Origin of the sequence: Geomonas agri (assembly GCF_020179605.1) — a bacterium.
In the GTDB taxonomy this organism is placed as follows: Bacteria; Desulfobacterota; Desulfuromonadia; order Geobacterales; family Geobacteraceae; genus Geomonas; species Geomonas agri.
In genome coordinates, this window is the sequence record NZ_JAINZO010000001.1 from 286,190 (window position 1) to 747,562 (window position 461,373).

The following is a 461,373-nucleotide window of genomic DNA, read 5'->3' on the forward strand; positions in this document are numbered from 1 at the left end:
GCCATCCAGGTTGAGACTTGGACGAGCCGCTGACGGGTTCACAAGTTGGGGTTGTAGCTCAGTCGGTTAGAGTGCCAGCCTGTCACGCTGGAAGTCGCGGGTTCGAGCCCCGTCAACCCCGCCATCATAGAGAAAGGCCGCCTGGTACAGGCGGCCTTTCTTTATTCATGTTCCCGGCACCGCCGGCCGGCGTCGCCGCCGGTCCCGACGCCTTTGTAGTAACCCCTTTAGCTTGACTTGCCAGATAAAAATCGTTTATCCTTTCCGATGTTCTGTTGGGGAGATTTAACTCCCCAAGTACCCCTGATTCTGCCGTTTTAGCCGTTCAACGTAAACGGAAAGCGAGCCCCCTTGAAACCCAGCAAGCCTATCGTGGTGATCCCCACCTACAACGAAAGAGACAACCTAGAAAAACTGGCCATGCAGGTTCTGGCGCTGGACCCCGCCCTAGAACTGTTGGTGGTCGATGACAATTCACCTGACGGCACCGGCGACCTGGCCGAGAGCTTGGCTGCGGAAACGGGCCGGGTTTTTGTGCTGCACCGAAGCGGCAAGATGGGGCTGGGCTCCGCTTACCGCGAGGGTTTCGCCAAGGCGCTGGAGATGGGCGCCGACCTGGTAGTGCAGATGGACGCCGACTTCTCCCATGACCCGGCCATGATCCCCTACTTCTTCCAGGAGGCCCGCCAGGCCGACCTCGTGATCGGGTCGCGCTACCTGAACGGGGTGAGCGTGGTGAACTGGCCGCTGCGTCGGCTCATGCTGAGCTACTTCGCCAGTGTCTATACCAGGGTCATCACCGGGCTCACCATTTCTGACTGCACCAGCGGTTTCAAATGCTTCCGTGCCGAGGTACTCAAGGCTATCGACCTCTCCAGTATCCGCTCGGACGGCTATTCATTCCAGATTGAGATGAACTATCGCTGCAAGGAGAAGGGGTTCCGCATCAGCGAGATCCCCATCATCTTCATAGACCGCCATGCCGGCACCTCAAAAATGTCCAAGAAGATCGTGCGCGAGGCAGTGCTCATGGTCTGGAAACTCAAGCTGGGGTCGCTGCTGGGCGCAGTGCTCCCCAAAAGGAGCGGGCGATGTCTTTGACGTTGTGGTCGATTGTCTGTGTGACGGGGGTGTGGGGCTTCGTCGCTTGCACCATTTTCTTCATCCTGCGCGCTTTCCCGGCGCGGGACTGTTTCGAGGGCAAAGCCGCCCTGAAGTGGGGAGCGGGGGTGGTGGTCTTTTTTGTAATGTGGATCGTCGGCATGATGCAAGCATGACACCGGTGTAGGCAGAATTTGCTCCCGTTTTGATGTTTTAATTCTCTCATGTTTGTGGTATTTCTTATACCTTATGCCCGTTTATACCTGTAAAATAGGTTCCTCCGACGGCCGAATCCTCACCAAGGAACTGGATTCTGTCAGTGAAGCTCTGCTGCGCCAGAGTTTGGAGGAACAGGGGTATGCGGTATTCGAGGTGCGCAAGAAACCGTTCCAGTTCTTGTTGGATACGGGCATCGGCCGAAAGAAGATCGGCAGTAAGGAACTGCTGCTTTTCAACCAGGAACTGCTGGTGCTGTTAAAGGCTGGCCTTCCTATCATACAGGCCCTGGATACGATTCTGGAATCGGGAACGGGCAGGCTGCATGAAATCCTCACCGCGGTAAGGGAGGACATCAAGGGAGGCCTGGCGCTCTCTGCCGCCCTGGAGAAGTATCCGAGGATCTTTCCTCAGCTATATATCGCGTCGATCCGTGCCGGTGAGCGTACTGGTGATCTGCCGCAAACGATCAGGCGCTACATTGCCTTTCTGAAGAGAAGCGAGGGCTTCCGTGGCAAGATCATCGGCGCCCTGTTCTACCCGGCCATCCTCGTTGCCGTGGCCTTTGTGGCCATCGCCGTGCTCCTTATCTACGTGGTGCCAACGTTCAGCCACATATACGCCGATTCGGGTAATGCGCTGCCGGCGCCGACCCAGATGCTGATCAACTTCACGCTGTTCCTGCGGCACTACCTGATCGTTTTCGTCGCCCTTATCTTCGTCGCCGTGACCATATTCAAACGGTGGAAGGAGACCGAGGCCGGGCGCTACGCCGTGGACGGCATGAAGATCAAGACCCCCTTTGTCGGTGCCGTGGTAATTCGTTACGCCTTGGCCGGCTTCACCCGCACCCTGGCCACGGTTCTCGGTTCCGGCATCCCGATCGTCGAGGCGATGCGGATGTCAGTGGGGACCTTGAATAACAAAGTGTTGGAGCGCGGCCTGCTCATGGCTGTGCACCGGGTCGAGGAGGGGAGCAAGCTCTCGACGGCGCTGGAAAACATGAAGCTATTGCCTCCGCTGGCGCTGCGCATGCTTTCCGTCGGTGAGACCACCGGGGCTCTCGAGGAGATGCTCGGGGACATCTCCGACTACTTCGAGGACGAGATCGACAGGAACCTGCACGTGCTCACCACTGCCATCGAGCCTGCCATCATGATCGTCATGGGGGTGGTCATCGGTACCATCATCGTCACCATGTACCTGCCGATCTTCAAGATCGCCAGCACCGTCAGCTAGAGGGAATATGCTGAAGCCGTTCAAGAGACAGAGGCTGGGCGACATCCTGCTGGAACATGGCGAACTGACCAACGATCAGCTTGCCTACGTGCTGGACAAGCAGCAGAGTACCAAGGAGCGTTTGGGTACGATTTGTATCGCCGACGGGCTAATCAGCGATGTCGCGCTGGCCCGGGCCCTGGCACAGCAGTTCGGCCTGGAGTTCATCGACCTGAAAGGGGTGCGCCCGGACGAGTCGCTGTTCAATATCGTCCCCCCCGAGGTGATGTTCCGCTACCACTTTGTGCCCCTGGAACTGCAGGGGGACCTGCTGGTGGTGGCCATCTCCGACCCGACTGCCGTGTTACAGCTGGACGAGATGTCGTTGCTGCTGGAGCGGCCACTAACCTTCAAAGTCGCCGCGGAGTCGGAGATCGGCCAGTACCTGAAACGGGGTGAGGGTACCAGCCGCGTATTGAAGGAAGTCTCGGAAGACTTCATGCTGCAGCTGGTGACCGAGACCGAGAAGGGAGAGGAAATACTCTCCGTCGAGAACGTCTCCGCCGATACCAGTCCCATCATCAAGCTGGTCAACTCCACCATCCTCGATGCCCTGTCCCGGCGCGCCTCGGATATCCATATCGAAACCGCACAGGAAGGGGTCATCATCAAGTACCGTATCGACGGCGTGCTCTACAAGGCCACCGACCCGATCGACAACCACTTCCAGGCACCGCTCATCTCCAGGCTCAAGGTCATGAGCGAACTGGACATCTCCGAGCGGCGCATCCCGCAGGACGGCAGGTTCAAGGTGAGGATCGGCGCCAAGTCAATCGACTTCCGCGTCTCGATCATGCCTAGCGCCTTCGGCGAGGATGCCGTTATCCGTATCCTCGACAAGGAGAGCATTGCCAGCGACCTGCGCGGTCTCACCCTGGAGACGCTCGGCATGGCGTCCCACGAGATCAAGCGCTTCAGAAAGATGATCAAGGAACCCTACGGCATGGTGCTGGTCACCGGGCCCACCGGTTCCGGCAAGACCACCACGCTCTACGGGGCCCTCACCGAGATCCACACCGGTCTGGAAAAGATCATCACCATCGAGGACCCGGTCGAGTACGTCCTTTCCGGTATCACCCAAATCCCGGTCAACGAGAAGAAGGGGCTTACCTTCGCCCGCGGTCTGCGCTCGGTTTTGCGCCACGACCCAGACAAGATCATGGTTGGCGAGATCCGCGACTCGGAGACTGCCCAGATCGCGGTGCAGTCGGCGCTGACCGGTCACCTCGTCTTCACCACCGTGCACGCCAACAACGTCTTTGACGTCATCGGCCGCTTCACCCACATGGGGATCGACCCGTACAACTTCGTCGCCTGCCTCAACTGTGTTATGGCGCAGCGCCTGGTCCGCAAGATCTGCCCTTCCTGCAAGAAGGCGATCACTGTCTCTGACGAGGAACTGCGCGAGTCGGCCATCGACCCGGAGCGCGCCCGCGGACTCACCCTGTACGAGGCCCGCGGCTGTGACGACTGCAACGGCACCGGTTACCGGGGCCGTTCCGCCATCGTGGAACTGCTCGACCTCAACGACGAAATCCGCGAGCTGATCATCTCCAAGGCACCCATCGCCGCCCTGAAAAAGGCCGCCAAGGCCGCCGGGACCATGTTCCTCAGGGAGTCGGCCGTGGCCAAGGTGCTAGCCGGCGAGACGACGATCAAGGAGATCAACCGTGTCACCTTCGTGGAATAGGTGCCAGCTATGCTAATGTCCGGAAAAAGCCTTGGGCTTGAGCTCTCCGCCGCCGGCTTCAGCTTCGCCCTGGCCAGCGGTGGCAAGACCCCCACGATCGAGGCGGGGCTCACACTGCCGTTCGCGCCGGGCCTTTTGGCCCTGTCGCGCCGCGACCCGAACGTTGCCGACGCCAGGGCCTTCGTCGCCGCTCTCAAGGAGGCGCACCTGCGCCTTCTGACCAAGGAGCGCAGCGTCTGCGTTTCGCTCCCCGATGCCGTGGGACGCGTTGTGCTCCTCGACCTTGAGGCGCGCTTCAGGAACCGCGAGGAGGGGCTCGACGTCATTCGCTGGAAGCTCAAAAAGAGTCTCCCATTCGAGATCGGGGCGGTGCACCTTGACTACCAGACCCTGGAGGAGAAGGAGAACGGTTCGGTATCGCTTCTCGTGTCGCTGATCTCCCGGCCGGTGGTACTGCAATACGAGGAACTCCTCATCGAGGCGGGTCTTGAGCCCAAGCTGATCGACTTCACCTCGTTCAACCTGTACCGCCTGTTCCAGCCCAGGCTTGACCTGTCCGAGGATGGCGCCTTCGTTTCCTTCTATCAGGGTGCGATGACGGTGCTGATCTTCAACGGCGGCGTGCTGAGCTTTTACCGGACCAAGGAAGGGGTGGGGGATGTGCAGAACCTGTTCCGCGAGGTGAACAGCTCCTTCCTGGTCTACGACGACCAGACTTCCGGGCAGAGCGTCAGCGAGGTCTTCTGCACCGCAGCTCCCGGTGATGCCGAGGCCTTCCGCGCCCTCGTGGCAGAGGCGAGCGGCCTGGAGCCGGTACTGCTCGACGTGGAGCGCCTGGTCCAGCAGGCACCCGCCCTGGGATTGGATCGACCGGGGCTGCATGCGTTGTCCGGTGCACTGGGCGCCGCGCTGAGGAGCCTGTGATATGAAACTCACCATCAACCTGGCCACCAGGCGCTACGTCAACCTGCCCCAGCTCAACGCCATCTTGACCGTGTCGTTCGTCATCCTGGTGCTGCTCCTGGTTTACCTGGTGCGTGAGGTGGCCAACAACCAGGTCGAGATCAACAAGATCAAGAGCCAGAGTGCAGCGGCGAGTCGCGGGCCTGCGGGTGCAGCTCCCATCCCTGCCGAGCAGATGACGGCGCTGGAGGCAAAGATTGCCTTCGCCAACACCCTCATTGACCACAAGTCGGTGAACTGGCTCGCCATGCTGGACAAGCTGGAGCTGGTGGTGCCGGCAGGGGTGGCCCTGACCCAGGTCGAGCCGGACCCCAAGGACCCGCAGGTCTTGAAACTGTCCGGCGCCGCCCTCAACTTCGGAAACCTGCGCACGCTGCTGGAGAACATGGAGCAGTCTCCTAACTTCTCCGATGTCTACTTGTTGAGCCAGAACGAGCGCAAGGTTGGTAAGGACCAGCAAGGATTTGGTTTCTCACTCTCGTGCAAGGTCAGTAACCGATGAACTACCAGATGCTACTCGACATGTTGGTCGCACGGCGCAAATCCTTCGCCTTCATCGGTTTCCTGGCGCTGCTCGTCCTGGCCGCTGAGCTCTATATCTCCAGCTACCAGCGACCGGAGTTGGGAAAGGTCCAGCAGGCCTGGTTCGCCAAGCGTGACGCATTGGCCCGCGGTGAGACCCAGGCAGATGCGACCAAGTACCAGCAGGGCATGCGCGACCTCGACGAGTTCCGCAAGTACCTGGTCCCGAAAAAAGAGCTGCCCGCGCTGCTCACCCGACTCTACGACACGGCGAAGAAGAACTCGGTCGCCCTGAACGGCATTACCTACAAGCCGGGCAAGGAAAAGGTGAAAGGGAGCCAGGTTCTGACCTACGGCATCTCCTTTAATGCGACCGGCAAGTACGGGTCGGTGAAGAGCTTTTTGGCCGACCTTGCGCGTCTCCGGGAAATGCTGGTCATCGAGGGCGTATCCCTGAGCAACACGAGCGCGACCGAAGAAAACGTAGAACTGAGGATCTCGACCACGGTCTACCTGACGGAGGGGGCATGAATCGCCAGAAACTAGCGCTTTTCCTGCTGCTCCTCGTCTTCGCGGGGTCCGTCGTCTACGCGATAGTGCGCTCGCCGCGGCAGCAGCAGGTGGCCACACTGAAGAACCAGCCCGGCGCCAGGGCCACCGTGCTCAGGAAGAAGCCTGATCTCGCACCCAAAGCGGCAGCACCGGCAGCCGGCGTGGTGCATCTCGACCTGCTGCAGCGGGAGAAACCCGGTTTCAGCGGTTTCAGGCGCAACATCTTCTCCCCCATCTTCAGGGACGAGCAGAAGCTGGCAAACCTGAAACTGCCGCCGCCACCGCCTCCCCCCAAGAAATTGCCCCCGCTGCCCGCGGCCTTGCCGGTGGTGCCACCGCCGCCGCCACCGCCGCCGACCCAGGAGCAACTGGACGAGGCCGAGCTGGGCAAGTTCGTCTTCATAGGATTTCTGAAGAAGGGGACCGCGCGGACCGTGTTCCTCTCCAAGGGAGGCGAGATCTTCCTGGCCAGGAAGGGCGGCCAAGTGGGCTCGAGGTTCCAGGTCTCCAACATCACCGATGATGCCATCACCATCAAGTCGATGCAGACCGACCGACAACTGGTGATTCCGCTGGTAGAGAATCGGTCGCTCAGCGTGCGCCGCGCCAGTGCCAGTCCCAGGCCTTAAGGAGCAACTTCATGCATAGACTAAGATCGATCTCAACCCTGATGCTGCTGACCCTGGCCCTCTCCGGTTGTGCGGCGGGGCGTACTGCTTTCAGCAAGGCAGAGCAGCTCGAGCACGAAGGGAATCTGGATGCCGCGTTGGTCAAGTATGCCGAGGTAGCCTCCAAACACCCGGAGGTAGGTGAGTATCGGGTAAAGCTCATGAATGTCACCCAGGCCGCCAGCAAGGTGCATTTTAAGAAGGCCGAGGCGTTCTTCGACAAGAAGAATTACGACGATGCCCTCAGGGAGTACCAGACCGCCTACGCCATGGACCCGACCTATGTCGAGGCGAAGAACCGCGCGGACCAGACGCTCAAGCTGAGAAACGCCCAGACCTACCTCGCGGAGGGGTTGGACTTCGAGCGGGACCACAAGCTGCGCGAGGCGATGAATTCGTACCAGCACGTACTGCAGTTCGAGCCGGGTAACAAGGCGGCCCGGGAAGGGCTGGACCGCATCCTGGCCGGGAAGAAGCAGAAGCTGGACGGCTTCGAGCTGAACCTGAAGTCTACTAAGCCGATCACGCTCAAGTTCAAGGACGCCAAGCTCAAGGACATCTTCAACATCCTGACCCAGCTCTCCGGGATCAACTTCGTCTTCGACGATGGGGTAAAGGACGTCAACGTTTCGCTGCACCTGGAGAACGGCAGCTTTCAGCAGGCAATGGAACTGTTGACCGGAATGCAGAAACTGGAAAAGAAGGTGCTCAACGAGAGCACCATCATCATCTATCCCAAAACCCCGGACAAGCTGAAGCAGTACGAGGAACTCTTCGTCCAGACCTTCTACCTGAACAAGCTGGACGCCAAGAAGGCGGTGAACCTGGTGCGCACCATGCTCCAGGTGAAGAAGATCTACGTGAACGAGGAGGCCAATGCCCTGGTCATCCGCGACACCCCCGAAGTGGTGGAGGTGGCGCGCAAGATCCTCGAGGCCAACGATGTTCCTGACGCCGAGGTGCTCCTCGATGTCGAGGTCTTCGAGCTTTCCAAGTCCGGCTCCGAGACCTTTGGCCTTGCCCTTTCCAGCTATGCGGCCTCGCTCGGGGTAACCGGGCCCCAGGGCAAGTTCCTCTCCGATGCCTTGAGCACCACCACGACCACGTCGACCACCACCGGGACCTCCACCACGGTGGCCGACGTCAGTAATCTGCTCAACGTCTTCAGTGTGAGGGGGTACAACGGCTACCTCACGGTGCCTAACGCCACCTTCAATTTCGGTAAGACCCTCTCCAACGGCGAGACGCTGTCCAACCCGAAGATCAGGGTAAAGAACCGCGAGAAGGCCAAGTTCAACGTCGGTACCAGGGTACCGATCACGACCACCTCTTCCACCTCCACCGGTACCAGCGTCAACGTCCAGTACGTGGACGTCGGTGTCAAGGTGAACGCCGAGCCGACCATCCAGTTGAACAACGAAGTATCCATCAAGCTCGGCCTGGAGGTGAGTTCCATCCTCGGCAGGGAGAAGGTCGGCACCGACCAGGCCACCACCGTGGTAACCATCGGGACCAGGAACCTCGACACCGTCCTGTCCCTGAAGGATGGTGAGACCAGCATCATCGGCGGCTTGATGCAGAAGAACGACACCGACAGCAAGAAGAAGGTGTTCCTGCTGGGCGACATCCCCGTGCTTGGCAACCTCTTTTCCAGCACCGGCAAGGCGAACGACAAGAGCGAGTTGTTGCTGGCCATCACCCCGAGGATCGTGCGCGGCGTGACGGTGCCGGAGAACGACGTGGCGGCCTTCTGGTCGGGCCGCGAAGACGAGCCCTCCACCAACAAGCCGTACCAATCCTTCGTAGAACCCGAGTTCGCCGATACGGCCGCTCCGGCCAAGGCAGTCCCCGCCCAGGCGACGCCTGCTAAAAAGCCCGCACCGGTTCCGGTTCCGGCTGTTCCGGCTGTTCCGGCTGTTCCTGGTGCCCCGGCTGGTCCTGCCCCTGCCGTCGTACCGGCGCCGGTTCCGGGTGCCGCACCGGCCGTTCCGGGTGCTGCCACAGTTCCTGCAGCTGAGGTCCCGGACGCAGCGGGTGGCGCCGAGGGCGAAGCCGCTGTGGAAATTCCCGCTGAGCCGGGCGTGGAAGCCGCAGCTGCCATTCCGGCCCAAACCCCGACTCCCGCCGAGTTGGGGGGCGCTGCAAACGCTGCTGCAGCTGCTGCAGCTGCTGCAGCTGCTGCCGCGCCCAAGGCCACTACGCCGGTCCCGCTGGAGAAGGCCCTGATTGCGCTGAGCCTCCCCTCCTCGGTGAAACTGAACGACCAGTTTGCGGTGCAGGTCAATGCCTCGGGGATGAAAGACCTGGAGAAGGCGGTGTTCGTACTAAGTTACGACCCGAAGGTCCTCGAGGTGATGGCGCAAACCGAAGGGGACATGCTCAAGGCGAGTGGCAAACCATCGACCTTCCAATCCTTTGCCGACAAGAAGAAGGGGGAGGTGTGGATGTCGGGTAGCAAGGGCGAGGGGGGCAGCGGTAACGGTGTGCTGGCCCTGGTCACCTTCAAGGCGATCGGGCAGGGGAGCACCCCGCTTTCCTTCTCCAACACCAGCTTCACCCAAAAGGGGGGAGGAGCGCTCGCCGTGACCCCGTTCAAGTCGGTAGTGGAGGTAAAGTAGCCCTAGGGCTCACGCCGCAATGTGCAAGATCCTTAAAGATAAAAGGGGAGTCAGCCTGATCGAGATGGTGGTGACCATGGTCATCCTCACCTTGCTCGCCTCGCTGATCGTGCCGTCGGCCCAGATGGCCTCCAAGCGGACCAAAGAGCTCGAGCTCAGAAGGAACCTGCGCGAGATCAGGACCGCCATAGACGAGTACAAGAAAAACTACGACAAGGCGCAGTCGGACCAGAAGACGGTACAGGTGCTGAATGCGACGGGCTACCCCAAGACCCTCGACCTGCTGGTGGAGGGAGATGATTTCGGTGGCTTGGTCAAGGAGAAGAAGAAGTTCCTGCGCCGCATCCCCAGTGACCCCTTCCACAAGGCCCAGGAGGGGGATCCCAAATGGGGGATGCGCTCTCATGCCGACGAGCATGACAGCACAACGTGGGGGGGGGAGGATGTCTTCGACGTCTATTCCCTTAGCGACGGCGTTGCCATCGACGGTACGAAATACAAGGACTGGTGAACCTCATGTTGAAGAGGATACTCAAGAGTCAGAGGGGTTTTACGCTGATAGAACTGATGATTGTCATGACAGTCATCGGCATTCTGGCGGCAATCAGCGTTCCCAATTACCAGTGGGGCATCATAAGGGCTCGCGAGGCGGTGCTGCGGGAAGACCTTTACACCATGCGCTCCACCATCGACCAGTACTATGCCGACCAGGGCAAGTACCCCGAGACACTGCAGGAACTGGTGGACAACAAGAACAAGTATCTCAGGGAGATACCCAAGGATCCCTTTACCAAATCCAAGGAGACCTGGGTAGTCACGGCGCCTCCTCCGACAGAGACCCCTACCGAAGGGGGCACTGGCGGGGTCTACGACGTGCACAGCGGTTCCACCCTGGTCGGCAGCGACGGCAAGCCGTACAACGAATGGTAGTTACGAGGCTTATAGACTGATGATTCAAATGCACAATGTTTTCATGTCGTACCAGCCCGAAGCGAGCGCGCTCGCCGACATCAACCTCAAGATCCCCAAAGGGGATTTTGTATTTTTGACCGGGCAGTCCGGGGCGGGCAAGTCGACCCTGCTCAAACTGATCTACGCCGATCTCACCCCCACCCGCGGACAGGTGCTGATCGACGGGGTCAACCTGACCCGGCTTTCGCGCTCCCAGGTTCCCCTGCTGCGCCGCTCCATCGGGGTGGTGTTCCAGGACTACAAGCTGCTCCCCAACAGGACCGTGCTGGAGAACGTGGCCATCACCCTGGAAGTGCTCGGGTGGGGCAAGCGCGACATCGGCAAGAAGGTCTACCACATCCTGAAAAGGATGGGGATCGAGGACAAGATCAACGCGACGCCCTTGAGGCTTTCCGGCGGCGAGCAGCAGCGCGTGGCGCTGGCGCGCGCCCTGGTAAACGACCCCAAGATCCTGGTCGCCGACGAGCCGACCGGCAACCTTGATGACGAGAACAAGGAGGCGATCCTCTCCATCTTCAAGGAGGCCAACAACCGCGGCACCACTGTGGTGGTGGCGACCCACGACCGCCGCGTGATCGAGAACTCCCACCGCAGGGTGATCAGGCTGGACAAGGGGAGCATCGTGCACACCCCCGATTTCCTGGTCGGCCAGCCCGCGCCGGCGGCCCCCGTGCTGGAGGTGCCCGATGTCCAAGGCTAACAAGGGGGCGGTTCGCCCCAAGCTTGAACAGGAAGGTTTCTTCGGCAGGCTCTCCTATTTCACCAGCCGCGCCTTCGCCAACCTGCGCCAGAATGTCTTCGTCAGCGCCGTCACCGTGGGCACCATCGCTTTGGCGCTGTTGATCGCCTCGCTGTTTCTGCTGGTCTACGTGAATCTCGATGGGATGGCCGAGGGGTGGAGCGACAAGGTGCAGGTGACCGCGTACTTCGACCAGGAACCGGCACCGCTCGCGGTCGCCGCGATGAAGGGACGGGTACAGGCCATTGCCGGCACGGCCAAGGTGATCTTCGTGAGCCAGGCCGAGGCGGAGAAGCGGCTGAGAAACCGCCTGAAAGGGCAGGAGTCGCTCTTGGAGGGGATCAGTTCCAACGTGCTTCCGGCCTCGCTGGAGATCAGGCTGGACCGAGACCACCGCGATACCGAATCCGTGGCCGCCTACGTGAGGAAGCTGAAGCAGATCCAGGGCATCAGCGAGGTGCAGTACGGCGAGGAGTGGGTGAAGCGCTTCAACTCGTTCATGAACCTGTTCCGGCTCATGGGGGCGCTGCTCGGGAGCTTCTTGACCATCACGGTACTCTTCATCGTCTCCAATACCATCAAGCTGACCATCTACGCCAGGAAGGACGAACTGGAACTGCTGGGGCTGGTCGGGGCGACCCGCTTTTTCATCAAGGCACCGTTCCTGATCGAGGGGATACTGCAGGGGGCTGCTGGAGCGGTGATCTCGCTGCTGGCACTCTTGGGGTGCTACTTCGCTTTCCTGAAAAACGCCGGCGACTTCCTCGGCATCAATCCGGCTTCGGCCGGGCTCTCCTTCCTTCCCGCCACGCACCTGGCCGGGGTGGTGCTGGGAGGAGTGCTGCTCGGCTTCATCGGCAGCGCGACCTCGCTCAAGAGGTTCATAAACGTCTAACATGCGCCAGCTTACCGCAACAATCCTGCTCGTCCTCACCCTCCTGGCCCCCGCGCTCTGCCGCGCCGGCGCCAACGAAGAGTTGCAGAACATCAAGAAGCAGATCAAAGAGAAGAATCGGCTCATCACCAAAACGCAGAAGGTGGAGACCAAGGTCTCGGGCGAACTGGTGCAGATCCAAAAGTCGCTCGTCGAGAAGCAGTCCAGCCTGACCGTCCTGGGACGCGACTTGGCCGGTGTCGAGAAGGGGATCGACAAGACCCACGAGGACATCGAGCACGAGCGCCAGGAGGCAGAGCGCAAGAAAGCACAGATCAACCGCCGCATGGCAGCGCTCTACAAGGGAGGCGACACTGGCAACCTGCGTGTTTTCTTCTCCTCGGAGTCCTTCCCGCAGATGAGCGAGAACCTGCGCTACATGCGTAGTATCCTGGAGAACGACAAGAAGCTGTTCCAGCAGTACAACGAGAACCTGGAGCGGCTGAGCAAGCTCAAGGAGCGCCTGGAGCAGGAGGCGGTCAAGAAAGAAGGCCTGCGCCGCTCCATCGAGGCGAAAAAACGCGAGATCGAGCAGGAAAAGAGCCGCAAGGCGACCTACCTGGTCAAGGTGCGCCAGGACAAGCAGGGCTACCTCGCCTCGCTCAAGGAGCTGCAGGCCAACGCAAGCCGCCTGCAAAGCATGATTCAAAGGCTTGAAGCGAAAAGTAGAAAAGCGTATAGTTCCAAGGGTCGTCCCGGCAAGACGACCGAACCGGCCCGGCCCGGCGTGACCGCCAAGGCCACCCCGGTCCCCAACCAGGGGCTGGGCGCCCAGAAAGGGCGGCTGTCGCTGCCGGTGCGTGGCAACATCATCGACCGTTTCGGAAGGCATAAGCACCCCGAATTCGATTCCTTTACTGTCAGTAACGGGATCTCCGTGGCAGCCCCCGCCGGCAGCGCCATCCATGCAATCTATGACGGTGAAGTGATTTTTGCCGACTATTTCAAAGGCTATGGTAATATGATCATCGTCGATCACGGCGACGGGTTCTTCAGCCTTTACGCCCACGCCTCGTCCATAGCCAAGAGAGTCGGCTCCAAGGTATCGAAAAATGATGTCCTTGCCAGTGTGGGCGATCTTGACTCAACCAAGGGGCCCATGCTCTATTTCGAGATCAGATACCAGGGGAAACCGGTCGATCCGTCCCCCTGGTTCAGATAAGCAGGGTATCGCAACAAACTTCCAGGGAGGCAAAATGTTCAAGGGCAGCAAATTCAAGAAGACAACCCTGTTTGTCACTACCGTTGCACTGCTGACGCTCGTCATCGCGTTCGGCGTGCAGCGCAGATGTGCCGCCCAGGGCGGCGGCAACGACTACCAGTCCATCGAGCTGTTCACCGACGTGCTGGCCATTGTCAAGAAAAGCTACGTCGAGGAAGTGGACACCAAGAAGCTTGTGTACGGCGCCATCAACGGCATGCTCACCTCCCTCGACCCGCACAGTTCCTTCATGCCCCCCGAGACCTACAAGGAGATGAAGATCGACACCAAGGGCGCCTTCGGCGGCCTGGGCATCGAGATCACCGTGAAAGAAGGGATCCTTACCGTCATCTCACCGATCGAGGACACCCCGGCCTTCCGGGCCGGCATCAAGGCGGGCGACCAGATCCTCAAGATCGACGACAAGTTCACCAAGGACCTCACCATAACCGACGCGGTGAAAAGGATGCGCGGCGTGAAGGGGACCAAGGTCACCCTGACCATCATGCGGGAAGGGTTCGACAAGACCAAGGACTTCGTCCTCGAGCGCGACATCATCCAGGTCAAGAGCGTGAAGTACAAGGTCCTGGACGACGGTTACGGCTACATCCGCATCGCTCAGTTCCAGGAGAAAACCGACGACGACCTGGAGAAGGCGCTGCAGGCACTGCAGGCGGACAAAGCACAGTTGAGGGGCCTGGTGCTGGATCTCAGGAATGACCCCGGCGGGCTTCTGGACCAGGCGGTCCGTGTCTGCGAACATTTCGTTCCGGAAGGGAAGCTGATCGTCTACACCGAGGGGCGCGAGAAGGATTCCCAGATGCGCTTCACCTCGCGGAAGAGCCACAAGCAGGGCGAGTACCCTATCGTGGTGCTGATCAACAGCGGTTCGGCCTCGGCCTCCGAGATCGTGGCAGGCTGCCTGCAGGACCACAAGCGCGCGGTCATCATGGGCACCCAGAGCTTCGGCAAGGGTAGCGTGCAGACCATCATCCCTCTGGCCGACAACTCTGGCCTGAGGCTCACCACCGCCCGCTACTTCACCCCGAGCGGCCGCTCCATCCAGGCCAAGGGGATCACCCCGGACATCGTCGCCGAGCGGGTTGAGATCGCCCCGACCAGCGAGAAGAAGGAAGGAATGCACATCCGCGAGAAGGACCTTGAGAACCATTTCGAAGGGGACAAGAAGGACGACCAGGATGAGAAGAAGGCAAAACCTGCTCCGTACAAGACCGACGATATGTTCAAGAACGACTCGCAGGTGCTGCGTGCCCTCGACCTTCTCAAGGGGTGGGACATCCTGAAGAGCATGGGCAAGCTTCCCTCTTAAGGGGGACTGGTTTGCACAAAGCAGTAAAGGGAAGGGGTGGCCAAACGGCCACCCCTTTTGCTTTATCGGTCGCCATGAGGGGAGGGGAGAGGCCGGTTCGGCTTGACAGCCCCCGAGGGGGTCAGTAAAGTAAACCGGTCCGTTCCCGCAGTAATCCCCCGGCCCCGAGGTCATCATGATCAGACAGACGCGCTGTCCTTGGTATTGGCTGCTTCTTTTGCTCCTGGTAGTTCTCCCGGTTCACCCTGTCTTCGCCTTGCCGACTCTTACCATATCCTCTCCGGCATCCGACGGCGTCTTCGTTCTGCGCGGCGAGCAGATGGACGGCGTGGCAGGCCTCGACCTCTCTATCGGCTACGACTCCGTTACGCTCGCCAACCCCCGCGTTACCATCGGCAAGATGGTGCAAGGGATGATGAACGCCGCCAACCCCGGCAATCCCATCAGGCTCGCCATCGTCGGGACGACCGCCCTCAAGGGGAGCGGCATCATCGCCAGTGTCGCCTTCGACCGGACCGGCACGTCCCCCGGCGTGGTCACGCTGGTTACCGGTACCCTCATCGACGCCTCTGGCAAGAAGGTGGTTATGGCGCAGCCGGTCATCGTCAACCCCTCGGCCGTGGTTGCTGCAGATGACAGCGGCGCTCCGACAGCGCAGCCTGGGCAGGATATCAAAAATGACATCTCGACAGGCGCGGCCACCGTGGCATCGCGTCCGCTGATGGTCGGGGGTACGGTGACCATGCCTGGCCAGGAAACGGCTGCCGGGCAGGAGGGGACCCCGGCCAAAGATACCGTGGTAGCGGCTGAGGCACAGGCGCCGGCAGAGGGGAAGCCGCTGGTCAAGAAACGACTACGCACCAAAAAGGCGCAACTGGAAGGTGAGGAACCTCCACTGGACCGGGAGGAAAACCCGCCCCCTCCGGAGCAGGAGACCCCGACTCGCCCTGAGGCCCCTGCGCCGTCACCGCAGGTAACCCAGCCGGTCCCGATCACCAGCGTCCTGGACCGCTTCAAGGCTTTTCAAGGCGAGCGAACCCCGGCCAACCTGGTTGCCCTGTTTAGCCAGGAGGCCTCCGCTGCCTACCGTCAGACCCCCCCGATAGCACTTGCCGACGGCAAGGCGACGGTAACACTCTTCATCACCATGGTGACCGGGGAGACTACGCCCAGCTTCACCTTCAGCGGCTGCACCTATGTCTCGCACCGGCGCACCGAGGCGGGGTGGGAAATCGTGGCCAGGCCGAAGCGGGACGTGTTAAAGGCCGATGTCACCATGCTGTATAGCGGCCTGAGGCAGGAGTTCCCGCTGACGGTGGCGCCCAAGGTCGCACTGGTGCCGGGGAAGCCGCTCCCGGTGAAGGAGGCTGATTTCGGACGTTTCCTGAAGGAACGGGGGACCGCATCGCGTCCACGTTTCGATCTCAACAGGGACGGCCGCCGCGATTACGTTGACGACTACATCTATACCGCCAACTACCTGGCGCGTACCGGCCTGCAGGCGCCATAGGTGCCGGGGCGGGGTGTCGATCGTTAAGCTGTGGGGGGCATGCCCTCTTCGACTTCAGTCGGGGGGGCATTGTCATGCATGGGCGATGGGATAATCTCGCCACAGCGGCAAAAGGCAGGGGACAGAGGCGGCACGTTTCTATTGCCGCAAAGGCGGCTATCGGGTATACACCATTTGCCGCCCATCAGAGTACTTTGACGGGAGGAGCCGATGCTAAAGCTAAAGGACAAGAGTCTGTTTCACCAGCTTTGTTTCATCAACGGCGCCTGGACCGGTGCTGATAGCGGCGAGAGCATCGATGTCGTCAACCCCGCTACCGGAGAAAAACTGGGCACCGTTCCCAAGATGGGAGGTGCAGAGACCCGCCGCGCCATCGAGGCGGCCCATGCCGCTTTGCCGTCGTGGCGCGCCAAGACAGCGCAAGAACGGTCGGTGATCCTCAGGCGCTGGGCTGACCTGCTGCTTGAGCACCTGGACGACCTGGCCGTGCTGATGACCGCGGAGCAGGGGAAACCGCTGGCCGAGGCGCGCGGCGAGACGGTTTACGCCGCCTCCTTTTTGGAATGGTTCGCCGAGGAGGGGAAGAGGGTCTACGGGGACGTGATCCCGTCGGACCAGGCGGGCAAGCGGATCGTGGTCCTCAAGGAACCAGTCGGCGTCTGCGCCGCCATCACCCCCTGGAATTTCCCCTCCGCCATGATTACCAGGAAGGTGGGGCCTGCACTGGCAGCGGGATGTACCATCGTGGTCAAGCCTGCCACGGCGACGCCGTACTCCGCCTTGGCCCTTGCGGTGCTGGCGCAACGTGCCGGGGTCCCGGAAGGTGTCTTTGCCGTCGTTACCGGTTCCGCGGGTGCCATCGGAGAGGAGATGACGAGCAACCCGCTGGTGCGCAAGCTCACCTTCACCGGTTCTACTGAGGTGGGCAAGAAGCTGATGGCCCAGTGTGCGGGAACGGTCAAGAAGGTTTCCCTCGAGTTAGGGGGCAACGCGCCCTTCATCGTCTTTGACGACGCTGATCTCGATGCCGCCGTTGAGGGGGCGCTGATCTCCAAGTATCGCAATACCGGTCAGACCTGCGTCTGCAGCAACCGGTTCCTGGTGCAGGAAGGGATCTATGACCGTTTCGCGGAGAAGCTGGCGCAGGCGGCAGCCCAGCTGAAGGTGGGAGATGGCCTGAAGGGGGAGACGCAGCAGGGGCCTCTGATCGACATGGCGGCGGTTGAGAAGGTCGAGGAACATATCGGCGATGCCCTCGCCAAGGGGGCCCGTATCGTCACCGGTGGCAACCGCCATCCACTAGGAGGATGCTTCTTCGAGCCGACGGTCATCGCCGACGTGACGCCTGACATGCATGTCGCCCGGCAAGAGACCTTCGGCCCGGTGGCGCCCCTATTCCGCTTCAGTACCGAGGAGGATGCGATACGTTTGGCCAACGACACAGAATTTGGCCTGTGCGCCTATTTCTATAGCCGGGACATGACACGGGTTTGGCGGGTTGCCGAAGCAATTGAATCCGGCATCGTCGGCATCAACACCGGCCTGATCTCCACCGTGGTCGCTCCCTTTGGTGGCATCAAGGAGTCCGGCGTCGGCCGGGAAGGCTCCAAGTACGGCATCGAGGAGTTCGTCGAAATCAAATACCTCTGCATCGGCGGCATAAGGTAACAAGCCGAACCATCAATCAGAAAGGACATTAACTCCTCCCCCTGGAGGGGGTAGGGGGGTATGGGACAGCATATGACAGAAGTCACCACCTACAACGACGGCAAAGTGCTGCGCGGCGAGGTCGACGTGGTACGGGAATTTCCCCTGGTGCTGCGGGTCAACGACCGGGAAATCGTCACGCTGATCGCCTCGCCCCACGACCTGCGCTTCCTCGTGGCGGGTTTCTTGCGCCTGCAGGGATTCGTCACGCACCTGGACGACTTCCTGATGTTGAGCGTTTGCAACGACTACGGCATCGCCAACGTCCGCATCAAAGGCGAGATCCCGGCGGAGTTGAAACCGGTCCTGACCTCCGGGTGTGGCACCGGCATCACCTTTTTGCTTCCCGAAGCTGCCTGCGCGAGGGGGATTGCCGACGGGGTGCAGGTTCCGGTTACGGCAATCTTCGAGTTGATGAAGCAAGTAGCGCTGAGTTCCGCCAAGTACAAAAGCCATGGCGGTGTCCACTCCGCGGCTGTCGGCGATACCGCGGGGCGGTTGCTCCTGCACGCCGAGGACCTCGGCAGGCACAACACCATCGATCGCCTGGCGGGGGAGGCTTTGTTGAAGGGAATTCCCCTCTCTGGCACCATCCTGGCCACCTCCGGTCGTGTCTCGGCGGAGATGGCGACCAAGGCGGCGCTCTTGGGCATCGCCGTCATTGTTTCCCGCACCTCTCCCACCGACATGGCTATCCGCATTTGCGAAGATGCCGGCATCGCCCTGGTGGGCTACCTGCGCGGCACCAGGTTCACCGCCTACACTCATCCGGAATATATTTTATTTCCTTAATGCTTGTCTGTCCCTCGCAGGGATTCAGCTCCACTGATTCCAGCTAAAACGCCACAGTAACAACTCTTTCGGCGCCGATCTGCGCCATTTTACAGGCGCTTTCAACAATTGACAAAGCAGGGTAAAAATTGTATACAGTATCCGTTCAAATGAAGCATCAGCTGACAGAAGACTTTTGATAACTTCCGTAAATAGCTGGACATTATCTAGGAGGAATCATGATCGAAGCGTATCTGAAGCAAGAGGCAGAAAGAAAGGCACTCGGTATCCCTGCGAAGCCGCTCGACCCTGAGCAGACCGCGGACCTTTGCAAACTGTTGGAAGCACCCCCGGCAGGCAAGGAGGAGTTCCTGCTCCACCTCCTGAAGGAAAGGGTCTCCCCGGGCGTCGACCCGGCTGCCGAGGTCAAAGCCGGTTTCCTGGCTGCCATCCTCGCAGGCTCCAAGAAGTCCCCGCTGGTCTCCAAGAAAGACGCGGTCCAGATCCTGGGCACCATGCTGGGCGGCTACAACGTGGCCCCGCTGGTCGCGGCCCTGAAGGACGCAGAAGTTGCTGACGAGGCCGTCAAGGCCCTGTGCGGCACCACCCTCGTCTACGATGCCTTTGACGATGTCCTCGAACTCTCCAAGTCCAACGCCGGCGCCAAAAAAGTGCTCGAGTCCTGGGCTAACGCCGAGTGGTTCACCTCCAAGCCGGGTCTGCCGGAGACCGTGAAGGTGAAGGTCTACAAGGTCGACGGCGAGATCAACACCGACGACTTCTCCCCGGCGGGCGACGCCTGGAGCCGTCCGGACATCCCGCTGCACGCGCTTGCCATGGGCAAGACCCGCTTCCCGGATGGCAATGCCACCATCGCCAAGTTCAGGGCTGACGGTTTCCAGGTTGCCTTCGTGGGCGACGTCGTGGGTACCGGTTCTTCCCGTAAGTCCGCCTGCAACAGCGTCCTCTGGCACATCGGCCAGGACATCCCGGCGGTCCCGAACAAGCGTCGCGACGGCATCATTATCGGCGGCGTCATCGCACCGATCTTCTTCAACACCGCGCAGGACTCCGGCGCGTTCCCGATCAAAACCGACGTGACCAAGATGAAGACCGGCGACGTCATCGTGATCAACGCCAAGAAGGGCGAGATCACCACCGAAGGCGGCGAAGTGCTCTCCTCCTTCAACGTGGCTCCGAACACCCTGTTCGACGAGTTCCGCGCCGGCGGCCGCATCCCGCTGATCATTGGCCGTGCCCTCACCGATCGCGCTCGCAAGGCCCTCGGTCTGGCACCGACCGACGTCTTCACCCTGCCGGTCAACCCGGTTCCTAAGGCTGGCCAGGGCTACTCGCTGGCGCAGAAGATGGTCGGCCAGGCCTGCGGCGTCGCCGGCGTTCTGCCGGGCACCGCGTGCGAGCCGAAGATGACCACCGTCGGTTCCCAGGACACCACCGGCCCGATGACCGCCGACGAGCTGAAAGAGCTCGCCTGCCTCAAGTTCCAGGCGCCGATGTTCATGCAGTCCTTCTGCCACACCGCCGCTTACCCGAAACCGGCCGACGTCAAGATGCACAAGACTCTGCCGCAGTTCATCATCGAGCGTGGCGGCGTGCCCCTGAAGCCGGGCGACGGCGTCATCCACTCCTGGCTGAACCGTCTGCTGGTTCCGGACACCGTCGGTACCGGCGGCGACTCCCACACCCGTTTCCCGATCGGCATCTCCTTCCCGGCAGGCTCCGGCCTGGTCGCCTTCGCGGGCGCGCTCGGCTTCATGCCGCTGGACATGCCTGAGTCCGTACTGGTCCGCTTCAAGGGCAAGTTCAACCCGGGCATCACCCTGCGCGACGCGGTCAACGCGATCCCCTACTGGGCCATCAAGCAGGGCCTGCTCACCGTGCCCAAGAAGAACAAGGTCAACATCTTCAACGGCCGTATCCTCGAGATGGAAGGTCTGCCGGATCTCTCCGTTGAGCAGGCTTTTGAACTGACCGATGCCGCTGCCGAGCGCAGCGCCGCGGCAGGCTGCATCAAGCTGTCCGAGGCGTCGGTAGCTACCTACCTCCGCTCCAACGTGGCCCTCATGAAGCAGATGATCGCTGACGGCTACCAGGATGCGCAGACCCTGCAGAACAGGATCGACGCAGCCAACGAGTGGCTGAAGAATCCGAAGCTTCTCGAAGCAGATGCCAACGCCGAGTACGCCGCGGTCATCGAGATCGATCTCGCCGAAATCACCGAGCCGATCCTCGCCTGCCCGAACGATCCGGACGACGTCAAGCTCCTCTCCGAGGTTGCCGGCACCCCGATCCAGGACGTGTTCCTCGGTTCCTGCATGACCAACATCGGCCACTTCCGTGCTGCCGGCGAGATCTGGAGGGGGCAGAAGTTCAACCCGAATGTCCGCACCTGGATCTGCCCGCCGACCCGCATGGATCAGGCAAAGCTGAAAGACGAGGCGTACTTCTCGGTGTACAGCGCCATGGGCGCCCGTGTCGAGATCGCCGGCTGCTCCCTCTGCATGGGTAACCAGGCACGCGTGCCCGACGGGGTGAACATGTTCTCCACCTCGACCCGTAACTTCGACGACAGGATCGGCAATGGCGCCAAGGTGTTCCTGGGCTCCGCAGAGCTCGGTGCCGTCACCGTGAACATGGGCAAGCTCCCGACCCCGGCCGAGTACCTGGCCGTGTACAAGGAGAAGGTTGAGCCGAACAAGGCCAACGTGTACAAGTACCTCCAGTTCGACGAGATGTAATAAGAGCTGGTAGCAGCACAATAAGAAAGGCCCGCCGGGAAACCGGCGGGCCTTTCTATTTTAGGGTTAGTCTGACCAGTCAGACTGGTCAGGCGTCCCTGGCTAGACCAGTGCTTTCAACTCCGCGATGAGGTCGGCCAGAAGGTCGTACCCCCCCTGCCAGAAGCTCGGGTCGCTGAAGACGATCCCTGCCGGCGCCAAGGTGTCGCCGGGGGACTTGGAGCCGCCGTCGGCGAGGATGCCGCGGTAGATGGGGACGAAGCTCTCCCGTTCCTTTAGGTAGCGCTGGAACAGCGACAGCACCACCAGCTCGGCGCAGGTGTAGGAGTAGCAGTAGAAACGGGCGTGGATGAAGTGCGAGATGTAGCTCCAGCCGTACCGGTATGGCTCGATCATCTCCACCGCGTCACCGTACAGCTTCGCATTCTCCTGCCACCAGAGGTCGGCCAGCTCGTTCGCGGTCAGAAGTCCGTTCACCCGCTCCAGGTGCATGCGTTCCTCGAATCTGGTCAGTACGTTCTGCCGGAAAGTGGTGGCGATGATGTCCTCGATCTTGGCGCACAAGAGCGACTTCTTCACTTCGACGTCGGTCTCCCGCTCCAGGAGTTGGCGTGTCAGCAGCATCTCCCCGAACACGGATGCGGTCTCCGCCAGCGGCAGCGGCGGGTGATAGTTCAGCATGGTCTGGCGCTGGGCGAGCTGGTAATGGATGCCGTGGCCGACCTCGTGGGCGATGGTGGCGACGTCGCGCAGGTTGCCGGTGAAGTTCAACAGGAGATACGGCGGGAGCGACGGGGTCATCCCCATGCAGAAGGCACCGCCGCTCTTGCCGGGCCGAGGCAGCACGTCCACCCGCCTCTCGGTGAAGAAGGAGTCGGCGAGCTGAGCGAACTCTTCGGAGAAGCCCCGGTATGCCTCGACAGTCATGGTGCGTGCTTCTTCGAAGCTGTATTTGCGGTCGCTCTCGGTGAGCGGCGCATAAACGTCCGTGTTCTTCAGCTTGGGCATGCCGAGCAACTTGGCCTTGAGGCGGAAGTATTCCTGGGCAAGCGGGTAGTTCTTTTCGGAGACCTGCATCAGGCTTTCCACCACCTCGTTGGGGATCTCGTTGCCGAGGTTGGTGGGCTCCATCGGATGGCTGTAGTTTCTGAGCTCCATCTCCTGTGAGTGATCCAGCGCAACGTTGTTGAACACCGCAGAGTAGAGGATGCTATGCTCCTCGTGCTTTTTCAGGAAGGTGCCGAAGGCGCGCTCCCTCAGTCCCGCATCGGGATGGTGCAACAGCGCCAGCAGCTCCTCTCCGGTCATCTCCCGGGTCTCCCCGTCCATCTCCAGGGTGTAGCGCAGCGAGGCGGATACCTCGTCGAACAGGCGACAAAAGGCCTGCACGCCGGTCAGGCTCTTCTGGGTGAGCAGGCTCTCCTCACGCTCGGAGAGCGTGTGCTTCTTGAACTTGCGCAGTACCGCCAGGAAATGCCGATAATTGTCGAGCAGGGGGGCGTTAAGGAGTTGCTGGAAAGGCTCCTCCTCCATCTGGATAATCTCCAGGTCGAAGAAGAGGAGTTCACGCCCCATGGCATTGCCGAACTCCTGGGACTTTTGGGAGAGGCGTTTGTGCAGGTCGCTTTCGCTGTCGGCGGCGAAGAGTAGGTGCGAGTACAGTTGCGGCACTGACAGCTCTTCCTGCAGCTTCTCGTAGCGTTTTAGCGCCTCGAGTAATTCTTCAGCTGAAAGCCCGGCGACCTTGCCACGGTAGCGCTCCCTGAACTCCGCGACTTGTGCGGTGGCGCTTTCGAAGGCTTGGGTCAGTTCGGGGGCGGAAGGGGAGGGGTAAAGTGGTGTGGTGTCCCAATTGAGATCGCTGCTCATTGTTCCTCCTGGCAGGCGTGGATTATTCAATGATTCCGAATGAATGGAACCGATAGTAATGCATGGGGTGCATGGTGTCAAGGCAGGGGGGTGCCGGTAAGCGCCAGTTCTAGCGGTGCGCGCCGCTCAAGTTGCCTTGACAACCAAGAGGGGTGCGATAGAACTAGCGAATGTTAAAAAAATATAATTATGCAATGGTTTAGCCGCCGACTGTTCTTCCGGGTAGGAAGTGGAGACCTCCGCTTCCGCAAGTGGTTCCTCTGTTAACCGCTAGCAGGCGAGGATGGACGTCATGAAAAAGCGTCAGGTAGTTGAAGATGCGGCCTGCCGGCCCCCTTCGGGGAACGGCAGCGAGTCCCACCCCGCCGGGTGGATGGGTGCTCAATGCGTGGTACTGCAGCGGCTCTTTGCGGGCCGCAACGACGTGAACTTGTCAGGGGGGCAACTCGCACCGAGCGGCGAGACCGCCTGCGGCATGGTGGAGGGCGTCTCCGGTCAGATGACCCTCAGGGAAGCCCGGGACAGGGTGGAACGCTACATGGTGCACGATGCCATCGAGGCTGCGGGGGGGAACATGAGCAAGGCAGCTGAAGTGCTGGGGGTGAGCCGTCCCGCCCTCTACGACCTGGCCAAGAAGTACGGGCTGTGCCGGATCAAACCGCGCGGGTAGGTGAGAGCTCCACGCTCATACCGCCATCGCGCGGGATTAGTTCACTGAAGTAATGAATGGAGTGAAAACTCTCCGATTGCGCCGGCGTCGCCATCGAGCTGAATCGCCCGACATGGATCAGGTAGCGGATGCCGAAGCGGCGCGCGGTCTCCAAGTTGGTCTCGCTGTCCTCTCCCAGCATGGTCCGTTCCGGATCATACGGCACCTTCTGCTGCAGTTTCCCCCAGAAAAGGGGATCTTCCTTAGGCAGCCCCAGGTCGTGGGCTGAAATAATCCCATCGAAGTAGCTCCCTATCCTGGTCAGGCGCAGTTTGATGTTGAGGGTTTTACTGTGGGCGTTGGTCACCAGGTAGATCTTCTTGCCGTGCTGGCGCAAAAAGAGGAGGAACTCGATCACGAAGGGGTGCACCGCGATCAGGTGGTTTACCTCCTCCTTGAGCACCGGGATGTCGAGGCCGAGCTGCGCCGACCAGTAGTCGAGGTCGGTCCAGTTGAGGGTCTGCTCCTGGGAGCGGAACAAGCGGTGCAGCTTCTCCTGCGCGGCGTGCTCGCTGAGGCCGTTTTTTTCCGCGTAGCGCTTGGGGACGTGCTCCAGCCAGAAGTGGTCGTCAAAGTGCCGGTCCAGCAGGGTGCCGTCCATGTCCAGGTGGACGGTGTCGATAAGGTTCCAGTCTACGTGCAGGGGGGGGAGGGGCATTGGAAAGGGTTCTCTTTTTTGGGTCGGACCTGTCTGGCTAGTTGGACTAGTCCGACAGGTCCGACGTCGACGTCAGACTAAGCTTTGGCTTTTACGAAGGCCTTCACCAGCTCCTTGTCGGCAGCCATGATCTCGCAGCGGGTTTCCTTTCCCTGCAGGGCTGCCAACTGCGGCGGCAGCGGCGCGGGTGTCCCGATGGCGCGCTCCACGGCCTCGCCGAACTTGGCGGGGTGGGCAGTGGCCAGGCAGACCACGGCGGGGTGCCCCTTGACGCACTCGAGTGCGCCGCGCACGCCGACGGCGGTGTGCGGGTCGAGCAGGTAGCCGGTCTCCTTGTTGAACGAGGCAATGGTCTCCAGGGTCATGGCTTCGTTCACAGTGCAGCTCAGGAACTCGCTCTGCACGCGCTGCACCTCTTCGGCAGTGAAGACGATCTTGCCAGTCTGCTGCAGTTCGGCGAAGGCGCTTCTGACCCGCTCCGGGCTCTCGTTGAAGAGGTAGTACAGGTAGCGCTCCAGGTTGGAGGCGAGCTGGATGTCCATCGACGGCGATACCGTCTGCACCACCTGGCCCAGCGAGTAATCGCCGCTTTGCACGAAGCGCGCGAGGATGTTGTTCTCGTTGGTCGCCAAAAGCAGTTTCTCGACAGGAAGGCCCATCCTCTTGGCGAGGTAGCCGGCGAAGATATCGCCGAAGTTGCCGGTCGGCACCGAGAAGACCACCTTGCCCTGCTCGGGGAGCCTGCCCCAGGCGTAGAAGTAGTAGACCACCTGCGCCAGCACGCGCGCCCAGTTGATCGAATTGACTGCGCCCAACGCGTATTCCTTCTTGAACTCCAGGTCGTTGAACAGGGTCTTGACGATATTCTGGCAGTCGTCGAAGGTCCCCTCGACGGCGATGTTGTGCACGTTCTCGTCGAGCACGCTGGTCATCTGCAGTGCCTGGATAGGCGAGGTCTTCAGGTGCGGGTGCAGGATGAAGATGTTAATGTTTTCCTTGCCGCGTACGCCGGCGATGGCGGCGCTGCCGGTGTCGCCGGAGGTGGCGCCGAGGATGTTCATCTTCTCGCCGCGCTCCTTCAGGAGGTATTCGAACAGGTTACCCAAAAGCTGCAGCGCCACGTCCTTGAATGCGAGGGTGGGGCCGTGGAACAGCTCCAGGATGTACACGCCGTCCTTCTTAACGAGCGGCGTGGTCTCCTGGTGCTCGAAGCTGCCGTAGGAGCGGTCGATAAGCGCTTTCAGGTCGGCGGTCGGGATGTCGGTGGCGAACAGGGAAATGATATTGAAGGCGAGCTCGCGGTAGGGGAGCCTGGCCCAGGCAGCAAGGGTGTCAGGTGCGATCTGCGGGATACTTTCCGGAAGGATCAGGCCGCCGTCGGTGGCAAGTCCCATCATCACTGCTTCCTTGAAGCCGATAGGCGTGATGTTTCCCCTGGTGCTTACGTATTTCATGTCAGTTCTCTTTCCTGGTGCTGGTTTTGGTGTGGTTGCGGCAACGCCAATATATAGCAGCTAATGCCATAAAAGTGAAGACATTGCTTGGAACCGCGGCACTGTCAGGGGGGCCGTGATGTGCATTGGCAGGAGGAAATGGAGCGTGGACACGAGAAATTTTAATATTGTATTAAATTTGGACAATGTCATGGCGACGTACGGGCAGTTTTCGGTCATCGGGACAGAGGGGAAACCGTGTCAGAATCAGCCCCCGAACATGCGCCAAAGCCCCAACAACGGCTTGATTTCGCAAAAAAAGCGCTTGCATAAACGACTCTTCCATGCTAAATAATGGGTCACATGTTAATGTTCACTCAAAAGTGAGCTCCTCCGGCTCGCTTTTTTTTATGGGAAAACGCAGATGGCAAAGGTTGATGTAGTAGAAAGAGTCACAGAGATTGTCGCCGAGATCGGGGGACCGCTCGGGATTGCCCTGGTGGACTTGGAGTACAAGCGCGAGGGGCGCGACATGGTGCTGCGCATCTTCCTGGAGAAGGAGGGTGGCATCAACCTGGACGACTGCGCCGATGTGAGCCGCCAACTCTCCGACATCCTCGACGTTGAAGACTTCATGCCGGAGCACTACAACCTGGAGGTCTCCTCACCCGGGATCTGCCGTCCCCTCAAGAAAATCGCCGATTACGAGCGCTTCCAGGGGCACCTGGTCAAGGTGAAGACTTTCGATACGCTCACCGACGACGCGGGGAACAAGCGCAAGACCTTCACCGGGAAACTGCTCGGGGTTCAGGACGGGGTGATCAGTATCGATCTCACCGAGGGACAGCACGCCTCGATCCCGCTGGACAAGGTGGCCAAGGCCAACCTCGAATTCGAATTCTAAACTTTACTTTGCAATTATCAGCAAGCAGAAGGAGACAGTGACGTGGAAACGAGCTTTAACCTCAAGCACACGATCGATCAGATCGTCAAAGAGAAGGGTATTGATAAAGGGATTGTGGTAGAGGCGCTGGAACAGGCAGTTCTTACCGCGGCCAACAAGAAATTCCGCAATACCCGCGATCTGGAGGCGCACTACAACCCCGAGATCGGTGAGGTTGAGCTGTTCGAGTTCGTTACCGTCGTGGAAGAGGTGCAGGATTCCTACCGCGAGATCGAGTTGGACGAGGCGCGCGAGGAAGACCCGGAGGTCGAGATCGGCGACTCCATCGGCATGAAGATGGACGCTTCCGGCTTCTCCAGGATCGCCGCGCAGACCGCGAAGCAGGTGATCATCCAGCGCGTGCGTGAGGCGGAGCGCGAGACCATCTTCAACGAGTTCCAGGAGCGCCAGGGCGAGATCGTCAATGGCGTGGTGCGCCGTTTCGAGAAGGGCGACCTGATCGTCGACTTGGGTCGGGCCGAGGCGCTTTTGCCGCACAAGGAGCAGGCCCCGCGCGAGGTGTATCGCCAGGGCGACCGCGTCAAGGCCCTCATCACCGAGATCCGCATGACCACCAAAGGTCCGCAGATCATGCTGTCCCGCACCCATCCCACCATGCTGGCCAAGCTGTTCGAGGCCGAGGTGCCGGAGATCGCGGAAGGCATCGTCGAGATCAAGAGCGTCGTGCGCGAGCCGGGCGGGCGTGCCAAGATCGCCGTCTACTCGCATGACGGCGACGTCGACCCGGTAGGCGCCTGCGTCGGTATGCGCGGCTCCCGCGTCCAGAACGTGGTGTCCGAGCTGCGCGGCGAGAAAATCGACATCATTCCGTGGAGCGAGGATATCGCCCGCTTCGCCTGCAATGCCCTGGCCCCGGCCGTGGTGACCAAGGTGTACGTCGACGAGGAAGATTACGCCATGGAAGTCATCGTGGCGGACGACCAGCTCTCGCTGGCCATCGGTAAGCGCGGCCAGAACGTGCGCCTGGCGGCCAAGCTGACCGGCTGGAAGATCGACATCAAGAGCGAGACCCGCATGGCGGAGGCCGAGCTGCAGCAGTTCGCTTCCTACGACGGCACCGAGGTCGAGGAGGCCGAAGAGCCTGTCGAGGCTGTCGAGCCGGCAGCGGTAGAGGCGGCCGAAGAGGAATAAGATGCCCAAGGCCACACCACAGAGAAGCTGTCTTGCCTGCCGTGAGACCAAGGACAAGGGCGAGCTGCTTCGCTTCGTGCTGGCACCGGACCGCACCCTGGTCCCCGACCTGCAGAACAAGCTCCCGGGACGCGGGGCCTACACCTGCCTGAAGGCCTCCTGTCTGAGACAGGCCGCCCAGAAGAAGCAGTTCTCCCGCGGCTTCAAGGGAGAGGTGCTGGGCGCCGACGCAGACGCGCTGGTGCAGCAGGTGATCCACAAGCTCGAGGAACGTATCGCCTCCTACATCAGCCTGGCCAACAAGGCGGGCAAGGTGGTTTCGGGCTCGGACCAGGTCCAGGAAAAGTTGAAAAAAGGGGGCGCCGGCCTGTTGTTCGTCGCCACCGACATCTCGCCGGACATCGGCGACAAATTCAGGGGGTTGGCGCAGCTCAAGCAGGTCCCCTGCATCTCCCTGTTCACCAAGGAACGCCTTGGGGAACTCTTGGGAAAGGAACTCAGAAGCGTCCTGATTGTTATGGAAAGCGGCTTCGTGGGATCGATTGGATTGGAAATGGAAAAGTACAGGAACTTCTTTGAGGAGGAGCGTGAGTAGATGAGCAAAACCCGCGTATATGAGCTGGCGCAGCAGATGGGGATCGACAATAAGGAGCTTATGGCAAGGTTGGCCGAGGCAGGCGTTCAGGTCAAGAACCATATGGCTGTCCTTGAGGATTCGGATATCAAGGCGGTATCCGCCCCTGCGCAGACCCCCCACAAAGAAGTGTCCCAGGAAGAAGTGAGGGTGAAACCGACCCTGATCCGCCGTCGAGCCAAGGCGGTCGAGCCGGAAGCCCCGGCAGAGGCGGCAGCACCGGCAGAGCCTGAGAAGGTAGAAGCACCGCAGCCCCCGGTGGTCGAGAAGGCCCCGGTGGAGGAGGCTCCCAAGCGTCCGGAACCGGTCCGCGCCAGGATCATCGAGGCGGCCCCCGCTCCCAAGCCGGTGGCGAAGCCCGAGGCCCCGGCCGCCCAGGCCCCGCCCGTTAAGGAAGAGAAGCCTGCGGTAGCGGAGAAGCCCGCCCCGGCGGCACCGGTCGCGGCCGAGAAGCCGGTTGTCGAGGCACCCAAAGTAGAGGCCGCTCCCGCAGCGCCGGCCGCCGCGCCGGAGGCCCCCAAGCCGGTCGAGAAGCCCGCCGCAGAAGCAGCTCCGGCCAAGGCGCCGGAAGCCGCAGCCCCCAAGGTTGAGGCCGAGCCCGACAAGCCGACCGCTACCCGCGCCAGGATCCTTGGCCGTGTCGAGATCCCGATCCCGACCCAGCGTCCGGCCGAGCGCCGTGAGTACCAGCGCCCCGCGCAGGGCGAGCGTCCGGCACCGCGCCCGGGCATGCCGCGTGGCGTCGAGCGTCCGGGCACCGAACGTCCGGCACCGCGTCCGGGGGCAGGCCGTCCCGGCGAGCGCCCCACCGGTCCCCGCCCGGACCGCCCGGCGCCGCTGACCCCGATCGAGCCGCCGCCGATGCTGGACGACCGCGGCCGGAAAGGGCGCAAGCCCGCCCCGGGTGGCGCCCCCGACTTCGGCAAGAACGCCAAGAAGGGCGGACCGGCCGCCGGCAAGGGTAAGAAAGACAGCTTCAAGGACATGCTCGACAAGCGCGAGCGGGTTTTCGAGCCCGGTCCCCGCTCCAAGGGGAAAAAGGGCAAGTATGTCGAGAAGGTCCAGGTCGGTAAGAAAACCGAGATCACGGTACCTAAGGCCATCAAGAGGATCATCAAGATCAGCGAGTCCATCACCGTGGGCGAGCTCGCCAAGCGCATGGGGATCAAGGCTACCGACCTGATCCGCGCCCTCATGAAGCTGGGGGTCATGGCGACCATCAACCACCCGCTGGACTTCGATACCGCGACCCTCCTGGCCACCGATTTCGGCTACGAGATCGAGAACGTGGCGCTGGACGTGGACGAGCTGCTCGAGGCCGAACCGGATGCGCCGGAGGCGATGCAGAAGCGTCCGCCGGTGGTCACCATCATGGGTCACGTCGACCACGGTAAGACCTCGCTTCTGGATGCCATCCGCCAGGCCAATGTCATCGCCGGCGAGGCAGGCGGGATCACCCAGCACATCGGCGCCTACGATGTTGAGCTCAAGGGGCAGAAGATCACCTTCCTCGACACCCCGGGCCACGAGGCCTTTACCGCGATGCGCGCCAGGGGCGCCAAGGTGACCGACATCGTCATCCTGGTGGTCGCCGCGGACGACGGCGTCATGCCGCAGACCCGCGAGGCGGTGAACCACTCCAAGGCGGCCGGCGTACCGATCATCGTTGCCATCAACAAGATCGACAAGCCGGAGGCTAACCCGAGCAAGGTGAAGCAGGAGCTGATGGAATTCGGCTTGGTTTCCGAGGAGTGGGGCGGCGAGACCATCTTCGTTGAAGTCTCCGCGAAGAAGCACTTGAACCTCGAATCGCTGCTGGAAATGGTTCTGCTGCAGGCAGACGTCCTGGAGCTGAAGGCGAACCCGGACAAGACCGCCCGCGGCACCGTGGTCGAGGCCAAGCTGGACAAGGGGCGCGGTCCGGTGGCCACCGTCCTGGTACAGGAAGGTACCCTGAAGGCCGGCGACTACTTCGTGGCCGGCATCCACTTCGGCCGCGTGCGCGCCATGCAAAACGACCGCGGCGAGAAGGTCACCGCGGCCGGGCCGGCCATGCCGGTCGAGGTCATCGGCTTCAACGGCGTGCCCGATGCGGGTGACATCTTCGTGGCCATGACCGACGAGAAGCAGGCCAAAGAGATCGCCAACCACCGCCAGATGAAGCTGCGCGAGTCCGAACTGGCCAAGCACAGCAAACTCTCCCTGGAGCAGCTCTACGAGAAGATCCAGAAGGGCGAGGTCAAGGATCTCAACACCATCGTCAAGGGCGACGTACAGGGTTCCGTCGAGGCCGTGGCCGAGTCCCTCAGGAAGCTCACCACCGACGCTATCCGTCTCAACGTGCTGCACGCTTCCGTTGGCGCCATCACCGAGACTGACGTCAACCTGGCCAGCGCCTCCAACGCCATCATCCTGGGCTTCAACGTCCGCCCCGAGGTCAAGGCGGCTGCGCTCGCCGAGAAGGAAGGGGTCGACGTCAGGCTGTACAACATCATCTACGACGCGGTGGACGACATCAAGAAGGCCATGGAAGGCCTCCTGGAGCCGACCTTCAAGGAGAAGTACCTGGGCCGCGCCGAGATCAGGGAAGTCTTCTCGGTGCCCAAGGCCGGCATGGTTGCCGGTTCCTATGTCACCGACGGCAAGATCATCAGGAACGCCCAGGTCCGCCTGCTGCGCGACAACGTGGTGGTCTTCGAAGGGAAACTCGGCAGCCTGCGTCGCTTCAAGGACGACGTCAAGGAAGTGGCGACCGGCTACGAGTGCGGTATGTCGCTGGAAAGCTACAACGACCTCAAGATCGGCGACATCTTCGAGTGCTTCGAGATGGAGAAGGTTGCCGGCAAGCTGTAAGAGTCAAGCACACGGGGAGAGCGGCGTCCCGCGTCCGGCATCCCGGCGGCGGAGGCCGCTCTCCCCTTATCGTTTTATGACAAGAGAGAAAGATCATGGTTAAACGTTCCGACAAGGTTGCCGAAGAGATCCACAAGATCATCTCGGAACTCCTGATAAAGGGTCTCAAGGACCCCCGCATTGGTTTCCTCACCATTACCGGCGTGAAGGTTACCCCCGACCTGAGACAGGCGACCGTCTACTTCACCGTGCACGGTGACGACGCCGCCAAGAAGAACAGCGAGGCGGGCCTCAACTCCGCCAAGGGCTTCATCCGCAAAGAAATCGGCCAGGCCCTCAAGTTGCGTTTCACCCCCGAGGTGATCTTCAAGTACGACACCTCGTTAGATTACGGCCAGCATATCGAATCGATTCTGAAGGAGATTGGGGCTACGGATGACGGCAACGACAGCTGAGATTAAGCGGATAGTAGCGGAGATCGAACAGGCGCAGAGCTTTCTTATCACCAGCCACGAGAGCCCCGACCCCGACGCGGTCGGTTCTTCCCTGGCCTTGGCCAATTACCTCACCGCGCGCGGCAAGGACGTCACCGTCTACCTGAGCGACCCGGTTCCCGACAACTGCTCCTTCCTCCCCATGGCCGAGCAGGTCTACGGTGAGATGCCGGAGCGCGACTTCGAGGTCTGCTTCGTGCTGGACGTGGGCGAGTTCCGCCGCGCCGGCAAGGCGGTCACCGAGAACAAGCGCATCGGCCGCTTCATCAACGTCGACCATCACTTAGGGTGTGAGAACTTCGGCGTCTGCAACCTGATCGACCCCAAGGCGAGCGCCACCGCCGCCCTCATCTACCGGATCATCAGGGCAGCCGGCGACGAGGTCGACTACCCGACCGCACTCTGCATCTACACCGCCATCCTTTCCGACACCGGGAGCTTCCATTACTCCAACTCCGACCCCGAGTCTTTCGCCATCGCCGGCGAGATGATCGGCAAGGGGGTCAACGCCTGGACAGTGAACGAGAATCTCTACGAGAGCGAGCCCCTGCAGAGGATCGCGCTTCTCGCACTGGCGCTTTCCGACCTGACCGTCTCTCCCTCGGGCGAGTACGCCTCGGTCACGGTGACGCTGGACATGTACCAGAAGACCGGCGCCACCGCCCAGGACACCGACCGCTTCATCAACTACCCCCGCTCCATCAAGGGGGTGCAGGTGGCGCTCTTCTTCCGCCAGGTCGACAAGGGGACTTTCAAGGTCGGCTTCAGGTCCAAGGGTAAGGTCGATGTCTCGGCCGTCTCTGCCTCCTTCGGTGGCGGCGGGCACCACAACGCTGCCGGTTGCATGGTGCGCGGCACGCTCGCCGAGGTCAAGGCGCAGGTCTTCGACCGACTGGAGCAGATGCGCTGATGCTGAACGGTTTTTTCGTGATCGACAAGCCGGCCGGTGTCACCTCGCATGACATCGTGTCCAAGGTCCGTCGCGCCATCAATCAGAAGAAGGTCGGCCACACCGGGACCCTCGATCCTTTCGCCACCGGCGTCCTGCCGGTAGCGGTGGGGGAGGGGACCAAGGCGATCCAGTTCCTGGACGAGTCGGAGAAGGAGTACCGCGCCGTGTTGCGGCTGGGGATCGCCACTGACACCCAGGACCTGACCGGAGAGGTGATCTCGGAACGGGAATGGTCGCATCTCACTGCCGACGACCTGGAACGGCTGATACCACAGTTCCTGGGACTCCAGAAGCAGCTTCCTCCCATGTTCTCCGCCATCAAGCAGGGCGGGGTCCCGCTCTACAAGCTGGCCAGGAAGGGGATAGAGGTGGAACGCGAGGTACGCGAGGTGGAAATCCACTCGCTGACCTTCGAATGGATCCGGCTCCCCGAGGCCTGTTTCACGGTGCGCTGCTCACGCGGCACCTACGTCAGGACGCTCGCCTGCGACATCGGCGAGGCCCTTGGCTGCGGTGCGCACCTCTTGGAGCTTCGGCGCACCCGGAGCGGGCTGTTCAGGGAGGCCGACGCCATAAGCATCGAGACCCTCGCTGAGGCTGCCGACCAGCAGGCGCTGCTCATGCCGCTGGACCGGGCGCTCGACCACCTCAAGCGGCTTGCCCTCACCGAGGCGGGTGGGAAGAAGGTGCTGAACGGCGTGGTGCCGCAGGCGCATGATTTCATTGAACCTCCGGGAGAGTTTTCGCAGGGGGAGCAGGTGCGACTCTATCTGGGGGAGCGTTTCGCGGCAGTAGCGGAGTACGACAAGCTCAAAGGGCTGCGCCTGGCACGTGTATTCAATTAGTATTCCTTCTTTACACGTACTTGCTTTTGTGATAAGAGTTAAAGGTCTTGATCTAAACCGCGGGAGCAATCTCTGCGGGCAGGCATAAATAAGCAAAATAACTAGGAAGCGGAAGGGGGTGTAACCACATGCTGCAAACGGAAAAGAAGCAGGAAATCATCACAGCTCATAAGCTGCACGATTCCGACACGGGTTCGCCGGAAGTGCAGATTGCAATTCTTTCGGAGCGTATCACTTATCTGACTGAGCACTTCAAGACTCACAAGAAGGATCATCACAGCCGTCGCGGTCTGTTGAAGATCGTCGGTCAGAGAAGGGGTCTGCTTGACTACCTGAAGAAGAAAGACGTCGAAAGGTACAAAGCGATCATCGCTAAACTCGGCATCAGAAGGTAAGAAAAGGCAGTATACCTCCCCGGGTATATTGCCTTTCCTCTTTTTCATCATGTAAGGGCCTCGTGCCCTTTTTCTTGTTGGGGGCGTGGATAAAACTGCCCTGCGGCGCACTTTTACGCCCGCAAGGCGCTTTTCTCGGCGGCCCCAACACCAACCGAAATACCCATATGGAGGCCGTAACAATGGTACACACTGTCCAAGCAGAGTGCTGTGGCAAAACTATCACTATCGAAACAGGCAAGATCGCCAAGCAGGCAAGCGGCGCGGTCATGATCAAAAGCGGCGACACCATGGTGCTCGTCACCGCCGTCGCGATGAAATCGGCCAAGGAAGGGCAGGGCTTCTTCCCGCTGACCGTCAACTACCAGGAGAAAGCCTACGCAGGCGGCCGCATCCCCGGTTCCTTCTTCAAGCGCGAAGGTCGTCCCTCCGACAACGAAACCCTCACCTCCCGTCTCATCGACCGCCCGATCCGCCCGCTGTTCCCGGAAGGGTTCCTGAACGACACCCAGGTCATGGCGACCGTGGTCTCCGCTGACAAGGACCACGATCCGGGCATCCTCTCCATGATCGGCGCTTCCGCCGCCCTCATGGTCTCCGACGTTCCCTTCGCCGGCCCGATCGCGGGCGTGAAGGTTGCGCGCGTGGACGGCCAGTTTATCGCTAACCCGACTGCCGAGCAGGAAGAGAAGAGCGACATGGAGATCGTGATCGCCGCTTCCAAGGACGCCATCCTGATGGTCGAAGGTAGCGCTTCCGAAGTCTCCGAGGACGACCTCCTCGAGGCAATCTTCTTCGGCAAGGAAGCCGTCCAGGGCATCCTGGCCGCCCAGGAAGAGCTGGTTGCCAAGGTGCAGCCGGTAAAGCGCGACATCCCGGCCCCGGTGGTCAACGAGTCCCTCAGGGCCCGCGTCGATGCACTTGCCAAGGAAGAGATGAAAGGCGCTGTTCGCATCAAGGCAAAGGGCGAGCGTCACGACGCCATCGACGCCATCACCGAGAAGACCGTGGCGGCTCTGGCCGAGGAGTTCGAGGGCTCCGAGAAAGAGGTCAAGGCCTTCATCGAAGACCTTGAGTACAACCTGGTGCGCGAGCACATCATCAAGGACGGCTCCAGGATCGACGGCCGTGACACCAAGACCATCCGTAACATCAGCACCGAAGTCGGCTTCCTGCCGCGCGCCCACGGTTCCGCCCTGTTCACCCGCGGCGAGACCCAGTCCATCGTGGCCGCCACCCTGGGCACCTCGGTCGACGAGCAGCGCATCGACTCGCTCTACGGCGATTCCAGGAAGAAGTTCCTCCTGCACTACAACTTCCCGCCGTACTCCGTCGGCGAAACCAGCTTCCGCCTCGCCCCGGGCCGCCGCGAAATCGGCCATGGCATGCTGGCAGAGCGCGCCCTGCAGCAGGTGCTGCCGAAGCACGACGACTTCCCGTACACCATCCGCATCGTCTCCGACATCACCGAGAGCAACGGCTCCTCCTCGATGGCTACCGTCTGCGGTGGCTCCCTGTCCATGATGGATGCCGGCATCCCGATCAAGGCGCCGGTAGCCGGTATCGCCATGGGCCTCATCAAGGAAGGTGACGACTACGCCATCCTCTCCGACATCCTGGGCGACGAAGACCACCTGGGCGACATGGACTTCAAAGTGGCCGGTACCGCCGAAGGCGTCACTGCGCTGCAGATGGACATCAAGATCGGCGGCGTGACCCGCGAGATCATGGGCGCCGCACTGGCACAGGCCAAAGCGGGCCGCGTTCACATCCTGGGCGAGATGGCCAAGTCGATCGCCACCCCGCGCGGCGACCTCTCCGCCTTCGCGCCGCGCATCACCACCATCTGGGTCAAAGTCGACAAGATCCGCGACGTCATCGGTTCCGGCGGCAAGAACATCCGCAGCGTCACCGAGGCGACCGGCGTTGCCATCGACATCGAGGACACCGGCAAGATCAACATCGCTTCCAACAACAAGGAAGCCTGCGACCTCGCCATCAAGATGATCCGCAACCTCACCGCCGAGGCCGAAGAAGGCAAACTCTACATGGGCACCGTCAAGAAGATCATGGAGTTCGGCGCGTTCGTCGAGATCTTCCCGGGCACCGACGGCCTGGTGCACGTTTCCGAGCTCGACACCGAGCGCGTGAAGAACGTGAGCGACATCCTCAAGGAAGGCGACAAGGTGCTGGTGAAGTGCATCGGCATCGACAAGCAGGGCAAGATCAAGCTGTCCCGCAAAGAGGCCCTGGGCCAGACCTTCACCGAATAATTTCTCTCATGTGAAAACTGGCAATTCATGGGTTTCCCGGTATAGTTCTAGCCATGATTAAAAAGACCACCCTAAATAACGGTATCCGCGTCATCACCGAGCGGATACCTTATGCCAGCTCGGTTTCCATCGGAATTTGGGTCGCCAACGGCTCCCGCCATGAAAGGCGGGAGTCGAATGGCGTCGCCCATTTCATCGAACACCTCCTCTTTAAAGGCACCGCCCGCCGTTCTTCATTGGATATCGCCCGCGAAATCGACTCGGTGGGTGGCGTCCTGAACGCCTTCACCAGCCGCGAGTACGTCTGCTACTACGCTAAGGTGCTGGACAAGTTCCTCCCCCGTGCGGTCGACCTTCTGACCGACATCTTCCTCCATTCAACCTTCGACAGCGAAGAGATCGAAAAGGAACGCCGCGTGGTGCTCCAGGAGATCAACATGATGGAGGACACCCCGGACGACCTGATCCACGACCTGTTCCATCAGCATTTCTGGAAAGGGCACCCGTTGGGGATGTCCATCCTGGGCGACGCCGAGAGCGTCACCGGGCTCTCCCGCGATGCCATCATCTCCTACAAGGACCAGATGTACCGGGCCGACGACATCATCGTCACCGCCGCCGGCAATGTCACCCACGAGAAGCTCACCGCCCTTTTGGAGGAGTTCCTGCAGGGCGTGGCCCCCGGGCACGGCAGGACCGAATCCGCCCCGCCGGTCTACGAGCGCCGCATCGAGCTGGTCGAGAAGGACCTGGAACAGATCCACGTTTGCCTGGGCCTCAAGGGGGTGCAACAGAGCCATCCACAACGCTACGACGCTTTTATCATGAACGCTATCCTGGGGGGCTCGATGAGTTCGCGCCTGTTCCAGGAGGTACGCGAGAAGAGCGGCCTCGCCTATTCGGTTTACTCCTATATTGCTTCCCACGCCGACGCCGGTTCCCTGGTGGTCTACGCGGGCGCTAGCCCCGAAAACGCCAAGGAACTCCTCGAGATCATGCTGCGCGAGATCGGGCGCTTCAAGAAGGAACCCGTTCCTGCCGAGCAGCTCGAGGCCGCCCGTGAGCAACTGAAGGGGAACCTGCTCCTGTCGCTTGAATCCAGCGACAACAGGATGTCTCGCCTAGCCAAGAACGAGATCTACTTCGGTACCCCGCTGCCGCTTTCCGAGATCATGGAAGGTTTCGATCGCGTCACCTCCGAAAGCATCCAGGAGCTGGCCAACGAGATTCTGGACAACGATGCGCTGACCCTGGTCATGCTGGGCCGGATCGGCACACCCACCTTCTCTAATTCCGACATCAACGTCTGATGAAAACGATCCCGATACGGATAAAGCGCCTGCGGTCAACTCCTCTCCCCTGCTACATGACCGAGCAGGCGGCGGGTGTCGACCTGCATGCCGCGCTCGAGGAAGAATTCGTGCTGCACCCCGGCGAGCGGGCGCTGGTGCCGACTGGTATCGCCATCGAGATCCCTCCCGGCTTCGAGGCGCAGGTGCGGCCCCGGAGCGGGCTGGCGCTCAGGCACGGCATCGCCCTGGTCAACTCGCCCGGCACCATCGACGCCGATTACCGCGGCGAGATCGGGGTCATCGTCATCAACCACGGCAACGAGCCCTTCACCATCAAGGACGGCGAGCGCATCGCCCAGATGGTCTTCGCCCGCTGCGAGCGCGCCGAGTTCATCGAGGTGGATGAACTGGGCGACACCGTCCGCGGAGCCGGCGGGTTCGGGCATACGGGCAGGTAAAGGCAAGATTAAGACAAAGATTGAGATTAAGGCTAAGACGGTTGTTCACCCACGCTCCTCCCCCCGGAGGGGAGGGCGGGAGGGGGGATCCAGGGCCTCAAAGGTAAGAGTTTCCCCCTCCCTGTCTCTCCCCCTCCGGGGGCGGGGACGAGACTGCAGCTGAAGCGGCGCATCGCAACCCACCCAGAATATTCCAGAAGGGGGCAGGCCCATGAAAGATCCTCGCGTCAAACAATTCGCCGAAGTCCTGGTCAACTACTCGGCCCGCGTGCAGCCGGGCGACGTGGTGCTCATCTCCTGCGCCGGCCTCGAAGGGGCGCCGCTGGTCAAGGAACTCTACGCCCTGTGCCTGGAGAAGGGGGCCAAGTACGTCGAGTACGAGTTCAGCATCCCGGACATCGGCCGCTACTTCTACAACCTCGCCAATCCCGACCAGCTTGCCTACTTCCCGCAGCACAAGCTCGATTTCATGAAGCAGGTGGACGTTTACTTCGGCCTCTCCGCCGCGGACAATTCCATGGTGATGGCGCAGGCCAACCAGAAGAGCATGATCGCCTGGTCCAAGGTGGTGCGTCCCATCATCGACCAGCGCGTCAAGGGGACCCGCTGGGTGGTGGCCCGCTACCCGACCCACGGCGCCGCGCAGGAAGCGCGCATGAGCCTGGATGAGTACGAGGATTACCTCTTTGCCGCCTGCTGCATGGACTGGGAGGAGGAGTCGAAGAAGCAGGACGCGCTCAAGGCCTGCGTCGACGCCGCGGACCGGGTCCGCATCAAGGCCTCGGACACCGACCTCTCCTTCAGCATCAAGGGGCTCCCCGGCATCAAGTGCGACGGGCGCCTGAACATCCCCGACGGCGAGGTCTTCACCGCGCCGGTGCGGGACTCGGTGGAAGGGTACATCACCTACAACTGCCCGACCGTGTATCAGGGTAAGGAATTCAACAACATTCGCCTCGAGTTCGAGAAGGGGCGCATCGTGAAAGCGACCTCCCCGGGCATGGATGCGGACTTGAACCGCATCCTCGACACCGACGAGGGAGCGCGCTACGTGGGCGAGTTCGCCATCGGCGTGAACCCCAAGATCCGGGTGCCCATGCGCAACATCCTCTTCGACGAGAAGATCGGGTTCCATTCACTTCACCCCCGGACAGGCCTATGACGAGTGCGACAACGGTAACCGCTCCGCAGTGCACTGGGACATGGTGAAGATCCTCGCCGGCGACGGCGAACTCTGGTTCGATGACATCCTGATCCAGAAGGACGGCCGTTTCGTGCACGAGCCGCTTCTGGGGCTCAACTCCGGTGACTAGCCATGCTGCTTGAGATCAACCCCGACAATCCCCAACCGCGCTTGATCGCCAAGGTGGTCGAGATCCTGAAAAATGGCGGCGTCGTTGCCTATCCCACCGACACCACCTACGGCATCGGCTGCTCCATCTTCAGCAAGAAGGGGATCGAGCGCATCTACCAGATCAAGCAGCGCGACCGCAAGAAGCCGTTTTCCTTCATCTGCACCGACATGTCGGAGATTTCCCGCTATGCCCGGGTCTCCAACTACGCATTCAAGCTGCTGCGCCGACTGCTGCCGGGACCGTACACCTTCGTCATGGAGGCGGCCACCGTGGTCCCGGACCTGTTGCAGACCAAGCAGAAAACAGTCGGTATCCGCATTCCGGACAACAAGATCTGCCTGGCGATCGTCAAGGAACTGGGTGCCCCCATCGTCACCACCAGCGCCAACCTCTCCGGTGAAGACCCGATCGGCAACCCCTGGGCGGTGGAGCACGAGCTGGGCAAACAGCTGGACCTGGTCGTCGACGGGGGCGACCTTTCCGCTGACGTCAGTTCCGTGGTCAGCCTGATCGGCGACCGTCCCGAGGTGCTCAGAAAGGGCGTCGGGGACGTGAGCTGGTGCGAATAGGGCCGCTCCGGCCCGAGGGTATCATCCATGCGTAAAACCACCGTCCGTCGCGGCATCAGATCCATCTGCGCCGGCATCGTCTCCCTGATCGTCGCCACCTTCTTCCATGGCGAGATCTCCTCGCTCCTGATGCTCGGCTTCGCCGGGGAGGCGCGACTCACCTTCCTGGGCTTCTTCCTGGCCGGGATGCTGGGCGGCTTTGGCGTGCTGGTAGCTGCCCTCGGACTTTTGCAGAACGGGCAGGGTGAGCCGCGGGTGCGCCTTTTCCCCACCCTCCTGGTCCTGTTCGCGCTGGTCGTCCTCTTCTTCGTCCTCACCTACACCTGGATCACCTCGCCCCCCGTTCCGGTCCTCGCACCGGGAGAAAGCATAAGCATCTGAGCCGGCGCAGTCGCTGATGAGGGCAATGCTCGTTTGGTTCTGCTGTTTTTTTCCTGCGCATTCATGATATATTGGCCGAACTGAAAATAATGAAAAGGGAGGGTGGCATGTTTCGTCTCACCATTCACACTGCGTTTGCCGCGGCCCACAATCTGATCAACTACCAAGGCGACTGCGAAAACCTGCACGGCCACAACTGGAAAGTGGAAGTTTCCATCACCACCAACGAGTTGGACAAGGCGGGTCTGGGCATCGACTTTAAGATCCTCAAAAGGGAGACCAACGATCTCCTGAAGACGCTGGACCACAAGTACCTGAACGAGCTCGCTCCTTTCGCCAATGTTTCCCCGTCCTCGGAGAACATCGCCCGCTACCTGTACCAGGAACTGACCAAGATCTTCGGCTCGGACAAGGTCAAGGTCGACATGGTCACGGTGTGGGAATCGGACTTCGCGGCGGCGAGCTACTATGAGTGATCTGCAGGCACCCCTGGTCGAATGCTTCTCCTCCATCCAGGGGGAGGGGGTGCTGGTCGGCTTGCGCCAGGCGTTCCTGCGCTTCTCCGGCTGCAACCTGAACTGCAAGTTCTGCGATACCCCGGGCATGTCCGCCGTCCCGGACGAGTGCCTGCTGGAGCTTACCCCCGGGAGGCGCGACTTCTTCAAGGTCCCTAACCCGGTGCCACTGGAGCGCGTTGCCACATTGATCGAAAGCTGGACCGCGGCCTGGCCCGGGATCCACCATTCCATCAGCATCACCGGCGGGGAACCGCTCCTCTTCGGGACGCTGCTCGAGGAGTGGCTGCCGGTGTTAAAGAAGTTCCTCCCCATCTACCTGGAAACCAACGGCACGCTCCCCGAGGCGCTGGCGCCGCTCATCCCGCACTTGGACAGCATCGGCATGGACATCAAGCTGCCGTCCTCGACCGGCTGTCCGGAGCTGTGGGACCAGCACCACGCTTTCCTGGAACTGGCCGCCATGAAGGAGGTCTTCGTCAAGATCGTGGTGGGGCAGGAGACTGAAGACTGGGAGATACAGCGTTCCTGCGCCATGATCGCGTCGGTGGACCCGGCCATCCCGCTCATCCTGCAGCCGGTGACCCGCGACGATGGCAGCATCGGAATCGATGCCCTGCGCACCCTGGAACTGCAGGAACTCTGCTCCTCGCTCCGGGAGGTGCGGGTCATCCCGCAGACCCACAAGTTCATGGGGCAGCTGTAGCGTCTCACCAACAACGACAGCAGCGAAGGGCGTCCATTCCGGGCGCCCTTTCTTTTTTGCGGGGTGGCCGTTATAATGAGTGGCTGTGGCTTCACCCCGGGAGGTTCCCACGTGCAGAAACTAGCCAAGGTAGACGAGATGAACGCGGTACTGGAGGAACTCTCCAGTCAGCACCTGAAAGGGAAGGTGAGGGCGTTGCGCCTGAGCCTGATGGCCCTTCTGACCGGCGGGCACATCCTCCTCGAGGACATCCCGGGGTTGGGCAAGACCACCATGGCCCTTGCTTTCGCCAGCGCCCTGGGGCTCTCCTTCGGCCGGGTCCAGTGCACCAGCGACCTGCTTCCCTCCGACATCACCGGTCTTTCCGTCTTCGACCGCACCGAGGGGCGCTTCAACTTCATCCGCGGCCCGATTTTCAACAACATCGTCTTGATCGACGAGATCAACCGCGCCATGCCCAAGACCCAGAGCGCGCTCCTGGAGGCAATGGAGGAGCGGCGCGTCACCGTGGAGGGAGTCACCTACCAGCTTCCCGAGCCGTTCCTGGTGCTGGCAACCCAGAACCCGGTAGAGCAGGTGGGGACCTACCCGCTGCCCGAATCGCAGATGGACCGTTTCCTGATCCGCACCGGCATCGGTTATCCCCCCGAGGAGATCGAGAAGGGGATCCTGAGACAGGGGAGCATCCGGGACGAGATCATGCACATTCCGGCCCTGGTGCGCAGCGATGACCTGCTTGCCGCCATCGCCGCCGTCAAGGAGGTGTACGTCGGCGAGAAGGTGACTGACTACGTCTACGCCATCATCAAGGCGACCCGTAACCACCCGTTGATCCAGGCCGGCCTGTCGACCCGCGGCGGCATCGGCATGGTCGACGCCGCCAAGGCGGCCGCCTACCTGCACGGCCGCGACTTCGTGGCGCCCGAGGATGTCAGAGACGTGGCCCATGCCGTCTGCCCGCACCGCCTCATCTTCCGCCCCGAACACGAAGGGGTGGACAAGGAGCACGTATTAAACGCGATCTTAAAGGAGATCCCTCTCCCTCTCACATAAAGCTCACCAAGGGGGGCGGGCTGTACGTCGCGTCGACCCTGCTGTTGGGGGTGTCCGCGGTCAACACCGGCAACAACCTCCTCTTTCTCATCGTCGCCGCCATGCTTGCTTTCATGGCGACCACGGGGGTGCTGGGGTGGCTGAACATCCGCGGGCTTGCCCTCAGTGTGCATCTCCCCGATGAGGTCTATGCCGGCACCGATACCTTCCTCTCCATCACGCTGAACAACCGCAAGAGGTACCTCCCCTCCTTCCTGATCCGGGTGACCATCGCGGGCGGCTCCACCTGGTTCCTCATGGTCGATGGCAAACTGCCGCAGTCGGGATCGCTGCTGCTTTCCTTTCCGGTGCGCGGTCCCCTGCAGCTTCCCGATGCCACGGTCAGTTCACCCTTTCCCGTCAACTTCTTCATCCGTGCCGCATCGGTGCCGGTGCACCAGGAGTGCACCGTGTTCCCGGCACCGCACCCGTTGCCGGTCCCGGCGCCGGGAGGAATACCCGATGCGGGCGAGGCGGCTACGGTCGCTGCCCCCGGCTACGACGGCGAATTGGCCAAAATCTCGGATTACCGCGGCGGCGAACCCCTGAAGTTGATCCACTGGCGCCTCTCCGCCAAGCACGAAGTGTTCAAGGTGAAGGAGTTGACCGCATCGGCGGCGGAGCCACTGCTACTCGACCTCGACCTGATACCGGGGCGCGACCTGGAGCAGCGCCTTTCCTTTTGCGCCTTCCTGGTGAACCGCCTGGTGAGGGGGGGACGGCCGGTCGGGCTCAAGCTCGGGGAGCGCGTCATCACCCCCGGCAGCACCCGGAGCCATCGGCTCAGACTGTTAACGGAACTGGCAAATTATGGTAAGAATTGACCTCCTATTGAGCGGGCTCACCGCCTGCATCGCGCTGATCGGGTACCTGCCTTTGCAGGCCTACCTCGATCCCTTCGCCCGCCTGTTCTTCCCGGTGGCGCTCCTGCTGGCTGTCTACCTGCAGGTCAAGGGGCGGGCCCTGCCGCCGCGGGTGTTGACGCCGGCCTCGATACTGCTCTTTCTCTACCTCGCCGCCCAGTTTTCCCTGAGCAACCTGGTGCCGGTGACGTCCGACCTGCTGGTGGTCTTTCTGGGGGTGAGGCTGATGGGCGAGCGTCTCGGGCGCAACTACCTGCAGGCCTTCGCCCTTTCCCTCTTCTGCCTGGCCGCCTCCTCGCTCTACGAGATCTCGGCGGTTTTCCTGGTGTATCTCTTCTCCCTGCTGCTCCTGGTGGCGGTGGGCCTGGTGCTCTTGACCTTCCACGCCCAGGATCCTTCTACCGTGCTGCCCAAGCAAGAAGCTAAGAGGGTCTTGACGGTCGCCGCCCTGATGCCGGTCGCATCGCTGCCGCTGCTGCTCCTTCTCTTCTTTGTCCTGCCCAGGACGCAGTACCCGATGTGGAACTTCCTGAATGGGCCGGCGGGTAAGAAGACCGGCCTGTCGGACACGGTGCAGCCGGGGACGTCATCGGTCGTCTCAGAAACCAAGGGGGTGGTGCTGCGGGCGGTCACCCCCAAGGTTCCCGAACAGAAACTGTACTGGCGCGCGGTAGTGCTGAATGCGTTCAAGAAAGATGCCTGGGTGCGGGAGAAGGTCGCAGGCGATGCTCAATCGGTCACCAGGGGAAACCCGGTATTGCAGGAGATTTATCCCGAGCGGTCCGCTACCCCGTATCTTCCCGCGCTCAACGTGACCCGCACCGTCACGGGCCTGCGCAACGAGGCGGCCAGCGATGCCATCTTCGTGTCCCGTCGTCCATTGGACAAGAAGGTCAGGTACCTTGCAGAGTCGGTGCTTGCCGATACGCTCCAGACCAAGCGGATTGCAAGGGACTTCTATCTTAAGCTTCCGGAGCCGGTCTCGGAACGGATGCGGGCCGAGGGGCGCACCGTGGCACGCTCCGGTCGCAATGCCGAAGAGAAGATGACGGCGTTAGAGGCATTCTTCCGCGGGCAGCACCTGCGCTACGCCAATACCGACCTCCCGGTGGGTGGCGATCCACTTGACGCCTTCCTCTTCGACAGGAAGCGGGGCAACTGCGAGTACTTTGCCTCCTGCTACGCCATCCTGCTGCGCCTGGCCGGTGTTCCCTCGCGCCTGGTTGGGGGGTATCGAGGCGGGACCTACAACGATGTCGGTGGGTACTATGTGGTCACCGAAGACATGGCGCATGTCTGGGTGGAAGCGTACCTGGACGGTGCGGGGTGGCGGACGGTGGACCCGAGTGCCTGGGCACTGGGGACGGTGCGGAGCACCCAGGCGGGAGGACTTGCCATGTATCTCGACATGGTGGGGTTCTATTGGGACAAGGCCGTGGTCACCTATGACCTTGACAAACAGATTGCCTTGGTGCGAAATGCCGGGACAAAGGCCCGGAACCTGCGTTTGCCACCCTGGTTCGGTAACGTATTGCTCCTGTCCCTTCCGGTCCTGGGGGGGGTGATCCTTTTGGCCCTCTGGTACAGGCAGCGCCCCCCAACGGTGGAGGCTCGTCTGTTGCGGCGCATGCTCCGCCTGCTGGCCAAACGCTATCCCGGCGAAATCAAAGGGGACGAGGGGCTCTTCGAACTCTCGGCGCGGCTCCACGACCGGCACCTGGCCCGTTTCGCTGCCCTGTACGGCGCCGCGGTCTATCGCGACCGTCCGCTCACTCGTGGCGAGGCGGCGCAGCTCGAGGAAATCCTTCGGGAGGCATCCCAGGATCGGCCTTGACACGGGACCGGCTTTGATTTAGTTTTAGCATTCCGTATTTTCAGGGGTATGAGGCGTTAACTTGGCTTCCAAAAAAGAAAAAATTCTGGAAAGTGCCCAGCGGTTCGTGCTGAAGGGGCAGATCGACAAGGCGATCAAGGACTACCAGCAGGTGGTGGCCTTGGAGCCCAACGATATTCGCTATCGCCAGCGTCTGGCCGAGCTGCTGGTGCGCGACAGCCGCAAGGATGAGGCGATCCAGCAGTACGAGGACATCGGCAAGCATTACGCCGACAACGGCTACTTCCTCAAGGCCATCGCCATCTACAAGCAGATCCAGCGTCTCAACCCCGGCAACGTCGTCACTGCCCTCACCATTGCCCACCTCAATCACCAGCAGGGACTGATCGGTAACGCCTTGGCCGAATACGGCCAAGTGGCGGCGCTGTATGAGAAGGAAGGGGCGCTGAAGGAGGCGCTCAAGGTGGTGGAAAAGATGCTCGTCGTGGATGCCGAGCATGCCGCCACCAAGCTGAAGTACGCGGAAATCCTCTACGCGACCGGCGCAGCGGAGCAGTCCCGGGAGACCTTCGCCGCCCTGGTCACCGCTTTGCGCAACCGTGGTCTCGATGGCGAGGCGGCCTCGGTCGCAGCGCGTGCCCAGGAGCTGTTCCCGGAGGAGGAGCAGGAAACGGTCCAGCCCCCCCCCACTGTTGCCGAAGAGGACGGGCTCGCCGCGGATGGTTTCGACGCTGGGGAAGAGGTGCCCGGGGTGCAGGCATCCCCCTGGGAGGCCGAGGTCGAAGCGCCGGTTGAAGAACCAGTCCTGCCGGATTGGGACGCTCCCGCTGAAGAACTCCCTGATCCCTTTGCAGCGCCGGCATCGACGCCGCAGCCCGAGCCCGTGGTGGCACCCCCACCGTCCTACGAGGCTCCTGCGCCGTGGGACACCGAACAGGAAGAGACCGAGATGGCGGGGACCATTGCCTGGGAAGAGGAGATCGATCTCGACCTGGACGATGATGGCTTTGACGCCGCGTCGGCTCCCGAACCGGCGGCCGCTGTCGAGCCGCCTGCTGCATTCCCTGAGCCGGCGACACCGCCAGTGGTCGAGGTGGAGTTTCCGGCCGATTTCCCCTTGGAACTGGACTTCGAGGAGGTCGAGGAGGAACTGGCGGAGGCCGAGCCGGAAGAGGCGCCGGTACCGGTGGTGGAACTGGACCTGGACCAGGAAGGGGAGTTGGAGTTGACCCTGCCCGACCAGGAGACCCCCTTCGGGGAATTTTCCTGGCAGGAAGAGCAAGCCGAGCTGCCGCAGGAGCCTGAAGCAGCTGAACCGGCGACGGAACTGGCCGAGTGGGAGGAGGCCGAGCTGGAACTCGAGCCGGAGATCGAACTCGACGAGCCGGAAGCGCCTGCCGTGCCAGAAGTGCCCGCCGAGCCGGAGCCGGTCCAAGCCAGAGGTTGGGAGGAAATCTTCCCGCAGGCGGCAAGCGACGCCGAGCTCGACCCCGTGGAACTCGAATCACATTACGATCTGGGTATCGGCTACAAGGAGATGGGGATGTACGCCGGTGCCATTAAGGAGTTCGATATCGCGGCGGGGAACCCGCAGCGCCGCTTCGACTGCCTGACCTTGCAGGCCATCTGCTACCGTGATAAGGGTGAGCCGGCCAAGGCCGAGGAGCTGTTGCGGCACGGCCTGGAATTGGACGTCATCTCCAGGGAGGAGCGGACCTGTCTCAATTATGAGTTGGCCGTGCTTGCGGAGGGAAGCGGCGCGGTGGAAGAGGCGGTGGACTTGTACCGCGAGGTGATTCGCGCCAATCCGGCCTACCAGGATGCCTCCAGCAGGCTTTCCGCCCTTTCGGGAGAAGAGATCCCGGATATCATCGACCTGGAATTGGAAGAGGGAGCCTGATTCCTACCAGGAGAGCAGGTTGAGCGGAGGGACCAGGCGCACCGGTGCCTGGAAAAAGTCCCCGATGTAGTTGGGCGGTACCGGAGGCAGCGGGCCGGCCGACTCCAGCGTCTTCTGTACGGCCCGATCGTAAACGATGTTCCCCGAACTTTGCAGGATGGTGCTGCCGATGATCTCGCCGCTACGGGTTATGGTGAGGTTCACCACGATCGGCGCCACCTTCTGGTCCTTTTGTTCCAGCCACCACTTCTCGTTCACCCCCTGTAGCAGCCGAATGTAATAATCCTTGATCTCCGGGCGCAGTGTTTCGCCGTCGCTGAGCGGCTTGAAGTACCCCTTGGTGAGACCCATGCCAAAGGTGGTGCGTGATTGCTCCTCCACGGAGGTCTGGCGCTGTGCCGCTTGGGGCGGGGGCGACGCGGGCTGCGCGGCCTGCACCGGCTGCGGCGTCGGGGTGGGCGGCAGCGGCTCGGCTTCTTCCTGGGGGAGTTCCGGCTCGGGATCGGGCTGGGGCTGCGGCTGCACCGCGGGAGCGGCCGGGACCGGAGCGGGGATGGTATTGAGGTCGACGAAGGTGACGGCGGGGCGGGCGGGTTCACCGCCCCCAGGGATGCCGAGCAGGGCCACCGCGCAGACCAGGTGCAGCGCCAACGAGACCGCGAGCCCGGTGAGCAACTGCTTGTTGAGGCTGGTCGGGGACTGCTCTTCCTCGAGCGGGCAGAGTGGATCGAGCGGATCTATCGCGTCTTGCATGGCTGCTTGGGTCCTTCTCCGGGCCTGAAAAACGGGGCGTGAGGTTGGTTAGTGTCCGTCATGTATAACAAATTCGTGGCGGATCTGGCAACCAAAGAAAGACGTTTACGGAAAATGCGAAGGGACCCCGCGGGGTCCCTTCTTTGTTTTGGCAGTTTTGGGAAATGGCCCATCCCACTCCTTTGCGGGAGAGGCTAGGGTGTTGCGGCTGGAGCGTCAAGGGGGGCGGAGCTTGCCGCAAGCGCGGGAACGCTTCGGCTGACGTTCCAGCGCAGTTCCTCCTGCATGCTCTGCGCGTCGACCACGGCGATCGCGGCCATGTTGACGATGGTGGCGACGTCATCGCCCCGTTGCAGCACGTGCACCGGTTTCTTCATCCCCATCAGGAGCGGGCCGATTGCCTCCGCGCCTCCCAACCGGTGCAGGAGCTTGTAACTGATGTTCCCCGAATTCAGGTCCGGAAAGATGAGGATGTTTGCGGGGCCGGTCAGAGTGGAGAAGGTGTAGTTGGCCAGAAGCTCCGGCGTCACCGCTGTGTCCGCCTGCATCTCGCCGTCGATCTCCAGTTCCGGTGCCCGGTCCTTCACGATCTCCACGGCGCGCTTCACCTTCTGGGTCAGGGCGTGGTTCACCGAGCCGAAGTTGGCGAAGGAGAGCATGGCTATGCGCGGCACGATGTCGAGCAGTTGCACTTTTTCCGCCGCCAAGAGTGCGGTCTCCGCCAACTCCTCGGCGGTAGGTTCGATCTCCACCGTGGTGTCGGCCATGAAGTAGATCCCCTTCTTGAAGACCATCATGTACATGCCGTGCACCCCGGTCAGTTGCGGCTGCCTGCCTATCACCTCTAGTGCTGGCCGGATAGTGTCGGGGTAGTGGGTGTCGATGCCACCGAGCAGCGCGTCGGCGTCCCCCATGTGCACCATCATGGCGCCAAAGTGGTTGCGCGACTTGCGGCGCACGATGCGCTGCGCCTCGGTGAGCGTGATCCCCTTGCGTTGCCTCATGCGGTACAACTCCTGCGCATAGGGCTCGGTCAGTTCGGAATCTTCCGGGTCGACGATGGTCACGTTCAGTTCCATCCCCAGTTCGGCCATCTTTTCCAGTACTTTGGCGCGGTTGCCGATCAGGATCGGGTGAGCGATCCCTTCCTCCACCAGGTGGTAGGCCGCCTTGAGGATCTTCTCGTTGTCCCCCTCCGGGAAGACGATCTTCTTGGGATCGCATTTCGCCTTGTTGATGATGGTGCGCATGGTTTCCTTGGCGCGCCCCTGCAGCGTTTCCAGCCACTCGACGTAGCGGTCCATGTCTTCGATGGGGGTGCGCGCCACGCCGCTCTCCATGGCCGCCTTCGCCACCGCCGGGGCCACCCGCAACAGGGCGCGCGGGTCGAAGGGTTTGGGGATGATGTAGTTGCGCCCGAATGAGAAGCTCTGGTTGCCATAGGCGCGGCAGACCGAGTCGGGACACTCCTCCTGCGCCAGCTGTGCCAGGGCGAACACCGCCGCCTTTTTCATCTCCTCGTTGATGGTGCTGGCGCGGACGTCGAGAGCGCCCCTGAAGATGAAGGGGAAGCCGAGCACGTTGTTGACCTGGTTTGGATAGTCGCTGCGGCCGGTGGCCATGATAACGTCGGAGCGGACCGACAGTGCCTCTTCCGGGGTGATCTCCGGGTCCGGATTGGCCATGGCCATTATGATGGGATCCTTAGCCATGTCCCGCACCATCTGCGGTGTTACCGCACCCTTGGCTGAGACGCCGATGAAGACGTCCGCGCCGCGCATAGCCTCCTCCAGGGCGCGCCACTCGGTGTCGATCGCCAGTCGATCCTTGTAGGGGTTCATCCCCTCGGTCCTCCCCTTGTAGATCACCCCCTTGGTGTCGCACATGCAGAGGTTTTCCGGTCGGGCGCCCAGGGAGATGACCAGGTTTGCGCAGGCGACGCCGGCAGCCCCGGCGCCGTTCACGACTATGTGCACCTTGTCGATCTTCTTCCCCACCAGGTGCAGCGCGTTGATGAGCGCCGCCGAGCAGATGATGGCAGTGCCGTGCTGGTCGTCGTGGAAGACCGGGATGTTCATGGTCTTCTTCAGCTCCTCCTCGATGTAGAAGCACTCCGGCGCCTTTATGTCCTCGAGGTTTATGCCGCCGAAGGTCGGTTCCAGGAGCTGGACCACCTTGATCACGTCGTCCGGGTCCTCCGATTTCACCTCCAGGTCGAAGACGTCGACGTCGGCGAAGCGCTTGAAGAGGACCCCTTTCCCCTCCATGACCGGCTTGCCGGCCAGCGCCCCGATGTTGCCCAGGCCCAGCACCGCGGTGCCATTGGAAACCACCGCGACCAGGTTTCCCTTGGCGGTGTAGAGGTAGGCGTCCGACGGCCTTTGTTCGATGGCGAGGCAGGGCTCGGCCACGCCCGGGGTGTAGGCGAGGGACAGGTCGAGGGAGGTGAGGCAGGGCTTGGAGGAGATCACTTCGATCTTTCCCTTGCGGCCGGTGGCGTGGTATTCAAGCGCGTCTATCTTCTTCGTCATGGCATCCTCCTCGAAACAGGTAGCGACGGTGAGTTATGCGGACTGGAAAAAACGGCTGAAACTGGCTTCGCGGGTAAAGAAGGAAACGGTACTGCCACATTGCGGTGCAGAAACAACAGGAAGTTACATGAGCTGCGAAAGTATAGCATGTCACCTGACCGGATCAATCGCCGGCCTTGTCGCCGGATCGATCTCATTCACAGCCCCGGGGGCAGCTCCTTTACTGCAATGTCAGGTCGAGGTTGTAAATTGACACAATCTGGTTGATAATCTTCGCGGCTATAACAGGAAGCGAAGGGGAGGATGTCATGGACAGGCTTTGGGCACCCTGGAGGGTCGAGTACCTGACGCAGCCGCCGGCGCCGGGCTGCATCTTCTGTGCTGAGGGGGACGACCGGGACCTTTTGATCATCCACCGCACCCCGCTGGCCCGCGTCATGCTGAACCGCTACCCGTACTGCAACGGGCACCTGCTGGTTTCGCTGCACCGACATACCGCTGAGCTGGGCGAGTTTTCCGGCGAGGAGCTGCAGGAGCTCCTGCGCGTGGCGGCGCTGTGCAAGGACGTCCTGATCCGCTCCAGCAGCCCCGACGGCTTCAATATAGGCATGAACCTCGGCAAGGCGGCCGGCGCCGGCGTCCTGGATCACCTTCACCTGCACGTGGTGCCGCGCTGGAACGGAGACAGCAACTTCATGTCCGTGGTGGCGGAGGCGCGCGTGCTTCCCGAGGCGCTGCTGGCAACCTACGACAGGCTGCTCCCCTTCTTTCCCAAAACGGAGGGTGCGTGAAGCGGGAGTTGTGCATCGGTATCGACCTGGGGGGAAGCAATCTGAGGTTTGCGCTGGTGGACCGGCAGGGGAAGGTGTTGGCGCGCTGTGCGGAGCCCACCCGGCCTGCGGCGGGACTGCAATCCCTGCTCACACGGCTGTTGGCCGGCGTCGAGCGGTTGCGGCAGGAAGGGGGGGGGCTGGGCTACAGCGTCGTGGCGCTTGCGGTCGGGGTCCCGGGGTTGGTCTGCAGTGACGGCGTGGTACGCGCCAGCGTCAACATCCCCGCGCTCGAGGGAGTGTCCCTCGCCCGGGAACTTTCCATCGCGACCGGGATACCGGTGGTGGCGCTCAACGATGCCAACGCCTGCGCTCTCGGGGAAAAGCGCTACGGCGCCGGACGCGGTTACCGCTCCCTGATCGCCCTCACCCTGGGGACCGGGGTCGGCTCCGGCCTGATCCTGGATGGCAAGCTCTGGACCGGGGTCGATGGCGCGGCGGGTGAGTTCGGGCACATACCGGTGGAACCGGACGGGCGTCCCTGCGGCTGCGGCAGCCGAGGCTGCCTGGAACAGTACGCTTCGGCCAGCGCCATCGCGCGCGACGGGGATGACGCCGCCGCCGTGGCCCGCAGGGCGCGACAAGGGGATGCCGCGGCGCTTGCCGTCTTCGCCGAGGCGGGGCGCTATCTCGGTATCGCGGTGGCGGGGGTTGTGAACCTGCTCAACCTGGAGGCGGTCATCCTGTGCGGGGGAGTGGCGCGGAGTTTCGACCTGCTGGAATCTTCCCTGCGTCGGGAGCTGATTTCCCGAACCTTCGCCTTGTCGGGCGGCCGGGTGCGCATCGAACCGGGGCTTTTGGGGGACGACGCCGGGGTGCTGGGGGCCGCGGTCGCCGCCTTCGGAACAGCTGTTTAGAAAAACCTCTCATTATTAAAGCGCCGTTCGCGGCGAACCTATGCTATAGTTACCGCTGTCCCGCAGGGCGGGGCTTCATACTGCTACTTGGAGGCGCTCATGTCGTTTAGAAGAATTTTCACAGCCCTTTTCACCGCGTGCGTTCTGCTTGCCCTGGCGGCCACCTCGTTCGCCGCCCCCCCGGTCAAAGCGGAGGAGTCCTTCCGCAACGCGTTCCCCCAAGTTCCCTTCGACAGCATGACGCCGACGGAAATCCCGGGACTCTACGAGGTCATCTCCGGACAGCGCATCTTCTATTACTACCCCGACAAGGAACTGGTGCTGACCGGCGAGATCGTGGGCAAGGATCTCAAGAGCCGCACCGCCGAGCGCAAAGGGGCCCTCATGGCCAAGGTGGCTAAAGACCTGCCGCTGGACAAGGCACTCAAGATCGGCGACGGCAAGAAGGTGGTGATAGAGTTCACCGATCCGGATTGCCCCTTCTGCCGCAGGGGCGCCGAGTATTTCACCAAGCGGACCGACGTGACCCAGTACATCTTCTTCGCACCGCTGGCCCACCCGGCGGCGATCACCAAGATCGAGTACATCCTCTCGGCCGACAACAAGGTTCAGGCCTACGACGCCATGATGCTCGGGCAGGAGATCCCGGCCGGCGCCAAGCCCGCCTCCCCGGAGATCAAGCGGTTGGCCCAGGAGCACATGGAACTGGCTAGAAAGGCCGGCGTCACGGGGACCCCCACCTTCTTCGTCAATGGTCAGATGGTGGTGGGCGCCGACCTGGCCCGCCTGGACGAACTGCTCAAGTAGCCTCCTCTTCGGAGGCTGAGACCGAGACGGTGCCGAACCTACCGTCGTAGCCCGCCTCGATCTCCACCTCACCTTTACGCATCCTGCCGATACCCGCCGCCAGAGTCGCCGTCGACCTGGCGGCGATTTCGTTCAGGGGCGCCTCGAGCAGGATGTGGAACTCGTTGCCCAGGCCGCCCAAGAGCTGGAAGTAGAGTGCCTCGGCCTTCTTGCTGGCACTTCCCACCCGCAACGCTCCCCCGATCAGATCGATGAGCGGTATCACGGACCAAAACGATGGTGCCTGAGCCGGCTTGGCTCCGGCCGCCCGGTCGGCCAGGAGCTCGACCCGGTGCAGCACCCCCACCGTAAGCTTGCCGCCGCAGGTGGGGCAGCGGTAGCCGTGGGCGATGGTCTCTTCAGGGGAGAACCGGATGCCGCAGCACCTATGGCCGTCAGCGTGGTATTTCCCCTGTTCCGGGAAGAACTCGATGGTTCCGGCCACTCCCTTGCCTGTGGCAATAGCCTGGAAGACCCCGTCGTAGCTGAGTTCCGTGTCGAAGATGGTGGCCTCGCGCCCGAGTTTCGCGGCGGAATGCGCGTCCGAGTTGGAGATGAGCGTGATGCCGTCCAGGACCGACAGACGCCAGTTCATGGCGGGATCGGAGGAGAGGCCGGTCTCGATGGCATGGATTTCGGGGGCGAGTTCGTCGAAACATTCCTCCAACGACTCGAACCCGGAGCAGGCGCCGAAGATGGAGAAATGGGGGGTCCAGGCGTGGGCGGGGATGAGGAGCGCGCGCGGCGAAGCCTCGATCACCATGGCCAGGAGGTCCTTGGCGTCCAGCTTCAGGATCGGTCGGCCGTCGGACGCGAGGGTGCCGATGCGGGAGAGTTGCAGGTTCAGCCGGTGCGCCGACTCGAAGTCGGGGAGCAGCACCAGGCAATGGACCTTCCTCGTGCGTCCACCTTTGCGGTAGATGCAGCTGATTTCGCCGCTGATCAGAAACGAGACCGGGGCGCGGCAGCTTTCCGGCACCTGGTCGAGGAGAGGCTCCCGGCGCAGGCGCAGCAGCCCCTCTTCGGCGGGCACCAGCTCTCGCTCCAGCTCGGTAAGCCAACCGGGATGGGTGCAGTCGCCGGTGCCGACCACGCGGATCCCCTTCAACTGGGCCCACCGCCAGAGTTGCGTGAGGTCGAGATCGCGGCTGGTCGCCCGGGAGAAGCGGGAGTGGATGTGCAGGTCTGCTGTGAATCTCATGTGGGGAGCGGTTCCCGGCGCGCCGTGCGCCATTAGAGGGGAAGGGGGAACGTGGGTGCGGCGCCGTCAGGCGCCGCTGGCTCGGGAGGCGCCGAACTTGTTGACCATGTGCTGCCGGTAGCTGACGATTTCGCTGCGCAACGAGGCAAGCCTGGCCATCTTGTCGTCGATCTTCTCGATGTGCTCGTCCAGGATTTCCACCAGGCGCGGCACCATGCGCTCGGTCTGCTTGGCCTCGCCGTAGGCCGCGTAGAGATCCTGCATCTCCTTGATGGTGAGCCCAAGCTCCTTGAGCTTGATGATGAACTTGATGCGGCGCACGAAGTATGGGGTGAAGCCGCGCGTGGCACCGTCGCTTCTCGGTACGCTCTCGATGATGCCTACTTCCTCCCAGTAACGGATGGTCCTGGTAGTGAGCCCCAGCGCCGCGGCGACGTCCCCGATCGAGGTGATCTCTTCGCCGTCGTTGATGATGTCCATGAAAAACCTCACGGTGGAAATAAATTCCCCGCTAATCTAGAACATGGCGTTCTGGGTGTCAATCGCTTTCCGGCAGGGATGAGCCACGAAAGTGAAAAGCATGTCATACGAATTGGACATTTACAAAACAGTGTTTTTCGTGTATCAAATAAAATAACGCCAGAGAGGTAGCCAGAGCACGCCGACTTTTACCTGGTAGTCGCGGATTGTCCGCGGCATCAAAAGTGAAAGTAACGGGGGCTTGATGTGTCAAAATAGAACATGTGCTCACAGTGGCGAGGGGCGCTTGAGCGCCTCCACCGGTCTGTGATCGGCCCTTTCTGCCGGCCGTCCAACACTAGGGGCAATCGACGGGTTGCCCCTCTTTTTTGCCCGCGTCGCTTTGCATGAGGCGAAGCCCCCGCTGCCATTGCCTGGACAGCCGCGCCATGCTATCCTGCCCCCGCGCCGGTTTCCCGGCGGCGGCCCGTTGCCGCCCGCAACGCCGCTATCTTCAGTGCCAAGGCCCCGCAATGTCCATCTCCCAGTATCCGGCCAAGGTCACCATGCCCAGGCTCGAGCACCCCTACCCAACGGTGTTCGCCTTCTTGGTGGATCGTTTCCCGCGCATCCCGCGCGAGGTGTGGGAGAGCCGCATCGCCCAGGGCAAAGTGCTCGGCGAGGACGGTACGCCGGTCGGCATGGCCACTGCGTACGCTCCCCAGACGCGGGTCTTCTATTTCCGGGAGATGGAGACGGAACGGGAGATTCCCTTCCCGGAAGAGATCCTGTTTCAAAACGATGAGCTGCTGGTGGCGTGCAAGCCGCATTTCCTGCCGGTGACGCCAGGCGGCGCCTACCTCAATCAAAGCCTGTTGCACCGGCTCCGGGAGCGCACGGGGATCCACCACCTGGTGCCGCTACACCGCATCGACCGGGAAACGGCGGGACTGGTCCTTTTTTCGGTGAACCCGAAGACGCGCGGCTGCTACGGCGGGCTGTTCAGGGACGGTCTCATCGAGAAGGAGTACCGTGCGGTTGGCGTGGGGGTGGTGCCCGAAGGAAACAGCCGATGGCTGGTGGAAAGCCGGCTGGTGCCGGGTGAGCCATGGTTCGTCATGGCGACCGAACCGGGGGCACCCAACGCGCGCTCTGAGATCCGGCTGCTCGAAGAGCGGGATGGACGAGCCCTATTCGGGCTCAGCCCGCATACCGGCAAAACGCATCAGTTGCGGGTGCACTTGAGCTCGCTGGGCATGCCGATCCTCAACGACCGGCTGTACCCGCAGCTGCAGCCCAGGCAGCCGGACGACTTTGACAAGCCGCTGCAGCTTCTGGCGCAACGGCTGCGTTTCAAGGACCCCATCAGCGGCAAGTGGCTGGAGTTCCAATCTGATCGGGGACTTTTATGGTAATCTATAACGGTTCGCGCAGTCTCTGGTACGGCGGTTGAGTCGCGGGGAGGTGTGAGATGGCGAAGAATGTGCTCCTGCTGGTCGATTACGGCGTCAACAACAGCATCCATATCGGGATGTTCAAGATCCAACTGAAGGAAGCGGGATGGCAGGAGGGCCTCGTGGAAGGGGCCTTCGAGAAGACCCTCGACCTCCCCGACTCCGTCATCGAGAAAACGGTGCAGGAGGAGGTCGACAGCGCCGCCAACCTGGCCGCCTTCAAGAAGACCTGCTGTGAACTCTTCATCACGGAGGACGAATTGAAATTCAGCTGGGACTGGAATACCCCTTGAGCAGTTAATACCACACCCGCTTGTATCTCTGCCGATTTGAAATGTCTGGACAACCTCCCGAAACTTTAGTTACTATCCCGCTATGAATAAACTCGCAGCAGTTTTTATTATCCTGTTTACCCTGGCAGTAATAAGTTTTGGTACCTGGCAGCTCTTCAAAGGGAACTTCGAGGCGGCTTTTTCTTCCTTCCCGTTCCTGTTGATTATCTACTTTTTCATCAAGCCATACCGTAACTCATAAGGTAGAATGCCGTGCAGCTTGCGGCACCCCGTGATGCTTTTCCGGCCGCGTTTCAGTCCCGACGCCGTCGAGTGAGCGGCGGGGGGGGGGCGGTGGCCGGCGGACCTGCCGATGGGAGACATCATGTCCACTTGTGCACTCGTGATCGATGATTCGGCTACTATTCGGGAGCAGGTAATACGGACGCTGCAGGACGTCGGGCTGTTCGATCAGTACCGGGAAGCCAAGGACGGGATGGAAGGGTTCAAGACCCTGATCGAGTCGAAGGCCGACCTGGTCATCTGTGACGTCGAGATGCCGCGCATGGACGGCTACAAGTTCCTGCAACTGGTGGCCTCGCGCCCTGACCTGCAGGGGCTGCCCATCATCATGCTGACCGGCAAGATGGACTTCAATTCCAAGATCAGGGGCCTGGACCAGGGCGCCAGCGACTACCTCACCAAGCCCTTCGATTCCGGCGAACTGGTGGCGCGCGTCAAGGTGCAGATGAAGATCAAGTCCCTCCAGGACGAACTGAAGAAGGCGAACGAGCAGCTCAAACGCCTCACCAACATCGACCATCTCACCGGGCTCTTCAACCGGCGCCACCTGGCCGAGGTTATGGAAGCCGAATTCCTCAGGGCTAAACGCAACCGTGAAAACCTTTCCCTGGTCATCATCGACATCGACTTCTTCAAGCAGGTGAATGACACCTACGGCCATCAAAACGGCGATATCGTGCTGTCCTCCGTGGCCGAGGTGGTGCAGCAGCAGTTGCGCGCTTACGACAGCGCCGCGCGCTACGGTGGCGAGGAGTTCGTTGTCCTTTACCCCGGCACCTCGCTCGAGGGCGGGGTGGCCGCCGCCGAACGCCTGAGGCAGGCGGTCATCGATCATACCTTCCCCTATCCCCTGGAGGACCTCACCGTGACTGTCAGTGCCGGGGTCTCCACCTATCCATCCCCGCAGGTTGACAACATCGACGCCCTATTCCGCCGGGCCGACGAGGCGCTCTACCGTGCCAAGCAGAACGGTCGCAACAGGGTGGAAACGGTGCCTGTCTGACGCCTTTGCTCGAACGGTTAAAATTTTCCAAGAAAAAACTTGAAAAAAATTTAATTTTTCGTTATTCCTTACCTCCTGCATGTGCGCCCAAGGCGCCAACACGGGAGGGACTGGTATGGACACGTTTGACGCGGCTTACGCCAACTACCTGAAACTGCTGGCAAAGCTTGACAAGACCGACGACATCTCGGAGAAGAACCAGATTTTTCGCCAGCTCACCCAGTTGCTGTGCGAGTTGGAGCAGGGGCTCAAGAACAGAGCGCCCGGCGGCTGCCGTGAGGAACTGGCCTACTGGCTCTAGCTCTCGCGCCTCACACCTGTAATCTCCCCGTAAGCTCCGGCTGTAGGCAGCACCAACCTGCCAAGACGGCGTCGCCACCTCATGAAAAAGTTTGACACATCTGCTTCCTCCTTTATTCTCTAAGTAAGCGATATCATTCCCCGCAGAACGGGTCGTTCGCGCAGCCAGGTGCTGCCGCCCGTAACGCCGGAGGAGGTTCATTATGAAGATACTGGTATGCGTCAAGCAAGTACCTGACATGGAATCGCGCTTCCGCCCCGACGCCGCGGGCGTCTGGTATGCGGAGACCGATCTGGCTTTCCGAGTCAACGAGTACGACGAGTACGCCATCGAGCAGGCGGTACTGCTCAAGGAGCAGTTGGGGGGCGAACCGGAGATCACCCTCCTTTCCGTGGGGCCGGATCGCGTGGTAGAGGCGATCAAAAAGGGACTCGCCATGGGTGCTGACCGTGCCGTGCACGTACGCGACCCGGAATCCCATCTGAAGGACCCGTTCCAGATCGCTTCGATCATCGCGGCGTATGCCAAGGGAGAAGAATTCGACCTCATCTTCACCGGCATGCAGTCCCTCGACCGCGGCTCGACCCAGGTGGGCGTAGCCGTCGCCGAGGCGCTCGGTTACGCCTGCGCTACGACTGTGGTCGCCTTCGAGTACGCCGACGGCACCGTGACCGTGGAGCGGGAGCTGGAAGGCGGGGTGAAAGGGACGGTACGGCTGAAAGCCCCGGCCCTGATTACCTGCCAGCTGGGGTTAAACCAGCCCCGCTACCCGACACTTCCCAACATCATGAAGGCGAAGAAGAAAGAGGTGAACGTCGTTCCCGTCGAGCAGTTGCTGCAGCAGGAAGCGAGGCTCGTGCTGGCGCAGTTCAGCGCCCCGGCCAAGAAGGGGGGCGGGGTGATCCTGGAAGGGGACGTTGCCGACCAGGTCGACCGGTTGATCGGGATACTCAAGGACAAGACGGCGGTGCTGCGTTAAGGGGGCGACCATGAAAGCGTTACTCGTAGGCGAATGCCGCGATGGAAAACTCTTGGAGTACAGCTACGAACTGTTCGGCTTTGCATCACAACTGGGAGCCGAGACCGCCATGGTGCTGGTCGGCAACGATGCGGCCCTGCCGAGCTACGGGGGGACCGTCTATCTGGCCGAAGCAGGCAAGTATGGGGAGTACAACCCGGATCTGCACAAGCGGCTGGTGCAGGCGGCGGTGGAACGGGAAAAGCCGGACTACGTGGTGTTCTTGCACACATCGTACGGCTGGGACCTGGCCCCGCGGGTCGCGGCCCTGCTCAAAGCACCGCAGGCCTCGGAAGTAGTTGCCTTGGCCGAGGGAGGTTTCGAGCGCCCCTGCTGCAGTCAGAAGATGAGGCAGGTGGTGAAGCCGGTAGGGAGCCCCGTGGTGCTCACACTGCAGGGGGGAGCGTTCCCGGCGCTGGTGCCTGGGGGGACGCCGCAGAAACAGGCGCTGGACGCGGAAGGTGAGGGGCGGACCGAGTTCCTGGGATACGAGGCGGCGGTTCGCAAGGGAGTCGACTTGACCAGGGCGGAGATTATTGTCAGTGCCGGGCGTGGGGTCGGCAAGAAAGAGAACCTGCCGGTGATAGCCGAACTCGCCAAGGCGTTGGGCGGCGAGGTCGGGGCGAGCCGTCCCGTGGTCGACAGCGGATGGATGGACGCGGGGGCGCAGGTGGGAGTTACCGGGCAGACCGTGAGTCCGAAGCTCTACGTCGCCTGCGGCATCAGCGGTGCCATCCAGCACTTGGCGGGGATGAAGAAGTCGGGGTTCATCGTGGCCATCAACAAGGACAAGGACGCCCCCATCGGCGAGGTCGCCGACGTGTTGGTGGTGGCCGACGTGATGCAGTTCGTTCCCGCACTAACCGCAAAGCTGGCCAAATAGACAGCAAAGAGCATCGCTGAACAAAAAGGGCGCGGCAACCGTCAGGTGCCGCGCCCTTGCCCGTACTCGTTCCTGCACTCTGCAACTACTGCATCAACTCCAAAAACTCCTCTTCAGTAAGCACGCGCACGCCTAACTGCCGTGCCTTCTCCAGCTTGCTCCCGGCGTCGGCGCCGGCTACCACGTAGTCGGTCTTCTTGGAGACGCTGCCGGCGGCATGGGCGCCTTCCTGCTCCACCATCTTCTTGGCCTCGTCCCTGGTGAACTTCTCAAGGGCACCGGTGAAGACGAAGGTCTTGCCGGTGAACCTGCCGCCGACCCGCTTCTCCTCGACCTTGGGACTGACGCCGGCTTCCTTGAGCCGCTCCAGCACCTTCAGGTTCTCTTCGTTGCGGAAGAAGTCGGCTATGCTGGTGGCGACCTGCGGCCCCACTTCACGGACGCTGACCAGTTCCTCCTCGCTCGCCTTGGCCAGGTTCTCGATGCTGCCAAACGCTGCGGCCAAAAGCTTGGCGGTGTGCTCGCCGACGTGCCTGATGCCGAGCGCGAAAATGAGCCGCGACAGGTCGCGCTCCTTGCTCGCCTCGATGGCGTTCAACAGGTTCTCCGCAAGCTTTTTCCCCATGCGCTCAAACTGCATGAAGTCTTCTTCCTTGAGTGAATAGATGTCGGCGACATCCTGGATCAGCTTCAGGCTCAGGAGCTGCTCGATGAACTTGTCACCCAGCCCCTCGATGTCCATGGCGCGCCGGGACGCGAAGTGCTTCACGCGCTCCAGGAGCTGCGCCGGGCAGTTAAGGGCCACGCAACGCACCGCCACCTCGTCGGGCAACCGGACCACCTCGCCGCCGCAAACCGGGCAGGTTTCGGGCACCTGGGGCTGAACCGCACCTTCAGGACGCTGGTCGAGGATGACCTGAACCACGGCCGGGATGACGTCGCCGGCACGCTCCACGATGACGGTATCCCCTTCGCGTATGTCCTTGCGCTCCAGTTCCTCCCAGTTGTGCAGGGTAGCGCGCGATACCATCACGCCGGACACGTTGACCGGCTTCAGAAAGGCAACCGGGGTGATGACGCCGGTACGGCCGACCGAGTGGAAGATCTGCTCCACCACGGTGGTCGCCTGCCGGGGCGGGAACTTCCAGGCAATGGCCCAGCGCGGCGAACGGCTTTTCTCCCCCAGCTCCCTCTGCATCCCGAAGGAGTCGACCTTGACCACCACGCCGTCGATTTCGTAGGGGAGGTCGTCGCGCTTTTCCATCATCTCCTGGTAGTAGGCGAGCATCTCCTGGATGCCGTGCACCACGCGGGTGAGCGGGTTGACCGGCAGGCGCCAGGTGGGGATGGTCTCCAGGAAGTGGCTCTGCGCGGTGAATTCAACACCGCCCAGTTCCCCGGGGGCATAGCAGAAGATGCTCAAGGGACGCTTGGCGGTGATCTTGGAATCGAGCTGGCGCAGGGAACCGGCCGCCGCGTTTCTCGGGTTGGCGAAGGGGGGCTCGCCCGCTTCCTCGCGCTCGCGGTTGAACTTGCGGAATGGGGCCAGGGGAAGGTAGACCTCGCCGCGCACGGTGAGCAGCTCCGGCGGTTCTTTCGTTTCCAGGCGCAGCGGCACGTCCTTGATGGTCTTCAGGTTCTGGGTCACATCTTCGCCCACGACTCCGTCGCCGCGGGTGGAGCCGATGGCCAGAAGCCCCTCGCGGTACACCAGTTCCACCGCCACGCCGTCCATCTTCGGCTCACAGACGTAGGAGATACCGGTGTCGGCGGCAAGGCCGAGGAAGCGCTTGACCCGGTCGTCGAAGTCGATCATGTCCTGCTCAGTGAAGGCGTTTTCCAGCGAGAGCATCGGCATGCTGTGGCGCACCTGGGTGAACTTCGCCAGTGGGCGGCCACCGACCCTGCCGGTGGGAGAGTCGGGGAGGGCGAACTCCGGGAATTCCTTTTCCAGCCCCTGGAGCTCGCGGAACAGCGCATCGTACTCGGCGTCCGTGATCTCCGGCATATCCTGCTCATAGTAAAGGCGGTTGTGGCGCTCGATCTCCTTCGAGAGCAAGGCGATGCGCTCGGCGGCGGCTTGTGCTTCCATGGTGAACCTCGTGGCTGTTTGTCGTGAACGGTGCTTTATAGCATACCCGACCTGATATTGAAACTGGCACGCATATAGCGCCTTGCATTGCCCTTTTGCTTCTGGTAACAATAACCGGCCGCACCTTTCCGGGGACGGCTCTTTTTTGGCCCGCAGCCGGGAAGATGTCGCCGCTGCTGCAGTGCAAATGCCCGCTTTATGAGGATTTCATGCTCGACCTGTCTCGTCTCAATCCCGAACAACTTGCCGCCGTGAAGCACACGGAGGGGCCGCTCCTGGTCCTCGCCGGCGCCGGGTCGGGCAAGACCGGGGTGATCACCTACCGCATCGCGCACCTGATCCTGCACAAGGGGGTGCCGCCGGACCGCATCCTCGCGGTGACCTTCACCAACAAGGCGGCCAAGGAGATGAAGGAGCGGGTGGAGCACCTGGTCGGGCGTAAGGACTCCAAGGGGATCGTCCTCTCCACCTTCCACTCCCTGGGCGTGCGCGTCCTGAAGCGGGACATCGAGCGCCTGGGCTACAAAAAGAACTTCTCCATCTACTCCACCGCCGACCAAGTGGGGCTCGTGCGCCAGATCGTGCGCGAGGTGAACACCGACAGCAAGAAGTACGACGCGGAAAGTATCATCTGGCGCATCTCCGGCGCCAAGAACAAGCTGATCCCCGCCGACCGCTTCGCACCCAACCCGCTCGACGACATCGACATGATGGCGGCGTTGGTCTACCCGCGCTACCAGTCGGCGCTGAAGGCGTTCAACGCCATCGACTTCGACGACATTATCATGCTCACCGCGGAACTGCTGCAGCATCACCCGCCGGTCCTCAAACACTGGCAGGAGCGCTTCAGCTACATCATGGTCGACGAGTACCAGGACACCAACTCGTCCCAGTATCTCCTGGTGAACCTGCTCGCCGCGGGCTGCAAGAACCTTTGCGTGGTGGGCGACGACGACCAGTCCATCTACGGATGGCGCGGCGCGGACGTGGGCAACATCCTCGATTTTGAGAAGGATTTCAAGGGGTGCCGCACCATCAAGCTGGAGCAGAACTACCGCTCCACCGGCAACATCCTGGACGCCGCTAACAGCGTCATTGGCAACAACAAGGTGCGCAAGGCGAAGCGTCTCTGGACTGCCTCGGGTCAGGGGCCGCTCATCGATCTCTGCATCGTGCAGGACGACGAGGAGGAGGCGACCAGCGTGGTCGAGCGCATCCAGTTGGAGCGCTTCAAGAAGGACACCCCTTACAGCGACTTCGCCATCCTGTACCGCACCAACGCGCAGAGCCGCGCCTTCGAGGAGCAGCTCCGCTTCGAGGACATCCCCTACGTCCTGGTCGGCGGCACCCAGTTCTTCGAGCGCAAGGAGGTCAAGGATTCCCTCTCCTACCTGAAGGTGATCGCCAATCCCCTCGACGAGGTGGCACTCCTGCGCATCGTCAACTTCCCCAGGCGTGGCATCGGCGACAGCACCGTGATCCGCATCAACCAGTGGTCGCTGGAAAAGGAGATCCCCCTGTTCGAGGCGTTCAGCCGGGCGGGGGAGATCGAGGGTATTTCCGAGGCAATCCGCGACAAGGTGCTCGCCTTTCACCAGGCGCTGCTTGACGCCGCGGGGGACTTCCGGGCGGAAGGGGGGCTGGCCGAGAAGGGAAAGGCGCTCTTCGAGAAATTGAAGATCGAGGAGGAGATCTTCCGCACCATAGATGACCCCAAGGCGGCGCGCCGTAAGGTGGAGAACGTCGAGCAAATCATTAACTCTATGGCGGCCTACGAGGAGCGGGTGCCCCAGGCGACGCTTGGGGGATTCATCGAGAAGGTGTCGCTCATGGACGAGGACCGCTTTTCCGGCAAGGACAAGAAGGATCACGGCAAAGATGCGGTGACGCTCATGTCCCTGCACTCCAGCAAGGGGCTCGAATTTCCCTTCGTATTCCTGGTCGGCATGGAGGACGAGATCCTGCCCCACCGGCGCGCCATCTACGAGGACGACAGCATCGACGAGGAACGGCGCCTGTGCTACGTCGGCATCACCCGCGCGCGGCAGCAGCTGGTGATGACCCGCACGCTGTTCCGCAAGAAGTACGGCAAACTGGAGGAACGGGTGCCGTCGCGTTTCCTGGAGGAGATCCCGGCCGGGGTGTTGAACGTGCAGCAAAGCGGGGTGGTGAAGGAAGTGACGCCTGAGGAAGCGGAAAAGACAGCGGAGGATTTCTTCGCCAAGATGAAGGCGATGATGGGGTAGGGGGCGGAGAGCAGCCCGCCCCCGTGATGACGGCTAGGGTTGTGGCCTGCCGAGGGTCTTCTGGCCCGGCTTCCACCCCAGCGGGCAGAGCGAGCCGGTCTGCAGCGCCTCGAGGACACGCAAGGTCTCCTCGACGCTGCGGCCCACGTCGAGGTTGTGCACTACCTGGTACTGGAGCACGCCGTCCGGGTCGATGATGTACAGGGCGCGTAGTGCCACCCCTTCCTTCTCGTCCAAAGCGCCATACTTCTCAGCCACTTCCTTCTTGATGTCTGACAGCAGGGGAAATTGCAGGTTGCCCAGGTCGCCGCGCTGCACCCACGCCAGGTGCGAGTACTTGCTGTCGGTCGAGGCGCCGAGCACCACGGTGTTCAGCTTCTCGAACTCGGAGAGCGCCTGGTTGAACCCCTTGATTTCGGTGGGGCAGACGAAGGTGAAGTCCATCGGGTAGAAAAAGAGCAGCACCCACTTGCCGCGGTAGTCGTCAAGCGAGATCTGCTTGAACTCTTTACCGGCGGTGGTGCCGACCCAGGCATCGAGCTTGAAGCCTGGCGCGGGATCACCGACCTTAGCGATCTGCTGGTCCGATGCGGCGGCTGCCGGCAATGCAGTGGTGAAAGTGGTGAATGTCAGTGCAGCTAGCAGGGTGATGGTGGAAACTTTCATTCGAAGCGCTCCTGTGGATATTTTAATACTATGGCTGCATTGCAGAGTCAGTTCTGGTAGAATCACTGACTGTACATGATACCGTAGCTACATCACTCCAACCAGTAAAAACTTCCCACATACAGCTTTGTGTGATATTGAAGACCGCTGCAACTCGGAAAGGTGTATCAAACCACATATAAAGGAGCAATATAATGACTGAAGAAAAAAATCCCGTAGTCGTCATGGAGACCTCGATGGGCACCGTTAAGATCGAGCTCTTCAAGGACAAGGCTCCCATCTCCGTTCGCAACTTCCTTTCCTATGTCAAGGACGCCTACTACGACGGCACCATCTTCCACCGCGTGATCAAGAACTTCATGGTCCAGGGGGGCGGGCTCGACGAGAACATGCAACCGAAGAAGACCAAGTTCGCCATCAAGAACGAGGCCACCAACGGCCTGAAGAACGTCCGTGGCACCCTGGCCATGGCACGTACTGCCGTGGTCGACAGCGCCACCTCGCAGTTCTTCATCAACGTAGTTGACAACGCGTTCCTCGATCACGCCGGCAAGACCCCGGACCGCTTCGGCTATGCCGTGTTTGGCCAGGTCATCGAAGGGATGGACGTGGTTGACGCTATCCGCGAAGTGAAAACGGGCAACAAGGCCGGCCACCAGGACGTGCCTGTGGAGCCGGTCTTCATCAACTCCATCAAGCTGGCCGAGTAAGGTAGAGACGGATAATTCCCCGCTGGGAACGAGACGGGTGAGCGGCTGGCGCGAGATGCGCCAGCCGCTCATTGCGTTTGCAGGGTGAGTTTTCCGGTGATGCCCGGGATGACGGCGCCGTTGGCGTCGCGGGCTGAAAATGTTTCCAGCGTGAAGGCGTTCACCGTGGGGGCTGTGACCGCGGCGACCTGGCAGGTAAGGGTCGCCAGTGGGCCGACGATGAGTCCGCCGGGATGGGCGACGTTCACCAGCAGCAGCGGCCCGGACGCGGCGCCGGCGGGTTCCAGAAAGCTCGCGCCGGCGTAGCTGCCGCTGACGGCCGGGACCAGTACCCCATCGGGCAAGAGGTTGCTGCCGCTGGTGGTGGGGAGCGTGACCCCGGCAGGGAGGCGCAGGGTGAACTGTGCCGCGTAGAGAACGGAATCCGGGGCGGGTCCCTGGGCGCCGATGCTGAGCCGCGCCGTTGTGACCGTGGGCTCCGGGGTGAGCACGTTGCCATCGTCTCCGGATGTGCCGTTCGAACCCGAGCCTCCGCCGCATGCTCCGATAAAAAGGCATAGCATCACCAGCCACAAGACTCTCATCGCATCCTCCCCTGGAAGATCTGCACCATTCTCTCTAGTACCAATGCCGGGCGCAGGCAACGCCCGGAGTGGTTGATGGGAAAGATTGTATCGGGAAAATAATTTGAAGCAATTAATTATAGTTTGGCAATCATGATATTACTGAGCGACGCGGTGAAACTGGTTGATATTGGTCGCATTTAATTATTGACAAAGGTTATTGCCAACTATACAATCTGCAGGCTTTAGAGCTACCTGATTCACACTTCGTTAGGGGGTTTTACCTTATGGAAATGAAGGACTTTATCTTTACGTCCGAGTCTGTTTCTGAGGGGCATCCGGACAAGGTTGCTGACCAAATATCCGACGCCATCCTCGATGCTATCCTGACCCAGGATCCCAAGTCCCGCGTGGCGTGTGAAACCCTGGTGACCACCGGCATGGCGGTCATCGCTGGTGAAATCACCACCAATGCCGTTATCGACTACCCGAAGATCGTCCGTGAGACCATCAAGGAAATCGGCTACAACGATTCCGCCATGGGTTTCGACTGGGAAACCTGCGCGGTCCTTACCTCCATCGATAAGCAGTCCCCCGATATCGCCCAGGGTGTCACCGAGGGCGAGGGGATGTTTAAGGAGCAGGGTGCTGGTGACCAAGGGCTCATGTTTGGTTTTGCCTGCAACGAAACTCCGGAGTTGATGCCGATGTCGATCCTCATGGCGCACAAGCTGGTTTCCAGGCTTGCCGACGTCAGGAAAAGCGGCGTGCTCGACTTCCTCCGTCCCGACTCCAAGTCCCAGGTTTCCATCCAGTACATCGATGACAAGCCGGTCCACGTCGATACCATCGTCATCTCCTCCCAGCACTCCCCTGAGGTCTCCTACGAGATGATCAAGGAAGGCATCATCGAGGAAGTCATCAAGAAAATCATCCCGGCTAACCTGATGGACGCCAACACCAAGTTCCTGATCAACCCGACCGGGCGTTTCGTTATCGGCGGCCCGATGGGCGACTGCGGTCTCACCGGCCGCAAGATCATCGTCGACAGCTACGGCGGGCACGGCGCCCACGGCGGCGGCGCGTTCTCCGGTAAGGACCCCTCCAAGGTTGACCGTTCCGCGGCCTACATGGGACGCTACGTCGCCAAGAACCTGGTCGCGTCCGGCGTTTGCGAGCGTTGCGAAGTGCAGGTTGCTTACGCCATCGGCGTTGCCGAGCCGGTCTCCGTCATGGTTGACTGCAACGGCACCGGCAAGATCCCGAGCAAGCGCATCTCCGAGATCGTGCGCGAGGTGTTTGACCTCCGTCCGCGCGCCATCATCGAGCAGCTCGACCTCTTGCGTCCGATCTACAGGAAGACCGCGGCGTACGGCCACTTCGGCCGCGAACTCCCCGAGTTCACCTGGGAGCGCACCGACAAGGCGGCACTCATCAGGGAGAAGGCGGGCATTTAATCGCCGCTGCCATCTGAAAAGCAAAGGGCCCTCCGGTAACGGAGGGCCCTTTGTGCGTCTGGCATGTGCCAGTCGCAAAGGCCGAACTGTCTATCTACTCGGACAGATCTGACTGAAGTGATGGTGCTGCTGGCTTTCTGCTGAACCGGTACCCTACGCCGCGCACGGTTTGGAAGAACACGGGGCGCGAAGGTTCGGGTTCGAAGTACTTCCTGAGCCGCACGATGAAGTTATCCAGAGTCCTGGTCTCGGCATCGGTTGCGTAGCCCCAGACGCTCTCCAAAATCTCGCCGCGGGGTATGGCCTCGCCTTCGCGATGGAAGAACAGGGACAGCATGCGCACTTCCAGGTCGGTGAGATCGATCTCCCCCTGCCTGGTCTTGGCGCGGTAGGAAAGCAGGAATACCTCGTTGTCCCCGAAGCGATATCCCTCCTCTACCGGCTCCGGTCGGTACCACGCGCTGCGGCGCAGCATCCCGGAAACCCGGAGCAGGAATTCCTTCAGGTTGAAGGGCTTCACCAGGTAGTCGTCGGCACCGGCGGCGAGCCCCGAGATCCGGTCTCTCTCCGCGGAGCGCGCCGTCAGCATCAGCACCGGTACCCGCGAATCGAGCACCCGGATTTTCTCGCAAACATCGAAACCGCCGATGCCCGGCAGCATCACGTCCAGGATTATCAGGTCGAACTTCTCCACGGTGACCTTCTCCAGAGCCTCTTCGCCGCTCTCGACGTGGCTCACCAGGTAGCCTTCCTGTTCCAGGTTGAAGGTGATGCCCCGCGCCAGGTGCATCTCGTCCTCAACCAGCAGTATGTGCGGTTTTTCGCCGGACATGCTTAACCTCGTTGCTGCCTGCCCTGGAGTGGCAGGGTGATGTGGAAGGTGCAGCCTTTGCCCAGCCCCGGGCTGTCGACAGATATCTTGCCACCGTGGGCGCTGACCACAGACCTGACGATGTAGAGCCCCAGGCCGGTCCCCCTGATGTTCTCACCCGGTGTGCGCACCCGGTAGAACATGTCGAAGATCTTCTCCACCTCGTTTTTCTTGAGTCCCTTGCCGTTGTCCTGGAACTCGAGTTGGCACTGCCGGCCGCTCATGCTGCGCCTGAGCGAGACCCTGATTTCGGGCGAGACCGGCGAGTAAAGCAGCGCGTTCTCGAAGAGGTTGCGCAGCGCCATCTCCATCCCCTCGACGTCGATGGTGGCGTTGATGTTGGGTTCGATTTCCAGGGTGAGCTTTCCTCCCTCGGGGAGGTCGCTGCTTTTGCCCTGCAGGTAGCTGGTGACGAACTCGGAGAAGTCGATCTTCTTTGCCTTCTCGCCCAGTTGGCGGAACTCGATCTTGGTGGCCATCAGCAGGTTGCTGATCAGGATATTCAGGCGATCGGTGTCCGAGAGCATGGTGTCGATGAAGCCGTCGAGTTTTTCCTTAGGGAGATCCCGCATCTTCACCGTCTCGAGGTGCAGCTGGATCGAGGCGAGCGGCGACTTGAGTTCGTGGGTCAACTGGGAGATGTAGCTGCGCTGCTGCAGGTAGAGATTGGCCTGGCGGCGCCAGTAGAGGAAGATGACATACACGCCGGCCAGGATGGCGATCGCCATCAACAGCCCCTCGACCAGGACAATCCACTCCATTCCCTGGGTCAGCAGTTCCGGCTTGTAGCGTAAGGCGAGGTTGCGGAACTCTTTGCTCCTGCCGATGAACCAGTAGATCCAGGAGATGACCATTACCACCCAGATCAGCTGGATCCCTATCAGTGCAATCAACGGGTTGGATAGTTTTCGGTGCATTTTCATGCCCCACTGGTAGCATCGCTGCCCGCATTTTGCAAGGGGTATCTGTGAGGTGGGAGGCACCTTTGTTTTACACTACTATTACAAAAGAATTTGAGGTTCTCTGCTAATGTGTTTACGGTGCAGTCAGACAGTCAGGAGGACACATGTTCAAACCGTTGCGCATTGGCAAACACGTGGCACGTTACCCGCTGATCCAGGGCGGCATGGGGGTTAGGATTTCGGCAGGATCTTTGGCCGGGCATGTTGCCAAGTGCGGCGGCGTCGGTCTGGTGGCATCCCCCGGCATCACCTTGAACAGCGAGTTCTTCGACGGCAAGAACTATCTCAAAACGAACTGCGTGGCACTGAAAGACGAGATCCGGAAGGCGTACGAGATCGCCCCGGACGGCATCATCGGCGTCAACGTGATGGTAGCCCTGTCCGATTTCGAAGAGCTGGTCGTCGCCGCCGTCGAGGCGGGAGCCAAGGTGCTGGTCTGTGGCGCCGGTCTGCCCATGACCCTGCCGGGACTCACCGCACACGCGCCGGACGTGGCGCTGGTACCGATCGTCTCTTCCGTCCGTGCCGCCCAACTGATCGCAAAGAAGTGGGACAAGACGTACAACCGTCTCCCCGATGCCGTCGTCGTAGAGGACCCGGACACCGCAGGCGGTCACTTGGGCGAGAAGATGGAGAATATCGGCACCGGCGAGTACGACCAGTACGAGACCGTGCGAGGCGTGAAGGAGTTCTTCCGCTCCGAATACGGCCTGGACATCCCAGTGATTGCAGCAGGCGGCATCTGGGACCGCGCTGACGTGCTGCACGCCCTGGCTGAAGGGGCCGATGCCGTGCAGATGGCGAGCCGCTTCGTCACCACCGTCGAGTGCGACGCCGATGATGCCTTCAAGCAGGCCTACCTTGACTGCAAGAAAGAGGACATCGGCCTCATCATGAGCCCTGCCGGTCTCCCCGGCCGCGCCATCCTCACCAACCAGGAAGGGATCGTCTCCTACGACCGCGATCACGGTTCCGTCTGCTCGTACGGCTGCCTCAAGAAGTGTTCCTACAAGGAGAGCGGCGAGCGTTTCTGCATCGTTAAATCCTTGGACCGCGCCCAGCGCGGCGAAGTCGACTCGGGCCTCATCTTCTGTGGGACCAACGCCTGGAAGGCGACCCGCATCGAGACCGTCCAGGAGATCTTCGACGAAATCTTCGCCGAGGCGGGCGCGGTTACCGAGGACCAGGCGGCCTGATAGCCAGCTCATCGAAGTTGAGATCATTCATCCCCCTGTGGCTTATGCTGCAGGGGGATTTTTCGTTTTGAAGGCAATGGCTACCGAGAAATCTGAGGAAATCTGAGCAAAGCAAAACAAAAGAGAATCCTATTGTCCCACTGACAGCGCAAACCCTCTCCCCCCGGGAGAGGGTGCCCGAAGGGCGGGTGAGGGAGGTGGCAACTCGAGTGCAGGTTCCGTTGCCCTCACCCCCGACCCCTCTCCCGGTGGGCGAGGGGGGCAGCCTCCTCGGCGGAAGGCGCGGCGGGATCAGGTCCAATGAGCAGGAAATAATATGGTTTTTACCTTGCCAGCAGCGGCACGCCATGTTATATCAAGAAAACTTGATTTAAGAAAATCGCGAAGGTTGATATAGCCTATGCTGGAACTTTTCAAGGCGTTGGCCGACCCCTGCCGACTGCGGCTGGTGGCGGTGCTGCTCAACTCCGAACTTACCGTCCAGGAACTGACCCAGATCATGGGGATGGGGCAGTCGCGCATCTCGCGACACCTGAAGATCCTGGCGGAGGCGGGCGTGCTGTCGGTGAAGCGCCAAGGGACCTGGAGCTACTATCGCGCCGGGGAGCAGAATCTCTTCTTCTGTGCCATACGCCCGGAATTCGAGCGCGCGCTGGAACAGCTTCCCGAGCGGCGCAACGATCTTGCGGCCGTTGCGCAGGCACTTGAGGCGCGCCGCAAGCGCAGCCTCGAGTTTTTCGACCAGCACGCGGCCCAGTGGGACGAACTGTCGCGCACCCTGCTGCCGGTGCCGGAGTACCAGGAGAGCCTGCTGGCACTGGTTCCCGAGGTTGCCGTGCTGCTGGAGATTGGGGTCGGCACCGGGATCTTGATGGCGCAACTGGCGCGCAAGGCGAGGCTGGTGATCGGCGTGGACCATTCGCCGGCCATGTTGGTGGAGGCGCGACGGCGCCTGGTCGAGGACGGCGTCCCGGGGGCGGAACTGCGCCTGGGAGAGATGACCCATCTTCCCATCGCCGACGGCGGTGCGGGGTGCGTCGTGGCTAACATGGTGCTGCACCATGCTCCTGATCCGCAGGCGGTGCTGGCCGAGATCGTCCGGGTACTCCAGCCGCAGGGGACAGTGGTGCTGGCTGACTTGGCGCGCCACGAGCGGGAGTGGGCCCGGGAGCAACTGGCCGACCAGTGGCTGGGATTCGAAGAGGACGAACTCAAGGCGTGGCTGGCAGGGGTGGGGCTTTCCGAAGTCACCGTCGTGCGTGTCGCCGCCGCAAACGGTGCTGAGGACGTGCTGCTGGTAAAGGCGGTAAAAGAGTAAGCCCTCTCCCTTTGGGAGAGGGTGCCCGAAGGGCGGGTGAGGGGCCTTTTCAATGGATGGCGTAGCAGATGGCAGCGCCATCACCCCTGCCCCTCTCCCGGAGGGCGAGGGGATTGTAACCAACCAACGTGGAAGTTAACTCATCGAAAGGAGAAGTAACGTGACCAAGGATTACATCGTAAAGGACATGTCGCTGGCCGATTGGGGCCGTAAGGAAATGATCATCGCTGAGACCGAGATGCCGGGCCTCATGGCGATCCGCGAGGAGTACGCCGCGGCTCAGCCGCTCAAGGGGGCACGCATCGCGGGCTCGTTGCACATGACCATTCAGACCGCGATGCTCATCGAGACCCTCACGGCCCTCGGCGCCGAGGTGCGCTGGGCTTCCTGCAACATATTCTCGACTCAGGACCACGCCGCCGCGGCCATCGCAGCCGCTGGTATCCCGGTCTTCGCGCACAAGGGTGAGACGCTGGCCGAGTACTGGGACTACACCCACAAGATTTTCGAGTGGCACGACGGCGGCGCCCCGAACATGATCCTCGACGACGGCGGCGACGCGACCCTCCTGCTGCATCTGGGCAGCGACGCGGAGAAGGACGCATCCGTGATCGCCAACCCGACCTGCGAGGAGGAGCAGTTCCTGTTCGCGGCCATCAAGAAGCGCCTGGCCGAGCAGCCGGGCTGGTACTCCAAGACTGCGGCCTGCATCAAGGGTGTCACCGAGGAAACCACCACCGGCGTCCACCGTCTGTACCAGATGTTCGAGAAGGGCACGCTGAAGTTCCCGGCCATCAACGTCAACGACTCGGTCACCAAGTCCAAGTTCGACAACATCTACGGCTGCCGCGAGTCCCTGATGGACGGCATCAAGCGCGCCACTGACGTCATGGTGGCCGGCAAGGTGGCGGTCATTTGCGGCTACGGCGACGTCGGCAAAGGGTGCGCTCAGGCGATGCGCGGGCTCCAGGCTCAGGTCTGGGTCACCGAGGTCGACCCGATCTGCGCGCTGCAGGCGGCCATGGAAGGGTACAAGGTGGTCACCATGGAGTGGGCGGCCGACAAGGCTGACATCTTCGTCACCACCACCGGCAACATCGACGTCATCACCCACGACCACATGAAGGCGATGAAGCACAACGCCATCGTCTGCAACATCGGTCACTTCGACAACGAGATCGAAGTGGCCAAACTCAAGCAGTACAAGTGGGAGAACATCAAGCCGCAGGTCGATCACGTCATCTTCCCGGACGGCAAGCGCATCATCCTGCTCGCCGAGGGGCGCCTGGTTAACCTCGGTTGCGCCACCGGCCACCCCTCCTACGTCATGTCCTCCTCCTTCGCCAACCAGACCCTGGCGCAGATGGAGATCTTCTGCAACCCGGGCAAGTATCCGGTCGGCGTCTACATCCTGCCCAAGGAACTGGACGAGAAGGTGGCGCGCCTGCAACTGAAAACTCTGGGCGCCATGCTGACCGAACTGACCGATGCCCAGGCAGCCTACATCGGCGTCAAGAAGGAAGGGCCGTACAAGTCGGAGCATTACCGGTATTAAAAGGGCAACTGACGTTCTACGTTCTACGTTTCAGGCTCTCTTCCCCCCTCTCCCTCCGGGAGAGGGACGGGGTGAGGGCGTTGCAATCGGCGCCATGATCGCTTCGTGGCACACCCCTCACCCGGCCTTCGGCCACCCTCTCCCGGAGGGCGAGGGGACGGAATTTGAGGCCCGCACTCCAGGGCGAGGGGATAATAAAATAAAAAGAAAGGGCGCCTGCTTCAAGCGGCGCCCTTTCTTATCCTTCCTGCTCTTTTTCTTCTTCCGTCTTTTCCCCCCGACCGGAGGAGCATGCGGGAGACATTCACGTCTCGATCCCCATGCTGGGCAGAATGAAGCGCTGCAGCACGATCCACCCCACCACGACACCACCTAAAATCAACATTTCCTGCATAGTTCACCTCCCGAATCCTACCATAGGATTTATCGCATATTCGGGATGGAAAATATACCAAATTAATTATTATTATGACCCGTTCAGTTTTGGTTCGGCTTCAGGAGCAGCACCTTATGCCGACTTCTCCCTCGCTTAACAGGTCCACTTCCCTCATCAGCGCCAGGTCTACTTCGCTTCCTGCCGGAATGAAGGTGGCGTCGCAGGGGAGGGCGGCCAGGGCGTCGCACCTGGTCATGGTGCTCAGGATGGCGGTGTGTTGCTCGCCGGCGCAGTAGGCGACGTGCCTGCCATGACGCTTCTTCACCGTGACCCTGATGAAATGCAGCTTGCCGGGCTTCTTGTGCGCGTCCTCGGCAAGGATTCCTTTTACGAAGGGGGGAAGCACCCGGTGGTGCCCCATCATCTTCAACAGGGCGGGCTTCACCAGCAGCTCGAAGGTCACCATGGTCGACACGGGGTTCCCCGGGAGCGAGAAGATCGGCTTTCCCTGCCAGACCGAGAATGCCGTGGGGCCGCCCGGCTTCATCCCGATCTTCCAGAACAGTTCCTCTGCACCGAGGCTCGCGGCTACCTCCCGGACCAAGTCGCGGTCACCGGCGGAGACGCCAGCCGAGGTGATCAGTGCATCGCAACAAAGACCTTCCCGCATCTTGTCTTGGTGACTCTCCAGGTTGTCCCGCGCGATCCCTAGCAGCACTGGCTCGGCGCCCGCCTCGCGGACGGCGGCGGCCAGCGACAACGCATTGGAGTTGATCACGCTGCCGGCCTTGGGGCTCTCGCCGAGTTCGATAAGCTCGTCCCCGGTGGACAGTATCGCCACCCGCGCCTTGCGGTAGACCGGCACCAGCGCCTGCCCCATGGCCGCCAGCATGCCGACCTCGGCGGGGCGAACCTGGCTGCCGGCGGGGAGGACCTGGGTGCCGCAGGCTACGTCGTTTCCTTTGCTCCGGACGTGCTGCTTGGGGAGCACCCTCTGCTTGATCACGACGTGGGCCCCTTCCTGCTCGGTTTCTTCGATGGGTACCACTGCATTGCATCCAGGGGGGATGGGGGCGCCGGTCATGATGCGCACGGCGCAACCGACGGATACGGTCGGGCAGTCCGCGCCTCCGGCGGGGAGGAACCCGGTGATGAGAAGACGGGCGGGGACCGAGGTGCAATCGGCGGCATGCACGGCATAGCCGTCCATGGCGGAATTGTCGTATTGCGGCAGGTCCCAGGGAGCGATGATGTCTCTGCTTACCACCCGCCCCAGGGCGTCCGACAGCGCTACGTTTTCTTCGCCCAGCGGGGCGACGTGGGCCAGTATGATGCCTCGCGCTTCTTCAAAGCTTGGCATGATGCACCTCGGTGCTCTATGCGGCGTCGTCGACGGCGTCGCTTGTTTTTTTAGCGGCAGCGTTGCCGCTTTGCTTCTCCCTCACCCTTGGCCCCTCTCCCGGAGGGCGAGGGGGGGGCGCGGAGCGATTAGGCGGCGTCTACCAGGGTGACCGGGGCCGGAGCGTAGGATATCTCCTGCATCTCCATTTCCAGCAGGTCAATCGTCAGTTTGCGGTTTCTGAGCGGCTCACCCTTGCCGAGCAGGATCTTGCAGACTTCGGCCACCTCGAGGCTCGCCACGACGGCAGGTGTGAAGGAGGGGTTGCCGAGCTGCTGCTCGATCCCCTTGCCCGCGACCCAGTGGCGATAGATCTGCTGCACCGTGGTCTCGCCGGGGAACTGGGAGGCGACGTGTCCGTACCAGCCGCCGATGGCGCCGTGCACCATGGGGATGCCGGCTACGTTGCAGAACTCGGCCAGCTGAAGCCGGTACGAGATGCTGTCCAGGGCGTCCACCGCGATCTGTGCTCCCGCCAGCAGCTCGAAGCCGTTAGCCAGGCAGAAGTAGTCCTGGATGGCGGTGACCGTGACGGCGGGATTCACCTGCGCCAGCCGTTCGGCAGCTACCGCCGCCTTGGGCTGTCCCAGCAGGGCAGGGGTGGAGAGGATCTGTCGGTTCAGGTTGTGTTCTTCGAAGATGTCCGGATCGACGGCGATGATCTGCCCGACCCCGAGGCGGGCCAGCTCTTCCAGGACGTAGCCGCCCAAGCCGCCGCAGCCGATCACAGCGACGCGGCTTTGGAACAGGCACAGCTGCTCGTCGACCTGGATCATGTTGCGGTTGCGCTGGTAGCGCGCCGGATAGAGGCCATTTTGCAGGGCAAGCAGTTCGACCGCTGCGTGGCTCAGGTTGAAGCGCTTGGCCGTCGCATCCTGGGCGCTCCAGGGAAGCAGGCCGTCCTGCGCCTGCTCTTTCAGAAAAGTGATCACCTTGCGCATATCAGCCTCCTCCAACCAGGGGAAAGAGCGAAAGGGTATCGCCCTGGTTCAGTTTGCTGTCCAGCTCACCGTGCCGGCCATTCAGCATGACGATACCGATCTCCTCCTCGGTGAGCCCGAGGGAGAGCACCACCTGGCGCACGTCGGTCCCCTCGGCGAGCTCCTGCTCGGCGACTTTGAACCTGCCGTTTCTGAATGTGGCGAAAAGCTTGAGAGTTATCTTCATGCGGCACCTGCGTGTTAGGCTCAAACGGAAAAACCCGGCGTGACTTCCGTCACGCCGGGCGTAGGAAAAGTTCCTAGAAGTTCCAGAACTCGTCGATTTCCTCGTCGGTGAAGTCCCACACCGCATTGTGCGGTGCGACCGGCTCGGTCTTGAAGAAGTCCGGCAGACGGTCGTGGACGTTGGTGAGACCGGCTTTCTGGTTGAACTCGCGCTCGGTCTTCAGGATGTACTTGCCCAGGTTGGTGACGTCGTCGCCGGTGAGGGCGATGCCGAAGCGGGCGTTGATCATGTCGATCAGGGCCGGGAGGCACTCCGGAATGTCCAGCGCCGGGAAGGCAACGAAGATGCACATACCGGTGGAGTCAACCGCGGCGGTAGCGATCTGCAGGGCACGGGAGAGCTCGACCTGACCGTCCTTCTTGAGCGGATCGACGTAGCCGCCGACGTTCAGGATGTTGGTGGCGATGGTGTAGCCGGAGGTGTGGTCGGCGCCCATGGTGGAGGTGGCGTAGGTGATGCCGATGCCCTTGACGGAGCGCGGGTCGTACGCCGGGATGCCCTGGTTCTTGACCACGGGTACGCGAGTCACACCGTAGGTGCGGCCGACGGAGCCTGCGCCGCCACCCAGGACGCGGCCCAAAGCGGTGCCCTTGGCGATTTCGTCGGTCAGCAGGCGGAGCATTTCCTTGGAGTCGCCCCACTTGAGGATGCCGGCTTCCATGGCCACGCCGAACATGACGGCGGTTTCGATGGAGTCGATCCCGATGTCGTCCATCAGGTTGTCGGCGCGGGCGATGTCGTCCAGGTTGTCGATGCAGCAGTCGGCGCCCAGGCCCCAGATGGTCTCGTACTCGAAGCCGGAGGTGACGTACTTGCCGTCCTTGTCGTGATAGACCTGCGAGCACTGGATGATGCAGCCGGCATGGCAACCATGTTTGGGTTTGCCGCCGCGCGCCACGATGGTGTCGTGCATGGTCTCGCCGGAGATCTTGTCGTGCCCTTCAAACTGACCGGTGGTGAAGTTCTTGGTCGGCAGGCCGCCAGCTTCGTTGAGGATGTTGACGAGGACGTTGGTGCCGTAGGTCGGGAGACCTTCGCCGGAGACCGGGTGGTCGAGAAGCGCCTTGGAGAACGCCCTTGCTGCGGTTTTGAATTTCTCCGGATCCGCGATGGTCACGGGTTTCGCGCCTTCGCCGTCGATGGAGATGAACTTGATCTGCTTGGAGCCCATGACTGCGCCCAGGCCGCCACGGCCGTGGCTGCGGATCTTGCTGTCCGGGTCCTTCACGGAAATGTTGGCGGCGGTCATCTTCAGTTCGCCGGCCGGGCCGATGGTGAGGACGCCGGTCTTTTTGCCCAGGCGGGCCTCGACCGCGTCGATGACGGCGAAGTTACCCAGGCCAAGCAGTTCCTTCTCCTCGTTGATGGTGACGCCGTTCACGCCCACCGCCAGGTTGTACCATGCGCCGGTTTTCGGTGCGCCTTCGATGATGATGGCCTTGATGCCGAGCTTAGCCAGCATCTGTGCCGCGGTGCCACCTGCGTTGGACTCCTTGATGCCGCCGGTGAGCGGGCTCTTGGCGCCTGCGGAGAGACGGCCCGAGTTCGCTGCAGCGGTGCCGGTCAGCAGGCCCGGTGCGAAAACCAGCTTGTTGTCGGCGGAAAGTGCGTGGCAGGTCGGCGGTACTTCGGCGGCCACGATGGTGGAGGTGAGGCCACGGCCACCCAGGCCTGCCCATGCTGCCGGAACTTCTTCGATCTTGGTGGTGAGGTCGGTCATGTTGACGCGAAAAATCTTATCCATGCTTTTCAAGCTCCCTGTTTTTGTTTAGTTCTACCGGCAGTGCTGACCGCCGGGACTCCTTTCCAAGAGGGAGGCTCCGCCGTTTCCAGCGAAACCCGTTGGCCTGGAGCCATGAGGGAAGTTCCCTTTTAGGCTGCGACGGCTCGGAGATTTTTTGATGCGTGACTGACCCGACACCGCTTACGCATCTCTTGCATGTGCTCGGGCCTGCGCGCCGGTCGGGCCCGCAGGCGGTTTCAACTTGCCCCTCCCCCGGGGGGGAGGGGATCATGCTACTACGGTATTACATTGCGTCCTTGAAGATCTGGATGACCTGCTCGAGGGTCGCTTTGCGCGGGTTGGTGAACTGGCAAGCGTCCTTCTTCGCGTTTTCTGCCATGATGGCCAGGTCCTCTTCCTTGACATTGAGGGCCTTGAGGCCGGTCGGGATGCCGATGGAAGCGGAGAGGCTGCGGATCCTGTCGATGGCTTTCTGGCCAGCTTCGGTCACGGACAGACCGTCGACGTTCTCGCCGAGAGCCTTGGCGATGTGAGCGAAACGCTCCGGGCAGGCGATCAGGTTGTACTGGCTGACGGCCGGCAGCAGGATGGCGTTGCAGACGCCGTGCGGCAGGTTGTAGAAGCCGCCCAGCTGGTGAGCCATGGAGTGGACGTAGCCCAGGGACGCGTTGTTGAACGCCATGCCGGCCAGGTACTCGGCGTAAGCCATCTTGTCACGTGCCTCGAGGTCTTCGCCGTTAGCGACAGCCTTGGAGAGGTAGGTGGCGATCAGTTCGATGGCCTTGATGGCGCATGCGTCGGTGATCGGGGTAGCGATGGTGGAGACGTAAGCCTCGACAGCGTGGGTCAGGGCGTCCATGCCGGTTGCAGCGGTCAGGGCTGCCGGCTTGCCGACCATGAGCAGCGGATCGTTGATGGCGATGTTCGGAGTGCAGCGCCAGTCGACGATAGCCATCTTCACGTGGGTGTCGGTGTTGGTGATGATGCAGAAGCGGGTCATCTCGGAAGCGGTGCCTGCGGTGGTGTTGATGGCGACGAACGGCGGCATCGGTTTGGTGGACTTGTTGATGCCTTCGAAGTCGCGGATGTGGCCGCCGTTGCCGATGACCAGGCCTACACCTTTGGCACAGTCATGGGAGGAACCGCCGCCCAGGGAGATGATGGCGTCGCAGCCGTTGTCCTGGTACACCTTCACGCCGTCGTGCACGTTGGTGTCGGTCGGGTTGGGCTCAGCGCCGTCGAAGATGATGGCTTTTACGCCGGTAGCTTCTACCTGCTCCTTGATCTTGTCAGCAACGCCCATGGCCGAGAGGCCCTTGTCAGTGACGATCAGCGCCTTGGAAGCGCCCAGTGCCTTAACCTGGTCGCCGGTCTCTTTAGCGGAGCCGATGCCCATCAGTGATACCGTCGGGATGTAGAAACCGTAAGTCTGCTCTCCTAATGCCATTTTCAATTCCCCCTGTTGTTTTTCCGGGCTGGACCCGGTTCTTTTTGTTTTTAAGAAGGTGGTGCCGTGCTGCATACACTTTCCTAAAACGGTTTTCTACGCTATCGCAAGGGGCGTACCAGAATTTGCTGTAAACACAATTTTTCGGGATACTGAATAATATTCACAGGATACCGTATACTTAACCAGCGCTGTGTTTGCTGCCTCCACTATCCCCTCCGAAGTTGCGTCCTCAAATCGAACAGTTGCAACGTTCCACAATGGAACGTTTGCTCTTTTGTGGAACGCACGTTTTGCTGTGCCAACCGTCGTCACACTCCCCGCCTGTATGTTGAATTCAAGAAGACAAAAATCGGTTCGTTTCCCATGTATTCACCAGCTTAGTTGCTCCCTCATTAGTGGCTGATCTCCCTTTTTGCTCCGAATCGGGACAATTGGTATCGATATTGCCTTTGTATACGGCGAGGCGTGTTTCCGAAGGGAGTAAGGCATGGCACTGATCGATACCTACGGCAGGCGGATCAACTACTTAAGACTCTCGGTCACCGACCGCTGCAACATGCGCTGCTGCTACTGCATGCCGGCGCAGGGGGTGGCGAAGCTCGGGCATAAAGAGATGCTGAGCTACGAGGAGCTGTACCGCGTCTCCGCCGCGTGCGTGGAGCAGGGGATAGAGAAGATCAGGGTAACCGGCGGGGAGCCGCTGGTACGGAAGGGGCTGGTCGATTTCCTGGGACGCCTTTCGGCGCTGCCGGGTCTGAAGGAACTCGTGCTGACCACCAATGGACTGCTGCTGGAAGAGTTGGCCCAGCCGCTCAAGGATGCCGGGGTCGCCAGGCTCAACATCAGCCTCGACTCCCTGCAGCCGGAAACCTTCGCCCGGGTTACCCGGGGTGCGGACCTGAACCGGGTGCTGGCCGGGATCGATGCGGCACAGAAGGCTGGCTTCGGTCCGCTCAAGATCAACATGGTGGTGATGCGCGGGGTGAACGATCACGAGATCTTGGACTTCGCGGCGCTGACCCTGGAGAAGCCGTTCACGGTTCGCTTTATAGAGTACATGCCGACCCTTCAGGACGAGGAGTGGGGCGCCCAGAGCATGCCGGGGAGCGAGATCCTCTCCACTATCGGCGAGCGGTATCCGCTGCTGCCTCTGGTCAGTTCGGAGATGGCGGGGCCGGCCAGGAACTACAAGATACAGGGGGCGGCGGGTGCCATCGGGATCATCACCCCGGTCTCCGGCCACTTCTGCGAGAGCTGCAACCGGATCAGGATCACGGCGACCGGCCGGGTGCGCGGCTGCCTCTTCTCGGAACAGGGCACGGAGCTGAAGCCGCTCCTGGCCAGCGAGGACCCCGAGGCGCTGCGGCAGACCCTGCGCAGCATCGTGACCCAGAAGCCGGGTAGGCACCATATCGCCGAGGAAGGATCTGAACAGGCGGTGGTCAATATGTCGAGGATTGGCGGTTAAAGGCAGGGGCTAGGGGCTGGCGAAAGGCTGCCAGGGGACTGGTTCCGCAGGTGCCCCCCCTTAACACGGAGGAAGCAATGAGCGCATCGGTAGTGGCGGTCAACATAAGCCGCAACAAAGGCGAGAGGAAGAAGGCGGCGCCGGAGGTACACCTGCGGGAGAACTTCGGCATCATCGGTGATGGGCACGCGGGGGACTGGCATCGTCAGGTGAGCCTGCTCGCCCAGGAGAGCATAGACAAGATGGTGCAACTAGGGCTGTCGGTCGGCGCCGGGGACTTTGCCGAAAACATCACCACCCGGGGCATTGACCTCATGCACCTCCCCGTCGGTACCCGGCTCGGCATCGGTCCGGCGGTGCTGGAGATCTCCCAGATCGGGAAGGTCTGCCACACCCGCTGCGCCATCTACTACCAGGCCGGCGACTGTGTCATGCCCAAGGAAGGTGTCTTCGCGACTGTGATTAGCGGCGGGGTGGTACGCCCCGACGATGAGATCGAGCTGCTCTAAACGCAGCATATTTTCAGGACCAAAAAGAAGGGGAGAAGAAGTCATGAAGGACAGAAGCCAGAAAAAAGTGAACATCATCTCAATCCGTATGAGCGACGACGAGCGTGACGCAATCCAGAAGCTGATGGACAAGAGGGGGAAGAAGGCTTCCTTCATCATGCGCGAGGCGTTCGCACTGTTCAGGGAGCAGTGGGAGCTTTCCAGGGCTAGCCACTAAGCCAGAAGCCACCAAAACCTATGTGGAACCAGGTGGACGTGGTGGACACGAGTGGGCTGTGGCTGAAGGCAGGTTAAACGCTGGACGGAGAGTTGGCTGAGAGTTCGAAACTGCTTGCGGAAGGAAAGGAATTTACATGTACGTAGTGGCTTGCATTAAACAGGTGCCGGATACAACCCAGGTGCAGATCGACCCGGTCACTAATACGCTGGTGCGCGATGGCATTCCCTTCATCGTCAACCCTTACGACACCCACGCCGTCGAGGAAAGCCTGCGCATGAAGGCCCGCTACGGCTTCAAGGCGGCCGCACTCTCGATGGGGCCGCCCAACACGGAGGCGACCCTCCGTAAGGCGCTGGCCCTCGGGGTGGACGAGGCGATCCTCTGCTCGGACCGCGCCTTCGGCGGCGCAGACACGCTTTCCACCAGCAACGTGCTGGCGGCGGCGATCAGGAAACTAGCCCAGGAGGACGAGGTGGGCATCGTCTTCTGCGGCAAACAGACCATCGACGGCGATACGGCCCAGGTCGGCCCGGGCATCGCCATCCGCCTCGGATTCTCGCAGCTTACCCTGGTGGACCGGATCGAGCACCTCGACTTTCTTGCCAAGAAGATCCGGGTCCGGCGCAAGCTGGAAGGTCGCTACGAGATCGTGGAGGCGAAGCTGCCGGCGATGATCACGGTGGTGCGCGAACTGAACCGCCCGCGCTACCCGACAGTCCCCATGCGGCTCAAGGCTGCCAAGGCGGAGGTCAAGGTCTGGGACAATAAGGAACTCCAGCTGGACCCGAACAGCGTCGGCCTGAAGGGCTCGCCCACCTGGGTGAGCAGGATCTTCTCGCCGCAACGCGCGGCGGGCGAGATCATCGGCGACGGCCTGGGCGACCCGGCGGGCACCGCCCGGCTGTTGCTGGAGAAGCTGGTTGCCAGCGACATGCTGGCGGTGTAGGCGTCACCAAAACCTTTGTGGACTGAGCGGACACCGGTGGCCCCGGTGGACCTGATGGACGTGACTAGGAGCGGGGGAAAGATGGCTGAAGCTAAAACTAAACTGAAAAAGCCGCGCGGGAAGGTTCGGCTCATAGAGGGGAAGTGCATCGCCTGTGGCGCGCGCTGCCAGAGCAGCTGCCCAGTGGACGGCATCCAGATGAGCGACGCGGGCGAACCGCAAATCGAACTCTCCAAGTGCATCGGCTGCCTTAAGTGCGTGAAGGCCTGCCCGGGTTCGGCCCTGGAGATCTTCTATTCACCGGAGGAACTGGAGATCCTGGCGCAATTGGCCGGACAGCAGGACCTGGCGGAAGAGGACGCGGACCCGGAAGAACTGGCGCGCCGCGAACTGGTGGCGGCTTACCGCGGGGTCTGGGTTTTCGTGGAACAGACCGAAGGTGAGGCGGCCCGCGTTTCCTGGGAACTGATGGGCAAGGGACAGGAGCTCGCGGCCAAGCTGGGCGTGGAACTGTGCGCGGTGGTCATGGGCGACCAGGTGGAGCATCTGTGCCGCGAAGCCTTCAGCTACGGCGCGAACAAGGCCTACCTCATGGATCAGCCGGTGCTCAAGCACTACCGCACCTACCCGTACCTGGACGCCCTGTGCCACCTGATCGACAAGTACAAGCCGGAGATCGTCCTCATGGGCGCAACGGGCATGGGGCGCGACCTGGCCGGCGCCGTGGCGACCCGCGTCAAGACCGGCCTCACCGCGGACTGTACCGGGCTGGACATCGATGCCAAAAGGAACCTGATGCAGACCCGGCCGGCCTTCGGCGGCAACATCATGGCGACCATCATGTGCGACCGGTTCCGCCCCCAGATGGCGACGGTACGCTCCCACGTGATGCCGATGCCGGCGCAGATGTCGGGGCGCACCGGCAAGATCGTCCCGGTCAGCCTCCCCATCTCCGAGGCGGACATTTTCACCAAGGTGCTCCAGGTGATCCGAGACAAGAAGGCGGGTGATGTCGACATTGCCGGCGCCGAGTTCATCGTCTCCGGCGGGCGCGGCATGATGGCCAAAGAGAACTTCGCCATACTGCAGGAACTGGCCGACGAGCTGGGCGGTGTCGTGGGTGCCTCGCGTAGCGCGGTCGATGCGGGCTGGATGCCGGGCGACCGCCAAGTCGGGCAGACCGGCAAGACCGTGCGTCCCAAGATCTACATCGCCTGCGGCATCTCCGGCGCCATCCAGCACCTGGTGGGGATGCAGGATTCCGACCTGATCGTCGCCATTAACCGCGATAAGGAGGCCCCGATCTTCGAGGTGGCCAACTACGGCATCGTGGGCGACCTGTTCGAAGTGGTCCCGGCCCTCACCACCGCCTTGCGCGAGATGAAGACGAGCAAGGGGCCGGCCGAGGTCAAGGACAGCAAGGCGGCGTAGAGACGGCTTCTCCCGCCTCAACCAGCTTGCAGAAACTCTCCCTCGCCCTTCGGGAGAGGGTAGGGGTGAGGGCACGGCTTGCCGTGGAAATGCGTCGACGTGGGGTTGAGGCACCGCCCTCACTCTGGCCCTCTCCCAAAGGGCGAGGGGAAGTGGACGTCGCACGATCTAAAGGGTGTGAACGCTACCGCTGACAAAACATTTACAAGGACATGTATATGCAACCTGATCCTATGATCTTCACACCCCTTCTGGCGGCCGCGGGACTGATCTTCGCCTGGAGCTGCTACCGCCGCTTCAGCCTGGTCGGCGTTGGCGCCGCCGAGGACCGCTGCTCCAGTCTGCAGGAAAGGCTGCAGGGGATGTTCCTGTTCGCCTTCCTCCAGAAGCGCGTGGTCAGCCGTCCCTTCGGCATCAACCATCTCTTCATCTTCTGGTCGTTCCTGATCCTGGCCGTCGCCAATACCGAATTCCTGGTGGCGGGCGTGGTCCCGGCGGCGAAGCTGTCGCGGATCCTGCCGATGGCGCTGTACCAGCCGCTGCTGATTGCCTTCGATGTGGTTTCGCTCTGCGCCCTCGCGGCAATCGTGGTTGCCTTGGTGAGAAGGGCGGTGGCTCCTCCTTATGAGGGAGCCCGCACCGGCGAGGCCTTCGCCATCCTTTCCATGATCGGGACCCTGATGCTGGCCTACTTCGGCCTGCACGCGGCGGAAATCGCCCTGGGGCAGGAACCCGCGGCGCAGGCGATGCCTATTTCGTCTGCCCTTGCGTCACTGTTAGCGGGGCAGGGGCCGTACACCCTGGAAAGCCTGGCGCAGATCTGCTGGTGGCTGCACGCCGGCGTGCTCCTGTTCTTCCTGAACTACCTCCCCTACAGCAAGCACATGCACATTCTGGCGGCGATCCCGAACTGCTTCTTCAAGGGGCTCGATACGCCCAACACGCAACCGCGCGAGGAGTTCGTCGAGGGGAACGTGTACGGTGCCGGGAGCATCGACCGCTTTACCTGGAAGGACCTCTTCGACTCCTTCTCCTGCACCGAGTGCGGCCGCTGCGAGAAGTCCTGCCCGGCCGCCAGCACCGGTAAGCCGCTCAACCCGCGCCTGGTCATGCACGACATCAAGGTGAACCTGCTCGCTAACGGCGGCCTTGTGCAGCGCGGCGGTGAGCCGGCCGTGCCGGTCATCGGCGACGCCGAAGGGAGCATCAAGCCCGACGCCCTCTGGTCCTGCACCAGCTGCGGCGCCTGTCTTGCCGCCTGCCCGGTCTTCATCGAGCAGATGCCGAAGATCACCAAGATGCGCCGGCACCTGGTGCAGATGGAAGCGGACTTTCCGGAAGAGCTCCTGAACCTCTTCGAGAACATGGAGCAGCGCTCCAACCCGTGGGGCATCGCGCCGGGCGAGCGCGGCAAGTGGGCCGGCGGACGAGAGGTGCAGCAGTTCGAGGCGGGCAAGACCGAGTACCTCTACTTCGTGGGGTGCGCCGGCTCCTTCGATTCGCGCAGCAAGCAGGTCACCCTGGCCATGACCAGGATCATGGAGGCGGCGGGCGTCTCCTACGGCATCTTCGGCAAGGAGGAGAAGTGCTGCGGCGACAGCCTGCGCCGGCTCGGCAACGAGTACCTCTTCGACAAGATGGCACGGGAAAACGTGGCGCAGTTCCAGGAAAAGGGAGTCACCAAGGTGGTCACCCAGTGCCCGCACTGCTTCACCACGCTGAAGAACGATTACCGTCAGTACGGCCTGGAGCTGGAGGTGATACCGCACGCGGAGTTCATCGAATCGCTGCTGGCCCAGGGGAAACTGAAGCTCGACCACCATGCCAAGAAGGGCGGCAACATCGTCTTCCACGATTCCTGCTACCTGGGACGCCACAACGGCGTCTACGAGGCGCCGCGCACGGTCATCGCGCAGGCGACCGGCACTGCGCCGGCTGAGATGGAGCGTAACCGCGAGAACTCCTTCTGCTGCGGCGCCGGCGGCGGGCGCATGTGGATGGAAGAGCACCTGGGCGAGCGGATCAACCTGAACCGGGTCAGCGAGGCGCTGGAGGGGAATCCCAGTACCATCTGCACCACCTGCCCCTACTGCATGACCATGATGGAAGACGGGCTGAAGGATCGTTCCAGCGGCGGCACCACCGTGAAGGACATCGCGGAGTTGGTGGCAGAAGGTTTAAAAGGCTAGCGTGAAACAAGGCGCCTTGCCCCACCCCCTAGCCCCCTCCCGCGAGAGGAGGGGGAACCAGGGGGCGACTTTCCACTCCGAAAGAACGTAACCATAAAGGGGGCCGGGACCGGCTCCACCGAAACTCTCGCCCCCCGGAGGGCCGGACGGGACGTCTTGACGCGGGCGGCACCTCCCCGGTCGGACCCCTCCGGGGGGCGGGGGGAGCAGCGGACCAAGAGGATCAACGGATGCAAAGCAACGCAGCGGCGCTGTCTGAATTCATGCCTGCCAACGAGCCGGCCTTTCGTGAGTACCCTTCCAAGCTGTTCGTGGAAACCACCAGCCGCTGCAACCTGAACTGCGTCATGTGCATGAAGCAGAACGGGGACGGCAGCCGGGCCAAGGACGGTGACCTCGACCTCGCCACATTCAGCGAACTGGAACCGGCGCTCCCCAACGTGGAGGCGCTGGTGCTCAACGGCGTCGGCGAGCCGCTCTTGAACACGCGGCTTGAACACTTCATCAGCCGGGCCAAGAAGCTGATGCCGGCAGGAAGCTGGATCGGCTTCCAGAGTAACGGCCTGCTCCTCTCGCACCTGCGCGCCGTGTCGCTCTTGAACGCGGGCGTGGACCGGGTTTGCCTCTCCATGGACGGCGTGGACGCTACCACCTTCAGCTCCATCCGCTCGGGGAGCCAGCTGGTGGACCTGGAGCACGCCCTGAACGCGCTGGGCGCCGCCAAGTCCGCCTGCCACCGCCCCGACATGGAGATCGGCGTCGAGTTCGTGGTGATGCGGGATAACCTGGCGCAGCTCCCCGCGGCGCTCTCCTGGGCGGCCGAGTTCGGGGTCAGCTTTGCGTTGGTCTCCCACCTGCACCCGTTCGACGAACCGCACCTCGAGCAGTGCAGCTACGACCTCTGCAGCGACGAGGCCATCACCCTGTACCAGAGCTGGAAGAGCAAGGCGGACCTGAAGGGGGTCGACATCAGCCGTTATTTCGAGATCCTGTGGAGCTATCACAAGTCCGAGCAGGAGCGGCGGGTCATCGATTTCGTGGCGGCGATGAAGGCGGATGCGAACCAGCGCGGCATCACGCTGGACCTGAAGCGGCTGTTCGCCATGGACATGTCGCAGATCCATGAAAGCCAGGGGATTTTCGAGGAGGCGGCGCAGGTGGCGCGCCGGACCGGGATTGACCTGAGGCTGCCGGAGATCGCCCGGCGCGAGAAGCGTGGTTGCAGCTTCGTGGAGAAGGGGAGCGCTTTCATTTCCTGGGACGGCGGCATGCATCCCTGCTACCACCTCTGGCACAGCTGCCGCTCCTACGCCAACGGCTGGCAGCACCCGGTGTACCCGTGGGTGTTCGGCAACGTGAAGGATCGCGGTATTTTGGACATCTGGAACAGCCCGGCATTCCGCCGCTACCGGGAGAACGTGGTGCGCCACGACTACCCGTCCTGCGCCGAGTGCAACACCTCGCCCTGCGACCTGGTCCAGGCCGAGCGCTTCGACCAGGACTGCTACGTCAACACTGAGCCCTGCGGCAGCTGCCTGTGGAGTTCCGGGGTCTTCAGGTGCCTGGACTGACCTCTTTCAAAACGTTTCTGAGCGCCGATAGTGTGTAGGGTTTCTGGATGAACCCCGCGACGTGCTGGCCGGAAAATTTCCGCTGCAGCTCGAGTTCGCTGTAACCGCTGGACATGACCACCTGCACGTTGGGGTCGATCTTTTTCAGCTCGCTCAGGCACTGGTCACCATCCATGTGCGGCATGGTCAGGTCCAGGATCACCAACCGGATGCCGGGGACGGACTTGTACAGTTCCAGAGCTTCCCACCCCTCGCTGGCGGTCATCGGGGAGAAACCAAGTTCCCTGAGCATCTCGGCGCCAATGTTGCGCACCGTCTCCTCATCGTCGACAAGAAGTACGTATCCGGTCCCTTCCCAATCCTCCGGCTCGGGCGGGGAGGGGGGCTGGTGTAAATCGGACTGGGGCTGCTCGCCCGCCGGGATAAGTATCTTGATGGTAGTCCCTACGCCCGGCTCGCTTTCCACGACGAGGGCTCCGTTGTGCCCCCTGATGATCCCAAGTACCGCCGCCATCCCCAGACCGCGACCGGTAAACTTGGTGGTGAAAAAGGGGTCGAACATCCTCGTCAGCGTTTCCTTGTCCATGCCACAGCCGGTGTCTGCTATCTCCAGATAAACATACTGCCCCTCTGCAAGCTCCTCGTTCTGCCAGACGTTCTTCAGGTAACTGCTGTCGCACTCCATGCTACCGGTTTTTACCGAGATGGTCCCGTTGCGCTCTCCCAACGCTTCGGAGGCGTTAATGACCAGGTTCATGACGACCTGGCGGATCTGGGTCGCGTCGCCCTCGATGTGCGGGAGCGACCGGGCGAGATTGAAGCTGAGCTGAGCCTTCTTGGAGATGGAAACCTCGAGCATGTGCAGCATCTCTTGCAACAGACGATTGAGGTCCAGGCTTTCGATAATGAACTTCCCCTTGCCGGAATAGGCGAGCATCTGTGCCGCCAGGTCGGCGGCCCGGGCTGAGGCCTGCTCTATGCTGCGCAGGTTCCCTATCGCCGGCGATTCCTTGTTGATGCGCATCAGGGCCAGTTCGGCATTGCCCATGATGGCCATGAGGATGTTGTTGAAGTCGTGGGCAATGCCCCCGGCCAGCACCCCGAGGCTTTCCAGCTTCTGGGCGTGCAGCAGCTGTTTTTCGAGCTGCTGTTGCTCTTCCTCCAACCGCTTGCGCTGGGTGATGTCGCGGACCAGCAGTATGAACCCGGTGCATGGATTCCCCATCGCGGTGACCGCAAGCTCGAACCACAGCTCTCCTTGCGGCATCGGGAGGGAATACACGGCGCCCCTGTGTGTGCCGGTTTTCTCCGCTTCTGCCAGGGCCTCCATGATCACCCGTGTCGGTTCTTCAGGCAAGATCTCGGCAATCCTCTTTCCCATGAACTGCTCCGGGGGGAGGTACAGCAAGCCTATCTGTGAGGAGTGAAATTCGACGATGACCCCGTCCCGGTCGGTCCGGAACATCAGGTCGGGCATGGAATTGAGGATCGCTTCCTGCGACTCCTGGGCCAGCCGCACGTCAGCCTCGGCCTGCTTGAGCTCCGTGATGTCGCGCTCCAGGCGCTGCGCCATCAGGTTGAAGCTCCTGCATACCGTTTCGATTTCGGCGACGGACGTAGACTTCACCCTGGCAGCCATGTTCCCAGCCGATAGCTGGTTGGCCACCTGGGCCAGTTCGCTGACTGGGCGCAGGACCAAACGGTTGGCGGCAAGGTTGAGGGTGATGGCGAGGGTGAGGGACATGAACAGCATGCCCATCAGGATGATGGTGGCCTGGCGCAGCAGTTGCGCGTGGATATTTTGTCGGCTGAGCCCGATGCGCACGGTGCCGAGTTGAGCCGAGTCGACTCTGACCCCCTGCGACAGCTCCATGATGTATGTGTCCTGCCTCAGGGAGTTGATAATGGTGCTGAGGGGCGCGTCGGAGGGGAGGTGCTGCAGGTGCCTCGCCAGCAGTGGGTGATGTCCCTTGAGGCTGGCAGTGGCCGTCGTGAGCGCGGTGCCGTCCGCGTCCTCGATGACGACGTAGACAACCTCGTCGTCATGTACCACGGCGACCAGGGCGTCCAGCTGCAAGGTATCTTGCAGTATCAGCGCGTCCGTGCAGACCGAGGCGATGTACTCCGCGAAGGCCTTGCCCTTGTTCTCGATGGAAAGTTCCAGCTTGTTCTTCTGGGCGACGAACAACGTCGCCGTTACCGCGATGGAAAAAATGAGGATGATGCTGAAGGAAAGGAGGAAAAACCTTCGCTGCAGGCTCATGTTTTTGATGTGCCACATGCCCATTGATTCCTGCCTTCCCCGTGGTGGCGGCTCCCTACTTGATATTCATCCTGAGCCACTTCTCCATCTCCCTCACCGAGTCGTAATCGGAGTCCTTGGGGACGACGAAGCGATCCACCTTGATCCCTGCCAGAATCGCCTTTCCTGCCGGGTCCTTGTGCATGTTCAGGAAGATATCGCGCAGGCGCGCTTTCAGGGCCGGGTCGAGGTCCTTGCGGGTTACGATGGGCGGAATGCCATAGCGGGGGGACTTCGCGATGACCTTGGTCTGGCTGGTGAAACGGGGATCCTTGCTGGCCGCGTAGTTGTAGATCAGGCTGTCGACGCTGGCGCCATCGACGATTTTCTTGGCCACGGCTTCGATAGCCTTATCATGGGTCTTGGTATAGATAATCCTGCCGAAGAACTTCTCGGGTGTCGTGTTGAACCTTTTACCAATCATGTAGGCGGGGACGAGTCTGCCGGTGTTGGACTTGGGATCGGTGAAGGCGAAGCTTTTCCCTTTGAGCTGGGAGAGGTCGCTGATAGTGCTGTTGCGGTGGGCGATGATGTAGGCGTAGTAAAACGGTTCGCCGTAGGACTGGGGGGCTACCAGGAGTTCGGCGCCGAACTTCTCCTTGTCGACGACATACGGGCCGGAGCAGACGAAGGCGACTTTCAGCTCACCCCGCTCCAGCAGCTTGTCGGTCTCGTCGTAGCTGTGCTTTTGCACCATTTCGACCGGTCGTCCTAGTTTCTTGCCGACGTAGTCGATGATCTGCTGGTAATACTTGATCGTTTCCTGCGGCGAAATCATGGCCGCGACGCCGAACTTCAAGTCTTCCGCAGATGATGCTGTCACGCCTGCACTCAATAGAGCGGAGACCATGGCGGCAATGATTACCAATCCTTTCATCACGTGCCTCCTGCGATCTTCAATTGAACCTGGCGCTCACTGCGATGGACATGGAGTCGCGCTCCTAGTCAATACGGCTCCAGCTATGACAGAACCTATGCGACTTCATACACATTGTAGGAAGTTTAACAGTACTACTTAAGTAAGCAATGCGAGTAGCTGATTTTTTCAACCAATCTCAAGACCTTAGAGGTCCCCGGTCATCTCCTGCAACAGGTACAGCTTGGGGTTCACCTTGCGCACGCAGTCGATCACTTCGCGCAGCATGGCCTCGTCCAGGCCGCACTCCTCATCGATACCCTGGAAATAGGGGTACCCCTTGGGGAGCGGCGTGAGCGCGCCGTCGCGCAGGAGCATCACGTCGACGTGATCGTTTATCCTCCCCTCGGCCTCCCACGGGTCGCGGTAGTTGAACTGGCGCGCCACCACGTGGAGGGCCATGCCGTTGTCGAAGATCGCCTTAACCTCAAAGGAGAACTCCCTGGGGGCGCTGTAGTTCTCGCTGCGCCCGGAGCGCACCATCACCTGCGCGCCCGCCTCCCTCAATATCTCCCCCACCGATTCGGCGGTCATCGGCGCCGATGTCGTCTGTTCCATATCGTTTAAACCTCCAGTCTCAGTTCGATGCCCCAGGGGGCCGGTTTCTCCCCTTCGGCGGTCAGGACCCACAGGGTCGGCAACTCCATGCACTCCGGCACGGGGCCGATGCCGTCGGTGAGATAGATGACCGCGGCGGGCATGGGGTGCATGGTCTTGGCGTACTCGAATACGGGGCGCAGGTCGGTGAAGCCGCCGCCGTCGTAGCGCTCCGGCACGAAGGCGGTGCCCTTGAAGGCCTCGACGTGCTGGATGCGGCTGTTGGCGTAGAGCACGGTAATGGCGGCGTCGCGGCCCCGGGCGATCTGCACCAGTTCACGCGCGAACGCCTCGCGCAGTTCCACGATGTTAGTGGAATCGCTCACGTCGATCCCCACCAGCAGCGTCAGGCGGTGGCGCTTGCGCGATCCCGGCGTGTCGTGCTCGAAGCGGCGGTGCTCGCGCATCCAGGTACTCTTCTTGCCGATCCGACCTGCGGTGGCCACGAACTGCCGCAGTACCTGGCGCCAGGGGATGGGGGAGGGGCGCAAGAGCGCATCCACCACGGCCCTCACCTCTGCGGGCGCCTCGCCGTCGCTGCCGCGCAGGCTCTCCCGGGTTACCGCGCGCAGCATCTCCTCGGCGAGCGGCAGCGGCGTGCTGTCGGCGTCGTTCCAGATGGCGTGATCGTCCAGCGTGGAGGCCCCGGCCGGCTCCTTCCCGGCGCCCGAGGCTCCCTCGACCTCCTGCGCCTCGTCGCCGAAGCCGCTCCCCGCCAGGTTGCCGACGTCGAAGGGGCGCACCAGGAGGCGATAGTACTCCTCGGCGGCAAGGCCGTCGGGAAGGTCGAACTGGGCCGGGTAGATGGCGTCTTCCGGGAGCCCCGGCGTGTCCGGGTTGATGGCGAGATCGCAGCACAGGTCCCAGTCGTGCGAGTTCTTCCCCTTGCCGCGCAGCATGTGCAGGTGCAACAGGTGCTTCACCATGTGCTCGAGCAGCGCCTGCTGCTCGACCGCGGTAAGGAGGGCGAAGGAGGCGGGATCGACGGCGAGCGTCGGGGTACCGTTGCGGATGGTGACGCCGGCCGCCTTGCCGGACAATGGGCGCTCCTCGCGGCGCAGGTTGAGCAGGAAGTGGCCGTAGAAGGGGCGCTCCTTTAAAAGGCGCACCACGGCGTTTTGCAGCATGCCGGGGGACACGGCTTACCCGGCCTGCTGGCTGATCGCCTGTATGGCGTCGAAGATGACTGCGTCGTGCTTGTCCTTCACCAGCAGCAGGGCCACTTCCGGGATCTTCAAGAGCGACTTCACGAAACCGAAGCGGAGATCGCGCGGCAGGACGGCGATGTAGGCGACCAGGTTATCCTCCTGCTCCTCGGTGAGTTCCGGAGATACCTGGAGCAGGGCGGAGAGGTCGTTGATGGTGGCCGCCTGCACGTCGTCACGCTGCGCCTCGGCCCGTCCGGCCACGGCCGCCCAGTCGTTCAGCACCTCGTCCGCCGTTACCGGCCTTCCTTTCCGGTCGGAGAGCCAGCGCATGAAGGCGATGGCCGCCTCCTTGCCTACGATGCCGGAATAGACCTCCATCTCCAGTTCGGCCGGGAAACGGCAGTTCTTCTTGAGGACGCTGACCATCTCCCAGGCTCGCTCGCTCGGCTCGACCTGCATCTCCATCGGCATCCCCTGCTTGGCGAGAAAGCCATGGTTGCCGGCCAGGAACTGGCGCACCTCGCCGGCGAATTCCCGCTTCTGTGCATAGCGGGCCCAGCACTGGTAATCGGTCTCCACGAAGAGCATCACCATGCGGTCGACGAGGGCGCGGTCCAGTGTCGCCACCTGGTAGCTGCCGTCGGGCGGGTTGATGCTGACCACCACCTTGTGGCTGCGGGACAGGGTATGGGTGTGGATGGCGCGCAGCATTCCCTCGGCGGGGGGCTCCACGAACTGGAAGATCGCCTGCAGGGTGTCCTCTTGCTGGGCGCGGTTCAATTCGTCGCAGTGGATCACGGTGGGCGCGTCCTCGTCGCCGGGGAGCCAGGAGGGGCGCGACCACTGCATGACATCGCCGCTTCGGAACGGGATGCCGACCAGGTCGCCCACCTCCATCTGCCCCAGGCGCAGCGAGACGTAGCGCCGGTCCAGTTCGCGGCAGGCCTGCAGGATGCCCGCGCTCTTGCCCACGCCGCGGTGTCCCACCACGCAGGGAGTGAGGTCGGTCTTGGAGAGGATCTCCTTCACCACGATCTTCATCTGTTCAACGTTCATGTCGCGCCCTTTCTTGCCGTTGTTACTGTGTCGATCCGCCATCTTACACAAAATTAGAATCATTGGCCATGCAGAAAATCACCACTGCAAATCCCCCCTGTCCCCCTTTCACAAGGGGGGGACGTGAGGGCACATGCAGCACTGATGGCCAACAAGCCTGGAGTCCACCGGCATCATCTGAAGAGCACTCGGAACCAGCTTACGCATCCCACGAAGCTTTGCAGACGACCCAGGGTTCCCCCCTTTTGCGAAGGGGGGACAGGGGGGATTTTGCCGTCGGTGTCAGCACGAATAACCCACTCTTACTAAAATTGGACGAAGTTCATTTTGTTGGTAGTATTACCGCTGTTGTCAAAACCAGCGGACGGAGGAGACGGTATGGGACATAAAGATTGCTGCGAAGGGGGGGGCATGGTGAAACTGGTAGTGGGCGGCCTGATCGGAGCGGGTCTTGCGCTTTTGCTGGCTCCCCAGGCCGGGAAAAAGACGCGGAAGTACTTGACGTCGCTGGCCGAGGAAATGAGCGGCAAGGCCAACGAGGCCGTGACCGACTTCGCTGAGACCGTTTCCGATTTCGTGGACCGCGCCAGCGATCGCGCCTCCGATTTCCTCAAGGAAAAGGAAGGTCTCACCAAAGAGTCTAAGAAGATGCTCTTGGCCGCGCTGGAGAAGGCCCAGGAGAAACTGGAAGAACAAAGGAAGAGGCTTGCCGACAGCATCTAGCGCTCGACGCTTTCACAATCCAAACTGGAGGTATTACCATGGCAAAAGAACCCTGGGTTGACCAAGACGTCTGCATCAGCTGCGGTCTTTGCACCGACAACGTGCCGGAAGTGTTCCGGTTTGCCGATAACGGCAAGGCGGAAGCCTATGACCCCGCCGGCGCCTCCGAAGACGAGATCCAACGGAACGCCATCGACGTCTGCCCGGTGAGCTGTATTCACTGGCGCTGAGATCCCTGCCACCGCCGCAAAAAAGGCCGCGCCCCTTCCGGGCGCGGCCTTTTTGTTTTTAGTTCCCTCTCCCTCCGGGAGAGGGTGCCCGGAGGGCGGGTGAGGGTGCCGCCGGCTGGCGTCATCGTGCCAGTGGCAATGCCCTCACCCCAGCCCTCTCCCGGGGGGAGAGGGGGCTTTAGCTGCGGCCATGCGTCCGGCCGCGGCGGACGCCCCATGATCACCACCAGCGGGCCGTTCTTCACCTTGTGAAAGCCCCCCGGATCCGTGCGCGGATCTATCGCCCACTGGTACAGCGCCTTGGCGTCCTCCAGGAAGGGCTTGGTCAACTCGTGGTAGTGCTTCTTGTTCACCTTGCGGTCGTACTTCCGGTAGTAATCGTACTGCATCTCCTCGTCGTAAAGGCCAATGCAGCCGTGCGAGGCGGGATAGCCGGGGAGGTCCCGGCCGTGGATCCAGTAGGATGGCTCCTCGTCCTTGCTCTTGTCCACCCAGAACCTGAGCGCGTAGTGCATTGGGTAGGGACGGCCGATCTCCTCTACCCGGTATTCGTTGGACTGGTGACTGCGGTCGGCGGCGTCGACCCGGAAGGTGCCGTTGGGGACCATCATCCCCTGCACCCCCAGCGCGATGGGGGAGGAAAAGAGCAGCTTGCCGTACTGGTAGGCTCCGAGGAACATCTCGGTCTGGTCTACCAGAATCAGTTTTGGCTCCCGCGCCCCCGGCGCGTAGGTGAGCGGCATGGGGTTGAAATTCTTCACCTGGGCCAGGTTCCTGGGGACCTTGATGGAACGTCCCCCCACGAAATGGCGCCGGTCCATCCGGTTGAAGCGCAGCACGTCGTGCCAGTAGGCGCCGAAGAGCCTCTGCGGCGTGTCGCTCCAGGTAAGCTTGCGGCAACTCCACTGGATGCGCGAGTCGCTCGGATAGCTGATCTCGCACAACGACTTTTGTTTCGCTGGGGCGGCGGCCGGGTTCACCAGCAACAGCGCTGCAATGAGGACCACTATCGTGCCGAGCCTTTCCATATTGCTCCTCGCCTCGCTCCTAATCAGCATCCTCTCTGCAGTTTTTCAATGAGATATTAAAATAGATTAACATCCAAAAAATGGTGTCAATGAAAGCAGCGACCTGTCTTGGTCCCGGAACCCTTCGATGTGAAAAGGTACTTTTTTTTCCCGGTGCGGCCGCTATACTCTTTTGATTGAAATTTTCTAATTTATGTATCGATCCCCGGTGGGACTCGCGTGTTCTTAATGGGAGAGGTGGCACGATGGGAATGGGTAGGGTAGCGGATGTGGCATGGTCCGTCCTGGTTCTTATCGGCTTGATTGCCGTGGTGACCTGCGCCGGCGCGCACGAGGCACGAGGGGCCGACGCCGCTTCCTCGATGCAGGCCTACTGTAGCGTTCCGCCGCTGCCCGGCTTCGGGGTCAAGCCCAACCTGCTCCTGTTGCTGGATAACTCCGCCAGCATGTACGATCTCGCCTATACCGATCCCAATGTCTTCTGTTTTGACGATGGCTTCGACCCGTCGCCGGAAGGGAACTATCCCGGCTACTTCGATCAAGGCACGCTCTATCGTTACTCCGTAGAGCCCTTGGGCTCCGGCAAGTTTGTGCCCGCCACGGTCAGCATTGGGGCGAGTAGCTGCAACCAGGCCAGATCATCCCATTTCTGCGTGAACCTCGACAGCTCCAATAAGATCGACAACTTCCTCGCCACCGGCAAGTTTCTGAACTGGCTCGCCATGAGTAAACTGGACCTGGAGAAACTGGCGCTGACGGGCGGCAAGTACGATACCGTCAGCGGAACACTGCAGGGGGAATCGCGCGGCTGCCAGGGGAAACGTCACGTGAAGACGGTCTATGCAGAAACGACCGAAAACGAGAAGATCGTCAATGACCTGACCAAACCTCTCCCGGTCACTTTCGGTGTGCGCGGGCCGATTCCGTCGGAACCAGGCTACGTGCAGCAGGCCAACCACGGTGGGCCGTCCCGAATCGACGTCTACCCCGCCAAGTACAACCGGGACGATTGCCTCACGGCGGTGAACAAATGGCAGTTGGGAACCCGCAACGACATCGCGCTCTACACCGCCAAGTGTATGGGGAAACTCGAACTTAACGACGGTACGCCGACCGCAGGCAAGGTCTTCGCCGAGATCATGACCTACTGCTATACCTATCGAGCCGGCACCGACATCGTTTACGACGATATCGCCGACACCTTGGTCTTTGATTGCATCCAACGCTACAGTTCCGTGTACTCCAGCCAGCCCACAAAGATTGTCAAGAACACCGGCGACGACGTCTGTGGCGGTGGGGTTTTTCACAACTTTATCACCCATGAAAACCCCATTACCCATGAGAAAACTACCTCTGTCACCGGCTACCTCGGTCAGTGCTACCAGACGGGCGACGAAGTTGATGCCGACTGCGCGGTGACCCAGACCAAGGACTTCTGCTCCGAGGTGCAGATGCCCTGGTTGGCGGACCCATCTACGGGTGTGACCCAGGCGGGGACCAACGCGAGCCTTCCTGCTTACATACTCGACGCGGGAATCACCAGCCTTGGGCAGGTCGCCGGGACGCTGCAGGTCCGGGTAGCAACGGCGGCGGCCCCGACCGGGCTGATACAGCAGTTCGCAACGGAGATCAACCTCGGGGCCATGGTCTTCAACGACAACGGTGCCGGCTCCGAGTGCCGCGATACCATCCCTTGCGTCAAACACTGCAGTAACGACGCGCCCCCCCGCAGGGAGTGCTACGTTGACGGCGATTGCAGGTCAGCGGGGCCCTGTGTCGAAGACACCCACAATGACGGCGGCAGGATCATCTCCTATATCAACTACACCGAGGTCGGCGACCATGGTACCGGCACCAGCCTGGTCGCTGCCATCGATGCCATCAGGGGTACCTCCTGGACACCCCTGGCCGAGGCGTTTTACGACGTCATCGGCTACTTCGCCAGCCAGGACAAGCTGCGCCTGCAGCAGGAAGATTTCAACCTCGCCAATCCACCATCCAAGTACAGTTGCCAAAGCAACAACGTGCTGATCCTTACCGACGGCATGTCCACCGCTGATCGCGCCACTGCCGTGAACAGTTATGTAGCAGCTGCGGTGGCCAAGTGGACCGGCAGCGACGGCATCCCTGCCAGCCTGACCACCACCAACGACACGGCGCCCGATGCGGCACCGTCATACCTTGGCAGCTACAACCTCGATGACCTCGCCTGGATCGCGAGGCATAAGAACATCTTCGATCCCGACCAGCCCATTTCACGGCGCAGGGACTACATCACCACCCACGTGGTCTACACCGGCCCCCCGTGTGGCGACCCCAAAACCGGGACCGGGTACAACCCGGACGGCAGTTGCGTCAGCTCGGACGAAGGAAAACCAGAAAAGCTGATGCAGTTGACCGCGTCAAAGGGAGGGGGAGTCATCGAGAGCGTCCGCAACCCCGCTGCGCTGCAGAGCGCGCTCAAGGGGCTGTTCCAGCAGGTGGTGGGGGGCTCGTACACGGGGGGCAGCAGCTCGATACTGGCCACCGGCGAGGGGAACGGTGCGCTTTTCCTGCAGCCCCAGTTCTATCCCAACAAGAGCTTCGACGCAGGGCGCACCTCTGCGGCGTGGATCGGCGAGATGCAGAGCCTTTGGTACTACATCGATCCCTTCATCGGGGGGAGCGTCGGGGCGTCGAGCGGCATCAGGGAGGACACCGGGGGGGACAGGAAACTCGACCTGAAACAGGGCCGGGTCGTACAGTTCATTCTGGACCCGGTCCTGCTCGAGACCCGCGCCAGGCTCTCCGGCGACGCGGACGGCGACGGCAGCATCGACGTGCCCCAGCCCTCCGGCTACCCCATGACCGTGGTTCCCGAGGCGGTGCAGAGCCTGTGGCGCGCCGGGCGCAAACTTTGGGAGAGGGTGCCCTCCACCAGGACCATCTACACCCAGACCGGCGGTGCTTTCCTGATCCCGTTTCTCGATACCACGTCGGCTGCAAACCAGCAGCTGCTGCAGGCCAAGGACCAGGCGGAGGCGGACCAGATCGTGGCCTTCGCCCGGGGGACCGACGACAGCACCGGCGCCAACGGCCCGGCCACCCGGACGCGCACGCTCACGGCATACGGCGCAACGGATAAGCGGGTCTGGAAGCTCGGGGATATCATCTCTTCAACTCCGGTACTGCAGTCGGCGGTCCCGCTGGGGAGTTACCATCTCGCTGCGCCCCGCGGCTACGGAGACGTCTCGTACGGCACCTTCAGCGACTCGGAGGCGTACCGCAAACGAGGGACGGTCTACGTGGGGGCCAATGACGGCATGCTGCACGCCTTTCGGCTGGGCAAGCTCAAGGTCCGCCCCGACGGCAACGAGAGCTGGCCGGTAAGCCAGAAAGCCGCTCTCGCCACCGTGTCTGGGGAGGAGGACCGGCTGGGCGAGGAGCAATGGGCCTTCGTGCCCAAGAATGCGCTTCCCTACCTGCGCTACCTGAAGGAGCCACTCTATCCGCACCTGTACTACGTGGATGGTGCCATCACCCTTGTGGACGCTGCCATCGGCGACCCGCAGCGCTGCAGCCGCGACGACTACTGGAACTGCATCAAGGACACCTCCGGAAACAGCTGGCGCACCGTCCTCATCGGCGGTATGGGGCTGGGGGGAGCCAGCAGGTTGTCCGGGGACGCCTGCAGTGACCAGGATCCCTCTCCGACCTGCGTCAAGGCCCCGGCTGCGGGGGTGGGAGGGCTATCCTCCTACTTCGCCCTGGACGTCACCGGCCAGGCCGAAGACGGCTCCAGCAGTGCGCCCACCTTGCTATGGGAGTTCTCCCACCCCGAGCTGGGGTTTGCCACCTCCGGCCCCGCCATCCTGCGGGTCAAGGCACGCAGCACCGGCGACGACCAGGTGGTGATCCACGATCCCAACCGCAACGGCCGCTGGTTCGCGGTCTTCGCCTCCGGCCCCACCGGTGCCGTGGACCGGAAGACCCGCCAGTTCACCGGAGTATCGGACCAGAACCTGAAGCTGTTCGTGGTCGACCTGAACGCGGTCCCCCCGCTCGTGCAGGGGCGTAACTACTGGATCATCGACACCGGCATCCAGAAGGCCTTCGGCGGCAGCATGGCGGGCGCCGGGATCGATGCGGACCGCTGGAACGGCTCGTCCGACGCCAGTAACAGCGGCAATTACGAGGACGATGCCCTCTACGTGGGCTACACCAGGGCTGCCGACGGCGGCGGATGGACTGGAGGGGTGCTGAGGCTTCTCACCAAGGAGGACCCGGATCCTTCCACCTGGAAGACCAGCAAGGTCATCGACGACATAGGCCCTGTGACCACCTCGGTGGGGAAGCTCCAGGACCGGCAGTACAGACGGCTCTGGCTCTACTTCGGGACCGGCAGGTACTTCAACAACCAGGACGACCTCTCCGCCGGACGAGCGCTCTACGGCGTGAGCGAGCCCTGCTACTTTGGCAACAACGCCCTCGATGCGGCCTGCACCGAGGAGCCGGTTAAGCTGTCCGATCTGACCGACGTCACGGACGTGACGCGCGTCGTTGCCGTGAAGGACCAGGGCAGCAGTTACAAGGGGTGGCGCATCTCCCTCGATGGCCCCTCCGGCCGGCTGGCCAGTGAGCGTGTCGTCGATAACCCCATCTCGCTCACCGGCGGCGCCGTCTTCTTCACCACCTACCAACCATCCGTCGATCCCTGCCAGGACGGGGTTGCCTACCTCTGGGGGGTGCACTACAGCACCGGCGGCCCGATCAGATCTGTTGCCGCCCAGGCGCTGATGCCCCTTTCCAACGGCAGCAGCGCCACCCTCGACGCGGCAGCCTTGCCGGACCACGGCAAGCGGCGCAGTCCTCCCCAGCCGGGCAAAGCGCTCAAGCCGCGGCTGGTCACCAACAGCGGTCTCAAACCGTTGAAGAAGATCATCCATATCCAGGAGCGCTAGGGCATGGGAGAGAGAACGGTGCTGACAGGGCGGGCAATACAGACGTTGGCGGCACATGTGCTGGTGGTTCTGGTGCTGCTTTGGGCCACGGCGCTCCCGGCCGGTGCCGCGGTGTGGACCCTGGACGGCTTCGCCATCCATAACGGCTGTACGGTGGCCATCAATGGTTCGGTGCATGCCATAGCGGTGCAACGCACGGACGCGAAGATCATACTGGGGGGGGAATTCATTCTCACCGACGGCGTGGTGACGCGCACCAACATAGCCAGGATCAACCACGACGGCACCCTGGACACCACCTTTGTTCCGCCGCTTCCGGATGGCCCCGTGCGTGCCATAGCCCTGCAACCGGACCTGGCCACGCCCGCCAACCCGGACGGGATCTGGATCGGGGGGAGCTTCACCACGGTGGGTGGGGTGAGCCGCAAGGGGCTGGCACGGCTGTCCGGGTCGAGCGGAGCGCTGGATAGCGTGGACCCGATCACCAGCGCGCTCGCGCCGGTGACGGTCAACGCGCTGGTCATGCTGCCGACCGGCGTGGACCTCCTCGTGGCTGGAGCGTTCCGGGAGCTCAAGTCCGGGGTGCCCACGAGGAACCTGGCCGGGCTGTCGGCCACGAGCGGAGCGCTCACCTGGACCTGGACCGGAGGCTTGACCGATGACGCCGGCAACGTGGCGATCCACGCGGTGCAGGTGCATAACGGCGCCATCGTGGTCGGTGGGGAGTTCGCCGGAACGGGGTCCGCCAACATCGCCAGGTTCTCGGCCCAAGGCGCCTACGACTCAAGCTTCGCTCCGTCGTCGCCCAACGGCGTCGTGCGCGCCCTGGCCGTGCAGGCGGACGGGAAGATACTGCTGGGAGGAGACTTCTCGGGAGGGCTCCTCTCCCGCACCTACCTCGCCAGGCTAAACCCCGACGGGACCCTGGACGCTTTCAACCCCGGCTTCGACAACGCGCCCGGAGCCCGGGTCGCCTCGATCCTCGTGGAGCCGGACGGCCGGATCCTGGCCGGCGGCACCTTTACCATCGGCCCCGCCCCGGCACAACGCGCCAATCTCGCGCGCCTGAAGATAGACGGAACCCTGGCCGACACCGCCTTCCCCGCGGCCAATGCGGCGGTACGGGTTGTGGCGCGCCAGGGAGACGGAAACATCCTGGCCGGCGGAGACTTCACCAACATCGGCTCCGTCCCGCGCACGTCCCTGGCCCGTTTCTACCCCTACGGTACCCTCGACGACACCCTGGCCCAGATCGTCGACGACACCGGGCTGGTGACCAGGCTCCTGCTGCGCCCGGACGGCTACACCACCATCGCCGGCCTCTTCGAGAACGTGCTCGGTGCGCCGCGGTTCCACGTCGCCAGGCTCACCAAGGACTGGTCCCTCGATCCCGGTTTCGACGCCGGGCTCACCCTGGGGCAGCGCACGACCAGCATTGTGCCGCTGGCCCAGGACGCGCTTTTGTTCGGGGGGAACTTTCTGACCGTCAATGGCATCGAACAGCACCAGTTGGTGCAGGTGACCCAAGCGGGGATCCCGGGACCGGCCGCTTTCAACACTGCGGTGAACGCCTACCTGCAGAAGTGGGGCACCCTTAACACGGTCATGGTGGCGGAGGACGGCATGATGTACGTGGGGGGGGAACAACGTCATCGCGTCCCCTTATCGCTACCTCTTCCGCCTCAAGACCACCGGGGAGCATGACCCGAGTTTCGTCCCTTCTGCCGGCGTGAATGGCGTCGTCAGCGCGCTGGCGCTGCAACCGGACAACATGCTGCTGGTCGCCACCCGCACCGGGCGCGTGCTGCGGCTCAAACCCGACGGCAGCCCCGATCCGGGCTGGCACGGCGGCACCCCGCTGCAGATGGGGGGTAGAATCGACCACCTGGCGCTGCTCCCCGATGGCCGCGTCCTCATCTCCGGCTATCCCATGTACCCCGGCAGCTACACGGACCCGGACACCGGGGACCTGGTCCCGGTAACGAGGAACGTGGTGCGCCTTAACAGTGACGGCAGCGTCGACGAGAGCTTCGTCATCGAAGCCCTCTACAACTACGACGCGAGCTTTAGCGACGACGTGATCGGCTTCGCCCTGCAAAGCGACGGCAGCATCATTATCTTCGGCGTGTTCGACCAGGTGACCGACGGGTACGGCACCGTCATCTACCGCGACTACGTGGCCCGCATCACCCCGGAAGGACGCCTGGACACCGGCTTCGACCTGGGCGCCTTCTCCTTCGCCAGCGGGACCCCCATCAGCCAGGTCGAGACCATCAATCTCGGGCCGGACGGCAAATTCCTCATTGGAGGCGATTTCACGGACCAAAACGGCAGGAGCAAGCTGGGCCGTTATGCCAACGGCTGGAGCTTCGAGGACCTCTCCGTCTCCGACACGGGGGATACCGTCACCTGGCTGCGCTCGGGAACCTCGCCGGAACTGTGGCGGGTGAGCTTCGAGTATTCGCCCGACCCGGACGCGGCCACCCCGGTCTGGGTCCCGCTGGGCAGGGGCAACCGGGTGGCGGGGGGGTGGCGCCTGGACGGGGTCAACCTGGCCCAGTACGGCACCCGGGTCAACGGCTACGTGCGCGCCAGGGGATACGTGACCGGAGACCACGGTACCATCGGCTCCCTCGTGGAGTCGCTGCGCCTTTACTACCTGAAGCCGCAGAAGACGACCATTACCGTGACTGCCCACGGCCAAAGCAAAACCTACGGACAGGCCGATCCCTCCTTGGGCTACAGCTTCGATCCCCCCCTGAACGGCAGCGACCAGTTCACCGGGGCGCTGTCTCGCGTGGCGGGCGAGGACGTTGGGGGCTACGCCATCACCGTGGGGACCCTCGCCCTTGGCAGCGCCTACGACCTCGTGTTCAGCGGCGCGAGCCTCACCATCAACCAGGCGCCCCTGCTGATCAGCGCCGACAACCAGGTGAAGACCGCCGGCAACGGCAATCCCCAGTTCACCGCCACCTGCACCGGGCTTGCCCCCTGGGACACCGCGGCGAGCCTCGGCGGTGCCCCGCTTCTTACCACCAGCGTTGATGCCGGTACTCCCCGGGGGAGTTATCCCATCCATGCCGCCCTCGGGAGCATCACCAGCGCCAACTACCGCTACAGCTTCGTCGACGGCACCTTCACCGTCACCGGGCGCCCCCAGGGCATCACCTTTGCCGAGCCTCCCCCGAAGGTCTACGGGGCACCCGCCTTCGCCGCGGGTGCGAGCGCCAGCAGCGGTCTCACCGTGAGCTACGCGAGTTCCAACCCTGCCGTTGCGGTCGTGGTCGGCGCGGAGGTCCGCGTCACCGGCGCGGGGAGCACCGTGATCACCGCCTCGCAGGGCGGGGACGGTTTCTGGGAGCCGGCCCCGTCGGTCCCGGTGACCCTCACCGTCGTCAAGGCCCCCCTGCACGTGGTGGCCGAGGACAAGACCCGCGCCTACCTCACTTCAAACCCCGAGCTGACCGTCGCTTACCAGGGATTCGTGAACGGGGAAGGGGGCGCGGTGCTGACCGGTGCCCCGGTGCTGGCCACCCCTGCCGTCTTGTCCAGCCCGGTGGGAAGCTACGCCATCGTGGCCGGCACCGGCACGCTACAGGCCGCCAACTACCAACTGGTGCCGGTCAACGGCACGTTGACCGTGTACCGGTCCTGCCAGGAAATCACCTTCCCCGCCATCCCCGAGCGGACCTTCGGCGATCCCCCCTTCGAGATCGTCGCCTCCGCCTGCAGCGGGCTCCCGCTCAGCTTCCGCAGCTCCAACCCCGAGGTGGCCCGTGTCGACGGCAACGTGGTCATCATCACCGGGGCGGGGAGCGTCATGATCATGGCGAGCCAGGCGGGGAGCGGCAACCTGGAGACGGCGCTCGAGAAGTCGCAGCCCTTCGTCGTGCATAGAAGCGGCCAGCAGGTGAGTTTCTCCTCGCCGGCCCAGAAGGTGGTGGGGGATCTTCACTTCGACCTCGACGGGAGCGCCACTAGCGGGCTGCCGCTAAGTTACCTGAGCTCCGACTCGGCCGTGGCGACAGTCGCGGGGAGCACGGTGACCGTGGTCGGCGCGGGGACCACGGTGCTCAGCGCACTCCAGGAAGGAAGTGGCAACTACCTTGCCGCCTTGCCGGTTTCCAGGACCCTCACCGTGGCCCAGGAGGGGACGCCGCCGCAGCTTTACCTCTCGACGCTCAACTCCGGGGCCAGCACCTCCAACCCGGTGCTGAACATCATGGGCCGGGCCGCGGACGTCTCGGGCATCGCGAGCCTCAGCGTGGCCGGCGTCGAGCGCGGCGCCGACGCGGCACTGTTCAGTGCCGCCGCTACCCTCGCCGACGGGGACAACGCCATCACCGTGACCGCCCGCGACGGCGCGGGCAACGTGACCACGCACAACTTCATCGTCACCCTCGACCCCCTGGCCCCGGTCCTGGCGCTGACCTCCCCGGCTGACAACAGCGTCACCGATGCCGTGAGCTGCCCCGTGACCGGGACGGTGACCCCGGGAAGCACGGTGACCATGGCGGTGAACGGCGACGCGCTGCAACTGCTCCCGGTGAGCGGGGGGAGCTTTACGGGGAGTGCGCTGCTCGCGCCGGGGGTGAACACCGTCGAACTGACCGCGGAGCGCGACGGGCGCAGTTCGCGCAGCAAGCGGAGCGTTACCTTCGACCCCGCGGCACCGGCCCTGGCCATCGGCGAGCCCGCGCAGGACCTGCGCACCGAGGCCGAGGCGGTCACCATTCAGGGCACGGTCGGGAGTGCCGCGGAGGGGGTGCAGGTCGAGGCAGGGGGGGCGCTCTACACTCCCGACGTGGTCGCCGGGGCCTTCCGGCAACAGTTGGCGTTGGCGCTGGGGGAAAACCGGATCGCGGTACGGGCGGCTTCTGTCGACGGGGCAACCAGCGTGGCGCACCGCAACCTGGTGCGCATCGAGCGCATCAGCGGCGACCTGGGCGGCAACGGCAGCGTCGACATCCATGACGCCCTGCAGTTACTGAGGATCTCCCTGGGGTCCGAGCCCGCCAGCGCCGCCGCACTCGCCCACGGGGACCTGGCCCCGGTGGTGAACGGGGTGTCCCGGCCGGACGGGGTCATCGACGTGGGCGATCTGCTGGTGCTGCTGAGGAGGATAGTCGGCCTGCATCTCTGACAACTTTTCCTTGCCTTTCCCGCTCCAAAAACGTAAAGACGTCTCTAGTCTTACGACCAGGAGCGGTGCATGAGCAGGACTTGGCGATCCATTTTCGGTGGCATTGTGCTGGTGACCTTAGCCGTTGCGGCGGGATGCAGTTACAACCGCGAGCTGCCGCGGCGGGTCAGCGAGAGCCTGGACGGCATCGCTCGCAACTCCCGGAGCGGCCAGTTCCTTTACGTCGACCCCGGTACCCCCGGCCAGCCGCAGGCAACCCTCTATCCGGTGCGGCGCTCGCTGCTGGGGTGGGAGCTTGCCCTGCCGGCGGTCCCGGTGAACCTGGGGCGCAACGGCGTGGCGCCCCCTTTCGAGAAGCGCGAAGGGGACGGCCGCACCCCCGCCGGTATCTTCGGCCTGCGCACCGCCTTCGGCTACCCCCCCGGCCTTCCCGGCGCCTTCCCCTACCGCCAGGTCGACAGGCAGGACCTCTGGGTGGACGACTCGCAATCCCCCGACTACAACCGCTGGGTCCGGCGCGGCGAAAGCCGCGCCTCCTCCTTCGAGGACCTCTTGCGTCCCGACCCGCTCTACAAGTACGCCCTGGTGCTCGAGTACAACACAGAGCCGGTCGTGCGCGACCTGGGGAGCGCCATCTTCATCCACGTCGAGCGCGGTCACGACAGCGCCACCGCCGGCTGCGTCTCGCTGCCGGAACAGGATCTGGTGCAGCTGATCGACTGGCTCGACCCGGAACAGCGACCGCAGGTGGTCATCGGCAGCGCGTCCGCCGTGGCCGCCACCCTGGCTGGCAGAGCCGAACAGCTCCCCACCGACCTGCCCGCCGGGCCGAAGGGAAAGCTCATCGAGGGGGGGCGCCTCTTGGCGCTGCGCCACGGCGCTGGCGGCTTCTTCGCCGCGGCAGTGTCGCTGCCGGCGAGCGTCGGGCAGCAGATGCAGGAAAAGAAAAGCTGGCGACCCGAGTGCCCGGTTCCCCTTGACCAGCTCGCCTACCTGGTCACCTCCTACTGGGGCTTCGACGGCAAACCGCATTACGGCGAACTGGTGGTGCACCAGGCGCTGGCCGCCTTCTTCATGGACTCCCTGCACAGCGCCTACAACGGGCGCTTCCCTATCGAGAAGATGGAGCTCATCGACGCTTACGACGGCGACGACTTCCGTTCCATGGAGGCCAACAACAGCTCGGCCTTCAACTGCCGCGAGGTCCCCGGCAGGCCCGGCGTCTTCTCCAGGCACAGCTATGGCGCCGCCATCGATGTCAACCCGCGCCAGAACCCCTACCTGATGCTGGAGGAGGGGGCAGGTGCGCAGACCAAAGGGATCGCGGGGGGCGCCGCCGCGGCCGGGTTCTGCCTCGCCAACCCCTCCCTGTGCCGCGTGCTCCCCGCCGGTTCCGCCGACCACCTCGACCGGCGCGACCAGCGCCCGGGCATGCTGCAGTCGGGCGACCCACTTGTCGTCCCCTTCCGCCAGCGCGGCTTCACCTGGGGGGGAAGCTGGCGTTTCCCCGACTACCAGCACCTAGAGTACGACCTGGGCCTCCTCCTGCCGGGGTCCTAGCGGCCGTACCCGACCCTAATCTAGTGATCATCGCTCCAGGTGCGTGGCTCGCCCCGGCCATGCCGGGCCGAGCGCGAGGGAGCGCACCCGGTTGCCACGTTCTTACCGGGCGCCCGCCAACTCGCCAACTCACCACAACTACGACATTTTCCGGCTTCCTACCCGCTCACCGGCCCGGCCAGCCAGGTTTCCCCATCCGTTTCCCCGCCACTCACCACGCCTCCATCCCGCCGCGTCTCCCATTCCCCGTACCAGGTACATCGATGCTGTATACGTATGAACCTGTTTTTATTGCTAATGGTTCTATAAGTAGTGCCGATACTCTTGTAAAAAATTCCCGGAGGTTCTCATGAAAAAGATGATGAAGTCGGCAGTGTGCGTTCTCGTGGTACTAGCAGCGGCGGCAGCCTACGGCGAAGAGATCAGGGTAGGCGGCGGCGGTGCCTCGATGAGCGCAGTGTTCACTCCCATAAAGGCACCTTTCGAGAAGGCGACCGGGGACACGCTGATGGTCCTGCAGTCCTCGCCCAAGGACGGCCTGGTCGACCTCATCAAGGGGAAGATCGAGATGGCGGCCGGGGCGGTTCCCTTCGAATCCATGGTGAGCGGCGCTGAGAAAGACGGGGTCAAGGTGAACCGCGACACCCTGGTGGTGCAGCAGGTCGCCGTGAACCGCACCGCCATCTACGTCCATCCATCAAACAAGGTTGCCGCGCTCTCCAAGGAGCAGCTGAAGGGGATCTTCACCGGCAAGATCACCAACTGGAAAGAGGTCGGCGGTGACGACAAGGACGTCATCGTGGTCTGGGGCAAGGGGACTCCGGGGCAGAACGCCCAGTTCCAGAAGGAGATCCTGGACGGCGCCGAGGTCACCAAGGACATCCTCGACACCACCAACTACGCCAAGATCAAGGACAGTGTCGCTGCCACCCCCGAGGCGGTCGGTATCGATCCGTTCGGCATGGCGGACGCCTCGGTGAAGGTGGTCCAGTCTCCGGAACTGGTGAGCCCGATCCTGGTGGTGACCCAGGGCAAGCCTTCGGCCAAGCTGCAGAAGGTGCTCGACTACATCAAGGGTGAAGGCGACAAGTACGTGAAGAAGTAACCCCGACTGACCTGAACTGGTGCCACTATGACGATAAAGACCAAGTTGATCTGCAACGCCCTGCTCACCCTTGCCGGTATCGCCATCATCGGCGGGGTGAGCCTTCTGGGCATGAAATTCGTTCAGGGCAAGCTCTTCATACTGACCGAGCGTTCCACGCCGTTCCAGTTGAAGACCATCGAGATGCAGCGCTCGCTGCAGGAACACACTGCGAACCTCTCCGAGGTCTCCTTCGCCGCCAACGTCAACGCCCTCGCCGCGGCCCGCGGCAACGCGGAACGCACCCTCGCCGACCTGCACAAGGTCACGGGGGAGCTTGCCGTCCTCAAGGGGAAGGATGGCGGGAGCGTCGACGCGGAGGAGGTGGAGCGGTTGGAGGGGCTGACCCGGGAGATGCTGGCCACGACCCAGGCGCGGCTCAAGGCCGAGGACGGGGCGCACCAGGCGGACCTGGCCATGAAGTCGGAACTCGCCGAGATCACCAGGAAACTCTCCGAGCTGGACGTCTCGATCCAGAAACGCCAGAAATCGTCGGCGCGCCAGCTCTCGGTTTCCAGCGGTTCGGCCAGCGAGATCACGCAGAAGCTGATGAACCTCACCACCGCCAGGGACTTCCTCAAGGACGCCAACTTCGCCCTTTCCGAACTGATCAAGGCGACCGGCAGGAAAGGGGTGATCATCGCCCGCGGCAAGCTGGACGCGGCCCTGAACGAGTTCGGTAAAAACCGGCTGGTCACCGCCGGTGATCCCAGTGTGAAGACCCCGGTGGAACTGGTGGCCGAGGCGCGCAAGCTGGTCACCGGCCCACAGGGGCTCCTCGAACTGAAGGGGGCGGCCCTGGCCAAGGGGGGAGATGCGCCCCCGGAGTACGACCAGGTGGCGCAGAGCGTGGCTACCAAGCTCTCCGGGGCGGTCATCGAGATCGAACAGTCGGTCACCCTGGCCACCGGCAAGTACAACCAGGAAAGCCGCAGCCACGACGACTCCCTCAAGGGTTCCACCCTCGCGGGGGATGTCCTGGCCCAGAACGGCACCCTGATCTCCCTGGGGCTGGACATCAAGAGCGGCATCAAGGAGCTTTTCGCCGCCCGCACGAAGGAGGAGATCACCCAGGTGAGCGGCGAGCTGCGCACCAAGTTCGCCGCCGCCGAGGGGATCGAGGGACGCATGGCGGCCGCACTGGGCTCGAAAAATTCGGCCGAGGCGGGTGTGCTGCGCGGGGTGGCGGGGAAGCTCGCTGCCATCAAGTCCCAGCTCATGGCCAAGGATGGGGTGATCGACAAGCTTGAGCAGGTGGTGCAGGTGCGCACCCAGGCCGCGGCGCTCAACCTGAAGTTGAAGGAACTGGTGGCCCAGCAGAACGAGCAGGGGAAAAAGGGGGTCACCGCGGCGCAGGGCGAGCAGGAGAAGGCGGTTGCCTCGGTGAACCGCATGGTGCGCAGCTTCGTGGTGGCGGTCTCGCTTTTGGGGCTGGCCATGATGATCTTCGGCCTGGTGACCAGCATCCTGCTGGCGCGCTCCATCACCACGCCGATCCGGGAGCTGATCGTGCTGGCCACCGGGTTCGGCAACGGCGACTTCAGCGCCCAGCTCGACGCGCGCCGCAAGGACGAGTTCGGCGAAGTGGCGCGCCACTTCAACCAGACCACAGTCAAGCTGGGCGAGATCACCGGTGCGCTCAGCCGCGCCATCGCCAACCTGGCCGCGCACTCCCGCCACCTCTCCGTCACCGCGGAAGAGCTGGCGCAAGGGGCGCGCGAGCAGGCTATAGCGACCGAACAGTCGGCGGACGCGGTGGGGCAGATGTCGCAGAGCATCAACGAAGTGGCCGGCAGTGCCGCCCAGGCCTCGGAGGCGTCCCAGCAGGTGCTGATCACCGCGGGGCAGGGGGAAGAGGTGGTCGCCACTACCGTCCGTGGCATGGAGCAGATCGCCGCCTCGGTGCACGAGGCCGCGGTCCTGGTGCACAGCCTCGGGGAGAGGTCGGAGCAGGTGGGCTCCATCGTCGGCATCATCAACGACATCGCCGACCAGACCTCGCTCCTGGCACTGAACGCATCCATCGAGGCCGCCCGGGCCGGCGAGTTGGGGATGGGCTTTGCCGTGGTGGCCGACGAGGTGCGCAAGCTGGCCGCCCGCACCACCGAGGCCACCGCCGAGATCGGCGCCATGATCCGGGAGATCCAGGAGGGGACCACGCGCACGGTGCGCGCCATGAAGGCGGGGACCGGGAACGTTGCCGATGGGGTGCGCTACGCGGGAGAGGCGAGCCAGTCGCTGGAGCAGATCCTGGCCGTGTCGACTCGCGGTGCGGAGATGGCGGAGCGGATCGCGGCGGCGGCCGAGCAGCAGTCTACGGCCATGGTGGAAATCTCGGCCAACGTCGACGGCATGGCCGACATCACCAAGCGCGCCGAGCACTCCACCAACGAGGTCAGGCGTGCCTCGGTGGAGCTGCGCCAGATCGCGGAGGAACTCTCCGGCATGGCCGCGTGGTTCCGGCTCTCCGGCGCCGCCTAGCCGGGGCCGGAGCGGCAGCGCCCAGTCACCAGGAGCGCCAAACGACAACGGCGCGTCACCAGTTTCGGTGACGCGCCGTTGGGCGTTTCAGGGGAGGCTGCCGGTCAGATGCCGCTTTGTGTCGAAAGCATCTTCTCCGCCACGTCCCGGGCATCGACCCGGTACTCTCCCGACTGTACCCGGGCCTTGATGGCGGCTACCCGCTGCGCCTGCTGCTGGTCCAGTTCCTTGGTGGAGATCTGGGACAGCGACGAAGAAAGCTCCACCAGGTCTTCCTGGCGCTTGGCAGGGCGCCCCGACTGCTGCGCCCGGGCTCTCGGCGCGGTGTCCATCCTTCCCTCTACGGGAATGGCAGGCTTCGCTTGCTCTATTTTATCGGTGATGTTCATATCTCCGGCTCTTTGCTCGTTAAGGTCGTGTACTCAGGAACTACTTGAATGGTAATAGTTTTCCTGCACAAAGCCCAGTGATTTTTCTTTCATTATTCAGGCCCTCAAGGTGTCCCTTGAGCCCGGGGGCAACATCGTAGTCGGTTTGCCGCGACAGTCATTGTCGCACCGTTTCACAGCACCATCGCATTTCCTCATCTGTCATCCATCCTAGAACCTTCTCCCCTGTTGGTCCCCTGTCTCTTGGCCGCCTGTCACGGTGCTCACCGGCCGGTTTCTGCTCCAGTCACAGTAAAAAAACAAAGATTGGCTTGTTGACATTAAAAGTCTCTAAGTTATTTTTGATGGGTGCCGCCGGCCGGGTGACTGCGCCAAGCGGCAAAAGGAGGAGGCCATGGCTACTGTGCAAACGCAAACGCAGGCGCCGTCCACCGTTCCCGCTCCGGCTGCCAAGCATTCCTTCGGCACCTTCGCCCTGAGTGTCACCCTCTTCATTGTCTTGGCCCTCGCGCTCTTCGTTTACCTCACCCTGAGGAGGAAGGTCGATGGCAGACACGTCGACCAGAAAGCAGGCGACGAGGGGGAAGACTGAGCAGGAGGGGCCATGCGCAGCGAACTGGCGGTAACGACCGACTGGCTATGGGAGCGGATCAAAGAAGGGGAGCCGCTCTTTTTTATCGAGCTGCGCCACCCCGGCGATGCCGACTTCGCCGTGCACAGGGTGCGCGGTGCGCTTCGGGTCGATTGGGACGAGGCCCGGCGGCAGCTGCCGGAATTGCCGCGCGACCGCCTGGTCGTGGTGGTCTCCGGTTTGCCCAACGACGAGCCTGCCCTAGAGTTGGCCGCTCTCTTTAAAGAGAACGGTGTCCAGGCGCGGGTGCTGGCGGGAGGGGTGGCCGCGTACCTGGGGGCTGGGCTCCCGGCGCAGGAGGTGAGGGCCGCCCGGGACATGACCCGCATCCGCGGCGAATGACCCGCGCTGTGCAGTCTTTGCGCAGCGGCCGCCAGTGCGGCTTTGCGTGTTGACACCGAAACGAATGCCGATATATTGGTAAGCGTTAATTTTTCCGGCAGTAACCGACGAGGCATTGCGGAAAGGGAATCAGCGGGTTAGCGGATCTTTCACGCCGGCACGGGCCGGGACTGGATGGGCCAGCCAGAGGCCGGCTCGAAAATTTAGCGGGAGGGTCTCGGAGAAGATCCTCCTCAACAAGGAGGCTACCACGATGAAAAAGATCACCGGCTTTATCTGCATCATGGTCCTGGCCGTGATGGCGCTGGCCGCCACGGCGCATGCCGGAGAACGTGCGGGGGCGTTCTCCATCTCCCCCTTCGTCGGCGGTTACATCTTTGATGACAAACATCAGAGCTGGCTGACCGAAGACCGTCTCCTGGGCGGCTTGAGGCTCGGTTACGACTGGACCGACAACTTCGAGACGGAGCTGGTGGGCACCTACGTCAAGGCGGAAAACGCGGGCACCGATGACGAGCACGGCATGTATTCCTACCGCCTCGACCTGATCTGGAACTTCATGCCCAGGTCCGTCTTCGTCCCGTACCTCGCCCTGGGCGGTGGCGGGACTGTTATCAGGTACAGCGGGGAAGACTCCCATGACGGTACGGTCAACGGCGGCGCCGGCTTAAAGATCTTCCTGGGCGACGACGTTGCCATTAGGGCCGATGGCCGTCGTATCATCGACTTCCAGAGCAGGCACCTCAAGGATGACATCGCCAGAAACTGGGAATACAGCCTGGGGCTCACCTTCGTGATGGGTGGGCGCACCGAGAAGATTGCCCCTGTCTCGGCTACGGCAGCAGAACCGGGTGGCACCGTTGCCCAGACCCCGCCGCCGGCGCAGCCGGAAGCACAGGCCCAGCCGCAAGCACCGCCGCAACCGATGGCCACCGAACCCAGCCCCGGCCACTACAAGTACTGCATGACCCTGCACGGAGAGTTCGACATCGACAAGGCCATCGTGCGCCAGGAACTGCGCGACCAGATCGCCCAGGTCGGCAATTTCATGAAGAAGTATCCGACCACCACCGCCGTCATCGAGGGGCACACCGACAACGTCGGTTCCTACAACCACAACATGGATCTCTCCCAGCGACGCGCCCAGGCCGTGGTCGATGTGCTGACCGAGCAGTACGGCATCGAACGTTCCCGTCTCGCCGCCAAGGGCTACGGCTTCACCCGCCCCGTCGCCGACAACGCGACCAACGAAGGGAAGCAGAAGAACCGCCGCATCGAGGCCATCATCGACTGCGCCTTCGATGTGCAGCAGGTCACCCCGCCGGAGCGGCTCTGCATGTCCCTGGTGGTCGACTTCGACCCGGGCAAGGCTGACATCAAGCCGCAGTACCGCGACGAGATCGCCAAGGTGGCCGACTACATGAAGCGCTACAATACCACCACCGCAGTGATCGAAGGGCATACCGACAACACCGGCAACGCCGCCCAGAACATGAAGCTGTCCCAGCAGCGCGCCCAGAACGTAGTCGACTCCCTGGTCAAGGACTTCGGCATCGAGCGCTCCCGCCTCTCCGCCAGGGGCTTCGGGGCCACCCGTCCCATCGCCTACAACAACACCGCGGAAGGGCGGCAGCAAAACCGCAGGATCAACGCCATCATCGACTGCGTCATCAACAAGTAGCCATGTCCGGCCAGGGTTCCCGCGCTCACCTCCAGCACTCTGGCCTTCGGCAACCCTGAACTGCTGCCGCAGAAATAGCCCATATCCGTATGGGCTATTTTTGTTCTCGGGAGGTTACCATGCACAAACGCAAGCTTGGACAACAGGGGTTGGAGGTGTCGGCGCTGGGACTGGGGTGCCGGGGGTTGACCTACTGCTACGGCAGTGGCGACCTGACCGAGTCGATCCGGGTGCTGCGTCGCGCCATCGAACTGGGCATCACCTTCTGGGATACCGCCGAGGTCTACGGCCCCTTCTGTAACGAGGAACTGCTGGGGCGCCTGCTGAAGGAGGTCCCGCGCCAGAAGCTGGTGCTGGCCACCAAGTTCGCCTGGCGCTTCGGGCCCCACGGCCGGCAGATCGGGCTCGACAGCAGCCCGGCGCAGGTGCGCAGGTCAATCGACGGCTCCCTGAAGCGCCTGGGGACGGACTACATCGACCTCTACTACCAGCACCGCCTGGACCCCGCCGTCCCGGTCGAGGAGACGGTGGGCGCACTGGCGGAACTGGTGCGGGAGGGGAAGGTGCGCTACATCGGCCTCTCCGAAGTGGGCCCCGGCATCGTGCGCCGTGCCCACGCCGTGCACCCGCTCTCCGCTGTGCAGTCGGAATACTCGCTGTGGGAGCGGGGGGTGGAGGACAAGCTGTTACCGGTACTGCGCGAACTGGGCATCGGCTTCGTCGCCTACAGTCCGATGGGGCGGGGGTTCCTAGCCGGCAAGATCAGGACACCGGACGACCTGGAGCCCTGCGACTGGCGCCGCAAGAACCCGCGCTTTCTCGCCGAGAACCTGCGCCACAACTTCACCCTGGTCTCCATGGTCAACGAACTCGCCTGTGCCCACGACGCGACGCCGGCGCAGGTGGCGCTCGCCTGGCTGTTGCGTCGCGGCAGCGACATCGTTCCCATCCCCGGGACCAGGCACCTGCGCTACCTCGAGGAGAACGCGCAGGCCGTCGGGCTCAAGCTGTGCGAAGACGTCTGGTGCAGCCTGGACCAGTCGGTGTGCGGGTTCCAGGTGGCCGGGGCGCGTTCCCCCGAGGCGGCGCTGCGCTTCGTCGACAACTCCGACTAGGAGGACATACGGGGACGGAACGGGCGATAAAACTGTATCTGGAAAGGGAGCCCAAGTCATAGGGGTCGGCACCTTGTCGAGTGTTCATTGCTAATTGTCAGTTGAGACTCGGTTCCTATTTCCCCAATGAGTTGTTATAGTCATGGCAGGAAGCATCACCAACTTTTCTGTCACAGTTCTTCAGAAGCTTCTCGGCGTCGATGATAGAAGCGTGGCGGACACGGTGCCGATGCTCCCGGACCTCATACCTGAAGGAGCAGCGCCATGACTACGCATCCCGTTACCGACCCCGCCGCCGACCTGGACCAGCTCTGCATCAACACCCTGCGTTTTCTGTCCGTAGATGCGATTCAAAAGGCCAACAGTGGCCACCCCGGCATGCCGATGGGGGCCGCTGCCATGGCGTACCAGCTCTGGACCCGGTTCCTGAAGCACAACCCGGCCGATCCCTCGTGGTTCGACCGGGACCGCTTCGTCCTCTCCGCCGGGCACGGTTCGATGCTTTTGTACTCCCTGTTGCACCTGACCGGTTACGACCTGCCGCTGGAGGAGATCAAGCGTTTCCGGCAGTGGGGGAGCCGGACGCCCGGGCACCCGGAGCGCGGCCTCACCCCCGGCGTCGAGGTGAGCACGGGACCCCTGGGACAGGGGCTGGGCAACGCGGTGGGCATGGCCATGGCGGAGGCGCACCTGGCCGCCCGCTTCAACCGCCCCGGCTTCCGCCTCATCGACCACTACAGCTACGTCATCGCCGGTGACGGCGACCTGATGGAGGGTGTGGCGTCCGAGGCCGCCTCCCTGGCGGGGCACCTGCACCTGGGCAAGCTGATCTGCCTCTACGACGACAACCGCATCACGCTGGCCGCCTCGACCTCCCTCTCCTTTTCCGAGGAGCGCGGTGCCCGGTTCGCCGCCTTCGGCTGGCAGGTGCTGGTGGTGGAGGATGGCAACGATCTCGCCGCCATCGCGGCCGCGCTCGAGGAGGCCCGGGCCGACTCCCTGCGCCCGTCGCTGATCATGGTGCGCACCCGCATCGGCTTCGGCTCGCCCGGCAAGCAGGACAGCTTCGAGGCGCACGGCTCCCCCCTGGGTGCGGACGAGGTGCGGCGCAGCAAAGAGCACCTCGGGTGGCCGGCCGAACCGGAATTTCTGGTGCCGCAGCCGGCGCTGGAGCGCTTCCGGGGGGCGTTGGAACAGGGGGGCGCTGCCCAGCGCGACTGGGAGGCACTGCGTGCCCGCTACGCTGGTGAGTACCCCGAGCTCGCCCGCGAGCTCGACCTCGCCGTCACCGGTGAACTCCCGCAAGGGTGGCAGGAGGCGCTCCCGGTCTTTCCCCCCGACGACAAGGGGATGGCGACCCGCGCCGCCTCTGGCAAAGTCCTGAACGCGCTGGCGGCGCGGCTGCCGCAGTTCTTCGGCGGCTCGGCCGACCTGAACCCCTCCACCGTCACCGCGCTCTCCGGCAAGGGTGACTTCCAAAGCGAGGCCTACCAACCCGAAGACCGCCAGGGTGCGGTGGGCGGGGAGTGGGGACCTGCCGGCGCCAACGTCCACTTCGGGGTGCGCGAACACGGCATGGCTGCGATCCTGAACGGCATGGCCGCCCACGGCGGCACCATTCCCTTCGGGGCCACCTTCCTCACCTTTTCCGACTACCTGCGCCCGTCGCTGCGCCTGGCCGCTCTGTCCGAACTGAAGGTGATTCACGTCTTCACCCACGACTCCATCGCCCTCGGCGAGGACGGCCCCACTCATCAGCCGGTGGAGCACCTCGCCTCGCTGCGGGCCATACCGCGCCTCATCGTGCTGCGCCCCTGCGACGCCAACGAAAGCGCCTTTGCCTGGCGCGCGGCGCTTTCCGTGAGGAACCGCCCGGTCGCGCTGGTCTTGTCGCGTCAGGCCGTCCCCACGCTGGACCGGGAACGCTTCGCACCGGCCCAGGGGGTGCTGCAGGGGGGGTACGTGCTGGCTGACTTCGAGGGGGACGGCACGCGCCTGATCCTGGTCGCCACCGGTTCCGAGGTCGCGCTGGCGCTCAAGGCGCGCCTGCAACTGCAGGAGGAGGGGCTCGCCGTGCGCGTGGTGTCGCTCCCCAGCTGGGAGCTCTTCGACGAGCAGCCCGCCGCCTACCGCGAGACGGTGCTGCCGCGGGAGGTGCCGCTCAGGCTCGCCATCGAGGCGGGGAGTCCCCAGGGGTGGCACCGCTACGTGGGGGACGCCGGGATTGTGCTCGGAGTTGAGGGGTACGGCGCCTCCGCGCCGGGGGACAAGGTACTCGAGGAGTACGGCTTCACCGTGGAGAACGCCTGCCGGCTGGCCCGGCAGATGGCGGCAGGCTAACCGCGGCGCGACGCGCCGTGCCGGGGATGCCCGGCAAGGGAGCGATGATGAGGCAAACGCCGGTCTCGGGGCTGTTGCAGTGCGGCCAGAGCGTGTGGCTCGACGGCATCAGCCGTCGCACCCTGCTCTCCGGCGAGCTGGTGGCACTGATCCAGGAGGACGAGGGGGGGCAGTGGCTGGCGCGCCCCTATGACAGCGTGATGTGCAATATCGAGCTGAAGGGGACCGCGGCGCTGCAGGTAGGCAGGGAGGGCAGGGGATGACCTACAAGGAGTTGCAACTGGCGCTGGCGGTGTTCGGCCTGGAAGAGCGGGCGACCCTCAGGCAGATCAAGAGCCGGCACCGCGATCTGGTGAAAAGACATCACCCCGACCTGGGAGCGCCGGCGGACAGCGAGGAGATGAGGAAGGTCAACGCCGCCTACCGGGTACTGCTCGACTACCTGGCTGACTATCGTTTTTCCTTTTCAGAAGAGGAGTTCTACGAGCAGAACCCGGACGAGCAACTCAGGCGCCAGTTCTTCGACGACCCGCTCTGGGGTAGCAAAGGTTAGTTGGCGTAAATTAGTTTTCGTCAATATACTGTCGAAGCTGCGCAAAATGGCGTAAAAGTGCAAAAAAACGGCGCCTCTCGGCTAGCACCCCGCTGGGCGCGGCTTCGCTGTACACAGTTTGGTGGAAAACGCTGTGGATAACTTCCTGCTTTGGTCGCCTTTCTTCCCGCAGATCATGGTTTTTTACCTTTTTGCATAAAAAATGGGCACGCCGTCTGCGGATTCACCTGTGCTACCGGCCAAAGCCGAGTTCGCGGGCCAGGGCCTCGCGGCGGTACTCGAAGATGGCGCGCACCCGGCGCGTCACCAGCGGCGCCGCGACCCGTCCCAAGATGCCCAACGGGAGCACGTAGTGCACCAGGTCGGTCATCAGCGTCCCCTGCGGCGTCTCGGTAAAGATGTGCTGGTGATGCCACATCCGGTACGGCCCGAAGCGCTGCTCGTCCACGAAGAAGTGCGGCTCCTGCAGGTGGGTGATCTCGGTGACCCAGTTGACCGCCAGCCCCAGAAACGGGGTCACCGTGTAGGTCACGATCATCCCGGCGTGCATCTTCTCCGGGAGTGCGCCGGTGATCTTGAAGCCGAGGTCGGGGGGCGTGATGCGCGGCAGGTTGCCGGGGTGCACGAAAAACTCCCACGCCTGTTGCAGCGACATGGGCAGCAGCTGTTCCTGCTTCAAGAGATACATCTTCATTTTCAGGTAGGTCCTTTCCAGGTCACCAAAGTTCGACCTCTGGGAGTGCGGCCTGCTGCTGCTCGATGGCCCTTTGCCAGCAGTAGCGGTCGCGTTCGGCCAGTTTGTTGCTGCGGCTTGAGTCCACCTTCCTCCGGTGCACGGCGAAATCGCCGTTGGAGAAGTGGATCACCCTCCCGAAGTCCCCGCCGATGTCCATGGCGTCGATCGGTATCCGTTCCTGTTCCAGGTACTGCAGGATGAACCGGCAGTTGACCTGCCCCACGCAGAAGAAGTTGTCCGCGTTGGCGCCCGGGTTGATGATGGTGGCACCCCCGAAGATCTTGGCCCTGATATGGGAGCGGTCGGTCCCCTTGGCCATCATGGCGTTGATGAGCAGGTCCATGGCGTGGATGCCGTAGCGTCCCGCGTCGGTGATGTTGAGCGGCAGTTCCTTGGAGTAGCGCGGGTTGCTCAGCATGAAGTGGTTCATGCCGATCAGGCGCCGGTTCGGGTCGTAGAGGCAGGCGGCGATGCAGGAGCCGAGCAGGGTGGTGATCACCCCCGGCTTACCGGTCACGTAGAATTCGCCCGGCGCGATGGTGACCCGCTCACCGTTTTGGTATTTCTCCACTTTCATGCCGCACCCGCGCCTGCGTCGTGGTCCGCCTCAATTTTCTGGCCGCTGCACCAGCATTTCCGAGAGCTTTTTCCGGAGTTTTTCCATTCCCAGCGGCTTCTGGATGTACTCCATGCCCGCTTCTATCACCCCGCGCTGGATCACGTTGTCCGAGGTGTGTCCCGACATGAAGAGCACCTTCATCTCCGGCAGAACCTCCCTGATCCGCTCCGCCAGTTCCCTACCGTTCATCTCCGGCATCACCACGTCGGTCAGCACCAGGTCGATATCGGCCCCGCGCTGCCGGGTGATCTCCAGCGCCTCCAGGGGATTTTGCGCCTGGATCACTTTGAGCCCCATCTCTTCCAGGAGCCTCGTGGTAAGCCACAACAGCATCTCCTCGTCTTCGACCACGAGGATCGTCCCGGCAAGACGCCCGTCCTCGGTGTCGTCTCCCTGCGGCGCCGCCGGGCTCTCCTGGAGCCGTGGCAGGTAGATCTTGAACACCGCCCCCTGGCCCGGCTCGCTGTAGACGTTGATGAAACCGCCGTTTTGGGTGACGATGCCGTACACCGTGGACAACCCCAGGCCGGTCCCTTTGCCTTGCCCCTTGGTGGTGAAGAAGGGCTCGAAGACGTGGGCGGCGGTGGTCTTGTCCATGCCGTGGCCGGTGTCGCTCACCGAAAGCTGCACGTACTCCCCGGGCCGCGCCTCCGGATGCAGGTAGGCATAGTGGCTGGGGATCTGCACGTTGTCGGTCTCGATGGTAAGGCTCCCTCCGTCGGGCATGGCGTCGCGCGCGTTCACCGCGAGGTTCATCAGGATCTGGTCCACCTGCGACGGTGCGATCATGACTGTCCAGAGCTCCGGCGCGGGGCGGAACGAGAGCTTGACGTCCTCGCTGATCAGCCGGGTCAAGATCTTGAGGGAGTCCGCGATGAGCCGGTTCAACTGCACCGGTTTGGGCGAGACCACCTCCTTGCGGGAGAAGGCGAGCAATTGCCGGGTGATGTCGCTGGAGCGCCGGGCGGCGTTGATGATCAGCTCCAGGTATTGTTCGATCTGCTCGCCGTCCTCGAGCTTGCGCCTGGAGAGCTCAGCGGCACCGGAGATGACGCTCAGCATGTTGTTGAAGTCGTGGGCGACCCCGCCGGCCAGGCGGCCGATAGACTCCATCTTCTGCGACTGGCGGAACTGCTCTTCCAGGTGCCTGCGCTCGGTGGTGTTGATGAAGGCCACCACGGCCCCGACCACCTTGCCACCCTTCACCTGGGGGTAGGACCAGTACTCCACGGGGAAGCTGCTGCCGTCGGAGCGCCAGAACACCTCGTCTTCCACGTGGCTTCCCTTGCCCTGCAGCATGGTCACGTGGGCGCTGCACTCCTCCTGGGGCATGTGCCGGCCATCGGAGTAGCTGTGGTGCATGATGTCGTGGATGTTTTTGCCCAGGAGGTCGGTGTCTTTTTCGTAGCCCAGCATGGCCAGGCAGGCGCGGTTGCAGAAGGTGCACTTCCCGTCGATGTCGATGCCGTAGATGGCTTCCCCGGTGGAATCGAGCAGGAGCCTGAGCCGCTCCTCGCTCTCGCGCAAGGCCTCCTCCGCCTGCCAGCGCTCGGAGACTTCTTCCTCCAAAAGCGCCGCCTGCTCCTGCAGCAATTCCTGGGCGGCTTGCCGCTCGGTGATCTCCTCCTCCAAAAGCGCGGCCTGCTTCTTGATCTCTGCCTCGGCATGCTTGCGCTCGTCTATTTCCAGCTTCAGGTTGTAGAGCGTGTAGGACATCCCCATGACCAGCAGCAGCGAGATGGTCTTCAACAGGAACAGGCGCCAGTCGCTGCGCCCCTGGTAGCGGGTCACCCGCAGCATCACCCCGTCGTCCGGGGTGACGGCCCAATCGGTGGCGAAGTGCCGGTCCAGCGGCTCGCCATGCGCCATGGTTGCCAAAAGCCGCCCGTTGGAGTCGGTGAGACTGAGGTGGTACAGGTGCGGCTGGGTATGCGCGACCAGTTGTTGCAGCAGCTTGTCGCAGGAGTAGATACCCCCGAACAGCCCCAGGAAGGTGTCGCCGCGGAACACCGGGACCCAGACCTCGAAGGAGGGGCTCCCCTGGATGGCCTCGAAGGGGCGCGTGTAGACCGGTTTGCGCAGTTGCCTGGCCAGGGCCGAGGCCCGCTTCGGTTCGGGAAGGTTCAGGTGCAGCCCCACGATCTGCCGGTTCGGCGCCAGGGGCGCCACGTCGGTGATGGTGAAGTCGGCGTCGACCCAGGTGATGTTGATCAGCTGGGGGTGGGCCTGCACGTACTGGCCGGCGCGCTCCCGGAACAGCTGCGAGGTAAGTTTTCCCGAGGCGCGGTCCAGGGCCAAAAGCCCCAGGTAGCTCGCGTCCCCTTCCATGGTGATTTGCAGGGAGCCGCTGAAAGTCTTGGCCCTGCTGGCCAGGTCGTTTTGCTTGGCCTTCAGGTTGTTACCTTCGGTGAACCACACGATCAGCCCGAACACCACCAGGAAGGTTACGAACAGCATGGCGCTGTAGCGCACCGCCGCCGAGCGGTTGCGTGGGTGGGGATGTGGGCCACTGAGGTAAGACACTGCGTTCCTCCGACAGGTTTGGGTGCGATGCGCTCCTCATCGGCAATTGGCCCGAAATGTTGAGGCCCGGTTTCCCGGGCCGCGCGCAACTTCATGATAATACCAGCAAAAAGACGATGCACAAACGGAAGAGCCCGCCGTTGCCGGCGGGCTCATGGTTGTTAGCAAAAGGTACCAGTTACGGTCAGTGGTGAGGAAGACCAAACTCAGGCGGCAAAGTTGCGGGCGATGTGCAGCCTCAGGATGTCCTCGAATTCGGTCTCCTGGTCGCCGCGGTACACCATGGAGGAGCCAAGTTCCGCGGCCAGGATGGCGCACAGGTATTTCTGGGGCAGGGTCCCGATCCTGCGCCGGTAGAGCGCCTTCTCCGCCACCAGCGCGGGGAGGTGCGCCAGGATGACCCGGCGGAAGGGCGCCTGCGCCAAAAGTTCCTGCCTGCCCTGGAAGAAGCGGAACAGGCGCGCGTAGTGGCCGTTGATCTCGGTGCTGATGGCGTCGGAGATCTCGGTGCAGGGCAACACCGGGCTCTGGCGGTGGCGCTTGAGGATCAGCCGCGCCTCGTCGGCGGCACGTTTTTCCAGGATGGAAATGACCCCGGCCACGTACTCCTCTTTCTCGGCCAGGAACTCGCTGTCTTTCATGAGCAGGTTGGCGATGATCTCGTACGAGGAGGAGATTACGCCGCACTTGTTGGCCGAGGCGTCGCGCATGATGATGACGCCGCGCTTTTGCAATAGGGTCCGCGCTTGCGGGGTGATGAACGAGTTGGCCCCCTCGATGATGGCCCGCGCCGACGGCGTGCCGTCGGGAAGGAAGAAGCGTTCCCAGTTGCCGGCGTCGATGGTTTCCGGGCGGCCGCCGCCCGGGATGAAAAGGTCGGCCTCGGTGGTGAAGACCAGGTCGCCGAACTCGCGCGAGAACTCGTCGATAGAGATCCACTGCTCGGCGAGGCCGTCGCTCCCCATGGTCACCTTGCGGTACAGGGTCTTTAACCCCTCGGTACGGCTGCCGCTTCTAAAGAGCATGAAGCCTCCCTCGTGCAGCGCCTGCGGGTTGAAGCCGTCCAGGTCCTCCTTGAGGATGATGCGGGAAAGCTCGCCGTGGCGCGCACCCAGCGGGTCGAACAGGGCCGCAGTGCCGTCCAGGATCAGGCGGACCTGCATCCTCGGGTAGCGCTCCAGCATGATGCGCATGGCGTTGCCCGCCACGTCACCGTTGGGGCCGCCGGTGAACTTCACACTGAAGGCGTCGTGCACCATGTCGATACCCAGGTCCGCCATGGTGATCTCGGCGAAGCGTACCACGCCGGTCGAGGTGACCCCGAATTCCTTGTGGTTGATCCCCACCTTCTTGCTGGACATGATGCCGATGCCCAAGAGGTAGCCGCGTTCTTTCGAGATGCGGGCGATGCTCTCGATCATGGCGTCGTGCATGTTCTCGTCCGGCCCGAGCTCGATCGGCTCGTCCTCGCGGTAGTAGTCCACCACCGCCGGGAGCCTGGCCACGCCGTGGTCGGTGACGAAGATGTCCAAAAAGGCGTTGGCGACGCCGTACTGCAGCTTGTACAGGCGCAAGACCTCCTGGTCGCGCTCGCCGGTTCTCTGCAGGTCACCCGCGTCGAGGATCAGCACCAGCTTCGAGCCCCCTTCGTAGATGTCCTTGTTCTTCAGGTGCTGGGTGTGGGCGAGCACGAAGTTCTCGCGGAAGATGGTGTTGGCGTTGGTGATGAAGTCGTCGCCGTTTCTGGCGATGACGGTGCGCCAGCCGCCGCGCGCGATGTCCGAGAAGCCGATGTGGTAGCCGAACCCGAAGCGGCTGAAGAAGAAGGTGACCCGGAAGGGGAGGGCAGAGGGGAGGTCAGCGGTGAAGTCGCTCCCCAAATCGGTCAGGTAGGAGGGATCGAGCCGGAAGGCGAGCGCCTGCTTCTCCAGGACGTAGAAGTTGGTCTTCAGGGTGTGCTTGATGAAGATGAGGCAGCAGCGGAAGATGGCACGGCGCACCTCGTCCAGGTAGCGGTGACCGGTGTTGTAGTCGGCGACCACCCGCTCGGTTTCCTCCAGCTTGGCCGCGTAGCGGGCCTCGCGCTCGGGCACGGCGGGGTCGAAGCGGACTGCGAACAGCTCGGCCAGTTGCAGGGCGATCTCGGGGTGCGAGAAGAAGGCGCTCTTCACATCGTCCAAGCCGAAGCGGTCCGGCTGGTTGTGGGCCAGGTTGGTGTGGGTGAAAGCGATGAAGGCGTTGATGAGCGACCCCTCCCGGCCGCTGAAGGTCCCCTTGGTGACGAAGTCGCGGTAGGCGTTGGAGGTGGTGGCGAGGATCTGGGTGTTGCACAGCTCGTCCTGCAGGCGGCTGAACAGGTCGCTGCCGCGAGAGAGCACGTGGCCGTCGCGGCGGCGCACGTAGAAGGTGCCCAGGAAGTAGGGGTGGGTGCCGTTGGAGATGGTGAGGCAGTAGGCGCGGTTGACGCCGAGGTCGAGGCGGTTGAAGACCTCCATCACCTGGAGCAGGAAGTCGTGCTGCGGCGGGTTGCCCACCGCGAAGTGGATGCGCGATTCACGTCCCCCCTCCATCTCCTCGACATCCAGGTAGAGCCCGCCCGCCTTGACACCCTTCTGGTACAGGTTGAGCACCTGGGCCACCCGCTCCGGCCAGGCCATGCGCACGTACTTCTCGTTGTTCAGCCAGAGCATGCGCAAAAGGCGGTCCAGCTCGCCCATGACGAAGTCCGGGTAGCTCTGGCGCAGCGACGAGGCGATCTTGGCACGGATCCCTGCCGGGATGACCACGTCGCCCCCTTCCTGGATCTCCTTGGTGCTTTTTCTATCGAACTCGAAGCGTTGGATTTCCAGGGTGCGGTCGCTGCCGGGGAGCGGGCTTTCCGAGTGGGCGATCATGGCGTAGGAGATTTCCCGTTCCGGGATGCGGCGCAGCGTGTCGTAGAGCGAGCCCGGCACGTTGGGGAGCGCCTGGATCAGGCACTTGTCGCGGTCCGAGAGCACCAGGCGGCGGTTGTCGGCGAGGCTTCCCATCTCGCGCTCCAGCATGGCCATCGCCTCGGGCTCGTCCTTCATGGCGATGAAGAAATACGGCGGGAACTGCTCCATGAGCCAGGTGCGGTTTTCCATGGTGGCGCTCAGTCTTTTCGATGCGGTGGTGTTCGTTTTCATTGCTTTGTCACTCCCTTGAAAGGAAATTGTTTTTATAGTGTCTATCCCATGCCCCCTCTCCCTCCGGGAGAGGGTCGGGGTGAGGGCGCCTATGGCATCTCCCTCACCCGGCCTACGGCCACCCTCTCCCGGGGGGAGAGGGGAATGGGGAGGGAGCGTAGCGGTTGCTTCCCTAGAACATCAGCTTCACCAGCAGGAACCCGATCCCGATGGACGAGAAGGTCGCCACCAGCCCCGGGATCATGAAGCTGTGGTTCAAGACGTAGCGGCCGATGCCGGTGGTGCCGGTGCGGTCGAAGTTGATGGCGGCGACCACGGTCGGGTAGTTAGGGATGAAGAAGTAGCCGTTCACCGCCGGGAACATGGCGATCAGGAACGGAGCCGGGATGCCCAGGCTGATCCCCAGCGGCATGAGCGCGCGTACCGTGGCGGCTTGGCTATAGAGCAGGATGGAGAGGACGAAGAGCGCGAAGGCGAACAGCCACGGTGCGGTGGTGACCATCCCCTTGATGGATCCGCTCAACAGATCCATGTTGCCCTGGAAGAAGGTGTCACCCATCCAGGCGATGCCGAAGATGGCGATGACGGCCTGGATGCCGGCGATGAAGACGCTCCCCTCGACCACGCGGGAGACCTTCACCTTGCACAGAAGCAGCATGAGCGCCGCGATGGTCAGCATGACGATCTCGATCACGTGCGGCATCCCCATCTTCTCCTTGTTCTGGGCGGGGCGCTTGTCGTCAAATTTCACGATGTGGTAGCCGAACGGACTCTTGATCACCTCGGTCAGGTCGCCCGGCTTCTTAAGCTTGGCGCACGCCTTCTCGAACTCGGGGATCATCTTCCCTTTGGCCTGCCAGCCGAGGTCGCCGCCGGTAACCGCGCTGGCGTCGATCGAGCACTGCTTGGCGACGTCGGAGAAGTTGCCGCCCGATTTTAACTGTGCCAGCACCTGCTTGGCCTCGGTCTCGCTCTTCACCACGATGTGGCTGATGCGGGTGTCGCTCCCTTGGCTCCACTCGGGGCGCATCTGCGGGAAGGAACCGAACAGGACCACCAGGATGGTGCCCACCAGGAACAGGGCCACCGCCACCTTGGCGCTTGCCGGCGTGTTGCGGATCGCCTCGTTCACCTTGGCGCTGTCCGCCTGCGCGTTGCGCGGCGGTGGAACCAGCCCGTCCTTGAGGCGCTGCTGGTATTCCGGGTCCTGGTCCAGGTTCTTGCCCATCTTGTTGGAGACGAAGGCGGCGATGATGACGCCGATCAGGGTGGAGGGGATACAGACCTTGAGGATGTCGATCAGTTCCACGTTGAAGCCGAACTTTGCGGCCGATCCGCCGAGAAGCCCCAGCAGTGCTACGGTCGCGGCGGCGATGGGGCTCGCAGTAATAGCTTGTTGCGAGGCAATTACCGAAATTGACATGGGGCGTTCCGGGCGGACGCCGGTTTCGCGTGCCACCTCGGCGATGACCGGGAGCACCGAGTAGGCCACGTGGCCGGTCCCCGCGAACAGGGTGAAGAAGTAGGTGACCATTGGTCCCAGGAAGGTGATCCGGTCCGGGTTGTTACGCAGGATTCTTTCTGCCAGCGAAACCAGGTAGTCCAAGCCGCCCGCCGCCTGTAGCACGCCGGCGGCCGTTACCACCGCCGCGATCATCAGCATGACGTCGATGGGGGGCGCGGTCGGTTGCAGGTGGAACAGGAAGGTGAGGACCGCGAGGCCCAGGCCACCCATGACCCCCAGTCCGATGCCGCCCAGCCGGGCTCCGACGAAGATAGCTGCCAGTACCACTACGAACTCTAGCCAGAACATGATGTTTCTCCCCTCTGAGATGGTCGGGCGAGCGTCGCCCACGACCGATACATAGCATCGGTGATGCCAAGAGGAGTACGGAGAAGGAAATGTTTTAGTATCAGTACGTTATGGTGGTGGAGGAAGGGAGCCGTTTCTGGGGAGGGGTATGCCGCAGGGAATAGGGGAGCAGGTATAAGCGAGGAATGGCACGGAACTACGGTTCGTTAGGGTGATGTATGACAACCGTCATACTATGCCGGGGGGAATACCCCTTTTCTCTGCCTCGTTTCAGGAAGGAGAGACGCTCCGTTGCCTGGTGAGTTCCCTCGCCCTGTGGGAGAGGGTGCCCGGAGGGCGGGTGAGGGGGATGCCACGAAGGGATGACGGTGCAGATGGCGATGCCCTCACCCCCGCCCCTCTCCCGGAGGGAGAGGGTAGAAGGGAAGAACCTTTGCGAAGGGGGATTTGCCTTATCTTGCCTTACCTCACCCTACCTACCGTGGGGCCCTTCCCCCCTCCTCAAGCTCCCGCATCGCCCGTTCGATGGCCCGGACATCGCACCCGTCGACGATCCGCTTGCCCTGGTCGAAGACGATAAGGGGCACCATGTCACCGTGGTAGCGTTCCCGCCATTCCTGGCGCGCGGCCTGGTCCTTTCGGATGTCGCGGGTGGTGTAGGGGATACCTTTGCTGGTGAAATAACTTTCCACCTCGGCACAGTAGCTTCAGCCGCTGCCGACGTAGATGGTTATGGCGGGATAATGCCGGGTGGTGCTCGGGACCGGGACTGACGGCGTGGCGCAACCGGGGAGAGGCAGCGCGAGCAGCAGGACCAGCGCAGCCAGTCGGAACACCGTCCAGTGCCGTAGCGGCGGCATCGCGATTTTGCGGTAGTGCTGCATCAGTTCCTCCGGGGCGGTCATCCTGGCACTTACACCTCCTCCCCCAGGAGGAGGAAGGGGGGCTTTGCGGCAACTTCTATCCCCCTCCCTATCCCTCCCCCTCCGGGGGAGGGGACCCGATAATGGTACCTCTGGGGGAGCAAGGAGCGTCTTTTTACGCCCGCTGCTGCTTCAACCTCTTACTGAGCGTAGGCTGCGACACCCCCAAAAGCCGTGCCGCGATGGACTGGTTCCCTTCCGCCCGCCGCACCGCCTCGGCCACCAAGAGGTCGATCGCCTCTGTGAACCCCGGCAGCCGGTCCATTCCGAAGAACGGGTTGTCCGAAGGCTCCGCCGGTTGCTCCGCAATCGATTGCGCCGGGCGTTCCCCGATGGCGCGCACGAAGGCCTCCATGGAAAGGACTCCACCCTGGTGCAGGCTCACCGCGTCGTACACCATCGCCTTCAGTTCCCGCACGTTGCCGGGGAAGTCGTAGGTGGCAAGAAGCACCGCGAGCTCTTTGGGTAGCGTCGGCTTCTTCTTGCCGAACTCCCGCGCCGCCAGCTCCAGGAAGTGGTCCAGCAGCAGCGGGATGTCATCCTTTCGTTTCCTCAAGGGGGGTACGTGCAGGTGGTGCGCCCGCAGCCGGTAGTAGAGGTCGTTTCTAAACTGCCCCGCCACCTGCCGCGCCGCCAGGTCCTGGTGCGTCGCCACCACCACCCGCGCGCGGATACGTCGGGGACGGTCGCTGCCGATCGGGTAGTATTCCCCCTCCTGCAATAGCCGCAACAGCTTCACCTGCGAACCGAGGCTCAGGTCCCCGATCTCGTCAAGGAACAGCGTCCCGTCGGCGGCCTGCTCGATCATCCCTTTTCTCGCCTCGCCCGCACCGGTGTAGGCGCCCTTGACATGGCCGAACAAGGTATCGGACACCATGGTGTCGTCCAGTCCCGCCACGTTCACCGCCACAAGCTCACCCTTCCTGCCGGAAAGCCGGTGCAGGGCGGAGACGATCAGTTCTTTTCCGACACCGCTCTCTCCCGTCACCAGGATGGGCTGGGAGGAAAGCGCCACCGCCTCAACGTACTGGAAGATGGAACGCATCCCCTTGTCGCCGGTCACGATGTTGTCGAACGCCTCCGGGTGCTCGAGCCGGTCGTAGAGGAAACGGTTCCTCAGTTCGCGGTTCTCCAGTTGCAGTTCCTTCTCGCGGACCGCCCGTTTCACCCCCTTGACGATGCGCCCCTCCTCCGAGGTCTTCACGTAGTAGTCGAAGGCGCCGCTACGCATGCAGTTCACCGCCGTCTCCAACTGGTTCAGGCCGCTCACGATGATCACCGTCACCTCGGGATGCTCCTCGGCGATCCGCTCCAGCAGTTCCTCGCCGGAGAGGTGCGGCATGGTCAGGTCGAGCAGCACCACCCCCACCGTGTACTCCGCCATCATCTTGAGGGCCTCGCGGCTGTCCGGGCAGGTGAGGATGTTGGTGAGCCCGGCGCGCTCCAGGGTGATGCTCATGGAATAGAGCCAGTCCGGTTCATCGTCGACCAGCAGGATGCTGAAGGATGGATAGAGGGTGGTGGTCATGCCATGGACTCCTTGTCGGGCACGGTGAAGGTGAGCCGCGCCGTGGTGCCTGCACCGGGGACGGAACTGAAGGAGAGCTCGCCGCCGTGTTCCTTGACGATGCCGCTCGAAACCGACAGCCCAAGCCCGGTTCCCCCGCTGTCGCGCTTGGTGGTGAAGAAGGGATCGGTGAGGCGGGAGAGATGTTCCGGCGCGATCCCGGTACCCTCGTCGCGCACCTCCAGGATCACCTGCCTCTTGTCCACATCGAACCAGGTGACCAGCTCGATGCCCCGGTCCGGTGCGGGGAGTGCCTGGCACGCGTTAACCACGAGGTTCACCACCACCTGCTCGATGCGCTGGGCGCTGCCGTTGAGCCGCGGGATGCCGGTGCCGAGGCTCACGCTGAAATGTTCCGTGCTCTTCTCCACCAGGTTGGCCAGCAGGCGCAGTGCCGCCTGCACCGTCTCGTTCAGGTCGAACTCCGCCGCCTGCCCCGGCTCCTGTTGTCTCGCGAAATCCTTCAGGTCCTCGACGATCAGCTTGACCCGCCGCGATCCCTCCTGCATCTGCTGCATCAGCTTGGGGAGCGCCTCGCGCATGCGCGAGTAGGGAAGTCCCCCGAACTCGAAGTCGCCGTTGTCCTGGTAATACTCCTCCAGGATCGGCTCCGCGTCCCGGAATGCCTCCATCACCACCGGCAGGTTCAACAGGATCAGCCCGTTGGGGTTGTTGATCTCGTGCGCCACGCCGGACACCAGGATGCCGAGCGCCGCCATTTTGTCCGCCTGGACCAGTTGCTGCTGACGGTTTATGAGCTCTTCCTCGGCATGGCGGCGCTCCTCCACCTCGCGGGTCAGTTCGGCCGTGCGTGCCGCCACCTCGCGCCCCAGCGTGCGCGACCAGAGCACGGCACCGCCGGCCAGAAGGATCAGCGGCAGTACCACCACCGCGCCGTACTTGAATACCTCGCTCCAGGAGAGCCCCGGCGGTTCCAGGACCCCGAGCCACTTGTTGTAGATCTTCTGGTACTCCCCGGTGTTTTTCAGGATGGCGAGCCCCTCGTTGAAGCGCGCCAAAAGCGCCGCGTTCCCCTTTTTCACCGCGAAACAGTACTGCTGCGCCGATACCGGGTCGCCCACCGCCTCGAGGTTGGAAAGCCCCAGTTCCCGGATCAGGTACAGGCCGGGCAGTTTCGCCATCACCGCGTAGTCGTGCTTCCCCGCGGCGAGCGCACGCAGCACGTCGGCGTGGGTCGGTACCGGAATCACCTTGGCGCCGATGCGCTGCGCTGCCAGGAACTCCTGCATGATGCCGTCGTCCAGTACCAGGACCTCCTTGCCGCGCAGGTCGGCCAGCGTGGGATGCCGGCTCCCCCCTTTGCGGGCGAAGATCGAGTGATGCACGATGGTGTGCGGCGGCGAGAAGTCGACGCTTTTGGCGCGCTCGTCCGAGTACGACATCCCCTCCAAGAGGTCGACGTCCCCCCGGACCAGGTCCTGGCGCCGTTCCGACCAAGCCCCGAGGCGTATTTCGACCTTGAGTCCCATGACCCGGGCCACGGCGCGGGTCAACTCCACGTTGTAGCCGCTGGGCTTGTCGTCCTTGTCCAGGAACTCGTAAGGAGGGTAGCTGCGGTCGCCGCCGACGATGACCAGCGACGGCGCGGCGTCGGCGGCCGGGGCCGCGTGGGCACAGACGACGCTGCAGAGGGAGAAGACGGCGGCGAAGAGGAAAAGACACAGGTGCCGCTCGGGACGATCATGGCGCTTGGTAGTTCGTACTGATGGCATGGATGCAGCTTATCTATCAAATTCGCCGCTTGCAAGATGATCTGATGCCACCGACAGGAATAAGACGGCGGCTTGTACATTATTTTAAGTTAACGTTAGCTGTGCTGTTGTTTAAAGTCCTCAAGCACATTCCGTATTGTACCGAAATGATAGGAATGAGAAATTCCTATTGCAAGAATTTGAGAGGTGCCCAATGAACCTGAGAAACAAGGTGAACATTACTGTCGTCGTCGCTTTTTCCATAGCGATCGTCGCCCTGATCATCACCGCCGCAACCAGTTCCCGCAGGATCATGGGCAGCATGGTCAACTCCTCCCAGTTGTCGCTTGCCAGCGACAACGCCGCCAGTGTCAACTCGTGGCTCTTGAGCAAACAGGCGATTATAGCTGCGGGCGCCAAGGAGTTGTCCACGGAGCCGGGACAGTCAAAAGAGCAGCAAATGAGCCTTGTGCAGCTTTTGGCGGGAGCGGGCGGCTTCTCCACCGTCTATCCCGGTTACGAGAACGGCGTGTTCATCTCCTCCGACGGCTGGGTGCCCGACGCGGGCTGGGACCATCGCAAGAGGCCCTGGTATGAGAAGGCCAAGTCGGAGATGAAGGTGTCCCAGACCGAGCCGTACGTGGACGCCCAGACCGGCAAGACCATCATCTCCTTCATCGCGCCCATCACCGCCGGAGGGAGCTTCACCGGCGTGCTTAGCTCCGACATCATGCTCGATGACGTCGTTAAACAGGTGCTCAACGTGAAGGTCGGCAGCACCGGCTACGCCTTCATCATGGACAAGAGTGGCAAGATCCTGGTGCACCCGAAAAAGGAACTCGTGCTCAAGAAGAAGTTCCAGGAGGTGACCTCAGGACTTGACGACCTGGGTGCCAAACTCGCCGCTGCGCCGGCCGGCAGCTTCGAGTACCAGATGGGGGACGTCGCCAAGATCGCCTCCTACGCGCGTATTCCCGCCGCGGACTGGTACATCTGCGTCACCGCCGACAAGGCTGACGTGTTTGCTCCGGTCAGCAGGCAGGTGCGGGCGCTTATCGCTATCGGCGCCATCTTCCTCGCCGGCGGCATCGCCGTCATCTTCTTCATCATCAGGGGGCTGCTCAGCCCGCTGGGTGTTCTCTGTAACCGTGTCGCCGATCTGGCCGAAGGGGAGGGGGACCTGACCAAGCGGGTCGACGTCGGTCACCGCAGCGACGAGATCGGGCTGTTGGCCGAGAAGCTGAACACCTTCGTGGAGAGCATGGGAAGCATCATCTCGCAGATCGCCTCCGCCTCCAGATCGCTCGCCTCCGAGTCCAACGCGCTCACCTCGACCTCCATGTCGATCTCGGTCGGCGCCGAGTCGGTAGCCGGGCAGACTGCCACCGTGGCTACTGCCAGCGAGGAGATGGCCGCCACCGCCGCCGACATCGCCAGTAACTGTCACCGCGCCGCCGATAGCGCACAGCACGCCGCCGATACCACCCAGGAAGGGTTCAAGGTTGTTTCCAGCACCGTGGAAGGGATCCGCTACCGCGGTCGGCAGACCAGGCAGAACGCCGACCGGATCTCGTCGCTGGGCGAGCGCTCCGAACAGATCGGTGCCATCGTGGCGACCATCGAGGATATTGCCGACCAGACCAACTTGCTTGCATTGAACGCCGCCATCGAGGCGGCCCGGGCCGGCGAGCAGGGGCGCGGTTTTGCCGTGGTTGCCGACGAGGTGCGTGCCTTGGCCGAGCGCACCACCCGCGCCACCAAGGAAATTGGCGACATGATCAAGGCGATCCAGTTGGAGACCAGGGACGCCATCACCTCCATGGAAGAAGGGGTGCGCGGCACCGAGCAGGGCGCCGTAGAGGCCGAGCAGTTAGAGGGCGCTTTGAAGCAAATCCTGGAGCAGGTCAACGATGTCACCGCCCAGGTGAGCCAGATTGCCACCGCCGCCGAGGAGCAGGGTGCCACCACCGGCGAGATCACCAACAACATCCAGCAGGTAACCGCCGTGGTGCAGGAAACCGCCAGCGGCGCCCAAGATTCCGCCCAGTCCGCCTCCCGGCTCGCCGAGCTCTCCGGGGAGTTGCAGCGCATCGTCGGCAAGTTCAAGCTCTGACAGCAGCCGGTCGGAATCGATAGCAACCAAAGCGAAGCGGGGGACGAGCAAAGGCTCGTCCCCCGTTTTTGTTTGCAGGTCGCCGACTCCGGTTCCGATTGACTGGCAATACTGCATCCAGCATCTTGCGGATATGGGTATAACGGAAAAATCAGCTCGCTTTCAAAACTACATGTACGAAATCCCCCCACTCTCGCCTAGTGACGGTGCGTACAACCAACAGCAACGTTCCCTCCTTTGGATCAAGGCAGTAAAGATTGCTAGCTATTGCACGTATTGTTGTGCGGCAATTGGCGTTTTCTTGATATACGTGTCACGTATCGTGTTGAAATATAAGTTATTTAACGACGGTACATTAATTGCTATATCTTAAAAAATAGTTTCACACTTCGTCAAGGGTAAACCCATCGAAAGGTGGGGACACAAAGCCACAGGCCCACAGTTCTCTGAACCGGGCAGCTGGGCCGCCGAAGCTTTGTTCCTGACGGAGGACACCATGAAAAACATCACCACAGCAGCATCCCCGCTTCTGATCCTTGATCCTGCCTCTTCAGCCGGAACCACGCCCCAACCCGATCATGCCTCACGTTCATTGTCAGTGCACGCAACTTTACAAGGAGGACGCATGCCCATGAGACCACAGAAATCACCGCACCAGTTGGACACACGGCTGAACACTATGCTCACGAGGGGCGTATCCGCCCTGGCGCTCACAGTGGTGGCACTTTCATTGTTAGCTTTCACCACACTGTTCACAGTAACATCAGCGGCAGCGAAAGATATCCAGCAACTGCCCCATGAACCGAACAACCCTAAAATTCACCAAGTTTATTTCAATACCACGGACAAGCATGAATACATCTACAACGGCCAAGAATGGGTTCCCCATGACGCGTCGATTGATACCTATGTTCTCAAAAAATACAAAAAACCAAAGGTAGACAAGGATTCTCCAAATGATAACGGGGCAAGTAATAAAACGGGTCAAGGAGGCGCACAATGAAAACGCTTACGGTAGCATTCAGCCTTGCGCTGCTTATCCTGGCCACGCTCAGTTCGGTTGTCAGTGGAGCCAACTATTGTCTTGACGCAAAGAACAACGACCTTTGTCCTGACATTTTGCATACCAAGCACCAGGCATTCATGAATGATTGCAAGGCGTGCCACGACCTGACCAACTCATTCATGGCTTCAGGAACATTCTTTAAGGACAGCACAAAAGCGGCCTTCTCTCCTAGTGGTCCCGCCCCGGTATTCACACCATCAGGAAGCTGGACTTCTCCACGGACATCCGCGGCTGCCAGCTGTTCAAATATTTCATGCCATAGCATTCCCGCTGGTGTTTTTACCTATTACATATATGACTGGGGCGCTGATGAAGTAGTACCCGTCTCGTACAACTATGGCGGCATGAGCGATGCGACAGCCCTTTGGCAGGACAAAGAGGACACCAATTGCAAAAGTTGCCATTCGATCCCGCCTTATTCCAAGAATGTCTGGCACAGCGGCTCTCACGGCATGCAATACATGATTGGATCAAACAACTGTGAGACGTGTCATCCTGATGCAAAATCCAGTACGGCAGCGGATGGAAAGACCATCGTGTCGAATTACATAACGGCTCCAAGCCAGCACGCAAACGGCACTCTTGACGTAGTAGCCAAGTACACATCTAAATGCTTCTATTGTCATTGAGCGGACACTTGTAGTCGATTCCTACTAAATATTTCTTTTGTTTTGGAGCCTGACTATGAAAAATCTATTAAGCATAGCACTCAGCCTCGCCTTGCTTGCCCTGGTGATACCATTTAGCGCCGGCGCTGGGGACGGTCCGCATTTCGACCCGGCCAAGATTGTAGCGCCATCCTGCACAACCTGCCATAATTCCTCCGCGCCATCCAATAGCGTTACGTTCAACAGCAACTGCCTGTCGTGCCATAGTGACTTCTCTACCGGCACGAACAGAGAAGAATTGCAGACCTCGCACCGTTGGAGCGGGAGTACCACGAATCCCGCCGCAGGTGCCCAACCGCCGGTTGTCGGGGTGCTGTCCCAGGCCCAGAACTACACGGGCGATCAATTCGCTTGCGTAAACTGTCATAACCCTCATGACGACGGCAACGGCAAATACCTGCGTATGGCAAATGATGGGGATCAGCTCTGCCTGGATTGCCATAGGTCGCGTGACGTGAAAAGCCACCGGGTAATGCCGGCTGCTTACCCGGCAAGCCATCCGGTGAATATCAAGTTCCCGGAAGCGGCCGCAGCCAACCCAAGCGGCTACAACAATCCCCCGCTCAATGCCAATCAGGCCAACCCGAATTCAGATCTGGGCGCCAAGCTCACCACATCCGGCGGCGTGTTGCTCTGCAGCACGTGCCATTCAGTGCATAGTGCCTATTCACAAAGTGCCAATCCACCTGTTGCCGACAGCAACGGCAAGCTTGGCGACGGCAACCTGCTGCGCACCAACCCACGGGGGGGCAAAGTGGCCTCCGGGGCTGCCGATAACCTGAATATCTGCACCAACTGCCACGCAGGCAAGATGAATCACAACGGCTGGGGGCAGGACGTCCAGTGCCTGGACTGCCATGCCGCCCATGTGGAGTATGATCCGAACGATCCGACCGGCGCCAAAGGGACCAACATCAACCTGATCCGGAGGAATCTGCCGGGAACATCAAACCAGATATTCTTCCGTTACTCTGGCAGCAGAAGGGAGTACAAGAACGCGGATGGAACCGGAGTCTGCCAGGTCTGTCATGTCCCCCCGGCATCAATTGCAGATCATGCCAGCAACGATCCGAAGGTATGCAATAAGTGCCATGCGCACAATAATGCCAAAGGATCATTTGCCGCATCGATGCCAGATCACAAGGCAACGATGAGTTCCGGCGATATCGTGATGTTCACCCCTGACAGCGCCCACGATGTCACTCCTTTGAGCATTAACGAGAATTGTACGCTGTGCCACTATGAGAGCCTCGTCCAGCAACATAACAGCAACTGCTCGTTGTGCCACTCGGGCAGCAACCCTCCGAGGAATTCTTTCGGTGGCGAAGCCTGGAACAAGACCTGCCAGCAGGGCTCCTGCCACCCTTCGATACACTCTGCAATGACAGCTAACCACAACGGAATGTACTGGAACTCATCTGCAAGCTGTGAGCTCTGCCATGACACCGGTGGCGGTGATTTCCCGGGACCTGGTGATAACTGCGCCCGCTGCCACACCCCAGGCTTGACGGCAGCTGCGGTCGGAGACCATCAACCGCCAACAACAACATGCAACGCGCAGTATACGTACGTGGGTGGTTCTTCAATCCATCTGACGGCCACGGATGCAGGTTCTTCAGGCATTTCCGCAACCTGGTATTCTCTTGGTGGCACGTCCTGGCACATAGGGAACGATGTTTACTTTAGTGCACCGACTTCAGGTTCAAGGAACTACACACTGTATTTCTATTCAGCTGATCATGCCATGAATAGAGAGGCCACAAAGACAGTTACATTTACCGTACAGGCAGTACCAGTTGCCGATACTACCCCGCCTGCAACGACATCGAACTTTAATCCATCAACTGGGGCAAACTTCAAGGCCAGCCAAACGGTGACTCTTACTCCGAGTGACAGTGGTTCCGGTGTCAAGGCGACCTACTACAAAATTGATTCAGGTGCTTTCGTACAAGGAACATCCTTTACCGTTACGGGCGACGGTTCGCACACCTTTAGCTATTACTCTGTTGACAATGCCAACAACACCGAAGCTGTTCACGTGTCAAATTCGTTCCGCATTGATACCGTAGCACCTGTTACTACTAATAGTGCTGCGAACAATGTTACTTATACTAGCGCTCAGACGTTCACCCTGAGTGCAACAGACGGTGGTTCAGGAGTCGCGAGTACGTGGTACAAGCTCGACGGAGCCGCGTCGTTTACACAGGGCACATCGATTGCCGTCGCTGCCCCGGTTTCCGGAAGCGCATCTCACACTATCTCGTGGTATTCGATTGATGCCGCGGGGAATCAGGAAACGACACGGTCGGTTACCTTTACTGTACAGGCTGTGGTAGTTTCCGATACAACGCCACCTGTAACGGCATCAAGCTTCAACCCGGCTGCCGGCGCCATTTTCAAGGGCAGTCAGGCCGTAACACTTACACCTGTCGATGTCGGGTCAGGGGTCAAGACTACCTACTACAAAATAGATGCTGGCGCCTTTATCCAGGGTACGGTTTTCGCCGTATCGGGTGATGGGCTGCACACTTTCAGCTATTATTCTGTTGACAATGCCAACAACACAGAGACTGCCCACGTATCAAATCAATTCCGTATTGATACGATTGCTCCAGTTACTTCAAGCAGTGCTGTGGCAGGTACCACCTATACAGGTAACCAAAGTTTCACACTTACCCCGGCAGATAGTGGTTCTGGCGTCGCAAGTACGTGGTACAAGCTGGACGGAGCCGTGTCGTTTACCCAGGGGACATCAATAGCGGTGACTGCCCCCGCCTCTGGAAGTGTGTCGCATACAATCTCCTGGTATTCGATCGATACGGCTGGCAATCAGGAGGTCACAAAGTCGGCGACATTTACGGTGTCAGCAGTGACGGGTAGTGGAGGTGGGACAGCAACCCTTATCGGGCGCAATTCTTCGTCATCCAACCATCCCTATACACACTTCTGGGTAAATGACGCGACCGATACTAATCTCATAGCGGACGGCGGTTGGTCTTCTGATGAACATATTACTAGCGCTACTTTCGTCGTTCCGGCAGGTGTTGGTTACGTATTGCACGTCGAATGGGAATACCCAGACTATGAGGGGAGCGATTCGGGAGCTGACTCTCGAGTGGTCTCTCCTTCGGAAACTTCTAGCGGTGCCACAGTCACGTGGCAGTTAACACTCCCGTAATCATCGGACAATGTGACTTATTATAGGATTGCGGACATAGGGGGGCGTTCCTGAGATTTTGAGATTTGCAGAAGCCAGACAGCCAAAATCAAAATCTTAAGAACGTCCTCCCCTTGAGCAACCGGTCGGAATGGGTAGCAACCAAAGCGAAGCGGGGGACGAGCAAAGGCTCGTCCCCCGCTTTTTGTGGTTGATCCCGGATCAGCTCCCCATCTGGAGCCGCACGTGAACCAGCGTCCCCCCCCCCCTTTGCGAAGGGGGGACAGGGGGGATTTGTCCTGTGCTGGCACCGGACGCGTGCCTCCTAGCTCAGGCCACTCTGTAGCCTGCCTGAACCCTCCCATACCCCCGCCATATAATCCTCAAATCGAGACGTTCTTTGCGTCTTGGCTCCTTTGCGTTAACCGTTGCTTTTGGTTCTCCCCCCGAAGATTTGCTCTTGCAATGACGGATCTGCATGCTACCGTAATTGGAGTTTTTTAATTTATCAAGCGGAGGCCAAAGACATGGTGAAAAATCGTAATGGCGGGGAAGGGGACGACGAACTCATCCGCACAACCGGCGACCTCCTCACCGATTTGAGCAGGGATCCGTCCATCATGCAAAGCATCTACGACCTGTTACCGAACCAGGAGAAGATACAACATGCTCTTGACCGGCACCGCAGCCTGTATCACCAGGTATTGGACGGCGCCCGTGACAAGGAACCGGAACTGGAGGCGGCCCGGAACGACCTCATTGTGCAAATAAGCCTGGTTCATGGCATGGCGACCCTCACCGGCAAACACGACCCGACCATTCCACAGAAATTGGGTTTGGTGCACCAGGTATCCAGCAAACGGACTTCGGCTGGGGGCCTCCTCGTGCCGGAGAACTTCAGGATGCTCTACGAAGGGCGCAGTATCATCGCCCGCGCGTCTGCGGTCAAGGGTGCCAGGAGTTACGAAGTTTGGGTTTGTGAGGGCGACCCGCTCGTAGAGTCCAGTTGGAGGCACCATGCGACCTCGGGCAAAATCAACCGGATCGAAATAACAGGTCTCACGCCCGGCAAGCTCTACTACATCAGGATCAGGGCTGTGGGCGCCAATGATGCAGGGCCGTGGTCCAACTTCATCAGCATGATGGCGATCTAAAACCTCACTAAAGTGTCACCACCGCCTGGTTACGGTTTCCGTACCCGGTGGTGACACTCCCTTCTGCTACCCTCCTCTCCAAGCAGTGCGCCAAGACAAAATCGGAAAACGTCCCAATGAAATCGGAAAACGCAGTGACAAAATCGGGAAACGTTCCCGTTAAATCGGAAAACGCAGTGACAAAATCGGGAAACGTTCCCGTTAAATCGGAAAACGCAGTGACAAAATCGGGAAATGTCCCCGTAAAATCCGAAAACGCGATCACAAAATCGGAAAACGTCCCCTTAAAATCCGAAACGTCATCCTAAAATCACAAAACAGGATGACAAAATCGGAAAACGTTACCCTAAAATCGCAAAACATCCGGACGAAATGTGAAAACGCGGTGGCAGATTCGGGAAACGCGACGATGAACTGCTAAAGTGGCAGGTCCAACTTCAGATTGAAACATCAACTTCGGCTGACTGGTGTCTCAGGGGGCAAATTTCCAGCAGGCTTTTCGGCGTTTGCTCTGTCAGGATGGGCACGCAATGGTGTAGCCGCGACGGTGGAACCCTGAACTGCGCCAGGAGACACAGGAATTCCGACACTACCGCTTGAGGATACCAGTCATCACTTCGCCTTTGACATGTGTGCAGGATCTATATATATTGCGATTGATTTGTGTATGCAAATGAAATTAAGTATAGATGGCGCATCTTCTTGTTGCGGTGGGAGGATGGTTATTTTATAGCCTTCCTCCCGATTGGCAGGTAGCTCACACATGAGAGTCGTAAATAGCGGATCCCAACCAAAACGGGTAGAGACGGACTGTGCGAGTCAGTAGGAGCGACTAGGAGCCTGTGAGAGCAAGATCGCTCCGCCGCTCAGCCGCAACCCGTTGGGCGTCAAGATGGGGGTCCACATCAAGTAAATGGGGAGACATTAGATGATTAGTCACAAAACCTGCCGAGCTATTCTGTTTATGGCAATTTACGGTCTCTTGTTAACTGCTTGTTCTGCGCACAACCCCTTCATTATTACAAACACAACTCAATCAATACCTGCCTCAGAATCAAAATATCCAGCCCACCACGACAAAGTGTTTGTGACAGAGCAGGGTCTTCCTCTAAGCGTATCGTTTGAGGCCATTTCATCCGTTGAGGTTGGTAAGGTCTGGTACGGAAGCTCCGACAGTGTTCTGACCTCCATTGCCGACAGGGCACGTGAACTTGGCGCTAATGTCGTAATTCAGGTCAAAACGTGGCATCAGCCTTCAGGCTGGTCTTGGGCTGCGCCTCATGGATCAGGTCAAGCCGTTCGGATTGATCCGCAATCTCTGTCAACTCTCAACGTAACGGGCAGCTGGTATTGAAATTGAGAATAGAGCCGTGCCTAAAGATGATTGATTTTTGTATTCAGCAATAGGCCTGACTAACAAGGGAAGCTGAAAGGGCCGCGTCTTCAAGTTTCAAAAAACAGAATAGACTGAGGTCTCAACCCGGCTTACGACCCGCCGAAAGCGGTCAAAGCCATACCCGTTGGCATACAGTGTCACAATTTAAGTTGGTGCAGTGAGATGTGATGAAATCACCAGCAGAGGGAAAAGTGAAAGAGATCACGTGTCCGGCTTGCAACTATACTAGGCAACCAACGGATGACGCGCCAGAATGGGCATGCCCCAAGTGCCTGAAAGCTTATGCCAAAACAGGTACAATGGCAGAAATTGTGCCGAAAGACAGTAATTGTAAAATTCATCCCAGCCACCAAAGCAGTTGGCAATGCTCTGACTGCGGATCGAGATTTTGCCATAATTGCGTCACCCCCTTAAAACATACTACGTCCTACCTTTACGAAAAAGTTCCTATTGGGTTATGCCCGGAGTGTAAAGGTCTATGCGCAAATTTTGAGTATGTTGAAAAGTTTGCTGCGGGTGAACTACCGCATCAAAAAGCCACTAGAAAGCGCGCACGAACAGTGCTCATTTCCGCAATAGCGCCTATACCTGCGATGATTGCTTTCTTCGTTTTTGCCCCGCCGGAACTTAGACTTGTCGGGGCTATCGGGGCTTATGCTATATGCTCAGTGTTGAGTTGGCAGTGGCGACTGGACCAGTGGATCGGCGGAGGTTCAATTTTCGGCCTGGACAATAAGGAATACCATCTAATACATGATAAACCCCGTCCGTTATTAACATTATTGCTATTTATCATAGCTGCAGCATCAGTATTTTGTTTTCTTTATCGTGTGCTGCTGTCCAAAACACTTCATTGGATTTAGGCTAGGCCTAGACGGGATGCAGAGATGTTTTAGACTCCGAAAGGGGCAGGCACGTTTTAATCATGAGGAATGGCAGATTCCAACAACGTCCTAAGACTCGGACGGCTAACGCCGCCGGTCAAGGCCGCCCCCGTTGGCAGCGAAGGAGAAATTGAAATGAGAAAGCTGCTGCATTCGTTCTTGATAGGAATCCTGATTTTATCAGCAACACCAGTGCTCGCCGGGGATGTTGCTGCACTGGAAAAAGCAATAAACACCTGGGCAAAGGAAGCTACTCCACCCTCTTACAAATATGCATTTGTCGACTTAAATGATGATGGAACCGATGATGCAGTAGTCCTTATCACCGACAACCAGTATTGCGGATCAGGTGGATGTACATTCCTAATTTTTAAAGAAGCAAGTCACGGCTTTCAAAAAGTCTCTTCCAGTACCATCACGAGGGCGCCCATTTTTCTGCTGCCTGAAAGAAAAAATGGGTGGCACACATTATCAGTATTTGTCGTAGGTGGTGGGGCTAAGTCTGGACAGGTATTAATGCGGTTTGACGGCGCAAAATACCCAAACAATCCAAGCACACAGCCAAAGGCAAAGAGACGCGAGCTAAAGGGAGCAAAGACGTTAATCTCCGACAACAATGGACGTATGTAGCCCAACCAGAACGGGTGGAGACGGACCACAAAACTTGAGAAACTTGAGGGGACGTTGCTGAGATTTTGGGATTTGCAGACACAACAGAGAGAGAAAGTCAAAATCTCAGCAACGTCCCCCTGCTCATCCCCCTACTCAGTCCCCCTGCTCACACGTGAGATGGATGGTTTGGCGTGGTAAGACGGTTTCAGAGCTTGAAGGAGGGTTACCCATGGCACCGCTTCGACTGCTTATTACCTGTTTTGCCCTGATGCTTTTGACTGGTTGCTTCCAGGTGACGACGGTCGTTCGTGTAAATCGTGACGGGAGCGGTACGGTCGAAGAAACGGTTTTCATCAGCAAAAAGGTTGTGGCTCAGATCGAGGAGATGTTTCGCAGCTTAAAGAGCGCCGGCGGGAAGGTTCAAGGCGCCGGGGGAAAGGACAACCCCTTCGACCTTTTCGAGCCGGACCAGCTCAAGGGCAGAGCCAACTCGATGGGAAAGGGTGTTAGCTACCTTTCGGGTGAAAGGGTGGAAAACAAAGACTTTAAAGGTTATGTAGCTAGATATGCATTCAGGGACATCAACACGCTCCAGTTGTCGCATCGGAGCGGCGCCGATGTCACCGCAAATATTCCGAAGATCCCGCTCCTGAATTTCAGCTTTAAAAAGGGACCGAAGGGGACTCTGGTCATCAACTTCCCCAAGGCTACTGAAAACCACACAGTTCATGCGGCGCCAGATCCTTTGCGCACCAACGGATCAGCGCCAGCCGAAAGCTCCCCTGAAATTTTCATCCCCCCCCTGCAAACCGCGCGAGATGCGGAAACCGCCCCTGAAGTATACAGCCCCAAGGTAGAAAACCCGGCAATTACATCTGACCCGCTAAGCGAAGAGAAGAAGAGGGAAATGATGGCGATGTTCATGGGGATGAAGTTCGCCCTTGTCGTAGAAGTGAACGGCACCATACTGAGCACCGATGCCACCCATCGCGACGGAAATCGCCTGACCATTTTCGATTTTGATATGACCAGGCTTAGTAATCCGACCACGGCTGAACTGGAGACACTGAGCCTTCTTAGAAGTGGGTTCATGCCCGACGTGAAGGAGCTGTCCAAGGCAATACCAGGGATAAAGGTGGAGTTGAACGAAAAGCTGACCGTGGTTTTTCAGTAAGTCAAGTTCAAGGCGTCTCCGGGAGAAGGGGGATGCAGGTGACATATGTAACATGTTGATGTTAGCTGGGATGAGAGGCATAGGAACGTCCCCCTTGCGGGATAGCGGTAGACATTTTCGACCACGCAGTTACATTTGAGGACCTACCGGAATGAAACAAACTATAGGTCTCATTCTCTCGCTTAATCTTCTTTGCGGCTGCGCGACGACGCAGATCAAGCCCATTCCTCGTGGTGAAGCGGTCCAGATCGTCTTTGCGAAGAGCCCGCAATCCGTTGATGTCATTGACATAAAGAACAAGGCAATCGGTAGCGGCGCTGCGGCGGGTGCCGGAACCGGAGCGGCGGGCGGCGCCGTCACCGGTGCCCTTCTGGGCTTGTCATGTGGCCCCTTCTTTTTTTTCTGCAGCCCGGTTCTAGCCGCCACTGGTGCCGTAACCGGGGCAGGTGTTGGCGCCGGTGTCGGTGCAGGGGTGGGCGTTACGGGCCAGCTTTCCAGTGCAAAGGCTGCTCAGTTGCGCGCCCGGATGATGGGCGTGCAGCAGTCTCACCCTTTGCTGGCCGAGTTGCAGAAGAATGTCAATGCCAGGGCACAAAAGTGCTGGAAGTTGGGTACAGATCATCCTGTAGCGCTGGTGACCGTCGAGCTGCAAGATCTACTGTTCTCTACGACGCGGGATGAAGAAATCGACTTTACTGTACGGGTATTGGTATCCGTGCAAAGAGATGTGACGAAGAACACGACAAAGGAAGAAAAGCTGTACCAGTATGTTGCCCCTTCCAGCAACATCTCCGTTTGGCTGGATGAGAGCAGTGACTTTATCGACACGGTGCTCACAAGCGCCAGCCAACAGATTGCCGTACAGATAGTTTCTGATCTGGCCATGAAATGAGAAAGACCGTTGATCATCCTCAGCCGTCTCATCTGCTTAAGCACTCAAGGGAGTTCTGGGGGCAGGCTTGCGAAGTTGCACCTCTGACACTCGCCATCGACTTTGCAACACTGCAAGCCTGACCCCAGAACTCCCCCTTAGACCTTCCCTTTTCTGACATGAAATATACGTCGTTACTGGTATAGTTCTCGGACAATTAGGACGGCAAACCTCCCCCCTGTGTTTCTGCACCCCGGCTGTTCCAATCGCCGACGTTTTCACAATAGGAAGGGATCACTATCATGGACGCCTCAAGCTACCAGGAAATCAGGGAACTGTTCGATAATTACATTCGGATGTACTCGACTCGCGACGATTTGCTGACGGCCTGGTTCAGTGACGATTTCTCGGGCATAACCGGTAGCGGCGATTATCTCGTGAAGGATCGTGAGGCATGGATCGCGGTCACCCGTCAGGACTTCGCTCAGGTCAAGGACCCCATACACATCGAACTGAAGGATCTCTCGATCCAGCTGCTGGCCGAAACGATTGCGGTGACCAGCAGCACCTTCGTCATCCATCTCCCCATCGAAGAGCACATACTGTCGAAAAAAATTGCCCGCCTCGTGCTCATATTCCGCAGGGAGGACGCCGGCTGGAAGATCTCCCATAGCAGCATCTCGGTCTCATTCGGAATCGCTGACGAGGGGGAGATCTATCCGCTCAAGGACCTGCAGGATCGCAACCGGCACCTTGAGGCGCTGGTGGCCGAACGGACCGGCCAGCTCTGCGAGGCAAACGAAAAGCTTAAGCGGGTAAACGAGGAGTTGGCCCGGGAGGTCGAAAAACAGAAGACGGCCGAATTGGCCAACGCGAGGCTATTGCTGCGCCAGCGGGCCATTCTGGACAACCTGCCGATGATGGCTTGGCTGAAGAACACCGAAGGGCGGCTGGAGATGATCAACGAAAAGTACGCGAGATCTGCCGGCCGAACCGTGGAGGAGTGTCTCGGCAAGACTGACTTCGACCTCTTCCCCGCAGACATGGCCGCCGATTACGTGGCGGATGACCGTGAAGTCTGCGCGTCGGGAAAGACCAAGCACGTGGAGGAGCAAATTGCAACCCCGGCCGGGGCCAGATGGCATTCCACCTTCAAGACCCCCCTCTTCGACGAACTGGAAAGGGTGGTCGGAACCACGGGCATCGCCCAGGACATCACCGAGAGAAAACAGGCGGAGGAACTCCTCTCCTATGCCACCTCGCTGACCAGCGCCGCCCTCGAATCCACTCCAGATGGGATCCTGGTCGTCAACCGAAACGGGGAGATCGTGCGCTGGAACCGGAAGTTCGCCGAGCTCTGGGATGTCCCGGAGGAACTGCTGGTCACCGGCGTGAGTGACCTGATACACCCTTACATCGCCTCCCGGATGGTCAAGGCTGACGAGTTCCTGGCCAAAGTGCATGAGCTTTACGCCCGCCCGGAAGCCTCAGGCCAGGACCAGATTGCCCTCGCCGATGGACGCCACTTCGACCGCTACACCCAGCCCTTGAAGATTGGTGACGAGATCGTGGGTCGCTTCTGGTCCTACCGAGATGTGACCGATCTCAAGAAGCACCACCTGGAACGGTTACGGATAGAAAAACTGGAATCGCTTGGCCTCCTTGCCGGCGGCATAGCCCACGACTTCAACAACATTTTGACCGGCGTCATGGGTAACGTCTCGATTGCACAGCTTTCCCTGGATCCGGGCCATAAATCGTTCAGACCGTTGGAGGAGGCGGAAAAGGCCTCGGTGCGGGCCACGGAGCTCGCCCGCCAGTTGCTCACCTTCGCCCGTGGGGGAGAGCCGATCAGGAAGGTGGTTTCCCTGCCTACCATCATCAACGAGTCGGTGGAGCTCGGCTTGAGCGGGTCCAACGTGAAGGGGATAGTTGACATCCCCGACCTGATCCATGCGATCGACGCCGACGAGGGCCAGATGTGCCAGGTCCTGCACAACATAGTTATCAATGCCACGCAGGCCATGCCGGGCGGCGGTACGCTGGCGGTGACCGCCCGTAACGAGATCCTCGCCGGTGACAACGCTTTAGGCCTCGCTTCCGGAAACTACGTCCGGCTGACGGTGGCCGACCAGGGGTGCGGCATGACCGAAGAGGTAATGGCGAAGATTTTTGACCCTTACTTCACCACGAAAGTGGGAGGGAACGGACTGGGGCTGGCTTCCGTCTATTCAATAATAACGAGGCATGGCGGACATGTCGGCGTCGCCTCCACGCTCGGTAGGGGAACCACCTTCACCATCCACCTTCCCTCTATCGGGGAGACGTATCAGGCCCATGCCGCCGAGACTGCTACCCAAGCGGCCGGCCATCAGCATGGGGAGGGAGTGGTTCTCGTGATGGACGATGAGGTCATGATCAGGGATTTGGCGGCCGTGATGCTGACGGAGTTGGGCTACCGGGTAACCACCTGCGCGGAGGGCTCCGAAGCAGTCCAATTGTATGAAGACGCCCTTCGGGCTGGTACCCCCTTCTCGGCAGTGATCATGGACCTCACCATACCGGGGGGAATGGGGGGGAAGGAGGCGGCGGAGAGGATTCTCGCCGTGGATGCAGGGGCCAACTTGATTGTATCAAGCGGATACTCCAACGACCCCATAATGGCGGATTATCCTGCCTACGGGTTCCGGGGCGCGGTGGCCAAGCCTTACACGATCCAGAGCCTGGGGCAAAAATTGACCCCATTGGGATCTGGGGCTAGAAGCTAGGGCTAGGGGGGACGTTGCTGAGATTTTGAGATTTGCAGACGCAACGGAGAGAGAAAGTCAAAATCTCAGCAACGTCCCCCGTGGTTCTGTTGGCGTCACCCGGACGCCAGGCCGTTACACTCATGCATCGATCGGTTTGTTAATTTCGTAGCCGTTGTCGCGGAAGGACTGTTTGAGTGAGGAAAGCTGCTCTTCGGTCATTTCAGCCAGGATTTCGTGCATGTCGGCCTTCGTCACGCCCGGCGCACATATCGCCTCTTTGATCCGGTTTTGCAGCGATTGGGGAAGCGCTGGCCTGGCAACAATGCGCCCGATATCACCGGAATCGCAGAGCAGGCGCTGCCGTGCCTCGCAGTCTCTGGTGATGAAAAAGTTGCTGCCATCCTTATACACGAGAAAGTTGTTGCTGCCGCAACCGCTTACTACCAGTGCCAAGACAGTAATGATAAAACCCGGACCTGACCAGCGCATGGTTTACCTCCCTGTCGAGCTGTACGTTTGCGGTTGCATGTTATCACTGTACGGTGGTTGCACACCTTGTCAACGGGCTGGCTCAATGCACTATGGAGAAGCTAAGAGATCTGCCCTTGAATATGGCAAATAAGTAACATCCCAACCAACCGGTTTGACGCCGACAGCCCAAGAGTGCCGGGCTTGCAGGACAACCGGGCGCCCCGTGGGCAGACATGAATGCCAAAAAACGTTTCAATGAATTCTTGAAAACATCGATAGCAATGACTAAATAATCGAGACAGAGGAAGAAAATGACAATTCGATATCTGCTTTTATGTGTTTGCACCATAATTTTATTGTTTCCATGTTCAGGTGCTGCTTCTGAAAATTACGTTCACGAATGTGATAAGGTTTGCATCCAGGCAGCTGATTTATTTTGGGACGTATACACGTCATCCACATCAAAAAATAAATCTATAGACAGTGACTCTACTTTTTTATCTAAGTACAATGAAGTTCCAAGAAGTATAGGAATTAAAATAATAGATTTTGCTAAACATACTAATGCAAAATATGGCAATCAACTGGTTAATCACAAGGACCAACTCATAGATATAGCTAGAGATAATTGTTTGAAATCTTGTGAAGACGCAAAAGGTGAGTATGAAAGTGAATAATTATTCAAATTTAACCAGGAAATAGGATGCAAGCTGAGGTGGCAGTGGTAAGTTTCCTAAGTTGTCGGCAGTGACATAGCCCAACCGGTCAACTCCCAGGTCGTAGGCGAGGAACAGACCATGATAAATAGAAAGCACTCCCGTTACAGGGAAAGAGAACAAGGAAGAGATACCACCGATGCTGAGAGCCCTGTCGCAGTTTTATGAGGCCCTTAATTCAAGGGACATGGAACTGATGTCCCAGAACTGGCTGCAAGGTGACGAAGCAGCAATGGACAATCCACTCGGTGGGATCAAGAGAGGCTGGGAGGAGATAAGGTCTGTCTACGAGCGGCTCTTTGGGAGCGCTTCCGACTATTACTTCGAGTTTTACGACTACACCCTGCACGATGCAGGCGAATTGTTTTACGTTGTCGGCCGTGAACGCGGTACTTTCAAGACCGGGGATATCGTTCTTGAAATGCGGATTCGCACAAGCAGAATCTTTAGACTGATCAACGGACAATGGCGCCAGGTACACCACCACGGTTCCATCGAAGAACCGGAGTTACTGACCAGCTATCAGCAGGCTGTGCTTGGAAGAAGGGAGGCGGACCGTGAACACCATTGACGCCTTTCTTAGCCGATACCCCTTCATCCTTGGCGAGGGTGCCGTTATCGAGCGCCTGCGCCGCATGAAGGGATTGGAGCTTGATCCTTTCGTCGTGAACTCGGCTTTTATCTATGATGATGACAAGCGAAGGGCGCTGGAGGGGATCTGCCGGGAGTACCTGGACATCGGCTGCCAAGCCGGGCTGCCTCTCCTCATGTCTACACCGACATGGCGGGCGAGCAGGGAGCGGATCGCCGCGGCCGGTCTCGATGGCACCGACCTCAACGGCGACAACGCGGCTTTTCTGGAAGGTCTGAGACAGAGCTACCAGGGATATGCCGACAAGATCCTCATCTGCGGGTTGATGAGTTGTAAAGGTGACGCGTACCACCCCGACGAGGCTCTCCCGGAAAACCAGGCCGCGGAATATCATGCGTGGCAGGCGGAAAAACTTGCGGCGACGAAGGTGGACTTTCTCCTGGCGGCCACGCTGCCGGCTCTGAGTGAAGCCACCGGCCTTGCCTTGGCGCTGGCGCAGACGGGAAAACCTTACATCGTGAGTTTCGTGGTCCGACCGACCGGCACCCTCCTCGATGGCACGCCGCTAAAGGAAGCCATCGCGGCAATCGACGCCGTAGCCAATCCCAAACCGCTCGCGTTCATGATCAATTGCACCCATGTCACCTTTGCCAGATCTGCGCTACTGCATGAGACCAATTCGTCTGCAGAAGTGCGCCAGCGAGTCATCGGTCTTCTGGCCAATACGGCGGCTCTCAGCCCGGAAGACTTGGACAACAGCTCTGCTCTCGTGGAGGAGGAACCGGATGCATTTGGAATATCCGTGGCCGCCATGGGCACGGAGCTCGGACTGAAGATCCTTGGCGGGTGCTGCGGAACGGATGGCCGCCATCAGTCTGCACTGGCCACACGACTGCGATCTGCCACGCCTTCCTCCTGATTTCGGCAGTGACCAGGGGGGGTGGACATTGATACCTACGTGATTTACCTCTTTCAGGATTTATTCAAGGCTTTTTTGAAGCACCACCAACCAACAAAAACTACGGCAACGAACCAAAGGATGCCCGATACATCGTCGTACCATTGATAGGTGCCGCGCCACTGGCTGAGCTGGCGGTATTTCAGCCCCTGGGACATAATCACCAATGCCCAAATAGCGAACAAGGTACCGAGCACCGCGAATCCCAGCTGGTGAATAGCCGTTGTTGCAGAAAACCGTTGAGTTGATGCCTCGGAACCGTAAAAGAGCCCCTTTCTCTTCTTCCAATATATGCAATTGGGCCACAGCCACACTGGGGCGGCTACAATGATGCCATACACTGCTTTTGCCAACAGGTCACCTTCCAGCGATTTAACGACGGGTGACTGAGCAGATAAAATCGCCTTTATGTACACATAGGCGATCATTATCCAGTTAAGTTGCCATGCCCAACTCTTACGCCCCTGTAGGCCATAGACCAAGATGATAGCGGTTATCAGCACCGTTCCGGAAAGAACAGCTAGATGCTTTCCTTGCAACGCGCCCACCATTGCTTCGATACCGAGACCTGGCAGGACTAAATACGTCCACAGATAGAGCCAGGTGACTCCCAGAGGTTTGTCTGACTCCCTGGCGTGCGTCATGCCGGCCACTGTCCTATAAAGCCAACTAAACAGTGTCATGACTGGCAACGGCAGTAGAATCAATATGATAAAAAGTGCCCAAGCTACAGGATCTTTGCTCATGTTCTCATTCCGTCGGCGCAAATGTTAGATGGATTCCAACAAAAATATCACGGTATGTTTGTAGCACCAGACATAAAAGAAAAGAGACATAGACGAGGTCAGCCAAAATCTGCAAAACGTCCCCTGCAACGGATAGTGTCGACTGACTGCGTACCTGCCGGGGCGAGTAAAAGGGGACAGGCTACTTTATCCTCGACCAGTGGCGAAGGGGAGAGCCTAACCACGTCCTTGGACTCGGACTGGTAACGCCGCCGGGTAAGGCCACGCCTCTTTGGTTTCTAAAAGGTGAAGAAATGTCGAACCGGCAATCGGAACTGGAAAAATTGGGGTGGAACGAAAGATTGGAACGGCTCGCGGCACTGCAGGGGCAGTCGATTGACGCGGTGGCACGCGTGGCGGCGGTGGATCGGGATCAGCTCTTGCTCCTCAACGACAAGGGCGCGTTACGGGCCAAGCTGTCCGGGAGCTACCTGCACCATCACCGGCGGCCGGAAGAGCTGCCGTGCGTGGGAGATTGGGTCTGCGTCGAGAAGGGCACGAATGACGACTTCGGCCTTATCCACGCCATGCTGGAGCGCAGAACCAGCCTTTGTCGCAGAGCTGTTGGAGGGATCAGCGAATCGCAGATGATTGCGGCAAACATCGACTACGTCATCATCGTCCAGTCCTGTCACTTCGATTTCAACCTGAATCGTTTGCAGCGATACCTGGTGATGGTTACTGAAGGTGGCGCAACTCCGTTCATCCTTCTCACCAAGACAGACCTGGTTGAACCCGACGTGCTCACAGCCCAGCTTGCGCAGATACGTGCTGCCGGTATCACCGCGCCGGTGCTGCCCTTGAGCAATGTTACTGAAGAGGGTATCGATGAGCTGAAGCGGAATTTACTGCCGGGCTTGACCTATTGCCTGGTGGGTTCGTCTGGGGTCGGCAAAAGCACGATCATCAACGAACTGCTCGGCCGGGGGAGACTGGAAACTCAAGACGTGAGCGCTACCGGCGAAGGAAAACATACGACGGTGCGCCGGGAACTGATACTCCTCGCCAATGGCGCGTTGGTAATCGACAACCCGGGGATGCGCGAGTTCGGCATGGTAGCCGCTGAAAACGGCATAGGTGGAAGTTTTATCGACATAAACGTCCTAGCCTCCGGTTGCCGCTACCGCGACTGCACCCACACGAGCGAGCCCGGCTGTGCAGTCCTGGATGCGCTGAGTGCCGGTGCAATCGATCAAGAGAACTACCAGAACTATTTGAAGCTGAAAGAAGAGGCAGAGTTCTACCAGATGTCACATGCCGAAAAGAGGAAGAAAGATCGGGACTTCGGCAAGTTCATCAAATCTGCCAAGAAAGATCTGAGACGAGACTAGCAGCGGAGCCGACGTTTTCACGTGTGGTGCTGCGGCCCCTGCAGCGTGAAGTAGAAACAGGCGCCCTTGCCAGGCTCGCCCTCGGCGCGCACCTCGCCGCCGTGCCGGTCGACGATCCTGAACACGGTGGCCAGCCCAACCCCGGTGCCGGGAAAGTCGCTCGAGGGATGACAGCGCTGGAAAGGCTTGAAGATCTTCTCGGCGTCGCTCATCTCGAAGCCGATGCCGTTGTCACGCACGAAGAACTCGTGCATCCCGTCGCGCAGCCTCTGCCCGAACTCGATGCGGGTGTGTTCGTTCCTGGAGGTGTACTTCCAGGCGTTGCCCAGCAGGTTCTGCAGGAGCACCCGGGCAAGATGGGGATCGCACCAGGCCGTCATGCCTGCCTGGTTGTGCCAGTCCAGCGAGCGTTCCACGTCGTACATCCGCAGTTCGGCCATGATGTCCTCCGCCACGCGCCCCAGGTCCACCTCCTCGCAAGCCAATTCCGTTCTCGTTACCCGGAACAGCACCAGCATCGCCTCGATGAACTGCTCCATGTTTTCGCACCCGGTATGGATGGCATTGACGAGGCAGTGGCCGGTTTCGTCCAGCAGGTCGCGGTACATCTCGGCAAGGGCCTGGCTGGCCGCGTAAACGGTGGTCAGCGGCGTGCGCAGGTCGTGCGACAATGAGTAGCTGAAGGCCTCCAGTTCCCGGTTGGTGGCCTGCAGGTCGAGCGTTTGCTGGCGCAGGCTGGCGTTCAACTTCCGGATCGCCTCCTCCGATTCATGGCGCTCCGAGATGTCCCGCACTACGCAGATGATGCCTCCGTCCTCCAGAAGCGACAGGGATATCTCCTGGGGGAACAGGGAGCCGTCCTTCTTGAGGCCGGTCGCCTCGCCGCGCCAGCCGTGTCCCTTCCCGAATGCCGCATAGATGAGCGGCTCCAGTCGTAGGCGTTCCTCGTCGGTGTACAGCGTTTTCCAGGTGTGGCCGAACAGTTCCTGCTGCGACGAATAGCCGTAGATGTCTGCGTGCGCCTTGTTCAGGTACAGGTAATCGCCGGCCGGGGTCAACAGGGCGATGCCGTCCATGGATGCTTCAATGGCGGCGAACTGCTGCTTCAGCGTGTTCTCTTTGGTCTTGCGCTCGGTGATGTCGTGTACCACTTCTATGGCCGCGACGACCTCACCGGTGCCATCCGTCAGTGGGGCGGCTGCCGTTTCGATGTGACGGGTCTGCCCGTCGATGACAAGGGTCGACTCCTGCCGGTGCGGCAGCCCGTCCTGGAAGCAGTCGCTGACGACGCAACCGATACAGACTGCGTTCCTGCCGTGGTAGGCACTGTAGCAGTGGTGTCCGACGTGCTCGCCCCTGAACTGCCTGGCCGGCGGGTTCTGGTAGAGGATCCTGAAGTCACGGTCCTGGACCGATACCGCGTCCGGGACACTGGCGAGGATGGCTTCGGTGCGACTCTTTTCCAGGGCCAGTTTGGCTACGGTATCTTCCAGAGCCAAGGTGGCTTCTTGCACTTTCTTGGACTTGCGCCAGGCACAGGTCATGAAAACCAGCAGAAACAGGATGGTTTGGAGACGGTAGGTCAGTTCCTGCATCTTGGGGTGCAGAAGCTGCTGAAGGAAATCGCCTTCGTCAAACACCACCCCGTCGAGCAAGCTGTCCACGAACCACGATGCCACTATCAGGACGCTTCCCGTGGCTATGGAAGACCAACGATCCTTTTGGAGCCGCGACAACATAAACTCTCCTTATTGCAATTTCGACTGACGTGATGCCAGGTGCATATCAATCCGGTCGCGGTCGCGATTGATGCAATCATCGGCATGCACCGTCTATATCGATTCGTATATCATATTGAACTACAAGCTCAAAGTGTTTTCCCGCGGAAGTCGTGCGGTAATCGGGGCGGGCAGACATGCGGCAGCGTCGCAGGAGGAGATGCTCTCCTGGCGGGCGGTGGGGTACACGTCGTGGCGAGGGGGAGAGGGGAGCCGGTTCAGCGTGCTGACGACCCGGGCAATGGCCGATCCTACATCTGCTTGGGCTTTTTGCCGGAGAAGTTGTCGTCGAAGCAGGAGGGGCAGATGCCGTGACTGAACTGAACCTCGCTGTGCTGGGAGATGTAGGACTCCATCTGCTGCCAGCTCTGTTCGTCCTTTCTGACCTTCTTGCAGTACATGCAGACGGGAATGATTCCCTCCAGGACCTTTACCTTGGACAGGGCCTGTTCGAGGTCCTGGTTGCGCTGCACCAGGGCGTCCCGGTGGATCTGCAGGTTCTCCCGGCTCTTGACGAGCTTGACGAAGCTTATGGTGAGGGCCAGCAGGAGCAGTAACGATATGGCGGACAGGATCTCGACCCGGTACGTGAAGAGGTAGCCCGGGGGCTGGTTGACGATGATGCTGTCGGCGGGGAGTTTCCCCTGTGCGATACGGAAGCGCCGCAGTTCGTTGTAGTCGAACATGTCCTTGTTGGGGCTCGGCGTGACCGGGGGGAGGGCGTCTATGGATTCCCCTTTGAGCACCCGAACTGCCAGCGCCGCCGCTGCGGCGCCGTGCTCGCGCAGGTTCAACAAGCGCCCGCCGACGATCCCTTTGCCGAGGTTGAATTCCCAGCCGCCGTACACCGGCACCGGACTGACGCTGGAGATCCGTCTGAGCGCCTCGTTGCTGGAGACCCGGTCGCCATTTCTGTCCTGGACGAAGGACGCGAAATAGACGATGACGCTGCCGGGGCGCAACTGCTCGACCCGGCTGATGAACTGTTCCAGGCGCAGGCCGGCCCAGTCGGAGAAGGTGGCCTTGTCCTGCAGTCGCTCGGCAGCCTTGCGGAATTCCATGTCGTTCAACTGCCCGGTCACGGAATCGTCGCGGACGACCACGATGTTTTTCGTCGCGGGATGGAGAGAGAAGATGAGATCGAGCGTGGCCTTGAAGCTGGGGCGCTCGTCGATGCCGACTATGCCGCGCTTGCCGGCAAGCCGGGAACGGTCGAACGAGTTGGTGCCGCAGAAAACGACCGGTGTCGTCCCGAACAGGTCGGCCCGGTGCGCTTCGAGGAGGTTGAAGGCATAGTCGTCGGTGGAGAGGATCAGGTCGAAGTGGCGTTGCTGGTATTTGAACCTGAGCAGGTCGATGAGCTTGGTGTCGAATTCCTTGCCGCTGTTGTTTTTGGAGTCCAGGTACTCGATCTGGATCTCGGTTTCCGGCAGTGCCCGCAGCAGCGTTTCCTTGATCCCTTCTACGGCGTCGTCGGACCCCTTGTACCCGGAATGGTAGGAGTTGAGTACCAGGACCTTCTTCCTGAGTATCTCGGCGCCGTTGCCATCGGTGACCCATCCCAACAGGCAGATGCCGACTAGTATCTGCAGCAGGCGGTTCAAGAACCACATCCTGGTCATCTCTTTCTCCATGCGGGAGCCGAAGTTCGCTTCCCTTTGGTCCTGTTACCGAAACTGGCCCGTCACATCAAAGATCCGTCCCTCTACTGATACTTTCGGCACAATGGCACTATCCTTGAGCAGAAGATGCCGACATCCTGATGCGCGTTCTCCCGCGTGACGCCTGACCTGTCACAGCAGACAGCATACAGAACAAATTCCGGCGCATTGATCGATACCAATTAGCGCGCAATGTATAATAGTTTAGAATGCATGTCAAAGGGCAATGAAGGTGGGATGGGGGGGCGTGCTGACACCAACGGTTGATCTTTTATAATTGGACCAGGCGCGAAAGGTGCTGGTCGTCGGGGTACAGTTGTGGCAGTATCCCTGGTCCGCGCCTTGAGGCGCACAAACGAGTCACTACTGGAGTAGAGTATGAACCTTGAATCCATCCCACGCCAGGATCTGGACGACATCCTGCGCCGCATGCCCAAGGCGGAGTTGCACATCCACATCGAGGGATCCCTGGAACCGGAGCTGATCTTTCGCCTGGCCCGCAAAAACGGCATCGAGCTCGTCTACCCTTCCATCGAGGCGCTGCGCGCGGCCTATGCCTTCACCGACTTGCAGAGCTTTCTCGACATTTACTATGCCGGTGCCGGCGTGCTGCAGACCGAGGACGATTTCTTCGACATGGCCTGGAGCTACCTGAACCGGGCCAGGGCGGACAACGTGATCCACTGTGAGATCTTTTTCGATCCCCAGACCCATACCGCCAGGGGAGTCCCCTTTGCCACCGTGATCAACGGGCTGGACCGCGCCGTTCGGCGTGGACGTGAGGAACTCGGGCTCTCCGCCTCCCTGATCCTTTGTTTTCTGCGTCACCTGAGCGAGGCGGATGCCTTCGTCACGCTGGAAGAGGCGCTGCCGTATCGCGACAAATTCATCGGCGTCGGTCTCGACAGCGGCGAGCGCGGCAATCCGCCGGAGAAGTTCGCCAGGGTCTTCGGCCGCTGCAGGGAACTGGGACTCAGGCTGGTGGCCCACGCCGGAGAGGAGGGGCCGGCCGGGTACATACGTGATGCGCTGGACCTGCTCCACGCGGAAAGGATCGACCACGGGGTGCGCTGCCTGGAAGACCCGCAGTTGGTGGCTCGACTCGCGGCGCAGCGCATCGCTCTGACGGTATGCCCGCTGTCCAACGTGAAACTGGCGGTGTTCCCTGACCTGGGACAGCATAACCTTGTCAGGCTCTTGGCCGAGGGGGTCGTCGCCACTATCAACTCCGATGATCCGGCCTACTTCGGTGGCTATCTCAACGAAAATCTCGCGGCGACCTTCGCTGCGCTCCCGGAACTCGGGGCGCGGGAGGCGTACCAGTTGGCGCGCAACAGCTTCGAGGCCAGCTTCGTATCGGAGGAGACCCGGAAAGAGTGGATTGCCGGCCTCGATGCCTTCTTCTCAGACTGTTGCGCCGGCTTTACCCCCTCGCCCTTCGGGAGAGGGTGCCCGCAGGGCGGGTGAGGGGCACGCTACGAAGAAAGAGGGGGGGCAATTGCAACGTCCTCACCCCACTCCTTTCCCAGAGGGAGAGGGGGATGAACACGCCTGTTTTTCTCCATTTTTTGCAGAACAAAAAGAGCCGTCAGAGCCGACAATTGCCGGCCGCTGACGGCTCCTTTTGTTACTGTTACTGCTGGCTGTGATTACGGTTGGATGCCACGCTGCACCGTTGCACCGTTACACCCTGCGTAGCTTGACGGTCTCCTCTTCTTTCCCCATGATCTGCTGCTTTTTGCCGATGGTGCGCAGCAGGGAGTTGCAGCTGTCCACCAGTTGCTCCAGTTGCCCCTTCTTGCCGTAGACCTGGGTGTAAAAGATGTTCTCCATGATGTGCATCCTGCCGAGGTTGCTTTTCGCCTTACGCATCTGCATGGTCATCGACCACTGCATCTGCTGGAGCTTGAGGCTCTTTTCCGGTGTTCTCGCTACGCACGCCTTCTTTACTGCCTCAGCCGCCAGTTCGTCGAACCGGGCGGGATCCTCCTTATATAGCTCCCTCAGCTCATCCGGGGTATACGTTGTGAAGTCTCTTTGGCTGCTCATGACACGCTCCTTCTCCTTGCATAACAATAAAAGTTGTGACAGTGGTCCTGATTGAGGTTTTCTAATTGAGCTAATTGTGGACCAAAGCAAAAAAATATTCCAGCAAATTGTGTATACGGTTCAGGGGGTGCGACAGTAACACAGTCCCTACCTTTTTTCTATTGCTTATCGGGCCCGCGCTGGTGGTGGGAGGCCCTGTCGGCTGCCTGGTTTCCTCCGTGGCGGTCATTGCGCAGGGGAGCCGGTCATGCCCTGGTCGCGCCCCTGCCGCAGCTCCCCGCCAATGGCCTTGCAATTAAAATGCAAATTTCTTAACATTAACCTGTACCAATGATTGGTTGTGCAACTGCAGATCTTCAAGCGGCGAAAGGAGGCTGCCATGGCGGATAAAGGTGAAAAGACTATCGGTGAACTGGTGTCCGAACTGACCGGGGAGGTACGCGAACTGTTCCGGCAGGAACTGGACCTTTTCACGGCGGAGATGAAGGAGAAAATCGTTGCGCTTGCCAAGGACGGCGTCGCCATCGGGGTGGGCGGGGTTCTGCTCTATACGGGGGGGCTCGTGCTCTTGGCCGCCATCGTTCTGGGGCTGGCGACCGTGATGCCGGCGTGGGGGGCTGCACTGGTGGTGGCCATCGCTTTGATCGCCATCGGGGCGGTCCTGGTCCTGAAAGGCGGCAAGGACGTGAAGGAGATGGACGCGAAGCCCGAACAGACAGTGGGGGCTTTGAAGGAGACGGTACAATGGGCGAAAACGTTAAAGTTGACGAGCAGTCGCCGGAGAGGATTCGCGAGCAAATCCGGCACACGGAAAGCGATATAACCCAAACGGTGCAGAGCCTCGAGCAGAGGCTTTCCCCGCAGTACCTGAAACGGCGGGGAGTACGCAAGGCGAAACTGTTCGCTTGGCAGGGGATCGCCAAAGCCCTCGAGTTGGCAGAGAGGACCTCGGTGCAGGCCTCGCTGGTTGGCGGGAGCGTGCTGCTGATGCTGTTGGGGAACAGGCGGGTGCGCCACAGGATGAAAATCGCAACCGGCAGGAAACACGTACTAGAGGTGCAGCACCCGGTCCCGGCCGTGGCACGGGCGGCCAGTGCCAGTGCTTTGTGGCTGCTGATGCGCAAGCTCGGCGGCGGGAAAGGGAGCGAGAAGGCGCCGGTATCGGGATGGGGTCTGGCAGCGACTGCCGCCAAGGCATTCCTGGGCGGCAAGCGGGCATCGGAAAAAAGCGGCACTCCGAGGGAAGGTAAAAAGGTCGCGTGGCGCGGGCTGGCGACGACGATCGGAGCCACCCTGGGGAACTATTGGTTCACCCACAAGACCCGCAGGGTGTAGCGAACGGAGCAAAGGAGGACGTCATGAGAAGACACGCGAGCACCACGGCTGAGGTAGTCAGCTTTTCGGCAGGGGCATTGGTAGGTGCCGGGCTGGCACTGCTCTACGCCCCGAAAACCGGGCACGAAATGAGGGAGAAAGTATCTGACGTGACCGGGGACGCCATCGCCAAGATGAAAGGGCTGACGGCCGAGGCCCAGGACAAGCTGAACCGGAACCTGCGCAGAGGGCGCGAGTACGCGGAAGAAAAAGTGTCGGAGTTATCTTCAAATATTGAGGAAAGGGAACAGTATCACTAACACCCGCGCTGGTGCCACGGGGTAGGTCAAGCGGGGCTGTCCGGTAGCGGACAGCCTTTTTTTCGTGCGCTCGCTGGGGTTGAGCAGGCGCAAGCAGGTTGACGCAGCCGGCGCTACTGTGACACAGTGGCTGCCAAAAAAACCGGCGCAGTGAGCGTAATAGCACACCGGCTTCAGCTTTGTTTGCCATTCTCTGCAACCTCATGTACCATCTGTTGCACTGCATACAATTTCACTTCTCGACCGGACCCACTATGACAAGTCATGCCCTGTCAATGACCTCGAAATTCCACCTTAAGACAATCCTCTTTGCTATCGTGGTACTGCTCGCAGCGTGGGGACGTCCGTGCCATGCGGAACCGCTCGCCATCACCCCTTTTTACACCTTCAACCAGAGCCCACTGGTGCAGATCTACGGGCTACCGGCCGCTGAAAACGCAGTGGTGCAGCGTTCCGGGCAGACCTGGACGCTGCTGTCGGTAGATGTGGCCAACAGCTACCTGAAGCGGGAGTCGGCACACGAGTCGCTCCTGGTAGACGGCGAGGGGGAGCGCATCACGCTCGCGCTGCGCTACGGTGTCGCGGAGCGGGCGGAAGTGGGGTTGGACCTCCCCGTGGTCGCGTACAACGGCGGGGTCTTTGACGGCTTCATCGAGGGCTGGCACAAGTTCTTCGGGCTTCCCCGGGGAGACAGGCCCGACGCCCCCAGGGGGCAGCTGCAGTTCGAGTACGCCAAGGACGGGCAACAGCGCCTGGACATGGACCGCGCCGGCCTCGGTATCGGGGACCTGAGGCTTAACGCGGGATGGCAGCTCTACCACGACGGCAGCGCCAATCCGGTCGCCCTGGCGCTGCGCGGCAGCCTCAAGCTTCCCACTGGAAGCAGTTCGCGTTTGACCGGCAGCGGCAGCACGGACCTGGCCTTGTGGCTTACCGGCAGCAGCGATTATGCCCTGCCGGATACCTGGGGGCACGCCACGGTTTTCGCTGCTGCCGGCGGCCTGGCCATGACAGACGGGCAGGTGCTGAAAGAGCAGCATAAGAACCTGGCCGGCTTCGGCACCCTGGGCCTGGGCTGGTCCCCGGTCGACAGTTTCGCCTTGAAAGCGCAGCTTTCCGGGCACAGCGCCTTCTACAGGGACAGCGAATTTTCCGAGTTGAGTTCCGGCGCCATGCAGCTCCTTTTCGGCGGTTCCGTCGCGTTCTCACCGCGTACTACCCTGGATATCGCCCTTTCCGAGGACGTCACCGTCGGCGCCTCGCCGGACGTGGCGCTGCACCTGGGGCTGGGGCACCAGTTCTGACAGGTGGGTCGTACCCACAAGCGGTGGAGGATGTCATGGGGACATCGGTAGGAATAGGGTTCAGCATGCGCAAGAATCCGGTCGAGGCGGGGCAGGAGGCGGCCCGGACCGCGCTGGAACGGGCCGGCATCGGCAAGCCGGATTTCGTCATGGTCTTCGCTACGGTAGGCTATCACCAGCAGAGGTTGATCGCCGCCATCCGCGAGGAGACCTCCAGTGCCCCGCTGTGCGGCTGCTCCGGCGAAGGGGTCATCGCGCAGCAGGAGGTGGCCGAAACCAACTTTGCCGTCGGCGTCATGGTGATCGCCTCGGACGAACTGCGCTTTGCCACCGCCTCCATCGTGGGGATAGGGGAGGGGGGCGACGTCGCCGGTCGGCGGCTGGCGGAACGGGTCGCGCCGCTGGTGGCGTCGGACAGCCGCGCCTTGTTCCTGCTCGCGGACGGGCTTGGCTTTGACTTCGATCCCTTCGTGGCGGCCTTCGAGGAGGTACTGTCACCGTCGGCGCGGTTGCCGATTTTCGGCGGGCTGGCCGCCGACAACTGGGCCTCCCGCAAGACCTTCCAGTACCACGACGACCAGGTGCTCAGCGACGGGGCCTGCTGCGTGGTCATGTCCGGCAAGGGGCAGGTGGCGTGGGGAATCAACCACGGCTGTGTCCCCGTCGGCACCAAGCGCACCATAACCCGCAGTAAAGGGAACATCATCTACGAGATCGACGGGGTATCGGCCCTGGAGGTGCTCAAGGAGTACCTGGACGAGGATTGGGCCATCAAGTGGAACAAGGCCACACTGAACCTGTGTCTCGGCTTCAAAACGCCGGAGCACCTGCGCCAGGGGTACGAGGAGTACTTCATCCGGTACATAACCGACAAGGATGAACACGAGGGTTCGGTCACCATCCAGTCCGACGTGACGGAGGGAACCGAGCTTTGGATCGTGCGCCGCGACAAGGAGTTGATGATGAACGGCCTGCGCTCGATACCGCGGCAGATCAAGGAACAGCTCTGCGGCGACCCGCCCAAATTCGTGCTGCAGTTCGAATGTATGGGGCGGGGCCGGGTGGTCTTCAAGGAGCAGGAACGCATGGACCTGGTCAAGTCCCTGCAGCGCGACCTTGGGGAGCAGGTGCCCTGGCTGGGGTTCTATACCTATGGAGAGATCGGGCCGATCCGGAAGTACAACTGCTTCCACAACTTCACCTCTGTAGTGACCGTGGTGTATTGAAAGACCGCAGCGTATGAGCGATTCCGGAAAAGACATAGTGCCGGCAGCTGAACTGGAGAAGCTGCGCCGGGAGAACGAGATCCTGTCGGAGCAGGTGAAACGGCTGGTCAAGGCCGAAAGCAGGCTCTACGACTACCAGGAGAAGCTGGACGCCCAGGTGAAGGAGTACAGCGAGCTCTATGACCTGAGCCGCAAGCTCTCAACCTGCGTTGACCTCTCGGCCATCTTTGAACTGGCCACCGGCTACGCCATCAACAGCCTCAACTACGAACGGGTGCTCATCTTCCAGAAGTCCGAAGACGGCGCCGCCTACACGGTTTGCGCCTGGGACGGCTACTACGATGCCGAGGAGGAAAGCACCGTCGCCTCCCTGTGCATCCCGAAGAAGGCCCCCTTCCTGTCCCCGCTCTTTAGTGGCGAAAACTATCGCATCTGCACGGAAGGCTCCCGACAGCACGCGCTCTCGGAGTACCGCGCCAAGCTGTTGATGGACGAGTACCTGCTCTGCCCGCTGGGCAATCCCTCCGATCCCGCTGTCCTCCTCGCGGTGGGCAACTCGGCGGAGAACGCGGATTTCAACCGCAGGGTCAGCGACAGCGAGGAGGCCCTGTTCGGCATCGGCAACCTGGTGGGGCTCCTCTCTTCTGCGATCGAGAATCTTATCCATTACGCCGGCATGAAGAAGGCGCTGGAGCAGGAGCGGCTCGCCGAGGCGAAGTACCGCGGCATCTTTGAAAACGCCATGGAGGGGATCTTCCAGACCACGCCGGAAGGGAAGTTCCTGAGCTGCAACTTTGCCACAGCCGCCATCCTCGGCTACCAGACCCCGGAAGAGGTGCTGGAAAACGTGGTGGACATCGGCCCCCAGCTCTACGTCGACCCCACGAGGCGCGACGAACTCTACGGGATGATGCACCAGCGGCACAACGTGAAGAATTTCGAGGTGGAATTCTACCGCAACGACGGCAGCAGGATCTGGGTCAACCTGAGCACGCGCCCCACCTTCGACGACAACGGCGTGCTCGCCTACATCGACGGCATCATGCAGGACATCACCGAGAGAAAGCGGGACGAAGAGTCGCTGCTCAAGCTCTCCCAGGTCGTCGAGCAAAGCCCGGTTTCCATCGTCATCACCGACACCTCCGGGCGCATCGAGTTCGTCAATCCCAAGTTCGTCCAGCTGACCGGGTACACGCTACAGGAGGTCTCCGGCAGAAACCCCAGGTTTCTCAAGTCGGGGAAGTCGGACCCGGAGGGGGCCCGGAAGCTGTGGCAGACCATCGCCAGCGGCAAGGTGTGGGAAGGGGAGTTCCTGAACAAGAAGAAGAACGGCGAGCTTTTTTCGGAGCACGCCACCGTCTCACCCATCAGGGACAGAAACGGCGTCATCACGCACTATCTGGCGGTCAAGGAGGATACCACCGAGCGCAAGCTGCTGGAAGCGCAGCTGTTCCAGTCGCAGAAGATGGAGTCGATCGGGCGGCTGGCGGGGGGCGTGGCGCACGACTTCAACAACATGCTGAGCGTCATCCTGGGGTGCGCCCAGCTGGCGTTGCGCGAGGCCCAGGAGGGGACCCCGCTCTGGCAGGACCTGGACCAGATCATCCATGCCGCCAAGCGCTCCAGCGATATCACCCGGCAGTTGCTGGCCTTCTCGCGCAACGAGGTGATCGCCCCGCGGGAAGTGAACCTGAACGAGCACTTCGCCGAGATGCAGAAAACACTGGGGCGGTTGATCGGCGAAGACATCAAGATGACTTTCCAGCCGGCTGCCGATCTCTGGCCGGTCAGCGCCGACACCACCCAATTGGACCAGATCCTGGTCAACCTGGCGGTGAACGCGCGTGACGCCATGGAAAACGGAGGGGTGCTCACCGTGGCAACGGCGAACATCACGGTGGACAATAGCTACAGCCAGTACCACCTGGACGCCTCTCCCGGCGATTACGTTCAGCTTTCGGTAAGCGACACCGGCTGCGGCATGGACCGCGACACCATCGATCGCATTTTCGAGCCTTTTTTCACGACCAAGGAGGTGGGCAAGGGGACGGGGCTGGGACTGGCGACGGTGTACGGCATCGTGCGGCAGCACAACGGCTTCATCAACGTGTACAGCGAGCCGGGACAGGGGACCATCTTCCAGATCAACTTCCCCAGGTTCGCCGGAGCCGCCGCGACCGTGGAGGATGCAGAACTCGAGGCGTCGCTGGTGGGGTCGGGAACCGTGCTGCTGGTCGAAGATGACGCGCTGGTGCGCAAGATGACGCTACGCGCCCTGAGGGACCTGGGTTACACGGTGATCCATGCCTCCGGCGCCGACGAGGCCATCGCCATCTGCAGGGACATGGGGACACGCATAGACGTGATTCTGACCGACGTGGTGATGCCGGGGATGAACGGCAAGGAGATGGTCGATGCCATCGAGGTCTTTCGCCCGGGGCTGAAGGTCCTGTTCATGTCGGGCTACACCAGGGACTTGGTGGCCCAGCGCGGCGTGGTGGACGAGGCGAGGCATTTCATCCAGAAGCCCTTCGACCTGCAGTCGCTGGGGCGGAAGCTTAAGGAAACACTGCGAGACAGCTAGGTCCCCTCATTCTGACCCTCTCTCATGGAATGGGGAGAAGGGTGAATTTCCTCACTGCTCCTTTTCGTTGGAAAGCGCGAACTGCTTCATCATCTTCTGCCGGTACCCCACGATGTCCTGCCTTAGCGACGCCAGTTGCGCCATCTTTTCATCCACCTTGGCCACATGCAGGTCCAGGATCTCGATGAGCCGTGGGATCATCTTCTCGGTCTGCTTGGCATCCCCGTAGGCAGCGTAAAGATCCTGCATCTCCTTGATGGTCAGCCCCAACTCTTTGAGCTTGATGATGAACTTTATCCTTCTGACATAGTAGGGGGTGTACCCCCGGTTAGCGCCGTCCTGCCGCTCCACCGATTCTACGATTCCCACCTCTTCCCAGTAGCGCAGGGTCCTCGTTGTCAGTCCCAGATCCCTCGCCAAGTCGCTTATCGAGACCATGGTCTCGCCTTCCTTCAACACATTCGTCATTCGCTTCACCTTTACGTAAATTGAGACATTCTCAGCCAAGGGGCGGCGTTTGTCAATCAATACTCCTCGCTGCACGTCGGCACAGTAGCGGGCACCGGTCATCATAAAAATTCAAAAATGTACAACTATGTTTTATTTGTGATTGACATTAACGTAAACGACTGATATTTTTTTTACCGCAATGGCTCTTAACGATTAAAATACATGTAAAACCGGTGGTTATCTTTAGCTTTTTCTCGGGTGGCCAACGGAACGATGGTGCTAATCTTCCCTGTGCGTCAAATATTTTCAGCCCGACTGCCGTGAGCGGGTGTGCTGATCGCCACGGTTCCGGTCTTCTTTGGGAGGCCGGCGTTGACTGGTGTGAGCCCAATCTTTCTATTAAACAAACCATCGTTTTGTTGAATCTGGTCCACGAAATAATCAAATAATTACGTAGTGTAAGGTAAAACAAAACCAACTTTTCATGCTGAATGTGTCTAGTTAAATAACGGAGGTTGAAATGAGCGAGCTGCGTAAAAGGATCAGAAAGACGAGCCTGCATTCGAGAATCATGAACCCCGAGGACACCATCCCCTTTTTCCGTAACGGCATGGACCTGGGCTGGTCCGGGTTCACCCCGGTCGGCTATCCCAAGGTGGTCCCGGCGGCCCTGGCCGACTACGTGGAGAAAAACAACCTCCAGGGGAAGATGCGCTTCAACCTGTTCATAGGCGCTTCCATCGGGGCCGAGATCGAGGACCGCTGGGCGTCGCTGTTGATGACCGACAAGCGCTGGCCCTACCAGACCGGCAAAGTGGTGCAAAAGCAGGTGAACAACGGCACGGTGCGCATGGGGGACAAGCACCTCTCGGTGTACGCGCAGGACCTGGCCTACGGCTTTTACACCAAGGAGCGGGGGGGCGGCTTCGACTTGGGGCTCATCGAGGCGAGCGGCATCACCGAGGACGGCAGCATCATTCTGGGGGGCTCCATTGGCTGCGCCACCGAGGTGATCCAGCACTCCGACAAGCTCATCATCGAGATCAATACCGCCATTCCCTCATTCGAAGGAATCCACGACATCGTGATGACCGAGCGCCCTCCCTACAAGAAGCCCTACCTGATCAGCAGGGTCGACGACCGCATCGGTTCACCCTACGTCCCCTGCGACCCGGACAAGATCCTCGCCATCGTGGAGTCGCGCATGCCGGACAAGGGGCGCGCCCTTTCCGCACCCGACGAGACCTCGGAACAGATCGCCGCGCACATCCTCGACTTCTTCCAGTTCGAGGTGAAGGCGGGCCGCCTGCCGAAGAACCTCCTGCCGCTGCAGTCGGGCGTGGGCAACATCGCCAACGCGGTAGTGGGCGGCATGGTCAAGGGACCCTTCTCCAACGTCAAGGTCTGGACCGAGGTGATCCAGGACACCATGCTCGACTTCTTCGACTCCGGGAAACTCGACTTCGCCTCCTCCACCTCGCTCTCTCTCTCCGAGAACGGCTTTAAGCGGCTCTACGATAACTGGGACTTCTACGTCCAGAAGGTTGTGCTGCGCCCCATGCAGATCAGCAACAACCCGGAACCGATCCGCCGCCTCGGCGTCATCGCCATGAACACTCCGGTGGAGTTCGACATCTACGGCCACGCCAACTCGACGCTCGTCGGCGGCACCCGCATGATCAACGGCATCGGCGGCTCCGGCGACTTCCTGCGCAACGCCTACCTCTCCATCATGCACACACCCTCCACGCGCCCCTCGAAGACCGATCCCACCGGGATCACCTGCGTGGTCCCCATGGCGCCCCACGTCGATCACACCGAGCACGACCTGGACGTCCTGGTCACGGAGCAGGGGCTTGCCGACCTGCGCGGACTCTCGCCCCAGGAACGCGCCAGGACCATCATCAGCAAGTGTGTCCACCCCGACTACAAGCCGCTGATGCAGGAGTACTACGAGCGGGCCAGGCGCGAGTGCTGCGAGCTCAACGTCGGCCACGAGCCGCACCTGCTCTTCAAGGTGTTCAAGATGCAGCAGCACCTCGCGGAAAAAGGGACCATGAAGATCGACAACTGGAACTAGTTGCAGCCAGAGAGGGGCGACGCATGCAAAGGGATAAAGGTGAGCTTTCCCATGACGAGTTGCAAAAAGCTGTCGAGCTCCTGGAGATAGTTGCGGCCAGGGGCAAGGGGTGTTCCTTGTCGGCGCTGGCGCGCCAGGCGGGAATCACGCCGTACCGGACCCGTCTCCTGTTGGCCCTTTTGGAGGACAAGGGGCTGGTGGCGTGTGCGGTCCAGAGTGGGAAATACGACGAGGGGCGCGCCAGGAAATTGGCCCGTACCCTGCTGCAGAACGCCCGCAACAGCAGGGTTCTCGCCCCGATAGTGCGACCGCTCTTGTCGGAGCATGACGACGATCTGAAGGTGACCATCCTGAAGGATGCGCGTCCGGTACTGGAAGCCCTGGCCCGCAGGCACAACGAGGCGATCTACATGGCTATTCCCAACGGCGACCAAGTGCTGCTGCTGGACATGGTCGATCCCCCGCGGCAGGAGAGGGGGGAACCGCTGGTAGGGAGGCGCTTTCCCTTCTTTGCCAATGCTGCCGGCAAGGTGATACGCGCCATCGACTCGTGGGACTTGTTGGAGCAGATCGGTCGGAGGTGGCGCGGCGGCAAGGGAGAGCACCCGGACCTCGCCACGTTGCGGATCGAGCTGGAGCAGATCAGGGAGCACGGGGTCGCGGTGGAGTGCAGCGGCATGGGGGACGGTGTGGTCACCGTGGCGGTGGCGGTCAGGGACTACGCGGGCAAGGTGGTGGGAGCCCTGATGCTGATCGGGCCGTCGTTTAGGCTGCTGGGGGACCGGCTGGAGCAGGAGATCATCCCTTCGCTGCGCCTGAGCGCGGAGCTCCTCTCCGCCAGGTTCGGCTACGCCCGCCCCTGAATCCCGAAAGTTTTCCTGAGCTATTGGCCCCCTGGCGCAGGCGGGGGGATGAACAGGGAAGCGGCGGCGCCGCTTCCGGACGCTGGTAACCCTAACAGAAGGAGTGACGGCCATGTCGGAAAAATCGCAATGGGAAGCAATCGCCAACCACAGCAAGTTCATCGAGCTCAAGCGCAGGAAACGGAACTTCCTCTTCAGCTGGTGGATCATCTCGACCATCTACTACCTCCTGCTCCCGGTCATCTCCGGCTACTTCCCCGAGGCCTTCCGGGTGAAGGTGATCGGACCCATCAACTTCGGCTACCTCTTCATCCTGTCCCAGTTCGTCATGGCCATCGGCGTGGCGGTCTACTACGCCCACACGGCCAACAAGACTTTCGACCGGCTCACGAAACAACTCCTGGAAGCGCTGCAATAGACACGTTCATCAATTAAAGAGGGGGACCAGGTATGAAAAAGAGGATCGCCGCTTTAACCGTAGCACTGTCGCTATCGATGTTCGGCGCGGCCGCCGTGTGCGCCCAAGCGCCCGCCGCCGCTGCCGCTCCTCAGGCCACCGCTCCCGCCACCGCTGCACCTGCCCAGGCAGCGGCACCCGCTGCCAACGCCGCCGCCAAGGCCGTGGCCACGCCGGCCAAGGGGGGCGCCGCACCGGCCAAGATCACTCCCAACCGCGGCATCACCATCGGCATGTTCGCGCTGATCATCGCGGTCACCATGGGGGTCGTGGTCTGGGCCGCCAAGAAGACGCAGACCGCCTCGGACTTCTACACCGCCGGCGGCGGCATCACCGGCTTCCAGAACGGCTGGGCCATCGCCGGCGACTACATGTCGGCCGCCTCGTTCCTGGGGATGTCTGGTCTTATCTCGCTCTACGGCATCGACGGCTTCATGTATGCGGTGGGACCGATGTTCTCCTTCATCGCCATCCTGCTGGTCATCGCCGAGCCCTGCCGCAACGCAGGTAAATACACTCTGGGCGACATCCTCTCTTTTAGGAGTTCGCCCAAGGTGGTGCGCGGAGTCGCGGCACTCTCCACGGTTACTGTCTCCATCTTCTACCTGATCGCCCAGATGGTGGGCGCCGGTAAGCTGATGCAGATGCTCCTGAACATCCCGTACCGCATCTCCGTGATCGGCGTCGGCGCGCTGATGGTCGCCTACGTCGTCTTCGGCGGCATGAAGGCCACCACCTGGGTGCAGATCATCAAGGCATCGCTCCTTATGGGTGCGACAACCGTCCTCTGCCTGCTGGTCGCCATCAAGGCAGGCTTCAACCCGGTCGGCTTCTTCACCGACGTCGTCAGTAACAGCGCAATCCAGGAGCACGTGCGCATGAACGTGCTGAAGGACGTGATCGCCAAGCCTGGCGTCGACTACGGGCAGAGGTTCCTGGAGCCCGGCCTGTTCCTGAAAAATCCCCTGGACCAGATCTCGCTCGGCCTCGCCTGGGCGCTGGGTGCTGCCGGCCTGCCGCACATCCTGATGCGCTTCTTCACCGTCCCCAGCGCGAAGGATGCGCGCAAGTCCATCATCGTGGCCCTGTTCCTCAACTCCAGTTTCTTCTTCATGATCAGCGTGATCGGCTTTGGCGCCGCGCTCTACCTCACCCCGCAGGCGATCTCCGCCGTGGACAAGGGTGGCAACATGGCGACCTTGCTGCTGGCCCAGCACATGGGCGGTGGCCCGGGGAGCCTCGGCGGCGACATCTTCCTCGCCTTCATCTGCGCGGTCGCCTTCGCGACCATCCTCGCCGTGGTCTCCGGCCTGGTGCTGGCGGCCTCCGCGGCCATCGCCCACGACGTCTACGTCAACATCATCAAGGACGGCAAGGCGGATCAGCAGCTGCAGGTGAAGGTGGCACGCATCACCTCGCTGTTCGTGGGAACCTCGGCAATCGTCATGGGACTCATGGCTGAGAAGGAGAACGTGGTGGCCCTGGTGGCGCTCGCTTTCGCGGTTGCCGCTTCCGGGAACTTCCCGGTCATCATGCTGTCCCTGTTCTGGCGCAAGTTCAACACGGCGGGGATCGTTTCCGGCCTCGTGGTTGGCACCATCTCCGCCCTGGTGCTGGTCATGGTCTCGCCGGTGATGACCTATCCCAAGAAGATCGCCGCCGACGCCAAGAAGGTGGTGGAGACCCTGGAGAAGAAGCAGGCCGGCGGCGCGGTACTTGCCGAGAAGGAGCTGCAGGCCCTGGAGAAATCGCGGACGGAGTACGTGAAGAACAAGGACGGCAAGTCCATGGTGGGGCTGGACGCGCCGATCTTCCCGCTCAAGAACCCGGGTATCGTGTCGGTTCCGCTGGGCTTCCTGGCCGCCGTCTTCGGCTGTCTGCTCTTTAGAGAACGCCGCGCCGAGGAGATGTTCGACGAGATCGACGTGCGCCAGAACACCGGCATCGGCATCGCCAGCGCGTCGGACCACTAGCTCTTGTTTTTCTAACCGCCCCCCCCCTCCCGACCTCCCCCCTCCGGGGGGAGGGGGCCCCGTTGGCTGTCCTCAACTCCGGCGAGGCCCCTACTGGGTGAGTTTGTTTTCGGGATAGCGGGCGCGAAAGAGTCCCCTCCCCTGGAGGGGGAGGGACAGGGAGGGGGAAGCTTCGATGCACAAACGACAAGGAGGTGAACCCGTGACACACGCAAACAACCTGCAACAGATCCCAGCCGTGGTGCAGCCGGCGGGAGATGAGGGGATCCAGCTCCTCTACGCGCTCAGCAAGGAGGAGCTGGTCAGGATCATCGTCGATGACGCCAAGAACTGGCTCGCCCACGATGGGGTCTGGTTCCAGTCGCTGGAGCAAAAATACGGCATGGACGTGGCGGTGGACATCGACACCGACGCCTGGCGGCTCTTCACGGTCATCGAGGCCAAGAGGATCATGGAGCGGCTCTCCATGAAACCCGGTGGCGGCATCCCGGCACTGGTGGAGTGCCTCAAGCACCGCTTCTACGCCCGCCTTAATCTCCAGGAGTGCATCGAGGTGAGCGATACCCGGGCGGTGTTCCGGATGATCGACTGCCGGGTGCAGTCCGCCCGGAAGCGCAAGGGGCTCCCGGACCACCCGTGCAAGTCGGTGGGGATCGTCGAGTATTCCGAGTTCGCCCGGACCATCGATCCGCGCATCACGACCCGTTGTCTTGCCTGCCCTCCCGATCCGCACCCCGAAGAGTTCTGGTGCGCCTGGGAGTTCACCTTGAAAACCGACTAGCAGTAAAGACCACCTCGCAAGGAGGAACGACATGCACATAGCCGCTGCGGAGCCTTATCGCTCCAGACACAAGGTACGATTCGTCACCGCGACCAGTCTCTTCGACGGGCACGATGCCGCCACCAACATCATCAGGCGGATGCTCCAGGCCTCGGGCGCCGAGGTGATCCACCTGGGACACAACCGCTCCGTGGACGCCATCGTCACTGCCGCCATCCAGGAGGACGCCCAGGGGATCGCGGTGAGCTGCTACCAGGGGGGGCATGTCCCGTTCTTCAAATACATCTGCGACCTGCTCCGGGAACGCGGTGCCGACCACATCAAGGTCTTCGGAGGTGGTGGCGGTGTCATTGTTCCTGAGGAGGTTCGGGAGATCGAGGCCTACGGCGTAAGCAAGATCTTCTCTCCCGAGGACGGCAGGCGCATGGGCCTCCAGGGGATGATCAACCACATGCTGGAGCTGTGCGACTTTACCCCCGAGCGCGATACGGACCGGGAGATCGAGCGGCTCAAGGAGCGGGACATTCGCGCCGTCAACACGCTTATCACCTTGGCCGAGCAGGCGGTCCACGACCAGAGCGAGGGGTACGGGGCGGTGCGGGACCGGATCAGGGCCATGGGGCGCGACGTCCCGGTGGTCGGGGTGACCGGGACCGGCGGCGCGGGCAAAAGCTCGCTCACCGACGAACTGGTGCGTCGCTTCATCAGGGACTTCCCCGAGAAGAGCGTGGCGATCCTGGCGGTGGACCCGTCCCGGCAGCGTACCGGTGGGGCGCTTTTGGGCGACCGGATCCGGATGAACTCGATCAACAGCGATCGGATCTACATGCGCTCCCTGGCCACCCGCGATTCGCGCTCCGAACTTTCCGCTGCGATACGCGATGCCCTCGACGTGGTGCGCGCCTCCGGCTTCGACCTGGTCATCGTGGAAACGTCGGGGATCGGGCAGGGGGATGCCGGGGTGGTGGAGATCTGCGACGTGTCGCTCTACGTGATGACCTGCGAGTTCGGCGCCCCCACCCAGCTGGAAAAGATCGACATGCTCGATTTCGCCGACCTGGTGGCGCTGAACAAGTTCGAACGCAAGGGGGCCGAGGACGCGCTGCGCAACGTGCGCAAGCAGTACCGCCGTAACCGGAACCTGTTCGAGATACCCGACACCGAACTCCCGGTCTACGGCACCATCGCCTCGCAGTTCAACGACCCCGGCACCAACGTGCTGTACCGCGCCCTGCTGGATAGGGTTAACGAGAAGAAGGACGTGGGGTGGAGCTCACGCCTGGAGGTCAAAGAGCGCGAGAGCCTGAAGCAGTACATCATCCCGCCGGACCGGGTCCACTACCTGGGCGAGATCGTGCATGCCGTGCGCGGCTACCGCAAGGATGTGGAAGAGCAGGCGTCTGTGGCGCGCACCCTGTTCCAGCTCTCGGGCGCCAAGGCCCAGGTGAAGGGGGAGGGGACGGTCGCGGAACTGGAGCAGCTGATCGGGACCTTCTCCGCGAAACTGCAGGAGGAGCCGCGGCGCATCATCGACGGCTGGAAATCGCTCAAGGATTGCTACCGCCAGGACGTCCAGGTCACCAAGGTGCGCGACAAGGAGATCTGCACCGAGCTCTACACCACGTCGCTTTCCGGAACGAAGATTCCCAAGGTCTGCCTCCCCGACTACCAGGACTGGGGCGAGATCGTCAAGTGGTCCATGAAGGAGAACCTTCCCGGCTTCTTCCCGTTTACCGCGGGCGTCTTCCCCTTCAAGCGGGCCGAGGAGGATCCCAAGCGGCAGTTCGCCGGCGAGGGGACCCCGGAACGGACCAACAGGCGCTTCCACTACCTGTGCCAGGACGACGGCGCCAAGCGCCTCTCCACCGCCTTTGACAGCGTCACCCTGTACGGCGAGGACCCGGATTACCCGCCCGACATCTACGGCAAGGTGGGGGAAAGCGGGGTCTCCATCTGCACCGTCGAGGACATGGAGAAGCTCTACGCCGGCTTCGATCTCTGCGCCCCCTCGACCAGCGTCTCGATCACCATCAACGGACCGGCGCCGATCATGCTCGCTTTCTTCTTCAACGCGGCCGTCAGGCAGCAGTTGGCGCAGTTCAAGAGCACGCAGGGGCGCGAGCCGTCGGCGGATGAATTCGCCCAATTGAAGGCGCGCACCCTGCAGACCGTGCGTGGCACCGTGCAGGCCGATATCCTCAAGGAAGACCAGGGACAGAACACCTGCATCTTCTCGACGGAGTTCGCGCTCAGGATGATGGGCGACATCCAGCAGTACTTCATCGAGCAGCAGGTGCGCAATTACTACTCGGTCTCTATCAGCGGCTACCACATCGCCGAGGCCGGGGCCAATCCGATTTCGCAGCTTGCCTTCACCCTGTCCAACGGCTTCACCTACGTCGAGTACTACCTGTCACGCGGCATGCACATCGACGACTTCGCGCCCAACCTCTCGTTCTTCTTCAGCAACGGCCTCGATCCCGAGTACACGGTGATCGGCCGGGTGGCGCGGCGTATCTGGGCGGTAGTGATGCGCGAGAAGTACGGCGCCAACGACCGCAGCCAGAAATTGAAGTACCACATTCAGACCAGCGGACGGTCGCTGCACGCCCAGGAGATGGATTTCAACGACATCCGCACCACGCTGCAGGCCCTGATGGCCCTCTACGACAACTGCAACTCGCTGCACACCAATGCCTACGACGAGGCGGTGACCACCCCGTCGGAGGAGTCGGTGCGCCGGGCCATGGCGGTGCAGATGATCATCACCAAGGAACTGGGCCTCGCCAAGAACGAGAACCCGCTGCAGGGCGCCTTCATCATTGACGAGCTGACCGACCTGGTGGAGGAGGCGGTCCTCGCCGAGTTCGAGCGGATCGACCAGCGTGGCGGCGTGCTGGGCGCCATGGAGACCCAGTACCAGCGCAGCAAGATCCAGGACGAGTCCATGCTCTACGAGGCACGCAAGCACTCCGGTGAGCTCCCCATCGTCGGCGTGAACACCTTCCTCAACCCGCGCGCCGGCGAAGAGGGATACCAGATCCCCGGCGAACTGGCGCGCGCCACCGTAGAGGAGAAGGAGCAGCAGATCAATAACCTGCGCACCTTCCAGGAACGGCACAAGGACGAGGCTCCGCTTGCCCTGAAACGCCTCCAGGAGACGGCGGTGGCCGGCGGCAACATCTTTGCCGAGCTGATGGAAACGGTGCAGTGCGCCTCGCTGGGGCAGATCACCAGGGCTCTCTACGAGGTAGGAGGCGAGTACCGCCGCAACATGTAGCTAACTGAAATGCCGAGCCCTAACGTCCCCTCCCCCGGAGGGGGAGGGACAGGGAGGGGGCTGTGCTCTGCAGACGACGGGAGGTAAACCATGGACGTGTTCCAAGCGATAAACGATAGAAGAAGCATCCGCAAATACCGGGATACCCCGGTCGAGTGGGACAAGGTGAGCCAAGTGCTCGATGCTGGGCGTCTGGCGCCCTCCTGGAAGAACATGCAGTGTTGGCGATTCCTGGTGCTCTCGGCGGGAGAGAAGCGCAACGCCCTGCTGGACGCTTTCCCCGACGACAACCCCGGCAAAAAAGCCCTGTCCCAGGCCCCTCTGACCATCGTGGTCTGCGCCGATCCGGCAGAATCAGGGGTCGAGAACGGCATCGAGTACTACGTGGCCGACACGGCCATCGCCTTCGAGCATATCTGCCTGGCGGCGCATGGCCTGGGACTTGGCACCTGCTGGATGGGGCTTTTTGACGAGCCTACCCTGAAGCAATCGCTCGGCATACCGGGCGGGATTCGGGTGGTCGGGGTGACGCCGCTGGGGTACCCGGACCAGGAGCCCAAGGCGCGGCCGCGCAAGGAGCTTTCGGAGATCGCCTATCATAACAACTGGGGGAGCGCATGCTGACCAAGACCGAAGCGGAACAGAGGATAGCCCGGCTGCAGGACGGGCTGAGGCAGCAAGGCCTCGACGGCGCCCTGTTCATCTATCCCATCGACATCTATTACTTTTCCGGCACGCGACAGAACTCGGCGCTCTTTGTTCCCGCCGAGGGAAAGCCGCGCCTGATGGTGCGCAAGAGCTACTTCCGGGCCCAGGCCGAAAGTGTCATCGACGACACGCGCCCGTTCCCCTCCAGCAAGGAGTTCGCGTCCCTGTTCCCGCCCACGCTGAAGCGGGTCGGCTTCACCTTCGACGTGGCGCCGGTGCAGCAATACCAGTACTACGCGAAGCTCCTGCCGGGTGTTGAGTTCGTGGACATCTCCACGCTGAACCGGGAGCTGCGCAGCGTGAAGTCGCAACTCGAACTGGAGCGGATGCGCGAAAGCGGCTCGCGGCTGTGCGGCGTCTTCAAGGAGGTGCCCGGTTTCCTGAAAGAGGGGATGCGCGAGCTGGACCTCGCCGCCGAGTTCGAGTACCGGCTGCGCAAGGCGGGTGGCGAAGGGTACGTGCGCATGCGTGCCTACAACCAGGAACTGTTCCAGGGACTCGCCGTCAGCGCCGGTGCAGGTAATCCCGGATTCTTCGACGGCGCGGTCACCGGCCGGGGACTCTCCAACGCCTCACCCCACGGCGCCTCGACCGACGCCATCGCCGCCAACGTCCCTGTACTGGTCGACTACACCGGTGTCTTCAACGGCTACATCGTGGATATGACCCGCATGTTCGTGGTGGGGCGGCTCGCGCCGGAACTGGAGCGCGCCTTCGCCACCTCGCTGCGGATCCAGCAACACCTGGCCGAGAACCTGAAGCCGGGTGCGGTCTGCGAGGACCTGTTCGCCCAGGCTGTCGAAATAGCCGAGAGTGCAGGGCTCGGGCGCAACTTCATGGGGGCGCCGGGTGAGAACGCCAAGTTCGTCGGACACGGCGTTGGGCTCGAGCTGGACGAGTTCCCCGTCTTGGCCCAGGGATTCAAGTCGCAACTTCGGGAAGGGCAGACGGTTGCCATCGAACCGAAGTTCGTGCTGCCCGGTCTCGGTGTTATAGGTATCGAAAACACGTTTGCCGTGGCACCGGAGGGTGGGGTGAAAATCACCGATTTGCCGGACGATATCGTCTTTGTGTAATGCGAAAAACAATTTTTGTTTTAATTTGGGGCTCGCGCAAGCGAGCCCCTTTTTCGTGGTTTTAAATGTATGTGCCCAATATTTGGCTTTTTATTGTGTGGTTTTCCAGATCCGCTTAGCGCCGAGCTGCGGCGGTTGTTGCCTCATGGCACAATAAATTCGCCGATTTAAAATCTCGTTATACTTTTGCTTGACTTTAACGTAAACGACAGATAAAGTTCTAGACAACACATCAACACCGGGAGGGAAACGATGCAAGACGTCTTCGTAGTGGAATCGCTGAGAACCCCATTTGGCTCCTTTGGCGGCTCGTTGTCGGACGTTGAGGCACCCGTGCTGGGGGGAACCGTGATCAAGGCGCTCCTGGAGCGGGCCGACCTGAACCCGGCCCAGGTTGACGAGGTCATCGCCGGCCAGGTTCTCGGCGCCGGAGTAGGGCAGGCCCCCGCCCGCCAGGCCATGCGCTTTGCCGGCATACCGGATACCGCCCACGCCCTCACCATCAACAAGGTCTGCGGCAGCGGCTTGAAGTCGATCATGCTCGGCGCAGGTTCCATCATGCTGGGTGAATCCGACGTGGTGGTCGCGGGAGGGATGGAGAACATGTCGCTCGCCCCCTTCGTCCTCAAGAAAGCGCGCTACGGCTACCGCATGGGACACGGCGAACTGACCGACCTGATGATCTACGACGGCTTGCAGGATCCCTATTCCGGTCGGCACATGGGCGACATCGCCGAAGAGGCGGCATCGCGGCACGCCCTTTCCCGCGAGGCCCAAGACCAGTTCACCGTGCGCTCCTACACCCGGGCGCAGGAGGCGGTCCGCGGCGGCATCTTCAAAGATGAGATCGTGCCGGTGCTGAAAAAAGGGCGCGGCGGCGAGGTTACGATCGGTGAGGACGAGGAGCCGTTCAAGGTCGACTTCGCCAAGCTGACCGGTTTGAAGCCGGTGTTCCGGAAGGACGGCACCATCACTGCCGCCAACGCCTCCACCATCAACGACGGTGCGGCCTTCTCCCTTCTCGCCGGCACCGACGCGGTGAAGCGCTTCAACCTGAAACCCCGCGCGCGCATCGTCGCCCATGCTACCTGCAGCCTCCATCCCGAGCGCTACACCGAGGCGCCGGTCGGGGCCATCGAGGTCGCCTGCGCCAAGGCGGGACTGACGACCAAAGACATCGATCTTTTCGAGATCAACGAAGCCTTCGCCATCGTGGCCATGATCGCCATCAAGGACCTTGGTCTGGACCCGGACAAGGTGAACGTGAACGGCGGCGCCTGCGCCATCGGCCATCCCATCGGCGCCAGCGGCGGCAGGCTGGCCGCGACGCTGGTGCGCGAACTGCACCGGCGCCAGGCCCGCTACGGGCTCGCCACCCTCTGCATCGGCGGAGGCGAGGCGGTCGCGGTAGTATTCGAAAGGGTCTGATCCCGCACTTCAAGAATCCAAACTTTCCACAGGAGGTTGACATGTTCAAGGTAGTAGGCGTCATAGGGGCCGGCCAGATGGGGAGCGGCATCGCTCACGTCTTTGCGCAGCACGCGTACCAGGTTCTGCTCTACGACATCTCCCAGGCTCAGCTGGACAAGGCGCTCAAATCCATCGAGCAGAACCTGGAGCGCCAGGCGAGGAAAGGGGTCATCTTCACCACCAGCATAGAAGGGATCATGGCGCGCATCACCGCCACTAAGGAGCTGAAGGACTTCGCCCAGTGCGACCTGGTGGTGGAGGCGGCGACCGAGAACGAAAACCTCAAGTTCGAACTCTTCAAGAAGCTGGACGAAATCGTGCCGCAAGAGGCCATCCTCGCCTCCAACACCTCCTCCATCTCCATCACCCGCATCGCGGCCTGCACCAGGCGCCCCGACAAGGTGATCGGCATGCACTTCATGAACCCCGTGCCGATCATGACCCTGGTCGAAGTGATCCGGGGCCTGGGCACCAGCGAGGAGACCTTCCAGGCCATCGGCGCCCTGGTCGCGCGGCTCGGCAAGGAGATGGCAGTCGCCAAGGACTACCCCGGCTTCATCGTGAACCGCGTGCTTATCCCGATGATCAACGAGGCGATCTTCGCGCTCTACGAGGGGATTGCCACGGCGGAGGACATCGACAAGGGGATGAAACTGGGCACCAACCAGCCCATGGGGCCGCTGGTCCTCGCTGACTTCATTGGCCTCGATACCGTGCTCGCCATCTGCAATGTCCTGCATGACGGCTTCAAGGATCCCAAGTACCGTCCCTGCCCGCTCCTGGTGAACATGGTCAACGCCGGGTACCTCGGCAAGAAGTCGGGCAAGGGATTCTACGACTATCAGGGCTAGGCCCGGGGAGCGATCGACATGGAAAACCAGAACATCCTTTGCGAAATCGTCGAGGGGATCGCCACGGTCACGGTGAACCGGCCGGCAAGCCTGAACGCGCTGAACAGCCAGGTCCTTGGCGAACTGGAGTGCGCCCTCTACAAGCTGGAGCAGGACGCCGCCGTGCGGGTGGTGATCCTCACCGGAGCGGGAGAAAAGGCGTTCGTCGCCGGCGCGGATATCAAGGAAATGGCTGACATGACCTCCTTCGAGGGGCACCGTTTCGCCCTCCAGGGGCAGAGGGTCATGCTCTTCATGGAGAAGATGACTAAGCCCGTGATCGCCGCGGTCAACGGCTACGCCCTGGGGGGCGGCCTGGAACTGGCCCTCGCCTGCGACGTGATCTACGCCTCCGACAACGCCAAGCTCGGTTTCCCCGAGGTCACCCTGGGCATCATCCCCGGCTTTGGCGGCACCCAGAACCTCTCCCGTCTCATCGGTCCCAACCGGGCCAAGGAACTGGTCTATAGCGGACGGATGATCAACGCCCAGAAGGCCCAAGCGTGGGGCATCGTCAACGAGGTGGTCGCCCAGGCGGAGCTTGCGGCAAAGGCCCTGGAGTTGGCGCGGGAGATCGCGAAAAACGGCAGCCTCGGCGTCGGCTACGCCAAGAACGCCATCGTCAACGGGCTCAACATGACCAAGGAGGACGGCTTCCGCTACGAGAGTTCCCTTTTCGGCGTCCTCTTCGCCACCGAGGACCAGAAGGAAGGGATGGGCGCCTTCGTGGAGAAGCGCAAGGCCCAGTTCCAGGGGAAATAGCGGCGAGGCATGTCCCTCTCCCTCCGGGAGAGGGTGGCCGAAGGCCGGGTGAGAGGGCTGTTGGCTGGCGCGCTCCCTCACCCCTGCCCCTCTCCCGGAGGGAGAGGGGGAAGAGTAGACACGAATCGTTCTCTAAACGGTAACCATAACAGGAGGATGCGATGGATTTCGAATTGAGCCAGGACCACAAGGTATTGAGGGATTCGGTGCGCGAGTTCGTTGAGAAGGAGATCAAGCCGATCGCGATGAAGATCGACGAAGAGCACATGATCCCCGACTCGCTGGTCAACAAGATGGCGGAGATGGGTTTCCTCGGCAGCTACTTCCCCGAGGAGTACGACGGCGCCGGCCTCGACATGCTCTCCTACGCCATCGTGGTCGAGGAGGTCTCCAAGGCCTGCGGCTCCAGCGGCGTGCTCATCTCGGCGCATACCTCGCTCGCCTGCGGCCCGATCTACACCTTCGGCACCGAAGCCCAGAAGAAGAAGTGGCTCCCGGCACTGAACACCGGCAAGGTCATCGGCTGTTTCCTCCTCACCGAGCCCGACGCCGGCAGCGACGCAGGTGCCATCTCGACCACCTACCGGCGCGAAGGGGACGAGTTCGTCATCAACGGCTCCAAGATCTTCATCACGAACGGCGGCTACCGCGGCACCGGCGTCCTCTTTGCCACCTCGGACAAGAGCCTGAAGCACAAGGGGGTCTCCGCCTTCATCATCGACCTCAACTCCCCCGGGGTCGAAATCCTCAAGAACGAAAACAAGCTCGGCATCCGCGGCAGCTACACCACCGCCTTCGCCCTGGACGGCGTGCGCATCCCGGCGGAGAACCTTCTCGGGCAGGAAGGGCAGGGTTTCAAGATCGCCATGGACACCCTGAACGGCGGGCGCATCGGCATCGCCTCCCAGGCGCTTGGCATCGCCGAGGGTGCCTTCGAGCGGGCGCTGGCATACTCCAAGGAGCGCAAGCAGTTCGACCACCCCATCTGTGAACTGCAGGCGGTCCAGTTCAAGCTGGCCGACATGTACACCCGCATCGAGACCAGCAAGCTGATGACCTACAAGGCCGCCTGCCTGAAGGACGCCAAGAAGAACTACACGGCGGAGTCGGCGATGTGCAAGATGCTCGCTTCCGAGGCGGCCACCTACGTCACCAAGGAGGCGATCCAGATCCACGGCGGCTACGGCTTCATCTGCGACTACGAGGTGGAGCGTATGTTCCGCGACGCCAAGATCACCGAGATCTACGAAGGTACCAACGAGGTGCAACGCGTGGTCATCTCGAAGATACTGCTCTCGTAAGGCCTTCACTCCTCCCCCCGGAGGGGGGAGGCTGGGAGGGGGGAAGCCGGGCAGAGGCAATCCGCATCGGTCAACACGCAGGAGTGACTCATGGAAGCTACCAGGGAAATCTATTGGAACGTAGGGCATGGCGTGGTGCTCCCGATGTACCTGCTCACGCTGCTCGCCTTCGCCGCCTGCGCCTACGGGTGCTGGAAGCGGGTCGAGGTCTACAGGCAGGGGAAGCCCCTCAACCGCCTGGACAACCTGCGCGAACGGGTCACGCTGATGGCAACCAACCTCTTCGGCCAGATCAGGGTGCTCCGCGTCGCCGGCCCCGGCATCCCGCATGCACTTTTCTTCTGGGGCTTCGTGGTCCTGTTCATCGGGACGCTCCTGGTCATGGCCCAGGCCGATTTCTCTCAGCCGCTCTTCGGCGTCAAGATTCTCACCGGCGGCTTCTACAAGGCTTACTCGCTGGTGCTGGACCTGGCCGGCCTGGCCGCGCTGGTCACCCTATTCGGGCTGGCGCTCAGGCGTTTCGTGGTTCGTCCTGAGGGGCTCAAGATCACCCGCGACGATTACCTGATGCACGGCCTGCTTTCCGCCATCATCGTCACCGGCTTCTTCGCCGAAGGCGTGCGCATGGCCGCCACGGAGCTGCGTCAGAACCCGGACCTGGCCCGCTTTTCGCCGATAGGGCTCTTCGTCGCCGGCCAGTTCGCCGCGCTCGACCTCCAGTCCCTCAAAGAGCTGCACCGGCTCTGGTGGTGGTGCCACTTCCTGCTGGTCACCGGCTTCATCGCCGCCATCCCCTGGACCAAGTTCCGTCACCTGATTACCACCCCCGCCAACTACCTCATCGTCGATCTCAGGCCCAAGGGGAGCATCGACACCATCGATCTCGAGGCGGAAGGTGTGGAGCATTTCGGGGTGGATAAGGTCGCCGACCTGACCTGGAAAGACATCTTCGACGCCGACGCCTGCACCAGCTGCAAGCGGTGCCAGGACCGCTGTCCCGCCTTCAACACGGAGAAACCGCTCTCCCCGATGCAGGTGGTGCAGCAGATAGGAGAGACCGCGTGCACGGCGCCGCAGGCGGACCTGATCGAGACGGTGGGACGGGACGCGCTCTGGTCCTGCACCACCTGCCGCTCCTGCCAGGAGATCTGCCCGGCGCAGGTGGAACATGTCAACAAGGTCATCGAGATGCGGCGCAACCTGGTGCTCATGCAGGGGGAATTCCCCGGCGAGGAGGTCATGGTCGCGGCCAACAACGTCGAGGTCAATGGCAACCCCTTCGGCATGGCCTATGCCGAGCGTGGTAAGTGGTCCGACGGCCTTCCGGTGCGGCACCTCTCTGACGGAGAGGATGCCGACATCCTCTACTTCGTCGGCTGCTACGCCTCCTTCGACAAGAGGAACCAGGAGGTTGCCAAGAGCTTCGTGAAGATCTGCGACGCGGCGGGGGTGAGCGTCGGCATCCTGGGCAAGGAGGAGCGCTGCTGCGGTGAGCCGCTGCGCAAGCTGGGCAACGAGTACCTGTACCAGATGACCGCGCAGGAGAACATCGAGCTGATCAAGGGGTACGGCGTAAAGAAGATCGTGACCACCTGTCCCCACTGTCTCAACACGCTCGGGCGCGATTACCGCGACCTCGGGCTCGACGTGGAGGTGGAACACTACACCGTCTTCATCGACCGGCTCATCGGCGAAGGGACACTTGCCCTCGCTCCGCACCAGTTCGACTACACCTACCACGACTCCTGCTACCTGGGTCGCTACCAGGGGATCATGGAGCAACCGCGCAACGTGCTGCACGTCGCTGGTGGCAGGATCAACGAGATGCAGAGGTCGGGGCTGGAGAGCTTCTGCTGCGGCGCTGGCGGCGGCCGGATCCTGGCCGAGGAAAAGCTGGGGAGCCGGATCAACGTGCAGCGGGTCAAGATGGCCGAGGCAACCGGCGCGCCGCTGATCGTATCCAACTGTCCCTTCTGCCTGACCATGTTCGAGGACGGCATCAAGACCGGAGATTGCGAAGGAAAACTGGCGGTGCGGGACCTGGCCGAGGTGGTGGTCGAACGACTGGCGACGCCGCTCGAGATAGGGAAGGCGGGGCCGGAACTGAGTATCGCCGCCGTGACCGCCCTGGCCAAGGTGGCCGGGAGAATCGAGCCTGCGGTGCCGGAAGAAGAACGGCTGGCGGCTGCGGAAGGTGTATCGGCATAACGCCGCGAAGAATCCAGAGGAGGAAGCTATGAAGATACTGGTATGCATCAAACAGGTGCCGGACATGGAGTCCCGCTTCAGGCCCAACGGCGACAAGACCTGGTACGACGAGGGTGACCTCGCTTTCCGCATGAACGAATACGACGAGTACGCGGTGGAGCAGGCGGTCCAGCTCAAGGAGCAACTGGGCGGCGAGCCCGAGATCACGGTCGTGTCCATCGGCCCCGAGCGGACGGTGGAGGCGATCAAGAAGGCCCTTGCCATGGGCGGCGACCGCGCCGTCCATATCCGGGACGACCGGTACTACCAGAAGGATCCCTGGCAGATCGCCTCGATGATCGCGAGCTACGCCAAGGGCGAAAACTTCGACCTGATCTTCACAGGGATGCAGTCCCAGGACCGCGGGTCGGCCCAGGTTGGCGTCATCGTGGCGGAACTCTTAGGCCTCTCCTGCGCCACCACCCTGGTCGGCTTCAGCTATGACGGCGGCACCATCACCGTCAAGAGGGAGCTGGAAGGGGGGATCAAGGGAGTGGCGAAGCTGAAGCTCCCGGCGCTGGTCACCTGCCAGTTGGGGCTCAACACCCCGCGCTACCCGACCCTGCCCAACATCATGAAGGCCAAGAAGAAAGAGATCGCCGCGCTGACTCCGGCCGAGCTGTCCGGCGAAGCGGAACTGACCGCCACCGCGGCCATCTACCCGCCCGCCAAGAAAGGCGGCGGCCTGGTGCTGGAAGGGGAGATCGGTGTCCAGGTGGACCGGCTGATGGGGATCCTGAAAGAAAAGACCGCGGTGCTCAGATAGGAGGAGACCATGAAAGCGTTACTGATAGGGGAATACCGGCAGGGAAAGCTCCTCGATACCACCTATGAACTCAAGGCCTTCGCCGATCGCCTCGGCGCCGACAGCGTCATGCTGGTGGTGGGGAGCGAAGCGGACCTCCCCAAATATGATGGCAAGGTCTACCTCGCCGATGCCGCCACGTACGGAGAGTACAACCCGGACCTGCACAAGCAGCTGGTACTGCAGGCCGTCGAGAAGGAGAACCCGGACTGCATCGTCTTCGTCCACTCCTCCTACGGCTGGGACCTCGCTCCCCGCGTCGCGGTGGCCTTGAGGGCCGGGCAGGTCTCCGAGATTGTGGCGCTCAACGAGGGCGCCTACGAGGTGAACGCCTGCAACGCCAAACTGCGCCGGACCGTGACGCCGAAAAGCGGCCGCTGTGTTCTCACCATCCAGGCGGGCGCCTTCAGCCCGTCCGGCGAACCGCAGGGGACGCCGCAACTGGAAAAGCTGGAGCTATCCGGCACCGCCTCCGCCATCGAGTTCGTGGGGTACGAAGCCGCCGAGCAGAAGGGGGTCGATCTCAGCAAAGCCGAGATCATCGTGAGCGCCGGCCGCGGCGTGGGCAAGAAGGACAACGTCCCGGTCATCGCCGCCCTGGCCAATGCGCTTGGTGGCGAGCTCGGCGCGAGCCGCCCGGTGGTCGATGCCGGCTGGGTTGATCACAGCCACCAGGTCGGCACCACCGGCCAGACGGTGAGCCCCAAGCTCTACGTCGCCTGCGGCATCAGCGGCGCCATCCAGCACCTGGCGGGCATGAAAAGGGCCGACTTCATCGTGGCCATCAACAAGGACAAGGACGCCCCCATTGGCGAGATCGCCGACGTCCTGGTCGTGGCGGACGTGATGCAGTTCGTCCCGGCCTTCACCGCCAAGTGCGCGAGATGACAACGTAACCGGTCCTGTTTAACGACGAACATCCGCCAATCCCCTCTCCCAGAGGGAGAGGGAAGTTGGACTGAAGGTACGTCCCCTCCCCAGGAGGGGGAGGGCTAGGGAGGGGGAAGCCCGCGGGCGTGCCACGCAACCCCAAACGTAACCGATTGAAAAGAGGGAGACACCGATGTTTCTCGATCTTACCGAAGAGCAGAAGCTGATCCAGGAGACCGCCCGCAACTTTGCCCGTTCCGAGTTGGAGCCGCTCGCGGCCAAGCTGGACCGGGAGGGGGATCACCCCGCGTTCCTCGCCAACCTGAAGAAGCTGGCAGAGCTGGGTTTCATGGGCTTGAACGTCGAAGCGGAATACGGCGGCTCCGAGGCCGGCGTGATCGCCTTCAGCGTGGCCATGACCGAGATCGCCCGCGCCTGCGCCTCCACCGCGGTCACCGTTTCAGTGAACAACATGGTCTGCGAGGTGATCCAGGCCATCGGTTCGCAGGAGCAGAAGGAGAAGTACATCCCCCGCATCTGTTCCGGCGCCTACGCCGCCGGGAGCTTTGCCCTCACCGAGACCGGCGCCGGTTCCGATCCCGCCGGCATGACCACCACGGCCGTCTTCGACGGCGACAGCTGGGTGCTGAACGGCTCCAAAATTTTCATCACCAGCGCGCCCTACGCCGGCGTCTTCGTGGTATGGGCGGTGACCGATAAGGAGGCACCCAAAGGGAAGGGGATCAGTTGCTTCCTGGTGGAGCAGGGTACGCCGGGCCTGGTGATCGGCAAGCAGGAGGAGAAGACCGGACAGCACGCCTCGGCCACCAACGAGCTGGTCTTCGACAACTGCCGTATCCCGAAGGACGCACTGATGGGGAAATTGAACGACGGCTTCCGCATCGCCGTCGCCGAGTTGGGCGGCGGGAGGATCGGCATCGGCTCCCTGGCGCTCGGAATCGGCCTTGCCGCCATGGACTACGCCACCCGGTACAGCACCGAGCGGGTGCAGTTCGGGCAGAAGATCAGCAGCTTCCAGGCCACCCAGTGGAAGATCGCCGACAGCTACACCGAACTGGAGGCGGCGCGCCTGCTGCTGATGAACGCCGCCTTCCGCAAGGAGAGCGGCCGCCCCTTCGCCAAGGAGGCGTCCATGGCGAAGCTCTTCGCCACCGAGGCCGCCAACCGCGCCTGCTACAACGCGGTGCAGATGCTTGGGGGCTACGGCTACACCGCCGAATTCCCGGTCGAGCGCTACGCCCGCGACGTCCGCATCACCTCGATCTACGAGGGGACCAGTGAAATCCAACGAGTCATCATCGCCCGTGAAATCCTGAAGAACCACAGCTAAAACTGAGACTGAGACTGAGATAAAGATTAAGAACGGCCTTTGTCTTACCCTCAATCTTAATCTTAGTCTTAATCTCAATCTGCCTTTAAGGAGGGACGCATGAGTAGCGGCAAGCGGATCACGTTGCAGCAGGCGGCCGAGATCGTGAAGAACGGCTCCAGCCTGACCTTTTCCGGCTTCACCATCTGGCGGCGCCCCTTCGCGCTGGTCTACGAGCTGATCCGGCAACGGAGGAAGGGGCTCCACCTCATCGAGGTGAACGGCGGGCCGCAGACCGAGTTCCTGGTCGGCGCCGGATGCGTCGACATCTGGGAGTCCTGCTGGGTCGGCCACGAGCTCTATGGCAAGTACGGCGCCAACCTCTCCAGGAAGGTGGGCAACAAGGAGATCCTGGTCGAGGACTACAGCCACGCCGAGATGCTGTTCCGCTTCAGCGCAGCCGCCTCGGGCGCCCCCTACGCCGTGACCCAGACCTCGCTCGGCACCGACATTCACAACCCCGCCTACGACACGCTGGGCAACGCCGGGCTCCGCGACGGCAGGCGCATACCGAAGCACAAGTACCGCTTCACCGAAGACCCCTTCTTCGGCGCTGGCGCCCAGGTCATGGTCCCCGCAGCCAAGGTGGACGTCGCCATCCTCTGCGTCCAGCAGGTGGGGGAGGAGGGGACGGTGCGGGTGAACGGCCAGTTCTACTCCGATCCGGAGGTGGCCAGGGCGGCCGACGTCACCATCGTCATGGCGGAAGAGATCGTCCCGGAAGAGTACCTGCGGCGCGACAGCGACCTGAACACCATCACCAGCTTCGAGGTGGATCACATCGTCGAGGTCCCCTTCGGCGCCCACCCCACTGGCATGTTCGGCCGCTACGACGTGGACGGCGCCTTCCTCAAGGATTTCTACACCAGGACCAGAACCCAGGAAGGGTTCGATGACTTCGCCAAAGAATGGATCCACGGCCTGGACCACCTGGGTTACCTCGAGAAGCTCGGCTGGCCGAAGATGCTCAACCTGAAGGCGAACACCGCCCTCAAGTACAGCACCGGCGTGAAAAGGGGGCAGTGACATGAACAAAGAGTTCGCGACACCGGAAGAATACGGACTGGCCGATCTCCTCTGCTGCGCCGCCTCCCGCGAAGTGCAGGACAACGAGATCGTCTTCGCCGGCACCGGCCTCCCCATGGTGGCCATCATGCTGGCACAAAAGACCCACGCGCCGAACCTCAAGCTGATCTTCGAGGCGGGGACGCTGGACGGCCGCCCCCCCGAGATCCCCACCTCGGTCGGGGACGCCCGCTGCGAGATGGGCGCCTCGCGCTCCTCCGGCCTGCACGACGCCTTCAGCATCGCCCAGCGCGGCTACGTAGACCTGGGCTTCCTGGGCGGCGCCGAGGTGGACCAGTACGGCAACGTCAACACCACCTGCATCGGCGATTACCTGAGCCCCGAACTGCGCCTGACCGGCAGCGGCGGCAACCCCGACATCAACTCCTTCGCCAGGCGCACCGTTTTCATCATGGTGCACGAGAAGCGCCGCTTCACCGAGCAGGTGAGCTACATCACCAGCCCCGGATGGCGGGTGCGCAACTGGCCCAGCGGCGAAACTGTGCACCGGCGCGAACTCTACGGCGCGGCGTACCGCGGCGGCCCTTCGGCCGTCATCTCGACACTCGGTGTCTTCCGCTTCGACGAGGAAAGCGGGCGCATCTACCTCGATACCTGTCACGCGGGCAACACGCCGGAGCAGATCCGGGACATGTGCCAGTTCGACCTCGACATCTCGCGGGTCAGCGGCGAGACGCTCCCTCCCACCAGGGAGGAGTTGCACTTCATCCACGAGGTGCTCGACCCGGAGCAGATCTTTATTCCCAAGGTGAAGCGGGGGTAGCTCTCCGCCCTCGCGGCCTCGGGTTTTTTTGCCCTCTTCCAGGAGAGGGTTTTTTTTAAGGACGATCTCCATCTTACGTCAACGTCAACGAGGTTGGTAATGCTAGTCGTAGCCTGCATCAAACAGGTGCCGGACACCACCCAGGTACAGATCGACCCCGTCACCAATACCCTGGTGCGCGAAGGGATCCCCTTCATCGTCAACCCGTACGACGCCCATGCCCTGGAGGAGGCCCTCAGGCTCAAGGACCAGTTCGGCTTTCGGGTCGCCGCGGTTTCCATGGGTCCTCCCAACGCGGAGGCCACGCTGAAAAAGGCGCTGGCTCTCGGGGTGGATGAGGCCATCCTCCTCTCCGACCGCGTCTTCGGCGGAGCGGACACCCTTGCCACCAGCCGGGTACTCTCCGAAGCGATCGAAAGGCTGAATCAGCAGGAGCAGGTCGGCATCGTCATTTGCGGCAAACAGACCATCGACGGTGATACGGCCCAGGTTGGGCCTGGCATCGCCACGCGACTTGGCTACACCCAACTCACCCTGGTGGATCGGATTGACAAGCTTGACCCGTTCCAGGGACGGATTACGGTGCGGCGCAAGCTGGAAGGGCGCCACGAGACCGTGGAGGCTCCGCTCCCCGTGCTGCTCACCGTGGTGCGCGAGGTGAACCTCCCCCGCTATCCGACCGTCCCTATGCGGCTGGAATCCGAGGCGGCGGCGGTGCAGGTCTGGACCAACCAGGAGTTGCAACTCGACCAGAACGGTATCGGCCTGAAAGGTTCCCCGACCTGGGTAAGCCGTATCTTCTCACCGCAGCGTGAAAAGGGGGAGATCGTAGGGGACGGGGCTGCCGATCCGGCAGGCGCGGCCCACCTGCTGGTCGACAGACTTTTGAGCAGGGATCTGCTCGTCGTATAGGAGACGTGATGACCGAGGCGAAGCGAGGGGTGAAAAAACCGCGGGGCAAGGCACAGCTGATCGAAGGACGGTGCATCGCCTGCGGCGGACGCTGCGAAAGCGCCTGCCCGGTGGACGCCGTCGAGATGACCGGTGGCGGCGAGCCGGAGATCATCGCGTCCAAGTGCATCGGCTGTGTCAAGTGCGTCAAGGTCTGCCCGGCCCAGGCGCTGGAAGTCGTCTTTACGGAAGAAGAGCGGCGGATACTGGAAGAGCTGGCGCTGGCCAGCGGCACCGATACGGAAGAAGCCGACCCGGAGACGCGTGCCCTCGCGGAGAAGCTGGCGGCCTACCGCGGTGTCTGGGTCTTCGTGGAGCAGACCGAAGGGGAGTCGGCCCGGGTTTCCTGGGAGCTGATGGGGAAGGGGCGTGAGCTGGCCGACACCCTGGGGGTGCCGCTTTCGGCGGTCGTGATCGGGTCGCACGTCGAGGAACTCTGCTACCACTCATTCTGTTACGGGGCGGACCATGCCTACCTCGTGGACGAGCCGGTGTTCCGCCACTACCGCACCGAGGCCTACCTGAAGGCAGTCTGCCGGCTGATCGAGAGCTATAAGCCGGAGATCGTGCTCATGGGAGCGACCGGTCTGGGACGGGACCTGGCCGGAGCCGTCGCCACCGTGGTCGGCACCGGGCTCACCGCGGACTGCACCGGGCTCGGCATCGATGACCGGCGCAACCTGATGCAGACCCGTCCCGCCTTCGGCGGCAACATCATGGCCACCATCATGTGTGACAAGTTCCGTCCCCAGATGGCCACCGTTCGCCCCCACGTCATGCCGCTGCCGGAGCGCGTCGAGGGCAAAAGCGGCCCGGTCATCCGAGCCGCGAGCGGGGTCATGGAAGAGGACATGCTCACCAAGGTGCTGGCGGTGGTCTCGGACCGGAAGAAGGACCAGGTGGACGTCGCTGGCGCCGAGTTCATTGTCTCCGGTGGGCGCGGCATGATGGGGAAAGAGAACTTCATCCTGCTGCAGGAGCTGGCCGACGAGCTGGGCGGGGTTGTCGGCGCCTCGCGCAGCGCCGTAGATGCCGGGTGGATGCCGCACGAGCGGCAGGTGGGGCAGACCGGCAAGACCGTGCGCCCCAAGATCTACGTTGCCTGCGGCATCAGCGGAGCCATTCAGCACCTGGTCGGCATGCAGGACTCCGACCTGATCATCGCCATCAATCGTGACCCGGAGGCGCCCATCTTCGAGGTCGCCCATCTCGGCATCGTGGGTGATCTGTTCGAAGTCGTCCCCGCCCTTACCGAGCGGCTGCGGAGCCTGAAACAGAAGGCGCCGGAAACTGCCATCTGCTGCAACGGGTAAAACCGCCTCACGCAAAGCCGCAAAGGCGCCAAGAACAAAAGAATTGTCTTTGCGCCTTTGCGGCTTTGCGTGAGGAAAAAAGGATTCACCATGTCACCAAATCCCAAACTCTTCGCATTCCTCTTGGCGCTCTCCACCTCCGCCTTCGTCATCGGCTGCTACCGCCGGTTCAGCCTCGTTGCGCTCGGGCGGCCCAATTACCGGCTTGACTCACCGGGGACACGCTTCTCACGCATGCTCCGGCTCGCCTTCGGCCAAGAGCGGGTGCTCGACAGAACTTTCGGCGCGAACCACTTCGTCATCTTCTGGTCCTTCATCATCCTCGCCGTCGCCAACGCCGAATTCCTGGTCAGCGGCCTGCTGCCGCAGGCAAGCCTCGCGATGCTCCCCACGCCGATCCAGCACACGCTGCTCTTTGTCTTCGACCTGGTCTCCCTGTTGGCCCTCTTCGGCGTCCTGTTCGCCTTCGCCCGCAGGCTCTTCTTCCCCGAACCCTCCCTGACCAGCGACTACGTCAAGGCGCGCAGCCCCGAAGCCTTGCTGATCCTTTCCCTGATCGTCGTGCTCATGTTGGCCTACTTCGGCCTTCATGCCGCCCGGATCGCCCTCGGCAGCGAGCCCGCCTCCGTGCTCCCGGCCTCCGCCTTCATCGCTGCCAACCTGTTGGCGCCACTCGGTTTGGATGCCGCCACCCTAGCCAGCTGGTCCTGGTGGCTGCACGCTCTCGCGCTGCTTTCCTTTCTCGCCTACCTTCCGCAGAGCAAGCACATGCACATTCTCACCGCCATCCCCAACTGCTTCCTTGGCGACCTTAATCGGCCCAACACGCAGCCCCGCGAGGAATTTGCCAGGGGGAAGCACTTTGGGGTGGGGCGGGTGGATGAGTTCACCTGGAAGGATCTCTTCGACTCCTTCTCCTGCACCGAGTGTGGCCGGTGCCAGGAAACCTGCCCCGCCGCCGGGACGGGAAAGTCGCTCAATCCCCGCGGCGTAATCCACGCCATCAAGACCAACCTCCTTGCCAACGGCGCTGCCCTCCGCACTGGCGATACACCGCGTCTGCCACTCATCGAGGCGGCTGGAGAGACGAAGCCGGGTGAGGGGAGCACCGGCGAGGCCGCCATCTGGGCCTGCACCACCTGCGGGGCCTGCATGAGCGTTTGTCCGGTGCTCATCGAGCATATGCCCAAGATCGTCAAGATGCGTCGCCACCTGGTGCAGATGAAGGCCTCCTTCCCGGAGGAACTCACCACCTTTTTCGAGAACATCGAAGCCCGTAGCAACCCGTGGGGCATCGCTCCGACCGAACGTACCAAGTGGCATGGCACCCTGCAGGTCAGGCCATTCGAAGAGGGGCGGACCGAATATCTCCTCTACGTCGGCTGCGCGGGAGCTTTCGATGCACGGCAAAAGCAGGTGACGGTGGCGCTCGCCACCATCCTCGACGCGGCCGGCGTTTCCTGGGGCACGCTAGGCAAGGACGAGCGCTGCTGCGGCGACAGCCTGCGCCGCCTGGGCAACGAGTACGTCTTCGACCGCACCGCGCGAGACAACGTCAACCTCCTCGCCGAGCGCGGCGTGAAAAAAATCGTCACCCAGTGCCCGCACTGCTTTTCCACGCTCAAAAACGACTACCGCCAGTACGGCCTCGAACTGGAAGTGGTGCACCACTCGGAACTGATAGCCGCGCTGATGGCGAGTGGTCAACTGGAACTGAAACAGCGGGTGGCGGACCTGGGGCGGGTGTTGTTCCACGACTCCTGTTACCTTGGGCGGCACAACGACATCTACGCGGCACCCCGGCAGGTGCTCATTGCCGCGACCGGAGACTCCCCCGCCGAATTCGTTCGCAACGCAAAGCGCTCCTTTTGTTGTGGTGCCGGAGGCGGGCGGATGTGGCAGGAGGAGCAGGAAGGGGAGAGGATCAACCTGAACCGGGTCAGGGAGGCGCTGCGACAGGAACCCGACACCATCTGTGTCAGTTGCCCGTACTGCCTGACCATGATGGAGGACGGTCTGAAGGATCTGCAGGGGGACTCGGTCAAGGTGAAGGACCTGGCCGAGGTGGTGGCGGAGGGGCTGCGCGCTTGAGAGCCTACGCAAAGCGGGTGATGTGTTGTTGGAATTATTAAAAAACTTTTTCGCCCTCTCCTAATGTGGTAACCTCTTCCGGTTTCACCGCCACCAGCCGGAACCGGGAAGGGTCACCATGGGAGTCGACGCAGATAAATACCACGCCTTGTTCGAGCAGATGGCGCAAGGGGCGTTCTTCCAGTCCGCCGATGGAACGCTGACCGACGTCAATCCTGCCGCTCTCGAGATGTTCGGCCTGACGCGAGACGAGTTCATGGGGCGCACCTCGGTGAACCCGCAATGGCGCGTGATTGGCGAAGACGGTGCCGACCTCCGCCCTGAGCAGCACCCCTCCATGGCCGCCCTCAGCAGCGGCCGTCCCGTGCTCGATTCCGTAGCCGGAGTCTTCAACCCGCGCAGAGGATGTTTCTGCTGGTTTAACCTGAACGCCATCCCGATGTTCCGCCCCGGCGAGTCCTCGCCGTACCAGGTCTTCGTGACCATGCACGACATCTCCAGCCAGAAGCGGGTCAGCGATATCCATCTCTCCCGCCTGCGCGTGGTCCAGTACGCGAACGCTCACTCACTTGACGAACTGATGGCCAACGCGCTGGACGAAGTCGAGAAGCTGACCGACAGCGCCATCGGCTTTTACCACCTCTTCGACGCATCTACCGGATCCGTCGTCTTGAAAGCGTGGTCCACCAGTACCTTGGAGAACTTCTGCCGTGTCGAAGAGCGGAACCGCCAGTACAGCGTGGACGAGGCCGGCGTCTGGGTTGACGGCCTGCGCTCCGGATCAGCCCTTATCTACAACGACTACAACAGTCTGCCGCACCGCAAGGGGGTTCCCCCGGGGCACGCGTCCATTGAGCGCATCCTGGTGGTCCCGGTGCAAAGAAACGGGGAAGTGGTCGCCATTTTGGGCGTCGGCAACAAGTCCTCCGACTATACCGAGGCCGACGTCCATACCGTCACCCTGTTCGCCGACCTTACCTGGGACGTCGCCCAGCAGAAGCAGATGCAGAGCAAGCTCCTCGCCAAGAGAGACGAACTGAAGCAGGCCAACGAGCTCCTCGAACAGCGCGTCAGTCAGCGTACCGCTGACCTGCAGGCGGCCATCCGGGAGCGTGAATCGTTCAGCTACTCCGTTTCACACGACCTGCGCGCGCCCTTGCGTCACATCAGCAGCTACAGTTCCATCCTCATCGAGGAGTATGGCCCCGAACTACCCTACGAAGCCCGCACCTACCTTGATCGCATGCGGGGGGCCGCCAACCAGATGGGATCGCTCATCGATCACCTGCTGGAACTCTCCCGGGTGGCCAGGGCAAGCCTCACCATGGAGCCTGTCGACGTCAGTGCCGCCGCGGCAGCTATTCTGCATATGCTCCAGGAAACGGAACCGCATCGGATGGTCTGCCAGGAGATCGAGCCGGGGCTCATGGTCCGCGGCGATGCCCACCTTATCAAGCAGCTGCTGGGTAACCTGCTGGGCAACGCCTGGAAGTACACCTCGAAGACCCCCTTCCCGAGGATCGCGGTGGGCAAGTCGATCGCCTCAGGCCACGAAGCCCTCTTCGTAACCGACAACGGCGCCGGCTTCGACATGGACTACCAGGGGAAGCTCTTCAAGCCCTTTGAACGGCTGCACGGTTCCGAGTTCGAAGGCGTCGGGATAGGGCTCGCCACCTCGCACCAGATCGTGGAGCGCCACGGCGGCAGGATCTGGGGCGAAGGGACGGTGGGTAAGGGTGCTACCTTCTACTTCACCCTGGGCGAGTGAACGTCTGTTATTCGCCGAGTTCCGGGTCCGCCTTCCGTTGAACGGCCATGATGCTGGGCAGGTTGCTTTCGATCCAGTCTGCCAGGGACTCGACCTTTTCTCCAATGGCCCTTCCCAGCGGGGTCAATGAATATTCCACGTGCGGCGGTACCACCGGAAAGGAAACACGGTCGACAAAGCCGTCCCGCTCCAGGTACTGCAGCGTCTGCGCCAGCATCTTTTCACTCACACCGCCTACCTTGCGCCGCAACTCGCTGAATCGGTGCGTCTTTTCCATCAGTGCAACCAGCACGAGAACTCCCCACTGACTGGTCACATGCTTCAGTATCTCCCGGGACGGGCACTGCACACAGAACAGCTCCCCGCGGCGCATCTGGTCCGACAGGCTGACTACTTCCGGCTCACTCATGACACTTACCTTTTTGTGCGTACTTACTTTTTGTAATCGTTGTTGCTATGCTCCACCTGTAACATAAATCGCACCGACACATAAAGGAGATAGTCACATGATCGTCATCACCGGAGCCACCGGACAGTTAGGACGCCTCGTCATCGCATCGCTGCTCAAGAAGGTACCAGCCTCGCGCATCGTCGCCGCGGTCCGCAACCCCGACAAGGCCAAGGACCTTGCCTCCCTGGGCGTCCAGGTCCGCCAGGCCGACTACAACTCGCCCGATAGCTGGGGGGCTGCACTTGCCGGTGCCGAGAAGGTGCTGCTCATATCCTCCAGCGAGGTAGGCCAGCGCATCAACCAGCACCGTACCGTTATCGATGCCGCCAAAAAGGCAGGGGTAAAACTGCTCGCCTACACCAGCCTGCTGCGCGCCGACACTACACCCCTCGGCCTTGGCGCCGAGCACATTGCCACCGAGACGCTGATTCGCGACTCCGGCATTCCCTTCGTCATCCTGCGTAACGGCTGGTACACCGAGAATTATGCTGCCAGCATCCCGCCGGCGGTCGAGCACGGCTCCTTCTACGGTTCCGCAGGCGAAGGACGGATCGCGTCGGCCGCCCGCGCCGATTACGCGGAAGCAGCCGTCGCGGTGCTGACCACGGCAGGGCAGGGGGGGCGCACCTACGAACTGGCCGGCGATACCTCCTACACCCTCGCCGAGTTGGCCGCCGAGGTGTCGCGCCAGTATGGCAAGCCGGTCAACTACGTCAACCTTCCCGAAATGGAATTCAAAAACCTCCTGGTATCGGTAGGGCTTCCGGAGCCGTTGGCAGCACTCCTGGCCGATTCCGACAGCGGTGCGGCGCAAGGAGGGCTCTTCGACGACGGCCACCAGTTACGCTCATTGATCGGCAGGCCCACGACTCCGCTGGACGCTGTCATAGCAGAAGGCAAAGCAGGCGCTTGACGCCCTCACCATTCCCTTTCGGGGCTGTTGCCAACAGAAAAAGCCCGCCGGTGTTGCCGCGCGGGCTTTTTCCACTTTTCACCCCAATCTCTTTATAATCTAAAGAGGACGAGGTCATGTCCCGGTGAAAAGGAGCACAGAGATGAAAACTAAAATCCGGTACCTGGTTGTACTCGTGGTGCTGTCCTCAATGCTGTCGGGCTGCATTGTCGTGCCGGTAGACGGATATTATGGGCACTACCGCGGCTACTATTACGATGACTATGACGGCCACTACGGGCGCGGCCCGCATGGCTGGCGCAGGTAGAGCAGTTGCAGGAAAGCCCGCCGAGTTGCTTGGCGGGCTTTCTTGTTGCGCGAGGGGGAAACTAGCTACTTTAGCGGCAGGTAGATGTCGGTGATCAGTTCGTGCTCGGCGACGTCGGGAAGCAGGTTCAGGTAGTTGAAGAAGAGCGGGAAATCACGCAACTCCTCGCCGCTTTTCGGGAACCAGTCGCGGCAGAGCGGATAGACGGTGTCGCCGATCCGGTCGTGGGAACCGAGATGGCGCGCCACGGCGCAGCGGCCGCTGGGAATGACGCTGTTGAACACCCCCTGCGGGTTCTCCGGGACCTCCTGTGAAACTTCGCCGCAGATGTCAAAGCGGAACTGCTCCGGCTCGACGTTGGAGGGATCGTCGTAGACGATGCCGAAAGTAAGTGACTGCTTTACCGGCGATAGGCCGCTCTGCTTGCGCCACTCAATGAACCGAAGCGCCGAGTCATCCAGCTTCTCGGGTGCGCCCCGGTGGGCCAGGACCGCGATCCGCGTCTCGGGGAACTCCACGATCTTCACATCCATGTCTTCACTCCTTTCGTTGGGCGGCAGCCGGAAGCGCTCCTTCCAGGGCTGCCATTGAGGTGATTTTCTGAATTGAGAGGGGGACTGTCCGAACATCTGGCGAAAGGCGCGGGCAAAGGCTTCCGGGCTGTCGAAGCCCGCATCCAGCGCGATGTCGATGATGCGCTCGTTCCGGCGGTATATTAACCGGTAAGAGGCATGTTTGAGCCGCAGCAGCCGGATGTAGGCGAAGACCCCGATGCCGGTATAGAGCCTGAACTGCCGGTGGAAGTGGAACTTGGAGAAGTGCGCCACCCGGCTCAACCGCTCCACCGTCAACGGCTCATCCAGGTGCCGCTCTATGTAGCGCAACACCCTGTCGAACCTCTCCGTGTATGCCTGTGTCCTGTCCATGTTCCTCGCCCCTCTCGATTCACTGGCCATCCTAACCGATCTTCGAGAGAGATTCCTGACCGAAATTGCTGAATGTGTCCCCACTGCCTGTGCCGCACAGCATACAAGTTTGTCGTTCTATGTCACAACGCCTAAAAAGGCATCACGAAGTTTTTGGCTCTATGATTCCTTGCTCCTCGGCAAACGTTGCATCCAACCGTCTTCGTGAGAGAATGTTCTGCACTGCTATGAGAGTGACAGCAATGTGATCGGGCGGCGGGGGGAGACGCAGATATGGCCATTGTGGCAATGATTGTTGGAGCTGTACTGGTGCTTCTTGTGCTGTGGGAAGGGTTTGAGACCATTATCCTGCCGCGCCGGGTGACGCGCCGTTTCCGTTTCACCCGGGTCTTCTACCGTAGCAGTTGGCGTCCCTGGACCTGGCTGATTCACAACTTCGTGCCACCCAAGCGCCGGGAAACCTGGTTGAGCTACTTTGGGCCGCTGTCGCTGCTCCTTCTTCTGAGCCTGTGGGCCGCGGTGCTGATTACCGGCTTCGCGCTCATCCACTGGGGCGGTTCCTGGTGCTTCTACCCTGATGGCGGCACCCTTTTCTTAAGTGACCTCTACTTGAGCGGCACCACTTTCTTCACGCTTGGCATTGGGGACGTGGTGCCCAAGACCAGCCTGGGACGCCTGCTGGTGGTGATCGAATCCGGGATGGGGTTCGCTTTCCTGGCCCTCATAATAAGCTACCTGCCGGCCCTGAACCAGTCCTTCGCCCGGCGCGAGGTGAGCATCTCGCTGCTCGATGCCCGCGCCGGCTCGCCTCCCACCGCCTCGGAGATGCTGCGCAGGCACAGCCACCAGGGGGGCTCCGAATCGCTACGGGAGCTGCTGCACGAGTGGGAACGCTGGTCAGCTGAGTTTCTCGAAGGGCATCTTTCCTACCCGGTGCTCGCCTATTTCCGCTCCCAGCACGATAACCAGTCCTGGCTGACGGCATTAACGGCAATCCTCGACACCTGCGCCCTGATCATGGCCGGGGTGGAGGGGACCTGCAAACGCCAGGCAGAGCTCACCTTCGCCATGTCCCGCCATGCCGTGGTCGACCTGGCGCTCGTGTTCAGGACCCAGCCGCGGCAACTGACCACCGACCGGCTCCCGCCCGCGAAACTGGACGAGATCTGCGACATCCTGCGCCACAACGGCCATGATCTGAAGGAGAGGGGCGTCCTGGAGCAGGACCTTGCCGAACTGCGCCTCATGTACGAGCCCTACGTAAACGCGCTCTCCCGGCATTTCAAGGTCGGTCTTCCCCCCTGGGTGGCCCGTGAAAACGGAATGGACAACTGGCAGGCCAGCTTCTGGAAGCCTCCCGCCAAGCGCCACAAAGAGCCCGAGGCGAGCGAGGAAAGGCATTTCTGATTCCTTGCTCCTTACATCCTGTTACTTCGTTTTCTTGTACGACAGATCGAACTGCGCCTGGAGAAACGCTATGTCGACGCCACGATCCGTCCCCGTGGCATCCCGGAAGAAACCACCGCTAAAAAGATGGGTGTAGGCCAGCATCAGGGAGAGATTGTCCATGGGGGTCCAGGTCAGATAGCTGGTGGTCTCGATGCCGATATCTTTGCTGAAGCCGCTGGGGACGTCCTGGGCCCTGAAGTAATGGTTGCAGAAGGTTAGGTTCAGGTTTGCAGGCAGGTCCGTTCCGAAGGAAAGGGTGTAGCTTTCGATGCCGCTGGCGTGACTGCTCCCGGCATCGAGGCCCGAGAGGTCTCCTACCACGCTGAGCAGTTCCGAGAATGAGGCATTGCTATTGGGGGTTTTGAATTCCTTGTTGAAGCGGATCCCGTCGGCGGCCTCCTGGCTCCCGGAACCGAGGGCATACCCTAACGAAATCTTGTTCTTGAGGCCGCGCCACTGCCCCTCCATGCCAAGGTCGACGTGGCCGCCGTAGGCGCGTATGTCGTCTGTCGTGCCGAGGGCTTGGCTGGTCAGTCGCCCCGACTCGTAGACCGGTTCCACCTCCACGGCCACCGGCCCCAACTTCGAAGTCATGCGCGCGCCCCATACGTAGAGCCGATCTCCGTTTACACGCCCCTCGAGGCCGGTATCGTAAAAGGAATAAAGCTCGACGTTGCTGTCGTCGTTAGGGGCATAGCCGGCATAGACGCCTGCCAGGACCCCTTTACGGTCGTCGGCGAAGCGACGGACGTAGCGCCCTCCTAAAAGGTCGATGGTGACTTCCTTGGCAGGTTTGACTCTCAGACGCAGGGAATCGAAGGTGAGCCCGTCGTTGAACGGGTCGTTGGAGAGGATAAAGCCGCTGCCGTAGTTGAATTCCTGCCGCCCGGCCCGCAAGGAGAGCAGTTCGCTTCCCGGCAGGGACAGGTCCGCGTACCCCTGGTACAGCGCGAACCGCGAATCATCCTGATGGTACCCGCCCCGTATGCCGTAACCTTGCCCCTCAATTCTTATTCCCACGGAATCGGCCGGGTTCCAGACCGCGTAGGGCTGCAGGCGGTAAACGAAGCGCCCCTCGTCGTGCCCGGGAGCATAGACCGCATCTCCTATGGCAAAGTTGCGGCTTAACTCCTGGCGCAGGTACCCATTAACCCCGAGTTGGTATGCCACAGGCAGGTTCTTCCCTTCAGCGGAAGGCTGGGCATCCTCACCCCACGCGGAGCCAGCTGCAACGACTATCAACAGCATCGCCACGCTCAAAGATATGGTTTTAAGTCTTCTCATCACACCTCCTCTAAGCCATGAAACAGCACTGCCGCGACAGCCGGTGCCAGTAAACTTCGCAGATATTAGATGTTTCGCCATGACACAGGCAAACTTTAGAGCAAGGAAATTATATTGGCTGAGTTGTACACACGTGGGTGGCAATAAAGCCGGAAGGGAAAAGAGGGTAAGCGGGAAGGGGAGTGGACGACAAGGCTGGGGGAGCGGCCCCAGCACGCGTTACCGGGCAGACCTTGGAACTTGGTACCGCAGTTCGGCGAACCCTGAGCCGAACTGCCGCACGGAAACCAACGTCAAAGGGGGGGTGACCAGGCGACGCGGGAAGAGCGGCTTCCCTTTGCCGAGGGTGACCGAACCGACTTGAACGATGATTTCGTCCAGTAGCCCGGCGTCGTAGAACTGCCCGGCCAGATCGCCTCCGCCGACGATCCAGATGTTCCTGGGTCCTGCCGCTTTCATCATTTCAGCGTGAACAGGCCGGACGTCACCACGCACGAAGTGGATGTTGGCACCCTCAAAGGTCTGCAATTCCCTGCTGGAGAAGATCCACACGGGCTGGGTATAGGGCCACGCCGTTCCGGTCTCGAGGGCTACCTCGTCGGCATGACGCAGCATCCACTCGTAGGTTGCCGAACCCATCGCCACTGCGCCCACTTCGGCAATAAATGCGGGATAGCTGGTCTCCTCGACACTGCCCAAGGGAAACAACCACTCCAACGAATCGTCTTCGGTGGCAATGAATCCATCGAGACTTGCCGCTGCGTAGTACTGGGTCTTCATAGGGGGGGCTTACCTCAAAGTTGGTGCTGCTCCGGACAGCTCGCCTTTCCTATTTCGCCAGCCGCTCGCACAGTTCCTTGAAGGCCGTGGTCTCCATCTTCAGCTCGACCGGTTTGCCGTTGTCCTGGTAGCCGATGGTGACGAGACCACCGACGATCTCGTGCTCCATCTCGGCGAAGAGGACCGCTTTCGGGTTGATCAGGAGGTTGCCGGAGCGGATGAAACCGCGGTTCTCCAGTTCCTGCGCCATCGCTTCCTGTTCATTTTTGTGCACCTTCTTGAACAGCTGCTTGCGCACCGAACTGCCGTCGAACCAGACGTCGATGAGACGGGTTTCGTCGCCGACCAGTGGGTTTTCAGCCGGTGTGGTGAGCTGGGCAGCAAGGATCTTGTCGATGTTGATATAACGCATTGCAAACTCCTTGGCAGTCGGATTGGTTACTGTCGGTCCAGGTCAAGCACGTGCATGCTACACTAACGCTGTGACGGGAGCAAAGTACTAATCACATTTTTCAGGGTGGAAAACTTGTACGGCTTCTGAATGAATCCGGCCAGCCCCTTGCCGGCGAACCGTTGCGTTACTTCCTGCTCGTTGTAGCCGCTGGACATGATCACCTTCACCTCGGGGTCGATCAGGCGCAGTTCCCGGAAAGTCTGTTCCCCGTCCAGGTGCGGCATGGTAAGGTCGAGCAGCACTGCTGAAATCCGTTCCCGCTTTTCTTTGAAGACCTCGACGGCCTCCCTTCCGTCCAGCGCCGTGAGGACCTCGAAGCCCAGTTCCTTCAACATCTCGCTCCCGATCCCGATCACCGTCTCCTCGTCGTCCACCAGGAGCACGGTTCCGACTCCCTTCCAGTCGTCTTCCTGCGTGCAGCCGGAAGTGAGGAACTCCTTCACCCTTTCCCCTGCCGGGAGGAGCACTTTGAAGGTTGTGCCCTGTCCCAGTTCGCTGTAGACCCTGATGGCGCCCTTGTGGCCCCGCACGATGCCGAGAACCGCCGCCATGCCCAGCCCCCGCCCGGTGAACTTGGTGGTGAAGAACGGATCGAAGATCTTGGCGACGGTCTCCTTGTCCATGCCGCAGCCCGTGTCGGCGATCTCGACCCAGACGTAGAGCCCCTCCGGGAGCTGCTCGTTGAGCCAGAAGCTGTTCAGGTACCTCCGGTCGCACTGCATGCATCCGGTACTGACTGCAATGACGCCGCTTTTTTCCCCTACTGCCTCGGAGGCGTTGATGACGAGGTTCATGATGATCTGCCGCAGTTGGGTCGCGTCGGCATCCACCATGGGCAGTGCTGTCGCGAGATTAAAGCGCAGCACACAGTGCTTCGAGATGGAGATTTCCAGCATCTTGGTCATCTCTTGGACCAGGCGGTTCAGGTCGATCGGTTCCACGAGGAATTTCCCCTTGCCCGAATAGGCAAGCATCTGCTTGGCAAGGTCGGCGGCTCGGGTCGCTGCCAGTTCCACCTGGTGCAGGTTGTCGCGTACCGGCGACTCGCGGTTTAGTCGCAGCAGGGCAAGGTCGGTATGCCCCACGATGGAGGTCAGGAGGTTGTTGAAATCGTGGGCTATCCCGCCGGCAAGAACGCCGAGGCTCTCCAGCTTCTGGGCATGCAAAAGCTGTTTTTCCAGGTTCAGGCGCTCATCTTCGCTGCGCTTGCGCTCCGTGATATCCATGAAGTCCACGACCAGCATGCTGGTGCCGCTGCGGTACATCTGCACGCTGAAGCTGCCGCGGATGAAGCCGTCATCGAAGCTCCTTTCGAACGACTGCTGCCCCAGTTCGCCCGTGGCCACCTTGCGGCAGAGTTCCGGCAGGTCGGTGTCCGCGAGAACCGGGAACGCCTCCTCGAGCGACTTGCCCACCAGTTCTTTGTGCGAGATCCCGAACATCCGGTCGGCACTCGGGTTGCCGCCGGTGAATACCAGTTCACCTGACGCCTCCAGGCGGTAGAAGTGCATGGCGAGCGGGGAGGACTCGACGATGCTGCGGAAGTTCTCCTCGCTTTGGCGCAGCGCCTCTTCCATCTCCTTGCGCTCCGAGATGTCGCGCGCGATGCCGCAGTTGCGCTCGACATTGCCGTGCCGCACGTAGTTCGCGCTCACCTCCACCGGAATAAGCCGCCCGTCCCTGGCGCGGTGCTTTGATTCGAAGCATGCCGTGCCTACCTCGCGCAGTACCTGGAACTGCTGTTGCAGTTTTCCCGCGTTTTCACCGGGGTCGATATCAGGGATAGTCATGCCGAGCAGTTCGTCCCTGCTGTAGCCCAGCTTGCGGCAGGCCGCTTCGTTGACGTCGACCAGGCGTCCGTCCGGCGCGGCCCAGAATATGGAGTCGGATACGGCGTTTACCGTGACCCGGGTGAACTGCAGCATCTCCTCGGCCACTACCCGCTCGGTGACGTCCGAGGCCGCCCCGTAAAGGATCAGCTCGTCATCGGTGCTTCCCTGTTCGCAGCGGCAGGAGTCGCATATCCAGCGTACGCTCTGGTCTTTGGCGATGATCCGGAAGGTGATTTCCCTGGTCTCCCCGGGACGCATGCTCTCCAGTGCCGCCGAGGTAGACTCCCGGTCCTCGGGGTGAACCATTGGCATCCAACAGCCAAGCTGGCACATCTCTTCGATGCTGTAGCCGGATATGGTGCCGAGTGCTCCGCCGATCCACTGGATGCGGTAGGGAGCGCCGGGTCTGCGCGAGCAGCGGTGCACGTAGTCAGAGGTGAGGGCTGCGAACTGGCGGTAGTTCTCCTCGCTGGCCGCCAGCGCCTCCTGGACAGCCTTGCGCTCATCGACCTCATCCTGTAGCGCCTTGGTTCCCGCCTGGACCTTCTGACGCAGGTTCAGGTTGAACAGGTAGAGCAGGGAGAGGATGACCACCAAAGACAAGGAGAATGTGGTGGCGACCAGGGCGGCCAAAAGATCGTCATCGATTGGAATGCGTATCGATTCGATGGCGCGGATGATGCCGGCCTTTTCGTTGAAGCCGCCTTCACCCGGGTAGAGCGCCTGCAGACCGCTTGGGGCATCTTCCCGTTTGCCGTGACAGCGCAGGCAGGCGTTGTTGGTCTCCAGGAAGGGCTTGGCGTAGATAAGCTGCCGGTGGCCGTTGATGGAGACCACCTTGCTGTATTCTTTGAGGCTGCGGTTGGAGTTGAACAGCTTGATCAAGGCCGCTTCCTGCTCATCGGCCCGGTTCACGGGGTTGCGCGGGTTATCGGAAGCGAGTTTGTAGTAGACCGGCGGGAGTCCATCCTTGACCCGCGCCTCGTTGAAAAAGTCGTGCATGACGCGCGTGATGAACGAGGAGGATAGGATCTCGGGGGCGTAAAAATCCTGGTCGATCATCCCCTTGTCGCGTGCCTGGTAGTAGGTCGGGTGCATGACGCGCTGGATGTAGGCATGGAAGCCGCGGTGGGAGAGCATGATGCTGCGGAGGTTCTCCTCAGCCTTATGCACCACGAACCTGGAAACCGCGGTGTAGGTGAGGACGCAGATCACCGATGCCAGTGCGAGGGCGATTGTGATTTGTCGGAAGAGTTTCATCGATCCCCCTGCATGGCTGCTCTGGAGTCGGGAACCTGGAGTCTTCTCAGGCCGGCGCATTGTACATAAAATTTCGCGGGAATCCAAGTGCGCCATTTCGTAGGTGGTTCGAGGGAAAACCGGTCGATCCTTTTCTCCCGCCAATCGTTTCTGCCTTATTACCACATAAGCAGTTATCCGTTAATAACGAGGCGCGTTATTAACGGATAGCCGAAAGGCTGAAAAAATTGGTTTATACTTAACCGCGGCTGCTCAAGTACTACCAACCTCCCGGCTCTTTCTCCGTCCTTCCAGGTGTCTGCGGGGACGTCTCTTGCCCGGTTAGTCACCGCCTTCCTGAAGTCTGTCCCCCCTGTGGCTCAAACCACCTCTCGAAAAATAGATAGCAACAAAATAGATAGTATGCTATCTATTTTGCATGACCATTGAGACCACGAAAGTAGATAAAGAAAACCTCCTGTATCGTCTGGCCTTTCTGACCAGGCGGTGGCGCCAGGTGCTTGACGCGGCATTCCAGTCCCTGGGAGTCACCGACGCCGCATGGCGCCCGTTGCTGCACCTGCACCACTTGGGTGACGGCATCAGGCAAAAAGACCTTGCTGCCTCGCTTGGCATAGAAGGTCCCACGCTGACACGGATCCTCGACCAGCTGATCGTGAAGGGGCTCATCGAGCGCAACGAGGATGCCAGCGACCGGCGCGCCAAACTGCTGGCGCTCTCTTCCGAGGGGCGCGCCATGGTGGTGCAGATTACCGGCAAGGTCGCTACGCTCGAGCACGACCTCCTCAGTGAATTCAGCACACTGGAGATCGACCAGATGACAGGTTTCGTCGAGCGACTGGAGATGAAGCTGCAGGAAACCCGCGCGAGAATAAAAGGGTGAACCCGTCTCACCGATTGAAGCTTGTCCTTGCCCTGCGTGGCACGCTGGCCGTACTGACCGCACTCGTTGTCGCCGAGTTCCTGGGTATCCAGAACCCCTACTGGGCCGCGATGACCGCCCTGATCGTCATTCAACCGACTCGCGGTCTCCTGTTCGAGAAAAGCTTCTATCGCCTGGTCGGCACCGTCTTCGGCTCCCTGGCCGCCTTGCTGCTTCTCCAGTACACCACGTCACCGTTCTTGCTCACGTCTGCACTGGTCGTCTGGATTGCCGGGTGCGTCGGCATCGGCAATCTCTTCCACGGCCTGCGCTCCTACGCCTTTCTCATGGCGGGATGCACCTGCGCCGTCATCGCCATGAGCGGCTTCATGAACCCCTCCCACGTCTCCGGGATCGCCTTCGGCCGGATCGCCTGCATCGTCGTGGGTATCATCGTCACCACCGCGGTCACCGCCATCTTCACGCCGCGTGCGCCGCGCGAGGAGTTGGAGCGGCGTCTTCAGGAGGTGATCAGCGACGCAATGCTGTGGTTGTCCGCGCTGATCCGCGAGGGGCGCACCGCCAGCGTAGCGAGGCTTGAGCAGGCGATGCTCATGGAGTTGGCGGATCTGGAGTTGCTTGTTGACACCGCTGGGGCGGCATCTCCCGGCTTCAGAAAACGACGGCGGCACGTAAAAAGCCTGATGGCCGCACTGCTTTCCCTGCTGTCGGTGGGGCGTCTGGCCGCTGAACATCTCGATCGTCATAACGATGGCGACGGCAGTCACGGGCAATGGCGGGAACTGATGTCACAGCGCCTGGTCGACGTCGCCTCGACGTTTGCCTCCGCCCCTGGGGCTGAAAGTTGCTCCGAGCTTGCGGCTGTGGCCTCCGAAGCGCGTGCCCACTTGCCGCTTCTGGGCGAGACCCTTGGTAGCCTGGTGGTTTCGGTGACAGAGGTGCTCTCGGGATTCGCGGCCGTTGCCGAGGATGCGGCACAAAAACCGCCACACCAGCTCATCCGGCACCGGGATTGGGTTGAAGCCGGTCGGGCGGCCTTTCGCTCCGGGCTTGTCATCGCAGCAGTCGGCTTCACCTGGAGCGTTACCGGCTGGAGCAAGGGGCCGCTCATGCTGATGGCCCTTTCCATCATGACCACCATCTTTTCCAACAAGGACCATCCTGCCCATTTTGTCGGGAACATCTTCGTCGGCGCGGCGATAGGCTCCGCTGCTGCGGTTTTCTGCAGGATATTCCTGCTCTCCAGCGTAAGCGACCCATACCTTACCGTTGCCATCATTGCGCCGTTCGTGCTGCTCGGGCTCGTCGCCATCCAGTATCCGGCTACGGTGCTAGCCGCGACCGATGCGACACTTTTCTTCATCTTCGTGGTCCAGCCCGGAGTGGCGGTGAACATCGCCAACGTCGATCTTGCCATCGGTGCCGTAGCCATGGTGGCCGGTGTCGGAACTGCATGGCTCTCCTATACCGTGCTGGTACCCATCAACCCAAGCCGGCGGATGCGGTCGATTCTCGCGGCTGTGTCCCGTGACCTGGTGCGCATGGCGAAGGACGGTTCACCGCAGGTGACAGCCCGCGCACAGGAGAGGCTGCACCACAGGGTAATCCGGCTAGTCGACATGGCCGCGCGGCACGACCGAGAGCATTTGAGGACGGTTGAAGGTGGGGTGACCGCGCTGGGCATCGCGGCAACTATCAAGTCGCTGAGACAAAAGCTGGAGGCCGACGACGTCACCCCTGGTTCGGAGCGGATCATGAGGGAGGCGCTGATGGCGATAGCAGTCCTCGCACCGCAGCCGGACAACGCAGGAGAACTGTTACGTCGTGCCGCGCGAGCCCTTTATGCCGTTTTGGAAGAAGGTGCCGTCTTGCAGGGGGTGGGGAGTGAGACTTCAAGGTCGGCCGGTCGTCCCGGCCACGTGCGCCTGTTGCAGCCACTGCTGTTGGTGGCGGAAAAGCAGTAATACAGAAGAGGAGAATGAAAGATGGACGTGTCAGGCAAGGTGGTATTGGTTACTGGTGCCAACGGGGGCATCGGCTGGGCGCTGGTGAAGGAGTTACTGGAGCGTGGAGCTGCCAAGGTATATGCGGCCGCGCGCAATATCCAGGCCGTGGCGGAAATGGCTAAATTCGAGCCCGGCCGTGTCGTCGCGCTCAGGATCGATGTGACCCACGAGACGAGCGTTGCCACGGCTGCGGCGCAATGCCCGGATGTTGATCTGCTGATCAACAACGCCGGCGTTAACCATTGCAAGAGCCTGCTCGACCCGGACGGCCTTGAAAGCGCGCGCCAGGAAATAAAGGTGAACTATCTCGGCACCCTCTCCATGTGCCGGGCCTTTGCGCCGGTACTGGCCGCCCGCTCTGGGGCGATAGCGAATGTCTGTTCCATTCTGGGTCTCGTGAACCTCCCCGTTAACGGCACCTATTCGGCCTCCAAGGCCGCCGGCCATTCCCTGCTGCAGGGAGTGCGCGCCGAACTGGCGTCGCGGGGCGTCAAGGTGTACGGAGTGTATCCCGGCCCGGTTGATACCAGGATGACGGCCGGACAGGAAATGGACAAAGCCACCCCGGAGCAAGTTGCCAAGATGATCCTCGACGGTATCGTCAAGAACGAGGAGTACATCTTCCCGGACGCGATGTCCCAAGACGTTTCTCGCGGACTTCTTAATGCACCGAAGGAGGTTGAACAGCAGTTCAGCGCGATAGTACCGTAGATGTCCCGGTAAGCCTCGAGTCGGAGGCCGAAACATCGGAAAACCGTTAGCCACGGAGACAATCTGAGCACTTCTGAGAAAGACCGGACTGAGGTAGGGTTGGACGTCCAAGATCGCGAACTTTACCACGACTGGTGCGCCGGGGATGGGTTGGAATATTTATCTCGGCATTGGGCGCTTGCTTTACTTCCTCTACGTTGTAATCTGATGGGGTTGGAAATTGCATTAAAATTAATTAAGGTAATTTCAACCCCTCTCGCTACGGCGAAGAAAAGGAGGTGCGACGTGAGCTCCAGAATTGTTCGAGATTATCATCATATGGCGCCAACGATGTTTCACGACTTCAACCAGGGTGTGGCGACCGCTCTGGCTGACAAGACAAGGTTCCCGGATTCGTTTTGGGCTGCGCATCCGACTGTGTTGGATCCTTATCTTGCCGCAACGGCCAAGCACGATGCGATCTATCACGAGTCGATGCACGGGAGCAAACTGGTAATTGCGGAACGCGAGCTGTTGCAGGCGCAACTGGTGATCAACCTGGACGAGATCGCCTCGATCCTGGAATTGGCCGCTGTGCGCAATCCCGAGATCCTTCTCGCCTCGAGATTTACCCTCCACAAAGACAGGAGGGGCCACGCAAGGGCCAAGGCCGCAAGCGCAGCTCACAGTGCAGCACATACCGAAACGGAAGATGGAGAGGGCGGTACACCGACCTGATCCGCTCCCGATTGCTAGCTCAAGGGGACATGCCCTTGGCTAAAAACACCTCCGGGGTGCGGCGAGCACCCCGGGCTTTTACCTCTCACGCCTTTCCTCTTCCTTTATACCGGACCACCGCTGACTGTCACCTACGCCTAAGCCCTCTTTCCTGCCTCTGATATCTTCTCCATCACGATGCACAACTTGTAAATCACGCATGATAAGTTCTGAATAGCTGTGTATAAGTTATCATCCGCGAGATATGACGTGTAAGCAGCTCTTGGGAAGTTCTGAACCGCAATTCCTGATTTGTAAATCACGATGGATATTTTCTAAACCGCCATGCATAACTTATCCACCGTGAATCAGGGTTCCCGATCGGGATGTATAAGTTGTGCATCGTGGTTTATAAGTTGTCCAGCGGGGGATATAAGTTATGAACTGCCCTTGATAAGTTGTGAGGCGCGATGTACGTCGTTTCACCCGCTATTCAGAAGTTATCAATAACGATGTACAAGTTGTAAATTGAGATTTAGAACTTCTCGAAAGCGATGTACCTTTTCTTCTCTACCCCACAGCGATCCACTCCCGAGGCTACCGCTCTCCTCGCACATTCCGTTGACTTCTTTCAGCAAATCAGCCATATCAACAGCACGCCCCTTTCTCGGAGTTGTACCTAACAATCATCAGGATGAAACCATGACCACTCAATCGCCGACCGACCCGCTCCACGGCGTCACTTTGAAGATGATTCTCACCGAATTGGTGGAGCAACTCGGCTGGGAGGAACTGGGAAGGCGGATCGACATCCGCTGTTTTACCCACACCCCCAGCATTTCCTCCAGCCTCAAGTTCCTAAGAAGGACCCCCTGGGCCAGGGACAAGGTCGAGGAGATGTACCTGAGGTTGAAGATGTAGCGGGTAACAACGCCTTTGGTAGCTCTTATAGATTCGCGGAGTCCGTCTCCACCGTTGTTGTGATTGCTTTTTCTGTTATGACAAGAAATCGGTCATCAAACAGATCAGTAAGAAGCGGCCGAACTTCTCGCCACGAAAGCCCTCCTCCACCGCATCCAGGGCGGGGTACGATAATCAGTTGCCACCCTTCATGGTCAGCCAGCCTGCGCAACTCCTCCGCCGATCGACGTATAAGGCGCAAATCTGGCAACGCCCAGGGGGAATCCTCCACGGGAAAGCTGACGAGATTATCGCCGAGCGAGGCAACATGATTGCCCGAGGTTCGGAGTATCTCCCCAAGTCTTAGTTGCAGGTCAGGAAACCGCTCCAGCGCCTGCCTCGCAACGCCGTTGCCGACAACCCCGGTCCCGTTTCGAGTCACATGCCCATTGGTAGTAATGGCAATGACTCCCTTTCCGAAGTAGTTCCAGATGTCGCCTTCGATCTCTCTCATAACTGTTTACCGTTACTTGCTTTGGCAGTTCACGTCTCAAAATATTAGCAACGTCCCCCGATAGTCCATGCTCAATTAATACCATGTAGGCCATGACTTTGCTTGGACGAATATCAAAAACGACTGTGTTTGCGTGAGCCACGGCGGTTTTCGACGGAGGTTGGCCCTGAAGCTGTGAGTAGTGAGCAACCACGCTTGCGAACGCAAGAAGAAGTGATTCAATAGGGCGATTGTGCCATTTCATTGGAGGAGGGAACGCCATGCCAGCATCAGCGAACTACCGCTATCTCCATCCCAAGAATCTCAAGGACGTCTTCCCATGGGAGGACATTTCAGCCATCCTCAACAACATCTACAGCAATGTGATGCGCGATGACCACGGCATCGCCGGCATTTCTTCCATCCCCGGGGCGATTATCGCCTCTCCCTCGATGCCTGCCGATCCTGAGACCGATCAAAACTACGTCTATGACTGGGTCCGTGACTCCGCGCTCACCGTCTTCGAACTTGTGGAAATTGCAGGGAACCCATCTTTTTCAGAGTGGAAGCCGCGACTAAAAAAGGTGCTTGAGCATTACGTCGACTTTGTGGCGATCGTGCAGCAAAACTCTGACCAGGTCTCGCTCGGGTACGCTAGGTGGAACCTCGACGGCACACCTTCCAAGAACTGGACGGTGCAAAACGACGGTCCTGCCCTAAGGATCGTGTCGCACCTGAAAGCCATTTCGGAGATCCTTGATGGAGGTTATAAGGACAAGGCGCTGGAGAACGTGAAGAGAGACCTGGACTACATCTCCGCAAAATACAAAGACTTCGGCTTCAACATATGGGAGGAGGTGTACGGGGACCACTTTTTCACCAAAAAGATAATCCGCAAGGCCTTTTTCGAGTGTGAAAATAATGGGGTATTCACCAGCAATGTCAGCGCAGCGGTGGTCAAGGAACAGATCACGGAACTAGAAGGGATGATGGCGAAGCATATCGAGGGGCGAGACTACTACAAGTCCAACATTGCGGCAGACTCACAGAACCAGCGTGGGAACGACAAGAACATAGACGTTCTTTTCGCACTGCTACATGGTGAGATCAACAGGAGCCAGGATTTCAGCATCACTGCTGCGAAATCGGTGACAACGGTGGCCGAACTGGTGAGATGCTTCATGACCGAGTACCCGGTGAACCGGGACGACCTTTTACTCGGTCTTGGTCCCAACATGGGGCGTTACCCCTTTGACAACTACGACGGTGATATGAGCGACGGCTACAATATTGGCCATCCCTGGTTCATCAGCGGCAACGCCCTTGCCTCCTTCTTCTACAAGATGGCGTTGGCCGCAAAGAGCGATCCGCAGGTCGTCAAACGAGTTGCGAAAAGCTTCCATGGCCTCTACAACATCACAATCGCAACGGCGGAAGACATCATCGCTCTGGGAGACCGGCACATCCAGACCACGCAGCGGCACTGGGATCACTGCCGTATGAGTGAGCAGTATGACCGTAACTCAGGATATCTGAAAAGCGTTAAGGATCTGACCTGGAGTTATGCCACTTACCTGATGGCGTACCGGTTGCGCAGCGCACTGTAAGCCTCGATTGAGGGCAGGAGCACTTGTCGCCTTCGGCCCATTGCTTGAGCGGATCGGCAATCCTGCCGCGTCTGGCGCGGTAGATGTCCAACTCCGTCTTGCCTTTACCTGCCAAGCGAATCTCGGCCACCAGTGCCGTGGCGGTGCCAGGTCTTGAAAAATTAGTCTTTCTGACATCGAGGGCTTACATTTCAGGACCTGGTGCCGAGAATTCCGAATCTCAAAAACTCAGCGACGTCCCCCCGTGCCATGTCTCTCACAGCCTTTCATGCCTGCCCCCAGAGCTGGGAAGTAACCTATGACGATCTCGCTGACTTGACATTGATTTAAGCCACGCAATAATAAAACCATTATTGGCCAAACTCAGGAAAACCTGGGGACGGAAAGCTACGGAACTTAAACTGCTGCACACTTCGTGATGCAAGAGTTGGCCGAGCTGTCGGATGCACCCGCCGCATGGGTAGCAATCAGGTAGCCCGGCTTTTTGTGTTTCATAGCGGTGAGGGCGACAATTTTGGCGGACATTAATGGCCATTAAAACACCCACCAGGAGATATTATGAATTCTAGTGCATCCCGCTTAAGCAGACTGCTGGAGATTTCAAGAACAGGATAACCAGCAGGAGCAATGCGAATACAAATGATGCACCTCTTTTATCAAGTTAGTGAATACTGCGTCAAAATTCAAAGCAGACCGATATGTCAATCGAGAAAGAAGGTCAATAATGCCATCCTTAACCTCATTGTTGAAATCATTCATTCGGACAACCCTGCTTTTGGCAGGAAGCATCCTGCTTAATGGAGTCTTATTGGGACCGGCGGCGGCTGGACAGGCACAGTACGTCATCGGGATCAGTGTCGATGGTGGGGGAGCGAGCTACATTCAAAACCTCATAAATCAGGGGTTGCTACCGAATTTCAAGCGGTTCCAAACCCAGGGTGCCTGGACTAACAATGCTCGCAATGACTATGATATCACGGTCACACTCCCAAATCATGTCTCTATGGTTACCGGGCGTGGCGTCTATGGTGTCGCAGGCAATGGCCATATGTGGACGAGTAACTCTGACCCATCCAGTGACCCGGTCGCTGCTACCTACTCAATTCAGAATAATAAGGGAACGTATGTATATGGTGTTTTCGACGTAGTACACGATAATGGGCTGCGAACTGCCCTGTATGTAACCAAAACAAAATTTTCACTGTTCGACCATTCATACAATAACGGTAACGGTGCTGTTGATAACATCGGCTCTGACAATGGCTTGAACAAGATCGATTCCTATGTCTATAATTCAAGTTCATCTGCCATCAGTACCAGTCTTGTAAACACGATGAAGGCTACTCCTTTCAACTACGTATTACTCCACTTCACGGATGGTGATACTGCCGGACATACGTACGGATGGGGGAGCACTGCCTACAATAATGCCCTTATTGCAGTAGACAGTTACCTTGGACATATTTTCGATCTGGTTACCGGTACCCCCGCTCTTCAAGGGAAAACCGACATCATTCTCACGGCTGATCATGGTGGTAATGGAACAAATCATGCTGATATTACGGATCGGCTTAACTACACCATACCATTTTATGTTTGGGGGCCAGATGCCCAGGCCGGGACAGATCTCTATACCCTCAATCAATCCACGCGAGCCGACCCGGGAACAACCCGTCCAGCTTATACTATTTCAGTTCAGCCAATCCGTAATGGGGAACTGGCCAATCTGGCTTTGAACATCCTTGAACTGGGCATAGTTCCCGACTCAACAATAAATGCGTTACAAAACCTGGCAATTACTTCACCTAATGCAACTGGCGAATGCGGCAGTGATAATGGCAGAATACTGACTGCAGAGCCGGTCAACCTGTGCAATGCCGGCATTTCATCTGCTGTCGGCGGTTCCGGTCCCTGGGCATGGACGTGCACTGACGGTGGGGTGGGGGTGTCCTGTAGCGCGAGTATCCTTTCTTTACCAGTAATTACCACCATCAGCCCCCTTCCTTCCGGAACAGTCGGTGTGTACTACAGTCGAAATCTGGAGGCCACAGGAGGCGAAATTCCGTACATCTGGTCACTGGTAAGCGGCAGCCTTCCACCGGGACTGAGTATGCAATCAGGTGTTATAAGTGGAACGCCAACGGTGGGAGGTACCTCAGGTTTTACAGCAAGGGTTACCGATGCAGCAGGCTCTATTGCTGAGAAATCCTTAAGTTTATCTGTTATTGCTACGCCGCTACAGATAACTACTGGATCATCTCTTCCGAATGCGACCAAGAAAGTTGCGTATTCAGTGCAACTGATTGCCTCTGGGGGAACAACTCCCTATGTTTGGTCTATCGCTTCCGGCAAGCTACCGCCGGGACTTTCCCTGAATAGCACTACAGGTGTCATTAATGGTAAGGCGAGCAAAGCAGGGGTCTCAACATTCACAATTAAGGTTACAGATGCTCAAAAAAACACGGTGACCAGATCGTTTTCGCTTACAGTCAAATGAAGCTCCGGTCAAGAGGGCAGGCGTGCCGCAGTGGCAAAACCAGAAATTGCCGGCTTTATGGTAGGGGTGCTAATTCGTGGAGTACGTATCAGAAAAGGGAATAAAATGAAGCAAAAACTGGTTTTTTATTTAGGCATCCTGGATAAATTATCGTTCATGGCCTAACGGCCCGGCCTATTATTGCTTTAGTTACGGAACTGATCCATCTTGTAAACCCCGAAATGAGAGTATAAAGAAGCAAAAAAACACGAAGGTACCACGGTGCAGCTAAAACAAAAAAGCCACTTGCGAGCTAACGTAAGTGGCTCATTTTTATTGTGGAATCTGGGGTCAGGCTTGCAATGTTGCAATCTCTCTCCGTACCGCGGAACTTGAGATGACTGGAACCTTTCCAGCCTCCTGGTGAGTCCTCTACCAAATCTTGGCCATCAGTAGCCATAATCGAGACTGAGGACTTTACTCACACGCCCCCCCTTAAAACATACACCTTGCATGAACTCATTGGGACCAAAGTTGTACAACCAGATTTGTGAGCAGTCCCTGCCACCTGATCGCATTACCGGTTGTGCGCATTTCTCTAACACCTCTCCCATTGTGTCGCCTTTCGTCGCTATACCGTTACTGCACCGGCACGATTCAAACACGTTCATCCGGGTGTTGCCATTGGCTGCATTCATAGCAACCAAGGCAATATTTCGCGGTGGGGCGGCCTGTTGTGACGCAACCGGTGTCGGAGACGCCTGGTCATAGGGCAACGGTGAACCCTGCTGCAAACCTTGCTGGTATGAAGCCCGAATAGGTGCCGTTTCAGCACGGGGTGCTTCGTATCTTGCCGGAACGATAACTACCTCATTCCCGTTTTTGTCGGTGTAGTGTTCGTACTCTGATTCAGGTTTTTGCGCCTGAGGCTGCGGGGCGGGTATCACTGTTGGCTGTGAAGGCATCGGCGGAATCTGCTGCGTGGGCACGACCGGTTCTTTCGCAGCGCCGAAAATAAAGGAAGTCAGATCTGTTTTCACGAGTTGTATAGCGAAAAGTAGTACTAACACAGACACCCAGATACCGGCTGCATTTCGCATTTCCTGGGATTTTCTTTTCTGTGTCATAGACGATTCTCCGGTCCAATCTATCCTTGTATAGAGGCCGCGGGTGAAACTCACAGGCTATGGTGGTGCAGGATTGCTGTGGTGGGTAAGAGCTTATTAAGTAAACGGCACTATATGATGTCTTCTGAGGCAAGTCAAACTTGAATGACTGTTAGTGGAGCGTACCGGCTGACGCTTCTCCTGCGGGAGATGCCGCCTGCAACATGGGGGAGGCTGGAAAATGCGCGATGTGAAAAAAAGTGGGAACCTTTTTGGATGATGCTGCATCTAACATAGTGAAAGGGATGATGGAGGAACAGAGATGACCCGACAGGAGAAGTCAGACAACTACACCGCAGCGGCGGATATGGATATCGTGAAACAGGTCCTGGACGGGGATTTGAATGCCCTGGAACTGATCATGCGCAGGTACAATCAGCGTCTGTACCGCATCGCCCGAGGGGTGGTGCAAAATGATATGGATGCGGAAGATGTGGTGCAGGATGCCTACATCCATGCCTACGAAAACCTTGGTCAGTTCCAGGCAAAGGGGCCTTTGTTCGTCTGGCTTGCAAAGATCACTCTGAATGAGGCCCTGAAGCATCTGCGCAGTGCCAAGGGCACGAAGAATAGTATCTCTTTCGACGATCCTTTGCACACAGAGGAGGCGAACCATATGGCTGATCTGATCACGGGCTTGCCGACCCCCGAGCAGGACGTTGCGCGGAAGGAGTTGCATCGACTTCTTGAAACCGCGATCGGGAGCCTCCCCGATGCATATCGCATGGTATTTATCTTCCGCGGTGTAGAGGAGATGTCGGTGGAGCATACCGCGGAGTGCCTGGACATAGAACCGGCGACGGTGAAGACAAGGTATCACCGGGCGAGAAAATTACTACAACAACAGCTGGCAGACCTCGTCGACTCCCACGCAGGCGGAGTATATTCATTCGACGGGATCCGCTGCGACCGTATAGTCTCGGGTGTCTTCCTGAGGCTGGCGAACCGCAACCGGAGCTGAGGGCGCATACAAGCCATGCTCCGGTTGCATCGGGAAAAAGGAGACGGCAATGTTAGGCAAAATCTTCCAAAATATATTCAAGACAATGATCGCAGTCTCGGCAATGGTAGCTCTGACTGGTTCACCCTCATATGCTCACTGCAACTCCACCGACATGAAAGAAACAGCGAAGGCCGTCGAACTGCGGCAGGCGCAGCGCGATCTCTGGATCGGTCACGTCTTCTGGGTCCGGAACGTTGCGCTGGCGACCAAAGCCGGCGATGTGAAAGCGGCACAAGTTGCCGAACAAAACGTGGTGAAGAACGCGCGCGCTATCGCCGACTCCGTCGCTCCGGTGTATGGCAAGCCGGCCGCGGACAAGCTGTTCGGGCTTCTGGCGGGACATTACGGGGCGGTTAAAGAGTACATGACTGCGGCCTATGCAGGCAACGAGGTGGCCAAGGATGCGGCGGTTGCCAAGATGACAGGTAATGCCAACGAGATCGCTACATTCCTGAGTAGTGCCAACCCGAACTGGCCCAAAGAGACGTTGATGAGGTTACTCTCCGCTCACGCTGGCCATCACATCGCACAGATCGAGGCTTTCGCCAAGAATGACTATGCTACCGAGGCCGAGATCTGGGATGCTATGAAAGATCACATGTACATGATCGCCGATGCTCTCGCAGCTGGCATCGTCAAACAGTTCCCGAAGAAGTTCTAGGCTTCGGCCAACTCCAAACACTCATCATCAGCCAAAATGGCCCCGCTCCCCGTTAACAGGGGGGCGGGGCCATTTGGTTATAGGCGAGAACTTCCGTGTGCGGACGAAAGAAGGGCAAATGATTATTCGCCCCTACAGGGGCATGGGCCGTTACCTCTCGCATTTCGCGCCATAACAGAGTAAAGTTACGCTGCTCCGGCTTGCAATGAGAGAGCAACATCAGCGAGATATAAGGAAAAGTACATGGCATCACTGGATTTTGAACAGGAAAAAGCAAGTTTCAACAAGTACTACGAAAGCAACCACAAGCAGCTCATGGCCGCCAAGGATGCCCATCTGGGCATAATCAGGACCCTGATCAGGCAAAGCGATGTCGGTGAGGTCACCAAGATAGAAGGGCGCGTCAAGGACAAAGAGGAATGCATAAAGAAGTTCCAGCGCAAGTACCAGGGCAAACTCGAGGCGGACGAGCAACCTTACGAGATCAAGGACTTCATATCGGACCTGATCGGCGTCCGGGTCGTCTGCCTCTATGAGGATGAAGTGCCGGCCGTTTCGGAGTTGCTGCAACGGCACTACAGGATACTGAACGTCACGGACAAGACCTCTGCCGTGGAGAGCACTGAGGATTCCTTTGGTTACAAAGGGCTGCACATGGACCTGGCCCTGGACCCGCAGGTCCCCTGCCTCGCCAGGCATCTCCCGCCGCTGGAGATCAGCTTCGAGGTGCAGATCCGGTCACTGATTCAGGACGCGTGGAGCAGGCTGGACCACAAGATCAAGTACAAGAAATCGATCCCGGTCGACCTGAAGCGCAGGATCAACGTCCTCGCGGCCCTCTTCGAACTGGCAGACCGCGAATTCAAGGAAATCCGCAACGCAACGTCGGACCTGATGCAGCAGGCGACCGACACGCAGATGAGCGAGCCGGTAGACGGCGTGCAGGAAATAACCGGACAGGCAGCGTCCCCCGCCTCCAAAACCGTCAACGCCTTCAACTTCGTCCCCATAGCAGGGCACTTCTTCAGGGATTTTTCCTTTGAGGATCAGAAGGTGGATGATTTCGTCCAGGACATCCTGGAGCAGGACCCCGCTTTCCAGAAAGCTGATCTGCACAGGTGCCTCAACGAGAATCTGAAAGTCGTCCGGCAGTACAGCGAACACGTGATCTCTGAAAACCCGAACCGGAATTTCAGCGCCTACACTCTCATCAGGCACTGCCTGTATCTCTGCGACCAGGAAAAATTCGAGCGGATTCTGACCCGGAGAAACAGCGAGCGTTTCTCGCTCTGGCTCAAGACATACCGGTCAGCCCAAGCCGCCCCTTCTGCAGAGGGGACGTCATAGTCTAGTCATGGTTGATAGGGATGGTGGATCTATGAACGAAAGAAGGGGCGAAAGATATTCGCCCCTTCAGGGTCACACCCCGATATCTTCATTCCACAGTTCAGGTTTTTGCCGAATAAACTCTTCCATCATACCAATACACTGCTCGTCCTGCAGTACTTCAACGGTCACATTACGCGACCTGAGGACATCCTCTTCACCCATGAACGTGCGGTTCTCCCCGATTATGACATGCGGTATCCCATACAAGATAATGGCACCGCTGCACATAGGGCAAGGCGAGAGAGTGGTATAAAGCACGCAGTTCCGATATACAGAGGCGGGCTGGCGCCCGGCATTCTCCAGAGCATCCATCTCACCATGCAGAATAGCACTCCCTTGTTGCACTCTTCGGTTATGGCCCCTGCCGATAATTTTGCCGTCATGCACTATAACCGACCCGATTGGTACTCCGCCTTCTGATAAACCGGTTCGAGCCTCTTCCAGAGCTGCTTGCATGAATTTGTCCATGTGAAAATTCCTCTCAGGGTTCAGTGCCGACAAACACTGGAATAGGCGCAGTGTATGCGATTTTGCCTCGCATTGATACGATACTGTAAATCACGATATCGTAAGTGACCAGGGTGACGAGTTTTCTCTGCTGTCATTCCTTCATTGGCAGATGGGGCACAGCCTCTTCCCGCTCCATGGCCAGCGCCAACACCCGGTCGCCATTACTGTCAGTCAATTTCTCGTCGATCCGCAGCAGTGCCTGCCAGCGCCGGAACGCAGAAACAAAGACGACCGTCATCAGCGCCATCAGGATGACAGACAGACTCGCCAAGAGATACAACCCCTTGGGCAGGAAGTTTCGGGTTATGTTGAGATACCCGGCCCACATACAAATCGGCATCATGAACAGGCCCGGACCGGCGGTGACCCAGGCATACTGTGCCTTGCCGAGCCGTATCAACATGATGGTTCCGATGACCAGTGCGCAGGTGGCCAGCAACTGGTTGCTCATGCCGAACAGCGGCCAGATGGTGGAGATGTCTCCGGTATAGACCAGATAACCCCAGGCCGAGGTGAACAGGGCACCGGTCAGGATGATACCGGGAGTCCAGGAGTTGTCGGCAAAAGGGGCATAAAGTTTGCCGAGCATCTCCTGCAGCAGGTAGCGCCCCACGCGGGTCCCCGCATCAACAGCGGTGAGGATGAAAACCGCCTCGAACATGATCGCAAAGTGATACCAGTAGGCCATCATCCCCTTCATGAAAGATAGGGATGAAAAAATATAGGCCATGCCCACCGCCAGAGATACGGCACCGCCGGGGCGTCCCTGGACCTGCTCGCCGACTTGGCGAGACAGTTCCGGCAGGTTGACCGGAACAAGACCGAGCTTGGAATAAGCGGCGGGTGCAGCATTGATGGCAAAATAATCGGTCGGCAGCAGCACACAGGCAGCGATCAGAGCCATGATAGCAACAAAGCCTTCCACCAGCATTGCGCCGTAGCCGACAAAGAGGATGTCGCGTTCATTGGCAATCATCTTCGGCGTGGTGCCGGTGCCGATAATGGCATGGAAACCGGATAGGGCACCACAGGCGATGGTGATGAAAAGAAACGGAAAGGCGGCACCCGGGATGATCGGGCCGCCACCGAAGAAATAGGGTGTAATGGCCGGCATGTGCAAGGTCGGATGGACGAATACAATACCCAGGGCTAGAGCGCCGATGGTGCCGATTTTCAGGTAGGTGGAGAGATAGTCGCGGGGCACCAGCAGAAACCAGACCGGCAGGGTGGAAGCGGCAAAGCCATAGGCCGGAAGGAGTAGCGCGAGCTGTTTCTTGGAAAAGGTCAACATGCCCGCCAGGGTCGGGTCGGCGGCGACATAGGGGCCGGCATAGATCGACAGCGCCAGCAGCAACACGCCAATGATGCTCCCCCCTCTGATGTCGCCGGGGCGGATCTTCTGCATGTAGATTCCCATGATCATGGCGATGGGCATGGTGGCAAAGACGGTGAATGTCCCCCAGGGACTGTTGAACATGGCGTTGACCACGGCGATGCAGAGCCCGGCCAGGGTCAGGATCAGGATGAAGAGCACGGCGACTGAAGCTACTTTCCCCGCCACCGTACCGATCTCGGCTTCAGCGATGACCGAGATGCTTTTCCCCTTGTGCCGCACCGAGGCAAACAGCACGACCATGTCGTGCACCCCGCCCGCAAGCACTGCACCGATCAAAATCCAGAGCGCACCCGGGAGGAAACCGAACTGGGCCGCCAGCACCGGACCCAAGAGCGGTCCGGCTGCAGCAATGGCGGCAAAGTGATGACCGAAGAGGAGGTACTTATTGGTCTTCAGGTAATCATGGCCGTCTGCGTAGCGCACAGCAGGTGTTTCCAGTTCCACGCGCAGGTCCATGACCCTGTTAGCCAGAAACAGTCCGTAGAACCGGTAGGCGATGGCGAAAAGACAGGCCGCAGTAAAAATAAGAGTGAATGAATTCATGGGACACCTGCCACGCTGTTGGACTCGACGATCTTCAGGGCAAGCTTTCTTGCCTCCTGCATGACCATCTCTTCATCCAACGTAAGAAGCTTCCTGTTCTTCATGACAACCTTGCCGTTAATGATCACGGTTTCCACATCCGTTCCGTGTGCGGCATACACAAGCTGTGAGTAAACGTTGTACAACGGAATCAGGTGTGGGCTATTAAGGTCAATCACGATCAGGTCGGCCCGCTTCCCCTCTTCCAACGAACCGATGCGCTTTTCCAGCCCCAATGCCTTCGCGCCGCCGATGGTGGCTGCTTTGACCGTGTCGCGGGCACTCATGGCAGTCGGATCAAGCCGTGACACCTTTTGTAGCAACGCGGCGGCGTTCATCTCTTTGAACATGTCCAGATTGTTATTGCTGGCTGCCCCGTCGGTACCGAGTCCGACGGCGATGCCAGCCCGGAGCATCTCCGGTACGGGGGCAACACCGCTGGCCAGTTTCATGTTGCTTTCGGGATTATGGGCCACACCCACCCGTCTTTCCGCCATGAGTCGGATTTCTCCGGCGGTCGGATATACGGCATGGGCCACGATGACCGTGCCCCCGAAAAAGCCGAGATGATCGAGATGCTCAAAGGGGGGCACGCCGTATTTTACCGTGATGTCGCTGACCTCCTCGCGGGTTTCGGCAACATGTATCGAAAGCGGCAGCCCCAAAGCGTCAGCCAGTTTTTTTGCGGACTTGAGCGTATCAGGGGAGCAGGTGTACGGAGAGTGGGGTCCGACCGCAATCGTTATCAGCGGGTCGTTGTTCCACTTGGAAGCCAACTTTTCAATGGTCGTAAAACTCTCTTCAGGGCTTTTGCTGTCAGGTGTTGGAAAATCAAGCACCGCTTGCGCCACAACCGCTCTGACGCCGGCTTTTTTCGACGCTTGAGCGAGTTCGTCCGCAAAAAAATACATGTCGCTGAAGGTGGTCGTGCCGGAGCGAATCATTTCAGCCAGCGCCAGGTTGGCGCCGGTGCGGACTGAAGCGGCGGTGATGAACTGGGCCTCGGCCGGCCAGATATGCTTCGTGAGCCAGGTGTCAAGCGGCAGGTCGTCGGCCAGCCCCCGGAAGAGGGTCATGGCTGCGTGGGTATGGGTGTTCACCAGGCCGGGCATGATGACTTTGCCCGCCGCATCGATGTTCTGCGCGGCGGTATATCTCTTTTCCATGCTTGCCGAAGGGCCGATGGCCACTATGACACCCCTGTCTACAACAACGCTGCCGTGTTCGAGAATGGTCATGCCGTCATCCATAGAAACGACCAAACCGTCGGCAATGATAAGATCCACCGGGGGTGTCGCACCATTCACGTTTCGACAGCCGACAATCAAAAACAAGATAAAAACAAGGTTCAATACTTTCATCTAGTTGAGGCCTCCGTCCTGAAGGTGATAACCGCTACGGTTGGATGCGCATCTGGGGCCATCCTGAACGGAAACATCATGGTTTTGTTTTATCTGCCAGTTCCGCCGCAGCTGCCCGGCCCGCCACACGGCCGGTCAGAATGGACGCTCCCAAGAAGGTTCCTTCAAGTGAAGCTTTCCCATTGACACCGGCGAGACCGGTCAGTTCCCCGGCGGCATAGAGGCCGGGAATGCGCCCTCCCGACTCATCGAGGACCCGACAGGACCCATCGATTGATACGCCCCCCATGCTTTTTCGTGCCAGCGGGTAGAACTGAACGGCGTAAAAAGGCGCCCGTTCGATCCTGCTCGGATTGGACCAGGGGGTACGGCAGCAGCCGATGCGGCCGAAATCAACGTCGTTACCCGCGGTTATCATAGCGTTCCAGCGGTTCACGGTCTCAGTGAGCGTCTGCGGTGGAAGTCCCGCAGCCGCCGCCAGCTCCGCTATAGTCGGTGCGGATTTCACAAACTGGCTGCTTTGTGGGTTATTGAAAAGCCCCTCTTCTATCGACTCCCGGCTCCAGCCTGATATAAAAAAACTGCTGCGGGCCGCACTGTCAAATACCGCCCAGTAGGTGCCGCCGGGCTGTTTCATCAGTTCGGGAAATGTCGTCTTGGTGTCCTGAGATTCGTTGACAAAACGTCGGCCTGCCCTGTTGACCCAGATCGACTGCTGACTGAAAGCGTTCAATCCTCGCGAGCCGGTGATGTCGGAGGGACTGTGCAGCCCTGTGGAATAGTTCCACTGGTACTGCATGTTGAGCAATCGGGCGCCCACGGCCCGGGCCATGTCATGGCCTGAGCCCGTGGCGTTTATTCCGGCGCCTACCAGGATCTTTTCCGGAAGGGGCTGTTTGTCGGACCAATAACTTCTCACCATCTTCATATTGCCCTGAAAGCCTCCCGTCGCCAGTATCACGACCGGCGCAAGGTAATCGACAGCTACCTTGTCTTTGAGCCGCTGTGTCCTGATGCCTGAAATCCGGCCGCTTTTGTCCCTGATCAACGAAAGCGCCTTATGGCCGTAGAAAAACTTCACCCTGCTATTCTGCGTGCACCCCCGGTAGATCGGATCGACCAGTCCTCTCCCTTTGCCGATGACTTTATGCCAGCGCGGGACACTGTTTCCCGGCATGAGGACCGGGCTCTTCTCAAAACGGACGTCCAGCCCGACAAGCCAATCGTAAATTTCACGGCGAGACTCGTTCGTGTAATAACGCACCCATTCGACATCGGGACCGGGACCGTTCGGGTCGCTACCATAGGTCATGAAATCGTTAAAAGCGATCTGCGGCGAATCGATGATGCCGGCATTCGCCTGCTCCGGTGTGCCTACGATGCAGAGAGCCCCCTCGCTCATCGTTGCGGTCCCGCCATAAAGAGGCTGCATCTCAATGACGGCAACATCAAAACCTTTTTGCGCCAACTCCCAGGTGGCAGAGAGTCCCGCTATGCCGGCACCAACCACGACGACATCATGCCGTTGTTCTTTTTCTGCTGCCAGAATTAGGGGCGGCGGAACCATGACCAGAATGATGGCAAAGAGCATCACCTGTGTGATGATCTTATCAGCCGCCTTTCGAAGCATTGTCGTATCAGGCATATGTGATCCATCCCTTTGACCGGTAGAGTTATTTGTTCAAAATCAGGGTGTTTTGAAGCCAAAAGCGTGGCACTGAAGGCAGTAATTTTCCGATTTGGCGTGCTGATGATGACAGAAATTGCAATCGAGTTCCGTACCGTAGTGCGGAGAGATATGAGGATTTCTCGGTTTGACGCCTTTTGTCTTTTCCGCAAGCTGTATCGTGCTGCCGTGGCAGGCGACACATTGTTCCATGGTCGGCACTTCCCGTTCATGGTCCTTCCCATGGCATTGTTCACAGGTGATGTTCGCCAGCGAATGATAGTTTTTTCCCGGCAGGGCTGCACTGCAGGGCCGGCTCAATACGACAGCCGTCATGACACACAACAAAACCCTTGCTGGAATCATTCTGCAGCTCCTTTTGCGGCACGGCCGCTTTTCATAAGAGGAAAGGCTACTGTTTCGTAAAATATTCCGCCGTTGTCCTGACGGATTTGATCCCGACTGAAATGGTCGAACCATCCACTTTTCTGCCGTGCAGGACGAATTCGCTCAGGCCGGTGTGGTTGCTGCTGCCCCAGTCATAGGTATAGCCGAGTCGGGTCCAGGGGTAGGGGGATGAGCCGGTGCTGTAGATGTTTCTGGTGCGGTTGTTGAACCAGGAGGAATAGGTTTTGAATACCCCGTAGTCCGTCCCTTCGGTCGCCCTGACCTTGTTGTTCAGATCCAGCATGCGGAAGGGGTCGCTCGGAAAGCTGGTTTCGCAGGCCGTATCGGATATCTCGCTGTCGGGACAGGGGCGGAAAAGGTCCTGCGGCGAGACCCACATCTCGAGCATGTATTTCGCCTCTTTGGGATCACCCGCAACGGCATATTCGGGTGGCAACCCCAGTAACTGGGCGATCCGTAACGGCTGTGGCACGGTGTTCCCGAAGTAGTTCCTGATCTCCGGCACCACGGTCACCCAGGAATCGTACTTATAGGTCGGGCATTCGCCCCCTTCCACGCAGGCTGTATTGCCGCTGCAGCCAGCAGGATCTGAGCATTTGTAGTATTTTCCAGCATCCCCCAGCCAGGTCACCACCAGCAGCCGTGACCCGACCACGCCGTTTTCCCAGACCAGATCGGGATTCTCGTTGTTGATAGGTGTTAAGTAGCGTGAAATCTCTGCCGGAGTTGCCGTGCGGGCATCGGCCACGGCGCTGGAATACTGCGCCTGCAGGCTGACCGGTGTCGGAGAGCGCTCCGACGAAGCGCTGCCGCAGGCGGCCAGCAGGCAGATGACAGATAAAAGCGACAAGGTGGTCGTAAGCTTAGGAGATCGCACGGAGCCTCCTTAGTAATTGGCGATTATGCTCTGCATTGCAGGGCTCAGCTGCTTGACGAGCTCGGCGTTGTACGCATGGGACGTTATGTCTGCGCGCACCGCGTCGTTGGCGCCGAATATCCGTGCCGCGGCGATTGCATATCCGCGTGATTTATCGGCTGGGGACCCCGGCGCAACGGCTGGATCGACATTGGTGATCTTGATTGAAATGGTATTGTCAGCGTTGCGGTAGATATCAAAAAGTCGGAACTGCTGCGGGAAATCCAGGAGTGAAGAGGTTTCGACCTCCCAGAAGCTGTGAGCGGGGTCGCCCACTACGGCTTGGGGGGTAACGACGTTGCGGTGATAATGTCCCGAGATCCACAGGATCAGATTGTCGTAGCTGTGGAGAATCGGGAGCAGTGTGGCCTCTGTGAAGCCGGGAGTCCGGAAAAAGGGGAAATTTGCCGTGTCGGTGGCGCTTATCTGCGGGTTGATCGGGACATGTGCCGCGATGATCATGAGCTTGTTTTCGTCCTGACCTTTCTGCAGTTCGTTTTGGAGCCAGTCGAGACGATTTTGGTCGAGGCAGCCTAAGGCATAATTGGGCTGACCTGCTCCCTTGCAGGTGTCGTCCAGAACAATGACTTTGATTGGTATGCCGGCCTTAGGTTCGTAGCTGTAAGAAGCGAAATCGTTTTCCAGGTTTGTCTGGGTGAAACCGTGCCCGATGGGGTTCGAAGTAGTTGCAAAAAATTCCTTCATCCAATTGAGACTTGACGATTCGGGGGTGGCAAGAGTCCGTCGGGCAGGATCGGCGACCACGGTCGGTGGGGTGGCAAAGTTCTCCTGTGGACCGGACAATATTACCCTGCCTAAGGGATCGGAACCATCGACTACCCCCATATACGGACCGCTTCGGTATACGCCGCCGGCTGATGGCGGACCGAGTTCCAGGTTGAGCACGGTGTTGCCGATATGCGCCAGCCGTGTCTTCTCGTTTTCGTAGGAAGATCCCATCCAGAACTGGTCGTGGTTGCCGATGACCTGATACCAGGGTATCGCCTTGTCGATTCCTGCAGCCTTAAAAGGTTTCTGATAATCGATGGTATCGGCTCCCAGATGAGCGCCGGAACTCGGAGTAATGACCTTGCCGTCCAGGACATCGATATACCAGCGCAGCTCGTTATATTGGGAGTTGTTGATGGCGTCACCGAGGAAGATGCCGAAATCCAATGGCGACTTTTTGTGCAAGGCGTTGACCGTCTGGACGGCAGCGTCAAGGACCTGGGGGGTCGAGAGCATGGTGGACGACCAGGCCGACGACATGCCGGCTGAGGTTGGGCCATAGAGCGCGCTCCAGCCCACATAAAGGGGCTGGGCCGGGGATTCTTTGTCGGCAATGTGGGTGTCGGTCATGGCAAAAAAAGACAAAAGACGCGTGGCATTGGGCGAGCCGTCATAGGCGGGCGCGAGTTCGGTCCGTTTAACCGAAGCCAGCCCTGAACCTGTATGCCAGGCGTTGTAGCCGAATTGCGAGTAGAGATGCACATCCGCCGGGTTGATCTGTGGCGTATCCGCCGGCAGCCCTATGGGAAGGATCTGCTGCTGGGCAGTGGTGAATACTTCTTTCGCGATTGGCCATTGCACAACTGGCGGAGTATTGGAGTCGCCCCCTCCACATGCCGCCAGCTGCAATTGGATTGCCATGGCAAGAAGTACGCTTAAGGCCCTGAGATGCTGATGATACCTCTTCGTCACCATGATCTCTCCCGTAAAACTTAACTGTTTCCGTTGGTGAACTTAAAGCGCAGCATACCTTTCCGGTGGTTATCCTCTACGGGTTGAGAAACTTGGCAACGCGGTTGGCGGCGTTGGCGGCAAGGTTGCCGTAATAGAACGGGAAGTCATAGCTGTGATAAAAGCCGGGTGCGATAGGGCTCGGGCGCTTGAACGTTGCCGGGTCGACGGTAGAACAAAGGAGCACGCTTGTTGCGGAATTGGGGTCAAGAGCGCTCGTGACCGGGTTTATTGTGGCGACTTGCGCATCGGCATAGCCGGTTATGGTCTGCACGGGGACTACAACATCCCCCTCGTAAAACGGGGCCGGTGCAGATGCATCGAACAGGCGCAGCGAGCCGACATTGTCTGCGGCTGGTGCCGTTGCTGCCGTTCTGGTCCAGGAGATCGGGTTGATTGCCATGGCACCCGGGAAGACCACGGGGTTCCTGCCCGTAAAGGAAGGGCTTTGGGTGTTGTACGAGATGATCACACCGGTATCATCCGGCCCCTGGGCGAATTTCAAATGGGGATTGCGGTCGAAATAGTCAGGAGTGAAGGACCAGCCGATGGCGTAGGCGGCAATCATCCTCTGATAGACGTCGGGATGGGCTTTCATGTAGTTTTGCAGCAGGAGCGCGACTACCGTTGACCCCTGGGAATGACTCACCAGAATGAACGGCCGGTTGTTGTTGTAGTTTTTGATGTAGTAATCGAACGCTGCGGTGACGTCCGTGGCCGGTGTCCCGCCAATAAAATCATAGACAGCGTCTGTAGTCGGCAAAGCCAGGGTGTAGAGGGCGTCCGCCTGGCGATAGTAGGGGGCATAGATGTTGCCGACAGTGGCAAAGGCGGTCGCATTTTTCTGAAAGGAATATTTGGCACCGGTCATCATCATGGCGTCATCTATTTCGCTGATAAGCGGCCCGCCCGGGCTTGCCGAATATGCAGTCGGATAGACGTAGAAGACATCGACGTTTTTGGGGGCATCAAGCTGGGAAGGCAAGGACAGCCAACTGCTAGCCTTTGCATAGTCGATGGCCACGGGACCGGAATTGTCACTCCCGCATCCGGCAACGACAAGACAGGTCGAAAGGACTGCGAACAACACAACAAACAATCTGATCTTCATGTGATCCCCCTATAATCTTTTATTTGCCTGCACGCCTTGTATTTTTTACATCAAAGACCCACCGCATCTCCCTGACGCGATATCGTATTCATGCCTCACGGAAGCGGGGTGTCCGCACGACACAGCCCGGGATTAATCCTGGCTGCAAGGGCGCTAATCCCCTTCAGCTCAAGTTCCGACAAAAACCGCAGCTCAGCGGGGGACAGACTATAGCCTTGCTGCACACATGCCTCCTCAAGGGAATCACCCACGGCGCGGCGGAACCGTGCATCGGTAATCAGTCGCCCCAGTACTCGCTCAACCGCATCTTGTGACATTGCTACCTCCGGCCCTGACGCTCTGTCCGAAACGGGACAGATTTGTTCGTTGCGAAGAACCATTACACATTAGGAGAGGCGAGTTTTGTGCCAGACGAAATAACGCTGAATTTCAGTGAGTTATGGAAATACGATAGAGGGGGCTTGTCCCGGGCTGGACAAGTTGTCCGAAATTGGACAGCTGCGGATGATGAGGTCAGTAGAAAAGCTTCCGGGAGGCTTTCAACAGGCGTGCGGCGGAGGATTTGTTGTCCTTGCACTGCTCCAGCGCCCACGCCATCACCTGTGCGTTGACGGCATCCAACGAGAAATCTTCGGGTGAGAAGTTGAAATTGAGGCAGACCCGGTCATCGGCAGGGCCGTGATGAAAAGTTGGGGGCTCTTTGTGCAGACGTAGATGTTCGGGCTGGATCAGTTCGCCGTTGGTGACGATGCAGGCATATTCAAGCATGTTGCGCAGCTCCCGCACGTTGCCGGGCCAGTCATGGGCAAGCATCAGGTCGAGGGCAGTCCGGGAGAGGCCGGGGAGCGATTTCCCCTGATGTTTCCGGAAACTGTTCAGTAAATGTTCCGAAAGCTGCGGAATGTCCTCGCGGCGTTCGCGCAGGGGTGGGATGGTGATCGGGAAGATATTCAGCCGATGGTAGAGATCCCGCCGGAAGGTTCCCTGGTTGCAGCATTCATCCAGGTCGCGATGGGTAGCAACGATGATCCTGAAGTCGGCGGTCACCTGCCGGTCGGAACCGACCTTCTCGTACACCCTCTCCTCCAAAAGACGCAGCAGCTTGGGCTGGAGCGACAGCGGCATGTCGCCGATCTCGTCCAAAAACAGGGTGCCTCCCTGTGCCCGGCTGCACTTCCCCTCGCGCTCGCGGTCGGCACCGGTGAAGGCGCCCTTCACGTGGCCGAACAGCTCGCTTTCCAAAAGGGTTTCCGGAATTGCAGCACAGTTGACGGCTACGAAACTGGCCATGGTCTGTCCGGTGCCCACATGGATGGCCCGGGCCAGCACCTCTTTCCCCACTCCGCTTTCTCCATGGATGGAAACGGTGGTGCGGGGCGAAGCGACCACCGTCTTTGCCGCTGACAGCGTTTTTCCCATGACAGGGGAGATACTGGTGATGTTTTGAAAACTGTACTTTTCCCGTTCCGAATCGACTATGCGGCCATAGTTATCCCGCAGCCGGGCACACTCCAAGAGCCTCTCCACCACCACCAGCAGTTCTTCCTGGATGAGCGGTTTCAGCAGGTAGTCATTGGCTCCCTCTTTCATGGCCGCCACAGCGGTGTCAATGCTGCCATGGGCGGTGATGACCACAAACGGGAGTAGCGGATGACTGCTGCGCACCTGGCGCAGCAATGTCATGCCGTCCATTTCCGGCATAACCATGTCGGACAGCACCAGGTCAAAACCGTCCTGCTCCAGCAGCGCCAGGGACTCCCCCCCGCTTGCTGCGCATTCTACCTGGTACCCGGCATCCTCCAGGTACCCCTTGATCATGAAGCGGTAGCTCTTTTTATCATCGACCACCAGCAACCGTGCACTTGGTTTCATGGTGCGCACTCCTTCCCCAATCCGGCTGGTAATTGTTCCATTACCAGCCTTAGCTGTTCAGGACTGGCAGAGAGGGCGTTGTGTTGCAGCCAGGACGCCAGCTCTGCCGGTTTCCGGTCGGCAAGGTGCCCGCACAAACCTTTCAGGGTGTGGGCGGCCCGGCCAAGACTATTGCGATCGTCGTTCCCAAGGGCGGTCTGCAGAATTTCCAGTTCATCGTCGATGTCGGCCAGCAGCATCTCACGATACTGCCGCGCACGCTCGGGGTTGTTGTTCAGGTCACTGCAGGTTTGCCTGTTCAAGAGCTGCTCCCCACCGATTTGCGAGATGGTTCTTTCACACTGATCATGCATGGCCTTGGCCAGTTGTTCGGGGACAACCGGTTTGGGCAGCACCGCGTTGATGCCGACCTCCAGGCAGGCTTCGAAGGTGGCCGCTTCGACATCGGCGGTAATGGCGATGATCGGAACGGGTGCCTGCCGTCCCTCCTGCTCACGGCCCCTGATCCGGCGGGCGACCTCCATGCCGTCCATGTCAGGCATGCGGATATCCATCAGGACCAGGTCAAAAGGTCGCTGTTCCAAAAACTTAAGCCCCTGCGACCCGTTATCCGCCAATACAACCTGTTGCCCCCAGCTGGACAAAATATCCCCCAGCAGCCGGCGGTTGAATTCGTTATCCTCAATAACCAGCACCGAGCCCGAAACCAGGTCGACGGGGTTTGGGGGCTCATCGGACAATGGTTCGGCTTCGCGCAAAGGCAACTCGACTAAAAAAGAGCTCCCGGCGCCGTGTCGGCTATTCACGGTGATACGCCCCCGCATCATTTCGACCAGGCTGTGCACGATGGCCAACCCGAGCCCGCTGCCGCCGAATTTGCGGCTGATCGTCGCATCGAGCTGCCGGAACGGTTTAAAAAGATGGGAACGGGCAGCTTCGGGAATGCCGATGCCGGTGTCCCTCACCTCAAAACGAACCAGCGGCTCCCCGGCTGTCAAGATACGATCGGACGAGCTGACGACGAAGCCAACCTCACCGCTATTGGTGAACTTGACGGCGTTGGCAAGGAGGTTGGCCAGGATCTGACGCAGGCGGACGGGGTCACCAAAGCCCCACTCCGGAAGCCCATCGGCCATTACGGTCCGGAAAGCCAAACCTTTCTGCTCCGCCAGAGGGCGATACTGTTCTTCCAGCCCGCCTGCCAGCTGACGCAGATTGAACGGCACCGCTTCGAGCTCCATGTGTCCGGCCTCGATTTTGCTCATATCCAGAATGTCGTTGACCAGTTCCATAAGGGAGCGGGACGATTGCTCGAGGATTGCATGGTACTGTTCCAGTTTGACGGGATCGGTCGTAGTGCGAACCAGGCTGCTAAATCCCACCAGGGCGTTCAATGGGGTACGGATCTCATGGCTGACGGTGGCCAGAAACTGGCTTTTTGCACGGCTGGCGGCTTCCGCGGCTTTCTTTGCCTCCGAAAGTTGTATCGTTCGCTCTGCGACCTGCTCCTCCAGCAGCTGATTGCGTTCCGTGAGTTCCTGCAGCGGATAGACTTCGCCGGCACGGGCCATGCCATCGGGAAGTGATATGCTGCTGTGGCAGATTTTCCAGCCGAAGGCTTCCTTGCGGAAAATCAGTACCAGACGGGCTACCGTCCGTGACAGGACGTGATCTTCAATGGGCAGGTGAAGCGTGGAAAAGGCGGTGGTAACGGCGATGGTGTCTGACAAGGATTGGATAGCCAGGTCTTTAAGCTCGATCCTGAGCGGATCTTTAACCTGGGCGAAATCCTTACGGGTGATCGCGACCCATTCCTCCCGGTCTTTGATCAGCTTATCCCCCCCCCCGGTAAACCCGGAAAAGTTCTTGCTGAATAAGGTTGTCAGCCGATCATCGCGGGACGCATACATCCGCTGGTAATCGTCAAACAGCTGCCGGATTTCTTCATGGTCAATTGCATCCATTGAGCACGCCCTTCTTATAGGTACTTTTGAGACAAACACCTTGGGATCAGCGGTTCGTCTCAAGCCGTCTTATCGACAGCTCAGTCAGTTATCTTGAAAAGTATCTATGAGGTTTTACGCGCAGGTGGAAAGACATGGCTAGAGCCTCAAACAGTCGAGGCTGGCAGGGATCAGTTGAAAGACCGGCAGCGGGTTTTGTGGATTCTGTTGGTAAAGGGTTACTGATCGGGAGCGGAAGAAAAAAGGGGCGAATGATTATTCGCCCCTTTGGGATCTGCAGATGGAGATGGCGGAAGCACATGGGAATCGAACCCACCTGGGAAGTTTCTCACCCCCCACACCGGTTTTGAAGACCGGGCCGCCCACCAGCGACGGTGGTGCTTCCTCATTCGTTCTCTCGTGGCACTTGTTTAAAGCATCTCCAACAGTTAGTCAATATGTTAAATCATATACTAAGCTGCCGCCTCTCATCTGACCTCTCCTCATAATCTCTCTAATATTTGTTCGCAGCCACAAATGTTGCTGTTATTGCCTACAGTTACCGCCCTGTCACTACCCGGCGCGCCCTTGACAAACTATCGTGATTTCTGTATAGCATGGCATGCTTAACCACCCAATCTCTGAGGGGGAAAAATGATCCTGCTTGCCAACATCCTCTTGGCCCTTGCGAAGATCGTCGAGTTGGCCAGTGGTCTTTTAACCATCTACAAGTACATACTGCTCGCCAGCGTCATCATCTCCTGGATCAACGCCGATCCTTACAACCCCATCGTCAACTTCATCTACCGCGTAACTGAGCCGGCCCTGCGCCGCATCCGTCGCTACATGCCGGACACCGGCATGCTTGACCTCTCACCACTGGTCCTGTTCGCCCTCATCTACCTGGTTCAGATCATCGTCTTCGACACCGCCTACACCTACCTGATGATCCTTAGCACCCAGCTCAAAGGAGGGGGAACCCTGTGAAAATCACCCCGATGGATATCCAGCAGCAGCAGTTCAAGGGGAAGATGCTCGGCGGGCTCGATCCCGAGGACGTGGATGCTTTCCTGCAGCAGGTGGCGGGCGAGATGGAGGAGCTGATCAGGGAGAACAACGACCTGAAGGAGCGCCTGAACCGTAACGCCACCCAGATGTCCGAGATGGAGGCCCGCGAGGCCCAGCTGCGCGAGACCATGCTGGCGGCCCAGCGCATCACCGAGGAGATGAAGGCGAACGCCCAGAAAGAGGCGCACCTGATGATCTCCGAGGCGGAGCTCAAGGGGGAGCGCATCGTCGCTGACGCCGAGAACAAGCTGGTGCAGCTTAATAACCAGATCCAGGACCTGAAAAGGGACAAGCTCCAGTTCGAGACCGGCTTCAGGAACCTCCTGGACACCTACTACAAGCTGCTCGCCCTGGATAAATAATGAGCCAAGAGTTGGTACGGGTAACGCAGACGCCGGAAGGGCTCCTCTTCACGGTGCACGTGCAGCCGCGCGCGTCACGTAGCGAGATCTGTGGCCCCAAGGACGGCGAGCTGAGAGTCAGGCTCACCTCGCCGCCGGTGGACGACGCGGCCAACAAGCAGTGCGTGGAACTGATCGCCAAGAGTCTTGGGATCGCCAAGTCAAAGGTGAGCATCAAGTCCGGGGCCAAGTCCCGGCACAAGGTAGTGAGGGTGGAGGGGGTAGAGCAGGATGATCTCGACCCGCTATTCAAAATAAACAAGGAGCATCCATGAAGGCGAGAGACATTATGGTAACGGACGTGCCGTCCATCACCACCAAGACCACGGTGGCAGAGGCGGTCCGGATCATGAAGAGCAACTTCGGCGACGAGAGTTTTCTGAACGCGGCGCCGGGCCTGATCGTGGTCAACGAAAGGGGAGGGCTGGCCGGCATCCTGACGCCGCTCAGCATCATCACGGCCATCATGGACGGCGCGCCGGAAGGAAAATCCGACCCTGCCTTCTTCGGCTCCCTGTGCGACCGCATCAAGGATCTTCCCATCTCCGTCATCATGGAACACCAGCCCATCTCGGTAACCCAGGACGCCAGCGTCAGCGACGTGGCACGGCTGTTCCTCACCCACCGCTTCCAGAGGGTGCCGGTGGTGGACGGCAAGAAGGTGGTAGGCCTCATCTACCGTTCGCGCCTGCTCTTCGCTATTTCCCAGAGTCTGCAGGTTGCCCCTTGACAAAAAAGGGGGCAGGTCCTTATATTAATCCTGCCCTTAGCCGTCTTATGGCTGGTGTCACAGTTTATTAGGAGGTAGCAAAGAAATGCCACTTTACGAGTATCAGTGCAAAAGCTGCAATAATACCTTTGAGTTGCGCCAGAAGTTCTCCGACGCACCCGCTTCCGAATGCCCCGCCTGCGGCGGCCCGGTCGAGAAGCTGATCTCCCAGTCCGGTTTTTCGCTGAAAGGGGGAGGGTGGTACGGCGACGGTTACGGCAGCACCAAGACCGCATCGGCACCCGCGTGCCCCTCCGGCGGAAGCTGCGCCGGCTGCCCCTCTGCCTCCTGATCAAAACCCACCAAGGCCCCCGTTCACGGGGGCCTTTTTTTGTCCCGTTTTCCGGCAAAGTCCTTTACAAAGACCCTCTCTTTACTTATTATCGACAACTTAAAACCTGATGCCGGTCGGGCCCGCGCGCCCGCACCGCGCCTGCATATTTCATAGAAAAGAGGGGTGCACGTTAATGGCGAAAATCATCGACGGGAAGGCCATCGCGGCGAAAATTCGCGCAGAGATCAGCGCAGAGGCAGCTCAGCTAAAGGAGAAGGGGATCGTCCCCGGTCTGGCCGTGGTGCTGGTGGGTGAGGACCCGGCCAGCAAGGTCTACGTCTCCATGAAAGAGAAGGCATGCGCCGATGTGGGGATCTTTTCTGACGAGTATAAGCTCCCGGTGGAGACCACCGAGGACGAGCTGCTGGCCCTGATCGAGAAGCTGAACGCGGACCCCAAGATTCACGGCATACTGGTGCAGTTGCCGCTGCCCAAGCAGATCAATACCGAGCGTGTCCTCGAGGCGATCTCTCCTGATAAGGACGCCGACGGCTTCCACCCCTACAACGTGGGGCGCCTGGTGATCGGCAAGCCGCTCTTCCAGCCCTGCACCCCCTACGGCGTCATGGTGATGCTCAAGGAGGCGGGGGTCGAGCTCTCCGGCAAGGAAGTGGTCGTGGTCGGGCGCTCCAACATCGTGGGCAAGCCGGTCGCCTTCATGTGCCTGCAGCAAAACGCAACGGTGACCCTGTGCCATTCCAAGACCCGTGATCTCGCCGGCAAGGTGGGCCAGGCCGACGTCGTCATCGCGGCGGTGGGCGTGCCCGAGATGATCAAGGGCTCCTGGATCAAGGAAGGGGCGGTGGTCATCGATGTCGGCGTGAACCGCGTGGGCGAGAAGAAACTGGTCGGTGACGTCGAGTATGCGGCCGCCAGTGAGCGCGCTTCGGCCATTACCCCGGTGCCGGGGGGCGTGGGGCCGATGACCATTACCATGCTGCTGCAGAACACGCTGGAGTCGGCAAAGAGGGGCATGTAGGCGGTCTGACGGGGCGGCTGGGTTGGATGCACCAGCAAGAAGCAAATCCCCCTGTCCCCCCCTTTCGTAAAGGGGGGGACGTGAGGCGACGCGTAGCGCTTGTGGCCAAAGTTCTATGCGTTCCCCAACTCTGGATGAAACATCGGCGTTGGGGGACGCTATTCGCGTGCAGCGCTTCGTGGTAACACACGGCGGGTGCAGGTCGAGTGCAATGCAGTGCAATTACTATTCAATGTGAGCAAGGAGTGTCGCTATGCGCGTTAAAAAGGCGGTTTTTCCGGTTGCGGGCCTGGGAACCAGGTTCCTGCCGGCTACCAAATCGACTCCGAAGGAGATGCTGCCGCTCATCGACAAGCCGCTGGTGCAGTACGTGGTGGAGGAGGCGGTAGCTTCAGGGATCGAGCAGATCCTCTTCGTCACCGGCCGCGGCAAGAGGGCGATCGAGGACCACTTCGATATCTCTTTCGAGCTCGAGTCGCTGCTCTACGAGAAGGGGAAGGACCACGAACTGCAGCAGGTGCGCCAGATCGCGGAGATGGCCAACATCTTCTTCGTGAGGCAGAAGGAGGCGCTGGGTCTTGGCCACGCTATCCTCTGCGCCAAGGACTTCGTTGGCGATGAACCCTTCGCGGTCCTTCTGGGTGACGATATCATCGATGCCCAGCAACCCTGTCTCAGTCAGCTCCTGGAGACCTACGAGACCTACCGCTCGCCGGTGCTCGCCCTGGAGAAGGTCCCCATGGAGACCATCTCCTCGTACGGTTGCGTCAAGGCCAACCACCTCGCCAAGCGTGCCTTCGAGGTGCTGGACCTGGTGGAGAAACCGCCGGTCGCTGAGGCACCGTCCGACCTGGCCATCATCGGCCGCTACATCCTGACTCCGGGTATCTTCCCGATTCTCGAGAACCAGGAGCCGGGCAAGGGTGGCGAGATCCAGCTGACCGACGCCATCAAGACGCTGTCGCGCAAGGAGCCGATCTACGGCTGCCGTTTCGACGGTGTGCGCCATGACTGCGGCGACAAGCTCGGCTTTTTGAAGGCGACGGTGGACATGGCGCTCAAGCGCGGTGAGTTCAACGGGGATTTCGAGGCGTTTTTAAGACAGCGCCTGGGCTGCTAGGCGAGGCATTGTAGGAGGTTTGCGGCGGCGGATGGAGTGCTAGTGCAGTCTGCCGCTGCCGCTACCGTAGTGGAAGAAGGCGATCAGCTTGAAGGTGTCGCCGGTGTACCCCTTGGGGAAGGATCCGATCGGCCCCAGGGCGTTCAGGGTGCGCAGCACCTCGTCGTCGAGGATCTTGCTCCCCGAGCTTTCCAGCATGTCGACCCGGACGATTTCGCCGCGGCGGTTGAAGGTGATCCGGACCGGTGTGGTCCCTTCGATACCGCGCACAAGAGCCGCCTGGGGATAGTGCCACACGCCGTAAATCGCCGTCTCGAGGCGGCGTAAAAACGAGCCGAACTGGATGTCGTCGGTATTGAGGAAGCGGGTCTCGCCTTCCTCGACCTCGCTGCGATATTTCTCGCGGTAGCTTTCTTCCAGGCGCGCCATCCTGGTAGCGCTGGGAAACAGCTTGCTGCGGTCGGGGAGTTGGGCCGCCTTGGGCTTGAAGATCCCTTGGCCCGGGGAAACCGGCTCCTGGGAGGGCTGCACCGCCTGGGGCGGGGCCGGCTGTCTCGGCACCGGTACCGGACGGCTCACCTGCGGCAGAACTTTGGTCCTGGGCAGCATCCGGTCCACCTCATCCCGCCCCTTCGGCGCCGTCTCCTTGACAACACGCTGCGGCTTTTCCGAGTACCGCTTGATCTCGGGCTTTGGTTCTGGCTTTTCTTTGGGCTGGGGCTGTGGTGGCAGGTCCGGCAGGTCGGTAAGATCGACCATGGTCGGTTCCTGTGCCGTTTTGGGTTGTCCCGGGGGGATTATCGTGATAACAAGATATACCGCTACATGGACCAGTAGTGACAGAGCCAGCAGGTAGAGGAAGTTTTTTTCGATATATCTGTTGGACATGTATCTCCACCCGCTGTTCCGGGTGCTTAGTAATATCGCGTGATGGTAGAAGATCATCCGGCAAATTGCAAGGGGTTTGGGGGGCTCCCGGGCACCACGATCTATTGCTGACACCCCAAACCCTTCCTGTAAACATCTGCTCCTTGACCTAGGTCAACTTTTTTCACCACATCTCTTAGTAATCTGAAGGCATCAAAATATACCGAGGTCGCCATGCTCGTAGTGGTATGTGTTAAGCAGGTCCCTGACACAACGCAGGTACAGATCGATCCCGTCACCAACACCCTGATCCGCGAGGGTGTCCCCTTCATCGTCAATCCCTACGATACTCACGCCGTGGAACAGGCGCTGCGTTTCAAGGACCGCTTCGGCTGTCGCGTGGCCGCCATCTCCATGGGGCCGCCCAACGCCGAGGCGACGCTGAGAAAGGCACTGGCCCAGGGTGTGGACCGCGCCGTGCTCCTTTCCGACCGTACCTTCGGCGGCGCCGACACGCTCGCCACCAGCAAGGTGCTCGCCGCGGCGATCGAGAAGCTCGCCCAGGAAGAGGAGGTGGGAGTGGTGATCTGCGGCAAGCAGACCATCGACGGCGACACCGCCCAGGTCGGCCCCGGCATCGCCACCCGGCTCAACTTCTCGCAGCTCACCCTGGTGGACCGGGTCGACGATCTCGATCTCTCCGGCAAGAAGATCCGGGTCAGCCGCAAGCTGGAAGGGCGCCACGAGCACGTGGAGGCCCCGCTGCCGGTGCTTCTGACCGTGGTGCGCGAGCTGAACCGGCCGCGTTACCCGACCGTGGCCATGCGCCTGGAATCCGCCGATGCCCAGGTCGAGGTCTGGGATAACAAGGTGCTGCAGCTGGACGTGAACGGCATCGGCCTCAAGGGCTCCCCCACCTGGGTGAGCCGCATCTTCTCGCCCGAGCGGGCCAAGGGGGAGATGCTGGGGGACGGGGTGCATGACCCGGAAGGGGCGGCACAGCTGCTGATCGACAAGATGCTGGAGAAGGATCTCCTGGCTCTCTAACTACATTACCAAGGGAAAAGCAATGACCGATGCTGTTAAACCACCCAAGAAACCGCGCGGCAAGGCAAGGCTGCTGGATAACAAGTGCATCGCCTGCGGGGCCCGCTGCCAGAGCGCCTGCCCGGTGGACGCGATCCAGATGAACGACGCGGGCGAGCCGATCATCGACGCCTCTCGCTGTATCGGCTGCGTCAAGTGCGTCAAGGTCTGCCCGGTGCAGGCCCTGGAGATGGCCTTTACCCCGGAGGAGCTGCGCATCCTGCAGGAGCTGGCCGCCTCTTCCGCCGGCGCCGAGCCCTCGGAGGAGGACGCCGAGGAAGCGGCGCTCAAGAAGAAACTTTCCGCCTATACCGGGGTCTGGGTCTTCGTGGAGCAGACCGAGGGGGAGGCCGCCAAGGTTTCCTGGGAACTGTTGGGTAAAGGGAAGGAACTGGCGCAGGCGAGGAAGTGCCCGCTGTGCGCCGTGGTGATGGGCGACGGGGTGGAGAAGCTCTGTGCCCAGGCCTTCGGCTACGGTGCCGAGAAGGTCTATCTCATGGACGCGCCGGTCCTGCGCCACTACCGTACCGAGGCGTACCAGAAGAGCCTGTGCGCCCTGGTCGAGAAGTACAAGCCGGAGGTGATCCTGATGGGGGCCACCGGCCTGGGACGTGATCTCGCCGGCGTCGTCGCCACCGTGATGGCCACCGGGCTCACCGCGGACTGCACCGGGCTTTCTATCGACGACAAGGGGAACCTGATGCAGACCCGCCCGGCCTTTGGCGGCAACATCATGGCCACCATCGTCTGCGACAAGTTCCGCCCCCAGATGTCCACGGTGCGCCCGCACGTGATGCCCATGCCCGACTTCGACCCGCAGGCCAAGGGTGAGGTCGTGCGTGAGCCGGTGCGTGTCGCCGAGGAGCAGGTCCTGGTCAAGGTGCTCGACATCCTCATGGACGGTGGCGGCTCCAAGGTGGACATCGCCGGGGCCGAGTTCATCGTCTCGGGCGGGCGCGGCATGATGGCCAAGGAGAACTTCTCCATGCTCGAGGAGCTGGCCCAGGTCCTGGGCGGGGTGGTGGGCGCCTCGAGGAGCGCAGTCGACGCCGGCTGGATGCCTCCCGACCGCCAGGTGGGGCAGACCGGCAAGACGGTACGCCCCAAGGTCTACATCGCCTGCGGCATCTCGGGCGCCATCCAGCACCTGGTCGGCATGCAGGACTCCGACGTGGTGATCGCCATCAACCGCGACCCCGAGGCCCCCATCTTCGAGGTGGCGAGCTACGGCATCGTGGGCGACCTATTCAAGATCATCCCGGCGCTGACCAACAAGTTGAGGGCGCTCAAGGCCGCCCGCTCCAAGGCCTGATGACCGACACCATCAAGTTGCGCGGCAGTGCCGCCTTCTATAACGAGGTACCCCTATGACGCCGCAAACCGTTATCTTCACGACGCTCCTGGTCGCCTCGCTCCTCTTTTTCTGCTGGAGCGTGTACCGCCGCTTCTCGCTGCTCTGTTACGGGCAGCCGGAAGAGAGGCTGGACCAGCCGGCGCGTCGTCTCTCCGAGATGTTCCTGTACGCCTTTGGCCAGTTGCGCGTGCTGAGAAAGCCCTTCGGCCTGAACCACTTCGTGATCTTCTGGTCCTTCGTGATCCTGGCGCTTGCCAACGGCGAGTTCCTGGTGAACGGGGTCTTCCCCTCGGTGAGTCTTGCCCTGCTGCCGGAAGGGGTGCACCGGGTGCTGCTGTTCGCCTTCGACGTGGTGTCGCTGCTGACCCTGTTCGCCATCGCCTTCTCCTTCATCAGGAGACTGGTGGTGAAGCCTCCCTACCTGGACAGCCTCTACGTGAAGGGGAAAAGCCCGGAGGCCTTCCTGATCCTCTCTTTCATCGCTCTGCTGATGCTGGCCTACTTCGGGATGCACGGGGCGATGGCGGCGCTCGGGAAGGAGAGCGATCCAGCGGCCATGCCAGTGTCGAGCCTGGTGGGCGCCTGGCTCGCGCCGCACGCATCCCTGATCGGCACGGTCTATGGCGTCTCCTGGTGGGTGCACGCCCTGGTGCTGTTCGCCTTCATCTGCTTTTTGCCGCACTCAAAGCACATGCACATCCTGACTGCGATCCCCAACTGTTACCTGGGGGCGCTCACCTGGCCCGCCACCCAGCCGCGCGAGAAGTTCGAGAAGGGTGCGGTGTACGGGGCGGGGAGCGTGGATCGCTTCACCTGGAAGGACCTGTTCGACTCGTTCTCCTGCACCGAGTGCGGCCGCTGTCAGGCTGCCTGCCCGGCCGCTAATACCGGCAAGGCGCTGAACCCGCGCCAGGTCGTGCACGCCATCAAGACCAACCTTTTGGAGAACAGCAACGCACTCCGGGAGGGAAGAAGCTGCACCCTGCCGCTCATCGGCGACGAGGGTGAGGGGACCAACACCGAGGAGGCGATCTGGGCCTGCACCACCTGCGGCGCCTGCATCGAGGCCTGTCCGGTGCTGATCGAACAGATGCCCAAGATCGTCAAGATGCGGCGTCACCTGGTCGAGACTGAATCGCGCTTCCCCGAGGAACTGCTGAACCTGTTCGAGAACATGGAGCAGCGCTCCAACCCCTGGGGCATCGCACCGGGCGAGCGCGCCAAGTGGGTCTCCACGCTGCCGGTGAAGCCGTTCGTGGCCGGCGAGACCGAGTACCTCCTCTACGTGGGGTGCGCCGGCTCCTTCGACTCCCGCGCCAAGCAGGTCACCGTGGCGCTCGCCACCGTGCTCAACGCGGCCGGCATTTCCTGGGGCATCCTGGGCAAAGACGAGAAGTGCTGCGGTGATTCGCTTAGAAGGCTCGGTAACGAGTACCTCTTCGAGAAGATGGCGCTGGAGAACGTGGAAATCTTCCGCGAGCGCGGGGTCGCCAAGGTGATCACCCTCTGCCCGCACTGCCTCACCACCTTGAAAAACGATTACCGCCAGTACGGCCTGGAGCTCGAGGTGGTGCACCAGAGCGAACTGATCGCCGAGCTGATCCGGAGCGGGCGCATCAAGCTGGACCAGAAGGACGACAGCCTGGGGCGCATCACCTACCACGACCCGTGCTACCTTGGGCGCCACAACGACATCTTCGACGCGCCGCGTACCCTGGTCCAGGCGGCCACCGGTACCGTTGCCGTCGAGGCCGAGCGCCACGGCAGGAACTCGTTCTGCTGCGGCGCCGGCGGCGGGCGCATGTGGATGGAGGAATTCACCGGCGAGAGGGTGAACCACGCCCGCGTCGACGAACTGCTGGCGCAGAAGCCGGACACCATCTGCGTCGCCTGCCCGTACTGCATGACCATGATAGAGGACGGCCTCAAGGACAAGGGGGCGGGCCAGGTCCGGGTCAAGGACGTGGTCGAGGTGCTCGCCGAGGGGCTTTTGAGGAAGAACGCGTAATAGGGCATAGGGGGAGCTGCCATACGCGGTGCAGATGGCAGCTCCCCATCCCCCTGCCTGGCCCTCCCCCTCCGGGGGAGGGTGGCCGAAGGCCGGGTGAGGGCGCTGGCAGCGCTGAGGTTTCCGCCGGTGCGATGCCCTCACCCACTCTCCCTCACCCCGACCCTCTCCCGGAGGGCGAGGGGGATTGGAGCAGCCCTCACCCCGAGCCTCTCCTGGAGGGCGAGGGGGAGTGGACGCAATCATGCTGCCAGCAATAAGTGACGCCTAAAGCTTAAAAACGAGGCTGCGGGTGCGGCGGTTGCCCCGTTTCCAGGCAAGGAAAGGAACTTCCCCCTGTCCTATTTCATGCGCATCACCCCAAATCTGGGCCCCTTCTGGGGCGCTCTCATCTTTTTTTCCCTCCTGCTGCCATTGACCGCCTACGCCGCGCCCACCGTCACGGTGGCCGCCGTGGGCGACATCATGATGGGCAGCGACTTCCCGACGACCAAGCTGCCGCCTCGCGACGGCCGGGACCTCTTCGCCGCGGTCGCCCCCTACCTGCGCCGTGCCGACCTCACCCTGGGCAACCTGGAGGGGCCGCTGTGCAGCGAGGAAAACCCTACCAAACAACCCCTTGCCGGGCGCCGCTACCTGTTCCGCACCCCCCCCTCCTACGCCAAGTGCCTGAAAGACGCCGGCTTCTCCGCGCTGACCCTGGCCAACAACCACGCCCTCGACTTCGGCCGGGCCGGGCTTGAGTCCACCAGGCAGGCGCTCTCCGGGGCAGGGCTGCAGTTTTCCAGCAAGAAAGGGGAGATTGCCCGCTATGACCTGCACGGCGTTCGCGTCGCCGTGATCGCGCTCTCCTTCGGGCCGCCGCCGCGCTCCATCGTTTTTCCGGCACAGCCGCTGCAGGAGATCGCCCGTGCTGCTGCCGAGTACGACGTGGTGATCCTCTCCATCCATGCCGGTGCGGAAGGGAAGGGGGCGCTGCACGTGGCCCCCGGGGAAGAGCGCTTCCTCGACGAGCCGCGCGGCGACATTGTTCGCTTCGCCCACGATGCCATCGACCGGGGCGCCGACCTGGTGCTGGCCCACGGGCCTCACGTGCCGCGCGCCATGGAGCTGTACTGCGGCAGGCTGATCGCCTACAGCCTCGGCAACTTCGCCACCTACGGCGGGGTGAGCGTGGCCGGCGAGAGCGGCTATGCACCGCTGCTCAAGGTGGAATTGGCCGCGGACGGTTCTTTCCTGGGGGGGAACATAGATTCTTTCCGGCAGTTCCGCTACACCGGGCCGCAACCGGACCCCAAGCGTCGCGCCTTGCGCCTGATGCGCCGGCTCTCCGCCGAGGACTTCCCTGAGTCGCCGCTGGTGTTTGGGGACGGGGGACGGATTACCGTCAAGAAGTAGTCTGTGCGGTAGGGAAACACCTTTAGCTTGCGACGTCATGTTCCCTCTCCCCCTGGGAGAGGGCAGGGTTAGGGGGCTGCTGATGGCACCTCTGCTGCTTCGTGGCGTCGCCCTCACCCGCCCTGCGGGCACCCTCTCCCGGGGGGAGAGGGCAGTCACAATATAAAGATCCTGGAGGTTCGATGTTCCTGATCGTGCAAAACGACCCGCTCTGCCCGGCAGGGGGACTGGTCCACATCCTGGAGAACTCGGGGCATCCCTACCGGTGCTTGTACGCCTACGGGGGGGAGCCTTTCCCGGACCCGGCAACGCTCACGGGTATCATCGTTCTCGGGGGGGAGATGGGGGTACATGACACCGACGAGCACCCGCACCTGGCCCGTGTCATCGACTTTATCCGCGCCTCAATTAGCGCAGGGACGCCGCTGTTGGGGATCTGTCTTGGCGGGCAGCTCCTCTCCCACGCGGCCGGCGGGGTGGTGAGCTCACCTTCTCCCCACACGGAAATGGGGATCTGCGGGGTCGACGTGAACGCCGAGGGAAGCGTGGACCCGCTCTTCGCCGGGGTCCCCAACCCGTTCGTCACCTTCCAGCTCCATAACGACAGCTTCACCGTCCCTCCCGGCGGCACGTTGCTCGCGTCCTCCGCCGCCTGCCCTGCGCAGGCCTTCCGGCTCCCCGGCTGCGTCTACGGCGTGCAGTTCCACCCCGAGGTGGACCGCGCCATCGTCGACGACTGGGACGGCCTGTTCTCCCCCCGCGCCGGCTACCTTTCCGGCTTCATCGCCGCCGAGGCGGACTTCAACGCCGCCTCCCACGCCATCCTGGCCAATTTCATCTCCCTCGCCGCGACCACCCGCCTTTCTTGAAAATCAAACCTTATATTGTAAAGTTCTAACGTTTGCCTTCCGGGCATCACGCGACCGCGCCCCTCCGGGGGCGCTTGCGGTCAATTCCCCCTCCGGAATGCGACAAAGGAGGTGCCGTGCAGCTGCCGTGGCCGGGACAAAGCTCCCTGAAGTCCAGACTGATCACGCTTCTCCTCGGCTGCAACACGCTGCTGCTCCTGTCGCTCACCCTCAGCTTCATTTACTACCAACGCCCCGCCTCATCCACGGTAACCACCGGCTCAACCCTGCCTCACTTCGCCTCTTTCCAGCTCACCCTGGCCCTGCTCGGCTCGGTGGCGCTGGCCGCGTTCCTCTCCCGGCGCATCGACAGGATCATCTCCGAGCCGATCCGCGACCTGAGCAGGAAAATGGAGATCGTCTCCAGGAGCCAGGACTACCGGGTCAGGGTGGATCGCGCCGGCGAAGACGAGCTGGCGGTCCTGTTCGCCTGTTTCAACAACATGCTGGCCGAGATCTCGATCCGGGACGAACGGCTCGCCCTGCACTCCGAAGAGTTGGAGTTGGAGGTGGCGGAACGGACCCTGGAACTGTCGGAGGTGAACCGGCAGTTGGAGGCGAGCCTGGAGAGCGTGCGGGACGCCATGCAGAGCGCCCAGTCCGCCAACCGGGCCAAGTCGGATTTCCTGGCGCAGATGAGCCACGAGATCAGGACCCCGATGTACGGCGTGCTCGGCATGACCGAGCTGCTGCTGGGGACCGACCTGACCAAGGAGCAGGCCCGCTACGTGGACACGGTGCGCCGCTCCGGAGAGGCGCTCCTCTCCATCATCAACAACATCCTCGATTTCTCCAAGATAGAGGCGGGGCGCATGGAGCTGGAGCGGATCCCCTTCGACCTGCACCAATTGGCCGCCGACGCGATCGCCGTCTGCGCGGAGGACGCGGCCAGGAAGGGGCTCGAGCTGACCCTGGAACTGGAGCCGGGGCTGCCGCGCATGTTCGTGGGCGACCCGGGGCGGCTGCGCCAGGTGGTGGTGAATCTCCTGGGCAACGCCGTGAAGTTCACCCTGAAGGGTTGGGTGCGGCTGACCCTCGCAGCCTCCGAGCCCCTGGGGCTGGTCTGCTTCAGCGTCGAGGATACCGGCATCGGCATCGCCCCCGAGGCGCAACTGCGCATCTTCAACCAGTTCACCCAAGGTGATGAATCGATGACCCGCAAGTACGGCGGCACCGGCCTTGGGTTGGCCATCGCCCGGCAGTTGACCGAGCTGATGGGGGGCTCCCTGGAACTGGCGAGCGAGTCGGGACGCGGCTCCCGTTTCAGTTTCACCGCCCAGCTGGAGGTTCACGAGGAGGCGACCCGCTCCGAGCGCTGCTGCACGGCGCTGCGGGATAAACGGGTACTGCTGGCGACCGATGACGAAGAGACCCGGGCAGTGATCGGGGACCAGCTCACCTCGTGGGGGGTGGACATGGAGTGCGTCGGCGACGCCCCCGACGCCTTTTGCCGCATCGTGACCGCCCCCTTCGACCTGGCGGTCCTGGATCACCGCCTGGCCGGCACCGACGGCATCGAGCTCGCCGCCACCTTCCGCACCGTGCCGGCAGGACGCTCGGTGCGGATCCTGCTCCTCACCGAGCGGGATGAGCAGTGTCACAGCACGCGGCTGGCAGAGCTGGAGGCGACTACGTTCCCCAAGCGTGCGCTGCGGCAGGATGGGCTCTACCGCGCCGTGATGGCGGCACTGGGGATGGACGAGGAAGAGCGCCGGGACGCCGGTTGCTGCGGTGCTCCGGCGCCGCGCCAGCGCCAGGTGCTGCTTGTCGAGGACAACACGGTGAACCAGGAGGTCGGCAAGGGAATGCTTGAGAGCCTGGGGTGCCGGGTCAAGGTGGTGGAGGACGGCGCCGCCGCTGTGAGCGAGGTGCAGCGCACCCGCTACGACGTGGTGTTCATGGATTGCCAGATGCCGGTCATGGACGGGCTCGAGGCAACCAGGCGCATCCGGTTATGGGAGCAGGGGAGCGGCACCCGAATTCCCATCATCGCGCTCACCGCCTACGCCATGCCGGGAGACCGGGTGGCCTGCCTGGAGGCGGGGGCGGACGACTATCTCTCCAAGCCGTTCACCTGTGAGCAGATCGCCAAGGCGATGGAGCGACAGTTGGATGGCGTTGCGACAACCATGGCCGCGGCCCATGGGGAAGGGGAGGCGGAGCCGGCTGCCGTCGAGCCGCTGGAGGTGATCTCTCACGACAAGATGAGCGGTGCCCTGGAGATTATCCGTACCCTCCCCGGCAACCGCGGCATGGAGATCCTGCGCAAGGTGGTGGACCTGTACCTCGCCAGCACCCCGGCGCTGTTGCAGACCATGCGCGAGGCCGAATCGGGCGGCGACGCGGAGAAGCTCAAGGCGGCCGCGCACAGCTTCAAGTCCAGTAGCGCCAACCTGGGCGCCCTGCGCCTGGCCGGGGTCTGCATGGAGCTGGAGAGCCTGGGCAGGGCCGGCTCCACCGAAGGGGCGCTGCCGCTATTGCACCAGGTCGAGGAAGAGTACCGCCTGGTGCGTGACGCGTTACGGGGAGGGCCGCTATGCTGACCAGGAAGTCCAAACGGACAACGCCAATGGTCATGGTGGTGGACGACGACCAGGCCGTGCGCCTTTTGGCCCGGGAGACCCTGGAGAACTCGGGGTTCACCGTGCGCGACGTCGAGACCGGGGAGCAGGCGGTGGAGGATTTCCTGGCGCACGCACCCGATCTCGTGCTCCTGGACGTGATGCTTCCCGGCGTCGACGGCTTCTCCGTCTGCAGTTCCATCCGCCGTACCGAGGGGGGGCGCGATACCCCGGTGCTGATGATGACCGGGCTGGACGACCTGGAATCCATCGATTGCGCCTACGAGGTCGGCGCCACCGACTTCATTACCAAGCCCATCAACTGGCACATCCTGGGCTACCGGGTGAGCTACATGCTCCGGGCCAGCAGCGCCCTGGAACAGCTCAGGGAAAGCCGGGCCGGCCTTGCCCACGCCCAGAGCCTCGCGCACATAGGAAGCTGGGAATGGGACCTCACCACCGGCGAGATCCGCTGTTCCGAAGAGGTGTACAGCATCTGCTGCATTGATCCCGACCGGCGCGACGGCAATCCCATCCTCGACCCGGTGCACCACCAAGACCGCACCTTCGTGCAAGGCTCCATCGAGGACGCCATTGCCAAACGATCTCCGCTCAGCTTCGATTACCGCATCACGCTGGACGGAGGAGAACGCACCCTGCACGCCGAACTGGTGACCGTTCTGGATGAAGAGGGGGAGGCGGTCAGTCTGACCGGCACCATCCAGGACATCACCGAGCGCAAGCGGGCCGAGGAGCAGATTCGCCTCCTGGCCTACTACGACGCACTCACCGGCCTCCCCAACCGCCGCTTCTTCCAGCAGCAACTGGAGCAGGCGCTGGTGTTCGCCAACCGAAACGACCGGATGCTGGCCGTGCTGTTCCTCGACCTGGACCGCTTCAAGCTGGTGAACGACACCCTGGGGCACGGGGTGGGGGACCGGCTGCTGCAGGACGTGGCGGACCGCCTGCTGCGCTGTGTGCGCCGCAGCGACTGCCTGGCCCGCGCCGAAGACGATTGCCCGCCGTCGCTGGTGTCCCGCCTGGGCGGAGACGAGTTCACCATCATGCTTTCCGACATCGAGCACTTCCAGGACGTCGCCAAGGTGGCTCGGCGCATCCTGGACGCGGTCTCGGTGCCGTACTCGCTGGAAGGGCAGGAGGTCTTCGTCTCCACCAGCATCGGCATCAGCCTCTATCCCTTCGACGCGACCACGGCCAGCGACCTGATCCGCAATGCCGACGGTGCCATGTACCAGGCCAAGGAGCAGGGGCGCAACGGCTACCAGATCTATGACGAGTCGATGAACGCCAAGGCCCTGGAGCGGATCATCCTGGAGAGCCAGTTGCACAAGGCGCTCAAGGAGGAGGAATTCGAGGTCTACTACCAGCCCCAGGTCAGCTGCCGCACCGGCGAGGTGGTGGGGATCGAGGCGCTGGTGCGCTGGAACAGCAAGGAGCTGGGGTTGGTCGAGCCGGGGCGCTTCCTGCCGCTGGCCGAGGAGATCGGGCTGGTGATCCAGATCGACCAGTGGGTGATGAAGGAGGCGTGCCGCCAGCACAAGCTCTGGATCGACCAGGGGCTGCCACCGGTGACCATTGCGGTCAACATCTCGGGGCAGCAGTTTTTGAAGAACGAGCTTTTGGACATGGTGACCTCTGTGCTCCAGCGCAGCGGCCTCGACCCCGGCCTGCTCGAGCTGGAACTCACCGAAGGGGTGCTGATGGCGCACACCGAGCGGACCGTGAAGACCCTGCAGGCCCTCAAGGGAATGGGGGTGCGCCTGGCCATCGACGACTTCGGCACCGGGTTCTCTTCGCTTTCGTATTTAAAGAGGTTCCCGCTCGACGTGCTGAAGATCGACCGAACCTTCATCAACGACATCACCAGCGATCCCGATGATGCCGCCATCACCCTCGCTACCATCGAGATGGCGCACACCCTGAAACTGCAGGTGATCGCGGAAGGGGTCGAGACCCAGGCCCAACTGGAGTTCCTGACCAGGAACCGTTGTGACATGTTCCAGGGGTACCTGTTCAGCAAGCCGATGCGGCCGGAGGAGTACCCCCGTCTTTTTGCTGCCGCCCATGTCGATCCTGTCGCTTCCGACAGCACCCCTGTCGACGCCCCCGTCGACGCCCTGGATGGCGGGGTGGATGACGTCTCTCCCGAGTCCCCCGCGCCCTGACCTCCCACCGCATCACCCGCCTTGCTACTCCCATTTTCCCTGCCTAAAAAAACATCATGACTGCCGCAATATAAGACCGCTACGGGGCGGCGTTTACGGTGCTAGCTAAAAAAACTATTTATATTCAGTGTGTTGTAGAGGTAAATGCACGCTGGCACAGCCTGTGCTAAGAGATGGTCACACGGCACGAGGGTGTGCCGCAGAAGGCTTTCCCGCCCGTTTAGGCAATGGTGCACAGGTCGTGGTGGAGGGGCATCATTATTGGGAAAGGGGGACTGTTTTCCGGCTGCAAAAGCTGCTTATTCAAAGTTGAACAAAAGGCAAGGGCATCGAAGCCTTCAGGGGCCTGAAAAGAGGGAGAACCTGGAACCGATGGATGCTATGTCTGCAAGCCGGCTGATCGGCCTGCTGAATGTTCTGCAAGACCTGTGATGCACGCAGTGTGCTAACGACCAATCCACCGCCATTAACTAACAAAGGAGGCAAGCGATGAAGCTGATAGAAGCAATCATCAAGCCGTTCAAACTGGACGAGGTGAAAGACGCCCTCAACGAGATCGGAATCGAGGGGATCACCGTGAGCGAGGTGAAGGGGTACGGGCGCCAGAAAGGGCACACCGAACTGTACCGTGGCGCCGAGTACGTGGTGGACTTCATTCCCAAGGTGAAATTGGAAATCGTGGTGGCCGACGAGCTGGCGACAAAAGCCGTGACCACCATCGAAGATACCGCCAAGACCGGCAGGATCGGCGACGGCAAGATCTTCATCCTGTCGCTGGAAGAGGCGGTCCGCATCAGGACCGGCGAGAAGGGCGACGAGGCGATCTAGGACTTCAGGTTCTTTCAATAAACCAAAAATACGATCAGGAGAGTGTTATGATGCGTGACATTAGAAAGGTAAAGGATGCAGCCAGGCCCGCTTCCAGCTGCCTCACCATGAAACTCGGGAAGCTGGCCCTCCTGGCCAGCCTGATGCTGGTACCGGTCCTCGCCATTGCCGAGGAGAAGGCCGCCGATTCCGCAGCCGCACCGGCTGCCGCCACCGCTACCCCCGCAGCCGCCGCAGCCCCCGCAGCCGCAGACCCTGCTGCAGCACCTGCTGCAGCACCTGCTCCGGCCGCAGCCGTAGCCGCACCGGCCGCAGCCCCGGCTGCCAAAAACGTCGCCCCGGTCCTCAACACCGGCGACACTGCCTGGATGCTGGTCTCTGCAGCCATGGTTCTCTTCATGACCCCGGGCCTCGCCCTGTTCTACGGCGGCATGGTCCGCCAGAAGAACGTCCTCTCCACCATGATGCACTCCCTGGTGGCCATGGGCATCGTCGGCGTACAGTGGGCCATCATCGGTTACTCGCTCGCCTTCGGACCCGACATGGGGCACGGCCTGGTGGGCGACTTCAGCAAGGCCCTGTTGAATGGGCTGATCACCTTCAAGGACGGCAACGCCATCTACGCGCTGTTCCAGAACGTCCCGACCGAACCAGGTGCGATTCCCGAGTACGTCTTCGCCATGTACCAGGCCATGTTCGCCATCATCACCGTGGCCCTGATCTCGGGCGCCCTGGCCGAGAGGATCAAGTTCTCCGCCTACTGCCTGTTCGTGCTGCTCTGGACCACCCTGGTCTACGATCCGCTGGCACACTGGGTCTGGATGTCCGACGGCTGGCTCTTCAAGATGGGCGCACTCGACTTCGCAGGCGGCACCGTCGTTCACCTCTCCTCCGGTATCTCGTCCCTGGTGGTGCTGTACTTCCTCGGCAAGCGTCACGGCTTCCCCAACGAGCGCATGGCTCCGCATAACCTGCCGTTTACCCTGCTCGGCGTCGGTCTGCTCTGGTTCGGCTGGTTCGGCTTCAACGCGGGTTCCGCCATCGTGGGCGCCGGCTGCTCCGACGCGGCAGGCGGCTTGGCCGGCCTCGCCTTCATGACCACCACCATCGCACCGGCCGCTGCCGGCCTGACCTGGATGATCGCCGAGTGGATCCATGCCGGCAAACCTTCCGCTCTGGGCTTCGGCTCCGGCGTGGTGGCGGGCCTGGTCGTGATCACCCCCGCAGCCGGCTTCGTACAGCCGGGTGCCGCCCTGCTCATGGGCGTTGCCGGCGGCCTGGTCTGCTACGGCGGCGTGCTGCTCAAGGCGAAGCTTAAGTACGACGACTCCCTGGATGCCTTCGGCGTGCACGGCGTGGGCGGCACCACCGGTGCCATCCTGACCGGCGTCTTCGCCACCGTCGGCGCCACCGGCCTCACCTCCGGCAACATGAAGCAGTTCGTTACCCAGCTGGTCGCCGTCGGCGCAGCAGGCGCCTACGCGGTGGTAGTGACCCTGGTAATCGCCTTCGTGCTGCACAAGACCATCGGTCTGCGCGTCGAGAAGGAAGACGAGATCATGGGCCTCGACCAGACCCAGCATTCCGAGACCGCCTACAACTAAAACTCGTAGGGACAGATTGCATCGAGAAGGGGGACCGAAAGGTCCCCCTTTTCTTGTTCGGTTTAGACGCACGCTGGGGAAACGCGACCCCCTCCCTGTCCCTCCCCCTCCGGGGGCGGGGACAGGGAGGGGGTCGAATGCGACGACCAGACGCTGTTTCTCCTCCCTGCACGACTGGCGCGCCTGTATGGGCAGCCTTCCTCACCGCTGCGGGAAAAAATCGCCTACACTTTTGAATTTGCGAGATTTCCTGTTACTGTTGTCCAGCCAGAAAAAGACATCTCGGGAGGGAGATTATGGATTCCAGGGACATGGAGCTCCGGAAGGAAGGCGACGGCATAGGGTACTACGAACGCTGCAGCGCAGAGGCGGGGGTAGCGGGACTGTCCACCATCTTCAGGATGTTCAGCGAGGATGAGCTGCGTCATGCGGGGGCGCTGCGCGCGCTGCGGGACGGGGGGAGGGTGGATCTGCGCCAATCGGCGACGCTGGAGGGGGCGCGCAGCATCCTGCGCCGGCTTTCGTCCGAGGAGCTGTCCCGGTACCGCGGCGACCTCGGGGTATACCGGCACGCCATGCAGTTCGAGGCGCTTTCCGCGCGCGCCTGCTCCGAACTCGCCCGCGAGGCGCTGCACCCCTGGGAGCGCGCCATGTTCCAGACCATGGCCGACGAGGACGAGATCCATTTCACGCTGCTCGAGGAGATGCAGGAACTGCTGGAGGATACAGATGTCCAATGATGCAGGGCTGGGTCAGATGCTCGAAGTCGCGGTGGCGGCAGCACGCGAGGCCGGCGCCCTTCAGAAGCAGAAACTCTGGAGCGATTTCAGTTTCTCCTTCAAGGGGGAGGTGGACATCGTGACCGAGGTGGACCGGGCCTGCGAGGAGATGATCGTCAACCGGATCCGCAGCGCTTTTCCCAGCCACAGTTTCCTTGCCGAGGAGAACCTCTACGCCGGCGGCGACCCGGGGTGGCGCTGGGTCATCGACCCTCTTGACGGCACCACCAACTATGCCCACGGCTTCCCCTGGTTCTGCGTTTCCATCGCCCTGGAGCGGGATGGCGAGCTTACCCTCGGTGTGATCTACCACTGTATGATGGACGAGCTCTTCACGACCATCCGGGGGGGAGGGGCCTTTTTGAACGGTGCCCCCATCCACGTTTCCACACGGCAACCCTTGCGGCAGTCCCTGATTGCCACCGGGTTTCCCTACGACGCCACGCGCGGCAACGAGAACAATTTCCGCAACTTTTTTGAGCTGCAACTCGCGGCACGCGGGGTGCGTCGGGCGGGGGCCGCGGCGCTCGACTTGGCCTACGTGGCGTCGGGGCGGCTGGATGGCTACTGGGAGTGCAAGCTGAAGCCGTGGGACGTTGCCGCGGGGGCACTGCTGGTGCGCGAGGCCGGCGGGACGGTGACCAACCACAAGGGGGAGCCGCACCGGATCGACGATCACCGCATCCTGGCCACCAATGGACGCATTCACGAGGAGATAGAAACACTGCTGGAGCGGGCGGAAAAGGCTGAGCCGGTGCTCTGACCGGCCGGCCTTCGTCCTGGGAAACTGGCGCCTGCGGGCGCCTTTTTTGTTGGATTTTGTTGAAGCAAATCAGGTAAAGCAAATCGCCCCCCGTCCCCCCTTTGGCAAAGGGGGAGCCTCATTTCGCCGGCAGCGCTTCGTGGGTATGTACTGGCGGTTGACAGGTGCCCATGAGGCATTTAGTTCTCGAGGGGGCGGCGCCAGAGAAGATCGCCACGAAGCTTTGCATGAGGCACCAGGTTCCCCCCTTTTGCGAAGGGAGGACAGGGGGGATTTGCCTTAAAATACTGTAGGAAAAACCGCGGCGATGTTATATAGTTGTGCGGCCTTTCACCCCCAGCCGCACCCCGGAGGAAAGATGCTCAACCTGCGCAAGAAGATCCTGGTGGCCATCGATGGCTCACCGCTTTCGGATAAGGCCGCCGAGGAGGCGGTCCGTTTCGCGGCGGGCATCCCGAGCCAGTTCAAGAGCAAGGTCTATGGGCTCCTGGTGCTCCCCAACTCGACCCGCAACACCTTTACCGATTTCGTCCCCGCCCGTCCCATCACCGAACAGGACCAGTGGTCCGAACTCAAGGAACGCATCTTCTACGTGGTGGAGAAACTCGCGGGCGAACTCGAGGTGCCGCTGGAGACCGCGGTGGTCTACGGCGACCCCGCCGACGAACTGATCCGCTTCGCCCAGAAGGAGGAGATCGACGTGATCGTCATCGGGAGCACCGGCAAGGGGTTCCTGAAACGAAAACTCCTGGGGAGCGTGTCGCACAAGGTGGTGCGTGACGCGAAGTGCTCGGTGTACGTGGTCAGGGGGTAGTCTTGGCGGTCTCCTGCCTGAGGTAGGCGAGGATCTCCTTGAGGCTTTGCTGGATGATCCCTTCTCCCTTGGGGAACTCGTGGGGGGACAGCTCCAGGGTCAGGATATCGTTGTAGGCGGTGTTGCGCAGGTGATTCAAGAAACGGGTGAGCGGCAGGATGCCGTGCCCGGGCAGCAGGTGCTGCCGGCCGTGCCCGTAGTCGGAGAAGTGGATGTTCCTGATCCGGCCGCTGTTGTAGCAGAGGTAGAAGTCGTTGATGAAGTTGGCCCGCCCGCTCCCCATGTGGGTGCAGTCGAAGGTGAGGTAGAGGTTCCTCTCGTGGAGAAACTCGATCAGCTTCTGGGTGTCCGAGAGGATGTAGCCGTTGATCCGGTACTTGCCGGTCCAGGGCATGTTCTCCAGGGTGACCGCAACCTGGTCCCCCCCGATCTCCTTTTGAAAGTCCTGCATCCGGTATAGCCAGCGCCAGTACGCGAACTCTAGTCCCAGCCATGAGGGGGGATGGAAGTTCACCAGCCCGATGCCGCAGTCCGCGGCGATCTCCACGCAACGTTTCAAAGAATCGACCGGGCTCCCCCAGCCGTCCAGCTGCAGGAAAGGGGCGTGGATCGAGAAGATCGGCATGATCTCTGCGAGCTCCTTCACCAGCCGCCGCGAATTCACCTTCTGGAACTCCTGGTTGATCACCAGTTCCATGCCGTCAAAGCCGGCTTCCCGCGCCATGGCGAATGCCTTGGGGAGGGGGAAGGTGAACAGCGTTCCTGCGGAGATGGATATACGCATAGCCGGTCCTATACCTGTCCCACCATGCGCTGGTAGGCGATCTTCTGCAGGTTGAGCACCGCCTCCAGCGCGCTGCGCAGCCGTCCGTCCAGGGCCATGCTGAACTCCTCCGGGTTGGCGAAGGCTGCCGCCCCTTCGCTGCGGATCTCACCCTCGATCCTCAACTGCATCAGGCACTGCAGTGCCTTCAAGAGTCGCTCAGCCAGGTCCACGTCCAGTGCGCCGCGGTACAGGAGCTGCCGTATCCGCTCCAGCGTTCCTCCTTCGTGTACCTCCGCCTGCAGCGCCAGGATACGGACTAGCTGAATCAGGGGGGAGAGGCCCAGCGTCTCGATGTCGATCTCCCCCTGGTGTTCGCCGCCGCGTTCCAGTCGCCAGCGCCCGAAGTGTCCGAGGGCGAGGGGGAGGTTGATGACCCGGCGCGCCAGCTGGAAGAAGGGATCGCGCCCGCGCTGTTCCTTGAGGGCGGCCGCCGCCGCGGTGAGTGCCTGTTCGGCCAGCGGCTCGAAACCCGCCACGTGGCACAGGTCGGCCATCGACTCCAGGCGCCAGCGCCACTCGGGAAGCGGCGGTGCCTCCTGTTTCTGGGCGGCGGCGAACGGGAGCATCGGCTCCAGTTCCGGTGGGGCTGGCTGCTGCCGGTCGCCGTTTTTCAACAACGAACGCCATTCGGTAAGGGAGCCGTGCCAGGGAACTTCGCCGTCGGCAAGAAGCCCCGACTCCTGGAGCGCCAGGGTGAGCTGGTGGCTGAACAGGAAGAAACGCTGGGAGTCAAGCTGGTGCAGCAGCAGGTAGCGGTTGCGGCTGTAGAGGGTCTGTTCGCCGCGGCCACGATCCCCGGAAACGAGCAATGCGTAGACCGGCGCCGTGCCCTGACCGAGGTCACGCATGCGCTCCTCGGCCAGTTGTGCAGCCCGCAGCAGCACCTGGTCGTGCAGGGCGTTGCAAGCGCCGCACAGGGCCAGGGGGGAACTGCGACGCCGGAAGTGGGCGGCAACCAGTTCCCGGTAGCGTGCCTGGAGCGGCACCAGCGTCGCCGGCGTGGGCGCCTCGGTAACGGCCTGATCCAGCGCGGCCAGTTCCTCGTCAAGTTGCCCCTCGTAGATCAGCTCCTCCTTGACGGAATCAATCAGCGTGCCGAGAAAGGCCTCCGCCTCGCGCGACGAACTGCTGCCCCACTTGCGCTCAAGGCGCTGCTTAAGGCTTGCCACCAGCTCCACGCTGGCGCGCCACTTGAGGATCTCGTCACCCTTGGTTCCCAAAAGCATGGGCATAACAGGTCTCTCCTAATCCAGGTGCCCGTGCACCTCCTGCTCGAGGAAACGGCGCATTTCCTCGGGAGGGGCGGGAGTTGCCAGGGATACGGCGATCATGACGCAGATGACCAGTGGCGCGCCGCACAGGGCCGAGGCGGTGACCGGAAAATAGGACGCCACTCCGGGCAGAACCCCGCCCAGAAGCGGACTGGCGACGGTGCAAAGAACGCCGGTGACCATTCCGGCGATGGCGCCGTAACGGTTGGCCCGATCCCACCAGATGCCCAACAGGAACAGCGGGAAGATGGTGTTGCCGGCCAGGGCGAAGGCGACCGCGGTGATCTCGGCAATGAGGCCCGGCGGGTTGAGCGCCAGTAACAGCACCAGCGCGGCTAGCACCAGGGTTCCCCCCTTGGCCACCTGCATGCGTGCCGTCTCGCTGGCCCTGGGGTTTATGAAGCTGTAGAAAAGGTCGTGGGAGATGGAGGCGGCCCCGGTCATCAACAGACCGGCCACGGTGAAAAAGGCCGCGGACAGCGCACCTGCAGCCAGGACGCCCACCAGCCAACCTGGAAGTCCGGCCATGAGGGCGGTCTTCAGGGCGATCACGTCGGCGGCGGCGCGCGCCGCATCGGGAGTAAAGGGGATGCCGTGACGCGCCTCGAGCAGCCTGCCGAACACGGCGAAGGCCGGGGCGGACCAGTAGATGAGGGCGATGAAGAAGAGTCCCCAGACCACGCTCCAGCGGGCATCACGGACGTTGGGGACGGTGTAGAAGCGCGACAGCACGTGGGGGAGCCCCCCGGTCCCGACCATGAGCGTAAAGCAGAGCGCGCACCATTCGAAGAGCGAGTCCCCGGCGAAAGGGAGGGTGAAGTCGATACGGAATTCGCTGGCCAGGTCGGTCAGGGCCCGACCGTAGCCGAACTGCGGCAGCAGCCAGAAGTATCCGAGCTTTCTGGCCAGCCACATGAGCGGGACGATGAAGGCAACGCAGATGACCATGTACTGCAGCTGCTGGTTGCGAGGGACGCCGAGCGCGCCGGAGATCACCAGGTAGGAGACCACGGCCAGCGCTCCGTAGGTCACCCCCTGCTCGTAACCGATGTCGAACATGAAGGCGAAGATGAGCCCAATCCCCTTGAACTGGGCCACGCAGTAGATCACCGAGATGGCGATGGCGATCACCGCGGCCATGAGCCTCGCGGCGGGGGAGCCGTAGCGTTCTCCGACGAACTCCGGGGTGGTGAACTTGCCGAAGCGCCGGATCTGGCTGGCGAGGAGCACCAGCAGCAGCACGTAGCCCCCGGTCCAGCCGATCACGTAGGAGAGCCCCAGGTAACCGCGCAGGTAGATGATGCCGGCCAGGCCCATGAGGCTCGCCGCACTCATCCAATTGCTGGCGATGGCGGCGCCGCCGCCGATCCTGCCGGTGTAGCGCCCGCCAAAGCCGTACTCCTGGCTTTCGCGCGACTTTTGCCTGAGGCCGACCAGGATGAAGGAGAGCATCACCAGCAGAACGACGAAGATGGACCAGGACGAGTCATTCATAGCTTCTGTCTCTCTTGCGGCTGTGGTACTCGCTGATGCGATCGACGTAGATGTTGAAGATGACACAGAGGACGATGAACCACAGGGGGAGGAACTGGCCGGTGAACCAGAAGTGCAGCGGCAGGTTGAACAGGGTGAGACGGGTCAAGAGGCTCCCCGCGCCGGTGCCACGGCAGGCGTAGACCAGGAACTGGAAGCCGAAGGTGCAGACTCCCCAGCCAAAGAGGATGGCGAGGATGATGTGCACCTCGTCCCGCATGTGCCCCGCCTTGGGGCGGAACAGGTTGACCTTGTAGGGCTTTTCGGGTCGGCTCATGTTTCCTCCGCTGATGGCGCCGCTCGGGAAAAAGCGTGGCGCGGCGCAGCCGTTGCTCACCTAAACTATTGAAAAGTTTGTGTGAATGGTCTTTTGCAAGTCCTCGATGAGCAGCAGCGCCTGCCTCATGCGCTCCCTCTCGTCTGAGGGGAGCGAATACGGGTTCAGGTAGTAGGCGTCGTTCTGGATTCCCTTGATCACCTTGATCTGGAGCAGGATGCGGTGCTTGGTGAGGATACGGTAGGCAGCCACCAGCCCGCGCGCCATGTTGGCCGAGAAGCTGTGCTCCTTTTCCAGGAGCTCGATCCTCCTCACGGTCGAGGTGGCGGGGATGCCCTGGTTGATGGCCAGGATGCGCACGTTCATGACCAGGGGGGCCCAAGCCAGCAGTTTCAGGTTGAAAGCCCCCTTGTGCTCGCCACTCCCCTCGGTCCAGAACCGCTTCAGGAAGCCAAGGGCCAGCTTCATCTCGGTGGCGGCCTTGGCCATGCCCCATAGAGCCATGAAGTAGTCCTGCAACAGTGCGCGGATCAGTGAGACGAGCTTGCCGGCGAGTTCCGCGTCGCCGGCGACGAAGCGGGCGTCGGAAAGCACGATCAGGTCCATCATGTTCTTGCCGTAGTCCTCGGTCTCGTAGCGCACGATGGCGTGCAGCCGGCGCTGCCACTGTGCCAGCGACCCACGCCAGTTGTCGTTTACCGGCATGATGCCGCCGGTGCACTTTTTGAAGCCGATCTCGGCCAGGCGCTCCACGAGGATGCGGCTGTACTCCTGGAAGTAACGGTCGGCAGGCTCGCCGCCGTCGTCGCAGTAGACGATCAGGTAGTCCTGGTCGGTGATGAGGGTCTGTTCCTCGCGGCCATCGCTCCCCATACTGATCAGGGCGAAGGGGACCGGCGGGGGGGAGGGCATCTCGGCTGCCACCAGCTCCAGCGCGCGGCCGGCCAGGGCATCGCGGTACCAGGTGCAGTTCTCATGGAGGGCGGTGACGGAATAGAAGTTGAGGAAGCGCTCCATCTCGAGGAGGTTCAGCTCATCGTGGAGTTTCAGGAGCACCGTGTAATCGGTCTCGACGGCGATCCGCTCGACGATCGCCTCTTCCCGCCCCGAGTACAGGCGCAGTTTGCCCAGTTCTTCCGAGGTGTGCCACACCAGCCCTTCCAGCAGCTTCTTCCCCTCGTTCCGGTCCAAAAGCGGGAGCAGGGCATGCACCTCCCCCAACAACTCCGAAAGGAGTTGCTCGTCGCTTGGCTCCGGTGGGTAGATCTGATGGGGCATGCGCGGCTACCTCTTATTAAAACTCGCTGGCGTTGATTCTACAGAAAAAATCCACGATGTAAAACTGTTTTGCAGATAACTGAGACAATTCGTTGACTTTTTTCACCCGGTACCGAGCAGTATAGGTTGGGAAACACTTGGCGCTGGACAAAAAAATTGGGGAAGGTTTCCCTTCCCCAATTCCATGCTGCTATGTTGCTGGTTGTTAGTGCTCGACTGCCTTGGCCATACCCAAACCGGTGTTCTGGCGGACGTAGACCTCGTCGAACATCTCCTCGGAGCGCCTGTTCGGGAAGGCCAGGGCGCCCAGGATGGCGGCCATGAAGCCCAGCGGGATGGAGATGATGCCCGGGTTCTTCAGGGTGAAGAGCGGCTTGTCCAGGCCCACGATCGAGGTGCCGTCCTGCTGCGCGTCGACCTTCGCCTTGGCCAGTGCCTTGGCGTCCTTCTCGGTGAGGGTCTGGCCGGCCGGCAGTGCGGCCTGCTTCTTCTCCATTGCGGCTACTACCTTCTTGGCGCCGGCGGCGACAACTTTCGGGTAGGTCATGTTCGGGGATACCATCACCAGGCCGATGGAGGCGATGGTGCCGACCAGCAGGCCGGAGATGACGCCGGCGGTGTTGAACTTCCTCCAGAACAGCGAGAGGATGACGACCGGCAGGTTGCCGGAGGCTGCGACGGCGAAGGCCAGTGCCACCAGGTGGGCGACGTTCTGCTTCTCGGCGGCGAGGCCGATCATGATGCCGCAGGCGCCTACCACGAAGGAGGTAGCGCGGGCTGCGAAGACCTGCTCGTGCTGGTCGGCGTGGCCGTCCTTGATCACGTTGACGTAGATGTCGTGAGCGATGGCCGCGGAGGCTGCCAGTACCAGGCCGGAGACCACGGCGAGGATGGTGGCGAATGCGACGGCGCACAGGAAGGCGAGGAAGAGGTCGCCGACGATCGGTGCGATGTCCGCACCCATCTGCTGTGCCAGCATCAGTGTAGCCATGTTGCCGCCCGGGTCGATCGCGGTGATGCCCTGCGGGGTCAGGTGGATGGCTGCGCCGAAGCCGAGCAGGGTGGTCAGGATGTAGAAGCCGCCGATGATGAACATGGCGATGATGACGGACTTACGTGCGGCCTGTGCGGTCGGCACGGTGAAGAAGCGCATCAGGATGTGCGGCATACCTGCGGTACCGAGCACGAGAGCCATGCCCAGGGAGATCTGATCGAGCGGGTTCTTGAGGTACAGACCGGGCTCGAGGAAGCGCTGGCCAGCGTCCATGCCGGAGAGGATGACGCCGTCTTTGAGCACCAGTTTGGAAACGTGGTCCTGGATGTCCGGGCTGGACACGATGGTGTTGAAGAAGCCGATCGGGTTGAAGCCTGCCTTGATCATGACCAGGAAGGAGAGCAGGAACGCGCCCGACATGAGCAGGCCTGCCTTGATGATCTGAACCCAGGTGGTAGCGACCATGCCGCCGAAGACGACGTAGCCGACCATGAGGATGCCGACGCCGATGATGGACATCTTGTAGGGGATGCCGACCAGAAGTGCCATCAGTTTGCCTGCACCGACCATCTGGGCGGTGAGGTAGAAGGTGGATACGGCAACGGTGGAGATGGCGGCGAAGGCGCGCACCGGCTTGGGCGAGGTCCTGAAGGAGAGGATGTCACCCAGGGTGTACTTGCCCGCGTTGCGGCAGGGTTCCGCTACGATCAGAAGCACGGTGATGTACGCCACCAGCCAGCCGACCGAGTACATGAACCCGTCATAGCCATAGAGCGAGATGAGGCCGGAAATACCCAGGAAGGAGGCCGCCGACATGTAGTCGCCTGCGATGGCCCAGCCGTTCTGGGTGCCGGTGATGCCGCCGCCCGCTGCGTAGAAGTCCGCTGCGGACTTGGTCTGCTTGGCCGCCCAGACCACGACGCCCATGGTGATGGCGATGATGGCCAGGAACATACCGATGGTGATGGTCTTGTTGGTTTTGAGTTCCTTCTTGACCGGTGCGGGTGTTGCGGGAGCAGGGGTGGCCACGGAAGCGGCCGCGTTGGGCGCGGGTGCCGCCGCTGTGGCGGCAGGGGCTCCCTGGGCTGCCGGGGCGCTCATCGCGGGCGCCGCACCGGCTGCGGGTGCCTTCTGCTCATCGGCGTAGGCCGCCGCGGCTACCGAGAGGGCCAAGCTGGCTGCTATGAATATCTTCTTGATGGTCATGTCCTGTCCTCCTTTCCTAGAGATGTAATTCGTCGATCAGTTCCCTGGTCAACCGGTCAAAGTCCTTGTTGGCAACGTGCGAGTAGTAGAGTGCAATCCCCCAGGAGACGAAGAATTGGGAGAGTGCGAAGATGTACCCGAAATTGACGACGCCAATGATTTTGACCTTGAAGATCCCCGGTGTGTAAGCCGCCCCGATGGGGAGCAGGAAATAGTACACACAGGAGAAAATCCACCACCCGAAAAGGAAGGCTGTCTTCTTGTGATGTAGCTCCACGAATTTGGGATTCTTTGCGATTGCTTTCCAGTCGTACTGTTTTTCTGCCATGGTTGTCACTCCTTTCTCAGTAAGATGCGTTGCGGCGGCGTCCCGCCCCTCTGGTTTCAGTTCCCGATAAATCCCCCTTTCTTGATCTCTAAATTTTGTTTCTAAAACCGTCGATGCTGTTTTGCTAGAAATGGTTAAAGCGTTCTGTTTGTAGTGCCGCCTTGTAAGTGTCTGTTTTTGTGGGGCTTGGTTGATTAGATGGTCCGTATCGGCGTTTGTTGCTGCTTCATGGCACCCTCGCATTTTCCGTATACGTGAGTTTGTTGTACCACATGATTTTCAAATGTACAATAAAAATAAACATCGTTCTAAATTTTTTGCGGTCCTAAATGGGCTTTGTTTTACGATCTGGTTGCTCGCAAATATTGTAAATCACACGTCAAAAAAGAAAAGAGTACCGTAAATTATTTTTTATTATTGTTGGGCTGTAGTGGGTGTGGGCGCTTTTTCGCCAATTTCGTGGTGCCGTTTTGGAGTTTGCTCAAACGCTGTCGCATAATTGTGTCAAACAATTGCGTTACTCAATCTCGCGGAGCTTCGGCCCCGCCAATGCACTATTCCGTGGTAAACGCGATGTTCCTTGGGGAGCACGTCTGCTTCCGTACTGGCTTTGGGAGCCTCATGTAGCTTAGTGGGGCCTGCAGACCTTTCAAAATGACAGCGAGCGCAAAGGGTAGCCAGGATGATGTACTGTGGAAGGGAGTTCTGTGGCGCGATGTGTGAACATCGTGATGTGGCAGCAATGGGAGGTAGTACTTTCAAGATCACATTGTTTGAAACATTGACTACTTCGTGACATAAAAGTTGAAAAACAAAGGGGAAACCTTGATTGGTTTCCCCTCTTTGTACAGTAGCGTATTAAGAATTAACTACACGTGCTTTTCCGTTGTCAGTCGATGTGACGGGCCGTTCATTCTGATTGCAGCGGCAAACTCCATCCAGAAGATGAGATAGATGGAAACCATCAGGGAAAGGCCGATGTTGGCGTTCTCCGGGCCGAGGGCCTTGCTGAGAATCGGCGAGGCGAAGCCGGCGCCGAGGGTCCCAGTGGCCCGCTCCAGCAGGTAGAAGACGGGAAGGGTGATCAGGGTTCCGGCGAACATGATGGCGATACCGCGTCCCCGTTTGACCCAGTACTTGGGCGAGAAGCCGAACATGCGCATGAATATCACCACCAGGATGATCCAGACCGAGTAGTCCACGGCGGCGTCGGGAAGGGCCAGCTTGTTCTTGACCAGGGCCACCTCGAGGATGGTGACAGCGAAGAGCAGCACGAACATCCAGTTGAACTTCTCGTTGGCCTGGGTCTGCCAGTTGCGGCTGTCCGGTGCGGCGGTCTCGCGCATGGAGTGGTTCGGGGTCCCGAGCGCTGAGAAGAGGATGGCGAACCAGATGCCGGCATTGTGGAACAAGAGCGAAGCGTGGTTGCCGGCGACGTTGGCGATGCGGGACATGGGGTCGCGGGCGAAGTCGGCGGCGATGCGCATCAGGAACAGGTTCACGATCACTGAGCACATGATGATCACCGTCAGGGTGAAGATGCGCCGCGGCAGGAGATACGGGTCGATGCGGTCCGGGAAGCCCAGGATGAACGCAAACCAGATCAGGTACATGATGAGCGGGATGCCCAGGCAGATGCCGTACACCGAGTTGCCGGCGAAGTCGCCGTTTTGGGCGTAGATGATGTACTTCTCGTCGTTGTCGGGGTCAGTGTTGACCGCCTGGACCACTTCCTTGGGTACCTTCTTCACGTGGGGGAGGAGCCCCATGCCGTACCAGCCATGGTCGCCTTGCGTGGTATCCACCACCCAGTACTGGTCCCCCATCATCTCGTCGAGCCCTTGGAAGATCCTCAGGGAAAAGGTCGCGCAGAGGACGACGACCAGTAAAAGAAGTATCACGTTTGACAGTTTCATCGGCATGTGATGTTCCTCCTAATCGGCGCCGGGCGCGTTATTCCTTATGGGTGGTCCAGAACATGGAGACCGCGTTGGCGGCGAAGAGGCCGTAGAGCCACATGGTGTTCCAGGCCGGCCCGGACCAGTGGCTGCCGCGTCCGCCACCGACCACGCCGGAGGCGATCACAATCCCGATCATGGCGGTGAAGGCTACCATGGCGACGGCGCGCAGGATGGCCGAATTGCGCCAGGTATGCCGCTCCAACTCCTCAAGCCTCGAGAGCAGTTCAAGTTCTTTTTCACTCATCGCGTTCTCCTTTTCCAAAGTAATGCAAAGCTGCTGTTGATTCGCCCCCGCCCGGCTTTACCCGTCGGCTACACCAGGCAGAGGTTGGAATCGAGTTGTCCTACCGGTACCCGGTCGGACAGCTCCTGGTATTTGAGGCACTCCCGGTAACGGCAACTGCAGAAGGTGATGATCTGCTTGACGTCGTGCGGCGAAATGTAGCCGCAACCCACGTCGCAGTAATCATCATTTTTGCCGAAGAAGGGGCAGACCGTCGCTTGCTGCATAGGACCTCATACCTTGTACAACGTAAAGAAAGGGTGACGTAGACAGTATTAGCAACTGCCGTACCAATTTGCCGTTTACCGGTGGATGCGTTGTAAACCCCTGATAAACCAATTGGTTGCAGGGATGGGGCTAGCGGCGGGGGCGGCGGCGAAAGGGACACTTTTGCAGAATCGCAAAGAAATATTAAAGGGGGGCGAAGCGGGAGTTAACCTTGCTCGCGGGTGGGTGGTTCGAGCCTGTGACGCTAAAGTGATGGCAAAACAGGAAGTTACGTGTCGAAGGCGGGGCGCTGTGGCTGCATTTGCAAGCCTGCAAGGGGGCTGCACCCGTTTTTTGCAATGCTGCAAAAGCGGCCGCCCCTTGATCCGGCGGGGGTCAGCTGTTGTACTCGTCCTTCCTGATCCCGTATTTCTTGATCTTGCGGTAGATGGTGGCCATGTTGGTGCCCGCCTCTCTGGCGGCCGCCTCCACATTGCCCTGGTTTTTGCGCAAAAGGCCCCTGAGGTACTCGGTCTCGAAACGCATCAGCGCCTTGGAGTATTCCCCCTCCTCGGAGAGCGCCTCGCCCGCCGTGTCGGTGGGGACCACCTCGATGAACTGGGACAATACCGGCAGGGTGATGTAGTCGCTGCTCTCCATGGCGATGCAGGCCTCGATCACGTTCTTGAGTTGCCTGATGTTGCCGGGCCAGGCGAAGTCAACCGCGGCTTCCATGGCGTCGTGGGTGAGTCCCTTGATGTGGGTGCCGAACTTGGTGTTTTGCAGCGAGATGAAGTGTGCCGCCAACAGGGCGATGTCGTCCCTTCTTTCCCGCAGCGGGGGGAGGTGGATGTTGACCACGTTCAGGCGGTAATAAAGGTCTTCGCGGAACTCCCCCGCTTTCACCCCCTGTTTCATGTCGGCGTTGGTGGCCGAGAGGATGCGGACATCGACCTTGGTGGGGGTGGGGTCGCCGAGTCGGTTGAACTCCTGCTCCTGGAGAAAGCGCAACAGGGTCTTTTGTACGGTCATGGGGAGGTTGCCCACTTCGTCCAAAAAGAGCGTCCCGCCGTCGGCGGTCTCCAAGAGGCCGCGCCGGTTCTCGGTGGCGCCGGTGAAGGCCCCCTTCTTGTAGCCGAACAGTTCGCTCTCGAGGAGAGAGGCGGGGAGGGCGCCACAGTTGATGGCGACGAACTTCTTCTCCTTCCTGGGTGAATTGTAGTGCACCGCTTGGGCGATCAGTTCTTTGCCGGTGCCGGACTCGCCGGTTATGAGCACCGACGTGTCGCGCACGGCGAGTTTCTCCACGCGCTCCAGCACCTCCTTCAGCGCCCTCGATGCGCCGATGATGTTGCCGAAGTTGAAGCGCCCGACCAACTCCTCGCGCAGTTCGCGGTTCTCCTCCATGAGGCGGGTGTGCTGCAGCGCGTTCTTGACCCGGTACAGAAGCTCCTCAGGCTCGAACGGCTTGGTAAGCATGTCGTAGGCCCCCTTCCTCAGGGCCTGGATGGACATCTCCACGGTGGCGTAGGCCGTCACCATGATCACCGGTATGGCGGGGTCTTTCTGCTTCACCTTCTGCAGCAGCTCCAGCCCGTCCATGCCCGGCATCTTGATGTCGGTAACCAGGAGGTCCCACTGGCCGGCCTGGAAGCTCTCGGCCGCCTCGAAGCTCCTGGTGAACGCGGACACCGCGTACCCGTTATCGGAGAGGACCGCCTCCATCATCCGGCACAGTCCCTCCTCGTTGTCTACCAACATCACCCGTTTCTTGGTCATGGACCTACTCCGTCAGCCGCGCTCGGCGGGCAGTTTTAGCAGTATTCGTCCCTTTGCAGGGGGAGGCGCACCTCGACGGTGGTTCCCACGCCGATTTCGCTCTCGATGCCGATCTTGCCGTGATGCTGTTCCACGATCTGCCTGGTGATGGCAAGCCCGAGCCCGGTCCCCTTCACCTTGGTGGTGAAGAAGGGCTCGAAGATCTTCTCCATGTGCTCCGGCGAGATGCCGGCGCCGTTGTCGCGGAACTTGAGACTCACCCACTCCTCGCCCCCCGCCTCGGTGCTCACCACCAGTTCGCCCCCCTTCTGCATAGCCGCGCCCGCGTTGAGGATCAGGTTGATGGCCACCTGGCGCAACTGGTCGCCGTCCACCATGATCGGCGGCAGGGAGCGGTCGAAGCTCTTCTTCACGGTGACGTGGTGCATGTCGGTGTGGTTGGCGGCGAAGTCGACGATCTGTTCCAGGAGGTCGTTGATGTCCGTCTCCTCCAGGTTCGGCTGCGGGGTCCGGGCGTAGGAGAGGAGGTCCTGGACGATCTTTTTGCAGCGCTTGCTCTCGCGCTTGATCTCGTGGATGAACTTGTAGTTGGGGTCTTCCGGGGTGAGCTTTTTCTCGATATAGGCCGCGTAGCCCAATATTACCCCGAGCGGGTTGTTGATCTCGTGGGCGACCCCCGAGGAGAGTACACCGAGCGACGCCATCTTGCCCTGTTGGGCGAGGTTCGCCTCCAGTTCCTTGTTGTGCTTGATGATTCTGGTCATCCGGTTGAAGGCGTGGGCCAGTTCGCCCAGCTCGTCCTCGGATTCGACCGGCATGGTCTCTTCCAGTCTTCCCTGCTTGACCTTGCGGATCACCTCGATCATCTTGCTGATCGGCTCGGTCATGACGCGCGAGGCGAGCAGCACCATGAACACCGACAGCACCGAGACCAGGATGGTGAGCACCACCATGCTCTCCAGGATGCGCCCCTTGATGGCGTTGGCCTCCTGGTAGAATTCCTCCTCATAGGAGCCTACCGCGACGATCCAGTTCCAGGGCTCGAAGTACTCGTAGCGCACGATTTTCATGCGCGGCGCCTCATCGCCCTTGTTCTTCCAGGGGTAGCGGATCCAGCCGTTTTTGCGCTCGCACATCTCCTTTATGAAGTGCTGGCCGTTAGAGTCCTGGGCGTTGAGGAAGTTCTTCCCTTCGCCGGTGGGGTGGATCATGAAGTTGCCGGAGCTGTCCATGGCATAGATGTAGCCGGTCTTGCCCACCTTCTTGCTCTTGATCTTCTCCTTGAGTGCCTCGAAGGAGCGGCGCTCGAAGGCCAGGTCCTCGTAGGTCTCCTCGAGGTAGCCGCCGGCGGCGATGATCCAGTCCCACTCCTTGAAGTAGCGGTAGGCGACCACCTTTTTCCTGAGCGACTTGTCGCCCAGCGCAGCGTTTTTCCAGGGATAGACGATGTAGAGCACCTCGCCCGGCTTGGCACGGTGCGCTTTCTCGATCATCTCCTTGATGAAGTAGCGGCCGGTCTCGTCCCGGCTCTCGGAGACGTTGGTCCCCTCCTGGGCCACGTGGACCTTCAGTTCGCCGCGGCTGTTCATGGCGTAGATGTAGCCGGTCTTGCCGACGTTCACCTTGAGGAGCGCGTTCCTGGCCTCGCGCATGGCGGTCGCCAGGTCCATGCGTCCGGACTTCTGCAGGTTGTGCTGGCTCTTGACCACGTTGTAGGCCAGCTCGCTCACTGTCTTCAATTCTTCGTGGAAGGTCTTTTCCTTGTCCTGCTTGTAGACCTGAAACTGCTGGTAATGTGAATTGAGAAGGTCGACCGTGAAGGAGGCCATGTGCTGCAGGTCGTCCTTACTGGTCTGGGTGATGCCGAGGTAGGCCTGCTTGGTGGAGATGTAGCCGATGATGCCACCGACCAGGAAAATAGGGATGATCACCAGGGGGAGCACCAGTACCACCATCTTCCAGCGCAGTTTCAGGTTCTTTATGACATTGAAGAGATATCTCTGCACTGCGCCCCCGGAAAAATCCGTTTTCTTTTTGCCGTGATCAACCTGGCTCTCTTTGAGTGGGAGGGAACCATTCCGCGTTATGGATACTGGCTTTACAGATGCCAAAACAGCTTTTTGCAAACACTACCGGTAGATTAAGCGCGATACTACCGTATACGGTATGGGAAATGCCAGTCCTTTTTTCGCAATTCTGCAAAAAAATGAGTATACTGAGACAGATTTTTCCCGGGAGAGACAGATGGAAATTCCACGTTACCCACAAAGTCGCGCCATCGACCTGCAGGACAAACCCCTGCTGGACGGGCTTTTCGGGGAGTTGCAACCCCGCGTTTCGGAGCTCACCTTCGCGAACCTCTACCTGTTCCGCAAGGTGCACAAGTACCGGCTGACGCTGGTCGGCGACGCGGTAGTCGCCCTGGGGTGCGGCTACGACGGCTCCAACTATTTCCTGCCCCCTTTTGGCGGCGACATCGCGGCGGCGGCCCGGGATCTGCTCGACCAGGGGCTCACCCTGTACGGCGCGGATGACGCCTTCATAGACCGCCATCTCGGCGGCGGCGAGGGGATGGAGGCGACCGCCGACCGCAACAACTTCGACTACCTGCACCTAAAGGACGAGATGGCGCAGCTCAACGGGAAGCAGTACCACAAGAAGAAAAACCGGGTGAACTATTTCCTCAACCGCCACCGGCACCAGGTCGAGATAATGAACGACGGGCACCTGCCCGGGGCGCTGGCGCTGCTGGAGGAATGGGGGCGGGTCAGGACGGAGATCGTGCCGCGCGGGACGGGGCAGGGGGGCTCGGTGCGGGGCGAGATCGAGGGCGCGGCGGAGGCACTCAGGCTGCACCGCGAACTGGGGCTTTCCGGTGTGGTAATCCTGGTGGATGATGTGGTGCGCGGCTTCGCGCTGGGAGAGCGGCTGAACCGGGAGACGGCGGTCTGTCACTTCGAGAAGGGGGACCTCTTCATGGAGGGCCTCTCTCAGATGTTGGACCGGGAGTTCTCCCGCCTTCTGTTCACCGACTGCACCTACCTGAACCGGGAGCAGGACCTCGGCGAGGAGTCGCTGCGACAGGCGAAGCTTTCCTACCATCCGGTGGAGCTGGTGGTGAAATATCGGGTGAGGAAAATCTAGTCCCCTCCCCCTGGAGGGGGGAGGCTGGGAGGGGGGCACGCGGCGATCAAAGCCCCCTCCCTGTCCCTCCCCTCCAGGGGAGGGGACGTTTAGCTCCGGGGTAGCAGTGAGGTAAGGCGCTCTTCCAGCTCTTCGGCCGCCCGGTCGAAATCTTCCATGTCCAGGTTGAAGTCCGCCTCCCAGGTCCGGTTCTTGTAATAGACCTTGTCGTAGTAGTCGCAGACCAGGCCCTTCATGAAATCTTCCATTTCCCAGCGCTCCAGGTTTTCGGCCAGTTCTTCGCACCGCTTTCCCCCCAGCTTCTTCCTGATGCGCTGCAGCGCGACCCCCATCTCCTCCTTGTACTCGGGGAGGCCGTACTCATCGATCAGCCGGTGCACCCGGGTCTCCAGGGTCGCGTGGCACCAGACCCGGATCCCTTCGGCCATCTTCTGGTAGAAGTCTCCCGGCAGCGAAACGCGGCCGATGCGCTCGCTTTCACCTTCGAGGATGAGCGGCTGCCCGGCGGGCGCCTTGCGGATGGCGTCCCACAAGAGGGTCTCGAAGCGCTTCTGGGTGAGGTCCTGGTTCAGACCGAGCTGGCCGAAGGCGGAACCGCGGTGGCAGGCAAGCCCTTCCAGGTCGAGCACGGAGTTGCCACGCTCCTTGAGGCGCTGCAGCAGCGTGGTCTTGCCGATGCCGGTCATACCGTGCAGCACGACGAGCGGCGTCTTGGGGAGGTACGGGTTAAAGTAGTCGCCGACGATGTGGCGGTAGCTCTTGTAGCCGCCGATCAGCTGCACGGCCTTCAGCCCGGCCAGGTCGAGGATCGAGGTGACCGTCTTGCTGCGCAGCCCGCCGCGCCAGCAGTAGACCAGGATGGGACGGCCGGCCGCGCTGTCGGCGATCTGCCGCACCATCTCAGGGAAGCGGTGCGCGGTCAGTTCCAGGCCGCGACGGCGCGCGGCGTATGGGCCTTCCTCCTTGTGCAGGATGCCGATCTCGACCCTCTCCTCGTTGTCGAGCAGCGGGACGTTGATGGCGCCGGGGATATGGTCCTCTTGGTATTCCAAGGGGGAACGGACGTCCACCAGCAGGTGGCTGTCCAGAAGTTCTTCGTTGAATAGGGTCGTTTCCACGTACACAGGCTCCTTTTGGGCGGGCTCATTATAGAGATGCGCCGCCTCGATTGCAACAATGAGAGAGAATAATTATTCGCCCCTACAGTAACCTCCGCTCCTACCGCACTCATTACTCAAAGGCTGGAAAGGCCTCATAGCAGGCGCCTTTTCAGTTGAGGGTTTCTCACTTTTGTGGTAGCGTACACTGTTTTTTTTATCCTGTTTTTACGGCTAAGGAGATTTCATAGATGTTTGGCGCCCTTATAAAGAAGTTTGTCGGGAGCAAGAACGAGCGGGAACTGAAGCGTCTCTGGCCCATTGTAGATCGCATCAACCAACTGGAAGCCGAGATGGTCAAGCTCTCCGACGACCAGCTGCGCGGCAAGACCGCCCAGTTCAAAGAGCGCTATGCCAAGGGTGAGAGCCTGGACTCCATGCTCCCCGAGGCGTTCGCCGTCTGCCGCGAGGCGGGCAAGCGCGTGCTGGGCATGCGCCACTTCGACGTGCAGCTGATCGGCGGCATGGTGCTCCACTCCGGCAAGATCGCCGAGATGAAGACCGGCGAGGGCAAGACCCTGGTGGCGACGCTTCCTTCCTACCTGAACGGCATTTCCGGCAAGGGCGTGCACGTGGTCACGGTCAACGACTACCTGGCCAAGCGCGACGCGGACTGGATGGGGCGCATCCATAAATTCCTCGGGCTCACCGTCGGGGTCATCGTGCACGGCCTCGAGGACTGGGAGCGCCGCGAGGCCTACGCCGCCGACGTCACCTACGGCACCAACAACGAGTTCGGCTTCGACTACCTGCGCGACAACATGAAGTTCGACCTGGCCGAATACGTCCAGCGTCCCTTCAACTTCGCGGTCGTCGACGAGGTCGACTCCATCCTCATCGACGAGGCGAGGACGCCGCTCATCATCTCCGGCCCGACCGAGGACTCCACCGACAAGTACTACATCATTGACCGCATCATCCCCATGCTCAAGAAGGGGGAGGTGATCGAGGTCGAGGCCAACACCCTCTCCGGTAAGAGAAAGACCTACACCGGCGACTTCACCGTGGACGAGAAGGCGAAGAGCGCCACCCTCACCGAGGAAGGGGTGTTGAAGGTCGAGCAGCTCCTGAAGATCGACAACCTCTACGACCCGCGCAACATGGAGATGCTGCACCACACCCAGCAGGCGCTCAGGGCGCACGCCCTGTTCAAGCGCGACGTGGACTACGTGGTGCGCGACAACGAGGTCCTCATCGTCGACGAGTTCACCGGCCGCCTCATGCCGGGGCGCCGCTGGTCCGACGGCCTGCACCAGGCCATCGAGGCCAAGGAAGGGGCGAAGATCGAGAACGAGAACCAAACCCTCGCCACCATCACCTTCCAGAACTACTTCCGCATGTACGAGACGCTCTCCGGCATGACCGGTACCGCCGACACCGAGGCGGAGGAGTTCCACAAGATTTACAAGCTGGACGTCGTGGTTATTCCGACTAACCGTCCGCTGCTGCGCCCGGACTTCCCGGACGTGATCTACAAGACCGAGCGCGAGAAGTTCAACGCGGTCATCGGCGAGATCAAGGAACTGCACGAGAAGGGGCAGCCGATCCTGGTCGGCACCATCTCCATCGAAAAGTCCGAGCAACTCTCGGAGCTGATGAAACGCGAGGGGATCCCGCACTTCGTCCTCAACGCGAAGCAGCATGAGAAAGAGGCGGAGATCGTGGCCCAGGCCGGGCGCAAGGGGATGGTCACCATCGCCACCAACATGGCCGGCCGTGGTACCGACATCGTCTTGGGCGGCAATCCCGACGGTCTGGCTCGCCAGGAGTTCGGCGGCACCCAGGAGACCAAGGCTGAGGCGTTCGTGCAGGCTTACGTCGAGGCGCAGGCGAAAGGCCTGGCCGAGAAAGAGCTGCTGCAGGCGCTGGAGCGGGACTACCCTGGTTGTTCCGCGGCTGTTGCCGGCTACCTGGACGCGCACGAAGAGATCGATTTCGAGGAGCTGCAGGAACTGGTGCTCCCGGTATTCAAGAAGCAGTTCGATGCACTGGTGGAAAAACACAAGCCGACCTGCGCCGCCGAGCACGACGAGGTGGTGGCACTGGGTGGCCTGCACATCCTGGGCACCGAGCGCCACGAGTCGCGCCGCATCGACAACCAGCTGCGCGGCCGTTCCGGACGTCAGGGTGACCCGGGCTCCTCGCGCTTCTATCTTTCTCTCGAGGACGACCTGTTGCGCATCTTCGGCTCCGAGCGCGTCTCCATGATCATGGACAAGCTCGGCATCGAGGAGGGCGAGGCGATCACCCACGGCCTGATCACCAGGGCCATCGAGAACGCCCAGAAGAAGGTCGAGGCGCACAACTTCGAGATCAGGAAGCACCTGATTGAGTACGACGACGTCATGAACAAGCAGCGCGAGGTGATCTACACCCAGCGTAAAGAGATCCTGGCCGGCAACGAGATCAGGAAGAGCTTCGTGGGCATGCTGGACGAGACCGTGACCGACGTGGTCCAGGCCTTCGTCATCGACCGCACCCCGGCGCGCGAGTGGGACTGGCAGGGGATCACCGACACGGTCTTCAAGCTGTTCGGCTTCAACCTCGATCTCACCCCGGAGTTGTTCGACCGCATCACCCCGGTCAACTTCGAGGAGACGCTCCGTAGCGGCACCCGCGACCGGTTCAACCAGAAAGTCACCGAGTTCGGCGACGATCTGATGGATCACCTGATCAAGGTGATCATGCTCCAGGTCATCGACACCCAGTGGAAGGACCACCTCCTTTCAATTGACCACCTGAAAGAGGGCATCGGCCTACGCGGCTACGGCCAGAAGGACCCGAAGCAGGAGTACAAGCGCGAGGCATACCAGCTGTTCATGGACATGATGAACAGGATCCGCCAGGAAGTGGTGGAGAAGATCTTCTGGGTGCAGGTTGGGACCGAGGAGGATCTGGAGCAGTACGAGCTGGAGCAGCCCAAGCCGCAGAAGATGGTCTTCAACCTGGTCGAGGAAGAGGAAGAAGAGGACGCAGGCAAGGGTGGTCCCGCCAAGAGCGCCAGGAACGCCGGCCGCAACGAGCCCTGCCCCTGCGGCAGCGGCAAGAAGTACAAGAAGTGCTGCGGTAAGTAAGGAGGTGCTATGAAAGGTTTTCGCTTTTCCGCCGTCGAGGCGGCCATCAAGAAGCCGGGGCGGCTCGACCTGGCACTGATATTTTCCGATCTCCCCGCCCAGGTGGCGGCGGTGTATACCACTAACAAGGTGCAGGCGGCTCCTGTCATCATTTCGCGCCAGCGCTCGCAAAACGGCAAGTGCCGCGCGCTTTTGGTCAACAGCGGCAACGCCAACGCCTGCACTGGCGAACAGGGGATGACCGACGCCCTCGAGTGTGGCCGTAAAACGGCCGAGGCCCTGGGTCTTTCCGACGAGGAACTCCTGATCGCCTCCACCGGCGTCATCGGGCAGCCTCTCCCCATGGAGCGCTTCCGCAAGGGGATCCAGCCGCTCGTGGACGGCCTCGACCACGGCACTCTGGACGACGTGGCCAAGGCCATCATGACCACGGACACCTTCGAAAAGATCGAGCGCCGCAGCGGCGAGGCCGGCGGCAAGCCCTACAGCATCTGGGGCATCGCCAAGGGGGCCGGGATGATCCATCCCAACATGGCCACCATGCTCTCGTTCCTGGTCACTGACGCCGACGTGGACGGCGCCTTCCTGAAGAGCGCCTTCACCCAGGCCGTGGACGGCTCGTTCAACGCCATCACCGTGGACAACGACACCTCCACCAACGACACCGCGGTAATCTTCGCCAACGGCGCCGCGGGCAACCCGGCCATCAAGGGGGGGACCCCGGAGGGTGCCGCCTTCGCCGCGCTGTTGCACGACCTGCTCCTTTCCCTGGCCAAGCTGATCGTCAAGGACGGCGAGGGGGCGACCAAGTTCGTCGAGATCAGGGTGAAGGGGGGCGCAACCCAGGCCGACGCCAAGAAGGCGGCGCTCGCCGTCGCCAACTCGATGCTGGTCAAGACCGCCTTCTTCGGCCAGGACGCCAACTGGGGCAGGATCATAGCCGCCATCGGGTACTCCGGCGCGCAGGTGGAGCAGGAGCGGGTCGAGATCCGCTTCGACGACGTGGTGATGGCCACCGGCGGAATCTTCGCCGGCGGCGACGCCGAGGCAGCCGGCACCCGTGTGCTGCAGCAAAAGGAATTCAAGGTTACCATCGACCTCAAGATCGGCGGTGGCGAGGCCGTGGTCTACACCAGTGACCTCTCCTACGACTATGTCCGCATCAACGCCGACTACAGAACCTGATCAGGACTTAACGCTGCCGCCTCCTGCCGGGGGCGGCACCGGCTAAAGGCCGGCATCCCACTCTCCGCAACCGCTGCTGGAGGCACCATGAGCCGCACCACGATTGTTTCAATCGCAACCGCTGTACTGTTGGCAACCCTCGCCGGCTGGAGCCAGTCGTGGGCGGGTGACCTTAAAATTACGGAGATGGCGGTCACCACCAAGATCATCAAGGGAAACCCGATCGACTCGGTGCGCCGCATTTCGTCCACCTCGGTCAAGGCGCTCTACTGCTTCACCAGGTTCTCGGCCCCCGAGGATACCGACACCACCATCAAGCAGATCTGGTACCTGAACGACGAGGCGGTGGCGGAGTACGAATTGCCGGTCAAGGGGGCGCACTGGCGCACCTACAGCCGCAAGGCCGTGGAGAAAGGGACTTCCGGCGAGTGGCGTTGCGACGCGGTGGACAACGAGGGGAAAGTCCTCAAGTCGGTCAGTTTCAGGATGAACTAAACAAGGCAGTACCCAGCCAGGACCGAGAGAGTCACATTGAGATTGAACACGTATTTTAGGGTGCGCTTGCGCCCCCTGTTGAGCAGTATCTGCGGCTGCCTGCTGGTCATCCTGCTCGCCACAGCAGCCCGCGCCGCCGACCAGCCCCGCATCGACTCGCTGATGATGGAGGCCATGGGTCGCAACCTCATCGCCGGCGGTGTCGTCCTCATCGGTAACCGCGACAAGATCCTCTTCGAGAAGGCGTATGGACGCCTCTCCCCGTTCCCCGACGCACCCCCCATGGCCACCGACACCATCTTCGACGTCGCCTCGCTGACCAAGGTCATCGCGACTACTCCCTCTATCCTGAAACTGGCGGAAGAGGGGAGGATCTCGCTGCTCGACCCGGTCACCAAGTGGTTTCCCGAGCTGGCAGGGAAGGGCAAGGACGCCATCCTGGTGATGAACCTGCTCACCCATACCTCCGGGCTGGACGACGTCCCGCTCTCCAGCGTCAACCCCATGCAGAGCGCCATCGAGGGGGCCGCGTCCCAGAAGATCAAGGGCGAGGTGGGGAGCCGCTTCCGCTACGCCGACCTCAATTTCATCCTGCTGGCCGAGCTCGTGCGCCGCGCCACCGGCGCCCCGCTCGACCTCTACACCCAGGTCTCCTTTTACCGGCCGCTGGGCATGAACGACACGGCCTTTCATCCCAAGGAAGCCACCCGCTGCTCGGGGACCATCAGCGACGACCGCATCCTCTTCGGTGAACCGCAGGACTATCTCTGCCGCCAGTTGGGCGGAGTGGCCGGCCATGCCGGTCTCTTTGCCACCGCCCGCGACCTGTCCCGCTTCTGCCGCATGATGCTTTCCGGCGGCTCCCTGGATGGCAGGCGCGTGCTCGCCAAGCGCACCGTCGACCAGATGACCGCCCCCTACTTCTCGCGCGGCGGGACCGTGGTGAGGGGGCTGGGCTGGGACATCTCCTCTCCCTTCTCCGCACCCCGCGGACAGGGGTTCTCGCGGGTCTCCTTCGGCCACACCGGGTACTCCGGCTCGTCGATCTGGATCGATCCCGCCACCGACACCTTCGTCATCCTGCTCACGTCGCGCCTCGAGTATAAGAAGGTGCATGAGATCAACAAGTTGCGCGGCGATATCTCCACGCTGGCCGCACAGATCTTCGGCATTCCCGTCGAGTTCGGCGACATGGCACGTTTCAATGACGAGTGATTAATAAGAAAGGGCAAAAACCTTGACACCCTACGCCCTTTATGCTAGCTTTTTTTACCATTTTTAGTGTCATACTGGATGTATTTGCGCCTTATTACCAACCGTTACTTCTGTCTGTCCAATACGCGAGAAATCCTGTGAGCCTTGTCCCGGATCATCTCTGTATCAGCCGGACGACTCGAATTTGTCGTGGCAACAATAACTCCTGAAGTAAGCTTCCTAAGTAGAGGGGGGATAGATGGGCAATAGACTGCTCCTCGCCGATGACAGCATCACCATTCAGAAGGTTGTGGCGATCATCTTCGCCAACGAGGAGTTTGAACTGACCGTTGTCGACAACGGTACAGCTGCCCTTGACAAGGCGCGGGAGACCAAGCCCGACGTGATGCTGGTCGACGCGTTGATGCCCGGCAAGACCGGCTACGAGGTCTGCGCAGAGATCCGCCGCGACCCCGTGCTCGGCGCGGTCCCCATTGTCCTCCTGATCGGTGCCTTCGAGCCGCTGGACGAGGAGAAGGCGCGTGAATGCGGCGCGGACGCCACCATCTCCAAGCCGTTCGAATCGCAGCAGCTGATCGACCGGGTCAAGGAGATGCTGGAGTTGGGCAAAACCCGCAAGACCGCCCCCCCGGTCGCACCGCCGTCCGCCCCGGCTGTCGCGGCCGAGGAAATCTGGGGCGACCTCTCCTCGCTCGATGCCATGGCACCGGCTCCGGCAGCTCCGGCAGCCGCAGCGGTACCGGCGGCAGCCCCTGCTGCTGCAGCCCTGGCGCCCGCTGACGAAGACATCTGGGAGAGCGTCGGCATGGAGACCGAGCCGGACTGGGAAGCACCTGCCGCCGCGCAGGAGCCGGCCTGGGAGGTCCCGGTAGCCCCTGCGCAACCTGCCGCTGCCGCACCGGTGGCCCACGTGGAACCGGTCGAGGCGAGCGTGGAGGACGATCTCTGGGGCGCCTTCGAGTTGGAGGAGGAGACTCCCGCCGCAGCAGAGTCGGCGTCCGAGCTGTTCGGCGTGGTGGAGCCGGAAGGCGGTTTCGAGTCCGAGTTCGAGGCGGAAGAAGTTTTCAGCTTCGACGAGTCGGAAGAGATCGAGGAAACCGGCCCGGCACTGGAGTTGGACGAGCCGGAAGTTGATTCCTCACTCACCGTCAGCGAAGAAGAGTTCTTCGCCTTCAGCGAGGAGGAGCCTGAGGCTGCCGCGCTAGTGGTCCCCGCGCAGGCCGAGACCGAGGCCGAGGCAGAGGCCTTTGGCGTACCGGAATACGAGGCCTTCGAGTTCGACACGGAGGAGCCCGCTCCGCAGGCCGTAGCACCGGCCGCAGCCGAGCCCGTTCAGGCGGCGCCTACAGCGGCACTGGCTGCACCCGCAGCACCGGTGGCGGCCCAGCCGGCTGCCGTTCCCGAACTGACCGAAGACCAACTGGTGGCGGCCCTGTCCAAGGTGTCCCGCGAGGTGATCGAAAGGATCGTCTGGGAAGTGGTGCCGGACCTGGCCGAGGTGATCATCAAGGAAGAGATCAGGAAACTGAAGAGCGGCGTACGCGGCTAAACGCGGACGTCGCGCCCATCCGCTTATGAAACAGGGGATTTCACGATCCCCTTTTTCATTATTCGCCTGCTCCCTTTGGTTGCCCAGAAACCTCCCTCTCCCCCCGGGAGAGGGCTGGGGGGAGGGCGTTGCTAGAGGCGATACTTTCCCCTAAAGTGTCTCCCTCACCCGGCCTCCGGCCACCCTCTCCCGGAGGGAGAGGGGATGAAGGAACAGCTAGTTTCATACAAACTCCGCAGGCCACCCCTGCTAAAGTATTTTTCCCCATGAGGTAGATTAGATGGCAAACAAAGAGCTGGAAAAGGTTTACGAGCCGAAAAGCGTTGAGCAGAAGTGGTACCAGGAGTGGGAAGGGAAGGGCTACTTCCACGCCACCGTCCCCTCCGACAAGCCGAGCTACTCCATCGTCATCCCCCCGCCGAATATCACCGGCGTGCTGCACATGGGCCACGCCCTGAACAATACCCTGCAGGATATCCTGTGCCGCTGGAAGCGGATGAGCGGCTACAACGTGCTCTGGATGCCGGGTACCGACCACGCGGGCATCGCGACCCAGAACGTGGTTGAGCGCCAGCTGGCCGCCGAAGGGAAGGACCGCTTTGAACTCGGCCGCGAAGGGTTTATCGAGCGCGTCTGGCAGTGGAAGGGCGAGTCCGGCGGCCAGATCATCGGCCAGTTGAAGCGCCTGGGCGCTTCCTGTGACTGGGAGCGCGAGCGCTTCACCATGGACGCTGGTCTCTCCAAGGCGGTGCGCGAGGTGTTCGTGCGCCTGTACGAAGAGAAGCTCATCTACCGCGACAACCGCCTGATCAACTGGTGCCCGCGCTGCCACACCGCGCTCTCGGACATCGAGGTCGAGCACGAGGACAAGGCCGGCAACCTCTGGCACCTGCGCTACCCGGTGGTGGGAAGCGACGAGTACGTGGTAGTTGCCACTACCCGCCCTGAAACCATGCTGGGCGATACCGCCGTGGCCGTGCACCCCGAGGACGAGCGCTACAGCCACCTGATCGGCAAGAAGGTCATGCTGCCGCTGGTGAACCGCGAGATCCCGGTCATCGGCGACGACTACGTCGACCGCGAGTTCGGCACCGGCGTGGTGAAGATCACCCCGGCGCACGACTTCAACGACTTCGAGATGGGCCTCAGGCACAACCTGGACCGCATCAACGTATTCGACGAGTCCGGCGTGGTCAACGCCGCCGGCAAGCAGTACGAGGGGATGGACCGCTTCGCTGCCCGGAAGCAGGTGGTGGCGGATCTCGAAGCTGCTGGGCTCCTCGAGAAGATCCAGGATCACGCCCTCTCCGTGGGCGGCTGCTACCGCTGCAAGACCGTGGTCGAGCCGTACATGTCGCTGCAGTGGTACGTGAAGGTGGGACCGCTGGCCGAGCGGGCCCTGGGCGCCGTCAAGGACGGGCGCACCAAGATCGTGCCGCAGCAGTGGGAGAACACCTACTACGACTGGATGGAGAACATCCGTGACTGGTGCATCTCGCGCCAGATCTGGTGGGGACACCGGATTCCCGCCTGGTACTGCGACCACTGCGGTCACATCACCGTGGCCAAGGAAGACCCGACCTCGTGCGCCCAGTGCGGCTCCGACGAGATCCGCCAGGAAACCGACGTGCTCGACACCTGGTTCTCCTCGGCACTTTGGCCCTTCTCCACCATGGGGTGGCCGGAGAAGACCCCGGAGCTGTCCGCCTTCTACCCGACCTCCTGCCTGGTCACCGGTTTCGACATCCTCTTCTTCTGGGTGGCCCGCATGATGATGATGGGGCTGCACTTCATGGACGAGGTTCCCTTCACCGACGTCTACATCCACGCCCTGGTGCGCGACGCGCAGGGACAAAAGATGTCCAAGTCGAAAGGGAACGTGATCGATCCGCTCACCGTGATCGACGCCTACGGCACCGATGCCTTCCGCTTCACCCTGGCCGCCTTCGCCGCGCAGGGGCGCGACATCAAGCTCGCCGAGGAGAGGATCGCCGGCTACCGCAACTTCGCCAACAAGATCTGGAACGCCTCGCGCTTCGCCATGATGAACCTGGAAGGGTTCGACCCGGACCAGGTCGACGTGGCGTCCTTGAAGCTCTCCAACGCGGACCGCTGGATCCTGTACCGCCTCAATGAGGCTGCCGGTTCGTTGGACTCGGCGCTGACCGGGTTCCGTTTCAACGAGGCCGCTAGCGAGTTGTACCGCTTCACCTGGAGCGAGTTCTGCGACTGGTACATCGAGCTGGCCAAGGACGATCTCTACAAGGGTGACGCCGAGCGCCAGGCTGCGGCGAAATACGTGCTCTGGCTGGTGCTGGAAAACCTCTTGCGCCTCTTGCATCCGTTTATGCCCTTCATCACCGAGGAGATCTGGCAGGCCCTGCCCAAGAAGAAGGGCGCCGCCGATTCCATCATGATCTCCGACTTCCCGACCCCGTGCGCGGAGTGGGCGGGTTACGCCTCCGCCGCTGCCGAGATGGAACTGGTCATGGAAGTTATCAAGGGGATCAGGAACATCAGGGGCGAGATGGAAGTGGCCCCGAGCAAGCAGATCGCCGCCATCCTCGACTGCAAGTCCGAGTCGAGCCTCAAGCTGCTCAAGAAGAACGAAGTCTACGTGATGAGCCTCGCCCGCCTCTCCGATCTCGCCATCGGGCAGGGGATCGAGCGTCCCGCCGAGGCCTCGCTGCAGGTGGCCGGTGACGTCGAGATCATCGTGCCGCTCAAGGGCCTGGTGAACGTCGAGGAAGAAGAGAAGCGTCTGGGCAAAGAGATCGCCAAGATCGAGAAGGACATCGAGTTCCTGTCCAAGAAGCTGGAGAACCCGAGCTTCATTGAGCGCGCCCCCGCCGACGTGGTCGAGAAGGAGCGCGAGAAGATCGCTGAGTTCGGCAACAAGAAGAAGCTGCTCCAGGAGAGCCTGGAGAAGATTTTGAGGCTGAAGTAAACTGCAGGGGCTAGGGGCTGGGGGTTGGTGCCCTAGCCCCTAGCTCCGCTTTAAGAGGTTTCCTTGACGCCCTACATCACCTACGCCGTATTCGCTTTCCTCTTCGGAGCCGTGGTCGGCTCTTTCCTGAACGTCTGCATCTGCCGGATGCCGAGCAACGAGTCGGTGGTGTCGCCTCCGTCGCACTGCCCCAAGTGCGACTACCAGATCCGCTGGTACGACAACATCCCCATCCTGAGCTACCTGGCGCTGCGCGGCAAATGCCGCTCCTGCGGTACCCCGATCTCGATCCAGTACCCGGTAGTCGAACTCTTAAACGGTCTGCTTTCCCTGGCCCTTTTCCTCAAGTTTTTCCCGCAGCGCCTGTTCGAAGCCGGGGCCCCGAGCCAGTATGTGCTGATCGGGCTGTTCTACTTCAGCGTGTTGTTCGTCTTCTGCAGCGCACTGGTCGTGATCACCTTCATCGACCTGGAGCACCAGATAATCCCCGACCGCATCACCCTGCCGGGTATCGTCCTTGGCTTTGTCGTCTCCTTCTTCATTCCGCAACTGGGCTGGCTTAACTCCCTGATCGGCATCGTCGCAGGAGGGGGGAGTTTGCTCCTCATCGCCTGGGTCTACCAGGTGGTCGCCAAGAAAGACGGCATGGGCGGGGGCGACGTGAAGCTCTTGGCCATGATGGGGGCGTTCCTGGGGTGGAAGTCGATACTGTTCATTGTCTTCATTTCTTCGCTGCTGGGATCGGTGATCGGCGTCACCTTGATGCTGATCCGCAAGAAAGACTCCACGCTCGCCATACCCTTCGGCCCGTTCCTGGCTGCAGCCGCCGTGCTGTACGTCTTCTACGGCAGGCAGATCATCCGCTGGTACCTGGCCATGGGGAGCTGAAGCGGCCCCTATGAAACCATTCCGTTTCAGCCTCAGCTTCTACATCCTCTCCGCCTTGAGCATGCTGCTCGTGCTCACCTGGGCCCTCCTCTCCCTGATATCTTTCAAAACATCTGAAAACGACCTCCTGGCCCAGAAGGGCGAGGACGCCAAGGTGCTGCTGGCCGCCATCGTGTCGGCCCTGCCGCGTCCCTTGGCCCCGCCGGCCCCCGAAAGCCAGATCGTGCAGTATCTCGAGCAGTTGAGGCGGGACCGTGGCTACACGGGGCTCGTGGTGGTGGATAAAGAGGGAAGCCGCCTTTATGCCGCCGCCGACGGTAGTGAGACCGACAGCAGTCTTCTCAGCGTCCTGACCAGCGGTCGCACCATTTTTCAGCTCTCCCCGGACAAGCGTAGCGGTCGCTGTTACGCCGCCATCGTGCAGCAGGGGAAAATTGTCGGGGCGGCGCGCCTGACACTGTCGCTGCAATCGGTCCAAGATCGTCTCTCCATGTCGAGGCACTTGTTCCTCGCCTACTTTGCCCTGGATTTCCTGCTGCTGCTGGTGTTTGGTTCCTACCTTTTGTCCCGCACCGTTGTCTCGCCGATCAAGCGCCTTCTCTCCGCCACCCGGCGCATCACAGCCGGGGATCTTGGCGTCTCCGTGAACGTCGCCGGGAGCACCGAGATCGCCGAACTCTCGGAAGGGTTTAACGGCATGATGGTCACCCTCAGGGAGAAGAGGGTGGAGGTCGAGGAGAAGGTCGCGTCGCTGAAGTGGGCCAATAAGGAGCTGGTGGAAGCGAGAAACGAAACGGTGCGGTCCGAGAAAATGGCCTCCGTCGGGCTTTTGGCTGCCGGCATGGCCCACGAGATCGGCACACCGCTCGCCGCGATCATGGGGTACAGTGCCATTCTCGCGGAAGAGTTGGCCGCCGACCCGGAAAAGTCCGACTACCTGCGCCGCATCGACGAGGAATCCCGGCGCATCGACCGCATCGTTCGGGGGCTTTTGGATTACGCCCGTTCCAAACGCGTGCAATGGGAGGAGGTGGAGATCCGTCCCTTGCTGGAGAAGGTGGTGGAACTGCTTGCGAACCAGGGCGTTTTGAAGCATCTCGACGTTTCCGTCGAGGTAGAGGCTGGTCTTGCCACAGTGCATGCCGACCCGCACCAGCTCGAGCAGCTGCTGATCAACCTGATCGTCAACGCGCGTGATGCCATGCCCAGGGGGGGGGAGTTGCAGTTAAAGGGGAGCCGGTCCGGAGCCGAAGTGGTCATCGAGGTGGTGGATAACGGCGAAGGGATGCCCCCGGAACTTTTGAGCAGAGTGTTCGACCCGTTTTTCACCACCAAGGAGCCGGGGAAAGGAACCGGTCTTGGCCTGGCGATAGCCGCGCGCATAGCCGAGTCCTGTGGTGGTCGTCTCGACGTGCAGAGCGAGCTCGGCAAAGGCAGCCGTTTCACCCTGACCCTGCCCGCGAGTGAAAGGAGGGGCTAAGGCCCAGAGAGTAGAGAATAGGGTTTATCCACTGCAGTTCCCTGCGCTTGCAGGCCCTTAGCGAAGGCTGGGTTGGGTCTAAGGAGTTCAACTTGACCGAAAAGAAGAAAATCCTGGTAGTGGATGACGAGGCCAACCTGCGCCACATGCTCCAGGTCTTGTTAAAGAAGCAGGGCTACCTGGTGGAGCAGTCGGCTGACGGCGCCGACGCGCTGGCCAAGGCGCGCGGGGGGAGCTACGCCTTCATCCTCTGCGATATCCGCATGCCGGTCATGGACGGCAAGAAGTTCCTGGCCGCTTGTACCGAATCCGGCATCGGCGCCACCATTATCATGATGTCCGCCTACGGCACGGTTGACGACGCCATCGAGTGCATGAAACTGGGCGCCTACGACTACATCTCCAAGCCCTTCAACAGTGACGAGATCGCGCTGGTGCTGAAGAAGGCGGAAGAGCGGGAGCGGCTCAAGGACGAGAACCGCAGGCTGCGCGAGGCGGTGCGGGGCCGGGCGTTCCCGGACATCATCAGCCGAAACGAGCGCATGGCGCAGATCATGGACCTGGTCAAAAAGCTCTCCGGCCACAAAACCACCGTCCTGATCCAGGGCGAATCCGGTACCGGCAAGGAGCTGGTGGCGCGGGCGCTGCACAACTGCGGCGTGCGCCGCCAGGGCCCGTTCGTCGCCGTCAACTGCGGCGCCATACCCGCCGCCCTCCTGGAGAGCGAACTGTTCGGTCACGTCAAGGGGGCCTTTACCGACGCCGCCTATGACAAGATCGGCCTCTTCGACGAGGCCGACGGCGGGACCCTTTTCCTGGACGAGATCGGCGAGCTGCCGCTGCCACTGCAGGTTAAGCTGCTGCGTGTGCTGCAGGAGGAGGAAATCCGTCCCCTCGGCGCCGCCGCCGCCCACAAGGTGGACGTCCGCGTGGTGTCCGCCACCAGCAGGGACCTGGTCCAGGAGGTGGCGGAAGGAAGATTCCGCGAGGATCTCTACTTCCGCATCAACGTCTTCGCCCTTTCTCTTCCTGCCCTGCGGGAGCGGGTGGAGGACGTGCCGCTCCTGGTGGACCACTTTCTGGAGAAGCACGGGGAACGGATGGGGATGCCCGGAGTGCGCCCAACCCCCGAGGCGCTGCAGGCGCTGGTCCGCTACGGCTGGCCCGGCAACGTGAGGGAGCTGGAGAACTGCGTCGAGCGTGGGCTGGTGCTTTGCGACGGTGCGACCCTCGGGCTTGGCTGCCTGCCGGAGGCGGTGCGCAGGGGGGCAGGGCTGGAACGCAGGGGAGGGGAGTTGCCGGATTCCCTCTCCATCAAGAAAGGGGCCGAGGCGCTGGAACGGCAACTGATCGTGCGCGCCCTGGAGCAGACCGCCGGCAACCGGACCCACGCAGCGCGGTTATTGGAGATCAGCCACCGGGCCCTTTTGTACAAGCTCAAGGAGTACGATCTCGGATAGATTTTCGGTCGGCGGAGCCGCCCGCCTGCCGTCAAGTGCCAATTTTTTGCGGGGTGGGCGTGGTAGCTATGAAAAAAATGCGTAGTTTTTTGTGGTTCCACCGTGCTATGGTATGCCACAACTGTCCGTATTGACGCTGAAAACACCGCTTCAGAGCCGCACGCGGGACCAGGGCACGGTTGTTGCTCCCTCCTGCCGGAGCAAAGAAATTACCCCCACGAGGTAGCTGAATGTCCTTCGCATCATGTCTCACCCGCATCTTCGCAGCCTGTTTTACCCTGATCATCATTGCCTTTGCCGCACCTGCTTTCGCCATGTCGGAAGGGTGCAGCGGGGACTGCGCTTCTTGCCATTCCATCACCCTGCAGGAGGCGAGCGGTCTCCTGAAGGAGATCGGACCGGTAAAGGATGTAAAGCCGGCGCCGGTGCGCGGGTTGTACGAGATTACCTTTGAGCAGGGGGGCAAGAGCGGGGTTGCCTACCTCGACTACGGGAAGAAACACATCATCGCTGGCCAGGTCTTCGATATCGCCTCCCGCCAGCCGGTAGGGGGGACGGCGGAACAGGTGAAAAAAGAACGCAAGGAACGCCTCGACCCCGCCACGCTGAGCACCGACAACGCGCTGATAATGGGCAACCCCAAGGGGAAAAAGAAACTCTTTGTTTTCACCGACCCTGAGTGTCCCTACTGCGCCAAGGCGCATGTGGAGCTGAAAAAACTGGCGGCTCTGGAACCCGATCTCGCCATCTATATCAAGCTCTACCCGCTCAAGATGCACCCCAAGGCCTATGACAAGTCGCGCGTGATCCTGGCTCGTAATTCCCTTGCACTGCTGGACAAGTCCTTCGCCGGCGAGCAACTGCCGGCTGCCTCGGAGCAGGACGCCCGCAAGCCCGTGGATGATACCATCAAGTTTGCCGAAGCCAACGGCATCGTTTCTACCCCGACCCTGGTCCTGCCCGACGGGAGGATCCTGGTGGGGTACAAGGAAGCCAAGGCGGTGCAGGAATTGTTGCGCTAAACGGCGTCGCAGATGTAAGTACCTTTCGGAAAAGACTGGCGGGGATCGGTTTCCCTTCACTTATGGAGGTCTGTGGTGAGAAATTTAAAAAAGGCATTTGTAACGCTGATATCGGGTCTGGCATTTTTGTTCGCCTTGCAGCCCCTTACTGCCGGTGCAGACGCTCTTTCATGGTCTGGAGAACAGTACTGCGTCAAGCCTCCGTTTGTCGCAGGCAATATCCCGCCCAACTTGCTGCTCATGATCGACAACTCGTCCAGTATGTACGACCTTGCTTACGTGGACAAGGGTAACGCCAACCGCCAGCCCTACTACTGCTACGACGAAACCTACTCCAACGCGAACACGTACAGCGGTTATTTTGAGACTACGGATTCCGCGGGTAGTGACATCTACTACCAATACCGCGCTGCTACCGACGACTTCGTCAAGGTCACCGGTACCTTCCCCTTTGGCTGTGGCTCAGTTCCGGCCAACACCAAGATATTCCCGAACACCATGTGCATCGAGTTCACCAAGCCTAAAACCTTGACGAGCTTTGTTGCCAAGGGGAACTACCTGAACTGGCTCACGGCATCCAAGTTTGACGTCGAGAAAAAGATCCTGACCGGTGGTAAATACGATGCGACCACCAACACGTCCAACGCACCCGGGCTTGTCGCCGAGTCGCGCGGTTGCGTCGGCCAGGGGTACGTGAAGGACGCCGATGCAACCAACTTCGTTGACTACACGGGCGATGCTTCCAACAACCTCAACGTGAGCCTCGGGGTCACCTTCACCATTACCGGCCCGCTCAATCCTAACAACAAGGCGGCCTACTCCACCGGGGGACAGACCTACATCAACCTCTTCTCCGGCGACCAGCCCTACGATGCGGGTAAGTGCCAAGCCGCCGTCAACGCCATCCAGAACGCTTCCGGTACCGGTCAGGTCACCTCGGCGGTGCAGGACTGTCTCACCTCGACCACCCCCCCCGTGGGTACCTGCTCGATCATGGACGTCGACCCAGCCACGGGGCTGCCGGTCGCGCATTCCTGCATCGACACCTATCCGCCGGCCACTCCCAACTGCCAGCCGACCTACGTTGCGGCGCACTGCCAGGGGAACAATGTCGCCTGCACCACGAACACCGATTGCAACGTCACCGGTGGGAGCGCATGTACGGCGGGCAAGGTTGGCAGACTCTGCGGCGTTGACAGCGATTGCGACGTCAAGACTTGCAGTGTCAACGGTTCTGCCTGTACGGGTGCCAGCGACTGCTACAAAGCGCCCACCCCGGGCGTCTGCAGCAAGGGGACCACGCCGTCCGGCGGCTGTGTTGTGGACTCCGACTGCAAGACCAAGAACGCGGCCTGCACCGGGTACAACGCCGGCTACAACTACGGTACTTGCGGGGTGAGCACCGCAGGCACCTGTACCGCAACTGCCAGTTCCTACCAGGGGCCCTGCGTTCCGGCCACCGGGGGCAATCTCGGTGTCTGCCAGTTCTCCCCGCACGACACCCTGGTCAAGACCAACGTTTTGTTCGCTTCCTCCATGCAGACCTGCTGGGCGCTGCGCAAGAACAACACCCAGCCGGGAAATGACGAGTACAACGCCATCATCAAAAACTGCCCGATCCTCTACGCCGGGTACAAGTCCTGCAGTAACAACAGCCTGCAGGCCTGCACGGCCAACGCCGATTGCGGTACCGGCAACACCTGCGTGAGCGGCCCTGCCGCCATTGGTCCTGGCAACTCCGGTCTCCTCTGCTCGATGAACTATGAAGGTCAATTCTTCACCAATACCTCGGGCACCACCTGGGTCGTCGCCAGTTCGCTCCCCTCCCCGACACCCACTGCCTGCACCTCCAGCGATACCGTGAAAGACTGCATGCTGAAAGTGAACGCTGCCTTCTGCAGTGACATGTCCGCTCCCCCGGTGACTGACCCGACCGACAGCCCCTCCACCACGGTCACGACCGACAACCTCCCGGCCATCCTCAGCGGGGTCGGTGTCGACGCGCAGTTGGGAGGCGTCATCGCCAGCATGCGTGCCAAGGTTGCCAACTCCACGCAGCCCTCGGGGATCATCCAGGACTTTGCCCACAAGATCCGCCTGGGGACGATGACCTTCAACCAGTTCGGCTCGGCGAGTGAAACATCACTAGGCGGGGTCGGCTCCCAGAAAACCTGCTCCAACAACCCGCAGCAGTCCTGCTGGCAGAATATCGACTGCGGCAGTGGTAACACCTGCAGTACCACCAGCACCGTCAATTACGATGGCGGGAGTATCGCTTACCCGATCGGGCTTGGCTATTGTTCGACGATGAGCACCACTGCCTGCACCTCCGATGGGCAATGCTCCTACCCTAATACCTGCCTCAATGGTTTTTGCGGCACCAAGAGTTCGACTGTTTGCACTACCTCACTTACCTGCACCGGTTCATCCCAGGCGTGCATCAGTAATGGCGCAGGCGACCACGTGAGTGGCTTCTCGTTGGTGAGCAGCATCGATGCCATACGCGCCAACGCCTGGACACCTTTTGCGGAAACTTTTTACAACGCGCTCGGATACTTTGCCGCCGTGCCGCAGGCCAACAGCACCTTCAAGAGCCGGGTCACCGGTGCGGCAACCGGCCTCACCGGTCTGCGACTCAATGCTGTGAATACTACCAGCACCACGTTCAAGAACGCGACGGACCCGAGCGTTTCAGTCCCCAGTGACGCGCACCCCATAGACTTCAACGAGGTGCTGAACCCGTCCGAGTATCGCTGCCAGCAAAACTACATACTGCTGATCACCGATGGTACTTCCACCGCGGACCGCAACAGCAGCGTCCACACGCTGGCCGGCCTCTACGCCAGCCAGGCAGGTACCACCGCCGGCTATTGCCCCGATAACTCCAACGGCGTCAACTACGGGGGGACGTCTGATCTTCCCATCATGGCCTGGATCGGCAAACGCCACAACCTGGCAACCTTCAGCACCAGCAGCGTAACGCCACTGTATTGTTCCTCTACCACCACCAAGGCGTGCTCGGCCGACGCCGACTGCCCAACCGGTGAGACCTGCACCAACGCCCACTACCCGCGCGACTACGTCAGTACCTTCGTGGTTCTCAACGGTGCCGACAACGGCGTCTCCGGTCTGTGCAACACGACCACGCTGCTCACCAACACCGCCGTCAACGGCGGAACCAAGCAGCTGTACCAGGCGTCCGATTACAATGGCCTCAAGGATGCGCTGACCACGATCTTCCAGAACATAGCAGCTAAGGCATCGTCTGGTACGGCGGCATCCATCCTCAGTAACAGTGAGGGGAGCGGCGCCAACATCCTCCAGGCGGTGTTCTACCCGAAGAAGGTGTTCGAGGCGCAAACCTCCAGCAACTGGATCGGAGAGATGCAGAACCTCTGGTACTACGTGGACCCCCAAATCAGCCGCTCCACCATCCGGGAGGACACCAACGGCGATAAGCAACTCGACCTCATCGCGGATAGCGTCGTCAGCTTCCGTTTCGACAGTACCGACAACACCACCTACGCCTATGTCTCGCAGGACACCAACGGTGACGGGGTGGGGGATACCGCCGAGGTGAAAGAAGATACCGATCTCGTCAAGAGCATCTGGCGTGCCGGCAAACAACTTTGGGCCCGTGACCTCTCGGCCAGCCCACGCAAGATCTTCACGTCTATCGACGGGACCTCGTTGATCGACTTCTCGTCCTCCACCTTCCTGGGGACCGCGAACACCGACAACTCCGCGACGCTGGCGCCGTATCTCAATGTGAGTGCAGGTGAAGCAACGCGGCTCATCAACTACGTGCACGGGGTTGACCAGCCTGACCAGACCGGGTTCCTCTCGTACCGAAGCCGGAAGGTTAAGATCAAGGATCCGGTCACCAACGTGGTCAGTTCAGCTCAAGAGTGGCGCCTGGGAGACATCATCTCCTCCACGCCGCGCATCCAGTCCACAGGCAAGCTGAACACCTACAACCTCGCAGCTCCCAGCGGCTACGGCGATGCCTCTTACGCCTCCTTCATCGCGTCCTACGAATACCAACACAGGGGCATGGTCTACGTGGGAGGAAACGATGGCATGATGCACAGCTTCAAGCTGGGGCTGCTGGACGTGAGCGCAAGCGGAACCCACAAGGCGACCCTTTCTGGCACCGGGCTGGGGGAGGAGCAGTGGGCCTACATACCCAAACAGGCGCTGCCGTATCTTAAGTACTACGGCGATCCTGACTACAACCACATCTACTATGTCGACGGCGCGACGGTCCTTTTCGATGCCAGCATCGGGACCACTACCAACACCGGGACCTGCCCGGACGGGGCAACCTACTATGACTGCCCGAAACAGACTTATGTCGTTAACAGCAGCAACCAGCTCGATACCAGCAAGAATACCTGGAGGACCGTCCTGATTAGCGGGATGGGGATCGGAGGCGCGTCTGCCAAGACCTGCGCCACCGGTTCGGAGTGCGTCCAGACTCCTCTCGCGGCGGACCCAGGCGACGCGACCAAGGCGCTTGGCTACTCGAGTTATTTCGCGTTGGACATTACCAACCCGGACGCCCCGTCGCTCATGTGGGAGTTCAACGATCCCGCGATGGTCCCCGCTCCCACCGGCCCCGCGATGGGCTTCGCTACCACCGGCCCTGCGGTCATCCGTGTGGGACCGCGGGACAAGAACGGGAACTGGTACGTGGTGTTCGCGTCTGGCCCCACTGGACAGATCGACACCAACAGCAACCAGTTCAAGGGGCAGTCCAACCAGACACTTAAGTTCTTCATCGTGGACCTGCGTACCGGCGCGCTCCTGCGCACCATCGACACCGGCATCGCCAACGCCTTTGCCGGCTCCCTCTTGGGGGGGCCGATAGATGCCGACCGCTGGAACTCCTATGCCAACGGCGACTACCAGGATGATGCGATCTTCGTCGGGTACACCAAGAAGAACACCAGCACCAACACCTGGACTGACGGCGGGGTGATCAGGATCACCACCAAGGAGAGCAACAACGTCAATAACTGGACCTGGAGCTACGTGGTACAGGACACCGGCCCGGTGGTCACCGCGATATCCCGACTCCAGGACAGGAAGAACAAGAACCTGTGGCTCTACTTCGGTTCCGGCAGATACTACTACCGTGCTGGAACCGACATCGATGACTTCAGCAGTCAACGCTCCATCTACGGCATCAAGGATCCCTGCTACAACACGGACGCCCTTCCCGGTAACGTCTACGATAAGAACTGCACCGCCACGGTGACCTCAGGGATCACCGATCAGTCCACCAGCATTTCGAGCACGGTCGGTGCCGGAGGATGGAAAATCGATCTCGACCTGTCCAGTAATGGCTTCGGCGCGGAACGCGTGGTAACGGACGCCGTCGCCTTGACCAACGGCACCATATTCCTCACCTCGTTTCAACCGACTGCCGACCCGTGCGGCTTCGGAGGCAACTCGTTCCTATGGGCGCTTGGGTACGATACCGGGGGGAGGCCGTCCGATGCCGCCCTTGCCGGCAAGGCTTTGATCCAGCTCTCCACGGGCGAGTTCAAGGAGGTCGACCTGGCTCAGGCTTTCGGCAGCGGGGCGGCCCGTCTGATGCGCCGCTCAGGCGTCCCCATGACGGGGAAACCGCCGGCGGACGCATTCCCGATCGTCAGCAAGAGCGGCAACAAGCCGGTCAAGAAGATCATGCATATTCAGGAGCGTTAATCCATGCGTGAGAGAGGTTTGACACTGCTTGAACTCGTCGTGGTCATGGCCATCATCGGAACCCTGCTGGCCATAGGCAGCATGCAGTTCAGCAGCATGCAGCGCAAGTCCCTGATCGAGTCTCAGACCAGGAAGATCTACAACGTCCTCACCAATGTGAGGGTGGAGGCGATGTACAGCAAGACGCCGCGTGTCGTCCTCCTAAGCGGGTCACAGTTGCAGATCTATTCCTCGGCGACCTATTCTTCGGGTGTTTCTCCGGTTTCCGTCGAGCAACTCACCTTCCCTATGGTGATGAGTTCCACTGGGAACCGGGTGTGGTACGACTCCAAGGGGATGATGGTCCTTGCGGACCGTTCCATCTGCGTCCAGCCTGACAACCAGCCGGCAAGCCTGGGCAGCATCGACAGCGTGGTCGTTACGACTGCGCGCAACTACTTGGGAAAAAGACAATCGGGAGGAGCTTGTGCCCCAGCCAGCATTGATCAGAAATAACGACGGCTTCACCCTTGTGGAGTTGATGGTGGCGGTTATCATCGTCGCCGTCGGGATGTTCGGGGTGTTGCAATCGATAAACATGAGCCTGCAGTACAACCTGAAGAACGAACTGCGCAACGAGGGCATCCGGGTTGGCGAGAAGTACATGGCCGATCTGAGGGGAAAGACGTTCGACCTACTCTCCACCCCTGGGTACACCTCTTTTGTTGAAGTAGGCAAAGTGCGCGGCGGGGCGAAGAACTATGTCGTGGAACGTGCTGTCCAGAACCTGGCCTACAACGGTCTCCAGCCGAGCACCAAACAACTCACCATCACAGTTAAATGGAGTTACCGCAATATGACCACCGTGAACAGGGTGGTCTCCGTGGTGGCCAGACCATGAGAGGTGACGGTGTGAAGACACGCAAGGATGCAGGCATGGTAAAGGGCGAGCAGGGATACACACTGGTGGAGCTGATCGTGGTGATGGCGATCTTCATCACCGTCATCATCGTGGCCTCGGCAGGGTTCCAAACGGTGCTGACCCAGGTGGGACAGCAAAGTAAGCTCATGGAGACCGACATCGGCAGCGTGGTCGGGCTGGAAATGCTACGCTCCGACCTGCAAGGCGCCGGTTACGGCCTTCCCTTCACCTTGCGGACGCCGCCCGCTACCGGGACCTACACCGAGTTAACCAGCAGTGACTCCGGCATACCGATGACTGCGGGATTTTGGCCTTCGGGCAAGAGCGCGCTCAGCTTCAACGACGTGCCCACCAGTTACACGGATAAATTCAGCGGCGCGCCGCGCGCGGTGCAAAGCGGCAACACGACCTTCAATCTCAGGTCCGGCATCGGTTCCCAGTACCTGGTTATCAAGTCCCTCACCGTGGCGACATCGCAGAGTGCAACGCAGAAGAAGTGGATCACTGTCTCCTACAGCGATACTGGCAAAAGTGCACCGAGCTGGAACGACCCGACTCGCGATTTCGCCAGTACCGACCGGGTGATGGTGGTCAGAAACACGTTCACCGACAATAATCCCGGCCGAGAGCTACAGGTGAATGCCAGCGGTGTCTACTCCACCACCTTCGCCAACTATACGACGCTGACCGTGCCGCACTCTTCCGGCGACGTATTCCAGGTTTACGGGGTAGACCAGAGCACGGCGCTTCGCATGCCGTTCAACCGGGCCGACTACTACGTGTATCGCCCGACCTCGGCACCCGCGGCCTGCGCCCCGAACACCGGCATACTGTACAAATCGGTGCTGAACCAGGGGGGCGGCTTCACCGATATCCCCCTGATGGACTGCGTGGCAGATATGCAGATCGCATATGGCATGGGCCAGGCCGGTTCCAACGAGGTCAACTACCATCAGTCGACATTCACCGGAGTTGCGCAGGACGTCCGCCAGCAGGTGAAGGAAATCCGGGTCTACATCCTCGCGCAGCAGGGTAAAAAAGATACCGGGTACAAACATCCCAATTCTCAGATAACCGTGGGAGAGAGTTTCGGTGGGCCTCTCGTGGGAAGGATCTTCGACCTGCCGTCCCAGATCGGGACCGGGTGGGAGAACTATCGCTGGAAGGTGTACACCATAGTGGTACGGCCGCAAAATCTCATTCAGTAGCAACGACGGTACGCTTATGAAAAAGTTAGGCAATGAAGACGGTATAGCCCTGGTCACGGCACTGATGTTCACGCTGATCTGCCTGGGGATCGTGGCGGGGTTGATGCAGATGCTGCTTCTGGAGACCAAGGTGTCTGCCACCCAGAAGAACTATCACAACTCCATCGAGGCGGCCTACGGGGGCACTGAACTCATCACCAAGGAATTCATTCCGAAGCTCTTCAGTAACTACACCACGTCCATCATTCCGCTCAAACTCGCCTACGGTTCGGGCGGGATGGGAGATATCGGGCTGGTCACCAACGACGACGCTCTCAGGAAAAAGCTTACCTACCCCACCAGCGACTGGGGGGGGCTTTCCAAGACCATCGACGCCAAGGATACGCCGGACCTGACGTTCATGTTGAGAGGGGTTTCCTCCGCCGGCAACTTCAAGGTGTACGCCAAGATCGTGGACACGGTACAGGGGAACTCCGACCCCACCGGTGTCGATTACCTTGACAGCGGCGTCGGTGTTGCCGGCACCGGTGCGGGCATCTCTCCCAAACACAACCCCGCCCTCTATACCTTCGAGGTGCGCGGCGAGAAGGCCTCCAACCCCAAGGAAAAGGCTCTGCTTTCCGTCTTGTACGCTTTCTAACCCACTCTCCTCCGACTCTTCTCCGCGGCCCTCCCACAAGGAGGGCCGCTGTCGTTTTACCTGCCACCCCACCAAGTTCCACTTTCTTTCATTTTGTTCCCGCTCTGCTAGTATTGGAAAGTTCAAATTTACCTCAGTGCTTTAGTCGAGGGGAGCTCGGAGGGGGGATGGGGACTCGCGGCTTATCTCTGGTTGAGATGATGGTGGTGATCGCCATTACGGCGACTCTGGCCAGCATCGGCGCCATATCTTTCCAGAAGTATCAAAAGAGCTACCGGATCGATGCCCAGACGCGCCTGCTCTTCGCGGAAATGCTCAAGGCACGGACCCAGGCCATCTACCAGCACAGGGGTACCCGGGTCAAGTTCTACCCGAACCGCTTCGAGGTGTACTCATCTGTGCAGGAGGGGCCGCAGGTAAGCCCGGTGGCAACACACCTTTTTTCGTTTCCCGTCACCTGGAACTTCAGTGGTTTTGATAATCCCAACGGCATCACCTTTGACGAGATCGGCATAGCAAGCAACTACGGGTCAATCTGCGTGGACTCCGCGGCCGGTTACGGTGGGGTGGACAGCGTTGTCGTTCACTATGTCAGAATTTCTATTGGCAAAAAGGACAAAGGCAATGAGTGTAGTTCCAGTTCCGGCAGCATCACTCTCAAGTAACAGCGGTTTCACCCTGGTCGAGATGCTCATGGCCCTCCTGGTCATGACGGTCGGCCTTTTGGGGCTGCTGCAGTCGGTGAATGTGGCCTACCATCAAAACCTCAGGGATGTGCTGCGCAAGGAAGCGACCCAGTTGGCGGAGGAGCAGATGCACGACTTGTGCAGGGTCCCTTTTGACAAAATCTCCAGCGCTGCGCGCAACGACAAGGTTAGTCAGAAGGTGGTAGCTGGGATCCTCAGGAGCTTTCAGGTCGACCGGAGACAAAACAGTGTGCAGGGTGCCACCAAAAAGCTGCAGGTCACCGTGTCCTGGTACGTCAAAGGCACCAGATATCAGCATGAGATCTTCGCGCTGCGGTCCAGGCGAGGTGGCGAATGAAGCGCTGGGGAAGGCGAGGGTATACCTTGGTTGAACTGGTCGTGGTCATGCTGATCTTCGCGGTGGTGATGACGCTGATCAGCAGTTCCTTCGCCAACATCGTCCGCAGCACGGGGCAACTGGGTAAACGTGCGGAGACGGACATCGGTGGGCTGATCGGGCTGGAGTTGATGCGCCGGGACCTTGAACTGGCCGGCTTCGGCCTTCCTTACACCCTTCCTGGCTGGCTCAATTACGTCGAAGCGCCCTCGGACCTGTCATTTGTGCCTGGCTTTCCTGATGTCAAGGCCAGCAACTTCAACGATCGCCCCGGGCTTGAGGCTCCCCCCGCCTTCCGCGGCGCCAGCGATGTCGGCTTCAACGGTTCCGATTACTTGGTAGTAAAAGGTACCCCTCTGGGCGATAACACGGTCTGTCGCAGTTGGTGTTACCTGAACTACAGTGCGGTCACCAGGCCGTCGCGGGTCGAACCCGAGCTCAAGATCGGCACCAAGGCCCGTGCCATCGTGCTCCGCACCGGGGCCAGCGCATCCGGCAAGCCGGTGCGGGAACTGGTCACCTCCGGTGGGGATTTCACCTTTTTCCTTAACAAGGCCGACGCAGATTTCGCGCCCCAACAAAGAAGCGATAGTCACCTTGTCTATGCAGTGGCCAGCGATAGGGAAGACGGTGATCTCAGGTTCCCCTTTAATCGTTCCGACTATTTCATCAACCGCAGTTCCGGGATTTCCCCCCTGTGCAACCGGGGGACCGGCACGCTCTATAAGACCACCATTAACCAAAACGGGAACTACACCAAGTACCCCCTCCTCGACTGCGTGGGGGACATTCAGGTCGTGTTCTACATGGACACCAACCACGACGGCATAACCGATTACCATCCCGATCCGGCTGACGGCCTTTTCGACTTCAAGGATCTCGCGAAGTACCTGCGCGAGGAGTTGAAGGAGGTCCGGGTCTATATCCTGGCCCAGCAGGGGAAGCAGGACCCGGGCTACCGCTACCCGGTGAGCAATCCCGAAAAAGCTATCGTGGTCGGCGACCTGGAGTTGCCCGACAACGGGCACGTCTGGAGCGAACGGGCGATGAGCGCTACTTTCGGCGCCGACTGGCGCACGTACCGCTGGAAAATTTACACGATCGTGGTGCAGCCCAAAAACCTGTAAGAGGGGAGGGGGCAATGACGGCTCTTGAATCCGAAAGGGGGGCAGCCCTCATTACCGCATTGATGCTGACGACGCTTGCCTTGGTGATCGCGCTGGCGCTGTTATCTACCATCATCACCGGGACCCAGGTCGCTGCGAGCCAGAAGCGCTACCGCAGCGCTCTCAGCTCCGCCCACGGCGGTCTCGACCTGTTCACCAGCGAAATTCTCCCCAGGCTGTTTCAATCCGGCTACAGTGCCACCGATTTCCACAATGACTTTCCGGGCATAGACCTGAAGGTGACGCTCGATCCGTGCCTGCAGCAAAAACTTACCTTGGCGCGCGCCGACTGGTCCGCCTGCAGCGAGGCGCAGGCAAGCCCGGATCCGGCCCAGGCCCCTGAAACTGAGTTCCGCCTTGCCGGAGATCCTCCGGCAAAAGGGTTCAACGTCAGCACCAAGATCATCGACACCGTGCCCGGGAACACCGACCGCAGCGGATACTACCTTCTGGATGCGGGGGGAGCCGTGGCAGCACAGGATGACGTGATCCACCCACAGCACGTGCCCGCCATGTACAACATCTACGTGCAAGGGGTCAGGGAAGAACCAGAAACACGCGAGAAGGCACGCCTCTCAGTCCTCTACGCCTATTGAGCGCCGCTGCCAGGACTGGTGCCACCGCCGGTTGCCTCGCCTGGTGCGACCACGCCAGCCCCTGGGCGCTTGCTCCGCACACCCACCAACACCATTTTTCAAGTAGGCGAGTTGCCGTAAATTGCAACTCGCTTTTTTATTGGTATGCTCTCCCCATCCCGCCCATTAGAAACAACCGTGAGACAGGAGGTGGCCACTTTTCCCCATGGGAAAGTTTTTATTTTGCAACATAGTTACATATAACTTTAAATAAAATGTTGACTTTCCTTTTTATAGATGCCAAAGTACGCCAAAATTAGTAATGTCTGTCTTTAAGCGGTGTCTACTTATGATCATGAACAGCGTGAAAAAACTCCGAGAAGAACGCCTGATGAGCAAGGCCGAGCTGGCAAGGCTGGCTGGTGTATCGCCCATCACCATCGACCGGATCGAACGGGGTGAGGATTGCAGGATGGAGACCAAGCGCAAGATCCTGCTTGCTCTTGGGTTTTCCCTCTCCGACAAAAACAAGGTATTCCAGGACTAGGTAGATAGGACCACGCGATGCTTTTCTCCAAGAAGAAGGACATAGTAGGGGTCGACATAGGATCGAGTGCAGTGAAGCTCGTGCAGTTGCGCCCGGCCAAGGGCGGCTTCCAGCTCGTGAAGATCGGGATCCTGCCGCTGCCTGCAGAGGCCATCGTCGATAACACCCTGATGGACAGCTCTTCGATCGTCGAGACGGTCAAGCAGTTGATGAGCACCCTCGGCGTCAAAGCCAAAGAGGCCGTCTGCTCTATCTCCGGCAACTCGGTCATCATCAGAAAGATTTCTCTGCCGGTGATGCCGGTCGAGGAACTGGAAGACCAGATTCATTGGGAGGCCGAGCAGTACATCCCCTTCGACATCAACGACGTCAACGTCGACTTCCAAATCCTCTCCCCAGACGAACAGGACCCCTCCAAGATGAACGTCCTGCTGGTCGCCAGCAAAAAGGACATCATCAACGACTACATATCGGTGTTCGCCGAGGCCGGTCTTAAGCTGGTGGTGGTCGATGTCGATTCCTTCTCGGTCCAAAACGCCTTCGAGCTCAATTACCCCGTTGACCCGGAGCAAGTGGTGGCACTGGTCAACATCGGCGCCAGCATCTTCAATCTGAACATCGTTAGGGATGGCGTCTCGCTGTTTACCCGCGACGTGCAGATGGGGGGAAATCTCTATACCGAGGAGATTCAGAAACAGTTCGGTATCAGCAGTGCCGAGGCCGAGGAGATGAAACTGGCGGCAGGACACTCCGAGGATTCCCGCTTGAATGAGGTGCTGCAGCGGGTCAACGATACCATCGCCTTGGAAATGCGCCGTTCCCTTGATTTCTACAACTCGACCGCAGGCGAGGAGAGAATCACCAAGGTCTTCTTGAGCGGCGGTGCGGCGAAGACCCTGCACCTTGTCGACGCGGTACAGCAGAGACTGGCGCTCCCGGTGGAGATCCTGAACCCGCTGGCTCGGGTCGCGGTCAACGAGAAGGAGTTCGATACCGCGTATCTTGAGGAGATCGCCCCGCTCATGTCGGTAGCGGTCGGGCTTGCTACGAGGAGGGCCGGAGACAAATGATCAAGATAAACCTCCTCCCAGTACGGGCATCAAAAAAGAAAGAGAGCATGCAGCAGCAGATCGCCATCGCGGGGGTCGCTCTTGCTGGCTGCCTGGTGATCGGTGTGTTCGGATATCTCTACCTGCGCAGCCAGATCTCGACCGTGCAAACAGCGATTACAAGCTCCGAGAGCGAACTTGCCGCCCTGAAGACGAAGATCGGCGCCATCGACAACCTCAAGAAGTTGCAGGCTGACGTCAAGCGCAAGCTTGATGTCCTCAACAAGTTGCGCCGTGGCAAGACCGGTCCGGCATCGCGGCTGGCTGCGCTGGCCGACTCGGTGCCCGAAAAGCTGTGGCTTACCAAGTACGCCGAGAACGGCACGGCCGTCTCTGTTTCCGGTATCGCAACGTCGGAAGAGTTGATTGCCGTATTCATGAAGAGCCTGCAGGCCTCGGGCTCCTTCACCAACGTCGAGCTCGTTGTCTCGGAACAGGCCGAGGTCGGCGGGGTGAAGGTAAAGCGTTTTGACCTGTCTTTCCAGATCAAGGACCAGAAACCGTAGCCCAGAACCCGGCCGCAGGCCGTTGTCCAGCGCGAATACCATGTTCGCGAACCAACCAGCTGAAGCAGAGGCATTGCCATGGATCCACAGATAGAGAAATTGCTGAAGCTCCCGACCAAAGAAAAGGTCGCGATCCTGATACTGCTGTTGCTCCTTGAGGGGGCCGGACTGTACTACGGGCTACTCCGTCCCAAGATCCAGGAACTGGATGGGCTCAAGACCCGGCACGAGGAATTGCAAAAGCAGATCCAGGAGAACCGCGCTATCGCCAACAACCTGCCGCGTTTCAAGGCCGAGTACGAGCAGCTCAAGAAGGACCTTGACAACGCCTTGACCGAGCTGCCCAACCAGAAGGAGATCCCGTCGCTGTTGACCAGTATCTCCAACTCGGGTAAGGGTGCCGGTCTCGACTTTCTCCTGTTCAGGCCGAAGCCGGAAGTGCCTAAAGATTTTTACGCAGAGGTTCCGGTCGACATCTCCGTTTCGGGCACCTTCTACAACGTGGCCGACTTCTTCGTCGCCGTTGGAAAGCTGCCTCGCATCGTGAACATCAACAACGTGAGCGTCTCGGACATCAAGGACAGCGGTGGGCGCACCAGCCTCAAGGTGAATTGTCTTGCGACCACCTTCCGCTTCCTGGACGCCAAAGAGAGTAAAAATGCCAATGCTAACAAGCCGAAATAGCCTGACACTGCTGGTTGTGTTGCTGCTGCTCTCGGTCGGTTGCAAGAAGGAGGAGGCTCCTGCGCCCCCTCCGCCTGCTCCGCCAAAGCCCGCACCAGCTCCTTCGGCTGCGCCGCCCGCTCCGCCCGCTCCGGTGCAGCAGCAGCTCTCGTCCGCATCCAAGGTGGGAGCGGCCGTCAGCTTCAAGAGGGACCCCTTCAAGCCGCTCATTTCGACGCAGCCACCACCGCCTGCCAGTCCGTCAGGCGCTCGTCCTGGTGTGCCTGCTGTCGCTGACCTGCTCCCGATCCAGAGTTTCGAGGTGAACAAGTTCAGGGTTTCGGGGATCATCGCGGGGCTCAGGGAGAACAGGGCGCTTGTGATCGACCCCAACGGAAAGGGGTACGTCGTTCAGGTCGGTACCCAGATTGGCAATGCCAACGGCCGGGTTTCCCGTATTACTTCGTCTACGGTCGAAGTTGTTGAGAAGAGTGGTCGGGGCAAAAGCAGAAAAATCGTGCTTACGCTGGCCAAGAAAAGGTAAGGAGCGTTTCAGATGACCATGTACCAGAGCAGAATTCTTTGTCATGCCATGGCACTCATCGTCCTGTTGACGGTTTCTACCGGCTGCGTCAAGAGGATGACCGCCGCCAACGAGGCCGGTCAGGCCGAGGCCGCGGCTTTCGCCACGCTTCGATCGGTGACGGTGTCAGACGATGGCTCCAGTGTCGAACTGACCAGCGACAGGCCCCTGACCTATACCTCGTATAAGGGGGGGGAGCCGGCCAAGATCATCGTCGACATCTCGCAGACCGAGCCCGGGGCGGTTGCCTCGCCCATCGCGGTCAACCGCGGCAGCGTGAAGCGGATCGAGGTCGAGCGCCAGCCGGTGGGTGGCAGCGTGTTGACCCGGGTTGCCCTCGTGCTCAGCCACGATGTCGATTTCTCGGTGGCTACCGATCCGGCAAGCAAGAACAAGCTCCTGATCAGTCTGCCCCGGGAGGCCGAGGCCAAGCATGAGCCCCCTACCAAGGAGGCGCCCATCGCTGAGCCGCGCATCGAGGAGAAAACCCTGGTAGCCGATGCGGCCGCGAAAAGCGACGCACCTCAAGCCAGCGATGCCAAGACGGTGATCCCCGCACCCCCCGCAGCTCCCGCCGACAAACCGGCTGCCAAGGCGCCCCAGGCCCCGAAAAACGAGGCCGACAATAGTGGCCAGCCGAAGCTCAACGCGGTTATTACCGCGGCCGACGGCGTCGAACTCTCGGTGCCGGGTGGGGTGGAGACCTTCAACTCCTTTAAGCTCGCTAAGCCCGACCGCATCGTGGTCGATCTCTTCAAGGTTAAAAATGCGCTGTCGCAGAACGTGATCCCCATCGGCGCCTTTGGTGTCGCCAACGCGCGGGTCGGCTCCACCCCCGACAAGGTACGCGTCGTGCTCGATGCATCCGGCGAGGGGCTGCCTGGTTTCGAGGTGGTCAAGAGTGACCTCGGCGTGAAGATCAAGCTGAAGGGGAAAGTCGCAACCGCAGCCGCGGCGCCCGCTCCTGCCCCGGCTGCAGCACCTGCCGCTGTGCCGGCTCCGGCTGCTGCACCGGCACCGGCGCCTGCACCGGTCGCCAAAATGAAGACCGAAGTTCCGCCGGGGCGCAACGTGAAGGGCGCGCTCGAGGCCGTGGATTTCAAGATCGTCAACGGTGTTTCCCGCATCTCCATGAAACTGCACGGTACCTGTGAGCCGGGTGAGCCGGTGCGAGGGCCCCAGGGCCTGACACTGACCATCGCCAATTGCCAGGTGCCCAAGCCGCTGCAGCGCGCCATGGATACCTCGAAATTCGGTTCTCCGGTACTTTCGGTGACCCCGTACCAGGTGAAGGTAAAAGGTGGCTACGTCACCAAGATCGCGGTCAAACTCCACGGGACTCCCGAGTACACCACCAGCCGCAAGGGCGATGTCCTTACCTGGGACATCGTGAACCCCGGCCCGGCCGTGGCAGCCAAGCTGCCGCCGGCGCCTGCTGCGAAGTCCAGGATGCCCGAGGCCGCTGAGGAGTTGGCTGCCCCCCGCGCCGAAGAGCCCATGACCGAGATTTCCGGCAACGTGGAGAAGCGGGGCGTGAAAAAAGTGTACAAGGGGAGGAGGGTCACCCTTGAATTCTCCGATGCCGACATCAGGAAGATCTTCCAGTTGATCGCCGAAGTGAGCAACCTGAACTTCCTGATTGCCGACGATGTTACCGGCACCATCAGCATCAAGCTGGTCAATGTTCCCTGGGACCAGGCACTGGACGTGATCCTCGAAGCCAAGGGGCTCGCCATGGTGCAGCAGGGCAACATCGTTCAGATCAAGCCCCGCAACAAGATGCAGAACCAGGCCGACGAGGAGACCGCTGCGAAGAAGGCCGCGGAAAGGATGATGGAGCTGCATACTGCAGTGTTCGAGGTTAACTACGCGAACATCAGCGACCTGGCCGCCCAGTTCAACATCATGAAGAGTGAGCGCGGCGTGATCACCAAAGATGAGCGCACCAGCCGCGTGATCGTGAAGGACATCCAGCCTGCTCTCGATGACATGAGGGCGCTGCTGAAAACTCTCGACACGCCGGAAAAGCAGGTCCAGATAGAGGCCCGCATCGTCGAGGCAACCTCCACCTTCACCCGTGACCTTGGCGTGCAGTGGGCGTTCGGGTATAAGGATTCCTCCGCGTCCGTTGCCAATATCAACAACATCGAGACCACGTTCGGCGGCGCCGTGTCCACCTCGGGGCCTGGCACAAGCGGTGCCGGCGGCATCGGGATGGGTGTTTCCTTCGGCAAGCTCACCAGCAACGTCCAACTGGATATGCGGCTTGCCGCAGCAGCCACTATCGGCCAGGTCAAGATCATATCCACGCCGAAAGTGGTCACCTTGAACAACAAGGCCGCCAAGATCTCCCAGGGACAGTCAATTCCGTACCAGACCACCTCAGCAGAGGGGACCAAGACCGAGTTCGTGGAAGCGGCCCTGACCCTGGAGGTAACCCCGCATATCACCGCCGACGGTTCCGTCAGCATGAAGATCAAGGCGAGCAACAACTCCCCCGGCGCCGGATCGCCGCCGCCGATCAACAAGAAAGAGGCAACCACCGAACTGGTGGTATCCAACGGCGACACCACCGTCATCGGCGGCATCTACGTCGACAACGAAACCGAGACCGACACCGGCGTTCCTTTCCTCGCTGATATCCCGCTGCTTGGCTGGTTGTTCAAATCCAACTCCAAGCAGAAGACCAAGACAGAACTGCTCATCTTCATTACGCCGAAGATTGTTATTTAAGGAGAATCTATGCTGAAAAAGTTTTCACTGGTGTTTTGCCTTCTGTGTTCAGCCGTCGCCCTGACCTCATGCGGCGGTGGCGATGTCGGGGGGGGAATTGGGGAATTCACTACTGTCAACGCAACCGCGACGGCGGAGACCAACTCCTTTGAGTCTGACATTCTTACCGGGAACACCTGTTCCGCTGGCGTTTCCTCCGGCGGTACCGTTCAGACTGACAACATCAATGTTGATTTCACATCCACGGCACAGTTCAGCAGCGGCGCACTCAACCTTGCCATAAGCAAGATTACCGTCCATTACACGCCGGCGCCGGGCGGTACCGCTGCTGCTCCTGCACTGCCCGATTCCTTCATCAACTACAGCCAGTTGGTTGCACCGAACGCCACCGTCAAGATACCGGTGCCGATCCTCACCCGTGACCAGAAAATTCTGCTCATGGGCCGTGCCACCCAGGCGATGCCCGTCTGCACAGCAACCACCTTCAAATACTACGTCGACATCATCTTTGAAGTTTCTGAACCTGGCGGCAACGGCAACGTCAAATCGGTCATCGCCAAAACCAACCTCGATGTCGCCGACAGTATCTAACAATCGTAACAAGGGCCCTTGCAACAAAGGGTTATGAAGGGGTGTGAAATGAACTTCTTGAAAAAAGGTTACTGGGCACTGCTGTTGCTCGTCTGCGCGGTCATGCTCAGTTGTTCGGGGGACACGGGGAAGGTTTCCGGTACTGCCGCGATTGGTGGTAAGACTACGGGCAAGGTCCTGGCCAATGACTTCCAGGTTACCAGCGATCCCACCGACCAGTCCCAACCGGCGGTGGCATACGACACGGTTACCCATAACCGCTACCTGACTGTTTTCGTTGACAGCAGGAACGGCCAGCAGATCTACGGCGCTATCAGCGTCGGGTCGGATTCTTTGGGGCAGGGGGTCACCGGCAACGTGACCTCGATGGCTGCCAACCCGGTGAACTTCGCCATTACCGCGGTGGCCGGCAACAAGTCCCAGCCCAAGGTCGCTTTCTACCAGGACCCTACTGATCCTGCCAATAACAGCAGGTACCTGGTGGTCTGGACCGACTCCCGTAACGGCTATGGCCAGATCTACGGCCAGTTCGTCAGCATGACCGGCGCGCTGATCGGCGGCAATTTCGCGATCTCGACCCACACAGCCAACGTCGACATCAACCAGAATGATCCGGACCTCATTTACAACGATGTCACCAAGAAGTTCGTGGTTGCCTGGATAGACACTTCCATATATGACACGGATGCCAACCACGCCAACGACGTCACCTACACCCCGGCTGGCACCGTCAGCTCCATCACGGTTGGTCATATACCGGTGCCCATGGCGGACAACAACCTTGTGCGCACCATCGAAGTAGATCCTCTCACCGCCGCCACGGGCAACTTGCAGTCCGTCTCCCGAGCGGTCAGAACCGGGTCTGTCACCGACAGCGGTTCCGCCATCACCGACACCTGGTTGGTAAATCTGAACGAGGCTCACCCCAAACTCGCCTTCAGCCCCATCACCGGCGAGGTGTTCGTCGCGTGGAGTGGTGCAGCCAGTACCGTGAAACTGACCATCACCTATACCAAGACCACCACCACTGGGCCGCCCCCGGTTACCACCGCTACCTTCCAGAGCGTCGTCTTTACCACGACTCCGAATGATGATGCTCCGACCAAGATCAAGCTGCGCAGGAACCAGGGGCTCGGCTTCGTAACCGACATGAGCTTCGGCACTGCCACCTTCAGCGCTACCAACCCGACCCTTGCCGTCGATCCGAATACCAACAGGCTGCTGGTGGCTTGGGAGGACAACAACGGCGGCAGCACCACCGGCAAAAACATCCAGGCCCAACTCATGGACCTCTCCGGTTTCACCACCTACGGCAACCGGATCACCGTGTCTGACGCGATCGGCGACCAGTCAGCGCCGGTGTGCGCGTTCGACAACGTCAACCAGCGCTTCCTGGTTGTGTGGGAAGACGCCCGTAACCAGAGCGCCAACCTGAGCAACATCGATCTCTACGGCCAATTCGTCGACCCGACCGGCAACCTCTCCGGCGGCTACTCCATCGTCACCGTAGCTACCGGCAACCAGCTTGCGCCGGCTGTCGCCTTCGGCGATGTCAACTTCAGGAAGTTCTTCGTGGTTTGGAAGGACGGCCGCGCCCTCAGCAACTCCGACATCTACGGGCAGCTCCTTGAATTCTCCGCACTGCCCCAGTTGGTGATCACCGACAGCAACGATGTACCTGTTCTTACCGGCTCGCATGACTTCGGCAACGTCGACATCGCCAGCGCGACTCCCTATGCAGACTGGAACTTCAAGGTTCGCAACGACGGCAACACCCAGCTGACCATCGAGTCGATCTCCGACCCTGCGTCGCCGTTCTCGCTGACTACACCGAAACCGGTAACCATCAATCCCGGCAGCAGCGCGGACATGACCGTTCGTTTCTCGCCGACTGGCGCCGGCTCCTACTCCGGCAACTCGTCCAACAACTACAAGCTGGTGTTCAACTCCGACGGCGGCCAGGCCGTGATCTACCTCTCTGGCGCCGGCACCGGCACCCAGCCGCTTTCCATCGCCAGCACATCCCTGCCGGACGCGACCGCCGGCCAGGTATATATCGGAACCACTCTGGCAGCCAACGGCGGCGTGATTCCCTACAGCAGCTGGACTGTCACGAACGGCTCGCTCCCCACTGGTCTCAGCCTGAACAGCAGCACCGGTGCCATCACCGGCACCGTTGACGCGGCGGCACTCCCGTCCTATACCTTCACGGTATCCGTCACCGACAACGCCGGTACCAAGGCGACTAAGACCTTCACCATGAACGTCACGTCGCTCACCGTCAACAACACCACTTTGAAGGCTTGGACCCAGGGAAACCCTGGTTACTCCGATCAGCTCACCGCATCCATCGGCGGAGTCACCCTTCCGAAGAGCAGCGTCACCTGGAGTGCAGTTGGCTCGGTACCCCAGGGACTCTTGCTCGCCGCAGACGGCAGCATCACCTCCACGGCAACCGGTCCGGTCTTTGCCGGTACCAACACCATTACGGTTTTGGCCACCTATACCGACACCGTCGCCAACAAGACCTACACGGCCACCAAGACCATCAGCATGACCGTTAACCCGGCCCTTTCGATCACCACCAGCAGCCTTCCGCCGGTCGTTGTCGGCAATGACTACACTCAGAAACTGGTCAAGGTGGGTGGCACGCCGTCCTACGCCTGGTCGATCACCAACGGCACTCTGCCGCCTGGCCTCCAGCTCGACCCCAGCACCGGCGATATCACCGGTATCCCGACCGGAACAGGCACCGCCCTTTTCACCGTTCAGGTCACCGACGGTACCGGCGCAACTGCCTCGCGCGCCCTAAGCATTCTTGTCAACCCGACGCTGTCGATCACCACCGCATCTCTTCCCCCGGTCACCAGCGGTTTGACCTACCTGCAGCAGCTCGTTGGCAGCGGCGGTACCAGGCCCTACACCTGGTCCATATCCGGCAACCTGCCGCCGGGAATCACCCTCGCTAACGGCGTTTTGAGCGGTACGGCCTCCGGCGCAGGCGATTACGACTTCATCGCCCAATTGAAGGACAACGACGGCACGCTGGTCACCAAGCTGCTGACCATCACCGTCAACACTCCGGGCGTTTCGTCCAGTTCGATCATCTACACCGACGGTGCAGGTACCCAGACCACCTCCTATGCTTTCGGCGGCAAGCTGACTGGTAGCACTACTGCAGCTTCCACTATCATGTTGAAAAACAATGGCGCCACTCCGATCACTATTGCTTCAGTGGCGACGACCGATGCCAGCGCCTTCCTGGCCAGCGCCCAGCAAAATTACACCCTTGCCAGCGGCCAGTCGCTGCCGGTGACGATACTGTTCAACCCGCAAACGGTTAAGAACTACAACGCCACCTTGAATATCACCGACAGTAACGGCAGCGTCTACCCGCTGACCCTTACCGGCTTCGGTGTCAGTTCCGTTGCCGCTGTTAACGGCACCACCGGTACTACCGGGACCACGACCATAGCATACGCGACCGTTGACCCCGTGCTGGTTGCCTCTTCCATGCCGGCGACCGTGGCTGCCACCAACTTCACCATCAGCTCCGTAATCGGCGTCCGACTCGACAACGTGCAGCCCAGCGGCACCGTCAACGTCGACGTCACCTACAACACGCTCCCCGCCAACCCGGTATTCTACAAGGTGGTCGGCACGACATGGACCAAGATCACTCCCGTTGTCCGTAACGGCAACACGGTCACTTTCGCTGTCAAGGATAACGACGACACGCAGGACTCCGACCCCACCCTCGGTCACATCCAGGATCCGATCGTGGTTGGCAGCGTGGATACGCCCAGCGGCGGCGGCGATACCGGCACTAACACACCGCCGACATCCTCCGCAGGCAAGAGCGGTTGCTTCATCGCTACCGCGGCATACGGCAGCTACCTCGATCCGCAGGTCGTTGTGCTCAGGCACTTCCGCGACAACGTGCTGCTCAAGTCCGTACCGGGCCGTGCCTTCGTCGCGTTCTACTACAAGCACAGCCCGCCGATCGCGGACTTCATCTATGAGCATGGCGTCCTGAGGATGCTGACCCGCTGGGCGCTCACCCCGCTCATCTTTGCGGTGAAATATCCGCTGGCCCTGCTGCTCCTCCCGGTTGGGGTGCTCTTCTATCGCCTGCGCAACCTGCGCATGGCGGTGCCGACCAGGGAGAACGTACAGCACTAGCATTAACAGGAAAAGTAGATTCAGGAGTACTAGATGTTAAAGAAGTTGTTGGTTCTTTGCTTCGTAGCTTTGACCGTTACGGCCTGCTCCAAGGCACCCGCCAAGGAGCAGGTCCAGGAAACAATAAAGAAGTTCATCCCGATGGATTTCGAGGTGCTGCAGATCTCGGAGAAGGATTACGCGGGCCTCTACGAAGTGGTCGTCAGCGTCAAGAAACAGCCGGTAGTCTTCTACGTCGATAAGAAATGCCAGTACATTTTTTCCGGTAGCATCATGTCGGCCCAGACCAAGGCAAACCTTACCGAGGACACCCTGAAAAAATTCCAGAACAAGTAACTGTAACCACATTAGCGTTGTGCCGAAAGCCAGGATGATCCTGGCTTTCGTTTATCTGGTTATATTATTTTGCCTGCGGCATGATTTGCTGCTAATATCCGCTGCGAACCGCAGGCGAAGTGGTAAAGACCGGATGCGTGAACTAGAAGACGAGGAGTATGCATGTTCAGATACCTTACCGCGGGTGAATCGCATGGCCCGCAGTTGACCGCCATCATAGAAGGGCTCCCCTCTGGGCTCAAGCTCAGCGAAAGCGACATCAACGCGGATCTTTTGCGCCGGCAGGGTGGGTATGGCCGTGGCGGCCGCATGAAGATAGAGACCGACCGTGCCAGCATCCGCTCCGGCGTGCGCTGGGGCGAGACCCTGGGGTCCCCGATTACCTTGGTCGTGGAAAATTCAGACTGGGTGAACTGGGAACAGCGCATGTCGGTGAATCCCGAGCACCGCGACGATTCCATCCGTGTTACCCGCGCCCGGCCCGGACATGCCGACCTTCCTGGGGCCATGAAGTATGCCCACAACGACGTGCGCAACATCCTCGAGCGCTCCAGCGCCCGGGAAACTGCAGTCCGTGTCGCGGTAGGGGCGGTAGCCAAGGCTTACCTGGCCCGTTTCGGTATCGCCGTGACCGGTTGCGTTGTGGAGTTGGGCGGAGTTAAGGCGGAGCGTCCTGATCTTTCCGTGAAGGCGCTCCAGGATGCCATCGCTTCTTCGCCGGTCTACACCTATGACGCTAAGGCCGGGGGCGAGATGGTAGAAGCCATCGATCGCGCCAAGGCCGCTGGCGATACTCTTGGTGGCGTGGTCGAGGTCAGAGTGACCGGCATCCCGGTTGGGCTTGGCAGCCACGTGCAGTGGGATCGCAGGCTGGATGCGCGTCTGGCCGCCGCCGTGATGAGCATCCAGGCCTTCAAGGGTGTGGAAATCGGCGCGGGGTTCGAGACCGCACGGCTCCCGGGCTCCCAGGTGCACGACGAGATCTACTTCGACGAGCAGCGCGTGGCCCGTGGTGAGAAGACCGGCTTTTACCGCAACACCAACCGCGCCGGCGGACTCGAGGGCGGTATCACCAACGGCGAGGAGATCGTTGTGTACGGTGCCATGAAGCCGATCCCGACCCTGTACACGCCCCTCAAGTCAGTCGACATCCTGACCAAGGAGCCGTTCGAAGCGACCGTCGAGCGTTCGGACTGCTGTGCGGTCCCCGCGGCATCGGTTGTTGCAGAGGCCGTGGTTGCAGTCGAGATCGTTAATGCCTTCATGGAAAAATTCGGCGGGGATTCGGTGGCCGAAACTGCCAGGAACTACTCGTCCTACATCGAATACCTGCGAGAGTTCTAGAGATCGGCCGCTCCACACCTTCTGTACCCCCTCTCTCCCAGAGGGCGAGGGAACCAGGTATTTATGAGTAGTTTTCAAAACATCTTTCTCACCGGCTTCATGGGATGCGGCAAGACCAGCGTTGGACGGCTGCTGGCGCAGCGGCTTAACTGGTCCTTCGTCGACCTCGACCAGGCCATCGTCGATGCGGCCGGGCGCAGCATCAAGGACATCTTCGCCCAGGATGGCGAACCCGCCTTCCGCGAACTGGAGACCCAAATCCTGGCACGGGTCGCGTCGGGATCGGGTCAGGTCGTCTCCACCGGCGGCGGCGTGGTGATCGCGTCCGCCAATCGGGCTGTGATGCGCAGCCACGGCTGCATCGTGAACCTCACCGCGACCGTGGAAACCATCGCGCAGCGTGTGAGCGGCGACAGCGAGCGACCATTACTGGCGGACGACGCATCGTTGTCGAGGATCCGCAGCATGCTGGATGGCCGCGAGCAGTTTTATGCCGATGCAGACGTCCGTATCGACACCACTGGCAAGGAGATCGCTGTGGTTGCCGAACAGGTACTTGAGTACTGTAAGGGGTCTTTGTGAACGTCCAACAGATAAAAGTGGCTCTTGGAGAGCGGAGCTACGACATACAACTTGGCGCAGGTATCCTGGGCACTATCGGCACCCTCTGCCGCGAACTTGGGCTGACCGGCACCGCTGCCGTCGTCTCCAATACCACCGTCGCACCCCTGTACTACGAGTCGGTGCGCGCCGCCATGGAGGCAGCCGGGTACCAGGTGCTCCTGGTATCGCTTCCCGACGGTGAGTCGTACAAGAACAGCGCCACGCTGAACCAGATCTACGATGCACTCGTGGACGCCTCGCTTGATCGCGGCTCCTTCATCCTTGCTTTGGGTGGCGGGGTGATCGGGGACATGGCCGGCTTTGCTGCGGCCAGTTACCTGCGCGGTATCCCTTTCGTGCAGCTTCCCACCACGCTTTTATCCCAGGTCGACTCCAGCGTAGGAGGCAAGACCGGCATCAACCACCCCCGCGGCAAGAACCTGATCGGCGCATTCTACCAGCCCAAGGCGGTTTTGATCGACGTGATGACGCTGGATACGCTGCCGGAGCGGGAATTCCGCGCCGGTTTGGGTGAGATTGTCAAGTACGGCGCCGTGCTGGACGGCGACTTCTTCACGTTCCTTGAGGCGAACGTCGCGGCGCTGCTGGCGCGTGACAAGGAAGCCCTTATCGAGGCCGTTGCCCGCAGTTGCTCCATCAAGGCCAAGGTGGTGGCGGTTGACGAGAGGGAAGGTGGGGTACGCGCGGTGCTTAACTACGGCCATACCCTGGGGCACGCCGTGGAGACCCTTACCGAATACACCACGTTCCTGCACGGTGAGGCCGTGGCCATCGGCATGGTGCAGGCGGCGAAGATCTCGCAGCGGTTCGGTTTCTGTAGCCAGAACGACCGGGACCGGATCGAGGCGCTCATCGCCGCGCTGGGGCTCCCCGCCGAGCTCCCCGCGTTCCCGTCGGAGCACTACGTGGAGGCTCTCTCCCACGACAAGAAGGTGCGCGACAAGGGGTTGCTCTTCATCTGCAACCGCGGCATCGGCGCCTACAAGATGGAACGGGTCACCGACCTCAAAGTACTGCTTGAGATCTGCGCATAGGAGCGTGACATGGTAGAGGACGCGTTGTCGTTTTGGACTGAGATTCAGCGTTACGAAGACATGCTGGCAGCGGATGCAAAATCGCTCTGCTTCGCACCGCTCTCCGACCTGTATCGGAAGCTCGGCCTTCTGGATGATGCCGTCTCCGTGGCCCAGAAAGGTTGCACCGCGCACCCGGAATATGCGCTTGGTTTCGTCGCCTTGGGCAACGCCTGCTACGCGAAAGGGATGACTCCGGAGGCGCGGCAGGCCCTGGAAAGGGCCATCGCCCTCAAACCGGATCACATCCAGGCCATGAAGGTGCTGAGCCAGCTCTACGTCGAGCTCGGCGAGTTGACGCTTGCCCGCCAGGTACTGGGAGAAGTGCTGGCGCAAGACCCCGAAGATTTGGAGAGCAGCATGCTCTTAAGCTCGATCGGTTCTGCTCCAGCCATTCCCCCCGCTGGGGCGGCCGAAGAGGAAGTGCTCGAAGACCTTGAGATCATTGAGGACCTGGAGGTGCTCGATGAGGAATCGGAGGCAGAGATAGCCACCGCGCCTTCGCCAGCGCCGGCCCCGTCGTCCCCGGCAGCCGCACCGCCTGCTACCGAGGCAGCGGACGATATCTGGGCCATCGAAGACCTAGAGGAGGTTGCCGAAGCGCCCGCTCCCGCCGCGGCCCAGGCCCGTGCCGCCGTTCCTGATCCGCTCACTACGGCGACCCTGGCTGAGTTGTACGTGTCCCAAGGGTTCCTGGACAAGGCACTCGCCATCTACCGGGAACTGATCACGGCGCACCCTGGCAACGAGCAGTACCGCCTCAGGCACGATGAGCTCGTAGAACAGCAGCAGTTGCAGCAGGCACCGTCGGCAGAGCCCGGCCCCGCCGCAGTTGCCGCAGCACCTGCCGCTCCCGCAACACCGGTGGTCCCTGCCGTTCCCGCAGCACCTGCTGCTCCCTCCGCCTTCGCTGCGCATGAAGCGCCCGCCGCCATGGAAGTACCCATCAGCATCGAGGAAATCGCTGTCCCCGCTGTTTTTGCCGGGATGGAATCGCCGGCGCAGCAGGAAGCGGCACCGTTGGAGCAGCCCCACGCGCCGGAGGAACCTGAGGACGGAGCTGACCTCGAGAACTCGCTGCAACGCTGGCTGGAAAACATAAGGAGAAGAAGAGATGGGGTTTAGGGAGATTCTGAAGCGGATAGTCGAGGAAAGCGGCGGCTTGGGCGGGGTCATCATGGGGTACGACGGCATCGCCATCGAGGAGTACCTGCGCGAGGCCGGCGGGCTGGACGTGCAGACCATGACCATTGAGTACGCTTCTGTGCTCAAGGAGATCAAACGGACGGTGGGTGTGCTCAAGACCGGCGAATTGGAAGAGGTTTCCATCATCACCGAGAAATGCTGCATCATCGTGCGCGGCATCAGCGAAGACTTCTTCGGGGCGCTGGTGCTCCCGGCCGACGGCAACTTCGGCAAGGCCCGGTTCCTCCTGAAACGCTCCGCTCCGGGGTTCCGGGAGTCGCTGCAATGAGCGCCGTGAAGATCCTGGTCCTGCACGGGCCGAACCTGAATCTGCTCGGGATTCGGGAGCCGGGCGTCTACGGTACCGCCACCCTGGACACCATCAACCAGGCTCTCAGGGAACTGGCGGCGCAACTGTCGCTGGAACTGGACATCGTGCAAAGTAACAGCGAAGGCGCCCTGGTAGACGCCATTCAGGGGGCCATGGGCACCTGCCAGGGCATCCTGATCAACCCCGCTGCCTACACCCACACCAGCGTCGCCATCCGCGATGCCATCGCCGCCACTGCGCTTCCCGCTGTCGAGGTTCACCTCTCCAACGTGCATGCCCGGGAGCCCTTTCGAAGCCACAGTTTCATAGCCCCGGTAGCGGTCGGTCAGATCTGCGGTTTCGGCCCTGACAGCTACCTTTTGGGGCTGCGCGCCCTTGCCAAACGGCTGGGAAAATAAGATTGTCTTACGGACGGAATTATGATAGGTAACAGAATCCTTGCGGCCCGAGAATGCCTGAAACGCTTGAATGCCGATCTGTTGCTGGTCCTCAATTTAAGCAACATCCGGTACCTCGCCGGGTTCACCGGCAGTGAAGGGCTGCTGCTACTCTCTCCAGAAGACGGGTGGTTTCTCACCGACTCCCGTTACACCTCACAGGCTGGCGCCGAGGTTACGGGCGCGAAGGTTATCGAGTTTTCCAACCGGATGGATACGCTGGTCGAATTGCTGCAGCAAAGCGGCGCGACCAGGGTGGCCTTCGAAGCCGGCTCCACCACAGTCGCTTTCTACCAGGAGCTTTGCGCCAGGACGCCGGAGATCGAGTACCTTTCCGCCGACACGGAGATGGTCGGCTTGAGGACGGTTAAGGATGCCGGCGAACTTGAGATCCTCGAGCGGGTGGCGGCGATCGCCTCCGAAGCGCTCCTGGAGACCGTGGCGCGCCTGAAGCCCGGCATGACCGAGAGCGAAGTGGCCTGGATGCTTGAAGTCGCCATGCGGGAGAGAGGGGCAGAGGGTAAATCCTTCGATTTCATCGTCGCCTCCGGTGAACGCGGCGCCCTGCCGCACGGCCGCGCCTCGGAGAAGAAGCTGGTGGCGGGAGAGTTGGTCACCATCGATTACGGCGCCATCTACCGCGGCTATTGTTCCGACGAGACGGTGACAGTATGCTTGGGCCAGCCCAACGCGAAGCAGCGCGAGGTGTACGAAACGGTGCTGGCGGCCCAGCGGGCGGCCCTCGAGTCAGTTCATCCGGGGCTGAGTTTCCGCGACCTGGATGCCAAGGCGCGCGACTACATCGGGGCAAAAGGATTCGGCGAATATTTCGGGCACGGACTCGGACACGGGGTCGGCATCGACATCCATGAACACCCGACGGCCTCGCCGCGCAGCAAGCACGTGATCCGGGAGGGGATGGTGTTCACCATCGAGCCCGGGATCTATATCCCCGGGTGGGGCGGAGTCCGCATCGAGGACACCGTGGTGGTCGAGCAGAACTGCTGCCGGCCCATCACCAGGGTACCCAAGGAATTGATGATCCTCTAAGAGTTTTAGGCGGGCCTGTCCGGCGTCGATCGGTAGGCCTTTAACCATGCAATAACGTGAAGAAAAGGAGAATGATGTGGATATAAAAGACCTGAAGATGCTGATCAAGATGGTAACGGAGACCGACATCACCGAGTTCGAGCTGGAGAACGCCGATGACAAGGTAGTCATCAAGAGGGGCTGCAGCGCGCCCCAGTTCCAGATGCAGGCGCCCGTCGCCTACCAGTACGCTCCGGCCGCTCCCGTCGCTGCCGCAGCTCCGGCTGCCGCTCCCGCCGCTGCCGCCCCGGCTGCTGCCGAGAAAGAGCAGGGCGACGTGCTCACCTCCCCCATCGTCGGCACCTTCTACCGCGCTCCGGCTCCGGACGCCGCTCCCTTCGTGGAAGTCGGCCAGATCGTCGAGAAGGGGCAGGTCCTCTGCATCGTCGAGGCGATGAAGCTCATGAACGAGATCGAGGCCGAGTTCAAGTGCAAGATCGTGAAGATCTGCAAGGAGAACGCGCAGCCGGTCGAGTACGGCGACACCCTGTTCGTGGTGGAGAAGCTTTAAGGCAGATTGAGATAACCTCAACCTCAACCTGTTTTTCGGAGACATCATGTTTCATAAAATTCTTATAGCAAACCGGGGGGAGATCGCCCTCCGGATCATCAGGACCTGCAAGGAGATGGGGATCAAGACGGTCGCCGTCTACTCCTCCGCCGACTCCGAATCGCTGCACGTGAAACTCGCCGACGAGAGCGTCTGCATCGGTCCGGCTCCCAGCCTCTCCAGCTACCTGAACATCAACGCCATCATTTCCGCGGCCGAACTGACCGACGCTGAGGCGATCCACCCCGGCTACGGCTTCCTGTCGGAAAACCCGAGGTTCGCCGAGATCTGCGAGAAGTGCGGCATTACCTTCATCGGCCCCACCGCGGAAAGCATGCGCATCATGGGTGACAAGATCTCCGCCCGCCAGGCGGTCATCAAGGTCGGCGTGCCCATCCTTCCGGGCACCAAGGAAGGGGTCAACGACGTCACCGAGGCGATCAAGGTCGCCAAGGAAATCGGCTTCCCGGTCATCATCAAGGCGACGGCAGGCGGCGGCGGGCGCGGCATGAAAATCGTGCACTCCCCGGCGGCCCTCCCCAATGCGTTCATGACCGCGAGGACCGAGGCGCAGACCGGCTTCGGCAACCCGGAAGTCTACATCGAGCGCTACTGCGAGAACCCGCGCCACGTCGAGATCCAGGTCCTGGCCGACAAGCACGGTAACGTTATCCACCTGGGCGAGCGCGACTGCTCCATTCAGCGCCGTCACCAGAAGGTGATCGAGGAAGCTCCTTCCACCGTCACCACCCCCGAACTCAGGAAGGCGATGGGCGATGCTGCGGTTGCCGCTGCCAAGGCTGTCAACTACAACAGCGTAGGCACCATGGAGTTCCTGGTCGACAAGAACAACAACTTCTATTTCATGGAGATGAACACCCGCGTGCAGGTGGAGCACCCGGTGACCGAGATGATCACCGGCGTGGACATCGTCAAGGAGCAGATTCGCTCCGCCTACGGCGAGAAACTCCGCTACACCCAGGACGACATCAAGATCAAGGGCCACGCCATCGAGTGTCGCATCAACGCCGAGGATTCGGTGAAGTTCACCCCGTGCCCCGGTAAGATCACCGACCACCACACCCCGGGCGGACTCGGCGTTCGTGTTGATTCCTTCGTCTACACCAACTACAGCGTAGTGCCACACTACGACTCCCTGATCGCCAAGCTGATCGTGCATGCCGACACCAGGGATGAGGCCATCAAGCGCATGGCGCGCGCGCTCGACGAGTACATCGTCGACGGCATCAAGACCACCATCCCGTTCCACAAGAGGATCATGGCCAACAAGGACTTCATAGAAGGGAACATAGACACCGGCTTCATCGAAAGGCTGGTACTGGAGTAAACTATGGACTTTCCTGAAGAGCTGAAGTACAGCAAGGAACATTTGTGGGTTCGCGTCGAGGGAGACCGTGCCGTGATCGGCATCACCGATTACGCGCAGGTGGAACTGGGCAACGTCACCTCGGTCGAGTTGCCGGAAGCGGGTGACGAACTGGAGCAGGATGACTCCTTCGGCTCCATCGAGGCGAGGAAGACCGTGGCGGACCTCTACGCGCCGCTGTCCGGTACCGTGCTCGAGGTCAACACTGAGCTTGGCACCGCGCCGGAGTTCATCAACGACGATCCTTACGATGCCGGGTGGTTGGTGGTCATCGAGATGGCCGACTCCGAGGAGTTGAACCTCCTCATGTCCGCCGAACTGTACGAGGATACCGTTTCCGTTTCCGAAGAATAACTGGCAGTTGTTCGAGATATACCTGAAAAGGCGAGAGATCCTCTCGCCTTTTCCTTTTCCGCTAGTCCCTCTCCCGGAGGGAGAGGGGATGTTGACGTTTGTGGCACAAGGTCATGTCAGTCTGGTTCTTCTGCCGCAGCCTTATCTGGAGTTTTCAGTGACCATCAACATAGGACACATCAAGTACGCGAACTGCACCCCCATCTTCACCGCTCTCGCTTCCCATTTCGATTGCACCGGTTACCGCTTCGTTGACGGCGTCCCGGCACGCCTGAACGCCATGTTGCGCGCCGGCGAGATCGATCTCAGCCCTTCCTCCTCCATCGAGTACGCCATGGCGCATGAGCAGTATTGTCTGCTCCCGGAGCTCTCCATCAGCGCCATCGGTCCCGTGAAAAGCGTGTTCCTCTTCTCCCGGGTCCCGATCGAGGAACTGGATGGCGCTGCCATAGGGCTTACTGCGGAGTCTGACACCTCGGTGAACCTGTTGAAAGTGCTTTTGGCCAGGAAGTACGGCTTCGCAAACAGCTTCGAGCGGACCACGCTGCCGCTCGCCCAGGCGCTGGAACAGTATCCCGGCTTGCTGCTGATCGGCGACGCCGCGCTGAAAGGGGCCGCTTCCGGTTCCGGGTTCTTCTGTTACGACCTTGGTGCACTGTGGCACGAGTTCACCGGGCTTCCCTTCGTCTTCGCCCTCTGGATCGTGCGGCGCGAAGCGGCGCAGGAGAAGCAGACTGAACTGGCGGCGCTCGCCCATGACCTGGTGGCGGCGAAGAAACTCGCCTACGCAAGCTACGCCGAGATCGCTGCGCAGTGCGAGGAGCGCGCCTGGTTGAGCGAGGAGGCGCTGGTGGACTACTGGCAGACCATCTCGTACGAGCTGACCGACGCGCACCTCGAAGGGGCGCGGCTGTTCTTCAGGCACGCCTTCGAGATGGGGCTCATTCCGAGCCTGCCGGAGTTGCGGTTCTTCAAATAGATGGGGCAGATGGAGACGGTGGCAACTTTTGGGGGGACAATTTCACCTCAGTGGCGATTTCGCATTGTTTCTCTGCGAGGAAATCACCTCAGGTGTGTTGAAAAAAAAACCCTGCGAGTTGAACTCACCTCTTTGCATTTGAAATCCAGGTCAGTGGCGGTTTCGAATTCTTTACGCGTGGCAATTCACTTGAAGTGCGTTTAAAAAAATCTTTCCAAGTGTTGAACGCAACTCTCCGCATTTCAAACTTAAGTCAGTGGCAGTTTCGAATTCTTTCTGTGGGGAAACTTCACTTGCGGTGCGTTTAAAAAATCTTTGCTGGCGTTTAACGCAACTCTCTGCATTTCAAACCAGGGTCAGTGCTGGTTTCGCAATCTCTCCGTGCGGAAATTTCACTTTAGGTTGTTTAAAAAAAACTTACCGCGCGTTTTACGCAACTCTCTTCGTTTCAAACTCATGTCTGTAGCGATTTCGCTCTGTTCCGTGCCGAAATTTTCACTTTACGGTGCATCAAAAAAATCTCTCCGCTGTTAAACGCAACTCTCTGCCTCTTGAAATCAAGTCGGTGGCGATTTTGCGTTCTTTTCGACGTTAAATCTCTCCAGCTTCTTTTTTCCTGCGGTAGTCCGACAAAATTCGTGCATGGTCGAAGCAGAGCGGCTGGGGGAGGGCATCAATGGGGAAGATGGCGAAGGCCGCCGCGTCGTCACCTGCCTTCGGCGTGCCGGTGGCCTTGGCGACGTAGACGGTCGAGATGTTGTGGCTGCGCTTGTCGCGGGTGGGATCCGAGTAGCATCCCAGCAGCCTCAAATCCTTCTCTGCCAACTCTACCGAAATCTCCTCCTGTATCTCACGCACCGCCGCGTGCTCCAGCGTTTCCCCGTAGTCGACGAAGCCGCCGGGGATGGCCCAACCGAGGGGCTCGTTCTTACGCTCGATTAGCACGATCCCTTCCGGGAGTTCCACGATCACGTCAACAGTCGGCAGCGGATTCTTGTACTCTTTCACCTTGGCCCCGCAGGCGGGGCAGGCCAGGAAGTCGAAAGGCATCGGGTACCTCCAGTTCTAGGATTGTGGGTAAAAAAAAGGGAGGACCTGAGTCCTCCCTTCTTAGGGTACAGCAAAATACGGTGGGTACTACTTCTTCTTCTTGGCGCCTGCTGCTTTCTTGGAAGCTTTGAGCGGGTTGATCTTGGCGTCGTCGGTCTTGATCTCGACCTTGACGTGAGTAGCGAAGTTGCAGATACCGCCGACCCACTTCTTCTCGGGGGCCGGGTATGCGTTGCAAACCTTCCCAATGGAGCCGTCTACGACCCTGTCACAACCTTCGCAGTTCTCCACGATCGGCTGGCAGGAACCTTCGGTGAATACACAACCCTGTTTACCCCAGAAAGTGCACTCGGCACCAGGAAGTACGGTTTGACATTGCATGTTTAAGCCTCCTCAATTGCTTCGTAATCGGTTGATAGAGAACACTCTACCAATTTCGAAAGAAAAATGTCAACCCACTTTTTTCGCTAAAACTTGACTCTCCCTGGTGTCTGGATTAATCTCTAGTAATTATTTATTCGGGTCGCCTGGTACTCCTGTTTTCGATATGTTATGGATCGGGAAAAGCGGTATGCCAGATCGAGACGACCTTACTATCGATCACCTTGGAGGGATTATGCAGCGGATTACTTTCGGCACTTCCGGCTGGCGCGGCATCTTGTGTGAAGATTTTATCTTTGAGAATGTCAAGGTCGTCACCCAGGCCATCGCCGATCACGTTAAGAGTAACGGCGAAGGGGGGAAGGGGATCATCGTCGGCTACGACTCCCGTTTTATGGGTGAGGCGTTCGCTCGCGAAGCGGCCCGGGTCCTCACGGGTTCCGGCATCCCCACCTTCCTTTGTGTCCGCGATACCCCCACCCCGGTCATCTCATTCGAGATCCTCCGTCGCAAGGCCGCCGGCGCCATCAACTTCACCGCTAGCCACAATCCTCCTGAATACAACGGCATCAAGTTCTCTCCCTCCTGGGGCGGGCCCGCCTTGCCGGAAACCACCAACGACATCGAGCGCCGCGCCAACGAGATGCTTGGGGAGATCTGCTACAACGAGTGCTCCATCGACGAAGCCGTAAAGAAGGGGCTACTGGTGGAGATCGACCCGATGCAGGATTATCTGAATGATCTGGCCACGAAGGTGGATTTCGCCGCCATCGCCAAGCTGGGCACCATCGCGGTCAACCCCCTCTACGGAACGGCGCGCGGGTATCTCGCCGAGCCGCTCAAGGCGCACGGGGTGAAAGTGGTGCAGATGAACGCGAATCGCGACCCGTACTTCGGCGGCTTTCCGCCGGAGCCGAGCGAGAAGTATATCCAGGATTTCATCAAGCTGGTGCAGCAGGACCCGGAGATTGCCCTCGGCATCGCCACCGACGGCGACGCGGATCGCTTCGGCATCGTGGACGGCGACGGCACCTTCATCGAGCCGAACTACGTCATCGCCCTTTTGCTCGACTACCTGGTTCGGGTCAAGGGGATGAAAGGGGGCGTCGGACGCTCGGTTGCCACGTCGCACCTGGTCGACGCGGTTGCCAAGATGCACGACATCAAGGTTTACGAGACGCCGGTCGGTTTCAAGTTCGTCGGTGAACTGATTGCCCAAGACAAGATCATCATCGGCGGCGAAGAGAGTGCCGGGCTCTCCATCAAGGGGCACGTACCCGAAAAGGATGGCATCCTGGCCTGCCTGCTGGTCGCCGAGATGGTGGCCCACGAGGGGATGCCGGTCAAGGCGCTTTTGGAGCGTCTCTACAGCAAGGTCGGCCGCTACCTCACCAAGAGGGTCAACCTGACTCTTTCGCCGGAGCTGGAAGAGGTGTTCCCCGAGCGGATCGCGGCGACGCCGGCCAGTTTCGCCGGCGAGCCGGTCAAGGAGAAGATCACCGTCGACGGCAACAAGTTCATCCTCCAGGACGGCAGTTGGCTGCTGTTCCGCAAATCGGGGACCGAACCTGTGGTGCGCCTATACTGCGAGGCGTCCAGCGAGGAGCGCCTGCAGGCACTGGTTGATGCAGGCCGCGAGTTCATTCTCGGGTAAGGGGTAAAAAGGCAAATCTCCACGGTCCCCCCTTCGCAAGGGGGGGGAGCTAGTTCGCGGGAAGCGATGGCAGGTTACATTATCCCGTTCGCAACCACTTCCTTAACCTGCTGCCGATCTACCGGGGCGCAGTTTGCCAAGGGCCACTTGACCTTTGGGTGACTGCGTCCCATTTTGTTACGGATGCTCTTTTGTGTGGCACTCGGCGGTCACGCAGCCGGCAACGTAGAGGCAGATCTGAAGATAGCCGCTCATCCGAGTGTCACAATTTTTGCCGCTAATTCCCGCAGTTATCGCTTCGTGATTGCCTCCGGTCGATAAGGAGCTCAAAGCGGAGCGGGAATTGCACTTTGTGCCGGAAACGTTAGGTAATTCCGGGTACCCTACCGCGTAGCTGTGAATTGTGGTCGTTTAGGGGTTGTTCTTTTCGCAAGCTTTGCGCTATGATAACCGGACTAATTAGAAGGGAGGGTCTATGTGGGACTACACCGATAAAGTAAAAGAACATTTCCTCAACCCCAGGAACGTGGGCGAGATTACGGATGCTGATGCGGTCGGCGAGGTTGGCAGCCTGGCCTGCGGCGATGCCCTTAAGCTGTTTATAAAGCTGGACGAGAACAAAGAGCGCATTGTCGACGCCAAATTCCAGACCTTTGGCTGCGGCAGCGCCATCGCATCATCTTCGGCCCTGACCGAGATGGTGAAAGGGAAGACCCTGGACGAGGCGCTCGAGATCACTAACCAGCAGATCGCCGATTTCCTGGGCGGGCTTCCGGAAGAGAAGATGCACTGCTCGGTCATGGGGCAGGAGGCACTGGAAGCTGCCATCGCCAAGTACCGCGGCGTCGAGGCGCCGGCGCACGGCCACGGCCACGACCACGTCGAGACCGAGGGCGAACTGGTTTGCAAATGCTTTGGCCTGACCGACGTCTTCCTGAAAAAGGTAATCGCCTCAAACAAGCTGACCACCGCGGAGCAGGTCACCCACTTCACCAAGGCAGGCGGCGCCTGCGGCGGTTGCATCCCGAAAATCAAGGATCTGATCGCCGAAGTGCTGGGTGAGGAGAAGAAGGTGACTGCCGAGAAACCGGCGAAACTGACCAACCTCAGGAAGATGCAGCTGATCCAGGAAACCCTGGAGAACGAGGTGCGTCCGCAGCTGTGGGCTGACGGCGGCGACCTCGAACTGATCGACATCGACGGCTCCAACGTCCAGGTCGCCTTCAGGAAGGCCTGCGCCGGTTGTGCCTCCTCCGGCTACACCGCCAAGTTCGTCGAGCAGAAGCTGCGCGAACTGGTTTCCCCCGACATCACGGTACAGGAGGTTCAGGGATGAGAGAGATCTATCTTGACAACAACGCCACCACCAAGGTGGACGAGCGGGTTTTCGAGGAGATGCGTCCCTACTTCTGCGAACTGTACGGCAACCCGAGTTCCATGCACTTCTTCGGCGGCCAGGTGCAAAAGAAGGTTGACGAGGCCCGTGCCCGCGTCGCCTCGCTTTTGGGCGCACTGCCGGACGAAATCGTCTTCACCGCCTGCGGCACTGAGAGCGACAACGCCGCCATCCGTTCGGCGCTGGAAGTCTTCCCGGAGAGACGTCACGTCATCACCAGCCGCGTCGAGCACCCGGCGGTGCTGACCCAGTGCCGCAACCTCTCCAAGCGCGGCTACCGCGTCACCGAACTGAACGTCGACGGCAACGGCCAGCTCGACCTGGCCGAGTTGGAGAGGCTGGTCGATGAAGACACGGCCATTGTCTCCCTCATGTACGCCAACAACGAGACCGGCGTCATCTTCCCGATCGAGGAAGCCGCCAAGATCGTGAAGAAGAAGGGCGCGCTGTTCCATACCGACGCGGTGCAGGCCGTGGGCAAGATCCCGCTGAACATGGCGGAGTCCGCCATCGACATGCTCTCCCTTTCCGGGCACAAGCTGCACGCCCCGAAGGGCGTCGGCGTCCTCTTCGTGCGCCGGGGCACCCCGTTCCGCCCGATGCTGGTTGGCGGGCACCAGGAGCGTGGTCGCAGGGCGGGCACCGAGAATACCGCTTCCATCATCGCCATGGGCAAGGCCTGTCAGCTGGCCGAGCAGTACATGGCGGACGAGGCAGGGCGCGTGCGCGAGATGCGCGATCGCCTGGAGCGCGAACTGACCGCGCTGATCCCGAACACCAGGATCAACGGCGGCGGCACCGAGCGTCTTCCCAACACCCTCTCCATAGCCATGGAATTTGTGGAAGGGGAGGGGATCCTGCTGCTGCTCTCCGAGAAGGGCATCTGCGCCTCTTCCGGCAGCGCCTGCACCTCCGGGTCGCTGGAGCCGTCCCACGTGCTGCGCGCCATGGGCGTGCCCTTCACCTGCGCCCACGGGTCCATCCGATTCTCGCTGTCCAGGTTCACCACCGATGACGACATCAATGCCGTCATCACGGAGTTGCCGCCTATCATTTCCCGTCTGCGCGCGATGTCGCCGTTCGGGCGCGAGTTCCTGAACAAGTAATAACGTCTGCCGCTGTAAGGCAGAGTGAGCAAAAGAAAAGGGGTGAGCATGTTCTGCTCACCCCTTGTTTCGTTGATTTCCGAGCTAGCGGTACACGTCCCGTCGGTGCGCGACCTTGACAACCCACACTGTTAGCTCCAGATCGTGAATGGAGTAGAGGATCCTGTATTTCCCTTGGCGGATCCGATACCGGTCCTGCCCCGTCAGTTTTTCGCTGCCTACAGGTCGGGGATTGGTGGCAAGGGAGCCGATGCGGTTTATGATCCTTTGTAAGTCGCCTTTGGGGACCGACTCCAGATCCTTTCGCACCGAATCCTTTACCAGAATGCTATAGACGGCCATCTGCCTTCAGCTCTTTTAAGAGGCTTTCGTAGGTGACCAGCGGCTCGTTGACTCGTTCTTCGAATGCAGACAAGTCTTCGGAATCCTCGGCGAGAATGTTGCGAACAGCATCGTTGACGAGGTCGGAAAGAGAGCGAGAGGTTTCCAGCGCTTTATGCTGTAGCGCCCTGTGCATGGCAGGGTCCAGGTAAATGGTTGTTCTTTTTGTTAATGCACACATATCTGTACCTCCGCACCGAGCATAGCGCCATGACGCTATGTCGTCAAGAGGGCCGTCTGGTGATACGCCCTTACCGGCGTGAAAGGGAAAAACTTTGGTAGAGATCAGTTTAGAGCAGGTCAAAGCAGAGATAACTGAACGAAAGCATCTCGAGGATATCTCGCTTGAGATAACGGAAGGGCAGCATTGGGCTGTGGTCGGGGCGAACGGGTCGGGGAAGTCGGCGCTGGGGAGACTGCTCTGCAACGGGCTACCCGTGCTCTCGGGGAGCTGCCGTATCCCAGCCCGTTCCGGCTTCGTTTCGTTCGAGAAGATCGACGAGATCCTCGAGCAGGAGCGCTACAACGACGACTCCGATTTCCTGGGCTACGTGACCGAGGGTACCCGCGTCGACAAGTTCATCCTGTCCGGTACCGACGACGCGGACGGGGCGCGACTGGCGGAACTGGCGCAGGAACTGGGCTTCACCAAGATCCTCGAACGCGGCGTCAAGTTCCTCTCCACGGGCGAGATGCGCAAGACCCTCATCTGCAAGGCGCTCCTGCAGGAGCCGGAATTACTGGTGCTGGACGAGCCGTTCGACGGGCTGGACCGTGACTCGTCGGAAGTGCTGCGGCAACTGATCAGCCGCTGCATCGAGCGTGGCATCCAGGTGGTGCTGCTCTTGAACCGCTTCAGCGAGATCATGCCGGAGACGACGCACATCGCGTACCTCCAGGAGTGCCGCATTCTCATGTCCGGCACCAAGGACGAGATGCTGGGCTCTGAGGCGCTGCGCCGCTTCCATGCCTTCCACTACACCCTGCCGGATACCTTGCCCGAGGTCGACACGGCGCGCAGCGCACCGCCGCTGGCCCTGGGCCAGCCACTCATCGAGATGAAGGACGTCACGGTACGCTACGGCGAGAAGTACGTGCTGAACGCTGTCAATTGGACGGTGAACGCCGGCGAACACTGGAAGATCACCGGTCCCAACGGATCAGGGAAATCGACCCTGTTGAGCCTGGTCAGTGGCGATAATCCGCAGGCCTACGCCAACGACATCAGTCTGTTCGGCCGCAAGAAGGGGAGCGGTGAGAGCGTCTGGGACATCAAGAAGCGCATCGGCCTTGTTTCCACGTCCCTCCAGCAGGAGTACCGGGTGGGCGGCACGGTGAAGGTCGTGGTGATTTCCGGGATGTACGACTCCATAGGGATGTACTCGCAGTACACCCTGCACCAGCAGGAGATCGCACTGGAGTGGCTCAAGTTGCTGCACATGGATCACCGGAAGGAACATGCTTTCCGGGATCTTTCCTACGGGGAACAGCGGCTCGTGCTGCTGGCCCGGGCCATGGTGAAACAGCCGGACCTCTTGATCCTGGACGAGCCCTGCCAGGGGTTGGACGATGTGAACCGGGAGATGGTGCTGAAACTGATCGATCACCTGGGGCGCACCGGCAACACCCAGATCCTCTACGTGAACCACCACGCCGAGGACCGGATACCGTGCATCGAGAACAGCATGGAACTGGTGCCGGCGGAGGGGGGCGGGTTTACGGCGGTGATCAACTCCTAAGTAAGTTCGGAGGAACTGGAGGCTTCCAAGATCCCCTCGCCCCCCGGGAGAGGGGCAGGGGTGAGGGCGCCGCACAAGCCACAGCTCCTCTTCGTGGCATCTCCCTCACCCGCCTTGCTGGCACCCTCTCCCGGAAGGCGAGGGATAGGAGCAGAGGACGCTACGGGTACTGGCGCCAGTATTCGAGCCCGGTGTAGGATTCTTGGAAGCCGAAACGCCTGAGGACTTCGGCATAGAGCGAATCCTTGGCGGCTTCACCGTTGATCCGTTCCACGGTGATGCGCTTCAAGGGGTTGAAGTCGCGGCCGACCAAGGTTCTGAACAAGCCGAGGTAGTTCTCGAGTTCGGGATCGTCCGAATCCGCCCGGAATTCGAGTTCTTTGCCGTAGCGCCTTGAAATAAGAACCAGGCGCGGGCCGTGGTAGACCAGGTGGGTGGACGGAATCCGGGAGGGAAGCGCTTCGCGCAGCCCGTCCAGGCCGCTGCCGCACAGCGAGGCGGGATCGGCGGCATTGATCCAGAAGATCTCATCTTGGGGCAGGCCGCGCTCCAACTGCCGGTACGCCTCCTGCGAGACAAACTGCAGGCCCGGTATGCCGGCGAAGAAGTTGCCGGCGATGAGTTCCCCCGACATCTCCATGATGCGCAAGGTTCTGAACAATCGGCCCCACTGCAGGGAGGGGAGTTCCCGCATCAAAAGTTCCCTGAACAGGATGCCGTAGCGCTCCAGCAGCACCCGCACGCGATCCTTGTTCCGTTCCTCCTTTTCCAAAACATCGACTTCCACGTGTGGTCGGGGGAGGAGGAACCAGTTGCCAACGCCTTCCTGGGCGCGGCTCCAACGGCTGCCGGGTAGCCGTCGGGGGTGCCGGCCGTGCAGCGGGTGGCGGTGCCCCGAATCTCCCTGCGGCAGTTCGAAACGGTTCAGGATTCCCTTGCGCACCGCGGCGAAGGAATCGTTGCTCACCTCTCCCCGCCAGGCTTCCTGCCAAAGCTCCGTCGTCGCAGTTGTCGCCGTGACTCCCGCTATGGAACAGATCGCACTCAGGTTGTAGTGCCCCCGGTCATCGGGAATCAGTGCCGGGTGTTCCGGTGCCGTTGCCGCCGTCTCGCCTTCATCCTGGTCCAGAAACAGATCGAGGTCCTCGGGGAAGGCGAAGCTGAGCCGCTTCGGGCCGCAGCCGAACCAGAGCAGGTCGCTGCTTTGCATCAGGCTGTCCAGCCAGGCGCCGAGATAGGGGGCAAGGCGGGCCGGCAGGACATCTTCTTCCCAAAGCCCCACTGGCAACGGGGTGCCGAGCAGTTGCTCAAGCCGGTCCCGTAGGTCGTCAGGAGTGCCCCCACGTTGCACGATCCCCTGGAATTGGGCGAGGAACAGCGGGAGTTGGGCAAGGTCCAGCGCCTGGAAGATCGGTCTTCTCGACCTGCGCAGCATCCGCAGTAACGCCTCCAGGTTCACCGCGTCGCAAACCTGCGGCTCTTCTCCCCCCTCGGTGAACTGATCCACGAGGACAGCACCCGATTCCTCCAAACTTTGCAGCGCGTCGCGCAGCAGACCCTCTTCAAGCCCGAGGGTCTGCTGCAGCACAGTCAGTTGCACCGGGCCGTAGTAGCCAAGCCACCGTCCCATCACCCTCGCCGCACCGGGTTCATCTTCGTCACCGGCCTCCGCCTCCGCTGCGTTTCGTTGCCAAAGCCTGTCGAGCGACTGCTGCAGCAGCACGGGCAGACCCAGGGCTGCAATCAGCGGCGTAATGCCTATTTCTTCCCTGCTTCTTCCCAGTCCCTCCGCTATTTCCGGGATCATCTCCAGCGCTGCGACCAGCGGGGCCGCCGCGCCGGGCAACTCCATGAGCACCAGCCGCTCGGCGACCTGAGGCAGCAGCTCCTCTGTGCCGGGGCCGCCTTCACGGGCAATCGCCCGCAACAAATCCGGCCATTCCGTGAGCGGGACCAGCAACCTTTCCTTGACCCAGTCGATCATTTCGCGGGCAGAATCGGGGGCGTATCCCGGCGCGAGCCGCTGCTGTTTCTCCTGGAACTGGCGCACCAGTTCGAGGGGAAGGTGCGGGCGCAAGTGCGGGGAGAGCGCGAGCTCTTTGAGGAAATCGCTGCCGAGGGAGGACTTCCGGCCGCCCCCCAGTGTGTCGTCCTCGTAGACGTACTTGTTGGTCTGCTGCCAGATCAGCCCCTTGGCGAAGGGGGAGGCTTGCGTGGTGTGCACGGCCGTGACCTCGATGCTGCCGTCCTGGATCTCCTCAAGGAGCCGCTTCAGGTTGGGGAGGTCGAAGTCGTCCTTGAGCGCGGAGCGCCAGGTCTCCAAGAGAACGGGGAAATCGCGGTAGCGCAGCACGGAGGCGAGGAGTTTCCTGGAGCGGAGGCGGTTCAGCCACAACGGCATCCTTCTCTTGAAGTTGCTCCGCGTAAGAAGCAGCGCGCGGCCGGCGTTCTCGCGGAAACGGGCGCCGAAGTAGCCGGTCCCTTCCAGCGATTCCCTGAGCAGGGGCTCGATATTGTCGGGCGTTACCAGGTCGAGGATCTCGTCCAGTTGCTCCATTTCGTGGGGGAGCAGCAGGGCGATGCCGTCGTTGTTGTAGAAGGCCTGCAGCGGGTAGCCGTAGCGCCGCTCCCACGCCGCGACCAGTGCGAAGGTGAAGGGGCGGTTTACGGCGTTGCCCCACAGGGTGTGCAGGATAATCTGCTCGGTCTCCGCGCCGCCCACGGGATCGCGGAAATGTTCCAGCAGCAGGTGGTGGCGGTGGGGCAGGGGAGCGCCGGTCGCTTCCCTTTGCAGCTCGAGATAATGCTCCAGTGCCTTGGCCGCCCCCTCGTCCATGAAATGGCGCCGCATCAGTTCGTCGACCAGATCCTGCCGTCCCAGCCGTTGGTTGCAGGATTCGAGGAACGAGGAGATTTTCTCTGAGTAGTAGAAGTCGCGGTCCAGCTCCTCGGCGCGCCAGAATGGAATGATCTGCTGAGACTTGCGGGCCGGGACAACCAGCACGGTGCTGTGGCTGATCTCAGTGATTTGCCAGACTTGGGCGCCGAGCGCAAAGGTGTCGCCGAGCCTTCTCTCCCACACGAATTCCTCGTCCAGTTCGCCGATCTTGGCGCCGCTCTCCTTCAGGCGCAGCTCGTAATAGCCTCGCTCCGGTATGGTCCCCCCCTCCAGGTAGACCAGCATGGAGAGGGCAGGGCGGGTGGCGATGGTTTCCTCCAGGCGGTCCACCGTGACGCGCGGGCGCAACTCGGGCACGTGCGAGTCGGCGTACTTTCCTTCCAGCATGCCGATCACCAGGTCGAACTGCTGTCGGGTCAGGTTGCGGTACGGGTAGCTGCACTTCAGGAAATCGTGGAGCTCGTCCAGATGCCACTGTTCCGGGAGCGCCATGGCGAGAACGATCTGGGCCAGCAGGTCCAGGGGCGCCTCCACCGGGTGCAGTTCCTCGATCTCTCCCTCGGCGATGGCGTGCGCGATGACGGCGGCGCAGACGAAGTCCATGCCGTAGGTGGGAAACAGCTTGCCGCTACTCACTTCGCCGACGCCGTGCCCGGAGCGGCCGATGCGCTGAATGGCCGAAGATATGGAGCGCGGGGTCTGGATCAGGACCACGCTGTCCAGTTTGCCGATGTCGATGCCGAGTTCTAGCGAGTTGGTGGCGACGATCGCCTTTAGTTCGCCGCGTTTCAGTCGCTCCTCGACTGCGAGCCGGATCTCGCGGGACAGCGAGCCGTGGTGCGAATAGGCAAGCTCTTCCCCCGAGAGCTCGTTGATGAGCCGGGTCACCTTCTCGGTGGTCCTCCTGCTGTTGGCGAAGAAAAGGGTGGAGCGGTGCCTGGTGATGATGTCGGTGAAGCGATCCACTAAGGCGGGCCAGAATTCCTCATCAGCACCGGAAAGCACGGTTGCAGGCGCGCTGATCTCCAGTTCGAAGCGCTTTTCCTGTTCTCCACGGACCAGCGAGATCGGGCGCGGCTGGTAGCGCTGGCCGACCAGACGCAGCCCAGCCACGAAGTCGGCCACCGTCTCCAGTGGCCGCACCGTGGCAGAGAGGGCGATACGCTGGAACTCGCCGCTTAACAGCGTGAGTCTTTCCACGGCGGTGATCAGGTGGGTGCCGCGCTTGTCGCCGGCGACGGCATGGATTTCGTCCAGGATGACGGTGGCCACGCCGGTGAGGGTTGCCCTGCTCCCCTTGGAGGTGACCATGATGTTGAGGCTTTCCGGGGTGGTGATCAGGATCTCGGGGGGGTGACGCAGCATCCTGCGCCGTTCGTCGCCGGGGGTGTCGCCGCTCCTGGTTTGGACGGTGATGGTAGGGAACTCCTCCCCGTGGGCCGCGAAGAACTCGCGCAGTTGATGCAGTGGGGCGAGCAGGTTGCGGCGCACGTCGTTGTTGAGTGCTTTCAGGGGAGAGACATAGAGCACCTTGGTTTGGCCGCGGGACCAGGCGCCGGTGACCAGCTGGTTGATGGCCCACAAAAAGGCGGCCAGCGTCTTGCCGCTGCCGGTCGGCGCGGTGACCAGGACGTGGCGTTCACGGCTGATTTCATCCCACGCGCGCAACTGGACATCGGTGGGGTCGCCCACTTTCTCGATGAACCATTGCTGGATCAGCGGGTGGAAATGTCTCAGTACGGGTGGCGGCATAGCTATGACTTTAGGCCACAAAGACGGTTTGTTCAAGGCAGGGCGTTGGTGCAGATAAAAGTATTGGCGCTGAAAGCGAAGCCCCCTTCCTCCTGTGGGGAGAAAGGGGGCTTTATGAGGTACGGTCGCGCAGCGGCAGGCTACTCCGTGCAGAGTTGCCAGTCAGTGCTGTCGTTGGTAAGCGCGGTGACAGTGGTGCCCGTTGAGCTGAAGGTGAGCCTGGCTTTCGTGCAATGGGCGCCGGCAGCTTGGAACACCCCCGAGATGGGCATGCCCGAGAACGAATTCACCGTCAACGGCGTCGGTGTCGTCACCTCTACGTAACCATAACTCGGGTGATAGTAGACCCCGGTGATGGTCAGGGTGCCCCCGGAGAAGGTATAGGCCCAGTCCTTGATCCAGTAGTTGGGGCCGGAGTTGACGTTCAGCGTGCAGGACATCCTCAGGGTTTCGCTGGTGGCGGTGGCGCCGAACGCGAAGGAGCCGTACATGGTAGCGGTCCCCTTGGCTGTGGTGGCTGACAGGGGGGCGAAATCCATGGTGATGGAGTCGTAGCTGCCGGTGGCCGGGTTGTAGATGCCGGTCATGGTGACGCTCCCCGTGATGGTCGGGCCGTTGCTGAGGTTCTGGTACTTGTTGAAGGTCATGGTCCCGGTGAAATTGCCGGTGGTCTCGTTTAGGTTCATGCTGACTGCTGCCGATCCCCCAACCGCACCGTAGACCGTGCTGCTGGCTGCCACACCGGGAAGAGGGGCTACCTGCTTCACGCGCGCCAAGGCTTGCGGGATGCTCCCCCGGATCGTGGTGGCGATCTCGGGGAGCGTGATCAGCTTCCCGCCGGGACTCGCGTCGTTTTGCACCATGACGCCGATGACGTTGGCGGACGAGCCGATAGTGCCGGCTGCCCAGGCATCGGTGGTAAAGGCGACGGCGTTGCTGGTGGTGATGCTTGCCCTGGCGGTCTGGCCCGTGTACTTGGACTGGTCTACCGGTTGCTCGCTGCTGCCACCCCCGCCGCCACCACAGGCTGGCAGCAGAGCCGACATCAGCGTGATGCATACGATCTTGGACAAATTCTTGAGCACCGTCATGTTCATAGCCACCTCCACTTACAGCTGGTTGTGCCTCTGCCGCTGGTCGGCCGAGGTCGTTGTCACGGGTATAGTCACGTCTGGGCTTTTGGTTTTTGAATTATATCTAGTTAATGTGGTGCGCGATTGTGACCTCTGTCACCGCTTGCGCAGTTAGCCGCAAACCGCGGTGACGGAGGGAGGAGGGGGACGGGGGTGAAAAGAGCCGCGATGCCGGTCAGTTATTATCTCAAGTTCACCGTCGTGGCGCCGACAGGAATGGTGGATGTACCCTGAACAGGAAAAGATATTTACATGTTCAGATCTTAATGGTAATGGTGCCTCCTGTCGGTGCTGTCTGGAGAGGTCGCCGGGGCGGCGTTACTGGAGGAGGTCAGGATGAAGCGAGTGGGACTTGCGGTGCTGCTGCTGGCAGCGCTTTGCGGCTGTGCCGGGGACAAGGGGAAAGAACTTTTCGACACGGCACAATTCGAAGAGAAGCAGAACAACCGGGAACACGCAAAGCAGCTGTACCAGGAAATCGTCACAAAATACCCGGACAGCCCGATAGCGAAACAGGCGCAGGAGAGACTGGCCGCGCTGGGGGGCAAGTAGAGGAGAGATCGTGGACTTACGCGTACTAGGTTGTTCCGGCGCCTGGATCAATCAGCCCTGAGGAACTGCCCCGGCGCCAGGCTGGTGGCTAGCATGACCATGTTGATATCGTTGTGAGACCTCCAGTGTTCCGTCCCCTTTCTCCTTTCCTCTATCCAGAACCCTTCGATTCTTCCCGCAAGCTTGTGAAACCACAGTATCGCTTCGAGCTGCGGGTGCAGCCACTCCGCCAGTTCGCCGCCGCGCAGGTCGGGATACTCCTCGAAGAGCCGGGACAGCCGCCTGGCCCCTTTCAACCCGATGGCGAGACCGAGCTCGCGAAATGCCAACCGATATTTCGCCGGCTGATCCAGAAAGCCACCGCCGAAATCTTCCAGCGACACAACGGCGTCGTGCACCATGCGCTGGAAAAGTGGGAGATCCTGGAAGGCCTCGTTGACGATCAGTTGGCCGGTCCGGCAGGCGTCGACCAGGATGCCGCCGATGCCGAGGCTGTCGCTGGTGCTGAAGTCCCTGGCGCGGCACATCTGCGTCAACTCCCCGATCTCCCGCTCCAGGTCGGGCAGGTCCTGGTCGGGGAAACGGCGCGCGGCGCAGACCATCTCGCAGCAGGTAATCAGGCCGTCCAGCGGGTCGTGCTGACCGACTGAGGGGACCAGGGAGCGCCGTAGGTCGCTGCTCATTTTCCAATAAAGCCCGGTGGTCCCGTCGGGCCCGTTGAAACGGAAAGCCCGGTGCGCCGTCTGCGCCAGTTCCATCCCCCAACGCAGGTAGCAGGCGTCCCCGGTGACCCGGCTGGTGCGGGTCAGCGCCCGCATCCACTTGGTCAGGTAGTGGTAGTACTGCCCGTCACGCTCCCATTCCATGCGCTCGTCCATCGGCTCGTCCGGTGCGCGCTCTTCCATCTTCTTGCCGATGCGCAGCCCGCCACGGGTCGGGTGCCGTTCTCCCTCCTCCGCGCTGAGTCCGCTCAGCCATCCGCTTTTCGCCGAGTCGGGCCGATGCCTTCCCAGGGTTTGGTGTACCTGGTCCACCAGTCCTAGTGCCAGCAGCAGCCACTTTTCGTCCTGGGTGCGGTGGTAGAGCTCCAGGAAGTTGCACACCGCAAACGCGTCGGTCCAGAGATAACGGCGCTGCGGCTTTTCCTCCCTCGATACCCCGGTCTGCGCGGCGAACTCGAGCATGATCTCTCCCGCCATAGTAGCGCTTTCCTCTTTGTCCATGTCGGCTCCCTTCGTTAATCGGCGCTCCCGGTGAGGTAGCGGTTGTGGGCGGGTCACAGGCCCATGACCTGGCGCAGGATGGCGAGCTCGCCGATGTGTAGGCGTATAAAGGGAAAGTGTCGGTGGGGGCGGGAGCGCCCCCACCGAAGAGGTGCTTACGGGAAGGTGGCCAGGATGTATTGGCCGATTTTCTTGGCGTCGTCGTCGGAGATCATCCCCTCGTCGAACTTGTTCATGCCCGGACCGGGGTGGCGCATGATCTTGACGATGTCCTCGGGCTTGGTGATCTTGCTCCTGTCGGCCATGGCTTTGGCGCTTAAGGTCTTGGACGGGGTGATGGTGTTGCCGCCGTTGGGATGGCAGACCGCGCAGTGTTGCTTGAAGAGTTGCTCGCCGGTGAGACCGGTGGACGATGGCGCCGGCGGCGCGGCTGACGTTGCCGACTTGGACGTCGACATCACGCTTTGTGGAGGTTGGGCCTGTTCCTCGCTCTTCTTCTTGCAGCCCATCATGCCGCCGGTTACCAGTGCCAAGATTGCCATTGTTGCCACCAAACGCCTCTGCATGTGACACCTCCTGTTAGATTTTTTTCATCCAGCGAGTATACCAGAGAAAAGCATTCGTGCCGTAATGCCTGCTCTTTTCACGGCGATCTTTTTAAAGCCGTGTTTGACAGGCGGTTGGCTGATGCTAATGTTAACCGGTCTCGCCATCCTGCCCCGTACTGGAAGGAGCCAGCCATGAAGAAGACGCCGGTCGCCATCGTGTTGCTGCTTTTGTCTCAGGCGATGTTGTCGTGGGGGGCGGGTGATGAGCTAGTGCACCGTGGCAACGGCAAATTCCTCCCCGACCAGCGTGATGTCGAGGTAAGTCCGACCCAGGAGAACGCCTGCGACTGCTGCCAGAAGTGCAAGGCGGCTAAAAAGGATATCAAGCCGCACCTGGAACAGGACACCAGCAAGGAAACCGGTTGCGAGGAGTGCTGCCGCAAATGCGGACGCCCGGTTCAGCCACTCCCCGAGGATATCCCCGCCGAAGTCCCCACCAAGCCTGCACCAAGGTAATGCACCCCACAGACGAGGGAGTCCCGAACCCGGGCCCTAGACTTCGTCACGAGCTAATCCCTGATCAGTCACTCTCTGTCTCACTGGTGCCGGGTGACAGTCCGGTCCCCCTTGTGACTCCCGCTGATTCTGACGATCTCTCCGTAAAGCTCATCTTTTGCGCTGTCTGACACAGATTCCCCTCCTTTTCCTTCAGTCCCCAAAAAAGAGTTGACAGTCTCTGTCACGCTCGCTATCATGACATCCACTTTCAATTGGGGTCCTCATGAAACGAGCCAAGAAAAAGGTATTCGCTGACTTCATGTCCCAGAAGGGATTGAAGTCGACCAAACAGCGCGACATCATCCTCGACTGTTTCCTCTCCAGTGACAGGCATCTGAGCATCGAGGAGCTGTACCTGAAGCTCAGGTCCAAGCACCCGAACATCGGCTACGCCACCGTCTACCGCACCCTAAAGCTCTTCGCCGAGGCCGGCATTGCCCGCGAGATGCAGTTCGGCGACGGCCAGACCCGCTACGAGCACGTCAGCGAAGGAGAGCACCACGACCACTTGGTCTGCACCCGGTGCGGCCACATCGAAGAATTCGAAAACGAAACCATCGAGAAACTGCAGGACGAGGTGGCCGACAGCCGCGGCTTCCTCATCGAGCGCCATCGCCTGGAACTTTACGGACTCTGCGCGAACTGCAGGAAATAACGGGGACGGTACGCGCACAGCGGGAGCGTTCATGAACGTTCTCCCGTGCCTGTGGGGGCTGCTGCGGCCAACCCTGCGCACAAATACGGAAAAATTTTTTCCCGCCATCATGAAAGTGACATTCATTGACATTTCATTGGCAAACGAACGTTAAAAAGGGGTAGGTAGAGTCATGTCATTTTTTGGTAAGAAGGGTTCCTGTCACGAAACACCAACCGTCAGCAGTACCGGCGCCAAGAAAGTGGCCCTGGTCGGGAATCCCAACGTCGGGAAAAGCGTGCTCTTCAACGCGCTGACCGGCGCTTACGTCACCGTCTCTAACTATCCCGGCACCTCCGTGGAGGTCTCCCGCGGCAACACCGCCATCAACGGCGAAGAATTCGAGATTATCGACACCCCGGGCATGTACTCCATCCTCCCCATCACCGAGGAGGAGCGGGTCGCCCGCGAGATCCTGCTTACCGAGCGGCCGCACCTCGTGCTGCACGTGCTCGACGCGCGCAACCTGGAGCGCATGCTCCCCATGACCCTGCAACTGATCGAGGCGGAGCTGCCGGTGGTGCTGGTGGTGAATATCATGGACGAGGCCGCGCGCATGGGGCTGGAGATCGACATCCCCCTGTTGTCCCAGCGCCTGGGCATTCCCGTCATCGGGGCGGCCACCGCTAAAAAGGTGGGCCTGCCCGAGATCCGCGCCGCCATCGCCGGTTCCAGCGCGAGCACTAGCGCCCCCTTCGTCTATTCCCGGCTCATGGAAGCGGACATCGCCGAGATTGCCGGCTGCCTCAAGGGTGACTACATTCTCTCCAAGAAGTCGCTGGCGCTGCTCCTGTTGCAGGGTGACACCGAGGTGGCCGAACTGGTGCGCGACAGCGAGGGGGACGGATTTCCCCTGGTCGAGACCACGGTCCGGGAGAAGCGCTTCGAGCGCAGGGAGTCGTTCCACCTTGACCTCTCCATGGAGCGCAAGACCATCGTCAAGAAGGTGCTGGACGGTGCCTTCCGGACGCCGCAGAAGCGGGTGGTCACCCTTGCCGAGCGCATTTCCCGCCTGACCGTGCGACCGAGCACCGGGGTACCGCTGCTCCTCGTCGTGCTCTACTTCGGCCTGTACCAGTTCGTGGGCGTCTTCGGCGCCGGGACGTTGGTCGATCTGCTGGAAGGGAAGGGGTTCGAGCAGTTCTTCAACCCCTGGGTCACTGGCGTGGTCAAGGGTAACGTCCCCTGGCCCATCATCCAGGAGCTCTTCGTCGGCGAGTACGGCATCATCACCCTTGGTTTCCGCTACGCCGTCGGCATCATCCTTCCTATCGTTGCCACCTTCTTCCTGTTCTTCTCCGTCCTGGAGGACAGCGGTTACTTCCCGCGCCTGGCGCTCCTGGTGGACCGGGTCTTCAAGACCATGGGGCTCACTGGCCGCGCCGTCATTCCCATGGTTCTCGGGTTTGGCTGCGATACCATGGCTACCATGGTGACACGGACCCTGGAGACGGTGCGCGAGCGCGTCATCGCGACGGTGCTGCTGGCGCTGGCGATCCCCTGCTCGGCGCAGTTGGGGGTGATCATGTCGCTTCTGTCCAAGACCCCGGGCGCGCTCCTGGTCTGGGGTCTGTGCCTGTTCGGCATCTTCCTGCTGGTCGGCCTGCTGGCCTCCAAGGTGCTTCCGGGCGACACCCCGATGTTCTACATGGAGATCCCGCCCATGCGGCTGCCGCAGTTCTCCAACGTTCTGACCAAGACCTACACCCGTATGCAGTGGTACTTCATGGAGATCCTGCCGCTGTTCATCCTGGCCTCGGTGCTTTTGTGGCTGGGCAAGGTCACCCATTTCTTCGAGAAAATGATCGAGGCTATGACCCCGGTGATGGCCTCCCTGGGGCTTCCCAAGGAAAGCGCCGTCGCCTTCATCTTCGGGTTCTTCCGTCGCGATTACGGCGCCGCCGGCCTTTACGACCTGCAGAGCAAGGGGCTGATGGATGCGCGCCAGTTGACCGTTGCCGCAGTGACCCTGACCCTGTTCATACCGTGCGTGGCGCAGTTCCTGATCATGAAGAAGGAGCGGGGTTGGAAAGTGGCCATCAGCATCGGCCTGTTCGTCTCCACCTTCGCCTTCGGCACCGGGTGGATATTGAACCGCGTCCTGCTCATGACCAACATCCTGTAACGGGGCGACAACCAAAAAACACTCGAACAGGGATAAAAGGGGATAAAGGGGATAAAGGAATAAAGACACAAGGATAACAACTTTGAGATTTTGGTTACGTCCCAGACGTTGTCCTTTCTTTGCGACTTTGCGTCTTGGCGTGACACAGGTTTTTGCTTCAGGTGTTATCCCCTTTATCCCTGTTAAACAGAGGTTCACATGAGGTGCGGATTTTGCGGACATGAGTTCGCGGAGAGCGAAGGAAACGTGGGGTGCAAGAATTGCCCGATGTCATCCGGCTGCAAGATGGTAAAATGTCCCCGCTGCAATTATGAGAATCCGCCCGAACCGGCTCTCGTTAAAGGACTTAAGAAGATGTTCGGCAAAAAAGGATAGAGTATAGCGCCCGTGGGCCGCAACGATGACCCCGAGTGAGGGTGAAAAGGAGAAGGTATGAAGCTTAGCGATAAAGCGGAAGAGATACTGGAGGCGCTCTGGATCGAGTCGGAGGAGAAGGGGATCGGCTACGCCGAACTGGACCGGATGGAGATCGCCGCGTCCGACCCCGCCTACCACGAACTCTCCGCGCAGGCCCTGGTGGAGATCAGGGACGGGCGCATCTACTTCCGCCCGGAGGGACGCGAGGAAGGGCGCATGACCATCAGGCGGCACCGCCTGGCCGAGAGGCTGATGATGGACGTGCTGAACATCAGGGGCGAAAGCGGTGACGTCAAGGCCTGCCAGTTCGAGCATCTCCTGAACGAAGGTGTGGACAGCAAGGTCTGCACCATGCTGAACCACCCGGCCACCTGCCCGCACGGCAAGCCGATCCCTCCCGGGGAGTGCTGCGAGGAGGCCCGCAAAAGCGGTGACCTCGGCGTGGTACCGCTCACCGAGTTGAAGCCTGGCGACGACGGCGACATCGCCTACATCCAGACCGAGGACAGCAAGAAAATGCAGAAGCTGATGGCGATGGGAGTGCTCCCGGGCAACCGGATCTCCCTGCTGCAGGCGTTCCCCTCCTATATCTTCCGGGTCGGGTTCTCCGAATTCGCCATCGACTCGGCCATGGCGCGCGAGATTTTCGTAAGGCGGTAGCTGGCGGGCCTGCGGCCCTGTCCAGACCACCCATGCAGCAACGAGGGCGTCCCTTCACGGGGGCGCCCTTTTTTGTGGTCAAAAGTTACCGACTTTATTGGCAATGCAGCGTTGGATCGGGGGCGGTGACCTGCCGGGTGCGGCAATAATGCCAATCAGGGCGCGCATTTCCCATTAAATTGCGGAAGTTTCGAATTACATGAGAAAAAGGCTTCAAGATCTGCCCAAGCCTGTCGATAAAATAACTCAACCGGGCCGCTCGGCAAAAAACTGGCTGGCCACGGTGGACAACCCTCACAGAGTAAAAGGAACGTTATGATAGCTGGCGGCAACGATAACGGCACCCAGGATTCGGAAGTCAGGGCGCTGGCGCCGGGATGGTCCGGTGTCCTGGCCAAGGCTGCGGTGGAACTGGCCGTGATTGCGGGGACCACCGAGGACGAGTTCCTGGCCATCGGCGGCAGGCTCCAGGACTTCTACCAGCGCGGGTTGGGGATCTCCGGTCTCGCCTCGGACATGGTGGGCGAGGTCGCGGGAGATCACGTGACCGGCGCCATGGACCGCCTGGGGGAGATGCTCGACCACATGGGACACTACGTGGACCGGGCCCAGAACGAGATCGAAGGGAGCGCCCAGACGCTGCGCGAGATCCTCGGGCTGCTGGAAAAGGTCAGTGATCCTCTCTCGGGATTCAAGAAGGTGAACAAGGTGCTGCGCATGCTGGGGATCTCGACCAAGATCGAAAGCGCGCGTTTGGGGCAGAGCGCCGCCGGGTTTGACACCCTGGCCAGCGACGTCGGCGAGCTCTCGGTACAGGTCAACGACAAGGCTGCCTTTATCATGAAGAGAAAGGACGACCTGGCACGGGAGATCGAGCAGACCCTGTCCGGAGTGCTGGAGGCAGGCGCCAAGCAGCATGACAAGGTCATCGAGGTGCTGGCGCGAACCAAGAAGAGCCTGCAGTCCCTCACCGATATCAACTCGCGCTGTTCCAGTTCTGTGGCGCTGGTCTCCGCCGTCTCCGACGAGGTGTACCGCTCCATCGGCGACGTGGTCATGTCCATGCAGGCCCACGATATCGTGCGCCAGCAGATCGAGCATGTCCATGAGGCGCTGGACGAGGTCAAGGACGGTCTCGACTCCGGCAGCTGCGGCGCGGACACGACCGCCACCATCTGCGAACTGCAGATAGCCCAGCTGCGCCACGCCTCTGACGAGCTGGACGGCGCGGTGCGGATCATCATTGAGAGCCTGAGGGAGGTGGCCAGGAAGCAGTCCGGCCTTTCCTCCCAAACCAGCGGCATGTCGGGCATCGCTGACCAGGCGGGGGGAAGCTTCTTCACCGGGATGGAACGGGATATCTCGGTGGTCTCGGACGCGCTTCTCGAAAGTTCCAAGGTGAACCAGGCGCTGTGCGTGGCCATGGCCACGGTGGCGGAGACGGTGGGGGAGATCGCCACCTTCGTCGGGGACATTGAGAAGATCGGCGAAGAGATCAAGCTGATCGCCTTGAACGCCCAGATCAAGTCGGCCTACACCGGCGACGAGGGGGCGGCGCTCGGGGTGCTTGCAGAGGCCATTCAACGTCTTTCCATCGACGCCATCGATCATACCGGGGCTGTCTCCGGGACGCTGCAGGGGATCATCGCGGTCACCGACCGGCTCAGCCAGGGGGTAAGCGTCGAGACCACGGGGCTGGAGAGCGAGGTGCACGGCATGGTGCAGACCCTTTCCGGTCTGGTGCAGACCCTGAGGCAGGTGAACGATACGCTGCAGCGCTCGCTGCACGAAATGGACGACTCCGTCACCCGGCTCTCCAACGATATCGAGCAGGTGGTGTCGGGGATCACGGTGCACCGCAAGGTGGCCCAGGTGCTGGAAGAGTCGATCCGGGCCATCTCCGGGGTTGCCACCGAAGCTCGCAGGCTGGCTCCGGCGGGCATGGGGGGCAATCTGGACCAACTTGCCCAGCGCTACACCATGCAGAGTGAACGCAGGATCCATGAATCGCTGAGCGGGCCCGCTACCGGCGGGAGGATGCCCACCCACTCTGCGCCGCCCCCGCCGGCGGCCGATGATGACGAGTTGGGCGGCAACGTGGAACTTTTCTAGATTAACGAGAGGACCTATATGGACGAAGTGAAGTTGGAACGGGTCAAAGACCCGCAGGGGGCAACACAGACGCTGATGGTTTCCGGCGGCGTCACCATCTGCGAGGCCCGGGATTTCCGGGACGCGCTCCTGGCGACACTTGAGGATGCACCGGAGGTGCGGGTGGATGTCTCCGCCCTGACCGGGATCGATCTTACCGGGCTGCAGCTATTGTGCTCGGCGCACCAGAGCGCGCTGCGCCGCGGCAAGACCCTGCACATATTCGACGGTGGCAACACCACCTTCCGTGAAGCGGCGACCGGCGCCGGATTTCAAAGGCAAACCGGGTGTCCGCAAGATCGAGCTTGCAGTTGCATCTGGGTAGGAGGAGAGAGCTAATGGCCAAAGTGATAATGACAGCGGATGATTCTGCCAGCGTACGGCAGATGGTGACCTTCACCCTGAAGCAGGGTGGCTACGATGTCGTGGAGGCCGTGGATGGTAAGGACGCGCTGCAAAAGCTTGCCAACACCAAGGTCGACATGCTGATCACCGACCTGAACATGCCCAACCTCGACGGCATCGGGCTGATCAAGGGGGCCAGGGCGTTGGCTAGCTGTAAGTTCATCCCCATCGTCATGCTGACGACTGAATCGCAGGATTCCAAGAAGCAGGAAGGGAAGGCCGCCGGGGCCACCGGCTGGATCGTGAAGCCCTTCAAACCGGAACAACTCATGGCGGTTGTGAAGAAGGTGCTGGGATGATCGACCTTCATCGGCAGGCATTCAAGGAAGAGGCATACGAGCTCCTGGCGGAACTGGAGAGTTCGCTGCTGGAGCTTGAGGAGCGGCCCGATGACCAGGATCTGATCGGCCGGGTGTTCCGGGCCATGCACACAATCAAGGGGTCCGGCTCCATGTTCGGTTTCGACGACATCGCGAGCTTTACCCACGAGGTGGAAACCGTCTTCGACATGGTGCGCAACGGCAAGTTAAGCGTCACCAGCCGGCTGGTGAACCTGACCCTGGCAGCCCGGGACCAGATCCGGGCCATGCTCGACGCCGCTGACAGCGGTGCGGAAACCGACCTGCAGGCGAGCGCCGGGATCATCGTCGGCCTGCGCGAATTGGCCGGTTTCGGCGGCAGCGGCGCGGCGGCAACGACCGAGCGACACGAGGAGGCGGAGCAACCGCAAAAAGACCCCGTCACCTACCGGATCCGCTTCGTCCCCCCGCGGGACATCTTCGTCTCCGGCACCAACCCCCTGAACCTGCTGGCCGAGATGAAGGAGCTGGGGACCTGTACCGTGGTGGCGCAGACCGATGGGTTCCCCCCGCTGGAGGAGATGGACCCCGAGGGGTGCTACGTATACTGGGACGTGATCCTCACCACCGACCAGGGTGAGAACGCGGTGCGCGACATCTTCATCTTCGTTGAGGACGACTGCGACCTGAAGATCGAAGTGGTGGCCGAGCACAACCGCTACGACGAGCAGCAGGACTACAAGAAACTGGGCGAGATCCTCCTGGAGCGGGGGGATATCACCCTGGATGAGATGAAGGCCGTCCTGGCACGCCAAAAGAGGTTCGGTGAGCTTGCGATCTCCGAGGGGATCATTCCCGAAGGGAAGGTGAAATCTGCCCTGGCGGAGCAAAAGCACGTCAAGGAGGTGCGCCAGGAGAAGCAGGTAGCGGAGGCATCCTCCAGTATCCGGGTCCCGGCCGAGCGGCTCGACCTCCTGGTCAACCTGGTGGGAGAGATGGTTACGGTGCAGGCGCGCCTGTCGCAGACCGCGGCCCATCGCGACGACGCGGAGCTCATGGCCATCGCCGAAGAGGTGGAGCGCCTCACCGCCGAGTTGCGCGACAGCGCCCTCAACATCCGCATGCTCCCCATCGGCAGCACCTTCAGCAAGTTCAAGCGCCTGGTGCGCGACCTTTCCGCCGAGTTGGGCAAGCAGATCGAGATGACAACGGAAGGTGAGGAGACCGAGCTGGACAAGACGGTGATCGAGAAGCTGAACGATCCGCTGGTGCACCTGATCCGGAACAGCATCGACCACGGCATCGAGCTTCCCGATGCGCGCGAGGCGGCTGGCAAGCCGGCGCGGGGCACCGTGCATCTTGCCGCCATCCACTCCGGCGACAGCGTGCTGATCACCATCGCCGACGACGGGGCCGGGCTGGACAAGGAGGCGATCCGCACCAAGGGGATCGAGCGCGGCATCATCTCCGCCAGCGCCGAACTTTCCGAGAAGGAGCTTTTCAACCTCATCTTCGCGCCGGGCTTCTCCACGGCCAAGACCGTCTCCTCGATCTCGGGGCGCGGCGTCGGCATGGACGTGGTGAAACGGGCCATCGAGGCGCTGCGCGGCAGCATCGACATCACCAGCGTACGCGGCCAGGGGACCCGCATCACCGTGAAGATCCCGCTCACCCTGGCCATCATCGAGAGCCTGCTGGTGAAGATCGGCAACGACGCTTTCATGCTGCCTCTGGCCATGGTCGACGAATGCGTCGAGCTGACCCGCGATGACGTGGCGCGCTCGCACGGCAGGAACCTCGCACACGTACGCGAGCACCTGGTCCCCTACATACCGCTCAGGCAGCATTTCCGCATCAGCGGCGAGCCGCCGGAGATCGAGCAGATCGTGATCACCCAGGTGAACGGGATGCGGGTCGGTTTCGTGGTGGACCACGTGATCGGTGAGCACCAGACGGTGATCAAGTCGCTGGGGCGTGCCTACAAGGACACCGAGGGGATCTCCGGAGCCACCATCCTCGGCGACGGTTCGGTGGCGCTGATACTGGACGTCCCGCAGCTGGTGCAGGCGGCCGAGATGGATCAGAACTGATGATGAGGGGAGGACGTAGCGCCTATGCAAGCAGCGAGGGCCGTTAACATGGCGGAATCTGGAGTCACCGAGCACAGCGCCACCCTGTCGGCGCGCGACTTCGGCAGGTTGAGCCGGTTTATCTACGACACCTGCGGCATCAAGATGCCGGATGTGAAAAAAACCATGCTGGAGGCGCGTCTGCAGAAGCGGCTCAGGAACCTCGGCATGCACAGCTTCACTGATTACTGCGACTTTCTCTTCTCCGCCGAGGGGATGGAGAAAGAGCTTGTGCAGATGCTGGACATGGTCACCACCAACAAGACCGACTTCTTCCGGGAGCCGGACCATTTCCACTACCTGACCCAGACGGTGCTCCCGGAATGGGTCAAGCGGCACCCCGGCGCCACCCTTTCCATCTGGAGCGCCGGATGCTCCTCCGGCGAGGAGCCCTATACGCTGTGCATGGTGCTCTCCGAATACGCCCTGCGCAACCCGGGGTTCGACTTCAGGATCCTGGCCACCGACATCTCCACCCGCGTGCTGGACAAGGCCAAGATGGCGATCTACACCGAGAGCCAGGTGGAGCCGGTGGCCATGGAACTCAAGAAAAAGTACCTGCTGCGCAGCAAGGACCGCTCCAGCGGCATGGTGCGCATCGTCCCGGAGTTGCGCGAGAAGGTGCGCTTTCGCCGCCTCAACTTCATGGACGAAGATTTCGGTATGCGCGAGCAGTTGGACATCATCTTCTGCCGCAACGTCATCATCTATTTCGACCGCCCCACCCAGGAGAAGCTGCTGCAGCGTTTCCACCGCCACATGAAGCCCGGCGCGTTCATCTTCATGGGGCACTCGGAGACTCTGAGCGGCCTCGACGTCCCGCTGGTGAGCGTCTACCCGACGGTGTATCGAAGGCCGCGATGATGCCGCCGACGCAGGGAAAGGTCGTCTTCCTGAAACCGGGCCAGATAATGGTAAGCTCTGAGCCTGTGCTGGTGACGACCCTGCTCGGATCCTGCGTCGCGGTCACCATTTTCAACTACCGGCTCCGGCTGGGGGCGATCTGCCACGCCCAGCTGCCCGGCACTGGCGACCTCTTTGACGCCCAGGACGGGCATCACGGCAAGTACGTCGACACCGCCATCAGGGCCATGCTGGAGCGGATGCTGCACCGGGGGGCGCTGCGCGGGGAACTGGAGGCGAAGGTCTTCGGCGGCGCCGACATGTTCGACGCCCTGGGCAGGTTGCGCAGCGTGGGACGGCAGAACGCGGAGATGGCGCTCAAGATCCTGGCGAACGAGTCGGTGCGTGTCGCCAAGCAGGACCTGGGAGGGGAGCGGGGCAGGAAGATCATCTTCCACTCCCACACCGGGGAAGTTCTTCTGAAACGGATGAGAAAATCAGGGGGTTGTTAGATGCCCAAGAAGATAAAGGTACTGATAGTGGACGACTCGGCCGTGGTGCGCCAGACCATGGTGGAGATCCTCTCCTCTGACCCGCAGATCGAGGTGATGTCGACCGCGGGCGACCCTTTCATCGCCGCGGACCGGATCAGGCAGGAAGTCCCGGACGTGATCACCCTCGACGTCGAGATGCCCAGGATGGACGGCATCACCTTCCTGCACAAGATCATGAGCCAGCATCCCATCCCGGTGGTGATGTGCTCGAGCCTCACCGAGAAGGGGTCCGAGACGGCCCTGAAGGCCCTGGAGTACGGGGCGGTGGAGATCATCCAGAAGCCGCGCCTGGGGACCAAGGCGTTCCTGGAAGAGTCCCGGGTGAGGATCTGCGACGCGGTGAAGGCGGCGAGCCAGGCACGGGTGCGGCGCGTTGCCGCGGTGACCCACCAGGTGGCGCCCAAGCTGACCGCCGACGTGATCATGGAAAAACCCAAGAGCCAGGCGATGATGCAGACCACCGAGAAGGTGGTGGTGGTCGGCGCCTCGACGGGGGGGACCGAGGCGTTGCGGACCTTTTTGGAGTCGCTGCCGGCGGACTGCCCCGGCATCGTCATCGTGCAGCACATGCCCGAGGGGTTCACCCGCGCCTTTTCGCAGCGACTGGATGGTCTGTGCCGGATCACCGTCAAGGAGGCGGAAAACAATGACACCGTGGTGCGCGGTCGGGCCCTGATCGCGCCGGGCAACCACCACCTGCTCTTGAAGCGCAGCGGCGCGCGTTACTACGTGGAAATCAAGGACGGGCCGCTGGTGTCGCGCCACCGCCCGTCGGTGGACGTGCTGTTTCGTTCCGCCGCCCGCTATGCCGGCAAGAACGCGGTAGGGGTGATCATGACCGGCATGGGGGACGACGGCGCCCACGGCATGCTGGAGATGAAGCAGGCCGGTGCCCTGAACATCGCCCAGGACGAAGCGAGCTGCATCGTTTTCGGGATGCCCAACGAGGCGATCAAGCTGGGAGGCGTCGACTACATCCGCCCCCTGGACGCCATCAGTCGGGAAGTATTGAAGCTCTGCAACTGATGCCCTGAGAGGTTTTCATGGTTGAGGAAAAGTTCTTCCTGGGGCGGCAGCCCATCCTGGACCGGACCCAGCAGATCATGGGGTTCGAACTCCTGTTCCGCTCGCCGGAGAGCCTGAACGCGGCCAACATCCTCGATGTGCAGGTGGCCAGCGCCAGCGTCATCGTCAACGCGCTGACCCAGTTCGGCATCCAGGACGTGCTCGGGCGCCACAAGGGTTTCTTCAACGTGACCCGCGAAGTGCTGATGAGTGACGCCGTGGAACTTCTGCCCAAGGACCGCGTGGTGATCGAACTCTTGGAGAGCATCGTCGCCGACGACGAGGTCTTCGAACGTTGCCGCACCCTCAAGAAACTCGGTTTCAGCCTCGCCCTCGACGACCACGTCTACTCTCCCGCCTTCCACGACATCTATCCCCTGGTCGACATAGTGAAAGTCGACGTGCTGGAAACGCCGGCAGAGTCGTTGCCGGAGATCGTCGAAAAGCTCAGGAAGTGGCGCCTCACCCTCTTGGCCGAAAAGGTCGAGAACGCTGAGCACTACAAGTTCTGCTCGCAGCTCGGCTTTGACCTGTTCCAGGGGTACTATTTCGCCCGACCGGTGGTGCTCAGGCAGAACAAGATCGACATCGGCAAGATCACCATGATGCAGCTTATGAAGCAGGTGATGGCTGATGCCGAGTGGAGCGAGATCGAAGAGACCTTCAAACAGAACCCCGGGCTCACCTACAACCTGCTGCGCCTGGTCAACTCCGTGGCCATCGGGCTTCGCGTGCGCATCAAGACCCTGCGCCATGCGCTCACCGTGCTCGGGCTGGAGCAGCTCAAGCGCTGGATCACCCTGGCCCTGTACGCCAGCAACGATCAAAACGGGGTGCAAAGCCCGCTGCTGGAGATGGCGGCCACACGCGGCAAGCTGATGGAACTCCTCATCATCGCCTCGAGGGGGCGGGGTGCTGCTGAGCTCGCGGACCAGGGCTTCATGGTGGGCATCCTCTCGCTCATCGACGTGCTGTTCGAGGATCGCATGGAGGAACTGGTCGGCAAGCTGAACCTGGTGGAAAACGTGAAGAGCGCGCTTTTGCACCACGAGGGGGACCTGGGGGAACTCCTCGTGCTGGCCGAACTGCTGGAACAGGCCGATTTCCCCGCCGTGAGCGAACAGTTGGGCGTCTGCGAACTGGAGCTGGACCAGCTGCTCTCCGCCCAACTGGAGACCTTCTCCTGGGCCGACAAGCTGAGCGCATCCCTCTAATTTCACTCCTTGACACAAACCTTTCTTTTGATGTAACTTGTTTCGTCCCGCCAGACAAGGGACGGAGCCAGCAGTTTAGGCTGCGCTCCACCGGCTAAAATCGCAGCAAAAGCCAGCCATCAAAAATCACCAAACCACAACCGCAACCAGGACTCGCTTCCGGCAGTGACCGGTGTGGGGTCGTACTGAGACGCCAAATGAAAATAACCGCGGTAATTCCCGCCAGGTATGCTTCTACGCGTTTTGAGGCCAAGGCATTGGCGGACATCATGGGAAAACCCATGGTGCAGCACGTGTACGAGCGCGCTTCCAAGGCTAACCTCGTTTCCGAAGTGATCGTGGCGACCGACGACGAGCGGATCGCCGCTGCGGTGCGCGCCTTCGGCGGTCGCGTGGAGATGACCTCGGTGGAGCATGAGACCGGGACCGACCGGCTGGCCGAAGTGGCGGCAAGGCTCGACGCCGACATCATTGTCAACGTGCAGGGCGACGAACCGCTCATCGATCCGGCCATGATCGACCAGGCCATCGCACCGATGCTGGAAGACCCGTCCATCCCGATGGCGACGCTTAAGTGCCGCATCAAGACGCTGCACGACTTTCTGTCCCCCAACGTGGTGAAGGTGGTTGCTGACCCGAAGGGGAACGTACTCTACTTCTCCCGTTCTCCGCTGCCGTTTTTCCGCGACAAGTGGAACGACCTGAAGGACGATGCCTTTTGCTGCGGTAAGCTGTTGTGCTACAAGCACGTCGGGCTGTACGTGTACCGCCGCGAGTTCCTGCCGGTCTTCGCCGCGCTGCCGCCGAGCTACCTGGAGATGGCCGAGAAACTCGAGCAGTTGCGGGTTCTGGAGAACGGCTACCGCATCAAGATCGTCGAGACCGAGTGCGAGTCGATAGGGGTGGACACCCCGGCCGACCTGGAGAAGGTGCTGGCAAAGCTAAAAGGCTTAAAAGCAGATTGAGATAAAGATTAAGATTAAGGTTCAGATTGAGATAGAGATTTAGCTTCAGGCAAAGACGAACACTTAAGAGAGGCGTAAACAAGCGGCTCCTTCAGATTTTCTACTTAGTCTTAATCTTGATCTCTATCTAGTTCATGGAGGTTTTTTCAGTGAAGACAAAATTCATCTTTGTTACCGGCGGCGTTGTCTCCTCCATAGGTAAGGGACTCGCCGCCGCTTCTTTGGGCGCTCTGCTGGAGGCACGGGGGCTTCGGGTCACTATCCAGAAACTGGATCCGTACATCAACGTCGATCCGGGCACCATGTCCCCGTTCCAGCATGGTGAGGTCTTCGTCACCGACGACGGCGCGGAGACAGACCTGGACCTCGGCCACTACGAGCGCTACACCTCCAGCAAGCTCTCCAAGAAGAGCAACTTCACCACGGGTCAGGTCTACTTCTCGGTCATCGAGAAGGAGCGTCGCGGCGACTACCTGGGTGGCACCGTGCAGGTCATCCCGCACATCACCGACCAGATCAAGGCCAACATCCTCGAGAACGCCAAGGGTAGCGACATCGCCATCGTCGAGATCGGCGGCACCGTGGGCGATATCGAGTCGCTGCCGTTCCTCGAGGCGATCCGCCAGTTGAAGAGCGATCGCGGCGCGGGCAACGTGCTCTACCTGCACGTCACCCTGGTTCCCTACATCAGGACCGCCGGCGAGTTGAAGACCAAGCCGACCCAGCACTCGGTCAAGGAGCTGCGCGAGATCGGTATCCAGCCCGACATCCTCTTGTGCCGCTGCGAGCAGGAGCTTCCCCAGGACATGAAGGCGAAAATCGCCCTGTTCTGTAACGTCGAGGAGAAGGCCGTCATCACCTCCCGCGACGCCGAGCACATCTACGCGGTGCCGCTGGCGCTGAACCTGGAAGGGCTCGACGACCAGGTGGTCGAGAAGCTGAACATCTGGACCAAGGCCCCGGACCTCTCCCACTGGCAGCAGGTGGTCTCCAAGCTGACCAACCCGGGCTGCGGCGAGGTTCGCATCGCCGTGGTCGGCAAGTACGTCGACCTCAAGGAATCCTACAAGTCGCTCTCCGAGGCGCTCACCCATGGCGGTATCGCCAACGACTGCCGCGTCACCCTGGTCTACCTCGACTCCGAGAAGATCGAGGAGGAAGGGGCGGACAAGTACCTCGCCGACGTGGACGGCATCCTGGTACCGGGCGGCTTCGGCGAGCGCGGCACCGAGGGTAAGATCAAGGCCATCGAGTACGCCCGCGTCAACAAGGTTCCCTTCTTCGGCATCTGCCTCGGCATGCAGATGGCTGCCGTCGAGTTCGCGCGCAACGTCTGCCAGCTCCCGGAGGCCTTCTCCAGCGAGTTCAAGCCCGCCTGCACCAGCCCGGTGATCCACCTGATGGAAGAGCAGAAGGGGGTCGACAAGAAGGGTGGCACCATGCGCCTGGGCGCGTACCCGTGCTCGCTCACCAAGGGGACCTTCGCGCAGAAGGCCTACGGCGCGACCGAGATCTCCGAGCGTCACCGTCACCGCTATGAGTTCAACAACGCCTTCCGCGCCGCGCTCGAGGAGAAGGGGCTGATCATCTCCGGCATCTACAAGGAAGGGAACCTGGTCGAGATCGTCGAACTGGCCGACCACCCCTGGTTCCTTGGGTGCCAGTTCCATCCGGAGTTCAAGTCCAAGCCGCTCAACCCGCACCCGCTGTTCAAGGCCTTCATCGGCGCCACCAAGGCAAGGAAAGGCAACTAGTAGCAATTGACAATTGACAATGGACAATTGACAACGCGTCCTTCACAATAGCGAAGGGCGCGTTGGACTTTGACAGTCCTACTTTTTTTAAGACAGTCTACGACGTTCGATCATTGAACGTCGTGCGGGATCTCTTCAAGGAGAAGTCATGATGAAGGAAGTCACTGTAGGTCAGATCAAGATTGGCGGCAACAGGCCGCTCGCGCTGGTGGCGGGCCCCTGCGTGATAGAGAACGAAACGGCGACGCTGCGTCACGCGGAGCGCCTGATGAGCATCTGCAACGGCGTCGGCATCCCGCTGATCTTCAAAGCCTCCTACGACAAGGCCAACCGCACCTCGGTCACCGCCTTCCGCGGTCCCGGCATGGACGAGGGGCTCAGGATCCTGGCCAAGGTAAAGGAAGCGCTGGGCGTTCCCGTCCTTTCCGACATCCATTCCATCGAGCAGGTCGAACCGGCCGCTGACGTGCTCGACGTGCTGCAGATCCCGGCGTTTCTCTGCCGCCAGACCGACCTGCTGGTCGCTGCCGCCAATACCGGTAAGGTCATCAACGTGAAGAAGGGGCAGTTCCTGGCACCGTGGGACATGAAGAACGTGGTCGGCAAGATCCGCTCCTGCGAGAACGAGAACATCATTCTCACCGAGCGCGGTGCCTCCTTCGGCTACAACAACCTCGTCGTCGACATGCGCAGCTTCCCCATCATGCGCTCCACCGGTTACCCGGTCATCTTCGACGCCACCCATAGCGTCCAGCTGCCTGGAGGTGAGGGTACCTCGTCGGGCGGCCAGCGCGAGTACGTGGAATTTCTCTCCCGCGCGGCGGTGGCAGCCGGTATCGACGGCATCTTCATGGAGGTGCATGAGGACCCTGAGCGCGCCCTGTGCGACGGCCCGAACTCCGTGCGCCTGGACGACCTGCCGGCACTTTTGAACAAACTGAAGGCTATCGACGCCATCGTGAAGCAGGCGTAAAGAAAAGTGTTCAAACAGGGATAAAGGGGATCAAAGGGATAACTGCAGAAAAGCGATCTTAACGCAAAGCCGCAAAGGCGCTAAGCAAAGATCGGTTTTGGTTTAACCCCCAGCTTGGTTTTTATCCTTTTTATCCCTTTTATCCCTGTTAATACGGTTTTGTCTTTGTAAGGAGTTGACCTTGATTTTAGAAGAAGCGAAGCGGGTAATCAGAGTAGAGGCTGAGGCGCTTTTGAACCTGGAGGCATCCATCGACCGGACCTTCGAGAAGGCCGTGGAGATGATACTGAACAGCACCACCGGTCGCGTCGTCGTCACCGGCATGGGCAAATCCGGCCTCATCGGCCAAAAGATAGCCTCCACCATGGCCTCCACTGGCACCCCCGCCTTTTTCCTGCACCCGGCGGAAGGGATCCACGGCGACCTGGGCATGATCATGAAGGGTGACGTCGTCATCGCCATCTCCAATTCCGGCGAGACCGACGAGGTGGTGCGCATCCTCCCCATCATCAAGCGCCTCGGTGCATCCCTGATCGCCATGGCCGGAAACCCCAACTCCACCCTGGCCAAGAGCGGCGATATCTTCCTCGACATCTCGGTGAAGGAGGAGGCGTGCCCGCTGGGGCTCGCCCCGACCGCATCTACCACCGTGACCCTGGCCATGGGCGACGCCATCGCCGTTGCGCTCCTGGTCAGCCGCGGCTTCAAGGCCGAGGACTTCGCCATGTTCCACCCCGGCGGCGCCTTGGGGCGGAGGCTGTTGCTGAAGGTCGAGGACATCATGCACTCCGGCGACGGGCTGCCGCTGGTTAGTGCCGCGACCCTGATGCGCGAGGCCCTTTTCACCATCACCTCCAAGGGGCTGGGTATTACCGGCGTCACCGCCGATGACGGTGCCTTGGTCGGCGTCATCACCGATGGCGACCTGCGCCGGGCCCTGGGGCAGGGGCTCGACATCATTAACCTGCCGGCCTCGGCGCTGATGAAGAAGGGCCCCAAGCGGATTCGCCGCGACGAGCTGGCGGCGCGAGCCCTGCAGCAGATGGAGCAGTACTCCATCACTTCGCTCTTCGTTTTCTCCGACGACGACGCCACTGCGCCGGTCGGCATCGTGCACCTGCACGACCTGTTGAAAGCGGGCATAGCATAAAGAAGCACATCGAATCGAACAGGGATACAAGGGATACAGGGGATAAAGGCACACAACCACTCATGGTGTTGTAGTTATCCCCGATCCGTTTTTGTACGGTTTTGATTTATCCCTTTTATCCCCTTTATCCCTGTTAAATGTTTTTGGGGTATCCAGTGAGGTTTTCATGGAAGAAAGACTGAAAAAGATCAAGCTCTTGATACTCGATGTGGACGGTGTGCTCACCGACGGACGCATCATCTTCGACTCCAACGGCGTGGAGAGCAAGTTCTTCAACGTAAAGGACGGGCATGGCATCAAGATGCTGCAGCGTTCCGGGATCGAAGTCGGCATCATCTCCGGTCGGGAGTCGCAGGTGGTCTATAACCGCGCTGTCGAACTTGGCATCGGGCAGGTCTACCAGAAATCCCTGGACAAGCTGGTCCCTTACCGCCAGATGCTGGAAGCGACCGGCCTTTGTGACGAGCAGGTCGCCTTCATGGGTGACGACGTCATCGATATACCGCTCCTGAAACGAGTCGGCTTCGCTGCCGCACCTGCCGACGCCGTCCAGGAGGTGCTTCCCTTCGCCCACTTCGTCGCCCGGAACCGTGGCGGCTGGGGGGCGGTGCGCGAACTCTGCGACCTGATCCTCAAGGCTCAAGGCACATGGGAGAGCGTGACCTCCAGGTATTACGTCTAGGACGGTCGCACGCTGTACAGATAAAAACAAGCAACTTCTCGCCCCACAGAGAGAGTGTTGCCGCAGCATTGAGCAACATTACATGGAGGCACGAAAAGGGATGTCTGTGACTCAGATATCCCTTTTCTTTTACCTGGAAAAAACTCCTCCTTTGGCTGTCTCGTATTTTTTTCGTCATCCAGTTCCTTTAGTGAGAAAGTTCTGATACACTGACTCCTCATTTACCAGAGCTTTGCAATTCTCTTTCTGGCACGACTGCATTCCATTGCTTAGGGAGTTCCTGTGATGTTAAAGCACGACCGAGTCGTTTCAGTCATCGGGCTTGGCTATGTCGGCCTTCCCGTGGCGGTAGCCTTTGGCAAAGTACGCAGATGCTACGGTTTTGACATAAACGCAACCCGCATCGAAGAACTGAAAAAAGGGTACGACCGCACCGGAGAGGTGACGGCACAGGATCTGCGCGAGGCAGACATCGTCTTCACCGACAGCATCGACGTCCTCAGGGAGGCCGACTTCCACATCGTTGCCGTGCCCACCCCCGTGGACTGCGCCAACCAACCGGACCTGACCCCGATGCTGCGCGCCTCCGAGACGGTGGGGCGTGCTTTGAAGAACGGTGACATCGTCGTCTACGAGTCCACGGTCTACCCTGGCGTGACCCAGGACGAATGCGTCCCCATACTCGAGCGTTTCTCCGGACTGGTATGCGGCACCGATTTCTTCGTCGGGTACAGCCCGGAGCGCATAAACCCCGGCGACAAGGAACACACCTTCACCAAGATCAAGAAGGTCGTCTCCGGGCAGGATGCCGCAACGCTTCAGATCGTGGGGGACGTCTACGAGTCGGTGGTCACCGCGGGCGTGCACCGTGCCCCCTCCATCATGGTTGCGGAGGCCGCCAAGGTCATCGAGAACACCCAGCGCGACCTCAACATCGCCCTGATGAACGAACTGGCCCTCATCTTCGACCGCATGGGCATCGACACCAACTCCGTGCTGGAGGCGGCCGGGACCAAGTGGAACTTCCTTAAATTCCAGCCCGGCCTGGTCGGGGGGCACTGCATCGGGGTAGATCCGTACTACCTGACCCATAAGGCCGAGAAGATCGGCTACATCCCCCAGGTCATCCTCGCCGGGCGGCGCATCAACGACGGTATGGGGAAGTTCATTGCCCAGCGCACCGTGAAGGAGATGATCCGCGCCGGACACAACGTGCGCGGCGTGCGCATTACCGTGCTCGGCCTCACCTTCAAGGAAGACTGTCCCGACCTGCGCAACTCCAAGGTGGTCGACATCATCCACGAACTCCAGGACTACGGCATCGAGGTCCAGGTGAGCGACCCCCTGGCCGACCCGGATGAGGCACGGCACGAGTATGGCGTCACCCTGACCCCCGCCGACAAGCTGCAGGTCGCCGAGGCAGTCGTGATAGCAGTGGCGCACAAGGAGTACCGATGCCTGACCCCGGCCCAGCTCACGGCGATGATGAAAGACTCGCCGCTCGTCATCGACGTGAAAGGCATCTTCAACCCGGAGCAAATGGCAGAACACGGCATCCGGCTCTGGAGATTGTAGGACGACCATGCGGCACTGGTAATGCAATGTTATCGTGCCGCTCAGTCAAATTTCAGACACTGGCTTTGTCTTTGACACTTCTTTACCCTCAGCGCCCTGAAAAAATCTGTACTCTTTCCTTCCGTGATCGTCCGCTATGCCAGTGCTGAATAAAAAATTAGCAGTCAGTTCCCATTCAAATATTTTCTGATACACTCTCAAACGACCTATAACTTAGTGAGGATGAGAAGAAAATTCATATCGATCTAGGTGATGAACTGTCCCCTCATTAACTGGCCAGCACAATTTAGGTTCTGTCCATGAGGATTCCGGCACGAAATCTGCTCTTGTTGATGTTGTCTGCACTCTCATGCAGTGTTGGCTGAGATGCAACTACAGATCTGCAGATGCCGTTGTTTTTGCATTTACAACACCCTGCGTAAGTGGTATAGAGTAAAGCCTGATCATTAGTAACGACTTTTTTTGATTGGGTGCAGTTGTGTCGGCTCTGCCCGTATCATATACAGGCAGTAATCGGTATTGCCACAGAAGAAGAACCCTCCGTGTTCTTGTGAGCTGCTGTCTGGTCCGCTACTGCTGTTCCCGCCTTCCTGGTAATCTTTGAGGTACAACCACGTATGAAAAGAATCCTGTTTCTTGCTGCAACGTTTGCGCTGCTGGTCGCTGTAACCGCTTTTCCTGCCTTGTCCGCCACGGAAACCAACTCATACTCAAGGTCAAACGCTTCTCCCGCGTTCGCCAACGACGAAAGCGATACGCAGGAAATCAACTCCGACTATTTCAACACCAAATCCTCCGAAGATGACGAATCGGATTCCATGGATGACGAGGAATCCCAGGATTACTCCCAACGCAAGGATGTCCGGCAGCTAGACCAGCAAAAGTCCGACGGTACCGCTTCGCGCCGATCCTATGACCAGTCCAGGGATGAGCAGGTAGACTCCACTGCGGATAATGGCAAAGATGATTTTTCTGCCAAGGATGGCAAAGAGACAAAGGACCTCTCTGACAGCAAGGACGGCACTGACTCCAGGGACCTGGGTGAGCGCAAAAGCGTCAAGGATCGTAAAGACCGCAAGGACGACAAGGAAGACAAGGACAGCAGCAAACAGCGAGGCGCCAAAAAGCGAAAGGTAGCAAAGGACAGCAAAAAGAAGAAGAGCCAGAAGAAGGTCGTCAAGAAGCGGGTTGAACCCGAAGAACTTTCAGTTTTGGAAAAGGCCATGGGCGAGATGCCCACAACCTTGGATAAATCCCGCCCTCAGCCGTACGGCTGGGACCAACTCACACAGTTCGGCTACAACTTCTTCAAGCACGACGAGGATCCCTTCGCCTCCCAGACGGATGTGCCGGTAGGCCCCGACTACATAGTCGGTGCCGGGGACCGCATGACCCTGACCGTCTGGGGGAGCCTCAATGGCAAGTACAACCTCGAGGTGAACCGAAGCGGCGACGTTGTGGTCCCCAAGGTCGGTGCCGTCAGGGTGGCGGGGCAGCCGTTCGGCCAGTTGCCGACAATCCTGAAGGGCGCCATTGGCCGCATCTACAAGGACTTCCAGCTCAACGTCAACGTCGCCAACGTGCGGATGGTGAAGGTGTATGTGGTCGGAGAGGTAGCGGCTCCTGGCGACTACAACGTGAGTTCCCTTTCAACCGTCATCAACGCCCTGTCCGCGGCAGGAGGCCCTACTAAAAGCGGCAGCCTCAGGAACATCCAGATCAACAGGGGCGGCAAGGTTGTCGAGACCGTCGACCTCTATGACTTCTTCCTCAAAGGGGATAAGAGTAAGGACATCAGGCTGCAGCCTGGCGATACCATCCTGGTACCCGTCTTAGGCCATGTCGCCGGTGTTGCGGGCAACGTCCGTCGCCCCGGAATCTATGAACTCAAAGACGAGAACTCCATCAAGGACATCCTTACCCTCTGCGGGGGGATCAACGCGACGGGCTACCTGCAGCGGGTGCAGCTCTACCGAGTCCAGGCGCATGACAAGAAGATGGTCACCGACTTCAGCCTCGATTTGAGCGGGACTGAGGGTGACAAGCAGACCGCCGCAATCAGGCTGCAGGACATGGACTTGGTCAACGTACTTCCCATCGACGGCGTCCTCCGCGGCTATGTGCGTCTTGAGGGACACGTGCTTAGACCGGGGGACTACGCACTTAAGCCTGGCATGAGAGTCAGTGCCCTGATCAAGGGCGACAACCTGCTGCCGCAGTACCATGCGGGTGCCGGGCAGATTACCCGCCTGTTTCCCCCCGACATGCATCCCGAGCTTGTGTACTTCGACGTCACCCGCGCCCTCAAGGGAGATGCGGATCAGGACCTTGAGCTCAAGGAGTTTGACCGGGTGAAGATCTTCGCTCGCGACCAGATGCAGGAGATCCCCGCAGTGAAGGTAAGCGGCGAGGTGCAGAAGCCCGGTCAGTTCCGGTACCTGGACAACATGACGGTACGCGACCTGCTGATGCAGGCAGGCAACGTCAAGCTGTCGGCCTACCTGAAAAGCGCGGAGATAACCAGGATCAAGCGTAACGGCGATGCAGTCACCTCCTACTCGATTACCATAGACCTGGAAAAAGCACTGCAGGGCGGGGCTGAAGATTTTAAGCTGGAGCCGTTTGATGAACTGACCGTGCGTCGCATTCCCAACTGGGCAGAGGCTACCGAACGTTACGTAACCCTTAAGGGGGAAGTCAGGTTCCCCGGCACCTATCCGATTTACAAGGGTGAACGGCTCAGTTCCGTCATTAATCGCGCCGGGGGCTTTACCGACTTGGCCTACTTAAAGGGTGCTCGCTTCACCAGGGAAGCAGTGCGGAAGCTGCAGCAGCAGCGTATGGATGAGGCGCTAGAAAAATCGCAGGAGAAGATCATCAACCTTCAGGCCCAGGTCTCTCAGACGGCGGCATCTGCTGAGGAAGTGGCAAGCTCAAAAACCACTTTGGACAACCTGATGCAGAGTATCGAGCTTCTGAAAAAGAGAAAAGCTGAAGGACGCGTGGTAATGGAGATTGCTTCCTTAGAAGAGTTGAAGGGGGGCGCATACGATCTGGAACTGCAGGGAGGTGACCAACTCGTCGTTCCCAGCGATCCTGGCGGCGTTAACGTGATCGGCGACGTCTACAACCAGAGCACGGTTGTCACCCAGCGTGGCCATGACATAGAGTGGTATTTGAAGCAGGTAGGAGGGCCGACCGGCGACGCCGATATGGACAGCATCTACGTTGTTAAGGTCGACGGCTCTGTCATCAGCCAGGCCAACTCCTCTAAATTCATGTTCTACAACTCCTTCTGGGGCAAGAAGCTCGACTCTGGCGACACCATTATCGTGCCGAGGCAGTACGAAAAGACCGCCTGGCTCAGAGGCGCCAAGGACATCGCTTCGGTCATAGGCAACATTGCGGTGACTGCCGGCGTTCTCGTTGCGGCGGGGCTTTAAGCTTGCCTGACGTTTCATAAATGCAACTCAGATCTGTGCAGGTATTAATGTAACCAATAGAAAACGACAGTAGCGGGAAGTTTCCTGCTGGAACTTTTGCGGATTATGGTCAAGCGCAAGGCTCTCATTATCAAGGTCTGCGGTCTTGCCGCCGCGATATCCGTTGCCTCTCCCCACTGATCCCGGTGGCATCAACGTGATCGGCGACGTCTACAACCTGAGTTCCGTGGTGACACGGCGCGGTCGTGAGCTCGAGTGGCATCTGCGACCGGTCGGCGGTCCCACGGGGATGCGGACTGGTATGACATCTACGTCGTCAAGCTGGACGGCTCCATCATCAGCCAGGCCAGCTCCTCGATAATCATGTTTTACAACTCCTTCTGGGGCAAGAACGGGATTCAGGAAACACCATCATGGTGCCGAGGCTGTACGAAAGGACCGCATGGCTAAAGGAACATCAAGGAAATTGCTAAGATTATTGGCTACATAGCCGTGACTGCGGGTGTTATTCTTTCCGCAGGTAACTAGAAGTGACTTAATCGCGTGAGGGACCGCGGTAGAGAGGTATTCAAGGGACTGTATGAAATCACAAGATGTTTTTGACGACCGGGAAGTAAATCTAGTAGGCCTATTGTTTATCTTACTTAAACGAAAAAAACTAATAATGTCCATTTGTGGTTTCACAGTCTTGGTGTCAGTTGTTTACAGCCTGAGACTTCCCAACATTTATTCAGCTACGGCCAAGATTCTCCCCCCTCAAAAGGAGAGTGGTGGGGCTTTGTCGGCTCTAGTCGGACAGGCGGGGGGGTTAGCAGGGCTAGCAGCGTCTGGGCTTGGGGGGGGCGATCTCTACCTGGGGATTTTAAAAAGTCGTTCAGTTGCTGACGGTGTAATAAATAAACTGGACCTGATGAAGGTTTACGAGGTAGACACCCTTGAACAGGCCCGGCTCACGCTTCAGGGCCGCACCATTGTTCAAGGTGGAAAAGATGGGATCATCTCTATCACTACCGAGGATAAAGACCCGAAACTCTCAGCCTTATTAGCCAATACAATTGTTGAAGAACTTGGTACGACTACAGTTCGGTTGAATCTATCTAAAGCAGGAACTGAGAGAGCTTTTCTGGAAAAGCGACTTGATGTAGTCAAGAAAGATCTAAAGATTGCAGAAGAGAATTTAAAAACCTTTTGCTCAGAGCATAAAATTGTTCAGGTCGACTCGCAAACAAAAGCCTCTGTTGAATCAGTGGCGCGAATGAAAGCTGAACTTGCAAATCGGGAGATTCAGCTTTCGATAGTAAGGGCCAAGCAGACGGATGAAAGCCCTGATATTAAAGCCCTGCAGAGTGGGATTAGACAACTTAAGAATGAAATACAACGGATCTCAGGGAGTAGTGTTTCTGCTGAGGGAATCCCATCGGTAGGCAGTGTGCCGAGCCTTGGCCTTGAATATACCCGGAGACTTCGCGAACTGAAAACACAAGAGGCGATCTTGGAGCAGTTGACTAAACAGTACGAAGTAGCAAAGCTGGGCGAAGCTAAGGATTCTTCTGCATTTCAAGTGCTTGATGAAGCCGTTGTCCCCATTAAAAAAAGTAAACCGTCTCGCGCTCGAATAGTGATTTTAGCAACGATTTCAGGAGGTATCCTTTCAGTGCTACTGGCCTTTCTGTTAGAATGGATTGGCAACCTTGAGGATGCTGAAAAAGAGCTGTTAAATAGAATCAAACGAGAAATATTTTCGGTGCGGTCTTGACTGTATTTTATTTTTTACACTAATTTGGTTTGTTGACTGAAAGTAACTGATAAATTGCATATTTCAGACTCATTCTGTAGTTAGTTTGGAGGTTACTCTTGAAAGTTGTTATTCTTGCGGGTGGTTTTGGAACTCGAATTAGTGAAGAATCTCACCTTAAACCTAAACCAATGATAGAAATAGGTGAACGCCCCATACTCTGGCACATAATGAAAATCTATTCCAGTTATGGTTTCAACGATTTCATAATTTGTCTCGGATATAAGGGGTACTGCATCAAGGAGTACTTTGCTCACTATTTTCTTCATGAATCAGACGTCACCTTTGACTTTAAGAACCATAACGAGAGAATGATCCATCATCATTCGGCCGAGCCGTGGACTGTTACCCTTGCCAACACCGGTTTAGAGACCATGACTGGAGGGCGTGTGAAACGGATTCGTGAGTACGTTGGAAACGATACCTTTATGCTCACTTACGGCGACGGTGTTTCAGATGTGGACGTTCGAAAGCTGGTCGCATTTCACAAGGAGCATGGCCGACTTGCTACCGTCACCTCTATTCAACCTCAGGGGCGCTTCGGCGCTCTTGACGTCACAGGCGAAAGCCGGGTCCTAGGTTTCCAAGAGAAACCGAAAGGCGATGGAGCTTGGATTAACGCAGGTTTCTTTGTTCTGGAACCGGAGGTGCTGGATTATATAGCTGGGGACGATACTTCATTGGAAAGGGAACCGATGGAAAAGCTCAGCCAGGACGGGGAACTATTCGCTTATAGGCATACGGGGTTTTGGCAACCAATGGACACACTGCGGGATAAGAAAGCTTTGGAAGAACTGTGGAAGAGTGGCAATGCACCGTGGAAAACATGGTAGGTACCATGATCGACCCCATATTTTGGAAAAACAAAAAGGTCTTTGTTACAGGGCACACCGGCTTTAAAGGCAGTTGGTTATGTATGTGGTTGCATAGCCTTGGTGCTGAGGTAACGGGATATGCTCTTGCTCCTCCTACGAGCCCTGCTCTGTTTGAACTTTGTAGGGTTGGTGACCTTGTACACTCTGTTATCGCAGACGTTAGGGACTACAACCTATTGTCGTCCGCCTTGTTGGCCGCCTCTCCCGAGGTGGTTGTACACATGGCGGCGCAACCCTTGGTACGGGACTCATACCTGATTCCAGTAGAGACCTTTTCAACCAATGTCATGGGGACAGTGCTATTGCTAGAAGCGGTGCGCCACTGCAGTTCCGTGCGTGCAGTGGTTAACGTGACTACCGACAAATGCTACGAAAATAAAGAGTGGATCTGGGGCTATCGGGAGACCGATCAGATGGGGGGCTACGACCCCTACTCCAGCAGTAAGGGGTGCGCCGAATTGGTTACGGCCGCTTACCGGCGTTCCTTCTTCGGAACTGATCATGGCAGCCACAGCGCCTCCATCGCTTCGGCCCGCGCAGGAAATGTTATCGGTGGGGGGGACTGGGCCTCCGACCGGTTGATCCCTGATTGCGTAAGAGCCCTGCTGGAGGGCCGAAACATTGCAGTCCGCAACCCCCATGCTATTCGTCCTTGGCAACATGTGTTGGAGCCGCTATCGGGGTATTTACTGCTGGCTCAGCGCCTTTGCCAGGAGGGATCGACCTATGCCTCTGCATGGAACTTTGGCCCAGGTGATGATGATACTAGGCCCGTGGAGTGGATAGTACAGAATATCTGCTCCCGGTGGGGACGCGGAGCATCATTCACTGTTGACATCGGAGATCATCCACACGAAGCAAACTACCTCAAATTGGACTGTTCAAAGGCTAGAACTGAACTGGGGTGGCGCCCTAAATGGGACTTGAATGAATCTTTAGAGCGCATAGTTCAGTGGACCAATGCTTACTGCGAAAATAAGTGTATGCGTGATTTCACCATGGCCCAGATTGAAGATTACTGTGCCTGTTGATGCGCTGCTTGCATCACCGTCGTGACAACTAGTTTATCCAAAGGAGCGGCATGTGGAACAATGTGCAGAACAAGACCAGGCTTTGCGCGAGGAAGTCATCAGGGCCGCCATTGCCTACTATGAATACAGGCATGCAGTACGCAAGGAGTTTAAGCCGGGAGATAGGATTCCTTATGCGGCGCGTGTTTTTGATGAAGCGGAGATAACAGCACTCATTGATTCTTCCCTAGATTTCTGGCTGACTACCGGGCGATATGCCGAACGCTTTGAAAGGATGTTTGAGCAGTTCCTTGAGGTACAACATTGTTCATTGACTAATTCCGGTTCGTCAGCAAACCTCCTTGCCTTTATGGCCCTAACCTCCCCGAAATTAGGAGAAAGGCGAATAATGAAAGGAGACGAGGTTATAACTGTTGCTGCTGGTTTTCCTACTACAGTTGCTCCTATCGTGCAGTTCGGTGCCGTCCCGGTATTTGTAGATGTTAGTTTGCCTACCTACAATATCGATGTTTCACAGCTTGAGGCTGCACTCTCTGAAACGACTAAGGCTGTGATGGTGGCGCACACGCTAGGCAACCCATTCGATCTGTCCTCAGTTAAGGCATTTTGCGACAAGTATAACCTTTGGCTTATTGAGGACAATTGTGATGCTCTTGGAGCCAGATATCTCTATAAAAATGAGTGGCGTTACACCGGGACAATTGGGCACCTTGGCACATCAAGCTTTTACCCGCCGCACCACATGACTATGGGCGAAGGTGGCGCAGTGTATACTAATGAGGCTACGCTCAATCGTTTGGTAGAGTCTTTTCGGGACTGGGGACGCGACTGCTGGTGCCCTTCTGGTAAAGACAATACATGTAGCAACCGTTTTGGCCAAGTATTTGGTGAGTTGCCTTTGGGATATGACCATAAATACGTCTATTCTCACTTTGGTTATAACTTGAAATTAACTGACATGCAGGCTGCAATTGGTTGTGCCCAGATACAGAAGTTGCCTTATTTTATAGAGTCTAGGAAAAAAAACTGGAAGATGCTCCGGGACGGGCTCGCTGGATGTGAGGATCGTTACATACTGCCTGAGCCAACGGAGTCCTCAGACCCATCTTGGTTTGGGTTCTTGCTTACTGTGCGTTCAGATAATGGACTATCGCGAGATCGTGTCGTCAATCATCTTGAAAAAAACGGCATTCAAACTAGGATGCTTTTTGCGGGGAATCTTATAAAACATCCTTGCTTTGATGAGATGCGGCGAGAAGCAAAAGGTTTCAGGGTGGTGGGGGATCTACCGAACACCAACAAAATTGTTCAAGATACCTTCTGGATTGGCGTCTACCCTGGTCTCAATATAGAGATGATTACTTACATCATTGACAAGATAAAAGCCATAAGTTGAGCTTAATTTGCTCGTTAGTAAATGTTTCAGCCTGAACAACGTGGTTGAAAATAGGTAAAACGATGAACATTTTGATAGATGGAGCAACTGGTTTCTTGGGTGGTAAAGTTACAACTATGCTAGTTGAACTAGGACATGATGTTTCTATTATCAAAAGAACATCTTCTAACACCACGAGCATAGACCATATCAGAAACTGTAAATTTTATGATATTGACACATGTGACAAAGAGACTATTTTTAGTGAAAGCAGCAAGTTTGATGTAGTGATACACTTAGCTACTGATTATGGCCGTGCAGGTAATGGTTTTTCAGGGGTTATTCAAGCAAATTTGATGCTTCCTCTGGAACTTATGAGCCTCAGTGTAAAATATGGGGTGGAGTTTTTCATTAATACTGACACTTATTACAACAGGCCTGGCAGTCAATCCTACCATCTCGCCCCCTACTCTTTAACGAAGCGCCAGATTGTTGAATGGGGCAAATTGCTTGCTGTTCAAAAAAAATTACATTTTATCAATGTAAAGCTTCAACATATGTTTGGGGCTGGCGAAGGGGCTTCGAAATTTACTACAAGCTTGATCCGCGATTGCGTTAGGGACGTTGATGAAGTGAAACTTACTGATGGTATTCAAAGACGCGACTTTATTTATATTGACGATGTAGTGGCAGCGTATAAAACAATTCTATTGCAACTACCATATGATGATTTTTTTGTTGACTATGATGTAGGTACTGGGATATCCACTTCAATAAGAGATTTTGCGTTATTGGTAAAAAAAGCTACAAAAACAAGGACCCACCTCAATTTCGGAGCTATACCAAATCGTGAAAATGAAATAACTGATTCTTGTGCAGACACAACTCTACTTAGAAGTTTGGGATGGACCGCACAAGTAGAGTTAGAAGAGGGAGTTGACAGGATCATACAGTATGAAACCATTTCTAAGTATAACGATTCCGACTTATAATAGATGTGAGACACTCAAAGCGAATCTTTCAAAGATCGTTGAAGAACTAGATAGTGAGATAGAGATTCTTGTTTCAGATAACGCGTCGACGGATGGGACGGAGGCGCTATGCAGGCAATACCAGGAGAGGTTCTCTTTTTTTAACTACCACCGAAATGAATTTAATCTGGGTTATGACCTAAATGTTTTGAATTGCGTAGAATTGTGTTCCGGACACTATATTTGGTTTTTAAGCGATGATGATTTCGTAAATGGCAAACTTATAAAGGAAGTCGTTGCAGAGCTAAAAAAAGAAAAACCCGATGGTGCTCTTATTAATGCGACAGTGGTAAATCCACAATCAGGCATAGTCTTAATTGATAATTTAGGTGGCTGCAATACTGACTATCTGACGTTGGTAGGCACGGCAGAATTCATCGATTACTCGAAATGGGCGACCCTCATCTCTTCCCTAATAGTCCGAAGAGACTTGATAGAATTTAATCCTCTATCAGAACACGTTGGGTCGTGTTTTATCCAAGTTCCATTGTTCTGGCGTGCTTTGTACCAGCGTCGTCTCTATGTGCTTGGATCGAAACGAATAATTAAAAACGACGGTATAGGTGATAATTTCAACCAGCACTCAAGCAAGCTTTGGTTGCTGAACTGGATTGCCACCATATCTTCGTTGTGTGATCTGTATACACTCGAAAGTTGTAGACGAGCAGCGACTAGTCTTTATCCTAAAGCTTTTTACGCACCCGGGAGTTTGGTTATGCATGTGATTCAGGCGAGGGGGGGCGGAGTGTTGAGCTCTTCGAATAAGAAAGTTGTAGTTGATGGACTTGATATCAACTTTGCCCAGCGTCTACTTATTGATGCCATTGTTTACGTGCCGGTAAGTCTCGTGGATTGTCTCTTCTGGATCGCGAGAAGGTTTGCCAGAGTTGTCCGGACAGCCAGACGGAGACTTGACTGTGCCTGATAAGATTAAAATCTCTCTAGTTGTTCTTGCAGGGCGGGACCGGGAAAATTTGAAGCGTTTTCTTGCTTCGCTTGTCCAGGTAACCGAGCTGCCTCATGAAGTAGTTGTAGTTTTTGATGTCCAGCATCATGGAACGCCCGATCCATTGCCTACTATTAGCGGATGCGAAGTAGTAGGGTTGAAGTTCGAGGGTGACAAAAGGCAGCCACAGATGAGGAATGTCGGGCTAAAGGCGTCGACAGGCGATTTCATCTGGTTTGTTGACGATGATGTAAGTCTTGATCCGAACTCCATTGAACAACTTATGCTGCTGTTGAAAGACATAAGGGATACAGGAAAAATCGGTGCTATATCCGGGCGAATAGTCGAACCCCCTTCATTCGATGTCAGACGCCTGTCTCGCCCAATCTACTTGTCCTTATTTAGAGGTGCTGTTGGCTGGTTTAATTATGACACCTTCTCATTTCCCAAAGACAAGTTCCAACTTGTCAAGGGCACTTCTGGTACTTTATACCCCATAGTCCCATTTGTGCAGGGTACCAGTATGGTTTTCAGAAAATGCTACCTAGATGAAATCGGTGGGTTTGATGAAGACCTTGGTGTAGGCTACGCCAGTTTTGAGGATTCCGAGCCATGTTTTGCCATGCACCGCAAAGGTTGGCTCACTATCTTTTGCGGGGATTTTGTCTTGACTCACCACAAGCTGCCAAGGATTGGTGGTAACGGGCGAGGGTATGACGATTACCAATATTCCTCCTATCTAGTTCGAAACTACTGTATTTCTCTCCTCAAAAACAAATATCCCTCCTTCACGCTGGCCTTGACCTATTTTTCAGTTTTTTGTGTTGTGCACGTGGTTAGGGTTGCATACTACAACTTGAAAAATCGACATATAATTAATTCAGTTGCCATCTTATGGAGTTCTTTGATTTGTGTGCTAAATGGTGTGAAGATGGGGGTGTCCGCCGGCAGGGAAGCAAAATGGAAACGGCTAAACTCGGCGGTATAGCATGATACCTTTGGGGGGACTAATCTCAATTTCCTTGCTGCTTATGTTTTGGATGAGAATCTTTGATAAAACTGCAGTTGCAGGAAAAGTAAGAATAGACATGCCATTATTCTTCGGCACAGGATGGTTTCTCTATTCCTTCTTCTTCATGCTGGAGAAATCGCTAAAGGCGGATATCACAGTTTCTGACTCACAATTTATTCTTGATTGTAATCTAGCTGTATTATCGATGGTTATTGGAGCCATTTTTGCTGGGGAGCATTTAGTATCTAGATGTGATAGTGGTCATAATACCGCGCCGCAAAAGTTCCTGACTAGGCCTGGAAACAACGTTGGGACTTACGTTGTAATGGTAGCGGTCACCATGCTTTTGCAACTCTATGTAGAAAAAGTATTCGGCAGCTGGAATATTTATTTCACTCAAAAGTATGGTGACTATAAAGTAGACGGAATAAATTCATTTACCTCGATAGTTCCAATTGTTTGCACATCTTTCGTCCTAGTCGCAAACTCTGAGTACGTAATCAAAAGTAAATTTTGCAACTTTGTTGTTGTGTGTTTTTCCGCAGCAATTGCTTGTTTATTCTTTCTCGGCGGGAACAGAAATTTCGCTATGATGATGCTGCTTGCGATAGTGTGGAGTAAATATCACAGGACCAAGGTGAATTTATATTTTTTATTGCCGGTTTTAACCTTGGTTATAATTGTTGGCGCAATAAATGCGGTCCTCAGGGAGTACGGAATAATAAACTTGTTTGCTGGCGAAATTAATGTTTCGGTTGCCGACATCAACCGTTTTGTACTTGCCATCTCTGAAGGCGAATTTGGAACAATGGCTCGAGTATCCCAATATTCTACTGAATTCGCCTTTAACTATAACAAGTTTGTAGGTGCTTCTTACCTAGTCGATCCCTTTGTCAACCTTCTGCCTACGTTTATTTATCCAGGAAGGCCAGATACTATGGCTGTTCAGTTCACGGAGCAATACTGGGGAATGCAAAAGGGTGCCACCGGTTTGATAGGTTTAGGATTCTCACCCATAGTTGAGGCAAAAATAAATTTTTCGTATTTGTGGTTTATCGTGTTTGTTTTTTTTGGGTTTTTAATCAGGTATTTGTCCCTATTATTTCGTAACAAACAGTCTTATTTGCAGTTGTTTGCATTTGGATCATTTAGTGTTGTTTCACTGAATTTTTTCAGAATTGACTTCGCCTTGTACGTGAAGTTTTCAATTTTGGTTTTTATCTCTGCGTTGTTCATTTATTTTATGATTGTTAGTGTCGGTAGGGCAAAGTTCTATCTTTTAAATGTTGCCTCTACTCCTAGAAATATTAAATATTAAGGCGTATTGTGGAAATGATAATTTTACAGGCGGCTTCTGCGTTTTTTATATTATTACGAATGCTTGTAATAATTAAGCTCGGAGGTGTTGGCTCATTTGGGATTTTTAGTGTAATTGCTACCATCATTACTTTTTTGACCATTCCCTGCCAATTTTTAAATAATCAACGAATTCAAGTAGTTTTAGTTAAGTTGGGTCAAGTGGAGCGTCGATCGATGCTCAATGCCGGTTTTGTTGTAAGTATCCTTTTGTCATCCATTGCATCCTTGTTAGTTTTTACTTTAGGGCCATTGTACAAAGAATTGAATAATTTTTGTGATTTCAGGTTATGGTCATGTGCAGTTGCATCAGCGGTTATTTTTTCTTTTTTCAGCAATTGCTGCGAACTCAAGGCTCTGTCCGAAAGCCGTCTGGTATTATACTATGTTATAATTGCCATCAGTTCCTTCTTTGGTTTTGCTTCGTCATTGATTTTATTAAATATGGATGTCAAATACGTAGTTTTTATTCCGTCGTTTTATTTTGCAGCATCATCCCTGAGTTATATTATATATAATTTAGTATTTTTAAAAGATACCTTTTGGGACTTTGAATCGAAAGCAAACTACAGAACTTTATTGTTATATGTAAAGGAATCGTGGTCGTTAAGTATTATCCCTTTTTACAACACATTGTTGGACTTTTCAGTCAGGACGCTTGCACTTTCTTGGATCGGGGCATTAGGCTTGGGATATTTTCAGACCATTGTATCTGTAGAAGCTATGATTGGTAATATTTTTCTGAGTGGTTTTTACAAGAAGACTCTTATTAATACTACCAACGGTGTTGCTTTTAACTTTAAGAACGTTTTCAAGGCTGTGTTAGTATTCACAACAATCCCTGTTCTAGGTATTTTGCTTTTAAATGCTGGCAACCTTCTTTTTCATTTTAAACACGCGATCTTTGATGTTGTTGTCCCCTTAATTTTAGTTTGTTTACTTAGATTCCCTTGGAATATTTGGGGCGCAATAGGGCAAGCATTAATTGTTTATGGTCGGTATCGTTTAGTATCAAGAGTTGAGGTCCTGACCAAAACCCTAGTTTCAGGGATTTTTCTTGGTTTAGCCTTTTTCTACCACTTTGATGTGTACGGTTACGTTTTAGCTGTTGCGTGTTCCTCAATTCTGATGTGGTGGATAGTTGTTAGAACTAGCGCATTGATCTTTCAAAGTGCCGATATTGATTTGTAACGATGATATAGCATCTTTTATCAACTTATTATATGGTGTCTTTTGAATGAATATTTTGATTATAACTCCAGAATTACCTTTCCCTAGTTACCGCAATGGTCGGACCTCCACTCTTGCAGCTTTAATCGACGTCTGGCGGATGCACAATAATGTTACTATTATTGCAGGTGAGCCTTGTTCATCCTCCGGTTTAGAATATTATAAAAACCTTGCCGTCAACATTGTTGAAAATCCAACCAGTAAAATTAATTTTTTCTTCAATGTTGGCTTTAAAGTTTTTATCAGACCTCGTAACATTTGGAGACACAACTATGATTTACCAGAAGGACTTGATCTGCATTGTTATGATTTTATCTTGTTGGTAGGATTTGAGTCGGCTTTGTATCTTAAACCAATATTGGAACATAGAGTATCCTCAAAATTGGTGCTATTTGAACTTGATTGTCTTTCACTATTATATAAGAAAAGTGCCTGTTCAACATCAAATATCATACTTAAGCTGTATTATTGCATTCAATATATGCTGGTGGAACGTATAGAACGCTTTTCATACTCTTCAGTAAGTAGTGTTTTTTTTGTATCAAATGTCGATGCTGATTACTGTATTTCAAAATTCACAGAAGTCAAAAAACGTATTTTTAAATTTGTTAACAATGGCGTCAATCCAGTTTCAAGCAAATGGTCTTTGCGGTCGGGTGACTCCTATTTAAGGCTTTGTTTCTCAGGTAATTTTGATTACCTCCCCAATCGATTAGCAGCGAAATTCATCCTGACCAAAATCGTCCCAGAATTATCTAGGCGGGGTATCACCTTCACCTTTCATATAGTAGGGGCAAACCCAGGAGACGACCTTCTTAAAATGGCTGATCAGTGCGGCGACTCTGTAATCGTCACTGGATTCGTTGAAGATATCGACCTTTATCTTTCTGATATGGATATCTATGTGTCGCCTTTGTTTTTAGGGACTGGCATGAAAAATAAAATTTTGCAGGCAATGAACATTGGGCTGCCCTTGGTTTGTTCAAATGTGAGTCTTGACGGCATAAAGGAGATGCAGGATGGCTACAATTGTTTAGTTTGCAATTCTTCAGATGAAGCACTTTGGGTAAACAAGATTGTGGAACTTGCAAATGGTAATAACCTTTGTATAGCCTTTTCCGGTCGATCCCAGGAAGTTATCGAAGACAATTACAGGTGGGAACGCATAGCTCAATCTTTTATTGAGAAGTTGCTAAATTGATACCTTTTGACGTTTTTCGTTATCGAGGTCCGTTATGCGCGTAGTGCATATCATCACCGGTTTAGGGATCGGTGGCGCTGAAATGATGCTGTACAAATTTATTGCCAACAGCGACTTATCGCAAAACGCTTTTAGCGTCATTTCATTGACAGATAAAGGAGCCATCGGTTCAAGGCTTGAAGCCCTTGGGGTTCCTGTGTTTTCCCTGGGATTGCGGCGTTTCCCTTCGCCCTACCGGTTTCTAAAACTATGTCAGCTCATTCGGAAATTAAATCCCGATATTGTACAGACCTGGCTTTATCATGCTGATCTTATTGGAGGGGGGGCCGCTAAAATATCTTGTAGCGCGCCAGTGATCTGGAATATCCATAATGGTGTAATCAACAATAACGATAAGCTGACGACTAGAGCTATTGCTAAAATTTCAGCATGGATATCAGGATTGATTCCTACCTATATTGTATATGTTGCTAGTTCCAGTTGTATTTTTCACACAAAATATGGCTATTGTGGTGACATATCCAGAGTTATACCTAATGGATTTGACACCAGCATTTTTTTTCACAACCCAGATTCAGGTAATAGATTTCGCGATACATTGGGAATTAAGGAAGATGCGATAGTCATAGGTTTGATAGCTAGATATGACCCTCAAAAGGATCATCACAATTTGTTGCTCGCAGTTAAAGCTTTAATTTCGAAATACAGCAATTTGAAGGTTGTATTATGTGGAGATAGAATAGACTCTGAAAATACAGAGCTTATTTCTGCAATAGAACGAAATGGTTTGGTAAATGTATGCTATTTGCTTGGGAGGCAGGGTGACATTCCAATGGTAATAAATTCGTGTGATATTGTTGCATCCTCTTCATGCAGCGAGGCCTTTCCCTTGGTTGTAGGCGAGGCGATGTCATGTTGCGTCCCTTGTGCTGTCACCGATGTCGGTGATTCAGCGTTTCTTGTTGGGGACACTGGGAGAGTGGTGCCTCCACATGATCCGAATGCGCTTGCGCTTGCTCTTGATGAATTGATCCTCTTAGGAAGGGATGGGCGCCGCGAGTTGGGGGGGAAGGCCCGACAAAGGATATTGGACAAATTTTCTCTGCATTCTGTCATCAGAGAATACAATCGGTTGTACACTGCTGCAGTCGATGACTTGTGATATCATGTCTCATTGCTTCCAATAAAGCAGCTTTACATAATATATTAGTGAAAATCACACCAATCTAACCTGTTTACAAGGATATGCTATGAATATAGGAGCGATCAAGGCTGCACTGCCGTGGTGGACAAAAATCCTTCTTAAATTATGTATTGCACGTTTTCCAACCGACTATAGGTTGTGGCAAAAACTGGATATTTTTAAGCACGGAGCAATGGAAGCACCTGAATATGCGTATCGTATTTTCAAAATGCATTATGACCGCAGCAATTTCCCCAAAAAATCGGAAGACTTTGTTTGCCTTGAAGTGGGACCTGGCGATAGTCTTTTTTCCTGCATAATTGCAAAGCTTCACGGTGCATCACTTACGTACATGGTAGATTCAGGATTTTTCGCAACACATGAGATTGCTCCCTATAGCAATTTATTTGCTTTCCTGAGAAATAACAATTTTAATATAACTCGTCCTGAACCATTTAGTGTTCCAGAGTTAGTAGAAGAGTTTGGCGGGCATTACTTGACAGAGGGATTAGCTGCTATAGCCTCTATTCCTTCTGCCAGCATAGATTTCATCTGGTCGAATGCTGTTCTTGAACACATTAGGAAACCAGAGTTTTTACCTTTCATGAAGGAACTCCGCCGCATACTTAAAGATGATGGTATCTGCTCGCATCGTATTGATTTGCGAGATCATCTCGGCGGGGGGCTTAATAACCTTCGGTTTTCTGAAGAGGTTTGGGAGTCTGATATGTTTGCAAAATCTGGTTTTTACACAAATCGAATACGGTTTCATGAGATGTGCAGCATATTCAATACGGCAGGATTTGAAGTTAGTGTTTTGGATATCAATAAATGGGAAAAATTACCTTCTCCTTATTCTAAATTTGATAAGACTTTTAAATCAATACCAGAGCATGATCTTTTAATAAGCGGGTTTGATGTCCTTTTATATCCTAAGGCCTATAAAGTTGACGACAAGGTGAGTTACTCGCTATGAGCAATTCCTATCGAATAGCTTTTGTTACTAGTCAAGCATTCTCCATCAATAATTTTAGAGGGTCCCTAATCCGTGAAATGGTGCACCGCGGTTTTGTTGTATATGCCCTAGCCCCAGATTACGATGAGGCAACACGCACTGCTGTAGTTAAACTAGGGGCAATTCCTGTGGATTGCCCAATGTCACGTACTGGTATGAATCCTGGTTCGGATTTCATCAACCTTTTGAAGTTGTCAAGCCAGTTGCGTCACTTAAAAGTGGACGTTGTGTTTTCCTATTTCATCAAACCAGTGATATATGGGACGCTGGCTGCACGAATTGCAGGTGTACCCAAGCGCCTTGCTATGATTGAAGGTGCCGGATATGTATACACTGATGGTGATGAAACATCAATTTCGCGTAGAGTATTGCGTGTTTTTGTAACAAAGTTGTATCAAATAAGCTTAAGGTATGCGAGTCTTGTCTATCTACTTAACAAGGATGACAGGGCACTTTTCGTTAACAAACGAATGGTGATAGATAGAAAAATTGAACTGCTTAATGGTATCGGAATAGACTTAACTCACTATGAACCCACGCACTTAACTACAAAACCTGTCACATTTATTTTAATTGCTAGGTTGTTGCGCGAGAAGGGGATCTACGATTATGTTGAGGCCGCTCGACTGGTGAAGAGTAAGCATCCCAAAGTGCGCTTTCTTCTGCTGGGGGACACTGACTTAAACCCAGGTTCAGTCAAGCAAGCCGAGGTCTATTCATGGGTTTCCGAAGGACTAATAGAATGGCCAGGACACGTCACTGATGTTCGCGTCTGGATTGCTCAGGCCAGTGTTTTCGTGCTGCCATCCTACTATCGCGAGGGATTACCGCGTAGTACTCAGGAGGCCATGGCGATGGGACTCCCCATTATTACCACTGACTCACCGGGTTGTCGGGAAACGGTAATAGAGGGAGTTAACGGTTTTTTGGTGCCGCCCCGCAATCCACAGGCACTTGCTCAAGCTATGTCCCAATTTGTAGAGCAATCTGAAATGATAATCCAAATGGGGATTGCGAGTCGACAACTTGCGGAGGAAAACTTCGATGTCCTTAAAATTAACGCTCAAATTTTACAGTCTATGGAAGCCATCTCATAACAACCATTCTGTATTTTCTATTCCATGAATGGCATTCATCTTATCTTCAGCCGTCGCGGCTCGGGGTAAACCTGTTTTAAGTTTCTGAACAGCTGTACTGTACAATTCTTGCATGAGGAGCTCGACGGCTAATGAATCGAATTCTAGTCACAGGTGCAACTGGTTTTGTTGGCCGATATCTATGTGAGAGGTTGGTTGCCCAATCGGGATATGTTCGGGGGACTGTTATGGCGTCCGAAAATCCAGCAATTCTAGCCAAAGGGGTCGAACCGGTGTTAGTTGAACCTTTGGGTGCGGAGACCTGTTGGTCAATAGCAACGAAAGATATAGACACCATTGTTCACTTGGCAGCTCGAGTGCATATCATGAATGATCCTTTACTTGAACCTCTGGCCGAATTTAGAAACGTCAACACTGTTGGCACAATGCGACTGGCTACGGAAGCCGTTAAGGCTGGAGTAAAGCGCTTCGTTTTCGTAAGTTCCATAAAGGTCAACGGCGAGGAATCAATTGAGCCATACACGGAGGACTCCACACCGCAGCCCTCCGATCCGTATGGAGTCAGTAAATATGAAGCTGAACAGCAGCTTCGGCAGCTTGAAGCGCGCACTGATCTTGATGTGGTTGTCGTCAGGCCAACTCTTGTGTATGGCCCAGGTGTAAGGGCTAATTTCCTCAGTATCATGAAAGCCGTGTCCAAGCAGCTTCCTCTGCCCTTGGCTTCGATTCAGAACAAACGAAGCTTTATCTACGTAGAGAATTTGGTTGACTCGCTTGTTAGTTGTATCAACCACCCAACGGCAGCCGGCAGGACCTATCTAGTCAGTGATGGGGAAGACGTTTCGACACCGGAGCTAATACGGCGCATTGCCGCTGCACTGGGGGTAAATTCACATTTGGTTCCTTTTCCCCTGTCTTGCCTACATTTACTAGGCAGGATGACTGGACAAAATGCTCAAGTTGCCCGTCTCACTGGATCCTTGACGGTGGACTGTTTGAAAATCAGGGAGGACTTGGGATGGGATCCTCCTTATACCATGGATCAGGGGTTGGGGGAAACAGCCACGTGGTTCAAAAGTCATATGCAACGAGCCTAATATGCAAATGCTGCTAGGTTAGGTTTTGAGATAGAAGCACCCTTGCATAGTTCTGCTATGTCGCATTCGCCCTTGTTTACTTAAAAGGACTCTTATGGATACCTCTAAGGAGGACGGCAAAATAAATCACCGCGGTTTATCTGTTTTTGTTAATTGGCTTATTTTTACGACCTCTGTGTGCTACCTAGTAGTATGGTTATATGGAGTTAGGTTGTATGAGTTTACTCATCCGACGATGATTTTGATGGTTGGCTTTGCTCTCTGTGCTTTTACAAGTGTTGTAACCTTCTATTCAACCACTCATATGAATTCCAAATTGGTTGATGTAGCAACCCTTCTGGTTGCAGCTTTTATCTGTAACCTGACTTTATTTTTACCTGAGATGTACGGGCTAGCAATATCATTTTTATTTTTTTCATTATTAATTTTGAGAAGGAGCAACAACTGGCTTGGCTATTTTATTATAGCTATTACTGCTTTTTCAATTGCGGAATATAGTAGCTATGAACGGCTGTATGGTGAAATATCTATTGACGCTGTAGAGGCTGTCATTGCGACAAATTTGAACGAGTCTTTTTATTTTTTATGGGCAAACCTGTCAAAGAAAGCTGTCCTTTCTTGTTTATTTATCACAGGCATTATCTGGCGCACTGACAAGCATCTGGATAGTGAAAGGACTTGCCACCTCCTGTTACATTGGGGAGTGATTGCAACTGGCATTTCTTTAGGCTTGATTCTTGCGCTGCCACCACTGCACAAAAGAGCAACAACAGTCAAAAAGGCTTTTGCTAAGGTTCAACTCAGAAACGAGATGGCTTCCATGCCCCTCCAGTATTTTGGAGAAATCCATCAAAGCAGTACCAATGACACTGATGTCGTCTTCATCCTTGGTGAGTCAAGCAGCCGTTGGCATTGGAGCCTATATGGGTATCCAGGTAATACCAACCCACGTCTCAAGGCGGTACGCAAGGATTTACTTTTATTCACTGACGCTATTTCAGTGCACTCACACACTATCCCAGTGTTGATGAACATGATGTATCGGGAGATACCTAGTGACGCCAGCACAGACATCGCTGCTCCGTCGATTTCTCTTTTTTCTCTACTGAAAAAGGCCGGAGTGAAGGGGAAATGGTTTTCAGCTCAGCCTCGTTTTGCTCCGGAATCACTATTCGATATGACGAGGGTAGGTGAAGACGGTGGCTCTTCTTCGCTAACTCGAGATGAACGCAATGCCGCAAACATTTTTCAGTACTGGAACCTAGCGGATAAGGGGCCGCGCTTACTTGTCTGGCAATTGCACGCCTCACATTGGCCTTATTTAAAACTAATCCCTACTAGCTTTGCGACTTCAGTATCCGGAATGACGCTAGGCACCCCATTCTTCGGTAACTCTCATGATTTTAGTCCTGATGTAAGATCATATGATTCTGCGATCCGTTTCACTGACACCGTCATTGCAAATGCCATAGAGGTTGCTAAAGCCAAAACTAAGCCAACAGTGGTTTTCTTTTTGCCTGACCATGGGGAGGCCCCTGAGGAGGGCAGTGGGCATAACATGGCTATGCATTCTGCTCGTCATATTGAGATTCCGTTTTTGATTTACTTTAATAGTGCGGCGAGAAAGAAACATAAGAACCAATATTCTGCGTTACAGAAGAATCAAAATAAACCATTTTTAAATAGTTATGTGTTTGAATTGATTGCAGATTTATTAAGTATTGATGCTCCATCTATCTTAAACGAAAAGCTCTCAATTGCAAATAATCAGTATTTTTGCCCCAGCAGAATTGTAAACCCAAAAACAGATAAAGAGAGCCCTATATTCTACGATGAATTAGGACGTAATGATGCTAAGGATGTCTTGGAACGTGTCAGGCTCAACATGAAAGATATTCAGTCAAAACCTCTTTTATACCAAAAAATCTATGCGCACCGTGTTGACTCTATCGGAAAAGCATTGGAGGCCAAGCAGTATTTTGCTGGGATCGAGTTAGACATAGTTTATGATAAAGATGAAGGTCGGTTCTACGTGTATCACCCCCCAGCCAAACGTCACGGGTTACTTCTGGAAGATCTTGTCAGAGCCACTGTAGATAAACCGCAGCTTAAGTTTTGGCTAGATTGGAAAAATTCTACTCCAGACACTACTACTGCCGCGTTCAGGGAGTTGAACCGTCTGGATTCGCTTTATACGCTATTGCCAAGAGTCATTCTCGAGATCGGCCCCACTGCATCACACCCTAGCATTAGCAAAATTTCTAAAGCTGGCTGGAGAACCTCTTATTATGTACCAACCGATTTTAAAGACTGTTTGAAAACTGGGGGGGAGGGGGCGTGCTATGATGAGGCCGAACAAATACTGGGGGCTGCTAGGCAGATGAAGGCAAAATGCCTGAGTTTTGATATCAGAGTTTGGCCTACTTTGAAGAAATACGTTCTGTCAAGAGATGCAAGTTTTAAATTACTTACATGGGATGAAAGTCTGTCTACGGATTCACAAATTTTTTTAAACAAGATACATGATCCTTCTGCTTTTGACGTTTTAATCGTGCCATACTCCTCAAGATTCAACTATTAGTTCCGTACCCTTACTCCCGCTCAACGCTAGGTGGGGCGCGCTCTGCACTAAACTGTCCTTTGACTGACTTCCATCAGAGACTTTCGATAATATAGTTGTGGGAATTAATGTAAACTTGCTAGGAGTTGTGATGAAGAGAACATTAGACTTTATTTTTGCGTTGCTGCTGGCATTTCTGTTTAGCATTCCTATGCTTGTTATATGCGTACTTGTGAAGGTTACTTCGCCCGGGCCAGTGTTGTACTGGTCCAAGCGAGTTGGCAAGAATAATATTTTGTTCGAGATGCCAAAGTTTAGAACAATGAGGGTTGATACTCCTGCTGTGGCCACTCACCTGCTCACATCTCCGGAAAGGTTCATGACACCGATCGGGCGGGGACTGCGCAAATCTAGCCTTGACGAACTTCCTCAATTGTTCACCATCCTTACTGGTTATATGAGTTTTGTTGGGCCGCGTCCCGCGCTTTTTAACCAAGAGGATCTGATCGCTCTGAGAACTGTGAACGGGGTGCACCTGCTTATGCCCGGGCTCACTGGTTGGGCCCAGATAAATGGCAGAGACGAGCTCCCCATCCCTCTGAAGGTCGAACTTGACGCATACTACCTGAAAAACCAGTCCCTATTTTTGGATTTGTACATAATCTGGCAGACTTTTTTCAAAGTGCTGAAGAGCGAAGGGGTTACTCATTGACCCACAAACAGATGGGGGCATCCCGCCGCCGATAGTCTAGATTTTGTAGCCTTGGTTGATGCCGGGGCAATTGGAGGGTGCTATGGTTGGTAGGATAGGTCATATCTCTCAGAGAATATTAAGATTAGAGTTTGCTTTTTGTGGGCACGGTGTTATAGTCACTTTCTGTTTGTCTTAATGGGCACGGTATCCAGTTTTTGCTTAATCTCATTGTTTTGACGCTGTGGGGGGGACATGTTTCGCACTAGAAGAATCTTGGTTTTCTGCCTCGACGTGGTGCTTATTGCCGGTGCTTTCGCACTCTCCTTTCTGCTTCGTTTCGACTTTCAAATTCCCTCTGATCAACTTAACAACTTGTTGCAAGGACTGATGCTTATCCTTGCAGTCAAACCGATCATGTTCACGGCGTCCGGGATGTATCGTAGCATATGGCGCTATGCCTCGCTCCAAGATGGTTATGAGATCTTTAGGGTTGTTACCCTTTCTTCTGTGCTTTCCGCACTCGCATTGGTTTTCATGAAAGGTCCTTTTGGGCTGCCCCGATCCATATACTTTCTGGACTGGTTTTTGCTCTTTTCCATGGTTGCCACCAGCCGGTTGCTCTGGCGCATCTACCGTGAGACCAAACTGGTACCTTGTTTGCACAAGGGGAAGAGGACTCTTATCATCGGTGCGGGCGAAGCGGGCAATCTCCTGCTCAAGGAGATCCGCAAACAGGCCGACTCAACTTACAATGTCATCGGTTTCGTGGATGACGACCCGGAGAAAAACGGGTTGCGACTCTCCGGCGTGCGTGTTATCGGCGGGACGAACCGGCTGTGTGCGCTTGTGCGCAAATATAGCATCGAGGAGGTCATCTTCGCCATCCCCTCCGGCGGGCCGGAACTGATGCGCCGCGTGATCAGCAACTGCGAAAGGGCCAAGGCCCGTTTCAAGACCTTGCCTGGGATCACCGACATTATCGACGGGAAGTTCTCCATGAGCCAGATCAAGGACGTGGAGATCGAGGACCTCCTGGGACGTGACCCGGTGGTGCTGGACCAGACGGCGATCCGCAACTACCTGACGGACAAGAGGGTGCTGGTGACCGGCGCCGCAGGCAGCATCGGTAGCGAGATCTGTCGCCAGATTGCCCTGTTCAAACCAGCCAAGCTGGTACTCTTCGACCACGCCGAGACCCCGCTCTTCTACATCGAAAAGGAACTCGCCGCCTCATTCCCGGATTTGCGCATCATCCCGATGGTGGGGGATGTGAAGAACCAGGACCGGGTCGAGACGGTTTTTGATGAATTCGGCCCCGAAGTCGTGTTCCATGCTGCGGCGTACAAGCACGTCGCCATGATGGAGTACAACCCGGCCGAGGCGGTCCTTAACAACGTCATGGGTACCAAGGTGGTTGCAGATGCGGCCCACAAGTTCAAGGTGCGCAATTTCGTCATGGTCTCAACCGACAAGGCGGTTAACCCTACCAATGTCATGGGAGCCACCAAGAGGAGCGCCGAGATCTACGTGCAGGCGCTGGCGGCGAAAAGCCACACCAAGTTCACCACGGTCCGTTTCGGCAACGTCCTCGGCAGCAACGGCAGCGTCATCCCGCTCTTCAAGGAACAGATCCGCAACGGCGGTCCGGTGACGGTGACCGACAAGGATGTGGTGCGCTACTTCATGACCATACCGGAAGCATCGCAGTTGGTGATGCAGGCCGGGTGTATCGGGCACGGTGGGGAGATCTTCGTGCTGGACATGGGTGAACCGGTCCGCATACTTTCGCTGGCCGAGGAACTGATCAGGCTCTCCGGTTTCATCCCGCACAAGGAGATCGAGATCCGGTTCACCGGTTTGAAGCCCGGCGAAAAGCTGTTCGAGGAACTGTTGATCGACGGAGAGGGGATCAAGGCGACCACCCACAAGAAAATCAGGGTCATGGCACCGGTGGAGACCGATCTCAAGAAGGTCACGGCCGAGTTGGAGCAGCTCTTCAATTATGCCAAGGCTTACGACCTGGGAGCGGTGCTGGCCTCGCTCAGGAGTATCGTCCCTGAGTTTGTGCCGCGCTACCAGTTCGACGTGGCTCCACCCTTTGCGTTCCAGCGGGTCAGGCCCGACCTGTTCCCGCCCCAGAAGCTCTCATTCGTCCGAAACCTTCGCGTCGCCGGCACCAGTGAGGGAACGGCGGCTTAACCGCATAAGTAAAGCGTCTCACGCAAAGCCGCAAAGGCGCAAAAAGAGACGGTAATCGAAAGGAGTAATTGGGGACACAAAACAGGTGGCACTGAAATAATAAGACGGATTGATTATTGTATTAACGTCTTTACGAGAGGAGGTATCCAATGAATGAGAACGAGATTGCCTCCGTGATCGTTGACGCCTCTTATAAAGTCCATAAGACGCTGGGACCTGGGTTGCTGGAGTCAGCCTATGAAACCGTGCTTGCATATGAACTGCAACAAAGAAAGCTAATGGTTTCTCGTCAACAAGCTCTTCCCGTAGTGTACGAGTCCCTTGTGTTAGACGAAGGCTACCGCGCTGATCTGATTGTTGACAAAAAAGTCATTGTGGAGCTGAAGTCTGTAGAAAAAGTGATACCTGTTCACAAAAAACAGCTTCTAACCTACCTTAGATTGTCGAATATGAAGCTCGGGTTGTTGATAAACTTCGGAGATAACTTAATCAAGGACGGAATCACCAGAGTTGTGAATCACCTGTAACAGCAAGTTTCACGCTGTACTTTGCGTCTTTGCGGCTTTGCGTGACATAGGATTGTATGCGACTTTTTATTGCCGTTTTCTTTGTTGTAGTTGTGTTCTCTTCTTCTGCCTTTGCGCTTTCCTCACCGAATATTCCGCTTGAAAGCCCCATTTACTCATACCTTGAAAAGCTGTCGGGCTTCGGTCTGATTTCGTCGGACGTAAAAGGGATCCGTCCCTTCTCCAGGGCGGAGGCTGCCCGACTGGTCAAGGAGGCCGAGGCCCGCAGCGCCACTACAGCGACGCCCCCCTTGGCCGAAGAACTCCTCGACCGCCTGAGGGACCTGCTGCCGCGCGAACTCTCCTACTACGGCCGAGAAGATGTCGCACCTACTTTCGATTTCGAGCCTCTCCAGACTGCCCGCATTCGCTACGTCTACCTTGATGGTGCCCCCAGAAGCTACTTCCGCGCCGTCCATGATCCCGGCAATGATGGTGTCTTCGGTATCGGTAGCGGCCTCAGACCCGCCACTCCGTACCCGAATCCGGTCCAGCAACGCGGTTCTGAAGGCACCCCGCTTTTTGAAAACAACGATGGCATGGTCTACCACAGTGGCTCCAACCTTGACCTGCGCGGCAGCGGCGGATTGTACTTCGGTTCGATCGCATCAGCAGCAATCGAACCGATGCTCATGTGGTCGGAAGAGGGCGAGGAGGCGACCCTGCGCTTGAATAAAGGGTATGCAAAGTTGGGAGGCAAGGGGCTCGAGTTGGAGGTGGGGCGCGACGAAAACTGGCTGGGACCGGGCTACCGTGGTGCAATCACCCTCACCAACAACGCCAAAAACTTCGATATCATCAAGCTTTCCAGCCCGGAACTGGTGAAAACAAAATACCTGTGGGACCTCAAGTATTCCCTCATTTTCTCCCGACTCGAGAAGACGGTGACCAACGGTCAGGAGCGCCAGCCTTTCTTCTTCGCAGGCAAACTGGCCATGAAGCCGCTCGATAACCTAGAGTTCGGCATCAACTTGGGGCGCCAAGTGGGCGGCCCCGGCGTCGACAACAGCGTTGGCGCTACCGTACGCGGCATGGTTGGCGGCACCGGCGACGACAACTCCAACACCATCGCTGGCTTCGATCTGCGCTATCGTTTGCCCTGGCTGCGTAACACTGAACTGTACGGTGAACTCTCGGGCGAGGACTCAGCCGCGTTCTGGCCCATCGTCGAGAGCTATGTTGCCGGCTTCTACATCCCACGGCTCACCCAAAGCGGACAGGACGACCTCCGCTTCGAGTATTTCCGCGGCCACCGTATCCTCTACACCAACAGCACCTTCCCGGAAGGGTATCTGAGGTATAACATGCCCATCGGCCATTCGCAGGGGGGGGCGACCCAGGACTTCTTCCTGCGCTACAGCCACTGGTTTTCGGTTCGCAACAACCTGGCGCTGGAGGCCTTCCACACCAGGCGCGGCGACTACGGCCGGATGACAGTCGATGCCACCGGCAGCTTCGACCCGGCGGGCGTGATGCAATCCATCGAGCGCAAGAATGCCCTCCGTGCTTCCTGGACCTTCCCGTTCTCCAAAGAGTGGAACGCCCTGCTGCTCTACGGGCAGGAGTGGATCCACAACTACGACCTGCGCGCCGGCGAAACGCAGATGAACCAGTTGGTCCGCGCCGAACTTTCCTACAGGTATTAATGCTCCGCTGACTGCTTTTCTAGCTCTGCATGCTTGCAAAGGACCTTTGCGCGTTGCTTTTGGCAGAAAAGCAGCTTCCTTTGCGCCATGTTCACGTCTTCTCAACGATATATTGGCTGTTTTGGTCAAAAAACGTGCCGGATACGCACTGCTCTTCCCAAACCAAGGGAAGGTAGAGCGCTGCCGGCCTTTTTTCACGTCCCAAAGGACTAAAGTCGGCTTACAAAGGACCGTTGTCTGCTTGCATCGGTACGAAGTCAGCTTGCAGAGGTGGGAAGTTGACCGGCAAGGCCCCAAAAGCAGTGCGTGGAACTGTTTTGCAGATTGGATAGGGCTGGGATCAGGTGACGCTAAGGGGAACTGCCGGTGTGATAGTGGAAACGCCCGCTGACGCGGGCGTTTCGGCGGGGTGTTAGGTGGGCATGAAGAAGAGGGGCGGGGTCCAGGGACCTGGACCTTCGGGCATGATCCACCTCATCCTGAATGCATACTGCTGACCCGGGGTCAAGCCCTCCACCTCCATGTTTTTGAACTGGCCGAATACTGCGGCATGCTTCCAATTTCCTTCCACCGTAGGATCGCCCGTCGTGGTGTGGACCTCGCAACTCGCGGCGCGAGCAACCTTCTTGGCCTTGGCGATAACCGCGCCTCGCTTTATCCCTTGAGACATAATCACGCTTGGATAAGTCGGCAGATGTTTTACCTGGGCCGACGTGGACTCCTTGGTGTAATCAAAGCCGGAAGATGTGAGGATTTCGACGTTGCCTTTGGCGATGAGGTCGACGAAGTCACCCAGTTCATTGAGCTCAACTATGAACTGGGCGCGCAGACTCTTACGCAGTGCGACGCTCTGCCTCGCACCGCTACGTGCTTCGAGGCAGGAATTGTCGAACCTTCCCAGTGTGTCCTTTACTTGCACAAGGGGGGTCACACCTTCCGGGTAGGGTTCCTTAAAAAAGGGGTTGTTCGTCATCGAGGTTACGATTACCTTCCCTTGTGCGCTCAGGCTGGCGTCGTTTAGACGGCCCAAGCTGCGTTTGACCTTCGGTTTTTTGCCCATGTGCACGTCTCCTTTGTATTGGTTTTAACTAATCCAACGCCGGAAGTCTCCCACCATTAAGAAGGAATGCAAGTCGTAAAAAAATTGCCGACGACTCTTGCCGTTAGCTTACCTCGGCAAGGAGGGTAACCCTTGTGCTGGCTTCAGAGGTGTGGGATAATCGCACCCGCTGCAATTTTCTCAGAAAGTTCTACTACTGAGGCCGCCATGAAAAAAGACAACCTTGAGGTGCTGCTGGAAGACATGAACAGAAAGTTCGATCTCGTGTTGGAAGGACATGAGGTGCTTCGCAGCGAGATCCGTGAACTCAGCCATAAGACCGATGAGCGCTTCGACCTCGTAGAATTCAAAATCGAAACGTTGGGTAAAAGGGTGGATGGACTTGAGAAAAAGGTGGATAACCTTGAGACAAAGGTGGATAACCTTGAGACAAAGGTGGACAACCTTGATGTAAAAGTGGACAAAATAGCTGTCGATCTTTCCGCCCACAGAGCCGATACCGAGGTGCATACCGGCGCCTATCGTGTGATGGAGAGGGAGGAGTAGCAGAGCCTGGAAAGCCGGCGAGACGCTGGATGTCGCAGCCTCATATTACCCTTTCCCCTTTATTTCCCGCCAGATTCGCGCTATATTCTCTCCCTCGATAACGGCTACCGTCAAAAGGACCCACATGCCTGCGATGTACTGTGAGTTTTATGGCTTCAGGGAAAGCCCCTTCACCATCACTCCCAATCCCCGCTTTCTGTTCATGAGCGAGCGACACCGGGAGGCGTACGCGCACCTGCTCTATGCGGTGAACAACCGGGCCGGCTTCGTGGAGTTGACCGGCGAGGTGGGCACCGGCAAGACTACGCTGCTGCGCACCTTCCTGAACCGTCTGGACCAGGAGGGGCACCGCACCGCCCTCATCTTCAACCCATGCCTCTCGGACCTGGAGCTTTTGAAGAGCGTGAACCGCGAGTTCGGGTTGCTCTGGGAGTCGGAGAGCAGGGTGGAACTGTTGCAGGTGCTGAACACCTTCCTGTTAGAGCAGAAGCAGGCAGGGCGCAGCGTGGTGCTGGTGATGGACGAGGCGCAGAACCTCCCCGTCGAGGTGCTGGAACAGATCCGCCTGATCTCGAACCTGGAAACGGAAACCGACAAGCTGCTCCAGATCGTCCTCTCAGGTCAACCGGAACTGCTGTCGGTCCTCGGCCGCAAGGAGCTGCGCCAGTTGGACCAGCGCATTACGGTGCGTTACCATCTGCTGCCTATGGATTTCGACAGCACCCAGTCCTACATCGATCACCGCATGGAGCTGGCGGGGTGTTACCGGGCCGCCGAGTTCTCTAAATCTGCGATGAAACAGATCTATCGGTTCTCAGGTGGGGTACCGCGGCTGGTAAACGTCGTTTGCGACCGGGCGCTCCTGATCGGGTTCACCGAGGAGGCAAGGACCATCACCGGCCCGATGGCGGCACAGGCTGTCGCCGAGGTTGGTGGACGGTCGCCCTATGGCCTGGCAGCGCAGGTGTTGCGGCGCCTGACCGGGGGGCTGCCGCGCTGGCGCAGCTGATCGCAATTTACTATTCGAGGCCCCTATGAGTTCGATACTGAAAGCATTGGAGAAAGTGGACGAGTCCCAGCGTTCCCGCCGCCCCGCTGGCACCGCTGGGCTCCCTAAAGCCAGGGGGCGTCGCGCCACGTGGATGATCCCGGCCTGCACCCTTGGTGGAGCGGCCATCGCCACCTTGGCGACCTACGCCATCATGGGCGGCTTCACCCACCCGGCCGCACAGGTCGCGCCGAAGGGCACCGAAACAGTGTCGACTTCCACCCCGGTGGCTGCCGCTCCCACCAATGCGGCACCGGCGGTCCACCTGGAGGCCAAGGAGGTCATTGCCGAACAAAGGACTGCCGCTCCGGCAGCCGCATCCGTCGCCCCCGTTAATTCGGCGCGGCCTGACGCCGCGGCTGCCCAGGTTGTGGCTAAACCGGCGGCTCCGGCCGTCGCGACCAAACAGGCGGTGCACCCGGTTGTCAAGCCTATCACCCAGGCGGCTGCCAAGGCAGCTACTCAAGCCCAGGTCCCGGCGAAGGTCGCGGCGAAGCAACTGGCTCAGCCCTCTGTTGCCGCCAAGGTGCCTGTCGCTGCTCAATCGGCTTCCGTGCACCCGGCACCGGTAGTTGCTGCATCGACTCCTGTCGTGGCCCCGGTGGCTCAGCAGAAGTCCAGGCCTGATATCCGCGTTACCGGTATCGCCTGGCAAAACAGCAGCGAGTCGAGCTTCGCCATGGTGAACGGTAGTCCGTTGCGCCAGGGCAACGTCGTGAACGGCTACAAGATCGAGCAGATCTATGAAGACAGCGTCCGGTTTTCCAACAGCAAGGGGAACAGCTTGGTGGTGCCGCTGGGGGCTGGCGAGGAGTAGGGGAAATGTCACCGGAACCCGAAATGGACCAGCAGCAGTGGGAGGCCCTTTGCGAGCAATGTGGCCTTTGCTGTTTTGAGAAGCTGGAGGATGAAGACGGCAGGATCATGTTCACCTCGACCCCCTGTCGCTACCTCGACATCACTACCAGGCGCTGCAAGATCTACAAGAAGCGTTTCAAGATCTTCCCCGAATGCGTCCAACTCACGCCGGAATTGGTCAAGGAACTCAAGTGGCTGCACCGAAGCTGCGGCTACAAGAAGGCCATGCGGAAAGGCATCCTGTAAAGCATTTAACAGGGATAAAGGGGATAAAAGGGATAAAAGGGATAAAAGGGATAAAAATAAAAGACGGTTGTTAACGCAAAGGCGCATTGACCGAGAAAACATATTACAGGTACAGGGTGCGGGGTGAACCAGGGACATTGATGTATCCCCTTTATCCCTTGTGTCCCTGTTAAGAACGGTTTCAAAGGGAGTGTAATGGCAGAAAACAAGCAGGCAGCTGTAGTAAAACTTTCGGAGCGCGACTTTCGGGCGCTTTCTCTTCAACAGAAAAAGGATTACCTGAGGGCGGTGTCCGGCAAGGAAAAGATGGACCTGATCGTTGCCGACCCCGAGGCCAGGAGGCTTGCCGCCGGTCTGCAGCCACAGGAATTCTTCTGGCTCATGAAAGAGGTGGGTGAGGCGGATTCCGTGGATCTGCTGCAGCTGGCTTCCGCGGATCAGTGCGTATTTATCATGGATATGGAGCTTTGGGATGGCTGGACCTTCTCCGAAGACCAGGCTTGCCATTGGCTCACCTACTTCATAGAGGGGGGCGAGGCGCGGATTCATGAGCTGCTCAAGCACCTCGACTTCGAGCTGCTGCAACTGCTGTTGAGCCGCGAGATCATCGTCGGCGGGGGCATCGGCGACCAGGGGAACGACGATGAGCGCCTGGCCGACTACGACCACACCTTCGACGACGTGTTCATGATCAAGTTCAAGAACCCCAAACACAGCCAGCTGGTCGGGGCGTTCCTTTCCATGCTGGTCAAACTGGATAACGGGCTGTACACCGCACTCATGGAAGGTGTGAAAGGGGACGTGGACCTGGAGCTCGAGGAGCAATGCCAGCGCTTCCGCACCGGCAGGCTGCAGGACCTTGGCTTCCCGCCGCTGGATGAGGCGCTGTCGATCTATGCCCGCATCCACCCCGACCGTTTCGAACTCCAAGGGGGCAAAGAACTGGCCTCGGCGGGGGAGGGGGGACAGCTGATGCCGGTCTTTGCCGACGAGGGCACCCTGCTGTCCCGCGCCTTGGCGCGGTCCAATTCCGAGACCGCGTCACAGGAGCTGAACTACCTGGTCAACTGCGCCCTGGTGGCCGAGGGGCAGGCTTTCCACGAGCCCGAGTCCATGTTCGGGGTAATGCACAGGGTCTGCGGCTATCTCAACATCGCGCTAGAGACGTTGGCGCCGGGTGATGATAGCAAAGCGGCGCAGCTTCTGGCAGAAGAGGAGCTGAAGCGGCTGTTCCAGCTTGGCTACAGCATCGTCCTTCAGCTCAAGTTCGTTGCGCGCGACACCGAAACGGTCGATTACGCCACTGGAAAACTTCTTGCCGGTCTGAAATCCAAGCGTCCGCGTTTCTACCGCGGCCTCGACGCCGACGGTGTCGACGGTTACCGCGAGTTCCGCGACCTCGAAGACGTGCGGCGGGTATCGGACCTGCTGGCCCAGTTGCAGGGGGAATAAAACCTATTTAACAGGGATAAAAGGGATAAAGTCATAAAATCCAGGTTTTAACGCGAAGGCGCAAAGGCACAGAGTAATCTGGAAACGGGTCCACGTCTGGTTAAGCCAGATGCCTTTTATCCCGTTTATCCCTGTTAATCGTTTTTCGGTTTCCTGCTTTTGCGGACCCTGCTTTCCTGTTCGTTGCAAACCTCCTCCCTCATTGGTATCCTCTTAGGCATTTGCTGCAGCCGTCAACGGGGGGGAGGATGAAGGTCCTGGTCGTCGACGATTCCAGAAACGATCGCAAGGTCATCCGCTACAACTTCGAGTGGCATGGCTGCCATGTCGTTGAGGCCGCTAACGGCAAGCAGGGGCTCGAGGTAGCCGCGGCCGAAGCCCCCGACCTCATCATCTCCGACTGCCTCATGCCGGTCATGGATGGCTTTCGATTCCTCCACGAACTCCAGAAATTCGAAGATTTACGCAAGATTCCCTTTATATTCTACTCGGCGATCTACACCGGCAGCAGAGAGGCTGAACTCGCGGCCGCCCTGGGGGCCACGGCCTTCCTTGAGAAACCGATGCGTCCCGATGAGTTGTGGGACGCGGTGGGGCGGCTTTTGGCGGCTGAACTGGCGAGCGAACGCGACGCGCAGTCGCACGCCATGCACGAGGAGGAGTTTCTCAGGGATTACAGCCAGGTGGTGGCTACCCGGCTGGAAGAGAAGGTCAGGGAACTGACCGAGGAAAACGAGAGCCTGCTGAGATTGAACGGCGAGTTGGAGCGCAGGGTGGTGGAGCGGACCTCTCAACTGGAATCGGCCAACCGGGACCTGGAAATGTTCAGCTACTCCGTTTCCCATGATCTGCGGGCCCCATTACGACACCTCGAGGGTTTCAGCCAGGCCCTTACCGAGGAGTACGCCGCCAAACTCAACACCATAGGGAACGACTACCTGGAAAGGATCAGGCGCTCCAGCCGCCGCATGGCCGACATGCTGGATGCAATCCTGGAGCTGTCCCGTAGCGTCAGGGGAAAACTGGCCAGGGAAGACGTGGACCTGAGCGCGCTGACCCGCGAGGTCGTAGGGCAACTGGCCCGTTCGCAGCCCGAGCGCAAGGTCGATGTTCGCGTTGCTGAGGGAATGGTGACGCGGGGAGATGCGCGCCTGTTGAAGGTGGTGCTGGAGCACCTGCTCGGGAATTCCTGGAAATTTACCCAGCACCAGGCGCAGGCCGTGGTGGAGATGTTTCCAACCGAGTGGGATGGGCATTGTGCCTTCGCCGTCCGGGACAACGGGGCGGGGTTCGATATGGCCTACTCGGACAAACTGTTCTCGCCGTTCCAGCGGATGCACGGCCAGGACGAGTTCCCCGGGCGCGGCATCGGACTTGCCATTGTGAAGCGGATCGTCAGCCGCCACGGCGGCAAGGTAAAGATAGAAGCTGAAGTGGGGCGGGGCGCTACGGTGACGTTTGCCGTCTAACGCGCTGCCAGTCTACCGGTCAATTCCCCGCCGCGCGTGCCGGTGATCAACACGGTGACCTCATGGTTGACCAAATCCTCACACTCCTCGATCAGCACCGGAAGGTAGTTCCTCGATAACCCTTTGCGTCCACCCTCGTCCTTTTGCACCAGTACCTGCAGTTCCCGGCCGACGAATCGTGCCGCGTACTCCGCCTTTTTCTTTTCCGACAGGAGGCGCAGCGCCTCGGCCCGTTCCTTGATCACACGTGGCTGGACCTGGGCTGCCATGGTCGCGGCCGGAGTTCCGGGACGCTGGGAGAAGGGGAACACGTGCAAGTAGGCCAAGGGGAGCGACTCGATGAAGGAGAGCGTCTCCTGGAACTCCTCCTCAGTCTCGCCGGGGAACCCCGCGATGACGTCGGAACCGATGCTGACGTCGGGCATGGCAGCAACCAGTGCCTCTACGACGGAGCGGAACAGTGTGGTGTCGTAGCCGCGGTTCATGCGGGCCAGGACGCCGTCGGAGCCGCTTTGCAGCGGCAGGTGCAGGTGGGGGCAGACCATCTTCGATCCAGCCATGAACTCGATCATCTCGGCGGGGACCTCGGTCGGTTCCACCGAGCCTATCCGCAGCCGACGTACCACCCCCTGGTCCTCCGCCAGGCGCATCAGGCCGAGCAGGTCGGTGGCGGGCTCGAGGTCGAGGCCGTAGGCGCCCAAGTGGATGCCGGTCAGGACGATCTCCTGGAATCCCTTGGCGGCGAAGGCTGCCATGCCGTCCAGCGCCTCCTGGGGCGCGACGCTCCTGCTGGCCCCGCGAGCGTAGGGCACGATGCAGTAGGCGCAACGCGCGTCGCAGCCATTTTGTACCTGCAGGAAAGCGCGGGTATGTTCCGCGAAACTCTCCAGCGGCGTTCTCTCTCCCGAACGCTGCTGCGAGATGTCGCTCACCACTGCCTGTGGTGCATCCCCCAGACCTTTGATGAACCCGACAATGTCCTTCTTCTCACTGTTGCCCAGGATGAGGTTTACCCCCGGGAGCTTCAGCAGTTCGTCGCCCGCCATCTGGGCGTAGCAGCCGGTGATCACCACGCGTGCCTCCGGGTTCATCCGGGTGGCGCGTCTGATGAGGCGGCGGGACTCTGCATCGGTTTTGGCCGTGACGGTGCAGCTGTTGATGACGTAGATGTCGGCGCTTTCCGAGAAGGGGACGAAGCTGTAGCCGTCCTGCTGCAAGGCTTCGGTCATGGCGGCGGATTCGAACTGGTTGATCTTGCAGCCAAGGGTGGTAATGGCGATTCTTTTCATGCGGTAAAACGACCCCTAAAAGCGTTATTAACAGGGATAAAAGGGATAAAAGGGATGAAAGGGATGAAAGGAAATAAAGACAAAATCTTTCTTAACGCAAAGGCGTGGAGGCGCAAAGAAAAGATCTGAAACACCCAAGGCTTGGGGGCAAAATCTTTTGTTTGGTTTTATCCTTTGTATCCCTTTTATCCCTGTTAACGGTTTTTACCCGATTTTCTTTTTAAGTGCCTCGTGCTCGGCAGCGAGGGCGGCGTACTTTCTCTCCAATTCCCTGATCTGGTCGAACAGGCAGGAGATCGCCTTCGCTTCCGGGTCCGGCATCTTGCCGTGTTCGAGGTCCGGGCGGTCCTGCGGTTTCTCCGTCGCCATCACGACGCGTCCCGGGATGCCGACCACGGTCGAGTTGGGAGGGACTTCCTTGACCACGACGGAGTTGGAGCCGACCTTGCTGTCCTTGCCCACGGTGAAGGGCCCGAGGATCTTGGCACCCGAGCCGATGACCACGTTGTCCATCAGGGTAGGGTGGCGCTTCACCTTCTCCCAACTGACCCCACCCAGGGTGACCCCGTGGTACAGGGTAACGTTGTCGCCGATCTCGGCGGTCTCCCCGATGACCACACCCATGCCGTGGTCGATGAAGAAGCCCTTGCCGATGGTGGCGCCGGGGTGAATCTCGATGCCGGTGAAGAAGCGGCCGAGGTGGGAGGTGAAGCGCCCCAGGAAAAAGAGCTCGTGCTTCCAAAGCCAGTGTGCGACCCGGTGGAACCAGAGCGCGTGCAGGCCGGGATAACAGAAGATCACCTCCAGCACGCTTCTTGCTGCCGGATCCCTGTCAAACACCGCCTTAATGTCCGATTTCAGTCTTGCAAGCATCGGTACCCTCCCTGGCTCTTTGTACGTTACGAAACAAGCACTATCTGCTTCGCCTTTTTTTCGTAACATACCACACTGATTACGTCAATAATTAACTGCCGGGGCCGCCTCACGCCCGTTCGCTGTGCTCACTCAAGACGCAAAGACGCAAAGTAAACCTGAAATCAACGTCATTTAACAGGGATAAAAGGGATGAAGGGGATAACACCTGAAACCAAAAGATTTTAGGTTAAACCAAAAGTCTCGTAGTTTTGGCCTGGCTTTGCGCCTTTGCGTCTTTGCGTGAGCAAAGGTTTTTATGCCCTTACCCCCTTTATCCCTGTTTGAATGATGTTAGCAGGTCCAGCGACTCCGACAGCGGGTCTCCCGCACCCTCCACCCAGTGGATCACCGTGCCATGGGTTTGCATCCTCTTGAACCAGTTCTCCTGCTTCTTCGCGAAGTCGTGGATAGCGGCATTGAGCTTCTGGAACATGTCGTTCCTGGAAAGCTCGCCCTTAAGGTAGCGCGCGACGTACCGGTACTCCAGGCCGTAGAACTCGAACCTGTCCCAGCCGGTGCCGGCATCGTGCAGCCGCTGCACCTCTTCAATCATCCCCGCCTCGAGCCGCTCCCTAAGCCTCTTGGTGATCCGCTCCCTGAGCTGTGCGCGCTCCCAGCGGATGCCGATGGTGAACGGTGTCATCTCCGGCCAGGGCTCTGCGTCCCCACCCTGGTACTCGGCGATTTCGATGGCGCGCACGAGGCGGCTCGGGTCGGTGAGGTCGGTGCTGTTGTGCAGTCCGGGATTGGCGCGGACCAGTCGCTCGGTGAGCTCCGCCATCGAGAGAGCGGCAAGCTCCTCCCTCAACCCCGGATCTTCCGGTACCTCCACTAGTCGATAGCCACGCAGGACGCAATCCAGGTACATACCACTGCCGCCAACCAGGACCGGCAGGCGGCCACGCTGCGAGATATCGGAGAAGGAATCGAGGAAAAGACGTTGGAACTGGAACAGGTTGAACTCGTGGCCGGGCGGGGCGACGTCGATCAGGTGGTAGGGGACCCCCTGGTACTCGTGCAGGTCCTTCCCGGTGCCGATGTCCATGCCGCGGAATACCTGGCGCGAATCGGCCGAGATGATCTCCCCCTGCAGCCGCTGGGCAAGCTGAACCCCCAGCCGGGTCTTGCCGGAGGCGGTGGCCCCCAGTATCACCAACAGGTTGGGGGGGGCGGGCGCCTTGCTGCCGCCCGTGACCATCAACGGACCAAGCCTTTTTTCAGAACATTGACTCCCTTGATGAGTTCAAGTGCGCGGGAAAGCTGGTTGTCCCTTTGCAGCAGTTCCTGCTCGCTCGGTTCCTTGCCGACGCCGTTGACCTTGGGCAGCAGGGGCGGGTGCCCGGGGGTGGGCGGTGCGGCCGGCTTCGTTGCCGGTACAGGCTTTGTTTCGGGCGCTCCCGGCGTGGTTTCCTGCGCTCCCTGCATGTGTCCATCGAGGTCCTGCTCCCGGATTTCCGGATCGGTTTCCTTTTTCGCCGCTACCGGTTTGGCGAAGTCCACGACGATGTCCGGGGTGATGCCCTTGGCCTGGATGGAGCGGCCACTGGGGGTGTAGTAAAGGGCGGTGGTGAGTTTCAGACCGTCGCCGTTATTGAGAGTCATGACGGATTGCACGCTCCCCTTACCGAAGCTCTGGGTGCCCATGATCACCGCACGCTTGTGATCCTGCAGCGCGCCCGCCACGATCTCGGAGGCGGAGGCAGAGCCACCGTTAATCAGTACCACCATGGGATACTTAGGTTCTTTCTCGCCAATGGTCGCCGTCAGGGTCTGCACCGATGCCGCGTCGCGTCCCTTGGTGGTGACGATGTCGCCGTTGCTGAGCCCTTCGCCTATGAACCGGTCCGCCACGCGGTAGGCCTGGTCCACCAGCCCGCCCGGGTTGTAACGCAGGTCCAGGATCAGCCCGGAGAGGGGAGCGCCGTTGTCGGCTGCCAGCGTTTTCAGTGCCTTGTCGAAGTCCTCTCCGGTCCGCTCCTGGAATTCAGCGATGCGGACGTAGCCGTAGCCGGGCTCCAAAAGACGGGCCTTGAGGCTCTTGGTCTTGATGATGGCGCGGGTCAGGCGGAAGGTAAGCGGTTTCGCCGCACCCTCCCGGACGATGGTGAGGGTGACCTGGGTCCCGGGGGTGCCGCGCATCCTGCTCACGCATTCGTTGATGGGGAGATCCTTGGTCGGCTTGCCGTCGATCTGGAAGATGTGGTCGCCGGCGAGTATCCCGGCCCGAAAGGCGGGAGTGTCCTCGATGGGAGCGTTCACCATCAGCTTGCCGTTACGCATGTCCAGCTCGATGCCGACACCACCGAAGGCGCCGGCCATGTGGACCTTCATCTCAGAGTATTCCGTGACCGGGAGGTAGGTGCTGTGCGGGTCGAGCGCGGCCAGCATCCCGTTGATGGCGCCGGTCATCAGTTTCTTGTCGTCGACCTTGTCGACATAGCTTTCCTTGACGATGTCGACTACCTCTTTGAACATGGAAATGTACTCCGCTTCACTTCTGCGGGCACGTTCTTCCTTGTCCAATAGCGGCGCGAGAAAGAAGATGGCGGAGAGGACGGCGGCGACAGCGGTTATGGCGAACGCTTTTTTCAACATCGGGGGAGCCTTTGACGCGAATCTGAAGGATTAATGTTTAACGTGCTAATGTAGTTTTTGCGCGTGTAGTTGTCAACCCATTTGCCCCAGCCGAGGCGTGCTCTGCGCACTGCCAAAACCGTTGACACTGCTGCCACTTTGTTGCATAACGCAGACGAAGTCTATTACGGAGGCATACGTGGACAACATCATCAAGCATTTCAAGGGGAAATTCATCACCGGCCTGTTCGTGGTGGTACCCCTGGGCATCACCATATTCATCCTGAAGTTCCTGTTCAACTTCGCCGACGGCATCCTGGGGAGCTACCTGGATTCGCTGCTGGCCGCGCTGATCAACGACCACTCTTATATTCCCGGCCTGGGGATGCTGACCGGCATGGTCGTGATCTACCTGTCCGGGGTCCTGGCGACCAACGTGATGGGGACCAGGATTCTCAGGTGGTGGGACGACCTGTTCTCCCGCATCCCCCTGGTGAAGTCGATCTACAACTCCAGCAAGCAGTTGACCCAGGTCTTCAAGGAGGGGAAGACCTCCTACCGCAGGGCCGTCTTCGTCGAGTGGCCGCGCACCGGCGTCCGCGCCGTCGGCTTCGTCACGGCCGAGGTGGAGCGCGACGGCGAGAAGCTGGTGGTTGTTTACGTTCCCACCATGCCCAATCCCACCTCAGGCTTTGCCCTTTTCTTCAGGGAGTCCGAAGTGTACGACTGCGGCATGACAGTGGAAGATGCGGTGAAGTTCGTGGTTTCAGGCGGCGTGGTGGTCCACTAGGGAGGTTCTCGTGAAGATAGTGGTGCTCGACGGTTACACGCTGAACCCCGGTGACAACTCCTGGGACGCGGTGGCCGCTTTCGGGGAACTGGTCGTTCACGACCGTACCCCCGAGGAACTGGTGCTGGAGCGCTGCCGCGGTGCGCAGATCGTGCTCACCAACAAGACCCGCCTTGGTGCCGCCACGCTGGCCCAGCTTCCGGAACTGCGGCTCATCTGCGTGCTGGCCACCGGCTACAACGTGGTCGATCTCGCAACGTCGGCGCAACTGGGAATCCCGGTAGTCAACGTCCCGGAGTACGGCAGCGACTCCGTGGCTCAGCACACCATCGCGCTGCTGCTGGAACTGACCAACCGCGTGGCCCAGTACCACGATGCGGTGCAGCGGGGTGAGTGGAGCCGTTCTGCGGATTTCACTCTGGTGGCGCAGCCGCTCACGGAACTCAAGGGCCGCTCGCTCGGGATCGTCGGGTTGGGCCGGATCGGTGCCCGCGTCGCTGCCATTGCCGCTGCATTGGGGATGGAGATCCTCGCCTGCAACCCGCGCAGCAGGGTGGCCCCGGAAGGAATCTTAGTCCAGTGGTTGGAACTAGATGATCTCTTCGCCCAGGCGGACGTGGTAAGCCTGCACTGCCCGTTGACGGAAGCAAACGAAAGAATGGTCAACGCAGGGAGGCTCCGCCTGATGCGCCCCCATGCGTTGCTCATCAACACCTCGCGCGGCGGGCTGGTCAACGAGTGCGATCTGGCCGAGGCACTTAACGCCGGGCTGATCGCCGGCGCAGCCGTCGACGTCGCTGCGATCGAACCGATTCCGGCCGAAAGTCCGCTGCTGCACGCCAAAAACTGCATCATTACCCCGCACGTTGCCTGGGCCACGCTGGCCGCCCGCCGCCGCCTGATGGCGACGACGTCTGGCAACATTGCAGCTTTCCTCGCAGGTACCCCGCAGAACGTGGTGAACGGGGTGCAGGTGGTCTAACCACCGTCAAATCCACCCTGGAATCCCCCCTCCGTAAAGGGGGGACTCCAGGGCACGTGGCCGCTGGTCGTCAACATCTTCAGACTCCCCGAAACTATAAGTGACCTTCACAGATGGTTGATGCGGCTTTCCCGGCGGCACTTCATGGCTGGCCATTTTCCGATAGCTCCCGTTCGTGGCAACACTCCTTCGAGTGCCTCGTACTTTCCGGATTGGCATTACGCTTTTTAAGCACGAAGCACCTTTCGCTACGGGGGATATCGGGCCGCTCTTCGTTAACCCCCTGTAGTTGCACTGAAAATGCTGTTTTGCCCGCCTGCTCCACACCGTTTGTGGAAAGTGCTGTGGAAAAGGCGTTGAAGACAGAGAAAAGCCTTTGTAAATTGCCCGCATCTGCAGATTGCCTAGAGAATAGGCACTGTCACGGTAACGTAGTTTCTGCTGTACCTTCAATTATATCGGCTAGTTACGCTAAGGGCGCGGTCTTTCGGGGAAAAGACCTGTCAAGCTTTTTCTTCACGCTGCACTGTCGAGGTTCGTGTTGTCGCTCACCGAACAAATGATCGGCATTCCTTAATTCTTGACATGCCGCGGGAGGCTGTGTTAATTGGTAAAACCTTTTATTTCCAATAAGTTGTTTTTACGCGAACGACTGTTTGATGTGAAGAAACAAGCAGGGGGGATCATGTCGAAAGAGATCAATTTGACGGTCGGGGCGCTTTTGGATGACATCGCCGGAAAATATCCCGATAACGAGGCGCTGGTCTACGTGGAGCGCGGGCTGCGCTATACCTATCGCGAGTTCAACGAGCGGTGCCGCCAGGTGGCCAAGGGCCTGTTGCGCATGGGGGTGAAGAAGGGCGATCACCTCGCTATCTGGGCCTATAACGTGCCGGAGTGGGTGACGCTGCAGTTCGCAACGGCCAAAATCGGTGCGGTGCTGGTAACGGTCAACACCAGTTACAAGTCTGCGGAGCTTGAGTACCTTCTCAAGCAGTCCGACTCCAGCGTGCTGTTCCTGGTGCAGGGGTTCAAGGATACTAATTATATTGAGACGCTGGGCAGCGTGGTCCCGGAGCTTGCCGGCAGCAAGCCGGGAGAACTGGCGAGCGTTGCACTCCCCTGCCTCAAGCACGTGGTTTTCCTCGGCGAAGGTGCACCGGACGGGATGATCAACTTCGAGCACATCATCGAACTCGGCGCGCAGGTTTCCGATGCCGAACTGGAGGCGGTCGAGCAGACCCTCTCCATCCACGACGTGATCAACATGCAGTACACTTCGGGAACCACCGGGTTCCCCAAAGGGGTCATGCTGACCCACCACAACGTGGTCAACAACGGCTTCAACATCGGCGAGTGCATGCGCTTCACCGAGAAGGACCGCCTCTGCATCCCGGTTCCCTTCTTCCACTGCTTCGGTTGCGTGCTGGGCGTCATGGCCTGCGTCACCCACGGCACCACCATGGTCCCGGTGGAAATCTTCGACCCGCTCAAGGTGCTGCAGGCCATCGAGCAGGAGCGCTGCACCGCCGTGCACGGCGTCCCGACCATGTTCATCGCCGAACTGGAGCACCCGCGCTTCGCCGAGTTCGACCTTACCTCGCTGCGGACCGGCATCATGGCCGGCTCCAACTGCCCCATCGAGGTGATGCGGCGCGTGATCCGCGACATGCACGCCAGCGAGATCACTATAGCCTACGGCCAGACCGAGTCCTCACCGGTTATCACCCAGACCCGTACCGACGACCCCATCGAGTTGAAGGTCGCCACCGTCGGCCGCGTGCTCCCCAACGTCGAGTTGAAAATCGTCGACATCGAGACCGGCGCGGAACTGCCTCCGGGCAAGCAGGGCGAGCTGTGCACACGCGGCTACCTGGTCATGAAGGGGTACTACAAGATGCCGGAGGAGACCGCCAAGGCGATTGATGCCGACGGCTGGCTCCACACCGGCGACCTCGCCGTCATGGACGAAAACGGCTACTGCAAGATCACCGGCAGGATCAAGAACATGATTATCCGCGGCGGCGAGAACATTTACCCGCGCGAGATCGAGGAGTTCCTCTACACCCACCCGAAGATCTCCGACATCCAGGTTTATGGCGTCCCCGACCGTAAGTACGGTGAGCAGGTAATGGCCGCCGTGGTCCTGAAGCAGGGGTGCGAGATGACCGAGGAGGAGGTCAAGGAGTTCTGCCGCGGCAGGATCGCCAACTACAAGATCCCCAAGTACGTCCGCTTCGTCGACTCCTACCCGATGACCGCCAGCGGGAAAATCCAGAAGTTCAAACTGCGCGAAATGGCGATACGCGAACTGCAGCTGGAAGAAAATGTCTGATCGTCGGCACAGCGTTGCTAATAACCCCTTGATCTGACTGGCCTGCGGGGTTGACGCGGTACCAATTGTGAGTTATCTTTCCCTCTCCTCCTCATGAGCTTCGCTCGTGGGGAGAGGGGAGGGAATATGCGGCTTACGCCGAAGAACGAACTGGAATACCGCTACAGGAAACTGCAAGTCGAGATGGTGGCCGCGAGCATGGACGCGGTCCTCATGGTGCAAAACGCCGACCTGTTTTATTTCACCGGAACCGTGCAGACCGGTGTGCTCTACGTTCCCGCCTCGGGGCGTCCGCTGTACCTCGTGCGCCGCGACTTCATGCGCGCGCGCATGGAGAGCGGGCTCGCCGACGTGGTACCGCTCCCTTCCCTGAACCAGTTGGCCGGACTGATCACCGAGCACGGCCACCCGCTGCCGCAACGCCTCGGCCTCGAGCTGGACGTCCTGCCGGTCAACCTCTACCATAGGTACTTCTCCCTCTTTCCCAACACCCAGGCGCTGGACGCCTCGCCCGCCATCAGGCGGGTGCGCATGACCAAAAGCCACTACGAGATCCACATCCTCCAGGATGCCGGCACCCAGGCCGACAAGATGTACCGGCGCGCCGTCGAGGTGGTACGTGAGGGGATGAGCGAAGTCGAGCTCGCTTCCGAACTGGAACGCGTTGGGCGCCAGGAGGGGCACCAGGGGTACGTCCGGATGCGCGCCTTCAACGGCGAGCTCTCCGGTGTCCAGGTCCTCTCCGGTGCCGACGGTGCCGCTCCCGCCTGCACCAACACGGCCCTGGGCGGCATGGGGCTCACCCCCGCCTTCGGGCACGGTGCCAGCTACAACAGGATCCGGCGCGACGAACCGATCATCGTCGACTTTGCCAGCTGCTATGACGGCTACCTGGCGGACCAGACCCGGGTCTTCGCCATCGGCTCGGTGTCCGAGCGCATGCGGCGCGGCTATGACGACATGCTGCGCATCGAGGACCTGATGATGGAGCGTGCCGTCGAGGGGGCGAGCTGGGGGGGGATCTATGACGCCTGTCTGGACCTGGCGCGGCGCATGGGCTACGCGGAGCACTTCATGGGGACTCCGGGCAGCCAGATCTCTTTCATAGGCCATGGTCTGGGCATTGAAATAGACGAATATCCTTTCATAGCGAAAGGGTTCTCCGATGAGACCCTGCAGGTCGGTATGGCCTTTGCCTTCGAGCCGAAACTCGTGTTTCCCGGTGAAGGCGCCGTCGGCATCGAAAATTCATTTTATCTCTCGGAACAAGGACTTAAGCGGCTCACCTTCTCAAGCCAGGAACTGGTACTGCTATAACGTGAATTAAAATGTATGCAAAATACTAGAACACAATTTTTTTGTGTTGAAATTGGATCTGTGCAATGGTATACATTTGAAAAATCTTTGTATACAGTATACCTACCTCACGCAACCGGCCGAGTGCTATCGGCGACCGGCGCGGTGTCAGCGGAAGATTCGATTGTTTAATTCGACGTATGTACCTCAACCCCAACAGAAAAGGAGATCTGGCACATGACGCAATTGAAAGAGAAGTTGTTTGAGAAGATCCAGGCCCACCGTCCCCGCATCACCAGACTGACCAAGGAGTTCGGCTCCGTGATCATCGACAAGGTGGACATCGGTCAGTGCATCGGCGGCGCCCGCGACATCAGGTCGCTCGTCACCGACATCTCCTATCTTGATCCGCAGGAAGGTATCCGCTTCCGTGGCAAGACCATCCCGGAGACCTTCGAGGCCCTGCCGAAAGCAGCCGGCTCCGAGTATCCGACCGTCGAGTCCTTCTGGTACTTCCTGCTGACCGGTGAGGTTCCGTCCCTCGAGCAGGTTGCTGCCGTCGAGGCAGAGTTCAAGACCCGTCAGGTCGTGCCCGAGTACGTGTACACCGCCGTGCGCGCTCTCCCGAAAGAGAGCCACCCGATGGTCATGCTTTCCGTCGGCATCATGGCTATGCAGAAAGACTCCAAGTTCGCTGCTTTCTACAGCGGCGGCAAGTTCAACAAGATGGACGCCTGGGAGTACGTGTACGAGGATGCCAGCGACATCGTCGCCCGTATCCCGGTTCTCGCCGCATTCATCTACAACCTGAAGTATCGCGGTGACAAGCAGATCGCCATCGATCCGAAACTCGACATGGGCGCGAACTTCGCCCACATGATCGGGCAGAGCGAGCAGTACAAGGACGTGGCCAGGATGTACTTCATCCTCCACTCCGACCACGAGTCCGGCAACGTTTCGGCCCACACCACCCACCTGGTGCACTCGGCCCTCTCCGACCCGTACTACGCGTACTCCGCAGGCCTCAACGGACTGGCAGGCCCGCTGCACGGCCTGGCTAACCAGGAAGTTCTCGGCTGGATCATGGAGTTCCAGAAGAAGCTCAACGGCGCCGAGCCGACCAAAGAGAACGTCACCAAGGCTCTCTGGGATACCCTCAACGCAGGCCAGGTTGTTCCGGGCTACGGCCACGCCGTTCTCAGGAAGACCGACCCGCGCTACACCGCACAGCGCGAGTTCTGCCTCAAGACCCCGGGCCTCAAGGACGATCCGCTGTTCAAGCTGGTCGCCATGATCTTCGAGACCGCCCCGGGCGTCCTCACCGAGCACGGCAAGACCAAGAACCCCTGGCCGAACGTCGACGCACAGTCCGGCGTCATCCAGTGGTACTACGGCCTCAAGGAGTGGGACTTCTACACCGTTCTCTTCGGTGTGGGCCGCGCTCTGGGCTGCATGGCTAACATCACTTGGGACCGCGGCCTTGGCTACGCCATCGAGCGTCCGAAGTCCGTCACCACCGACATGCTCGAGAAGTGGGCTGCCGAGGGCGGCAGGAAGATGTAATTCGGCTTTTGCCGGCCAACTGTAATATGAGAAGAGGGGACACCCAGGTGTCCCCTCTTTTTTTTGATTGATTCGGGATTTGAACAGCCCGCCTGTCGCTGCAAAGAACAGCATACCGATCCACGGAGCGCAGCACGCGCACTAGCGTCCTCCCCTTTGTGAAGGGGAGACAGAGGGAATTTGCTGTTGGGGTAGACCAGCAGTCGAGAGTTGAAGGTGGGTATTCTGGAGATGCTCACGCCAGCAGGTGAATATATAGGGGATGACTTTAGTTCGGGAAGAGATGTTGCTGGTGTGTTGCAAAGCCCCCCTTGTCCCCCCTTCGCAAAAGGGCGGAACTCTGCGCCGCGTGCAAAGCCTATTCGTCAAGACTCGTGACAGCTGAACCTTTAGGGGAGGGAGAGAGAGCACGTGCCGCATGGGGGAGGGGAGGGGTAAAGAAAAGCCGCCCACGGGAATGAGCGGCTGACAGGGGCGGTAGCTTACTACTGCTGTTCGCCGAATACCTCGGCGCTGAAGACATACAGGTCGGCGCCTTCCTTCCAGTCGTCCTTCTTGAGGCCGGCCTTCAGCGCGGTCTGGTTCAGGAAGGTCTCCCGGTCCCAGTGGTGCTCCACGGCGACCTGGGGGAGCAGGACCCCGCGCGAGAAGTTCTTCTCCAGGTACAGGCCGTGCTTGCCCACTTCCACCTCTTCCGGGGAAGAGATCTTGCTCAGGGGGGACAGCACGGATATCTCCAGTTCGAAGTCGGCCAGGTCGGCCTCTTTCATCGGGTAGAAACGCGGGTCCCTGGTCGCGGCGGAGGCGGCCATCTCCTGCACCAGCTGGTAGAGCGGCTTGTCCGAGTTGAAGTTGCCGATGCACCCCCGGAGCGCCCCCTGCTTCTTGATGGTGACAAAGCACCCGTGTGGCAAGGAGAGCTTGTCGTCGGTCACTTGCTGCATCTTCAGTTTGCCGGTCTGGACCGTGGCAGTGATCGCCTCCCGGGCCAGGTCCAGAAGAAGTTTTTTGTCTGCGGAATTGAGCGTATCGTTCACGGCGTCCCCCTGGGTGGCGTTGCTCCGTGCTCGCCATGGATTAATTGGGCCAAAATAATATATTTGCGAGCCGTTTACAAGAAAGAACCGTGCTGTGGCCCCAGGTTCGCTCCCGTTTTTTTACCTCTTACGGGTAAGGGGCGGTGTGCTGGCCATGCTCTGCCGAGTGAATGAGGTGGGCATCGCGTCGGGTCGGTAGTGCAGGAAGCCGCGTCGGGCAGGTTTTTTGACGCTAAAACGGCAGGTTGTGCCGCTGGCCGGGTTTTGGGGGCGCCTTTCCCGTGCCCGTCCAACAACGGAATTTGGTTTCCTGCATGTTTGGCGGGGCCATCCAAATGTTCCGGATAATCTTTTAATAATTTTTTGCGATTTCCAGCTTTAAAAACTGTTGACTTTTCCAGGAATGCTAGTATATTCGCCCTTTGTTGTCGCACGAAAAAAACCATGCGCTTTGCGCAGTAATGGTAAATCTAAAAAGAAAAGAGGTGATATCGTCAATGAAAAAACTGATCTCCTTGGCACTTTGCCTGGCTCTGGCCCTGTCCTTTGCTGCTGGCTGCAAGAAGAAAGAAGAGGCTCCGGCTGCTCCGGCTGCTGAGCAGGCTGCTCCGGCCGCTCCGGCTCAGGCTCCGATGTCCTCCGCTAAAGCTCCGGAAGCTGCTCCGGCTGCTCCGGCTGCACCGGCCGCTCCGGCTGAGAAGAAGTAAGCTGAAGCAGGGTCTCCCTGTTTCACGAAGCCCACAGATCCATCTGTGGGCTTTTTTTTGTCTCTCTATCCGGCCATTTGCCTTGACAACGGGCGGACTGGAATGCTAATTAGAAGGGTCGTCAACTACAATGAGTTCGGAGGAAACAATGGAAAGAACATTTGCCATCATAAAGCCTGATGCAGTTGAGAGGAACGTCACCGGCAAGGTGCTTGCCATGATCGAGGCCGGCGGCTTCAAGATCGTCGGCATGAAGAAGATCCTTCTCTCCAGGGCACAGGCAGAGGGCTTCTACTACGTGCACAAAGAGCGTCCGTTCTTCGGCGACCTCTGCACCTTCATGTCCCGCGGCCCGGTCATCGCGCTGGTGCTGGAGAAGGAAAACGCCATCGCCGACTGGCGCGGCCTGATGGGCGCCACCAACCCGGCTAACGCCGAGGCAGGCACCATCCGCAAGGAACTGGGCGTGAGCATCGAGGAGAACACCGTACACGGTTCCGACTCCCCGGAGTCCGCTTCCTACGAGATCCCCTACTTCTTCAATCAGCTGGAACTGGTTTAATTCGAAGCAGGTTCAGGCAGATCAAGAGCCCTTCGCGAGAAGGGCTTTTTTAGTATCCGGAAAGCATGGAAAAGACCGATATAAAGAATTTGACCCTCTCCGGGCTCGAGGCCTACATTTCCGGCCTGGGCAAGGAGCGTTTCCGCGCCAAGCAGATCTTCAAGTGGCTCTACCAGATGGACGCCATGGACTTCGACGAGATGACCAACGTCTCCAAGGATTTCCGGGCGGTACTGAAGGAGCGGGCCGAGATCAGCAACCTGGTCCCCGAGGCTGTCGAGGCGTCGGAGGACGGCACCAGGAAATACCTGTTCCGGTTGCAGGACGGCGCCAGCGTCGAGAGCGTTCTCATCCCCGACGAGGGGAGGAACACGCTCTGCATCTCCAGCCAGGTTGGCTGTGCCATGAAGTGCGCCTTCTGCCTGACCGGAACCTTTGGCCTGGCCCGCAACCTGACCACGGCAGAGATAGTGAACCAGGTCTGCGCGGTGAAGCGCGAGCATCCGGTGAACAACATCGTCTTCATGGGCATGGGGGAGCCTCTGGCCAACCTGGGTGCTGTCATCCCGGCGGTGAACATCCTGACCGACCCTGACGGCTTCCAGTTCTCCACCCGTAAGGTCACCGTCTCTACGTCGGGGCTGGTCCCCGAGATGGCGGAACTGGGGCGCGGCTGCACCGTGAACCTCGCGGTGTCACTGAATGCCACCACGGACGAGGTCAGGGACCAGATCATGCCGGTGAACCGCGCCTACCCCCTGAAGGAGCTTTTGGCCGCCTGCAAGGCGTTCCCGCTTCCTTCGCGGCGCTGGATTACCATCGAGTACGTCATGATCCGCGACCTGAACGACACCCTGGACGACGCCAAGCGCCTGGTGCGCCTGATCAGCAACATCCCGTCCAAGGTGAACCTGATCCCGTTCAACGAGCACGATGGTTGCGCTTTCAAGAGCCCGACGCAGGAGACTATCGACCGTTTCCACAAGTACCTGCTGGATAAGCACGTCACCGTGATCACCCGCTCCAGCCGCGGCGGCGACATCTCCGCCGCCTGCGGGCAGTTGAAGGGGAAGCTGGACCAGATGCAGCAACAAGATTAGACCCTTCTCCCTCCGGGGGAGGGATGTGGACGTGCGTGGCGGCAGGTGCATGATCCTAAATTTCTATTTCCATGACGCTGGAGGGAGCTATGGCTAACGAGGTAATCGGGGTAATCGGCGGCAGTGGCCTGTACGAGATGGAGGGGATGACCGGGGTGTCCCAGGTGACCGTGGATACCCCCTTTGGTCGCCCCAGCGACGAGTACGTGACCGGCACGCTGGACGGGGTGCAGATGGTCTTTCTGCCGCGCCACGGCAAGGGACACCGCTTCACGCCCAGCGAGGTCAACTACCGCGCCAACATCTACGGCATGAAGAAGCTCGGCGTCACCCGGATCATCTCGGTCTCCGCCGTGGGGAGCCTCAGGGAGGAGATCGTCCCCGGGCACATCGTGGTGCCGGACCAGTTCATCGACCGCACCCGCGGCTTCCGCAAGGACACCTTCTTCGGCAACGGCATTGTCGGCCACGTCCAGTTCGCCGACCCGGTCTGCGGCGAGCTCTCCGAGATACTGTACCGTTCGGCCGGCGCGGTGGGCGCTACCGTCCATAAAGGTGGGTGCTACGTCTGCATGGAAGGGCCGGCCTTCTCCACCCGTGCCGAGAGCCACATGTACCGCTCCTTCGGCGCCTCCATCATCGGCATGACCAACCTCACCGAGGCGAAACTCGCCCGCGAGGCCGAGATCTGCTACGGGGTCATCGCCCTCTCTACCGATTACGACTGCTGGCACGAGTCCCACGACGACGTTTCGGTGGAGGCCATCATCGAGATCATCAAGAACAACGTTGCCACCGCCAAGAAGATCATCCGCCAGGCCGTGGCCGAAGTCGCCGCCGGGCGCGGCTGCGCCTGCGGCGAGGCCCTCAAATACGCGGTGATCAGCGACACCTCGGTGATCCCGGTCGAAACTCGCGAGAACCTCGATCTGATCCTCGGCAAATACCTGTAACGCCCGTTGCGGCGCCCCGGTCGTGACCGGTGGCGCCGCTTTCATCTGGAAGCCGAACCAACCCTGACCCCGCAGTACACCGGAGGCTTTATGAGCATACTCGTCGTTGGATCCGTAGCGCTTGATTCCGTGCAGACCCCCTTCGGGGAGAGGGACCGAGTCCTGGGAGGCTCGGCCACCTACTTCTCCACCTCGGCCAGCTTCTTCACCGACGTCAACCTGGTTGCCGTCGTCGGCGAGGATTTTCCCGAAGAGCACACCAGCTTTCTCACCTCGAGAAACATTGACCTCACCGGTCTCTCCCGCGTGCCCGGCCAGACCTTTCACTGGAAGGGGCGTTACGGCTACGACCTGAACGAGGCCCAGACCCTGGAAACACACCTGAACGTGTTCGAGAGCTTTAGGCCCGTGATCCCCGAGGCCTATGCCGATGCCCAGTACCTGATCCTGGCCAACATCGATCCCGAACTGCAGATGGAGGTGTTGAACCAGGTCAAGCAACCGCGCGTGGTCGCCTGCGACACCATGAACTTCTGGATCTCCTCCAAGATCGAGGCGCTCAAGAAGGTGATCAGCCGGGTCGACTTCCTGATCATCAACGAGGGTGAGGCGCGCCAGCTCTCCGGCGAGGTGAACCTGGTCAAGGCCGCCCGCGCCATCATCGCACTGGGGGTCAAGAACCTGATCGTTAAACGCGGCGAGTACGGCGTGCTCATGTTCAACGGCCACTCCGTGTTCGCGGCACCCGCGTATCCCCTTGAGGAGGTCTTCGATCCCACCGGCGCCGGGGACACCTTCGCCGGCGGCTTCATGGGGTATCTCGCCAACACCGGCAACCTTTCCGACGAAGGGATCCGCCAGGCGATCATCTTCGGCTCGGTGATGGCATCCTTCAACGTCGAGGCGTTCAGCCTGGACCGCCTGAAGACCCTCACCTACCCGGAGATCGAGGCCCGCTACCGCAGCTTCAAGAACATGACCCATTTTCAGGGAGTAGGGGAGCTGTAACCGGGCGCTGGGACGGCCTTTGGTAAGGGGGTCCTCATTGACAATGATGATCATATCTGTTAATTTTTGCAGGTGCATTTTCGCCAGTAATCCCGTGAGGTTTATGATCCGTCCCAGAACCTTCATGCCGGTTGTCCTCCTCCTGCTTGCCTCGGGATGCGCCCTGAGCAAGGCCGAGAAGAACCAGTCCATCTACCACTACCAGATGGGGCAGTCCTTCTTTGCCGAGAACAACTTCACGGGCGCCCTTCAGGAGCTGACCGAGGCCGAGAAGCTCACACCTAAGAACCCAGAATTGCTCAACCTTTTGGGACTCACCTATTTCCGCAAGGGCCGCTACGAACTGGCGGAAACCAAGTACCTGAAAGCGATCCACCTGCGGGAGAATTACTCAGAGGCGCGCAACAACCTCGGCGTCAACTACCTGGAGATGAAGCGCTGGGACGATGCGATCACCCAGTTCAAAATCGTCCAGGAGGATCTCTTCTTCTCGGGACAGGACAACGCAGCCAGCAACCTCGGGCTTGCCTACCTGGGCAAGGGGGAATACCAGCAGGCTCTGGCCGTATTGCGCGGGCTGGTAAGCAAAAATGGCAACGACCCGCGCACCAGGGTAAACCTGGGCCGTGTCTACTTCGCCATGAACCGGACCGAACTGGCCGTGGAGGAATACCAGAAGGCTCTGCAGCTGAACGGTTCCTACGCGAGCGCCCATTATCACCTGGGTCTGGCGCTGATGAAGTTGAAGGATGCTGAAGCCGCCAAGAGCGCCTTTCAGGAAGTGGTACGGATCGCCCCCGATTCCGAGATGGGGCAGCTCTCCAGGGAGTACCTGGACCTGCTCAAGGTGAGGTAACGTGGCTGAGCCAGAGGTTGACAGCGGCGCGGAAGTGCCGGTTGGGGAATACCTGCGCGGTGTTCGTGAGGCGAAGGGGCTTGAACTCGAGGAAGCCTCCCGCGTCACCAAGATCGGCAAGAACTACCTTGCCGCCATCGAGCAGGGGGAGTTTCACAAGCTCCCCAACGCCGCCTACATAAAGGGGTTCTTGAGGCTCTACGCCGGCTTTCTCTCCCTTTCCGGGGACGAGGTGGTGGCGCGTTACGAAAAAGGCCTTGCCCCGCCCCCCGGCGCCCAGCCCGAAGCGAGTGCGCCGAGCGCTACGCACGCCACGCGATCGCAAGGGATGGCGCCGCAGACCGGCATCGACACCCTGGAGCGGGCCAGGTTCCGTAATCCGGGGCGCTGGGTCGTCCCGGCGCTGCTGCTGGTCGCCGTGGCGGTCGCCGCACTGTTCTTCAGCGAGGGCGATCAGCCCAGGGTGCAGGCTCCGCCGAGCACTCCCGCCCCGGCCGCTCCCCCGGCACCGGCGCCGGTCACCCAACCCGTGCAGAAACCGGTGAGCAGCGCGCGCAGTGCGGCTGCCCCCCAACCGGCGGGAACCGAGACCCCTGCAGCGGCACCTGCCGGCAAGCAAAGCGGCATCGTGCTGAAGTTGCGCTTCAACCGCGACAGCTGGCTCAGCATCACCATCGACGACAGCATCACCCAGCGCTACGACCTCAAAGCGGGCGACCTCATCGAGTGGAAGGGGCAGCGCTCTTTTGCCCTGGACCTGGGTGACGGCGGTGCCGTCGAGGCTGAATTCAATGGGCGGCCGCTGAAGGCGCTGGGTGAGGCGGGCAAACCGGCCCACGTGGAGCTTAAGAGCGACCAGCCGGCGCCGTGACGGCAAACGGGGACTCGTGACTTACTGTGAGTGTGTCGTCTGGATCTTCTTTCTAGGCACAATCGAACCTGCTGTTTCGCAATGTACTAAGTCTTGTTTTTTAGGTAGTTAACATGGCAGTGGATAATCGCACACACAGCTGGTAACCACGCTTGACACATCTACTCGCAGTGTTAGAATCAATCCTGCGCTTTTTAATAAGAATCTGGAGTCGATCTTGCCAAAGCAGCCGAAGCGAATACTAGTAGTAGACGACGAGGAGAATGCGCGTATAGGCCTCTCCCGGTTGCTGGCCAAGGAAGGATTCCTGGTAGACAGTGTGGCAAACGGTTTCGAGGCGCTCAATTATCTGCGCGAGCAGGAGGTGAACCTGATCGTCACCGACATCAACATGCCGGAGATGAACGGCATCACCTTCTTGAAGGAGTTGAACCGCAGCTATCCGTCGAGCAACGTGATCATGATCACCGCCTACGGGGGAGTCGAATCGTATATCGAGGCGATGAACTTGGGCGCCTTCGAATACATCAACAAGCCGGTGAAGATCGACGAACTGAAGTCGATCCTGAAAAAGATCTTCAAGGAAACGAGCCACTGAGCCACTGACCCAATGGCAAAACGGGGGGAGCAGATGCCAAACTTCGACAAGATTCTCTTTGCCACCGATTTTTCCGAGAATTCCGACCACGCCTTCCAGTACGCGCTCACCTTGGCCAAGCAGTTCAATGGCCGGCTGACCATCATTCACGTCATCAACGAACCGGTCGACCTGCGCGGTTTTTACGTCCCGCACGTCTCCTTCGAGAACCTCGAGAAGGAAATCGAGGAAGGCGCCCAGAAGATGATGGCTACCTTCGTAGCTAACAACGTCACCGGCTTCAATAACTACGAGACTGCCATCGTAACCGGCGTGCCGTGGGAGGAGATCCTGAAGCGGGCCGAGGTCGACAGTTCCTCCTGCATCGTGCTGGGGACCCAGGGGCGCAGCGGCATCGACCACCTGCTGTTCGGCTCTACCGCCGAGCGCGTGGTGCGAAAGGCACACTGCCCGGTAGTAACCGTCAGGCTTCCCTGACGGCAGCGGCATATATCCATGCGGGGCAGCGTACGCTGCCCCTTTTTTTTGACGAATGCGATTTTGATTGGAAGGAGCAGGCCCCGATATGACCACCACGGAGAAAGAGCCGCGCGGCCGCGTGCTGATCGTCGATGACGAAAAGGTCATCCTCGATCTTACCGGCATCATCCTTAAAAACCGCGGCTATGAAGTATTTACCGCCCTGAGCGCGCAAGAGGGGTTGGCGACCATCGAGGTCGAGCGCCCCGAGCTAGTCCTTTTGGACTACATGATGCCCAACATGGACGGCCTCACCGCGCTCAAGGAGATCAAGAGGCTCTACCCCGACACCTACGTGATCATGTTCACGGGCAAGGGGAGCGAGGAGATCGCCGTCGAGTTGATGAAGGCCGGCGCCTCCGATTACATCCTGAAGCCCTTCAACAACCAGGACCTCGTCGAAAGGATCGAGAGCGTCCTGAAACTGCGCGGCATCGAGCTGCAGAACAAGGCCCTCTTGAGCGAGCGCGAGCGGCTTCTGGCCGAGATCGCGGACTGGAACCGCGAGCTGGAGGCCCGGGTGCACGAGAAGAGCGAGGCCCTGTCCCGAGCGCAGGCCGAGGTGGTCCAGTCCGAGAAGCTGGCTTCCCTTGGTTACCTTTCCGCCGGGATGGCGCACGAGATCCGTAACCCGCTCAACTCCATCGCGCTGTTCGTGCAGCTCATCAAGGGGGGGCTGGACGAGCCGGAGCGCCAGGAATACGTGGAAAAGATCTTGAAGGAGGTGGACCGGATCGACAACATCCTGGGCAAACTCCTGGACGCCTCGAAGCGCCCGAGATTCGAGATCAGCGAGGTGCGCATGGACCGCATCCTCGAGCACACCCTGGAGGCCTTCACGCCGCAGCTGCGCCAAAAACGGATCAAGGTGGTGCGTGACTACAGGAACATCCCGCCTGCCATTAAGGCCGACCCCATGGAGATCGAGCAGATTTTTACCAACCTGTTCCTGAATTCCATTCACGTCATGCCCGAGGACGGGACCCTGACCGTGGAACTCGACCAGGACCAGGACTACATCAAACTCAGGGTGTCCGACACCGGCCCCGGCATTCCGCCCGAGAATCTCCCCAACATCTTCGACCCCTTCTTCACCACCAACAGCCGGGGCACCGGTCTCGGGCTCTCGGTGGTGCTGCGCATCGTCAAGACCTACCGGGGCAAGATCGAGGTGGAGAAAAGCGACCCCAACGGCACCACCTTCGCGGTTCGCCTTCCGCTCAACGCACCGAGGTAAGGGGTGGTTTCTACTTCCCTTTTCGGCCGCATTTTTGTATGATGTCCCATTCCATCATGCCTTGAGGTCGAGATGACAGCAGAAAACAGGGGCAAAATACTCCTGGTAGACGACGACAAGTTCTTCCTGAAGGTGATGTCCGATGCCTTCACCGGCGCGGGCTTCTCCGTGGTGACCGCGGAGGACGGCGTCCTCGGCGTCAAAGCCTACGCTGCCGATGCTTTCGATGCCGTCATACTCGACCTGGTCATGCCCCGGATGGGAGGGGTGAGCGCTTCCCTGGAGATCGGGCGTCTGGCCAAGGAGGTGGACCCGATCATCGTCATGCTGACCTCCATGTTCCAGGGCGCCCCGCACGAGCACCCCATCCCAGAGATGGGCGCCAAGGTGCACATCCCGAAATCCACCCCTCCGTTGGACATCGTCATCATCGTCGAACAGCTCCTGGAAAGAAAACGGCGCGGAACCGGCGCCGCCTGACGGACACCCCATGCCATTTCTGTTACGTAACCTCACCCTGAGCCCCGGGGTGGAGGAGAGTGCGCTACGCCCGCTGGCCGCTGCCAAGCTCGGCGTGCGCGAGTCCGAGATCACCGGCGTCACCCTGGTCAGAAAGGGAGTCGACGCCAGGAAAAAGGGTGCCATCAAGCTGGTGTACACGGTGCAGGTGACACTCCGGGATGAATCGCGTGTGCGTCCTCACGGCGACGTCGCGCCCGTCGAGGCAGCCGTCCCGCTGCGTTTCCCGAAGCTCACCTCACCGGAGCGCATCGTCATCGTCGGCATGGGGCCGGCCGGATTGTTCGCGGCCCTGCGGCTCGCCGAGTACGGCCTCACGGCGCGGGTCCTGGAGCGCGGGCGTGACGTGGACCGGCGCGCATCCGACGTATCCCGCTTCTGGCGCCTGGGCGAGCTGTGCGAGCAGAGTAACGTGCAGTTCGGCGAGGGGGGAGCGGGGACCTTCTCCGACGGCAAACTGACCACGAGGGTCAAGGACCCCAACTGCGGCTGGGTGCTGGAGCGCCTGGTCGAGTTCGGCGCGCCCCCCGAGATTCTCTACGCCGCCAAGCCCCATATCGGCACCGACCGGCTGCGCGCCGTGGTGCGCGGCATCCGGGAGCGCCTGATCGAGTCGGGCTTCCGGGTCGGCTTCGAGAGCCGGCTCACCGGCATCGGCATCGGCCAGGGGCGGGTGCACAGCGTTGTGGTGAACGACGCCGACGAGGAGCCGTGCGACTCGCTGGTGCTGGCGCCGGGACACAGCGCGCGCGACACGTACGCCCTGCTGCACGAACTGGGGGTGACCCTGGAGCAGAAGCCGTTCGCGGTGGGACTCCGGGTGGAGCACCCGCAGGCCCTGATCAACGAGATCCAGTACGGCCGCAACGCGCATCCCGCGCTGCCGCCGGCGGAGTACGCGCAGACCTACAACAACGAGGTGACTGGGCGCTCCGCCTATTCCTTCTGCATGTGCCCGGGCGGGGTAGTGGTCGCAGCCGCCTCCGAGACGGGCGGTGTGGTGGTGAACGGCATGAGCGGCTACCGCCGCAACGGCCCCTACGCCAACAGCGCCCTCGTGGCCACCGTCGGTCCCGCTGACTTCACCGGGACCTCCCCGCTGGCCGGGGTTGAGTTTCAGCGCGAACTGGAGCGGCGCGCCTTCGTGGCTGGTGGGGAAAACTACCGGGCGCCGGCCCAGAGCCTGCTTAACTTTATTGGCCGGGGCGGGGGGAGGATTCTCTCCAGCTACCGTCCCGGCGTGACCGAGTATGACCTCGCCTCGCTGCTCCCGGCGCCGGTCGCCGCGACCTTGAGGGAAGGGATCGAGCACTTCGACCGCAAGATGCGCGGTTTCATCAGCGCCGAGGCGACCCTTACCGCGGTGGAGACGCGGACCTCCGCGCCGCTGCGCATCGTCAGGGGAGGGGATCTGCAGTCCCTGAGCCACCGCGGCCTCTACCCGACGGGGGAGGGCGCTGGGTATGCCGGCGGCATCATGAGCGCCGCCCTCGACGGCATCCGCGTGGCCGACGCCATCGCGGCGAGGATTGCCGCAAGCTAGAATCGGTATCGCAAAGAACGCGGCATCGCCGCGAACACCGGAACCGGCTGCCCCAACACGGGGCCTTTTATTACAAGGAGCCTTACTTTGAAAAAGAACGTTGCCGAAATAAAGGACCGCGACATCGTTGAAGCGGTCTTCCTGGTCAAGGAGAAGATCGTTGCCATGGCCAAGAACGGCAAGCCGTACCTCACCCTGAAGCTGATGGACAAGACGGGGGAGGTGGACGCCAAGGTCTGGGACAACGCGGACCAGGTCGGCTCCCTCTTCGACCGCAACGACTTCCTGGCGGTCAAGGGCAAGGCGAGCGTCTATCTCGGCAAGATGCAGTTGATCATCTCCGAGCTGAAGCGGGTCCCGGAGGAATCGGTGCAACTCGCCGATTTCCTCCCGGAGACCGACAGCGACATCAAGGCCATGGTCGCCGAACTGGACGCCCTGGTGGCAAGCCTGACAGACCCGGACCTCGCGCGCCTGTTGCGCTCCTTCTTCGAGGACCCGGAGCTTTTGGCCCAGTACCGCACGGCGCCGGCGGCCAAGGGGATGCACCACGTCTATCTGGGTGGGCTCCTGGAGCACTCGCTTGCCGTCGCCAAGTTGGTCGATGCCATGGTGCCGCTCTACCAGGGGCTCAACCGCGATCTCCTTGTCGCCGGCGCGCTCCTGCACGACATCGGCAAGGTGCGCGAGATGACCTACCTGCGCTGCTTCGACTACTCCGACGAGGGTAAGCTGCTCGGCCACATCACCATCGGCGTCGAGATGCTGCAGGAGCGGATCGCACGACTCCCCGGCTTCCCGGTCGAGCTCGCCATGCTGTTGAAGCACATGATCCTGTCGCACCACGGCCAGTACGAGTACGGCTCGCCCAAGCGTCCCAAGACGCTGGAGGCGACCATCCTGAACTACCTGGACGACCTCGACTCCAAGATCAACGGTATCAGGACCCACATCCGCAAGGAGCCGGACAACCCGTCGCGCTGGACCTCGTACCACCGCCTGTACGACCGCTACTTCTTCAAGGAGAAGCCGCTTGTCGAGCAGGGGGGAGGGGAGCAGGCTGAGAACCCCGCGGTCTTGGCCGACTGCCTGGAGCCTTCGGAACTGATGCCGGAAACGGTGCCGGCCCCGGCCCAGCAAGCAAGCGAACCCACAAGGCCGGCACAAGAAAAGCGTGGAGGCGACCAGGGGCGCAAGGCATTCAGCAACAACCCGTTTGCCGTCCTGAAGAAGTGACATCTGCCCGCATCTACCGGAGAGCCCCCCGCTGCATTGACCGGGGGCTGCCAGCACGGAGGAATTGCCATGTTATTTGAGACTATAGTGGTGGGGCCGTTGGGGGTGAATTGCTTCATCCTCGGGGATAAACAGAGCAACGAAGGGATGATCGTCGATCCCGGCGCCGACTGCGAGATGGTCCTCGCCGCAGTGAGCCATTTCGGCATCAAGGTCAAGTACATCGTCAACACCCACGGCCACTTCGACCATATCGGCTGCAACCGCAGCTTGAAGGAGAAGACCGGCGCGCAGCTGCTGGCCCACAAGGAGGATGTCCCGTTCCTGGTCAACGCGGCGCGTTCGGCCCAGAAGTACGGGCTGACCGTGGAGAACTCGCCGGAGCCGGATGCCTTCCTGACCGACGGCATGAAACTGGAGCTCGGCCGCCGGGTGATCGAGGTGCTGCATACCCCCGGCCATACCCAGGGCGGATGCTGCCTCTACCTCGCCAACGAGAAGCTCCTGATCAGCGGCGATACCCTGTTCGCCGACTCGGTCGGCCGCACCGACCTCCCCGGCGGCAGCCACGAGCAACTGATCCAGTCGATCAAGACCAAGCTCATGCCGCTCCCGGACGATACCGTTGTCTGGCCCGGCCACGGCCCCTCCAGTACCATCGGGCAGGAGCGGAGCTTCAACCCGTACCTCAACGAGTAGGGGGAACAGATGCTGAAAGGCAAGGAGATCGTTCTCGGGGTGACCGGCGGCATCGCCGTCTACAAGGCGGTGGAACTGCTGCGCCTGCTGGTGAAGGCGGGCGCCAACGTGCACGTGGTGATGACCAAGTCGGCCACGGAATTCGTCACTCCGCTCACCTTCCAGACCCTGTCCCGCAACCCGGTGCACCTGGAACTCTTCAACCTGATTTCCGAGGAGAAGATCGGCCACATCGCCCTCGCGGACCGCGCCGACCTCTACATCATCGCGCCAGCCACGGCCAACTGCATCGGTAAGCTTGCCAACGGCATCGCCGACGACCTCTTGACCACCACGGTCATGGCGACCCGGGCTCCGGTTCTCATCGCCCCCGCCATGAATGTCAACATGTACCGCAACAGCATCTATCGCGAGAACGAGGCGCGCCTAAAGGCACACGGCTACCTCTTCGTCGCCCCCGCCTGCGGCATGCTGGCCTGCGGTTACGAAGGGGAGGGGAAGCTGCAGGCGCCCGAGGTAATCTTCGAGGAGGCGGTTGCGGCCCTGACTCCCAAGCGGCTGGCGGGAGAGCGGATCCTGGTCACCGCCGGGCCGACGCTCGAAGAGATCGATCCGGTACGCTACATCAGCAACCATTCCTCCGGCAAGATGGGATACGCTATCGCCCGCCAGGCGCGCCTGAGAGGTGCGCAGGTTACGTTAGTGACCGGGCCGAGCTGTCTCGTCCCACCGCTCGGAGTGGAGGTGATCAAGGTTCAGAGCGCGCAGGAGATGCGGGACGCGGTGCAGGGATGCCTGCCCCGGATCGACGTCGTCATCAAGGCAGCCGCGGTGGCGGATTACCGGCCCAAGACGCGCGCCGGCGAGAAGGTCAAGAAGAGCCAGGAGAGCCTCTCCATCGAATTGGAGAAGAACCCGGACATACTGGCGGAGCTGGGTGCCAGCAAGGGGGATAGGATCCTGGTCGGTTTCGCCGCCGAGACCCAGGACCTGGTCCGCAACGCGGGGGCGAAACTCAAGGCCAAGAACCTGGACCTGGTGGTGGCCAACGACGTCTCCCAGGAAGGCGCCGGCTTCAACGTGGACACCAACATCGCGAAGCTCTTGTTCAGCGACGGCCGCATCGAGGAACTGCCGATGATGGGAAAAGAGGAACTGGCGGGGGTGATCCTGGAAAACGTGGATACGTTGCGGGCTGAAAAGCGGGGCAGGACCAAGGTATAAAAGCGCTTCCCCCTCCCCAGCTCTCCCCTCCGGGGGCGGGAGCTGTCAGGGAGCGGGGCTACTTCGAAAGAATCTGCAGCAGCAGTTCCGGCTCGCAGATCGCTTCTTTCAGCTTCAGCTTCAGTTCGTCGAGTTCGGCGTAGGCTTGCGGCTTGCTGATCTTCCCGGTGCGGTACAAAAGCCTCAGGTTCTTGCGCACCGCCTCCGCCGCCGCCAGCGCCCGCTCGCCGGTCGGGTCGGCGTGGAAGAAGCGCGAGGATTCGTCGTTGTTCAGGAAGTCGAAGACCGCTTCCTGGGCCAACTGCATGTATTCCTCCCGGTCGTTTTCCTCGAGGGAGTAACGCGAGGTGTCGGACAGGGTCTGCAGGATGCCCTGCCATTTCTCCAGGCGGCTCACCAGCAGGATAGAGTTGAAGATCTTCTTGTTGGTGCCGAAGGAGAAGATGGTGTCCGAGAGTACCTTGCGCAGCAGCTGATCGTTGCTGCTGAAGTGTTCCAGCGAAACCTTCCTGGCGGTCTCCCAGATCTCCTTTTCCACGTAGTTTTCGAAGCGCATCTCCCAGTAGGCGTGCTTCAGCGTAAGCGACGAGAAGCTGCGCATCACCTTGTACGGGACGTAGTAGTTGTGGGCGATGCAGTCCGCAGCCAGGTGGCTTAGATATCCGTAGGCGCAGGCCTGTTGGGCAGGATCGCCCGCCTTGTCCAGAACCCGGTGCCCGACGCGCCAGCGGTGGCAATGGTGCAGGTAGTGAGTGAACTTCTTGCCCAGGGTGATGTCGGCTGCGATGGTGCCGTAGAGGAAGTCGTAGGGATGTGCCGAGATAATGGCGGCAACGGCAGGCTTCAGGGCATCGAGATTGTTCAGCACGTTCATGCCCAGTTGAAGGTGCACGCCGGCGCCCCAGGCGAGGGCCTGCTCAGGGAGCGCCAAGATCAGCAGGGATGTGACGAGAAGTAAAAGCGGCATGCTTTCGAGCATAGTTAATGAAACCGGAAATGTAAAGGGGTTTAGGATGGCGGAAATGGAGGAGCGGGAGCTGTTGTTGCGCTCCCTGAAGGGGTACCTGGTGGACCTGGCCGACAGCGGCGTGGACGAACTCGCCTACGGCACCGTGGCCGTCGCGGCCCCGCCTTTGACGGCGACTGCTTCCGCTACTCCGGCCGTGCCCCCCGCTGTGTCCATCGAGACTACTGAGCCCGCTGTCCCCGCTGGGCCGGTTGCACCGGCAGCACCGGTAGCATCCGCGGCGTCTGACGAGGAGCCGCCGTGCCGGCAGGAGGGAGCCACCCAGGCACGCCTGCTCTTCCTGATGACCGGACCCGGCTACGACGGAGCGGCCGGTGACCTTTTGGCCAAGATCATCGGGGCCATGAAATTCAGTACCGACCAGGTTTGCCTGCTGACGTTCGACACCGGAGTCGACGCCGAAGCCATGGCACGATGCCTCGCCAAGAGGGTCGATGCCGTGGGACCGGAGGTGGTGGTTACGCTAGGCGAGGAGGCGACCCGCCTGGTGGTAGGCGGGAAGGTCAACCTGGAGCGGGTGCGCGGCCAGTGGCAAGGGGTGCGGGGCAGGGCGGTGATGCCGACCCTGCATCCGGACGCACTGCTCTCGGACGAGGGGCTCAAACGTCACGTCTGGGAGGATATGAAGCTCGTGATGCGCCGACTGGCCGGGGCGGGCTAGTGCGGGGAGGAACAGGATTTCAACTTCCCCGTTTCGAACAGCGTGATGGGCTGCTGCCCGACACAGGTCTTGCCGTCCACTTCGATCCGTGAGGCCAGGACGCAACTCTCCAGCTTACCGGAAGGGTAGAAACTTATGAAGCTGTACTCGTTGCAGACCAAGTCCTCGTAGTAAAAAAAGTTCTTGGTGATGCAGCTTTTAAGCATTCCCTGTTCATAGAATTCCGCAGTAGAGAGCATGTTGCAGGTCACACCGCTCAAGATGGTGATGTCGCCCAGGTTGCATGACTTGAGCTCGCCGTTGGGATAGTAGAGGATGTCGGAACCGGCATTGCAGATGGTCGCGTCCAGCGCCAGTGCCTGTCCCGTTGCCACAGTCAGCAGGAAAATCAGAATCAGCAGCATCTGTTTCATAGATCACCTCCAGCGACAGTGTTGACTCACCCCGAACCACCCCGCCAAGTATAGATTCACCCTTGAATAATTCAAATCATGCCGGTCCTCGTTTCTTGACGCCATCTGCTGATTAGTTATCCTTAATCGGTTCCAGGTGGCAAAATTCTGCGAGAAAGGAGATCGTCATGGGAAAAGCAAAACGAATCGTCATGGTCCTTGTCAGCGCCTGTCTACTCACCTCCATGGTCGGGTGTAGCCACACCCATACCACCACACATGAAACGGCTGGCGAGTACGTCGATGACTCTGTCATCACCACCCGCGTCAAGGCCGCCATCTTTGATGAATTGGCGCTCAAGACCTTCCAGATCAACGTCACCACCTACCAGGGTGTGGTGCAGTTGAGCGGGTTCGTGGACTCGGCTGAGAACGCGAGAAAGGCTGGTGACATCGCCCGCGGTGTGAAGGGAGTACGGGAAGTGACGAACGACCTGATTACCAAGTAACGAGGTAAAAAAAAGCCCCCTCCCGAGAGGGAGGGGGCTTTGCTTGTTAGTGGTGTGCCCTGCTGTGGGATTTACCCTGGTCTGCCTGCCCGCTTGTTTGTTGTTTAGACCTCGATTTGCTGGATTGCCCGGATTCCTCACCGCCACGCTCTTTCCCGAAGGACTTCATGACGTCGGCCATGTTGCCGTATTCCCGGTCTTCCATTTTCTGGATTTCGTCGAGGACCACTTTCTCTGCTTTCATGTGCTGAGCATGTTTGAGCAGGTCCTGTTTCTCAGCCGGGAAGTCTATGCCTTTGAGATGTTTCGTTACGTTTGCCGGTGAATGACCAGTGCCTCGGGTTGCCATAACTTCCTCCTTTTGCTGATGTACTTTTTCCCGATCACAAGTCGATTGTATTGAATTGGTTTTTTTTAATCAACACAAAAAGCCCGTTCAATTGAGGCCGGGACAGTGTCAGAACCAGAACTGTGCCAGCACCATCATGATGCCGGTGCCGCAGATGAACCAAGTGACGTAATCGCCGATGTAGCCGCTGTGGACGCGGCGCAGGATACTTACCGGTCCTCGCAGCAGCGCCTTCACGCTTTCCCGCCCGCGCCCACGCAGCGGCCCGGGGCCGAGGAAAACTGTGGCGACGGCCAACGCTGCAACCGCGGTAACAAGTGGGATCGCCACACCCGGCCTTGCCTGCGGCACCGCGTCTTGCGCCGGCGCCGGCTGTCCATGCAGGACCAAGGCATGATAGCCGGCGCGGTCGATGAAGCGTGCGGCGGCCTGCTGCGTCACGTGCTGCGCCTGTGGCAGGATCCCTACGACCAGTGAGAGAACAAGGAGCAGGCCCAGGGAGACCAGCATGATGCGGGGCGTCGGACCGTGCGAGTGACCGGTCTCCGATCCCTCTTCACCGGTGGCGGGGGCCGAACTCGAGACGGCGTCGGGATGTCCCAGGCCAAAGAAGATGCCGCCGGCTGCACGTAGCACTGCGCCCGCTGTCAGCGCAGAACAGAGCGACAAGAGCGGCGAGAGGTAATGGTAGTCGAGACTGGAAGCTGTTTCCTCGATGATTCCCTTGCCGGCCCAGGTGCCGAAGGGGGGGAGCCCGGACAGGGCCAGGCCGGCAACGCAGAAGAGCACGCCGGTCACGCGCAGGCTCCGGCACCGGCCATGCAACTCTTTCTCGTCGACCGAGCGGTGGTGGTACACCAGCACGCCGGTGCCGATGAACAGGGCCCCCTTAACGAAGCCGTGTCCGGCGATGTAGAGAAGGGTTCCTGCCAAGGCTTGCCGGTCCAGCAGCGCCAACCCGGCCAGAATCATGCCGCTATGGCTTACCGTCGAGTAGGCCAGCAACCGTTTCAGGTGCCGCTGCAGGCAGGCCATTACCGCACCGATTACCGCGGTGGCGATGCCGGTACCGAGAAGCATCTGGCGCATCACTTCGGGGTCGAGGGTGGCGCTGAAGACGACCCAGTAAATGCGTGCCACGGCGTAGAGGCCAAGCTGCACCATGATCCCGGAGAACAGGACCGAGGCGGGCGTCGGCGCCACCGAATGCGCATCGGGCAGCCAGAAATGGAAGGGGAGCACCGCCCCCTTGATCATGAACCCGACGGCGAGCAGGATGAAGGCTGCGCTCACGGCGGGACCGGCAGGTTTGCCCGATAGCGCCGCGCCCGCCCAGGCGAGGTTGAGACCGCCGGTCTCCCCGTAGATCAGCGCGATACCCAATAGCACCACGAGGCCCGCAACGCTGTTCATCACGGCGAAGTTCAACGCCCCTTCCAGGGGACCGCTCTCCTCGATCTTGTAGCCGGTCAGCGCGTAGGCGGCCACCCCCATCAGCTCGAAGTAGACGAACATGTTGAAGAGATCGCCGGTCAGGGCAAAGCCCTGCAGCGAGGCGAGGAACAGGAGCATCAGCGTGTGGTAGTAGGTGCGCACGGCATGGAAATGATGCCAGGAGAAAAGCAGTGCAGCCGAGGTGAGCAGCGCCGCCAGCAGCGCGAGGCCGGCCGAAGCGGGGTCGATCACGAAGGCGATCCCGGCGGGGAAGCCGCGCATGGGGGTCCAGTCGCCGAACCAGTAGACGATGGTGCCGGTGAGGGACGTCCTGAGAAGTTGCAGGTCGATGGCGGCGACGGCCAGCGCGGTCGCCAGGGAGAGCACATCCAAAACGCGGCGCCGTGAGCTTACTTGCTCCAGTGCCGCCAAAAGGGTCGCCATGAACAGGGCGGTGATAACGGGGAAGGGCGCGAGTGTCATGGCTAACCCCTCTGGGGCGGCTCTTTACGCGGATCGAGCGTCCCGGTCAGCTTGTGCCTCTGCAGGGCGAAGGCGAGCAGCAGCGCGGAGACGGCGGCACCCACCACGATGTCGGTCAACGTCAGGGCCTGGACCACCGGGTCGACCATGCGTGCGTGGCCGGGGATTTCGTCGGTGATCGGCGCGGTCCCGCCCTGCAGGTAACCGATGGAGAGGAGCAGCAGGTAGGTGGACGACTGGGCCACGAAGAGGCAGCTCACCAGGTGAATCGTGTTCCTGCTGGTCGCGATTCCGTAGAGGCCGACCAAGAGCAACTCGATGACAATAAGGTAGGGGAAGACGCTCACGGTTTCTTCTCCTTACGGATCACGAGCACCTGCCTGAGAAATGCCACTATGAGGAGCAGGAACGCGCTGGTCACCTCGGTTCCCACGGTGATGTTAAGGAGGGGAAGGGTGCCGGCCGACAGGAGCTCCCCCTTGTCGCCCAGTGGCAGCAGGTTGTGCAGGTAGCGGTATCCCGCCGGCAGCGCGAGCAGGCCGATGATCACGTACCCGGCCGCACCGCCGGCCTCGAGGTGGGATACAGTATGGTCGCGCGACATACCGAGCAGATCGTCATACTCCCCGCTCAGGTAAACGTAGTAGAAGGCTGTCGCGAGGAGGACGCCACCCTGGAAGCCGCCGCCGGGGGTGAGGTGGCCGTGCAGCACGATGTAGATACCGAGCAGCAGGGTGAAGGGGAACATCAGGACCCCCAGGCCAAGCACGGCGGGGGCGGGCTGGATCCACTGGCGGTCGGAGGTCTGGTCCACCGGCTCTTGCGCCACCTCGGATTCCTGGCGCCGCAACAAAAGTAGACAGCCGGCGACGGCGGCGAAGAGGATGAACTCCTCGCCGAGAGTGTCGAAGCCACGGTAGTCGAAAGTGACCGACGCGACGGCCTGCTGGACGTGGCGCAACGGTTCCATGGTGACCAGAATGGCAGGCCCATAGGTGCCCCGGTAGTCGCCGAAGGGGGGGAGGGCATCGAGGGCGCGCAGCAGGGACGCGCCGAAAAGGAGGGCTCCCAAGAAGAAGGGGAGATGGCGCCGTTTGCCGCTCATTTCCGGTCACCGGTACGTGCTTTGGCCACGGTGAGCAGCACCATGAGGGGGAATGCGACGGCGCCGACCACCATTTCCGAAAGCGCCACGTCCGGGGCTTGCAGCACCACGAACAGGAGGCTCAGTGTGAGTCCAAAGAACCCGGCGACGAACGTCTGCAGCAGCGGGTCGCGTGTGGTCACCACCGCCCAGCCGGCAGCCCCTACGGTGAAAAAGGTCACCGCTTGCAAAGGGTCCACGTGTCACTCCTCCACCGGGGTAGCTTGTTCCGGTGTCTCTCGCTCCCGGTTCGGGCCCGATACCTCTTCCTGCAGCCGTTTCCGGTGCGCCTCGCGCAGGTAATGGGCCCTCGCTGCCGCGAAGGTGATTACTGGGTTGCCGATCACCAGAACCAAAAGTACCAGGCCCGCCTTTATCGTCGGTGCCCCCAGCCCCTCCTGAACGGCTATGGCCGCGGCGACCGCCGCGCATCCCAGGACGGCGGGGGGAGCCAGGTAGTGCAACTTGCGGTACACCCCCTTCATCACCATGAGCCCCAGACAGGAGAAGGCGCAGATTGCCAGTGCGAAGCACAGGAGCAGGATGACCCAAATGCCGGCCGGCATGTCGGGGCTCACAGCCAGCGCTCCAAGAAACGAAGGTAGACCAGCCCCGAGGCGAGGGAGAGGACAGTGAGCACCAGCGACAGGTCGAAATAGATGGTGCGGCGATACCCTTCGGCCAGCAGCAGAACGATCAGGACCGCGAAGAGCTGCGCCATCTGCAAGGCAACGAAGCGCTCCAGGGGCGTCCCGGTATAGCAGAGCCATCCACAGGGGAGCATCAAGATGACCAGGACCAGGGCGGCGACGAGCCAGATGTTCATGGCAGCTCCACGAAGAGCCGGTCGATGGTGGAGAGGTCCTTGCCCACCAGTTGCCGGATCAGCACTTTCTTTTGGTCTTTATCGACGAAGACAAGGTAGCTGTTGGGAGTGATGCATACGCCGAAGGTCATCCAGGCACGCCGGGCCGATTCGTGCGCGTCCTCCGGGAAGTCGAAGCTGTGTTCTATCATGACTCCATCCTCTTCCCCGCCGCCAAGCGTGCGAACCAGGGCGACCAGCAACTGCCAGGACTCGGAGAACATCGCCAACGGAATGCGCCAGAGCAGGAGAAGCCAGGACGGTTTCAGGCGCAAGGGACTACGGAAGGAATCACGCAGCAGGCCAACCAGCCAGAGGGCGAGCAACGCCGCCGCCCCCCCCGTGACTGCCTCGGCCAGGTCCGCCTTGGCGCAGAAGAGCATGTACAGTCCCAGAAAGAGGAGCCAAGTCACTACAGCGGTGGCGATGGCTTTTTTATTCATGAATAAAATTCCTCCGCCATCCAGCCCCCCTCGTATCGAGTGAGGGGGAATCAGGTACTACTTCCCGTTCAGCAGACGCCCCAGCGTGGGGCCCTGCACGAGTATCGAGAAGAGCACCACCATGTAGGTCGCCATGACCAGGATGTGTACCCCCGGCCCCCGGGGAAGCGACATGGCGAGGGCGATGGCGATGCCGCCGCGCAGGCCGCTCCAGGTCATGATAGTGGCGTCGCGCAACGAGAATGGCTCCCGGAGCCGCACCAGCCCCCCCACGGCCAGCACGGAAAGGAACCTACCCAGCAACACCACGGGGATCACCATCAGCCCGGTGGAGATGTGGATCAGGGTGAGCCGGTTGCTCAACACCAGCACCTCCAGCCCGATCAGGGTGAACAGGATCGCGTTCAGGTACTTCTCCACCAGGTCCCAGAACTGGTCCAGGTGCTCGCGGGTGTGCTCGGTCATGGCGAGCTTCCTGCCCCGGCCGCCGATCAAGAGGCCGGCCACCACCATGGCCAGCGGTCCGGAAACTCCGACCAGGAGTGCCAGTGAGTACCCTCCAAGCACCAGCGCCAGCGTAATCAGGATCTCCAGCCGGTAGTTGTCGACGGTCTTGATGATGAGGTACCCGGCCCATCCCAGCACGGTGCCGAAAGCGATCCCGCCAGCGGCCTGGGTGACCAGGGTGTCGAACACCATCCGTGCGGTCGGCTGCGCCGTCCCCTGCGACACGGCCAGCAGGGTCAGGAACAGTACGATGCCGATGCCGTCGTTGAAGAGCGCCTCCCCGGCGATCCAGGCGTTGAGCCGGTCCGGGATGCCGTGGCTCCTGAGCGTCGGGAGCACGGCTACCGGGTCGGTGGGGGACATGATGGCGCCGAAGAGCAGCGACTGGGCCAGCCCGACCTTGAGCCCCAAGATGAGCGTAATCAGGTGGAATCCGGCGCCGATCGCCCCCGCCGAGACCAACACCCCGGCTACGGCAAACAGGGCGATGCTGAGCTTCACGTTGAGGAGTTCTTCCACCTTGACGAAGAGGCCGCCGGCGAAGAGGAGCAGGCTCAGGATCCCCTGCAGGAACAGGACGTCGAAGTCGATGCGGCTCATGATCCGCTGCGCCGGGGTCATCACATCGATCCCCAGCGCCAGCAAAAGCCACAGCAACAGGGACAGGAGCAGGCTCTGCAGCATGAGCCCGACCGTGGGCTCCAGCTTCAGGAAGCGGTGATTGATATAGGCGAAGGCCGCGGTGAGCGTGGTCAGAAGCGCCGTGATCTGGAAGACGCGCATCCCGCGTCACTGGGCCGTCTTGAGCCAGCAGCGCAGCATCTCCGCCACGCTCCAGGCCTGGGCGATGCATCCCTTCGGGTTATACGGCTGTTCGGCGTCGAAGATCTCGCTGATGGAGCCGATGCACTGCTGGTTCAACTGCTGCACCAGTCCGTCCAGGAAGCTGCGCGCGGCGCCGACCTGTTCCGGGTAGAGCTTGAGCCACGAGTCGATGAAGGTGCCGATGAGCCAGGGCCACACCGTCCCCTGGTGGTAGGCGGCATCGCGCGCCCTGAGATCGCCATGGTAGGTGGGCTTGTAGTCGGTGTGCCCGGGGGCAAGGGTGCGCAGGCCAACCGGCGTCAGGAGACGCTGGCGCACCGTGTCCAGCACGTTGGGCCAGCGGTCCCGTTCGAGGACCGGGTAGGGGAGCGAGATGGCAAAGAGCTGGTTCGGGCGGCAGGCGTTGTCGTCGCCGAGTTCGCCGTCCACCACGTCGTAGAGGTAGCCGCCGTCCGCGTACCAGAAGCGCTGGTTGAAGGAGCGATAGGTCTGGTCGGCGTAGCCGCCCAACTGGCGCGAGTACTGTTCGTCCCCCATATGCTCGGTCCACTGCTGCATCAGGCGCAACGCGTTGTACCAGAGCGCGTTCAGTTCCACCGCCTTGCCCCGGCGCGGCGTCACCACCCAGTCGCCGACCTTGGCATCCATCCAGGTGAGCTGGTATCCTTCGGCGCCCTGCTTCAACAGGCCGTCGCTCGGGTCGACGCCGATGCCGAAGCTGGTGCCGGAAAGGTGCCGGTCGATGATCTCGCGCATCTGGGGCATGATCATGTGCAGCGTCGCGCGGTCGTTGGTGTATTCCAGGTAGCGGTTCAGGGCGTGGAAGAACCAGAGGCTCGCGTCGGCGGTGTGGTAGAGCCCCTCGCTGTGCCCCTCGGGGAAGAGGTTGGGGATGAGCCCGTTCTTCACGTAGTGAGCGAAGGTGCGCAGGATCCACCCGGCCTCGGTGTGGCGCCCGGTGGCCAGGGTGAGCCCCTCCAGGGAGATCATGGTGTCGCGCCCCCAGTCGGTGAACCAGTGGTAGCCGGCGATGACAGTGCAGACCTCGTCCCCCATGGCGTGGGCGCGCACACTTTCCTTGTGCCGCCCGGCAGGGGTGATGATGAACTGGTCGGTGGCGAGGACCAGTTCGGCAGGGAGCCCCTGGCGTGCCCTCGGGTCCGCCGCGGCCAGGAGCAGCCGGCGCCGTTCCCGTTCCATCTCCAGGGCGGCCGACGGGGCCAGCGCCGCGAGGGTCTCCCAGCTTTCAGTGGAGGCGGTGAGTGCGGCGTCCTGTCCGATACCGAGGTCAACGGCGAAGTAGCCGGCGGTCCAGAGCGTCCCCAGAGAGTCGTAGCCGCGAGAGCTCTCGACGTCGTAGAATATGTCGGTACTGTGCTTTTCCTCCAGGGTAAAGTTGCCCCGGCCGCCGTTGATCACCAACCGGAGCTGTGGTGAGTTGGTGCCGGAGGAGATCTGGTAGCGGTTCTGTACCGCGGTGAACATGTAGGGATCGTCGGAGACGATGTCCACCGAGGCGTCGTGTGGCCGGAACTGCAGGTAAGGCTGCAGCTTCAGGCGCACCATCTTCTCGCCGGAGATGAGGCGGTAGATCAGGTGTACCGTGTTCTGCCGGTGCACCATGACCAGTTGCTTCTCGATCACGGTGCCGTTGATCTCGTAGTGCCAGACCGGGAGGCCGTCCTCCAGCCGGAAACCGGTCAGGTATTCCATGCCGTGAAAGTCGAGCCCTGCCTCTTTCTGGTCCCCGCCGAAACGCACCATGCTGCCATCGGGAAAGCGGATGGCCTCGGTGAGCCGGTTCAGCATCACCAGGCGTCCCATGGGGGAGGGGTAGGCGGCGATGAGCAACCCGTGGTAGCGCCGGGTCAGTGCACCGCAGACGGTGCCCGAGGCGTACCCCCCCAGCCCGTTGGTCAACAGCCACTCCTGTTCCAAGAGTTGCCGCGTCTTCTCTTCCTCGTCGTGGCGGTCGAAATGGAATTCCCGCGTCACCGTGGTCATGACTGGTTCCCTCCTTCCGGCACCGGAATCAGTACCAGCGTCGCGTATCCCTGTAGACGCCAGAATTTCTCCGTGTCGAGCTTCGGCGTGCCGGAACCGCCGAACTCGATCTTTTCACTGCTCCAAAGGATCTCCCAGGAGGACCCGAGGGGCGGCGCGAGCATCGGTTCCGGGATCGGCACCAGGTGCTGCTCGCGTCCCAGGTTGACCAGCACCAGGCGCTGCTCGTCCTCGAGGAAATAACGGAGGAGAAAACCCGCCCGTCCCAGGACCGCCCCCTCGATATGACAGGCGTAGCCGCGGCTGAAGACCGGATCCTCGCGCCGTAGCCGGATCAGGTCGCGGTAGAGCGCGTACACCTTGCCGTGGCGCTCCCTCTCTCTCAGGTCGAGGCGCGACTGCTGGAAGGTCTCCAGCTCGTAGGGCTTGTCGATGGTATCGATCACCTCGGGCGAATCGATGTTGGTGAACTGTTTCAGGAACTCGATGCGACCGGTATGGACCTGCTGCGAGATCTCCGGGTTGAGGTCGGCGAAGTAAAGGAAGGGGGAACTGGCGGAGAACTCTTGCCCCTGGAAGATCATCGGGGTTTGGGGGAGGAGGAACATGAGCGCCGCCATCGCCCGCAGACCGGCCGGGTTGGTGAGCCGGTCGATGCGGATGCCCCAGGCGGAGTTGCCGATCTGGTCGTGGTTCTGGATGTAGTTGATGTAGCAGCTGGGGCTGTGGCCCATGGTGGGGGAGCCACGCCGCTTTCCCTGCCAGAAGTAGAACTGCCCCTGGTACAGGTAGCTCCACTTGGCGCAGGAGATCATCTCCTGGGGAGATCCGTAGTATTCCGAATAGTAGGCGTCGTGGTAACCGGTGAGGGCGACGTGGGCGGTGTGGTGGAAGTCATCGTTCCAGACCCCGTCCATGCCGAAGCCCCCTCGCTCCCTGGGCTGCAGGCAGCGGAAGTCCTGGTTCTCGTTCTCGGCCACCAGCAGCAGGCGACGCTTGCCGGCGCGCTCCCGGACCCGGCTGGTGATGTCCCCCAGGATGTGGATCTCGGAGGTGTCGATGATGGCGTGGGTGGCGTCGAAACGCAGGCCGTCGATGTGAAACTCGTCGATCCAGTAGGCGGCGTTGGCCATGAAGAACTCGCGCACCGGGCCGCACTGCCTGCCGTCGAAATTCATCACCTTGCCCCAGTCGCTTTCCTTGTCGCCGTAGTAGAAGTCGGAGTAGCGGGCCAGGTAGTTCCCCTCCGGGCCAAAATGGTTGTAGACCACGTCCAGCAGGACGCCCAGCCCCAAGCTGTGGGCGCGGTCCACGAAGCGGCGCATATCGTCGGGCCTACCGTAAAGACGGGTGGGGGCGAAGTGGTTGACCCCGTCGTAGCCCCAGCCGAACCGACCGGGAAAGTCGGCCACCGGCATCACCTCGACCAGGGTGATCCCCAGCTCCTTAAGTGCCGGGAGCTGCTCCTCGGCGGCGTGCCAGGTCCCTTCCATGGTGAATGTGCCCAGGTGCAGCTCGTAAATCACGTGCCCCTCGCGCTCCACCCCGGGCCACTCCTGGTCGCTCCAGGCAAAATCGTTCGGGTCGATCACCTGGGATGGGCCGTGCGGGCCTTCGGGCTGGAACCGTGATGCTGGGTCGGGAAAACATTCGCCGCCGTCCAGGCAGTAGCGGTATCGCGAACCGGCACTCGCCTCGCGGCAGGTGCCGGAAAAGTAGCCACTTTCCTCGGGGGCGAGCACCGTTGCCTGCGGAGCCGGAGTCCCCTCGAGGACCACCTCGACCTCCATGTGTCCCGGCGCCCAAACCCTGAAATTCACGCCATCCGGTACCACCTCCGCACCGATCGGCATCCTTCTCTGTACCGCGGCCATCGTCCCCCCAATACCCTTCAGTGTCTGGGAAAATTAACACGCTCTAAAATAACACACTCCGCGAATTTTAAAACCGAAGCGGCGCCGGTCCATCTTCATGTGCCTTTCATTCCCTCGCGCGAACCTCGCGAATGACGCAACTGTCAGTGGCGGTGGGGGCGGGAACATCCCCCATGTCCGCCATCTTACTGGGGTAAAAAGCGCATTTTTGTATGAACTGGTTTGACAGAAAATCCGTCACTGTTAGTATTGAGTTTTGTTAATTTGAATGAATTAACTTTGTACTAATTAGACGACCGCTACCGCAGATATCTCACCCCCCAGGGAGGATCCTATGTCAGGGAGCGTTCTTATCACGGGAGGGGCCGGCTTCATCGGTTCCCACCTGGCGGACGAGCTGCTGCGTCACGACTACCGGGTGCGCGTGCTGGACAGCCTGGTGCCGCAGGTCCACGGTCCCGATGCGGGCCGGCCCGCGTACCTCGACCCCGAGGTCGAACTGATCAAGGGGGACGTGCGGGACCCGGCGGCAGTGCAAAAGGCGCTGGTCGGCACCGAGGCGGTGTTCCACTTCGCCGCCATGGTCGGGGTGGGGCAGAGCATGTACGAGATCGAGCGCTACACCTCGGTGAACAACTGTGGCACGGCGGTACTGCTCGAGGCGATGGCGCAGGCACAGGGGGAGAGAAAGCTCATCGTCGCCTCAAGCATGAGCATCTACGGGGAAGGACGTTACCGGGACGGCAGCGGGGCCTACTACGACGACGTGAAACGGGAGGTCGGGCAGTTGCAGCGGGGGAGCTGGGAGCCGCTACTCAAGGAGAGTGAGCCGCTCATCCCGGTGCCGACGCCCGAGCAGAAGACGCCATCCCTCGCCTCGGTCTATGCTCTAAGCAAGTACGACCAGGAACGCATGGCGCTCATCGTCGGGGGGTGCTACCGGATCCCGGTCATTGCCCTGCGCTTTTTCAACGTCTACGGAACCAGGCAGGCTCTCTCCAATCCCTACACTGGGGTATTGGCCATCTTCGCCTCCCGCCTCATGAACGGCAATCCGCCCCGCATCTTCGAGGACGGCCGGCAGCAGCGCGACTTCGTCAGCGTGCACGACGTGGTCACCGCCTGCCGCCTGGCGCTGGGGGTGGACCAGCAGAAACAGCAGCTCTTCAACATAGGTAGCGGCGCCAACATCTCCGTACTGCAGGTGCTGGAGCGTTTCTGCCAAGTGCTCAATATGGACTCCGTCGAACCCGAGATCACCGGCAGTTACCGCGCCGGCGACATCCGCCACTGCTTCGCCGACATCACCAGCGCCCGCGAGGTCCTCGGGTACGCCCCCCGGGTCAACTTCGAAGACGGCCTCAGGGAACTGGCGGGGTGGCTGGAAGGGGAAGTGGCGATAGATCGGGTTGCCCAGGCGCACGCCGAGCTGACCCAGCGGGGGCTGACGCTATGAGCTGGCCAGTCGAATCGCTACCGGACAAGTTCGGCATGGTCGAGTGGTTCCGTCCCGGGGAACGGGGGCGGGTGGAGCGGGTGCTCGCCGACATGAAGAAGCTCGGAGCGAAGCGTCTGCGCACCGGCATCTCCTGGGCTGACTGGTACACCACTGAGGGGCGGGAGTGGTACGACTGGCTGGTGCCGCGCCTGTCCAGCGAGGTTGAGTTGCTTCCTTGCGTGCTCTACACGCCCCCGTCCATCGGCCTGGAGCCCAAGACCTCCTCGCCCCCCAAGAGGGCCCTCGACTACGCCGATTTCATCGACCTCTTTATCACCTCCTTCGGGGACCACTTCGAGTACGTGGAGCTCTGGAACGAGCCCAACAACTTGAGCGAATGGGACTGGACCCTCGACCCGCACTGGACCGGGTTCGGCGAGATGATCGGGGCTGCGGCGTACTGGGCCAGGAAGCGGGGCAAGAAGACCGTGCTGGGCGGGATGAGCCCCATTGACGGGCACTGGCTCTGCCGCATGTTCGACCTGGGCGTCATGGAGTACATCGACGTGGTGGGGATCCACGGCTTTCCTGACATCTTCGACTACACCTGGAAGGGGTGGGCGCGCAACGTCTCCATGGTGCGGGAGATCCTGGACCAGCATGACTCTCCCTGCGACATCTGGGTTACCGAGGCCGGCTTCTCCACCTGGCAGCACGACGAGTTCAAGCAGGCCCGGGTCTTCCTGGAGTTCCTGGAGGCGCCGGCGCAGCGCCTGTACTGGTACGGCGCCGACGACCTGGATCCGGGACTGGCCGCGGTGGACCGGTTCCACCTGGACGAGCGCGAGTACTACTTCGGATTCCGCAAGGCGGACGGCACACCCAAGCTGCTCTACCGCTTGCTCGAGGAGGGGAAGGTGACGGCGATAAAAAAGGTCGGGGAAGTGGCGACGGCGGCCCCGGTACGTACAAGCTCGGCCGGGGACAAGGCGATCCTGGTTACCGGGGGGGCGGGCTTCATCGGCACTAACCTGGTGCACCACCTGGCCCGCGAGGGGAAAAGGGTCATCGTCTACGACAACCTGTCTCGCCCGGGCGTGGAGGAGAACCTGCTCTGGCTCAAGGAGAACTGCGGCGACCGGCTCGAGGTGAGGATCGCGGATACCCGGAACCACCTGGCGCTGCACGACGCCATCGCCCAGTGCTCCCACGTGTACCACTTCGCTGCCCAGGTCGCGGTTACCACCAGCATCGACAACCCCGCCGCCGACTTCGCCATCAACGGGCTGGGGACCTTCGCGCTACTGGAGGCGATCCGCACCGCGAAAGAGCGCCCGTCGCTCTTGTTCACCTCGACCAACAAGGTGTACGGCGGCATCGAGGGGTGTCGCATCCGCAAAAACGGCAGTCGGTACCAGCCGCTCGACCCGGAGCTCAGGCGCTACGGTTTCGGTGAGGGGACCCCGCTCGATTTCCTGAGCCCCTACGGCTGCTCCAAGGGGTGCGCCGACCAATACGTGCTCGACTACTCGCGCAGCTTCGGCATCAACGCTGCCGTGTTCCGCATGAGCTGCATCTACGGCCCGCACCAGTACGGCACCGAGGACCAGGGATGGGTGGCCCACTTTGCCATCCGGACACTGAAGGGTGAGCCGATCACCCTCTATGGCGACGGCTACCAGGTGCGCGACCTCCTCTTCGTCGAGGACCTGGTGGACGCCATGTGCCGCGCCGGCGCGGTGATGCCGAAGATCTCCGGCCAGGCCTTCAACATCGGGGGCGGCCCAGAGCGCGCCGCGAGCCTCTTGGAGCTTTTGGACCTGCTGCGCGACCTGCACGGCTCCCTGCCGCAGGTCAGCTTCGACGAGTGGCGAACCGGGGACCAGCGCTACTACATCTCCGACACCAGGAAGTTCGCGGCGGCGACCGGGTGGGCCCCGCGCCATTCCGTTCGGGAAGGAGTGGAGCGCCTGTACCGGTGGCTGTGCCAGTCGCTGGGAACATCGCCGCGCGGCGCCGAGACGGCTGAAGAGAAGAAGAGAAAAAGCTACCCGGCTCCGGGTGTGGAGGCGATGTGATGAGCAAGATGATGCAGGCTGCGGTGATCACCGGCCCGGGTGAGGCCGCCGTGCAACTGGTGCCTCGTCCGGAACCGCAGGAGGGAGAGGTGTTGGTTGCCCTGGAGGGGTGCGGCGTCTGCGCCTCGAACCTCCCCTTGTGGCAGGGGCGCAGCTGGTTCAATTACCCGGCCCTTCCGGGTGCCCCCGGGCACGAAGGGTGGGGGAGGGTGCAGGCGCTGGGCGAAGGAGTTCAGGGAGTGAAGATCGGCGACCGGGTCACCTTTCTCTCCTACAACGCCTACGCTCAATACGACATGGTACGGCACGACGCCCTGGTGAAGATCCCGGCCTCGCTGGACGGGCAGCCTTTCCCGGGAGAGCCGGTCGGCTGCGCCATGAACGTGTTCCGCCGTTCCGCCATCGAACCGGGGCAGACCGTGGCCCTGATTGGGGCCGGGTTCCTGGGTGCCATCTTCACAGCGCTCGCTACGGCGCGGGGCGCGCACGTGATCGCCCTCTCGCGCCGCGGCTTCGCCCTGGAGCTCGCCAAGCGCTGCGGCGCCGAGGAGACCGTGGTCCTGGATGACCACCAGCGGGTCATGGACCGGGTGCGGCAGCTGGCCGGAGAGCGTGGCTGCGATCGGGTTGTGGAAGCCACCGGATACCAGTGGCCGCTGGATCTGGCCGGGGAACTGGTGCGGGAAGGGGGCAAGATCGTCATCGCCGGCTACCACCAGGACGGGCTGCGCCAGGTCAACGTCCAGCTCTGGAACTGGAAGGGGATCGACGTCATCAACGCGCACGAGCGCTACCCGCGCGTCTACCTCGAGGGGATGCGCGCCGGCATCGCCGCCGTGGAGTCGCGGATGTTTCCGCTCAAGGAGCTGATCACCCACAGTTTCAGCCTCGACGAACTGGGACGCGCCTACCAGGCGCTGGAAGGGCGTCCCGACGGCTTCCTGAAAGGGATGATCCGTATCGAGCATTAGGAAAGGGGAAGTAATGAGGAAGAAACAGGCACTACCGAGACTTGGCTTTCTCGGCACCGGCTGGATCGGCCGGCACCGGATGGAGGCCATCGTGAAAAGCGGGGAGGCCGAGGTGGCCGCCATCGCGGACCTTTGCCCTGACAACGCCCGGGAGGCGGGGGAACTCGCGCCCGGGGCGCCGATCATGGAGTCGATGGAGGAACTCCTCGAACTCGACCTGGACGGCGTGGTGATTGCGACGCCCAGCGCGGGCCATTGTTACCAGGCGCTGCGCGCCCTCGACCGCGGCCTGGCCGTGTTCTGCCAGAAGCCGCTGGGGAGAAACGCCGAAGAGGCGCAGCTCGTAGTTGGGGCGGCGCGGGCGGTGAACCGGCTCCTGGGGGTCGATTTCTCCTACCGTTACACCGACGCCATCCAGAAGATGCACCAGCTGGTGAGTTCGGGCGAACTGGGGCAGGTCTACGCCGCCGACCTCGTCTTCCACAACGCCTACGGTCCCGACAAGGACTGGTTCTACGACCCGGAACTCTCCGGGGGAGGCTGCCTGATGGACCTGGGAAGCCACCTGGTCGATCTTGCCCTCTGGTTCTTCGGATACCCCGAGGTGCGCAGCGTGTCCAGTTCCATCTTCGCGGGCGGCGAGCGGCTCAAGGTCGGCTCCGGCAAGGTCGAGGACTACGCGGTGGTTTCCCTGGTGCTTGAGGATGGGCACGCGGTGCGGGTGGCCTGTTCCTGGAATGTCTCGGCGGGACGCGATGCCGTCATCGAGTCGAGCTTCTACGGGACCCACGGCGGCGTGAGCTTCAAGAATGTGCAGGGCTCCTTCTACGACTTCGTGGCTGAACGCTTCCGTGGCACCACCTCCGAGACCATCGCCGCTCCACCGGACGAGTGGGGGGGACGCTGCGCCGTGGCCTGGGCGCGCCAGTTGAGATTAGGAGGCAACGGCTTCGATCCTCAGGCGGAGCAGTTGGTCCGGGTGGCCGAGGTCCTCGACGCCGCCTACGGCAGGTCATCAAGGTAAGCCGGTAATCAGATACACCAATACAGCGATAAGTCGATACGTCGCGCCGGGCGGCGCTTCAGCACTACCATCTCGGGGAGATCCGGGCATGGGAACGGCTGTCGCTTCGCCTCGTGCGGCCTGTTCAACTCATGAGATGACAGTGGCTTAGTGGCTAATATTTCGAGTGATTATTTAACAGGACTGCAACCGGGATTTTTATTCATGAATAAAGTTGTTTCTCCCACAACAGCAAGCGATGCTCCCCCTGTCGGGGCACCGGGACTGATACTGATGACTGCGGATCCCATCGGCGGGGTCTGGAACTACGTCTTGGAACTCTGCCGCGGCCTGGCCCCTCACGGGGTGCAGATCGCGCTCGCCACCATGGGGCGCCCGCTCTCACCGGGACAGCACCGCGAGGTGGCCGACGAGGCCAACGTCACCCTCTACGAGAGCGGCTATCGGCTGGAGTGGATGGAAGATCCGTGGGCCGACGTGGAGAAGAGCGGCGAGTGGCTCCTTTCCCTTGAGGCGGAGCTGAAACCGGACCTGGTGCACCTGAACGGCTACGCCCACGCCGCGCTCCCCTGGCGCCGCCCCTGCCTCGTGGTGGCCCACTCCTGCGTTCTTTCCTGGTGGGAGGCGGTGCGCGGCGAGCAGGCGCCGCAGCGGCTGGACGATTACCGGGTTCGGGTGTCCCGGGGGCTCGCCGCCGCGGATCTGGTGGCCGCCCCTTCTACGGCGATGCTCGATTGCATCAGGAGGCTCTACTTGCCGCTCCCCGAAGCGCAAGTGATCTACAACGCCCGCGGCCGCACCCGCTTTCGTCCCGGCATGAAGGAAGACTTCATCCTGTCGGTGGGGCGGGTCTGGGACGAGGCCAAGAACATCGGCGCCCTGGTGCGCAACGCCTACGACCTCCCCTGGCCGGTGTATGTGGCGGGGGAGATCAACCAGCCCGGCGGTGGGGCTGCCAACGTCGACGGGGTGAACCGGCTCGGCTTCCTGGCGCCGGAATCGCTGGCCCCCTGGTATGCTGCCGCTGCCATCTACGTCCTCCCGGCGCGTTACGAACCCTTCGGACTCACCGTCCTCGAGGCGGCCCAGTCCGGTTGCGCCCTGGTCCTCGGCGACATCCCCAGCCTGCGCGAGCTCTGGGACGGGGCGGCCCTGTTCGTCGACCCGGAGTCGGCGATGGACCTGCAAAAGCAGTTGCGCGCGCTCTGCGCCGACCGCAGCCGCCAGGCGAGCCTCAGGGAGAAGGCGCTGGAGCGCAGCCGTAGTTTCACCGCCGCCAAGATGACCGCCGGGTATCTCTCCCTGTACAGCCGGCTCCGTGGTGGCAGGCCTGTATAAAGATGCAGTGAAGGATCCCCCTCCCTAACCCTCCCCCTCCGGGGGAGGGGATAATGGGAAGCCGGTGCCGGTATCCTCCTCCCCCCGGAGGGGTTGGGATGATGTGAAGCTGATGCCGGTAACCTCCTCCCCTCGGAGGGGCTGGGATGATGGGAAGCTGGTGCCGGTATCCTCATCCCTTCGGAGGGGCTGGGATAATGGGAAGCCCGTGCCGGTATCCTCCTCCCCCCGGAGGGGGGAGGTCGGGAGGTCGAGAGGGGGGAAATCAACTTGGAGGGCACGCTGACCGATGCGCATCGTGATGTTTTACCACTCCATCCTTTCGGACTGGAACCATGGCAACGCCCATTTCCTGCGCGGCATCGTCACCGAACTGGGGCAGCTTGGGCACGAGGTGACGGTCTATGAGCCGGAGAATGGCTGGAGCTACAGCAACATGCTGCGCGACAGCGGCGATGCGGCCGTGCGCGGCTTCGAGCGCGCCTATCCCGGCCTCACCGGTACCCGCTACCTGCTCGATGAACTGGACCTGGACCGGGCCCTGTTCGGCGCGGATCTCGTCATCGTGCACGAGTGGAGCGACCACGAGCTGGTCCGGCGCCTGGGGGGGCATCGCAAAAGCGGCGGCAGCTACCGGCTGCTGTTCCACGATACCCACCACAGAAGCGTCACCGACGAAGAGTCCATGGCAGCCTACGACCTTTCCGGCTTTGACGGCGTGCTGGCCTACGGTGCAAGGATTCGGGAGATCTACCTGGCCCGTGGCTGGGCCGAGCGGGCCTGGCTGTGGCACGAGGCGGCGGACGTGCGGGTGTTCCGGCCGATGCAGTCGCCTGACAAGGTGGGAGACGTGGTCTGGATCGGCAACTGGGGCGACGACGAGCGCAGCCAGGAGATCCGGGAGTTCTTCATTGAGCCGGTGCGCCGGCTGCATCTGAAAGGGGTGGTGTACGGCGTGCGCTACCCGAAGCAGGCGCTACAGCTTTTGGCCGAGGCGGGCATCGGCTACGGTGGCTGGCTCCCGAACTTCGAGGTGCCCCGGGTGTTCAGTCGGTTCCGGCTCACGGTTCACATCCCGCGCCGCCCTTACGTGGAGGCCCTGCCCGGCATCCCCACCATCCGTCCCTTCGAGGCGTTGGCGTGCGGCATCCCGCTGGTCTCGGCGCCCTGGGTCGACAGCGACCGGCTTTTTACCGGCGGCGTCGACCTCCTCTACGCCCGGGACCGGAAGGAGATGGAGTGGCAGATGCAGAGCCTGCTGCACGACCCTGTGCTGGCCAGGAGCCTTGCCGAGCACGGCAGGGAGACCATCCTAGCCCGGCACACCTGCCGCCACCGCATGGAGGAGCTGCTGGCCATCTGCAGCGAGCTCGGCATAAAGCAGTAGTGGGTATGTCCTGGTAACTTCGGGTGCTGGTAACTTCAGGATGCACGTGAACCAGAGTTACCCCCCTTGTGAAAGGGGGGACAGGGGGGATTTGCTTTTACCGCACCCAGCAGCCTCTCCTCCGGACAAAAGGTTCCCAAGGCAAATCCCCTCTGTCTCCCCTTCGCAAAGGGGAGGACGCGGGGGCTAGTGCTGCGCTTCGTAGCAGCAGATAGGCTTTCCGCTGCAACTCGGCAGCAGATAGGTTTCCTGCTGAAAATCGCAGCGATAAGATCGCGCTTCAAATCTCTCTTTTAAGAAAGGAACCCCATGGCTGCCCCTCTCTCCATCGCCTTCTTCGCCTCGAGCCTGGTCTCCGCCTACTGGAACGGCGCCGCCACCTACTACCGCGGCATGGTCCGGGCGCTCTCACGCCTGGGACACCGCATCACCTTCTACGAACCAGACGCCTACGACCGGCAGGCGCACCGGGACATCGAGGACCCCGAGTGGGCCACCGTGGTGGTCTACCCGGCCACCGAAGAGGGGGTGCTGCGCTCCCTGGAAGCGGCCAGGGGCTCCGACCTGGTCATCAAGGCGAGCGGGGTCGGGGTCTTCGACGAGCTGCTGGAACTCGAGGTGCTGCGCCTGAAGCGGCCCGGGACCCAAGTCATCTTCTGGGATGTCGACGCGCCGGCCACGCTGGAGCGGATCGGCAGCGACGTGCGCGACCCGTTCCGCCCCCTGATCCCGCAGTACGACCTGGTGCTCACCTACGGCGGCGGCGACCCCATCGTGCGCGCCTACCGCGGCTTCGGCGCCCGCAACTGCATCCCCATCTACAACGCGCTTGACCCTGACACCCACTACCCGGTCCCGCCCGAGGCGCGGCTCAAGGCGGACCTCTCGTTCCTGGGCAACCGCCTGCCGGACCGCGAGCGCCGGGTCGACGAGTTCTTCCTCGCCGTCGCGAACAAGCTACCCAACCGGAGCTTCCTGCTGGCTGGCAGCGGCTGGAACGACAAGGCGCGCTCGGGCAACGTCCGCTATCTTGGGCACCTGGGGACCGGCGATCACAACGCTTTCAACTGCAGCGCCATGGCCGTTCTCAACGTTAGCCGCGACGGGATGGCGCGCAATGGCTTCTCCCCGGCCACCCGCGTTTTCGAGGCGGCCGGCGCCGGCGCCTGCATGATCACCGACCACTGGGAGGGGATCGAATACTTTTTCGAGCCGGAGCGGGAGATCTGTGTCGCACGCAACGGGGACGAGGTGGCGCAGATCCTGGAGCGACTCACTCCGTCTGTTGCGGCGGCCATGGGGGTGCGGGCGCTGGCGCGGGTGCGGGCACACCACACCTACGCGCACCGCGCAAAACAGTTCCAGGAGATCTTTGCCGCCGGCCCGGTGCCGCAAGCCTACATCGGGGGGGCACCATGAAAATCGTCGTCTTCGGCCTGTCCATCACCTCGTCCTGGGGCAACGGCCACGCCACCACCTACCGCGGGCTGCTGCGCGAAATGGACCGGCGGGGGCACGAAATCCTGTTCCTGGAGCGCGACGCCATCTGGTACGAGGCCCACCGCGACCTCCCCGAGCCCCCCTTCTGCAACACGCTGATCTACAAGTCGCTGGACGAGCTCTTTGCGGAATACGGTCCCGAGATCTGCGACGCCGACTGTGTCATCGTTGGCTCTTACGTCTACCAGGGCATCGAGGTGGGCAAGTGGGTCAGCAAACACGCCAGGGGGATCAAGGCCTTCTACGACATCGACACACCCGTGACGCTGGCTGCGCTGGACCGGGGCGAGTGCCAGTACCTGAGCGAGGATCTGATACCCTGCTACGACCTCTACCTTTCCTTCACCGGCGGACCGACCCTGGACCACATCGAGCGCCGCTACGGCTCAAGGGCGGCTCGCCCCCTGTACTGCTCGGTCGATCCCATGGTGCACTACCCGATGCAGATCACACCGCGCTGGGATCTGGGCTACCTGGGGACCTACAGCCGTGACCGCCAGCCCGGCCTGGTTCAGCTGCTGTGCCAGCCGGCCGCGTCCTGGGAAAAGGGGCGCTTCGTGGTCGCTGGCGCCCAGTACCCCTCAGAGCTCAAGTGGTCCAAGAACACGCACCGGATCGAGCATTTGCCGCCGGAGTGCCACAGCGAATTTTACAGTTCCCAGCGCTTTACCCTGAACCTGACCAGGAAGCAGATGCAGCTCGCCGGTTACTCCCCCAGTGTGCGCCTCTTCGAGGCCGCCGCCTGCGCCGTCCCCATCGTGAGCGATCACTGGCCTGGACTGGAGCAGTTCTTTGTGCCGGGCAAGGAGATCCTGCTCGCCTCCGGGAGCCAGGAGATGCTGCGCATCCTGCAGCGTTTCCCCGACGAGGCGCGCCGCGCCATCGGCGAGCGTGCCCGCGCCCGTGTAATGCAGTCCCACTCCGCCTCTTGCCGCGCCGAGGAGCTCGAGGAATACCTGACCACGCTGTAAGGAGAAAGAACGGATGACGCACGCCAAGGCGAGAACGCTGGAAGACGACATCAAGGAACTGTCCCCCTGGTTCCACAACCTGCACCTGCCCGACGGGACGGAGACAGCCCCGGACCACTTCCTGGGGGACTTCCCCAGCTTCAAGTGGCGTGAGATATCGGGCTGCATCCCCGAGGACCTGACCGGGTGGAGTGCCCTCGACATCGGCTGCAACGCGGGCTTTTACTCATTCGAACTGGCGCGCCGCGGTGCCCGGGTGCTTGGTATAGACTGCGACAACCATTACCTGGACCAGGCCAACTGGGCTGCGGCGCAGTACGGTTTGCAAAGCCTGGTGGAGTTTCGGCAGATGCAGGTTTATGACCTGGCGCGGGTCAAGGGAAAGTTCGACCTGGTACTTTTCATGGGGGTGTTCTACCACCTGCGCTACCCGCTGCTGGCGCTCGACATCGTGGCGCAGAAGACTGCAGGGATGATGCTGTTCCAGACCATCACCATGCCCGGCCGCGCTGTCGCCGGACAGCACGACTTCTGGATCAACGAGCGCGACGCCCTGCACGACGCGGGGTGGCCCAAGATGGCATTCATCGAAGAGCGCTTCGCCGGGGACCCGACCAACTGGTGGATCGCCAACCACGCCGGCGTCGAGGCCATGCTCCGCTCGGCGGGGCTCAAGATTGCCGGGCACCCCGGGGACGAGATCTATCTCTGTCACCCCGACCTGGAGCATCCTTCCTGCATGACTACCTGGAACCGTTCGGAATACCTGTCAGCCACCAACGCCGGTGAGTGAGTCGGCGTCTTCCCTGGATCAGTCGTGCTCCTTATGCCAACCGCCTGTTTTCACGCTTGAAAGAAGGTATACACAATCAAACCTACTTTTTGTGTCTACGCTATAACGTTTATGATATAACGTGTAGCCCACAATGAGAGGAACAGGGCAAGTGCCTCTTTACTCTCAAAGAAATGATCGTATACTCAGTGAGATACGGGCAGATGCCTGTGCAAGAAACCTCCTCACAGTCTTTGCTCTTACACGAGGTGTGCATTGAGTCGTAGCGCAAAACACGGCATAGAGCTCGAAGGGGCTCTCTGGTTTCACAAGGATGAGCAGAAGTTCCTGGGACTGGACCGGATCGCGCTGCTACAGAAGATCGACGAGTTGGGCTCCATTACCAAGGCGGCCAAGGCCGTCGGTATCAGCTACAAGAACGCCTGGGACCTGGTCAACATGATCAACAACCTCGCGGAAAAGCCGCTGGTGGAACGGGTGACCGGCGGCAGGGGAGGCGGGGGGACGACCCTCACCGCCTACGGTAAGGAAGTGGTCAAGCAGTACGGCGTACTCCAGGAGGAGCATCGCAGGTTCCTGGAGAACCTTGAGGGACGGCTGGGCGACAGCGCCAGCCTGTACCAACTTTTGCGGAGGATATCCATGAAAGTAAGTGCCCGTAACGTGTTGTCCGGGACCATCACCAAGATAACCAAGGGTGTGGTGAACGCAGAGGTGACCCTGGCGCTCACCGGCGGCGCGCCGCTGGTCGCCGTGATCACCAACGGTGCCGTTGAGAATCTCGCCCTTAAGGAAGGGGGCTCCGCCTACGCCATCATCAAGGCCAGCTCGGTCATGGTAGGCACCGACCTGCACGACGCCAAGATCAGCGCCCGCAACGTCATGTGTGGCACCGTGGTCAAGATCGTGGAAGGGCCTGTGTCCACCGAGGTCGACGTCGAGGTGGGTGGCGGCAACACCATCAGTGCCGTCATCACCCACGAAAGCGGCACGAGCCTCGACCTTAAGGTCGGCGCCCACGCCTGCACCCTGTTCAAGGCATCCAGCGTAATCCTTGGGGTTAGTTGAAATAAGGGAGGGGGCCACATCCAATCCCGGATGATCCGGAATGACAAGGGGGCGGTGCGCCGTTCCCCTTTTTTAGGCTACCCGCTGTAGCTGAAGCACCATAACGGTCGACACCGTAACAGGATAAACATCATAAAAGGAGTTAGACGATGACCCGAATTTTCAGAATGTTGCCGCTGTTCGTTGCCCTGTTCCTGTTTTCTGCAGTAGCCTCGGTCTCCACCAGCTGGGCCGCCCAGCAGAAGAACCTGATCCTCGCCACCACCACCTCCACCCAGGACTCCGGTCTTCTGGACGTACTGATCCCGATCTTCGAGAAGCAGACCGGCTACTTCGTGAAGACCATCTCGGTCGGCTCCGGTCAGGCCATGAAGATGGGGGAGAAGGGGGAAGCCGACGTGCTGCTGGTGCACTCCCCGGACGCCGAGAAGAAGTTCATGGCCGACGGCTTCGGTGTAGACCGCAAACTGGTCATGCACAACGACTTCATCGTGCTGGGACCGGCTAACGACCCGGCGAAGATCCGCGGCACCAAGACCGCTGCCGATGCGCTCAAGGCCATCGCCAAGGCCAACGCGCTGTGGCTCTCCCGTGGTGACAACTCGGGCACCCACGCCAAGGAAAAGGGACTTTTCAAGGCTGCCGCCATCAACCCGGAGGGTCAGAAATGGTTCCAGCAGACCGGCCTGGGCATGGGCGAGACCCTGAACGTTGCCGCAGAGAAGAAGGGGTACCTGCTGGCTGACCGTGGCACCTACCTGGCGCTCAACAAGAAGGCGCACCTGGGCCTTGAGGTCATGGTCCAGGGCGAGCCGAAGCTCCTCAACATCTACCACGTTATCGAGGTGAACCCGGCCAAGTGGCCCAAGGTGAACAATGCCGGCGCCAGGGCTTTCGCCGACTTCATGGTCTCCAAGAAGACCCAGGAAATCATCTCCACCTTCGGCAAGAAGGAATTCGGCTCGCCGCTGTTCTTCCCTGACGCAGGCAAGGATCCGAAGTTGCTCGGTCTGTAAAAGCAAATCCCCCTGTCCCCCCTTTCGCAAAGGGGGGACGTCAGGTCACATGCTGCGCTTCGTGGCTGAGCACCCCCTGATCGCCCCATTCACGGAGGAAGCTGAATGGATGTAATTCTCGAAGGTTTGACAAAGGCGTTCCAGCTCCTCGCGTCGCTTGATCGCGAGGTGCTGGGCATCGCCTGGCTGTCGCTCAAGGTCTCCGGGCTCGCCACGCTCTTTTCGCTGGTGCTCGGTCTTTCCGTGGGTACGCTGGTGGCACTCACCAGCTTCCCCGGTAAGAAGATCCTGGTGAGCGTGGTGAATACGGGGATGGGACTGCCGCCGGTGGTGGTGGGCCTCTTCGTGTCCATCATGCTCTGGAGAAACGGCCCGCTGGGGTACCTTGAGCTCCTCTACACGCCGACCGCCATCATCATCGCGCAGACCGTGATTGCGACCCCCATCGTCATGGGGGTCACCATCGGCGCCATGCAGAACCTTCCGGCCAACCTGAGGCTGCAGATCCTCGCCCTGGGTGCCACCCGGGTGCAGATGGTCTGGATGCTGATCAAGGAGGCACGGCTGCCGCTCATGGCCGGCGTGATGGCCGGCTTCGGCGGGGTCATCTCGGAAGTGGGCGCCTCCATCATGGTCGGTGGCAACGTGAGAGGCTACACCCGCGTGCTCACCACCGCTACGGTGATGGAGACCGGCCGCGGCAACTTCGACATGGCCATTGCCCTGTCGGTGATACTTCTGCTATTCTGCTTCGCCGTCAACTACATCCTCACCTACATCCAGCAGCGGGAAAGACCCAGATGACGCAGCAACAAAACCTGCTCGACCTGAAACAGCTGAGGGTTGATCGAGGCGGCGTGACCGTGCTCGACATACCCTCTTTTTCTTTGTGCCCTAACGAGTTCGTCTCGCTGATCGGCCCCAATGGCGCTGGCAAGTCGACCCTGCTCCTGTCCCTTTTGGGGCTCATGAAGCGCCAGACCGGCACCGTTACCTATCAGGGCGGTGCCATCGTTTCCGAGGCGCAATGGCTCGATCTGCGCCGCCGCACCGCCATGGTGTTGCAGGAGCCGCTCCTTTTCGACAGCACCGTCTTCGACAACGTGGCCAGCGGCCTGAAACTCAGGGGGCTTGGGCGCGCAGAGATCAAGAGCCGCGTCGCCACCTACCTCGATCGATTCAACCTGGCCCACATGGCGCAGCGCTCGGCGCGCAAGCTCTCCGGCGGCGAGGCCCGGCGGGTGAGCCTTGCGCGTGCCTTCGCGGTGGAGCCCGAGGTGATCTTCTTCGACGAACCCTTCGCCAACCTCGACCCACCCACCAGGCAGGCGCTCACCGAGGACATGGACCGCATCATCCGAGACCGGGGCATCGCCGCCATCCTGGTCACCCACGACCAGTCCGAAGCGCTCCGGATGTCGCAGCGCATCGTGGTGATGAACGCGGGTCACATCGTGCAGCAGGGAACCCCGGCGGCGGTGATGAACCACCCGGTGAACGAGTTCGTCGCCAATTTCGTAGGAATGGAAACCATCCTGGAAGGGGAGGTGCTCAGCAACCGGCAGCAGCAGCTCGCGGTTCGGGTGGCGGGCCGGGAGATCGACACGGTGGGGGACGAGGTGTCCGGCGCTCAGGTCTATTGCTGTATCCGCCCCGAGAACGTCACCGTCACAGTCGGTCATCCCGAGCACAAAAGCAGTGCCAGGAATCACTACGAAGGGCGCATCGTCGAGATCGCCGCCATGGGGCCGTTCCTGAAGCTGCGGCTAGATTGCGGTTTCTTGCTCACCGCCTACGTCACCCGTGAGTCCTTCACTGAACTGGCCTTGTATGAAGGGAAGGAGATCCACGCCTCCTTCAAGGCCACCTCCGTCCATCTTATCCCCAGGCGCGCTGTGTAAATAGCGCTTTGCAAAACGTCGCTTGTGCCTTATATTCCTACCTGTTTTGCCAACAGGGTAACTAGGAGGATAGAGCATGAAAAAAGCCGTTAACCTCATCGTCGCCGTCTCGGCCGTCGTGATGCTGTCCGCCCCCGCCTATGCCGACGAGACCGTGAGGTGCAAAGGTGGCATCGTGTCGGTCGGGGATTCCGCGGGAGAGGTGCTCGCCAAGTGCGGCCAGCCTGCCACGACCACGCAAAGTTCGAAGAAGGTGGTGCAGAAGGACCAGCAGTCCAGCCCGACCAGGAGCATCACCAACATCATCGTCGACAACTGGATTTTCAACTTCGGCCCCAACGAGTTCCAGTACCAGCTGGAGCTGCAGGACGGCCGCGTCTCCCGCATCCAGAGCCTCGATTACGGCTACTGAAGTCGCAGCTGGCAGCCGCCCGATCAGCTGTCGTCCTGTCCCCTCGCCCTCCGGGAGAGGGTGGCCGTCAGGCCGGGTGAGGGCGCTGCCACTAGCGCCACTGTCCCTTCGTTGCGCTGCCCTCACCCCGACCCTCTCCTAGGGGGAGAGGGATGTTCCGCTTCTTTCCAGAGGAAGGGGGCGTGACTAGCGGATCTATAAGCAACTGCAAAAAAAGTTGGAGTCTTAATGGATTGGATTAGCATCTTCGGCATCGCCCTGGCCCTGGCCATGGATGCCTTCGCCGTCGCCCTGGCAACCGGCGCGGTATTGAACCCGGTTACCGGCCGGCACCTGTTTCGCCTCGGTTTTCATTTCGGCCTGTTCCAGGCGCTCATGCCCATCGCGGGATGGCTGCTCGGCCTCACGGTCCAGAAATGGATCACCGCCTACGACCATTGGATCGCCTTCGGCCTGTTGGCCTACGTCGGTGGCAGGATGATCGTCGAGGCCTTCGAGGAGGATGACGACAGCTCCCCGTCCGACCCGACCAAGGGTCTTACCATGGTGATGCTCTCCGTTGCCACCAGCATCGACGCCTTCGCAGTCGGCCTCTCGCTGGCCATGCTCGGGGTCAGCGTGTGGGTCCCGTCCGTGATCATCGGTATTGTCGCGGCGGTGCTGACCGTGGCCGGCATGCTCCTGGGGCGCCGCCTCGGGGACAACTGGGGCAAGCGCGTCGAGGTCTGCGGCGGGGTGGTGCTTTGCCTGATCGGCCTCAAGATTCTCTTGGAGCACACACTCTTCAAGTGAGGCGCGGGCTTTATTTGTCTGCGCACGTTCCACTTCCTTTCATTTAACTTCAAGCCTCCTCTCAGTAAAATTGAAAGAGGCTTGAAGTGTCATAAAAGCCCTGTATATTTTCCCAATTGCAAATAGCCGCTCGTCTAACCCCGATGTAAGAGATTGTCTATAACAGAGGGCCGAGTGACAGATTCTCTCAACCCTACCGAAGAACTGTGTCGCTTCATTATCGATACGATCCCCCAGATTGTCTGGACAGCCACGGCCGATGGCGCTCAGGACTTCGCGAACCTGCGCTGGTACGAGTTCAACGGTCTCGTTCCCGGTGAGCCCGACCCCGAGCCCTGGCGCAGTATCATCCATCCCGACGACGTCGAAATCACCGCGCAGAAATGGAAGCACTCCCTGGAAACCGGCGAGCCCTACAGTTGCTTGCACCGCAACCGGCGCTTCGATGGACAGTACCGCTGGGTGTTGTCACGGGCGGTCGCCCAGAAGGACCAAGATGGGCGCATCGTGCGCTGGATCGGCAGCGGCACCGACATCACAGAGCAGAAGGTTGCCGAGGCCGAACTGATGAAGTACCGCGACCACCTGGAAGAGCTGGTCAGGGAGCGGACCGAGGAACTGGTGGCGGCCAAGGAGCGGGCCGAGGTGGCGACACGCGCCGTCCTGGAGGCGAACGACCTTCTGGAAATGCGGGTCGAGGCGCGCACGGCGGAATTGCGCAAGACCGAGAAGGACCTGCGCCAAGCGCAGAAGATGGAGGCCATCGGCACCCTCGCCGCCGGTATCGCCCACGACTTCAACAACATCCTCACCTCGATCCTCGGCTTCACTGACATGGTGCTGCACAAGGTGCCGGAAGGTGGCACGGGGCGCGCGGAGATGCAGCAGGTCTTCACCGCGGCCCAGCGGGCGGCGGACCTGGTGCGGCAGATCCTCAGTTTCAGCAGACACTCCGAGCAGGAACGAAAGCCGGTGCACCTCGCCGCCATCATCGATGACGCCTTCCGCCTGCTGCGCTCGTCGCTGCCCACCTCTATAGCCATGGTCAAGGAGATCGATGTCCCTCCTGACGCCGACAAGGTGCTCGCTGACCCAACCCAGTTGCACCAGGTGCTGATGAATCTCGGTACCAACGCGGCCCACGCCATGCTGCCGGACGGCGGCACTCTAACTGTCTCCCTCCAGTCGGTCGCGGCCGGCTCACCACAGCTCGCCCCGCATCCCATCCTTGATCCCGTGGATCACCTGCATCTGTGCGTTCGCGACACCGGCCGCGGCATGGAAAGCCGCATGCTGGAGCGGATCTTCGACCCGTATTTCACCACCAAGCCGGCGGGGGAGGGGACCGGTCTCGGCTTGGCGGTTGTCCAGGGCATCGTCAAGAACCACGGCGGCCTCATTGCGGTGCACAGTGAACCCGGGGCGGGGACCTGCTTCGAGGTATTCTTGCCGGCAGTCTCGCTCGAGATCCAGCGCGAAGAGGAGCTTCCTGAGCAGTTGCTGCAGGGAACCGAGCGCGTCCTGTTCGTGGACGACGAGGAGTCGCTCACCGTGCTGGGGCAGGGTATCCTGGAGAACCTGGGCTACAGCGTGGTTACCGCCAGCAATAGCGTCGCTGCACTCGATCTTTTTCGCACCGATCCCGCCCGCTTCGACCTGGTGATCACCGACCTCACCATGCCGGGGCTGTCGGGAAAGTCGCTGGCTAAGGAGATCTCGACGCTACGTCCCGACATTCCCGTCATTCTCTGCACTGGTTTCAAGGAAACCGTAGACGAGAGGGATGCCGAGTACGGCATCCGCGCCTGCCTGATGAAGCCGTACACGTCGCGGACCCTGGGGCGGACCATCCGCCAGGTGCTGGACCGCAAAGCAGCTTTGAAAGAGGGATAAGGAGGTCAGGCATGTGGAACTACGTAACCCAGGCCCTCACCGCGCTGGTGAGCTTCGCTTTCATGGTGCTGTTCATGACCGCCGCCGTCAAACGGGGCGTATCGGTCCAGTTTTCCATGCTGGTGCTCTCGCTGGTACTCACGGTGAGCTTCGCCGCCTGGTCGGCAGGGGACTGGGGGATGTGGCCGGCCTGGAAGTCCGCGGTGCCGCTGCTCCTTGCCGCGGGTGCCTGCAGCGTGCTCGGCAACTGGGCCATGTTTCTTGCTACTTCGTCGAGCGCCAACGCGGGATACGCGCTGGCCATCATCGGGTGCCAGTCTGCGCTGGTGCTGCTGCTCTCCTGGTGGTTCCTGGGCGGCGAGATGCACTGGCTGCGCCTGGTCGGCATCGCCACCTGCATCCTAGGCGTGGTGATCATCAGCTGGCCGGTCGCCCCGGCAGTAAAGGGGTAATCGGCGTAGTTTAGGCGGTACGGGGGGAAGTGCGGGGCCAAGCCGTGGTGATGTGCAGCCCCGCGCGGCGCTCGCGGCAGGTGACGGTCAGGGTTACTGGGGTGATCGCCTCGATGATCAACGTTTCACCGTGCAGCACAGCCAGGCGGGCCCCCTCCTGCAGGCAGTAGTCGCGGGTGTCCGACGAGCGGGTAAGCCAGATCGCCCGGCGATCAGCGACAGCGACTCGATGGCGTCGTCCGCTTGCAGGGTGATTACCTCTCCTTCAGCCAGAAGGTAACGCATAACAACCTCCTCTCAGAACTTCTCTCACAACTTCCAACAAAGTATTCCAGGATCACTCCAACTGCTGCATCCCACTATCACTCTAACTGCTGTCCACGAAGCGCAGTACGTGACCTCGCGTCCTCCCCTTTGCGAAGGGGAGACAGAGGGGATTTGCTGCTGGGAAGTTAAACTCTTCAAAACCGGGTCCGGTAGGCGAGGGGGGTGACACCGATGTCCCGGATGAAAGCGCGCCGCATCTGTTCGGCGCTGGTAAAGCCGCTGTCACGGGCCACCCGTTCCAGGGGGAGGGTCGTTTCCTCCAACAGCGCGACGGACCGCTCCAGCCTCAGCTGGTCCAGGTACCTCGCTGGCGTCTTCCCGGTCTCCCGCAGGAACACCCGGGCAAAATTACGCGGGCTCATCGCCGCCCGCTGCGCCAAGTCCTCTACCGTCACCTTGCAGCACGGGTTCTCCCTGAGCCAGGCAAGGAGCGGCGCCATCTGCCCGCCCTCGACCATCTGCGCCCGGAGCTGTGTGCTGAACTGGGCCTGCCCACCCGGGCGCTTCAGGAACATCACTAGTCGCCGCGCCACCGCGAGTGCTGTCTTCCTCCCGAAATCCTCTTCTACTAGCGCCAGCGCCAAGTCCATCCCGGCAGTCACCCCGGCGGACGTTGCCACCGAACCGTCCCGCGTGTAGATGGCGTCGTTCTCCACCCGCACCTCCGGGTAGTCGCGCCTTAGCCGCTCCAGGTCCATCCAGTGGGTGGTCGCACGCTTTCCTTTCAACAGTCCCGCCTCGGCAAGGATCAGCGCCCCCGTGCAGACCGATACCAGGCGCCGCGCCCTCGGCCCCTCCGTTGCCAGCCAGGAGATGAATCCCTCGTCCTTCATGGCCCTCTCCAACGCATCGTCCGGGCTTCCCGGGACCAGGATGGTATCGGCCTTTTCAGGAAAGTCCTGCCAAGCGTGGTCTGCCACGACGCGCACACCGGGGCCAGTGCTGAAAGGACCCGCCTTTTCGGCCAGGATCACAACCCGGTACCCCGGGCGTTGCGGCTCCGATTCGCCAAGGCAGCGGTTTAGCATGTTGAAGACCTCGATGGGGCCCGTTACGTCCAGCAGTTCCGCACCTTCGTAGCCTGCTACCGCGATAGTGATAGTGATAGGCGCGCCCATGGCACCTCCCGTTTCAGTCGTTGCTAGCCTGCCGGAATCATTGCACAACACCAACTCGCGTTCAAGGACAACGAACCAGCAGACTCTGCCATTCTGGATAAAAGAAGCAGTAGCGATTCCGACAGAGGCGGCAGAGGAGTGCAGGCTGTGAACTTGACGTAGTGAAACCATTTCGCTACTATTCATGCCATGCCAACCATCATCCGCTTTAGTACAAGCAGGTTGACCATCTACCCTAACGAACACGGTACACCTCACTTCCACTTGGAATTCATGGACGGGGACCGTTGCTCTGTTGCGATTGAGACGTTGGAAATTTTGGTCGGAGTTGTCACCCCGGCAAAGAAGATGGCCGAGGCGATGAAGTGGGCCGCAGAGAATCAGGCTCTGCTGCTTGCTAAATGGGAGGAAATAACCAGATGAACAAACCGCCACGTATTGAAGAAGTGACTGCAACGGCACCTGCCAGTCTCGAAATTCGCTGGACTACCGGTGAAACCATGCAAGCTGATATCGGCGACTGGATGACGCGTTTTGCTCTCTTGTTGCCGATCAAAGATCCAAAGCTCTTTACGACGGTTCGCGTAGGTTGGTATGGGCACAGCGTTGCATGGGGAGATGAGATCGAACTGGGAGCCGACGAACTTTATAATCGCTGCAAGGCACAAGCAGGTGAACCCTCTCCCGACGAGTTCAATGAGTGGATGAAACGCAACGAGCTTTCGTTGTCAACCGCTGCGGAGGCGCTGGGTATGACACGCAGGATGATCACTCATTACCGAACCGGCAGTAAACCAATACCTCGGAGTATTTGGCTTGCCTGCATCGGGTGGGAAACCATAAAGCACACAAACGCAGCCTGATTCAGCCTGAGAAAACAAAGAGCCAACAAAAAACCCGCCAGCGATGACGGGTTTTTTGTTACTGAAAGCGTGTCGAGAGCCTATCCCTTCATCGCCCCCACCAGCAACTCGTAATCCTCCAGGAGCGACTGCAGGTCCTCCTCGTGCTCGACCTCCTGCTGCAGGATGGTGAGCACCATGTTGTAGGTGACCGGGTCCTTCTCGCGGGTCAGGTCCAAAAGCTTCTTGTACACGCCGATGGCGCACTGCTCTCCCTTGATGTTCTGCTCAAGAATGGTCTTTACGAAGGGATCGTCGGGCGCGTCGTAGCCGCAGTTGGTGAACTTGTACCACTCCTCCGGCTTGGTGACCGGGGTGCCGCCCAACTGGATGATGCGTAGCGCCACCAGGTCGGCGTGCGCCAGTTCCTCGGTGGCATGCACCAAAAGCTCGGCACCGACCGCGTCCTTCATGGGCCCTTTGACCAGTTTGGCGCCCAGCCAGTACTGGTAATAGGCGAACCATTCGTCGCAGAAGGCACGGTTGAGCAGGTTCAGCAGTTCCTCGACGTCCATTCCGACTATTTCACGTCCCTTAGATCCCATACCCATATCTCCTTTGGTCGTTGTAGTGTCATTGGGAAATATCTCAGACTCAAGGAGTATACTGGCGCTTTGTCATTGCGCAATCGGCCACAGTGTTCCGTAAGATGCCATCAAACAGGTTGACCCTGCTTCTGTGTTGGCGTATAGCTCAAGAGTGACGCATGCCGTCGACCAGAGGCCGGATCCAGTTGTCCGGCAACCACGTCTGTCAGCAAGGAAGGCAAAGTGAAGAAGAAGATCGCAGGACTGTCCCCGCTGCCGCAGGAAATCCCCGCTCCCTATCGCATAGAAAGCCCGATCCGACAGGACTACTACCTGATCGGCGGCGAACTGCGCCGCTGGGAGGGCCCCATGCAGGAGGTGTTCTCGCCGGTGCAGGTGCTCAACGGAGCATACCCTGAAGCGCAGAGGGTAGGGGAGGCGCCCGCCCTTTCCGTGGCGGCGTCCCTGGAGGCGCTCGACGTCGCCGTGAACGCCTACGACAACGGCCGGGGGACCTGGCCCACCATGTCGGTCGGGGAGCGGATCCAGTGCGTGAACTGCTTCAGTAGCGCCGTGCGCGCCAAGCGTGCCGATGTGGTCAAACTCCTCATGTGGGAGATTGGCAAATCGCTCCAAGAGGCCGAAGCCGAATTCGACCGCGCGCTCGCCTACCTGAAGGACACCGTCGAGGCGCTCAAGGAACTGGACCGGGTCTCCTCCCGTTTCGTCATCCAGCAGGGGATCATCGGCCAGATCCGCCGCGCGCCCTTGGGCGTCGTGCTCTGCATGGGCCCCTACAACTTCCCCCTCTACGAGACCTTCACCACGCTGATCCCGTCGCTGGTGATGGGCAACACCATCCTGCTCAAGCCGCCGCGTTTCGGGGTCCTCCTGTTCGCGCCGCTTCTGGAGGCATTCCGCGACTGCTTCCCCGCCGGCGTGGTCAACACCGTGTACGGCGACGGCGAGGAGGTGCTCCCCCCCCTGATGGCCACCGGCCGCATCGATGTCCTCGGCTTCATCGGCACCAGTAAGGTTGCCGACGCCCTGCGCGCGAGCCATCCCCGCCCGCACCGGCTGCGCTGCGTGCTCGGACTGGACGCCAAGAACCCCGCCATCATCCTTCCCGACGCTGACCTCGACCTCGCTGTCGAGGAGTGCGTCTCTGGCGCCCTGGGCTTCAACGGCCAGCGCTGCACCGCGTTGAAGATCATCTTCGTACACCGGGACATCGCCGAGCCCTTCCTGGAGGGGATGGCGCGCGGGATTGCTGCGCTCAAGTGCGGCGTACCCTGGCAGGACTGTGTCGCCATCACCGCGCTCCCGGAGCCGGAGAAACCTGAGTACCTGGAGGGCCTTCTGCGCGACGCCGAGGCCTTCGGGGCCCGCGTGGTTAACCCCGGCGGCGGGACCACGAGCGGCTCCTTCTTCTATCCGGCGCTGTTGTACCCGGTGACCGACCGGATGCGGGTCTACCACGAGGAGCAGTTCGGCCCGGTGGTCCCGGTGGTGGTCTACGACGACCTCAAGGAGACCATCGACTACGTGGTGCAGTCCAACTACGGCCAGCAGGCAAGCATCTTCGGCAGGAACGAGGAGCAACTGTCGCAATTGATCGACGCCCTGGTGAACCAGGTCTGCCGCATCAACATCAACAGCAAGTGCCAGAGAAGCCCGGACAGCTTCCCTTTCAACGGACGCAAGAACTCGGCCGAAGGGACCCAGTCCGTCGCCGACGCTCTGCGCGTCTTCTCGATCAGGATCGTGGTGGCGGCGCGCGAGACCGATGCCAACCGCGACATCATCACCGGCATCGTCAAGGAAAGAAAGTCCCACTTCCTCTCCACCGATTACATCCTATGACGTGGTCAGTTGAGTGGCAGCGAGGATGGTATGGGTGAGCGTTTCAGGTAGGGAACGAGTTCTTCCGGTGGCAGCGGGCGGCTGAAGTAGTACCCCTGTACGATGTCGCAGCGCTGCCCTTGCAGGAAGCGGCACTGGGACTCGGTTTCCACCCCTTCGGCCACAACTTCCTTGCCCAGCGTGTGTGCGAGCGCGATGGTCGCGGCGGCGATTTCGGCGTCGTCGGTGTCAGTGTCAATATCCTTGACGAAGGAGCGGTCGATCTTCAGCCGGTGCACCGGAAAGAGCTTTAGGTAGCTGAGCGACGAGTAGCCGGTGCCGAAGTCGTCGATAGCCAACTCTACCCCCATCTCCCTGAAGCCCTGCAGGTGCAGGATAGCGTCCGCCGGGTTGTCCATCGCCGAACTCTCCGTTATCTCCAGTTCCAAAAGGTGCGCTGCGATCCCGGTCTCGCGCAGGATCTCAAGCAAAAGGGTGGGAAGGTTGTCCTGCCGGAACTGGCGCGCCGACAGGTTGACCGATACCCTGATCGGCGGGAGCCCGTCCGCGATCCAGGACGCGAGCTGGCGACACGCGCTTTTCAGCGCCAACTCCCCTATGGCGACGATCATCCCGGTTTCCTCCGCTACCGGTATGAAGCGGTCCGGCGCCACCAGTCCGCGTACCGGGTGCTGCCAGCGCAAAAGCGCCTCCACGCCGACCACCCGGCCGCTGCTCATCTCCACCTGCGGCTGGTAATGCAGCACAAATTCGCCCCGCTCAATGGCCACCCTCAGGTCCCCCTCCAGCGCCAGCCTTTCCTGCACTGTCTGGTTCATCTCCTGTGTAAAAAACTGGAAGTTGTTTCGACCTCCGGCCTTGGCGTGGTACATGGCGAGGTCCGCGTTCTTCATCAACTCCTGGACCGTCTCGCCGTCGTCCGGGAAGATGCTGATGCCGATACTCGGCGTGACACTCAGCTCGTGCCCCTCGACGTAGTAGCTCTGGGACAGGGCATGCTGGATCTTGCCTATGGCGTGCGCCGCCGAGACGTTGGAGCGGAGCAGGGGGAGCCCCACCACGAATTCGTCGCCACCAAGCCGGGCCACGATGTCCGCGCTGCGGATCGACTCCAAAAGGCGCCCCGCCACCTGGAAGAGCAGGAGGTCGCCCACGTGGTGCCCCAGGGAGTCGTTGATGTTCTTGAACCGGTCCAGGTCGATGAAGATCAGCGCGAGGCGGCTTTCGCATCGCTTGGCCAGTTCCAGTGCGTGGGCCAGCCGGGCCATGAGGCTGAAGCGGTTGGGGAGCTTGGTAACCGGGTCGTAGTGTGCCAGGTACTCGATTTTCTGGGCATGCTGTTCCCGTTCCTGGAGACGGCGTGACGTTTCCTCGAGGAGCGCCCGTTCCACCTCCAGCCTGCGGTCGTCCCTGACCATGTTGCCCAAGGCGAAGGAGATGTCGGCTCCCATCTGGCGCAATAATTCCACTTGGGGACGGTCGAAGTAGTTCTTCTTGTCGGCGTACAGGGTGAGCGCGCCGATGACCCGTCCCTCCTGCTGCAACGCGATGCTGGCAGAGGCTCGGATGCCGTACTCCCTGCCGCGCTCGTGCCAGGGCGCCGTGTTCTCGGCCTGCAGGAAGTCGTTACAGATGTAGAAGCTCCCGTTCTTGATGGCGCTGGCCGTCGGGCCGCTGCCGGTCGGTTCCTGGTCCAGTGTGATGGTGACACCGTTCAGGTAGGCGATCGTCCCCCGCGCGGCGGCGACTTGCACCACCGTTCCTCCCTTGTCGAGGAGCCCCACCCAGGCCAGCTTGAAACAGCCGTGGTCCACCGCGATGCGGCAGAAGTCATGGAACAGCGATTGCCGGTCCTTGATGTGCACGACTGCCTTGCTGGTTTCCGTGAGCACGGAGTGCAGACGGTTCAGCCGCCGCACGCACTCCTCCGCACTTTCCCGGTCGGCTATCTCCTGCCTCAGTTCGCTAATGGTATTTCTGAGTTCCGCGGTCCGCTTGGCAACCCTTGTTTCCAGCTCTTCGTTGAGCCGTCTCAGGGCGTCATGCGTCTTCGATATTTCCTGGTTCTTCTCCACCGCAAGCTCGTACGTCGCCAGCAAAAGGTCGATGATCTGGGGTTTCGATGCCGCGATTGCATACCGGTTGCCGTAGTAGTTACAGTTGACCGAGCCGTCGTCAGCGGCCACGCAGCCCCCCTGCTCGCGTCGCAAGGCTGCAGCGACACGCGACAGTAGGATACCGTTATGGTAGGGCTTGGAGATAAAGTAGTTGGCGCCGGCCTCGAGGCTGCGCAGTACGTGGGTAGGGTCGTTGAGGTGAGTGAGCAGGATGACGGGGAGCTGGCTGGCCTCTTTCTGGGCCCTGATCCGGCGACAGAGTTCGAATCCGTCCATGCCGGGCATGAGGACGTCGCTGATGACGAGGTCGGGTTGCGTTTGGTCTATGCCCGCCAGTGCTTCGCCGGCATCCCGGCACCCCAGCACGCGGTAGCCCTCGGCCGCGAGCAGATGTTCCAGGCGCCTCGTCTGGGTCGGGCTGTCGTCCACCAGCAGTATGGTAGGCCCCTGCGCCGTGCGCTGCCGCTCTGGATTCCGTGCTTGTACAGTGGCGGTAGCCATCTCTTCCTCCACGCACCCGTTCCGCGTGTTTCTGCTTCCACATCCGCTGCAGTGCTTTCCCTCATCCTTTGTCGGGCCAAAACTGTTACGATTAAAACTTTTTATTAATACCGTTTTATTCTCGGGTGGCAAGGAGGAAAGTCGGTGCGGCCAATTTCCTTGCCTCCCCGTCCACGGCGGGTGGAAGGCATCATTTTGCGTCACGGTTTTTTACAAAGTCTTGCGGCGGTTGTAACCGGACTGCAACATAACACCGCTATAGTCGCTTCAAAACCAATGAGGAGGAAAAGATGATCCAGACCATTAAGAAAGCATTCCTGGCGCTGGCCCTGGTTGCCACAGTGGGCGCGGCGGGCGAGGCGTCGGCAGAGACCCTGATCAACGGCGCCGGTGCTACCTTCCCGTACCCGTTGTATTCCAAGTGGTTCAGCGAGTACGCCAAGATCGACAAGAGCGTGAAATTCAACTACCAGTCCATCGGCAGCGGCGGCGGCATTAAGCAGGTCACGGCGCAGACCGTCGACTTCGGCGCCAGCGATAAGTTCCTTACCGATGCGGAACTCAAGGGGGCCCCCGGCAAGCTGATCCACATTCCGACCGTCATGGGTGCCGTCGTGGTAACGTACAACCTTCCCGGTGTTCCTTCCGGTATCAAGCTGAATTCCGAGGACCTGGCCAACATCTACCTGGGCAAGATCACCAAGTGGAACGACCCGAGGATCGCCGATGACAACAAAGGTATCAACCTCCCGGCCAAACCCATCATCGTCGTGCACCGTTCAGATGGCAGCGGTACCACCAGCATTTTCACCGACTACCTTTCCGGCGTAAATGCCGAGTGGGCGCAGAAGGTAGGGAAGGGCGCCTCCGTCAAGTGGCCGGTAGGCCTGGGCGGCAAGGGGAACGAAGGTATTGCCGGGCAGATCAAGACCACCCCGTATTCCATCGGCTACGTCGAGCTTGCCTACGCCTTTGAGAACAAGCTTCCCTATGCCTCCTTGAAAAACCAGGCTGGCGTCTTTGTGGCGCCTTCGATCAAGTCCACCAGCGCTGCTGCCGCAGCCGCTGTGAAACACATGCCCGCCGACTACCGCATCTCGCTGGTGAACCAGCCCGGTAAGGATGCCTATCCCGTGGTCGGTTTCACCTGGCTGCTGGTTTATGAACACCGGAAGGATCCGGCCAAAGGAAAGAAGCTGGTCGAATTCCTGAACTGGAGCATGACCAAGGGGCAGAAGATGGCCGCCCCGATGCTCTACGCCCCGCTTCCCGAGAGCGTGGTGAAGATGGTGCAGAAGACCATCAAGACCATCAAGTAGACCGGTTGGAAAAAACAGGGGGACTGGCTCCGAAAGGTGCCAGTCCCCTTTGCCTACAGGTGGGTCGGCGCTGTGCCGGCCCACCTTTTTTTGTTTCGTGTCAGCCACCCCCAGCTAACAGTTGGGACATCGCGGCCGGGTCAGAGACCTGCTCGAGTAAATGCTGGCTTGAGGATCAGCCTGAGAATACCGAATCTCTATTCTACTGTGTGTTAGTGCATGTTTGTGTGCGTTAATTTGATTGTCTACTTGACTTGTATGGTCAAATTTGGTAAACCATGATACCACACTGATTAAAGAAGGAAGCACTAATCGCCGACCAGAAAGCTGGGGGCGGAAGAAGTTCCCTCGCCTTGTTTTTGCATCAGCGTCGTATTCCCCGGGGGGCAAGTGATAACCATAGACAGCCTGAACAAGCTGTACCATACGCCGCGCGGAACGTTCACCGCGTTGCGCGACGTCAACCTGCACATTGAGAGAGGGGACGTCTTCGGCATTATCGGGCTGAGCGGGGCTGGCAAGTCCACCCTGATCCGCTGCCTGAACCGGCTCGAGGAGCCTGACAGCGGCAGCATAGTCGTCGACGGCAGGGAGATCACCCGACTGGCGACGCACGAGTTGCGCGAGGCGCGCAAGAAGATCGGCATGATCTTCCAGCACTTCAACCTGCTCGATTCGCGGACGGTGCAGGGGAACGTCGCCTTTCCCCTCGAGTTGGCCGGCTATCCGCGCAAGGAGATCACGCAGCGGGTCGAGGAGATCCTGGACCTGGTCGGGCTTTCGGACAAGGCAGGGAGCTACCCCGCGCAGCTCTCTGGTGGGCAGAAACAGCGGGTCGGCATCGCGCGCGCCCTTGCCAACCACCCGGAGGTGCTCTTGAGTGACGAGGCGACTTCGGCGCTCGACCCGCAGACTACCAGCTCGATCCTGGAACTACTGGCCGACATAAACCGCAAGCTTGGCCTGACCATCGTCCTGATCACCCACGAAATGAGCGTGATCAAGCAGATCTGCAGCAAGGTGGCAGTCATGGACCGGGGCGAGATCGTCGAGTGCGGATCTGTGCAGCAGGTCTTTTCCGCGCCTTCCAGCGCGACCATGAAGCTCTTTTTGGAGCACAGCGCGCTGTTACAGGGCTACGGAGCCGGAATCTAGGAACGGGAGGAGATGACCATGCATGAAGACCTGATACCGATGCTCCTCACGGGCTTCGGAGAAACGCTGTACATGGTGGTGCTGTCCACGGTCGCGGCCATCGTGCTGGGCCTCCCGCTCGGGGTGCTGGTCGTGATCACGTCGACCGGCCACGTCCTGGAGTCGCCGCGGCTGAACCGTGTTCTTGGCGCCGTGATCAACATCACCCGCTCCTTTCCCTTCATCATCATGATCGTGCTGCTGTTGCCGCTGTCGCGTTTCCTGGTGGGGACAACGCTAGGAGCGACGGCGGCCTGCGTTCCGCTCTCGATCGCCGCGGCCCCGTTCCTGGCGCGCATCATCGAGAACAGCCTGAAGGAAGTCGACCGTGGCAAGGTCGAGGCGGCCCTCGCCATGGGGGCGACACCGCTGCAGATCGTGCGCAAGGTGTTGATTCCCGAGGCCCTGTCGTCGCTCGTGCTCGGCGTGACCCTCGCGGTCATTACCATTACCGGGTTCACGGCGACCGCAGGGGCGATCGGGGCAGGGGGGCTGGGTAGCCTCGCCATTCGTTACGGCTACATGCGCTACCGCGAGGACGTCATGTTCGCGACTGTCCTCATTCTCGTCGTTTTCGTTCAGGGGGTGCAGTGGAGTGGCGACCGACTGGCGCGACGGATCAATAGAAACCAACATAGGCTCGGCTAAGGGCCTGATTACCAACGGAGGGACACAAAGATGAAGAATAGATTTACCGGCAAGTTGAGCGTCGCCCTGGTCGCACTGGCACTGGTTGCAGTGGCCGCGGCGGGTTGCAAGAAAAAGGAAGGTGATGCCGGTAAGGGCGCTGGGAACGCGGCCCCGGCAGGGAAGACCTTGAAGGTCGGAGCGGCGGTGGTGCCGCACGCCGACATCCTCAAGTTCGTGGTGCCGAAACTTAAGGAGCAGGGGGTAAACCTCGAGGTGGTGACCTTCGACGACGAAGTGCAGCTCAACCCGGCACTCGCCGAGAAACAGATCGATGCCAACTACTTCCAGCACGTCCCCTACCTCGAGGCCGTGGTGAAGGAGAAGAACTACCAGTTCAACGTGGCCGGCAGCATCCACGTGGAGCCGATCGGCCTCTACTCCAAGAAGATCAAGTCTGTGGCTGAACTTAAAAACGGCGCCCAGATCGCCGTCCCGAACAACCCCTCCAACGAGTACCGCGCCCTGGCGCTCCTGGAGAAGCAGGGGCTTATCAAGCTCAAGCCCGGCATCTCCAACTTCCAGGCGACGCCGCAGGATATCGTGGGAAACCCGAAGAAGATCAAATTTGTCGAGGTCGAGGCGGCCCAGCTCACCAGGACCCTTCCTGACGTGGACGGCGCGGTGATCAACACCAATTTCATACTCGACGCCAAGATCGACCCGCAGAGCGCCATCGCGCGCGAGGATGCCAAGTCTCCTTACGCGAACATCGTAGTTGTGAGAAAAGGTGAGGAAACCCGCGAGGACATCAAGAAACTGGTGGCGGCACTGCAGTCCCCCGAGCTCAAGCAGTTCCTCAAGGAAAAGTACGGCGCTGCCATCATCCCCGCGTTCTAGAGCAGCAGATCGCGCTGCGTCCCGGCCGGCCGGGGGGCGCGTGAAAATAGCCACTGCTCCGACCGCACCGACGTTTCAACTCCGTGTAACAGCCCGCGCATCCAGCGCGGGCTGTTTTTATTCAGGAAACGGTGAGCCAGAGTGTGTTCCGGTTAAGGACGAGACCAGGAAACGTGGACCCAGAGGGTGTGGCAAAGGAGGAGGCGATGCCATAACGTGCCCCCCTTTGCAAAGGGGGGACAGGGGTGATTTTGATGGGGGACTGCCGTGCGGTCCTTTATGTTACTGCCCGGAGATGCTTCGGGGAATCACGCGATGGTGTGGCGAATGTCCTTCCCCTTGATCATGAAGATGACCATCTCCGCGATGTTGGTGGCGTGATCGGCGATGCGCTCGAGGCACTTAGAGATGTAGATGACCTTCATGGCGCGGCTGATGGTTTTAGGGTCAGCCATCATGAAGGTCAACAGCTCCCGCTGGATCTGCTCATTCAGTTCGTCCACGCACTGGTCGTCCTGGCAGACCTTGATGGCCAGGGCGTCGTCACCGCGCACGAAGGCGTCGAGTGCTTCCTTCACCATGTCCGACGCGGCCTTGGCCATGCGCGGCAGGTCGATGTAGGGCTTCAGAGACGGCTCCTGGTTCAACTCCCGCGCGCGCTTGCAGATATTGGCACACTGGTCGCCGATTCGCTCCAGGTCGGTCACGATCTTCAGGGCCAGTGTTATGAAGCGCAGGTCGCGTGCCGCCGGCTGGCGACGTGCCAGGACCTCCAGGCACTTCTCGTCGATCACCATCTCCAGGGTGTTGATCTCGTGGTCGAAGGCGATAGTGCGCTCCGCCAGTTCGGTATCCCGTTCCACCAGCGATTTCATGGCGTTGGCGATCATCGACTCCACCTTGCCGCCCATCTCCAACAGTTTTTCACGTATCACGTTCAGTTCGTTGTCGAACTGTTTGCTGAAATGCTCTCTTTCCATAGTCTCTCCGCTCTGAAATTCGATGGGGTACGGCGCTTCCGGGTCTAGCCGAAACGCCCCGTGATGTAGTCCTCGGTCCGCTTCTCCTCGGGGGTGGTGAAGATCTTCTTGGTCTCGCCGCACTCGACCAGGTCCCCCATGTACAAGAAGGCGGTGTAGTCAGAAACCCTCGCGGCCTGCTGCATGTTATGAGTGACGATGATGATAGTGTAGCGCTCCTTCAACTCCTCGATCAGTTCCTCGATCTTCAAGGTTGAGATGGGGTCGAGTGCGGAGGCGGGCTCGTCCATGAGGATCACTTCCGGCTTGACCGCAATGGTGCGCGCGATGCAAAGGCGCTGCTGCTGCCCGCCGGAGAGCATCATGGCGTTGCTCTTGAGGCGGTCCTTGACCTCGTCCCAGAGCGCCACGCGATTCAGGCAACTCTCGACGATCTCGTCCGCCTCCTCGCGCGGAAGCCTGCCGTTCAGCTTGTAGCCGGCGATCACGTTGTCGTAGATGGACATGGCCGGGAACGGGTTCGGCTTCTGGAACACCATGCCGACGCGGCGGCGGATGGCGACCGGGTCCACTCCCTTGTCGTAGATGTCGCCGTTATCGACCAGGATCTTTCCGGTGACGCGTGCGGATGGAACCAGGTCGTGCATCCGGTTCATGGAGCGCAGCAGCGTGGACTTGCCGCAACCGGACGGCCCGATGATGGCGGTGACGCTGTTTTCCGGGAAGGTCATGCTGATGTCGCGCACCGCATGGGTCTTGCCGAAGTGTATGTTGACTTGTTCCAGTTGTACCTTGTTGGTGTTCATCTGTTTCCTCTCGAATTCCGTTTGACGTTGAAGCCCGGGAACCTGTCGCACCCTGCGCCTCAACCTTAACCTCAATCTTAATCTTGACCTGTCTTTTACCCTGCCTGCCTGGTCCTGCCGAAGTAGCGGGCCGTGAGGCTCAGGGCGAACATGACCGTCACCAGCACCAGCGCGCCGGCCCAGGCAAGGCGGTGCCAGTCCTCGTAGGGGGCGATGGCGAAGCTGAAGATCTGCAGCGGGAGCGCCGCCATCGGTTGCAGCACGTTCTTGCTCCAGAATTGGTTGCCGAGCGCGGTGAACAGGAGCGGCGCGGTTTCGCCCGCGATCCTGGCCACGGCCAGAAGGATGCCGGTGAGCACGCCGGACAGTGCGCTGCGCAGGGTGACCTTGAGGCTGGTGCGCCAGAAGGGGACGCCGAGGGCCAGCGATGCCTCCCGTAGCGAACCCGGGACCATCTTCAACTGCTCCTCGGTGGTGCGTAGCACGATCGGGATCATGATCATGGCTAGCGCCACCGATCCGGCCAGGCCGGAGAAGCCCTTCATGGGTACCACGAGCAGCGTGTAGGCGACCATGCCGGTGATGATGGACGGGGTCCCCGAAAGGACGTCGGCGGCGAAACGGATCACGGTGGAGACCCTGGAGCCGCCAAACTCGGACAGGTAGATGGCCCCGAGTATGCCGATGGGAAGCCCGATCAGCGAGGCGCCGGCGATCATGATGGCCGAGCCGAACATGCCGTTGGCCATCCCCCCTCCCGGTTCACCTGTCGGCGCGGGCACATGGGTAAAGAAGTCGAGTGAGAGCGAACTCAGCCCCATTTTCAGGATGTGGAAGAAGATGAGCCCCAGCGGAATCAATACGGCCAGAGTGCAGACCAGCATGAGCCCGCTCATCAGGTGGTTCTTCAGTTTGCGGTAGGTAACGCTCTGCATCATGCCACGCCTCCCTTGGCGCTTCTGGACACGCTCCAGATCAAAAGCCGCGCCAGGGCATTCACGATCAGGGTGACCACCATGAGGATCAGACCGATCTCCATGAGCGCGGAGGCGTGCAGCTTGGAAGTGGTTTCGGCGAACTCGTTGGCGATCACGCTGGGCATGGTGTAGGCGGGTGACAGCAGCGAGAGTGATATGTTGGGCGCGTTGCCGATTACCATGGTGACGGCCATGGTCTCGCCGATGGCACGTCCCAGGCCGAGGATGGCGGCTCCCAGTATCCCGGATTTGCCGTAGGGGAGGATGGCGACCCTGATGGTCTCCCAGCGCGTCGCACCCAGGGCGATGGCGGCCTCCTTCTGGCTCTGCGGCACTGCCAACAGCACTTCACGGGTGATGGAGGTGATAATGGGCACCACCATGATCATCAGGATGAAGATGGCGGCCAGCATGCTGACACCGTAGGGTGCCCCGTCAAAGAACGGGAGGAAGCCGAAGTGCTCTATCAGGTACGGTTGGACCGTGCTCTGCAGCCAGGGCGCCATCACCAGCACGCCCCAAAGGCCGTAGATGACCGAGGGGATGGCGGCCAACAGTTCCACCAGCGGCGCCACCAGGGAGCCGAGGCGCCCTGGGGCGATCTCGGTGATGAAGAGCGCGGCGCCGATACTCAGCGGGGTAGCGAGCAGCAAGGCCAGCACCGAGGAGACCACCGAACCGTACAGGTAGGGGAGGGCGCCGAAATGTCCCTGCACCGCGTCCCATTCCTTCGACTTCACGAAGTTCCAGCCGAACTCCTTGATGGCCGGCAGACTCTCGCCTGCCATTTCGTAAAGCATGAGCGCCAGAATGGCAAGGATGCTGAAGGCGAAAATGGTGGTCAGGTAACGGAAGACGGCATCTCCACCCAGTTTCCTGGCCAGGGCCGGTTCGGTTCTCTTGCTTGCCGCGGCTGAGCCGTCCGTCTCATGTGTGCAGCAGGAACGCATCTCTAACTCCACGTAACTTCCTCCAAGGGGTGGTCGCCCGTATCTACTGAGGGACCGCTTCTGATACGCTCACAGCTTGAACCATGGATGTTACAGCTTCGTTACAGTTGGCCGAAATGTTGATGAACAGCTGTTTCGCTGGGGCTTGCAGCAGGGGCACGAAAGGTTTGGAAAGGATGGTTGGAACAGGAAGGATCGCTCAAAACGATGGGGCTGGTGGAGTATATCTGCTGCGCTGCCGCTGATAAACAAAAAGGCCCTGATCTCTCAGGGCCTTTTGTCTAGACTGCTATGTCTGTAATTTAAGCTGGTGGGCGAGATGGGATTCGAACCCATGACCCCTGGCTTCGGAGGCCAGTACTCTATCCAACTGAGCTACCCGCCCGGGAAAGAACTCATTACTACACTATTTTGAGAACCAACTCAAGATGAAACTTTAAAAAATCACTTCGGGATGGAGCCGTACACCGGTACAGTGATTTCTTTCTTCTGCGGAAGACTGGTGCTGATATGCAGGTACCCGCTCAGGATCTTCGCCTCCGGCTTGGCCAGCACGGAGATCTCGATCACGCCGCTCTCCCCTGGTTTCAGTTCCGCTTTTTTGATCGTCGGCCTGATCAGCAGCGAAGAGGAGGTGACGGTTACATTCAAAAGCTTTATCGTCACGCTACTGTTATTGGCGATGTTGACCTTGGCCTGAGTAGCACTGCTGCTGCTCACGGCGCCAAGGCTTACCTGCCGCGGTGATACCTGCAACTGCTCGAGCACCGTACCTTCAATGGTAAAGGTGTAAACAGGGCTTTTGCCGGCATTGCTGGTAAGGGTCACGGTCTTCGTGACCTTCCCGGAAAACGAACCTGAATCGAATGTGACCTCTATTTCGGCGCTTTTGCCGGGGGGGACCACCGATGTGGAGGGCTTGGCGGCAGTACAGCCACAGGATGCGTCCAGTTTCTTGATCTGCAGGGGAGCATCGCCGTTGTTTTTGATCGTGAAGGTATGCTGGACTTTCTTCCCCTGGGCTACGCTGCCGAAGTTGAAACTGCCCCGTTCGACGGCTAGCTCCGGTGCGGCCTGGACGATGGTGGCGCTGCACAGAGTGACCAATAAGAATAAAAGGTATACAAGGCGGAGGTGTCTCATGGTGATCCTCTTATATTATCGCTGGGATGCGGCACACCGGCTATTTATACCACAAAGGCGTCGGGGCGACCAGAATCATTGACACTATAATTTGCTTCTGTTATAGGAAACCGTTGAGAAAATTAATGGAAGATCCAAAACAATCCGGAGGGGTCGATGATTCTCCAATGCGACCAGTGCAATACGAAGTTCAGGCTGGACGATTCCAAGCTGAAGCCGGGCGGTGTCAAGGTCCGCTGCTCGAAGTGCCGGCACGTCTTTGTGGCCGGTGCCGAGCAGAAGGCGGAAGAGTCGGACTTCGACGCCCTTTTGTCCGGACTGGGGGCGCAGGCCCCGGCACAGGCCGAACCACAACAGGTTGCCGCTCAGGCCGGCAAGGAAACGCCCCCCGAATTCGGTGCTG

The 461,373-nt window shown here is 60.2% G+C and carries 395 protein-coding genes, 3 tRNA genes, 2 pseudogenes and 3 riboswitches (1 of these 403 running past the window's edge); of the genes and pseudogenes, 290 read left to right on the top strand and 110 right to left on the bottom strand.

Features of this window, described 5'->3' with window-relative positions:
• The first annotated feature begins 47 nt into the window (after nt 1-47).
• From K7R21_RS01325 to acnB, 20 genes are all read left to right on the top strand, one after another.
• Nucleotides 48-124 (top strand) — tRNA-Asp (locus tag K7R21_RS01325).
• A gap of 227 nt (nt 125-351) precedes the next feature.
• Entirely contained in the window at nt 352-1,101 is a 750-nt protein-coding gene (locus K7R21_RS01330; protein WP_224981442.1) for a polyprenol monophosphomannose synthase, read from the top strand.
• Entirely contained in the window at nt 1,092-1,277 is a 186-nt protein-coding gene (locus K7R21_RS01335) for a hypothetical protein (protein ID WP_224981443.1), read from the top strand. The genes K7R21_RS01330 and K7R21_RS01335 overlap by 10 nt, the downstream gene beginning before the upstream one ends.
• Nucleotides 1,278-1,350: 73 nt before the next feature.
• Nucleotides 1,351-2,556: a type II secretion system F family protein gene (locus K7R21_RS01340; protein ID WP_224981444.1), complete on the top strand. Its 1,206-nt coding sequence runs from the start codon at nt 1,351-1,353 to the stop codon at nt 2,554-2,556.
• A gap of 7 nt (nt 2,557-2,563) precedes the next feature.
• Nucleotides 2,564-4,285 (top strand): GspE/PulE family protein, encoded by a 1,722-nt coding sequence (locus tag K7R21_RS01345; protein ID WP_224981445.1) that lies wholly within the window; start codon nt 2,564-2,566, stop codon nt 4,283-4,285.
• A gap of 9 nt (nt 4,286-4,294) precedes the next feature.
• Complete coding sequence (pilM, locus tag K7R21_RS01350; protein WP_224981446.1) at nt 4,295-5,209, top strand: type IV pilus biogenesis protein PilM; 915 nt, start codon at nt 4,295-4,297, stop codon at nt 5,207-5,209.
• Nucleotide 5,210: 1 nt separating this feature from the next.
• Nucleotides 5,211-5,750: a PilN domain-containing protein gene (locus K7R21_RS01355; RefSeq protein WP_224981448.1), complete on the top strand. Its 540-nt coding sequence runs from the start codon at nt 5,211-5,213 to the stop codon at nt 5,748-5,750.
• Nucleotides 5,747-6,301, top strand: coding sequence for a type 4a pilus biogenesis protein PilO (gene pilO / locus K7R21_RS01360; RefSeq protein WP_224981449.1), 555 nt, complete (start codon nt 5,747-5,749; stop codon nt 6,299-6,301). Before K7R21_RS01355 ends, pilO (K7R21_RS01360) begins: the two co-directional genes overlap by 4 nt.
• Nucleotides 6,298-6,951, top strand: a complete 654-nt coding sequence (locus K7R21_RS01365) for a type II secretion system protein PulP (protein ID WP_224981451.1) — start codon at nt 6,298-6,300, stop codon at nt 6,949-6,951. The genes pilO (K7R21_RS01360) and K7R21_RS01365 overlap by 4 nt, the downstream gene beginning before the upstream one ends.
• A gap of 11 nt (nt 6,952-6,962) precedes the next feature.
• A complete protein-coding gene (locus K7R21_RS01370; protein WP_224981452.1) occupies nt 6,963-9,608 on the top strand; it encodes a secretin N-terminal domain-containing protein in 2,646 nt (881 codons plus the stop codon).
• A 19-nt stretch (nt 9,609-9,627) separates the two neighbouring features.
• Nucleotides 9,628-10,119, top strand: a complete 492-nt coding sequence (locus tag K7R21_RS01375) for a type II secretion system protein (RefSeq protein ID WP_224981454.1) — start codon at nt 9,628-9,630, stop codon at nt 10,117-10,119.
• A 5-nt stretch (nt 10,120-10,124) separates the two neighbouring features.
• Nucleotides 10,125-10,538 (top strand): type IV pilin protein, encoded by a 414-nt coding sequence (locus K7R21_RS01380; protein WP_224981456.1) that lies wholly within the window; start codon nt 10,125-10,127, stop codon nt 10,536-10,538.
• Nucleotides 10,539-10,557: 19 nt separating this feature from the next.
• The gene (ftsE, locus tag K7R21_RS01385) at nt 10,558-11,280 is read left to right on the top strand and encodes a cell division ATP-binding protein FtsE (RefSeq protein ID WP_224981457.1); all 723 of its coding nucleotides are present in this window, start codon (nt 10,558-10,560) and stop codon (nt 11,278-11,280) included.
• A complete protein-coding gene (gene ftsX / locus K7R21_RS01390; protein WP_224981459.1) occupies nt 11,267-12,214 on the top strand; it encodes a permease-like cell division protein FtsX in 948 nt (315 codons plus the stop codon). The genes ftsE and ftsX overlap by 14 nt, the downstream gene beginning before the upstream one ends.
• A 1-nt stretch (nt 12,215) precedes the next feature.
• Entirely contained in the window at nt 12,216-13,415 is a 1,200-nt protein-coding gene (locus tag K7R21_RS01395) for a murein hydrolase activator EnvC family protein (RefSeq protein WP_224981461.1), read from the top strand.
• 34 nt (nt 13,416-13,449) lie between these two features.
• Nucleotides 13,450-14,784, top strand: a complete 1,335-nt coding sequence (locus K7R21_RS01400) for a S41 family peptidase (protein WP_224981462.1) — start codon at nt 13,450-13,452, stop codon at nt 14,782-14,784.
• 175 nt (nt 14,785-14,959) lie between these two features.
• Nucleotides 14,960-16,294, top strand: coding sequence for a cohesin domain-containing protein (locus tag K7R21_RS01405; RefSeq protein WP_224981463.1), 1,335 nt, complete (start codon nt 14,960-14,962; stop codon nt 16,292-16,294).
• A gap of 210 nt (nt 16,295-16,504) precedes the next feature.
• A complete protein-coding gene (gene gabD / locus K7R21_RS01410) occupies nt 16,505-17,962 on the top strand; it encodes an NADP-dependent succinate-semialdehyde dehydrogenase (RefSeq protein ID WP_224981465.1) in 1,458 nt (485 codons plus the stop codon).
• 72 nt (nt 17,963-18,034) lie between these two features.
• A complete protein-coding gene (gene fdhD, locus K7R21_RS01415; protein ID WP_224981467.1) occupies nt 18,035-18,793 on the top strand; it encodes a formate dehydrogenase accessory sulfurtransferase FdhD in 759 nt (252 codons plus the stop codon).
• A 218-nt stretch (nt 18,794-19,011) separates the two neighbouring features.
• Nucleotides 19,012-21,531 carry a bifunctional aconitate hydratase 2/2-methylisocitrate dehydratase gene (gene acnB / locus K7R21_RS01420; RefSeq protein WP_224981468.1) on the top strand — a complete coding sequence of 840 codons (2,520 nt, stop codon included), beginning with the start codon at nt 19,012-19,014 and terminating at the stop codon, nt 21,529-21,531.
• Nucleotides 21,532-21,633: 102 nt separating this feature from the next.
• On the opposite strand, the gene K7R21_RS01425 is transcribed toward acnB, so the two are convergent.
• A complete protein-coding gene (locus K7R21_RS01425) occupies nt 21,634-23,400 on the bottom strand; it encodes a M3 family oligoendopeptidase (RefSeq protein ID WP_224981470.1) in 1,767 nt (588 codons plus the stop codon).
• A gap of 292 nt (nt 23,401-23,692) precedes the next feature.
• On the opposite strand from K7R21_RS01425, the gene K7R21_RS01430 reads away from it, so the two are divergent.
• A complete protein-coding gene (locus K7R21_RS01430; RefSeq protein WP_224981472.1) occupies nt 23,693-24,070 on the top strand; it encodes a helix-turn-helix domain-containing protein in 378 nt (125 codons plus the stop codon).
• Here K7R21_RS01430 and yrfG read toward each other — a convergent pair.
• Both yrfG and thrC read right to left on the bottom strand, forming a co-directional pair.
• Nucleotides 24,054-24,767 carry a GMP/IMP nucleotidase gene (yrfG, locus tag K7R21_RS01435; RefSeq protein ID WP_224981474.1) on the bottom strand — a complete coding sequence of 238 codons (714 nt, stop codon included), beginning with the start codon at nt 24,765-24,767 and terminating at the stop codon, nt 24,054-24,056. The two genes, K7R21_RS01430 and yrfG, sit on opposite strands and share 17 nt — an antisense overlap.
• A 77-nt stretch (nt 24,768-24,844) precedes the next feature.
• On the bottom strand, nt 24,845-26,221 hold the full coding sequence (thrC, locus tag K7R21_RS01440; protein WP_224981475.1) for a threonine synthase: 1,377 nt from the start codon (nt 26,219-26,221) through the stop codon (nt 24,845-24,847).
• A 403-nt stretch (nt 26,222-26,624) separates the two neighbouring features.
• On the opposite strand from thrC, the gene rimP reads away from it, so the two are divergent.
• The 20 genes and pseudogenes from rimP to K7R21_RS01540 all read left to right on the top strand — a co-directional run bounded on the left by rimP (nt 26,625) and on the right by K7R21_RS01540 (nt 47,706).
• Nucleotides 26,625-27,104 carry a ribosome maturation factor RimP gene (gene rimP, locus K7R21_RS01445; RefSeq protein ID WP_224981478.1) on the top strand — a complete coding sequence of 160 codons (480 nt, stop codon included), beginning with the start codon at nt 26,625-26,627 and terminating at the stop codon, nt 27,102-27,104.
• Between the two features lie 42 nt (nt 27,105-27,146).
• A complete protein-coding gene (nusA, locus tag K7R21_RS01450) occupies nt 27,147-28,295 on the top strand; it encodes a transcription termination factor NusA (protein WP_224981480.1) in 1,149 nt (382 codons plus the stop codon).
• Between the two features lies 1 nt (nt 28,296).
• A complete protein-coding gene (locus K7R21_RS01455) occupies nt 28,297-28,890 on the top strand; it encodes a DUF448 domain-containing protein (RefSeq protein WP_224981482.1) in 594 nt (197 codons plus the stop codon).
• Nucleotides 28,891-31,782: a translation initiation factor IF-2 gene (gene infB, locus K7R21_RS01460; RefSeq protein ID WP_224981484.1), complete on the top strand. Its 2,892-nt coding sequence runs from the start codon at nt 28,891-28,893 to the stop codon at nt 31,780-31,782.
• Between the two features lie 95 nt (nt 31,783-31,877).
• Nucleotides 31,878-32,237 carry a ribosome-binding factor A gene (locus K7R21_RS01465; protein ID WP_224981485.1) on the top strand — a complete coding sequence of 120 codons (360 nt, stop codon included), beginning with the start codon at nt 31,878-31,880 and terminating at the stop codon, nt 32,235-32,237.
• Nucleotides 32,218-33,186 (top strand): DHH family phosphoesterase, encoded by a 969-nt coding sequence (locus tag K7R21_RS01470; RefSeq protein WP_224981487.1) that lies wholly within the window; start codon nt 32,218-32,220, stop codon nt 33,184-33,186. The genes K7R21_RS01465 and K7R21_RS01470 overlap by 20 nt, the downstream gene beginning before the upstream one ends.
• 2 nt (nt 33,187-33,188) lie before the next feature.
• A complete protein-coding gene (gene truB, locus K7R21_RS01475; RefSeq protein ID WP_224983392.1) occupies nt 33,189-34,073 on the top strand; it encodes a tRNA pseudouridine(55) synthase TruB in 885 nt (294 codons plus the stop codon).
• A gap of 128 nt (nt 34,074-34,201) precedes the next feature.
• Entirely contained in the window at nt 34,202-34,468 is a 267-nt protein-coding gene (rpsO, locus tag K7R21_RS01480; RefSeq protein WP_129127510.1) for a 30S ribosomal protein S15, read from the top strand.
• 182 nt (nt 34,469-34,650) lie between these two features.
• Entirely contained in the window at nt 34,651-36,741 is a 2,091-nt protein-coding gene (gene pnp, locus K7R21_RS01485) for a polyribonucleotide nucleotidyltransferase (protein WP_224981488.1), read from the top strand.
• Between the two features lie 53 nt (nt 36,742-36,794).
• Nucleotides 36,795-38,051 (top strand): M16 family metallopeptidase, encoded by a 1,257-nt coding sequence (locus K7R21_RS01490; protein WP_224981490.1) that lies wholly within the window; start codon nt 36,795-36,797, stop codon nt 38,049-38,051.
• Nucleotides 38,051-38,491 (top strand): dUTP diphosphatase, encoded by a 441-nt coding sequence (gene dut / locus K7R21_RS01495; protein ID WP_224981491.1) that lies wholly within the window; start codon nt 38,051-38,053, stop codon nt 38,489-38,491. Before K7R21_RS01490 ends, dut begins: the two co-directional genes overlap by 1 nt.
• 211 nt (nt 38,492-38,702) lie before the next feature.
• Nucleotides 38,703-39,804: pseudogene (locus K7R21_RS01500) on the top strand (aminopeptidase).
• A gap of 2 nt (nt 39,805-39,806) precedes the next feature.
• The gene (locus K7R21_RS01505; RefSeq protein WP_224981493.1) at nt 39,807-40,415 is read left to right on the top strand and encodes an L-threonylcarbamoyladenylate synthase; all 609 of its coding nucleotides are present in this window, start codon (nt 39,807-39,809) and stop codon (nt 40,413-40,415) included.
• Between the two features lie 27 nt (nt 40,416-40,442).
• The gene (locus tag K7R21_RS01510) at nt 40,443-40,796 is read left to right on the top strand and encodes a hypothetical protein (protein WP_224981495.1); all 354 of its coding nucleotides are present in this window, start codon (nt 40,443-40,445) and stop codon (nt 40,794-40,796) included.
• 107 nt (nt 40,797-40,903) lie between these two features.
• The gene (gene queD / locus K7R21_RS01515) at nt 40,904-41,272 is read left to right on the top strand and encodes a 6-carboxytetrahydropterin synthase QueD (protein ID WP_224981496.1); all 369 of its coding nucleotides are present in this window, start codon (nt 40,904-40,906) and stop codon (nt 41,270-41,272) included.
• Nucleotides 41,265-42,017: a 7-carboxy-7-deazaguanine synthase QueE gene (locus K7R21_RS01520; RefSeq protein WP_224981497.1), complete on the top strand. Its 753-nt coding sequence runs from the start codon at nt 41,265-41,267 to the stop codon at nt 42,015-42,017. Before queD ends, K7R21_RS01520 begins: the two co-directional genes overlap by 8 nt.
• Nucleotides 42,018-42,155: 138 nt before the next feature.
• Nucleotides 42,156-43,070 (top strand): AAA family ATPase, encoded by a 915-nt coding sequence (locus K7R21_RS01525; protein WP_224983393.1) that lies wholly within the window; start codon nt 42,156-42,158, stop codon nt 43,068-43,070.
• Nucleotides 43,071-43,120: 50 nt separating this feature from the next.
• A complete protein-coding gene (locus K7R21_RS01530; RefSeq protein WP_318248307.1) occupies nt 43,121-43,933 on the top strand; it encodes a DUF58 domain-containing protein in 813 nt (270 codons plus the stop codon).
• Nucleotides 43,920-45,806: a transglutaminase family protein gene (locus K7R21_RS01535; RefSeq protein ID WP_224981498.1), complete on the top strand. Its 1,887-nt coding sequence runs from the start codon at nt 43,920-43,922 to the stop codon at nt 45,804-45,806. The genes K7R21_RS01530 and K7R21_RS01535 overlap by 14 nt, the downstream gene beginning before the upstream one ends.
• Nucleotides 45,807-45,867: 61 nt before the next feature.
• Nucleotides 45,868-47,706, top strand: coding sequence for a tetratricopeptide repeat protein (locus K7R21_RS01540; protein ID WP_224981499.1), 1,839 nt, complete (start codon nt 45,868-45,870; stop codon nt 47,704-47,706).
• Between the two features lie 3 nt (nt 47,707-47,709).
• Here the strand turns inward: K7R21_RS01540 and K7R21_RS01545 are convergent, their stop codons facing one another.
• Nucleotides 47,710-48,459, bottom strand: coding sequence for an energy transducer TonB (locus K7R21_RS01545; RefSeq protein WP_224981500.1), 750 nt, complete (start codon nt 48,457-48,459; stop codon nt 47,710-47,712).
• Between the two features lie 194 nt (nt 48,460-48,653).
• On the bottom strand, nt 48,654-50,990 hold the full coding sequence (locus K7R21_RS01550; RefSeq protein ID WP_318248308.1) for an NADP-dependent malic enzyme: 2,337 nt from the start codon (nt 50,988-50,990) through the stop codon (nt 48,654-48,656).
• A gap of 308 nt (nt 50,991-51,298) precedes the next feature.
• Between K7R21_RS01550 and K7R21_RS01555 the strand changes: the two genes are divergently transcribed.
• The 3 genes from K7R21_RS01555 to K7R21_RS01565 all read left to right on the top strand — a co-directional run bounded on the left by K7R21_RS01555 (nt 51,299) and on the right by K7R21_RS01565 (nt 53,484).
• Nucleotides 51,299-51,781, top strand: coding sequence for an HIT family protein (locus K7R21_RS01555; protein WP_224981501.1), 483 nt, complete (start codon nt 51,299-51,301; stop codon nt 51,779-51,781).
• Nucleotides 51,778-52,677 (top strand): ROK family protein, encoded by a 900-nt coding sequence (locus K7R21_RS01560; RefSeq protein ID WP_224981502.1) that lies wholly within the window; start codon nt 51,778-51,780, stop codon nt 52,675-52,677. Before K7R21_RS01555 ends, K7R21_RS01560 begins: the two co-directional genes overlap by 4 nt.
• Nucleotides 52,678-52,776: 99 nt before the next feature.
• Entirely contained in the window at nt 52,777-53,484 is a 708-nt protein-coding gene (locus K7R21_RS01565; protein WP_224981503.1) for a DsbC family protein, read from the top strand.
• Here the strand turns inward: K7R21_RS01565 and K7R21_RS01570 are convergent.
• Nucleotides 53,477-54,724, bottom strand: coding sequence for an endonuclease Q family protein (locus K7R21_RS01570; RefSeq protein ID WP_224981504.1), 1,248 nt, complete (start codon nt 54,722-54,724; stop codon nt 53,477-53,479). The genes K7R21_RS01565 and K7R21_RS01570 overlap by 8 nt on opposite strands.
• Before the next feature lie 66 nt (nt 54,725-54,790).
• Nucleotides 54,791-55,204 carry a MerR family transcriptional regulator gene (locus K7R21_RS01575; protein ID WP_224981506.1) on the bottom strand — a complete coding sequence of 138 codons (414 nt, stop codon included), beginning with the start codon at nt 55,202-55,204 and terminating at the stop codon, nt 54,791-54,793.
• A gap of 512 nt (nt 55,205-55,716) precedes the next feature.
• Here K7R21_RS01575 and K7R21_RS01580 point away from each other — a divergent pair.
• The 6 genes from K7R21_RS01580 (at nt 55,717) to K7R21_RS01605 (ending at nt 60,417) form a co-directional block, all read left to right on the top strand.
• Complete coding sequence (locus tag K7R21_RS01580; RefSeq protein WP_224981507.1) at nt 55,717-56,598, top strand: pseudouridine synthase; 882 nt, start codon at nt 55,717-55,719, stop codon at nt 56,596-56,598.
• Nucleotides 56,599-56,654: 56 nt separating this feature from the next.
• Entirely contained in the window at nt 56,655-56,930 is a 276-nt protein-coding gene (locus tag K7R21_RS01585) for a hypothetical protein (protein ID WP_224981508.1), read from the top strand.
• A gap of 364 nt (nt 56,931-57,294) precedes the next feature.
• On the top strand, nt 57,295-58,215 hold the full coding sequence (locus tag K7R21_RS01590; protein ID WP_224981509.1) for a diguanylate cyclase: 921 nt from the start codon (nt 57,295-57,297) through the stop codon (nt 58,213-58,215).
• Between the two features lie 115 nt (nt 58,216-58,330).
• Nucleotides 58,331-58,516: a hypothetical protein gene (locus tag K7R21_RS01595; RefSeq protein WP_224981510.1), complete on the top strand. Its 186-nt coding sequence runs from the start codon at nt 58,331-58,333 to the stop codon at nt 58,514-58,516.
• Nucleotides 58,517-58,718: 202 nt separating this feature from the next.
• Complete coding sequence (locus K7R21_RS01600; RefSeq protein ID WP_224981511.1) at nt 58,719-59,495, top strand: electron transfer flavoprotein subunit beta/FixA family protein; 777 nt, start codon at nt 58,719-58,721, stop codon at nt 59,493-59,495.
• 10 nt (nt 59,496-59,505) lie between these two features.
• Nucleotides 59,506-60,417, top strand: a complete 912-nt coding sequence (locus K7R21_RS01605; protein WP_224981512.1) for an electron transfer flavoprotein subunit alpha/FixB family protein — start codon at nt 59,506-59,508, stop codon at nt 60,415-60,417.
• A gap of 85 nt (nt 60,418-60,502) precedes the next feature.
• On the opposite strand, the gene ligA is transcribed toward K7R21_RS01605, so the two are convergent.
• The gene (gene ligA, locus K7R21_RS01610; protein WP_224981513.1) at nt 60,503-62,509 is read right to left on the bottom strand and encodes an NAD-dependent DNA ligase LigA; all 2,007 of its coding nucleotides are present in this window, start codon (nt 62,507-62,509) and stop codon (nt 60,503-60,505) included.
• A gap of 209 nt (nt 62,510-62,718) precedes the next feature.
• On the opposite strand from ligA, the gene K7R21_RS01615 reads away from it, so the two are divergent.
• The gene (locus K7R21_RS01615; protein ID WP_224981514.1) at nt 62,719-64,755 is read left to right on the top strand and encodes an ATP-dependent helicase; all 2,037 of its coding nucleotides are present in this window, start codon (nt 62,719-62,721) and stop codon (nt 64,753-64,755) included.
• A gap of 33 nt (nt 64,756-64,788) precedes the next feature.
• Here K7R21_RS01615 and K7R21_RS01620 read toward each other — a convergent pair whose 3' ends face one another.
• On the bottom strand, nt 64,789-65,421 hold the full coding sequence (locus tag K7R21_RS01620; RefSeq protein ID WP_224981516.1) for a peroxiredoxin: 633 nt from the start codon (nt 65,419-65,421) through the stop codon (nt 64,789-64,791).
• A gap of 194 nt (nt 65,422-65,615) precedes the next feature.
• On the opposite strand from K7R21_RS01620, the gene K7R21_RS01625 reads away from it, so the two are divergent.
• Nucleotides 65,616-66,131, top strand: coding sequence for a peptidylprolyl isomerase (locus K7R21_RS01625; RefSeq protein WP_224981517.1), 516 nt, complete (start codon nt 65,616-65,618; stop codon nt 66,129-66,131).
• A 68-nt stretch (nt 66,132-66,199) separates the two neighbouring features.
• On the opposite strand, the gene K7R21_RS01630 is transcribed toward K7R21_RS01625, so the two are convergent.
• Nucleotides 66,200-66,715, bottom strand: coding sequence for a hypothetical protein (locus K7R21_RS01630; RefSeq protein ID WP_224981519.1), 516 nt, complete (start codon nt 66,713-66,715; stop codon nt 66,200-66,202).
• Between the two features lie 266 nt (nt 66,716-66,981).
• Here K7R21_RS01630 and metK point away from each other — a divergent pair, with 266 nt between their 5' ends.
• Entirely contained in the window at nt 66,982-68,151 is a 1,170-nt protein-coding gene (gene metK, locus K7R21_RS01635; protein WP_224981521.1) for a methionine adenosyltransferase, read from the top strand.
• A gap of 94 nt (nt 68,152-68,245) precedes the next feature.
• Here metK and K7R21_RS01640 read toward each other — a convergent pair whose 3' ends face one another.
• Both K7R21_RS01640 and K7R21_RS01645 read right to left on the bottom strand, forming a co-directional pair.
• Nucleotides 68,246-68,983: a response regulator transcription factor gene (locus K7R21_RS01640; RefSeq protein ID WP_224981522.1), complete on the bottom strand. Its 738-nt coding sequence runs from the start codon at nt 68,981-68,983 to the stop codon at nt 68,246-68,248.
• 2 nt (nt 68,984-68,985) lie between these two features.
• Nucleotides 68,986-69,945 (bottom strand): sensor histidine kinase, encoded by a 960-nt coding sequence (locus K7R21_RS01645; RefSeq protein ID WP_224981524.1) that lies wholly within the window; start codon nt 69,943-69,945, stop codon nt 68,986-68,988.
• Between the two features lie 143 nt (nt 69,946-70,088).
• On the opposite strand from K7R21_RS01645, the gene K7R21_RS01650 reads away from it, so the two are divergent.
• From K7R21_RS01650 to ahcY, 3 genes are all read left to right on the top strand, one after another.
• A complete protein-coding gene (locus K7R21_RS01650) occupies nt 70,089-71,180 on the top strand; it encodes an NAD(P)H-dependent flavin oxidoreductase (protein WP_224981526.1) in 1,092 nt (363 codons plus the stop codon).
• Between the two features lie 400 nt (nt 71,181-71,580).
• Entirely contained in the window at nt 71,581-72,498 is a 918-nt protein-coding gene (locus tag K7R21_RS01655; RefSeq protein WP_224981528.1) for an ArsR/SmtB family transcription factor, read from the top strand.
• A gap of 160 nt (nt 72,499-72,658) precedes the next feature.
• The gene (ahcY, locus tag K7R21_RS01660; protein ID WP_224981530.1) at nt 72,659-74,053 is read left to right on the top strand and encodes an adenosylhomocysteinase; all 1,395 of its coding nucleotides are present in this window, start codon (nt 72,659-72,661) and stop codon (nt 74,051-74,053) included.
• Nucleotides 74,054-74,547: 494 nt separating this feature from the next.
• On the opposite strand, the gene K7R21_RS01665 is transcribed toward ahcY, so the two are convergent.
• The 5 genes from K7R21_RS01665 to K7R21_RS01685 all read right to left on the bottom strand — a co-directional run bounded on the left by K7R21_RS01665 (nt 74,548) and on the right by K7R21_RS01685 (nt 80,246).
• On the bottom strand, nt 74,548-75,789 hold the full coding sequence (locus K7R21_RS01665; protein ID WP_224981532.1) for a molybdopterin molybdotransferase MoeA: 1,242 nt from the start codon (nt 75,787-75,789) through the stop codon (nt 74,548-74,550).
• Between the two features lie 128 nt (nt 75,790-75,917).
• Entirely contained in the window at nt 75,918-76,769 is an 852-nt protein-coding gene (locus K7R21_RS01670; RefSeq protein WP_224981533.1) for a HesA/MoeB/ThiF family protein, read from the bottom strand.
• Between the two features lies 1 nt (nt 76,770).
• Nucleotides 76,771-76,995, bottom strand: a complete 225-nt coding sequence (locus K7R21_RS01675; protein WP_224981535.1) for a MoaD/ThiS family protein — start codon at nt 76,993-76,995, stop codon at nt 76,771-76,773.
• A gap of 73 nt (nt 76,996-77,068) precedes the next feature.
• A complete protein-coding gene (locus tag K7R21_RS01680; protein ID WP_224981537.1) occupies nt 77,069-78,799 on the bottom strand; it encodes an aldehyde ferredoxin oxidoreductase family protein in 1,731 nt (576 codons plus the stop codon).
• A gap of 39 nt (nt 78,800-78,838) precedes the next feature.
• A riboswitch (molybdenum cofactor riboswitch) is annotated at nt 78,839-78,960 on the bottom strand.
• Between the two features lie 122 nt (nt 78,961-79,082).
• Complete coding sequence (locus K7R21_RS01685) at nt 79,083-80,246, bottom strand: iron-containing alcohol dehydrogenase (RefSeq protein ID WP_224981539.1); 1,164 nt, start codon at nt 80,244-80,246, stop codon at nt 79,083-79,085.
• A gap of 490 nt (nt 80,247-80,736) precedes the next feature.
• Between K7R21_RS01685 and moaA the strand changes: the two genes are divergently transcribed.
• The 7 genes from moaA (at nt 80,737) to K7R21_RS01720 (ending at nt 88,583) form a co-directional block, all read left to right on the top strand.
• Nucleotides 80,737-81,717, top strand: coding sequence for a GTP 3',8-cyclase MoaA (gene moaA / locus K7R21_RS01690; RefSeq protein WP_224981540.1), 981 nt, complete (start codon nt 80,737-80,739; stop codon nt 81,715-81,717).
• Nucleotides 81,718-81,794: 77 nt separating this feature from the next.
• Nucleotides 81,795-82,226 (top strand): MOSC domain-containing protein, encoded by a 432-nt coding sequence (locus K7R21_RS01695; RefSeq protein ID WP_224981541.1) that lies wholly within the window; start codon nt 81,795-81,797, stop codon nt 82,224-82,226.
• Nucleotides 82,227-82,269: 43 nt separating this feature from the next.
• On the top strand, nt 82,270-82,443 hold the full coding sequence (locus K7R21_RS01700; RefSeq protein WP_183349134.1) for a hypothetical protein: 174 nt from the start codon (nt 82,270-82,272) through the stop codon (nt 82,441-82,443).
• 136 nt (nt 82,444-82,579) lie between these two features.
• Entirely contained in the window at nt 82,580-83,392 is an 813-nt protein-coding gene (locus K7R21_RS01705) for an electron transfer flavoprotein subunit beta/FixA family protein (protein ID WP_224981542.1), read from the top strand.
• Between the two features lie 81 nt (nt 83,393-83,473).
• On the top strand, nt 83,474-84,823 hold the full coding sequence (locus K7R21_RS01710) for an electron transfer flavoprotein subunit alpha (RefSeq protein ID WP_224981543.1): 1,350 nt from the start codon (nt 83,474-83,476) through the stop codon (nt 84,821-84,823).
• 218 nt (nt 84,824-85,041) lie between these two features.
• A complete protein-coding gene (locus K7R21_RS01715; RefSeq protein WP_224981544.1) occupies nt 85,042-87,012 on the top strand; it encodes a (Fe-S)-binding protein in 1,971 nt (656 codons plus the stop codon).
• A gap of 230 nt (nt 87,013-87,242) precedes the next feature.
• Complete coding sequence (locus tag K7R21_RS01720; protein WP_224981545.1) at nt 87,243-88,583, top strand: radical SAM/SPASM family putative metalloenzyme maturase; 1,341 nt, start codon at nt 87,243-87,245, stop codon at nt 88,581-88,583.
• On the opposite strand, the gene K7R21_RS01725 is transcribed toward K7R21_RS01720, so the two are convergent.
• The 5 genes from K7R21_RS01725 to K7R21_RS01745 form a co-directional block, all read right to left on the bottom strand.
• Nucleotides 88,567-90,864, bottom strand: a complete 2,298-nt coding sequence (locus tag K7R21_RS01725) for an ATP-binding protein (RefSeq protein ID WP_224981546.1) — start codon at nt 90,862-90,864, stop codon at nt 88,567-88,569. The two genes, K7R21_RS01720 and K7R21_RS01725, sit on opposite strands and share 17 nt — an antisense overlap.
• A gap of 37 nt (nt 90,865-90,901) precedes the next feature.
• The gene (locus tag K7R21_RS01730) at nt 90,902-91,762 is read right to left on the bottom strand and encodes a substrate-binding domain-containing protein (protein WP_224981548.1); all 861 of its coding nucleotides are present in this window, start codon (nt 91,760-91,762) and stop codon (nt 90,902-90,904) included.
• Between the two features lie 186 nt (nt 91,763-91,948).
• Nucleotides 91,949-92,359: a hypothetical protein gene (locus tag K7R21_RS01735; protein WP_224981550.1), complete on the bottom strand. Its 411-nt coding sequence runs from the start codon at nt 92,357-92,359 to the stop codon at nt 91,949-91,951.
• A 5-nt stretch (nt 92,360-92,364) separates the two neighbouring features.
• Nucleotides 92,365-93,537 carry a vWA domain-containing protein gene (locus K7R21_RS01740; protein WP_224981551.1) on the bottom strand — a complete coding sequence of 391 codons (1,173 nt, stop codon included), beginning with the start codon at nt 93,535-93,537 and terminating at the stop codon, nt 92,365-92,367.
• A 3-nt stretch (nt 93,538-93,540) separates the two neighbouring features.
• Complete coding sequence (locus K7R21_RS01745) at nt 93,541-94,602, bottom strand: hypothetical protein (protein WP_224981553.1); 1,062 nt, start codon at nt 94,600-94,602, stop codon at nt 93,541-93,543.
• Nucleotides 94,603-94,980: 378 nt separating this feature from the next.
• On the opposite strand from K7R21_RS01745, the gene K7R21_RS01750 reads away from it, so the two are divergent.
• Both K7R21_RS01750 and K7R21_RS01755 read left to right on the top strand, forming a co-directional pair.
• Entirely contained in the window at nt 94,981-95,325 is a 345-nt protein-coding gene (locus K7R21_RS01750) for a YtxH domain-containing protein (protein ID WP_224981555.1), read from the top strand.
• Between the two features lie 38 nt (nt 95,326-95,363).
• Nucleotides 95,364-95,555 (top strand): ferredoxin, encoded by a 192-nt coding sequence (locus K7R21_RS01755; protein WP_183346885.1) that lies wholly within the window; start codon nt 95,364-95,366, stop codon nt 95,553-95,555.
• On the opposite strand, the gene K7R21_RS01760 is transcribed toward K7R21_RS01755, so the two are convergent.
• Nucleotides 95,543-96,583, bottom strand: a complete 1,041-nt coding sequence (locus K7R21_RS01760; RefSeq protein ID WP_224981556.1) for a L,D-transpeptidase — start codon at nt 96,581-96,583, stop codon at nt 95,543-95,545. The genes K7R21_RS01755 and K7R21_RS01760 overlap by 13 nt on opposite strands.
• A 251-nt stretch (nt 96,584-96,834) precedes the next feature.
• Between K7R21_RS01760 and K7R21_RS01765 the strand changes: the two genes are divergently transcribed.
• From K7R21_RS01765 to K7R21_RS01790, 6 genes are all read left to right on the top strand, one after another.
• Complete coding sequence (locus K7R21_RS01765) at nt 96,835-101,523, top strand: pilus assembly protein (RefSeq protein ID WP_224981557.1); 4,689 nt, start codon at nt 96,835-96,837, stop codon at nt 101,521-101,523.
• A 3-nt stretch (nt 101,524-101,526) separates the two neighbouring features.
• Nucleotides 101,527-103,227 carry a delta-60 repeat domain-containing protein gene (locus tag K7R21_RS01770; protein WP_224981558.1) on the top strand — a complete coding sequence of 567 codons (1,701 nt, stop codon included), beginning with the start codon at nt 101,527-101,529 and terminating at the stop codon, nt 103,225-103,227.
• A gap of 25 nt (nt 103,228-103,252) precedes the next feature.
• The gene (locus tag K7R21_RS01775; protein WP_224981559.1) at nt 103,253-106,666 is read left to right on the top strand and encodes an MBG domain-containing protein; all 3,414 of its coding nucleotides are present in this window, start codon (nt 103,253-103,255) and stop codon (nt 106,664-106,666) included.
• 69 nt (nt 106,667-106,735) lie between these two features.
• On the top strand, nt 106,736-108,226 hold the full coding sequence (locus tag K7R21_RS01780) for a M15 family metallopeptidase (protein WP_224981560.1): 1,491 nt from the start codon (nt 106,736-106,738) through the stop codon (nt 108,224-108,226).
• Between the two features lie 349 nt (nt 108,227-108,575).
• Nucleotides 108,576-109,331: a substrate-binding domain-containing protein gene (locus tag K7R21_RS01785; protein ID WP_224981561.1), complete on the top strand. Its 756-nt coding sequence runs from the start codon at nt 108,576-108,578 to the stop codon at nt 109,329-109,331.
• A 27-nt stretch (nt 109,332-109,358) separates the two neighbouring features.
• Nucleotides 109,359-111,851: a methyl-accepting chemotaxis protein gene (locus K7R21_RS01790; RefSeq protein WP_224981562.1), complete on the top strand. Its 2,493-nt coding sequence runs from the start codon at nt 109,359-109,361 to the stop codon at nt 111,849-111,851.
• Nucleotides 111,852-111,955: 104 nt separating this feature from the next.
• On the opposite strand, the gene flgM is transcribed toward K7R21_RS01790, so the two are convergent.
• A complete protein-coding gene (gene flgM / locus K7R21_RS01795; protein ID WP_224981563.1) occupies nt 111,956-112,240 on the bottom strand; it encodes a flagellar biosynthesis anti-sigma factor FlgM in 285 nt (94 codons plus the stop codon).
• A gap of 394 nt (nt 112,241-112,634) precedes the next feature.
• Here flgM and K7R21_RS01800 point away from each other — a divergent pair, with 394 nt between their 5' ends.
• The 7 genes from K7R21_RS01800 (at nt 112,635) to K7R21_RS01830 (ending at nt 118,902) form a co-directional block, all read left to right on the top strand.
• Nucleotides 112,635-112,832, top strand: coding sequence for a hypothetical protein (locus tag K7R21_RS01800; RefSeq protein ID WP_224981564.1), 198 nt, complete (start codon nt 112,635-112,637; stop codon nt 112,830-112,832).
• A gap of 12 nt (nt 112,833-112,844) precedes the next feature.
• On the top strand, nt 112,845-113,213 hold the full coding sequence (locus K7R21_RS01805; protein WP_224981565.1) for a rhodanese-like domain-containing protein: 369 nt from the start codon (nt 112,845-112,847) through the stop codon (nt 113,211-113,213).
• 253 nt (nt 113,214-113,466) lie between these two features.
• Nucleotides 113,467-114,894: an OmpA family protein gene (locus tag K7R21_RS01810; RefSeq protein ID WP_224981566.1), complete on the top strand. Its 1,428-nt coding sequence runs from the start codon at nt 113,467-113,469 to the stop codon at nt 114,892-114,894.
• Nucleotides 114,895-115,013: 119 nt separating this feature from the next.
• Nucleotides 115,014-116,009, top strand: a complete 996-nt coding sequence (locus K7R21_RS01815) for an aldo/keto reductase (RefSeq protein WP_224981567.1) — start codon at nt 115,014-115,016, stop codon at nt 116,007-116,009.
• Between the two features lie 264 nt (nt 116,010-116,273).
• Nucleotides 116,274-118,349, top strand: coding sequence for a transketolase (gene tkt / locus K7R21_RS01820; RefSeq protein WP_224981568.1), 2,076 nt, complete (start codon nt 116,274-116,276; stop codon nt 118,347-118,349).
• 47 nt (nt 118,350-118,396) lie between these two features.
• The gene (locus tag K7R21_RS01825; protein WP_224981569.1) at nt 118,397-118,612 is read left to right on the top strand and encodes a hypothetical protein; all 216 of its coding nucleotides are present in this window, start codon (nt 118,397-118,399) and stop codon (nt 118,610-118,612) included.
• Complete coding sequence (locus K7R21_RS01830; RefSeq protein ID WP_224981570.1) at nt 118,609-118,902, top strand: J domain-containing protein; 294 nt, start codon at nt 118,609-118,611, stop codon at nt 118,900-118,902. Before K7R21_RS01825 ends, K7R21_RS01830 begins: the two co-directional genes overlap by 4 nt.
• A gap of 232 nt (nt 118,903-119,134) precedes the next feature.
• Here the strand turns inward: K7R21_RS01830 and K7R21_RS01835 are convergent, their stop codons facing one another.
• The 9 genes from K7R21_RS01835 to K7R21_RS01875 all read right to left on the bottom strand — a co-directional run bounded on the left by K7R21_RS01835 (nt 119,135) and on the right by K7R21_RS01875 (nt 131,983).
• On the bottom strand, nt 119,135-119,596 hold the full coding sequence (locus K7R21_RS01835) for an SRPBCC family protein (RefSeq protein WP_224981571.1): 462 nt from the start codon (nt 119,594-119,596) through the stop codon (nt 119,135-119,137).
• A 22-nt stretch (nt 119,597-119,618) separates the two neighbouring features.
• Nucleotides 119,619-120,215 (bottom strand): chemotaxis protein CheD, encoded by a 597-nt coding sequence (locus K7R21_RS01840; protein ID WP_224981572.1) that lies wholly within the window; start codon nt 120,213-120,215, stop codon nt 119,619-119,621.
• 30 nt (nt 120,216-120,245) lie between these two features.
• Complete coding sequence (locus K7R21_RS01845; RefSeq protein ID WP_224981573.1) at nt 120,246-122,780, bottom strand: hybrid sensor histidine kinase/response regulator; 2,535 nt, start codon at nt 122,778-122,780, stop codon at nt 120,246-120,248.
• 206 nt (nt 122,781-122,986) lie between these two features.
• Nucleotides 122,987-125,947 carry an NAD-glutamate dehydrogenase domain-containing protein gene (locus tag K7R21_RS01850; protein ID WP_224981575.1) on the bottom strand — a complete coding sequence of 987 codons (2,961 nt, stop codon included), beginning with the start codon at nt 125,945-125,947 and terminating at the stop codon, nt 122,987-122,989.
• Between the two features lie 172 nt (nt 125,948-126,119).
• Entirely contained in the window at nt 126,120-127,760 is a 1,641-nt protein-coding gene (locus K7R21_RS01855; protein WP_224981576.1) for an anaerobic C4-dicarboxylate transporter, read from the bottom strand.
• A gap of 476 nt (nt 127,761-128,236) precedes the next feature.
• Nucleotides 128,237-128,452, bottom strand: coding sequence for a glutaredoxin family protein (locus K7R21_RS01860; RefSeq protein ID WP_224981577.1), 216 nt, complete (start codon nt 128,450-128,452; stop codon nt 128,237-128,239).
• 15 nt (nt 128,453-128,467) lie between these two features.
• Complete coding sequence (locus tag K7R21_RS01865; protein ID WP_224981578.1) at nt 128,468-128,665, bottom strand: hypothetical protein; 198 nt, start codon at nt 128,663-128,665, stop codon at nt 128,468-128,470.
• 133 nt (nt 128,666-128,798) lie between these two features.
• On the bottom strand, nt 128,799-130,211 hold the full coding sequence (locus tag K7R21_RS01870; RefSeq protein ID WP_224981579.1) for a sigma-54-dependent transcriptional regulator: 1,413 nt from the start codon (nt 130,209-130,211) through the stop codon (nt 128,799-128,801).
• On the bottom strand, nt 130,208-131,983 hold the full coding sequence (locus K7R21_RS01875; RefSeq protein ID WP_224981580.1) for a transporter substrate-binding domain-containing protein: 1,776 nt from the start codon (nt 131,981-131,983) through the stop codon (nt 130,208-130,210). Before K7R21_RS01875 ends, K7R21_RS01870 begins: the two co-directional genes overlap by 4 nt.
• A 193-nt stretch (nt 131,984-132,176) precedes the next feature.
• On the opposite strand from K7R21_RS01875, the gene K7R21_RS01880 reads away from it, so the two are divergent.
• The 11 genes from K7R21_RS01880 (at nt 132,177) to K7R21_RS01930 (ending at nt 147,825) form a co-directional block, all read left to right on the top strand.
• Nucleotides 132,177-134,075 carry a methyl-accepting chemotaxis protein gene (locus K7R21_RS01880; RefSeq protein ID WP_224981581.1) on the top strand — a complete coding sequence of 633 codons (1,899 nt, stop codon included), beginning with the start codon at nt 132,177-132,179 and terminating at the stop codon, nt 134,073-134,075.
• 387 nt (nt 134,076-134,462) lie between these two features.
• A riboswitch (cyclic di-GMP riboswitch) is annotated at nt 134,463-134,547 on the top strand.
• Nucleotides 134,548-134,571: 24 nt separating this feature from the next.
• Nucleotides 134,572-135,078: a hypothetical protein gene (locus tag K7R21_RS01885; RefSeq protein ID WP_224981582.1), complete on the top strand. Its 507-nt coding sequence runs from the start codon at nt 134,572-134,574 to the stop codon at nt 135,076-135,078.
• Nucleotides 135,075-135,770, top strand: a complete 696-nt coding sequence (locus K7R21_RS01890; protein ID WP_224981584.1) for a CxxxxCH/CxxCH domain c-type cytochrome — start codon at nt 135,075-135,077, stop codon at nt 135,768-135,770. The genes K7R21_RS01885 and K7R21_RS01890 overlap by 4 nt, the downstream gene beginning before the upstream one ends.
• Before the next feature lie 55 nt (nt 135,771-135,825).
• Nucleotides 135,826-138,987, top strand: a complete 3,162-nt coding sequence (locus tag K7R21_RS01895) for an OmpL47-type beta-barrel domain-containing protein (RefSeq protein WP_224981586.1) — start codon at nt 135,826-135,828, stop codon at nt 138,985-138,987.
• Nucleotides 138,988-139,493: 506 nt separating this feature from the next.
• Complete coding sequence (locus K7R21_RS01900) at nt 139,494-140,120, top strand: fibronectin type III domain-containing protein (RefSeq protein WP_224981587.1); 627 nt, start codon at nt 139,494-139,496, stop codon at nt 140,118-140,120.
• A 928-nt stretch (nt 140,121-141,048) separates the two neighbouring features.
• Nucleotides 141,049-141,474: a hypothetical protein gene (locus K7R21_RS01905; protein ID WP_224981589.1), complete on the top strand. Its 426-nt coding sequence runs from the start codon at nt 141,049-141,051 to the stop codon at nt 141,472-141,474.
• 233 nt (nt 141,475-141,707) lie between these two features.
• Complete coding sequence (locus K7R21_RS01910) at nt 141,708-142,379, top strand: hypothetical protein (protein ID WP_224981591.1); 672 nt, start codon at nt 141,708-141,710, stop codon at nt 142,377-142,379.
• 156 nt (nt 142,380-142,535) lie between these two features.
• Nucleotides 142,536-143,030, top strand: coding sequence for a hypothetical protein (locus tag K7R21_RS01915; protein ID WP_224981592.1), 495 nt, complete (start codon nt 142,536-142,538; stop codon nt 143,028-143,030).
• 211 nt (nt 143,031-143,241) lie between these two features.
• Entirely contained in the window at nt 143,242-144,186 is a 945-nt protein-coding gene (locus K7R21_RS01920; protein WP_224981593.1) for a hypothetical protein, read from the top strand.
• A 151-nt stretch (nt 144,187-144,337) separates the two neighbouring features.
• Complete coding sequence (locus tag K7R21_RS01925; protein WP_224981594.1) at nt 144,338-145,078, top strand: hypothetical protein; 741 nt, start codon at nt 144,338-144,340, stop codon at nt 145,076-145,078.
• 281 nt (nt 145,079-145,359) lie between these two features.
• Nucleotides 145,360-147,825, top strand: coding sequence for a PAS domain-containing protein (locus tag K7R21_RS01930; RefSeq protein WP_224981595.1), 2,466 nt, complete (start codon nt 145,360-145,362; stop codon nt 147,823-147,825).
• 120 nt (nt 147,826-147,945) lie between these two features.
• Here K7R21_RS01930 and K7R21_RS01935 read toward each other — a convergent pair whose 3' ends face one another.
• Entirely contained in the window at nt 147,946-148,296 is a 351-nt protein-coding gene (locus K7R21_RS01935) for a hypothetical protein (protein ID WP_224981596.1), read from the bottom strand.
• A 293-nt stretch (nt 148,297-148,589) separates the two neighbouring features.
• Here K7R21_RS01935 and K7R21_RS01940 point away from each other — a divergent pair, with 293 nt between their 5' ends.
• The 3 genes from K7R21_RS01940 (at nt 148,590) to K7R21_RS01950 (ending at nt 150,505) form a co-directional block, all read left to right on the top strand.
• Nucleotides 148,590-148,955: a hypothetical protein gene (locus tag K7R21_RS01940; RefSeq protein WP_224981597.1), complete on the top strand. Its 366-nt coding sequence runs from the start codon at nt 148,590-148,592 to the stop codon at nt 148,953-148,955.
• A 178-nt stretch (nt 148,956-149,133) separates the two neighbouring features.
• Nucleotides 149,134-149,565 carry a YybH family protein gene (locus K7R21_RS01945; RefSeq protein ID WP_224981598.1) on the top strand — a complete coding sequence of 144 codons (432 nt, stop codon included), beginning with the start codon at nt 149,134-149,136 and terminating at the stop codon, nt 149,563-149,565.
• Nucleotides 149,552-150,505 (top strand): homocysteine S-methyltransferase family protein, encoded by a 954-nt coding sequence (locus tag K7R21_RS01950; RefSeq protein WP_224981599.1) that lies wholly within the window; start codon nt 149,552-149,554, stop codon nt 150,503-150,505. The genes K7R21_RS01945 and K7R21_RS01950 overlap by 14 nt, the downstream gene beginning before the upstream one ends.
• Before the next feature lie 53 nt (nt 150,506-150,558).
• Here the strand turns inward: K7R21_RS01950 and K7R21_RS01955 are convergent, their stop codons facing one another.
• The gene (locus tag K7R21_RS01955; RefSeq protein WP_224981601.1) at nt 150,559-151,290 is read right to left on the bottom strand and encodes a hypothetical protein; all 732 of its coding nucleotides are present in this window, start codon (nt 151,288-151,290) and stop codon (nt 150,559-150,561) included.
• Between the two features lie 293 nt (nt 151,291-151,583).
• Between K7R21_RS01955 and rsgA the strand changes: the two genes are divergently transcribed.
• A complete protein-coding gene (rsgA, locus tag K7R21_RS01960) occupies nt 151,584-152,660 on the top strand; it encodes a ribosome small subunit-dependent GTPase A (RefSeq protein ID WP_224981602.1) in 1,077 nt (358 codons plus the stop codon).
• A gap of 17 nt (nt 152,661-152,677) precedes the next feature.
• Here the strand turns inward: rsgA and K7R21_RS01965 are convergent, their stop codons facing one another.
• On the bottom strand, nt 152,678-154,399 hold the full coding sequence (locus K7R21_RS01965; protein ID WP_224981604.1) for a sensor histidine kinase: 1,722 nt from the start codon (nt 154,397-154,399) through the stop codon (nt 152,678-152,680).
• A gap of 290 nt (nt 154,400-154,689) precedes the next feature.
• Nucleotides 154,690-156,060 (bottom strand): ABC transporter substrate-binding protein, encoded by a 1,371-nt coding sequence (locus K7R21_RS01970; protein ID WP_224981605.1) that lies wholly within the window; start codon nt 156,058-156,060, stop codon nt 154,690-154,692.
• 417 nt (nt 156,061-156,477) lie between these two features.
• Here K7R21_RS01970 and K7R21_RS01975 point away from each other — a divergent pair, with 417 nt between their 5' ends.
• Entirely contained in the window at nt 156,478-157,566 is a 1,089-nt protein-coding gene (locus tag K7R21_RS01975) for an adenosine deaminase (RefSeq protein ID WP_224981607.1), read from the top strand.
• A gap of 216 nt (nt 157,567-157,782) precedes the next feature.
• Here the strand turns inward: K7R21_RS01975 and K7R21_RS01980 are convergent, their stop codons facing one another.
• Nucleotides 157,783-158,148, bottom strand: coding sequence for a DUF3135 domain-containing protein (locus K7R21_RS01980; RefSeq protein ID WP_224981608.1), 366 nt, complete (start codon nt 158,146-158,148; stop codon nt 157,783-157,785).
• A gap of 379 nt (nt 158,149-158,527) precedes the next feature.
• Between K7R21_RS01980 and K7R21_RS01985 the strand changes: the two genes are divergently transcribed.
• The 6 genes from K7R21_RS01985 (at nt 158,528) to K7R21_RS02010 (ending at nt 164,896) form a co-directional block, all read left to right on the top strand.
• A complete protein-coding gene (locus K7R21_RS01985) occupies nt 158,528-158,971 on the top strand; it encodes a phage holin family protein (RefSeq protein ID WP_224981609.1) in 444 nt (147 codons plus the stop codon).
• A complete protein-coding gene (locus K7R21_RS01990; protein WP_224981610.1) occupies nt 158,893-159,483 on the top strand; it encodes a DUF3618 domain-containing protein in 591 nt (196 codons plus the stop codon). The genes K7R21_RS01985 and K7R21_RS01990 overlap by 79 nt, the downstream gene beginning before the upstream one ends.
• Before the next feature lie 23 nt (nt 159,484-159,506).
• The gene (locus K7R21_RS01995; protein WP_183346845.1) at nt 159,507-159,782 is read left to right on the top strand and encodes a YtxH domain-containing protein; all 276 of its coding nucleotides are present in this window, start codon (nt 159,507-159,509) and stop codon (nt 159,780-159,782) included.
• 254 nt (nt 159,783-160,036) lie between these two features.
• Nucleotides 160,037-161,086, top strand: a complete 1,050-nt coding sequence (locus tag K7R21_RS02000; RefSeq protein ID WP_224981611.1) for a DUF3187 family protein — start codon at nt 160,037-160,039, stop codon at nt 161,084-161,086.
• Between the two features lie 35 nt (nt 161,087-161,121).
• Complete coding sequence (locus K7R21_RS02005) at nt 161,122-162,312, top strand: FIST signal transduction protein (protein WP_224981612.1); 1,191 nt, start codon at nt 161,122-161,124, stop codon at nt 162,310-162,312.
• A 13-nt stretch (nt 162,313-162,325) separates the two neighbouring features.
• Complete coding sequence (locus tag K7R21_RS02010; RefSeq protein WP_224981613.1) at nt 162,326-164,896, top strand: hybrid sensor histidine kinase/response regulator; 2,571 nt, start codon at nt 162,326-162,328, stop codon at nt 164,894-164,896.
• Nucleotides 164,897-164,947: 51 nt separating this feature from the next.
• Here K7R21_RS02010 and K7R21_RS02015 read toward each other — a convergent pair whose 3' ends face one another.
• A complete protein-coding gene (locus tag K7R21_RS02015; RefSeq protein ID WP_224981614.1) occupies nt 164,948-165,364 on the bottom strand; it encodes a helix-turn-helix domain-containing protein in 417 nt (138 codons plus the stop codon).
• Nucleotides 165,365-165,866: 502 nt separating this feature from the next.
• Between K7R21_RS02015 and K7R21_RS02020 the strand changes: the two genes are divergently transcribed.
• From K7R21_RS02020 to K7R21_RS02125, 22 genes are all read left to right on the top strand, one after another.
• The gene (locus K7R21_RS02020) at nt 165,867-167,426 is read left to right on the top strand and encodes an acetyl-CoA hydrolase/transferase C-terminal domain-containing protein (RefSeq protein ID WP_224981616.1); all 1,560 of its coding nucleotides are present in this window, start codon (nt 165,867-165,869) and stop codon (nt 167,424-167,426) included.
• Nucleotides 167,427-167,449: 23 nt separating this feature from the next.
• Nucleotides 167,450-168,289 carry an IclR family transcriptional regulator gene (locus K7R21_RS02025; protein WP_224981618.1) on the top strand — a complete coding sequence of 280 codons (840 nt, stop codon included), beginning with the start codon at nt 167,450-167,452 and terminating at the stop codon, nt 168,287-168,289.
• A gap of 112 nt (nt 168,290-168,401) precedes the next feature.
• A complete protein-coding gene (locus K7R21_RS02030) occupies nt 168,402-168,707 on the top strand; it encodes a DUF485 domain-containing protein (RefSeq protein WP_224981619.1) in 306 nt (101 codons plus the stop codon).
• A gap of 32 nt (nt 168,708-168,739) precedes the next feature.
• Entirely contained in the window at nt 168,740-170,719 is a 1,980-nt protein-coding gene (locus K7R21_RS02035; RefSeq protein ID WP_224981620.1) for a solute symporter family protein, read from the top strand.
• Between the two features lie 202 nt (nt 170,720-170,921).
• Nucleotides 170,922-171,500 (top strand): DUF6125 family protein, encoded by a 579-nt coding sequence (locus K7R21_RS02040; RefSeq protein WP_224981621.1) that lies wholly within the window; start codon nt 170,922-170,924, stop codon nt 171,498-171,500.
• 31 nt (nt 171,501-171,531) lie between these two features.
• Complete coding sequence (icmF, locus tag K7R21_RS02045) at nt 171,532-174,780, top strand: fused isobutyryl-CoA mutase/GTPase IcmF (protein WP_224981622.1); 3,249 nt, start codon at nt 171,532-171,534, stop codon at nt 174,778-174,780.
• Nucleotides 174,781-174,870: 90 nt separating this feature from the next.
• Nucleotides 174,871-175,404, top strand: coding sequence for a nitroreductase family protein (locus K7R21_RS02050; RefSeq protein ID WP_224981623.1), 534 nt, complete (start codon nt 174,871-174,873; stop codon nt 175,402-175,404).
• A complete protein-coding gene (locus K7R21_RS02055) occupies nt 175,398-176,564 on the top strand; it encodes a M24 family metallopeptidase (RefSeq protein ID WP_224981624.1) in 1,167 nt (388 codons plus the stop codon). Before K7R21_RS02050 ends, K7R21_RS02055 begins: the two co-directional genes overlap by 7 nt.
• Nucleotides 176,565-176,816: 252 nt before the next feature.
• On the top strand, nt 176,817-177,992 hold the full coding sequence (locus K7R21_RS02060) for a thiolase family protein (RefSeq protein WP_224981625.1): 1,176 nt from the start codon (nt 176,817-176,819) through the stop codon (nt 177,990-177,992).
• A gap of 41 nt (nt 177,993-178,033) precedes the next feature.
• A complete protein-coding gene (locus K7R21_RS02065; protein WP_224981626.1) occupies nt 178,034-178,885 on the top strand; it encodes a 3-hydroxybutyryl-CoA dehydrogenase in 852 nt (283 codons plus the stop codon).
• A gap of 18 nt (nt 178,886-178,903) precedes the next feature.
• Complete coding sequence (locus K7R21_RS02070) at nt 178,904-179,686, top strand: enoyl-CoA hydratase/isomerase family protein (RefSeq protein WP_224981627.1); 783 nt, start codon at nt 178,904-178,906, stop codon at nt 179,684-179,686.
• A 161-nt stretch (nt 179,687-179,847) separates the two neighbouring features.
• The gene (locus K7R21_RS02075; RefSeq protein WP_224981629.1) at nt 179,848-180,987 is read left to right on the top strand and encodes an acyl-CoA dehydrogenase; all 1,140 of its coding nucleotides are present in this window, start codon (nt 179,848-179,850) and stop codon (nt 180,985-180,987) included.
• Nucleotides 180,988-181,077: 90 nt separating this feature from the next.
• Nucleotides 181,078-183,195 carry a heterodisulfide reductase-related iron-sulfur binding cluster gene (locus tag K7R21_RS02080; protein WP_224981630.1) on the top strand — a complete coding sequence of 706 codons (2,118 nt, stop codon included), beginning with the start codon at nt 181,078-181,080 and terminating at the stop codon, nt 183,193-183,195.
• 28 nt (nt 183,196-183,223) lie between these two features.
• On the top strand, nt 183,224-184,000 hold the full coding sequence (locus K7R21_RS02085) for an electron transfer flavoprotein subunit beta/FixA family protein (protein ID WP_224981632.1): 777 nt from the start codon (nt 183,224-183,226) through the stop codon (nt 183,998-184,000).
• Nucleotides 184,001-184,009: 9 nt separating this feature from the next.
• Nucleotides 184,010-184,927 (top strand): electron transfer flavoprotein subunit alpha/FixB family protein, encoded by a 918-nt coding sequence (locus tag K7R21_RS02090; RefSeq protein WP_224981633.1) that lies wholly within the window; start codon nt 184,010-184,012, stop codon nt 184,925-184,927.
• A 175-nt stretch (nt 184,928-185,102) separates the two neighbouring features.
• A complete protein-coding gene (locus tag K7R21_RS02095; RefSeq protein ID WP_224981635.1) occupies nt 185,103-186,260 on the top strand; it encodes an acyl-CoA dehydrogenase family protein in 1,158 nt (385 codons plus the stop codon).
• Between the two features lie 99 nt (nt 186,261-186,359).
• On the top strand, nt 186,360-187,325 hold the full coding sequence (locus K7R21_RS02100; protein WP_224981637.1) for a CoA transferase subunit A: 966 nt from the start codon (nt 186,360-186,362) through the stop codon (nt 187,323-187,325).
• A gap of 1 nt (nt 187,326) precedes the next feature.
• On the top strand, nt 187,327-188,148 hold the full coding sequence (locus tag K7R21_RS02105) for a CoA-transferase subunit beta (RefSeq protein ID WP_224981639.1): 822 nt from the start codon (nt 187,327-187,329) through the stop codon (nt 188,146-188,148).
• A 99-nt stretch (nt 188,149-188,247) separates the two neighbouring features.
• Nucleotides 188,248-189,060, top strand: a complete 813-nt coding sequence (locus K7R21_RS02110; protein WP_224981640.1) for an electron transfer flavoprotein subunit beta/FixA family protein — start codon at nt 188,248-188,250, stop codon at nt 189,058-189,060.
• An 8-nt stretch (nt 189,061-189,068) separates the two neighbouring features.
• On the top strand, nt 189,069-190,412 hold the full coding sequence (locus K7R21_RS02115; RefSeq protein ID WP_224981642.1) for an electron transfer flavoprotein subunit alpha: 1,344 nt from the start codon (nt 189,069-189,071) through the stop codon (nt 190,410-190,412).
• Between the two features lie 90 nt (nt 190,413-190,502).
• Complete coding sequence (locus K7R21_RS02120) at nt 190,503-192,503, top strand: (Fe-S)-binding protein (RefSeq protein ID WP_224981643.1); 2,001 nt, start codon at nt 190,503-190,505, stop codon at nt 192,501-192,503.
• Between the two features lie 118 nt (nt 192,504-192,621).
• Nucleotides 192,622-194,271: a GAF domain-containing protein gene (locus tag K7R21_RS02125; protein ID WP_224981645.1), complete on the top strand. Its 1,650-nt coding sequence runs from the start codon at nt 192,622-192,624 to the stop codon at nt 194,269-194,271.
• Nucleotides 194,272-194,278: 7 nt separating this feature from the next.
• Here K7R21_RS02125 and K7R21_RS02130 read toward each other — a convergent pair whose 3' ends face one another.
• Nucleotides 194,279-194,680: a winged helix-turn-helix transcriptional regulator gene (locus K7R21_RS02130; protein ID WP_224981647.1), complete on the bottom strand. Its 402-nt coding sequence runs from the start codon at nt 194,678-194,680 to the stop codon at nt 194,279-194,281.
• Between the two features lie 97 nt (nt 194,681-194,777).
• Here K7R21_RS02130 and K7R21_RS02135 point away from each other — a divergent pair, with 97 nt between their 5' ends.
• Together K7R21_RS02135 and K7R21_RS02140 are read left to right on the top strand one after the other, a co-directional pair.
• On the top strand, nt 194,778-195,635 hold the full coding sequence (locus K7R21_RS02135; RefSeq protein ID WP_224981649.1) for an SDR family oxidoreductase: 858 nt from the start codon (nt 194,778-194,780) through the stop codon (nt 195,633-195,635).
• 142 nt (nt 195,636-195,777) lie between these two features.
• Complete coding sequence (locus K7R21_RS02140) at nt 195,778-195,942, top strand: hypothetical protein (protein WP_224981651.1); 165 nt, start codon at nt 195,778-195,780, stop codon at nt 195,940-195,942.
• A 65-nt stretch (nt 195,943-196,007) separates the two neighbouring features.
• Here K7R21_RS02140 and K7R21_RS02145 read toward each other — a convergent pair whose 3' ends face one another.
• The gene (locus K7R21_RS02145; protein ID WP_224981652.1) at nt 196,008-196,868 is read right to left on the bottom strand and encodes an AraC family transcriptional regulator; all 861 of its coding nucleotides are present in this window, start codon (nt 196,866-196,868) and stop codon (nt 196,008-196,010) included.
• 273 nt (nt 196,869-197,141) lie between these two features.
• Between K7R21_RS02145 and K7R21_RS02150 the strand changes: the two genes are divergently transcribed.
• Complete coding sequence (locus K7R21_RS02150) at nt 197,142-198,275, top strand: potassium channel family protein (protein WP_224981654.1); 1,134 nt, start codon at nt 197,142-197,144, stop codon at nt 198,273-198,275.
• Nucleotides 198,276-198,296: 21 nt separating this feature from the next.
• Here K7R21_RS02150 and K7R21_RS02155 read toward each other — a convergent pair whose 3' ends face one another.
• The 4 genes from K7R21_RS02155 to K7R21_RS02170 form a co-directional block, all read right to left on the bottom strand.
• Nucleotides 198,297-199,601 (bottom strand): alginate export family protein, encoded by a 1,305-nt coding sequence (locus K7R21_RS02155; protein WP_224981656.1) that lies wholly within the window; start codon nt 199,599-199,601, stop codon nt 198,297-198,299.
• A 219-nt stretch (nt 199,602-199,820) separates the two neighbouring features.
• Complete coding sequence (locus K7R21_RS02160) at nt 199,821-200,381, bottom strand: dihydrofolate reductase family protein (protein ID WP_224981657.1); 561 nt, start codon at nt 200,379-200,381, stop codon at nt 199,821-199,823.
• Between the two features lie 49 nt (nt 200,382-200,430).
• Nucleotides 200,431-200,793 (bottom strand): hypothetical protein, encoded by a 363-nt coding sequence (locus tag K7R21_RS02165; protein WP_224981658.1) that lies wholly within the window; start codon nt 200,791-200,793, stop codon nt 200,431-200,433.
• A 62-nt stretch (nt 200,794-200,855) separates the two neighbouring features.
• Nucleotides 200,856-203,927: a hybrid sensor histidine kinase/response regulator gene (locus K7R21_RS02170; RefSeq protein WP_224981659.1), complete on the bottom strand. Its 3,072-nt coding sequence runs from the start codon at nt 203,925-203,927 to the stop codon at nt 200,856-200,858.
• Nucleotides 203,928-204,345: 418 nt separating this feature from the next.
• Here K7R21_RS02170 and K7R21_RS02175 point away from each other — a divergent pair, with 418 nt between their 5' ends.
• The 5 genes from K7R21_RS02175 to K7R21_RS02195 all read left to right on the top strand — a co-directional run bounded on the left by K7R21_RS02175 (nt 204,346) and on the right by K7R21_RS02195 (nt 209,144).
• The gene (locus K7R21_RS02175; protein WP_224981660.1) at nt 204,346-204,810 is read left to right on the top strand and encodes a MarR family winged helix-turn-helix transcriptional regulator; all 465 of its coding nucleotides are present in this window, start codon (nt 204,346-204,348) and stop codon (nt 204,808-204,810) included.
• 14 nt (nt 204,811-204,824) lie between these two features.
• A complete protein-coding gene (locus K7R21_RS02180; protein ID WP_263630507.1) occupies nt 204,825-206,774 on the top strand; it encodes an FUSC family protein in 1,950 nt (649 codons plus the stop codon).
• Between the two features lie 21 nt (nt 206,775-206,795).
• A complete protein-coding gene (locus K7R21_RS02185; protein WP_224981662.1) occupies nt 206,796-207,527 on the top strand; it encodes an SDR family oxidoreductase in 732 nt (243 codons plus the stop codon).
• A gap of 285 nt (nt 207,528-207,812) precedes the next feature.
• Complete coding sequence (locus K7R21_RS02190) at nt 207,813-208,244, top strand: hypothetical protein (RefSeq protein ID WP_224981663.1); 432 nt, start codon at nt 207,813-207,815, stop codon at nt 208,242-208,244.
• A gap of 681 nt (nt 208,245-208,925) precedes the next feature.
• Complete coding sequence (locus K7R21_RS02195; RefSeq protein ID WP_224981664.1) at nt 208,926-209,144, top strand: VF530 family protein; 219 nt, start codon at nt 208,926-208,928, stop codon at nt 209,142-209,144.
• A 25-nt stretch (nt 209,145-209,169) separates the two neighbouring features.
• Here K7R21_RS02195 and K7R21_RS02200 read toward each other — a convergent pair whose 3' ends face one another.
• Nucleotides 209,170-209,637 carry a macro domain-containing protein gene (locus K7R21_RS02200; protein ID WP_224981665.1) on the bottom strand — a complete coding sequence of 156 codons (468 nt, stop codon included), beginning with the start codon at nt 209,635-209,637 and terminating at the stop codon, nt 209,170-209,172.
• Between the two features lie 260 nt (nt 209,638-209,897).
• Here K7R21_RS02200 and K7R21_RS02205 point away from each other — a divergent pair, with 260 nt between their 5' ends.
• Both K7R21_RS02205 and K7R21_RS02210 read left to right on the top strand, forming a co-directional pair.
• A complete protein-coding gene (locus K7R21_RS02205) occupies nt 209,898-211,223 on the top strand; it encodes a glycoside hydrolase family 15 protein (RefSeq protein ID WP_224981666.1) in 1,326 nt (441 codons plus the stop codon).
• A gap of 346 nt (nt 211,224-211,569) precedes the next feature.
• A riboswitch (cyclic di-GMP riboswitch) is annotated at nt 211,570-211,667 on the top strand.
• A 280-nt stretch (nt 211,668-211,947) separates the two neighbouring features.
• Nucleotides 211,948-213,720: an alkaline phosphatase family protein gene (locus tag K7R21_RS02210; protein ID WP_224981667.1), complete on the top strand. Its 1,773-nt coding sequence runs from the start codon at nt 211,948-211,950 to the stop codon at nt 213,718-213,720.
• 428 nt (nt 213,721-214,148) lie between these two features.
• Here the strand turns inward: K7R21_RS02210 and K7R21_RS02215 are convergent, their stop codons facing one another.
• Nucleotides 214,149-214,826 carry a DUF2845 domain-containing protein gene (locus K7R21_RS02215; RefSeq protein ID WP_224981668.1) on the bottom strand — a complete coding sequence of 226 codons (678 nt, stop codon included), beginning with the start codon at nt 214,824-214,826 and terminating at the stop codon, nt 214,149-214,151.
• Nucleotides 214,827-215,127: 301 nt separating this feature from the next.
• On the opposite strand from K7R21_RS02215, the gene K7R21_RS02220 reads away from it, so the two are divergent.
• The 3 genes from K7R21_RS02220 to K7R21_RS02230 all read left to right on the top strand — a co-directional run bounded on the left by K7R21_RS02220 (nt 215,128) and on the right by K7R21_RS02230 (nt 217,876).
• Nucleotides 215,128-215,826, top strand: a complete 699-nt coding sequence (locus K7R21_RS02220; RefSeq protein WP_224981669.1) for an RNA polymerase sigma factor — start codon at nt 215,128-215,130, stop codon at nt 215,824-215,826.
• 49 nt (nt 215,827-215,875) lie between these two features.
• Entirely contained in the window at nt 215,876-216,529 is a 654-nt protein-coding gene (locus tag K7R21_RS02225; protein ID WP_224981670.1) for a hypothetical protein, read from the top strand.
• 243 nt (nt 216,530-216,772) lie between these two features.
• Nucleotides 216,773-217,876 (top strand): GTP pyrophosphokinase, encoded by a 1,104-nt coding sequence (locus K7R21_RS02230; RefSeq protein WP_224981671.1) that lies wholly within the window; start codon nt 216,773-216,775, stop codon nt 217,874-217,876.
• A gap of 72 nt (nt 217,877-217,948) precedes the next feature.
• Here K7R21_RS02230 and K7R21_RS02235 read toward each other — a convergent pair whose 3' ends face one another.
• The 12 genes from K7R21_RS02235 to K7R21_RS02290 form a co-directional block, all read right to left on the bottom strand.
• Nucleotides 217,949-218,386, bottom strand: a complete 438-nt coding sequence (locus tag K7R21_RS02235; RefSeq protein WP_224981672.1) for a nucleoside deaminase — start codon at nt 218,384-218,386, stop codon at nt 217,949-217,951.
• 133 nt (nt 218,387-218,519) lie between these two features.
• Nucleotides 218,520-220,367 carry a carbon starvation CstA family protein gene (locus K7R21_RS02240; RefSeq protein ID WP_224981673.1) on the bottom strand — a complete coding sequence of 616 codons (1,848 nt, stop codon included), beginning with the start codon at nt 220,365-220,367 and terminating at the stop codon, nt 218,520-218,522.
• Nucleotides 220,364-221,767 carry an amidohydrolase family protein gene (locus tag K7R21_RS02245; RefSeq protein ID WP_224981674.1) on the bottom strand — a complete coding sequence of 468 codons (1,404 nt, stop codon included), beginning with the start codon at nt 221,765-221,767 and terminating at the stop codon, nt 220,364-220,366. Before K7R21_RS02245 ends, K7R21_RS02240 begins: the two co-directional genes overlap by 4 nt.
• Before the next feature lie 76 nt (nt 221,768-221,843).
• The gene (locus K7R21_RS02250) at nt 221,844-223,412 is read right to left on the bottom strand and encodes an FAD-dependent oxidoreductase (RefSeq protein WP_224981675.1); all 1,569 of its coding nucleotides are present in this window, start codon (nt 223,410-223,412) and stop codon (nt 221,844-221,846) included.
• A gap of 42 nt (nt 223,413-223,454) precedes the next feature.
• A complete protein-coding gene (locus K7R21_RS02255; RefSeq protein WP_224981676.1) occupies nt 223,455-223,799 on the bottom strand; it encodes a cytochrome c3 family protein in 345 nt (114 codons plus the stop codon).
• Between the two features lie 46 nt (nt 223,800-223,845).
• On the bottom strand, nt 223,846-224,718 hold the full coding sequence (locus K7R21_RS02260; RefSeq protein WP_224981677.1) for a hypothetical protein: 873 nt from the start codon (nt 224,716-224,718) through the stop codon (nt 223,846-223,848).
• A 9-nt stretch (nt 224,719-224,727) separates the two neighbouring features.
• The gene (locus tag K7R21_RS02265) at nt 224,728-226,461 is read right to left on the bottom strand and encodes a TIGR03768 family metallophosphoesterase (protein ID WP_224981678.1); all 1,734 of its coding nucleotides are present in this window, start codon (nt 226,459-226,461) and stop codon (nt 224,728-224,730) included.
• A 73-nt stretch (nt 226,462-226,534) separates the two neighbouring features.
• Nucleotides 226,535-227,608, bottom strand: coding sequence for a DUF3089 domain-containing protein (locus K7R21_RS02270; RefSeq protein WP_224981679.1), 1,074 nt, complete (start codon nt 227,606-227,608; stop codon nt 226,535-226,537).
• Nucleotides 227,609-227,703: 95 nt separating this feature from the next.
• Nucleotides 227,704-227,988 (bottom strand): Os1348 family NHLP clan protein, encoded by a 285-nt coding sequence (locus K7R21_RS20900; protein ID WP_404813617.1) that lies wholly within the window; start codon nt 227,986-227,988, stop codon nt 227,704-227,706.
• Nucleotides 227,989-228,121: 133 nt separating this feature from the next.
• A complete protein-coding gene (locus tag K7R21_RS02280) occupies nt 228,122-229,480 on the bottom strand; it encodes a sigma-54-dependent transcriptional regulator (RefSeq protein WP_224981681.1) in 1,359 nt (452 codons plus the stop codon).
• Nucleotides 229,477-231,444, bottom strand: a complete 1,968-nt coding sequence (locus K7R21_RS02285; protein WP_224981682.1) for an ATP-binding protein — start codon at nt 231,442-231,444, stop codon at nt 229,477-229,479. Before K7R21_RS02285 ends, K7R21_RS02280 begins: the two co-directional genes overlap by 4 nt.
• Nucleotides 231,445-231,731: 287 nt before the next feature.
• Nucleotides 231,732-231,829 (bottom strand) — tRNA-Sec (locus tag K7R21_RS02290).
• Between the two features lie 248 nt (nt 231,830-232,077).
• Between K7R21_RS02290 and K7R21_RS02295 the strand changes: the two genes are divergently transcribed.
• From K7R21_RS02295 to galU, 7 genes are all read left to right on the top strand, one after another.
• Complete coding sequence (locus K7R21_RS02295) at nt 232,078-232,410, top strand: YggT family protein (protein ID WP_224981683.1); 333 nt, start codon at nt 232,078-232,080, stop codon at nt 232,408-232,410.
• Nucleotides 232,407-232,853: a DivIVA domain-containing protein gene (locus tag K7R21_RS02300; protein ID WP_224981684.1), complete on the top strand. Its 447-nt coding sequence runs from the start codon at nt 232,407-232,409 to the stop codon at nt 232,851-232,853. The genes K7R21_RS02295 and K7R21_RS02300 overlap by 4 nt, the downstream gene beginning before the upstream one ends.
• The gene (locus K7R21_RS02305; protein WP_224981685.1) at nt 232,853-233,167 is read left to right on the top strand and encodes a DUF167 domain-containing protein; all 315 of its coding nucleotides are present in this window, start codon (nt 232,853-232,855) and stop codon (nt 233,165-233,167) included. The genes K7R21_RS02300 and K7R21_RS02305 overlap by 1 nt, the downstream gene beginning before the upstream one ends.
• The gene (locus K7R21_RS02310; protein WP_224981686.1) at nt 233,164-233,622 is read left to right on the top strand and encodes a CBS domain-containing protein; all 459 of its coding nucleotides are present in this window, start codon (nt 233,164-233,166) and stop codon (nt 233,620-233,622) included. The genes K7R21_RS02305 and K7R21_RS02310 overlap by 4 nt, the downstream gene beginning before the upstream one ends.
• 85 nt (nt 233,623-233,707) lie before the next feature.
• Nucleotides 233,708-233,953: an FmdB family zinc ribbon protein gene (locus K7R21_RS02315; RefSeq protein ID WP_224981687.1), complete on the top strand. Its 246-nt coding sequence runs from the start codon at nt 233,708-233,710 to the stop codon at nt 233,951-233,953.
• Nucleotides 233,954-234,128: 175 nt separating this feature from the next.
• Nucleotides 234,129-234,974: a bifunctional methylenetetrahydrofolate dehydrogenase/methenyltetrahydrofolate cyclohydrolase FolD gene (gene folD, locus K7R21_RS02320; protein WP_224981688.1), complete on the top strand. Its 846-nt coding sequence runs from the start codon at nt 234,129-234,131 to the stop codon at nt 234,972-234,974.
• A 253-nt stretch (nt 234,975-235,227) separates the two neighbouring features.
• Nucleotides 235,228-236,094 carry a UTP--glucose-1-phosphate uridylyltransferase GalU gene (gene galU, locus K7R21_RS02325; protein WP_224981689.1) on the top strand — a complete coding sequence of 289 codons (867 nt, stop codon included), beginning with the start codon at nt 235,228-235,230 and terminating at the stop codon, nt 236,092-236,094.
• Between the two features lie 39 nt (nt 236,095-236,133).
• Here the strand turns inward: galU and K7R21_RS02330 are convergent, their stop codons facing one another.
• Complete coding sequence (locus K7R21_RS02330) at nt 236,134-236,982, bottom strand: energy transducer TonB (protein WP_224981690.1); 849 nt, start codon at nt 236,980-236,982, stop codon at nt 236,134-236,136.
• Nucleotides 236,983-237,195: 213 nt separating this feature from the next.
• On the opposite strand from K7R21_RS02330, the gene K7R21_RS02335 reads away from it, so the two are divergent.
• The 12 genes from K7R21_RS02335 (at nt 237,196) to K7R21_RS02390 (ending at nt 253,250) form a co-directional block, all read left to right on the top strand.
• Nucleotides 237,196-238,008 carry an electron transfer flavoprotein subunit beta/FixA family protein gene (locus tag K7R21_RS02335; protein ID WP_224981691.1) on the top strand — a complete coding sequence of 271 codons (813 nt, stop codon included), beginning with the start codon at nt 237,196-237,198 and terminating at the stop codon, nt 238,006-238,008.
• Between the two features lie 22 nt (nt 238,009-238,030).
• Entirely contained in the window at nt 238,031-239,359 is a 1,329-nt protein-coding gene (locus tag K7R21_RS02340; protein ID WP_224981692.1) for an electron transfer flavoprotein subunit alpha, read from the top strand.
• 55 nt (nt 239,360-239,414) lie between these two features.
• Complete coding sequence (locus K7R21_RS02345; RefSeq protein WP_224981693.1) at nt 239,415-241,409, top strand: (Fe-S)-binding protein; 1,995 nt, start codon at nt 239,415-239,417, stop codon at nt 241,407-241,409.
• A 348-nt stretch (nt 241,410-241,757) separates the two neighbouring features.
• Nucleotides 241,758-242,807, top strand: a complete 1,050-nt coding sequence (locus K7R21_RS02350) for a CapA family protein (protein WP_224981694.1) — start codon at nt 241,758-241,760, stop codon at nt 242,805-242,807.
• A 182-nt stretch (nt 242,808-242,989) separates the two neighbouring features.
• The gene (locus K7R21_RS02355; protein WP_263630508.1) at nt 242,990-243,676 is read left to right on the top strand and encodes a type 1 glutamine amidotransferase; all 687 of its coding nucleotides are present in this window, start codon (nt 242,990-242,992) and stop codon (nt 243,674-243,676) included.
• A gap of 116 nt (nt 243,677-243,792) precedes the next feature.
• The gene (locus K7R21_RS02360) at nt 243,793-246,258 is read left to right on the top strand and encodes a response regulator (RefSeq protein WP_224981695.1); all 2,466 of its coding nucleotides are present in this window, start codon (nt 243,793-243,795) and stop codon (nt 246,256-246,258) included.
• Entirely contained in the window at nt 246,252-248,462 is a 2,211-nt protein-coding gene (locus K7R21_RS02365) for a putative bifunctional diguanylate cyclase/phosphodiesterase (RefSeq protein WP_224981696.1), read from the top strand. The genes K7R21_RS02360 and K7R21_RS02365 overlap by 7 nt, the downstream gene beginning before the upstream one ends.
• Nucleotides 248,463-248,951: 489 nt before the next feature.
• Nucleotides 248,952-249,290 (top strand): P-II family nitrogen regulator, encoded by a 339-nt coding sequence (locus K7R21_RS02370; protein ID WP_224981697.1) that lies wholly within the window; start codon nt 248,952-248,954, stop codon nt 249,288-249,290.
• A gap of 47 nt (nt 249,291-249,337) precedes the next feature.
• The gene (locus K7R21_RS02375) at nt 249,338-250,894 is read left to right on the top strand and encodes an ammonium transporter (protein ID WP_318248313.1); all 1,557 of its coding nucleotides are present in this window, start codon (nt 249,338-249,340) and stop codon (nt 250,892-250,894) included.
• Between the two features lie 296 nt (nt 250,895-251,190).
• A complete protein-coding gene (locus tag K7R21_RS02380; RefSeq protein ID WP_224981698.1) occupies nt 251,191-251,634 on the top strand; it encodes a ferritin family protein in 444 nt (147 codons plus the stop codon).
• Nucleotides 251,624-252,436 carry an inositol monophosphatase family protein gene (locus K7R21_RS02385; protein ID WP_224981699.1) on the top strand — a complete coding sequence of 271 codons (813 nt, stop codon included), beginning with the start codon at nt 251,624-251,626 and terminating at the stop codon, nt 252,434-252,436. The genes K7R21_RS02380 and K7R21_RS02385 overlap by 11 nt, the downstream gene beginning before the upstream one ends.
• A gap of 358 nt (nt 252,437-252,794) precedes the next feature.
• The gene (locus K7R21_RS02390; RefSeq protein ID WP_224981700.1) at nt 252,795-253,250 is read left to right on the top strand and encodes a universal stress protein; all 456 of its coding nucleotides are present in this window, start codon (nt 252,795-252,797) and stop codon (nt 253,248-253,250) included.
• On the opposite strand, the gene K7R21_RS02395 is transcribed toward K7R21_RS02390, so the two are convergent.
• The 12 genes from K7R21_RS02395 to K7R21_RS02450 form a co-directional block, all read right to left on the bottom strand.
• Nucleotides 253,240-254,034, bottom strand: a complete 795-nt coding sequence (locus K7R21_RS02395) for a sugar phosphate isomerase/epimerase family protein (protein ID WP_224981701.1) — start codon at nt 254,032-254,034, stop codon at nt 253,240-253,242. The two genes, K7R21_RS02390 and K7R21_RS02395, sit on opposite strands and share 11 nt — an antisense overlap.
• 8 nt (nt 254,035-254,042) lie before the next feature.
• Nucleotides 254,043-255,308, bottom strand: coding sequence for a putative nucleotidyltransferase substrate binding domain-containing protein (locus K7R21_RS02400; protein ID WP_224981702.1), 1,266 nt, complete (start codon nt 255,306-255,308; stop codon nt 254,043-254,045).
• 12 nt (nt 255,309-255,320) lie between these two features.
• Nucleotides 255,321-256,841 carry a VC_2705 family sodium/solute symporter gene (locus tag K7R21_RS02405; RefSeq protein WP_224981703.1) on the bottom strand — a complete coding sequence of 507 codons (1,521 nt, stop codon included), beginning with the start codon at nt 256,839-256,841 and terminating at the stop codon, nt 255,321-255,323.
• The gene (locus tag K7R21_RS02410; protein WP_224981704.1) at nt 256,834-257,157 is read right to left on the bottom strand and encodes a DUF4212 domain-containing protein; all 324 of its coding nucleotides are present in this window, start codon (nt 257,155-257,157) and stop codon (nt 256,834-256,836) included. Before K7R21_RS02410 ends, K7R21_RS02405 begins: the two co-directional genes overlap by 8 nt.
• 60 nt (nt 257,158-257,217) lie before the next feature.
• Nucleotides 257,218-258,435, bottom strand: a complete 1,218-nt coding sequence (locus K7R21_RS02415) for a putative nucleotidyltransferase substrate binding domain-containing protein (protein WP_224981705.1) — start codon at nt 258,433-258,435, stop codon at nt 257,218-257,220.
• Between the two features lie 205 nt (nt 258,436-258,640).
• Nucleotides 258,641-260,635: a solute symporter family protein gene (locus K7R21_RS02420; protein WP_224981706.1), complete on the bottom strand. Its 1,995-nt coding sequence runs from the start codon at nt 260,633-260,635 to the stop codon at nt 258,641-258,643.
• Between the two features lie 16 nt (nt 260,636-260,651).
• Nucleotides 260,652-260,963, bottom strand: coding sequence for a DUF485 domain-containing protein (locus K7R21_RS02425; RefSeq protein WP_183346748.1), 312 nt, complete (start codon nt 260,961-260,963; stop codon nt 260,652-260,654).
• An 869-nt stretch (nt 260,964-261,832) separates the two neighbouring features.
• Nucleotides 261,833-262,885, bottom strand: a complete 1,053-nt coding sequence (locus tag K7R21_RS02430; protein WP_224981707.1) for a hypothetical protein — start codon at nt 262,883-262,885, stop codon at nt 261,833-261,835.
• A 31-nt stretch (nt 262,886-262,916) separates the two neighbouring features.
• Nucleotides 262,917-263,168 (bottom strand): hypothetical protein, encoded by a 252-nt coding sequence (locus K7R21_RS02435; RefSeq protein WP_012529954.1) that lies wholly within the window; start codon nt 263,166-263,168, stop codon nt 262,917-262,919.
• A 68-nt stretch (nt 263,169-263,236) separates the two neighbouring features.
• Nucleotides 263,237-263,434, bottom strand: coding sequence for a hypothetical protein (locus tag K7R21_RS02440; protein WP_224981708.1), 198 nt, complete (start codon nt 263,432-263,434; stop codon nt 263,237-263,239).
• Between the two features lie 376 nt (nt 263,435-263,810).
• On the bottom strand, nt 263,811-265,193 hold the full coding sequence (locus tag K7R21_RS02445) for a sigma-54-dependent transcriptional regulator (protein WP_224981709.1): 1,383 nt from the start codon (nt 265,191-265,193) through the stop codon (nt 263,811-263,813).
• Between the two features lie 35 nt (nt 265,194-265,228).
• On the bottom strand, nt 265,229-267,199 hold the full coding sequence (locus tag K7R21_RS02450) for a cache domain-containing protein (protein ID WP_224981710.1): 1,971 nt from the start codon (nt 267,197-267,199) through the stop codon (nt 265,229-265,231).
• Between the two features lie 238 nt (nt 267,200-267,437).
• Between K7R21_RS02450 and K7R21_RS02455 the strand changes: the two genes are divergently transcribed.
• Nucleotides 267,438-268,337 (top strand): DUF2156 domain-containing protein, encoded by a 900-nt coding sequence (locus K7R21_RS02455; RefSeq protein ID WP_224981711.1) that lies wholly within the window; start codon nt 267,438-267,440, stop codon nt 268,335-268,337.
• 89 nt (nt 268,338-268,426) lie between these two features.
• Here K7R21_RS02455 and mnmH read toward each other — a convergent pair whose 3' ends face one another.
• Complete coding sequence (gene mnmH / locus K7R21_RS02460) at nt 268,427-269,455, bottom strand: tRNA 2-selenouridine(34) synthase MnmH (protein WP_224981712.1); 1,029 nt, start codon at nt 269,453-269,455, stop codon at nt 268,427-268,429.
• A gap of 230 nt (nt 269,456-269,685) precedes the next feature.
• Here mnmH and secA point away from each other — a divergent pair, with 230 nt between their 5' ends.
• The 39 genes from secA (at nt 269,686) to K7R21_RS02655 (ending at nt 316,697) form a co-directional block, all read left to right on the top strand.
• Nucleotides 269,686-272,568 carry a preprotein translocase subunit SecA gene (secA, locus tag K7R21_RS02465; protein ID WP_224981713.1) on the top strand — a complete coding sequence of 961 codons (2,883 nt, stop codon included), beginning with the start codon at nt 269,686-269,688 and terminating at the stop codon, nt 272,566-272,568.
• 9 nt (nt 272,569-272,577) lie between these two features.
• Nucleotides 272,578-273,753, top strand: a complete 1,176-nt coding sequence (gene argJ / locus K7R21_RS02470; protein WP_224981714.1) for a bifunctional glutamate N-acetyltransferase/amino-acid acetyltransferase ArgJ — start codon at nt 272,578-272,580, stop codon at nt 273,751-273,753.
• Between the two features lie 87 nt (nt 273,754-273,840).
• Nucleotides 273,841-274,248, top strand: coding sequence for a DUF2914 domain-containing protein (locus K7R21_RS02475; protein WP_224981715.1), 408 nt, complete (start codon nt 273,841-273,843; stop codon nt 274,246-274,248).
• 42 nt (nt 274,249-274,290) lie between these two features.
• Nucleotides 274,291-275,463, top strand: coding sequence for a serine hydrolase domain-containing protein (locus K7R21_RS02480; protein ID WP_224983395.1), 1,173 nt, complete (start codon nt 274,291-274,293; stop codon nt 275,461-275,463).
• A gap of 238 nt (nt 275,464-275,701) precedes the next feature.
• Nucleotides 275,702-277,012: a response regulator gene (locus K7R21_RS02485; protein ID WP_224981716.1), complete on the top strand. Its 1,311-nt coding sequence runs from the start codon at nt 275,702-275,704 to the stop codon at nt 277,010-277,012.
• Nucleotides 277,013-277,292: 280 nt separating this feature from the next.
• On the top strand, nt 277,293-279,959 hold the full coding sequence (locus tag K7R21_RS02490; RefSeq protein WP_224981717.1) for a valine--tRNA ligase: 2,667 nt from the start codon (nt 277,293-277,295) through the stop codon (nt 279,957-279,959).
• 63 nt (nt 279,960-280,022) lie between these two features.
• On the top strand, nt 280,023-280,847 hold the full coding sequence (locus tag K7R21_RS02495) for a prepilin peptidase (RefSeq protein ID WP_224981718.1): 825 nt from the start codon (nt 280,023-280,025) through the stop codon (nt 280,845-280,847).
• A gap of 10 nt (nt 280,848-280,857) precedes the next feature.
• Nucleotides 280,858-282,327, top strand: coding sequence for a sensor histidine kinase (locus tag K7R21_RS02500; protein ID WP_224981719.1), 1,470 nt, complete (start codon nt 280,858-280,860; stop codon nt 282,325-282,327).
• A 92-nt stretch (nt 282,328-282,419) separates the two neighbouring features.
• Nucleotides 282,420-283,787, top strand: coding sequence for a sigma-54-dependent transcriptional regulator (locus K7R21_RS02505; protein ID WP_224981720.1), 1,368 nt, complete (start codon nt 282,420-282,422; stop codon nt 283,785-283,787).
• A 230-nt stretch (nt 283,788-284,017) separates the two neighbouring features.
• Nucleotides 284,018-284,809 (top strand): DsbC family protein, encoded by a 792-nt coding sequence (locus K7R21_RS02510; RefSeq protein ID WP_224981721.1) that lies wholly within the window; start codon nt 284,018-284,020, stop codon nt 284,807-284,809.
• Nucleotides 284,810-284,884: 75 nt separating this feature from the next.
• Nucleotides 284,885-290,521, top strand: a complete 5,637-nt coding sequence (locus K7R21_RS02515; RefSeq protein ID WP_224981722.1) for a pilus assembly protein — start codon at nt 284,885-284,887, stop codon at nt 290,519-290,521.
• 3 nt (nt 290,522-290,524) lie between these two features.
• A complete protein-coding gene (locus K7R21_RS02520) occupies nt 290,525-291,016 on the top strand; it encodes a pilus assembly FimT family protein (RefSeq protein WP_224981723.1) in 492 nt (163 codons plus the stop codon).
• Nucleotides 290,988-291,401: a type IV pilus modification PilV family protein gene (locus tag K7R21_RS02525; RefSeq protein ID WP_224981724.1), complete on the top strand. Its 414-nt coding sequence runs from the start codon at nt 290,988-290,990 to the stop codon at nt 291,399-291,401. The genes K7R21_RS02520 and K7R21_RS02525 overlap by 29 nt, the downstream gene beginning before the upstream one ends.
• An 11-nt stretch (nt 291,402-291,412) precedes the next feature.
• A complete protein-coding gene (locus K7R21_RS02530; RefSeq protein ID WP_224981725.1) occupies nt 291,413-292,630 on the top strand; it encodes a PilW family protein in 1,218 nt (405 codons plus the stop codon).
• A 16-nt stretch (nt 292,631-292,646) separates the two neighbouring features.
• A complete protein-coding gene (locus tag K7R21_RS02535) occupies nt 292,647-293,270 on the top strand; it encodes a pilus assembly PilX N-terminal domain-containing protein (protein WP_224981726.1) in 624 nt (207 codons plus the stop codon).
• A gap of 167 nt (nt 293,271-293,437) precedes the next feature.
• Entirely contained in the window at nt 293,438-293,935 is a 498-nt protein-coding gene (locus K7R21_RS02540) for a pilus assembly FimT family protein (RefSeq protein ID WP_224981727.1), read from the top strand.
• Nucleotides 293,895-294,314, top strand: a complete 420-nt coding sequence (locus K7R21_RS02545; protein ID WP_224981728.1) for a type IV pilus modification PilV family protein — start codon at nt 293,895-293,897, stop codon at nt 294,312-294,314. Before K7R21_RS02540 ends, K7R21_RS02545 begins: the two co-directional genes overlap by 41 nt.
• Nucleotides 294,311-295,480: a PilW family protein gene (locus K7R21_RS02550; RefSeq protein WP_224981729.1), complete on the top strand. Its 1,170-nt coding sequence runs from the start codon at nt 294,311-294,313 to the stop codon at nt 295,478-295,480. Before K7R21_RS02545 ends, K7R21_RS02550 begins: the two co-directional genes overlap by 4 nt.
• A 14-nt stretch (nt 295,481-295,494) precedes the next feature.
• Nucleotides 295,495-296,115, top strand: a complete 621-nt coding sequence (locus K7R21_RS02555; RefSeq protein WP_224981730.1) for a pilus assembly protein PilX — start codon at nt 295,495-295,497, stop codon at nt 296,113-296,115.
• 328 nt (nt 296,116-296,443) lie between these two features.
• Nucleotides 296,444-296,641 carry a helix-turn-helix transcriptional regulator gene (locus K7R21_RS02560; RefSeq protein ID WP_041248407.1) on the top strand — a complete coding sequence of 66 codons (198 nt, stop codon included), beginning with the start codon at nt 296,444-296,446 and terminating at the stop codon, nt 296,639-296,641.
• Nucleotides 296,642-296,658: 17 nt separating this feature from the next.
• A complete protein-coding gene (gene pilM / locus K7R21_RS02565; RefSeq protein ID WP_224981731.1) occupies nt 296,659-297,711 on the top strand; it encodes a type IV pilus assembly protein PilM in 1,053 nt (350 codons plus the stop codon).
• The gene (locus tag K7R21_RS02570; RefSeq protein ID WP_224981732.1) at nt 297,708-298,256 is read left to right on the top strand and encodes a PilN domain-containing protein; all 549 of its coding nucleotides are present in this window, start codon (nt 297,708-297,710) and stop codon (nt 298,254-298,256) included. The genes pilM (K7R21_RS02565) and K7R21_RS02570 overlap by 4 nt, the downstream gene beginning before the upstream one ends.
• Nucleotides 298,257-298,334: 78 nt before the next feature.
• Nucleotides 298,335-298,940, top strand: a complete 606-nt coding sequence (pilO, locus tag K7R21_RS02575) for a type IV pilus inner membrane component PilO (RefSeq protein WP_224981733.1) — start codon at nt 298,335-298,337, stop codon at nt 298,938-298,940.
• Nucleotides 298,915-299,463 carry a pilus assembly protein PilP gene (locus K7R21_RS02580; RefSeq protein ID WP_224981734.1) on the top strand — a complete coding sequence of 183 codons (549 nt, stop codon included), beginning with the start codon at nt 298,915-298,917 and terminating at the stop codon, nt 299,461-299,463. Before pilO (K7R21_RS02575) ends, K7R21_RS02580 begins: the two co-directional genes overlap by 26 nt.
• Nucleotides 299,464-299,475: 12 nt before the next feature.
• Nucleotides 299,476-302,235: a type IV pilus secretin family protein gene (gene pilQ / locus K7R21_RS02585; protein ID WP_224981735.1), complete on the top strand. Its 2,760-nt coding sequence runs from the start codon at nt 299,476-299,478 to the stop codon at nt 302,233-302,235.
• 9 nt (nt 302,236-302,244) lie between these two features.
• Nucleotides 302,245-302,826 carry a hypothetical protein gene (locus K7R21_RS02590; protein ID WP_224981736.1) on the top strand — a complete coding sequence of 194 codons (582 nt, stop codon included), beginning with the start codon at nt 302,245-302,247 and terminating at the stop codon, nt 302,824-302,826.
• A gap of 48 nt (nt 302,827-302,874) precedes the next feature.
• Nucleotides 302,875-307,008 (top strand): beta strand repeat-containing protein, encoded by a 4,134-nt coding sequence (locus K7R21_RS02595; RefSeq protein WP_224981737.1) that lies wholly within the window; start codon nt 302,875-302,877, stop codon nt 307,006-307,008.
• A gap of 33 nt (nt 307,009-307,041) precedes the next feature.
• Entirely contained in the window at nt 307,042-307,344 is a 303-nt protein-coding gene (locus K7R21_RS02600) for a disulfide isomerase DsbC N-terminal domain-containing protein (protein ID WP_224981738.1), read from the top strand.
• Nucleotides 307,345-307,506: 162 nt separating this feature from the next.
• Nucleotides 307,507-308,688: a chorismate synthase gene (gene aroC, locus K7R21_RS02605; RefSeq protein ID WP_224981739.1), complete on the top strand. Its 1,182-nt coding sequence runs from the start codon at nt 307,507-307,509 to the stop codon at nt 308,686-308,688.
• 63 nt (nt 308,689-308,751) lie between these two features.
• Complete coding sequence (locus K7R21_RS02610; protein WP_224981740.1) at nt 308,752-309,270, top strand: shikimate kinase; 519 nt, start codon at nt 308,752-308,754, stop codon at nt 309,268-309,270.
• Nucleotides 309,267-310,346 carry a 3-dehydroquinate synthase gene (gene aroB / locus K7R21_RS02615; protein WP_224981741.1) on the top strand — a complete coding sequence of 360 codons (1,080 nt, stop codon included), beginning with the start codon at nt 309,267-309,269 and terminating at the stop codon, nt 310,344-310,346. The genes K7R21_RS02610 and aroB overlap by 4 nt, the downstream gene beginning before the upstream one ends.
• A 9-nt stretch (nt 310,347-310,355) precedes the next feature.
• Entirely contained in the window at nt 310,356-311,510 is a 1,155-nt protein-coding gene (locus K7R21_RS02620) for a tetratricopeptide repeat protein (protein ID WP_224981742.1), read from the top strand.
• On the top strand, nt 311,500-311,859 hold the full coding sequence (locus K7R21_RS02625) for a roadblock/LC7 domain-containing protein (RefSeq protein ID WP_224981743.1): 360 nt from the start codon (nt 311,500-311,502) through the stop codon (nt 311,857-311,859). The genes K7R21_RS02620 and K7R21_RS02625 overlap by 11 nt, the downstream gene beginning before the upstream one ends.
• Before the next feature lie 5 nt (nt 311,860-311,864).
• Complete coding sequence (gene aroQ, locus K7R21_RS02630) at nt 311,865-312,299, top strand: type II 3-dehydroquinate dehydratase (protein ID WP_224983396.1); 435 nt, start codon at nt 311,865-311,867, stop codon at nt 312,297-312,299.
• 21 nt (nt 312,300-312,320) lie between these two features.
• A complete protein-coding gene (locus K7R21_RS02635; RefSeq protein ID WP_224981744.1) occupies nt 312,321-313,388 on the top strand; it encodes an aminopeptidase P family protein in 1,068 nt (355 codons plus the stop codon).
• A 76-nt stretch (nt 313,389-313,464) separates the two neighbouring features.
• Nucleotides 313,465-313,938, top strand: coding sequence for an acetyl-CoA carboxylase biotin carboxyl carrier protein (gene accB / locus K7R21_RS02640; RefSeq protein ID WP_224981745.1), 474 nt, complete (start codon nt 313,465-313,467; stop codon nt 313,936-313,938).
• A 46-nt stretch (nt 313,939-313,984) separates the two neighbouring features.
• On the top strand, nt 313,985-315,325 hold the full coding sequence (accC, locus tag K7R21_RS02645) for an acetyl-CoA carboxylase biotin carboxylase subunit (protein ID WP_224981746.1): 1,341 nt from the start codon (nt 313,985-313,987) through the stop codon (nt 315,323-315,325).
• Between the two features lie 3 nt (nt 315,326-315,328).
• Entirely contained in the window at nt 315,329-315,718 is a 390-nt protein-coding gene (gene gcvH / locus K7R21_RS02650; RefSeq protein ID WP_224981747.1) for a glycine cleavage system protein GcvH, read from the top strand.
• A gap of 157 nt (nt 315,719-315,875) precedes the next feature.
• Nucleotides 315,876-316,697, top strand: a complete 822-nt coding sequence (locus K7R21_RS02655) for a menaquinone biosynthetic enzyme MqnA/MqnD family protein (protein WP_224981748.1) — start codon at nt 315,876-315,878, stop codon at nt 316,695-316,697.
• 591 nt (nt 316,698-317,288) lie between these two features.
• On the opposite strand, the gene K7R21_RS02660 is transcribed toward K7R21_RS02655, so the two are convergent.
• Together K7R21_RS02660 and K7R21_RS02665 are read right to left on the bottom strand one after the other, a co-directional pair.
• Nucleotides 317,289-317,747, bottom strand: a complete 459-nt coding sequence (locus K7R21_RS02660; protein WP_224981749.1) for an NUDIX domain-containing protein — start codon at nt 317,745-317,747, stop codon at nt 317,289-317,291.
• An 87-nt stretch (nt 317,748-317,834) separates the two neighbouring features.
• Nucleotides 317,835-318,128, bottom strand: a complete 294-nt coding sequence (locus tag K7R21_RS02665) for a PxxKW family cysteine-rich protein (RefSeq protein WP_224981750.1) — start codon at nt 318,126-318,128, stop codon at nt 317,835-317,837.
• 235 nt (nt 318,129-318,363) lie between these two features.
• On the opposite strand from K7R21_RS02665, the gene K7R21_RS02670 reads away from it, so the two are divergent.
• The 3 genes from K7R21_RS02670 (at nt 318,364) to nifS (ending at nt 322,284) form a co-directional block, all read left to right on the top strand.
• Nucleotides 318,364-319,782 carry a phosphoglucomutase/phosphomannomutase family protein gene (locus tag K7R21_RS02670; protein ID WP_224981751.1) on the top strand — a complete coding sequence of 473 codons (1,419 nt, stop codon included), beginning with the start codon at nt 318,364-318,366 and terminating at the stop codon, nt 319,780-319,782.
• Between the two features lie 475 nt (nt 319,783-320,257).
• Nucleotides 320,258-321,118 (top strand): Fe-S cluster assembly protein NifU, encoded by an 861-nt coding sequence (gene nifU, locus K7R21_RS02675; RefSeq protein WP_224981752.1) that lies wholly within the window; start codon nt 320,258-320,260, stop codon nt 321,116-321,118.
• The gene (gene nifS / locus K7R21_RS02680; protein ID WP_224981753.1) at nt 321,115-322,284 is read left to right on the top strand and encodes a cysteine desulfurase NifS; all 1,170 of its coding nucleotides are present in this window, start codon (nt 321,115-321,117) and stop codon (nt 322,282-322,284) included. Before nifU ends, nifS begins: the two co-directional genes overlap by 4 nt.
• 84 nt (nt 322,285-322,368) lie before the next feature.
• On the opposite strand, the gene K7R21_RS02685 is transcribed toward nifS, so the two are convergent.
• Both K7R21_RS02685 and K7R21_RS02690 read right to left on the bottom strand, forming a co-directional pair.
• The gene (locus K7R21_RS02685; RefSeq protein WP_224981754.1) at nt 322,369-322,626 is read right to left on the bottom strand and encodes a type II toxin-antitoxin system RelE family toxin; all 258 of its coding nucleotides are present in this window, start codon (nt 322,624-322,626) and stop codon (nt 322,369-322,371) included.
• On the bottom strand, nt 322,613-322,846 hold the full coding sequence (locus K7R21_RS02690; RefSeq protein ID WP_224981755.1) for a ribbon-helix-helix protein, CopG family: 234 nt from the start codon (nt 322,844-322,846) through the stop codon (nt 322,613-322,615). The genes K7R21_RS02685 and K7R21_RS02690 overlap by 14 nt, the downstream gene beginning before the upstream one ends.
• 94 nt (nt 322,847-322,940) lie before the next feature.
• Between K7R21_RS02690 and modF the strand changes: the two genes are divergently transcribed.
• A complete protein-coding gene (gene modF / locus K7R21_RS02695; RefSeq protein ID WP_224981756.1) occupies nt 322,941-324,404 on the top strand; it encodes a molybdate ABC transporter ATP-binding protein ModF in 1,464 nt (487 codons plus the stop codon).
• A 160-nt stretch (nt 324,405-324,564) separates the two neighbouring features.
• On the opposite strand, the gene K7R21_RS02700 is transcribed toward modF, so the two are convergent.
• The gene (locus K7R21_RS02700) at nt 324,565-329,055 is read right to left on the bottom strand and encodes a DEAD/DEAH box helicase (RefSeq protein ID WP_224981757.1); all 4,491 of its coding nucleotides are present in this window, start codon (nt 329,053-329,055) and stop codon (nt 324,565-324,567) included.
• Between the two features lie 140 nt (nt 329,056-329,195).
• Nucleotides 329,196-330,152 carry a hypothetical protein gene (locus tag K7R21_RS02705; RefSeq protein WP_224981758.1) on the bottom strand — a complete coding sequence of 319 codons (957 nt, stop codon included), beginning with the start codon at nt 330,150-330,152 and terminating at the stop codon, nt 329,196-329,198.
• Nucleotides 330,153-330,524: 372 nt separating this feature from the next.
• Here K7R21_RS02705 and K7R21_RS02710 point away from each other — a divergent pair, with 372 nt between their 5' ends.
• Nucleotides 330,525-330,740, top strand: a complete 216-nt coding sequence (locus tag K7R21_RS02710; RefSeq protein WP_224981759.1) for a tetratricopeptide repeat protein — start codon at nt 330,525-330,527, stop codon at nt 330,738-330,740.
• A 47-nt stretch (nt 330,741-330,787) separates the two neighbouring features.
• On the opposite strand, the gene K7R21_RS02715 is transcribed toward K7R21_RS02710, so the two are convergent.
• Both K7R21_RS02715 and K7R21_RS02720 read right to left on the bottom strand, forming a co-directional pair.
• A complete protein-coding gene (locus tag K7R21_RS02715; RefSeq protein WP_224981760.1) occupies nt 330,788-331,963 on the bottom strand; it encodes a hypothetical protein in 1,176 nt (391 codons plus the stop codon).
• Between the two features lie 155 nt (nt 331,964-332,118).
• Nucleotides 332,119-332,529: a c-type cytochrome gene (locus K7R21_RS02720; RefSeq protein WP_224981761.1), complete on the bottom strand. Its 411-nt coding sequence runs from the start codon at nt 332,527-332,529 to the stop codon at nt 332,119-332,121.
• Between the two features lie 174 nt (nt 332,530-332,703).
• On the opposite strand from K7R21_RS02720, the gene K7R21_RS02725 reads away from it, so the two are divergent.
• From K7R21_RS02725 to K7R21_RS02910, 38 genes are all read left to right on the top strand, one after another.
• Nucleotides 332,704-333,027 (top strand): hypothetical protein, encoded by a 324-nt coding sequence (locus K7R21_RS02725; RefSeq protein ID WP_224981762.1) that lies wholly within the window; start codon nt 332,704-332,706, stop codon nt 333,025-333,027.
• 265 nt (nt 333,028-333,292) lie between these two features.
• The gene (locus K7R21_RS02730; RefSeq protein WP_224981763.1) at nt 333,293-333,724 is read left to right on the top strand and encodes a Fur family transcriptional regulator; all 432 of its coding nucleotides are present in this window, start codon (nt 333,293-333,295) and stop codon (nt 333,722-333,724) included.
• Between the two features lie 172 nt (nt 333,725-333,896).
• Nucleotides 333,897-335,888 (top strand): ferrous iron transport protein B, encoded by a 1,992-nt coding sequence (gene feoB, locus K7R21_RS02735; RefSeq protein WP_224981764.1) that lies wholly within the window; start codon nt 333,897-333,899, stop codon nt 335,886-335,888.
• 432 nt (nt 335,889-336,320) lie between these two features.
• Complete coding sequence (locus K7R21_RS02740) at nt 336,321-336,965, top strand: metal-dependent transcriptional regulator (RefSeq protein WP_224981765.1); 645 nt, start codon at nt 336,321-336,323, stop codon at nt 336,963-336,965.
• 315 nt (nt 336,966-337,280) lie between these two features.
• Entirely contained in the window at nt 337,281-339,077 is a 1,797-nt protein-coding gene (locus K7R21_RS02745; protein WP_224981766.1) for a methyl-accepting chemotaxis protein, read from the top strand.
• A gap of 18 nt (nt 339,078-339,095) precedes the next feature.
• Nucleotides 339,096-339,455, top strand: a complete 360-nt coding sequence (locus K7R21_RS02750; RefSeq protein ID WP_224981767.1) for an STAS domain-containing protein — start codon at nt 339,096-339,098, stop codon at nt 339,453-339,455.
• The gene (locus tag K7R21_RS02755) at nt 339,455-339,820 is read left to right on the top strand and encodes a response regulator (RefSeq protein ID WP_183346687.1); all 366 of its coding nucleotides are present in this window, start codon (nt 339,455-339,457) and stop codon (nt 339,818-339,820) included. The genes K7R21_RS02750 and K7R21_RS02755 overlap by 1 nt, the downstream gene beginning before the upstream one ends.
• Complete coding sequence (locus tag K7R21_RS02760; RefSeq protein WP_224981768.1) at nt 339,817-341,910, top strand: chemotaxis protein CheA; 2,094 nt, start codon at nt 339,817-339,819, stop codon at nt 341,908-341,910. The genes K7R21_RS02755 and K7R21_RS02760 overlap by 4 nt, the downstream gene beginning before the upstream one ends.
• 48 nt (nt 341,911-341,958) lie before the next feature.
• Nucleotides 341,959-342,813 (top strand): CheR family methyltransferase, encoded by an 855-nt coding sequence (locus K7R21_RS02765; protein ID WP_404813618.1) that lies wholly within the window; start codon nt 341,959-341,961, stop codon nt 342,811-342,813.
• Nucleotides 342,810-343,304, top strand: a complete 495-nt coding sequence (locus tag K7R21_RS02770; RefSeq protein ID WP_224981770.1) for a chemotaxis protein CheD — start codon at nt 342,810-342,812, stop codon at nt 343,302-343,304. The genes K7R21_RS02765 and K7R21_RS02770 overlap by 4 nt, the downstream gene beginning before the upstream one ends.
• Nucleotides 343,305-344,372 carry a protein-glutamate methylesterase/protein-glutamine glutaminase gene (locus tag K7R21_RS02775; protein WP_224981771.1) on the top strand — a complete coding sequence of 356 codons (1,068 nt, stop codon included), beginning with the start codon at nt 343,305-343,307 and terminating at the stop codon, nt 344,370-344,372.
• A 17-nt stretch (nt 344,373-344,389) separates the two neighbouring features.
• Nucleotides 344,390-345,625: an EAL and HDOD domain-containing protein gene (locus tag K7R21_RS02780; RefSeq protein WP_224981772.1), complete on the top strand. Its 1,236-nt coding sequence runs from the start codon at nt 344,390-344,392 to the stop codon at nt 345,623-345,625.
• A gap of 197 nt (nt 345,626-345,822) precedes the next feature.
• Nucleotides 345,823-346,590, top strand: a complete 768-nt coding sequence (gene kdsB / locus K7R21_RS02785) for a 3-deoxy-manno-octulosonate cytidylyltransferase (RefSeq protein ID WP_224981773.1) — start codon at nt 345,823-345,825, stop codon at nt 346,588-346,590.
• Between the two features lie 149 nt (nt 346,591-346,739).
• A complete protein-coding gene (locus K7R21_RS02790; protein WP_224981774.1) occupies nt 346,740-348,344 on the top strand; it encodes a CTP synthase in 1,605 nt (534 codons plus the stop codon).
• A gap of 148 nt (nt 348,345-348,492) precedes the next feature.
• The gene (gene kdsA / locus K7R21_RS02795) at nt 348,493-349,317 is read left to right on the top strand and encodes a 3-deoxy-8-phosphooctulonate synthase (protein WP_224981775.1); all 825 of its coding nucleotides are present in this window, start codon (nt 348,493-348,495) and stop codon (nt 349,315-349,317) included.
• Nucleotides 349,318-349,498: 181 nt separating this feature from the next.
• The gene (locus K7R21_RS02800; protein ID WP_224981776.1) at nt 349,499-350,467 is read left to right on the top strand and encodes a KpsF/GutQ family sugar-phosphate isomerase; all 969 of its coding nucleotides are present in this window, start codon (nt 349,499-349,501) and stop codon (nt 350,465-350,467) included.
• 166 nt (nt 350,468-350,633) lie between these two features.
• Nucleotides 350,634-351,149, top strand: coding sequence for a KdsC family phosphatase (locus K7R21_RS02805; RefSeq protein WP_224981777.1), 516 nt, complete (start codon nt 350,634-350,636; stop codon nt 351,147-351,149).
• 285 nt (nt 351,150-351,434) lie between these two features.
• Nucleotides 351,435-352,724, top strand: coding sequence for a nucleotide sugar dehydrogenase (locus tag K7R21_RS02810; protein ID WP_224981778.1), 1,290 nt, complete (start codon nt 351,435-351,437; stop codon nt 352,722-352,724).
• Nucleotides 352,725-353,341: 617 nt separating this feature from the next.
• Nucleotides 353,342-356,167 carry an SLBB domain-containing protein gene (locus tag K7R21_RS02815; RefSeq protein ID WP_224981779.1) on the top strand — a complete coding sequence of 942 codons (2,826 nt, stop codon included), beginning with the start codon at nt 353,342-353,344 and terminating at the stop codon, nt 356,165-356,167.
• Between the two features lie 580 nt (nt 356,168-356,747).
• Nucleotides 356,748-357,923, top strand: coding sequence for a GumC family protein (locus tag K7R21_RS02820; RefSeq protein WP_224981780.1), 1,176 nt, complete (start codon nt 356,748-356,750; stop codon nt 357,921-357,923).
• 98 nt (nt 357,924-358,021) lie between these two features.
• Nucleotides 358,022-358,795 (top strand): glucose-1-phosphate cytidylyltransferase, encoded by a 774-nt coding sequence (gene rfbF / locus K7R21_RS02825; protein ID WP_224981781.1) that lies wholly within the window; start codon nt 358,022-358,024, stop codon nt 358,793-358,795.
• Nucleotides 358,796-358,800: 5 nt separating this feature from the next.
• A complete protein-coding gene (rfbG, locus tag K7R21_RS02830; RefSeq protein WP_224981782.1) occupies nt 358,801-359,868 on the top strand; it encodes a CDP-glucose 4,6-dehydratase in 1,068 nt (355 codons plus the stop codon).
• 52 nt (nt 359,869-359,920) lie between these two features.
• Nucleotides 359,921-361,264: a lipopolysaccharide biosynthesis protein RfbH gene (rfbH, locus tag K7R21_RS02835; protein WP_224981783.1), complete on the top strand. Its 1,344-nt coding sequence runs from the start codon at nt 359,921-359,923 to the stop codon at nt 361,262-361,264.
• 62 nt (nt 361,265-361,326) lie between these two features.
• A complete protein-coding gene (locus K7R21_RS02840; RefSeq protein WP_224981784.1) occupies nt 361,327-362,235 on the top strand; it encodes an NAD-dependent epimerase/dehydratase family protein in 909 nt (302 codons plus the stop codon).
• Nucleotides 362,198-363,199 carry a glycosyltransferase family 2 protein gene (locus K7R21_RS02845; RefSeq protein ID WP_224981785.1) on the top strand — a complete coding sequence of 334 codons (1,002 nt, stop codon included), beginning with the start codon at nt 362,198-362,200 and terminating at the stop codon, nt 363,197-363,199. The genes K7R21_RS02840 and K7R21_RS02845 overlap by 38 nt, the downstream gene beginning before the upstream one ends.
• Entirely contained in the window at nt 363,192-364,208 is a 1,017-nt protein-coding gene (locus tag K7R21_RS02850; RefSeq protein WP_224981786.1) for a glycosyltransferase family 2 protein, read from the top strand. Before K7R21_RS02845 ends, K7R21_RS02850 begins: the two co-directional genes overlap by 8 nt.
• A 1-nt stretch (nt 364,209) precedes the next feature.
• A complete protein-coding gene (locus K7R21_RS02855) occupies nt 364,210-365,550 on the top strand; it encodes a hypothetical protein (RefSeq protein ID WP_224981787.1) in 1,341 nt (446 codons plus the stop codon).
• An 8-nt stretch (nt 365,551-365,558) separates the two neighbouring features.
• Nucleotides 365,559-366,779 (top strand): lipopolysaccharide biosynthesis protein, encoded by a 1,221-nt coding sequence (locus K7R21_RS02860; RefSeq protein ID WP_224981788.1) that lies wholly within the window; start codon nt 365,559-365,561, stop codon nt 366,777-366,779.
• 46 nt (nt 366,780-366,825) lie between these two features.
• Nucleotides 366,826-368,019: a glycosyltransferase gene (locus K7R21_RS02865; RefSeq protein ID WP_224981789.1), complete on the top strand. Its 1,194-nt coding sequence runs from the start codon at nt 366,826-366,828 to the stop codon at nt 368,017-368,019.
• Nucleotides 368,020-368,053: 34 nt separating this feature from the next.
• On the top strand, nt 368,054-369,181 hold the full coding sequence (locus tag K7R21_RS02870; RefSeq protein ID WP_224981790.1) for a glycosyltransferase: 1,128 nt from the start codon (nt 368,054-368,056) through the stop codon (nt 369,179-369,181).
• Between the two features lie 88 nt (nt 369,182-369,269).
• Entirely contained in the window at nt 369,270-370,178 is a 909-nt protein-coding gene (locus tag K7R21_RS02875) for a class I SAM-dependent methyltransferase (protein ID WP_224981791.1), read from the top strand.
• On the top strand, nt 370,175-371,314 hold the full coding sequence (locus K7R21_RS02880) for a glycosyltransferase family 4 protein (RefSeq protein WP_224981792.1): 1,140 nt from the start codon (nt 370,175-370,177) through the stop codon (nt 371,312-371,314). Before K7R21_RS02875 ends, K7R21_RS02880 begins: the two co-directional genes overlap by 4 nt.
• A gap of 131 nt (nt 371,315-371,445) precedes the next feature.
• Entirely contained in the window at nt 371,446-372,411 is a 966-nt protein-coding gene (locus K7R21_RS02885; protein WP_224981793.1) for a UDP-glucose 4-epimerase family protein, read from the top strand.
• Between the two features lie 94 nt (nt 372,412-372,505).
• Complete coding sequence (locus tag K7R21_RS02890) at nt 372,506-374,992, top strand: phosphoethanolamine transferase (protein WP_224981794.1); 2,487 nt, start codon at nt 372,506-372,508, stop codon at nt 374,990-374,992.
• Nucleotides 374,993-375,122: 130 nt separating this feature from the next.
• Entirely contained in the window at nt 375,123-375,683 is a 561-nt protein-coding gene (locus K7R21_RS02895) for a sugar transferase (protein ID WP_224981795.1), read from the top strand.
• Nucleotides 375,684-375,917: 234 nt separating this feature from the next.
• On the top strand, nt 375,918-377,864 hold the full coding sequence (locus K7R21_RS02900) for a polysaccharide biosynthesis protein (RefSeq protein WP_224981796.1): 1,947 nt from the start codon (nt 375,918-375,920) through the stop codon (nt 377,862-377,864).
• Between the two features lie 149 nt (nt 377,865-378,013).
• Nucleotides 378,014-378,391 (top strand): GxxExxY protein, encoded by a 378-nt coding sequence (locus K7R21_RS02905; RefSeq protein ID WP_224981797.1) that lies wholly within the window; start codon nt 378,014-378,016, stop codon nt 378,389-378,391.
• Nucleotides 378,392-378,447: 56 nt separating this feature from the next.
• The gene (locus K7R21_RS02910; protein ID WP_224981798.1) at nt 378,448-380,076 is read left to right on the top strand and encodes a capsule assembly Wzi family protein; all 1,629 of its coding nucleotides are present in this window, start codon (nt 378,448-378,450) and stop codon (nt 380,074-380,076) included.
• A 412-nt stretch (nt 380,077-380,488) separates the two neighbouring features.
• Here K7R21_RS02910 and K7R21_RS02915 read toward each other — a convergent pair whose 3' ends face one another.
• Nucleotides 380,489-381,136, bottom strand: a complete 648-nt coding sequence (locus K7R21_RS02915) for a hypothetical protein (protein WP_224981799.1) — start codon at nt 381,134-381,136, stop codon at nt 380,489-380,491.
• Between the two features lie 207 nt (nt 381,137-381,343).
• Here K7R21_RS02915 and K7R21_RS02920 point away from each other — a divergent pair, with 207 nt between their 5' ends.
• From K7R21_RS02920 to K7R21_RS02945, 6 genes are all read left to right on the top strand, one after another.
• Entirely contained in the window at nt 381,344-381,682 is a 339-nt protein-coding gene (locus K7R21_RS02920) for a hypothetical protein (RefSeq protein ID WP_224981800.1), read from the top strand.
• A gap of 124 nt (nt 381,683-381,806) precedes the next feature.
• Nucleotides 381,807-382,691, top strand: a complete 885-nt coding sequence (locus tag K7R21_RS02925; protein WP_224981801.1) for an ExeA family protein — start codon at nt 381,807-381,809, stop codon at nt 382,689-382,691.
• Between the two features lie 25 nt (nt 382,692-382,716).
• Nucleotides 382,717-383,547: a hypothetical protein gene (locus tag K7R21_RS02930; protein WP_224981802.1), complete on the top strand. Its 831-nt coding sequence runs from the start codon at nt 382,717-382,719 to the stop codon at nt 383,545-383,547.
• Between the two features lie 5 nt (nt 383,548-383,552).
• Nucleotides 383,553-383,834, top strand: coding sequence for a YcgN family cysteine cluster protein (locus tag K7R21_RS02935; protein ID WP_224981803.1), 282 nt, complete (start codon nt 383,553-383,555; stop codon nt 383,832-383,834).
• Between the two features lie 195 nt (nt 383,835-384,029).
• Nucleotides 384,030-385,286 carry a DUF6178 family protein gene (locus K7R21_RS02940; protein ID WP_224981804.1) on the top strand — a complete coding sequence of 419 codons (1,257 nt, stop codon included), beginning with the start codon at nt 384,030-384,032 and terminating at the stop codon, nt 385,284-385,286.
• A gap of 248 nt (nt 385,287-385,534) precedes the next feature.
• A complete protein-coding gene (locus K7R21_RS02945) occupies nt 385,535-386,755 on the top strand; it encodes a hybrid sensor histidine kinase/response regulator (protein WP_224981805.1) in 1,221 nt (406 codons plus the stop codon).
• On the opposite strand, the gene mtaB is transcribed toward K7R21_RS02945, so the two are convergent.
• The 4 genes from mtaB to K7R21_RS02965 all read right to left on the bottom strand — a co-directional run bounded on the left by mtaB (nt 386,752) and on the right by K7R21_RS02965 (nt 391,554).
• Nucleotides 386,752-388,044, bottom strand: coding sequence for a tRNA (N(6)-L-threonylcarbamoyladenosine(37)-C(2))-methylthiotransferase MtaB (mtaB, locus tag K7R21_RS02950; protein ID WP_224981806.1), 1,293 nt, complete (start codon nt 388,042-388,044; stop codon nt 386,752-386,754). The genes K7R21_RS02945 and mtaB overlap by 4 nt on opposite strands.
• A 204-nt stretch (nt 388,045-388,248) precedes the next feature.
• Nucleotides 388,249-388,917, bottom strand: a complete 669-nt coding sequence (gene cysE / locus K7R21_RS02955) for a serine O-acetyltransferase (RefSeq protein ID WP_224981807.1) — start codon at nt 388,915-388,917, stop codon at nt 388,249-388,251.
• A 313-nt stretch (nt 388,918-389,230) separates the two neighbouring features.
• Entirely contained in the window at nt 389,231-390,157 is a 927-nt protein-coding gene (gene miaA, locus K7R21_RS02960) for a tRNA (adenosine(37)-N6)-dimethylallyltransferase MiaA (protein WP_224983397.1), read from the bottom strand.
• The gene (locus K7R21_RS02965; RefSeq protein ID WP_224981808.1) at nt 390,157-391,554 is read right to left on the bottom strand and encodes a S41 family peptidase; all 1,398 of its coding nucleotides are present in this window, start codon (nt 391,552-391,554) and stop codon (nt 390,157-390,159) included. Before K7R21_RS02965 ends, miaA begins: the two co-directional genes overlap by 1 nt.
• 178 nt (nt 391,555-391,732) lie before the next feature.
• On the opposite strand from K7R21_RS02965, the gene K7R21_RS02970 reads away from it, so the two are divergent.
• The 5 genes from K7R21_RS02970 to K7R21_RS02990 all read left to right on the top strand — a co-directional run bounded on the left by K7R21_RS02970 (nt 391,733) and on the right by K7R21_RS02990 (nt 398,499).
• On the top strand, nt 391,733-392,323 hold the full coding sequence (locus K7R21_RS02970; RefSeq protein WP_224981809.1) for a DUF502 domain-containing protein: 591 nt from the start codon (nt 391,733-391,735) through the stop codon (nt 392,321-392,323).
• Nucleotides 392,324-392,333: 10 nt separating this feature from the next.
• The gene (locus tag K7R21_RS02975; RefSeq protein WP_224981810.1) at nt 392,334-393,305 is read left to right on the top strand and encodes a D-2-hydroxyacid dehydrogenase; all 972 of its coding nucleotides are present in this window, start codon (nt 392,334-392,336) and stop codon (nt 393,303-393,305) included.
• 685 nt (nt 393,306-393,990) lie between these two features.
• Nucleotides 393,991-395,640 carry an AMP-binding protein gene (locus tag K7R21_RS02980; RefSeq protein ID WP_224981811.1) on the top strand — a complete coding sequence of 550 codons (1,650 nt, stop codon included), beginning with the start codon at nt 393,991-393,993 and terminating at the stop codon, nt 395,638-395,640.
• Between the two features lie 126 nt (nt 395,641-395,766).
• A complete protein-coding gene (locus K7R21_RS02985) occupies nt 395,767-396,957 on the top strand; it encodes a M24 family metallopeptidase (protein ID WP_224981812.1) in 1,191 nt (396 codons plus the stop codon).
• Between the two features lie 216 nt (nt 396,958-397,173).
• On the top strand, nt 397,174-398,499 hold the full coding sequence (locus K7R21_RS02990; protein ID WP_224981813.1) for a citrate (Si)-synthase: 1,326 nt from the start codon (nt 397,174-397,176) through the stop codon (nt 398,497-398,499).
• Nucleotides 398,500-398,984: 485 nt separating this feature from the next.
• On the opposite strand, the gene amrA is transcribed toward K7R21_RS02990, so the two are convergent.
• Complete coding sequence (gene amrA, locus K7R21_RS02995; RefSeq protein ID WP_224981814.1) at nt 398,985-399,536, bottom strand: AmmeMemoRadiSam system protein A; 552 nt, start codon at nt 399,534-399,536, stop codon at nt 398,985-398,987.
• Nucleotides 399,537-400,033: 497 nt separating this feature from the next.
• Here amrA and K7R21_RS03000 point away from each other — a divergent pair, with 497 nt between their 5' ends.
• The 15 genes from K7R21_RS03000 (at nt 400,034) to coaBC (ending at nt 413,168) form a co-directional block, all read left to right on the top strand.
• Nucleotides 400,034-400,243 carry a hypothetical protein gene (locus K7R21_RS03000; protein ID WP_224981815.1) on the top strand — a complete coding sequence of 70 codons (210 nt, stop codon included), beginning with the start codon at nt 400,034-400,036 and terminating at the stop codon, nt 400,241-400,243.
• Nucleotides 400,244-400,391: 148 nt separating this feature from the next.
• Nucleotides 400,392-400,805: a nucleoside-diphosphate kinase gene (gene ndk / locus K7R21_RS03005; RefSeq protein ID WP_183346629.1), complete on the top strand. Its 414-nt coding sequence runs from the start codon at nt 400,392-400,394 to the stop codon at nt 400,803-400,805.
• Nucleotides 400,806-400,870: 65 nt separating this feature from the next.
• Nucleotides 400,871-401,905 (top strand): 23S rRNA (adenine(2503)-C(2))-methyltransferase RlmN, encoded by a 1,035-nt coding sequence (rlmN, locus tag K7R21_RS03010; RefSeq protein ID WP_224981816.1) that lies wholly within the window; start codon nt 400,871-400,873, stop codon nt 401,903-401,905.
• A gap of 89 nt (nt 401,906-401,994) precedes the next feature.
• Nucleotides 401,995-402,858 carry an S-methyl-5'-thioadenosine phosphorylase gene (gene mtnP / locus K7R21_RS03015; protein ID WP_224981817.1) on the top strand — a complete coding sequence of 288 codons (864 nt, stop codon included), beginning with the start codon at nt 401,995-401,997 and terminating at the stop codon, nt 402,856-402,858.
• Between the two features lie 90 nt (nt 402,859-402,948).
• Nucleotides 402,949-403,866 (top strand): PfkB family carbohydrate kinase, encoded by a 918-nt coding sequence (locus tag K7R21_RS03020; protein ID WP_224981818.1) that lies wholly within the window; start codon nt 402,949-402,951, stop codon nt 403,864-403,866.
• A gap of 103 nt (nt 403,867-403,969) precedes the next feature.
• Entirely contained in the window at nt 403,970-404,722 is a 753-nt protein-coding gene (locus K7R21_RS03025; protein WP_224981819.1) for a tetratricopeptide repeat protein, read from the top strand.
• A 1-nt stretch (nt 404,723) separates the two neighbouring features.
• Nucleotides 404,724-405,593, top strand: coding sequence for a helix-turn-helix domain-containing protein (locus tag K7R21_RS03030; RefSeq protein WP_224981820.1), 870 nt, complete (start codon nt 404,724-404,726; stop codon nt 405,591-405,593).
• Between the two features lie 217 nt (nt 405,594-405,810).
• Nucleotides 405,811-406,191 carry a response regulator gene (locus tag K7R21_RS03035; RefSeq protein WP_012530095.1) on the top strand — a complete coding sequence of 127 codons (381 nt, stop codon included), beginning with the start codon at nt 405,811-405,813 and terminating at the stop codon, nt 406,189-406,191.
• A gap of 33 nt (nt 406,192-406,224) precedes the next feature.
• Nucleotides 406,225-406,668, top strand: coding sequence for a universal stress protein (locus K7R21_RS03040; RefSeq protein ID WP_224981821.1), 444 nt, complete (start codon nt 406,225-406,227; stop codon nt 406,666-406,668).
• Between the two features lie 88 nt (nt 406,669-406,756).
• Entirely contained in the window at nt 406,757-407,947 is a 1,191-nt protein-coding gene (locus K7R21_RS03045) for a hybrid sensor histidine kinase/response regulator (protein WP_224981822.1), read from the top strand.
• A gap of 72 nt (nt 407,948-408,019) precedes the next feature.
• Entirely contained in the window at nt 408,020-408,427 is a 408-nt protein-coding gene (locus K7R21_RS03050) for a response regulator (RefSeq protein ID WP_224981823.1), read from the top strand.
• Nucleotides 408,428-408,437: 10 nt separating this feature from the next.
• Nucleotides 408,438-410,009 carry an NAD(P)/FAD-dependent oxidoreductase gene (locus K7R21_RS03055; RefSeq protein WP_224981824.1) on the top strand — a complete coding sequence of 524 codons (1,572 nt, stop codon included), beginning with the start codon at nt 408,438-408,440 and terminating at the stop codon, nt 410,007-410,009.
• An 87-nt stretch (nt 410,010-410,096) separates the two neighbouring features.
• Nucleotides 410,097-411,245: a 3'-5' exoribonuclease YhaM family protein gene (locus K7R21_RS03060; RefSeq protein ID WP_224981825.1), complete on the top strand. Its 1,149-nt coding sequence runs from the start codon at nt 410,097-410,099 to the stop codon at nt 411,243-411,245.
• A gap of 69 nt (nt 411,246-411,314) precedes the next feature.
• Nucleotides 411,315-411,944: an MBL fold metallo-hydrolase gene (locus tag K7R21_RS03065; protein WP_224981826.1), complete on the top strand. Its 630-nt coding sequence runs from the start codon at nt 411,315-411,317 to the stop codon at nt 411,942-411,944.
• Nucleotides 411,945-411,953: 9 nt separating this feature from the next.
• Nucleotides 411,954-413,168, top strand: coding sequence for a bifunctional phosphopantothenoylcysteine decarboxylase/phosphopantothenate--cysteine ligase CoaBC (gene coaBC, locus K7R21_RS03070; protein ID WP_224981827.1), 1,215 nt, complete (start codon nt 411,954-411,956; stop codon nt 413,166-413,168).
• A 58-nt stretch (nt 413,169-413,226) separates the two neighbouring features.
• Here the strand turns inward: coaBC and K7R21_RS03075 are convergent, their stop codons facing one another.
• Entirely contained in the window at nt 413,227-414,147 is a 921-nt protein-coding gene (locus tag K7R21_RS03075) for a zinc dependent phospholipase C family protein (RefSeq protein WP_224981828.1), read from the bottom strand.
• 34 nt (nt 414,148-414,181) lie between these two features.
• On the opposite strand from K7R21_RS03075, the gene K7R21_RS03080 reads away from it, so the two are divergent.
• Nucleotides 414,182-414,856: a uracil-DNA glycosylase family protein gene (locus K7R21_RS03080; protein ID WP_224981829.1), complete on the top strand. Its 675-nt coding sequence runs from the start codon at nt 414,182-414,184 to the stop codon at nt 414,854-414,856.
• On the opposite strand, the gene K7R21_RS03085 is transcribed toward K7R21_RS03080, so the two are convergent.
• The gene (locus tag K7R21_RS03085) at nt 414,853-415,269 is read right to left on the bottom strand and encodes a hypothetical protein (protein ID WP_224981830.1); all 417 of its coding nucleotides are present in this window, start codon (nt 415,267-415,269) and stop codon (nt 414,853-414,855) included. The two genes, K7R21_RS03080 and K7R21_RS03085, sit on opposite strands and share 4 nt — an antisense overlap.
• A gap of 167 nt (nt 415,270-415,436) precedes the next feature.
• Here K7R21_RS03085 and K7R21_RS03090 point away from each other — a divergent pair, with 167 nt between their 5' ends.
• Nucleotides 415,437-415,757, top strand: a complete 321-nt coding sequence (locus K7R21_RS03090; RefSeq protein WP_224981831.1) for a BON domain-containing protein — start codon at nt 415,437-415,439, stop codon at nt 415,755-415,757.
• A gap of 46 nt (nt 415,758-415,803) precedes the next feature.
• Here K7R21_RS03090 and K7R21_RS03095 read toward each other — a convergent pair whose 3' ends face one another.
• The 11 genes from K7R21_RS03095 to treZ form a co-directional block, all read right to left on the bottom strand.
• Nucleotides 415,804-416,106 (bottom strand): DUF2795 domain-containing protein, encoded by a 303-nt coding sequence (locus K7R21_RS03095; protein WP_224981832.1) that lies wholly within the window; start codon nt 416,104-416,106, stop codon nt 415,804-415,806.
• Between the two features lie 108 nt (nt 416,107-416,214).
• Nucleotides 416,215-418,023 (bottom strand): complex I subunit 5 family protein, encoded by a 1,809-nt coding sequence (locus K7R21_RS03100; RefSeq protein ID WP_224981833.1) that lies wholly within the window; start codon nt 418,021-418,023, stop codon nt 416,215-416,217.
• A gap of 2 nt (nt 418,024-418,025) precedes the next feature.
• Entirely contained in the window at nt 418,026-418,370 is a 345-nt protein-coding gene (locus K7R21_RS03105) for a sodium:proton antiporter (RefSeq protein ID WP_224981834.1), read from the bottom strand.
• A complete protein-coding gene (locus K7R21_RS03110; protein WP_224981835.1) occupies nt 418,367-419,128 on the bottom strand; it encodes an MnhB domain-containing protein in 762 nt (253 codons plus the stop codon). The genes K7R21_RS03105 and K7R21_RS03110 overlap by 4 nt, the downstream gene beginning before the upstream one ends.
• On the bottom strand, nt 419,125-419,367 hold the full coding sequence (locus K7R21_RS03115) for a Na(+)/H(+) antiporter subunit B (RefSeq protein ID WP_224981836.1): 243 nt from the start codon (nt 419,365-419,367) through the stop codon (nt 419,125-419,127). Before K7R21_RS03115 ends, K7R21_RS03110 begins: the two co-directional genes overlap by 4 nt.
• Nucleotides 419,368-419,370: 3 nt before the next feature.
• Complete coding sequence (locus tag K7R21_RS03120) at nt 419,371-419,733, bottom strand: monovalent cation/H(+) antiporter subunit G (protein ID WP_224981837.1); 363 nt, start codon at nt 419,731-419,733, stop codon at nt 419,371-419,373.
• Between the two features lie 8 nt (nt 419,734-419,741).
• Nucleotides 419,742-419,993, bottom strand: coding sequence for a monovalent cation/H+ antiporter complex subunit F (locus K7R21_RS03125; protein WP_224981838.1), 252 nt, complete (start codon nt 419,991-419,993; stop codon nt 419,742-419,744).
• On the bottom strand, nt 419,990-420,475 hold the full coding sequence (locus K7R21_RS03130) for a hypothetical protein (RefSeq protein WP_224981839.1): 486 nt from the start codon (nt 420,473-420,475) through the stop codon (nt 419,990-419,992). Before K7R21_RS03130 ends, K7R21_RS03125 begins: the two co-directional genes overlap by 4 nt.
• Before the next feature lie 57 nt (nt 420,476-420,532).
• Entirely contained in the window at nt 420,533-421,765 is a 1,233-nt protein-coding gene (locus K7R21_RS03135; protein ID WP_224981840.1) for a cation:proton antiporter, read from the bottom strand.
• A gap of 6 nt (nt 421,766-421,771) precedes the next feature.
• Nucleotides 421,772-423,811: an amylo-alpha-1,6-glucosidase gene (locus tag K7R21_RS03140; RefSeq protein WP_224981841.1), complete on the bottom strand. Its 2,040-nt coding sequence runs from the start codon at nt 423,809-423,811 to the stop codon at nt 421,772-421,774.
• Nucleotides 423,808-425,685 carry a malto-oligosyltrehalose trehalohydrolase gene (gene treZ / locus K7R21_RS03145; RefSeq protein ID WP_224981842.1) on the bottom strand — a complete coding sequence of 626 codons (1,878 nt, stop codon included), beginning with the start codon at nt 425,683-425,685 and terminating at the stop codon, nt 423,808-423,810. The genes K7R21_RS03140 and treZ overlap by 4 nt, the downstream gene beginning before the upstream one ends.
• 334 nt (nt 425,686-426,019) lie before the next feature.
• Between treZ and K7R21_RS03150 the strand changes: the two genes are divergently transcribed.
• The 17 genes and pseudogenes from K7R21_RS03150 (at nt 426,020) to K7R21_RS03230 (ending at nt 444,719) form a co-directional block, all read left to right on the top strand.
• Nucleotides 426,020-427,141: an NAD-dependent epimerase/dehydratase family protein gene (locus K7R21_RS03150; protein ID WP_224981843.1), complete on the top strand. Its 1,122-nt coding sequence runs from the start codon at nt 426,020-426,022 to the stop codon at nt 427,139-427,141.
• The gene (locus tag K7R21_RS03155; RefSeq protein ID WP_224981844.1) at nt 427,138-429,201 is read left to right on the top strand and encodes an NAD-dependent epimerase/dehydratase family protein; all 2,064 of its coding nucleotides are present in this window, start codon (nt 427,138-427,140) and stop codon (nt 429,199-429,201) included. Before K7R21_RS03150 ends, K7R21_RS03155 begins: the two co-directional genes overlap by 4 nt.
• The gene (locus tag K7R21_RS03160; protein ID WP_224981845.1) at nt 429,201-430,172 is read left to right on the top strand and encodes an MDR/zinc-dependent alcohol dehydrogenase-like family protein; all 972 of its coding nucleotides are present in this window, start codon (nt 429,201-429,203) and stop codon (nt 430,170-430,172) included. Before K7R21_RS03155 ends, K7R21_RS03160 begins: the two co-directional genes overlap by 1 nt.
• Before the next feature lie 13 nt (nt 430,173-430,185).
• Nucleotides 430,186-431,196 carry a Gfo/Idh/MocA family protein gene (locus K7R21_RS03165; protein ID WP_224981846.1) on the top strand — a complete coding sequence of 337 codons (1,011 nt, stop codon included), beginning with the start codon at nt 430,186-430,188 and terminating at the stop codon, nt 431,194-431,196.
• Nucleotides 431,197-431,400: 204 nt separating this feature from the next.
• Nucleotides 431,401-432,534: a glycosyltransferase family 4 protein gene (locus K7R21_RS03170; protein WP_224981847.1), complete on the top strand. Its 1,134-nt coding sequence runs from the start codon at nt 431,401-431,403 to the stop codon at nt 432,532-432,534.
• Nucleotides 432,535-432,823: 289 nt separating this feature from the next.
• Nucleotides 432,824-433,921, top strand: a complete 1,098-nt coding sequence (locus K7R21_RS03175; protein ID WP_224981848.1) for a CgeB family protein — start codon at nt 432,824-432,826, stop codon at nt 433,919-433,921.
• A 309-nt stretch (nt 433,922-434,230) separates the two neighbouring features.
• Nucleotides 434,231-435,340, top strand: a complete 1,110-nt coding sequence (locus K7R21_RS03180; protein ID WP_224981849.1) for a CgeB family protein — start codon at nt 434,231-434,233, stop codon at nt 435,338-435,340.
• Nucleotides 435,337-436,392, top strand: coding sequence for a CgeB family protein (locus K7R21_RS03185; RefSeq protein WP_224981850.1), 1,056 nt, complete (start codon nt 435,337-435,339; stop codon nt 436,390-436,392). Before K7R21_RS03180 ends, K7R21_RS03185 begins: the two co-directional genes overlap by 4 nt.
• A 10-nt stretch (nt 436,393-436,402) precedes the next feature.
• Nucleotides 436,403-437,185: pseudogene (locus tag K7R21_RS03190) on the top strand (TIGR04290 family methyltransferase); the annotation flags it as partial.
• Nucleotides 437,186-437,440: 255 nt separating this feature from the next.
• The gene (locus K7R21_RS03195; RefSeq protein ID WP_224981852.1) at nt 437,441-438,253 is read left to right on the top strand and encodes a TOBE domain-containing protein; all 813 of its coding nucleotides are present in this window, start codon (nt 437,441-437,443) and stop codon (nt 438,251-438,253) included.
• Nucleotides 438,254-438,402: 149 nt separating this feature from the next.
• Nucleotides 438,403-439,269 (top strand): substrate-binding domain-containing protein, encoded by an 867-nt coding sequence (locus tag K7R21_RS03200; RefSeq protein ID WP_224981853.1) that lies wholly within the window; start codon nt 438,403-438,405, stop codon nt 439,267-439,269.
• A gap of 105 nt (nt 439,270-439,374) precedes the next feature.
• Nucleotides 439,375-440,073 (top strand): ABC transporter permease, encoded by a 699-nt coding sequence (locus tag K7R21_RS03205; RefSeq protein WP_224981854.1) that lies wholly within the window; start codon nt 439,375-439,377, stop codon nt 440,071-440,073.
• A complete protein-coding gene (locus K7R21_RS03210; RefSeq protein ID WP_224981855.1) occupies nt 440,070-441,170 on the top strand; it encodes an ABC transporter ATP-binding protein in 1,101 nt (366 codons plus the stop codon). The genes K7R21_RS03205 and K7R21_RS03210 overlap by 4 nt, the downstream gene beginning before the upstream one ends.
• A 76-nt stretch (nt 441,171-441,246) precedes the next feature.
• A complete protein-coding gene (locus K7R21_RS03215) occupies nt 441,247-441,582 on the top strand; it encodes a DUF2845 domain-containing protein (RefSeq protein WP_224981856.1) in 336 nt (111 codons plus the stop codon).
• A gap of 228 nt (nt 441,583-441,810) precedes the next feature.
• Nucleotides 441,811-442,374, top strand: coding sequence for a manganese efflux pump MntP (locus K7R21_RS03220; protein WP_224981857.1), 564 nt, complete (start codon nt 441,811-441,813; stop codon nt 442,372-442,374).
• Nucleotides 442,375-442,548: 174 nt separating this feature from the next.
• Complete coding sequence (locus K7R21_RS03225) at nt 442,549-444,267, top strand: PAS domain-containing hybrid sensor histidine kinase/response regulator (protein WP_224981858.1); 1,719 nt, start codon at nt 442,549-442,551, stop codon at nt 444,265-444,267.
• Nucleotides 444,268-444,278: 11 nt separating this feature from the next.
• Entirely contained in the window at nt 444,279-444,719 is a 441-nt protein-coding gene (locus tag K7R21_RS03230; RefSeq protein WP_224981859.1) for an EamA family transporter, read from the top strand.
• Nucleotides 444,720-444,729: 10 nt separating this feature from the next.
• Here the strand turns inward: K7R21_RS03230 and K7R21_RS20905 are convergent, their stop codons facing one another.
• Both K7R21_RS20905 and K7R21_RS03240 read right to left on the bottom strand, forming a co-directional pair.
• Entirely contained in the window at nt 444,730-444,921 is a 192-nt protein-coding gene (locus K7R21_RS20905) for a DUF2917 domain-containing protein (RefSeq protein WP_224983398.1), read from the bottom strand.
• Nucleotides 444,922-445,180: 259 nt separating this feature from the next.
• The gene (locus K7R21_RS03240; RefSeq protein ID WP_224981860.1) at nt 445,181-446,164 is read right to left on the bottom strand and encodes a GlxA family transcriptional regulator; all 984 of its coding nucleotides are present in this window, start codon (nt 446,162-446,164) and stop codon (nt 445,181-445,183) included.
• Between the two features lie 189 nt (nt 446,165-446,353).
• Between K7R21_RS03240 and K7R21_RS20910 the strand changes: the two genes are divergently transcribed.
• Together K7R21_RS20910 and K7R21_RS03250 are read left to right on the top strand one after the other, a co-directional pair.
• The gene (locus K7R21_RS20910) at nt 446,354-446,587 is read left to right on the top strand and encodes a DUF4160 domain-containing protein (RefSeq protein ID WP_224981861.1); all 234 of its coding nucleotides are present in this window, start codon (nt 446,354-446,356) and stop codon (nt 446,585-446,587) included.
• Nucleotides 446,584-447,027, top strand: coding sequence for a DUF2442 domain-containing protein (locus tag K7R21_RS03250; protein WP_224981862.1), 444 nt, complete (start codon nt 446,584-446,586; stop codon nt 447,025-447,027). Before K7R21_RS20910 ends, K7R21_RS03250 begins: the two co-directional genes overlap by 4 nt.
• Nucleotides 447,028-447,107: 80 nt before the next feature.
• Here the strand turns inward: K7R21_RS03250 and K7R21_RS03255 are convergent, their stop codons facing one another.
• A complete protein-coding gene (locus tag K7R21_RS03255; protein ID WP_224981863.1) occupies nt 447,108-447,611 on the bottom strand; it encodes a ferritin-like domain-containing protein in 504 nt (167 codons plus the stop codon).
• 225 nt (nt 447,612-447,836) lie between these two features.
• Here K7R21_RS03255 and K7R21_RS03260 point away from each other — a divergent pair, with 225 nt between their 5' ends.
• Entirely contained in the window at nt 447,837-449,456 is a 1,620-nt protein-coding gene (locus K7R21_RS03260) for an NADP-dependent glyceraldehyde-3-phosphate dehydrogenase (RefSeq protein WP_224981864.1), read from the top strand.
• 5 nt (nt 449,457-449,461) lie between these two features.
• Here K7R21_RS03260 and K7R21_RS03265 read toward each other — a convergent pair whose 3' ends face one another.
• Complete coding sequence (locus tag K7R21_RS03265; RefSeq protein ID WP_224981865.1) at nt 449,462-452,074, bottom strand: EAL domain-containing protein; 2,613 nt, start codon at nt 452,072-452,074, stop codon at nt 449,462-449,464.
• A 290-nt stretch (nt 452,075-452,364) separates the two neighbouring features.
• On the opposite strand from K7R21_RS03265, the gene pstS reads away from it, so the two are divergent.
• The 4 genes from pstS (at nt 452,365) to K7R21_RS03285 (ending at nt 456,114) form a co-directional block, all read left to right on the top strand.
• Entirely contained in the window at nt 452,365-453,393 is a 1,029-nt protein-coding gene (gene pstS / locus K7R21_RS03270; RefSeq protein ID WP_224981866.1) for a phosphate ABC transporter substrate-binding protein PstS, read from the top strand.
• Between the two features lie 390 nt (nt 453,394-453,783).
• Complete coding sequence (locus tag K7R21_RS03275; protein WP_318248316.1) at nt 453,784-454,548, top strand: methionine ABC transporter ATP-binding protein; 765 nt, start codon at nt 453,784-453,786, stop codon at nt 454,546-454,548.
• 12 nt (nt 454,549-454,560) lie between these two features.
• Nucleotides 454,561-455,235 (top strand): methionine ABC transporter permease, encoded by a 675-nt coding sequence (locus K7R21_RS03280; RefSeq protein WP_224981867.1) that lies wholly within the window; start codon nt 454,561-454,563, stop codon nt 455,233-455,235.
• Between the two features lie 30 nt (nt 455,236-455,265).
• Entirely contained in the window at nt 455,266-456,114 is an 849-nt protein-coding gene (locus K7R21_RS03285) for a MetQ/NlpA family ABC transporter substrate-binding protein (RefSeq protein WP_224981868.1), read from the top strand.
• A gap of 308 nt (nt 456,115-456,422) precedes the next feature.
• Here K7R21_RS03285 and phoU read toward each other — a convergent pair whose 3' ends face one another.
• The 6 genes from phoU to K7R21_RS03315 form a co-directional block, all read right to left on the bottom strand.
• The gene (gene phoU, locus K7R21_RS03290; RefSeq protein ID WP_224981869.1) at nt 456,423-457,094 is read right to left on the bottom strand and encodes a phosphate signaling complex protein PhoU; all 672 of its coding nucleotides are present in this window, start codon (nt 457,092-457,094) and stop codon (nt 456,423-456,425) included.
• 44 nt (nt 457,095-457,138) lie between these two features.
• Complete coding sequence (gene pstB, locus K7R21_RS03295; protein WP_224981870.1) at nt 457,139-457,900, bottom strand: phosphate ABC transporter ATP-binding protein PstB; 762 nt, start codon at nt 457,898-457,900, stop codon at nt 457,139-457,141.
• A gap of 95 nt (nt 457,901-457,995) precedes the next feature.
• Nucleotides 457,996-458,838 (bottom strand): phosphate ABC transporter permease PstA, encoded by an 843-nt coding sequence (gene pstA / locus K7R21_RS03300; RefSeq protein WP_224981871.1) that lies wholly within the window; start codon nt 458,836-458,838, stop codon nt 457,996-457,998.
• Entirely contained in the window at nt 458,835-459,839 is a 1,005-nt protein-coding gene (pstC, locus tag K7R21_RS03305) for a phosphate ABC transporter permease subunit PstC (RefSeq protein WP_404813619.1), read from the bottom strand. Before pstC ends, pstA begins: the two co-directional genes overlap by 4 nt.
• Before the next feature lie 296 nt (nt 459,840-460,135).
• Nucleotides 460,136-460,212: transfer RNA gene (locus K7R21_RS03310), tRNA-Arg, on the bottom strand.
• Nucleotides 460,213-460,271: 59 nt separating this feature from the next.
• A complete protein-coding gene (locus K7R21_RS03315) occupies nt 460,272-460,970 on the bottom strand; it encodes a DUF1573 domain-containing protein (protein ID WP_224981872.1) in 699 nt (232 codons plus the stop codon).
• Nucleotides 460,971-461,126: 156 nt separating this feature from the next.
• Between K7R21_RS03315 and K7R21_RS03320 the strand changes: the two genes are divergently transcribed.
• Nucleotides 461,127-461,373: the 5' end (the start) of a DUF3426 domain-containing protein gene (locus K7R21_RS03320; protein ID WP_224981873.1), read on the top strand. 1,784 nt of this gene lie beyond the right edge of the window; 247 of the gene's 2,031 nt are visible here — the first part of the coding sequence; its start codon is at nt 461,127-461,129; the stop codon falls past the right edge of the window.

Bases quoted from the DNA above. Each gene is read 5' to 3' on its own strand.
- K7R21_RS02135 (WP_224981649.1), top strand. From the start codon at position 194,778: ATGATCGTCATCACCGGAGCCACCGGACAGTTAGGACGCCTCGTCATC.
- K7R21_RS02700 (WP_224981757.1), bottom strand. From the start codon at position 329,055: ATGCCGCCACCCGTACTGAGACATTTCCACCCGCTGATCCAGCAATGG.
- K7R21_RS03210 (WP_224981855.1), top strand. From the start codon at position 440,070: ATGACGCAGCAACAAAACCTGCTCGACCTGAAACAGCTGAGGGTTGAT.
- K7R21_RS02310 (WP_224981686.1), top strand. From the start codon at position 233,164: ATGAAGGCGAGAGACATTATGGTAACGGACGTGCCGTCCATCACCACC.
- gcvH (WP_224981747.1), top strand. From the start codon at position 315,329: ATGGACTTTCCTGAAGAGCTGAAGTACAGCAAGGAACATTTGTGGGTT.
- K7R21_RS03280 (WP_224981867.1), top strand. From the start codon at position 454,561: ATGACCATGCATGAAGACCTGATACCGATGCTCCTCACGGGCTTCGGA.
- K7R21_RS02175 (WP_224981660.1), top strand. From the start codon at position 204,346: ATGACCATTGAGACCACGAAAGTAGATAAAGAAAACCTCCTGTATCGT.
- K7R21_RS01625 (WP_224981517.1), top strand. From the start codon at position 65,616: ATGACTGAAGAAAAAAATCCCGTAGTCGTCATGGAGACCTCGATGGGC.
- K7R21_RS02845 (WP_224981785.1), top strand. From the start codon at position 362,198: ATGAAACCATTTCTAAGTATAACGATTCCGACTTATAATAGATGTGAG.
- K7R21_RS20910 (WP_224981861.1), top strand. From the start codon at position 446,354: ATGCCAACCATCATCCGCTTTAGTACAAGCAGGTTGACCATCTACCCT.
- acnB (WP_224981468.1), top strand. From the start codon at position 19,012: ATGATCGAAGCGTATCTGAAGCAAGAGGCAGAAAGAAAGGCACTCGGT.
- K7R21_RS02900 (WP_224981796.1), top strand. From the start codon at position 375,918: ATGTTTCGCACTAGAAGAATCTTGGTTTTCTGCCTCGACGTGGTGCTT.
- K7R21_RS02580 (WP_224981734.1), top strand. From the start codon at position 298,915: ATGCCAATGCTAACAAGCCGAAATAGCCTGACACTGCTGGTTGTGTTG.
- K7R21_RS01670 (WP_224981533.1), bottom strand. From the start codon at position 76,769: ATGCGCAAGGTGATCACTTTTCTGAAAGAGCAGGCGCAGGACGGCCTG.
- K7R21_RS02510 (WP_224981721.1), top strand. From the start codon at position 284,018: ATGTCCTTCGCATCATGTCTCACCCGCATCTTCGCAGCCTGTTTTACC.
- K7R21_RS01535 (WP_224981498.1), top strand. From the start codon at position 43,920: ATGGTAAGAATTGACCTCCTATTGAGCGGGCTCACCGCCTGCATCGCG.
- K7R21_RS01815 (WP_224981567.1), top strand. From the start codon at position 115,014: ATGCACAAACGCAAGCTTGGACAACAGGGGTTGGAGGTGTCGGCGCTG.
- K7R21_RS03215 (WP_224981856.1), top strand. From the start codon at position 441,247: ATGAAAAAAGCCGTTAACCTCATCGTCGCCGTCTCGGCCGTCGTGATG.
- K7R21_RS01835 (WP_224981571.1), bottom strand. From the start codon at position 119,596: ATGAAGATGTATCTCTTGAAGCAGGAACAGCTGCTGCCCATGTCGCTG.
- K7R21_RS01550 (WP_318248308.1), bottom strand. From the start codon at position 50,990: ATGACGAAGAAGATAGACGCGCTTGAATACCACGCCACCGGCCGCAAG.
- K7R21_RS03090 (WP_224981831.1), top strand. From the start codon at position 415,437: ATGGGAAAAGCAAAACGAATCGTCATGGTCCTTGTCAGCGCCTGTCTA.
- K7R21_RS02395 (WP_224981701.1), bottom strand. From the start codon at position 254,034: ATGCGTATATCCATCTCCGCAGGAACGCTGTTCACCTTCCCCCTCCCC.
- K7R21_RS01640 (WP_224981522.1), bottom strand. From the start codon at position 68,983: ATGTCCGGCGAAAAACCGCACATACTGCTGGTTGAGGACGAGATGCAC.
- K7R21_RS02145 (WP_224981652.1), bottom strand. From the start codon at position 196,868: ATGGACAGGACACAGGCATACACGGAGAGGTTCGACAGGGTGTTGCGC.
- K7R21_RS03095 (WP_224981832.1), bottom strand. From the start codon at position 416,106: ATGGCAACCCGAGGCACTGGTCATTCACCGGCAAACGTAACGAAACAT.
- K7R21_RS03240 (WP_224981860.1), bottom strand. From the start codon at position 446,164: ATGGGCGCGCCTATCACTATCACTATCGCGGTAGCAGGCTACGAAGGT.
- K7R21_RS01400 (WP_224981462.1), top strand. From the start codon at position 13,450: ATGTTCAAGGGCAGCAAATTCAAGAAGACAACCCTGTTTGTCACTACC.
- K7R21_RS03255 (WP_224981863.1), bottom strand. From the start codon at position 447,611: ATGGGATCTAAGGGACGTGAAATAGTCGGAATGGACGTCGAGGAACTG.
- K7R21_RS02755 (WP_183346687.1), top strand. From the start codon at position 339,455: ATGGCCAAAGTGATAATGACAGCGGATGATTCTGCCAGCGTACGGCAG.
- K7R21_RS01355 (WP_224981448.1), top strand. From the start codon at position 5,211: ATGAAACTCACCATCAACCTGGCCACCAGGCGCTACGTCAACCTGCCC.
- K7R21_RS02555 (WP_224981730.1), top strand. From the start codon at position 295,495: ATGACGGCTCTTGAATCCGAAAGGGGGGCAGCCCTCATTACCGCATTG.
- K7R21_RS01645 (WP_224981524.1), bottom strand. From the start codon at position 69,945: ATGAAAATGCACCGAAAACTATCCAACCCGTTGATTGCACTGATAGGG.
- K7R21_RS01725 (WP_224981546.1), bottom strand. From the start codon at position 90,864: ATGTGGCACATCAAAAACATGAGCCTGCAGCGAAGGTTTTTCCTCCTT.
- K7R21_RS01875 (WP_224981580.1), bottom strand. From the start codon at position 131,983: ATGCCATCAGTACGAACTACCAAGCGCCATGATCGTCCCGAGCGGCAC.
- K7R21_RS01605 (WP_224981512.1), top strand. From the start codon at position 59,506: ATGAAAGCGTTACTCGTAGGCGAATGCCGCGATGGAAAACTCTTGGAG.
- K7R21_RS03230 (WP_224981859.1), top strand. From the start codon at position 444,279: ATGTGGAACTACGTAACCCAGGCCCTCACCGCGCTGGTGAGCTTCGCT.
- K7R21_RS03025 (WP_224981819.1), top strand. From the start codon at position 403,970: ATGATCCGTCCCAGAACCTTCATGCCGGTTGTCCTCCTCCTGCTTGCC.
- K7R21_RS02550 (WP_224981729.1), top strand. From the start codon at position 294,311: ATGAAGCGCTGGGGAAGGCGAGGGTATACCTTGGTTGAACTGGTCGTG.
- K7R21_RS02390 (WP_224981700.1), top strand. From the start codon at position 252,795: ATGCTCAACCTGCGCAAGAAGATCCTGGTGGCCATCGATGGCTCACCG.
- K7R21_RS02235 (WP_224981672.1), bottom strand. From the start codon at position 218,386: ATGGACAAATTCATGCAAGCAGCTCTGGAAGAGGCTCGAACCGGTTTA.
- K7R21_RS02345 (WP_224981693.1), top strand. From the start codon at position 239,415: ATGACGCCGCAAACCGTTATCTTCACGACGCTCCTGGTCGCCTCGCTC.
- K7R21_RS02355 (WP_263630508.1), top strand. From the start codon at position 242,990: ATGTTCCTGATCGTGCAAAACGACCCGCTCTGCCCGGCAGGGGGACTG.
- K7R21_RS02095 (WP_224981635.1), top strand. From the start codon at position 185,103: ATGTTTCTCGATCTTACCGAAGAGCAGAAGCTGATCCAGGAGACCGCC.
- K7R21_RS02815 (WP_224981779.1), top strand. From the start codon at position 353,342: ATGAAAAGAATCCTGTTTCTTGCTGCAACGTTTGCGCTGCTGGTCGCT.
- K7R21_RS02840 (WP_224981784.1), top strand. From the start codon at position 361,327: ATGAACATTTTGATAGATGGAGCAACTGGTTTCTTGGGTGGTAAAGTT.
- K7R21_RS01365 (WP_224981451.1), top strand. From the start codon at position 6,298: ATGAATCGCCAGAAACTAGCGCTTTTCCTGCTGCTCCTCGTCTTCGCG.
- K7R21_RS02210 (WP_224981667.1), top strand. From the start codon at position 211,948: ATGCCATCCTTAACCTCATTGTTGAAATCATTCATTCGGACAACCCTG.
- K7R21_RS02090 (WP_224981633.1), top strand. From the start codon at position 184,010: ATGAAAGCGTTACTGATAGGGGAATACCGGCAGGGAAAGCTCCTCGAT.
- K7R21_RS02285 (WP_224981682.1), bottom strand. From the start codon at position 231,444: ATGGATGCAATTGACCATGAAGAAATCCGGCAGCTGTTTGACGATTAC.
- K7R21_RS01430 (WP_224981472.1), top strand. From the start codon at position 23,693: ATGAAAAAGCGTCAGGTAGTTGAAGATGCGGCCTGCCGGCCCCCTTCG.
- K7R21_RS02010 (WP_224981613.1), top strand. From the start codon at position 162,326: ATGAGCGATTCCGGAAAAGACATAGTGCCGGCAGCTGAACTGGAGAAG.
- K7R21_RS02445 (WP_224981709.1), bottom strand. From the start codon at position 265,193: ATGACCAAGAAACGGGTGATGTTGGTAGACAACGAGGAGGGACTGTGC.
- K7R21_RS01630 (WP_224981519.1), bottom strand. From the start codon at position 66,715: ATGAGAGTCTTGTGGCTGGTGATGCTATGCCTTTTTATCGGAGCATGC.
- gabD (WP_224981465.1), top strand. From the start codon at position 16,505: ATGCTAAAGCTAAAGGACAAGAGTCTGTTTCACCAGCTTTGTTTCATC.
- K7R21_RS01620 (WP_224981516.1), bottom strand. From the start codon at position 65,421: ATGAAAGTTTCCACCATCACCCTGCTAGCTGCACTGACATTCACCACT.
- K7R21_RS02770 (WP_224981770.1), top strand. From the start codon at position 342,810: ATGATGCCGCCGACGCAGGGAAAGGTCGTCTTCCTGAAACCGGGCCAG.
- K7R21_RS02150 (WP_224981654.1), top strand. From the start codon at position 197,142: ATGGCCATTGTGGCAATGATTGTTGGAGCTGTACTGGTGCTTCTTGTG.
- K7R21_RS01895 (WP_224981586.1), top strand. From the start codon at position 135,826: ATGAAAAATCTATTAAGCATAGCACTCAGCCTCGCCTTGCTTGCCCTG.
- K7R21_RS02775 (WP_224981771.1), top strand. From the start codon at position 343,305: ATGCCCAAGAAGATAAAGGTACTGATAGTGGACGACTCGGCCGTGGTG.
- K7R21_RS01735 (WP_224981550.1), bottom strand. From the start codon at position 92,359: ATGGAACAGACGACATCGGCGCCGATGACCGCCGAATCGGTGGGGGAG.
- rlmN (WP_224981816.1), top strand. From the start codon at position 400,871: ATGGAAAAGACCGATATAAAGAATTTGACCCTCTCCGGGCTCGAGGCC.
- K7R21_RS02940 (WP_224981804.1), top strand. From the start codon at position 384,030: ATGGCAGAAAACAAGCAGGCAGCTGTAGTAAAACTTTCGGAGCGCGAC.
- K7R21_RS02430 (WP_224981707.1), bottom strand. From the start codon at position 262,885: ATGCCGATGAAACTGTCAAACGTGATACTTCTTTTACTGGTCGTCGTC.
- K7R21_RS01760 (WP_224981556.1), bottom strand. From the start codon at position 96,583: ATGGAAAGGCTCGGCACGATAGTGGTCCTCATTGCAGCGCTGTTGCTG.
- K7R21_RS03020 (WP_224981818.1), top strand. From the start codon at position 402,949: ATGAGCATACTCGTCGTTGGATCCGTAGCGCTTGATTCCGTGCAGACC.
- K7R21_RS02870 (WP_224981790.1), top strand. From the start codon at position 368,054: ATGCGCGTAGTGCATATCATCACCGGTTTAGGGATCGGTGGCGCTGAA.
- argJ (WP_224981714.1), top strand. From the start codon at position 272,578: ATGAAAGGTTTTCGCTTTTCCGCCGTCGAGGCGGCCATCAAGAAGCCG.
- K7R21_RS01805 (WP_224981565.1), top strand. From the start codon at position 112,845: ATGCGCAGCGAACTGGCGGTAACGACCGACTGGCTATGGGAGCGGATC.
- miaA (WP_224983397.1), bottom strand. From the start codon at position 390,157: ATGGTCACGGGCGGCAGCAAGGCGCCCGCCCCCCCCAACCTGTTGGTG.
- K7R21_RS02215 (WP_224981668.1), bottom strand. From the start codon at position 214,826: ATGACACAGAAAAGAAAATCCCAGGAAATGCGAAATGCAGCCGGTATC.
- K7R21_RS02590 (WP_224981736.1), top strand. From the start codon at position 302,245: ATGCTGAAAAAGTTTTCACTGGTGTTTTGCCTTCTGTGTTCAGCCGTC.
- K7R21_RS02125 (WP_224981645.1), top strand. From the start codon at position 192,622: ATGGGAGTCGACGCAGATAAATACCACGCCTTGTTCGAGCAGATGGCG.
- K7R21_RS01730 (WP_224981548.1), bottom strand. From the start codon at position 91,762: ATGAAAGGATTGGTAATCATTGCCGCCATGGTCTCCGCTCTATTGAGT.
- K7R21_RS01780 (WP_224981560.1), top strand. From the start codon at position 106,736: ATGAGCAGGACTTGGCGATCCATTTTCGGTGGCATTGTGCTGGTGACC.
- K7R21_RS02330 (WP_224981690.1), bottom strand. From the start codon at position 236,982: ATGTCCAACAGATATATCGAAAAAAACTTCCTCTACCTGCTGGCTCTG.
- K7R21_RS02005 (WP_224981612.1), top strand. From the start codon at position 161,122: ATGGGGACATCGGTAGGAATAGGGTTCAGCATGCGCAAGAATCCGGTC.
- K7R21_RS01925 (WP_224981594.1), top strand. From the start codon at position 144,338: ATGAAACAAACTATAGGTCTCATTCTCTCGCTTAATCTTCTTTGCGGC.
- K7R21_RS02540 (WP_224981727.1), top strand. From the start codon at position 293,438: ATGGGGACTCGCGGCTTATCTCTGGTTGAGATGATGGTGGTGATCGCC.
- K7R21_RS02535 (WP_224981726.1), top strand. From the start codon at position 292,647: ATGAAAAAGTTAGGCAATGAAGACGGTATAGCCCTGGTCACGGCACTG.
- rfbG (WP_224981782.1), top strand. From the start codon at position 358,801: ATGATCGACCCCATATTTTGGAAAAACAAAAAGGTCTTTGTTACAGGG.
- K7R21_RS02660 (WP_224981749.1), bottom strand. From the start codon at position 317,747: ATGCCTTTCGACTTCCTGGCCTGCCCCGCCTGCGGGGCCAAGGTGAAA.
- K7R21_RS02130 (WP_224981647.1), bottom strand. From the start codon at position 194,680: ATGAGTGAGCCGGAAGTAGTCAGCCTGTCGGACCAGATGCGCCGCGGG.
- K7R21_RS02070 (WP_224981627.1), top strand. From the start codon at position 178,904: ATGGAAAACCAGAACATCCTTTGCGAAATCGTCGAGGGGATCGCCACG.
- K7R21_RS01335 (WP_224981443.1), top strand. From the start codon at position 1,092: ATGTCTTTGACGTTGTGGTCGATTGTCTGTGTGACGGGGGTGTGGGGC.
- K7R21_RS03075 (WP_224981828.1), bottom strand. From the start codon at position 414,147: ATGCTCGAAAGCATGCCGCTTTTACTTCTCGTCACATCCCTGCTGATC.
- K7R21_RS02080 (WP_224981630.1), top strand. From the start codon at position 181,078: ATGGAAGCTACCAGGGAAATCTATTGGAACGTAGGGCATGGCGTGGTG.
- nifU (WP_224981752.1), top strand. From the start codon at position 320,258: ATGTGGGACTACACCGATAAAGTAAAAGAACATTTCCTCAACCCCAGG.
- K7R21_RS01865 (WP_224981578.1), bottom strand. From the start codon at position 128,665: ATGACCGCCCCGGAGGAACTGATGCAGCACTACCGCAAAATCGCGATG.
- K7R21_RS02625 (WP_224981743.1), top strand. From the start codon at position 311,500: ATGGGGTTTAGGGAGATTCTGAAGCGGATAGTCGAGGAAAGCGGCGGC.
- aroC (WP_224981739.1), top strand. From the start codon at position 307,507: ATGTTCAGATACCTTACCGCGGGTGAATCGCATGGCCCGCAGTTGACC.
- K7R21_RS03040 (WP_224981821.1), top strand. From the start codon at position 406,225: ATGCCAAACTTCGACAAGATTCTCTTTGCCACCGATTTTTCCGAGAAT.
- K7R21_RS03110 (WP_224981835.1), bottom strand. From the start codon at position 419,128: ATGAGCGGCAAACGGCGCCATCTCCCCTTCTTCTTGGGAGCCCTCCTT.
- K7R21_RS01715 (WP_224981544.1), top strand. From the start codon at position 85,042: ATGCAACCTGATCCTATGATCTTCACACCCCTTCTGGCGGCCGCGGGA.
- K7R21_RS01905 (WP_224981589.1), top strand. From the start codon at position 141,049: ATGATTAGTCACAAAACCTGCCGAGCTATTCTGTTTATGGCAATTTAC.
- K7R21_RS01985 (WP_224981609.1), top strand. From the start codon at position 158,528: ATGGCGGATAAAGGTGAAAAGACTATCGGTGAACTGGTGTCCGAACTG.
- K7R21_RS01855 (WP_224981576.1), bottom strand. From the start codon at position 127,760: ATGTTCTGGCTAGAGTTCGTAGTGGTACTGGCAGCTATCTTCGTCGGA.
- K7R21_RS01680 (WP_224981537.1), bottom strand. From the start codon at position 78,799: ATGGATAAGATTTTTCGCGTCAACATGACCGACCTCACCACCAAGATC.
- folD (WP_224981688.1), top strand. From the start codon at position 234,129: ATGGCGAAAATCATCGACGGGAAGGCCATCGCGGCGAAAATTCGCGCA.
- K7R21_RS02905 (WP_224981797.1), top strand. From the start codon at position 378,014: ATGAATGAGAACGAGATTGCCTCCGTGATCGTTGACGCCTCTTATAAA.
- K7R21_RS02380 (WP_224981698.1), top strand. From the start codon at position 251,191: ATGGATTCCAGGGACATGGAGCTCCGGAAGGAAGGCGACGGCATAGGG.
- K7R21_RS02930 (WP_224981802.1), top strand. From the start codon at position 382,717: ATGAGTTCGATACTGAAAGCATTGGAGAAAGTGGACGAGTCCCAGCGT.
- K7R21_RS02020 (WP_224981616.1), top strand. From the start codon at position 165,867: ATGAGCGAGCTGCGTAAAAGGATCAGAAAGACGAGCCTGCATTCGAGA.
- K7R21_RS02990 (WP_224981813.1), top strand. From the start codon at position 397,174: ATGACGCAATTGAAAGAGAAGTTGTTTGAGAAGATCCAGGCCCACCGT.
- K7R21_RS03000 (WP_224981815.1), top strand. From the start codon at position 400,034: ATGAAAAAACTGATCTCCTTGGCACTTTGCCTGGCTCTGGCCCTGTCC.
- moaA (WP_224981540.1), top strand. From the start codon at position 80,737: ATGGCACTGATCGATACCTACGGCAGGCGGATCAACTACTTAAGACTC.
- K7R21_RS02250 (WP_224981675.1), bottom strand. From the start codon at position 223,412: ATGCCTGATACGACAATGCTTCGAAAGGCGGCTGATAAGATCATCACA.
- pstS (WP_224981866.1), top strand. From the start codon at position 452,365: ATGATCCAGACCATTAAGAAAGCATTCCTGGCGCTGGCCCTGGTTGCC.
- K7R21_RS02410 (WP_224981704.1), bottom strand. From the start codon at position 257,157: ATGAGCCGACCCGAAAAGCCCTACAAGGTCAACCTGTTCCGCCCCAAG.
- K7R21_RS02965 (WP_224981808.1), bottom strand. From the start codon at position 391,554: ATGTTGAAAAAAGCGTTCGCCATAACCGCTGTCGCCGCCGTCCTCTCC.
- K7R21_RS02885 (WP_224981793.1), top strand. From the start codon at position 371,446: ATGAATCGAATTCTAGTCACAGGTGCAACTGGTTTTGTTGGCCGATAT.
- K7R21_RS01785 (WP_224981561.1), top strand. From the start codon at position 108,576: ATGAAAAAGATGATGAAGTCGGCAGTGTGCGTTCTCGTGGTACTAGCA.
- K7R21_RS02265 (WP_224981678.1), bottom strand. From the start codon at position 226,461: ATGGTGACGAAGAGGTATCATCAGCATCTCAGGGCCTTAAGCGTACTT.
- K7R21_RS01650 (WP_224981526.1), top strand. From the start codon at position 70,089: ATGTTCAAACCGTTGCGCATTGGCAAACACGTGGCACGTTACCCGCTG.
- K7R21_RS02255 (WP_224981676.1), bottom strand. From the start codon at position 223,799: ATGATTCCAGCAAGGGTTTTGTTGTGTGTCATGACGGCTGTCGTATTG.
- K7R21_RS01695 (WP_224981541.1), top strand. From the start codon at position 81,795: ATGAGCGCATCGGTAGTGGCGGTCAACATAAGCCGCAACAAAGGCGAG.
- K7R21_RS02110 (WP_224981640.1), top strand. From the start codon at position 188,248: ATGCTAGTCGTAGCCTGCATCAAACAGGTGCCGGACACCACCCAGGTA.
- ftsX (WP_224981459.1), top strand. From the start codon at position 11,267: ATGTCCAAGGCTAACAAGGGGGCGGTTCGCCCCAAGCTTGAACAGGAA.
- K7R21_RS02270 (WP_224981679.1), bottom strand. From the start codon at position 227,608: ATGAAGATCAGATTGTTTGTTGTGTTGTTCGCAGTCCTTTCGACCTGT.
- K7R21_RS02160 (WP_224981657.1), bottom strand. From the start codon at position 200,381: ATGAAGACCCAGTACTACGCAGCGGCAAGTCTCGATGGATTCATTGCC.
- galU (WP_224981689.1), top strand. From the start codon at position 235,228: ATGCGCGTTAAAAAGGCGGTTTTTCCGGTTGCGGGCCTGGGAACCAGG.
- K7R21_RS02780 (WP_224981772.1), top strand. From the start codon at position 344,390: ATGGTTGAGGAAAAGTTCTTCCTGGGGCGGCAGCCCATCCTGGACCGG.
- treZ (WP_224981842.1), bottom strand. From the start codon at position 425,685: ATGGCCGCGGTACAGAGAAGGATGCCGATCGGTGCGGAGGTGGTACCG.
- K7R21_RS02295 (WP_224981683.1), top strand. From the start codon at position 232,078: ATGATCCTGCTTGCCAACATCCTCTTGGCCCTTGCGAAGATCGTCGAG.
- ftsE (WP_224981457.1), top strand. From the start codon at position 10,558: ATGATTCAAATGCACAATGTTTTCATGTCGTACCAGCCCGAAGCGAGC.
- K7R21_RS01705 (WP_224981542.1), top strand. From the start codon at position 82,580: ATGTACGTAGTGGCTTGCATTAAACAGGTGCCGGATACAACCCAGGTG.
- K7R21_RS02385 (WP_224981699.1), top strand. From the start codon at position 251,624: ATGTCCAATGATGCAGGGCTGGGTCAGATGCTCGAAGTCGCGGTGGCG.
- K7R21_RS01750 (WP_224981555.1), top strand. From the start codon at position 94,981: ATGGGACATAAAGATTGCTGCGAAGGGGGGGGCATGGTGAAACTGGTA.
- K7R21_RS02820 (WP_224981780.1), top strand. From the start codon at position 356,748: ATGAAATCACAAGATGTTTTTGACGACCGGGAAGTAAATCTAGTAGGC.
- K7R21_RS02875 (WP_224981791.1), top strand. From the start codon at position 369,270: ATGAATATAGGAGCGATCAAGGCTGCACTGCCGTGGTGGACAAAAATC.
- coaBC (WP_224981827.1), top strand. From the start codon at position 411,954: ATGCTGAAAGGCAAGGAGATCGTTCTCGGGGTGACCGGCGGCATCGCC.
- K7R21_RS01755 (WP_183346885.1), top strand. From the start codon at position 95,364: ATGGCAAAAGAACCCTGGGTTGACCAAGACGTCTGCATCAGCTGCGGT.
- K7R21_RS02305 (WP_224981685.1), top strand. From the start codon at position 232,853: ATGAGCCAAGAGTTGGTACGGGTAACGCAGACGCCGGAAGGGCTCCTC.
- K7R21_RS01700 (WP_183349134.1), top strand. From the start codon at position 82,270: ATGAAGGACAGAAGCCAGAAAAAAGTGAACATCATCTCAATCCGTATG.
- K7R21_RS02890 (WP_224981794.1), top strand. From the start codon at position 372,506: ATGGATACCTCTAAGGAGGACGGCAAAATAAATCACCGCGGTTTATCT.
- pilM (WP_224981446.1), top strand. From the start codon at position 4,295: ATGCTAATGTCCGGAAAAAGCCTTGGGCTTGAGCTCTCCGCCGCCGGC.
- K7R21_RS02865 (WP_224981789.1), top strand. From the start codon at position 366,826: ATGAATATTTTGATTATAACTCCAGAATTACCTTTCCCTAGTTACCGC.
- K7R21_RS02560 (WP_041248407.1), top strand. From the start codon at position 296,444: ATGATCATGAACAGCGTGAAAAAACTCCGAGAAGAACGCCTGATGAGC.
- K7R21_RS01375 (WP_224981454.1), top strand. From the start codon at position 9,628: ATGTGCAAGATCCTTAAAGATAAAAGGGGAGTCAGCCTGATCGAGATG.
- K7R21_RS01395 (WP_224981461.1), top strand. From the start codon at position 12,216: ATGCGCCAGCTTACCGCAACAATCCTGCTCGTCCTCACCCTCCTGGCC.
- thrC (WP_224981475.1), bottom strand. From the start codon at position 26,221: ATGAAATACGTAAGCACCAGGGGAAACATCACGCCTATCGGCTTCAAG.
- pilO (WP_224981449.1), top strand. From the start codon at position 5,747: ATGAACTACCAGATGCTACTCGACATGTTGGTCGCACGGCGCAAATCC.
- pilO (WP_224981733.1), top strand. From the start codon at position 298,335: ATGGATCCACAGATAGAGAAATTGCTGAAGCTCCCGACCAAAGAAAAG.
- K7R21_RS01990 (WP_224981610.1), top strand. From the start codon at position 158,893: ATGGGCGAAAACGTTAAAGTTGACGAGCAGTCGCCGGAGAGGATTCGC.
- K7R21_RS01345 (WP_224981445.1), top strand. From the start codon at position 2,564: ATGCTGAAGCCGTTCAAGAGACAGAGGCTGGGCGACATCCTGCTGGAA.
- K7R21_RS02595 (WP_224981737.1), top strand. From the start codon at position 302,875: ATGAACTTCTTGAAAAAAGGTTACTGGGCACTGCTGTTGCTCGTCTGC.
- icmF (WP_224981622.1), top strand. From the start codon at position 171,532: ATGCACATAGCCGCTGCGGAGCCTTATCGCTCCAGACACAAGGTACGA.
- K7R21_RS02805 (WP_224981777.1), top strand. From the start codon at position 350,634: ATGGAAGAAAGACTGAAAAAGATCAAGCTCTTGATACTCGATGTGGAC.
- K7R21_RS02140 (WP_224981651.1), top strand. From the start codon at position 195,778: ATGAAAACTAAAATCCGGTACCTGGTTGTACTCGTGGTGCTGTCCTCA.
- K7R21_RS02375 (WP_318248313.1), top strand. From the start codon at position 249,338: ATGATGCGTGACATTAGAAAGGTAAAGGATGCAGCCAGGCCCGCTTCC.
- K7R21_RS03045 (WP_224981822.1), top strand. From the start codon at position 406,757: ATGACCACCACGGAGAAAGAGCCGCGCGGCCGCGTGCTGATCGTCGAT.
- K7R21_RS01510 (WP_224981495.1), top strand. From the start codon at position 40,443: ATGCGTAAAACCACCGTCCGTCGCGGCATCAGATCCATCTGCGCCGGC.
- K7R21_RS01590 (WP_224981509.1), top strand. From the start codon at position 57,295: ATGTCCACTTGTGCACTCGTGATCGATGATTCGGCTACTATTCGGGAG.
- K7R21_RS03285 (WP_224981868.1), top strand. From the start codon at position 455,266: ATGAAGAATAGATTTACCGGCAAGTTGAGCGTCGCCCTGGTCGCACTG.
- K7R21_RS02230 (WP_224981671.1), top strand. From the start codon at position 216,773: ATGGCATCACTGGATTTTGAACAGGAAAAAGCAAGTTTCAACAAGTAC.
- K7R21_RS03155 (WP_224981844.1), top strand. From the start codon at position 427,138: ATGAGCTGGCCAGTCGAATCGCTACCGGACAAGTTCGGCATGGTCGAG.
- K7R21_RS01880 (WP_224981581.1), top strand. From the start codon at position 132,177: ATGAACCTGAGAAACAAGGTGAACATTACTGTCGTCGTCGCTTTTTCC.
- K7R21_RS02220 (WP_224981669.1), top strand. From the start codon at position 215,128: ATGACCCGACAGGAGAAGTCAGACAACTACACCGCAGCGGCGGATATG.
- K7R21_RS03140 (WP_224981841.1), bottom strand. From the start codon at position 423,811: ATGACCACGGTGACGCGGGAATTCCATTTCGACCGCCACGACGAGGAA.
- K7R21_RS01465 (WP_224981485.1), top strand. From the start codon at position 31,878: ATGGTTAAACGTTCCGACAAGGTTGCCGAAGAGATCCACAAGATCATC.
- K7R21_RS01665 (WP_224981532.1), bottom strand. From the start codon at position 75,789: ATGCCAAGCTTTGAAGAAGCGCGAGGCATCATACTGGCCCACGTCGCC.
- K7R21_RS02035 (WP_224981620.1), top strand. From the start codon at position 168,740: ATGAAAAAGAGGATCGCCGCTTTAACCGTAGCACTGTCGCTATCGATG.
- dut (WP_224981491.1), top strand. From the start codon at position 38,051: ATGAAAACGATCCCGATACGGATAAAGCGCCTGCGGTCAACTCCTCTC.
- K7R21_RS02205 (WP_224981666.1), top strand. From the start codon at position 209,898: ATGCCAGCATCAGCGAACTACCGCTATCTCCATCCCAAGAATCTCAAG.
- K7R21_RS01545 (WP_224981500.1), bottom strand. From the start codon at position 48,459: ATGCAAGACGCGATAGATCCGCTCGATCCACTCTGCCCGCTCGAGGAA.
- K7R21_RS01520 (WP_224981497.1), top strand. From the start codon at position 41,265: ATGAGTGATCTGCAGGCACCCCTGGTCGAATGCTTCTCCTCCATCCAG.
- K7R21_RS02765 (WP_404813618.1), top strand. From the start codon at position 341,959: ATGGCGGAATCTGGAGTCACCGAGCACAGCGCCACCCTGTCGGCGCGC.
- K7R21_RS01490 (WP_224981490.1), top strand. From the start codon at position 36,795: ATGATTAAAAAGACCACCCTAAATAACGGTATCCGCGTCATCACCGAG.
- K7R21_RS01870 (WP_224981579.1), bottom strand. From the start codon at position 130,211: ATGACCACCACCCTCTATCCATCCTTCAGCATCCTGCTGGTCGACGAT.
- K7R21_RS01425 (WP_224981470.1), bottom strand. From the start codon at position 23,400: ATGAGCAGCGATCTCAATTGGGACACCACACCACTTTACCCCTCCCCT.
- K7R21_RS02915 (WP_224981799.1), bottom strand. From the start codon at position 381,136: ATGGGCAAAAAACCGAAGGTCAAACGCAGCTTGGGCCGTCTAAACGAC.
- K7R21_RS03120 (WP_224981837.1), bottom strand. From the start codon at position 419,733: ATGCCGGCCGGCATTTGGGTCATCCTGCTCCTGTGCTTCGCACTGGCA.
- K7R21_RS02665 (WP_224981750.1), bottom strand. From the start codon at position 318,128: ATGCAATGTCAAACCGTACTTCCTGGTGCCGAGTGCACTTTCTGGGGT.
- K7R21_RS03175 (WP_224981848.1), top strand. From the start codon at position 432,824: ATGCGCATCGTGATGTTTTACCACTCCATCCTTTCGGACTGGAACCAT.
- K7R21_RS01765 (WP_224981557.1), top strand. From the start codon at position 96,835: ATGGGTAGGGTAGCGGATGTGGCATGGTCCGTCCTGGTTCTTATCGGC.
- K7R21_RS01900 (WP_224981587.1), top strand. From the start codon at position 139,494: ATGGTGAAAAATCGTAATGGCGGGGAAGGGGACGACGAACTCATCCGC.
- K7R21_RS03135 (WP_224981840.1), bottom strand. From the start codon at position 421,765: ATGCGCGTCTTCCAGATCACGGCGCTTCTGACCACGCTCACCGCGGCC.
- K7R21_RS02115 (WP_224981642.1), top strand. From the start codon at position 189,069: ATGACCGAGGCGAAGCGAGGGGTGAAAAAACCGCGGGGCAAGGCACAG.
- K7R21_RS02120 (WP_224981643.1), top strand. From the start codon at position 190,503: ATGTCACCAAATCCCAAACTCTTCGCATTCCTCTTGGCGCTCTCCACC.
- K7R21_RS03130 (WP_224981839.1), bottom strand. From the start codon at position 420,475: ATGAATAAAAAAGCCATCGCCACCGCTGTAGTGACTTGGCTCCTCTTT.
- K7R21_RS02335 (WP_224981691.1), top strand. From the start codon at position 237,196: ATGCTCGTAGTGGTATGTGTTAAGCAGGTCCCTGACACAACGCAGGTA.
- K7R21_RS03100 (WP_224981833.1), bottom strand. From the start codon at position 418,023: ATGACACTCGCGCCCTTCCCCGTTATCACCGCCCTGTTCATGGCGACC.
- fdhD (WP_224981467.1), top strand. From the start codon at position 18,035: ATGACAGAAGTCACCACCTACAACGACGGCAAAGTGCTGCGCGGCGAG.
- K7R21_RS03220 (WP_224981857.1), top strand. From the start codon at position 441,811: ATGGATTGGATTAGCATCTTCGGCATCGCCCTGGCCCTGGCCATGGAT.
- K7R21_RS20900 (WP_404813617.1), bottom strand. From the start codon at position 227,988: ATGGTTCTTCGCAACGAACAAATCTGTCCCGTTTCGGACAGAGCGTCA.
- K7R21_RS01595 (WP_224981510.1), top strand. From the start codon at position 58,331: ATGGACACGTTTGACGCGGCTTACGCCAACTACCTGAAACTGCTGGCA.
- K7R21_RS02280 (WP_224981681.1), bottom strand. From the start codon at position 229,480: ATGAAACCAAGTGCACGGTTGCTGGTGGTCGATGATAAAAAGAGCTAC.
- K7R21_RS02810 (WP_224981778.1), top strand. From the start codon at position 351,435: ATGTTAAAGCACGACCGAGTCGTTTCAGTCATCGGGCTTGGCTATGTC.
- mtnP (WP_224981817.1), top strand. From the start codon at position 401,995: ATGGCTAACGAGGTAATCGGGGTAATCGGCGGCAGTGGCCTGTACGAG.
- K7R21_RS02485 (WP_224981716.1), top strand. From the start codon at position 275,702: ATGGGCAATAGACTGCTCCTCGCCGATGACAGCATCACCATTCAGAAG.
- tkt (WP_224981568.1), top strand. From the start codon at position 116,274: ATGACTACGCATCCCGTTACCGACCCCGCCGCCGACCTGGACCAGCTC.
- K7R21_RS01930 (WP_224981595.1), top strand. From the start codon at position 145,360: ATGGACGCCTCAAGCTACCAGGAAATCAGGGAACTGTTCGATAATTAC.
- pstA (WP_224981871.1), bottom strand. From the start codon at position 458,838: ATGATGCAGAGCGTTACCTACCGCAAACTGAAGAACCACCTGATGAGC.
- K7R21_RS02610 (WP_224981740.1), top strand. From the start codon at position 308,752: ATGAGTAGTTTTCAAAACATCTTTCTCACCGGCTTCATGGGATGCGGC.
- queD (WP_224981496.1), top strand. From the start codon at position 40,904: ATGTTTCGTCTCACCATTCACACTGCGTTTGCCGCGGCCCACAATCTG.
- K7R21_RS02710 (WP_224981759.1), top strand. From the start codon at position 330,525: ATGAAGCGAGTGGGACTTGCGGTGCTGCTGCTGGCAGCGCTTTGCGGC.
- kdsA (WP_224981775.1), top strand. From the start codon at position 348,493: ATGATGAAGGAAGTCACTGTAGGTCAGATCAAGATTGGCGGCAACAGG.
- K7R21_RS02165 (WP_224981658.1), bottom strand. From the start codon at position 200,793: ATGCGTTATATCAACATCGACAAGATCCTTGCTGCCCAGCTCACCACA.
- metK (WP_224981521.1), top strand. From the start codon at position 66,982: ATGGAAATGAAGGACTTTATCTTTACGTCCGAGTCTGTTTCTGAGGGG.
- K7R21_RS02435 (WP_012529954.1), bottom strand. From the start codon at position 263,168: ATGAGTGAAAAAGAACTTGAACTGCTCTCGAGGCTTGAGGAGTTGGAG.
- flgM (WP_224981563.1), bottom strand. From the start codon at position 112,240: ATGAACATCACCGATAAAATAGAGCAAGCGAAGCCTGCCATTCCCGTA.
- K7R21_RS01380 (WP_224981456.1), top strand. From the start codon at position 10,125: ATGTTGAAGAGGATACTCAAGAGTCAGAGGGGTTTTACGCTGATAGAA.
- K7R21_RS02855 (WP_224981787.1), top strand. From the start codon at position 364,210: ATGATACCTTTGGGGGGACTAATCTCAATTTCCTTGCTGCTTATGTTT.
- K7R21_RS01525 (WP_224983393.1), top strand. From the start codon at position 42,156: ATGAACGCGGTACTGGAGGAACTCTCCAGTCAGCACCTGAAAGGGAAG.
- rpsO (WP_129127510.1), top strand. From the start codon at position 34,202: ATGCTGCAAACGGAAAAGAAGCAGGAAATCATCACAGCTCATAAGCTG.
- K7R21_RS03080 (WP_224981829.1), top strand. From the start codon at position 414,182: ATGGCGGAAATGGAGGAGCGGGAGCTGTTGTTGCGCTCCCTGAAGGGG.
- K7R21_RS03065 (WP_224981826.1), top strand. From the start codon at position 411,315: ATGTTATTTGAGACTATAGTGGTGGGGCCGTTGGGGGTGAATTGCTTC.
- K7R21_RS02350 (WP_224981694.1), top strand. From the start codon at position 241,758: ATGCGCATCACCCCAAATCTGGGCCCCTTCTGGGGCGCTCTCATCTTT.
- K7R21_RS02075 (WP_224981629.1), top strand. From the start codon at position 179,848: ATGGATTTCGAATTGAGCCAGGACCACAAGGTATTGAGGGATTCGGTG.
- K7R21_RS03165 (WP_224981846.1), top strand. From the start codon at position 430,186: ATGAGGAAGAAACAGGCACTACCGAGACTTGGCTTTCTCGGCACCGGC.
- K7R21_RS02415 (WP_224981705.1), bottom strand. From the start codon at position 258,435: ATGCCCCATCAGATCTACCCACCGGAGCCAAGCGACGAGCAACTCCTT.
- K7R21_RS02365 (WP_224981696.1), top strand. From the start codon at position 246,252: ATGCTGACCAGGAAGTCCAAACGGACAACGCCAATGGTCATGGTGGTG.
- pilQ (WP_224981735.1), top strand. From the start codon at position 299,476: ATGACCATGTACCAGAGCAGAATTCTTTGTCATGCCATGGCACTCATC.
- K7R21_RS01975 (WP_224981607.1), top strand. From the start codon at position 156,478: ATGAACCTTGAATCCATCCCACGCCAGGATCTGGACGACATCCTGCGC.
- K7R21_RS02030 (WP_224981619.1), top strand. From the start codon at position 168,402: ATGTCGGAAAAATCGCAATGGGAAGCAATCGCCAACCACAGCAAGTTC.
- K7R21_RS01370 (WP_224981452.1), top strand. From the start codon at position 6,963: ATGCATAGACTAAGATCGATCTCAACCCTGATGCTGCTGACCCTGGCC.
- K7R21_RS01745 (WP_224981553.1), bottom strand. From the start codon at position 94,602: ATGAACGTTGAACAGATGAAGATCGTGGTGAAGGAGATCCTCTCCAAG.
- K7R21_RS02745 (WP_224981766.1), top strand. From the start codon at position 337,281: ATGATAGCTGGCGGCAACGATAACGGCACCCAGGATTCGGAAGTCAGG.
- K7R21_RS01570 (WP_224981504.1), bottom strand. From the start codon at position 54,724: ATGAGATTCACAGCAGACCTGCACATCCACTCCCGCTTCTCCCGGGCG.
- K7R21_RS02760 (WP_224981768.1), top strand. From the start codon at position 339,817: ATGATCGACCTTCATCGGCAGGCATTCAAGGAAGAGGCATACGAGCTC.
- K7R21_RS02475 (WP_224981715.1), top strand. From the start codon at position 273,841: ATGAGCCGCACCACGATTGTTTCAATCGCAACCGCTGTACTGTTGGCA.
- ligA (WP_224981513.1), bottom strand. From the start codon at position 62,509: ATGGAAGCACAAGCCGCCGCCGAGCGCATCGCCTTGCTCTCGAAGGAG.
- K7R21_RS02085 (WP_224981632.1), top strand. From the start codon at position 183,224: ATGAAGATACTGGTATGCATCAAACAGGTGCCGGACATGGAGTCCCGC.
- K7R21_RS01710 (WP_224981543.1), top strand. From the start codon at position 83,474: ATGGCTGAAGCTAAAACTAAACTGAAAAAGCCGCGCGGGAAGGTTCGG.
- pnp (WP_224981488.1), top strand. From the start codon at position 34,651: ATGGTACACACTGTCCAAGCAGAGTGCTGTGGCAAAACTATCACTATC.
- K7R21_RS02600 (WP_224981738.1), top strand. From the start codon at position 307,042: ATGTTAAAGAAGTTGTTGGTTCTTTGCTTCGTAGCTTTGACCGTTACG.
- K7R21_RS03050 (WP_224981823.1), top strand. From the start codon at position 408,020: ATGACAGCAGAAAACAGGGGCAAAATACTCCTGGTAGACGACGACAAG.
- K7R21_RS02500 (WP_224981719.1), top strand. From the start codon at position 280,858: ATGAAACCATTCCGTTTCAGCCTCAGCTTCTACATCCTCTCCGCCTTG.
- K7R21_RS01935 (WP_224981596.1), bottom strand. From the start codon at position 148,296: ATGCGCTGGTCAGGTCCGGGTTTTATCATTACTGTCTTGGCACTGGTA.
- K7R21_RS02060 (WP_224981625.1), top strand. From the start codon at position 176,817: ATGCAAGACGTCTTCGTAGTGGAATCGCTGAGAACCCCATTTGGCTCC.
- K7R21_RS02935 (WP_224981803.1), top strand. From the start codon at position 383,553: ATGTCACCGGAACCCGAAATGGACCAGCAGCAGTGGGAGGCCCTTTGC.
- K7R21_RS02490 (WP_224981717.1), top strand. From the start codon at position 277,293: ATGGCAAACAAAGAGCTGGAAAAGGTTTACGAGCCGAAAAGCGTTGAG.
- K7R21_RS01685 (WP_224981539.1), bottom strand. From the start codon at position 80,246: ATGGCATTAGGAGAGCAGACTTACGGTTTCTACATCCCGACGGTATCA.
- K7R21_RS01505 (WP_224981493.1), top strand. From the start codon at position 39,807: ATGCTGCTTGAGATCAACCCCGACAATCCCCAACCGCGCTTGATCGCC.
- pstB (WP_224981870.1), bottom strand. From the start codon at position 457,900: ATGAACACCAACAAGGTACAACTGGAACAAGTCAACATACACTTCGGC.
- K7R21_RS01615 (WP_224981514.1), top strand. From the start codon at position 62,719: ATGCTCGACCTGTCTCGTCTCAATCCCGAACAACTTGCCGCCGTGAAG.
- K7R21_RS03160 (WP_224981845.1), top strand. From the start codon at position 429,201: ATGAGCAAGATGATGCAGGCTGCGGTGATCACCGGCCCGGGTGAGGCC.
- K7R21_RS02945 (WP_224981805.1), top strand. From the start codon at position 385,535: ATGAAGGTCCTGGTCGTCGACGATTCCAGAAACGATCGCAAGGTCATC.
- K7R21_RS03180 (WP_224981849.1), top strand. From the start codon at position 434,231: ATGGCTGCCCCTCTCTCCATCGCCTTCTTCGCCTCGAGCCTGGTCTCC.
- yrfG (WP_224981474.1), bottom strand. From the start codon at position 24,767: ATGCCCCTCCCCCCCCTGCACGTAGACTGGAACCTTATCGACACCGTC.
- K7R21_RS03200 (WP_224981853.1), top strand. From the start codon at position 438,403: ATGACCCGAATTTTCAGAATGTTGCCGCTGTTCGTTGCCCTGTTCCTG.
- K7R21_RS03055 (WP_224981824.1), top strand. From the start codon at position 408,438: ATGCCATTTCTGTTACGTAACCTCACCCTGAGCCCCGGGGTGGAGGAG.
- K7R21_RS02155 (WP_224981656.1), bottom strand. From the start codon at position 199,601: ATGAGAAGACTTAAAACCATATCTTTGAGCGTGGCGATGCTGTTGATA.
- rimP (WP_224981478.1), top strand. From the start codon at position 26,625: ATGGCAAAGGTTGATGTAGTAGAAAGAGTCACAGAGATTGTCGCCGAG.
- K7R21_RS02170 (WP_224981659.1), bottom strand. From the start codon at position 203,927: ATGAAACTCTTCCGACAAATCACAATCGCCCTCGCACTGGCATCGGTG.
- K7R21_RS02200 (WP_224981665.1), bottom strand. From the start codon at position 209,637: ATGAGAGAGATCGAAGGCGACATCTGGAACTACTTCGGAAAGGGAGTC.
- K7R21_RS02620 (WP_224981742.1), top strand. From the start codon at position 310,356: ATGGTAGAGGACGCGTTGTCGTTTTGGACTGAGATTCAGCGTTACGAA.
- K7R21_RS03185 (WP_224981850.1), top strand. From the start codon at position 435,337: ATGAAAATCGTCGTCTTCGGCCTGTCCATCACCTCGTCCTGGGGCAAC.
- K7R21_RS02105 (WP_224981639.1), top strand. From the start codon at position 187,327: ATGAACAAAGAGTTCGCGACACCGGAAGAATACGGACTGGCCGATCTC.
- K7R21_RS02405 (WP_224981703.1), bottom strand. From the start codon at position 256,841: ATGAATGACTCGTCCTGGTCCATCTTCGTCGTTCTGCTGGTGATGCTC.
- K7R21_RS02050 (WP_224981623.1), top strand. From the start codon at position 174,871: ATGGACGTGTTCCAAGCGATAAACGATAGAAGAAGCATCCGCAAATAC.
- K7R21_RS02910 (WP_224981798.1), top strand. From the start codon at position 378,448: ATGCGACTTTTTATTGCCGTTTTCTTTGTTGTAGTTGTGTTCTCTTCT.
- K7R21_RS02015 (WP_224981614.1), bottom strand. From the start codon at position 165,364: ATGACGAATGTGTTGAAGGAAGGCGAGACCATGGTCTCGATAAGCGAC.
- K7R21_RS02715 (WP_224981760.1), bottom strand. From the start codon at position 331,963: ATGGACAAAGAGGAAAGCGCTACTATGGCGGGAGAGATCATGCTCGAG.
- ndk (WP_183346629.1), top strand. From the start codon at position 400,392: ATGGAAAGAACATTTGCCATCATAAAGCCTGATGCAGTTGAGAGGAAC.
- K7R21_RS01890 (WP_224981584.1), top strand. From the start codon at position 135,075: ATGAAAACGCTTACGGTAGCATTCAGCCTTGCGCTGCTTATCCTGGCC.
- K7R21_RS01850 (WP_224981575.1), bottom strand. From the start codon at position 125,947: ATGAAAACGAACACCACCGCATCGAAAAGACTGAGCGCCACCATGGAA.
- K7R21_RS01980 (WP_224981608.1), bottom strand. From the start codon at position 158,148: ATGAGCAGCCAAAGAGACTTCACAACGTATACCCCGGATGAGCTGAGG.
- mtaB (WP_224981806.1), bottom strand. From the start codon at position 388,044: ATGAAAAGAATCGCCATTACCACCCTTGGCTGCAAGATCAACCAGTTC.
- K7R21_RS02720 (WP_224981761.1), bottom strand. From the start codon at position 332,529: ATGCAGAGGCGTTTGGTGGCAACAATGGCAATCTTGGCACTGGTAACC.
- K7R21_RS01580 (WP_224981507.1), top strand. From the start codon at position 55,717: ATGTCCATCTCCCAGTATCCGGCCAAGGTCACCATGCCCAGGCTCGAG.
- kdsB (WP_224981773.1), top strand. From the start codon at position 345,823: ATGAAAATAACCGCGGTAATTCCCGCCAGGTATGCTTCTACGCGTTTT.
- K7R21_RS01995 (WP_183346845.1), top strand. From the start codon at position 159,507: ATGAGAAGACACGCGAGCACCACGGCTGAGGTAGTCAGCTTTTCGGCA.
- K7R21_RS02980 (WP_224981811.1), top strand. From the start codon at position 393,991: ATGTCGAAAGAGATCAATTTGACGGTCGGGGCGCTTTTGGATGACATC.
- K7R21_RS02895 (WP_224981795.1), top strand. From the start codon at position 375,123: ATGAAGAGAACATTAGACTTTATTTTTGCGTTGCTGCTGGCATTTCTG.
- K7R21_RS02670 (WP_224981751.1), top strand. From the start codon at position 318,364: ATGCAGCGGATTACTTTCGGCACTTCCGGCTGGCGCGGCATCTTGTGT.
- K7R21_RS03170 (WP_224981847.1), top strand. From the start codon at position 431,401: ATGAATAAAGTTGTTTCTCCCACAACAGCAAGCGATGCTCCCCCTGTC.
- K7R21_RS02240 (WP_224981673.1), bottom strand. From the start codon at position 220,367: ATGAATTCATTCACTCTTATTTTTACTGCGGCCTGTCTTTTCGCCATC.
- K7R21_RS03150 (WP_224981843.1), top strand. From the start codon at position 426,020: ATGTCAGGGAGCGTTCTTATCACGGGAGGGGCCGGCTTCATCGGTTCC.
- K7R21_RS02740 (WP_224981765.1), top strand. From the start codon at position 336,321: ATGAAGCTTAGCGATAAAGCGGAAGAGATACTGGAGGCGCTCTGGATC.
- K7R21_RS01565 (WP_224981503.1), top strand. From the start codon at position 52,777: ATGTCGTTTAGAAGAATTTTCACAGCCCTTTTCACCGCGTGCGTTCTG.
- K7R21_RS02455 (WP_224981711.1), top strand. From the start codon at position 267,438: ATGGAAATTCCACGTTACCCACAAAGTCGCGCCATCGACCTGCAGGAC.
- K7R21_RS02340 (WP_224981692.1), top strand. From the start codon at position 238,031: ATGACCGATGCTGTTAAACCACCCAAGAAACCGCGCGGCAAGGCAAGG.
- K7R21_RS01675 (WP_224981535.1), bottom strand. From the start codon at position 76,995: ATGAAGATAACTCTCAAGCTTTTCGCCACATTCAGAAACGGCAGGTTC.
- K7R21_RS02000 (WP_224981611.1), top strand. From the start codon at position 160,037: ATGACAAGTCATGCCCTGTCAATGACCTCGAAATTCCACCTTAAGACA.
- K7R21_RS01720 (WP_224981545.1), top strand. From the start codon at position 87,243: ATGCAAAGCAACGCAGCGGCGCTGTCTGAATTCATGCCTGCCAACGAG.
- K7R21_RS01575 (WP_224981506.1), bottom strand. From the start codon at position 55,204: ATGGACATCATCAACGACGGCGAAGAGATCACCTCGATCGGGGACGTC.
- K7R21_RS02725 (WP_224981762.1), top strand. From the start codon at position 332,704: ATGAAGAAGACGCCGGTCGCCATCGTGTTGCTGCTTTTGTCTCAGGCG.
- K7R21_RS01830 (WP_224981570.1), top strand. From the start codon at position 118,609: ATGACCTACAAGGAGTTGCAACTGGCGCTGGCGGTGTTCGGCCTGGAA.
- K7R21_RS01965 (WP_224981604.1), bottom strand. From the start codon at position 154,399: ATGTTGTCGCGGCTCCAAAAGGATCGTTGGTCTTCCATAGCCACGGGA.
- K7R21_RS02570 (WP_224981732.1), top strand. From the start codon at position 297,708: ATGATCAAGATAAACCTCCTCCCAGTACGGGCATCAAAAAAGAAAGAG.
- K7R21_RS03085 (WP_224981830.1), bottom strand. From the start codon at position 415,269: ATGAAACAGATGCTGCTGATTCTGATTTTCCTGCTGACTGTGGCAACG.
- K7R21_RS02985 (WP_224981812.1), top strand. From the start codon at position 395,767: ATGCGGCTTACGCCGAAGAACGAACTGGAATACCGCTACAGGAAACTG.
- K7R21_RS01840 (WP_224981572.1), bottom strand. From the start codon at position 120,215: ATGAAAGTGGAGAAATACCAAAACGGTGAGCGGGTCACCATCGCGCCG.
- K7R21_RS02520 (WP_224981723.1), top strand. From the start codon at position 290,525: ATGCGTGAGAGAGGTTTGACACTGCTTGAACTCGTCGTGGTCATGGCC.
- K7R21_RS02245 (WP_224981674.1), bottom strand. From the start codon at position 221,767: ATGAAAGTATTGAACCTTGTTTTTATCTTGTTTTTGATTGTCGGCTGT.
- K7R21_RS02425 (WP_183346748.1), bottom strand. From the start codon at position 260,963: ATGGCAGAAAAACAGTACGACTGGAAAGCAATCGCAAAGAATCCCAAA.
- K7R21_RS02750 (WP_224981767.1), top strand. From the start codon at position 339,096: ATGGACGAAGTGAAGTTGGAACGGGTCAAAGACCCGCAGGGGGCAACA.
- infB (WP_224981484.1), top strand. From the start codon at position 28,891: ATGAGCAAAACCCGCGTATATGAGCTGGCGCAGCAGATGGGGATCGAC.
- nifS (WP_224981753.1), top strand. From the start codon at position 321,115: ATGAGAGAGATCTATCTTGACAACAACGCCACCACCAAGGTGGACGAG.
- K7R21_RS03265 (WP_224981865.1), bottom strand. From the start codon at position 452,074: ATGGCTACCGCCACTGTACAAGCACGGAATCCAGAGCGGCAGCGCACG.
- K7R21_RS02400 (WP_224981702.1), bottom strand. From the start codon at position 255,308: ATGCCCATGCTTTTGGGAACCAAGGGTGACGAGATCCTCAAGTGGCGC.
- K7R21_RS01585 (WP_224981508.1), top strand. From the start codon at position 56,655: ATGGCGAAGAATGTGCTCCTGCTGGTCGATTACGGCGTCAACAACAGC.
- K7R21_RS02225 (WP_224981670.1), top strand. From the start codon at position 215,876: ATGTTAGGCAAAATCTTCCAAAATATATTCAAGACAATGATCGCAGTC.
- K7R21_RS01800 (WP_224981564.1), top strand. From the start codon at position 112,635: ATGGCTACTGTGCAAACGCAAACGCAGGCGCCGTCCACCGTTCCCGCT.
- K7R21_RS02925 (WP_224981801.1), top strand. From the start codon at position 381,807: ATGCCTGCGATGTACTGTGAGTTTTATGGCTTCAGGGAAAGCCCCTTC.
- K7R21_RS02185 (WP_224981662.1), top strand. From the start codon at position 206,796: ATGGACGTGTCAGGCAAGGTGGTATTGGTTACTGGTGCCAACGGGGGC.
- K7R21_RS02545 (WP_224981728.1), top strand. From the start codon at position 293,895: ATGAGTGTAGTTCCAGTTCCGGCAGCATCACTCTCAAGTAACAGCGGT.
- K7R21_RS01405 (WP_224981463.1), top strand. From the start codon at position 14,960: ATGATCAGACAGACGCGCTGTCCTTGGTATTGGCTGCTTCTTTTGCTC.
- cysE (WP_224981807.1), bottom strand. From the start codon at position 388,917: ATGCTTGCAAGACTGAAATCGGACATTAAGGCGGTGTTTGACAGGGAT.
- K7R21_RS01945 (WP_224981598.1), top strand. From the start codon at position 149,134: ATGCTGAGAGCCCTGTCGCAGTTTTATGAGGCCCTTAATTCAAGGGAC.
- K7R21_RS02195 (WP_224981664.1), top strand. From the start codon at position 208,926: ATGACCACTCAATCGCCGACCGACCCGCTCCACGGCGTCACTTTGAAG.
- K7R21_RS01555 (WP_224981501.1), top strand. From the start codon at position 51,299: ATGGACAGGCTTTGGGCACCCTGGAGGGTCGAGTACCTGACGCAGCCG.
- K7R21_RS01915 (WP_224981592.1), top strand. From the start codon at position 142,536: ATGAGAAAGCTGCTGCATTCGTTCTTGATAGGAATCCTGATTTTATCA.
- feoB (WP_224981764.1), top strand. From the start codon at position 333,897: ATGTCATTTTTTGGTAAGAAGGGTTCCTGTCACGAAACACCAACCGTC.
- K7R21_RS01455 (WP_224981482.1), top strand. From the start codon at position 28,297: ATGCCCAAGGCCACACCACAGAGAAGCTGTCTTGCCTGCCGTGAGACC.
- K7R21_RS02025 (WP_224981618.1), top strand. From the start codon at position 167,450: ATGCAAAGGGATAAAGGTGAGCTTTCCCATGACGAGTTGCAAAAAGCT.
- K7R21_RS02420 (WP_224981706.1), bottom strand. From the start codon at position 260,635: ATGACCATCAAGAAGATATTCATAGCAGCCAGCTTGGCCCTCTCGGTA.
- K7R21_RS02730 (WP_224981763.1), top strand. From the start codon at position 333,293: ATGAAACGAGCCAAGAAAAAGGTATTCGCTGACTTCATGTCCCAGAAG.
- K7R21_RS02315 (WP_224981687.1), top strand. From the start codon at position 233,708: ATGCCACTTTACGAGTATCAGTGCAAAAGCTGCAATAATACCTTTGAG.
- K7R21_RS02440 (WP_224981708.1), bottom strand. From the start codon at position 263,434: ATGCAGCAAGCGACGGTCTGCCCCTTCTTCGGCAAAAATGATGATTAC.
- K7R21_RS02920 (WP_224981800.1), top strand. From the start codon at position 381,344: ATGAAAAAAGACAACCTTGAGGTGCTGCTGGAAGACATGAACAGAAAG.
- K7R21_RS02685 (WP_224981754.1), bottom strand. From the start codon at position 322,626: ATGGCCGTCTATAGCATTCTGGTAAAGGATTCGGTGCGAAAGGATCTG.
- pilM (WP_224981731.1), top strand. From the start codon at position 296,659: ATGCTTTTCTCCAAGAAGAAGGACATAGTAGGGGTCGACATAGGATCG.
- K7R21_RS02370 (WP_224981697.1), top strand. From the start codon at position 248,952: ATGAAGCTGATAGAAGCAATCATCAAGCCGTTCAAACTGGACGAGGTG.
- K7R21_RS01655 (WP_224981528.1), top strand. From the start codon at position 71,581: ATGCTGGAACTTTTCAAGGCGTTGGCCGACCCCTGCCGACTGCGGCTG.
- phoU (WP_224981869.1), bottom strand. From the start codon at position 457,094: ATGGAAAGAGAGCATTTCAGCAAACAGTTCGACAACGAACTGAACGTG.
- K7R21_RS01920 (WP_224981593.1), top strand. From the start codon at position 143,242: ATGGCACCGCTTCGACTGCTTATTACCTGTTTTGCCCTGATGCTTTTG.
- K7R21_RS01810 (WP_224981566.1), top strand. From the start codon at position 113,467: ATGAAAAAGATCACCGGCTTTATCTGCATCATGGTCCTGGCCGTGATG.
- K7R21_RS01955 (WP_224981601.1), bottom strand. From the start codon at position 151,290: ATGAGCAAAGATCCTGTAGCTTGGGCACTTTTTATCATATTGATTCTA.
- K7R21_RS01340 (WP_224981444.1), top strand. From the start codon at position 1,351: ATGCCCGTTTATACCTGTAAAATAGGTTCCTCCGACGGCCGAATCCTC.
- K7R21_RS03250 (WP_224981862.1), top strand. From the start codon at position 446,584: ATGAACAAACCGCCACGTATTGAAGAAGTGACTGCAACGGCACCTGCC.
- K7R21_RS01770 (WP_224981558.1), top strand. From the start codon at position 101,527: ATGGGAGAGAGAACGGTGCTGACAGGGCGGGCAATACAGACGTTGGCG.
- K7R21_RS01600 (WP_224981511.1), top strand. From the start codon at position 58,719: ATGAAGATACTGGTATGCGTCAAGCAAGTACCTGACATGGAATCGCGC.
- K7R21_RS01470 (WP_224981487.1), top strand. From the start codon at position 32,218: ATGACGGCAACGACAGCTGAGATTAAGCGGATAGTAGCGGAGATCGAA.
- K7R21_RS02635 (WP_224981744.1), top strand. From the start codon at position 312,321: ATGATAGGTAACAGAATCCTTGCGGCCCGAGAATGCCTGAAACGCTTG.
- K7R21_RS03205 (WP_224981854.1), top strand. From the start codon at position 439,375: ATGGATGTAATTCTCGAAGGTTTGACAAAGGCGTTCCAGCTCCTCGCG.
- K7R21_RS01825 (WP_224981569.1), top strand. From the start codon at position 118,397: ATGAGGCAAACGCCGGTCTCGGGGCTGTTGCAGTGCGGCCAGAGCGTG.
- K7R21_RS03315 (WP_224981872.1), bottom strand. From the start codon at position 460,970: ATGAGACACCTCCGCCTTGTATACCTTTTATTCTTATTGGTCACTCTG.
- secA (WP_224981713.1), top strand. From the start codon at position 269,686: ATGTTTGGCGCCCTTATAAAGAAGTTTGTCGGGAGCAAGAACGAGCGG.
- K7R21_RS02065 (WP_224981626.1), top strand. From the start codon at position 178,034: ATGTTCAAGGTAGTAGGCGTCATAGGGGCCGGCCAGATGGGGAGCGGC.
- rsgA (WP_224981602.1), top strand. From the start codon at position 151,584: ATGTCGAACCGGCAATCGGAACTGGAAAAATTGGGGTGGAACGAAAGA.
- accC (WP_224981746.1), top strand. From the start codon at position 313,985: ATGTTTCATAAAATTCTTATAGCAAACCGGGGGGAGATCGCCCTCCGG.
- K7R21_RS01970 (WP_224981605.1), bottom strand. From the start codon at position 156,060: ATGACCAGGATGTGGTTCTTGAACCGCCTGCTGCAGATACTAGTCGGC.
- K7R21_RS02055 (WP_224981624.1), top strand. From the start codon at position 175,398: ATGCTGACCAAGACCGAAGCGGAACAGAGGATAGCCCGGCTGCAGGAC.
- K7R21_RS02690 (WP_224981755.1), bottom strand. From the start codon at position 322,846: ATGTGTGCATTAACAAAAAGAACAACCATTTACCTGGACCCTGCCATG.
- K7R21_RS01790 (WP_224981562.1), top strand. From the start codon at position 109,359: ATGACGATAAAGACCAAGTTGATCTGCAACGCCCTGCTCACCCTTGCC.
- K7R21_RS02880 (WP_224981792.1), top strand. From the start codon at position 370,175: ATGAGCAATTCCTATCGAATAGCTTTTGTTACTAGTCAAGCATTCTCC.
- K7R21_RS01940 (WP_224981597.1), top strand. From the start codon at position 148,590: ATGACAATTCGATATCTGCTTTTATGTGTTTGCACCATAATTTTATTG.
- K7R21_RS01885 (WP_224981582.1), top strand. From the start codon at position 134,572: ATGAAAAACATCACCACAGCAGCATCCCCGCTTCTGATCCTTGATCCT.
- K7R21_RS03125 (WP_224981838.1), bottom strand. From the start codon at position 419,993: ATGAACATCTGGCTCGTCGCCGCCCTGGTCCTGGTCATCTTGATGCTC.
- K7R21_RS02100 (WP_224981637.1), top strand. From the start codon at position 186,360: ATGAGTAGCGGCAAGCGGATCACGTTGCAGCAGGCGGCCGAGATCGTG.
- K7R21_RS02705 (WP_224981758.1), bottom strand. From the start codon at position 330,152: ATGAACATGACGGTGCTCAAGAATTTGTCCAAGATCGTATGCATCACG.